432 protein-coding genes, 10 tRNA genes, 3 rRNA genes, 6 pseudogenes and 1 riboswitch (2 of these 452 running past the window's edge) are annotated in these 452,520 nt (G+C 70.6%); of the genes and pseudogenes, 162 read left to right on the forward strand and 289 right to left on the reverse strand.

The annotated features are described in order from the left end of the window. The 3 genes from ACMTAK_RS23165 to ACMTAK_RS23175 all read right to left on the reverse strand — a co-directional run. Positions 1-539: the 5' portion of a TetR/AcrR family transcriptional regulator gene (locus tag ACMTAK_RS23165; RefSeq protein ID WP_037955069.1), read on the reverse strand. The gene continues 91 nt to the left of window position 1, outside the view; 539 of the gene's 630 nt are visible here — the first part of the coding sequence; it begins with the start codon at positions 537-539; the stop codon falls past the left edge of the window. Beyond that, positions 536-1,381 (reverse strand): sugar phosphate isomerase/epimerase family protein, encoded by an 846-nt coding sequence (locus ACMTAK_RS23170; RefSeq protein ID WP_413807970.1) that lies wholly within the window; start codon positions 1,379-1,381, stop codon positions 536-538. The genes ACMTAK_RS23165 and ACMTAK_RS23170 overlap by 4 nt, the downstream gene beginning before the upstream one ends. A 97-nt stretch (positions 1,382-1,478) precedes the next feature. Beyond that, complete coding sequence (locus ACMTAK_RS23175; protein WP_413807971.1) at positions 1,479-2,408, reverse strand: Ppx/GppA family phosphatase; 930 nt, start codon at positions 2,406-2,408, stop codon at positions 1,479-1,481. Between the two features lie 150 nt (positions 2,409-2,558). Between ACMTAK_RS23175 and ACMTAK_RS23180 the strand changes: the two genes are divergently transcribed. Further along, positions 2,559-3,545, forward strand: a complete 987-nt coding sequence (locus ACMTAK_RS23180) for a hypothetical protein (RefSeq protein WP_413807972.1) — start codon at positions 2,559-2,561, stop codon at positions 3,543-3,545. A gap of 746 nt (positions 3,546-4,291) precedes the next feature. On the opposite strand, the gene ACMTAK_RS23185 is transcribed toward ACMTAK_RS23180, so the two are convergent. Continuing rightward, complete coding sequence (locus tag ACMTAK_RS23185) at positions 4,292-6,004, reverse strand: sigma-70 family RNA polymerase sigma factor (protein WP_413807973.1); 1,713 nt, start codon at positions 6,002-6,004, stop codon at positions 4,292-4,294. Positions 6,005-6,178: 174 nt separating this feature from the next. Here ACMTAK_RS23185 and radA point away from each other — a divergent pair, with 174 nt between their 5' ends. Continuing rightward, positions 6,179-7,603: a DNA repair protein RadA gene (gene radA, locus ACMTAK_RS23190; RefSeq protein WP_413807974.1), complete on the forward strand. Its 1,425-nt coding sequence runs from the start codon at positions 6,179-6,181 to the stop codon at positions 7,601-7,603. A gap of 357 nt (positions 7,604-7,960) precedes the next feature. Further along, the gene (gene disA / locus ACMTAK_RS23195; protein WP_044581604.1) at positions 7,961-9,019 is read left to right on the forward strand and encodes a DNA integrity scanning diadenylate cyclase DisA; all 1,059 of its coding nucleotides are present in this window, start codon (positions 7,961-7,963) and stop codon (positions 9,017-9,019) included. 240 nt (positions 9,020-9,259) lie between these two features. On the opposite strand, the gene ACMTAK_RS23200 is transcribed toward disA, so the two are convergent. From ACMTAK_RS23200 to ACMTAK_RS23215, 4 genes are all read right to left on the reverse strand, one after another. Next, a complete protein-coding gene (locus tag ACMTAK_RS23200) occupies positions 9,260-10,396 on the reverse strand; it encodes a mandelate racemase/muconate lactonizing enzyme family protein (protein ID WP_413807975.1) in 1,137 nt (378 codons plus the stop codon). Next, positions 10,393-11,370, reverse strand: a complete 978-nt coding sequence (locus tag ACMTAK_RS23205) for a dihydrodipicolinate synthase family protein (RefSeq protein ID WP_413807976.1) — start codon at positions 11,368-11,370, stop codon at positions 10,393-10,395. The genes ACMTAK_RS23200 and ACMTAK_RS23205 overlap by 4 nt, the downstream gene beginning before the upstream one ends. Continuing rightward, entirely contained in the window at positions 11,367-12,671 is a 1,305-nt protein-coding gene (locus tag ACMTAK_RS23210; protein ID WP_413807977.1) for an MFS transporter, read from the reverse strand. The genes ACMTAK_RS23205 and ACMTAK_RS23210 overlap by 4 nt, the downstream gene beginning before the upstream one ends. Before the next feature lie 527 nt (positions 12,672-13,198). Beyond that, the gene (locus ACMTAK_RS23215; protein WP_413807978.1) at positions 13,199-14,062 is read right to left on the reverse strand and encodes a hypothetical protein; all 864 of its coding nucleotides are present in this window, start codon (positions 14,060-14,062) and stop codon (positions 13,199-13,201) included. 290 nt (positions 14,063-14,352) lie between these two features. Between ACMTAK_RS23215 and ACMTAK_RS23220 the strand changes: the two genes are divergently transcribed. The 5 genes from ACMTAK_RS23220 to cseC all read left to right on the forward strand — a co-directional run bounded on the left by ACMTAK_RS23220 (position 14,353) and on the right by cseC (position 18,886). Beyond that, positions 14,353-15,279 carry an HhH-GPD family protein gene (locus tag ACMTAK_RS23220; RefSeq protein WP_413807979.1) on the forward strand — a complete coding sequence of 309 codons (927 nt, stop codon included), beginning with the start codon at positions 14,353-14,355 and terminating at the stop codon, positions 15,277-15,279. Positions 15,280-15,509: 230 nt separating this feature from the next. Continuing rightward, positions 15,510-16,121 carry a SigE family RNA polymerase sigma factor gene (locus ACMTAK_RS23225; protein ID WP_044571924.1) on the forward strand — a complete coding sequence of 204 codons (612 nt, stop codon included), beginning with the start codon at positions 15,510-15,512 and terminating at the stop codon, positions 16,119-16,121. After that, a complete protein-coding gene (locus ACMTAK_RS23230; RefSeq protein WP_413807980.1) occupies positions 16,109-16,843 on the forward strand; it encodes a hypothetical protein in 735 nt (244 codons plus the stop codon). Before ACMTAK_RS23225 ends, ACMTAK_RS23230 begins: the two co-directional genes overlap by 13 nt. Before the next feature lie 9 nt (positions 16,844-16,852). After that, positions 16,853-17,560 carry a two-component system response regulator CseB gene (cseB, locus tag ACMTAK_RS23235; RefSeq protein ID WP_413807981.1) on the forward strand — a complete coding sequence of 236 codons (708 nt, stop codon included), beginning with the start codon at positions 16,853-16,855 and terminating at the stop codon, positions 17,558-17,560. Positions 17,561-17,566: 6 nt separating this feature from the next. After that, the gene (gene cseC / locus ACMTAK_RS23240) at positions 17,567-18,886 is read left to right on the forward strand and encodes a two-component system sensor histidine kinase CseC (RefSeq protein WP_413807982.1); all 1,320 of its coding nucleotides are present in this window, start codon (positions 17,567-17,569) and stop codon (positions 18,884-18,886) included. Between the two features lie 63 nt (positions 18,887-18,949). Here the strand turns inward: cseC and ACMTAK_RS23245 are convergent, their stop codons facing one another. From ACMTAK_RS23245 to ACMTAK_RS23255, 3 genes are all read right to left on the reverse strand, one after another. Then, positions 18,950-19,417 carry a VOC family protein gene (locus ACMTAK_RS23245; RefSeq protein WP_413807983.1) on the reverse strand — a complete coding sequence of 156 codons (468 nt, stop codon included), beginning with the start codon at positions 19,415-19,417 and terminating at the stop codon, positions 18,950-18,952. Between the two features lie 77 nt (positions 19,418-19,494). Then, positions 19,495-19,887 carry a helix-turn-helix transcriptional regulator gene (locus ACMTAK_RS23250; protein WP_461773841.1) on the reverse strand — a complete coding sequence of 131 codons (393 nt, stop codon included), beginning with the start codon at positions 19,885-19,887 and terminating at the stop codon, positions 19,495-19,497. Positions 19,888-20,022: 135 nt separating this feature from the next. Further along, positions 20,023-21,657 carry an MDR family MFS transporter gene (locus ACMTAK_RS23255; protein ID WP_413807985.1) on the reverse strand — a complete coding sequence of 545 codons (1,635 nt, stop codon included), beginning with the start codon at positions 21,655-21,657 and terminating at the stop codon, positions 20,023-20,025. Between the two features lie 159 nt (positions 21,658-21,816). Here ACMTAK_RS23255 and ACMTAK_RS23260 point away from each other — a divergent pair, with 159 nt between their 5' ends. After that, positions 21,817-22,395 carry a TetR/AcrR family transcriptional regulator gene (locus ACMTAK_RS23260; protein WP_413807986.1) on the forward strand — a complete coding sequence of 193 codons (579 nt, stop codon included), beginning with the start codon at positions 21,817-21,819 and terminating at the stop codon, positions 22,393-22,395. A 54-nt stretch (positions 22,396-22,449) separates the two neighbouring features. On the opposite strand, the gene ACMTAK_RS23265 is transcribed toward ACMTAK_RS23260, so the two are convergent. Further along, complete coding sequence (locus ACMTAK_RS23265) at positions 22,450-23,076, reverse strand: M23 family metallopeptidase (RefSeq protein ID WP_413807987.1); 627 nt, start codon at positions 23,074-23,076, stop codon at positions 22,450-22,452. A gap of 330 nt (positions 23,077-23,406) precedes the next feature. Between ACMTAK_RS23265 and ACMTAK_RS23270 the strand changes: the two genes are divergently transcribed. Next, positions 23,407-26,508 (forward strand): NACHT domain-containing protein, encoded by a 3,102-nt coding sequence (locus ACMTAK_RS23270; RefSeq protein ID WP_413807988.1) that lies wholly within the window; start codon positions 23,407-23,409, stop codon positions 26,506-26,508. On the opposite strand, the gene ACMTAK_RS23275 is transcribed toward ACMTAK_RS23270, so the two are convergent. After that, positions 26,424-27,824, reverse strand: coding sequence for a serine hydrolase domain-containing protein (locus ACMTAK_RS23275; protein WP_413807989.1), 1,401 nt, complete (start codon positions 27,822-27,824; stop codon positions 26,424-26,426). The two genes, ACMTAK_RS23270 and ACMTAK_RS23275, sit on opposite strands and share 85 nt — an antisense overlap. A 105-nt stretch (positions 27,825-27,929) precedes the next feature. Between ACMTAK_RS23275 and ACMTAK_RS23280 the strand changes: the two genes are divergently transcribed. From ACMTAK_RS23280 to ACMTAK_RS23290, 3 genes are all read left to right on the forward strand, one after another. Beyond that, positions 27,930-28,625 carry a TetR/AcrR family transcriptional regulator gene (locus ACMTAK_RS23280; protein WP_413807990.1) on the forward strand — a complete coding sequence of 232 codons (696 nt, stop codon included), beginning with the start codon at positions 27,930-27,932 and terminating at the stop codon, positions 28,623-28,625. A gap of 306 nt (positions 28,626-28,931) precedes the next feature. Then, the gene (locus ACMTAK_RS23285; protein WP_413807991.1) at positions 28,932-29,357 is read left to right on the forward strand and encodes a hypothetical protein; all 426 of its coding nucleotides are present in this window, start codon (positions 28,932-28,934) and stop codon (positions 29,355-29,357) included. After that, positions 29,354-31,705, forward strand: coding sequence for a tetratricopeptide repeat protein (locus ACMTAK_RS23290; protein ID WP_413807992.1), 2,352 nt, complete (start codon positions 29,354-29,356; stop codon positions 31,703-31,705). Before ACMTAK_RS23285 ends, ACMTAK_RS23290 begins: the two co-directional genes overlap by 4 nt. On the opposite strand, the gene ACMTAK_RS23295 is transcribed toward ACMTAK_RS23290, so the two are convergent. Beyond that, positions 31,702-31,926 (reverse strand): hypothetical protein, encoded by a 225-nt coding sequence (locus ACMTAK_RS23295; protein WP_413807993.1) that lies wholly within the window; start codon positions 31,924-31,926, stop codon positions 31,702-31,704. The two genes, ACMTAK_RS23290 and ACMTAK_RS23295, sit on opposite strands and share 4 nt — an antisense overlap. Further along, positions 31,923-32,357, reverse strand: coding sequence for an ATP-binding protein (locus ACMTAK_RS23300; protein ID WP_413807994.1), 435 nt, complete (start codon positions 32,355-32,357; stop codon positions 31,923-31,925). The genes ACMTAK_RS23295 and ACMTAK_RS23300 overlap by 4 nt, the downstream gene beginning before the upstream one ends. 181 nt (positions 32,358-32,538) lie before the next feature. On the opposite strand from ACMTAK_RS23300, the gene ACMTAK_RS23305 reads away from it, so the two are divergent. Together ACMTAK_RS23305 and ACMTAK_RS23310 are read left to right on the forward strand one after the other, a co-directional pair. Further along, on the forward strand, positions 32,539-33,426 hold the full coding sequence (locus ACMTAK_RS23305) for a helix-turn-helix domain-containing protein (RefSeq protein WP_413807995.1): 888 nt from the start codon (positions 32,539-32,541) through the stop codon (positions 33,424-33,426). 11 nt (positions 33,427-33,437) lie between these two features. Beyond that, positions 33,438-33,629 (forward strand): DUF397 domain-containing protein, encoded by a 192-nt coding sequence (locus ACMTAK_RS23310; RefSeq protein ID WP_413807996.1) that lies wholly within the window; start codon positions 33,438-33,440, stop codon positions 33,627-33,629. A gap of 594 nt (positions 33,630-34,223) precedes the next feature. Here the strand turns inward: ACMTAK_RS23310 and ACMTAK_RS23315 are convergent. Beyond that, entirely contained in the window at positions 34,224-35,330 is a 1,107-nt protein-coding gene (locus ACMTAK_RS23315; protein WP_413807997.1) for a methyltransferase domain-containing protein, read from the reverse strand. 347 nt (positions 35,331-35,677) lie between these two features. Between ACMTAK_RS23315 and ACMTAK_RS23320 the strand changes: the two genes are divergently transcribed. The 5 genes from ACMTAK_RS23320 to ACMTAK_RS23340 all read left to right on the forward strand — a co-directional run bounded on the left by ACMTAK_RS23320 (position 35,678) and on the right by ACMTAK_RS23340 (position 41,071). After that, on the forward strand, positions 35,678-36,811 hold the full coding sequence (locus ACMTAK_RS23320; RefSeq protein ID WP_413807998.1) for an NADH:flavin oxidoreductase: 1,134 nt from the start codon (positions 35,678-35,680) through the stop codon (positions 36,809-36,811). Between the two features lie 111 nt (positions 36,812-36,922). Next, on the forward strand, positions 36,923-37,183 hold the full coding sequence (locus ACMTAK_RS23325; RefSeq protein ID WP_020869496.1) for an RNA recognition motif domain-containing protein: 261 nt from the start codon (positions 36,923-36,925) through the stop codon (positions 37,181-37,183). A gap of 101 nt (positions 37,184-37,284) precedes the next feature. Then, positions 37,285-38,583 (forward strand): LmeA family phospholipid-binding protein, encoded by a 1,299-nt coding sequence (locus ACMTAK_RS23330; protein ID WP_413807999.1) that lies wholly within the window; start codon positions 37,285-37,287, stop codon positions 38,581-38,583. A 285-nt stretch (positions 38,584-38,868) separates the two neighbouring features. After that, positions 38,869-38,997 carry a hypothetical protein gene (locus ACMTAK_RS23335; RefSeq protein WP_020869498.1) on the forward strand — a complete coding sequence of 43 codons (129 nt, stop codon included), beginning with the start codon at positions 38,869-38,871 and terminating at the stop codon, positions 38,995-38,997. 109 nt (positions 38,998-39,106) lie between these two features. Next, positions 39,107-41,071, forward strand: a complete 1,965-nt coding sequence (locus ACMTAK_RS23340; RefSeq protein ID WP_413812969.1) for an ABC transporter ATP-binding protein — start codon at positions 39,107-39,109, stop codon at positions 41,069-41,071. 61 nt (positions 41,072-41,132) lie between these two features. Here the strand turns inward: ACMTAK_RS23340 and ACMTAK_RS23345 are convergent, their stop codons facing one another. The 4 genes from ACMTAK_RS23345 to ACMTAK_RS23360 form a co-directional block, all read right to left on the reverse strand. Further along, positions 41,133-42,554 carry a HAMP domain-containing sensor histidine kinase gene (locus tag ACMTAK_RS23345; protein ID WP_413808000.1) on the reverse strand — a complete coding sequence of 474 codons (1,422 nt, stop codon included), beginning with the start codon at positions 42,552-42,554 and terminating at the stop codon, positions 41,133-41,135. Then, on the reverse strand, positions 42,551-43,291 hold the full coding sequence (locus ACMTAK_RS23350) for a response regulator transcription factor (protein WP_413808001.1): 741 nt from the start codon (positions 43,289-43,291) through the stop codon (positions 42,551-42,553). Before ACMTAK_RS23350 ends, ACMTAK_RS23345 begins: the two co-directional genes overlap by 4 nt. 87 nt (positions 43,292-43,378) lie before the next feature. After that, on the reverse strand, positions 43,379-44,506 hold the full coding sequence (locus tag ACMTAK_RS23355; protein ID WP_413808002.1) for a S1C family serine protease: 1,128 nt from the start codon (positions 44,504-44,506) through the stop codon (positions 43,379-43,381). Between the two features lie 97 nt (positions 44,507-44,603). After that, a complete protein-coding gene (locus ACMTAK_RS23360; RefSeq protein ID WP_413808003.1) occupies positions 44,604-45,212 on the reverse strand; it encodes a TetR/AcrR family transcriptional regulator in 609 nt (202 codons plus the stop codon). A gap of 116 nt (positions 45,213-45,328) precedes the next feature. Here ACMTAK_RS23360 and ACMTAK_RS23365 point away from each other — a divergent pair, with 116 nt between their 5' ends. Then, positions 45,329-46,042, forward strand: a complete 714-nt coding sequence (locus ACMTAK_RS23365) for an SDR family oxidoreductase (RefSeq protein WP_413808004.1) — start codon at positions 45,329-45,331, stop codon at positions 46,040-46,042. Positions 46,043-46,061: 19 nt separating this feature from the next. Here ACMTAK_RS23365 and ACMTAK_RS23370 read toward each other — a convergent pair whose 3' ends face one another. Next, entirely contained in the window at positions 46,062-47,084 is a 1,023-nt protein-coding gene (locus tag ACMTAK_RS23370) for a LacI family DNA-binding transcriptional regulator (protein WP_413808005.1), read from the reverse strand. A 23-nt stretch (positions 47,085-47,107) separates the two neighbouring features. Further along, positions 47,108-47,947 carry a response regulator transcription factor gene (locus ACMTAK_RS23375; RefSeq protein WP_413808006.1) on the reverse strand — a complete coding sequence of 280 codons (840 nt, stop codon included), beginning with the start codon at positions 47,945-47,947 and terminating at the stop codon, positions 47,108-47,110. Between the two features lie 327 nt (positions 47,948-48,274). On the opposite strand from ACMTAK_RS23375, the gene ACMTAK_RS23380 reads away from it, so the two are divergent. After that, positions 48,275-49,216, forward strand: a complete 942-nt coding sequence (locus tag ACMTAK_RS23380; RefSeq protein ID WP_413808007.1) for an alpha/beta hydrolase — start codon at positions 48,275-48,277, stop codon at positions 49,214-49,216. A gap of 22 nt (positions 49,217-49,238) precedes the next feature. Here ACMTAK_RS23380 and ACMTAK_RS23385 read toward each other — a convergent pair whose 3' ends face one another. After that, on the reverse strand, positions 49,239-51,197 hold the full coding sequence (locus ACMTAK_RS23385; RefSeq protein ID WP_413808008.1) for an ABC transporter ATP-binding protein: 1,959 nt from the start codon (positions 51,195-51,197) through the stop codon (positions 49,239-49,241). Continuing rightward, complete coding sequence (locus ACMTAK_RS23390) at positions 51,194-52,936, reverse strand: ABC transporter ATP-binding protein (protein ID WP_413808009.1); 1,743 nt, start codon at positions 52,934-52,936, stop codon at positions 51,194-51,196. Before ACMTAK_RS23390 ends, ACMTAK_RS23385 begins: the two co-directional genes overlap by 4 nt. 121 nt (positions 52,937-53,057) lie before the next feature. Here ACMTAK_RS23390 and ACMTAK_RS23395 point away from each other — a divergent pair, with 121 nt between their 5' ends. From ACMTAK_RS23395 to ACMTAK_RS23425, 7 genes are all read left to right on the forward strand, one after another. Then, on the forward strand, positions 53,058-53,333 hold the full coding sequence (locus ACMTAK_RS23395) for a MoaD/ThiS family protein (protein ID WP_413808010.1): 276 nt from the start codon (positions 53,058-53,060) through the stop codon (positions 53,331-53,333). A gap of 11 nt (positions 53,334-53,344) precedes the next feature. Continuing rightward, the gene (locus ACMTAK_RS23400; protein WP_413808011.1) at positions 53,345-54,622 is read left to right on the forward strand and encodes a hypothetical protein; all 1,278 of its coding nucleotides are present in this window, start codon (positions 53,345-53,347) and stop codon (positions 54,620-54,622) included. A gap of 85 nt (positions 54,623-54,707) precedes the next feature. After that, a complete protein-coding gene (locus ACMTAK_RS23405) occupies positions 54,708-55,394 on the forward strand; it encodes an LmeA family phospholipid-binding protein (RefSeq protein ID WP_413808012.1) in 687 nt (228 codons plus the stop codon). Positions 55,395-55,605: 211 nt separating this feature from the next. Then, the gene (locus tag ACMTAK_RS23410; protein WP_351229977.1) at positions 55,606-55,686 is read left to right on the forward strand and encodes an Ms5788A family Cys-rich leader peptide; all 81 of its coding nucleotides are present in this window, start codon (positions 55,606-55,608) and stop codon (positions 55,684-55,686) included. Positions 55,687-55,841: 155 nt separating this feature from the next. Then, entirely contained in the window at positions 55,842-56,681 is an 840-nt protein-coding gene (locus ACMTAK_RS23415) for a sulfurtransferase (RefSeq protein ID WP_413808013.1), read from the forward strand. 32 nt (positions 56,682-56,713) lie between these two features. After that, positions 56,714-57,001, forward strand: a complete 288-nt coding sequence (locus ACMTAK_RS23420) for a DUF1416 domain-containing protein (RefSeq protein WP_020869513.1) — start codon at positions 56,714-56,716, stop codon at positions 56,999-57,001. Positions 57,002-57,161: 160 nt separating this feature from the next. Next, positions 57,162-57,419: a DUF3099 domain-containing protein gene (locus tag ACMTAK_RS23425; protein WP_237513849.1), complete on the forward strand. Its 258-nt coding sequence runs from the start codon at positions 57,162-57,164 to the stop codon at positions 57,417-57,419. Between the two features lie 191 nt (positions 57,420-57,610). Here ACMTAK_RS23425 and ACMTAK_RS23430 read toward each other — a convergent pair whose 3' ends face one another. Then, positions 57,611-57,976 (reverse strand): DsrE family protein, encoded by a 366-nt coding sequence (locus tag ACMTAK_RS23430; RefSeq protein ID WP_137978921.1) that lies wholly within the window; start codon positions 57,974-57,976, stop codon positions 57,611-57,613. A gap of 273 nt (positions 57,977-58,249) precedes the next feature. Here ACMTAK_RS23430 and ACMTAK_RS23435 point away from each other — a divergent pair, with 273 nt between their 5' ends. The 3 genes from ACMTAK_RS23435 to ygfZ all read left to right on the forward strand — a co-directional run bounded on the left by ACMTAK_RS23435 (position 58,250) and on the right by ygfZ (position 60,430). Beyond that, positions 58,250-58,813, forward strand: a complete 564-nt coding sequence (locus tag ACMTAK_RS23435) for a heme-binding beta-barrel domain-containing protein (RefSeq protein WP_020869515.1) — start codon at positions 58,250-58,252, stop codon at positions 58,811-58,813. Between the two features lie 132 nt (positions 58,814-58,945). After that, positions 58,946-59,455, forward strand: a complete 510-nt coding sequence (locus ACMTAK_RS23440) for a Fur family transcriptional regulator (protein WP_413808014.1) — start codon at positions 58,946-58,948, stop codon at positions 59,453-59,455. A gap of 9 nt (positions 59,456-59,464) precedes the next feature. Then, entirely contained in the window at positions 59,465-60,430 is a 966-nt protein-coding gene (gene ygfZ, locus ACMTAK_RS23445) for a CAF17-like 4Fe-4S cluster assembly/insertion protein YgfZ (RefSeq protein ID WP_413808015.1), read from the forward strand. Between the two features lie 61 nt (positions 60,431-60,491). On the opposite strand, the gene dtd is transcribed toward ygfZ, so the two are convergent. After that, positions 60,492-60,917 carry a D-aminoacyl-tRNA deacylase gene (gene dtd / locus ACMTAK_RS23450; RefSeq protein ID WP_413808016.1) on the reverse strand — a complete coding sequence of 142 codons (426 nt, stop codon included), beginning with the start codon at positions 60,915-60,917 and terminating at the stop codon, positions 60,492-60,494. 146 nt (positions 60,918-61,063) lie between these two features. Here dtd and ACMTAK_RS23455 point away from each other — a divergent pair, with 146 nt between their 5' ends. Then, positions 61,064-61,702 carry an RsiG family protein gene (locus tag ACMTAK_RS23455; protein ID WP_413808017.1) on the forward strand — a complete coding sequence of 213 codons (639 nt, stop codon included), beginning with the start codon at positions 61,064-61,066 and terminating at the stop codon, positions 61,700-61,702. A gap of 139 nt (positions 61,703-61,841) precedes the next feature. Next, positions 61,842-63,089 carry a GNAT family N-acetyltransferase gene (locus ACMTAK_RS23460; RefSeq protein WP_413808018.1) on the forward strand — a complete coding sequence of 416 codons (1,248 nt, stop codon included), beginning with the start codon at positions 61,842-61,844 and terminating at the stop codon, positions 63,087-63,089. 12 nt (positions 63,090-63,101) lie between these two features. Here the strand turns inward: ACMTAK_RS23460 and soxR are convergent, their stop codons facing one another. Beyond that, positions 63,102-63,563 carry a redox-sensitive transcriptional activator SoxR gene (gene soxR / locus ACMTAK_RS23465; RefSeq protein WP_413808019.1) on the reverse strand — a complete coding sequence of 154 codons (462 nt, stop codon included), beginning with the start codon at positions 63,561-63,563 and terminating at the stop codon, positions 63,102-63,104. A 52-nt stretch (positions 63,564-63,615) separates the two neighbouring features. On the opposite strand from soxR, the gene ACMTAK_RS23470 reads away from it, so the two are divergent. Further along, complete coding sequence (locus tag ACMTAK_RS23470) at positions 63,616-64,254, forward strand: NADPH-dependent FMN reductase (protein ID WP_413808020.1); 639 nt, start codon at positions 63,616-63,618, stop codon at positions 64,252-64,254. A 140-nt stretch (positions 64,255-64,394) separates the two neighbouring features. Here the strand turns inward: ACMTAK_RS23470 and ACMTAK_RS23475 are convergent, their stop codons facing one another. Both ACMTAK_RS23475 and ACMTAK_RS23480 read right to left on the reverse strand, forming a co-directional pair. Then, positions 64,395-65,138 carry an ABC transporter permease gene (locus tag ACMTAK_RS23475; RefSeq protein WP_413808021.1) on the reverse strand — a complete coding sequence of 248 codons (744 nt, stop codon included), beginning with the start codon at positions 65,136-65,138 and terminating at the stop codon, positions 64,395-64,397. Beyond that, positions 65,131-66,129: an ATP-binding cassette domain-containing protein gene (locus ACMTAK_RS23480; RefSeq protein ID WP_413808022.1), complete on the reverse strand. Its 999-nt coding sequence runs from the start codon at positions 66,127-66,129 to the stop codon at positions 65,131-65,133. Before ACMTAK_RS23480 ends, ACMTAK_RS23475 begins: the two co-directional genes overlap by 8 nt. Before the next feature lie 122 nt (positions 66,130-66,251). Between ACMTAK_RS23480 and ACMTAK_RS23485 the strand changes: the two genes are divergently transcribed. Together ACMTAK_RS23485 and ACMTAK_RS23490 are read left to right on the forward strand one after the other, a co-directional pair. After that, entirely contained in the window at positions 66,252-67,001 is a 750-nt protein-coding gene (locus ACMTAK_RS23485; RefSeq protein ID WP_413808023.1) for a TetR/AcrR family transcriptional regulator, read from the forward strand. A gap of 102 nt (positions 67,002-67,103) precedes the next feature. Next, the gene (locus ACMTAK_RS23490; RefSeq protein WP_413808024.1) at positions 67,104-67,925 is read left to right on the forward strand and encodes an NAD(P)H-dependent oxidoreductase; all 822 of its coding nucleotides are present in this window, start codon (positions 67,104-67,106) and stop codon (positions 67,923-67,925) included. Between the two features lie 161 nt (positions 67,926-68,086). On the opposite strand, the gene ACMTAK_RS23495 is transcribed toward ACMTAK_RS23490, so the two are convergent. From ACMTAK_RS23495 to ACMTAK_RS23510, 4 genes are all read right to left on the reverse strand, one after another. After that, positions 68,087-68,620, reverse strand: coding sequence for a GNAT family N-acetyltransferase (locus ACMTAK_RS23495; protein ID WP_413808025.1), 534 nt, complete (start codon positions 68,618-68,620; stop codon positions 68,087-68,089). A 148-nt stretch (positions 68,621-68,768) separates the two neighbouring features. Then, complete coding sequence (locus tag ACMTAK_RS23500) at positions 68,769-69,659, reverse strand: oxidoreductase (RefSeq protein WP_413808026.1); 891 nt, start codon at positions 69,657-69,659, stop codon at positions 68,769-68,771. Between the two features lie 131 nt (positions 69,660-69,790). Then, positions 69,791-71,080 (reverse strand): RNA polymerase sigma factor, encoded by a 1,290-nt coding sequence (locus ACMTAK_RS23505; RefSeq protein WP_413808027.1) that lies wholly within the window; start codon positions 71,078-71,080, stop codon positions 69,791-69,793. Positions 71,081-71,127: 47 nt separating this feature from the next. Then, complete coding sequence (locus tag ACMTAK_RS23510) at positions 71,128-71,484, reverse strand: YciI family protein (protein ID WP_413808028.1); 357 nt, start codon at positions 71,482-71,484, stop codon at positions 71,128-71,130. A gap of 267 nt (positions 71,485-71,751) precedes the next feature. On the opposite strand from ACMTAK_RS23510, the gene ACMTAK_RS23515 reads away from it, so the two are divergent. The 3 genes from ACMTAK_RS23515 to ACMTAK_RS23525 all read left to right on the forward strand — a co-directional run bounded on the left by ACMTAK_RS23515 (position 71,752) and on the right by ACMTAK_RS23525 (position 73,332). Next, the gene (locus ACMTAK_RS23515) at positions 71,752-72,165 is read left to right on the forward strand and encodes a helix-turn-helix domain-containing protein (protein WP_044572029.1); all 414 of its coding nucleotides are present in this window, start codon (positions 71,752-71,754) and stop codon (positions 72,163-72,165) included. An 18-nt stretch (positions 72,166-72,183) separates the two neighbouring features. Next, the gene (locus ACMTAK_RS23520; RefSeq protein ID WP_413808029.1) at positions 72,184-72,867 is read left to right on the forward strand and encodes a hypothetical protein; all 684 of its coding nucleotides are present in this window, start codon (positions 72,184-72,186) and stop codon (positions 72,865-72,867) included. A 120-nt stretch (positions 72,868-72,987) separates the two neighbouring features. Further along, positions 72,988-73,332: a DUF2516 family protein gene (locus ACMTAK_RS23525; protein ID WP_037955086.1), complete on the forward strand. Its 345-nt coding sequence runs from the start codon at positions 72,988-72,990 to the stop codon at positions 73,330-73,332. 51 nt (positions 73,333-73,383) lie between these two features. Here ACMTAK_RS23525 and ACMTAK_RS23530 read toward each other — a convergent pair whose 3' ends face one another. Next, a complete protein-coding gene (locus ACMTAK_RS23530) occupies positions 73,384-74,610 on the reverse strand; it encodes a PP2C family protein-serine/threonine phosphatase (RefSeq protein WP_413808030.1) in 1,227 nt (408 codons plus the stop codon). A 232-nt stretch (positions 74,611-74,842) separates the two neighbouring features. Here ACMTAK_RS23530 and ACMTAK_RS23535 point away from each other — a divergent pair, with 232 nt between their 5' ends. Further along, complete coding sequence (locus ACMTAK_RS23535) at positions 74,843-75,367, forward strand: O-acetyl-ADP-ribose deacetylase (protein ID WP_413808031.1); 525 nt, start codon at positions 74,843-74,845, stop codon at positions 75,365-75,367. An 18-nt stretch (positions 75,368-75,385) separates the two neighbouring features. On the opposite strand, the gene ACMTAK_RS23540 is transcribed toward ACMTAK_RS23535, so the two are convergent. Next, complete coding sequence (locus tag ACMTAK_RS23540; RefSeq protein WP_413808032.1) at positions 75,386-76,465, reverse strand: C40 family peptidase; 1,080 nt, start codon at positions 76,463-76,465, stop codon at positions 75,386-75,388. 472 nt (positions 76,466-76,937) lie between these two features. Here ACMTAK_RS23540 and pstS point away from each other — a divergent pair, with 472 nt between their 5' ends. The 4 genes from pstS to pstB all read left to right on the forward strand — a co-directional run bounded on the left by pstS (position 76,938) and on the right by pstB (position 81,028). Further along, positions 76,938-78,062, forward strand: a complete 1,125-nt coding sequence (pstS, locus tag ACMTAK_RS23545; RefSeq protein WP_413808033.1) for a phosphate ABC transporter substrate-binding protein PstS — start codon at positions 76,938-76,940, stop codon at positions 78,060-78,062. Between the two features lie 115 nt (positions 78,063-78,177). Continuing rightward, complete coding sequence (pstC, locus tag ACMTAK_RS23550; protein ID WP_413808034.1) at positions 78,178-79,167, forward strand: phosphate ABC transporter permease subunit PstC; 990 nt, start codon at positions 78,178-78,180, stop codon at positions 79,165-79,167. Then, positions 79,164-80,225, forward strand: a complete 1,062-nt coding sequence (gene pstA, locus ACMTAK_RS23555; RefSeq protein WP_413808035.1) for a phosphate ABC transporter permease PstA — start codon at positions 79,164-79,166, stop codon at positions 80,223-80,225. Before pstC ends, pstA begins: the two co-directional genes overlap by 4 nt. Positions 80,226-80,251: 26 nt before the next feature. Continuing rightward, positions 80,252-81,028, forward strand: coding sequence for a phosphate ABC transporter ATP-binding protein PstB (gene pstB / locus ACMTAK_RS23560; RefSeq protein WP_413808036.1), 777 nt, complete (start codon positions 80,252-80,254; stop codon positions 81,026-81,028). Between the two features lie 133 nt (positions 81,029-81,161). On the opposite strand, the gene ACMTAK_RS23565 is transcribed toward pstB, so the two are convergent. Together ACMTAK_RS23565 and ACMTAK_RS23570 are read right to left on the reverse strand one after the other, a co-directional pair. Beyond that, on the reverse strand, positions 81,162-82,160 hold the full coding sequence (locus ACMTAK_RS23565) for an inorganic phosphate transporter (protein WP_413808037.1): 999 nt from the start codon (positions 82,158-82,160) through the stop codon (positions 81,162-81,164). 8 nt (positions 82,161-82,168) lie between these two features. Beyond that, positions 82,169-82,789 (reverse strand): DUF47 domain-containing protein, encoded by a 621-nt coding sequence (locus ACMTAK_RS23570; RefSeq protein WP_030837909.1) that lies wholly within the window; start codon positions 82,787-82,789, stop codon positions 82,169-82,171. 192 nt (positions 82,790-82,981) lie between these two features. Here ACMTAK_RS23570 and ACMTAK_RS23575 point away from each other — a divergent pair, with 192 nt between their 5' ends. After that, on the forward strand, positions 82,982-83,386 hold the full coding sequence (locus ACMTAK_RS23575) for a metal-sensitive transcriptional regulator (protein ID WP_413808038.1): 405 nt from the start codon (positions 82,982-82,984) through the stop codon (positions 83,384-83,386). Between the two features lie 199 nt (positions 83,387-83,585). On the opposite strand, the gene ACMTAK_RS23580 is transcribed toward ACMTAK_RS23575, so the two are convergent. Both ACMTAK_RS23580 and ACMTAK_RS23585 read right to left on the reverse strand, forming a co-directional pair. Continuing rightward, positions 83,586-83,825 carry a hypothetical protein gene (locus ACMTAK_RS23580; RefSeq protein ID WP_413813280.1) on the reverse strand — a complete coding sequence of 80 codons (240 nt, stop codon included), beginning with the start codon at positions 83,823-83,825 and terminating at the stop codon, positions 83,586-83,588. A 199-nt stretch (positions 83,826-84,024) separates the two neighbouring features. Beyond that, positions 84,025-84,942 carry a hypothetical protein gene (locus tag ACMTAK_RS23585; RefSeq protein WP_413808039.1) on the reverse strand — a complete coding sequence of 306 codons (918 nt, stop codon included), beginning with the start codon at positions 84,940-84,942 and terminating at the stop codon, positions 84,025-84,027. Positions 84,943-85,409: 467 nt separating this feature from the next. On the opposite strand from ACMTAK_RS23585, the gene ACMTAK_RS23590 reads away from it, so the two are divergent. Then, positions 85,410-87,020 (forward strand): FAD-binding oxidoreductase, encoded by a 1,611-nt coding sequence (locus ACMTAK_RS23590; protein ID WP_413808040.1) that lies wholly within the window; start codon positions 85,410-85,412, stop codon positions 87,018-87,020. Positions 87,021-87,181: 161 nt separating this feature from the next. On the opposite strand, the gene ACMTAK_RS23595 is transcribed toward ACMTAK_RS23590, so the two are convergent. Further along, positions 87,182-87,895, reverse strand: coding sequence for a phosphatase PAP2 family protein (locus ACMTAK_RS23595; RefSeq protein ID WP_413808041.1), 714 nt, complete (start codon positions 87,893-87,895; stop codon positions 87,182-87,184). Positions 87,896-88,131: 236 nt separating this feature from the next. After that, the gene (locus ACMTAK_RS23600) at positions 88,132-89,139 is read right to left on the reverse strand and encodes a C40 family peptidase (RefSeq protein ID WP_413808042.1); all 1,008 of its coding nucleotides are present in this window, start codon (positions 89,137-89,139) and stop codon (positions 88,132-88,134) included. 224 nt (positions 89,140-89,363) lie between these two features. On the opposite strand from ACMTAK_RS23600, the gene ACMTAK_RS23605 reads away from it, so the two are divergent. The 7 genes from ACMTAK_RS23605 to ACMTAK_RS23635 all read left to right on the forward strand — a co-directional run bounded on the left by ACMTAK_RS23605 (position 89,364) and on the right by ACMTAK_RS23635 (position 97,665). Then, a complete protein-coding gene (locus tag ACMTAK_RS23605; protein ID WP_413808043.1) occupies positions 89,364-89,636 on the forward strand; it encodes a DUF397 domain-containing protein in 273 nt (90 codons plus the stop codon). Positions 89,637-89,932: 296 nt separating this feature from the next. After that, positions 89,933-90,241 (forward strand): hypothetical protein, encoded by a 309-nt coding sequence (locus ACMTAK_RS23610; RefSeq protein ID WP_009716148.1) that lies wholly within the window; start codon positions 89,933-89,935, stop codon positions 90,239-90,241. 321 nt (positions 90,242-90,562) lie between these two features. Continuing rightward, positions 90,563-91,450 carry a hypothetical protein gene (locus ACMTAK_RS23615; RefSeq protein WP_413808044.1) on the forward strand — a complete coding sequence of 296 codons (888 nt, stop codon included), beginning with the start codon at positions 90,563-90,565 and terminating at the stop codon, positions 91,448-91,450. After that, on the forward strand, positions 91,440-92,756 hold the full coding sequence (locus tag ACMTAK_RS23620) for a hypothetical protein (RefSeq protein WP_413808045.1): 1,317 nt from the start codon (positions 91,440-91,442) through the stop codon (positions 92,754-92,756). Before ACMTAK_RS23615 ends, ACMTAK_RS23620 begins: the two co-directional genes overlap by 11 nt. A 2-nt stretch (positions 92,757-92,758) precedes the next feature. Further along, positions 92,759-94,315, forward strand: a complete 1,557-nt coding sequence (locus tag ACMTAK_RS23625; protein WP_413812970.1) for an SCO6880 family protein — start codon at positions 92,759-92,761, stop codon at positions 94,313-94,315. 94 nt (positions 94,316-94,409) lie between these two features. Then, positions 94,410-95,813 carry an ATP-binding protein gene (locus ACMTAK_RS23630; protein WP_413812971.1) on the forward strand — a complete coding sequence of 468 codons (1,404 nt, stop codon included), beginning with the start codon at positions 94,410-94,412 and terminating at the stop codon, positions 95,811-95,813. Between the two features lies 1 nt (position 95,814). Next, positions 95,815-97,665 carry a type IV secretory system conjugative DNA transfer family protein gene (locus ACMTAK_RS23635; RefSeq protein WP_413808046.1) on the forward strand — a complete coding sequence of 617 codons (1,851 nt, stop codon included), beginning with the start codon at positions 95,815-95,817 and terminating at the stop codon, positions 97,663-97,665. A gap of 65 nt (positions 97,666-97,730) precedes the next feature. On the opposite strand, the gene ACMTAK_RS23640 is transcribed toward ACMTAK_RS23635, so the two are convergent. From ACMTAK_RS23640 to ACMTAK_RS23665, 6 genes are all read right to left on the reverse strand, one after another. Beyond that, the gene (locus tag ACMTAK_RS23640; protein WP_413808047.1) at positions 97,731-97,877 is read right to left on the reverse strand and encodes a response regulator; all 147 of its coding nucleotides are present in this window, start codon (positions 97,875-97,877) and stop codon (positions 97,731-97,733) included. Further along, entirely contained in the window at positions 97,874-98,131 is a 258-nt protein-coding gene (locus ACMTAK_RS23645; RefSeq protein WP_413808048.1) for a hypothetical protein, read from the reverse strand. The genes ACMTAK_RS23640 and ACMTAK_RS23645 overlap by 4 nt, the downstream gene beginning before the upstream one ends. Positions 98,132-98,347: 216 nt before the next feature. Continuing rightward, positions 98,348-98,464 (reverse strand): 5S ribosomal RNA (rrf, locus tag ACMTAK_RS23650). Positions 98,465-98,562: 98 nt separating this feature from the next. Beyond that, positions 98,563-101,683, reverse strand: a 23S ribosomal RNA gene (locus ACMTAK_RS23655). Positions 101,684-101,963: 280 nt separating this feature from the next. Further along, positions 101,964-103,490: ribosomal RNA gene (locus tag ACMTAK_RS23660) — 16S ribosomal RNA — on the reverse strand. Together the 16S, 23S and 5S rRNA genes form the textbook arrangement of a ribosomal RNA operon. A gap of 541 nt (positions 103,491-104,031) precedes the next feature. After that, positions 104,032-104,583 carry a MarR family winged helix-turn-helix transcriptional regulator gene (locus ACMTAK_RS23665; protein WP_256654897.1) on the reverse strand — a complete coding sequence of 184 codons (552 nt, stop codon included), beginning with the start codon at positions 104,581-104,583 and terminating at the stop codon, positions 104,032-104,034. 159 nt (positions 104,584-104,742) lie between these two features. On the opposite strand from ACMTAK_RS23665, the gene ACMTAK_RS23670 reads away from it, so the two are divergent. Beyond that, a complete protein-coding gene (locus ACMTAK_RS23670; RefSeq protein WP_413812972.1) occupies positions 104,743-106,053 on the forward strand; it encodes an MFS transporter in 1,311 nt (436 codons plus the stop codon). Between the two features lie 127 nt (positions 106,054-106,180). Here ACMTAK_RS23670 and ACMTAK_RS23675 read toward each other — a convergent pair whose 3' ends face one another. Together ACMTAK_RS23675 and ACMTAK_RS23680 are read right to left on the reverse strand one after the other, a co-directional pair. Continuing rightward, the gene (locus ACMTAK_RS23675; protein WP_413808049.1) at positions 106,181-108,175 is read right to left on the reverse strand and encodes an ATP-binding SpoIIE family protein phosphatase; all 1,995 of its coding nucleotides are present in this window, start codon (positions 108,173-108,175) and stop codon (positions 106,181-106,183) included. Between the two features lie 235 nt (positions 108,176-108,410). Then, a complete protein-coding gene (locus ACMTAK_RS23680) occupies positions 108,411-109,766 on the reverse strand; it encodes an NAD(P)/FAD-dependent oxidoreductase (RefSeq protein ID WP_413808050.1) in 1,356 nt (451 codons plus the stop codon). Between the two features lie 321 nt (positions 109,767-110,087). On the opposite strand from ACMTAK_RS23680, the gene ACMTAK_RS23685 reads away from it, so the two are divergent. After that, entirely contained in the window at positions 110,088-110,813 is a 726-nt protein-coding gene (locus ACMTAK_RS23685; protein WP_044572074.1) for a TetR/AcrR family transcriptional regulator, read from the forward strand. A 248-nt stretch (positions 110,814-111,061) separates the two neighbouring features. On the opposite strand, the gene ACMTAK_RS23690 is transcribed toward ACMTAK_RS23685, so the two are convergent. Both ACMTAK_RS23690 and ACMTAK_RS23695 read right to left on the reverse strand, forming a co-directional pair. Further along, the gene (locus ACMTAK_RS23690; RefSeq protein WP_413808051.1) at positions 111,062-114,931 is read right to left on the reverse strand and encodes an AfsR/SARP family transcriptional regulator; all 3,870 of its coding nucleotides are present in this window, start codon (positions 114,929-114,931) and stop codon (positions 111,062-111,064) included. Between the two features lie 405 nt (positions 114,932-115,336). Continuing rightward, positions 115,337-117,424 carry an asparagine synthase-related protein gene (locus ACMTAK_RS23695; protein ID WP_413808052.1) on the reverse strand — a complete coding sequence of 696 codons (2,088 nt, stop codon included), beginning with the start codon at positions 117,422-117,424 and terminating at the stop codon, positions 115,337-115,339. Between the two features lie 982 nt (positions 117,425-118,406). Here ACMTAK_RS23695 and ACMTAK_RS23700 point away from each other — a divergent pair. The 8 genes from ACMTAK_RS23700 (at position 118,407) to ACMTAK_RS23735 (ending at position 128,081) form a co-directional block, all read left to right on the forward strand. Beyond that, positions 118,407-119,870 (forward strand): MFS transporter, encoded by a 1,464-nt coding sequence (locus ACMTAK_RS23700; RefSeq protein WP_413808053.1) that lies wholly within the window; start codon positions 118,407-118,409, stop codon positions 119,868-119,870. 347 nt (positions 119,871-120,217) lie between these two features. Beyond that, complete coding sequence (lhgO, locus tag ACMTAK_RS23705) at positions 120,218-121,432, forward strand: L-2-hydroxyglutarate oxidase (RefSeq protein WP_413808054.1); 1,215 nt, start codon at positions 120,218-120,220, stop codon at positions 121,430-121,432. 483 nt (positions 121,433-121,915) lie between these two features. Next, entirely contained in the window at positions 121,916-122,656 is a 741-nt protein-coding gene (gene trmB / locus ACMTAK_RS23710) for a tRNA (guanosine(46)-N7)-methyltransferase TrmB (protein ID WP_413812973.1), read from the forward strand. Between the two features lie 62 nt (positions 122,657-122,718). Beyond that, a complete protein-coding gene (locus ACMTAK_RS23715) occupies positions 122,719-124,749 on the forward strand; it encodes a PrsW family glutamic-type intramembrane protease (RefSeq protein WP_413808055.1) in 2,031 nt (676 codons plus the stop codon). A gap of 65 nt (positions 124,750-124,814) precedes the next feature. Further along, a complete protein-coding gene (locus ACMTAK_RS23720) occupies positions 124,815-125,402 on the forward strand; it encodes a SigE family RNA polymerase sigma factor (RefSeq protein WP_413808056.1) in 588 nt (195 codons plus the stop codon). Continuing rightward, on the forward strand, positions 125,395-126,237 hold the full coding sequence (locus tag ACMTAK_RS23725) for a hypothetical protein (RefSeq protein ID WP_413808057.1): 843 nt from the start codon (positions 125,395-125,397) through the stop codon (positions 126,235-126,237). Before ACMTAK_RS23720 ends, ACMTAK_RS23725 begins: the two co-directional genes overlap by 8 nt. Next, a complete protein-coding gene (locus tag ACMTAK_RS23730) occupies positions 126,231-127,484 on the forward strand; it encodes a L,D-transpeptidase (RefSeq protein WP_413808058.1) in 1,254 nt (417 codons plus the stop codon). Before ACMTAK_RS23725 ends, ACMTAK_RS23730 begins: the two co-directional genes overlap by 7 nt. A 129-nt stretch (positions 127,485-127,613) precedes the next feature. Next, positions 127,614-128,081, forward strand: coding sequence for a very short patch repair endonuclease (locus ACMTAK_RS23735; RefSeq protein WP_413808059.1), 468 nt, complete (start codon positions 127,614-127,616; stop codon positions 128,079-128,081). On the opposite strand, the gene ACMTAK_RS23740 is transcribed toward ACMTAK_RS23735, so the two are convergent. The 4 genes from ACMTAK_RS23740 to ACMTAK_RS23755 all read right to left on the reverse strand — a co-directional run bounded on the left by ACMTAK_RS23740 (position 128,007) and on the right by ACMTAK_RS23755 (position 133,418). After that, positions 128,007-129,365 (reverse strand): DNA cytosine methyltransferase, encoded by a 1,359-nt coding sequence (locus ACMTAK_RS23740; protein WP_413808060.1) that lies wholly within the window; start codon positions 129,363-129,365, stop codon positions 128,007-128,009. The two genes, ACMTAK_RS23735 and ACMTAK_RS23740, sit on opposite strands and share 75 nt — an antisense overlap. 90 nt (positions 129,366-129,455) lie before the next feature. Beyond that, positions 129,456-131,288, reverse strand: a complete 1,833-nt coding sequence (locus tag ACMTAK_RS23745; protein ID WP_413808061.1) for a DEAD/DEAH box helicase — start codon at positions 131,286-131,288, stop codon at positions 129,456-129,458. Continuing rightward, positions 131,288-132,709 (reverse strand): ParB N-terminal domain-containing protein, encoded by a 1,422-nt coding sequence (locus tag ACMTAK_RS23750; RefSeq protein WP_413808062.1) that lies wholly within the window; start codon positions 132,707-132,709, stop codon positions 131,288-131,290. The genes ACMTAK_RS23745 and ACMTAK_RS23750 overlap by 1 nt, the downstream gene beginning before the upstream one ends. A gap of 16 nt (positions 132,710-132,725) precedes the next feature. Beyond that, positions 132,726-133,418 carry a hypothetical protein gene (locus ACMTAK_RS23755; protein WP_413808063.1) on the reverse strand — a complete coding sequence of 231 codons (693 nt, stop codon included), beginning with the start codon at positions 133,416-133,418 and terminating at the stop codon, positions 132,726-132,728. 211 nt (positions 133,419-133,629) lie between these two features. Between ACMTAK_RS23755 and ACMTAK_RS23760 the strand changes: the two genes are divergently transcribed. Beyond that, positions 133,630-134,409 carry a hypothetical protein gene (locus tag ACMTAK_RS23760; protein WP_413808064.1) on the forward strand — a complete coding sequence of 260 codons (780 nt, stop codon included), beginning with the start codon at positions 133,630-133,632 and terminating at the stop codon, positions 134,407-134,409. A gap of 108 nt (positions 134,410-134,517) precedes the next feature. On the opposite strand, the gene ACMTAK_RS23765 is transcribed toward ACMTAK_RS23760, so the two are convergent. Then, positions 134,518-135,162: an ATP-binding protein gene (locus ACMTAK_RS23765; protein WP_413808065.1), complete on the reverse strand. Its 645-nt coding sequence runs from the start codon at positions 135,160-135,162 to the stop codon at positions 134,518-134,520. A gap of 223 nt (positions 135,163-135,385) precedes the next feature. Here ACMTAK_RS23765 and ACMTAK_RS23770 point away from each other — a divergent pair, with 223 nt between their 5' ends. Together ACMTAK_RS23770 and ACMTAK_RS23775 are read left to right on the forward strand one after the other, a co-directional pair. Further along, complete coding sequence (locus ACMTAK_RS23770) at positions 135,386-136,231, forward strand: helix-turn-helix domain-containing protein (protein ID WP_413808066.1); 846 nt, start codon at positions 135,386-135,388, stop codon at positions 136,229-136,231. After that, the gene (locus tag ACMTAK_RS23775; protein WP_413808067.1) at positions 136,231-136,443 is read left to right on the forward strand and encodes a DUF397 domain-containing protein; all 213 of its coding nucleotides are present in this window, start codon (positions 136,231-136,233) and stop codon (positions 136,441-136,443) included. The genes ACMTAK_RS23770 and ACMTAK_RS23775 overlap by 1 nt, the downstream gene beginning before the upstream one ends. Before the next feature lie 31 nt (positions 136,444-136,474). Here ACMTAK_RS23775 and ACMTAK_RS23780 read toward each other — a convergent pair whose 3' ends face one another. Further along, the gene (locus ACMTAK_RS23780; RefSeq protein WP_413808068.1) at positions 136,475-139,453 is read right to left on the reverse strand and encodes a Z1 domain-containing protein; all 2,979 of its coding nucleotides are present in this window, start codon (positions 139,451-139,453) and stop codon (positions 136,475-136,477) included. A gap of 32 nt (positions 139,454-139,485) precedes the next feature. Continuing rightward, entirely contained in the window at positions 139,486-141,030 is a 1,545-nt protein-coding gene (locus tag ACMTAK_RS23785; RefSeq protein ID WP_413808069.1) for an ATP-binding protein, read from the reverse strand. Positions 141,031-141,317: 287 nt separating this feature from the next. Between ACMTAK_RS23785 and ACMTAK_RS23790 the strand changes: the two genes are divergently transcribed. After that, positions 141,318-141,638, forward strand: coding sequence for a hypothetical protein (locus ACMTAK_RS23790; RefSeq protein WP_413808070.1), 321 nt, complete (start codon positions 141,318-141,320; stop codon positions 141,636-141,638). Positions 141,639-141,747: 109 nt separating this feature from the next. Here the strand turns inward: ACMTAK_RS23790 and ACMTAK_RS23795 are convergent, their stop codons facing one another. The 4 genes from ACMTAK_RS23795 to ACMTAK_RS23810 form a co-directional block, all read right to left on the reverse strand. Next, the gene (locus ACMTAK_RS23795; RefSeq protein WP_413808071.1) at positions 141,748-142,692 is read right to left on the reverse strand and encodes an aldo/keto reductase; all 945 of its coding nucleotides are present in this window, start codon (positions 142,690-142,692) and stop codon (positions 141,748-141,750) included. A 218-nt stretch (positions 142,693-142,910) separates the two neighbouring features. Then, a complete protein-coding gene (locus ACMTAK_RS23800; protein ID WP_413808072.1) occupies positions 142,911-144,140 on the reverse strand; it encodes a M23 family metallopeptidase in 1,230 nt (409 codons plus the stop codon). A gap of 11 nt (positions 144,141-144,151) precedes the next feature. After that, a riboswitch (cyclic di-AMP (ydaO/yuaA leader) is annotated at positions 144,152-144,287 on the reverse strand. A gap of 337 nt (positions 144,288-144,624) precedes the next feature. Then, positions 144,625-145,995, reverse strand: a complete 1,371-nt coding sequence (locus ACMTAK_RS23805; protein WP_413808073.1) for a PP2C family protein-serine/threonine phosphatase — start codon at positions 145,993-145,995, stop codon at positions 144,625-144,627. A 360-nt stretch (positions 145,996-146,355) separates the two neighbouring features. After that, positions 146,356-147,126 carry a DUF6227 family protein gene (locus tag ACMTAK_RS23810; protein ID WP_413808074.1) on the reverse strand — a complete coding sequence of 257 codons (771 nt, stop codon included), beginning with the start codon at positions 147,124-147,126 and terminating at the stop codon, positions 146,356-146,358. A gap of 583 nt (positions 147,127-147,709) precedes the next feature. On the opposite strand from ACMTAK_RS23810, the gene ACMTAK_RS23815 reads away from it, so the two are divergent. From ACMTAK_RS23815 to ACMTAK_RS23825, 3 genes are all read left to right on the forward strand, one after another. Beyond that, the gene (locus ACMTAK_RS23815; RefSeq protein WP_413808075.1) at positions 147,710-148,054 is read left to right on the forward strand and encodes a hypothetical protein; all 345 of its coding nucleotides are present in this window, start codon (positions 147,710-147,712) and stop codon (positions 148,052-148,054) included. Positions 148,055-148,218: 164 nt separating this feature from the next. After that, complete coding sequence (locus tag ACMTAK_RS23820) at positions 148,219-148,773, forward strand: hypothetical protein (protein ID WP_413808076.1); 555 nt, start codon at positions 148,219-148,221, stop codon at positions 148,771-148,773. Between the two features lie 242 nt (positions 148,774-149,015). After that, a complete protein-coding gene (locus ACMTAK_RS23825) occupies positions 149,016-149,558 on the forward strand; it encodes a hypothetical protein (RefSeq protein WP_413808077.1) in 543 nt (180 codons plus the stop codon). 100 nt (positions 149,559-149,658) lie between these two features. Here the strand turns inward: ACMTAK_RS23825 and ACMTAK_RS23830 are convergent, their stop codons facing one another. The 4 genes from ACMTAK_RS23830 to ACMTAK_RS23845 all read right to left on the reverse strand — a co-directional run bounded on the left by ACMTAK_RS23830 (position 149,659) and on the right by ACMTAK_RS23845 (position 153,405). After that, positions 149,659-150,753 carry a right-handed parallel beta-helix repeat-containing protein gene (locus ACMTAK_RS23830; protein WP_413808078.1) on the reverse strand — a complete coding sequence of 365 codons (1,095 nt, stop codon included), beginning with the start codon at positions 150,751-150,753 and terminating at the stop codon, positions 149,659-149,661. 224 nt (positions 150,754-150,977) lie between these two features. Further along, positions 150,978-151,050 (reverse strand) — tRNA-Lys (locus tag ACMTAK_RS23835). Between the two features lie 217 nt (positions 151,051-151,267). Then, positions 151,268-152,797 carry a tyrosine-type recombinase/integrase gene (locus ACMTAK_RS23840; protein ID WP_461773817.1) on the reverse strand — a complete coding sequence of 510 codons (1,530 nt, stop codon included), beginning with the start codon at positions 152,795-152,797 and terminating at the stop codon, positions 151,268-151,270. 14 nt (positions 152,798-152,811) lie between these two features. Next, complete coding sequence (locus tag ACMTAK_RS23845) at positions 152,812-153,405, reverse strand: helix-turn-helix domain-containing protein (protein ID WP_413808080.1); 594 nt, start codon at positions 153,403-153,405, stop codon at positions 152,812-152,814. 92 nt (positions 153,406-153,497) lie between these two features. Between ACMTAK_RS23845 and ACMTAK_RS23850 the strand changes: the two genes are divergently transcribed. Further along, positions 153,498-153,758 carry a helix-turn-helix transcriptional regulator gene (locus ACMTAK_RS23850; protein ID WP_413808081.1) on the forward strand — a complete coding sequence of 87 codons (261 nt, stop codon included), beginning with the start codon at positions 153,498-153,500 and terminating at the stop codon, positions 153,756-153,758. 239 nt (positions 153,759-153,997) lie between these two features. Here the strand turns inward: ACMTAK_RS23850 and ACMTAK_RS23855 are convergent, their stop codons facing one another. The 12 genes from ACMTAK_RS23855 to ACMTAK_RS23910 form a co-directional block, all read right to left on the reverse strand. Beyond that, positions 153,998-154,327 (reverse strand): MazG-like family protein, encoded by a 330-nt coding sequence (locus ACMTAK_RS23855; protein ID WP_413808082.1) that lies wholly within the window; start codon positions 154,325-154,327, stop codon positions 153,998-154,000. Positions 154,328-154,350: 23 nt separating this feature from the next. Further along, complete coding sequence (locus tag ACMTAK_RS23860) at positions 154,351-155,163, reverse strand: endonuclease/exonuclease/phosphatase (RefSeq protein ID WP_413808083.1); 813 nt, start codon at positions 155,161-155,163, stop codon at positions 154,351-154,353. Continuing rightward, positions 155,160-155,780: a dTMP kinase gene (gene tmk / locus ACMTAK_RS23865; RefSeq protein ID WP_413808084.1), complete on the reverse strand. Its 621-nt coding sequence runs from the start codon at positions 155,778-155,780 to the stop codon at positions 155,160-155,162. Before tmk ends, ACMTAK_RS23860 begins: the two co-directional genes overlap by 4 nt. Further along, positions 155,777-156,754: a radical SAM protein gene (locus ACMTAK_RS23870; protein ID WP_413808085.1), complete on the reverse strand. Its 978-nt coding sequence runs from the start codon at positions 156,752-156,754 to the stop codon at positions 155,777-155,779. Before ACMTAK_RS23870 ends, tmk begins: the two co-directional genes overlap by 4 nt. A 576-nt stretch (positions 156,755-157,330) precedes the next feature. Then, positions 157,331-157,705: a MazG-like family protein gene (locus ACMTAK_RS23875; RefSeq protein ID WP_413808086.1), complete on the reverse strand. Its 375-nt coding sequence runs from the start codon at positions 157,703-157,705 to the stop codon at positions 157,331-157,333. Between the two features lie 78 nt (positions 157,706-157,783). Further along, a complete protein-coding gene (locus tag ACMTAK_RS23880; protein WP_413808087.1) occupies positions 157,784-159,112 on the reverse strand; it encodes a UDP-glucose dehydrogenase family protein in 1,329 nt (442 codons plus the stop codon). A gap of 98 nt (positions 159,113-159,210) precedes the next feature. Then, entirely contained in the window at positions 159,211-160,464 is a 1,254-nt protein-coding gene (locus ACMTAK_RS23885) for an SIR2 family protein (protein WP_413808088.1), read from the reverse strand. A gap of 504 nt (positions 160,465-160,968) precedes the next feature. Continuing rightward, positions 160,969-161,112: a hypothetical protein gene (locus ACMTAK_RS23890; protein WP_413808089.1), complete on the reverse strand. Its 144-nt coding sequence runs from the start codon at positions 161,110-161,112 to the stop codon at positions 160,969-160,971. Next, on the reverse strand, positions 161,109-161,285 hold the full coding sequence (locus ACMTAK_RS23895) for a hypothetical protein (protein ID WP_413808090.1): 177 nt from the start codon (positions 161,283-161,285) through the stop codon (positions 161,109-161,111). Before ACMTAK_RS23895 ends, ACMTAK_RS23890 begins: the two co-directional genes overlap by 4 nt. Further along, entirely contained in the window at positions 161,282-162,160 is an 879-nt protein-coding gene (locus ACMTAK_RS23900; protein WP_413808091.1) for a Scr1 family TA system antitoxin-like transcriptional regulator, read from the reverse strand. The genes ACMTAK_RS23895 and ACMTAK_RS23900 overlap by 4 nt, the downstream gene beginning before the upstream one ends. Then, on the reverse strand, positions 162,157-162,762 hold the full coding sequence (locus tag ACMTAK_RS23905; protein WP_413808092.1) for a hypothetical protein: 606 nt from the start codon (positions 162,760-162,762) through the stop codon (positions 162,157-162,159). Before ACMTAK_RS23905 ends, ACMTAK_RS23900 begins: the two co-directional genes overlap by 4 nt. Before the next feature lie 110 nt (positions 162,763-162,872). Further along, the gene (locus ACMTAK_RS23910) at positions 162,873-164,108 is read right to left on the reverse strand and encodes a helix-turn-helix domain-containing protein (RefSeq protein ID WP_413808093.1); all 1,236 of its coding nucleotides are present in this window, start codon (positions 164,106-164,108) and stop codon (positions 162,873-162,875) included. A gap of 180 nt (positions 164,109-164,288) precedes the next feature. Between ACMTAK_RS23910 and ACMTAK_RS23915 the strand changes: the two genes are divergently transcribed. Next, positions 164,289-164,519, forward strand: a complete 231-nt coding sequence (locus tag ACMTAK_RS23915; RefSeq protein ID WP_413808094.1) for a hypothetical protein — start codon at positions 164,289-164,291, stop codon at positions 164,517-164,519. Between the two features lie 274 nt (positions 164,520-164,793). Here the strand turns inward: ACMTAK_RS23915 and ACMTAK_RS23920 are convergent, their stop codons facing one another. From ACMTAK_RS23920 to ACMTAK_RS24100, 37 genes are all read right to left on the reverse strand, one after another. Continuing rightward, the gene (locus ACMTAK_RS23920; RefSeq protein WP_413808095.1) at positions 164,794-165,318 is read right to left on the reverse strand and encodes a hypothetical protein; all 525 of its coding nucleotides are present in this window, start codon (positions 165,316-165,318) and stop codon (positions 164,794-164,796) included. A 3-nt stretch (positions 165,319-165,321) separates the two neighbouring features. Continuing rightward, positions 165,322-165,591, reverse strand: a complete 270-nt coding sequence (locus tag ACMTAK_RS23925) for a hypothetical protein (RefSeq protein WP_413808096.1) — start codon at positions 165,589-165,591, stop codon at positions 165,322-165,324. 13 nt (positions 165,592-165,604) lie between these two features. After that, positions 165,605-166,543, reverse strand: coding sequence for a peptidoglycan-binding protein (locus ACMTAK_RS23930; RefSeq protein ID WP_413808097.1), 939 nt, complete (start codon positions 166,541-166,543; stop codon positions 165,605-165,607). Between the two features lie 334 nt (positions 166,544-166,877). Beyond that, positions 166,878-167,195: a hypothetical protein gene (locus tag ACMTAK_RS23935; RefSeq protein ID WP_413808098.1), complete on the reverse strand. Its 318-nt coding sequence runs from the start codon at positions 167,193-167,195 to the stop codon at positions 166,878-166,880. Positions 167,196-167,206: 11 nt separating this feature from the next. Continuing rightward, a complete protein-coding gene (locus tag ACMTAK_RS23940) occupies positions 167,207-168,058 on the reverse strand; it encodes a hypothetical protein (protein WP_413808099.1) in 852 nt (283 codons plus the stop codon). Between the two features lie 95 nt (positions 168,059-168,153). Then, entirely contained in the window at positions 168,154-168,486 is a 333-nt protein-coding gene (locus tag ACMTAK_RS23945; RefSeq protein WP_413808100.1) for a hypothetical protein, read from the reverse strand. 11 nt (positions 168,487-168,497) lie between these two features. Further along, positions 168,498-169,337 (reverse strand): hypothetical protein, encoded by an 840-nt coding sequence (locus ACMTAK_RS23950; protein ID WP_413808101.1) that lies wholly within the window; start codon positions 169,335-169,337, stop codon positions 168,498-168,500. Positions 169,338-169,403: 66 nt separating this feature from the next. Continuing rightward, positions 169,404-169,766: a hypothetical protein gene (locus tag ACMTAK_RS23955; RefSeq protein WP_413808102.1), complete on the reverse strand. Its 363-nt coding sequence runs from the start codon at positions 169,764-169,766 to the stop codon at positions 169,404-169,406. A gap of 9 nt (positions 169,767-169,775) precedes the next feature. After that, on the reverse strand, positions 169,776-170,543 hold the full coding sequence (locus ACMTAK_RS23960; RefSeq protein WP_413808103.1) for a hypothetical protein: 768 nt from the start codon (positions 170,541-170,543) through the stop codon (positions 169,776-169,778). Positions 170,544-170,722: 179 nt separating this feature from the next. Next, positions 170,723-171,454, reverse strand: a complete 732-nt coding sequence (locus ACMTAK_RS23965; protein WP_413808104.1) for a glycine-rich domain-containing protein — start codon at positions 171,452-171,454, stop codon at positions 170,723-170,725. 87 nt (positions 171,455-171,541) lie between these two features. Continuing rightward, positions 171,542-172,006 (reverse strand): hypothetical protein, encoded by a 465-nt coding sequence (locus ACMTAK_RS23970; protein WP_413808105.1) that lies wholly within the window; start codon positions 172,004-172,006, stop codon positions 171,542-171,544. Further along, entirely contained in the window at positions 172,006-173,046 is a 1,041-nt protein-coding gene (locus ACMTAK_RS23975; protein WP_413808106.1) for a hypothetical protein, read from the reverse strand. Before ACMTAK_RS23975 ends, ACMTAK_RS23970 begins: the two co-directional genes overlap by 1 nt. Before the next feature lies 1 nt (position 173,047). Beyond that, on the reverse strand, positions 173,048-174,361 hold the full coding sequence (locus tag ACMTAK_RS23980) for a hypothetical protein (protein WP_413808107.1): 1,314 nt from the start codon (positions 174,359-174,361) through the stop codon (positions 173,048-173,050). Beyond that, on the reverse strand, positions 174,362-177,598 hold the full coding sequence (locus tag ACMTAK_RS23985) for a hypothetical protein (RefSeq protein ID WP_413808108.1): 3,237 nt from the start codon (positions 177,596-177,598) through the stop codon (positions 174,362-174,364). Between the two features lie 92 nt (positions 177,599-177,690). Beyond that, positions 177,691-177,981, reverse strand: a complete 291-nt coding sequence (locus ACMTAK_RS23990; RefSeq protein ID WP_413808109.1) for a hypothetical protein — start codon at positions 177,979-177,981, stop codon at positions 177,691-177,693. 26 nt (positions 177,982-178,007) lie between these two features. Next, positions 178,008-178,538, reverse strand: a complete 531-nt coding sequence (locus ACMTAK_RS23995; RefSeq protein ID WP_413808110.1) for a hypothetical protein — start codon at positions 178,536-178,538, stop codon at positions 178,008-178,010. Positions 178,539-178,767: 229 nt separating this feature from the next. After that, complete coding sequence (locus ACMTAK_RS24000; RefSeq protein WP_413808111.1) at positions 178,768-179,046, reverse strand: hypothetical protein; 279 nt, start codon at positions 179,044-179,046, stop codon at positions 178,768-178,770. A gap of 95 nt (positions 179,047-179,141) precedes the next feature. Continuing rightward, positions 179,142-179,741: a hypothetical protein gene (locus tag ACMTAK_RS24005; RefSeq protein ID WP_413808112.1), complete on the reverse strand. Its 600-nt coding sequence runs from the start codon at positions 179,739-179,741 to the stop codon at positions 179,142-179,144. Positions 179,742-179,752: 11 nt separating this feature from the next. After that, positions 179,753-180,568: a hypothetical protein gene (locus ACMTAK_RS24010; protein WP_413808113.1), complete on the reverse strand. Its 816-nt coding sequence runs from the start codon at positions 180,566-180,568 to the stop codon at positions 179,753-179,755. Further along, positions 180,565-181,278, reverse strand: a complete 714-nt coding sequence (locus ACMTAK_RS24015; RefSeq protein WP_413808114.1) for a hypothetical protein — start codon at positions 181,276-181,278, stop codon at positions 180,565-180,567. Before ACMTAK_RS24015 ends, ACMTAK_RS24010 begins: the two co-directional genes overlap by 4 nt. Before the next feature lie 2 nt (positions 181,279-181,280). After that, positions 181,281-181,982, reverse strand: coding sequence for a hypothetical protein (locus ACMTAK_RS24020; protein WP_413808115.1), 702 nt, complete (start codon positions 181,980-181,982; stop codon positions 181,281-181,283). 136 nt (positions 181,983-182,118) lie between these two features. Further along, the gene (locus ACMTAK_RS24025) at positions 182,119-184,164 is read right to left on the reverse strand and encodes a glycosyltransferase family 4 protein (RefSeq protein WP_413808116.1); all 2,046 of its coding nucleotides are present in this window, start codon (positions 184,162-184,164) and stop codon (positions 182,119-182,121) included. 112 nt (positions 184,165-184,276) lie between these two features. After that, positions 184,277-184,747, reverse strand: coding sequence for a hypothetical protein (locus ACMTAK_RS24030; RefSeq protein ID WP_413808117.1), 471 nt, complete (start codon positions 184,745-184,747; stop codon positions 184,277-184,279). A gap of 3 nt (positions 184,748-184,750) precedes the next feature. Further along, entirely contained in the window at positions 184,751-185,686 is a 936-nt protein-coding gene (locus tag ACMTAK_RS24035) for a hypothetical protein (RefSeq protein WP_413808118.1), read from the reverse strand. Continuing rightward, positions 185,683-186,306, reverse strand: coding sequence for a hypothetical protein (locus tag ACMTAK_RS24040; RefSeq protein ID WP_413808119.1), 624 nt, complete (start codon positions 186,304-186,306; stop codon positions 185,683-185,685). Before ACMTAK_RS24040 ends, ACMTAK_RS24035 begins: the two co-directional genes overlap by 4 nt. Beyond that, complete coding sequence (locus ACMTAK_RS24045) at positions 186,306-186,911, reverse strand: hypothetical protein (RefSeq protein WP_413808120.1); 606 nt, start codon at positions 186,909-186,911, stop codon at positions 186,306-186,308. Before ACMTAK_RS24045 ends, ACMTAK_RS24040 begins: the two co-directional genes overlap by 1 nt. A 273-nt stretch (positions 186,912-187,184) precedes the next feature. Beyond that, positions 187,185-189,236, reverse strand: coding sequence for a hypothetical protein (locus tag ACMTAK_RS24050; protein ID WP_413808121.1), 2,052 nt, complete (start codon positions 189,234-189,236; stop codon positions 187,185-187,187). Then, positions 189,233-191,929 (reverse strand): hypothetical protein, encoded by a 2,697-nt coding sequence (locus ACMTAK_RS24055; protein ID WP_413808122.1) that lies wholly within the window; start codon positions 191,927-191,929, stop codon positions 189,233-189,235. The genes ACMTAK_RS24050 and ACMTAK_RS24055 overlap by 4 nt, the downstream gene beginning before the upstream one ends. A gap of 19 nt (positions 191,930-191,948) precedes the next feature. Further along, the gene (locus ACMTAK_RS24060) at positions 191,949-192,677 is read right to left on the reverse strand and encodes a hypothetical protein (RefSeq protein ID WP_413808123.1); all 729 of its coding nucleotides are present in this window, start codon (positions 192,675-192,677) and stop codon (positions 191,949-191,951) included. 3 nt (positions 192,678-192,680) lie between these two features. Continuing rightward, positions 192,681-193,337 carry a C2H2-type zinc finger protein gene (locus tag ACMTAK_RS24065; protein ID WP_413808124.1) on the reverse strand — a complete coding sequence of 219 codons (657 nt, stop codon included), beginning with the start codon at positions 193,335-193,337 and terminating at the stop codon, positions 192,681-192,683. After that, the gene (locus tag ACMTAK_RS24070; protein WP_413808125.1) at positions 193,334-194,176 is read right to left on the reverse strand and encodes a cupin; all 843 of its coding nucleotides are present in this window, start codon (positions 194,174-194,176) and stop codon (positions 193,334-193,336) included. The genes ACMTAK_RS24065 and ACMTAK_RS24070 overlap by 4 nt, the downstream gene beginning before the upstream one ends. Before the next feature lie 82 nt (positions 194,177-194,258). Then, the gene (locus ACMTAK_RS24075) at positions 194,259-195,974 is read right to left on the reverse strand and encodes a major capsid protein (protein WP_413808126.1); all 1,716 of its coding nucleotides are present in this window, start codon (positions 195,972-195,974) and stop codon (positions 194,259-194,261) included. A gap of 97 nt (positions 195,975-196,071) precedes the next feature. Beyond that, complete coding sequence (locus tag ACMTAK_RS24080; protein ID WP_413808127.1) at positions 196,072-196,491, reverse strand: hypothetical protein; 420 nt, start codon at positions 196,489-196,491, stop codon at positions 196,072-196,074. Between the two features lie 28 nt (positions 196,492-196,519). Further along, complete coding sequence (locus ACMTAK_RS24085) at positions 196,520-199,969, reverse strand: phage minor head protein (protein ID WP_413808128.1); 3,450 nt, start codon at positions 199,967-199,969, stop codon at positions 196,520-196,522. After that, positions 199,962-200,183, reverse strand: coding sequence for a hypothetical protein (locus ACMTAK_RS24090; RefSeq protein WP_413808129.1), 222 nt, complete (start codon positions 200,181-200,183; stop codon positions 199,962-199,964). The genes ACMTAK_RS24085 and ACMTAK_RS24090 overlap by 8 nt, the downstream gene beginning before the upstream one ends. After that, positions 200,180-201,937: a hypothetical protein gene (locus ACMTAK_RS24095; protein WP_413808130.1), complete on the reverse strand. Its 1,758-nt coding sequence runs from the start codon at positions 201,935-201,937 to the stop codon at positions 200,180-200,182. Before ACMTAK_RS24095 ends, ACMTAK_RS24090 begins: the two co-directional genes overlap by 4 nt. Further along, positions 201,934-202,260 (reverse strand): DUF1360 domain-containing protein, encoded by a 327-nt coding sequence (locus ACMTAK_RS24100; protein WP_413808131.1) that lies wholly within the window; start codon positions 202,258-202,260, stop codon positions 201,934-201,936. The genes ACMTAK_RS24095 and ACMTAK_RS24100 overlap by 4 nt, the downstream gene beginning before the upstream one ends. Positions 202,261-202,711: 451 nt before the next feature. On the opposite strand from ACMTAK_RS24100, the gene ACMTAK_RS24105 reads away from it, so the two are divergent. Further along, complete coding sequence (locus ACMTAK_RS24105; protein WP_413808132.1) at positions 202,712-203,215, forward strand: hypothetical protein; 504 nt, start codon at positions 202,712-202,714, stop codon at positions 203,213-203,215. Positions 203,216-203,307: 92 nt separating this feature from the next. Then, positions 203,308-203,592 (forward strand): hypothetical protein, encoded by a 285-nt coding sequence (locus ACMTAK_RS24110; RefSeq protein ID WP_413808133.1) that lies wholly within the window; start codon positions 203,308-203,310, stop codon positions 203,590-203,592. A gap of 12 nt (positions 203,593-203,604) precedes the next feature. On the opposite strand, the gene ACMTAK_RS24115 is transcribed toward ACMTAK_RS24110, so the two are convergent. The 11 genes from ACMTAK_RS24115 to ACMTAK_RS24165 all read right to left on the reverse strand — a co-directional run bounded on the left by ACMTAK_RS24115 (position 203,605) and on the right by ACMTAK_RS24165 (position 213,810). Continuing rightward, the gene (locus tag ACMTAK_RS24115; RefSeq protein ID WP_413808134.1) at positions 203,605-203,850 is read right to left on the reverse strand and encodes a hypothetical protein; all 246 of its coding nucleotides are present in this window, start codon (positions 203,848-203,850) and stop codon (positions 203,605-203,607) included. 92 nt (positions 203,851-203,942) lie between these two features. Further along, positions 203,943-205,583 (reverse strand): hypothetical protein, encoded by a 1,641-nt coding sequence (locus ACMTAK_RS24120; RefSeq protein WP_413808135.1) that lies wholly within the window; start codon positions 205,581-205,583, stop codon positions 203,943-203,945. Next, complete coding sequence (locus ACMTAK_RS24125) at positions 205,580-206,005, reverse strand: hypothetical protein (RefSeq protein WP_413808136.1); 426 nt, start codon at positions 206,003-206,005, stop codon at positions 205,580-205,582. Before ACMTAK_RS24125 ends, ACMTAK_RS24120 begins: the two co-directional genes overlap by 4 nt. 86 nt (positions 206,006-206,091) lie before the next feature. Next, complete coding sequence (locus ACMTAK_RS24130; protein ID WP_413808137.1) at positions 206,092-206,871, reverse strand: methyltransferase domain-containing protein; 780 nt, start codon at positions 206,869-206,871, stop codon at positions 206,092-206,094. After that, positions 206,843-208,255 (reverse strand): asparagine synthetase B family protein, encoded by a 1,413-nt coding sequence (locus ACMTAK_RS24135; RefSeq protein WP_413808138.1) that lies wholly within the window; start codon positions 208,253-208,255, stop codon positions 206,843-206,845. The genes ACMTAK_RS24130 and ACMTAK_RS24135 overlap by 29 nt, the downstream gene beginning before the upstream one ends. Before the next feature lie 2 nt (positions 208,256-208,257). Next, positions 208,258-209,355, reverse strand: coding sequence for a DNA cytosine methyltransferase (locus ACMTAK_RS24140; RefSeq protein ID WP_413808139.1), 1,098 nt, complete (start codon positions 209,353-209,355; stop codon positions 208,258-208,260). Next, positions 209,355-210,626 carry a DNA cytosine methyltransferase gene (locus tag ACMTAK_RS24145; protein WP_413808140.1) on the reverse strand — a complete coding sequence of 424 codons (1,272 nt, stop codon included), beginning with the start codon at positions 210,624-210,626 and terminating at the stop codon, positions 209,355-209,357. Before ACMTAK_RS24145 ends, ACMTAK_RS24140 begins: the two co-directional genes overlap by 1 nt. Further along, positions 210,619-211,326 carry a hypothetical protein gene (locus tag ACMTAK_RS24150; protein ID WP_413808141.1) on the reverse strand — a complete coding sequence of 236 codons (708 nt, stop codon included), beginning with the start codon at positions 211,324-211,326 and terminating at the stop codon, positions 210,619-210,621. The genes ACMTAK_RS24145 and ACMTAK_RS24150 overlap by 8 nt, the downstream gene beginning before the upstream one ends. A gap of 127 nt (positions 211,327-211,453) precedes the next feature. Then, positions 211,454-212,053: a hypothetical protein gene (locus tag ACMTAK_RS24155; RefSeq protein WP_413808142.1), complete on the reverse strand. Its 600-nt coding sequence runs from the start codon at positions 212,051-212,053 to the stop codon at positions 211,454-211,456. 111 nt (positions 212,054-212,164) lie between these two features. Beyond that, positions 212,165-212,938, reverse strand: a complete 774-nt coding sequence (locus tag ACMTAK_RS24160; protein WP_413808143.1) for a GP88 family protein — start codon at positions 212,936-212,938, stop codon at positions 212,165-212,167. Continuing rightward, positions 212,935-213,810 carry a hypothetical protein gene (locus ACMTAK_RS24165; RefSeq protein ID WP_413808144.1) on the reverse strand — a complete coding sequence of 292 codons (876 nt, stop codon included), beginning with the start codon at positions 213,808-213,810 and terminating at the stop codon, positions 212,935-212,937. The genes ACMTAK_RS24160 and ACMTAK_RS24165 overlap by 4 nt, the downstream gene beginning before the upstream one ends. A 200-nt stretch (positions 213,811-214,010) precedes the next feature. Between ACMTAK_RS24165 and ACMTAK_RS24170 the strand changes: the two genes are divergently transcribed. Beyond that, the gene (locus ACMTAK_RS24170; protein ID WP_413808145.1) at positions 214,011-214,187 is read left to right on the forward strand and encodes a hypothetical protein; all 177 of its coding nucleotides are present in this window, start codon (positions 214,011-214,013) and stop codon (positions 214,185-214,187) included. Positions 214,188-214,257: 70 nt separating this feature from the next. On the opposite strand, the gene ACMTAK_RS24175 is transcribed toward ACMTAK_RS24170, so the two are convergent. The 10 genes from ACMTAK_RS24175 to ACMTAK_RS24220 all read right to left on the reverse strand — a co-directional run bounded on the left by ACMTAK_RS24175 (position 214,258) and on the right by ACMTAK_RS24220 (position 224,261). Further along, the gene (locus ACMTAK_RS24175; RefSeq protein WP_413808146.1) at positions 214,258-214,698 is read right to left on the reverse strand and encodes a hypothetical protein; all 441 of its coding nucleotides are present in this window, start codon (positions 214,696-214,698) and stop codon (positions 214,258-214,260) included. A 91-nt stretch (positions 214,699-214,789) separates the two neighbouring features. Then, positions 214,790-215,233, reverse strand: a complete 444-nt coding sequence (locus tag ACMTAK_RS24180) for a hypothetical protein (RefSeq protein ID WP_413808147.1) — start codon at positions 215,231-215,233, stop codon at positions 214,790-214,792. Positions 215,234-215,376: 143 nt separating this feature from the next. After that, positions 215,377-218,169, reverse strand: a complete 2,793-nt coding sequence (locus tag ACMTAK_RS24185; protein ID WP_413808148.1) for a DUF6884 domain-containing protein — start codon at positions 218,167-218,169, stop codon at positions 215,377-215,379. A gap of 102 nt (positions 218,170-218,271) precedes the next feature. Next, positions 218,272-218,901, reverse strand: a complete 630-nt coding sequence (locus ACMTAK_RS24190; RefSeq protein ID WP_413808149.1) for a hypothetical protein — start codon at positions 218,899-218,901, stop codon at positions 218,272-218,274. 75 nt (positions 218,902-218,976) lie between these two features. Beyond that, positions 218,977-220,374: a hypothetical protein gene (locus tag ACMTAK_RS24195; protein ID WP_413808150.1), complete on the reverse strand. Its 1,398-nt coding sequence runs from the start codon at positions 220,372-220,374 to the stop codon at positions 218,977-218,979. Positions 220,375-220,442: 68 nt separating this feature from the next. Then, complete coding sequence (locus ACMTAK_RS24200) at positions 220,443-220,739, reverse strand: hypothetical protein (protein WP_413808151.1); 297 nt, start codon at positions 220,737-220,739, stop codon at positions 220,443-220,445. Positions 220,740-220,803: 64 nt separating this feature from the next. Then, positions 220,804-221,583 carry a hypothetical protein gene (locus ACMTAK_RS24205; RefSeq protein WP_413808152.1) on the reverse strand — a complete coding sequence of 260 codons (780 nt, stop codon included), beginning with the start codon at positions 221,581-221,583 and terminating at the stop codon, positions 220,804-220,806. A gap of 178 nt (positions 221,584-221,761) precedes the next feature. Next, entirely contained in the window at positions 221,762-222,883 is a 1,122-nt protein-coding gene (locus ACMTAK_RS24210) for a hypothetical protein (protein ID WP_413808153.1), read from the reverse strand. Positions 222,884-222,974: 91 nt separating this feature from the next. After that, positions 222,975-223,619, reverse strand: coding sequence for a hypothetical protein (locus ACMTAK_RS24215; RefSeq protein ID WP_413808154.1), 645 nt, complete (start codon positions 223,617-223,619; stop codon positions 222,975-222,977). 111 nt (positions 223,620-223,730) lie between these two features. Beyond that, on the reverse strand, positions 223,731-224,261 hold the full coding sequence (locus ACMTAK_RS24220; protein ID WP_413808155.1) for a hypothetical protein: 531 nt from the start codon (positions 224,259-224,261) through the stop codon (positions 223,731-223,733). Between the two features lie 134 nt (positions 224,262-224,395). Between ACMTAK_RS24220 and ACMTAK_RS24225 the strand changes: the two genes are divergently transcribed. Continuing rightward, positions 224,396-224,941 carry a hypothetical protein gene (locus tag ACMTAK_RS24225; protein WP_413808156.1) on the forward strand — a complete coding sequence of 182 codons (546 nt, stop codon included), beginning with the start codon at positions 224,396-224,398 and terminating at the stop codon, positions 224,939-224,941. A gap of 100 nt (positions 224,942-225,041) precedes the next feature. Here the strand turns inward: ACMTAK_RS24225 and ACMTAK_RS24230 are convergent, their stop codons facing one another. The 10 genes from ACMTAK_RS24230 to ACMTAK_RS24275 all read right to left on the reverse strand — a co-directional run bounded on the left by ACMTAK_RS24230 (position 225,042) and on the right by ACMTAK_RS24275 (position 230,498). Continuing rightward, complete coding sequence (locus ACMTAK_RS24230) at positions 225,042-225,293, reverse strand: hypothetical protein (protein ID WP_413808157.1); 252 nt, start codon at positions 225,291-225,293, stop codon at positions 225,042-225,044. Between the two features lie 122 nt (positions 225,294-225,415). Continuing rightward, complete coding sequence (locus tag ACMTAK_RS24235; protein ID WP_413808158.1) at positions 225,416-226,741, reverse strand: hypothetical protein; 1,326 nt, start codon at positions 226,739-226,741, stop codon at positions 225,416-225,418. After that, a complete protein-coding gene (locus ACMTAK_RS24240) occupies positions 226,738-227,151 on the reverse strand; it encodes a hypothetical protein (RefSeq protein WP_413808159.1) in 414 nt (137 codons plus the stop codon). Before ACMTAK_RS24240 ends, ACMTAK_RS24235 begins: the two co-directional genes overlap by 4 nt. 28 nt (positions 227,152-227,179) lie before the next feature. Beyond that, positions 227,180-228,157, reverse strand: coding sequence for a hypothetical protein (locus tag ACMTAK_RS24245; RefSeq protein ID WP_413808160.1), 978 nt, complete (start codon positions 228,155-228,157; stop codon positions 227,180-227,182). Then, positions 228,154-228,294 (reverse strand): hypothetical protein, encoded by a 141-nt coding sequence (locus ACMTAK_RS24250; protein ID WP_413808161.1) that lies wholly within the window; start codon positions 228,292-228,294, stop codon positions 228,154-228,156. Before ACMTAK_RS24250 ends, ACMTAK_RS24245 begins: the two co-directional genes overlap by 4 nt. Beyond that, a complete protein-coding gene (locus ACMTAK_RS24255; protein ID WP_413808162.1) occupies positions 228,291-229,454 on the reverse strand; it encodes a hypothetical protein in 1,164 nt (387 codons plus the stop codon). Before ACMTAK_RS24255 ends, ACMTAK_RS24250 begins: the two co-directional genes overlap by 4 nt. 87 nt (positions 229,455-229,541) lie before the next feature. After that, the gene (locus tag ACMTAK_RS24260) at positions 229,542-229,730 is read right to left on the reverse strand and encodes a hypothetical protein (RefSeq protein WP_413808163.1); all 189 of its coding nucleotides are present in this window, start codon (positions 229,728-229,730) and stop codon (positions 229,542-229,544) included. Further along, entirely contained in the window at positions 229,730-229,882 is a 153-nt protein-coding gene (locus ACMTAK_RS24265) for a hypothetical protein (RefSeq protein ID WP_413808164.1), read from the reverse strand. Before ACMTAK_RS24265 ends, ACMTAK_RS24260 begins: the two co-directional genes overlap by 1 nt. Then, positions 229,879-230,058, reverse strand: a complete 180-nt coding sequence (locus ACMTAK_RS24270; protein ID WP_413808165.1) for a hypothetical protein — start codon at positions 230,056-230,058, stop codon at positions 229,879-229,881. The genes ACMTAK_RS24265 and ACMTAK_RS24270 overlap by 4 nt, the downstream gene beginning before the upstream one ends. Further along, positions 230,055-230,498 (reverse strand): hypothetical protein, encoded by a 444-nt coding sequence (locus tag ACMTAK_RS24275; protein WP_413808166.1) that lies wholly within the window; start codon positions 230,496-230,498, stop codon positions 230,055-230,057. The genes ACMTAK_RS24270 and ACMTAK_RS24275 overlap by 4 nt, the downstream gene beginning before the upstream one ends. Before the next feature lie 156 nt (positions 230,499-230,654). Between ACMTAK_RS24275 and ACMTAK_RS24280 the strand changes: the two genes are divergently transcribed. From ACMTAK_RS24280 to ACMTAK_RS24290, 3 genes are all read left to right on the forward strand, one after another. Further along, positions 230,655-231,005, forward strand: coding sequence for a helix-turn-helix domain-containing protein (locus ACMTAK_RS24280; protein ID WP_413808167.1), 351 nt, complete (start codon positions 230,655-230,657; stop codon positions 231,003-231,005). A gap of 61 nt (positions 231,006-231,066) precedes the next feature. Continuing rightward, positions 231,067-231,327 (forward strand): GIY-YIG nuclease family protein, encoded by a 261-nt coding sequence (locus ACMTAK_RS24285; RefSeq protein ID WP_413808168.1) that lies wholly within the window; start codon positions 231,067-231,069, stop codon positions 231,325-231,327. Between the two features lie 107 nt (positions 231,328-231,434). After that, on the forward strand, positions 231,435-231,641 hold the full coding sequence (locus tag ACMTAK_RS24290; protein ID WP_413808169.1) for a hypothetical protein: 207 nt from the start codon (positions 231,435-231,437) through the stop codon (positions 231,639-231,641). 31 nt (positions 231,642-231,672) lie between these two features. Here ACMTAK_RS24290 and ACMTAK_RS24295 read toward each other — a convergent pair whose 3' ends face one another. The 23 genes from ACMTAK_RS24295 to ACMTAK_RS24405 form a co-directional block, all read right to left on the reverse strand. Then, positions 231,673-232,374: a hypothetical protein gene (locus tag ACMTAK_RS24295; RefSeq protein WP_413808170.1), complete on the reverse strand. Its 702-nt coding sequence runs from the start codon at positions 232,372-232,374 to the stop codon at positions 231,673-231,675. Positions 232,375-232,436: 62 nt separating this feature from the next. Beyond that, positions 232,437-233,012, reverse strand: coding sequence for a hypothetical protein (locus tag ACMTAK_RS24300; RefSeq protein WP_413808171.1), 576 nt, complete (start codon positions 233,010-233,012; stop codon positions 232,437-232,439). Between the two features lie 207 nt (positions 233,013-233,219). Continuing rightward, positions 233,220-233,684 (reverse strand): hypothetical protein, encoded by a 465-nt coding sequence (locus tag ACMTAK_RS24305; RefSeq protein ID WP_413808172.1) that lies wholly within the window; start codon positions 233,682-233,684, stop codon positions 233,220-233,222. Beyond that, positions 233,681-233,926, reverse strand: a complete 246-nt coding sequence (locus tag ACMTAK_RS24310) for a hypothetical protein (RefSeq protein ID WP_413808173.1) — start codon at positions 233,924-233,926, stop codon at positions 233,681-233,683. Before ACMTAK_RS24310 ends, ACMTAK_RS24305 begins: the two co-directional genes overlap by 4 nt. Before the next feature lie 71 nt (positions 233,927-233,997). Beyond that, the gene (locus tag ACMTAK_RS24315; RefSeq protein ID WP_413808174.1) at positions 233,998-234,981 is read right to left on the reverse strand and encodes a hypothetical protein; all 984 of its coding nucleotides are present in this window, start codon (positions 234,979-234,981) and stop codon (positions 233,998-234,000) included. 27 nt (positions 234,982-235,008) lie between these two features. Beyond that, positions 235,009-235,245: a hypothetical protein gene (locus ACMTAK_RS24320; RefSeq protein ID WP_413808175.1), complete on the reverse strand. Its 237-nt coding sequence runs from the start codon at positions 235,243-235,245 to the stop codon at positions 235,009-235,011. Then, positions 235,238-235,669: a hypothetical protein gene (locus ACMTAK_RS24325; protein ID WP_413808176.1), complete on the reverse strand. Its 432-nt coding sequence runs from the start codon at positions 235,667-235,669 to the stop codon at positions 235,238-235,240. The genes ACMTAK_RS24320 and ACMTAK_RS24325 overlap by 8 nt, the downstream gene beginning before the upstream one ends. Then, positions 235,666-236,919, reverse strand: a complete 1,254-nt coding sequence (locus ACMTAK_RS24330; RefSeq protein ID WP_413808177.1) for a helix-turn-helix domain-containing protein — start codon at positions 236,917-236,919, stop codon at positions 235,666-235,668. The genes ACMTAK_RS24325 and ACMTAK_RS24330 overlap by 4 nt, the downstream gene beginning before the upstream one ends. Positions 236,920-237,070: 151 nt before the next feature. Then, positions 237,071-237,478 (reverse strand): hypothetical protein, encoded by a 408-nt coding sequence (locus tag ACMTAK_RS24335; RefSeq protein WP_413808178.1) that lies wholly within the window; start codon positions 237,476-237,478, stop codon positions 237,071-237,073. An 88-nt stretch (positions 237,479-237,566) separates the two neighbouring features. Further along, the gene (locus tag ACMTAK_RS24340; RefSeq protein ID WP_413808179.1) at positions 237,567-237,713 is read right to left on the reverse strand and encodes a hypothetical protein; all 147 of its coding nucleotides are present in this window, start codon (positions 237,711-237,713) and stop codon (positions 237,567-237,569) included. A gap of 97 nt (positions 237,714-237,810) precedes the next feature. Continuing rightward, entirely contained in the window at positions 237,811-238,044 is a 234-nt protein-coding gene (locus tag ACMTAK_RS24345; protein WP_413808180.1) for a helix-turn-helix domain-containing protein, read from the reverse strand. Positions 238,045-238,248: 204 nt separating this feature from the next. Then, entirely contained in the window at positions 238,249-238,623 is a 375-nt protein-coding gene (locus ACMTAK_RS24350) for a WhiB family transcriptional regulator (protein ID WP_413808181.1), read from the reverse strand. Next, positions 238,623-238,922 carry a hypothetical protein gene (locus ACMTAK_RS24355; RefSeq protein WP_413808182.1) on the reverse strand — a complete coding sequence of 100 codons (300 nt, stop codon included), beginning with the start codon at positions 238,920-238,922 and terminating at the stop codon, positions 238,623-238,625. The genes ACMTAK_RS24350 and ACMTAK_RS24355 overlap by 1 nt, the downstream gene beginning before the upstream one ends. After that, on the reverse strand, positions 238,919-239,569 hold the full coding sequence (locus ACMTAK_RS24360; protein WP_413808183.1) for a RusA family crossover junction endodeoxyribonuclease: 651 nt from the start codon (positions 239,567-239,569) through the stop codon (positions 238,919-238,921). The genes ACMTAK_RS24355 and ACMTAK_RS24360 overlap by 4 nt, the downstream gene beginning before the upstream one ends. After that, entirely contained in the window at positions 239,562-240,266 is a 705-nt protein-coding gene (locus ACMTAK_RS24365) for a hypothetical protein (RefSeq protein ID WP_413808184.1), read from the reverse strand. Before ACMTAK_RS24365 ends, ACMTAK_RS24360 begins: the two co-directional genes overlap by 8 nt. Beyond that, the gene (locus tag ACMTAK_RS24370) at positions 240,263-240,676 is read right to left on the reverse strand and encodes a hypothetical protein (RefSeq protein ID WP_413808185.1); all 414 of its coding nucleotides are present in this window, start codon (positions 240,674-240,676) and stop codon (positions 240,263-240,265) included. The genes ACMTAK_RS24365 and ACMTAK_RS24370 overlap by 4 nt, the downstream gene beginning before the upstream one ends. Then, positions 240,673-241,416: an exonuclease domain-containing protein gene (locus ACMTAK_RS24375; protein WP_413808186.1), complete on the reverse strand. Its 744-nt coding sequence runs from the start codon at positions 241,414-241,416 to the stop codon at positions 240,673-240,675. Before ACMTAK_RS24375 ends, ACMTAK_RS24370 begins: the two co-directional genes overlap by 4 nt. Then, on the reverse strand, positions 241,413-242,444 hold the full coding sequence (locus ACMTAK_RS24380) for a recombinase RecT (RefSeq protein ID WP_413808187.1): 1,032 nt from the start codon (positions 242,442-242,444) through the stop codon (positions 241,413-241,415). Before ACMTAK_RS24380 ends, ACMTAK_RS24375 begins: the two co-directional genes overlap by 4 nt. 3 nt (positions 242,445-242,447) lie before the next feature. Next, positions 242,448-243,521, reverse strand: coding sequence for a YqaJ viral recombinase family nuclease (locus ACMTAK_RS24385; RefSeq protein ID WP_413808188.1), 1,074 nt, complete (start codon positions 243,519-243,521; stop codon positions 242,448-242,450). Then, positions 243,518-244,249: a hypothetical protein gene (locus ACMTAK_RS24390; protein ID WP_413808189.1), complete on the reverse strand. Its 732-nt coding sequence runs from the start codon at positions 244,247-244,249 to the stop codon at positions 243,518-243,520. The genes ACMTAK_RS24385 and ACMTAK_RS24390 overlap by 4 nt, the downstream gene beginning before the upstream one ends. Before the next feature lie 77 nt (positions 244,250-244,326). Next, a complete protein-coding gene (locus ACMTAK_RS24395; protein ID WP_413808190.1) occupies positions 244,327-244,482 on the reverse strand; it encodes a hypothetical protein in 156 nt (51 codons plus the stop codon). Continuing rightward, on the reverse strand, positions 244,479-244,802 hold the full coding sequence (locus tag ACMTAK_RS24400; protein ID WP_413808191.1) for a hypothetical protein: 324 nt from the start codon (positions 244,800-244,802) through the stop codon (positions 244,479-244,481). The genes ACMTAK_RS24395 and ACMTAK_RS24400 overlap by 4 nt, the downstream gene beginning before the upstream one ends. A 195-nt stretch (positions 244,803-244,997) precedes the next feature. Continuing rightward, positions 244,998-245,318, reverse strand: coding sequence for a helix-turn-helix transcriptional regulator (locus tag ACMTAK_RS24405; protein WP_413808192.1), 321 nt, complete (start codon positions 245,316-245,318; stop codon positions 244,998-245,000). Positions 245,319-245,464: 146 nt separating this feature from the next. On the opposite strand from ACMTAK_RS24405, the gene ACMTAK_RS24410 reads away from it, so the two are divergent. Then, positions 245,465-245,920, forward strand: a complete 456-nt coding sequence (locus ACMTAK_RS24410; protein ID WP_413808193.1) for a helix-turn-helix domain-containing protein — start codon at positions 245,465-245,467, stop codon at positions 245,918-245,920. A 102-nt stretch (positions 245,921-246,022) separates the two neighbouring features. Then, complete coding sequence (locus tag ACMTAK_RS24415) at positions 246,023-247,156, forward strand: hypothetical protein (protein WP_413808194.1); 1,134 nt, start codon at positions 246,023-246,025, stop codon at positions 247,154-247,156. Positions 247,157-247,539: 383 nt separating this feature from the next. Here ACMTAK_RS24415 and ACMTAK_RS24420 read toward each other — a convergent pair whose 3' ends face one another. The 5 genes from ACMTAK_RS24420 to ACMTAK_RS24440 all read right to left on the reverse strand — a co-directional run bounded on the left by ACMTAK_RS24420 (position 247,540) and on the right by ACMTAK_RS24440 (position 252,457). Continuing rightward, entirely contained in the window at positions 247,540-247,728 is a 189-nt protein-coding gene (locus tag ACMTAK_RS24420; RefSeq protein WP_413808195.1) for a hypothetical protein, read from the reverse strand. 726 nt (positions 247,729-248,454) lie between these two features. Then, a tRNA-Lys gene (locus ACMTAK_RS24425) sits at positions 248,455-248,527 on the reverse strand. Positions 248,528-248,635: 108 nt separating this feature from the next. Then, the gene (locus ACMTAK_RS24430) at positions 248,636-251,038 is read right to left on the reverse strand and encodes a DEAD/DEAH box helicase (protein ID WP_413808196.1); all 2,403 of its coding nucleotides are present in this window, start codon (positions 251,036-251,038) and stop codon (positions 248,636-248,638) included. 271 nt (positions 251,039-251,309) lie between these two features. Continuing rightward, complete coding sequence (locus tag ACMTAK_RS24435) at positions 251,310-251,801, reverse strand: hypothetical protein (RefSeq protein WP_413808197.1); 492 nt, start codon at positions 251,799-251,801, stop codon at positions 251,310-251,312. Between the two features lie 305 nt (positions 251,802-252,106). Beyond that, on the reverse strand, positions 252,107-252,457 hold the full coding sequence (locus ACMTAK_RS24440) for a metallopeptidase family protein (protein WP_413808198.1): 351 nt from the start codon (positions 252,455-252,457) through the stop codon (positions 252,107-252,109). Between the two features lie 186 nt (positions 252,458-252,643). On the opposite strand from ACMTAK_RS24440, the gene ACMTAK_RS24445 reads away from it, so the two are divergent. From ACMTAK_RS24445 to ACMTAK_RS24465, 5 genes are all read left to right on the forward strand, one after another. Continuing rightward, positions 252,644-254,269 carry a metallophosphoesterase family protein gene (locus tag ACMTAK_RS24445; RefSeq protein ID WP_413808199.1) on the forward strand — a complete coding sequence of 542 codons (1,626 nt, stop codon included), beginning with the start codon at positions 252,644-252,646 and terminating at the stop codon, positions 254,267-254,269. An 81-nt stretch (positions 254,270-254,350) separates the two neighbouring features. Continuing rightward, positions 254,351-254,426: transfer RNA gene (locus tag ACMTAK_RS24450), tRNA-Glu, on the forward strand. Positions 254,427-254,624: 198 nt separating this feature from the next. Beyond that, positions 254,625-255,446, forward strand: a complete 822-nt coding sequence (locus tag ACMTAK_RS24455) for a DUF1684 domain-containing protein (RefSeq protein ID WP_413808200.1) — start codon at positions 254,625-254,627, stop codon at positions 255,444-255,446. A gap of 238 nt (positions 255,447-255,684) precedes the next feature. Next, positions 255,685-255,759, forward strand: a tRNA-Asp gene (locus ACMTAK_RS24460). A 4-nt stretch (positions 255,760-255,763) separates the two neighbouring features. Continuing rightward, a tRNA-Phe gene (locus tag ACMTAK_RS24465) sits at positions 255,764-255,837 on the forward strand. Between the two features lie 114 nt (positions 255,838-255,951). Here the strand turns inward: ACMTAK_RS24465 and ACMTAK_RS24470 are convergent. From ACMTAK_RS24470 to ACMTAK_RS24520, 11 genes and pseudogenes are all read right to left on the reverse strand, one after another. Continuing rightward, positions 255,952-257,166, reverse strand: coding sequence for a tyrosine-type recombinase/integrase (locus ACMTAK_RS24470; protein ID WP_413808201.1), 1,215 nt, complete (start codon positions 257,164-257,166; stop codon positions 255,952-255,954). Beyond that, positions 257,166-257,345 (reverse strand): helix-turn-helix domain-containing protein, encoded by a 180-nt coding sequence (locus ACMTAK_RS24475; RefSeq protein WP_093463518.1) that lies wholly within the window; start codon positions 257,343-257,345, stop codon positions 257,166-257,168. The genes ACMTAK_RS24470 and ACMTAK_RS24475 overlap by 1 nt, the downstream gene beginning before the upstream one ends. Next, positions 257,338-258,633: a replication initiator gene (locus tag ACMTAK_RS24480; RefSeq protein WP_413808202.1), complete on the reverse strand. Its 1,296-nt coding sequence runs from the start codon at positions 258,631-258,633 to the stop codon at positions 257,338-257,340. Before ACMTAK_RS24480 ends, ACMTAK_RS24475 begins: the two co-directional genes overlap by 8 nt. 166 nt (positions 258,634-258,799) lie before the next feature. Then, positions 258,800-259,096 carry a hypothetical protein gene (locus ACMTAK_RS24485; RefSeq protein WP_413808203.1) on the reverse strand — a complete coding sequence of 99 codons (297 nt, stop codon included), beginning with the start codon at positions 259,094-259,096 and terminating at the stop codon, positions 258,800-258,802. 24 nt (positions 259,097-259,120) lie between these two features. Further along, on the reverse strand, positions 259,121-259,315 hold the full coding sequence (locus ACMTAK_RS24490; RefSeq protein WP_069875105.1) for a hypothetical protein: 195 nt from the start codon (positions 259,313-259,315) through the stop codon (positions 259,121-259,123). Positions 259,316-259,328: 13 nt separating this feature from the next. After that, the gene (locus tag ACMTAK_RS24495) at positions 259,329-259,514 is read right to left on the reverse strand and encodes a mobile element transfer protein (RefSeq protein WP_102935105.1); all 186 of its coding nucleotides are present in this window, start codon (positions 259,512-259,514) and stop codon (positions 259,329-259,331) included. 11 nt (positions 259,515-259,525) lie between these two features. Further along, entirely contained in the window at positions 259,526-260,152 is a 627-nt protein-coding gene (locus ACMTAK_RS24500) for a DUF2637 domain-containing protein (protein ID WP_413808204.1), read from the reverse strand. 24 nt (positions 260,153-260,176) lie between these two features. After that, on the reverse strand, positions 260,177-260,386 hold the full coding sequence (locus ACMTAK_RS24505) for a hypothetical protein (RefSeq protein ID WP_413808205.1): 210 nt from the start codon (positions 260,384-260,386) through the stop codon (positions 260,177-260,179). An 81-nt stretch (positions 260,387-260,467) separates the two neighbouring features. Further along, positions 260,468-261,843, reverse strand: a pseudogene (locus tag ACMTAK_RS24510) (FtsK/SpoIIIE domain-containing protein). Further along, positions 261,843-262,199 carry an SCO3933 family regulatory protein gene (locus tag ACMTAK_RS24515; protein WP_413808206.1) on the reverse strand — a complete coding sequence of 119 codons (357 nt, stop codon included), beginning with the start codon at positions 262,197-262,199 and terminating at the stop codon, positions 261,843-261,845. Before ACMTAK_RS24515 ends, ACMTAK_RS24510 begins: the two are co-directional and overlap by 1 nt. 183 nt (positions 262,200-262,382) lie before the next feature. Then, positions 262,383-263,168, reverse strand: a complete 786-nt coding sequence (locus ACMTAK_RS24520; RefSeq protein ID WP_382009773.1) for a GntR family transcriptional regulator — start codon at positions 263,166-263,168, stop codon at positions 262,383-262,385. Between the two features lie 111 nt (positions 263,169-263,279). On the opposite strand from ACMTAK_RS24520, the gene ACMTAK_RS24525 reads away from it, so the two are divergent. From ACMTAK_RS24525 to ACMTAK_RS24545, 5 genes are all read left to right on the forward strand, one after another. Then, positions 263,280-263,687 carry an NUDIX hydrolase gene (locus ACMTAK_RS24525; RefSeq protein WP_413812974.1) on the forward strand — a complete coding sequence of 136 codons (408 nt, stop codon included), beginning with the start codon at positions 263,280-263,282 and terminating at the stop codon, positions 263,685-263,687. A 45-nt stretch (positions 263,688-263,732) separates the two neighbouring features. Further along, the gene (locus ACMTAK_RS24530; RefSeq protein ID WP_413808207.1) at positions 263,733-264,158 is read left to right on the forward strand and encodes an ATP-binding protein; all 426 of its coding nucleotides are present in this window, start codon (positions 263,733-263,735) and stop codon (positions 264,156-264,158) included. Further along, positions 264,152-264,565: a hypothetical protein gene (locus tag ACMTAK_RS24535; protein ID WP_413808208.1), complete on the forward strand. Its 414-nt coding sequence runs from the start codon at positions 264,152-264,154 to the stop codon at positions 264,563-264,565. Before ACMTAK_RS24530 ends, ACMTAK_RS24535 begins: the two co-directional genes overlap by 7 nt. A gap of 825 nt (positions 264,566-265,390) precedes the next feature. Further along, the gene (locus ACMTAK_RS24540; protein WP_413808209.1) at positions 265,391-265,978 is read left to right on the forward strand and encodes a hypothetical protein; all 588 of its coding nucleotides are present in this window, start codon (positions 265,391-265,393) and stop codon (positions 265,976-265,978) included. Between the two features lie 1,477 nt (positions 265,979-267,455). After that, positions 267,456-268,130 (forward strand): DUF4232 domain-containing protein, encoded by a 675-nt coding sequence (locus ACMTAK_RS24545; protein ID WP_413808210.1) that lies wholly within the window; start codon positions 267,456-267,458, stop codon positions 268,128-268,130. 107 nt (positions 268,131-268,237) lie between these two features. On the opposite strand, the gene ACMTAK_RS24550 is transcribed toward ACMTAK_RS24545, so the two are convergent. After that, a complete protein-coding gene (locus ACMTAK_RS24550) occupies positions 268,238-268,822 on the reverse strand; it encodes a hypothetical protein (RefSeq protein ID WP_413808211.1) in 585 nt (194 codons plus the stop codon). A 286-nt stretch (positions 268,823-269,108) separates the two neighbouring features. Here ACMTAK_RS24550 and ACMTAK_RS24555 point away from each other — a divergent pair, with 286 nt between their 5' ends. The 3 genes from ACMTAK_RS24555 (at position 269,109) to ACMTAK_RS24565 (ending at position 272,549) form a co-directional block, all read left to right on the forward strand. After that, on the forward strand, positions 269,109-270,467 hold the full coding sequence (locus ACMTAK_RS24555) for an MFS transporter (protein WP_413808212.1): 1,359 nt from the start codon (positions 269,109-269,111) through the stop codon (positions 270,465-270,467). 150 nt (positions 270,468-270,617) lie between these two features. Further along, positions 270,618-271,376, forward strand: a complete 759-nt coding sequence (locus ACMTAK_RS24560) for an SDR family NAD(P)-dependent oxidoreductase (RefSeq protein WP_413808213.1) — start codon at positions 270,618-270,620, stop codon at positions 271,374-271,376. An 81-nt stretch (positions 271,377-271,457) separates the two neighbouring features. Then, on the forward strand, positions 271,458-272,549 hold the full coding sequence (locus ACMTAK_RS24565; RefSeq protein WP_413808214.1) for a DUF1152 domain-containing protein: 1,092 nt from the start codon (positions 271,458-271,460) through the stop codon (positions 272,547-272,549). Positions 272,550-272,765: 216 nt separating this feature from the next. Here the strand turns inward: ACMTAK_RS24565 and ACMTAK_RS24570 are convergent, their stop codons facing one another. Further along, positions 272,766-273,827: an ABC transporter permease gene (locus tag ACMTAK_RS24570; protein WP_413808215.1), complete on the reverse strand. Its 1,062-nt coding sequence runs from the start codon at positions 273,825-273,827 to the stop codon at positions 272,766-272,768. Between the two features lie 109 nt (positions 273,828-273,936). Here ACMTAK_RS24570 and hrpA point away from each other — a divergent pair, with 109 nt between their 5' ends. The 3 genes from hrpA (at position 273,937) to ACMTAK_RS24585 (ending at position 278,396) form a co-directional block, all read left to right on the forward strand. Continuing rightward, positions 273,937-277,863 (forward strand): ATP-dependent RNA helicase HrpA, encoded by a 3,927-nt coding sequence (gene hrpA, locus ACMTAK_RS24575; protein ID WP_413808216.1) that lies wholly within the window; start codon positions 273,937-273,939, stop codon positions 277,861-277,863. Between the two features lie 136 nt (positions 277,864-277,999). Further along, a tRNA-Asp gene (locus ACMTAK_RS24580) sits at positions 278,000-278,074 on the forward strand. Between the two features lie 109 nt (positions 278,075-278,183). After that, complete coding sequence (locus ACMTAK_RS24585) at positions 278,184-278,396, forward strand: DUF6274 family protein (RefSeq protein ID WP_413808217.1); 213 nt, start codon at positions 278,184-278,186, stop codon at positions 278,394-278,396. Positions 278,397-278,847: 451 nt separating this feature from the next. On the opposite strand, the gene bldC is transcribed toward ACMTAK_RS24585, so the two are convergent. After that, positions 278,848-279,054: a developmental transcriptional regulator BldC gene (bldC, locus tag ACMTAK_RS24590; protein ID WP_020869672.1), complete on the reverse strand. Its 207-nt coding sequence runs from the start codon at positions 279,052-279,054 to the stop codon at positions 278,848-278,850. A 499-nt stretch (positions 279,055-279,553) separates the two neighbouring features. Next, positions 279,554-280,390: a hypothetical protein gene (locus tag ACMTAK_RS24595; RefSeq protein ID WP_037953293.1), complete on the reverse strand. Its 837-nt coding sequence runs from the start codon at positions 280,388-280,390 to the stop codon at positions 279,554-279,556. Between the two features lie 176 nt (positions 280,391-280,566). On the opposite strand from ACMTAK_RS24595, the gene ACMTAK_RS24600 reads away from it, so the two are divergent. Both ACMTAK_RS24600 and ACMTAK_RS24605 read left to right on the forward strand, forming a co-directional pair. Continuing rightward, complete coding sequence (locus tag ACMTAK_RS24600; protein ID WP_413808218.1) at positions 280,567-281,721, forward strand: Leu/Phe/Val dehydrogenase; 1,155 nt, start codon at positions 280,567-280,569, stop codon at positions 281,719-281,721. Positions 281,722-282,145: 424 nt separating this feature from the next. Next, positions 282,146-282,400, forward strand: a complete 255-nt coding sequence (locus tag ACMTAK_RS24605) for a DUF3073 domain-containing protein (RefSeq protein WP_210947377.1) — start codon at positions 282,146-282,148, stop codon at positions 282,398-282,400. 108 nt (positions 282,401-282,508) lie between these two features. Here the strand turns inward: ACMTAK_RS24605 and purM are convergent, their stop codons facing one another. From purM to ACMTAK_RS24620, 3 genes are all read right to left on the reverse strand, one after another. After that, a complete protein-coding gene (gene purM, locus ACMTAK_RS24610; protein ID WP_413808219.1) occupies positions 282,509-283,576 on the reverse strand; it encodes a phosphoribosylformylglycinamidine cyclo-ligase in 1,068 nt (355 codons plus the stop codon). A gap of 43 nt (positions 283,577-283,619) precedes the next feature. Continuing rightward, a complete protein-coding gene (gene purF, locus ACMTAK_RS24615) occupies positions 283,620-285,179 on the reverse strand; it encodes an amidophosphoribosyltransferase (protein ID WP_413808220.1) in 1,560 nt (519 codons plus the stop codon). 167 nt (positions 285,180-285,346) lie between these two features. Further along, the gene (locus ACMTAK_RS24620) at positions 285,347-286,135 is read right to left on the reverse strand and encodes a maleylpyruvate isomerase family mycothiol-dependent enzyme (RefSeq protein WP_413808221.1); all 789 of its coding nucleotides are present in this window, start codon (positions 286,133-286,135) and stop codon (positions 285,347-285,349) included. Positions 286,136-286,225: 90 nt separating this feature from the next. Between ACMTAK_RS24620 and ACMTAK_RS24625 the strand changes: the two genes are divergently transcribed. Then, the gene (locus ACMTAK_RS24625) at positions 286,226-286,624 is read left to right on the forward strand and encodes a nuclear transport factor 2 family protein (protein WP_413808222.1); all 399 of its coding nucleotides are present in this window, start codon (positions 286,226-286,228) and stop codon (positions 286,622-286,624) included. A gap of 94 nt (positions 286,625-286,718) precedes the next feature. On the opposite strand, the gene purL is transcribed toward ACMTAK_RS24625, so the two are convergent. Genes purL through purS form a run of 3 tightly spaced genes read right to left on the reverse strand, consistent with a single transcriptional unit; the run spans position 286,719 to position 289,932 of the window. Beyond that, complete coding sequence (gene purL, locus ACMTAK_RS24630) at positions 286,719-288,968, reverse strand: phosphoribosylformylglycinamidine synthase subunit PurL (RefSeq protein ID WP_413808223.1); 2,250 nt, start codon at positions 288,966-288,968, stop codon at positions 286,719-286,721. Continuing rightward, positions 288,965-289,645, reverse strand: a complete 681-nt coding sequence (gene purQ, locus ACMTAK_RS24635; RefSeq protein WP_262703462.1) for a phosphoribosylformylglycinamidine synthase subunit PurQ — start codon at positions 289,643-289,645, stop codon at positions 288,965-288,967. Before purQ ends, purL begins: the two co-directional genes overlap by 4 nt. Further along, the gene (gene purS / locus ACMTAK_RS24640) at positions 289,642-289,932 is read right to left on the reverse strand and encodes a phosphoribosylformylglycinamidine synthase subunit PurS (protein ID WP_413808224.1); all 291 of its coding nucleotides are present in this window, start codon (positions 289,930-289,932) and stop codon (positions 289,642-289,644) included. Before purS ends, purQ begins: the two co-directional genes overlap by 4 nt. A gap of 296 nt (positions 289,933-290,228) precedes the next feature. On the opposite strand from purS, the gene ACMTAK_RS24645 reads away from it, so the two are divergent. From ACMTAK_RS24645 to ACMTAK_RS24660, 4 genes are all read left to right on the forward strand, one after another. Continuing rightward, positions 290,229-290,546, forward strand: coding sequence for a histone-like nucleoid-structuring protein Lsr2 (locus ACMTAK_RS24645; protein WP_037953281.1), 318 nt, complete (start codon positions 290,229-290,231; stop codon positions 290,544-290,546). A gap of 125 nt (positions 290,547-290,671) precedes the next feature. Beyond that, positions 290,672-290,743: transfer RNA gene (locus ACMTAK_RS24650), tRNA-Gly, on the forward strand. An 81-nt stretch (positions 290,744-290,824) separates the two neighbouring features. Continuing rightward, a tRNA-Gly gene (locus tag ACMTAK_RS24655) sits at positions 290,825-290,900 on the forward strand. 181 nt (positions 290,901-291,081) lie between these two features. Then, positions 291,082-291,154, forward strand: a tRNA-Gly gene (locus ACMTAK_RS24660). A gap of 73 nt (positions 291,155-291,227) precedes the next feature. Here ACMTAK_RS24660 and ACMTAK_RS24665 read toward each other — a convergent pair. Beyond that, positions 291,228-292,148: a phosphoribosylaminoimidazolesuccinocarboxamide synthase gene (locus ACMTAK_RS24665; protein ID WP_413808225.1), complete on the reverse strand. Its 921-nt coding sequence runs from the start codon at positions 292,146-292,148 to the stop codon at positions 291,228-291,230. Between the two features lie 194 nt (positions 292,149-292,342). Between ACMTAK_RS24665 and ACMTAK_RS24670 the strand changes: the two genes are divergently transcribed. Continuing rightward, complete coding sequence (locus tag ACMTAK_RS24670; RefSeq protein WP_413808226.1) at positions 292,343-293,794, forward strand: phytoene desaturase family protein; 1,452 nt, start codon at positions 292,343-292,345, stop codon at positions 293,792-293,794. Between the two features lie 428 nt (positions 293,795-294,222). Here ACMTAK_RS24670 and ACMTAK_RS24675 read toward each other — a convergent pair whose 3' ends face one another. The 3 genes from ACMTAK_RS24675 to purD form a co-directional block, all read right to left on the reverse strand. Then, positions 294,223-295,722, reverse strand: coding sequence for a N,N-dimethylformamidase beta subunit family domain-containing protein (locus tag ACMTAK_RS24675; protein ID WP_413808227.1), 1,500 nt, complete (start codon positions 295,720-295,722; stop codon positions 294,223-294,225). A gap of 273 nt (positions 295,723-295,995) precedes the next feature. After that, the gene (locus ACMTAK_RS24680; protein WP_413808228.1) at positions 295,996-297,861 is read right to left on the reverse strand and encodes a hypothetical protein; all 1,866 of its coding nucleotides are present in this window, start codon (positions 297,859-297,861) and stop codon (positions 295,996-295,998) included. Between the two features lie 351 nt (positions 297,862-298,212). Next, positions 298,213-299,478, reverse strand: a complete 1,266-nt coding sequence (gene purD, locus ACMTAK_RS24685; RefSeq protein WP_413808229.1) for a phosphoribosylamine--glycine ligase — start codon at positions 299,476-299,478, stop codon at positions 298,213-298,215. Between the two features lie 263 nt (positions 299,479-299,741). Between purD and ACMTAK_RS24690 the strand changes: the two genes are divergently transcribed. Beyond that, complete coding sequence (locus ACMTAK_RS24690; protein WP_413808230.1) at positions 299,742-300,476, forward strand: SLATT domain-containing protein; 735 nt, start codon at positions 299,742-299,744, stop codon at positions 300,474-300,476. Between the two features lie 135 nt (positions 300,477-300,611). Here the strand turns inward: ACMTAK_RS24690 and ACMTAK_RS24695 are convergent, their stop codons facing one another. The 3 genes from ACMTAK_RS24695 to ACMTAK_RS24705 form a co-directional block, all read right to left on the reverse strand. After that, positions 300,612-301,262 (reverse strand): hypothetical protein, encoded by a 651-nt coding sequence (locus ACMTAK_RS24695; RefSeq protein WP_014053817.1) that lies wholly within the window; start codon positions 301,260-301,262, stop codon positions 300,612-300,614. A 141-nt stretch (positions 301,263-301,403) separates the two neighbouring features. After that, positions 301,404-302,138 (reverse strand): GntR family transcriptional regulator, encoded by a 735-nt coding sequence (locus ACMTAK_RS24700; RefSeq protein WP_413808231.1) that lies wholly within the window; start codon positions 302,136-302,138, stop codon positions 301,404-301,406. A 185-nt stretch (positions 302,139-302,323) separates the two neighbouring features. Beyond that, the gene (locus tag ACMTAK_RS24705; RefSeq protein ID WP_413808232.1) at positions 302,324-303,685 is read right to left on the reverse strand and encodes an aspartate aminotransferase family protein; all 1,362 of its coding nucleotides are present in this window, start codon (positions 303,683-303,685) and stop codon (positions 302,324-302,326) included. 341 nt (positions 303,686-304,026) lie between these two features. On the opposite strand from ACMTAK_RS24705, the gene ACMTAK_RS24710 reads away from it, so the two are divergent. Continuing rightward, on the forward strand, positions 304,027-307,152 hold the full coding sequence (locus ACMTAK_RS24710; protein ID WP_413808233.1) for a protein kinase domain-containing protein: 3,126 nt from the start codon (positions 304,027-304,029) through the stop codon (positions 307,150-307,152). A 51-nt stretch (positions 307,153-307,203) separates the two neighbouring features. Continuing rightward, positions 307,204-309,024, forward strand: coding sequence for a protein kinase domain-containing protein (locus tag ACMTAK_RS24715; RefSeq protein WP_413808234.1), 1,821 nt, complete (start codon positions 307,204-307,206; stop codon positions 309,022-309,024). 64 nt (positions 309,025-309,088) lie between these two features. Here the strand turns inward: ACMTAK_RS24715 and ACMTAK_RS24720 are convergent, their stop codons facing one another. Beyond that, the gene (locus tag ACMTAK_RS24720; RefSeq protein WP_413808235.1) at positions 309,089-310,372 is read right to left on the reverse strand and encodes an adenylosuccinate synthase; all 1,284 of its coding nucleotides are present in this window, start codon (positions 310,370-310,372) and stop codon (positions 309,089-309,091) included. A 214-nt stretch (positions 310,373-310,586) separates the two neighbouring features. Between ACMTAK_RS24720 and ACMTAK_RS24725 the strand changes: the two genes are divergently transcribed. Then, positions 310,587-311,654 carry a hypothetical protein gene (locus ACMTAK_RS24725; protein WP_413812975.1) on the forward strand — a complete coding sequence of 356 codons (1,068 nt, stop codon included), beginning with the start codon at positions 310,587-310,589 and terminating at the stop codon, positions 311,652-311,654. A gap of 57 nt (positions 311,655-311,711) precedes the next feature. Here the strand turns inward: ACMTAK_RS24725 and ACMTAK_RS24730 are convergent, their stop codons facing one another. Continuing rightward, positions 311,712-312,263 (reverse strand): GbsR/MarR family transcriptional regulator, encoded by a 552-nt coding sequence (locus tag ACMTAK_RS24730; protein WP_413808236.1) that lies wholly within the window; start codon positions 312,261-312,263, stop codon positions 311,712-311,714. A 92-nt stretch (positions 312,264-312,355) separates the two neighbouring features. Here ACMTAK_RS24730 and ACMTAK_RS24735 point away from each other — a divergent pair, with 92 nt between their 5' ends. Together ACMTAK_RS24735 and ACMTAK_RS24740 are read left to right on the forward strand one after the other, a co-directional pair. After that, positions 312,356-313,273 (forward strand): ABC transporter ATP-binding protein, encoded by a 918-nt coding sequence (locus tag ACMTAK_RS24735; protein WP_413808237.1) that lies wholly within the window; start codon positions 312,356-312,358, stop codon positions 313,271-313,273. After that, positions 313,270-314,922 (forward strand): ABC transporter permease, encoded by a 1,653-nt coding sequence (locus ACMTAK_RS24740; RefSeq protein ID WP_413808238.1) that lies wholly within the window; start codon positions 313,270-313,272, stop codon positions 314,920-314,922. Before ACMTAK_RS24735 ends, ACMTAK_RS24740 begins: the two co-directional genes overlap by 4 nt. Before the next feature lie 99 nt (positions 314,923-315,021). Here ACMTAK_RS24740 and ACMTAK_RS24745 read toward each other — a convergent pair whose 3' ends face one another. The 17 genes from ACMTAK_RS24745 to ACMTAK_RS24825 all read right to left on the reverse strand — a co-directional run bounded on the left by ACMTAK_RS24745 (position 315,022) and on the right by ACMTAK_RS24825 (position 333,045). Further along, entirely contained in the window at positions 315,022-316,245 is a 1,224-nt protein-coding gene (locus ACMTAK_RS24745) for a cytochrome P450 (RefSeq protein ID WP_413808239.1), read from the reverse strand. A 130-nt stretch (positions 316,246-316,375) separates the two neighbouring features. Next, positions 316,376-317,080 carry a response regulator gene (locus ACMTAK_RS24750; protein ID WP_413808240.1) on the reverse strand — a complete coding sequence of 235 codons (705 nt, stop codon included), beginning with the start codon at positions 317,078-317,080 and terminating at the stop codon, positions 316,376-316,378. Beyond that, the gene (locus ACMTAK_RS24755) at positions 317,077-318,513 is read right to left on the reverse strand and encodes a sensor histidine kinase (protein WP_413808241.1); all 1,437 of its coding nucleotides are present in this window, start codon (positions 318,511-318,513) and stop codon (positions 317,077-317,079) included. The genes ACMTAK_RS24750 and ACMTAK_RS24755 overlap by 4 nt, the downstream gene beginning before the upstream one ends. Positions 318,514-318,578: 65 nt before the next feature. Continuing rightward, on the reverse strand, positions 318,579-319,490 hold the full coding sequence (locus ACMTAK_RS24760) for an alpha/beta hydrolase (RefSeq protein WP_413808242.1): 912 nt from the start codon (positions 319,488-319,490) through the stop codon (positions 318,579-318,581). A gap of 3 nt (positions 319,491-319,493) precedes the next feature. Continuing rightward, positions 319,494-320,717 carry a kynureninase gene (gene kynU / locus ACMTAK_RS24765; RefSeq protein WP_413812976.1) on the reverse strand — a complete coding sequence of 408 codons (1,224 nt, stop codon included), beginning with the start codon at positions 320,715-320,717 and terminating at the stop codon, positions 319,494-319,496. 55 nt (positions 320,718-320,772) lie between these two features. After that, positions 320,773-321,615: a tryptophan 2,3-dioxygenase family protein gene (locus ACMTAK_RS24770; RefSeq protein WP_413808243.1), complete on the reverse strand. Its 843-nt coding sequence runs from the start codon at positions 321,613-321,615 to the stop codon at positions 320,773-320,775. A gap of 247 nt (positions 321,616-321,862) precedes the next feature. Beyond that, a complete protein-coding gene (locus ACMTAK_RS24775) occupies positions 321,863-322,276 on the reverse strand; it encodes a DUF3151 domain-containing protein (protein ID WP_014178261.1) in 414 nt (137 codons plus the stop codon). Positions 322,277-322,339: 63 nt separating this feature from the next. Beyond that, positions 322,340-323,902 (reverse strand): MFS transporter, encoded by a 1,563-nt coding sequence (locus ACMTAK_RS24780; RefSeq protein ID WP_413808244.1) that lies wholly within the window; start codon positions 323,900-323,902, stop codon positions 322,340-322,342. A gap of 109 nt (positions 323,903-324,011) precedes the next feature. After that, complete coding sequence (gene fbaA / locus ACMTAK_RS24785) at positions 324,012-325,034, reverse strand: class II fructose-bisphosphate aldolase (protein ID WP_413808245.1); 1,023 nt, start codon at positions 325,032-325,034, stop codon at positions 324,012-324,014. Between the two features lie 175 nt (positions 325,035-325,209). Beyond that, on the reverse strand, positions 325,210-325,749 hold the full coding sequence (gene pyrE / locus ACMTAK_RS24790; protein ID WP_413808246.1) for an orotate phosphoribosyltransferase: 540 nt from the start codon (positions 325,747-325,749) through the stop codon (positions 325,210-325,212). 79 nt (positions 325,750-325,828) lie between these two features. Beyond that, complete coding sequence (locus tag ACMTAK_RS24795) at positions 325,829-326,680, reverse strand: aldose epimerase family protein (RefSeq protein ID WP_413808247.1); 852 nt, start codon at positions 326,678-326,680, stop codon at positions 325,829-325,831. A 25-nt stretch (positions 326,681-326,705) separates the two neighbouring features. Further along, positions 326,706-327,617 (reverse strand): SRPBCC domain-containing protein, encoded by a 912-nt coding sequence (locus ACMTAK_RS24800; RefSeq protein ID WP_413808248.1) that lies wholly within the window; start codon positions 327,615-327,617, stop codon positions 326,706-326,708. Positions 327,618-327,823: 206 nt separating this feature from the next. Continuing rightward, positions 327,824-329,413, reverse strand: a complete 1,590-nt coding sequence (locus tag ACMTAK_RS24805) for a polyamine aminopropyltransferase (protein ID WP_413808249.1) — start codon at positions 329,411-329,413, stop codon at positions 327,824-327,826. A 104-nt stretch (positions 329,414-329,517) separates the two neighbouring features. Further along, complete coding sequence (locus ACMTAK_RS24810) at positions 329,518-330,156, reverse strand: DUF2617 family protein (protein WP_413808250.1); 639 nt, start codon at positions 330,154-330,156, stop codon at positions 329,518-329,520. 379 nt (positions 330,157-330,535) lie between these two features. After that, positions 330,536-330,826, reverse strand: a complete 291-nt coding sequence (locus ACMTAK_RS24815; RefSeq protein WP_413808251.1) for a hypothetical protein — start codon at positions 330,824-330,826, stop codon at positions 330,536-330,538. A gap of 121 nt (positions 330,827-330,947) precedes the next feature. Beyond that, positions 330,948-331,868 carry an alpha/beta fold hydrolase gene (locus ACMTAK_RS24820; RefSeq protein WP_413808252.1) on the reverse strand — a complete coding sequence of 307 codons (921 nt, stop codon included), beginning with the start codon at positions 331,866-331,868 and terminating at the stop codon, positions 330,948-330,950. Between the two features lie 232 nt (positions 331,869-332,100). Next, the gene (locus ACMTAK_RS24825; protein WP_413808253.1) at positions 332,101-333,045 is read right to left on the reverse strand and encodes a DUF5996 family protein; all 945 of its coding nucleotides are present in this window, start codon (positions 333,043-333,045) and stop codon (positions 332,101-332,103) included. 251 nt (positions 333,046-333,296) lie between these two features. On the opposite strand from ACMTAK_RS24825, the gene ACMTAK_RS24830 reads away from it, so the two are divergent. From ACMTAK_RS24830 to ACMTAK_RS24845, 4 genes are all read left to right on the forward strand, one after another. Continuing rightward, positions 333,297-333,518 (forward strand): hypothetical protein, encoded by a 222-nt coding sequence (locus ACMTAK_RS24830; RefSeq protein WP_413808254.1) that lies wholly within the window; start codon positions 333,297-333,299, stop codon positions 333,516-333,518. A 433-nt stretch (positions 333,519-333,951) separates the two neighbouring features. Then, the gene (locus ACMTAK_RS24835) at positions 333,952-334,317 is read left to right on the forward strand and encodes a VOC family protein (RefSeq protein ID WP_413808255.1); all 366 of its coding nucleotides are present in this window, start codon (positions 333,952-333,954) and stop codon (positions 334,315-334,317) included. Positions 334,318-334,389: 72 nt separating this feature from the next. Beyond that, the gene (locus tag ACMTAK_RS24840; RefSeq protein WP_413808256.1) at positions 334,390-335,562 is read left to right on the forward strand and encodes a pyridoxal phosphate-dependent aminotransferase; all 1,173 of its coding nucleotides are present in this window, start codon (positions 334,390-334,392) and stop codon (positions 335,560-335,562) included. Positions 335,563-335,740: 178 nt separating this feature from the next. Beyond that, a complete protein-coding gene (locus tag ACMTAK_RS24845) occupies positions 335,741-336,940 on the forward strand; it encodes a hypothetical protein (RefSeq protein WP_413808257.1) in 1,200 nt (399 codons plus the stop codon). Between the two features lie 79 nt (positions 336,941-337,019). Here ACMTAK_RS24845 and ACMTAK_RS24850 read toward each other — a convergent pair whose 3' ends face one another. Together ACMTAK_RS24850 and clpB are read right to left on the reverse strand one after the other, a co-directional pair. Further along, positions 337,020-337,556, reverse strand: a complete 537-nt coding sequence (locus tag ACMTAK_RS24850; protein WP_020869726.1) for a YbjN domain-containing protein — start codon at positions 337,554-337,556, stop codon at positions 337,020-337,022. Between the two features lie 144 nt (positions 337,557-337,700). Then, a complete protein-coding gene (gene clpB / locus ACMTAK_RS24855; RefSeq protein ID WP_413808258.1) occupies positions 337,701-340,298 on the reverse strand; it encodes an ATP-dependent chaperone ClpB in 2,598 nt (865 codons plus the stop codon). 118 nt (positions 340,299-340,416) lie between these two features. Between clpB and ACMTAK_RS24860 the strand changes: the two genes are divergently transcribed. Continuing rightward, positions 340,417-340,824 (forward strand): pyridoxamine 5'-phosphate oxidase family protein, encoded by a 408-nt coding sequence (locus ACMTAK_RS24860; protein WP_413808259.1) that lies wholly within the window; start codon positions 340,417-340,419, stop codon positions 340,822-340,824. A gap of 79 nt (positions 340,825-340,903) precedes the next feature. On the opposite strand, the gene proP is transcribed toward ACMTAK_RS24860, so the two are convergent. The 6 genes from proP to dnaK form a co-directional block, all read right to left on the reverse strand. After that, a complete protein-coding gene (gene proP / locus ACMTAK_RS24865) occupies positions 340,904-342,439 on the reverse strand; it encodes a glycine betaine/L-proline transporter ProP (RefSeq protein ID WP_413812977.1) in 1,536 nt (511 codons plus the stop codon). A 129-nt stretch (positions 342,440-342,568) separates the two neighbouring features. After that, positions 342,569-342,940, reverse strand: coding sequence for a cupin domain-containing protein (locus ACMTAK_RS24870; protein ID WP_413808260.1), 372 nt, complete (start codon positions 342,938-342,940; stop codon positions 342,569-342,571). Between the two features lie 196 nt (positions 342,941-343,136). Next, complete coding sequence (locus tag ACMTAK_RS24875) at positions 343,137-343,610, reverse strand: heat shock protein transcriptional repressor HspR (RefSeq protein ID WP_413808261.1); 474 nt, start codon at positions 343,608-343,610, stop codon at positions 343,137-343,139. Position 343,611: 1 nt separating this feature from the next. Next, complete coding sequence (gene dnaJ, locus ACMTAK_RS24880) at positions 343,612-344,790, reverse strand: molecular chaperone DnaJ (protein WP_413808262.1); 1,179 nt, start codon at positions 344,788-344,790, stop codon at positions 343,612-343,614. 45 nt (positions 344,791-344,835) lie between these two features. Beyond that, complete coding sequence (grpE, locus tag ACMTAK_RS24885) at positions 344,836-345,489, reverse strand: nucleotide exchange factor GrpE (protein ID WP_413808263.1); 654 nt, start codon at positions 345,487-345,489, stop codon at positions 344,836-344,838. Beyond that, positions 345,486-347,354, reverse strand: a complete 1,869-nt coding sequence (gene dnaK, locus ACMTAK_RS24890) for a molecular chaperone DnaK (RefSeq protein WP_413808264.1) — start codon at positions 347,352-347,354, stop codon at positions 345,486-345,488. Before dnaK ends, grpE begins: the two co-directional genes overlap by 4 nt. A gap of 311 nt (positions 347,355-347,665) precedes the next feature. Here dnaK and ACMTAK_RS24895 point away from each other — a divergent pair, with 311 nt between their 5' ends. Beyond that, positions 347,666-349,930, forward strand: a complete 2,265-nt coding sequence (locus ACMTAK_RS24895) for a (Fe-S)-binding protein (RefSeq protein WP_413808265.1) — start codon at positions 347,666-347,668, stop codon at positions 349,928-349,930. A 180-nt stretch (positions 349,931-350,110) separates the two neighbouring features. On the opposite strand, the gene ACMTAK_RS24900 is transcribed toward ACMTAK_RS24895, so the two are convergent. Further along, positions 350,111-352,999 carry a SpoIIE family protein phosphatase gene (locus tag ACMTAK_RS24900; protein ID WP_413808266.1) on the reverse strand — a complete coding sequence of 963 codons (2,889 nt, stop codon included), beginning with the start codon at positions 352,997-352,999 and terminating at the stop codon, positions 350,111-350,113. A gap of 20 nt (positions 353,000-353,019) precedes the next feature. Next, positions 353,020-353,265 carry a hypothetical protein gene (locus tag ACMTAK_RS24905; protein ID WP_413808267.1) on the reverse strand — a complete coding sequence of 82 codons (246 nt, stop codon included), beginning with the start codon at positions 353,263-353,265 and terminating at the stop codon, positions 353,020-353,022. A 561-nt stretch (positions 353,266-353,826) separates the two neighbouring features. Between ACMTAK_RS24905 and ACMTAK_RS24910 the strand changes: the two genes are divergently transcribed. Beyond that, a complete protein-coding gene (locus tag ACMTAK_RS24910) occupies positions 353,827-355,416 on the forward strand; it encodes a VCBS repeat-containing protein (RefSeq protein WP_413808268.1) in 1,590 nt (529 codons plus the stop codon). A gap of 313 nt (positions 355,417-355,729) precedes the next feature. After that, positions 355,730-356,686, forward strand: a complete 957-nt coding sequence (locus ACMTAK_RS24915; RefSeq protein WP_413808269.1) for a Yip1 family protein — start codon at positions 355,730-355,732, stop codon at positions 356,684-356,686. Between the two features lie 128 nt (positions 356,687-356,814). Here the strand turns inward: ACMTAK_RS24915 and ACMTAK_RS24920 are convergent, their stop codons facing one another. Together ACMTAK_RS24920 and dcd are read right to left on the reverse strand one after the other, a co-directional pair. After that, positions 356,815-357,312: a phosphoribosyltransferase gene (locus ACMTAK_RS24920; RefSeq protein ID WP_413808270.1), complete on the reverse strand. Its 498-nt coding sequence runs from the start codon at positions 357,310-357,312 to the stop codon at positions 356,815-356,817. 5 nt (positions 357,313-357,317) lie between these two features. Beyond that, entirely contained in the window at positions 357,318-357,893 is a 576-nt protein-coding gene (gene dcd, locus ACMTAK_RS24925; protein ID WP_037954192.1) for a dCTP deaminase, read from the reverse strand. 599 nt (positions 357,894-358,492) lie between these two features. Between dcd and ACMTAK_RS24930 the strand changes: the two genes are divergently transcribed. After that, positions 358,493-358,566, forward strand: a tRNA-Gly gene (locus tag ACMTAK_RS24930). Positions 358,567-358,756: 190 nt separating this feature from the next. On the opposite strand, the gene ACMTAK_RS24935 is transcribed toward ACMTAK_RS24930, so the two are convergent. Both ACMTAK_RS24935 and ACMTAK_RS24940 read right to left on the reverse strand, forming a co-directional pair. After that, positions 358,757-359,200: a PIN domain-containing protein gene (locus ACMTAK_RS24935; RefSeq protein WP_161560575.1), complete on the reverse strand. Its 444-nt coding sequence runs from the start codon at positions 359,198-359,200 to the stop codon at positions 358,757-358,759. Then, positions 359,197-359,457 carry a ribbon-helix-helix domain-containing protein gene (locus ACMTAK_RS24940; RefSeq protein ID WP_086884284.1) on the reverse strand — a complete coding sequence of 87 codons (261 nt, stop codon included), beginning with the start codon at positions 359,455-359,457 and terminating at the stop codon, positions 359,197-359,199. Before ACMTAK_RS24940 ends, ACMTAK_RS24935 begins: the two co-directional genes overlap by 4 nt. A gap of 434 nt (positions 359,458-359,891) precedes the next feature. Between ACMTAK_RS24940 and ACMTAK_RS24945 the strand changes: the two genes are divergently transcribed. From ACMTAK_RS24945 to ACMTAK_RS24970, 6 genes are all read left to right on the forward strand, one after another. Further along, positions 359,892-360,221, forward strand: a complete 330-nt coding sequence (locus tag ACMTAK_RS24945; RefSeq protein ID WP_346166085.1) for a hypothetical protein — start codon at positions 359,892-359,894, stop codon at positions 360,219-360,221. Beyond that, positions 360,221-360,604, forward strand: coding sequence for a nucleotidyl transferase AbiEii/AbiGii toxin family protein (locus ACMTAK_RS24950; RefSeq protein ID WP_413808271.1), 384 nt, complete (start codon positions 360,221-360,223; stop codon positions 360,602-360,604). The genes ACMTAK_RS24945 and ACMTAK_RS24950 overlap by 1 nt, the downstream gene beginning before the upstream one ends. A 131-nt stretch (positions 360,605-360,735) precedes the next feature. Next, complete coding sequence (locus ACMTAK_RS24955) at positions 360,736-360,864, forward strand: hypothetical protein (protein WP_413808272.1); 129 nt, start codon at positions 360,736-360,738, stop codon at positions 360,862-360,864. A gap of 1,071 nt (positions 360,865-361,935) precedes the next feature. Next, entirely contained in the window at positions 361,936-362,289 is a 354-nt protein-coding gene (locus ACMTAK_RS24960; RefSeq protein WP_413808273.1) for a hypothetical protein, read from the forward strand. Continuing rightward, a complete protein-coding gene (locus ACMTAK_RS24965) occupies positions 362,286-362,549 on the forward strand; it encodes a hypothetical protein (protein ID WP_413808274.1) in 264 nt (87 codons plus the stop codon). The genes ACMTAK_RS24960 and ACMTAK_RS24965 overlap by 4 nt, the downstream gene beginning before the upstream one ends. 398 nt (positions 362,550-362,947) lie before the next feature. Continuing rightward, positions 362,948-363,901, forward strand: a complete 954-nt coding sequence (locus tag ACMTAK_RS24970) for a MerR family transcriptional regulator (RefSeq protein WP_413808275.1) — start codon at positions 362,948-362,950, stop codon at positions 363,899-363,901. A gap of 39 nt (positions 363,902-363,940) precedes the next feature. Here the strand turns inward: ACMTAK_RS24970 and ACMTAK_RS24975 are convergent. After that, positions 363,941-364,189: pseudogene (locus ACMTAK_RS24975) on the reverse strand (IS256 family transposase); the annotation flags it as partial. A 56-nt stretch (positions 364,190-364,245) separates the two neighbouring features. Between ACMTAK_RS24975 and ACMTAK_RS24980 the strand changes: the two are divergent. After that, positions 364,246-364,857 (forward strand): annotated as a pseudogene (locus tag ACMTAK_RS24980) (transposase); the annotation flags it as partial. Between the two features lie 65 nt (positions 364,858-364,922). On the opposite strand, the gene ACMTAK_RS24990 reads toward ACMTAK_RS24980, so the two are convergent. Beyond that, a complete protein-coding gene (locus ACMTAK_RS24990; RefSeq protein WP_413808277.1) occupies positions 364,923-365,456 on the reverse strand; it encodes a DUF5994 family protein in 534 nt (177 codons plus the stop codon). A 286-nt stretch (positions 365,457-365,742) separates the two neighbouring features. Here ACMTAK_RS24990 and ACMTAK_RS24995 point away from each other — a divergent pair. Beyond that, a pseudogene (locus ACMTAK_RS24995) lies at positions 365,743-365,934 on the forward strand (hypothetical protein); the annotation flags it as partial. Positions 365,935-366,144: 210 nt separating this feature from the next. Beyond that, positions 366,145-366,405, forward strand: a complete 261-nt coding sequence (locus ACMTAK_RS25000) for a hypothetical protein (protein WP_413812979.1) — start codon at positions 366,145-366,147, stop codon at positions 366,403-366,405. 173 nt (positions 366,406-366,578) lie between these two features. Here ACMTAK_RS25000 and ACMTAK_RS25005 read toward each other — a convergent pair whose 3' ends face one another. The 4 genes from ACMTAK_RS25005 to ACMTAK_RS25020 all read right to left on the reverse strand — a co-directional run bounded on the left by ACMTAK_RS25005 (position 366,579) and on the right by ACMTAK_RS25020 (position 371,222). Next, the gene (locus tag ACMTAK_RS25005) at positions 366,579-367,733 is read right to left on the reverse strand and encodes a fatty acid desaturase family protein (protein ID WP_413808278.1); all 1,155 of its coding nucleotides are present in this window, start codon (positions 367,731-367,733) and stop codon (positions 366,579-366,581) included. A gap of 321 nt (positions 367,734-368,054) precedes the next feature. Next, the gene (locus ACMTAK_RS25010) at positions 368,055-368,465 is read right to left on the reverse strand and encodes a hypothetical protein (RefSeq protein ID WP_413808279.1); all 411 of its coding nucleotides are present in this window, start codon (positions 368,463-368,465) and stop codon (positions 368,055-368,057) included. A gap of 116 nt (positions 368,466-368,581) precedes the next feature. After that, positions 368,582-369,925, reverse strand: a complete 1,344-nt coding sequence (locus ACMTAK_RS25015; RefSeq protein WP_413808280.1) for a cation:dicarboxylate symporter family transporter — start codon at positions 369,923-369,925, stop codon at positions 368,582-368,584. Between the two features lie 130 nt (positions 369,926-370,055). Then, positions 370,056-371,222, reverse strand: a complete 1,167-nt coding sequence (locus ACMTAK_RS25020; protein WP_413808281.1) for a mandelate racemase/muconate lactonizing enzyme family protein — start codon at positions 371,220-371,222, stop codon at positions 370,056-370,058. A 103-nt stretch (positions 371,223-371,325) separates the two neighbouring features. Between ACMTAK_RS25020 and ACMTAK_RS25025 the strand changes: the two genes are divergently transcribed. From ACMTAK_RS25025 to ACMTAK_RS25055, 7 genes are all read left to right on the forward strand, one after another. Further along, entirely contained in the window at positions 371,326-372,009 is a 684-nt protein-coding gene (locus tag ACMTAK_RS25025; RefSeq protein ID WP_413808282.1) for a GntR family transcriptional regulator, read from the forward strand. Between the two features lie 137 nt (positions 372,010-372,146). Next, positions 372,147-372,377, forward strand: coding sequence for a hypothetical protein (locus tag ACMTAK_RS25030; RefSeq protein WP_413808283.1), 231 nt, complete (start codon positions 372,147-372,149; stop codon positions 372,375-372,377). A gap of 231 nt (positions 372,378-372,608) precedes the next feature. Then, complete coding sequence (locus ACMTAK_RS25035) at positions 372,609-373,316, forward strand: DUF4232 domain-containing protein (protein WP_413808284.1); 708 nt, start codon at positions 372,609-372,611, stop codon at positions 373,314-373,316. Positions 373,317-373,378: 62 nt separating this feature from the next. Then, a complete protein-coding gene (locus tag ACMTAK_RS25040; RefSeq protein ID WP_413808285.1) occupies positions 373,379-374,125 on the forward strand; it encodes an FG-GAP repeat domain-containing protein in 747 nt (248 codons plus the stop codon). A gap of 458 nt (positions 374,126-374,583) precedes the next feature. Beyond that, a complete protein-coding gene (locus tag ACMTAK_RS25045; RefSeq protein WP_413808286.1) occupies positions 374,584-376,791 on the forward strand; it encodes an MMPL family transporter in 2,208 nt (735 codons plus the stop codon). Between the two features lie 5 nt (positions 376,792-376,796). Continuing rightward, positions 376,797-377,996 carry a sensor histidine kinase gene (locus tag ACMTAK_RS25050; protein ID WP_413808287.1) on the forward strand — a complete coding sequence of 400 codons (1,200 nt, stop codon included), beginning with the start codon at positions 376,797-376,799 and terminating at the stop codon, positions 377,994-377,996. Positions 377,997-378,001: 5 nt separating this feature from the next. After that, positions 378,002-378,640, forward strand: coding sequence for a response regulator (locus ACMTAK_RS25055; RefSeq protein ID WP_413808288.1), 639 nt, complete (start codon positions 378,002-378,004; stop codon positions 378,638-378,640). A gap of 46 nt (positions 378,641-378,686) precedes the next feature. Here the strand turns inward: ACMTAK_RS25055 and ACMTAK_RS25060 are convergent, their stop codons facing one another. Further along, complete coding sequence (locus tag ACMTAK_RS25060) at positions 378,687-379,643, reverse strand: redoxin family protein (protein WP_413812980.1); 957 nt, start codon at positions 379,641-379,643, stop codon at positions 378,687-378,689. 61 nt (positions 379,644-379,704) lie between these two features. On the opposite strand from ACMTAK_RS25060, the gene ACMTAK_RS25065 reads away from it, so the two are divergent. Continuing rightward, complete coding sequence (locus ACMTAK_RS25065; RefSeq protein ID WP_413812981.1) at positions 379,705-380,196, forward strand: MFS transporter; 492 nt, start codon at positions 379,705-379,707, stop codon at positions 380,194-380,196. Here ACMTAK_RS25065 and ACMTAK_RS25070 read toward each other — a convergent pair. The 3 genes from ACMTAK_RS25070 to ACMTAK_RS25080 all read right to left on the reverse strand — a co-directional run bounded on the left by ACMTAK_RS25070 (position 380,154) and on the right by ACMTAK_RS25080 (position 382,431). Next, positions 380,154-380,621, reverse strand: coding sequence for a GNAT family N-acetyltransferase (locus ACMTAK_RS25070; protein WP_413808289.1), 468 nt, complete (start codon positions 380,619-380,621; stop codon positions 380,154-380,156). The genes ACMTAK_RS25065 and ACMTAK_RS25070 overlap by 43 nt on opposite strands. A gap of 188 nt (positions 380,622-380,809) precedes the next feature. Further along, positions 380,810-381,535 (reverse strand): DUF899 domain-containing protein, encoded by a 726-nt coding sequence (locus ACMTAK_RS25075; protein ID WP_413808290.1) that lies wholly within the window; start codon positions 381,533-381,535, stop codon positions 380,810-380,812. 206 nt (positions 381,536-381,741) lie between these two features. Next, complete coding sequence (locus ACMTAK_RS25080) at positions 381,742-382,431, reverse strand: DUF4232 domain-containing protein (protein ID WP_413808291.1); 690 nt, start codon at positions 382,429-382,431, stop codon at positions 381,742-381,744. Positions 382,432-382,918: 487 nt separating this feature from the next. Here ACMTAK_RS25080 and ACMTAK_RS25085 point away from each other — a divergent pair, with 487 nt between their 5' ends. Beyond that, a complete protein-coding gene (locus ACMTAK_RS25085) occupies positions 382,919-383,614 on the forward strand; it encodes a glycoside hydrolase family 11 protein (RefSeq protein ID WP_413808292.1) in 696 nt (231 codons plus the stop codon). 182 nt (positions 383,615-383,796) lie between these two features. Here the strand turns inward: ACMTAK_RS25085 and ACMTAK_RS25090 are convergent, their stop codons facing one another. Together ACMTAK_RS25090 and ACMTAK_RS25095 are read right to left on the reverse strand one after the other, a co-directional pair. Continuing rightward, a complete protein-coding gene (locus tag ACMTAK_RS25090) occupies positions 383,797-384,999 on the reverse strand; it encodes an IS110 family RNA-guided transposase (RefSeq protein ID WP_413807255.1) in 1,203 nt (400 codons plus the stop codon). Between the two features lie 373 nt (positions 385,000-385,372). Next, positions 385,373-385,945, reverse strand: a pseudogene (locus tag ACMTAK_RS25095) (transposase); the annotation flags it as partial. A gap of 157 nt (positions 385,946-386,102) precedes the next feature. Here ACMTAK_RS25095 and ACMTAK_RS25100 point away from each other — a divergent pair. After that, entirely contained in the window at positions 386,103-387,044 is a 942-nt protein-coding gene (locus tag ACMTAK_RS25100; RefSeq protein WP_413808293.1) for a LuxR C-terminal-related transcriptional regulator, read from the forward strand. A gap of 96 nt (positions 387,045-387,140) precedes the next feature. Here the strand turns inward: ACMTAK_RS25100 and ACMTAK_RS25105 are convergent, their stop codons facing one another. The 3 genes and pseudogenes from ACMTAK_RS25105 to ACMTAK_RS25115 all read right to left on the reverse strand — a co-directional run bounded on the left by ACMTAK_RS25105 (position 387,141) and on the right by ACMTAK_RS25115 (position 390,211). Further along, positions 387,141-387,554, reverse strand: a complete 414-nt coding sequence (locus tag ACMTAK_RS25105) for an SsgA family sporulation/cell division regulator (protein ID WP_413808294.1) — start codon at positions 387,552-387,554, stop codon at positions 387,141-387,143. A gap of 157 nt (positions 387,555-387,711) precedes the next feature. Beyond that, complete coding sequence (locus ACMTAK_RS25110) at positions 387,712-388,560, reverse strand: hypothetical protein (protein ID WP_413808295.1); 849 nt, start codon at positions 388,558-388,560, stop codon at positions 387,712-387,714. A 372-nt stretch (positions 388,561-388,932) separates the two neighbouring features. After that, positions 388,933-390,211: pseudogene (locus ACMTAK_RS25115) on the reverse strand (IS1380 family transposase). 121 nt (positions 390,212-390,332) lie between these two features. Here ACMTAK_RS25115 and ACMTAK_RS25120 point away from each other — a divergent pair. Further along, positions 390,333-390,887: an NUDIX hydrolase gene (locus ACMTAK_RS25120; RefSeq protein ID WP_413808296.1), complete on the forward strand. Its 555-nt coding sequence runs from the start codon at positions 390,333-390,335 to the stop codon at positions 390,885-390,887. A 62-nt stretch (positions 390,888-390,949) separates the two neighbouring features. Here the strand turns inward: ACMTAK_RS25120 and ACMTAK_RS25125 are convergent, their stop codons facing one another. From ACMTAK_RS25125 to ACMTAK_RS25135, 3 genes are all read right to left on the reverse strand, one after another. After that, positions 390,950-391,393: a nuclear transport factor 2 family protein gene (locus ACMTAK_RS25125; RefSeq protein ID WP_413808297.1), complete on the reverse strand. Its 444-nt coding sequence runs from the start codon at positions 391,391-391,393 to the stop codon at positions 390,950-390,952. Between the two features lie 255 nt (positions 391,394-391,648). After that, on the reverse strand, positions 391,649-392,407 hold the full coding sequence (locus tag ACMTAK_RS25130; RefSeq protein WP_413808298.1) for a sulfite exporter TauE/SafE family protein: 759 nt from the start codon (positions 392,405-392,407) through the stop codon (positions 391,649-391,651). A gap of 134 nt (positions 392,408-392,541) precedes the next feature. Continuing rightward, positions 392,542-393,321: a DUF4232 domain-containing protein gene (locus tag ACMTAK_RS25135; RefSeq protein WP_413808299.1), complete on the reverse strand. Its 780-nt coding sequence runs from the start codon at positions 393,319-393,321 to the stop codon at positions 392,542-392,544. A 313-nt stretch (positions 393,322-393,634) separates the two neighbouring features. Between ACMTAK_RS25135 and ACMTAK_RS25140 the strand changes: the two genes are divergently transcribed. Beyond that, a complete protein-coding gene (locus ACMTAK_RS25140; protein ID WP_413808300.1) occupies positions 393,635-395,911 on the forward strand; it encodes a protein kinase domain-containing protein in 2,277 nt (758 codons plus the stop codon). 52 nt (positions 395,912-395,963) lie between these two features. Here ACMTAK_RS25140 and ACMTAK_RS25145 read toward each other — a convergent pair whose 3' ends face one another. Both ACMTAK_RS25145 and ACMTAK_RS25150 read right to left on the reverse strand, forming a co-directional pair. Beyond that, positions 395,964-396,971 (reverse strand): hemolysin family protein, encoded by a 1,008-nt coding sequence (locus tag ACMTAK_RS25145; RefSeq protein ID WP_413808301.1) that lies wholly within the window; start codon positions 396,969-396,971, stop codon positions 395,964-395,966. Further along, a complete protein-coding gene (locus ACMTAK_RS25150) occupies positions 396,968-398,353 on the reverse strand; it encodes a hemolysin family protein (RefSeq protein WP_413808302.1) in 1,386 nt (461 codons plus the stop codon). The genes ACMTAK_RS25145 and ACMTAK_RS25150 overlap by 4 nt, the downstream gene beginning before the upstream one ends. 313 nt (positions 398,354-398,666) lie before the next feature. Between ACMTAK_RS25150 and ACMTAK_RS25155 the strand changes: the two genes are divergently transcribed. The 3 genes from ACMTAK_RS25155 (at position 398,667) to ACMTAK_RS25165 (ending at position 400,903) form a co-directional block, all read left to right on the forward strand. Continuing rightward, positions 398,667-399,362 (forward strand): hypothetical protein, encoded by a 696-nt coding sequence (locus ACMTAK_RS25155; RefSeq protein ID WP_413808303.1) that lies wholly within the window; start codon positions 398,667-398,669, stop codon positions 399,360-399,362. A gap of 117 nt (positions 399,363-399,479) precedes the next feature. Next, positions 399,480-399,731, forward strand: a complete 252-nt coding sequence (locus tag ACMTAK_RS25160; protein WP_044572350.1) for a hypothetical protein — start codon at positions 399,480-399,482, stop codon at positions 399,729-399,731. Between the two features lie 11 nt (positions 399,732-399,742). Continuing rightward, a complete protein-coding gene (locus ACMTAK_RS25165) occupies positions 399,743-400,903 on the forward strand; it encodes an SPFH domain-containing protein (RefSeq protein WP_413808304.1) in 1,161 nt (386 codons plus the stop codon). A gap of 152 nt (positions 400,904-401,055) precedes the next feature. On the opposite strand, the gene ACMTAK_RS25170 is transcribed toward ACMTAK_RS25165, so the two are convergent. Next, the gene (locus tag ACMTAK_RS25170; protein ID WP_413808305.1) at positions 401,056-401,955 is read right to left on the reverse strand and encodes a LysR family transcriptional regulator; all 900 of its coding nucleotides are present in this window, start codon (positions 401,953-401,955) and stop codon (positions 401,056-401,058) included. 108 nt (positions 401,956-402,063) lie between these two features. Here ACMTAK_RS25170 and ACMTAK_RS25175 point away from each other — a divergent pair, with 108 nt between their 5' ends. Further along, the gene (locus ACMTAK_RS25175) at positions 402,064-403,005 is read left to right on the forward strand and encodes a PhzF family phenazine biosynthesis isomerase (protein ID WP_413808306.1); all 942 of its coding nucleotides are present in this window, start codon (positions 402,064-402,066) and stop codon (positions 403,003-403,005) included. 36 nt (positions 403,006-403,041) lie between these two features. Further along, on the forward strand, positions 403,042-404,055 hold the full coding sequence (locus ACMTAK_RS25180) for a zinc-dependent alcohol dehydrogenase family protein (RefSeq protein WP_413808307.1): 1,014 nt from the start codon (positions 403,042-403,044) through the stop codon (positions 404,053-404,055). A 160-nt stretch (positions 404,056-404,215) separates the two neighbouring features. Here ACMTAK_RS25180 and ACMTAK_RS25185 read toward each other — a convergent pair whose 3' ends face one another. From ACMTAK_RS25185 to ACMTAK_RS25205, 5 genes are all read right to left on the reverse strand, one after another. Continuing rightward, positions 404,216-404,998: an ABC transporter permease gene (locus ACMTAK_RS25185; protein WP_413808308.1), complete on the reverse strand. Its 783-nt coding sequence runs from the start codon at positions 404,996-404,998 to the stop codon at positions 404,216-404,218. Further along, the gene (locus ACMTAK_RS25190; RefSeq protein WP_413812982.1) at positions 404,995-405,975 is read right to left on the reverse strand and encodes an ATP-binding cassette domain-containing protein; all 981 of its coding nucleotides are present in this window, start codon (positions 405,973-405,975) and stop codon (positions 404,995-404,997) included. Before ACMTAK_RS25190 ends, ACMTAK_RS25185 begins: the two co-directional genes overlap by 4 nt. A gap of 78 nt (positions 405,976-406,053) precedes the next feature. Further along, entirely contained in the window at positions 406,054-406,896 is an 843-nt protein-coding gene (locus tag ACMTAK_RS25195) for a DUF4097 family beta strand repeat-containing protein (protein ID WP_413808309.1), read from the reverse strand. Between the two features lie 82 nt (positions 406,897-406,978). Continuing rightward, complete coding sequence (locus tag ACMTAK_RS25200) at positions 406,979-407,503, reverse strand: hypothetical protein (RefSeq protein ID WP_413808310.1); 525 nt, start codon at positions 407,501-407,503, stop codon at positions 406,979-406,981. 328 nt (positions 407,504-407,831) lie between these two features. Next, the gene (locus ACMTAK_RS25205) at positions 407,832-408,605 is read right to left on the reverse strand and encodes a hypothetical protein (RefSeq protein WP_413808311.1); all 774 of its coding nucleotides are present in this window, start codon (positions 408,603-408,605) and stop codon (positions 407,832-407,834) included. A gap of 88 nt (positions 408,606-408,693) precedes the next feature. On the opposite strand from ACMTAK_RS25205, the gene ACMTAK_RS25210 reads away from it, so the two are divergent. The 3 genes from ACMTAK_RS25210 to ACMTAK_RS25220 all read left to right on the forward strand — a co-directional run bounded on the left by ACMTAK_RS25210 (position 408,694) and on the right by ACMTAK_RS25220 (position 411,097). After that, the gene (locus ACMTAK_RS25210) at positions 408,694-409,329 is read left to right on the forward strand and encodes an HAD family hydrolase (RefSeq protein ID WP_413808312.1); all 636 of its coding nucleotides are present in this window, start codon (positions 408,694-408,696) and stop codon (positions 409,327-409,329) included. A gap of 70 nt (positions 409,330-409,399) precedes the next feature. Further along, positions 409,400-410,572: a helix-turn-helix domain-containing protein gene (locus tag ACMTAK_RS25215; RefSeq protein ID WP_413808313.1), complete on the forward strand. Its 1,173-nt coding sequence runs from the start codon at positions 409,400-409,402 to the stop codon at positions 410,570-410,572. A gap of 93 nt (positions 410,573-410,665) precedes the next feature. Beyond that, positions 410,666-411,097: a hypothetical protein gene (locus tag ACMTAK_RS25220; RefSeq protein WP_413808314.1), complete on the forward strand. Its 432-nt coding sequence runs from the start codon at positions 410,666-410,668 to the stop codon at positions 411,095-411,097. 245 nt (positions 411,098-411,342) lie between these two features. Here the strand turns inward: ACMTAK_RS25220 and ACMTAK_RS25225 are convergent, their stop codons facing one another. The 10 genes from ACMTAK_RS25225 to ACMTAK_RS25270 all read right to left on the reverse strand — a co-directional run bounded on the left by ACMTAK_RS25225 (position 411,343) and on the right by ACMTAK_RS25270 (position 420,503). Then, positions 411,343-412,449 (reverse strand): ABC transporter ATP-binding protein, encoded by a 1,107-nt coding sequence (locus tag ACMTAK_RS25225; RefSeq protein ID WP_413808315.1) that lies wholly within the window; start codon positions 412,447-412,449, stop codon positions 411,343-411,345. Then, entirely contained in the window at positions 412,446-413,276 is an 831-nt protein-coding gene (locus ACMTAK_RS25230) for an ABC transporter permease (RefSeq protein ID WP_413812983.1), read from the reverse strand. The genes ACMTAK_RS25225 and ACMTAK_RS25230 overlap by 4 nt, the downstream gene beginning before the upstream one ends. A gap of 53 nt (positions 413,277-413,329) precedes the next feature. Continuing rightward, positions 413,330-414,190, reverse strand: coding sequence for a molybdate ABC transporter substrate-binding protein (modA, locus tag ACMTAK_RS25235; protein WP_413808316.1), 861 nt, complete (start codon positions 414,188-414,190; stop codon positions 413,330-413,332). Between the two features lie 59 nt (positions 414,191-414,249). Beyond that, on the reverse strand, positions 414,250-414,639 hold the full coding sequence (locus tag ACMTAK_RS25240; RefSeq protein WP_413808317.1) for a TOBE domain-containing protein: 390 nt from the start codon (positions 414,637-414,639) through the stop codon (positions 414,250-414,252). 117 nt (positions 414,640-414,756) lie between these two features. Continuing rightward, positions 414,757-416,232: an FAD/NAD(P)-dependent oxidoreductase gene (locus tag ACMTAK_RS25245; RefSeq protein ID WP_413812984.1), complete on the reverse strand. Its 1,476-nt coding sequence runs from the start codon at positions 416,230-416,232 to the stop codon at positions 414,757-414,759. Continuing rightward, positions 416,168-416,524 carry a (2Fe-2S)-binding protein gene (locus ACMTAK_RS25250; RefSeq protein ID WP_413808318.1) on the reverse strand — a complete coding sequence of 119 codons (357 nt, stop codon included), beginning with the start codon at positions 416,522-416,524 and terminating at the stop codon, positions 416,168-416,170. Before ACMTAK_RS25250 ends, ACMTAK_RS25245 begins: the two co-directional genes overlap by 65 nt. Next, the gene (locus tag ACMTAK_RS25255) at positions 416,505-417,752 is read right to left on the reverse strand and encodes an NAD(P)/FAD-dependent oxidoreductase (protein ID WP_413808319.1); all 1,248 of its coding nucleotides are present in this window, start codon (positions 417,750-417,752) and stop codon (positions 416,505-416,507) included. Before ACMTAK_RS25255 ends, ACMTAK_RS25250 begins: the two co-directional genes overlap by 20 nt. Before the next feature lie 32 nt (positions 417,753-417,784). After that, positions 417,785-418,468 carry a GntR family transcriptional regulator gene (locus ACMTAK_RS25260; RefSeq protein WP_413808320.1) on the reverse strand — a complete coding sequence of 228 codons (684 nt, stop codon included), beginning with the start codon at positions 418,466-418,468 and terminating at the stop codon, positions 417,785-417,787. A 27-nt stretch (positions 418,469-418,495) separates the two neighbouring features. Continuing rightward, positions 418,496-419,497, reverse strand: a complete 1,002-nt coding sequence (locus ACMTAK_RS25265; protein ID WP_413808321.1) for a proline racemase family protein — start codon at positions 419,495-419,497, stop codon at positions 418,496-418,498. Positions 419,498-419,591: 94 nt separating this feature from the next. Further along, positions 419,592-420,503, reverse strand: a complete 912-nt coding sequence (locus tag ACMTAK_RS25270; protein WP_413808322.1) for a dihydrodipicolinate synthase family protein — start codon at positions 420,501-420,503, stop codon at positions 419,592-419,594. Positions 420,504-420,945: 442 nt separating this feature from the next. On the opposite strand from ACMTAK_RS25270, the gene ACMTAK_RS25275 reads away from it, so the two are divergent. Together ACMTAK_RS25275 and ACMTAK_RS25280 are read left to right on the forward strand one after the other, a co-directional pair. Further along, positions 420,946-422,700: a cellulose binding domain-containing protein gene (locus ACMTAK_RS25275; RefSeq protein WP_413808323.1), complete on the forward strand. Its 1,755-nt coding sequence runs from the start codon at positions 420,946-420,948 to the stop codon at positions 422,698-422,700. 81 nt (positions 422,701-422,781) lie between these two features. Further along, positions 422,782-423,126 carry a hypothetical protein gene (locus ACMTAK_RS25280; protein ID WP_413808324.1) on the forward strand — a complete coding sequence of 115 codons (345 nt, stop codon included), beginning with the start codon at positions 422,782-422,784 and terminating at the stop codon, positions 423,124-423,126. Positions 423,127-423,169: 43 nt separating this feature from the next. Here ACMTAK_RS25280 and ACMTAK_RS25285 read toward each other — a convergent pair whose 3' ends face one another. From ACMTAK_RS25285 to ACMTAK_RS25295, 3 genes are all read right to left on the reverse strand, one after another. Then, entirely contained in the window at positions 423,170-423,415 is a 246-nt protein-coding gene (locus ACMTAK_RS25285) for a hypothetical protein (protein ID WP_413808325.1), read from the reverse strand. After that, entirely contained in the window at positions 423,412-423,867 is a 456-nt protein-coding gene (locus ACMTAK_RS25290; RefSeq protein ID WP_413808326.1) for a hypothetical protein, read from the reverse strand. Before ACMTAK_RS25290 ends, ACMTAK_RS25285 begins: the two co-directional genes overlap by 4 nt. A gap of 105 nt (positions 423,868-423,972) precedes the next feature. Further along, complete coding sequence (locus ACMTAK_RS25295; RefSeq protein ID WP_413808327.1) at positions 423,973-424,671, reverse strand: response regulator transcription factor; 699 nt, start codon at positions 424,669-424,671, stop codon at positions 423,973-423,975. 257 nt (positions 424,672-424,928) lie between these two features. On the opposite strand from ACMTAK_RS25295, the gene ACMTAK_RS25300 reads away from it, so the two are divergent. The 5 genes from ACMTAK_RS25300 to ACMTAK_RS25320 all read left to right on the forward strand — a co-directional run bounded on the left by ACMTAK_RS25300 (position 424,929) and on the right by ACMTAK_RS25320 (position 429,583). Beyond that, a complete protein-coding gene (locus ACMTAK_RS25300) occupies positions 424,929-426,311 on the forward strand; it encodes an aldehyde dehydrogenase family protein (protein ID WP_413812985.1) in 1,383 nt (460 codons plus the stop codon). Positions 426,312-426,355: 44 nt separating this feature from the next. Further along, the gene (locus ACMTAK_RS25305) at positions 426,356-427,456 is read left to right on the forward strand and encodes an AMP-binding protein (protein ID WP_413808328.1); all 1,101 of its coding nucleotides are present in this window, start codon (positions 426,356-426,358) and stop codon (positions 427,454-427,456) included. Positions 427,457-427,709: 253 nt separating this feature from the next. Next, the gene (locus tag ACMTAK_RS25310; protein ID WP_413808329.1) at positions 427,710-428,120 is read left to right on the forward strand and encodes a hypothetical protein; all 411 of its coding nucleotides are present in this window, start codon (positions 427,710-427,712) and stop codon (positions 428,118-428,120) included. An 87-nt stretch (positions 428,121-428,207) separates the two neighbouring features. Further along, positions 428,208-428,876 carry a DUF3105 domain-containing protein gene (locus ACMTAK_RS25315; protein WP_413808330.1) on the forward strand — a complete coding sequence of 223 codons (669 nt, stop codon included), beginning with the start codon at positions 428,208-428,210 and terminating at the stop codon, positions 428,874-428,876. Next, positions 428,873-429,583 (forward strand): DUF305 domain-containing protein, encoded by a 711-nt coding sequence (locus tag ACMTAK_RS25320; protein ID WP_413808331.1) that lies wholly within the window; start codon positions 428,873-428,875, stop codon positions 429,581-429,583. The genes ACMTAK_RS25315 and ACMTAK_RS25320 overlap by 4 nt, the downstream gene beginning before the upstream one ends. 58 nt (positions 429,584-429,641) lie before the next feature. On the opposite strand, the gene ACMTAK_RS25325 is transcribed toward ACMTAK_RS25320, so the two are convergent. From ACMTAK_RS25325 to ACMTAK_RS25355, 7 genes are all read right to left on the reverse strand, one after another. Next, complete coding sequence (locus tag ACMTAK_RS25325; RefSeq protein WP_413808332.1) at positions 429,642-430,253, reverse strand: TetR-like C-terminal domain-containing protein; 612 nt, start codon at positions 430,251-430,253, stop codon at positions 429,642-429,644. A gap of 252 nt (positions 430,254-430,505) precedes the next feature. Beyond that, positions 430,506-431,636, reverse strand: coding sequence for a methyltransferase domain-containing protein (locus tag ACMTAK_RS25330; RefSeq protein WP_413808333.1), 1,131 nt, complete (start codon positions 431,634-431,636; stop codon positions 430,506-430,508). An 8-nt stretch (positions 431,637-431,644) separates the two neighbouring features. After that, complete coding sequence (locus tag ACMTAK_RS25335) at positions 431,645-432,484, reverse strand: radical SAM protein (protein WP_413808334.1); 840 nt, start codon at positions 432,482-432,484, stop codon at positions 431,645-431,647. A gap of 410 nt (positions 432,485-432,894) precedes the next feature. After that, a complete protein-coding gene (locus tag ACMTAK_RS25340; protein ID WP_413808335.1) occupies positions 432,895-433,335 on the reverse strand; it encodes a GNAT family N-acetyltransferase in 441 nt (146 codons plus the stop codon). Positions 433,336-433,391: 56 nt separating this feature from the next. After that, on the reverse strand, positions 433,392-434,321 hold the full coding sequence (locus ACMTAK_RS25345) for a protein kinase domain-containing protein (protein WP_413808336.1): 930 nt from the start codon (positions 434,319-434,321) through the stop codon (positions 433,392-433,394). Positions 434,322-435,360: 1,039 nt separating this feature from the next. Continuing rightward, positions 435,361-435,921: a GNAT family N-acetyltransferase gene (locus ACMTAK_RS25350; protein ID WP_413808337.1), complete on the reverse strand. Its 561-nt coding sequence runs from the start codon at positions 435,919-435,921 to the stop codon at positions 435,361-435,363. A 22-nt stretch (positions 435,922-435,943) separates the two neighbouring features. Then, positions 435,944-437,308 (reverse strand): hypothetical protein, encoded by a 1,365-nt coding sequence (locus ACMTAK_RS25355; protein WP_413808338.1) that lies wholly within the window; start codon positions 437,306-437,308, stop codon positions 435,944-435,946. A gap of 472 nt (positions 437,309-437,780) precedes the next feature. Between ACMTAK_RS25355 and ACMTAK_RS25360 the strand changes: the two genes are divergently transcribed. Continuing rightward, a complete protein-coding gene (locus ACMTAK_RS25360; RefSeq protein WP_413808339.1) occupies positions 437,781-438,164 on the forward strand; it encodes an ATP-binding protein in 384 nt (127 codons plus the stop codon). A 109-nt stretch (positions 438,165-438,273) separates the two neighbouring features. On the opposite strand, the gene ACMTAK_RS25365 is transcribed toward ACMTAK_RS25360, so the two are convergent. The 6 genes from ACMTAK_RS25365 to ACMTAK_RS25390 all read right to left on the reverse strand — a co-directional run bounded on the left by ACMTAK_RS25365 (position 438,274) and on the right by ACMTAK_RS25390 (position 445,639). Next, positions 438,274-439,572 carry a cytochrome P450 gene (locus tag ACMTAK_RS25365; protein WP_413808340.1) on the reverse strand — a complete coding sequence of 433 codons (1,299 nt, stop codon included), beginning with the start codon at positions 439,570-439,572 and terminating at the stop codon, positions 438,274-438,276. Beyond that, positions 439,569-440,213, reverse strand: coding sequence for a GTP-binding protein (locus ACMTAK_RS25370; RefSeq protein ID WP_413808341.1), 645 nt, complete (start codon positions 440,211-440,213; stop codon positions 439,569-439,571). Before ACMTAK_RS25370 ends, ACMTAK_RS25365 begins: the two co-directional genes overlap by 4 nt. Then, a complete protein-coding gene (locus ACMTAK_RS25375) occupies positions 440,194-440,553 on the reverse strand; it encodes a DUF742 domain-containing protein (protein WP_020869869.1) in 360 nt (119 codons plus the stop codon). Before ACMTAK_RS25375 ends, ACMTAK_RS25370 begins: the two co-directional genes overlap by 20 nt. Then, positions 440,550-440,978: a roadblock/LC7 domain-containing protein gene (locus ACMTAK_RS25380; protein WP_020869870.1), complete on the reverse strand. Its 429-nt coding sequence runs from the start codon at positions 440,976-440,978 to the stop codon at positions 440,550-440,552. The genes ACMTAK_RS25375 and ACMTAK_RS25380 overlap by 4 nt, the downstream gene beginning before the upstream one ends. Before the next feature lie 14 nt (positions 440,979-440,992). Further along, complete coding sequence (locus ACMTAK_RS25385; protein ID WP_413808342.1) at positions 440,993-442,627, reverse strand: sensor histidine kinase; 1,635 nt, start codon at positions 442,625-442,627, stop codon at positions 440,993-440,995. A gap of 264 nt (positions 442,628-442,891) precedes the next feature. Then, positions 442,892-445,639, reverse strand: coding sequence for a SpoIIE family protein phosphatase (locus tag ACMTAK_RS25390; RefSeq protein WP_413808343.1), 2,748 nt, complete (start codon positions 445,637-445,639; stop codon positions 442,892-442,894). 252 nt (positions 445,640-445,891) lie between these two features. Here ACMTAK_RS25390 and ACMTAK_RS25395 point away from each other — a divergent pair, with 252 nt between their 5' ends. Both ACMTAK_RS25395 and ACMTAK_RS25400 read left to right on the forward strand, forming a co-directional pair. Continuing rightward, a complete protein-coding gene (locus ACMTAK_RS25395; RefSeq protein WP_413808344.1) occupies positions 445,892-446,377 on the forward strand; it encodes a DUF7144 family membrane protein in 486 nt (161 codons plus the stop codon). A gap of 48 nt (positions 446,378-446,425) precedes the next feature. Next, complete coding sequence (locus ACMTAK_RS25400; protein ID WP_413808345.1) at positions 446,426-447,967, forward strand: ATP-dependent DNA ligase; 1,542 nt, start codon at positions 446,426-446,428, stop codon at positions 447,965-447,967. Between the two features lie 154 nt (positions 447,968-448,121). Here ACMTAK_RS25400 and ACMTAK_RS25405 read toward each other — a convergent pair whose 3' ends face one another. Then, positions 448,122-449,282 carry an RNA-guided endonuclease InsQ/TnpB family protein gene (locus tag ACMTAK_RS25405; RefSeq protein ID WP_413808346.1) on the reverse strand — a complete coding sequence of 387 codons (1,161 nt, stop codon included), beginning with the start codon at positions 449,280-449,282 and terminating at the stop codon, positions 448,122-448,124. 164 nt (positions 449,283-449,446) lie between these two features. Here ACMTAK_RS25405 and ACMTAK_RS25410 point away from each other — a divergent pair, with 164 nt between their 5' ends. After that, positions 449,447-450,532: an endonuclease/exonuclease/phosphatase family protein gene (locus tag ACMTAK_RS25410; RefSeq protein WP_413808347.1), complete on the forward strand. Its 1,086-nt coding sequence runs from the start codon at positions 449,447-449,449 to the stop codon at positions 450,530-450,532. A 54-nt stretch (positions 450,533-450,586) separates the two neighbouring features. Here the strand turns inward: ACMTAK_RS25410 and ACMTAK_RS25415 are convergent, their stop codons facing one another. Then, positions 450,587-451,624: a LysR family transcriptional regulator gene (locus ACMTAK_RS25415; RefSeq protein WP_413812986.1), complete on the reverse strand. Its 1,038-nt coding sequence runs from the start codon at positions 451,622-451,624 to the stop codon at positions 450,587-450,589. A 168-nt stretch (positions 451,625-451,792) separates the two neighbouring features. Between ACMTAK_RS25415 and ligD the strand changes: the two genes are divergently transcribed. Beyond that, positions 451,793-452,520, forward strand: partial view of a non-homologous end-joining DNA ligase gene (gene ligD / locus ACMTAK_RS25420; protein ID WP_413808348.1) — the 5' portion only. Its footprint extends 211 nt past the window's final position; only the first 728 of its 939 coding nucleotides appear in the window; it begins with the start codon at positions 451,793-451,795; its stop codon lies beyond the right edge, outside the window.

Here is a 452,520-nt window from a genome sequence, read left to right on the forward strand (position 1 = left end):
ACATACCGCAGCAACGCGATCCCGATCAGATGCCCGGCCGCGAGCTGGGCCCGGAACTCGGGGTTCGGGACGTCCAGCTCACCCGCCATCCGCACCAGCACCCGGCGCTCGATCATCCCGCGCAGCACCGCCGCGGCGGTCTCGTTGGTCAGCGCCGAGCGCATCACGGCGAGCAGCGGCAGCCTGCTGACCGGGTTCTCCCAGATGCCGAACATATAGCGGGCCATCCGCTCGCCCGCGCCCTCCCGGCTGCCGTGCACCGCGTCCGGAACGCCCATGGCGGGGGCGAAGATCAGCTCGATGGCGGCCTCGAAGACCTGCTCCTTGGTGCCGAAGTAGTGGTGGACCAGCGCCGGGTCCACCTCGGCGGCCTTGGCGATGCCGCGGATCGAGGTCTTGTCGTAGCCGCGCTCGGCGAACTCGTTGCGCGCCGCGATCAGGATCCGGTCGCGGGCGGCGGGGCCGTCGGACGCGCTCGTACGGGCCGGGCGGCCGCGCTTGCGCGGGGGTGTGGCGGACCCGGATGCGGCGGCGGTCATGAACCGGGCACCGCCCTGCTCCGCCGGTTGGCCGAGGCCGGCGAGGCGAGGTGCAGCCTGGTGAAGGCCAGGGCCTCCGCCAGATCGGCCTCGCGCTCGGTCGTGGACATGGCACGCCGGGTGTTGACCTCGACGACCACATTGCCGTCGAAACCGCCGACCGCGAGCCGTTCCAGCAGCTCGGCGCAGGGCTGGGTGCCGCGCCCCGGCACCAGGTGCTCGTCCTTGTTGGAGCCCTGGCCGTCGGCGAGGTGGAGATGGGCCAGCCGGTCGCCCATGCGGTCCACCATCCCCAGCGCGTCCGTACGGGCGGTGGCGGTGTGCGACAGGTCGATCGTGAAGTGGCGGTAGTCGTCCTGGGTGACGTCCCAGCCCGGGGCGTACGCCAGCATCTCGCGGTCGCGATAGCGCCACGGGTACATGTTCTCGACCGCGAACCGCACATCGGTCTCATCCGCCATCCGCCAGATTCCGCGGACGAACTCGCGGGCGTACGCCCGCTGCCATCGGAACGGCGGGTGGACCACGACGGTGGACGCGTCGAGCTTCTCGGCGGCCGCCCTCGCCCGCTGGAGCTTCACCCACGGGTCGGTCGACCAGACCCGCTGGGTGATCAGCAGACAGGGGGCGTGCACGGCGAGGATCGGCACCTGGTGGTAGTCCGAGAGCCGACGCAGCGCCTCGATGTCCTGGCTGACCGGATCGGTCCACACCATGACCTCGACGCCGTCGTAGCCCAGGCGTGCCGCGATCTCGAAGGCCGTCGCCGTCGACTCCGGATAGACCGAGGCTGTGGACAGCGCGACCTTCGCATCCGGGATGCGCACCACTGGCTCTGTCACGAGGGACAGCGTACGGCGGCTGCTCTCCGCAACCGAACCGCGGCCGCCTTTGCGGTTGAACGGCCGCCGCTTTCCGGCCCCGGTCACGCTCCTCGGGTCAGGTCGGCAGATGGTCCAGGCGGCGGAGGATCACGCCCTCGCGCAGCGCCCACGGGCAGATCTCCAGCTGCTCCACGTCGAACAGGTCCATCGCGGCCTCCGCCACCAGCGCCCCGGCCGTGAGCTGCCCGGCGCGGCCCTCGGAGACCCCGGGCAGCTCGGCCCGCTCCTGGGTGGGCATGGCGGCCAGCTTCGGAACCCACTCCTCCAGCGCCCGGCGGGTGAGCCGGCGCTCCACGTACAGCCCCTCGGCGGAACGCGCGGCGCCGGTGATCCTGGCCAGCTGCTTGAAGGTCTTGGAGGTGGCCACCACATGGTCCGGCGTCCCATGACGGCTGAAATCGCCGACGCTCCGGGCGATCTCGGCCCGCACATGGCGCCGCAGGGCCCGTACGTCCGCCGGGTCGGGCGGATCGCCGGGCAGCCAGGACCCGGTCAGCCGGCCGGCCCCGAGCGGCAGCGAAACCGCCGCGTCGGGCTCCTCGTCCATGCCGTACGCGATCTCCAGCGAACCGCCGCCGATGTCCAGGACCAGCAGCTTCCCCGCGGACCAGCCGAACCAGCGACGGGCGGCCAGAAAGGTGAGCCGCGCCTCGTCCGCGCCGCTGAGCACCTGGAGCCGTACCCCGGTCTCCTCGGCGACCCGGGCCAGGACCTCATCGGCGTTGGACGCCTCGCGGACGGCGGAGGTCGCGAACGGCAGGACGTCCTCGACACCCTTGTCCTCGGCCGCCTCCAGCGCCTCCCTGACCACCGCGATCAGGCGGTCGACGCCGTCGGGGCCGATGGCCCCGTGCCCGTCGAGGAGTTCGGCCAGCCGCAGCTCGGCCTTGTGCGAATGCGCGGGCAGCGGGCGCGCGCCGGGGTGGGCGTCCATCACGAGCAGATGAACCGTATTCGAACCCACGTCGAGGACACCGAGTCTCATAACGTGAACGCTACTGCTCCCAGTTCGGTGTCATGCACAGGTCCCCTACGATCTCGCACCTGAGCCGCGCCTGAGCCGCATCTGAGCCGCGCCGGGGACGTGCGCGGTCCCCACCTCCGGGTTTTCGCCGAAGGCGCCTACCCTTGCACCGTGGCAAAGACGAAAAAGGCGAAGCAGGACAAACGCCGGAAGGCCGCCCTGGAGTGGGCGGCCGGGGAGCCGATGCCGTCCGGGGCGGAGCCTGGGGCGGAGACCGGGGCGGAGGGCGCCGAAGACGCCCCGAGCGCCGAGGACGAGGTCGGCCTGGACTTCGCCCGCGCATGGGTGGAATTCCCCGATCCGGCCGACGACGAGCAGCTCTTCCGATGCGATCTGACCTGGCTGACCTCCAAGTGGACCTGCATCTTCGGCCAGGGCTGCCAGGGCATCCAGGCGGGGCGGGCCAGCGACGGCTGCTGCACGCTGGGCGCGCACTTCTCCGACGAGGACGACGAGGCGCGGGTCGGACGCCATATGGCCCGGCTGACCCCGGAGATCTGGCAGTTCCACGACGAGGGGCACGCCTCGGGGTGGGTCCAGGAGGACGACGACGGCGAGCGGCAGACCCGGCGCCACAAGGGCTCGTGCATCTTCCAGAACCGGCCGGGCTTCGCGGGCGGCGCGGGCTGCGCGCTGCACATCCTGGCGCTGCGGGAGGGGCGCGAGCCCCTGGAGACCAAGCCGGATGTGTGCTGGCAGCTGCCGGTGCGCCGGTCCTACGACTGGATCGACCGGCCGGACGACACCCGGGTGCTGCGGATCAGCATCGGCGAGTACGACCGGCGCGGCTGGGGGCCGGGCGGCCACGATCTGCACTGGTGGTGCACCTCGGCCACCTCGGCGCACGGGGCCGGGGAGCCGGTGTTCCGGTCGTACCGGCCGGAGCTCACGGAGCTGATGGGCAAGGCCGGGTACGACCGACTGGCCGAGCTGTGCGAGCAGCGCATGGCGTCGTCGCTGCCGCTGCTGGCGCCGCATCCGGCGGATCCGGTTGCTCCGGTTGTTCCGGTGGATCCGGCGGACCGGGTGGATCCGGCAGGCCCGGACGTTCCGGTGGACCTGGCCGATCCGGCGGACCCGGCGGACCCGGCCGACTGACGCGGCTGTGCCGGTGTCATGGGCGGACCCTGGTGCCCGCCGCGGGCATCACGACCCGGCGCGCCCAGGGGGTGTCCGGCGGGCCACGCGGCGGAGCCGCACATCGTTGCTTTCCCCTCCCCGCCCCTTCCCGTTACCAGGGGGCTCCGCCCCCTGGACCCCGAAGTCTGGGGCAGAGCCCCGGTCCGGAGCCTGGGGTCTGGGGCGGAGCTCCCCGCCCGAGGCCTGGGGCACAGCCCCGATCCGGGACCTGAGGCGGAACCCCGGCCCAGGACCTGGCACGCAGCCCCCGGCCAAAGACAGAGGCGCAGCCTCATCCGGGGGCTGGGGCGGAGCCCCGGCCCAGACCCAAGGACGCAACCCCAACCCCGAACCTGAAGCAGAACCCCGGCCCAGAACCCGGCACGCAGCCCCCGGCCCAAGGACAGAGACGCAGCCCCATCCAGAACCTGGGACACAGCCCCGGCCCAGTACCTGAAGCAGAACCCCGGCCCAGAACCCAGGACGCAGCCCCCGGCCCAGGGGCTGAGGCGCAGTCCCATCCGGGGGCTGGGGCGGAGCCCCAAGCCCGGACCTGAAGCGGAACCCCGGCCCAGGGCCTGGCACGCAGCCCCCGGCCAAGGACAGAGGCGCAGCCTCATCCGGGGGCTGGGGCGGAGCCCCGGTTTCGGGAAGGGGCGGGGAGGGGAACAGCCCGCCGCAGGCGCCACGGCCGACGCGTCCGGCCCACCCAACACCGCATCGCGTCACCGCATCGCGGCAGGCGAACCGGACGGCGTCGGCGACGGGCCGCTCGCGGCCGGGGTCGGCTGGCCGGAGGGGCCCGTGGGGCTGGGCGTGGGCTCGGGGGACGTACCCCGGCCCTCGATCAGCACCACCGCGCCCGCCGGATCCACCGAGACCCGCGCGCTCCAGTGCCCGGCCGGCTCCCGGTCGTGGTCCACCGAGACCGTGATGGTCGTGGAGTCGCCGGGCCGCAGCACCCCGGCCGGGTGGTTCAGCTGGAGCCAGGGCGCCCCGGCGGAGGCCGACCAGTGCACCGGTGAACCGCCGGACGCGGTGAGAGTGATGATCGTCACATCGCCCTCGGGGTGGGCCGTGACCGTGAGCCGCCCCGGCCCTGGCGCGGGCCGGGAGGGTCCGGAGCCGTCCCCGGGGCGGCCGCCACCGGCCGGGGAGCCGTCCGGGCGGGACGCCTCGCCGCCCCTGTGCCCCGGCCGCTCCACCACACCGTCCGCGTCGATCACCTCGACCGACACATCCGACGCCCCACGGCCCGCCTTGGCGCCGCGCGGGCCGGAGCCGATCCGCGTGCCGGAACGGTCCTGCGCACTGCCGGTCTGCTCGTACGAGCGCCGGGCGGGCCGGTCCTGACCGGCCGGGGCCTGGTCCGCGCCGTCCGCGTCGGCGGCGGCCACCGAGTCCGTGTCGCGCTCGTCACCGGCGAGCGGGGCGCCCCGGTAGGCGGCCCACAGGGCGAGCACCGGGGCCGCCACCACCGTGGCGACCACCGTCGTGGTCATCACGCGGCTGCGCATCCGGCTGCGGCGGGCGGCCCGGTCCTGGGGTTCCAGCGGAAAGCCGCGCCGGTCGAACCGGGGTCCGGCGCCCGCGCGGGCGGGCCGTCCGCCCGGCGCGCCCAGCAGCGCGGCGTGCACGGCGGCGCGGGGAGCCTCCACCACCGGCAGCGCGGCGGGCGCGGCCGCCGTACCGGGCCAGGGCCCGTCGGCCGTGGCACGCTCGGCCATCCGGCGGCACTCGCGGCAGTCGTCCACATGGCGCACCAGCTCACGGCGGAGAGCGGCGGAGAGCAGCACCTGAGTGTCGCCCGCGAGCCGCGCGACCACCGGGCAGTGGCCGAGCTCGACGACGGCGAGCGCGGCGCGGGTCCGCTCCACCTCGCAGGCGGCGCTGGAGAGCAGGGCGCGAGTCTCCTCCTGGTCCTTGCCGAGCACGGCGGCCACCTCGGAGGGGCCCAGCCGGTGGCGCACCGCGAGCTCGAGCGCCTCGCGCTGCTCGGCGGAGGTCCCGGCGGCCTCCGGCCAGGCCAGCGCGGCCAGTTCGCGGCGGCGCTGGGCGGCGAGGGGCTCGGGCAGCTCGGCCCCGGCGCCGTCGCCCGGGGTGTCCGTCCCCGTACGGCCGCGGCGCTCGGCCAGCTTGCGCAGACAGGCCCAGCGGGCGACCGCGTAGAGCCACGGGCGGGACAGCTCACCCTCCGCGGTCACCCGGCCGCGCCCCCGGCCGGTGCGGCGCTCGGCCACCGCCAGTACGTCGCCCACCGCGACGGCCGCGGCGTCGTGTTCGCACAGGGCCGACAGGCAGTACGTGAACAGGCCGTCCAGGTACGGCTCGTAGCGTTCCGGAGGCCGCTGGGGGCGGGTGGTGGTGGAGCGGGGCGCACGGCGCCGCGCCCGCTGTGCGCCGGTGGTCTGTGTCGAGTGCTCGGACCTGCTGCTCATCACCCGGCGACGGTAGGCGGATGATGCAGACTTCCTCGTGCCACTTTCGCTGTTTTAACCCTTACGGGTGACCATCTCGCTCATAAGGGGACAGGTGTCCCCCTCCGGTGGCCACAACCTGATATGCGCCCGGCGCGGTTCGGCTCTGTCGGTGGGCGACGCTAGCGTTACGGCATGGCTGCCCGTAGCTCCTCCCGCTCATCCGCCAAGGACCGGCCCTCCTACCGCTGTACGGAGTGCGGCTGGACCACCGCCAAGTGGCTCGGCCGCTGCCCGGAGTGCCAGGCGTGGGGCACCGTCGAGGAGTACGGGGCGCCCGCGGTGCGCACCACCGCACCCGGCCGGGTCACCTCGGCCGCCCTGCCCATCGGCCAGGTGGACGGCCGTCAGGCCACCGCGCGGGGCACGGGCGTGGACGAGCTCGACCGGGTGCTCGGCGGCGGGCTGGTCCCGGGCGCGGTCGTGCTGCTCGCCGGGGAGCCCGGGGTCGGCAAGTCCACGCTGCTGCTGGACGTGGCGGCCAAGGCCGCCTCCGAGGAGCACCGCACGCTCTACATCACCGGTGAGGAGTCGGCGAGTCAGGTGCGGCTCCGCGCCGACCGCATCGGCGCGCTGAGCGAGCACCTCTACCTCGCCGCCGAGACCGACCTCTCCGCGGTCCTCGGCCATCTCGACTCGGTCAAGCCCTCGCTGCTCGTCCTGGACTCGGTGCAGACCGTCGCCTCGCCCGAGATCGACGGCGCGCCGGGCGGGATGGCCCAGGTGCGCGAGGTGGCCGGGGCGCTCATCCGCGCCTCCAAGGAGCGCGGGATGTCCACGCTGCTGGTGGGCCATGTCACCAAGGACGGCGCCATCGCCGGGCCCCGGCTGCTGGAGCATCTGGTCGATGTCGTGCTGCACTTCGAGGGCGACCGGCACGCCCGGCTGCGGCTGGTGCGCGGGGTGAAGAACCGCTACGGGGCGACGGACGAGGTCGGCTGCTTCGAACTGCACGACGAGGGCATCACCGGGCTCGCCGACCCCTCCGGGCTGTTCCTCACCCGCCGCGCCGAGCCGGTGCCGGGCACATGTCTGACGGTCACCCTGGAGGGCCGCCGGCCGCTGGTGGCCGAGGTGCAGGCGCTCACCGTGGACTCCCAGATCCCCTCCCCGCGCCGCACCACCTCCGGTCTGGAGACGTCCCGGGTCTCGATGATGCTGGCCGTGCTGGAGCAGCGCGGCCGGATCAGCGCGCTGGGCAAGCGGGACATCTACAGCGCCACGGTGGGCGGCGTGAAGCTGTCCGAGCCCGCCGCGGACCTCGCCGTGGCGCTCGCGCTGGCCAGCGCGGCCAGTGACACCCCGCTGCCGAAGAACCTGGTGGCGATCGGCGAGGTCGGGCTCGCGGGCGAGGTCCGGCGGGTCACCGGGGTGCAGCGGCGGCTGGCGGAGGCGTCCCGGCTCGGCTTCACCCACGCCCTGGTGCCGGGCGACCCGGGCCGGATCCCGGACGGGATGCGGGTGCTGGAGGTCGCGGACATCGGGGACGCGCTGCGGGTGCTGCCGCGGCGCCGGGAGCGGGGCGAGAAGGCGCGGGTGGAGGCGGAGGACCGGGGCTGACATGGTGGGGGGCCGGGCTGACATGGTGGGCGGCCGGGCTGACATGGTGGGCGAGGCGTCACCGGAGCGGTGGCCGGAGCGTGGCCGAGTGCCCTGGTGAGGGCGTACGGCAGGGGCCGGTGGGCCGGGTGGCGCGCCGCCCAGGGGGAGTCGTGCTCCGCTTCGCCCCTACGGGCGTACGCCGGGAGACCCCACGGGAGGCCGGTGGCCGCCGGTAGACTTTGCCCTGGTCTCGCCCATACGTGGCCTCGCGCACCGGCATGGCAGGGCGACTCGTGGCACCGACAGACCTTGCGACGGAGGAGTGCAGTGGCAGCAGGCGACCGGGCAACGGCACCCGGCAAGGCCGACGGTCTGATGCGTGCCTCCCTGAGCGCGGTCGCGCCCGGCACGGCGTTGCGCGACGGCCTCGAGCGCGTTCTCCGGGGAAACACCGGCGGGCTGATCGTGCTCGGCACCGACAAGACCGTCGAGTCGCTGTGCACCGGCGGCTTCGTCATCGACGTCGAGTTCACCGCGACCCGGCTGCGCGAGCTGTGCAAGCTGGACGGCGCGCTGGTGCTCGACAAGGACATCACCAAGATCGTGCGGGCCGGGGTGCAGCTGGTGCCGGACGCGGCGATCCCCACCGAGGAGACCGGCACCCGGCACCGGACCGCGCAGCGCGTCTCCATCCAGACCGGCTTCCCGGTGGTCTCGGTCAGCCAGTCGATGCGGCTGATCGCGCTGTATGTGGACGGCCAGCGGCGGGTCCTGGAGGACTCGGCGGCGATCCTCTCCCGCGCCAACCAGGCGCTGGCCACGCTTGAGCGGTACAAGCTCCGCCTCGACGAGGTGGCGGGCACGCTCTCAGCCCTGGAGATCGAGGATCTGGTCACGGTCCGGGATGTGAGCGCGGTCGCGCAGCGGCTGGAGATGGTCCGCCGTATCGCCACCGAGATCGCGGAGTACGTGGTCGAGCTGGGCACCGACGGCCGGCTGCTCTCCCTCCAGCTGGACGAGCTGATCGCGGGCGTGGAGCCCGAGCGCGAGCTGGTGGTGCGGGACTACGTGCCCGAGCCGACCGCCAAGCGCACCCGTACGGTGGCCGACGCGCTCGCCGAGCTGGACCGGCTGACCCACGCCGAGCTGCTCGAACTCCCCATCGTGGCGCGCGCGCTGGGGTACACCGGCTCGCCCGAGACGCTCGACTCCGCCGTCTCGCCGCGCGGCTTCCGGCTGCTGGCCAAGGTGCCGCGGCTGCCGGGCGCCATCATCGAGCGGCTGGTGGAGCACTTCGGGGGCCTGCAAAAGCTGTTGGCCGCGAGCGTGGACGATCTGCAGATGGTGGACGGCGTGGGCGAGGCCCGGGCGCGGTCGGTCCGCGAGGGGCTGTCGCGCCTGGCGGAGTCGTCCATCCTGGAGCGGTACGTGTAGCTCCGCGGGCCGCAGGTCGTGCGGGGTCGGGGCACGGCGGCTCCCGCCCCCGCGAGCGGTGCCTGTGCCTTCCGGCCGGGTTGATCGTGGCGGCCTTGTCTGCCAGGACCCCATCGGCCGGGTGTGGGGCCGCCCTCGCGGCACGACGGCCAGGGGCCGCCGTGCCGCGAGGGGCACTTGGTGGTCGGTCCGCCCGCCGGGGCCCCTACGCGCGGGTCCCGGCCGGATGCGCCGCCCGCCTCACATCCAGGCGGTCGAGCCGTCGGAACGTATGGGCACCTTCCGCTTCCACGTGACCCAGTCGTCCGTCATGAGCGCGGACTCGTCGATCTCGATGCCCCACCCCGGCCGGTCCGGACGCAGGTCGAGATGTCCGTCGACGGGGAGATAGGGGTCGGGGCACCACGGCGCGTCGTCCGGCTTGTACTCCAGGATGGAGAAGTTGGTCGTCGCGGCCGCGAAGTGCACGTTCGCCGCGGTGGCGAGCGGGCCGAGCGGGTTGTGCGGCGCGACCGGGACATAGTGCGCGTCGGCGATGGCGGCGATCTTCACCATCTGGGTGAGACCGCCGACGACGCAGATGTCCGGCTGCACGATATCGGCTCCGCCGGCGCTCAGCAGCGCGAGGAACTCATGGGGGGAGTACAGGCACTCCCCCGTGGCCAGCGGCACCGCGATCTCGGAGCGGAGCCGGCCCCAGGCGGGAATGTGCTCGGGCCGTATCGGTTCTTCGAGGAAGAGCGGCTGGTTGGGGGCGAGCGCGGCGCCGAGGTCGACCGCCTGCCGGGGTTCCCACAGACAGGCGTGCGCGTCGAACGCGAACTCCCACTCCGCGGGGTGTCCGGCGCGGACCTCACCGAAGTAATCGCCCAGTTCACGGACCAGGAGCCCGAACCGGGTGCGGTGCGGTTCCCTCCGGTAGGGGCTGAGTTTGAAGGCGGTGACACCGTACCGTTCGTGCAACGCCGCGGTGGCCCCGGACAGTTCGCCGATGTCCGGGGCGGAGTACAGACCGGCGTAGACCCGCACCCGGTCGCGTACGGCGCCGCCGAGCAGCTGGTAGACCGGCACCCCCACGGCCTTGGCGGCGATGTCCCACAGCGCGTGGTCGATGGCGGCGATGGCGGCCAGGCCCAGCGCGCCCTGGGGGAAGCGGCCGGACTGCAGCAGGAACTGGTTGATCCGGGCGGGGGACCGGGCGTCCATGCCCTTGATCTGCTCGAACAGATAGTCGAGCAGGGGCGGATACGCCAGGTCGGGGCCGTGGTTGTACACCTCCGACCACCCGTCGATCCCGTCCTCGGTGGTGATCTTGACCAGTACCCGGGGCCGGTCGCCCACCCGCTGCCGGAAGGTCCGCAGGGAATCGATTCTCATGCCACCCGCTCCCCGGCCGTCTCGGGCACCAGGGAGTGCCACTGCGCCATGGACTCGGCGACCTCGCGGGCAAGGGCCGGGGACACCGGGTGGCTGGGAGGACGGACGTCCCGCCGGCACAGCCCCATCTGGTGCATGGCCTCCTTCACCACCGACACGTTGTCGGCGGAGTCATCGCGGGCCCGCAGCTCCTCGAAGTGGCGGATCCGCCGCCAGACCCGGGTGGCGGTGCCGTAGTCCTCGTCGCGGAGCGCGGTGAGCATGTGCAGGGACACCGCCGGGGCGATGTTGACCAGGCCGGAGGTGAAGGCCCGGGCCCCCGCCTGCCAGTAGGCCGGGGCGTAGGACTCGGCCAGGCCCGCGATCCACAGCAGTCCGTCGGCGGCCTCCGCCCGCGTGGTGGCGAACGCGACCGGGTCGGGGACGGAGTACTTCAGCCCGACGATGTTCGGCGCCCGTTCCACCAGGCGGGTGATGTGTGCTCCGGTGACCGCGCGCTTGGTGAGGTAGGGCAGCACTCCGATGTCCGGTACGGAGCGGGCGATCCGCGCGTTGTACTCGACCCACCCGTCCGCCGACAGATACGGCAGGACGGGCTGATGGATCATGATCGCGTCCGCACCCGAGTCGCGGGCGAAGCGCGCGTCGGAGACGGCCGTTCCGACGTCGAGCCCCACCCCGGCGACGATCACCGTGGCCTCCGCCGGGGCGTCCGCCGGGGTGTCGGCATGGGCCTCACGAGCGGTGAGGACGCACCTCAGCACCTGACGGCGCTCGTCCGGGGAGAGAGCGTAAAATTCGCCGGTGTTGCCGTTCGGCGTCAGCACGGTGACTCCGTTGCGGATCAGACGTGCCGCCAGCGAGACGGTCAGATCGTGGTCGACGGCGCCCTCCTCGTCGTACGGGACCACGGGGATCCCGATGACGGTGCCGAGCCGTTCGACCAGGCGGGCGGTGCTGAACGAGGCGTTCACGAGGTGGTCCCTTCATGCTGTGCGACGGGGCCCGCGGGGTCGTCGTGGGGCCGGGTGACAGGCTTGACGCGCACCCAGAACAGGTAGATCGCCGCGCTGGCCAGACAGCTCACCGCCGCGCCGAGCAGCGGGCCCACATAGGAGCCGCCGCTGGACGCCAGGAACAGTCCGATGGCGATGGGGCTGAGGAGGTTGCCCACCTGGGAGCCGAAGTTCTGGAAGCCGGCCACCACGCCGACGCACTCCGAGGAGCGCGCCACTTCCGCCGGGAGGCTCAGGATCGCGGCGCCGGCGAAGGAGTGGGCGGCGCTGCTGACGGTCAGGATCACCATCAGCACCACATTGCTCTCGATGAACGGGGCGAAGCCGATGCAGGCGCTCAGGCCGAGCCCGGCGACGATGGGCACCTTCCGGGCCAGGTTCGGGGAGGCTCCGGAGGCCAGCATCCGGTCGGACACGATGCCGCCGAGCACGGTGGAGCCGATCGCGACGAGCGACGGGATCCACCCCACCATGCCGAAGTCCGCCTCGGAGAATCCGCGGTCGTCGAGCAGATAGCTGGGATACCAGGTGAGGAAGAACGCCCCGGCGAGCGAGCGGAACACATAGCCGACCATCAGCGCCCACACCTGGGAATCGCTCAGCAGGTCGCGCCACGGCACGGTGACGCCGGCCGCCGGTTCCACGGGCTCCTCCTCGCCCTGGTCGGACCGGATGTGGGCCAGTTCCGCCGCGGAGACGCGCGGATGGTCCCCGGGGTCGCGGTATACGACGATCCACCCCACGAGCCAGAGGAGACCGACCGCCCCGATCACGGCGAAGGACAGGCGCCAGCCACCGAACACGGTCAGCGCCGTCACCACGGGAATCGACAGCGCCGTGCCGATCTGCTGGCCCATGTCGAAGAGGCTGGAGGCGAAGGCCCGTTCGCGGCGCGGGAACCACCGTGAGACGACCTTGACGTTCGCCGGCTGCACCGGCGCCTCGCCGATACCGAGGCCGAGGCGGAACACCACGACCGATCCGATGCCGCGCGCGAAGGCCATCAGGGCCGTCCAGATCGACCACCAGCCGACCGCGACCGGGTAGACGACCCTCGGGCCGAAGCGGTCCAGCAGCCAGCCGGAGGGAATCTGGAACAGGGCATAGGTCCAGAAGAACGCCGAGAGCATCACCCCCTGCACGGCGGAGCTGATGTGGAACTCATCCGACATGTGGGGCATCGCCACACTCAGCGCGGCGCGGTCGAGATAGGCGATCGTGAGGCCGAGCGCCGAGAAGCCGACGATCGTCCATCGCATGTGGCTGCGTTGCCGAGGCGGTGACGCCGGGGCTCTCCCGGCCTTGGACAAGGGCACGCTGGACTGGGGCACCATCGCTCCCGAAGTTGGATAGGCTCCCCCACAGAGGGAGCATGCTGACTCTCTGTCGCGGCCCGGGATCTTGGCGGTGAACGGGCCGCATCTCACATCGTCAGTGGATGAGCGGCTGCTGCCTGATCAGTTCAGTCAGCCCAACTGCCGGCCGGCGCGGCCTGTGCACCCGAGGCGACCCCGCAGCGTAAATGGACATTGGGTCCCTAATCCGGGCATTGCGCCTCTCATATATGACGTATGATGCACGACGCGATGAAGGTAGGAGCGCCCAGGGCTATTCGTCAACGCTTTTGACAAACTCTGCGGCTGATGCCCCGTCACCGATTCGGGCAGCACACAGCGACACCAACGCCCCCGGCAGAAGCAGCCGGGGGCGGATTCGATCCGTGGCGGGGGACCCAGCCCTTGGCGGGGGCCCAGTCCTTGGCGGGGGCCCAGTCCTTGGCGGGGGCCTAGTCCTTCTCGAGGACGAACGACACCTTGGCCGTCCCGAGCCCGTCCACCTTCACCTCGACCAGATACGTGCCCGGCTTGGCCGACGCGCTGCCCGACGGCGTGGCGCAGTGCTCGGCGCTGCGCTTGCGGTCCCATTCCACGGTGCGCTTGGTCTGGCCGGAGCCCGGCACCTCGACCAGCGCGGCGGCGCTGCCCTCGGGGCAGTCGTCGGAGGCCCAGACGTGGGCGTTGTGGGCGTCGGTGATGGTCAGAGAGGCCGCGGCGCGCCCGAAGTCGACCTTGCACGAGCTCGACTTGGTGTTCTTCACGACGATCTCGAAGTTGGGCTTCTCCCCCGGCGCCCAGACGTTCTTGACCTTGGAGTCCTTGACGCTGCGCACCGTCAGCTCCGCGTCGCCGGGGCGGCAGTCCCGCAGGCTCGACCCGGCGGGCAGGCCCTGCCCGGTCCCAGTGCCGATGCCACCACCCGAGGAGCCGCCGGCGCCGCCCGCGCCGCCGGAGCCGCTGCCGCCGACCGCGCCACCGCCGCTCGCGTCCGCTCCGCCGTCGTCCGAACCGCCGCCGCCCCCGCTGCCGCCGGAGCCGCCCGAGCCCGAGCCGCCGCCGTCCGACTCATCGCGCCCGCCCGGCCGTTCGCTGTTGACCGGCCCGGAGGAGGAGGGGCCCGGGGTGATCGTGCTCGCGGGTCCCCCGCCGCCCGATCCCTTGCCCTCGTCACTTCCGCCGCCGCCCGAACCACCCCAGCCGAAGGCCCAGATGACCACGAGAACGATGGCGATGAGCAGGGCCAGCGCAACGGCCCTCCGCCGCCAGTAAATGGAGGAGGGAAGCGGCCCGATCGGATTGCGCAGAGATCCCACGCGGAAACTCTACGAGAGATCGGGAGCACTACCGGCCAATAACCCCCGCTCCGGGCCCTACTTTTCTCATGATCCGACCGGATCCGGCATATGAGGGGTCCCACAGACGTCCACAAGGCGCCCCGAGGTCACCCCAGGGGCACCGGGGACCGCACCCGGGCGCGGCAAGCGGCCATCCGTTCCCGTACGGGCGCCGTATCGCACGATTTGGCAACGCCCGGCGCGGCTGAAACCCGAACGCCCGCGCCCTGGGCCCCGCGAACCGTCCCGTCATGTCAGGATCGGATGCGATGACTGCCATTTCCGCTTCCGCCGTCCCGGCCGCCGCATCCTCCGACCCCGACGGAGCCGTTCTGCACCGGCCCGTCATCGACTGGTTCGACGCGCACGCGCGCGACCTCCCCTGGCGCCGCCCCGAGGCGGGCGCCTGGGGTGTGATGGTGAGCGAGTTCATGCTCCAGCAGACCCCGGTGAACCGGGTGCTGCCGGTGTACGAGCAGTGGCTCGCCCGCTGGCCGCGCCCGGCCGACCTGGCCGCGGAACCGCCCGGTGAGGCGGTCCGCGCCTGGGGCCGGCTGGGCTATCCGCGCCGGGCGCTGCGGCTGCACGGCGCCGCGGCCGCCATAAGGGAGCGGCACGGCGGTGACGTACCGCGCGAGCACGCCCAGTTGCTGGCGCTGCCGGGGGTGGGTGAGTACACGGCGGCGGCCGTGGCCTCGTTCGCGTACGGCCAGCGCCATCCGGTGCTGGACACCAATGTCCGCCGGGTGTTCGCGCGCGCGGTCAGCGGTACCCAGTACCCGCCGAACGCCACCACCGCCGCCGAGCGCAAGCTGGCCCGCACCCTGCTCCCCGAGGAGGAGCCGACCGCGGCGCGCTGGGCGGCGGCCACGATGGAGCTGGGCGCGCTGGTCTGCACGGCCCGCACCCCCGACTGCGCCCGCTGCCCGATCGCCGCGCTGTGCGCCTGGCGGCAGGCCGGTTCGCCGGAGCACGAGGGACCGCCCCGGCGCGGCCAGACCTACGCCGGTACGGACCGCCAGGTGCGGGGCAAGCTGCTCGCGGTGTTGCGGGAGGCTGTGACACCGGTGCCGCAGACGACGCTGGACCAGGTGTGGGACGAGCCGGTGCAGCGGGCCCGCGCGCTCGACGGACTCGTCTCCGACGGACTGGTGGAGCCGCTCTCGGGCGGCCTCTACCGGCTGCCGCTGACCTGAGAACATCCCTCGTCACGGCCTGTCTGTGACAGACCTGTGACACGCCCAGGACCCGGTTCTGACACATCGTCGGGCCGGGTTCCGTTGTTACACAACCTATGGGTAGCTGTGCGTTTGCCGAGGCGTAGTTGCGTATGGCGCCGCAACAGCCCCTCCGTAGCGTCCTTCCCGTGCCGAGCGAGAAGCCGGACACGTCAACGGCGGGGAAACAGCGGGATGGAGTCGGCATCATGAGCAGCAGCAATGTTCTGGACTTTGAGGAGTACGTGCGGAATCGGCAGGACGCGCTGCTGCGCAGCGCCCGTCGGCTGATCCCCGACCCGGTCGAGGCACAGGATCTGCTCCAGACCGCCTTGGTGCGCACCTACGGCCGCTGGGACGGCATAGCCGACAAGTCGCTCGCGGACGCCTATCTCCGACGCGTGATGATCAACACCCGTACCGAGTGGTGGCGCGCCCGCAAGCTGGACGAGGTGCCCACCGAGCAGCTTCCGGAGGCGAGCGTCGACGACGGCACCGAGCAGCACGCCGACCGCGCCCTGCTGATGGACATCCTTTCGGTGCTCGCTCCCAAGCAGCGCAGTGTCGTGGTGCTGCGACACTGGGAGCAGATGACGACCGAAGAGACCGCGGAGGCGCTCGGAATGTCGACCGGAACGGTCAAGAGCACGCTGCACCGGGCGCTGGCCCGGCTGCGGCAGGAGCTGGAGAGCCGCGATGTGGACGCCCGCGCGCTCGGCCGTCGGGACGCGGACGCCAAGCCGGCCACCAACGTCCGGCAGCACACCGGTCGGGTCCGGCGCGCCCGCCAGGAGCGGGGGCAGGAACGGTGCGCGGCCTGACCAGGGCCTCTCCCAGCAGGACCGTCATGCTCACCGGCGGTGCGGTCGTGGGCCTCGCGGCCGCCGGCGGCTGGATGCTGGCCGGATGCGGTGACGCGAGCCAGGGGGTGCGCAAGGAGGGACCGGCGAACACCGAGTGGGCCTCGGCCGCCGCGGACTCCGGCGCGTACGCGGGTGGCCGTGGATCGGGCCGGCCGTCACCGGCTGCCGGGAAGAAGGTCGACGTGATCAAGCTGGTCAAGGCGGATCCGCGGGTCAGCGGCGATCTGAAGACGAGCCTCAAGCCCTGCCCCACGGCCAAGGAGCGCGAGTCCAAGCAGGAGATCAAGGGCTATCCGGTGGACGTGACGTCCGGCCGGCTGACCGGCTCCGCCGATTCCGACCTGGTCATCAACGTCATGAGCTGCACCGACGGCTTCGGCATCGGCTCGTATGTGTACCGCAAGGTGGGCAGCCGGTACGAGAACGTCTTCAGCGACGAGCAGCCGCCCGTCTACGCCGACGTCGCCAAGGACGAGTTGCGGGTGACGAAGCTCTCCTACACCTCCGGGGACTCGGTCTGTTGCCCTTCGAGCGAGACCGTGATCACCTACGGCTGGTCCGGGGCGGACCGCTCGTTCACGGTGCGGTCCCGCGAGCGCACCGACTACAGCAAGAATGTGCCCAAGGAAGAGGCGACCCCGGTGCCGACCGCGCGCGCCGACGACGGAACGGAAGGCTGAAGCGAGGCTGTGGCCGAGACCCATGTGCTCTTCGTCGAGGACGACGATGTCATCCGTGAAGCCACGCAGCTCGCCCTGGAGCGCGATGGCTTTCTCGTGACGGCCGCGCCCGACGGGCTGACCGGCCTCGAGCGCTTCCGGGCCGACCGCCCCGATATCGCGCTGCTCGATGTGATGGTTCCGGGCCTGGACGGGGTCAGCCTGTGCCGCCGGATCCGCGACGAGTCCACCGTTCCCGTGATCATGCTTTCCGCGCGCGCCGACTCCATCGATGTGGTGCTCGGCCTCGAAGCCGGCGCCGACGACTATGTGACCAAGCCCTTCGACGGTGCGGTGCTGGTGGCCCGCATCCGGGCCGTACTGCGCCGCTTCGGCCATGCCAGCGGCCCCGGCGGGCGGGGCGCGGAGCCCGCCCCCGAGGAGCCCGACGGCGGAGTGCTGCGCTTCGGCGATCTGGAGGTCGACCCCGAGGGCATGGAGGTCCGCAAGGGCGGCCATCAGGTGGCGCTCACCCCGACCGAGATGCGGCTGCTGCTGGAGTTCTCGGCCGCGCCCGGCACCGTGCTCTCCCGCGACCGGCTGCTGGAGCGGGTCTGGGAGTACGGCTGGGGCGGGGACACCCGGGTCGTGGACGTCCATGTGCAGCGGCTGCGCGGCAAGATAGGCCAGGACCGCATCGAGACGGTCCGCGGCTTCGGCTACAAGCTCAAGGGCTGAGCGGCGTTGCGGCGGTTGGCACTGCGCACCGGCTTGCGGTGGAAGGTCAGCCTCGCCATCGCGGCCGTGAGCACGCTGGTGGCGGTGGTGCTGAGCCTCGTCGTCCACAACGCGGCCCGCGTCTCGATGCTCGACAACAGCCGCACCGTGATGGACGAGCGGGTGAAGGTCGCCCAGCGGTGGTACGAGCAGTCCCGGGTGCTGGGCTTCGGCGCCAAGCTGGACGACCCCCATCTGCCCGAGCAGCTGAAGAAGGAGGCGTGGCGCGGCCAGCGCGCCACCTATCTGGAGGACTCCGGCACCGGCACCCCCGAGGTGTGGGCCTCGGTGCCGCTGCGGAACGGCAAGGTGCTGTCCGTCCACACCAAGTTCCAGGACCGGTTCGCCGTCCTCAACGACCTGGACCGAGTGCTGATCATCGGCTCGGTGGCGGTGGTGCTGGGCGGTATCGCGCTCGGCGTGCTCATCGGCGATCAGCTCTCCCGGCGGCTGCGCAAGGCGGCCACCGCCGCCCGCAAGCTGGCCGAGGGCGACTCCGAGGTGCGGGTGCGCGAGTCGATCGGCGGCCGGGTGCGCGACGAGACCGACGATCTGGCGCGTGCGGTCGACGGCATGGCCGAGGCACTTCAGCAGCGGCTGGAGGCGGAGCGCCGGGTCACCGCCGATATCGCCCACGAGCTGCGCACCCCGGTCACCGGGCTGCTCACGGCCGCCGAGCTGCTGCCGCCGGGCCGCCCCACCGAGCTGGTACGGGACCGGGCGCAGGCGATGCGCACCCTGGTCGAGGACGTCCTGGAGGTGGCACGGCTGGACGGCTTCGCGGAGCGCGCCGAGCTCCAGGAGATAGCCGTGGCCGAGTTCATCACCCGCCGGGTCCGGGCGGTGGACCCCGACGCGGCGGTCAACGTGGTGCGCGACGCCCATGTCTCCACCGACCCCCGGCGGCTGGAGCGGATCTTGGGCAATCTGCTGGCCAACGCCGCCCGGCACGGCAAACCGCCCTTCGAAGTCACCGTCGAAGGGCGGATACTGCGCGTACGCGACCACGGCCCCGGCTTTCCGGAGGAGCTGCTGAAGGACGGGCCGAGCCGGTTCCGCACCGGCAGCAAGGACCGCGCGGGGACCGGGCACGGCCTGGGACTGACCATAGCCGCGGGCCAGGCGCGGGTGCTGGGCGCCCGGCTGACGTTCCGCAACGCCGATCCGCTGCTGGACAGCGGCGACGAGCCGGACGGGGAGTGCCGGGGCGCGGTCGCCGTGCTCTGGCTGCCGGAGTCCGCGCCCACCAACACCGGCAGCTTCCCGATCATCGAGGTGCCGGACTGAGCACTGGCCGAGGCACTGAGCTCGGCTCGGAGTACGGAGCACTCGGCCCGCGATACCCGGCGCTCAGCTCGAGGTGCAGCCGTCCCAGGGCTTGCTGAAGTCCATCTCCTCGCGGGGCTGGGTGAACGAGAACCAGTTGCCGGAGTCGTCGCGGAAGAGCGCCTCGGTGCCGTACGGACGCTCCTGGGGCTCCTGGACGAACTCCACGCCCTTCGCCTTGAGCGCCTCGTAGTCCCGGTGGATGTCATCCGTGGTGAACACCCCGGCGCCGAGCACCCCCTTGGCGACCAGCGTCCGCAGGGCCTCGGCCGACTCCGGGTCGAGCCCCGGCGAACTGGGCACCATCAGGGTCAGCTGCACATCCGGCTGGTCCTTGGCGCCGACCGTCAGCCAGCGCATACCGCCGCCCTCGCCGTCCCCGCCGATGCTCATGTCGGTGCGGACCTCGAAGCCCAGCTTCTCGGTGTAGAACTCCTTGGCCCGGTCCTGGTCGAGGACCCAGACGGTGACGATGGACATCCCCTTGATCATTGCTGCCTCCGGAGCTATCGGGGTGGGCGTGGGCCGCGCGCGTCGTCGCGACGTGGCTACGGTAGGCAGCGGCGGATTCATTCCGCTTCTTGAGAATTGCGGTCCTTGGAGCCGGGGGCGCGGGCGTCGCGCCCGCCGTACCACAGCATCGCGTAACACCCCGGGATGACCGCCGCGGCCCGGCCGATATGCAGGTCCCGGTAGGCGCTGGGGGTGAGCCCGGTCTGCTTCTTGAAGCTCGTGGAGAAGGTGCCCAGGCTGCTGAAGCCGACGAGCGAGCAGACCTCGGTGACCGAGAGATTGGCCGAGCGCAGCAGCTCCTCGGCCCGCTCGATGCGGCGCCGGGTCAGGTACTGCCCGGGGGTGGATCCGTAGGCACCCTTGAAGGCGCGGATGAAGTGGTAGCGCGAATAGCCGGCGTGCGCGGCGACCGCGTCCAGGTCGAGCGGCTCGGCCCAGTCGCGGTCCATCACGTCCTTCGCGAGGCGCAGCCGGCGCAAGTGCGCCAGCCGCGCCTCGTCCGGCGAGGTCACCATGGGCCCGATGCTGTCATGCCCCACCGACAGCGGCCCCCTGATGGCGACCCCGCTCACCCGGACCGTTGGTCAGACGGTCTCGGCGATCGGTGCCGTCTCGGCCGCGGCCTCGTCACTGTCGGCCGACTTGGCGGCGGCCCCGCGCAGCGGGACCTCCTTGACGAACCAGGCGGCGACGGCGCCGACGATGCTGATCAGCGCGCCCCACAGGAACACCTGGTGGGCACCGCTGGCCACCGCGTGGGTGTACGCGTCCCGGATGGGCGGCGGCAGCAGCTTGAGGCTGGCCGGGTCGAGCTGGGCACTCCCGGAGGTGATGGCCGCGGCCTTGCCCCCACCCCGCTCGGTCATGGTGTCCCGCACCTGGTTGGTGAACAGGGCGCCGAGGATGGCGACGCCGAAGGAGCCGCCCAGGGTGCGGAAGAGGGTGGCGGAGGAGCTGCCGACGCCCATGTCCTTCATCTCGACGCTGTTCTGCGCCACCAGCATGGTCGTCTGCATCAGGCAGCCCATGCCCATACCGAGCACCGCCATGAAGAGACCGGAGGTGAAGCGGGTGGTCTCGGTGTCCATCGTGGACAGCAGGAACATCCCGACGGTGATCAGGAGGCCGCCGACTACGGGGAAGATCTTGTACTTGCCGGTCGAGGTGGTGACCCGGCCCGCGACCAGCGAGACCACCAGCATGCCCAGCAGCATCGGGAGCAGCAGCAGCCCGGAGTTGGTGGCCGTGGCGCCCTGGACGGTCTGCTGGTAGAGCGGCAGGAAGGTGGTCGAGCCGAACATCACGAAACCGGTGAGGAAGCCGATCGCGGTGACCAGCGAGAAGTTGGGGTTCCGGAAGATGTGCAGCGGCAGTACGGGCTCGGCGACCCGCGTCTCGACGTACAGGAACGCGACGAGCGAGAGGACACCGACCGCCCCGAGCCCGATGATCTGGCCCGACCCCCAGGCGTACTCGTTGCCACCCCAGGTTGTGATCAGCACGAGCGCGGTGATGCCCACGGTCAGCAGGGCCGCGCCGGTGTAGTCGATCCGTCCCTCGGACCGCTTCTTCGGCAGGTGCAGCACCGCGGTGATCGCCGCGAGGGCGATGGCACCGAGCGGGAGGTTGATGTAGAAGATCCAGCGCCAGCCGAGGTGGTCGGTGAGAGTACCGCCGACCAGCGGGCCACCGATCATGGCCACGGCCATCACGCCGGCCATGATGCCCTGGTAGCGGCCACGCTCCCGGGGCGGCACCAGGTCACCGATGATCGCCATCACGCCGACCATCAGACCGCCCGCGCCCAGGCCCTGGATGGCCCGGAAGCCGATCAGCTCACCCATGCTCTGCGCCATACCGGACAGCGCCGAGCCGCCGAGGAAGATCACGATGGAGGTGAGGAAGACGCCCTTGCGGCCGTACATGTCGCCGAGCTTGCCCCAGATGGGGGTCGAGGCGGCGGTGGCCAGGGTGTACGCGGTCACTACCCAGGAGAGGTGGTCGAGGCCACCGAGCTCGCCGACGATGGTCGGCATCGCGGTGCCCACGATCATGTTGTCGAGCATCGCGAGCAGCATCGCGATCATCAGCGCGAATATCACCACACTGGTGCTGCGCTGCTTGGGCTCGGCCTTGGCCGGGGGCTGCTGGGCCTCCCGGGCGGCCTGAGCCGGTGCCGAAGCGGATGACGCTTCGTCCTCTGATTGTTTACGGACCATGTTCTCCGTCTCCCCCTGGATGATGAGAGCCCTGACGCACACTTACTTGCCGCCCGGCTAGTTCAGTACAGTAGAGAAGGTAAGGCGCCAACTAGCCGGGCGTCAAGTAAGTTACGTTCGGCCTGCCGACGGCAGCCACACCAGCATCAGGAGAGCACCATGGGCAGCACACCGCGGCGGGGCGACACCCGTCAGCGCATCCAGGACGTCGCCCTGGAACTCTTCGCCGAGCACGGCTACGAGAAGACGTCACTGCGAGAGATCGCCGAGCGGCTCGAGGTCACCAAGGCGGCCCTCTACTACCACTTCAAGACCAAGGAGGACATCGTCCACAGCCTGTTCCAGGACCTGGGACGGCCGATGGACGAGCTGATCGCCTGGGGCGAGCAGCAGCCGCGCACCCTGGAGACCAAGCAGGAGCTGCTGCGCCGCTACAGCGCGGCCATGGACATCGGCGAGCCGCTGATGCGCTTCATGCAGGAGAACCAGGCGACGGTGCGCGAGCTGAGCATCGGCCAGATCTTCAAGAACCGCATGCTCGCGATGTCCGCCCTGATCCGGGACCCCGAGGCGCCCCTGGTCGACCAGGTCCGGAGCATCACCGCGCTGTTCAGCATGCATGCGCGGATGTTCGCGCTGCAGACGGTCGAGGGCGACCCCGAGGACAAGCGGAAGGCTGTCCTGGAAGTCGCCCTCGATCTGGTGAAGCAGGCGCATACGCCATCGACCCACGGATGACGCATGATGCGTCCGGTGTGAGCGTCAGACCTTGACGGCTCAGACCTTGACGGCTCAGACCTTGACGCCGTGGTCGCGGAGGAACTTGAGCGGCTCGACGGCGGAGCCGTAGTTCGGCGTCGTACGGATCTCGAAGTGCAGATGGGGACCGGTCGAGTTGCCGGTGCTGCCGGACAGGCCGATCTGCTGGCCGGTGCTCACGGACTGCCCGATCCGGACGTCGATCCGGGACAGGTGGGCGTACTGCGAGTACGTCGCGTTGTCGTGCCTGATCACGATCGCGTTGCCGTACGCGGGGCCGTCACCGGCGCCGTTCGGGCCCGCCTTGACGACCACACCGCCGTGCGCCGCGTGCACCGGGGTGCCGGTCGGCACGACGAAGTCCTGACCGCTGTGGTTGTGCGACCAGAGGTTGCCCGCCAGGCCGAAGGCGGCGCCTATCACGTACTTGTCGACCGGGGTCTCCCAGGCGTTCGCCGCCTTCGCGGGGGCCTTCGGGGCGGGTGCCTTCGCGGCGGCCCGGCTGACGGACGGGGCGGAGGCGGCCGTACCCGTCCCCACGGCGAACGCCGTGCCGGCGCCGAGCGCGAGCGAGGCCCCCAGACCCATGGCGACCACGGCGGCGCGCCCCCTGGACACGGACGTAAGCGAGAATCGGCGGTTTGTGGCGCGCGGGGCCATGGGAAGTACCTCCAGAAGCGTCTTCGGAACGCCCCTTGTTATCCCGTTCTCGTTAATAGGCCAAGGCGTTCTTCTACTAAGTGACTACGTAGCGAATTGCTTATGGGAGCCGTATCCCATGCGGAATTCCCAGAAACTCCCGTCACACCTCTGACCTGCGAGATCCCCTATTTCCCGTAGTAGACCCGGGGCCGCCTGTGTGGGATCTCACCTTCGCCGGGACTTTCGGATGTCCGGTTCGGGACCAAGGACCCTGACCCCGCTACCCCGCTGTACGCTGTCGGCGGCCCTCCGCGGCCGGGGGTACACAACTACCGGGGGGAATGGGACGTGGATCCCGCAACCATTGGCGCTCGCCTCGCGTCGAGCGTCGTCGCACCGCTCATCAAGAAGCTCTTCGTCAAGGAGGGGCCGGGCGCCGGGCTGGTGAACCAGCCGGTCCGTATCTCCTCCCTCATCTCATTCCGGGGCGAGAAGCGCACCCTGACCGAGAAGGACCTGAACAGGCTCGCCGCCGAACTGGTCGCGCAGGCCACCCGGCTCGCCGGGCCCGGCGAGCGGCCCTGCCCCGCCGACGAGGACGAGCTCGTCGCCGAGAAGCTGGCCACCACGCTGTACGCGCTCGGCGACCTCGATATGAACGACGTCCAGGCGGTGCGGCTCGGCCACCGCGGACTGGCCCGTGCGCTGATCGACGCCACCCTCGCCAAGGGCGAAAGGCTGTTCCTCAGCCAGGGCGGCACCGTGCTCTACCAGCGTCTGCTGGACACCGCCTGTCTCCATATCCTGCACTTCTTCACCCAGCGCTCGACCTTCGTCGGCCGCTCCCTCGTCGAGCAGAGCGGCCAGCTCAGCGAGCTGATCACCAAGATCGACATCCTGATCGAGCGCATCCCGTCGCAATCCGCGCAGGACGCGGGGTTCGAGCGCCGGTACGCGGAGTACATGATCGGCAAGCACTCCACCCTGACGATCGTCGGGATCGACCTCAGCCACGCGGAGGCCACATGGCCGCTGGACGCGGCGTATCTCAGCCTGGAGGCGGTGTCCTCCGGCGAGGAGCGCCCACTCGACTCATTCGCCGATGAGGCCTCCACCGCGCCGCAGCACACGGTCCTCCCCACCGCGTTCCCCGCCGACCGGGCGCTCTCCGGCCATCAACGGGTACTGCTGCGCGGAATCGCGGGCTCCGGCAAGACCACGCTTGTGCAGTGGCTCGCCGTGTGCGCCGCGCGACAGGAATGGCCGCGCGGCCTGGAGCAGCTGATCGGCCGCGTCCCCTTCGTCCTCCCGCTGCGCACGATCGCCCGCCAGGAGTCGCTGCCCTCCCCGGCCGCCTTCCTCGCGTCCGTCCACAACCCCCTGGACGGCGCCCAGCCGCCCGGCTGGGCCGACCGCGTCCTGACCGCCGGGCGTGGGCTGCTGCTGATCGACGGCATCGACGAGATCCCCGAACGCGACCGCGAGCGCACCCGCGCCTGGCTGGCCGACCTCCTCATCGCCTACCCGGACAATCTGTGGCTGGTCACCTCCCGCCCCTCGGCCGTGGCCGACGACTGGCTGGGGGCACAGGACTTCGCCGAGTTCACGCTGTCCCCGATGAGCCGCGAGGACATGGCGGCGTTCATCGACCGCTGGCACGAGGCGGCGCGCCAGACCTGCCGTACGGAGGAGGAACGGGCGGAGCTGAACGCGTATCAATCGGCCCTGCACACCGCCGTCCGCACCAAACAGGACCTGACCCGGCTCGCCACCAACCCCTTGATGTGCGGCCTGATCTGCGCCCTGCACCGCGCCCGCCGCGGCTATCTGCCGCCGGGCCGCAAGGCGCTGTACGACGCGGCGCTGTCCATGCTGCTGACGCGGCGCGACACCGAGCGCCACATCTACGCGCCGGGCGACGTCCAGCTGGACGAGGAGCCGCAGATCCAGCTCCTCCAGCGGCTCGCCTACTACCTGATCCGCAACGGCGAGGCCGAGCTGGACCGCGACCGCGCGGAACACCTCATCGAGGAGGCCCTCCCCTCGGTCCCCGCCGCCCGCGCCCTGGGCGACGCCCCCGCCATCCTGCGCCATCTGCTCCTGCGCAGCGGGCTGTTGCGCGAGCCCTCGGTGAGCACGGTGGACTTCGTCCACCGCACCTTCCAGGACTACCTGGGCGCGAAGGCGGCGGTGGAGGCGTGGGACATCGGCCTGCTCATCCGCAACGCGCATGACGCGCAGTGGGAGGACGTCATCCGCATGGCCGTCGCGCATGGGCGGCCGCGCGAACGGGCGGATCTGCTGCGCAAGCTGCTGGAGGTGGCACGGCACGAGAACAGCGCCGAGTCGGCCCTTCGTCTGTTCCTGCTGGCCATGGCCTGCCTGGAACACGCGCCCGATCTGGACCCGGCGATACGGGACGAGGTCACGCGGAACGCGATGGAGTTCGTCCCGCCCTTGACCATCCCGCGAGCCCGGGAGCTGGCCACGGTGGGCCCGCTGGTGCTGGAGCTTCTTCCGGGACCGGAGGGGCTGACAGACGAGGTGGCGGAGTGCTGCGTGGTGACGGCCTCACGCATACCGGTGGACGCGGCGATCCCGTATCTGGCGACGTTCGCCGACCACCCGGCGGTCGGGGTGCGGGCACAACTGGCGTCGAGCTGGGGGCGGTACGACACCGAGCGGTACTTCCACGAGGTGATCCTCCGCCTGGACCGGGACGACCTGTACGTCGTGGCCGAGACCATGGAGCAATTGCGCATGCTTTTGGATACGGGTCCGCGTCCTTGGCTGATCCTGCGAGGAGATTTCACGGAGGCCGAGATCAGGGACAACCTCAAGGGGGAGGAGGTGACCCGGCTGCGGCTGAATAGAAACGACGTGGTCGGCGACCTCGGCGCCGCGATCGGCCACCTGGCGAACCTGGGTACGCTCTATCTGACCGGCTGCTTTGCGGCCCGCGACCTCTCCCCCCTGTCCGGACTCCCCCTCCACACCCTGGTCTACGAACCGCCGGGCCCCGGGGGCGGCGCCTTCTTCCCCAAGGGCCTGGGGGAGCTGACGGCCCTGGAACGGCTGAAGATCACCATCGGCCGGCCAGGTATCCACCCCCGGCACTTCCCACCCGGCGTCACTTGGCTGGATCTGCAGGTCAGGGCCGAGAGCCTGGACGCCACCTGGCTCGCCTTGGTGTTCCCCCGACTTCGTCATCTGAACGTCGCGTTCCTCCATGGCGCCGGCCGCCCCATCGACCTGTCCCCGCTCGCCGCCCTCCCCGACCTGGAGACGGTCACCATCAACGCGGAGATCAGCGGTACCGCATCCCTGCCCCGCGTCACGGTGACAACGCCCGGCAACGCGCTGGATCAGGATGCTTCCGAGACTCGGCTGAAGAGCCGGCCCGCGAGGTCGACGCCGGTGACCACGCCGTTGACGTCGCGGGAGAAGTAGCCGCGCTGCCCCCTGAGGCCGCCTTCGGTGACGATGTACTCATCGCCATCGCCATCGCCATCGCCATCGCCGTCGGCGGGAAGGAAGCCGATGGCCGCGGCCGGGTAGTCCGGGGGCATCTCCTCGTCCGATGCCTCGCGGATCTCCGGCTTGATCCCGACCGCCAGGGTGAGACGGGTGCCGTCGGTGACGATGTCGAGGTTCATGGCGTCGATCTCGTAACGGCCGACGACCTGTTGGGCCTGTCTCCGGTCGTACGGGACGGGCTCCACCGGCTTCTCGACGATGCCGAGGCAGTGCTCGAGTGCCCACCGTACGACGGATTGGTTGAAGGGGTAGCCGTCCGGGCCGGCGTTGGCCAGGGAGACCACCGCGAAGTCGCGCTCGGGCACGATGAGCAGTTCGGCGAACTGGCCGTTGCCCGAGCCGCCGTGGCCGATCCCGTGGATACCGTCCAGGTCGTGCAGGAACCAGCAGATGCCGAAGCCGTCGCCGAGCGTGCTGGCGCGCAGCTCGATCGTCCGCTCCCGCATCCGGTGCAGCGCTGAGGCGGGCAGTACGCCTTCGCCGTCGCCCAGTTGGAAGCGAGCCCAGCGCAACAGGTCGCTCACCGAGGAGGCGAGGCCGCCGCCGGGGTTGTCGCCGCGCGCGCCCTCCTTGAACGCTCCCCAGGGCCGGGCGGCTCGCAGTTCGCCGTCGCCGCCGCGGTTGTAGCCCACGGCGAACTTGCGGACCATCACCTCGGACAGGCCGTACACGGTGTCCGCAAGGCCCACCGGCTCCAGGACGAGTGCGGCCATGGCCTGCTCGAAGGGCAGGCCCGTGATCTTCTCGATGATCCGCCCGGCCAGGTTGTACCCGGCCTGGCTGTACGAGGCGCGGGCCCCGGGCGATGCGATCAGCGGCAGCTGGGGCAGCTTCGCCACGAGCCCGGCCAGGGAACGGTCGCCCTCGCCGTCGTCGATCACGTTCCAGTCCAGGCCCGCGGTGTGGTTGAGCAGGTTCAGGACGGTGATCCGCGCCGCGGCCTCCTCGTCGGCGAGCTTCAGCTCGGGGACGTAAGTCCGCACCGGCGCGTCCAGGTCCGCCTTCCCCTCGGCCACCAGGCGCATCAACGCGGTCGCCGTGAAGGTCTTGGACACAGACGCCAGAGGGAACAGCGTCTTCTCGTCGACCGGCAGCGGGTTGCTGAGGCTCGTCACGCCGTGCGCAGCGTAGATCTCCTGGCCGTCCAGGAACACCCCGACGGCGACACCAGGAATTCCCAGCTCCGTGGCCTGCGCCGTGACGAACTCCGACAGCTTCTCCTGCGACATGGCTCCCCTTCCAGAGACTTGAACTAAGTACGAGAGTGAGCGTAGGCGACGGCCTGAACTAAGTGCAAGACCCGGCATGAACTAAGTGCAAGTAAGGTGGTGGCCATGGGGCGAGACACACTGACCGCAGACCGGATCATCCGTGCGGCCATCGAACTGCTCGATGACGAGGGACTGGACGGCCTCAACATGCGGAGCCTGGCGAAACGGCTCGACTCGGCCGCCACGGCCGTCTACTGGCACATCAAAACCAAGGACGACCTCGTCCGACTCGCCAGCGACGCGATCTGGCATGAGGTCGAGCTGCCCGATCTCGACGCGACCGACTGGCGCACGGCCGCCACCGCCCATGCGTCCGGCATGCACGCGATGCTCATCCGGCACCCCTGGCTCGTCCAGGCATTCGGCAGCCACTTCCTGTACGGACCCGGCCAGGCCCGGCACAACGACCTCAGCCTCTCCATCTACGAAAAGGCGGGCTTTGCCGCCGCCGACGCGGACCGGGCGGCCGCCACCGTGCTCACCTTCGTCCTCGGCAGCGCGCTCGGCCCTGCCGCACAGGTCTCGCTGAACCGCCGGCTGAGCAAGAAGGGCGCGGACGCCGGGCAACTGATGGCCGACGCCCTGACACAGGCCCAGGAGACCGCCATACAGTTCCCGCGCCTGCGCGAGCGCCTCGGCACCACGGCCGCCACGGAGTACGCCGCGGCGCCCGACAACACCTTCACGTTCGGCCTCCAGTCCGTCCTGGACGGCTTCGAGGCCCACCTCACCGCCGACCGCGCCAGTCGTCGCGAGTGACCGCCAAGGACAACACACCCTCCTCATCGCTTGCCGGATGGGGCACCGAACTGGTATGGCCCCGGTGCACGATCTGCTGCGGCTTCTGCCTTCCAGATCGGTCAGTCCGCGCACCCGGACAGGCTCGGCCACCACACCCCCAGCCATCGAAACGAACGGCATGCCCATCCGACCCCTCCAACCACCAACCCGGCGAATCCAATGCGGTCACAGCACCAGGCGTACCGGCCGCCCGGCTGACCCCACCGGCCCCGCCACAACCGACGTATCGTGAAAGGCCGACTTCAGTACGGATGAGGGAGTGGGATGGAGCCGCAGCTGGCAGATCTCGCGCGGACGGCCGGGTCCACCGTGGTGGCTCTCATGGCCACCGATGCGTGGCAGCACGCGCGGGAGCGGATCGTCGCGTTATGGCGCCGGGCCCAGCCGGACCGCGCCGACGGAATCGACGGCGAACTCGAGACCACGCATGCAGACCTCCTGGCCGCGCATGACGCGGACGACGAACAGGCCCGGCACGAACTGGGCGAGGAGTGGGCGGGGCGCATGCGGCGGTTTCTCGCCGCACACCCGGAGGTCGTCGATGAGTTGCGCCGGATCCTGGACGAGTTGAGACCGGCCCTGCCGGGCAACGATCAGGCCATGAACACCACCATTCGTCTGCGCGCCGAGGCGTCCGGCAGCGGCCGGGTCTATCAGGCGGGCCGCGACCAGCACATCACCGAACGGTGAGCGGTCCGCCGCCCCCGTACACGGAGGGCCACGCCTCGGGGCAGGGCCGGGTCTTTCAGTCGACCGGCGACCAGCACATCACCGAACACCATCACCACTACGCGCCGGGCCCCGGCGCCTCCCTGTTCGCCGAGACGGCCGCCCCGTCGTCTCCGTCGCTCTCCGCCACCGGGATGGGCCCGGACTCCGTACGGATCCCGCTGGTCGGCCGGGCCCCGTCCGTCCTGCGCGACCGCGCGGACCTGATGCGGCGATTACGGACGGCCGTGGACGGCGACGGGGGACAGATCCACGTACTGCACGGCATGGGCGGCTGCGGCAAAACGACGGTGACCCATGCACTGTTCACCGAAGCCGTCCGCGACCAGTCCCGGATCGGATTGTGGGTCAACGCCTCGGAGCGGCTGTCCCTGCGCGCGGGCATGCTGGCCGTCGCGGCCGACCGGGGCGCGGGCCTCGGCGAACTGGCCGCCGCGCACAGCGGACAGCGCGCCGCCGCCGACCTCGTATGGCATCACCTGGACCGCTCCACGGAGCCCTGGCTCCTGGTGATCGACAACGCTGACGATCCGGCGATCCTGGAGGAAGGCGGCTGGTTACGCGCCAGCCCTCGCGGCACGGTGCTGGTCACCACGCGATACGCGACCTCACGCGCGTGGCGGGGCGCGTTCCTCCACCCCGTCGACGTGCTGCCGAGCGAGGACGCGGCCCAGGTCCTCTGTGACCTCGCGCCACACGCGGGCACTCCGGCGGCGGCCGAGCAGGTCGCCATCCGCCTCGGCTGCCTGCCGCTCGCCCTGACCCTCGCGGGTTCCTACCTGCACCACCAGCTCCTGGAGTCCTGGTCCATGGACGACTACCGAACCCGGCTCGAAGACGACCCGATCGGCCTCATCGACCAGGGAGCGGCCCTCGACTCCGGCCGCCCCGAATCCCGCCACCTGGTCAGCCGCACCTGGCAGCTGTCCCTGGACGCCCTCGCCGACCAGGGCTTACCTGAAGCAACCACGCTGCTGCGGCTGCTGTCCTGCTGGAGCGCGGACCCACTGCCGCTCGCCGTTCTGGCTCCGGCATCGCTGGGCGGAACGGACCTGATGGACAGCGCACGCGTCGAACCGGCGCTGCGCGGGCTGATCGACCACTCGCTGGCCACGATCGTCTCCGCGCCTCCGGGCGCGGACGGCGAACGGCCGGTGCGCTGCGTCCAGGTGCACGGGGTGCTCCTCGACAGCATCTCCTCGGGCATCCCCGCTGACCAGCGCGCTGCTCTCACCGAGGCTGCGGCGGCGCTGCTTGAGGCCGCACTTCCGGCGGAGGCCGGGGGTGGGAACGGGGACAGGGGCGGGTATGTGGCACTGCTGGTCCCGCACGCGGCGGGACTGCTGCGGCGCCTGGACGGTGATGCGGCGGAGCGGGTGGTGGATCTGGCCGTACGTCTCGCCGAACGCATCCACGAGACCGGTGACTACGCCGCCGCCCTGGCCTTGGCCCAGGAGGCCGCCGGGGCAGGGGAGCAGGTGCTGGGCGCTGAGCACCCTCTGACGTTGAGCGCACTCCAGCGCACGGGGCGCTCTCTGTTCCGGCTCGGTCGCATCGCGGAGTCGGAGGATGTACACAGCCGGGTGCTGCGCATACGTGAACGGGCCTTGGGCCCTGATCACCCCGACACGCTGGAGTCCTGCCACGGACTCCAGCAGCCGCTCTTCCGAATGGGACGACGGCCTGAAGCGCTGTCTTTGCTGCGTCGCGCGGCGAATGGGCTGCGGAGCGCTTTGGGCGTGGAGCATCCTAAGGCGCTGCGCAGTCGGGCGATGTTGATCGAAGAACTGGCCACATCTGGCAAAGGCGAGGAGTTCGCGCGCGTATCGCCCAAGATCGTCGTCGATTGCGAGCGGTACCTTGGCACGGATCACCCCATCTCCCTGTCCGCCCGGCACGCATACGCCTTTGGCGTCTCCCGACTCGGCGACCCCGAGGAAGCGGAACCGCATGTCCGCCGAGTCCTTGCAGATCGGGAACGCGTTCAGGGCTATACCCACCCCATGACGCTCGGCGTTGTCGTACTGCTCAGTCAGGTGCTTGCGAAGCGCGGGCGCTGGGACGAAGCGGTTGAACTGACCCGCCGAGCCATCGCTGGACGTGAGGAAGTGCTCCCAGCCGATAGCCCCGTTCTGGTGGAGAACTACAGCCAGTTGGCCGCCCATCTTGCTGGCGCGGGGCGGACGGCGGAAGCCGAAAGCACGGCGTGTACAGCCCTTCCGCTATGTGAGCGCATCCTCGGCCCCGATCACCCCGAGACACTTCGTGCTCGTCGGATTCTCGCGACGCGAGAACCAGGCGACGCTTAACCTCTCCGCTGCCGGCGGACCCGCTCGGCCTTCAGCAGGCGCTGGTACTCCGTGAGTACGCGCAGCAGCGCGAAGCCGGTGCCGAGGGGGACGGTGCCGAGTCCCAGTTGCGGTTGGTGGGGGTCGCCGAGGTCGGCCCGTATGTCGGGGAGCCGTACGCCGTGGGCGGCGAACTCGTCGCGGAGGGTCGCGGCGACTCGCTCGGCGGGGGTGGCGTTCATGCGGTGCTTTTCGTGTGTGCGGGCGGGACGTTGAACTCGAACCAGACCGCTTTGCCGGTGCCTTCGGCTGGTTCGTCGATGGTCATGCCGCAGACGTCGGAGAGGGCCGTGACCAGGAAGAGGCCGCGCCCGTTGGTCTCATCGGTCGCGGCTCGGCGGGGCGAGGGCAGTTCGGGGCTGTCGTCGTGGACGGTCACCCGGACGCGGTCGTGCTGGACGGTGGCGGCCATCCGTACGTCGCCTTTGCCATGGCGGTGGACGTTGGTGACTAACTCGGACGTGCAGAGGGCTGCCGCCTCGGCGAGTTGATCCAGTCCGGATGCGGTGAACACCCCGCGCACGAAGTCGCGGCACAGCCGGGGTGAGGTGGGGAGAGCGGGGGCGGAGAGGGTGTAGCGGTGTGGATGTTCCGGGTGTGCGTGTGCTCCCATGCGACGCCTCCGTGGCGCTTCGTGAACGGGCATCGTGCGGCCCAACACAGCTCCGCTGTGTGACTGCCACCACACACACGGTAGAGACAAGGGATGACAAGTTCAACCTGCTCGCGAGAATGAGTGGACCGGCCCACCCCCTGACGGCAGACTGTGGCCCACACCCTGAGGAGAGACCCCGTTGGCACTGCGAACCAACCCCACCGAGAGGCAGCGCCGCCTTGGCGCAGAGCTGCGAAGGTTGCGCGAGCAAGCCGGGTTGACGTTGCATGAGGCGGGCGCGCTCATCGACATGGGCCGTGTGCACCTGACGCATATCGAGGGCGGTCGCACGGCGATTCCGAGCGACCGACTGCGTCGTCTTTGCAAGGGCTACGGGTGCACAAGTGTGCCCTTCGTCGAGGCACTCGTCAGCCTCTCGGAAGACAAGGGCAAGGGCTGGTGGAGCGGCTACAAGGGCCGCCTCGTGCCGTCAGCGCTGGACTTGGCCGAGCTCGAGTCGCACGCCAATGAGCTCCACTCGTACGAGTCGCTGTTCATCCCGGGGCTGTTCCAGACCGAGGACTACACAGCCTCGATCTTCCGAGCGGACGACGAGGCCAACACGCCGGATCACGTCGGCACGGCGGTTGGCTTCCGCATGCAGCGGCAGGCGATCCTCCACGAGGAGAGTCCGCCAGAGATCCATGCGGTGATCCATGAGGCGGCACTGCACATGCGGTTCGGCGGGCCCAAGGTGATGCGGAAGCAACTACTACGCCTCATCGAGCTAGCTGGCCTGCCGCATGTGAGCATCCAGATCCTGCCGTTCGCCGCTGAGGGGGTCTCGACCCTGAGCACGCCATTCTTCATGCTCACCTCGCACGGCCGAGCACTTGAGACGGTACTGCTGGAAAGCCCTGGCCAGTCATCGTTCCTGCACGACGAGCCCTCGATCACGAAGTATCAGCGGCAGTTCCAACGCCTGAGCACAGCGGCGCTGCCGCCCGTCGATGTGACGGTCGCTCCGTTCGCTCACGACTCGCGGGATTCGCTCGGCCTGATCCAGCACGTCCTGTACACGCTCTAGGAAGGGCGGTCATGTCCCAGCTCAATTGGCGAAAGTCCACGTTCAGCGAGAACCAGGCCAACTGCGTGGAACTCGCCGTCGTCACCGACGGCATCCGCATACGCGAGAGCGACCAGCCGGACGCGGTGATCCGTACGACGCCCGCCGCGCTCGGCGTCCTCATACGTGCCATAAAGACTGGCCGCCTCGACCGCACCCTCTGAGCGCGGGCCGGATGTCAGGCGCGGGTATCGTCTCGCGCGCTTCGCGCGATTGAGCAGCGGGGCAGGGGGCCGGGGCGCAGGGCGCGTTGCCGGCCGCCGGGCCGGTGGGGGCCCGCGCCGTGACGGCAATCGCACCCGGGGGGCCGATGCCGATCCGGAGCGCGGCCCAGTGGGGCGACCCCTCCGGGTACCCCCTCCGAAAACACTTGATCTGAAGCAACTACCTTGTCAAGGGTTTTCGGGAGAGGTACCCCCTGCGGCGTCGAGGGCGACGGTGGACCGTCCAGGCACGGCTGACGGGTGGTCCAGCGTCGCAGTGGATGCGGAGTCCGGCGGTCCGGCGACGGACCTCGCCCCCTGCACACGGATGCCGCCACCGGCGGTCGCTCCCACTGGCCCGGCGGCCGGCAACGCGACCCGCGCCCCCGCCCCCTGCCCCGCTGCTCAATCGCGCGAAGCGCGCGAGACGGCGCCGCACCCGACCCATGCGCCGCACCCGACCGATGCGGCACCCCCGGCGGAGGCGGCCCGGCGGGCGAGCGGGACGGCTCCCGGCGAGCGGGACGGCTCCCGGCGGGCGGGGCGGTGCTCCGGCTACGCGGCGGGCAGGGGCCACGCAGCCGAGGGATCGCCGAGCCACACCCAGTGGCCGTCGGCCATGACCGTCAGCCCGAAGTCGAACAGCTCCGGCCGCCCCGCGCCCTCCCACCAGGTGAGGGCCTCGGCGGTCTCGTCGGCCAGGTCGCGCGGACCCCACTGGCGCACCGCGCCATCCGTCGCGTAGGCCCACGAGTCCCGGGTGCACCACCAGTGATCGCCGTCCTGCGGCCAGTGCGCCACGTCGGCGAGCCTCAGCCCCACCGCGAACTCGGCGTGCGGGTCGGCGAGCGCCGTGACGTCCAGATCGGTCTTGCTCTCGCGGCTCTCCTCCCAGGCCTCTGTGGAGAAGACGGCATCGATGCGCGGACGCGCGCGCTGGCCACGCACCGTCATGAACGTCACGGCGCCCGCGAACCGGCCCTCGGCGCGGCCGTCCGAGACGGTCAGCCGGGCGAGGCCGTGCGAGCAGAACGCGGTCCGGAAGGGGGCCAGGATCAGGCCGCCGGGCACCATCTGCTCCACCCACGCCCAGGGGATCGACGCCACCGAGGCCGTCGCCACCAGCCGGTCGTACGGCGCGCCGCTGCGCCAGCCCTGCTCGCCATCCGCTTCGAGCACCGTCACCCCGCCGTACCCGGCCCGGTGCAGCGCGCCCCGTGCGCCGTCGGCCACGTCTGAATCGATCTCCAGGGTGGTCACCCGCCCGGCGCCTGCCCGCTCGGCCAACAGCGCCGCGTTGTACCCGGTGCCCGCCCCGATCTCCAGCACCCGATGCCCCGGTCGCAGGTCCAGCTCGGCGAGCATGGTCACCACGGCGGCCGGTGCCGAGATGGAGCTGGTGGGAACATCGCCGCCGCCGGGGGCCGGGGCCCCGTCGTCCACCTGGGTGGCAATGGCCTGCACGGGGTCGTACGCCATGCGGGCCCACCGGTCCGGGTCGTCCTCTCGGCGGAGCGGCCGGTACGCGCCGTTGTCCACCACCCATACGGTGCCGGGGACGAACTCGTGTCGCGGGACGGCCTCGAACGCGCGCCGTACCCACGGCTCGGTGATGTCGAGCGTCTCGGCCGCCCGCGCGTGAAGCCCTTCCAGGCCGGTCACTTGCGGTGAGTCCCACCGCCCGGCCTGGAGACATCCGGGTGCTGTCCGTCCGAGTCCCGCGGGCTCGGCTGCTTCGGCTGCGGGTTCGGTGTGGGTGGCTTGCCGTGCGTTCCCATGTCGGGCCCCTCGCATCGTTGGTCGAACAACCAGTGTGGGCTTCGCCCGTTGAGGGGCAGTAGAGCGCGTACGCACCAACCGGGGGCAGACGGTGCCGACATGCGCCTGCTCCCCGGCAAGGGTTGGCCGGAGGGGGCCTCCGGTACTTGCTTCTGACGTTGACGTCAGGTTTTAGCTTGGCCGGGCCGCGCGATCCGCGTGGCGATGACGTCCGGTCAAGGAGTATCCACGTGTCCATAAGCAGGAGTGCCGAGCGCGCGGCCCAGGTTCTGTCCCGCCCGTTCACCGTGGGTGGGCTCACCGTGCGCAATCGGATCGCCATGGCGCCGATGACCCGCATGTTCTCGCCCGGGGGCGTGCCCAATGCCGATGTCGTGGCGTACTACGCGCGCCGGGCCGCCGCCGGGGTGGGGCTGATCATCACCGAGGGGACCTACGTCAACCACCCCTCGGCGGGGCTGAGCGACAGCGTGCCGCGCTTCTACGGGGAGGACGCCCTGGCCGGGTGGACCGAGGTCGTGAAGCAGGTGCATCTCGCGGGTGGGCGGATCGCGCCGCAGATCTGGCATGTGGGGGTTTCGCGGGAGGAAGGGGCACCCCCGTACCCCGAGGCGCCCGTGCTGAGCCCGTCCGGTGTCGGGCTGGACGGGCGGCCGGTGGGGCAGGCGATGACGCAGGGCGACGTGGACGCGGTGATCGCCGCCTTCGCCGACGCGGCCGCCGCCGCGGAGCGGATCGGTTTTGACGGGGTCGAACTCCACGGGGCGCATGGGTACTTGATCGATCAGTTCCTGTGGGGCGCCACGAACCGCCGTACCGACGCCTACGGCGGCGACCCGGCGTCCCGGGTCCGCTTCGCGGCCGAGCTGGTGGCGGCCTGCCGTAAGGCCGTCTCCGCCGAGTTCCCGATCATCTTCCGTACCTCGCAGTGGAAGCAGGACCATTACGACGTGCGCATGGCTGAGACCCCGCAGGAGCTGGAGGCGCTGCTCACGCCGCTGGCGGAGGCGGGGGTGGATGTCTTCCACGCGTCCAACCGGCGCTACTGGACGCCGGAGTTCGAGGGCTCGGACCTGAACCTCGCGGGCTGGACGAAGAAGCTCACCGGGAAGCCGACGATCACGGTCGGTTCGGTCGGCCTCAACCAGGACTTCCTGCCGACATTCGTGCCCGGGACCGGCAGCGGGCCGGTTCAGGTGGCGGACATCGAGAATCTGCTGGACCGGCTGGAGCGGGACGAGTTCGATCTCGTGGCCATCGGGCGGGCCCTGCTCGCCGACCCCGAGTGGGCCGAGAAGGTGCTGACCGGACGCGCGGACGCGCTCGTGCCGTACTCCGTGGAACAGCTCGGCACGCTGTACTGAGCCGCATGGGATGACCGGTTCAGCCCATGCGATTGGCCGGTTTCGTACCTCACTGAGAAGATTGAACCGGTTCGCTCCTCTGGGAACCACGGAGAACAAGGAGAGCCGGTCATGTCCAAACGACTGCATGTGGGCAACTTGAGCTATCAGACGACGACACGGGACCTGGCGACCCTGTTCGGGCAGTTCGGCGAGGTGCTGGACGCTACCGTGATCACCGACCGGGAGAGCGGCCGCTCGCGGGGGTTCGGGTTCGTGGAGATGGACGAGGTGGCCGCGGAGAAGGCGATGGCCCAGCTCGACGGCTGCGAGATGGACGGCAGGGCGGTGACGGTCACCGAGGCGCGGGCGGTCTCACGTGGCACGCGCTGAGAAACGGCACGTGTACGGAAGGCAAAAACGGAACGTGCCGTTCGCCACGTATCGCCGCTAGGGCTTGCGGGCTGGGCAGTGTGCCGTGGTGGTATTGATTGATGCGATCCCCCACACGCATACCTTCACCCCAGTCCTCGTATCCTCACAGCGGTTCACCTGGCGTTCACTACCGGAACCCCTACGAGGAACTCGGCGAGCTGGCCGACCCGTACGATCCGGACGACCCGCTGGGCCTCGGCCTGACGTCGGACGATGACGACGACGCCGACCTCGGCGGGCGCAGAGACAAGCCGGCCGCCTCGGGCTCCGGGGACGACGACGCGCGGTGGTCACCGCCCAACCACCGCCGCTCGTCCCGGCGTCGGCGCGGCCGCTTCCGGGCGGTGCCGCGCACCGCGAAGGCGCTGATCGGGCTGGTCGTGCTGGCGCTGCTGCTGGTGCTGGGCGACCGCTTCGCGGTGATGTACGCCGAACGCAAGGCCGAGCAGGAGCTCCAGAAGAAGCTGAATCTGGCCACGGCACCGAACGTGACCATCCACGGCTTCCCGTTCCTCACCCAGGTGCTGGGCAAGGACCTCCAGCAGGTCGACATCGCCGTGCCGGACGTGGCGGCCGACCGGGTCTCGCTCGCCGAAGTGCGCGCCCAGGCCCAGGACATCCGGATCGTGGGGGATCTGCCCAGCTCCTTCAGGGGCGCGACGGTGGGCCGGATGAAGGGCGATGTGCTGCTGTCCTTCGAAGATCTCAGCCGTGAACTGGGCGCCTCCCAGGTGCGGTTCCGGGCCCTGGGGCCCAGCTCGGTGCGCGCGGACGGGAAGCTGCCGGTCGCGGGCCAGCAGGTGTCGCTGCACGCCCAGGCACATATCGGACGCCAGGGAGACCGTGGGATCTCCACCAGCGTCACCGATATGCGGCTGGACATCCCCGGGATCGCCACCTACCGGCCCGGCCCCGAGCCGCGCCCCGGGCTGTATCTGCACAAGAAGGCGGCCAAGCAGATCAGCGAGGACTCCGAGAAGGCGCGGGCGCTGCTGTCGATCCCCTCGGTGGCGGAGAAGCTCGGGGTGTCGCCGGTGGAGGCGGGGCAGGCGCTGAACGACGAGCGGAGGCTGGACGAGATCACGGACTCGCCGCGGTTCGTCCCCGCGCTGCTCGCGGTCAACCTCGTCCAGGCGGCCAACGACCATCCCCAGCTGGCCAGGAAGCTCGGCATCGACCCGACGGTGGCGGCGGCGCTGGCGCGGATAAAGGTGCCGGAGCTGACAAACAAGCTGGAGCTCTCCTTCCAGCTGCCCGAAAAGGCCAAGGGCATCCGGTTGGCGAACATCGGCGTGTCCCCGGAGGGGATTCGGGCCGACCTGACCGGTGCGGGGCTGAATTTCGGAAAGACCCGCTAAAACCGGCTGAACTCACCGGACACGCTCTCGTGAAAGGGGCTGGCGGCCGTGCGCCACCAGCCCCTTTCCCATGCCCACATAGGCCCCCTGGGCAGGCGCTTCGTGCGAGACGCGGCAGGCCACCGCGTGGTTCCACCTTCCGCGTAAACATTCCTTGAGACCGTTCTGGGCAAACGCACAGCTCAGTCCGATCTCCCTCACGGATATCGCTCCTAATGTCTTCCGTGTCGAAGCCGAACGGCTCCGGCAAAGGAAAAGAAACAGCGAATTCCGAAAGGCACCATCATGAGCTTCCACAAGATCGTCCCGGTCAAGCCCGCCCGCAAGGCCGAGCCGAAGAAGAAGCACCACGCCCCGAAGCCGGCCCCGAAGAAGGGCCCGAAGAAGCCCCACCGCCGCCCCATCGGCGGCTGACCCACACACGAGAGGCGGGTCCGCGGCAGCGCGCCGCGGGCCCGCCTCGGCCTTGTCCGGAGCCGAGCGGGAGAGACCGACCGTGACCCCATACGAAGACCAGCCCACCATGCAGCTGCGCGCGCTCGGGTCCGACCCCGCGGCCACCGGCCTGGGACGGCATCGGCGCCTCGGGCGGCCGCGTCCTTACGGCCGTCATCAGCCGAAGGCCGCCCCGCGGTTTCCCGAGGAGTACCCGCCCGTGGACGCGGGGGACGGCGAGCCCGGCGGCGAGGGGGCCGCTCCACGGCTGGCCGCGCGACAGGCGTTCCGCCGGTTCTGGCCCCTCACCAGGGGCGACCGGCGCCGGCTCGTGCTCATCTGCGCCTGTGTCATCGCCGCGGCGCTCGCCGAGACCGCCGCGATCCTCCTCTTCTCCGATCTGACCGACAACGCCCTGCGGCAGGGCTCGCTCAGCGCCTTCTGGGTCCCCGCCGCGCAGTGGCTCGTGGTCGCGGTGCTCGGCGCGGGCGTCGGCTATATGGGCAACTCGCTCGCCGTATGGACCGCGGAACGGTTCGTACTGCGGCTGCGTGCCCGGGTCTTCGCACATGTGCAGGATCTGCCGCCGCACTTCTTCCAGCGCCACCGCCAGGGTGATCTGGTCGAGCGGCTCACCGGGGACGTGGAGTCCATCGAGCAGATGGTGGTCTCCGGGGTGGTGAGCACGGTCTCCGCCGTCTTCAGCACCGTGTTCTTCTCCGTGGCGGCCTTCCGGCTGCGCTGGGACCTGGCGCTGGTCACCTTCGTCCTGGCGCCGCTCTTCTGGCTGGCCGCGCGGCGCTTCTCGGGGCGGATCAGCTCGGTCGCGCGGGACGAGCGGGTCGCCGACGGCGCGATCACCTCCGTCGTCGAGGAGTCGCTCGGCAACGTCGTGCTGACGCAGGCGTACCACCGTAAGGACGCCGAGGAGCGGCGGCTGGACCGGGAGGCGGGGGCATGGCTGCGGGCGTCGGTGGCCGGTGCCCGGATGAGCGAGCTGTACGAGCAGTTGGTCGAGGTCATCGAGACGCTGTGCGTGCTCGCCGTGATCGGGCTCGGCGCCTGGGAGATCTCCCAGGACCGGATGACCATCGGCCGGCTGCTGGCCTTCGCCGCCTTCCTCGGCTACCTCTACCCGCCGATCCGCAACCTCGGACAGCTCGGTCTCACCCTTACGGCCGCCACCGCGGGCGCCGAGCGGCTGGCGGAGATCCTCGACGCCGAGCCCGCCGTGAGCGATCCGCCGCCGGGGGCCGCGATGGCGCCGTGGCGGGTGCACGGCACGGTGGAGTTCGACGGTGTCGGCTTCCGCTACCCCGGGGGCGACCGGCGCACTCTGGCCGGGGTCTCGTTCACCGCCCGGCCGGGTGAGTTCGTGCTGATCACCGGGGCGAGCGGGGCGGGCAAGTCCACCGTCTCCAAGCTGCTGACCCGCTTCTACGACCCGGCGGAGGGGTTCGTACGGCTCGACGGCGTACCGCTGTACGCGATGCCGCTGGGTTTTCTGCGGACGCATGTGACGCTGCTGCCGCAGGAGACCCTGATCCTGCACGACACCATCCGCGAGAACATCGCCTGCGGCCGCCCCGGGGCCACCGAGCACGAGATCGTCCGGGCGGCGCGGGACGCCGCCGCGCACGACTTCATCGCGGCACTGCCCGAGGGATACGACACCCGGATCGACCCGCATACGGCGCGGCTGTCCGGCGGGCAGCTCCAACGCATCGCCATCGCCCGCGCGATGCTGCGCGACGCGCCCGTCCTCGTCCTGGACGAGCCCACCACGGGGCTGGACGCGCCGGCCGCGCGGCGGGTGGTGCGGCCGCTGCGGCGGCTGATGTCCGGCCGCACCACGATCCTGATCACCCACGATCTGAACCTGGCACCGGACGCGGACCGCATCCTGGTGCTGGACCACGGGCGGGTCGTGGAGACGGGCACACATCACGAACTGCTGGCGCTGGGCGGGGCGTACGCGCGGCTGCACGGCTCCGGGGACGGCTCGCTGACCGAGACGGGCCCGCGGCCGACGCTCCGGCTCGGGCCGCTGTGAGGGAGGCGCCCCGACGGGGGGCCGGGCAGCCCGGAACGGGCTGAGCCGGATCGAGCCGCGCTCAGCCGAGGTCGATCCCCGGCGGAGCCGTAGGCGCGCCCGGGAGTCTGAGCCAGGCGACCGTGCCGGCGCCCGGGGCCGGTTCCAGCCCCACCTGGCCGCCCGACTGCTGGACCGTACGGGCCACGATCGACAGCCCGAGGCCCGAGCCGGGCATGCTGCGGGCGGACGGGGAGCGCCAGAAGCGCTCGAAGACATGCGGCAGTTCCTCGGCGGGGATGCCGGGGCCGTGGTCGCGCACCCGTACCTCTCCGCTTCTGAGGACGACGTCGATCACACCACCCGAAGGGCTGAACTTCACGGCGTTGTCGAGCAGATTGACCAGCGCCCGCTCCAGGGCGGTCGCCTCGCCGCGGACGTACCAGGGCTCGATCGAGGCGTTGATCGTGAGATGGGCGCCGCGCAGCCGGGCCCGCTCCAGGGCCGTCCGCACCACCTCGTGCAGGGCGACCACCTGCGGGGGCCCGCTGCCGGGCAGCGCGTCGGGGCGGGACAGCTCCTGAAGATCGCCGATCAGCGCCGCCAGCTCGGTCATCTGCGCCTTGACGCTCCCCATGAGCGCCTTACGGTCGGCGGGCGGCAGCGCGCGGCCGGTCTCCTCGCTGCGCGCGAGCAGCTCGATATTGGTCCGCAGCGAGGTCAGCGGGGTGCGCAGCTCATGCCCTGCGTCCGCGATCAGCTGCTGCTGACGGTCGCGGGAGGAGGCGAGCGCCGCCGTCATGGAGTTGAACGACCGGGACAGCCGGGCGATCTCGTCATCGCCCTCAGTCGGGATACGCACGGCCAGATCCTCGGTGCGGGCCACATGCTCGACCGCCTCGGTCAGCCGGTCCACGGGCTTGAGCCCGGTCCTGGCGATCCACAGGCCCGCCGCTCCCGCGCCCACGACGCCCACCCCGGCGACGAGGGCCAGGACGAGCGCGAGCGTGCCCAGCGGATGCGCGACCTCGCTCAGCGGGCGCGCCATGGAGACGGCGATCCCGCGCGGCAGCGGGCTGCCGGGGCCGGAGGCCGGCCGGTAGGTGAACACCCGCATGTCCTCGCCGCCCGCGCCCGTCGCGTCATGCAGCGCGCTCGGCCGCTCCCCGACGGCCACGGCCACATCGGCGGTGGTCACCGGCAGCTTGGTCGCCCCGGGCTGGGTGCAGCGGCTCCCGTCGGCGAGCACGATCTGCACGGAGTACGAGCCGAGGGCGTGCGGGGTGCGGTCGTCGGCGCCGTCGGGGCTCTGGCACGCCTCCAGGATGCTCAGCACATTGCGCTCGTCCACCGTGACGTTGCGCAGGGACGAGTCGAGTTGGGCGCTGAGCTGCTCCCGGACGATCAGCCAGGACGCGAACGCGGACACCGCCACCGCGACCGCGACCGCCATGGCGGTCAGCAGGGCCAGCCGCGAGCGCAGCGGCAGTCTGCGGAATCTCACGAGGGCTCGCCCTCCGCGGGCCGCAGGACGTACCCCACCCCGCGTACGGTGTGCACGAGCCGCGGCTCGCCGCCCGCCTCGGTCTTACGGCGCAGATACATCACGTACACGTCCAGCGAGTTGGACGACGGCTCGAAGTCGAAGCCCCACACCGCCTTGAGGATCTGCTCACGGGTGAGCACCTGGCGCGGATGCGCCAGGAACATCTCCAGCAGGGTGAACTCGGTCCGGGTCAGCTCGACGCGGCGCGCGCCCCGGACGACCTCGCGGGTCGTCAGGTCCATCCGCAGATCGCCGAAGGCCAGCACGTCCCCCTCGGGCAGCGCAGCGCCCTGCTGGGCGGCGTAGGAGCTGCGACGGAGCAGGGCGCGGATGCGGGCCAGCAGTTCGTCCAGTTCGAAGGGTTTGACGAGGTAGTCGTCGGCGCCCGCGTCGAGTCCGGTGACCCGGTCGCCGACCGTGTCCCGCGCGGTGAGCATGAGGATCGGCAGCGTCACCCCGGTGGCGCGCAGCCGCCGCGCGGCGGTCAGCCCGTCCATCCGGGGCATCAGCACGTCGAGCACGATCAGCTCGGGGTCGTAGGAGCCGACCTTGCCCAGCGCGTCCAGTCCGTCCACGGCGGTCTCGGTCGCGTAGCCCTCGAAGACGAGGCTGCGCTGAAGGGCTTCCCGGACGGCCGGCTCGTCGTCGACGATCAGGATGCGGGCCGGCTGGTCGCCGTGGTCGGCGGGGCTCATGGGTCGGTTTCCTCAAAGCGGGTGACGGTGGGGCGGGGAGGTGGCCGCGGCGGGCTGTGCGGCGCTGCTGCCAGCCTCGCACGTCCATCAGGTGTTGCTGTCGCTTCCGCCCGCGCGCAGGGAGGCGAGATCGGACTTGACGGTGTTGACCGGGATCGAGAAGCCGAGGCCGACGCTGCCCGCGCTGCTGGAGCTCTGGCCCGAGGCCGCGGAGTACATCGCGGAGTTGATGCCGATGACCTGGCCGCTCATGTTGATCAGCGCGCCGCCGGAGTTGCCGGGGTTGAGCGAGGCATCGGTCTGGATGGCCTTGTAGGTGGTGGTCGAGGAGCCGACGTCGCCGTTGTACCGGCCGCCGCCGAACTCGAACGGCCACTGCCCGCCGCCGCCCGGCCCCTGACCGCCCTGGCCCTGGCCCTGGTCCGTGGAAACGGTGACATCACGGTCGAGCGCGGAGACGATGCCGCTGGTGACGGTGCCGGTGAGGCCCTCCGGCGAGCCGATGGCCACGACCTGGTCGCCCACCGTGACCTTGCTGGAGTCGCCGAGGGACGCGGCCTTCAGCCCGCTCGCGCCCTCCACCTTGATCAGGGCGAGGTCCTTCTTGCTGTCGGTGCCGACGACCGTCGCGGTCTTCTTGCTGCCGTCGCTGAAGGTCACCTTGATCGCGTCGGCGCCGGAGACCACGTGGTTGTTGGTGATGATCTCGCCGCCGCTGGTGATGACCACGCCGGACCCGGTGGACTGACCGCTGGTGCCGCTGGCGCTGACCTCCACGATGCTGGGGCTGACGGCCGCCGCGACGGCCGAAACCCCGCTGCGGCTGGTGGAGTTGGCGTTGACCACGGGGGTGGAGACCGTGGTGTCGGACTTCTGGGTGGCGTTGGTGACCAGCGCGGCCGCCCCGCCGCCCACGAGCGCCGAGACCGCCGCCACGGCCGCGATCAGCGCGACCGGCCGCGAGACCCGCGCCCTGCGCCGCCCCCCGCCCCCGTGCGCCCCCTCACTCGCGAACGCGCCGCCGCCCTCCCCCGTACCGCTCCCGCCACTGCCACTGCCACTGCCACTGCCGTCACCCGGCCATACGGTGACCCCGGACGGCGTGGTGACCGGCTGCTGAGGCTGATACGCGGGCGGATCGGGATACCCCTCGCCACCGCCGTACGCGTAGGGATAGGGCTCGTCTGCGCCGCTGCGGCGTGTGCTGTCCGTCATGTCTATGACTGTGCGGCCGGAGTATGAGAGTCCCGTGAGTGCCCGCTGAGAACCCCACCAGAAGTCGGTATGCCCGACATAAGGATGTCGCCGCGGGTCAGCCGCGCACCGCGGCCAGGCACTCGTCGTACAGGTCCAGGATGTCGCCCTTACCGTCGTTGTCGACCCACGCCATCGATGCGGCGTCCAGGCATGCGAACGCCGTCGCGATCACCGCGCGGGCCCTCGGATCCGCACTGCCGACAGCGGCGCCCATGCGCGCCTCGACGAGCGGCAGCAGCTCCTCCTGGAACCGCAGCCGCTTCTCGAGCCAACCAGCGCGCAGCGACGCGGTGTTGTGCAGGAGACGGAACCGCTCCAGGGCCTGTTCGCGGCCGTCGTGCAGGGCCAGTACGGCGGCGACCCCCGCGCGCAGGGCCTCCCACACACCGGCTTCGGCGGGCTGTTCGCCGATCGCGTCCGTCAGGACTTGCCCGAACCGGCCCTGGTCGCCACCGAGAAGGTCTTCCTTGGTGCCGAAGTAGCGGAAGAGGGTGCGCTGGGAGACACCGGCCTCCCGGGCGATCTGGGCGATGGTCGTCTCGTCGTAGCCCTGCTCGGTGAACAGGCGCAGAGCCGTCCCGAGGATCTCCTGGGAGGCCAGCTGCCGGGTCCGGTCCCACAGCGTGGCCGGCGCGCCCGTCGCCGTCTTGCCTTCCTGCTTCATGCCACCAGGTTAGCCCAGCACTGCCAGTCTGACACTCACATTACTTCTGGCAGCCTCTGCCAAGCTGGCGTACGCTGCCAATGAATGTCTCCCAGGAACACGCAAAGGACCGCATCATGTCCGCACCCGCAGCTCTGATCACCGGTGGAACCAGCGGCATCGGTAAGGCGACCGCTGAACTGCTCCACTCCCGCGGCTATCGCGTCATGGTCACCGGCGTCGGCAATGTCGCCAACGCCGGACTTCCCGAAGACGTCATGGTCGTCCGGGCCGACGCACGGTCCCTGCCGGACCTCGACCATGCGATGGACCGGGCGCGCCGCCGATTCGGCTCCCTCGACCTGCTCTTCCTCAACGCGGGCATCTCCCGTCCCGGCCCGCTCGAGTCAACCGACGAAGACGCCTTCGACGCCCTGTTCGACATCAACGTCAAGGGCACCTTCTTCACCCTGCAAAAGGCCCTCCCGCTCCTCAACGAGGGGGCCTCGGTCGTGTTCACCGTGGGCGCCGGCGAAGGGATCGGAGCCGCCATGACGGCCGCCAAGGGCGCTCTGCTGCCCCTCATGCGGTCCCTCGCGCTCGAACTCGCCCCCCGCCGCATCCGCGTCAACGCCATCAGCCCGGGAATGATCGACACCCCCGCCTACAGCAAGTTGGGTGTCTCCCGGGAAATGATCGACTCCTGGGCCCGGGACGTCCCGCTCGGCCGCGTCGGCGCTCCCGCCGACATCGCCGAAGCCGTGGCCTTCCTCGCCTCGGACGCCGCCGGCTACATCACCGGCGACAACCTCACCGTCTCCGGCGGCATAGGTGTCCATGCCCGCCCCTGACGAGCAGTGGCGCCAAGGGCTATGCGCAGCCGCAGGAGTGGCGGACCACCAGGGCCGAGGGGAACTGCTTGACGCGTTCGCGGCGGGAGCCGGAGAGGCGGACGCCGTCGTCCAGGACGAGGTCGACCGCGGCGCGCGCCATCGCGGGGCGGTCGGAGCCGACCGTGGTCAGCGGAGGGTCGGTGAGGTGGGCTTCCTTCACGTCGTCGAAACCGGCCACCGCCAGCTCCCCGGGGACGTCGATCCGCAGCTCACGCGCCGCACGCAGCACCCCGAACGCCTGGTCGTCGGTGGCGCAGAAGATGGCCGGGGGCCGGTCGGGACCGGCGAGCAGATCGAGCGCGACCTTATAGGCGTCGTACCGGTTGTAAGGAGCCTGGAAGAGCCGCCCGTCGGTCGGCCGCCCGGCCTCGCGCATCGCGCGGCGCCAGCCCTCCACGTGGTCGGTGACCGGGTCGCCGACGGTCGGGGTTATCTCGGTGCCGCCGAGGCAGGCCACATAGCCATGGCCGTGCTCCAGCAGATGCCGCACCGCGAGCTGCGCGCCCCCGACGTCGTCCAGCACCACCGCCACATCGTCGATCGCCTCGGGCCGCTCGTGCAGCAGCACCACCCGGGCGTCCCAGGCCTCGATCTCGGCCGCCGCGTTCTCGCTCGGGCCCTGGCTGATGAGGATCAGCCCGGACACCCGCATCCCCAGGAAGGCGCGCAGATAGTGCACCTCGCGCTCGTCCAGGTAGTCCGAGTTGCCGACCAGCACCATCTTTCCGCGCTCGGCGGCCGCCTGCTCGACGGCGTGCGCCATCTCCGCGAAGAACGGCTGCCGGGCGTCCGGAACGATCAGCCCTATGAGATCGGTCCGGCGGCTCGCCATCGCCTGTGCGACCCGGTCCGGCCGGTAGCCGAGCTCCTTGATCGCGGCGAGCACCCGCTCGCGCGTGGCCGGGGCGACCGGCCGGGGTCCGTTATTGATGACGTAACTGACGACCGCGGTCGACGTTCCCGCAAGCCTTGCCACATCATCCCGCGTCACCTTGGCCACGCGCGAAGTCTACGCGGGTCCAGCTAGCCGTTGGCCGGTCGTGCGGCAGCGGTCCTCGCCGCGGAGCCGGCAGAGCCCGCGGAGCCCGAGGAGTCGGCCGCGCCGTCGGGTTGCCCGCCACGCGCCGCGCCGCCCGCTCCGGCGTCCCGCGCCGCCGCCTTGGCCCGGGCCTCCTCCGCGGCGCGCTCCACCTTCTCCGGCGCGACGAACCGGTAGCCCACGTTCCGCACCGTGCCGATCAGGGACTCGTGCTCCGGGCCCAGTTTGGCGCGCAGCCGCCGGACGTGGACGTCCACGGTGCGGGTGCCGCCGAAGTAGTCGTAGCCCCAGACCTCCTGGAGCAGCTGCGCCCGGGTGAAGACCCGGCCCGGATGCTGGGCGAGGTACTTCAGCAGCTCGAACTCCTTGAATGTGAGATCGAGCACACGCCCCTTGAGCTTGGCGCTGTAGGTGGCCTCGTCGACCGACAGATCGCCGTTGCGGATCTCCATCGGGCTGTCGTCGGTGGTGATCTGCTGACGGCCCATGGCCAGCCGCAGCCGGGCCTCGACCTCCGCCGGGCCCGCGGTGTCCAGCAGGACGTCGTCGATGCCCCAGTCGGCGGTGACGGCGGCGAGCCCGCCCTCGGTCACCACCAGGATCAGCGGACACCCGGGGCCGGTGGACCGCAGCAGCTGACACAGGCTGCGCACCTGTGGCAGATCGCGGCGGCCGTCGATCAGGATGACGTCGGCGCCCGGGGTGTCCACCAGGGCCGGGCCTTCGGCGGGGGCCACCCGCACGCTGTGCAGCAGCAGGCCGAGGGCGGGGAGCACCTCCGTCGAGGGCTGAAGTGCGTTGGTCAGCAGCAGGAGGGAACTCATCGTCCATCACCTGCCCTGGCCGTCTTCTCGAGGTTGTGCACGCTTCGCTCGCCCATTACGTCGGTTCCTCCTCGGTCCCTTGCGAGAGGGGCACCTCCCGGGCCGTGCCCGGGGGAGTCTGCGGCTACTACTTCGTACGGTCACGCTCCGCGCCCTTGGAGCGACGGTGCGCTCAAACGCGCACTGTCGCTCTGAAAGCACAAAAGGACCCGGGGGCTACGTTGCCCGGATCCTCTTCACGACAGAATAACCCACATGACATGCGCTGGAGAGGCTCAATCTGCTCCCCGTTGTCCTTCCACGGTCACCGCGGGGGAGCAACGGGCCATGCTGCTGACCGATGACGGGGTCTCGATCGAGGCGCGCTACGCACCTTCCCCGGAGGGCGGCGCCGAACCCTACGACCACCTCGCGCTGGTGGTCGGGCACGGCTTCTCCGGTGCCCTGGAGCGCCCCGCGCTACGGCGGGTGGCATTGGCGTTTCACCAGCGTACGGCCGTGATCACGTTCTCGTTCCGGGGCCATGGACGGTCCGGCGGACGGTCCACGGTCGGCGATCGCGAGGTGCTGGACCTGGCCGCCGCGGTGCGCTGGGCGCGCCGGCTCGGACATCGGCGGGTGGCCACGGTCGGCTTCTCGATGGGCGGCTCGGTGGTGATCCGGCAGGCGGCGCTGTACCGGAAGGCCGATGTAATCCAGCCGTTGCAAGACGTACACCAGGGGGAGCGCACGGGGCGCTCAGCGGGGCGCACGGACGGCGTACTCGGGACCCCCGGGGACGTACTCGAGACGCCCGGGGACGTACTCGGGACGCCCCGGGACGTACTCGGGACCCCCGGGGAGGTGACCGACGCGTCCGCCGGGTCGGCCGACGGCGCCGCCCCCGATGCCGTGGTCGCCGTGAGCTCACCCGCCCGCTGGTACTACCGGGGCACCGCGCCCATGCGGCGGCTCCACTGGGCGATCACCCGGCCGACGGGGCGGCTGGTCTCCCGCTACGGCCTGCGCACCCGGATCGACCCCCGCGGCTGGGCCGTGGATCCGCTGTCCCCGGTGGCCGCGGCGCCGCTGATCGCGCCGACGCCGCTGCTGATCGTGCACGGCGACCGGGACCCGTACTTCCCGCTGGACCATCCGCGGATGCTGGCGTCGGCGGCGGACCCGTCCACCTCGGAGCTGTGGATCGAGCCGGGCTACGGCCACGCCGAGACCGCCGCCTCCCCCGACCTGCTGACCCGCATCGCCGACTGGGCCGCGGCCCACGCCTGAAACCGTTCCCCCAGCGGCTCGCCTATTCGGTTTCCGCCACCGGCTCGGCGAACTGGGACGCGTAGAGCCGCGCGTACGCGCCCCCGGCGGCGAGCAGCGCGTCGTGCGAGCCCTGCTCCACGATCCGCCCCGACTCCATCACCAGGATCACGTCCGCGTCCCGGATGGTCGACAGCCGGTGGGCGATCACAAAGCTCGTACGGCCGCTGCGCAGCGAGGCCATCGCCCGCTGGATGAGGACCTCGGTACGGGTGTCGACCGAGCTGGTGGCCTCGTCCAGCACCAGGATCGACGGCTCGGAGAGAAACGCCCGCGCGATCGTGATCAGCTGCTTCTCACCGGCGCTGACGTTGGCGCCCTCTTCGTCGATCACCGTGTCGTAGCCGTCCGGCAGCATCCGTACGAAGCGGTCCACATAGGTGGCCTCCGCCGCCGCCACGATCCTCTCGGAGCTCGCCCCCTCCGCCCCGTACGCGATGTTCTCGGCGATCGTCCCGCCGAACAGCCAGGTGTCCTGGAGCACCATCCCGATGTGGGAGCGCAGCTCCTCCCGTGACATCTCGGCGATGTCCACCCCGTCCAGCGTGATCCGCCCGCCGCTGACCTCGTAGAACCGCATCAGCAGATTGACCAGCGTGGTCTTCCCGGCGCCGGTCGGCCCGACGATGGCCACGGTCTGGCCCGGCCGCACCGACAGCGACAGACCCTCGATGAGCGGCGTGTCCGGCTGGTAGCGGAAGGAGACCTCCTCGAACGCGACCTGCCCGCGCACCGCCTCCGGCCGCCGCGCGTCCACCGGCTCCCCGCTCTGCTCCGGCGCGTCCAGCAGCTCGAAGACCCGCTCGGCGGAGGCCACGCCCGACTGCACCATGTTGGCCATGGAGGCCACCTGGGTGAGCGGCTGGCTGAACTGCCGGGAGTACTGGACGAACGCCTGGACATCGCCGATCGACAGCGCGCCGGAGGCCACCCGGAGCCCGCCGACCACGGCCACCAGCACATAGTTGAGGTTTCCGATGAACATCATCGACGGCTGGATCAGGCCGGAGATGAACTGGGCCCGGAAGCCCGCCCCGTAGAGCTTGTCGTTCTGCTCCCGGAACGCCTGCGCGGACTCCTTCTCCCGCCCGAAGACCTTCACCAGCGCATGGCCGGTGTACATCTCCTCGATATGGGCGTTGAGCTTGCCCGTGGTCTTCCACTGGGCGATGAACTGCGGCTGCGCGCGCTTGCCGATGCGCGTCGTCACCCACACCGAGACCGGGACGGTGATCAGCGCCACCAGCGCCAGCAGCGGCGAGATCCAGAACATCATCGACAGCACGCCCACGATCGTCAGCAGCGAGGCCATGATCTGGCTGAGGGTCTGCTGGAGCGTCTGCTGGATGTTGTCGATGTCGTTGGTGGCGCGGGAGAGCACCTCGCCGCGCGACTGCTTGTCGAAGTACGCCAGCGGCAGCCGCGCCAGCTTGTGCTCCACGTCCTCGCGCAGCCGGAAGACCGCGCGCTGGACGACGACGGTCGCCACCCGCGCCTGGAACAGGTTGAGGACCGAGGCGGCCACGTACAGCGCCGTGACCCACAGCAGCACGGTGCCGATCGCATGGAAGTCGATGCCCTGTCCGGGGGTGACGTCCATGGACGCGACCATGTCGGCGACCGTGCCCTGGTCCTTGTCGCGCAGCCACTGGACGGCCCGCTCCTTGCTGACGCCGTCGGGCAGTTGCCGTCCGACGATGCCCGCGAAGATCAGGTCGGTGGCCTCTCCGAGGATCTTCGGACCCACCACCGAAAGACCGATGCTGACCGTGCCCAGCGCGAGCACCAGCAGCGCGATACCGCGCTCGGGGCGGAGCCGGGCCAGCAGCCGGCGGCTGGAGCCGCGGAAGTCCATGGACCGCTCGGTGGGCTGCCCGCCCATGAAGCGGCCGGGCCCGGCGGCGGGCGCCGGACCCCTGCGGGGCGCCGAAGTGCCGCTCATGCCGCCTCCTCCTCGGTGAGCTGGGAGAGCACGATCTCGCGATAGGTCTCGTTGCCGGCCATCAGCTCACCGTGGGTGCCGGCGCCGACGATCCGCCCCGCGTCGAGGACCACGATCAGATCGGCGCCCCGGATCGTGGACACCCGCTGGGCGACGATGACCACCGTCGCGTTGTCCGTCTCCTCCGCGAGTGCCGCCCGCAGCCGGGCGTCGGTGGCGTAGTCGAGTGCGGAGAAGGAGTCGTCGAAGAGGTAGACGGACGGCTTGCGGACCAGGGCGCGGGCGATCGCCAGCCGCTGCCGCTGGCCGCCGGACACATTGGTTCCGCCCTGGGCGATCGGGGCGTCCAGACCGCCCTCCATGGCCGCCACGAACTCCCGTGCCTGGGCGGTCTCCAGGGCCCGCCACAGCTCCTCGTCGGTGGCGTCGGGATCGCCGTACCGCAGGTTTGAGGCGACGGTGCCGGCGAACAGGTACGGCTTCTGCGGGACCAGCCCTATGGTCCGGGTCATCACCTCGGGGGCGAGGTCGCGCACATCCACCCCGTCGAGGTGGACGCTGCCGTCGGTCGCGTCGAACAGCCGCGGCACCAGCCCGAGCAGGGTCGACTTGCCGCTGCCGGTGGAGCCGATGACGGCGGTGGTCCGGCCGGGCCGGGCGGTCAGCGAAACGTCGCGCAGCACGGGCGCGTCGGCGCCGGGGTAGCGGAACTCCACGCCCCGCAGCTCCAGCAGCCCCCGTCCGGCGTCGGCGGGCGCGGGCGCGACGGGCATCAGCGGCGGTACGACACTGGTCCCGGTGTCCAGCACCTCCTGGACGCGCTCGGCACACACCTCGGCTCTCGGCACCATCATGAACATGAAGGTGGCCATCATCACGGACGACAGGATCTGCATCAGATAGCTGAGGAACGCGGTCAGCGCGCCGATCTGCATCCCGCCGCTGTCGATGCGGTGCCCGCCGAACCAGACGACGGCCACGCTGGAGACGTTCACCACCAGCATCACGGCCGGGAACATCAGCGACATCAGCCGCCCGGCACGCAGCGAGACATCCATCAGCCCGGTGTTGGCGTCGGTGAAGCGGTCGCGCTCATGGGTGTCGCGGACGAAGGCGCGGATGACCCGGATCCCGGTGATCTGTTCGCGCAGCACCCGGTTGACGGTGTCGATGCGCTCCTGGACGTCGCGGAACAGCGGCCGCATCCGGCGGACTATGAGCGTGACCACGAGGCCCAGGGCCGGAACGATGAGCAGGAGCAGCCCGGACAGCGGCACGTCCTCGTTGAGCGCCATGACCACGCCGCCGACGCACATGATCGGCGCCGAGACCATCAGTGTGAAGGCCATCAGGCACAGCATCTGCACCTGCTGGACGTCGTTGGTGGTGCGGGTGATCAGGGACGGCGCCCCGAAGTGGCCCATCTCCCGGGCGGAGAAGGACTGCACCCGGTCGAAGACGGCGGCGCGTACGTCGCGGCCGAGCGCCATGGCGGTGCGGGCGCTGAAGTAGACGGCTCCCGCGGCGCACACGATCTGGACGAGCGTGACGGCGATCATCAGCCCGCCGACACGGAGGATGTAGCCGGTGTCGCCCTTCACCACTCCGCTGTCGATGATGTCCGCGTTCAGTGCGGGCAGGTAGAGCGTGGCGAGGGTCTGCACCAGCTGCAATAAGACGATCAGCGTGATCGTTCGGGTATAGGGCCTCAGATACGCCCTTATCAGTCGTACCAGCACACGAAAACCTTAAGTGACGCACGCCCCGAACCGGCCGTATTTTCGAGGAACCGCGTGTGGTCCCGGGCGCGGTCCCGCACCCGTCATCATGGAGGCGGCAGATGACGGGAAAGGGATCGCGATGGCGATGATGAGCACGCCCGCCGGGACCATCCGGTACTGGGCCGCGGCCCGCGCCGCGGCCGGCACCGCGGAGGAGCCGTACACCGCGTGGACGCTGGCGGAGGCGCTTGACGCGGCCCGGGAGCGGCACACCGCGCGGCCGGAGTTCGCACGGGTCCTGCTGCGCTGTTCGTTCCTGGTCGACGGAACCCCGGCCGGCACCCGTGACCACAAGACGATCCAACTCGCCGAGGGCGGCACGGTCGAGGTGCTCCCACCGTTCGCAGGAGGGTGAACCCCGAGCTCATGAGCAACCAGCCGCACCAGCCCAACGAGCCTCACCAGCCCCACGAGCCTCATCAGCAGCAAGATCAGCAGCCGTACCCTCCGTACGGGTCGTACGAGGCTCCTTATGGGGGATACGACCAGAACGGGCATCCTTACGGCGGCCATGGCGGCCATGGCGGCCATGGTGACCGCCGGCAGGCCGAATGGCAGGGGTACGCGGGGTATCCGCAGCAGCAGGGGTACGCCCAGGCCCAGCCGCCGCAGTACCAGCACCCGCAGCAGCAGTACCAGCAGCAGCCGTACGCGGACCCCTACGCCGCCGCCCAGCAGGGCCACCAGGGCCACCAAGGACATCAGGGGCATCAGGGGCATCAGGGGCATCAGGACCAGTACGCCCAGGGCTGGGCTCAGCAGCAGCGCCCGTACCACCAGCCCGCCGACCCGTCCCAAGCACCGCCTCAGGCCCCGGCGCAGGCACAGGCCGCGACCGCGACCGCCGAGCCGCCCGCCCCGCAGCCGGACCGGCCGCTCACCGCCGCCGAGAAGGCCAAGGCCGAGGGCCGTCCGCAGATCGTCCACCCGGGGTTCGTCCCTGCCGCCCTGACCTCCGTGCTCGCCGCCCTGCTCGCGGCCACCGCACCGCTGGGCCGCCCGGCGGTCGCCGTCGCGGTGGCGGCGCTCCAGGCGGTCACGGCGGCGGGCTGGTTCCGGCTGAACGGCATGTGGCCCGCCCGGCAGGGCATCGCGCTCGCCTTCGCGGGCGGTCTGGCCGCCGACGTCGGCCTGCTCGCCACCGAGCCGTCACACGCCCCTACGGTCGTCATCGGCACCATCGGCGTCTGGCTGCTGCTGGTGCTGATCCTCCAGCTGCGCAGCCACGCCTCCCCGGACGAGCGGCTGTACGGCCTTACGGCCGCCGTGGCGGCCACGGCCCTCGCCGTGCTCGCGGCCGGCCATCTGGCCGCCGTCGCCGAGTCCTCGGACGCCGTGGTGGTGGGGGCGGCCGCGGTCGCCGTGGCCGTGCTCGTCCGGGCACTGCCGCTGCCGACCGCCGCCGCTGTCGTGGTCGCGCTGGTGGCCGCCACGGGCGCCGGGCTCGGAGCCGGGCGGCTCACCGGAACGGGCACGTCCACCGCCGCCCTGCTCGGGTTCGCGGCCGGGGCGTGCGCACTGATCGGCCACCGGGTCGCCAGCTACGACTACCCCTCGCGCTTCGTCCACATGACGGCCGGTGTGGCGCTGCCGCTCGCGGCCGCCGCCCCCGTGGTCTATGTGATCGGCCGCGCTCTGGGCTGACTCCCCGGCTCCCGCTCACCCGCTCCGGATAGGCTCGCAGCCTCAGGCGCGAGGGCCTGAGCGAGAGCCTGGGGGACCCACGCACATGCGCGCACTACGCATCACACTGATCGTCGTCGTGATACTCGGCGGCCTCTTCGTGGCCGCCGACCGCATCGCGGTGTACATGGCCGAGTCCAAGGCGGCCGACAAGATCAAGAGTTCTCAGGGCCTGACCACGACGCCCAATGTCTCGATCAAGGGCTTCCCGTTCCTCACCCAGGTCGTGGGGAAGGAGCTGGACGAGGTCGACGTCGGCGTGGACGGGCTGACGACGGACGCGGGCGACGGCCGCAGCGTCCGGGTCACCGAGCTCGACGCCCAGCTGCACAACGTCCGCATCTCGGGCAACTTCTCATCGGCCAGCGCCGACCGCGCCACCGGCTCGGCCCACATCAGCTACGCGGACCTCTCACAGGCCGCCGGTCCGGGGATCACGGTCGCCCACGACCCGTCGGGCAGCAACAAGGTCAAGATCACCGGCAGTCTGCTGGGCTTCAGCCTCACCGCCCACTCCCAGGTCACCATCGTGAACGGCAACACCATCCGGCTGCACGCCGAGTCGATACCGGGCGGCAGCATCCCCCAGTGGGAGGACAAGGTGCGCGAGAAGGCCGACATGGAGCGGAAGATCGAGGGACTGCCCACCGGCATGCGGCTGGACAAGGTGGAGACCTCCAAGGACGGCATAGACGTCTCGGTCACGGGTAACAACGTCCAGCTGACGGGCTGACGCGATCAGTACCAGGGGCGTCGGATCACGCCCCTGGTCCATTCACTGAGACGATCATGTCCGCGCATATGGAGGTTCCTGCCCGCCGCTGGCCCCTCCGGCCGCCCCTCCCGGCCGTCCACGCTTCTCTCATCTCACACTCCGGACGATAACGTCTCATCATGCGACACGCCGGTGACATGCCCGCCTGTCCGTCCCTACGATCGGACCCATGAAGCGACAGGCGGATCTCACGAAGCGGCGGGCAGTCGACCTGTGCCGCGTCGCCGCCATGCTCTGTCGCCCCGTCTGAATGGGACGTGGTCCGTACACGCCACGGACCGCCCCCTCTTCGGCCCGTCAGCCGGACCTTCCCGCACCTTCGCCCGTACGCTCGCCGCACGCCCCCGCGCGGCGCCGCGTCGTGAGCGTGCCCGTACCGCCGCAACTGCCCCGGAGGAGAGAAACATGAGCCGCAGTGACGTCCTGGTGGACGCCGACTGGGTCCAGGCCCGTATCGACGACCCCAAGACGGTCATCGTCGAGGTGGACGAGGACACCTCGGCCTACGACAAGAACCACATCAAGAACGCCATCCGGATCGACTGGAAGCAGGACCTCCAGGACCCGGTGCGCCGTGACTTCGTGGACCAGGCCGGCTTCGAGAAGCTCCTGTCGGAGAAGGGCATCGGCAACGACGACACGGTCGTCCTCTACGGCGGCAACAACAACTGGTTCGCGGCCTACGCCTACTGGTACTTCAAGCTCTACGGCCACCAGGACGTCAAGCTGCTCGACGGCGGCCGCAAGAAGTGGGAGCTCGACTCCCGCGACCTGGTCGCCGAGGTGCCGACCCGCGCGCGGACCGAGTACAAGGCCAAGCCGCAGGACACCGCCATCCGCGCCTTCCGCGACGAGGTCGTGGACGCCATCGGCTCGCTGAACCTGGTCGACGTGCGCTCCCCCGACGAGTTCTCCGGCAAGCTGCTCGCGCCGGCCCACCTCCCGCAGGAGCAGTCGCAGCGTCCGGGCCACGTCCCGAGCGCCCGCAACATCCCGTGGTCGAAGTCGGCCAACGACGACGGCACCTTCAGGTCCGACGACGAGCTCAAGGAGATCTACGAGGGCGCGGGCGTGGACCTGTCGAAGGACACCATCGCCTACTGCCGCATCGGTGAGCGCTCCGCTCACACCTGGTTCGTCCTGCACGAGCTCCTGGGCCAGACCAACGTCAAGAACTACGACGGCTCCTGGACCGAGTACGGCTCGCTGGTCGGCGTGCCGGTCGAGCTCGGCTCCGACAGCTGACCCCTCTCCCTCGAACGTAAGGACAGACATCCATGTGTGGAGCCAAGGCCGGCGGCCCCGACGCCTCGACGATCAAGCCCGGTGAGACCACGATCCAGGGTTCGGTGACCCGCGACGGCGAGCCCGTCGCCGGTTACGTCCGGCTGCTGGACAGCACCGGCGAGTTCACCGCCGAGGTCCCCACCTCCGCGACCGGGCAGTTCCGCTTCTACGCCGCGGAGGGCACGTGGACGCTGCGCGCCCTGGTTCCCGGCGGCACCGCGGACCGCACCGTCGTCGCCCAGAAGGGCGGGCTGGCGGAGGTCGCCATCGCCGTCTGACGCGCTACGGCGCGTCGTGACTCACGGCCGGAGGGCCGCACCCCGGGGTTGGACGCCTCGGCGGGGTGCGGCCCTTCGTCCGTCGGTGCGGGGGCTTTCGTCCGTCGGCACCAGGGTCTTTCGTCTGTCGGTGCGGCGGTCGCGGACGTACCCTGGACATATGTACGCGCGACGCCGCCACGCATACTTCTTCCTGATGGGCGCGTGTCTGACGCTCTTCATCTCGGCATGGGCCTTTGTGCGCCTGTGGTCGGTCCCCGCCGCGGTCGCGATGTGCGTCGTCGCCATGGTGATACCGCCCCTGGCGGCGATCGTCGCCAATCGCCGGGGCCCCGACGACCGGTGGTGGGACGAATCGGGGGACGAGGAGTCCGACCGGTGGTGGCGGGAGCTGGACGAGCACAACCACCGGCATTGACCACGTCCTCCGAAACCGGGCTTCGCCCCTGAACCCCGGGTCTGGGGAGCCCTGCCTTCCAGCCCCTCCGGCGATTGAGGAGCGGGGTCTGGGGCGGAGCCCCCACGCGGCGGAGCCGCACATCGACGCTGCGTGGGAAGGGGCGGGAGGGGAACAGCCCGCCGCAGGCGTCAAGAGCCGTCAGAAGGACCCTAGTACACGAGCGCCTGGACGCCGTCCGGCACGATCTCGCTCACGAAGACCTGAGCGCCCGCGATCCGGGCACCTTCGATCAGATCCTTCTCCTCGATCTCCCGCCGAGCGGCGCACTGTGTGCACACCGTGATCGTCCCGCCGCCCGTAAGGATGCCGTCGATCAGATCCGGAAGCGGCGCGGCATGCGGAAGCTCGAACTCCGCTGCCCGGCCGGGCAGCGCGAACCACGTCGACTCCCCGGTCAGCCAGAGCGAGACCTCGACGCCGCTCGCCGCGGCCACCGCCGCCACCGTGAACGCCTGGGAGCACCGCTCGGGAGCGTCCGCGCCCGCCGTCACCTTGATCACCAGCTTCTTCGCCATGCGTCAACCTTAGGCTCGGCACCCAGGGGTCCGGCGCCGCACGGCCACCTGTCTCCACCGGCCGTCCCGGCGGCGACTAGACTCGGTGCCGTCCGTCATCTGTTCCGAGGAGCGCGCCCGTGCTTGAGGCAGTCTTCACCACCCTGATGATCCTGGTCGCCGTGGCCACGCTCGGCTTCGCCGCGCTGACCTGGAAGAAGCTGTACCAGGGCCAGCGCTGAACCGTTCCCGCCCCGCCACCACGGCTCGACTCTCGACAGATCGCCTGAATTCATGATCCAGATTCCGTCCGACCTCCACCCGGACCTCGTGCCGCTCGCCTTCCTCCTGGGCAACTGGGAAGGGGCCGGCGTCTCGGACTTCCCCGGGGCCGAGAAGTGCAACTTCGGCCAGGAGGCCACCTTCACGCACGACGGCCGTGACTTCATCGAGTACATCTCGCACACCTGGGTGCTGGACTCCGAGGGCAAGAAGGTCCGCCCCCTGGAGACCGAATCCGGCTACTGGCGGATCGACAAGGACCGCAAGGTCGAGGTCGTGATGAGCCGGGACCAGGGCATCATCGAGGTCTGGTACGGCGAGCTCGCGGAGGGCAAGCCGCAGATCGACCTGGCGACGGACGCGGTGGCGCGCACCGCCCACGCGGCCCCGTACTCGGGCGGCAAGCGGCTGTACGGCTACGTCAACAGCGATCTGATGTGGGTCGGCGAGAAGGCCACCCCCGAGGTCGAGTTGCGCCCGTACATGTCCGCGCATCTGAAGAAGGTCGTGGACCCCCGGGAGTGGGCCAAGGACCTCAAGGACCTGCCGGACGACGGGATCGCGTTCTTCCGCTGAGCCCCCGCTGAGCCCACGCTGAGCCCCCCGGCTCGCGCCTTCCGCCCTCCACCGAGTCGGGCTCCCGCGTACCGCGTCCGGTTCTCCCCTGTGCGTCCGGCCGGTCACTCCGGGCCCGCCTACACTTGCACCGTGGCGACCACCGACTGGAAGAGCGATCTGCGGGAGCGCGGCTACCGTCTGACCCCGCAGCGCCAGCTCGTGCTCGAAGCCGTCGATCATCTGGAGCACGCCACTCCGGACGAGATCCTCACCGAGGTGCGCCGCACCGCGAGCGGCGTCAACATCTCCACGGTCTATCGCACGCTGGAGCTGCTGGAGGAGCTGGGCCTGGTCAGCCATGCCCATCTCGGCCACGGCGCCCCCACGTACCACCTGGCCGACCGGCACCATCACATCCATATGGTGTGCCGGGACTGCACGGATGTGATCGAGGCCGATGTCTCCGTGGCCGACGCCTTCACCCGGCAGCTCCGGGCGGACTTCGGCTTCGACACCGATCTGAAGCACTTCGCGATCTTCGGCCGGTGTGCCTCCTGCTCCGCCCGGCAGCGCGCCGGAGAGGCTGGGGGAGACCCCGGACAGCTCGCTGGAGACGGCGTCGAAAACCGCTCCGGTGAGGGCCGGGCCCGCAGGTCGTAGGCTGAGTTCATGAAGAGCCCTTTGCTGTCGCTGCCCGGCGCCGTCCCCGGCGAGGGCCCCGACGAAGGCGTCGCCGCCCACTACGGCGACCTGTTCCGCGAGCAGCGCGCGCTCGCCGACGGCACCGGCTTCGTGGACCTCTCGCACCGCGGAGTGGTCACGGTCAGCGGTGCCGACCGGCTCAGCTGGCTGCATCTGCTGCTCACCCAGCACGTCAGCGAACTACCGCCGGGCCAGGCCACCGAAGCCCTGATCCTCTCCGCCCACGGCCACATCGAACACGCGCTCTACCTCGTCGACGACGGCGAGACCACCTGGGCCCATGTGGAGCCCGACAGCCAGGGCGATCTGATCGCCTACCTGGAGAGCATGAAGTTCTTCTACCGGGTGGACATCGCGGACCGCACCGACGAGTACGCGGTCGTCCACCTCCCGGCCGGCAGCATCACCGAGGCCCCCGAGGACGCCGTCGTCCGCGAGACCCCGCACGGCCGGGACCTCTTCCTGCCCCGTGAGCGCCTTACCGCCTTCGCCGAGGAGAGCGGCCCGCCGATCGGAGTGCTGGCGTACGAGGCGCTGCGGGTCGAGGCCCACCGGCCGCGGGTCGGCCTGGAGACCGACCACCGCACCATCCCGCACGAGCTGGGCTGGATCGGCTCCGCCGTCCATCTCCAGAAGGGCTGCTACCGCGGCCAGGAGACCGTCGCCCGGGTGCAGAACCTGGGGAAGCCACCGCGCCGGCTGGTCTTCCTCCACCTCGACGGCAGCGAGGTGACCCTGCCGTCCCACGGCGCGCCCATACGGCTGGCCTCGGAGGGCGAGGAGGGCCGCCAGCTGGGGTTCATCACCTCCTCTGCCCGCCACCACGAGCTGGGGCCGATCGCCCTGGCGCTGGTCAAGCGCAATGTGCCGGTGGACGCGGACCTGATCGCGGACTCCACGGCCGCCGCGCAGGAGACGGTCGTGGAGCCGTGAACCCACCGCCGGTCCGCCGGGCCGTGAACCCACCGCCGGTCCGCCGGGCCTCGCGGTTCGGCTAGACCTCGACGAGCACCGTGAACGGGCCGTCGTTCGTGAGCGAGACCTTCATGGCCGCTCCGAACCGGCCCGTTTCCACGTGCGCGCCCAGCTTCCGCAGCTGTGCCACCACCTCGTCGACGAGCGGTTCGGCGACCCCGCCGGGCGCCGCCGCGTTCCAGGTGGGACGGCGCCCCTTACGGGCGTCGCCGTAGAGCGTGAACTGGCTGATGACCAGCAGCGGAGCGTCCAGGTCCGAGCAGGACCTCTCGTCGCGGAGCATCCTTACGGACCACAGCTTGCGGGCGAGCTGGGCCGCCTTCTCCGGGGTGTCGTCATGTGTCACCCCGACCAGTACGCACAGCCCCTCACCGACGATCTCGCCGACCGTCTCGCCGTCCACGACGACGCTCGCCCCGTCCACTCTCTGTACCACAGCACGCATGGCGACCATCATGCCGTGCGTCCATCCGGGGCCGATCGGGTGGAGAGCCGCTGCACAGGGAGCATCACTGGTGGCACGATGCGTGCAGGCGGTGCAGGCGGGCAGGAACTGCGAGAACGACGCATCGCTGGAGGGGACGGACACCAATGACCACATCGGGCACCGGCCAGCCCACGGCCACCGAGGGCCTGCTGCCGCCACGGCCGCCGAGCCAGCGCGGCGGGCGACTGGCCGACTCCGCCGCCGTGACGGCGCCGGCCGTGACATCCACGTCGGCGGCGGCGAGCGGTCTGAACGCATTGCAGTTGCCGGAGCTGCGGTCGCTGCGCCGCTCGGTACAGCGTGAGGAGGCGGATCTGAGCTATCTGCGCAGACTGCTCCAGGGGCGGATCGACATCCTCCGCGCCGAGCTGGGCCACCGCCGTGACCCGGCGCCCGCGGCGGCAGCGGCCCAGCCGCCCGCCGCGCTGGTGGACCGGCTGCCGGAGATCCTCGCGGATCTCCCCTCACGGCACCGCTCCTCGGCCCGGCATGTCACGCTCGGGACGCCACAGGACGCGGAGTACGAGCGGCTGGCCGAGGAGATGCTGGCCGAGGTGGGCCTGTCGGATCTGCGGGCCCGTACGGACGAGGAGCTGCACGGCGCGATGGCCCGCCTCGTCGGCCATGAGCGGCAGGTGTCGCGGCGGCGGCAGGAGCTGCAGCGCACGGCGGACGGCTGCAGCGCGGAGATCGCCCGCCGGTACCGCGAGGGAGAGGCACAGGTGGACGACCTGCTGGCGTAGGCGGCGACGGGCCGTCCGGCGGGGTGCTCGCGGAGTGCTCGCCGAGCTGTCCACAGGGTGCGGTGTGATGAAAGTACCTGGTCCGAGGGCTGTGGAAATCGGCGTGCGGCCGGTGGCGGCCGACGCTTAGCGTGTGCGCATGGCCCTCGAACTCCGCACCCCACTCGCCGATTCCGACCTCACCAACTGGACCGTCGCGCTCAACACCGGCTTTCTGCGTCCGCCGGAGGCGCCGAAGGAGGAGGTGGAGCTGCGGCGGGAGCAGATCGATCTGTCCCGTACGCAGGGGGTCTTCGACGGGGGCCGCTGCGTGGCCACCTTCCGCAGCTTCGCACAGCGGCTGACGGCGGTCGGCGGGGCGGATGTCCCCGCCGACGCGATCAGCAATGTCGCGGTGTCGGCCACCCACCGCCGCCGGGGTCTGCTCAGCCGGATGATGGAGCACGATCTGCGCGCCGCCAAGGAGCGGGGCGAGGCGGTGGCCACCCTGATCGCGGCCGAGTACCCGATCTACGGGCGGTACGGCTTCGGTCCGGCCACCTGGATCACCGAATGGCAGGTGGACGTCCCCCGGGCCGGTCTCGACCCACGCCACTCGGCTCCGGTGGACGGCGGCCGGGTCGACTTCGCCGACGCCGACGAGGTGCGGAAGCTGGGCCCCGCCCTGCATGAGCGGCTGCGCGCCAAGCAGCACGGCGCCATCGACCGCCCGGACCACTGGTGGCGGACCAACACCGGTCAGCGGCAGTACCCCAACCGTCCCTGGACCGAGCCGTTCTATGTGTTCTACCGCTCCCCCGACGGCTCGGTGGACGGACTGCTCGCCTACACGGCGGACGACCGCTGGGAGGGCAACAAACGACCGCACAACACCGCCACCGTGCACGAGCTGACCACGGTCACCCCGGCCGCCGAGGCGGCGCTGTGGCACTTCCTGCTCTCGGTCGACTGGGTGACCCGGGTCAACACCGGCCGGCGCGCCCCGGACGATCTGCTTCCGCTGCTGCTCGGCGACCCCCGCGCGGCCCAGGTCACCATGTATGCCGACTGGCTGTGGCTGCGCCCGCTGGATGTGCCCCAGCTGCTGGAGACCCGTACGTACCCGGCGGAGGGCTCTCTGGTGCTCGAGCTGCGCGACGCCGCCGGGCTGGCCGGGGGGCGCTACTTCCTGGAGGCGGGCCCCGACGGCGCGGCGTGTGCGACCACGGGCCGTCCGGCCGATCTGACCATGGACATCGGCGAGTTGAGCACCCTGTGGCTGGGCGACGAATCGGCGGTCCGGCTCGTCTCACTGGGCCGGATAGCGGAGGAGCGGCCGGGCGCCGCGGCGCTGGCGGACCGACTGCTGCGGACCCCGCGCCGCCCCTGGTGCCCCGACGGCTTCTGAGCCGACCGGTGCTCAGCAGCCGGACTTCAGCAGCCGGCGCGCGCCCGTGCCCTGCTCGCCCAGCCGGTCGTAGGGGTTCGCCAGCGCGCACTTGTCGATCGACAGACAGCCGCAGCCGATGCAGTCGGTGAGGTGGTCGCGGAGGTTCTCCAGCTGCTCGATGCGCTCGTTGAGATCCGCGCGCCAGCACTCCGAGATCCGGGCCCAATCCTCCTTGGTGAGGACGTGGTCCTCGGGGAAGAGCCCGAGGACTTCCCGGATCCTCGCCAGCGGGATGCCGACGCGCTGCGAGGAGCGGACGAAGGCCACGCGGCGGAGGGTGTCGCGGGTGTAGCGGCGCTGGTTGCCGGAGGTGCGGCGGCTGTGGATCAGCCCCTCGCGCTCATAGAAGCGCAGCGCGGAGGCGGGCACCCCGCTGCGCTGTGCGAGATCGCCGACCGTGAGCTCATGGGTCTTCCAGGTCAGTTGCGTCATAGTGCCGAGAGTAGCTTGACTTCAACCTTTGTTTAAGTCCGAGGCTCGTCCCATGACGACAGACACCGCCGTCCTGACGGCAACCACCACGCCCGCGTCCGCCACCGACACCGACTCCCCCATCCGGCTCGCCATCATCATCGGCAGCACCCGCGACGGCCGCTTCGGGCCGAAGGTCGCGGACTGGTTCGCCGGTCATGCGACGCTCCGCTCCGATATGACCGTCGACATCGTGGACCTGGCCGAGACCCCGCTGCCGACGGCCCTCACCCACCGTCCCGGCCCCGAGGACGTCGCGGCCCTGGAGGCCGTGACGCCCCGGCTGGACGCGGCCGACGCGTTCACCGTGGTCACACCCGAGTACAACCACAGCTACCCCGCTTCCCTCAAGAACGCGATCGACTGGCACTTCACCCAGTGGCAGGCCAAGCCGGTCGGCTTTGTCTCCTACGGCGGCATCTCCGGGGGCCTGCGCGCGGTCGAGCATCTGCGGCCGGTCTTCGCCGAGGTCCACGCCGTGACCGTCCGCGACACGGTCAGCTTCCACAACGCGGGCGGGCTGTTCGGAGAGGACGGCCGGCTGAAGGACCCCGAGGGCCCGGACACCGCCGCCGGGGCGATGCTCGACCAGCTCACCTGGTGGGCGCGGGCCCTGCGCACGGCCCGCACCACCCACCCGTACGGCAGCTGATCCGCCCGGCGGCGCCGACCCCCGTCGACGGCGCCGCCGGGAACGCGGCTCAGCGGCTCATAGGCTCAGGCGGTGCGGCGCCTCCGCGGCTCAGCCGGTGCGGCGGCTCCGCATCTCAGCCGGTGCGACGGCTGCGCGGCTCAGCCGGTGCGACGGCGGAAGAGCACGCCCGACAGCCCGGTCGCCACCACCAGGATTCCGCCGCACCAGACCAGGGCCTGCCAGGCGCTGTCGCCGACCGGCCGGTCCAGCAGCAGCCCTCGCAGGGCCTCGATGACCGGGGTGATCGGCTGATGCTCCGCGAACCCGTGCAGCCAGCCCGGCATGGTGTCGATGGGCACGAACGCGCTGCTGGGATACGGCAGGAACATCATCATGAAGGTGAACCCGCCCGCCGCCTCCGGCGACCTGGCGATCAGGCCGAAGCAGGCCGACAGCCAGGAGATGGCGAGGATGAACATCAGCAGGATCCCGGCCACGGCCAGCCAGTCGAGCGGACCGGCGGCCGGACGGAAGCCGATGAGGAAGGCCACCCCGAAGACGATCGCGGTCGCGACCGTGTTGCGCAGCACGCTCGCGGCCACATGGCCCGCCAGGATCGGGGTGCCGCCGATGTCCAGCGACCGGAAGCGGTCGATGATGCCACCGGCCATGTCATTGGTGACGGTGACTGCCGTATTGGCCGAGCCGAAGCCCGCGCACAGCAGCATCACCCCGGGGACGACATAGGTGACGTACTCGGTGCCGGTGTGGATGGCGCCGCCGAAGAAGTAGACGAAGACCAGCATCAGCATGATCGGCAGCAGCATGGCGGTGAGTACCGCGTCGAGATTGCGCCTGCTCAGGCGGATGGTGCGGCCGGTCAGGACGATCGCGTCAGACACCGGCCGTCTCCTTCTCCCCCGCGGCGCTCTCTCCCCTGGCGCAACGGCTCCCGCCCCCGGCGTCATGGCCGGTCAGGGCCATGAAGACATCGTCGAGCGTGGCGCTGTGCACGGTGAAGCGGTCCACGGCGCGGCGCTCGGGGTCGATCTCGTCGAGCAGGGTCCGCACATGGGCGGCGCTGCCGTCCGTCGCGACGCCCAGCGTCAGCCGGTCGGCGTCGCTCCAGACGAGCCGTACGCCGAGTTGGCGCGCGGCCGTCTCGTACGCCGCGACATCGCCGAGCGTCAGGTCCAGCCGCTGCCCGGCCACGCGCTCCTTCAGCTCGGCCGGGGTGCCCTCGGCCACCACCCGGCCGTCGTCCACCACGGCGACTCGGTCGGCGAGTTGGTCGGCCTCCTCCAGGTACTGGGTGGTGAGGAAGACCGTCACCCCGTCCGTCACCAGCCCCTTGACCACCTCCCACATGGCCTGTCGGCTGCGCGGGTCGAGTCCGGTGGTCGGCTCGTCGAGGAAGATCACCTCGGGGTGGCCGACCAGGCCCGCGGCGAGGTCGAGTCGGCGGCGCATCCCGCCCGAGTAGGTGCCCACGGTGCGGCGGGCGGCGCCGGTGAGGTCGAAGCGCTCGAGCAGTTCGTGTGCCCGGCCGCGGGCCCCGGCGCGGTCGAGCCGGGTCAGCCGCCCCATCATCCGCAGGTTCTCCTCGCCGGTCTGCGCCTCGTCCACCGCGGCGTACTGCCCGGTGAGGCTGATGGCGCGGCGGACCCGGCGGCGGTCTGCGACGACGTCGAAGCCCGCGACGCGGGCCCGCCCGGCGTCCGGTGGCGTCAGCGTGGCCAGGATCCGCACGGTCGTGGTCTTGCCCGCCCCGTTGGGGCCGAGCAGCGCGAAGACGCTGCCGGGCGCGACCGACAGATCGACGCCCCTGAGCACCTTCACCGCCCCGAAGGACTTCTCGAGGCCGCTCGCCTCGATGACTGGTCGTTGGGCCATGATTCCCCCCGCTCCGCTTTCTGCGTATGCCATACACACTACTGCGTAGGGTATACACAACTCTAGGATGGCGGTCAATCGAGCCACCATCAGCGCACGTAGATACGGAGGGTCCCGAGGCCATGGCCACCGAGGACAGCGGCACCGGCCTGCCGGCGAGCATCGAGGCCGCCTGGGGACTGCGGGAACGCCCGGGCAAGGGGCCCCGCCCCGGTCTGACCCTGGGCCGGATCGTCGACGCCGCCGTCGGTATCGCCTCGGCGGACGGCCTCGGCGCGGTCTCCATGAGCCGGGTCGCGTCCGAGCTGGGCGTCTCCACGATGTCCCTGTACCGCTATGTCTCGGCCAAGGACGAGCTGCTGACGCTGATGGAGGACGCGGCCTACGGCCCGCCGCCGCCCGGCGAACCGGCGAAGGACTGGCGGACCGGGTTCAGCGACTGGGCCTGGGCGCTGCGCGCCGCCTACGCCCGCCACCCGTGGGCGGTGAACGTCCCGATCAGCGCCCCGCCCTCGACGCCCAACTCGGTGGCCTGGATGGAGCGCGGGCTGGGCTGTCTGCGCCACACCAACCTCAGCGAGGGCGAGAAGGTCTCCGTGCTGATGCTGGTCAGCGGCTTTGTCCGGAACGAGGCGCGGATGACCTTCGACCTGCTGGCGGCCCACCGCCGCAAGGGGCAGAGCCTTGAGTCCTCGATGACGTCCTGGGCCAAGCTGCTGGAGAAGCTGACCGACGCCGAGCGCTTCCCGGCGGTGACGGCGGCGCTGCGGACGGGGGAGTTCGACACCCCGGGCGGCCCCGACGACGAGTTCGTCTTCGGCCTGGAGCGGATCCTCGACGGAGTGGAGGCGCTGATCAGCGCGCGGAGCTGACCGCCCGGATCAGGGACTGGCCAGATTACTGGCCAGATCCTTGTACATCCTGGCCATCCGGCCACTCGTCGGCTCCGGGGCCGATTTCCGAGCATGGTGGGCATGAACGTGCTGTGGATATTCGCCCACCCCGAACAGCGCTCCCTCAGCGGGGCGTTGCGCGACGAGGGGCTGCGCGCCCTGCGCGAGGCGGGCCATGAGTACCAACTGTCCGATCTCTACGCGATGCGCTGGAATCCCGTGGTGGACGGCGCCGACTTCCGGCATGACGCGGACGAACGCCTCATCGTCGGGGCCGCCTCGCGGCGCGCCCATGACACGGGGACGCTCAGCGAGGACATCCGCGTCGAACAGGAGAAGATCGCCTGGGCCGATGCGCTCGTCGTGCAGTTCCCGCTGTGGTGGTACGGCATGCCCGCCATCCTCAAGGGCTGGTTCGACCGCGTCTTCGTCAAGGGTTTCGCCTACGGGGTCATCGGGCCGGACGGCCGCACCCTGCGCTACGGGGACGGCAAGCTGGCCGGTAAGCGCGCCATGGTGGTGCTGACCGCCGGGGCGCCCGAGGCCACCATGGGCCCGCGCGGTGTCAACGGCGAGCTCGGTGATCTGCTGTTCCCGCTGCACCACGGCACCTTCTGGTACAGCGGGATGTCCGTGCTGCCGCCGTATGTGGTGTACGGCGCGGACCGGGTCCCGGCCGAGGCGTACGAAACCCATGTCGCCGAGCTGCGGAAGCGGCTGGCCGCCCTGCCGACCGAGGAGCCGATTCCGTTCCGCCGTCAGAACGGCGGGGACTACGACGAGCGCCTGGTGCTCCGCCCCGACCTCCTGCCGGGCCGCACCGGCCTCTCCGTGCACTACGCACCACCCCGCACCCCGGCCGCCGAAGGCGCCCAGGACACCGGGAGCGCCCTGAACGGCTAGGGTCCTTCTGACGGATCTCCGTGGAGGAAGGAGCGGCGTCCGGTGCGTGCTCTCGGCGTGCCGCGCGGAAGCCCTCGTAGCGGAGCTACTTGGGTTTTCGCGCGGTGGGGCGAGAGGGCGTGCTGGGCGTCGCGACGCCGCGGAGATCCGTCAGAAGGGCCCTAGGAGGGCGGCCACAGCTCCAGCCGCCAGTCGTTGCACCGCATCATCGTCCCCACCGGATACTCGAACTCGCACTCGCCGAGCAGCGTGAACCCGGCCTTGCGGCACACCCCGTTCGACGCGGGGTGGCCGACGGACGGATAGGCGTGCAGATGCCGATGGGTCCGCTGCGCCGCGGCCGCCCGCGCCACCTCCCCAGCGGCCGCGGCCGCGATCCCCCGCCCCTGGAACGGCGGCAGCACGGCCCAGCCGGTCTCGTACACCGGCTCACCCCGCCACTCCCGCTCCCAGTACCCGATGCTGCCTGCCGTCTCGTCCCCCTCCGGCAGCACGATCCGGTACATCCGCCCGGCGCCCGGCCCGGTCAGCTGGGCATACCGCCGGTGGCGGACCAGGATCTGCTCCTCGCTCTCCGGTCCGCCCAGGTAGCTCGTCATCTCCGGGCCGTTGACGCGGCGCAGCAGCTCAAGGCAGAGCACGCTGTCCTCCCACGGCTCGAGCCGCACCCGCACCCCGCTCGTCCCACCGGGCATCGCCCACCTCCCGCCGTCGGCGCACTCCGCGCCCACCTTTCGTTCATTCGACCACGGGGGTACGACAACGGCCCCGCGCCCAGGTCACGGCCCGTCCCGCCGGTGCCGCCCGGCCCGCCCGCCCCGCGTCAGCCCGCCCCGCCTCGCGTCAGCCCGCCGACGCCACCGGCCTCAGCAGCGCCATGTCGTCCTCGTCGAGGGCGATCCGCGCCGCCGCCATGTTCTCCTCGAGGTGGGCCAGTGAGCTGGTGCCGGGGATCTGGATGATCGCGGGCGAGCGGGCGAGGCCCCAGGCGAGGGCGATCTGATGCGCGGTCGCGCCGTGCCGCTCCGCGACCGTCCGCAGATTCTCGTCGTCCAGGCCGGTGTGGCCGCCGCCCAGCGCGAAGAACGGCATATAGGCGATCCCGGCCGCGGCACACTCGTCCACCAGCGCCCCGTCGGCCTGGTCGAGCACCCCGAACCGGTTCTGCACCGCCGCCACGGGCGCGATCGCACGGGCCTCGGCGAGCTGCTCGGCGCTCACATTGCTCACCCCGAGCTCCCGCACCAGCCCCTCCTCCCGCAGTGCGGCCAGCGCGCCGAACCGCTCCCCGATCGGCACCCCGCCCACCGCCTTGAGCCGCCCCACCCGCAGGTGGACCAGGTCGAGGGCGTCCACGCCCAGCTGCCGCAGGTTCTCCTCCACCAGCCCCCGCAGCTGCTCCGGCCGCGCCTCCGCGTACATCTCCCCGGTCGCGGTGCGCAGCGGCCCGATCTTGGTGGCGATGGTGAGGTGCCCGGGGTACGGGTGCAGGGCCTCGCGCAGGATGTCGTTGGCCCGTTCGGTGGCGGAGAAGTAGAAGGCGGCGGTGTCGATATGACGGACGCCCAGCTCCACGGCGCGCCGTGCGACCTCCACGGCCATGGCCCGCTCGACGGCGGGGCCGCTCCACCGCCCCGGCAGCTGCATGGCCCCGAAGCCCAGCCGATCGGCCGGTGACGAGAGACGGGAAAACGAAGACGAGGAGAGCGCGGATGAGGAAGAGGATGAGGTCATGGGGCAGCATGCGCACCTTTTCGCCCCAACCACAAGATCAGCCCAGACCGTAAGATCAACTCAATCCGACGAGATCGGACCAGCCCGACAAGATCAGCTCAGACCGACGACCGTTCCAGCCCGACAAGAGCTCAGACCGACGACCGTTCCAGCAGCAGCGCCCGCTCACGGGCGTTACGGGTCAGGGCCGCCGCGCGGGCGAACTCCGCCCGGGCCTCCTCATGCCGCCCCAGTCGCTCCAGCAGATCCCCGCGGACGCTCGGCAGCAGGTGGTAGCCCTTGAGGGCCGGTTCCTCCGCCAGTGCCTCGACCAGTTTCAGACCCGCCGCGGGCCCCTCCGCCATCGCGACGGCGACCGCCCGGTTGAGCTCGACCACCGGGGACGGGGTCAGCGCCATCAGCCGGCCGTAGAGGGCGGCGATGGCCGTCCAGTCGGTGTCCTCGTACCGGACCGCCCGTGCGTGACAGGCGGCGATGGCGGCCTGGAGGGAGTACGGACCCTGACCCGCCCGCTGGAGGGCCTCGACACCCCGGCGGATGAGCAGGCGGTTCCACTTGGTGCGGTTCTGGTCGGCGAGCAGCACCGGCTCGCCGCCGGGGCCGGTGCGCGCCGCGATCCGGGAGGACTGGAACTCCAGCAGCGAGACCAGGCCATGCACTTCGGGCTCCTGGGGCAGCAGCCCCGCCAGCACCCGTGCCAGGCGCAGCGCGTCCTCGCACAGGGCCGGGCGCACCAGATCGTCGCCCGCGGTCGCGGAGTAGCCCTCGTTGAAGACGAGGTAGACGACCTCCAGGACCGAGGAGAGCCGGGCGGTTCGGTCCTCGCCGTACGGCACCTCGAAGGGGACCTCGGCCTTGGCGAGGGTCCGCTTGGCCCGGACGATGCGCTGGGCGACCGTCGACTCCGGGACCAGGAACGCGCGGGCGATCTCCTCCGTCGTCAGCCCGCCCAGCAGCCGCAGCGTGAGCGCGACCCGGGCCTGCGTGGACAGCACGGGATGGCACGCGGTGAAGATCAGCCGCAGCAGATCGTCGTCGATGTCCTCGGCGGTCCGGGCGAGGTCCGCCGGGTCGGGCGGTGAGATGTCCTCCAGAGCCCGCCCGACCTCCGCCAGCTTGCGTGCGTAGGTCTCCTTACGGCGTACGAGATCGATCGCACGGTGCTTGGCGGTGGCCATGAGCCAGGCACCCGGATTATCCGGAACACCCGACTCCGGCCACCGCTCCAGCGCGGTGACCAGGGCGTCCTGCGCGAGTTCCTCGGCCAGTCCGACGTCCCGCACGATGCGGGCGACGCCTGCGATGATCCGCGCGGACTCGATCCTGAAGACCGTTTCGACCGTTCTGGCGATGTCAGCTGTTGCGCCGCTCCGAGCGCTTTCAGCCGCTTTCGCCGCATCGGCCGGGCTTGCTGCCGTCACGGCCACCATCAGAGCAGCCGCAAGGGGACGGAGCAAGCGTTACCGGCTCAGGGCTCGACAACCTCACGGACCTCGCAGGTGATGGTCCAGTACTCCTCATGGACCCGCAGGAACCGCTTGGTCCACTCCAGCGCCTCGGCCTTGTCCTTGGCCTGGAGCAGGGCGTAGCCGCCGATAACCTCCTTGCTCTCGGTGAAGGGGCCGTCGGTGCAGCTGATCTTTCCGCCGGACCAGGTGACCCGGGTGCCGTCGGAGGTCGGGGTGAGCCCGGCCGTGTCCAGCATGACCCCGGCCTTGGTCATCTCTTCGATCAGCTCGCCCATCCGCTCCATGAGCTCGGGGCTGGGGCCCTCGGCGGGGGCGTTCTGCTCATCGACGCGGATCATCGACAGATAGCGCGGCATGGTGACTCCTTGCGAAACGAGATCGAGATTTCGGGGCGGAGACCGGGGGCTTGCCCTGCCTCTCACCCCTGCGTCGAACGAGCTCCGCCCGGATCGACAGACCTCACGAAAATTTCTTTCACGAAGTCGCACCGACGAGATCGCACCCGACCGGACGACCCGCTGGGGCCACACCGACCGGGTCACACCGACGGCCCCCACATGACACGCACCACTATTGCAAGCAAATGCTTGCAATAGTTAGCACACCTGTTGCAGCATCGAGGCATGGCATCACTCAACGTCGGCAACCTCGGCGGGTTCCTGCGCGAGCAGCGGCGCAGCGCGCAGCTGTCGCTGCGGCAGCTGGCCGATGCGGCCGGGGTGTCCAATCCGTACCTCAGCCAGATCGAGCGCGGGCTGCGCAAGCCGAGCGCCGAGATCCTGCAGCAGCTGGCGAAGGCGCTGCGGATATCCGCCGAGACCCTGTACGTACAGGCGGGGATCCTCGACGAGCGGGACCGCGAAGAGACCGAGGTGCGCAGCGTGATACTCGCCGATCCCTCGATCAACGAGCGGCAGAAGCAGGTCCTGCTGCAGATCTACGAGTCCTTCCGCAAGGAGAACGGGCTCCAGACCGCCTCGGACGACGCCTCCGACACCCCCGACACCGGCGCCGACGTCGCCGCACCCTCGAACTGATCCGGGAGGACCATCACCATGGCCATCACCGACGACGTACGCAAGACCCTCACCGACCCGACCCCGCTGTACTTCATGGCGGGCACGGCCGACATCGCCGCCCAGAAGCTCAAGGAGGTGCCGTCGTTCGTCGAGAAGATCGTCGCGGAGGCCCCGGAGCGCCTGAACGCGGTGCGCAACACCGACCCCAAGGTCATGCAGGAGCGGGTCTCCCAGCAGGCCAAGGGCGCCCAGAACAAGCTCACCGAGATGCTGGGCACGCTCGACACCGACATCAAGCGGCTGCGCGACACGGCGCAGGAGCTCGCCCTCCAGGGTGTGGGCCGGGCCGCCGAGCTGGCCGTGAAGGCGCGGGAGCGGTACGACGAGGTGGCCGAGCACGGCCAGGACGTCGTGCGGACCTGGCGCGGTGAGGCGGCGGACGAGGTCGTCGACATCGCCGACGCGATCGAGCCCAAGGGGGAGCGGGACGGCCACGCCGCCCGGTCCAAGGCGCCGGCGCAGTCGGTCGCCATGGACTCGTCCAAGGAGGCGCCGAAGTCCCCGGCCAAGCCGGCCACCCCGGCCGCGTCGAGCGGCTCCGGCCACTCGGGCGCCCAGGCGTCCGCGGCCTCGTCGGCCTCCCAGGCCAAGAAGGCCCCGGCCCGCGGCAACAAGCCCGCCACCGCCGCCAAGAAGCCGGAGCCGAAGTCGGCCGGCTGAGGCGCGCACGTCCACGACCGGGCCGGGTACGCCGGGTATACCCTGCGTGCCCGGCCCGGTGGGCGGGTACGGTGGCCCGCAGAGACGCTTCCCATACATATCTTCTAGGCGGTGGACGGCGTGCTGGTTGAAGGCTTCGGCAAGCTGATGTACTGGGTCTCCTGGGCCCTGCTCCTCTTCAGCCTCTTCGCCTTCGTCGACTCGGCGATCCGCCGGGAGGACGCGTATCGAGCGGCGGACAAGCAGACCAAGGCATTCTGGTTGATCATCCTCGGGCTCGCGGCCGCGGTGAACTTCTTCATGGGAATCCTGGACTTCCTGCCGATCATCGGGCTGATCGCGACGATCGTGTACATCGTCGATGTCCGCCCCGCGCTGCGGCAGGTCTCCGGCGGTGGCCGTCGCTGGCCGCGCGGCCGTGGCTCCAGCTCGGACGGCCCTTACGGACCCTTCAACGGCCGATAGCGGCAACGGCCGACAGCGGGCACGAGCGACCTCATAACGGGCCGCGGCCGGTCAGCCGCGGTCCAGCAGCAGCACCGCCAGATCGTCGGTCAGCTCCCCGCCGTTCAGCGACCGTACCTCGGTGACGGTGGCGTCCAGCAGTTCCTCACCGCGCCGTCCCTCCGCGACCTGGCGCGCCACGATCTCGACCATCCCCTCCTGGCCGAGCCGCTGCACCCCCTGCCCGACGCGGCCCTCGATCAGCCCGTCGGTGTACATCATCAGGCTCCACGCCCCGCCGAGCTCGACCTCGCGGCGCGGCCAGCGGGCGTTCGGCAGCAGGCCCAGCGCCGGGCCGTTCTCGTCGGTCGGCAGCAGCCGGGGCGCCATGCTCGGGCGGATGGCCAGCGGTGAGGGGTGCCCGGCCAGGCAGACCCCGGCCCGGTGGCCGTCCGGGGTGATGTCGACCGTGCACAGTGTGGCGAAGATCTCATCGTCGGGGCGTTCGTTCTCCAGCACCTGCTGAAGGGTGCCGAGCAGCTGATCGCCGCAGAGCCCGGCGAAGGTCAGGGCGCGCCAGGCGATCCGCAGCTCGACGCCGAGGGCGGCCTCGTCCGGGCCGTGCCCGCAGACGTCGCCGATCATCGCGTGGACCGTACCGTCCGGGGTGCGGACGGTGTCGTAGAAGTCGCCGCCGAGCAGGGCCCGGCTGCGGCCGGGCCGGTAGCGGGCGGCGAAGCGCAGCCCCGAGCCGTCCAGCAGCGGGGTGGGCAGCAGTCCGCGCTCCAGCCGGGCGTTCTCCTGGGCGCGCAGCCGCGACTCGGTGAGCTGGCGCTGGGCGAGGTCGGAGCGTTTGCGCTCGACGGCGTAGCGGATGGCGCGGCTGAGGATCCGGCCGTCCAGCTCGCCGCGGAAGAGGAAGTCCTGGGCACCCACCCGCACCGCCTCGGCGGCGCGCTCGGCGTCGTCCTCGGCGGTGAGCACGAGGACGGCGTGCGAGGGCGCGAGCCTCAGCACCTCGCGCAGCGTGGCCAGCGAGTCCACGCCGTCGTGGCACGGGCCCGGCAGGGCCAGGAGGATGCACTGCACCCCGTCGGTGAGCAGCCGGGTGGCCTCGGTGAGGTTGCGGGCCGTACGGATGCGGACCCGGTTACCCTCGGTGTCCAGCATCTCGGGAACGTTGAAGGCACCGGACGGATCGTCCTCGATCACCAGCAGGGTGAGCCCGTTGTCGGGCAGGGTGGCGTGACCGGCCGACTGGGCCGGTGCCTCCCGTTGCCTCGGCACGGGTACGGACATCGCTCGATTCCTTCCCTCCCCCCGAGGGCGCGCCCCGCCGACGGTGGAGCGCACATGGGATCCCGGTACGCACACCGACTGGTCGGTTTCAGCGACGCCGGAGCGCGGGTACCGGATACTGCCAGGCGACCTTAGCGCTAGGCGGCCGTTTCACGGAATGACCTCCAGGCACGGACTTTTGTCATATGCCCCACGTCATGCGGCACTTGGCGGCCCGGGAGACAATCCCGAGATGACGAACATCACGCTAGTGCTGGGCGATATCACCGAGCAGAGCGTCGACGCGGTCGTGAACGCGGCCAACTCCTCCCTGTTGGGAGGGGGTGGCGTCGACGGAGCCATCCATCGGCGGGGCGGATCCGACATTCTGGATGAATGCCGCGATCTGCGCGCGTCTCGCTACGGCAAGGGCCTTCCGGCCGGTGAGGCGGTCGCCACCACGGCCGGCCGGCTGCCCGCCCGCTGGGTGATCCATACGGTCGGGCCGGTCTTCTCCGCGACCGAGGACCGCTCGGCCACCCTCGCCTCCTGCTACCGCGAGTCACTGCGGGTCGCCGATGAACTGGGCGCCCGTACGGTCGCCTTCCCGGCCGTCTCCACCGGCGTCTACCGCTGGCCCCTCGACGACGCCGCCCGGATCGCGCTCACCACCGTGCGCGATACGGACACTTCGGCCACCGAGGCCCGTTTCGTCCTCTTCGACCAGCGTGCGTACGACGCCTTCGAGACGGCCCTGAACGAACTTCCGCCGGCCTGAGCCCTTGGTGGCCGGTGCCTACTTCGCGTCCGGCCGCACCACGCCCAGGATCGGCATCGAGCCCGCGCCCGCGACCGTCACCTGGCGGCCCGGGCGGGGGGCGTGGATCATCGCGCCGCTGCCCACGTACATCCCCACATGGCTCGCGTCCCGGAAGTAGATGATCAGGTCGCCCGGGCGCATGTCCTTCACGCCCACCTTCGGCAGCAGCCGCCACTGCTCCTGCGAGGTCCGCGGGATCGCCCGGCCGGCCGCCGCCCACGCCCGCTGGGTCAGCCCCGAACAGTCATAGGTGTTCGGGCCCACCGCGCCCCACACATAGTCCTTGCCGAGCTGGTCCTTCGCGAAGTCGACCGCGCGGCCGCCCCTCGCGGTGGCGCCGCCGCCGAGCTCCCGCAGTATCCCGGTGTCCAGCCACTTCGCCTGTGCGCCACGGGCCTTGTCCTCCTCCAGCCGGCGCAGCCGCTCCCGCTCGTCCTTCGCCAGCCGGGACTCCAACCGCTGTGCCCGGGCCAGCTTGCGCAGGATCTCCTTCTTCGCGGCCGCCTTCTTCGCCCGGCTCCGGTCCAGCCGTTCCCACTCCTGCGAGGCCGACTCGGCGTAGCGGTCCAGCGCCACCTGGGTACGCGCCAGACGGCCGATCAGACCGTGGGTCGCCTTCTCACCCTTGCGCGCGAGCGTGACGCCGTCGAGGAAGTCACCCGGGTCGCCGTTGAGGAACAGCCGCGCCTCCGCGGGCATCCCGCCGCCCCGGTACTGGGCCCGGGCCATCGCCCCGGCCCGCTTGCGCAGTCCGGCCATCTCCTTCTGGGCCTTCACCACGGCTCGGGCGATCCTCAGGATGGATTTCTCCTGCCGGGCCTGTTTCTCCCGTGCCAGGTTGTACGCGTCGGTGGCGGACTCCGCCTTGCGGTAGAGCCCCTCGACCTCCTGACGGACCGCCTCCAGGCTCCGGTCCCCGCTTCCGCCACCACCGGTCCCGCCACCGGCCCCGCCGCCCGGCGTCGGCCCCGGCTCGCCGGGCGCGGCGTACGCCGTCTCCGGCACGGCCGACAGCCCCAGCGCGCAGACGAGTGCGGTGGCCGCGGCGACGCTCACACCCCTCCCTCTCCCGTCCCGCCTCACTCCCGGTCTCCTCTCGTTCGGTTCCGGCCGTGCGCGCTCCTGTCGCTCTCGCGCGCCAGACCTGACGTACCGGCACGTAGGGACGGATAGTGACATGCCGTACCGCAATCCGACAGAGACACGCGGCGGTTACGCCAGCAGCCACCCCGATCCGGTTCACCGGACGGGTGCCGCACAGGTGTCCGACGGGCCTCGGGCGACCTCCGCGGGGAGGTCGTCCACGCTGCGATCCAGCCGTGACCTGGCCGTGACATGGCCACCACACTGACGGCCGAGGTTCACCGTCCGTTAACTCACCCCCTCAGGCCGCTTCACCTGATCTGCCTAATTTCGGCCCTACTGAGCGTGAGCCGAGAACGGCTCCGGCGCACGCCGCAACCAAGTGCGCTCCACCCATCTCGCGCGCCGTCCCCCAACCGGCGGCTTCTGGAAGGAACTCCCGAAAGTGAAGCTTCAGCGCAAGAACCGGCTTCGCGCCATCGCCGCCGGTGCCCTCGCTGTCTCCGGCGCCCTTGTCCTCACGGCGTGCGGCTCCGACGACAACAGCGGTGGTGGCGGCGGTGGCGGCTCCAAGGCCGCCACCAACATCAAGTGCGACGGCAAGGGGCAGCTGCTGGCCTCCGGCTCCTCCGCGCAGAAGAACGCCATGGACCTGTGGATCAAGACCTATGGCGAGGCCTGCAAGGACACCAAGCTCAACTACAAGGCCACCGGCTCGGGCGCGGGCATCCAGGAGTTCCTCCAGGGCAAGACCGCCTTCGCGGGTTCCGACTCGGCGCTGAAGCCCGAAGAGGTCAAGTCCTCGGAGAGGATCTGCAAGGGCGGCAAGGCCATTGACCTGCCGATGGTCGGCGGCCCGATCGCCGTCGGCTTCAACGTGCCCGGCGTGGACAAGCTGACGCTGAACGCCGAGGTCCTCGGCAAGATCTTCAACTCCGAGATCAAGAAGTGGGACGACCCCGCGATCAAGGCGCTGAACAAGGACGCGAAGCTTCCGAGCCTCAAGATCCAGGCGTTCCACCGCTCCGACGAGTCCGGCACCACGGACAACTTCACCAAGTACCTCAAGGCCGCCGCGCCCAAGGCGTGGCCGCATGAGCCGGGCAAGGCGTGGGAGGGCGAGGGCGGCCAGTCGGCCGACGGCTCCTCCGGTGTCTCCTCGCAGGTCAAGCAGGTCTCGGGCTCGATCTCTTACTTCGAGCTCTCCTACGCGACCGCGAACAGCATCAAGACCGTCGACCTGAACACCGGCGCCTCCGCCCCGGTCCAGGCCACCGTCGAGAACGCCTCCAAGGCCATCTCCGAGGCCAAGGTCAAGGGCACCGGCAGCGACCTGGCCCTGGACCTGGCCTACGACACCAAGGCTGACGGCGCCTACCCGATCACCCTGGTCACCTACGAGATCGCCTGTGACAAGGGCAACAAGGCGAGCACCCTCGCCGCGACCAAGTCCTTCCTGACCTACGTCGCCAGTGAGGACGGCCAGACCTCGCTGAAGGAGCTGGGCTACGCCCCGCTGCCGACCGAGATCGCCAACAAGGTCCGCGAGAGCGTCAAGAGCCTCTCCTGACCCGAGTGCGGCTGACTCCGTCGTGGTGATCGCCACGACGGAGTCAGCCGCATCGTCCGGTGCACCGCCGCACCAGGAGCCTCCTCCGCGGCAGGCTCCGCAGACCGGAGAACCCATGAAAACGGATATAGAACCCACGTCATCAGCCGCAGAGTCACCATCAAAGGTCCGGAACCGCTCCACCGGCCGCGCCGGTGACAAGATCTTCCTCGGCCTCTCCCGGGGTTCCGGTATCGCTCTGCTGGTGATCATGGCGGCCATCGCGGCCTTCCTCACCTACCGCGCCGCCATCGCGATCTCCAAGGACGAGGCCAACTTCCTCACCTACTTCGAGTGGAACACCGGCTCCTCGCCGATGCGGTTCGGCATCGCCGTCCTCGCCTACGGCACGGTGGTCAGCTCGATCATCGCCATGGTCATCGCGGTCCCGATCGCGGTGGGCATCGCGCTGTTCATCTCGCACTACGCGCCGCGCCCGCTGGCCACCCCGGTCGCCTATGTGATCGACCTGCTCGCCGCGGTCCCCAGCATCGTCTACGGCCTGTGGGGCGCGCTCTTCCTCGTGCCGCATCTGACCGGCCTGTACACCTGGTTCGACGACTACCTGGGCTGGACCGGGATCCTCAGCTACCAGGGCGGCCCCGCACGCTCCCTGTTCACCGTCGGCATCCTGCTGGCGATCATGATCCTGCCGATCGTCACCAGCGTGAGCCGCGAGGTGTTCCGGCAGGTCCCGAAGATGCACGAGGAGGCGGCGCTGGCGCTCGGCGCCACCCGCTGGGAGGTCATCCGGATGGCCGTCCTCCCGTTCGGCCGCTCCGGCATCATCAGCGCCTCCATGCTGGGTCTGGGCCGCGCGCTCGGCGAGACCATGGCGGTCGCCACCGTGCTGTCCCCCAACTTCCTGATCGAGACCAGCCTGCTGGACGGGGGCGGAGGCACCTTCGCCCAGAACATCGCCAGCCGCTTCAAGGAAGCCGGTAACGACGGCCGTGACGCGCTGATCGCCTCCGGTCTGGTGCTGTTCGTCATCACTCTGCTGGTCAACGGCGCCGCGCGAATGATCATCGCCCGCCGCAAGGAGTACTCGGGGACCGCCGCATGAGCACTGTCGTTGACAAGAACGCGCACCACGGCTCGAGCCTCCAGCAGGCCCGGCTGCCCGGATGGGCCCCGTACGCCCTGGTCGTGGTCTCGCTGGCCCTGGGAGCGGGCATCGGCACCGCCCTCGGCATGGGCAATCCGTTCCAGATGGGCCTGCTCGCCGCCCTGGTCTTCATCATCGCCTCGTACGCCGCCGGCGCCGTGGTCGAGGGCAGTCGGCAGGCCAAGAACCGGCTGGCCACCAGCCTGGTCTGGGTCTGCTTCCTGCTCGCCGTCGTCCCGCTGCTCTCCCTGATCTGGGAGACCATCGACCGGGGCCGGACGGTGCTCGACGGCTACTTCCTGGCCCACTCCATGGAGGGTGTGCAGACGATCCTGCCCGGCGGTGGCGCGTACCACGCGATCATCGGCACCCTGGAGCAGGTCGGCCTCGCCGCGCTCATCGCCGTGCCGATCGGGCTGCTGACCGCCATCTACCTGGTGGAGTACGGGCGCGGCCGGCTCGCCAAGGCCGTCACCTTCTTCGTCGACGTGATGACCGGCATCCCCTCGATCGTCGCCGGTCTGTTCATCCTCAGCTTCTGGATCATCATTCTCGGCTTCAGCTACTCGGGCTTCGCCGGTGCCATGGCGCTGGCCATCCTGATGATGCCGATCGTCGTCCGCTCGACCGAGGAAATGCTCAAGCTGGTTCCGGACGAGCTGCGTGAGGCGTCCCTCGCGCTCGGCGTGCCCAAGTGGCGCACCATCCTCAAGGTGGTGCTGCCCACCGCGATCGGCGGGATCACCACGGGTGTGATGCTCGCGGTCGCTCGTATCGCCGGTGAGTCCGCGCCCATCGTGCTGCTGGTCTTCGGTGCCACGGGGATCAACAACAACCCGTTCGAAGGCGCCCAGTCGTCGCTGCCCTACTACATCTACGAGCAGTGGCAGCTCGGCAACGAGGCCTCCTTCAACCGGGCCTGGGCAGCGGCGCTCGTGCTCATTGCCTTCGTCATGATCCTGAACCTGGTGGCCCGCGGCATCGCCCGCTGGAAGGCCCCGAAGTCCGGCCGCTGAGGCCGAGAAGAAGAGAAGTGATTCACATGGCCAAGCGCATCGACGTCAGCGGGCTCACCGCCTACTACGGCAGCCACAAAGCCATCGAGGACATCTCGATGACCGTCGAGCCCCGCTCGGTGACCGCCTTCATCGGCCCGTCGGGCTGCGGCAAGTCCACCTTCCTGCGCACCCTCAACCGGATGCACGAGGTCACCCCCGGCGGCCGGGTCGAGGGCAAGGTGATGCTCGACGACGAGAACCTCTACGGCTCGGGGGTGGACCCGGTCTCCGTGCGGCGCACGGTCGGCATGGTCTTCCAGCGCCCCAACCCGTTCCCGACGATGTCCATCTTCGAGAACGTGGCCGCCGGGCTGAAGCTCAACGGCTCGTACAAGAAGAGCGAGCTCGGAGACGTCGTCGAGAAGTCCCTCAAGGGCGCCAACCTGTGGAACGAGGTCAAGGACCGGCTCAACAAGCCGGGCGCCGGGCTCTCCGGCGGTCAGCAGCAGCGGCTGTGCATCGCCCGCGCCATCGCGGTCGAGCCCGATGTGCTGCTGATGGACGAGCCCTGCTCGGCGCTCGACCCGATCTCCACGCTCGCCATCGAGGACCTGATCGGTGAGCTCAAGGAGCGCTTCACGATCGTCATCGTGACGCACAACATGCAGCAGGCGGCGCGCGTCTCGGACCGTACGGCCTTCTTCAACCTGGCCGGTGTCGGCCAGCCGGGCAAGCTCATCGAGATCGACGAGACCGAGCGGATCTTCTCCAACCCGTCGGTGCAGGCGACCGAGGACTACATCTCCGGCCGCTTCGGCTGACCCAGGCCCCTCGCACGACCGGCGAGGACAGAACGTCCTGCGGTGCTGCATGGCGGTGCCACCGCAAGACGAAGGGCCCGCCCCTGGCTCCCGGGGGCGGGCCCACTCCATGTGCGGTGTCGGCGCGGGGCGGTCAGCCGAAGGCCAGGTTGACGATCCAGTAGCTGAGTGCGGCGACTCCGGCCGCCGCGGGCATGGTGATGAACCAGCCGAGGACGATGTTCTTCGCGACCCCCCAGCGGACCGCGCTCACCCGCTTGGTCGCCCCCACGCCCATGATCGCCGAGGTGATGACATGGGTGGTCGAGATGGGCGCCTGGAACATGAACGACGCCGTGTACATGACGCCTGCCGCCGTGGTCTCCGCCGCGAACCCCTGCGGCGGGTCCAGTTCGATGATCCGCCGTCCCAGCGTGCGCATGATGCGCCAGCCGCCCGCGTAGGTGCCGAGGGACAGCATCGCGGCGCAGGAGATCTTCACCCACACCGGAATCGCGTCACCTTCGTCCTCGACACCCCCGATGACCAGGGCCATCACCACGACACCCATCGTCTTCTGGGCGTCCTGGAGGCCGTGGCCGAGCGCCATGCCCGCCGCCGAGACGGTCTGCGCTATCCGAAAGCCGCGCTTGGCCTTGTGCGGGTTCGCGTTACGGAAGATCCAGAGGATGACCACCATCACGAAGTAGCCGAGCACCAGGCCGACGATGGGCGAGAGGACCATCGGGATGACGATCTTCTCCAGCACCCCGTCCCAGTGGACCGTGCTCGCCCCCGCGAGCGCCGCGCCGACCAGCCCGCCGAACAGCGCGTGCGAGGAGGAGGACGGCAGACCGTAGTACCAGGTCACCATGTTCCAGGTGATCGCGCCGACCAGTCCGGCGAACAAGATCATCATGCCTTGGCCGCCGGTGGGGGTGGCGATCAGGCCCTCGCTGACGGTCTTGGCGACACCGCTGCCGAGGAAGGCACCCGCGAGGTTCATCACGGCGGCCATGGCGAGCGCCGCCCGTGGGGTCAGCGCCCGGGTGGAGACCGAGGTCGCGATGGCGTTGGCCGAGTCGTGGAAGCCGTTGGTATAGGTGAAGAACAGCGCGACCGCGATGGTCACGACAAGCGCGAAGGTGTCCATGCCCGGGCTCAGGACTCCTTGACGGCGATGGTCTCGACCGTGTTGGCCACATGCTCGAAGGCGTCCGCCGCCTCCTCCAGCACATCGACGATCTGCTTGAGCTTGAGCACCTCGATGGCGTCGTACTTACCGTTGAAGAGGTGGGCCAGGAGCTTGCGGTGGATCTGGTCCGCCTGGTTCTCCAGCCGGTTGACCTCGATCCAGTACTCCGTGAGGTTGGTCATGGTGCGCAGATTCGGCATCGCCTCGGCGGTCAGCTCGGCCGCCCGCGCCAGCACCTCGATCTGCTGCTCGACGCCCTTGGGCAGCTCTTCGACCTGGTAGAGGACGACCAGGTCGACGGCCTCCTCCATGAAGTCCATGATGTCGTCGAGGGACGAGGCCAGGGAGTAGATGTCCTCGCGGTCGAACGGCGTGATGAAGGAGGAGTTCAGCTGGTGGAAGATCGCGTGCGTGGCATCGTCCCCCGCGTGCTCCGCGGCCCTCATCCGCTCCGCGATCTCGGCACGAGCGGAGGAGTCCGCCCCGAGCAGTTCCATCAGGAGCTTGGAGCCGGTCACGATGTTGTCCGCGGACGCGGCGAACATGTCGTAAAAGCTCGTCTCCCTGGGGGTCAGACGAAAGCGCACTGGGGATCCTCGGAATGCAGCGGATGGGGACTCGACGATGCTAGGCGCATCTTCCGGCCACGGTAACCGGCGATCCCAGTGTCGCCCATTGGGCAGAGTGCTCAGCACGGGGGCCCGGTTCGACCGGAAAAGGCGATACCATATACCCACTGGGGGTATATGTGGACATAGCGCAATCAACGGGAGGAAGCCATGACGACCTCGGCGGCCGACACCACCGCGCCCACCGACGGCGACGAGCGGGGCCAGGCGTCCGGGCACACCTCCGCCCAGGACTCCGTACCCCACAGTGGGCATGGATACGCCAAACAAAAGGATCAGCACCTGAAGCGGCTGCGCCGGATCGAGGGCCAGATCAGGGGATTGCAGCGGATGGTCGAGGAAGATGTCTACTGCATCGACATACTCACCCAGGTCTCGGCCGGCACCAAGGCGCTCCAGTCCTTCGCCCTCCAGCTGCTCGAGGAGCATCTGCGCCACTGCGTCGCCAGCGCGGCCGTGGAGAGCGCCGCCCAGGGCGAGGCGGAGGGCACGGGAGAGGTCGACGCCAAGGTGGCCGAGGCCACGGCGGCCATCGCCCGGCTGCTGCGGACCTGAGCGCGCGTGCGGGCCGACGGCCGGTTCGGGGCGTTATGGGCCGTTCCCGGATGGGCACAGATGAGGGCGGTCTCCGGGTCAGCGCCGGTGCGGGCCCGTTCGCGGACGTGGGTATGAGCGTACGCTCGCCTCTCGCCGGACGGGGCCACCGGGCGCCCGCCGGCGAGACGGCGGCATGGACGTTGTCTGAGGGCGTCCGCTACGGGGCGTCCGGGCTCCCGGCACCGGACTCCGGAGCGGCCCTCGCCTCCTCGGCGCGCTTCGCCCTCTCCGCGCGCTTGACCTTCTCGGGGCGCTTCCTGTCCTCGGCGGCCTTCCCGTTTCCCTTGGCGCCCGTGGCCCCCTCGGCCGAATCCGATCGGTCGGCCCGCACCCGGAGCACCTCGTCGATACGGTCCGTACTGAGCCTGTCCTCGTCCGCGCTCGACGCAGCGATCATCAAGTCACCATAGAGATCGATTTCGACGAGGGCCACGGGGTCCGGGCCCGACGAGCCGCGACGCGCAACCACGTGTTTCACCTCCTCCAGCGAGCACCTGCGAGCACTTTCGAGCAGCGGCTTCCCAGCGTAGGGATCGGTACACACTCCGCGCATGGCACGGATGGGCCATTTCGAAGGGCAAAGCAGGCCCCTCCGACTACTTCTGAGGCGATCCGACCTTTCCTGTGTAGATATCCGTGGGCTTGGGGAGCCGAACCTCGGCGGGGGTCCCGAAGTCGTACAACTCCGTGGTGGAGGCGACCCCCAGTTCCCCGCGCCGCCCCCCGGCGGCGCCCGGGCTCTCCCCCGCCTTCTGTCCGTCGGCCCGGCTGGTCACCGTGAACCGGTGACGCACCTCGCGCAGCCGACCGAGCCCGTCGAGATACGCGTCGAAGCGCACCGTGCTCTCGTCGAACCCCCTGGCCGCGGCCACCAGCGCCCCCCGTGCGCCCTCCGACGCGGCCCGCGCCGCCCGGCCGATGTCGGTGGTGCCGCGGTAGTGGCGCACCAAGTCTCCGCCGAGCCCTTCCTCGCCGACCAGGCTGGCCTCCCGCACCCCGCGCAGCAACTCGGCGGCGGTCAGTGGATCCGTGGCCCCGCCCGTGACCAGATTCCCGTCGGGAATGTCCGTCGTATCCACCCGCACCCATTTGTCGCGGGGAATGCCCGCACCGCGATTGCGCATGAAAAGCGCCCCGGAGGTGAGGAGTTCGGTGATCGGCGCATGCTCGGCGGCCCCCATCGCATCCCTCGGCAGCAGCAGCCGCAGCCGTCCCAGCCGCTTCTCGAAGTCGTACGCGCCGGCGCCCCGGATGGCCACGCGGGTGCCGCCCGTCGCCGTCTCCATGGTCGTACGGACCCGTGAGCTGCCCGACTTGACCAGCACCTCCGCGGCCCGGTGCAGGACCGTGACCGCGCTCTCGCGTGGGGTGCCGCCCGGTCGTTCATCGGCCGCCGTCTCGGTGGAGCAGCCGCTCACGGTCGCGAGCGACACGGCCAGCAGGCCACCCGACACCGCTCCGGCGACCACTCTCACCCGTCTCCGTACGCCGAGCCCGCGCTGCTGGAACACCATCGACCGCCGACCCCCTGGCCACGCTCGTCCCGCTTGGTACTTGTTCGTTTAACGATTCACACCGGTGGCTCGTCACGGCCAGGTAGCGTGGTCATGTGCTCGACTCAGGCGACATAGGCCCCGGCCAGAACCGCACCACCACCGTGGAGCGGGGCTCGTTCTCCATCGCCCGCTGCACCTGCGGCTGGTACGGCCCGGCCCGTCGCGCCAGAGCACTCGCCCGCGATGACGCGGCGGATCATGCGACGGCCCGTCACACCCCGTCCGATACAAGCGATTCAACGGACTCATCCGATTAGTCCGGATCAGGCTCGTCCAATTGGCGCGAGTTGTCCGTCCCCCGACAACTCTTCGGCCACGAGCGGAACCACACCCCCCGGTCGACCCCTCTGACCAGAAGACCGGGCCCGCTTCGCGGTGGCCCGGTCGACGGTTGAGAGCAGCGTCGACAGGGAGGGGACACCGCCATGAACCGGCGGACACTGCTGGCAGCGGGCACGGGGCTGGCGGCCACCGCCACAGGGGTCACCGCGTGCGACGATGACGCGGGGAAGGCCGGCGGTGACACGAACCCGGTCGGCTCCTCCGCTGCGTCGGACGCCCGCTCGGCCTCGGCGAGCGGCAGTCGCCGCGCCGTCGACGGCAAGCCCAAGTCCGCGGACTGGAGCGCGCTCGGCAAGGACCTCCAGGGCGGCCTGGTGCGCCCCGGAGACTCCGACTACACCTCCGCCAGCCGGCTCTACAACACCCGCTTCGACCATCTGCGCCCCGCCGCCGTCGCCTATATAGGGAACACCTCGGACATCTCCGCCTGTCTGGACTTCGCCCGGCGCCATGGCGCCCCCGTCGCGATCCGCAACGGCGGCCACTCCTACGCCGGCTGGTCGAGCGGCGACGGCCGTCTCGTCATCGACGTCTCCGCGCTCTCCTCGATCCGTACGTCCTCCGGCGAGGCACGGATCGGCGCCGGGGCCAAGCTCATCGACGTCTACACCAAGCTGGGCGCCCGCGGGGTCACCGTCCCCGGCGGCTCCTGCCCCAGCGTCGGCATATCCGGACTGACCCTCGGCGGCGGCCACGGCGTGGTCTCCCGGGCGTACGGACTGACCGCCGACAGCCTTACGGGGGCCACCATCGTCACCGCGGACGGCAAGGCGCTGGAGGTCTCCAAGAGCCGCGAGGCCGAGCTGTTCTGGGCGCTGCGCGGCGCGGGCAACGGCAACTTCGGCGTCGTCACCGAACTGCGCTTCCGTACGCATGACGCGGCCGACGGCGTGACCTGTTATATGTCATGGCCATGGTCCAAGGCCGCGAAGGTGCTGAGCGCCTGGCAGAAGTGGGGCCCGGACCAGCCGGACGAGATCTGGTCGGCGCTGCATCTGTCGGCCGCCCCCGGGCGCACCCCCACCGTCTCCATCAGCTGCTTCTCGCTCGGCACCTACGGCGCGCTGCAGAACGCGGTGGACAAGCTCGCCGACGGACCCGGCGGCCCCGGCCCCGCCGCGCAGGTCAGCCTGCGCCGCCGCGGCTACGTCGACGCCATGCGGATGTACGCGGGCTGCGGCGACACCTCCACGGCCAACTGCCATCTGCCCGGCGACAAGCCCGGCCGCAGCACCTCCGGGGTGCTGAACCGCGAGACCTACGCGGCGCGCTCGGACTTCTTCGACCGCTCGCTGAGCCAGGCGGGCGTCCGGGCGATGCTGGACCAGCTGGAGCGCTACGGGCGGCGCCCCGGCGGCGGGGGCGCGGTCAGCATCGCGCTCACCGCGCTCGGCGGGGCGGTCAACCGGGTCTCGTCCACGGCAACGTCCTTCGTCCACCGGCGCTCGCGGTTCCTCGCGCAGTACACCGCGTCCTGGGCGGCGGGCGGCTCGGGCACCGCGGGCAACGCCTGGCTGGACGGCGCCCATGGGGCGATGCGGCGGTACGCCTCCGGGGCGGCGTACCAGAACTACACGGACGCGTCGCTGAAGGACTGGCGCTCGGCGTACTACGGCTCGGCCGCCGACAAGCTGACGCGGGTGAAGAAGCGTTACGACCCGGACCGGCTCTTCGACTTCCCGCAGGCGCTGTGAGGTCTTCCGCCGGGGACGCGCGGGGCCCGGCGGTTCGGCAGGGCTGATCCGCGGAACGGCGGTTGATCCGCGGAGAAGGCGGGAGGCCCGCGGAGATGGCGGAAGGCCCGGGGGCCGCCGGGCCTTCCGCGTATCCGTTCGTGGCGTCCGTAAGGGTGCCGCTAGGCCGCCAGATCCTTGTTCCCGTGGTCGCCGCCCACCGGGCGGGACTCGGCGAGCTCCGCGCGCGCCTCGTCCGCGTCCTGGTCGGCGGGGGCGGGCTCGGCCCGTATCAAGCGGCCGACGCGCGAGCCCGCGACGGCCGTGGTCAGCGGGGTCAGCAGCATCATCGCGAGCGGCGCAAGCAGCAGCGTGACCGCCGTCCCCAGGGCGAACCCGCCGATCACATCGGTCGGGTAGTGGACACCCATATAGACGCGGCAGAACCCTTCCAGCAGCGCGAGCCCTATGGCGGCGGCCCCATAGGCGCGGTGGGCCATGAAGACCCCGACGGCGACCGCCATGGTCAGCGTCGCGTGGTCGCTGACGAACGAGAAGTCGGTCTTGCCCGCCACCAGGACGTCGAGCCCTTGATGGTCCTTGAAGGGTCTGGGCCGCTCGACGAAGCCGCGGATGGGGATGTTGGCGACCAGCGCCAGCCCGGCGGCCAGCGGGGCCCACACCAGCCCGGCCACGGCGGACGGCGCCTCCTGCGGCCGCTTCCGGGCGCTCCACCAGGCGGCCAGGGTCACCAGGGCGAGCCCGATGATGATCCCGTACTCGCCGACGAACTCCATGACGCGGTCGAACCAGTGCGGGGCGTCCTTCGCAAGCCCGTTGATGTCGTAGAGAAGGCTGACATCGGGGTTCGACCCGTCCAGTGCGAGTCCAGCCATATGCCGTGGCCCCTTATCTCTTGCCTGTCACTACGTGCAGCTGCCGACCCCCCGTAATGCCTTGCGAGCCGTGGCAGCGCGACCGGCGCCGGAGAGTCCGCCGTCGATCCACGCTGATCCACGCCTCGATCCACCTCCAGGGAACGCCCTCTTCTCGCCAGGGGTTCCGTACTCCACCCAACGATCACCGGGACGTTATCGAAGGGTGACCGATCGTCGCAGCTCAGAGGGAATCCTTACGCGGGGTTCGCCCGCGGCAGCGCTTTCGCGCCATCCTGAGTCACCCGTGTAGCACCGATGTAGTCCGGCGAGTCGATCTTGTCAAAACGGATCACCGCACCGGTGTAGGGCGCGTTGATCATGTAGCCGCCGCCCACATAGATCCCCACATGGTGGATCGATCTCGGATCGTCGAGGTCATAGGCGAAGAAGACCAGATCCCCGGGGAGCAGTTCGCTCCGCTTGGGGTGCGGTCCGGCGTTCCACTGGTCGTTGGCGACGCGCGGCAGATCGATGCCGACCGTCTTGTACGCCGCCTTCGTCAGCCCCGAGCAGTCGAACCGCCCGCCCTCCTCCGGCGTGCCGTTCCCGCCCCAGAGATAGGGCTTGCCGAGCTGCTTCTGCGCGAAGTAGATCGCCCCGGCCGACTGCTGGGAGGGCTGGACCTTCTGAATCGGCGCCTCGAAGCTCTTGGCGAGGGTGGTGATGGTCTTCACGTAGTTCTTGGTCTCGCGGTAAGGCGGCACCCCGCCGTACTTGATCACGGCATAGGCGCCCGCGTTGTACGAGGCCAGCATGTTGTGCGTCTGATTGCCCGGCACATCCTTGACGTACTTGGCGAGCGAGCAGTCATAGGCGGCCGCCGACGGGATCGCGTCCTGCGGGTCCCAGATGTCCTTGACGCCGTCCTTGTTGCCGTCGACCCCGTGCGAGGCCCAGGTGGCGGGGATGAACTGCGCTATCCCCTTGGCGTTGGCCGGGCTCTGCGCCTTCGCGTTCCAGCCGCTCTCCTGGTAGAGCTGCGCGGCGAGGAGCGCGGGGTTGATGGCCGGGCAGGAGTTCCCATACCGCTGGATGAGCGGTTCGTACGTGGCGGGAACGGCACCTTTGGCCAGCCCGACGGCCTTACCACCGGCACCGCCGACGAGGTCCGCCGCGACCATGTAGGTACCGACGACGAGCAGCGCGACGAAGGAAAAGGAGACTCCGAGACCGACACTGACACCCAGCCAGACCTTACGCACCCGGCCATCCTCCCCCATTCACCCGCCATGCGAACGCGTTTCCGCTCGCACGGCGAAAATCAGCCGCTCCCCAGCCGAAACCATACGATCGCCGCCGGCGCGCGCCCCCTTATGCGCCGCCGACCCGCCCCGCACGCCTCACCGCCCCGTCTCGGCCGCCTCTCGCGGGGCCGGGGAACGCGTAGAGTCCAGCCGTCCGAGCACCACGACCCTGGGGACCGCAGATGACACGGCTCGACTGGCAAGAGCTCGACTGGCAGCGGGCCGCACCCGCCGACCTCCCGGAGGGCGCCGCCTACCTCGAGGTGGCCGTGGGCCCCGACGACCAGATCCTGATGCGCGAGAGCAACGACCCGGAGACCGTCGTCGTCACGACCCGGGCCAAGTGGGACGCGTTCATCAAGGGCGTCAAGGCGGGCGAGTTCGACGACTTCGCGGACCTCACTGAGGACGACTCCGCGGACCTGGCGGAGACGGACGAGCCCGCGGAGAAGTGAGCGGGCGGGAGCGCTGGGCGCAGGCGCGCCGACGACCTCAGCCGAGGGCCCACCCGTCAGCCCCTCACGGATCGTTGCCCGACGCTCACCCGCGTGATACACAGAGTGACCATACGACACTCCGTTGACATGCCTCCCACGGCCGCCGGACGGGCGTGTCCCACAACACGCACGAGATCCGCCAAGAAATGCCGCCAAGTCGACATGCGGAAGCGGATTCATCAGCGAAGATAGAGGCTGACGCACGCCATGCCGGCGAAGAGACACAACAACCCACAAGGGGCGGTGAGTTCATCATGTTCCTAGCGGCCGAAAAGGGCGACATCAACACCATCATCGGCGGAATCGCCCCAGACTGGGGTCCGTTCGGCAGCCTGGGCAGCGAGGCCCGCGTCATGATCGAGGTCGTGATGGCGGTCGCACTGCTGCTGTGCTTCGGCATCGCCATCTGGGGCGCGGCCAAGCAGCGGATCGGCGCGACGGCCCTGCGGGACACCTTCAGCGCGGAGCAGGGCAAGGGGCTGATCGTCGCGGGCCTGACCGGTGTGTTCATCATCGGATCGCTGGGCACGCTCTTCACGATCGTGTACGGCATGGCCATCTAGCCGCGTCCCCCGCCCGCCCCCGAGCCGCCCCTCCACGCGGGGCGCACACCCCTGGCCGCAAGCCTCCGCTCCCGATTCCCCCTACCGGCCCCGCACCCCGTACCCGAGGCTGCTCCCTGATGCCCGCTCCCGCTCACCACGCTGAGGTCGTGTCAGCTTGATGTCCACTCACACCAGCGCGCCCGAGCGTCAGTCCTCGCCGTTACCGTCGTATGCGGGTGACGGAAGAGGGACCATGGATGACGCGGTCGGCAGAATCGGCGGGATCGACGGGATCGGCAGGCTTGGCAGGCTCGGCACGGGTGAAGGGGCGTACGCAGGATGAGTCTCGGCGGCGACGACGGATACGGCGGTGACTACGAGGGCCATGAGGCGCGCCGCGGACGCGGCGCGGCCCCCGAGGGTCACCTGACGCGCACCCGCCTGCCCGAGGGCGACGGCGACCCCTACGGCCCACCCCGTCGAGCCCCCGGCCGCGCCAAGCCCAGCCGCAACCTGATCACCGTGGTCGGCGTCATCGTCCTCCTCCTCGCGGCCATCGCCTTCGTCAACCGCGGCGACGGCAAGGACAGCGACTCCAGCGGCGGCGACACCAGCGGGGGCGGCACCAAAGCCCAGCCCACCGCCCCCACAGGCGAGCGCCCGGTCGACGGCAAGAACGCCACGACCGACATCGCCTCGGGCTTCGCCAAATCGGAGCAAGGCGCCCAGAGCGCGGCGGCGAACTACGCGGTGGCGCTCGCATCTGCCGACATGACCAAGTCGGACCGCCGTCACCAGCTCGTTTCCCAGATCTTCACGAGCGACAGAGTGAACGGGCTGCAGAAGAAGCTGGACCAGGCCTACTCCAAGAGCTTCCTGGAGAAGCTCGGCCTGGACGCGAACGGCAACGCGGGAGACGGCATGACCTATGTCTCGCGCGCCGCCCCCATCGGCACGAAGACGACCACTTCCACGGATACCGCCGCCACCGTCGAGGTCTGGTGCACCGGCGTGTTCGGCACGGCAGGAGAGGGATCGAAGAACCCGGTAGCCAACGACTGGTTCACCATGACCGTCAAGCTGCGATGGGTGAACAAGGACTGGAAGGTCGAGAGCTACTCCCAGAAGGACGGCCCTGCCCCGGTCAACAGCGACAACACCGCATCGACGGCTGATGAGATCGCCAAGGCTGTGCAGCAGTACGGAGGGTTCACGTATGCCCGGTAAGCCGCGCAAGCGCATCGTCACGGTCGCTGGGGTGGTGGCGGCGGTCCAGGCCTCTGCTGTGCTCCTCGCCACGCGGGCCGCCGCCGCGCCGTCGCCGAGCCCGTCCGACGACAGCGACTGCAATCTACTCACAGGCTCGGCCAAGAAGTACTGCGAAAAGGGCGACAAGAGTGGCGGCCCCCCCGACCCCTCCAACCCCCTCGACCCCGCCGCCTCCCTCGCCCGCGGCTGCGCCGACGCCGCCTCCTGGCTCGTCGGCAAGCTCTCCAAGCTCGTCAAGGAGACGGCCACCGTCGACTTCACCAACGAGGCCTTCCTCCGCCAGTACGCCGTCGTCTTCGCCGCCTCCACCGTCCTCACCCTCATCCTCTGGCTCCTCGCCGTCGCCAAGCGCGCCATCCGCGGCGTCCCCCTCGGCGAGGCGCTCTCCGAGGCCATAGGTTTTCTCTGGCTGACGGTCCTGGCCTCCGCCTTCACCCCCCTCATCCTCTATACGGTCGTCACCGCGACCGACGCCGTCACCGACGCCATCGCCTCCGGCACCGGTGCGGACAACGACGCCTTCTTCGGCTCGTTCTCCCAAGCGCTCAAGCGGGACGAGGACATCGGCGGCGGCCCGATCATGCTGATCGTCGTCTCGCTGGTGACGATCCTCGCCGCCGGCGTCCTCTGCCTCGAGCTCGTCATCCGCGCCGCCCTCCTCTACGTGGGCGCGCTGCTAGGCACCGCCGTCTACGCGGGCCTCGTCGACAAGAACATGTGGGGGCATGTGCGCCGCTGGGCGGGGATCATGATCGCCGTGATCCTCGTCAAGCCGGTGATCATCACCGTCCTGGCCCTCGCCGGCGCGCTCTCCACCAACGGCGACAAGCCCGACGCCTTCTCGGCCGTCGTCTCCGGGCTATCCATCATCATCCTCGCCATCTTCGCCAGCGCGATGATCTACCGCTTCGTGCCCGGCTTCGGCGATGAGATCGTCAAGGCCCGCAGCGCCAGCTCCGACCCCGCGTCCCGCCAGGCCGCCGCCGTCATCACTTCCCCCGCCGCCCTGGTGAAGCAGGGCATCAACACCCACAGCGCCCGCGGCGGAGGCGAGACCGGCGGGGGCGGCGCCGCCCCGGGGCAGGCCAAGCCCGCCAACCCCGTCTCCGGCGGTGTGGCGGCCCACTCCACCCGCACCAGCGGCGGAGGGGGCGGGGGAGCCTCCCCCGCGCCAACCAGTCGCACCGGCCACACCGGAGGCTCCGGCGGCGGCTCCGCCACGAACCGCGGCTCCGGCAACAACTCGGGAGGTGACCGGCGGTGACGATCGACGCCCAGTCGCACCCCATCGCGCCCCGTCGCACATATCTGATCGGGCGCCCCCGCCCGAACGCGATCGTCGGCAAGAACCGCGAGACCGGCGAGATCGGGCTGATCATCGCGGGGGCGTTCATCGGGATGATGTGCGGGCTGCTGGTGCCGGTGCTGATGTTCCGCATCACCGCCCTGGTCGGCTTCCCCACCCTCGCCCTCGCCGCCGTGTACGTCCCGTACAACGGGCGGACGTTCTACCGCTGGTTCGAGATCAACCGCTCCTACAAGCGCAGCGTCCGTAAGGGCACCACCGCCTACCGCTCCGGCGCCGCCGAAGCCGGCACCCGCCTGGACGGCCGTGAGATCGAGGTCGGCCCGCCCCCCGGCATCGGCCGGATCAACTGGCTGGCCGCTCCCTTCGGCCCCGACGAGATCGCCGTGCTCCTGCACGCCGACCGCCGCACCGTCACCGCCGCCATCGAGATCGAGGGCCCCGGCGTCGGACTGCGCGACAGCGAGGACCAGGAGGCCCTCGTCGACCGGTTCGGCACCCTGCTCAAGCATGTGGCCAACGGCGACGGCTTCGTGACCCGCCTCCAGATGCTGGCCCGTACCCTCCCCGCCGACCCCGACGCGCACGCCAAGGACGTCGAGCGGCGCGGCGACGACCATGCCCCCAACTGGCTCAAGGACTCCTACGACCAGTTGCAGTCCATGGTCTCCACCTCCTCCGAGCAGCACCGCGCCTATCTCGTGGCCTGTATGCACTACACCCGCGACCTGGCCGCCGAGGCCCAGGCCATCGCGCGCGCCGCCCGCCACAGCGGCGGCGGCCGGCGGCTCGACAAGGACGCGGGCCTCGCCGTGGTGATGGCCCGTGAGCTGACCGACATCTGCGCCCGGCTCGCCGAGGCCGACATTCGGGTGCGCCAGCCCCTGGGGCAGGGGCGGCTGGCCTCGCTCATCCACTCCATGTACGACCCGGACCACCCCATCGACCACATCCAGGCGATGACCAAGCGGAACGCCTGGCCGGCCGAGCTGGATGCCATGGAGCCCACCTACCTCCAGGCCAAGACCCGGGAGTCGAGCACCCGTGAGCCCTGGTGCCACTCCACGGCCTGGGTGAAGGAGTGGCCCATGACGCCCGTCGGGGTCAACTTCCTCGCCCCGCTGCTCGTCCACACGCCCGATGTCATCCGTACGGTCGCCGTCTGTATGGACCTCGAGCCCACCGAGGTCGCCATCGAGCGGATGCTCACCGAGAAGACCAACGACGAGGCCGAGGCCAGCCGCGCCGCGAAGATGAACCGCACCGTGGACCCGCGCGACATCGCCGCCCACGGCCGGCTCGACCAGCGCGGCGAGGACCTCGCCAGCGGTGCCGCGGGCGTCAACCTCGTCGGCTACATCACCGTGTCCTCCCGGTCGCCGGAAGCCCTCGCGCGCGACAAGCGGACCATCCGCGCCTCGGCGGGGAAGAGCTACCTCAAGCTGGAGTGGTGCGACCGCGAGCACCACCGGGCCTTTGTGAACACGCTGCCGTTCGCAACCGGCATCCGCCGATAGAGCAGACAGAGCAGACAGAGCCGATACAGCCCATAGAGCTGATAGACACGACTGGGACGACAGGGACGATAGGGGCTCCGCCGTGGCCGATCCGATGAGCGCCATCACCGATGCGTTCACCAGCTTTCTCTTCGGAAAGGTGGAGACGACTCGGCTGCCCGTGCGCACCTCCACCGGCCAGGCCCAGGCGGTCTATCTCCCCACCGCGGCCCCCGGCCTCGGCGACTCCGGCGTGGTCATCGGCCGCGAGGTCTACTCGGGCAAGGGCTATATCTACGACCCCTTCCAGCTCTACGGCCAGCAGCTGCCGGCTCCCCACTGGCTGGTGCTCGGCGAGTCCGGTAACGGCAAGTCGGCCCTGGAGAAGACCTATGTCCTGCGCCAGCTGCGGTTCCGCGACCGCCAGGTGGTGGTGCTGGACGCCCAGGGCGAGGACGGCGTCGGCGAATGGAACCTCATCGCCCAGGAGCTGGGGATAACGCCCATCCGGCTCGACCCCATGGCGGCCCTGGACGGCGGTATCCGGCTGAACCCCCTGGACCCGGCGATCACCACGACCGGGCAGCTCGCCCTGCTCCGCACGATCATCGAGGTCGCGATGGGGCACGGGCTCGACGAGCGCTCCGGGTTCGCCCTGAAGGTCGCGCACGCCTACGTCAACGAGACCGTCGTCGACCGCCAGCCGGTGCTGACCGACATCGTGGAGCAGCTGCGCCACCCCGAGGAGGAGTCGGCGGCGGCGATGAACGTCGATATAGACGACGTACGGGCCTGGGGCCTCGATGTCGCCCTGGTGCTGGACCGGCTGGTCGACGGTGATCTGCGCGGTATGTTCGACGGCCCCACCACGGCCGGAATCGATCTGGACTCACCCCTGATCGTCTTCGACCTGTCCCATATCGATCGCAACTCGATCGCGATGCCGATCCTGATGGCCATCGTCGGCGTCTGGCTGGAGCACACCTGGATCCGTCCCGACCGTAAGAAGCGCATCTTCCTGGTCGAGGAGGCGTGGCACATCATCAACTCGCCCTTCGTCGCCCAGCTCTTCCAACGACTGCTGAAGTTCGGCCGACGGCTCGGCCTGTCGTTCGTCGCCGTCGTCCACCACCTCTCCGACGTGGTGGACGGCGCGGCGGCGCGGGAAGCCGCAGCCATCCTCAAGATGGCCTCCACCCGGACGATCTACGCCCAGAAGGCGGACGAGGCACGGGCCACCGGCCGCGTCCTGGGCCTGCCCCGCTGGGCCGTCGAGATCATCCCCACGCTGTCGCCCGGTATCGCGGTATGGGACGTCAACGGCAACGTACAGGTCGTCAAACACCTGATCACCGAGGCCGAGCGGCCCCTCGTCTACACCGACCGGGCCATGACGGAGGACGCGCTGGCCGTACAGATGGCGGTCGAGGCGGAAGCCGAGGAGCGCGCCGCCGCGGCGGTCGAGGCGACGGAGGCGGACCCCTACGGCGGGCCGTCGTACGGATCCACGGTGGCGTGAGATGGCAGCGGGACAGAATCACGGCGAGCCCGCGGAACGCGGCATTCCGGACGGCCTGCTGGTCGGCGCCATCGCCCTCCTGCTGGGCACGCTCGGCCTGATGTGGTCGGCGACCGGGCTGGCCGGGCTCTTCGCCCGCGGCGCCTGGCCGGACAACCTGACCTTCATGCGCGCACCGGTCGCGCTGCGCCATCTGCTGCAGGAGCCCCAGGACCTGGCGGCGGCCTGGCCCGACACCCCGAAGGACCAACTGTCGGGGTACGGGCTGTTCTGGGGCATCTTCATCAGTGAGCTGATGGTGCTGATCGTCCTGACGATCTTCGTGATGGGCACACTGGCCCGCTACCGGACGGTCCGCGCCCAGCGCCGCGCCGCCCGCGCGACCGCCCGCGCGGAGGCGGCGGAGGCGAAGCGGCTCGGCCTTACGGACTCAAGGACCGCCAAGGGCGGCACCGAGCCCACGCCCGTCAACGGGGCGGGCGTGGAGACGACCCCTGGCGTGGAGGCGCCGCCTCCACCCGTACCCGGCCCTGGAAGCACCTCAGCGGCCCCAGGAGCCGCCCCCGCCAGACCTTCTGAGGGCCCGTCCGGCACCGCCGCTCCGAACCACCCCGGCGGGCTTCCCGCACCCGCACCGGCCGAGGCGGTCCCCGGCGACGGTGTCATCGCACCCGTCACCGGTCACCGCCACCCGACCGAGGCCGTCGCCGCCGAAGCGTCCGCCGGAACGGGCCCCGAACCGCACCCGTACATCGCCGAGCAGAGAGCCGACACACAGGTCACCCCCGCCGGGAGCGCCACCACTCCCCCGGCCCAGGACGACCTGTACGCCCCGCTCGACCCGACATCCGCACCACAGCCGCTCCCCACCCCCCGCGGCGGCCCGCTGACGTCGGCCGCTCTCCCCGACGGGGAGCTGGCCCGGTCCCGCGTCCTCTTCGGCGCCCAGCGCGGGGAGTCCGCGGCCCACACCGTCCTGGAGGCCGCCGGCCCCGTCCTCGTCGTCACCAGTGATCCCAAGCTCTGGGCCACGACCAAGGACGCCCGCGCCAAGCTCGGCCCCACCCAGGTCTTCGACCCGTCCCATCTGCTCGACACCCCCGCCCGGCTGCGCTGGAACCCGGCGGCGGACTGCGGCTCCCGCGATATCGCGGCCGCCCGCGCCACCGCCCTCCTCGCCCCCGTACGGCCCATGCACGCCATGGACCGGCCCCTGGCGGAGGCCGCGGAGACGATGCTCCGCTGCTGGCTGCACGCCGCCGCGGTGGACGGCCGGCCGTTCCGCCATGTGCACCGCTGGGCGCAGGGCAGCTCGGCCCACGAGCCCGTGAAGATCCTCCGTACGCATCCCAAGGCGGCGGGCGGAGCGGCCGGCGAGCTGGAGGCCACGCTCACCGCCCACGGCGAACGCCGCGACATGGCCCAGGAACTGACCGCCCGTGCCCTCGGCGCGCTCTCCTCGATCCACATCCGGGACGCCTGCAATCCGGGACGCGCCGACACACTCGCACTGGAGTCATTCGTCGCCGAAGGGGGAACGCTCTATCTGATGGGCGAATCCATCGAGGACCCGCGAACCCAGCCGGGTGCGATGCCGCTGTTGACCGCACTCGCCTCACACGTGGTCGAGCACGGCCGGCGCATGGCCGAACGGTCATCCTCCGGTCGGCTCGACCCACCACTGACCCTCGTCCTGGACGACGTCGCAGCCGTGGCCCCGCTCCCGGCACTCCCCGACCTCCTCGCCCAGGGCGCGGACCAGGGCCTTCCCACACTGGCCCTGATGCGCTCCCAGGAACAGGCCCGAGCCCGCTGGCCGCACGGCTCCCTGGTGGGCCACGAGTCACACTGACGGCCGGCCGGTCCTCCGGTCGCCACCGAGCGCACGGCGTCGGCGAGCTCCCGCGGCGGGGTGTCCTAGAGCAGGAATCCAGCGGCTCCCGAGCGCAGCGCCAGATGCACGTAGTCGTCGAGATGGAAGGTGGTCAACACGAAGACCTGGGGCGGATCCCGCAGACGGCCGATGCCCTGGAGAGCGGCCAGCCCGTCGAGGCGGCGGATCACACGGGCTCCCCTTCCACGGCCGCCCGCTCCTGAGCGCGCGCATCCTCGACGCGGGCGGCCCGCACCCTCCAGGTGCTCGGCCCGCTCCCGCCGGCCCTTGAGGACGTCACGGCGCGCACAGATCCACAGCCCATCACCAACGGGGGCCAGACGAAGAGCGCGGACCCGGCCAGCGTGCCGAGCAACAACCGCGACCAGTCGGGCCCCTGCCGGTAGTACGCCATGGCGACCAGATCCGGCAGGGCACGGGCCATCTCGCGGCCACCGCGTGGACGACCGTATGGCGCACAGGTCCGAAGACACCAGGCCAGGAGAGCGCACGGCAATCACCCGCGCAAAGGTCGCCACGGCATCGTCCGATCGTGCCCACTGGTGCGTCTCTTTCGTGCACAGCTGGGACGGAAATAGGAGCTGAACGCAAAAATGCCTCGGTCCCAAGCACATAGTGCTCGGGACCGAGGCTAAAAATTGTTCGGCGGCGTCCTACTCTCCCACAGGGTCCCCCCTGCAGTACCATCGGCGCTGAAAGGCTTAGCTTCCGGGTTCGGAATGTAACCGGGCGTTTCCCTAACGCAATGACCACCGAAACACTATGAAACACCAAACCGGACCCATACACATCCATACGCATATGGGGGTCGGACGGTTCGTTGCTTCAGAACCAACACAGTGGACGCGAGCACCTGAGGACAAGCCCTCGGCCTATTAGTACCAGTCAACTCCACCGGTCACCCGGCTTCCATATCTGGCCTATCAACCCAGTCGTCTACTGGGAGCCTTAACCCATCAAGTGGGTGGGAGCCCTCATCTCGAAGCAGGCTTCCCGCTTAGATGCTTTCAGCGGTTATCCCTCCCGAACGTAGCCAACCAGCCATGCCCTTGGCAGAACAACTGGCACACCAGAGGTTCGTCCGTCCCGGTCCTCTCGTACTAGGGACAGCCCTTCTCAAGACTCCTACGCGCACAGCGGATAGGGACCGAACTGTCTCACGACGTTCTAAACCCAGCTCGCGTACCGCTTTAATGGGCGAACAGCCCAACCCTTGGGACCGACTCCAGCCCCAGGATGCGACGAGCCGACATCGAGGTGCCAAACCATCCCGTCGATATGGACTCTTGGGGAAGATCAGCCTGTTATCCCCGGGGTACCTTTTATCCGTTGAGCGACGGCGCTTCCACAAGCCACCGCCGGATCACTAGTCCCGACTTTCGTCCCTGCTCGACCCGTCGGTCTCACAGTCAAGCTCCCTTGTGCACTTACACTCAACACCTGATTGCCAACCAGGCTGAGGGAACCTTTGGGCGCCTCCGTTACCCTTTAGGAGGCAACCGCCCCAGTTAAACTACCCACCAGACACTGTCCCTGATCCGGATCACGGACCCAGGTTAGACATCCAGCACGACCAGAGTGGTATTTCAACAACGACTCCACACTAACTGGCGTCAATGCTTCACAGTCTCCCACCTATCCTACACAAGCCGAACCGAACACCAATATCAAGCTATAGTAAAGGTCCCGGGGTCTTTCCGTCCTGCTGCGCGAAACGAGCATCTTTACTCGTAATGCAATTTCACCGGGCCTATGGTTGAGACAGTCGAGAAGTCGTTACGCCATTCGTGCAGGTCGGAACTTACCCGACAAGGAATTTCGCTACCTTAGGATGGTTATAGTTACCACCGCCGTTTACTGGCGCTTAAGTTCTCAGCTTCGCGGAGCCAAAACCCCACTAACCGGTCCCCTTAACGTTCCAGCACCGGGCAGGCGTCAGTCCGTATACATCGCCTTACGGCTTCGCACGGACCTGTGTTTTTAGTAAACAGTCGCTTCTCGCTGGTCTCTGCGGCCACCACCAGCTCAAGGAGCAAAGTCCCATCACCAGCAATGGCCCCCCTTCTCCCGAAGTTACGGGGGCATTTTGCCGAGTTCCTTAACCATAGTTCACCCGAACGCCTCGGTATTCTCTACCTGACCACCTGAGTCGGTTTAGGGTACGGGCCGCCATGAAACTCGCTAGAGGCTTTTCTCGACAGCATAGGATCATCCACTTCACCACAATCGGCTCGGCATCAGGTCTCACCCACATGAGAGACGGATTTACCTACCCCTCGGGCTACACCCTTACCCCGGGACAACCACCGCCCGGGCTGGACTACCTTCCTGCGTCACCCCATCACTTACCTACTACCACCTTGGACCGGCGGCTCCACCACTCCCCTTCACCCGAAGGATCCAGGACGGCTTCACGGCCTTAGCATCAGAGGATTCGATACTGGGCGTTTCAAAGCGGGTACCGGAATATCAACCGGTTGTCCATCGACTACGCCTGTCGGCCTCGCCTTAGGTCCCGACTTACCCTGGGCAGATCAGCTTGACCCAGGAACCCTTAGTCAATCGGCGCACACGTTTCCCACGTGTGTATCGCTACTCATGCCTGCATTCTCACTCGTGAACCATCCACAACTCGCTTACACGGCTGCTTCACCCGGCACACGACGCTCCCCTACCCATCACAGCGGCCGTTGGACCACATGCTGCAATGACACGACTTCGGCGGTACGCTTGAGCCCCGCTACATTGTCGGCGCGGAATCACTTGACCAGTGAGCTATTACGCACTCTTTCAAGGATGGCTGCTTCTAAGCCAACCTCCTGGTTGTCTCTGCGACTCCACATCCTTTCCCACTTAGCGTACGCTTAGGGGCCTTAGTCGATGCTCTGGGCTGTTTCCCTCTCGACCATGGAGCTTATCCCCCACAGTCTCACTGCCGCGCTCTCACTTACCGGCATTCGGAGTTTGGCTAAGGTCAGTAACCCGGTAGGGCCCATCGCCTATCCAGTGCTCTACCTCCGGCAAGAAACACACGACGCTGCACCTAAATGCATTTCGGGGAGAACCAGCTATCACGGAGTTTGATTGGCCTTTCACCCCTAACCACAGGTCATCCCCCAGGTTTTCAACCCTGGTGGGTTCGGTCCTCCACGAAGTCTTACCTCCGCTTCAACCTGCCCATGGCTAGATCACTCCGCTTCGGGTCTTGAGCGCGCTACTAAACCGCCCTATTCGGACTCGCTTTCGCTACGGCTTCCCCACACGGGTTAACCTCGCAACACACCGCAAACTCGCAGGCTCATTCTTCAAAAGGCACGCAGTCACGAGACACCAGCAAGCTGATGTCCGACGCTCCCACGGCTTGTAGGCACACGGTTTCAGGTACTATTTCACTCCGCTCCCGCGGTACTTTTCACCATTCCCTCACGGTACTATCCGCTATCGGTCACCAGGGAATATTTAGGCTTAGCGGGTGGTCCCGCCAGATTCACACGGGATTTCTCGGGCCCCGTGCTACTTGGGTATCGCACAAGCAAGTTGCTGACATTTCAGCTACGGGGGTCTTACCCTCTACGCCGGGCCTTTCGCATGCCCTTCGCCTACATCAACAATTTCTGACTCACCCAGCCGCCGGCAGACGACTGAAGTACGAACCCACAACCCCGTACGCGCAACCCCTGCCGGGTATCACACACATACGGTTTAGCCTCATCCAGTTTCGCTCGCCACTACTCCCGGAATCACGGTTGTTTTCTCTTCCTGCGGGTACTGAGATGTTTCACTTCCCCGCGTTCCCTCCACATACCCTATGTGTTCAGGTATGGGTGACAGCCCATGACGACTGCCGGGTTTCCCCATTCGGACACCCCCGGATCAAAGCTCGGTTGACAGCTCCCCGGGGCCTATCGCGGCCTCCCACGTCCTTCATCGGTTCCTGGTGCCAAGGCATCCACCGTGCGCCCTTAAAAACTTGGCCACAGATGCTCGCGTCCACTGTGCAGTTCTCAAACAACGACCCGTACCCCGTCACCCACACTCACCGTGCAGTACACCGGGACCGGCCGAAGAAACAAGCATTCCTGCCCGTACCTTCAGACACCCAACAGCGTGCCCGACATCGCCTGTCCGCTTACCCTGTGTTCCACGCCGAAGCAGTACTAACAGAAGAAACATCCAAAACAATGCCGAATAGTCAACGTTCCACCCATGAGCAACCGTGCAGGACACTTGCCTGCAGTCGGCTATGCGCTCCTTAGAAAGGAGGTGATCCAGCCGCACCTTCCGGTACGGCTACCTTGTTACGACTTCGTCCCAATCGCCAGTCCCACCTTCGACGGCTCCCTCCACAAGGGTTGGGCCACCGGCTTCGGGTGTTACCGACTTTCGTGACGTGACGGGCGGTGTGTACAAGGCCCGGGAACGTATTCACCGCAGCAATGCTGATCTGCGATTACTAGCGACTCCGACTTCATGGGGTCGAGTTGCAGACCCCAATCCGAACTGAGACCGGCTTTTTGAGATTCGCTCCACCTCACGGCTTCGCAGCTCATTGTACCGGCCATTGTAGCACGTGTGCAGCCCAAGACATAAGGGGCATGATGACTTGACGTCGTCCCCACCTTCCTCCGAGTTGACCCCGGCAGTCTCCTGTGAGTCCCCATCACCCCGAAAGGCATGCTGGCAACACAGAACAAGGGTTGCGCTCGTTGCGGGACTTAACCCAACATCTCACGACACGAGCTGACGACAGCCATGCACCACCTGTACACCGACCACAAGGGGGACCCTGTCTCCAGGGTTTTCCGGCGTATGTCAAGCCTTGGTAAGGTTCTTCGCGTTGCGTCGAATTAAGCCACATGCTCCGCCGCTTGTGCGGGCCCCCGTCAATTCCTTTGAGTTTTAGCCTTGCGGCCGTACTCCCCAGGCGGGGAACTTAATGCGTTAGCTGCGGCACGGACAACGTGGAATGTCGCCCACACCTAGTTCCCAACGTTTACGGCGTGGACTACCAGGGTATCTAATCCTGTTCGCTCCCCACGCTTTCGCTCCTCAGCGTCAGTATCGGCCCAGAGATCCGCCTTCGCCACCGGTGTTCCTCCTGATATCTGCGCATTTCACCGCTACACCAGGAATTCCGATCTCCCCTACCGAACTCTAGCCTGCCCGTATCGAATGCAGACCCGGGGTTAAGCCCCGGGCTTTCACATCCGACGCGACAAGCCGCCTACGAGCTCTTTACGCCCAATAATTCCGGACAACGCTTGCGCCCTACGTATTACCGCGGCTGCTGGCACGTAGTTAGCCGGCGCTTCTTCTGCAGGTACCGTCACTTGCGCTTCTTCCCTGCTGAAAGAGGTTTACAACCCGAAGGCCGTCATCCCTCACGCGGCGTCGCTGCATCAGGCTTGCGCCCATTGTGCAATATTCCCCACTGCTGCCTCCCGTAGGAGTCTGGGCCGTGTCTCAGTCCCAGTGTGGCCGGTCGCCCTCTCAGGCCGGCTACCCGTCGTCGCCTTGGTAGGCCATCACCCCACCAACAAGCTGATAGGCCGCGGGCTCATCCTGCACCGCCGGAGCTTTCCACCACCAGACCATGCGGCCGGCAGTCATATCCGGTATTAGACCCCGTTTCCAGGGCTTGTCCCAGAGTGCAGGGCAGATTGCCCACGTGTTACTCACCCGTTCGCCACTAATCCCCGGCCGAAACCGGTTCATCGTTCGACTTGCATGTGTTAAGCACGCCGCCAGCGTTCGTCCTGAGCCAGGATCAAACTCTCCGTGAATGCTTCCGGGCTATCCCGGCAACACATCACGAGAGCGGAACGGAACCGGAGGAATAACCCGGCCCGTCCACAGCGTCCTCGCTGTGTTTTTTCTTCAAAGGAACCTCGTCCAAAATGGACGGGGTATCAACATATCTGGCGTTGACTTTTAGCACGCTGTTGAGTTCTCAAGGAACGGACGCTTCCTTCGAAACCATTTCACCGGCTTCTCCGGGCGCTTCCCTTCGGTGTTTCCAACCTTACCAGATCCGATTTCCGGTCGTTTCCGATCCGAATTCCGTTTCCGGCCCCCTGCTGGAGCGGGGTCTTTCGCGCCTTCCGGCGTGTCCACTACTTTAGCGGATTCCCCCGGATGCTCATAATCGAGATCCCCGGTCCGAATTCCGGCATGCCGAAATCCATCCCGATGAGGGGCCGTGCAGTAGTGGTTTGCCGCCGGTGCGGCTGGAGTGCTGACCGGAAGAACCGTAAGGCTCCGTGGCAGCTCGGAGTACATTACGGATCGCCCGTACCGGTGTCAACCTCGGCTGGGCCAAATGCCTCAGTCGAGGTCGCTCAGCCGTCCCTCGGCGTCGGGCTGGTCCTCCTCCACCCGGCGCAGCACGCGGGTCAGCATCTCGCCGAGGGCTCCGCGCTCCTCGCTGGAGAGGTCCTGGAGAAGGTCCGCTTCGAAGACCGTGGCCTGGCGCATCGCCTCGACCCACTTCTCCCGGCCGTCCGGGGTCAGCTCGACGATGACGCGGACGCGGTTGTCCGCATCACGCTCACGGGTGACCAGACCCTCGTTCACCATGCGATCGATGCGGTGGGTCATGGCGGCGGGGGTGAGGCCCAGCCTCTTGGCCAGGTCGCCGGGGCCCAGGCGGTAGGGAGCCCCGGAGAGGACGAGCACCTTGAGGACTTCCCACTCGGAGTTGCTGATCCCCAGCGTGGCCGACTGGCGGCCGTAGGCGACGTTCATTCGCCGGGTGAGCCGGCTGAGCGCGCTGACGACCTGCTCCACCTGAGGATCCAGGCCCTGGAACTCGCGCTGATAGGCCGCGATCTGCTCTTCGAGGCTCAGCAGGTCGTCCGGGTCGGGGGTCTCCGCCATGTGAAGAGTATGACACGAAACTCGTTGGCGCTGAAGTCCTTCGCTCTGTACTCTTAAGCATTGAAGTTTAGCTTCGAAGTCTTCAGAGATCGATCCTCCGGGCTGACCCGCAGGTCAGACCCGTTGTCCTTTGACCCTCCTCGACCTAGGTAGGTGAGTGTGACCACCGCGATGGGCGCAGCGCTGCGCCGTATCCAGCTGGGCAACGCGCTGAGCGCGTTCGGCAACGGCTTCACGGTCCCGTTCCTCTTCGTCTATGTGGCGCAGGTGCGGGACCTCGGTGCGAATACCGCGGGCATGGTGCTCGCGACGTTCGCCGTGGCCGCGCTTGCCGTGCTGCCCTTCATCGGTCGGGTGATCGACCGGCGAGGGCCGCTGTCCGTTGTGGTCGTGGGCGCGGTCGCCGCCGCTGTCGGATCGATGGGGCTCGGGCTGGCCGCGAGCGAGCCGCTGGTGATCGCCGCGGCCGGAGTGCTGGGCGCGGGCATAGCGGCCATACAGCCGGCGCTGGCCACGCTGATCGTCTGGTGCTCGACGCCGGTCACCCGGTCGCGGGCCTTCGCCACCCAGTTCTTCCTCGGCAATCTGGGCCTCGGCGTCGGCGGGCTGCTCGGCGGGCTGCTCGTGGACACCTCCGCCGCCTCGAGCTTTGTGCGGCTCTTCGCGATCGACGCGGTGATGTTCCTGGTGCTCGGTGCGGCGGTGGCGACCGTAAGGCTGGAGCGGACGCCGGTGTTCGACGACCCGGTGCCGACCGTCGATGAGCGGCTCGGCGGCTCCGGCGGCTGGCGTGCCCTGCTCGGCCACCGCGCCATGGTGCAGCTGTGCGTGCTGGGCTTCGTGATGTTCTTCGCCTGCTACGGCCAGTTCGAGTCCGGGCTGTCGGCGTTCGCGGTGGACGTCGCCCGGATATCGCCGTCGATGCTGGGCATCGCCCTGGCCGCGAACACGGCGGCGATCGTGCTGGCGCAGTTCGTCGTGCTCAAGCTGGTCGAGCGGCGGCGGCGCAGCCGGGTGATGGCGCTGGTCGGGCTGGTCTGGACAGTGGCGTGGTGCGCCGCCGGGACCGCCGGGCTGATACCCGGGAGCCAGGCCGTCGGCGTCACCGCGATCATCTCGGCGTACGCGCTCTTCGGGCTCGGTGAGGCGATGCTGTCGCCGACCGTCGCGCCGCTGGTCGCCGATCTGGCGCCGCCGTCGGCACTCGGTCAGTACAACTCGGCGTTCGCGCTGGTCAAGCAGCTGGCCCTGGCGGTGGGCCCGGCGGCCGGCGGGCTGATGGCGGGCTCCGGGCTGTATGAGGCGTACATCGTGACGCTGGTCGTCTGCTCGCTCGGTATCACCGCGCTCGCCCTGATGCTCGGCGGGCGGCTCACGGCCGAGCAGGACAATCCGCTGCGAGCCGTCGCCGGGGCCGCGGTGCCCGCGCCGCGGGCGACCTCGTCGGACGAGGTGGCCACCGCGGCCTGAGCCGCCCATCCACTCCGCCATCGCCCTGGCGCGGCGAAGGAGCCGGTCGGCTCCGCCGCGCCAGGGCGATCTGTGGGTCGGGGCGGCCGTGTCCCCGCTCAGGCCCGTGCTGCCGAGCCGCGTGGAGCTAGCCCGCGGGCAGGGCGAACTCGCACCACACCGCCTTGCCGCCGCCCGGGGTGCGGCGCGAGCCCCAGGCCGAGGCGATGGTCGCGACGATCGAGATACCGCGTCCGGCCTCGTCCACCGGTTCGGCCCGGCGGCGGCGCGGCAGATGCTCATCGCCGTCCGTCACCTCGATGATCAGGCGGCGGTCGGTGCGGCGCAGCCGGAGCCGCATGGGCGGCGTGCCGTGCTGGAGGGAGTTGGCGACGAGCTCGCTGGCGGCGAGCACGCCCAGATCGCGCAGCTCCATGGGGAAGCGCCAGCTGGCGAGGACCCCTGAGGCGAAGGCCCGGGCGCGCGGTGCGGCTTCCACCCCGCCGAGGAGCTCCAGCGCGGCGTTGTGGAAGAGCTCCGCGTCATGCCCCGTACGGGCCGGGTGCTGGAGCACCAGCACCGCCACATCGTCGTCGTGCTCCGCGGTGATGCCCAGGGCCCTGATGAGGCGGTCGCACATCACCTGGGGCGAACCGGTCGCGCCCGCGAAGACGCGCTCAAGCGCGGCCACTCCGTCGTAGATGTCCTTGTCCCGCCGCTCCACCAGACCGTCGGTGTAGAGGACCGCGCTGGCCCCGGGGCCGAGCGGGACCGAACCGGTGGTGTGCAGCCAGCCGCCGGTGCCGAGGGGCGGTCCGGTGGGCTCGGAGGCGCGGCGCACGGTGCCGTCCGGGTCGCGGACCAGGATCGGCAGATGGCCCGCGGAGGCGTAGACGAGGCGGTTCTCGTTGGGGTCGTGGACGGCGTAGACGCACGTGGCGATCTGGTGGGGGTCGATCTCGGCGGCCAGGCCGTCGAGGAGTTGCAGCACCTCGTGCGGCGGGAGGTCGAGCCGGGCGTAGGCGCGGACGGCGGTGCGCAGCTGGCCCATCACGGCGGCCGCCCGCACACCGCGGCCCATGACGTCGCCGATGACGAGGGCGGTGCGGCCGGCGCCCAGGGTGATGACGTCGTACCAGTCGCCGCCCACCGCCGCGTCGGTGCCGCCGGGCTGGTAGGTGGCGGCCACCCGCAGATCGTCTGGCTGCTCCAGCCGCTGGGGGAGGAGGCTGCGCTGGAGGGTGACGGCCGCCTCGCGCTGGAGGCGCTCGCTGGCGCGCAGCCGCTCCGCGGATTCGACCTGGTCGGTGACGTCGGCGCCGAAGACGAGCACGCCGCGGACCGGCTCGGTGACCGTGTCGGTGCCGGTGTCGGTGTCGGCGGCGACGGTCTCGGTGGCGACCGCCTCCGGCACGGCGACGGCCTTACGGGCGACGTCTTCCCGGACCGAGCCGTCCACCGGCGTCCCGCCGACCGGCGATCCGCCCACGGGCGATCCGTCCACCGGTGTTCCGTCCACGGCCCCCTCCCCCGCCCGCTCGTCCGTCGGCCGCGCGGGGGCGACGGCCCTCGGCGCGGCCATCTCGATCGGGGAGCAGGTGAAGGTGTAGTAGCCGTGGCGGGGCCGGCCGGGGCCGGGGGCCGCGCCCTCCCGCCGCGGCCCGGGCGTGGTGGCCGGGCCGCCCCCGGGCACCCGCCGGGACTTGACCGTACGGGGCTTGCCACTGCGCAGGACCTGGTCCATGAGCGGCAGCAGCCCCAGCTCTCTCAGCTCGGGCAGGGCCTGGCCGGCGGGTGTGCCGGGGGGCCGGGAGCCGAAAAGCTCGACATAGGTGTCGTTGAGATAGGCGATGCGGTGCTCAGGGCCGTAGACCACCGCGACCAGCGCCGGCACCTGGCCGAGGAGGTCATGGGCGGACAGCCCGTCAAGGGTCGGGACGGCGGCGGGCGGCGCGGCGTCGGAAGGGGCGGCGGCGGGAGGCTCACCGTTCCCCGACGGGTCGGCGCTCTCGCCCCGGGCCGCCGGGACGGAGCCGCCGCCCGCGGCGGCCGCGGGCTTCGGCCGCCGCCCACCGCGGTCTGCCCGGGCGGCGATGCGTCGCTGGGTTCGGGGGAGCCGGGCGCTCCAGCGCGTGAAGTTCACTGCGGATTACCTCGTGGGGTGGTGGCTGAGCGGCGCGCCGGCGCGGGATCGGGGAGATGGATGCGGGTACGGGGGACGACCCCCAGGGGAATGCAGCAAACTTCCGAATCCTCGCGATTGTCACTCTTTGCAGATACGAGCCCACCCATGGTCACACGACCAGTGTGGCCGACCGGACTGACATCCGTGAGACGCCGATCGTGGGAGGGGAGTTCCCGGCTCCGCCCCGATCGGCTCAACTGGCCCCGGGATGGCGACCGGTGTCCGCGGCGAGCTTGAACTCGGCACGCGGGTTCTCCAGCGACCCCAGCGAGACGATCTCGCGTTTGAACAGCCCCGACAGAATCCATTCGGCCAGCACGCGTGCCTTACGGTTGAACGTCGGCACCCGGCTGAGGTGGTAGACGCGGTGCATGAACCACGCCGGGTAGCCCTTCAACTTGCGCCCGTAGACATGTGCGACGCCTCTGTGGAGCCCAAGGGAGGCCACGGAGCCCGCGTACTTGTGCTCGTAGTCCGTGAGCGGCTGACCCACGAGCGCGGCGGCCACATTCTCGGCGAGGACCTTGGCCTGGCGCACGGCGTGCTGGGCGTTGGGAGCGCACTCCGCACCGGGTCGGCCGGCCGTCAGGTCGGGCACCGACGCGGCGTCCCCGGCCGACCAGGCGTGCTCCACGCCGTCAACCTGGAGGGCCGCGGTGCATTTGAGCCGGCCGCGCTCGTTCAGGGGCAGATCAGTGGAGGCGAGGATCGGGTGCGGTTTGACGCCCGCGGTCCACACGAGCGTGCGGGTGGGGAAGCGCGAGCCGTCACTCAGTGCGGCGATCCGGTCGACGCAGGAGTCCAGGCGGGTCTCCAGCCGCACGTCGATATTGCGGCCGCGCAGCTCCCGGACGGCGTACTTGCCCATCTCCTCGCCGACCTCCGGAAGGATCCGGTCGGTGGCCTCGACCAGGATCCACTTCAGGTCTTCGGGGGCGATGTTGTGGTAGTAGCGGACGGCGTACCGGGCCATGTCCTCCAGTTCGCCGAGCGCCTCGACGCCCGCGTATCCGCCGCCGACGAAGACGAAGGTCAGCGCGGCATCACGGACGTCCGGGTCCCGGGTCGAGGAGGCGATGTCCAGCTGTTCGAGGACGTGGTTGCGCAGGCCGATGGCCTCCTCGACGGTCTTGAAGCCGATGCCGAACTCGGCGAGGCCGGGGACGGGGAGGGCGCGGGACACGGATCCGGGGGCCAGCACCAGCTCGTCGTAGTGGATGTCGACCGTGCCGGTGCCCTCCTCCTCCGTGGCGAGGGTTCTCACGGTCGCGGTGCGTTTGCCGTGGTGGATCGCGGTGGCCTCGCCGATGACGACCGTGCAGTCGGGCAGGACCCGCCGCAACGGCACCACCACATGGCGGGGCGAGATCGATCCGGCCGCCGCCTCGGGCAGGAACGGCTGGTAGGTCATATACGGCTCGGGGTCGACCACGATGATCTGCACCCCGCCGTGCCTCAGCTCCCGCTTCAGCTTTCGCTGGAGGCGCAGCGCGGCGTACATCCCGACGTAGCCACCACCGACAACGAGAATGCGCGCTGGTTCCTTCACCCTCCCATGAGGCACGCGCGACCGCGGTTTGTCCACAGGCCCGACGAATTGTGTGACCGGACGGCTCGCTCGGCCCCGAGCCGCGGAATCGGTTACACGTGCGAAATGTCCGCAGGTCAGCCCCGGGATAGGTGGGGGCAAGCGGGCGGATAGCCGGAAAGAGGTGGTCTGCTGCTCTGATCGGGGGGCGTTCTGTCCCGAGCTACCCTCTTCTTTCTTGACCTGCGCTCAACTATGTTCGTACTTCGTCGGGGTTGTGACTGCCTCGACAGTCTGGGCGGGGAGTCTCCGGGGGGAGACATCATTACCGGGGGATCACTTATGCACCTTCAGGGTTCGTCATGGTCCGCAGCCGTCGCGTCGTCGGACGGAAACGGCGGACGGAACACACCGCTGCGCGTGGACGCGCAGCGCAATCTGGAGCACGTCCTGCGGGCGGCGCGCGAGGTCTTCGGTGAGCTGGGGTACGGGGCTCCGATGGAAGACGTGGCGCGCCGGGCGCGAGTAGGGGTGGGCACCGTCTATCGGCGGTTCCCCAGTAAGGACGTGCTGGTGCGCCGGATAGCCGAGGAGGAGACGGCAAGGCTGACCGATCAGGCGCGAGCGGCGCTGGGCCAGGAGAACGAGCCGTGGTCGGCGCTGGCCCGGTTCCTGCGTACTTCGGTGGCGTCCGGCGCGGGCCGGCTGCTTCCGCCGCAGGTGCTGCGGGTCGGGGTCGACGTGGAGACCGAGATCCGGCTGCCGCAGCAGCGGCAGGCGGCGTTAGCCGCACCGGCTCAGCCGGAGCTCCGGCTGGTCGAGCGGCCGATGGTCGCTGAGGACGAGCCGGACGACGCGGGCGCCGCGGCGCTGCTGGAAGTCGTCGGGCAGCTGGTCGAGCGGGCACGGGCCGCGGGTGAGCTTCGCCCGGATGTCACGGTCGCCGATGTGCTGCTGGTGATCGCCACGGCGGCGCCCTCGCTGCCGGACGCGGCACAGCAGGCGGCGGCCTCGGCCCGGCTACTGGACATCCTGCTGGACGGGCTGCGGTCACGCCCCATGGGGTGATGCCGTCGGCCCCGGAGCGAGACACGTTCTCGTCTTCGCGCGTCGGTTTCAGGGGTGAGCGGCGCATCCCGCCTCCTCCATATGAGTGACGACATGTGACGGTCGCCGGGGCGTCGCATCTGCTGCTCGTGCCCGCATCAGCGGGCGGGCGGCGGTGCGGCGCTCCGGTCGGCGGCTTTGGGGGCCACGTCGGCGGTTGCGGCCGGGTCAGCGGTTACGGCCCGATCGGCGGTTGCGGCCGGGTCGGCCTAGTCATCGACGGCGTCAGAGACAGCGGCATCGGCATCAGTGGCATCGGCATCGGCGACGTCCGGACAGCTCAGCGCCTCGTCGAGCAGGCAGAGCGCCTCCTCGGGGGTCAGGGTCGTGCTCTCGGTGCGCAGCTTCTCCACCGCGTCCTGGCCCAGTGCCTCGCTCGCACGCGCCGCGGTCGCGCCGACGTCCCCGGCCACCAGCGGTGAGCGCGGCAGCCGGCCGCGCCAGCCGTCGGCTGCGCCCAGCAGCCGCGCGGCGAGCCGCTCCTGTCCGCATCCCGCCAGGAGCTCGGCGGCCGCCTCCGCCTGATGGGCCAGCAGCAGCTCCATGGAGTTCACCGCGAGGCCCTCGCTCAGCGTGTTCCGCAGCTTGCGCAGTCCGCCGGCCAGATCACCCGTCAGGCCGGTGATACGGGCGTCCAGGCCGGTGGCCACGACCCAGAACTGCCGTGGCGAGGTGCCGCGCAGCGCACGCTGTCGCGCGGCGTCGCAATACGTCCTGGCCCGCGCCAGATCACCGCGTACCAGCTCGGCCTCGCTGCGCACGATGTCGTTGAAGGCCAACACGTCCTGGGTGCCGCAGCGCTCCGCCTCCTCATCGGAGCGCTCCACCAGACTCAGCGCGCCGTCCACATCCCTCTCGTGGACGGCGAGGTCGGCGAGGCGGGTGTAGAGGAACGGCACCTCGGTGTGGGCGCCGAGCTCCTGCGCGAGCCGCGTCGCCCTCTCATAGGCGGCCCTCGCCTCCCCGAACCGGCCACGATGGGTGGCGATCTCACCGTGCGCGCCCTCCACCTGGGCGAGCACCCAGCGGTCGCCGACGCCGGCGGCCAGCTCACGCAGCTCGGCCAGGTCGTCGCCGGCGCTCTCGACGCCGCCCGGCATGTCGATGGCGAGGTGGGTGCGGTACATCAGCGAGACACCGAGCGCCCAGTCGTCGCCATGGGCCCGGCAGTCGGCCACGGTCCGGTCCATGAGCGGCAGTATCTCGCCGCTGAAGCCCTCGATGACGAAGGCGGTGAACGGCCACAGCAGACCGGGGAAGCATGCGCGGCGGGGCCCTGGATGGCTCGCGTAGGCGTCGCGCATGCGTACCGCGGCGTCCCGGATCTCGGGGTCGGCCAGGTCCGGGCCGGTGCCCTGCTCGGCGAGCAGGAAGAAGAGCAGCAGCCGCAGGTCCATGAACTGCCAGTACCGGGTGGCTTCCTCGTCGACGCCGTCCTCGCCGTCCGGTACCCGGGCCGGGATGAGCGGGAACTGGTCGAGGGGATGGTCGCCGCCCGGTGCCCGATCCGCCTCGCCGTCCGTGCCATGGGTGCGGCTCTCCAGGGCCAGGGCACGGCCGACCCATGCGGCGCCCTCGTCCCGGTAGTTGCGCAGCCACCAGAACCACGCCAAGTCGCGGATGAGCGCGAAGACGGTGCCCTCGTCCGCGGTGGTCAGGGAGCGGTGCAGCGCTGCCCGGATGTTGTCGAGGTCGGTCTCGACCAAGCGCAGCCAGGGCAGTTGTCCGGCGGAGCGCAGACGGGGCTCGGCGGTGCGGATGAAGTCCCGGAAGTGGGCGGTGTGACGGGCCATGGCGGCCTTGTTGTCGGCGCGGGCCGTGGCGTCCTCCGTGGCGCGCTCGCCGACGTACTCGTTGATGGTCTCCAGCATCCGGTAGCGGGGCTCGCCGCCCGCCGGGCCGGAGGACTCCGCCGCCGAACCGTGCGACGGATGGTCGACGATCAGCAGCGACTTGTCGACCAGCGCCCCGAGCAGTTCCAGCACCTCGGCGGGCGCGATCCTGGTCTGGGGGCGCGTATGAGAGCGCATGGGGGCGCGCGTCTCGGCGTACGCAACCGTGTCGCCCAGCGTGGGCGTGCCCGCCGTCGCATCCGTAAGGGCGTCACGAATGCCGACGCCGTCCTCGATGACTCCATCGGCGTCCGTGCCGTGCGTGTGATCCGTGCCGTCCGTGTGATCCGTCCCGTCCGTAAGAGTGCTCGCGCCCGGCGGGGCGTCCGCGCACACCGCCTCGGCCGCGGACAGGGTCCACCCGCCCGCGAAGACCGACGCGCGGCGCAGCACGGTGCGCTCGCGCTCGTCGAGCAGGTCCCAGGACCACTCGACGACGGCCCGCAGGGTCTGCTGGCGGGGCAGCGCGGTTCTGCTACCGCTGGTCAGCAGGCGGAAGCGGTCGTCCAGCCGGTCGGCGATCTGGCGTGGGGTCAGCAGCCGCAGCCGCGCCGCGGCCAGCTCGATCGCCAGCGGCAGACCGTCCAGGCGGCGGCAGATCTCCGCGACCGCGGCCGCCGTGTCCGGGTCCGCCGCCGGGTCGAATCCGGACCGTACGGTGGCGGCGCGCTCGGCGAACAGCTGGTGGGCGGGGGCGGGCGGCAGCGGCTCCACCGGCCTTACGGTCTCACCGGGCACCCCCAGCGGCTCCCGGCTGGTGGCGAGCACGGTCACCCCCGGGCAGTGCGCGAGCAGGGTCTCGGTGAGCCGGGCGGCGGTGTCGATGACGTGCTCGCAGTTGTCGAGCAGGAGCAGCAGCCGGCGGTCGGCGCAGTACTCGACGAGGCGGCTCGTCGGATCCCCGCCGTCCGCGCCCGTGGTGCGGCTCTCCAGCCCGGAGGCGAGCAGCATGGTCTCGCGGCGGCCGACCGCGCTCAGAACGGCGCCGGGGACGGCGGAGGGCTGGTCGAGCGGGGCGAGTTCGGCGATCCAGACGCCGTCCGGGTAGCCGTCCGTCACGGCCCCGGCGGCCTCCTCGGAGAGTCGGGTCTTACCGGAGCCGCCGGGGCCGGTGAGGGTGACCAGCCGGGCGCCCTCCAGGTCGCGGAGGATGTCGCCGATCTCCTTCTGGCGGCCGACGAAGCTGGTGAGGCGGGCTCTGAGGTTGCCGTGCGGCAGAGGCGGCACGGCGGTGCGCGAGCCCGCCTCCCGGCCGTCGGCGCGGCTTTCGGCCCCGCCGTCGGTTCCTCCGCCCCCGGCCCGGCCGTCGAACGCGTTCCCGGCCGCCCCGCGGCCGCCGATCGCGGTGCCGTCCGCCCGGATCCCCTCCCCGCTCCCCTCATGGCCGTCGGCCCTCGGCGGGGCGGCCTGCGCGGCGGGCCCCCCGCCGCGCGGCTCCTGGAGGGCCGACACGACGTCCGTCGTCAGCAGCCGTCTGTGGAGTTCCTTGAGCTCCGCTCCCGGGTCGGTGCCGAGGCGGTCGGTGAGGATCCTGCGGACGTCTTCGTACGCCGCGAGGGCGTCGGCGGAGTGACCGGCCGCCCGCAGCGCGCGGATCAGCTGGGCGTGGAATGTTTCGTCGAGCGGATGGTCCGCGACGAGCTCGCGCAGCTCCGGTATGACATCCGTGGGGCGGTCGAGCGCGAGGTCCGCGTCGATCCGGCGGTGCAGCGCGGTCAGCCGGAGCGCCTCGGGGCGGGCGGCGGCCGCGTCCCGGTTCGGCAGGTCGGCGAGGGCCGGGCCGCGCCACAGGGCGAGCGCCTTACGGAGGGTGGCGGCGGCCGTCTCGAGGTCGTCGGCGCCCAGAGCGCGTATGCCCTCGTGTGTCAGCCACTCGAAGCGCAGCAGGTCGACGTCGTCCTGGGGCGCGGCGGTCGCGAGCCGGTAGCCGCCGGGTGAGGAGACCACGGCGTCCCTGCCGATGGTCCGGCGCAACCGGCCGACGAGCGCCTGGAGCGCGGCGGGCGCGTCATGCGGAGGGTCGTCGGCCCACACCTCGTCGATCAGGACCTCGACGGAGGCCGGGGCGGTGCGTGCGGCCCTTACGGCGAGCGCGGCGAGCAGCGCGCGGATCCGGGGGCCGCCGAGGGGGAGCGGGTCGCCGTGGTCGTCGCGCGCTTCGGTGGTGCCGAGGATCAGATACCGCACAGGGGCCATTCTCCTAGGTCGCGGATTGCCGCTGGGGAGATGGTGCGGAGCGGCGGCGGAGGGGTCCATTCGTTTTCGCCCGCCGTAAGGACACCGGCTTCCCACCACCCGTAGGAACGCCGGCCTCTCGTTCCCGTGAGAACGCCGAATTCCGGCACCCGGCAAGCACTCTGGCTCCCTGAGCGCGCCCGGCAAGCACCCTGGCTCCCTGAGCGCGCCCGGCAAGCACCCTGGCTCCCTGAGCACGCGGGGCCAACGCCCCCGCTCCCTGAGCGCTGGGGCACCCCCTCCCTGAGCGCTGAGGGCAAGCACCTCGGCTCCCTGGGCGTCAGGGGCCATGTCCCGTAGGACTCCCCGGGGCGAGATGTCACAAGGCGGCCTCGTGCCGCCTCGGTGCGGAAGCCGTCACAGGCTCGGCCGCGGCACCACTCCGCCCGCCACCGCCCGCTGGCGTGGCGCCGCCGTGCCCGTCCAGCAGGTGCCGCGGCGGGCCAGCAGGCGCCGCAGCCAGACTTCGGTGGAGACGAGCTCGGCCAGGCCGTCCAGGGGCAGCCGCTCCCCCTGTGCGGCGGCGCGCAGCGCCTTACGGACGACACGGGCCTCGATCAGGCCCGCGTCGGCCAGCAGCGGCGCGTCGAAGAGGGTCATCAGCTCGCCCGTCCAGGTGCGCATGCCGGTCCGTACGGCGGCGGTGTGTGCGGCGTGGGAGGTGGCTCCCCAGCCGGGGGGAAGTTCCCGGATGCCCGCTCCGGCGAGGACCGACCGCAGCACGGCGGCGCGCGCCCCCGGTTGCACCCGAAGCGCCTCGGGGAGCGCGCGGCAGGCCCGTACGACCTGGTTGTCGAGGAAGGGCGCGTGCAGGCGCTGGCTGCGGATCTCGGCGGCCTGCTCGAAGACGCGGTGGTCCGCCGCGTAGCGGGCGAGGGCGGCGTCGGCGCGGCGCTCCCCGGGGCGGCGCAGCAGCACGGGGCGCACGGCCGCCTCCTCCAGCCGGACGGACACCTCGGCGAGCGTCTCCCCGGTGAGCCATCGGGCGGCGGGCCCGGGGCGGCACCACGTCAGGGCGGCGAGAGAGGCGGATACGGCGCCGGGGCCGTGTAGCGCCTGTTCGTCGATGAAGCGGTGCTCCATAAGGCGCGCGGCGGCCTCCTGGACGCCGTCGCGGTAGGAGGTGCGGGCCAGCCGCCGGGCGGCCCGGTAGACCGTGAATGGCACGAAGAAGGACTGCGTGGAGGGGCCGTCGGCCTTGGCGAGCGCCGTTGCGGGGCGCAGCAGATGTCGTCTGCGGCGGTCGAGCAGCAGGTCCGCGAGGCGCGCGGGGTGGGCGTCGAGCACCTGGCGGGCGCCGTGCCCGATGAAGTGGTCGGCGCTGCCCGCGGCGAGCCGGCGCCGGTGGCGTTCGGCGATGACGAGGGAGGGGCCGGGCTCGTCGGTAAGGGCGCCGGTGTCGAGGCCCGCGTACGGCAGGGCGTCCTCGCCGGCGGCGACGACCACATGGTGCAGTCGTGGGTTGGCGGCGATGGCTCCGGCCCGTTCGAGTTCGGCCTCGCGGGTGCGGGCACCGCCCGCCGTGGCGAGGTCGTTGAAGGTGACGGCCAGGAGCCGCTCGCCCGCCTCGGTGCCGTGCCCGAAGAGGGTGCCGGGCATTCCGGGGAGACCGGCGGCGAGCAGGGCGAGCGTGGCGGAGGCGCTGCCTCCGGACAGATCGGCGCCGATGCCGGGGGCCGGGGCGCCGCGGGCGGCCCGCCGCTCGGCGGGCCCCATCCCGGGTACCGGGCCGGGGTCGAGGTCATCGGTCTCGGGGGCGTGGCGCGGGGCGGTGAGCCGGGCCCGTACGGCCTCCACGAGGGCGTCCCGGACCGCGTCCACGGCCTTGTCCTGGTCGAGTGGGGGCGCGGCGACGGCGAGGGACGCGGTGGGCTCGTAGCCGGTGATGTCGCGGGCGCCGTCGCGCAGGATCAGCGCATGGCCCGGGGGGACGCGTCTGACGCCCATATAGGGCGTGCCGTCGCCCATGGCCTCCGGGGAGTCGGGGCAGGCGAGCAGCGCGCCGAGGTGGCCCACGTCGAGCTGGGCCTCGATGAGGTCGGCGAGCGGGAGCGCGGCCGTGGCGTAGGCGGTACCGCCGCCCCAGTCGGTGTGGAAGACGGGCCGGGCGCCCGCGAGGTCGCCGACGATGGTGACGCGGCGGCCGACCTGGGCCACGGCCGTGTAGCTGCCGGGCCAGGCGGTCAGATGGCGCAGGGCGCCGCCGCGGGCGGCGAACAGCCCCACCCGCAGCTCCGCGTCGGAGGCGCCGCAGCAGCCGAAGACGGCGAGGCGGGTGAAGGGGTCGGTCTGGACGACGCGTACTTCATCGGGGCGCCAGTCGCCGACCGCCCACAGCGGATCGGGGTCGGACCACAGGAGTTGGGCACCGACCGGCTGGATCGCTCGTCCCTCCGAGGAGACCGGGCCAGATGCGGTACTGCTCCACCCCACCAACCACCGCATCGCCGCCTCCACAGGCTGTGGGCATCCAGGGCAACCAAGAAGTAGGTGCCATCATGCACAGCATGTTGACGGTTTCGGCATCGAACCGGACAACAACATGGATCTCCTGGATGTCCTGTGACCACAGATGACCGCAGGAATCGCAGAGTTGATCCCAGGGGGTGGCGCCTCTCACGAAGGCATCCATAAGGAGCCCGCCGAGGGAACCACCGCCGGTAGCGACCCACCGTTCCGCCATGGCCCATGCTGCCACGATTGGGGCGCGCAAGAGCGCAAGGGCATCGATGAGTGTGCGGAACGGCGCACAAAAGGCGCACGAAGGGGCGCACGGAAAGAGCGCCGCCCGAGCGCCAATCCGCAGACCAAAGGGGGGCCTTACCGCTCCGTGCCACGACGGCCACCACGCGCGGCGACATCCGCGGGATGTGCTAGGTGGCTCACCGCTCCGGGGGAGAACTGGGCGGAATCCGTGCCGAATCCGGGCGCGATCTACGCGGAAGAGGGCTTCCCGCGTCGGACCTCCCCCTCCCCGGCCCGACGCGGGAGCCCGGCCGTGAGGGGCGATATTCAGCCAAGTTGCCGTGGCGCTCTCGTTGGTCTTGCGGACGACCTGTAAGGACTTGACTTCCGCCTCTCGCGCCTCCCGACACGACAGTCCGGGAGGCGGCATTCGCCTCCCGGACCGTTCCGCCACCCGCGGGGAATGAGGCGGCGGCGTCCCCCAGCCCACTGGATCCAGTACAGCGGGCCGACCCACGCAGGACCCATCGAAACGTCCCCGCCGCGACTGAGACAGAGCGCACACACGGGCGCACAGCCACACACACCGGGAGCACACGTCACGCCCCGCACGCCCGTTCGTACAAGAATCTCGCCATCCGGGACACCACCTCTTAACGGTCGGGATGCGGCGAACTACGCTGGGTTTACGAACGCCCCGCGCTTATGCCGGGGCGGCCGTCGGTGCTGTCGAGGGGTGCGCATGTCCAGGGAGCCACGCGGGCCGAACGAAAAGCTCGGCACCGTTCTCGCCCTCGCTGGGATCAGCAATGCCGGGCTCGCGCGCAGAGTCAACGACCTCGGCGCCCAGCGTGGCCTGACACTTCGCTACGACAAGACCTCCGTCGCGCGCTGGGTGTCCAAGGGCATGGTGCCCCAAGGCGCCGCGCCACACCTCATTGCGGCTGCGATCGGGAGCAAACTCGGCCGCCCCGTCCCCCTCCACGAAATCGGCCTGGCCGATGCCGATCCGGCCCCCGAGGTCGGACTTGCCTTCCCGCGCGACATCGGCCAGGCCGTCCGCTCCGCGACCGAGCTCTACCGGCTGGATCTCGCGGGTCGGCGCGGTGGCGTCGGCATCTGGCAGAGCCTGGCCGGATCTTTCTCAGTGAGCGCGTACGCCACCCCGGCCTCACGCTGGCTCATATCCCCCGCCGACAGTTCCGTGGCCCGCGAACCCAAGGACGCCGAGGACGGAACCACCGCCGCGAGCACCACGGGCGCGGCGGCGCCGGACGCCATACCGCCGCAGCGCGTCGGCCACAGTGACGTCACCAAGCTGCGCGAGGCCGCCGAGGACGCGCGCCGCTGGGACTCCAAGTACGGCGGCGGCGACTGGCGTTCCTCCATGGTTCCCGAGTGCCTCCGGGTGGACGCGGCGCCCCTGCTGCTCGGCTCGTACAGCGACGAGGTCGGCCGCTCCCTCTTCGGCGCCACCGCCGAACTGACCCGGCTCGCCGGGTGGATGGCCTTCGACACCGGCCAACAGGAGGCCGCACAGCGGTACTACATCCAGGCGCTGCGCCTCGCCCGCGCCGCGGCCGACGTCCCCCTGGGCGGCTATGTGCTGGCGTCGATGAGCCTCCAGGCCACCTACCGGGGCTTCGCCGACGAGGGCGTGGACCTGGCCCAGGCCGCCCTGGAGCGCAACCGCGGCCTGGCCACGGCCCGCACCATGAGCTTCTTCCGGCTCGTGGAGGCGCGCGCCCAGGCCAAGTCCGGGGACGGGCCCGCCTGCGGGGCGGCCCTGAAGTCCTCGGAAGGCTGGCTGGAGCGCTCGCGGGCGGGCGACCCCGATCCGTCCTGGCTCGACTTCTACAGCCATGAGCGGTTCGCGGCCGACGCCGCCGAGTGCTATCGCGATCTCCGGCTGCCGCGCCAGGTGCGGCGCTTCACCGAGCAGGCGCTGGCCCGGCCGACGGAGGAGTTCGTACGGTCGCACGGGCTGCGGCTCGTGGTGTCCGCCGTCGCCGAACTGGAGTCCGGCAATCTGGACGCGGCCTGTGCGGCGGGCGCCCGTGCCGTGGAGGTCGCGAACCGGATCTCGTCCGCGCGCACCACGGAGTATGTGCGCGACCTGATGCGACGCCTCGAGGCGTACCGCGACGAGCCGCGCGTCGCCGAGCTGCGCGAGCAGGCCCGGCCGCTGCTGGTGACGCCGGCGTGAGCGGCATGGGGGCGGAGGCGAGCGATATGGGAGCGGGGGCGAGCGGCACGGGATCCGATGCGGGCGACACGGGAGCGGACGCGAGCGGCACGGGAGCGGATGCGAGCGACCGCGATGAGTGGTGAACGGCCGGGATGAGCGGCGAGGCGAGAGCGGCCCGGAATAAGCGATTCAGAGGCGTGTCGCCCGGAACGGCCGATTCGGCATGAATCGATCCACATGACCGGTCGACCTAGCCCGGGCCCTAGTCCTCACATGGGTTTCGGGACGTTGTCAGTGGCGCAGGTCATGATAGGGATCGACGGTCGGGCGACTGGACGGTGTGGCGCGTGGGGAGGTGACATGGCGTGACGGCGTTGGACTGCGACGTACTGGTGATCGGGGGCGGGATCGTCGGCATGTCGACGGCGTATGCGATCACGCGCGCCGCGCCCGGCACCCGCGTGACCGTGCTCGAGAAGGAAGCGGGCCCGGCCCGCCACCAGACCGGGCGGAACAGTGGCGTGATCCACAGCGGTATCTACTACCGGCCGGGGTCGCTCAAGGCGCGGTTCGCGGTGCGTGGCGCCGCGGAGATGGTGAAGTTCTGCGCCGAGCACGGCATCCCGCACGAGGTCACCGGCAAGCTCATCGTCGCCACGGAGCGCTCCGAGCTGCCGAGGCTCCACGGCCTCGTCCAGCGCGGCAGGGAGAACGGCATTCCGGTGCGCGAGCTGGGCCCCGCCCAGATCGCGGAGTACGAACCATGGGTGCGTGGCCTCGCCGCGATCCATGTCGGCACGACGGGCGTCTGCGATTTCGGCGCGGTAGCGGCCCGGCTGGCCAGGCTGGCCCAGGACGCGGGCGCCTCGGTGCGGTACGGGGCGCAGGTGCGCACCATAGGCCGACGCCCCTCCGCGGTCGCCGTGCGCACGGCGGACGGCACGGTGCTGCGCGCGCGGGCCCTGGTCAACTGCGCGGGGCTGCACTGCGACCGCGTCGCCCGGCTGGCGGGCGACGATCCGGGCATGCGGATCGTGCCCTTCCGCGGTGAGTACTACGAGCTGGCGCCCTCCCGCGCCTCGCTGGTGAACGGTCTGGTGTACCCGGTGCCCGACCCGGCGTTCCCATTCCTCGGCGTCCATCTGACCCGCGGCATCGACGGCGGCGTCCACATCGGGCCCAACGCGGTGCCGGCTCTCGCCCGCGAGGGGTACGCCTGGCATACGGTGCGCCCGCAGGAGCTGGCCGGCACGCTGGTGTATCCCGGCTCCTGGCGGATCGCCCGCCGCCACTGGCGGTACGGGGCGGGTGAGCTGCGGCGTTCCCTGTCCAAGCGCGCCTTCACCGACGCCGTGCGCCGCCTGCTGCCGGATGTGACGGCCGACGACCTGATAGCGGCCCCGGCGGGCGTGCGCGCACAGGCGGTGCTGCCGGACGGCACGCTGGTGGACGACTTCCTCATCTCGCAGTCACCCCGGATCGTCCATGTGCTCAACGCCCCGTCGCCCGCGGCCACGGCCTCCCTGCCGATCGGCCGCGAGGTCGCCCGCCGAGTGCTGGACACCCTGCGGACGGGGTGACGGGACGGGTGGGGTTGAGGGGGTAGGGCCGGGACCCAGCCGGCCGGGGGCCCACCGCCGCCGTACGGCCGGGGGCCCACCGCCGCCGTACGGCCGGGGCCCACCGCCGCCGTACGGCCGAGGACCTGCCACGACTGTACGGCCGGGGGCCGTTGCCAAGGCACGGGCCAGGGACTGCGGGCCTGGCCCGTGCGGGCCAGTGAGCGCCACCGTACGGTGGGCCAAGCACCGCCGCCGTACGGAGGAGCCAAGCCACGCCGCCGTACGGGCCGAACCCAGCCGCCGAGGCACGGGCAGGACCCAGGCAGGACCCAGGCAGGACCCGGCCACCGACCCCCACCGGGTGGGCACGGCCGAGCCTCCACGCCCCCGCCTCCACCTCCACCCCGCCCGTAGAATCGAAGCACTGTGTCCGAGAAGCCCACCGCCCCCGATTCCCACGTGGAGCGCGCTCTGCCCGCCCCCCGTGACCGCAGCGAGCCGATGTTCCCCGGCGGCCCCGCGGCCGACCCGGCGGGCTCGCACCACGAGCGCCGCATCCGCTCCTTCCGACCCCGCCGCGGCCGGGTGACCCCGGGCCAGGGCGAGGCGCTGCGCCGCCTGTGGCCGCAGTGGGGCCTGGACATCGACGGGCTGAGCCGTATCGACCTCGGTGAGTTGTTCGCCACAGAGGCGGGCCCGCGCCCGGACCTCCCCATCGTCCTGGAGATCGGCTTCGGTATGGGGGAGGCCACCGCGCAGATGGCCGCCGCCGACCCCGGCACGGGCATCCTCGCCGCCGACGTCCACACCCCCGGCCAGGGCAATCTGCTCGCGCTCGCGGAGCGGAACGGCCTGGACAACGTCCGGGTCGCCAACGGCGACGCGATCATCCTGCTCCGCGAGATGCTGGCCCCCGCCTCGCTCTCCGGGCTGCGGGTCTTCTTCCCCGACCCCTGGCCCAAGAAGCGGCACCACAAGCGCCGCCTCATCCAGCCCGAGTTCATCGAGCTCGCCGCCACCCGGCTGAAGCCCGGTGCGCTGCTGCACTGCGCGACCGACTGGGAGCCGTATGCGGAGCAGATGCTGGAGGTGCTCTCCGCGAGCCCCGGCTTCGACAACTCCCAGGCCGACGGCGGCTACACCCCACGCCCGGACTTCCGGCCGCTCACCAAGTTCGAGGGCCAGGGGCTGGACAAGGGACACCTCGTCCATGACCTGATCTTCCGCCGCAACGACACATAACGACCCCAAGGGGATGGGCATAACCCCTGAGTCCCCCTCCCCCTTTCGTTAGGGTCGGTTGAGTGCATCAGTCCCCGCCCCCGCAAGAGCCGCCCGAACCACGACCGGCCACGCCGCCGTACGAGGCGCCGCAAGGAGCGCGGCACGAGGCACCACACGGCGTGCCGCACGAGGCACCACACGGCGTGCCGCACGGGACACCGAAGGACGACGCCGTACACGGGACACCACAGGACGACGCCCCACACGGGGACGCGCCGTACGAAGCGGCACAGTCAGCGCCGCACACCGGCGCCCCGTACGGCACGCCCTACGGCTCTCCGTACGGTGACCAGCACCCGTGGTTCCACACCGGCGCCGCACCGGCGGGCTGGCCGCAACCGCCCCGCCAGCGGCTGTGGGGGCCGGGCGGCCGCCTCGCCCGCGTCTGGCACAACAAGGCGCTCCGGGCCACCGCGCTCACCGGTCTGCTCTCGCTCTCCGGCCTGATCATCCTGGCGCTGGTGCGCGAGCAGACGGGCACCAAGGGCTTCCTGGTGGGGCTCGGCCTCGCCGTCCTCCCCGTGCCGCTGATCATCGCGGTCTTCCGGTGGCTGGACCGCGTGGACCCCAAGCCGTGGCGAAACCTTTTGTTCGCCTTCGCCTGGGGGGCGTGCGCGGCGACGCTGGTCGCGCTGATAGCCAACGGCTTCGCCACCGAGTGGCTCATGACGACCGTGGACTCCTCGTCCCCGACCGGCCAGGCCGACGCCGACGCCTGGGGCGCCACCTTCATCGCGCCGTTCGTGGAGGAGAGCGCCAAGGCGGCCGCCGTCCTGCTGCTCTTCCTCTTCCGCCGCCGTGACTTCAACGGGCTGGTCGACGGGGTCGTCGTCGCCGGAATCACCGCCACCGGTTTCGCCTTCACCGAGAACATCCTCTATCTCGGCTCGGCCTTCGTCAGCGACCAGACGCTCGGCTACTCCGGCATCCGGTCGACCACGGCCGCGACCTTCTTCATCCGCGCCGTGATGTCCCCCTTCGCGCACCCGCTGTTCACGTCGATGACGGGTGTGGGTTTCGGCATAGCCGCCGCGGCGGCGCGGCACCAGCGCGTCCGCCGCGTTCTCATACCGATCGCGATGCTGCTGACGGCGATGGTCCTGCACGGCGTCTGGAACGGCTCGGCGACGCTTGGCGGTTACGGCTTCCTCATCGTCTACGCCCTGTTCATGGTCCCCGTGTTCGGGTTGCTGGCCTGGCTGACGATCTGGTCCCGCACCAGGGAACTGCGCGCGATACGGGAGCAGCTCACCGCCTACCAGACGGCCGGCTGGCTCACCCCGCCCGAACCGCTCGCGCTGTCCTCGATGCGCGCCCGCGGGATCGCCCGCGACCTCGCCCGCCGCACCCACGGCGCGGCGGCGGCCCGTACGGTCGGCGAGTACACCGCCTTCGCGACCTCGCTGGCCCTGCTGCGGCGGCGCGCGTACCGGGGTACGGCGGGGCCGGACTTCACCACGCGCGAGAAGGAACTGCTGGACCGGCTGTGGGAGCGGCGGGAGACGGCCCAGCCCGCCCTGGCCCACGCGGCACTGTCGGTGCCGCTCCCCCGGCCCCGCCGCGTACCCCGGCCGGCCCCGGGCACGATGCCCGCACCGTTCTGGCCCGCGGGGCCATACGGCGGCGGGTACGCATACGGCTACGGAAGCGGTCAGGGCTACGGCTATGGCAGCCCCGCGTCCGGCTACGGCTATGGCAGCCCCGGATCCGGCACCGGCCAGGGGAGCCCCGGGCTCGGGCCGGGCCCCGGGTCCGGCCACGACCCCGGCTCCGGCGCCCAGGCGCGGTACGGGCCCCACCCGACCTACGCACCGTGGGGCGCGCCCGCCCCTCCCCCGCACGGCCCGCAGCCCCCGCGAACACCGCAACCACCGCAGAACCAGCAACCACCGCAGACCCCACGGCAATCGCAGACCCCGCAACCACCGCAGACCCCACGGCCATCGCAGACCGCGCAGCTACCGTGGAGCCCGCTCCCGCCCGCGAACTCGGCGACGCCCCACACCTCCCCCGTGCCGTACGGATCCGGCGGCCCCGAAAGTCGTCTGTAACCTCCCGCCTCTTTCGGACGTGTTCCTACATAGAAGCGGGGAACACGCGGGGGCGCGGGGGATTCATGTCAGGACCATCACCTTCATCCACACCATCCGATTTCGACCAGTTCTATACGGTTACGGCGAAGCGGCTCGTGGCCGCGGTCTACGCGGCGACGGGCGACCTCGCCGAGGCCGAGGACGCGGTGCAGGAGGCGTATGCCCGGGCCTGGCAGCGCTGGGACCGGCTGACCGCCGAGGGTGATCCCACGCCATGGGTGCGAACCGTCGCCCTGCGCCTCGCCGTCAGCTCCTGGCGCCGCGCCCGTAACCGCATGCGGGCCCACTTCCGCCATGGCCCGCCCCCCGATCTCCCCGATCTCGCCCCGGACCGGGTGGCGCTGCTCCATGCCCTGCGCGGGCTGAAGCCCGAGCAGCGTACGGCCGTGGTCCTGCACCACCTTCTCGATCTGCCCATTGAGCAGGTGGCCCGGGAGACGGGTGTCTCCCCCGGAGCCGTGCGCACCCGGCTGAGCCGTGCCCGCAAGGCCCTCGGCTCCCATCTCGCCGACCCCGAAGCCGATGCGGACACCGAGGCACCGAAACCGACACCAGCACCGGCTCCCCATCCGCCCGTCTGCCACCCCAAGGAGGTGCCCTCCCATGGCTGATCTGGACGAGCGCCTGCGCGATATCGCCCGCGATGTCGAGCCCTCCATACGTCTGGCGGGCCCGGAAGCCGTGCGTGCGCGGGGTCGTCGGCGCCGCACCCGGCAGCGCACCGCGATCGCCGTTGCGGCCGTCCTGGCGGTCGCCGCCGTGACCGCGGGGTCCTGGCGGCTGCTGCCGGGCGACGGCTCCACCCGTACGCTCCCGGCGGCCCCGCCCGCACCGCGAACGGACCGCGTCCCGGGGGCGCCGATCCCCGCGAGCGCCCTCCTTCACCCCTCGGCGCTGCCGTTCGACGCGATGATGCGCTGGAAGACGGCCGACTCCACCATCAACCTCACCGACAACGGCCGGGCACCGCTGCTCGACCTGTCCCCCAGCTGTCGCCTCGACGGTCCCCGCCCCCTCGCCCAGCGCACCCGCGACTACCAGGGCCGCGAGGCGGAGCAGGCGCGTCACACCATCAACGCCTATGCGAGCGACGGCGAGGCCGCGAAGGTCTTCGCCTCCCTCGAGGAGACGCTGAAAGACCGATGCGCCCGTCCCAAGGCGCTGGGCACCAGCTCGTCACCCAAGCTCGCGGCCGACGAGCCGACCACCATGACCTACGGCTGGCACTCGCCCCGCGCACCGCATGACGCCCAGGTCGTCCTGATGCGCTCGGGCACCCGGGTCGGGGTCTTGCAGGCCGGAGGCATCGGCAGCCCGTCCGGCGACTACACCGACGGCCCCTCCGCCTACTGCATATCGGTCTCGCTGTGGCGCCTCGATCCCGCCGCCACCGCATCCCCCGGCCCGTACCGGGCCAACCCCGAGGAGGTGAAGAGGCGTTGCTGACCCGCTCCTCCCCACCCACCACCGCCCCTCACCCCGACTCCGGCAAGAGGTCCTCTGTGCTCTCCGTACGCTCCCTGCGCACCCTCACGGTGCCCGCCATCGCCGTCGCCCTGCTCGCCGGATGCCAGTCGGCGTCGAAATCCGCCTCGGTGGACCCGGCCGACGCCAAGCCCGCACGGATCACCATCACTCCTGGCAGCGACTCGGCGGCGATAGCCCCCGACGCCCCGGTCAAGGTGACGGCCTCCCACGGCACCCTCACCAAGGTTCGCATCGCCCCCGACGGCGCCGGCTCCCAGGCCGTCACGGTGACCGGCGCCCTCTCCCACTCCAAGACCAGCTGGCGCTCCAACCGCACCATGACCCCGGGCACGACGTACACCGTCGAGGCCACGGCCACCAACGCCGTCGGCAAGACCGCCGTCCAGCACTCCACCTTCCGCACCCGCGCCGCCCAGCAGATCAACGGCGTCACGGTCACCCCATCCAAGAGCTCCACCGTCGGCGTTGGCCAGCCGGTCTCCCTGGCCTTCGACCATCCCGTTACCGACAAGGCAGCGGTGGAACGCAGCCTCTCCATCTCCACCAGCCCGAAGGCCGAAGGCTCCTGGGGCTGGGTCAAGGACCCCCTCACCGGCATCGAGCGCGTCGACTGGCGCCCCAAGACCTACTGGCACAAGGGCACCAAGGTCACCCTCCGAGCCCACCTCAGCGGCGTGAACACCGGCGATTCCCGCTACCTCCGCCGCGATGTCTCAACCACCTTCACCATCGGCACGCCCCGGATCTCCAAGGTCGACATCAAGAACCATACGATGACCGTCTACGAGGACGGCCAGAAGCAGAAGACCATCCCCATATCCGCCGGCCAGCCCTCCTACCCCACCTGGAACGGCACCATGGTCGTCCTCGACAAGGCCCCCATGGTCAACATGACCAGCGAGTCCGTCGGCATAGCCGATCCCTACAACAAGGACGTCCCCTGGGCCGTCCACCTCACCACCTCGGGCACCTACGCCCACGCCGCCCCCTGGAACGAGGGCCTCGGCTACTTCGGCCAGAGCAACCAGAGCCACGGCTGCGTCGGCATGTCCCTGACCGACGGCAAGTGGTTCTACAACCGCGCCACCCGAGGCGACATCGTCCAAATCACCGGCTCCACCCGCGCCACGGTCTCCACCGGCAACGGCTTCGGCGACTGGAACCTCCCCTACCCCTCCTGGCAAAAGCTCAGCGCCCTGCGCTGAGTCCCCACACATAGCTGTGCTGTGCCTCTCCCTACTGTCTCGGTAGGGAGAGGCACAGCCCTTGCACGCCATGCATGCACGCACCACCCGCACTCGCATCGGCCACGTGGCCTCTGCGAAGCTGGTTTCATGTCCGACTCTGAGCAATGGGTGCCGCCGCCGGGTTCGTGGGCTTCCTCCGCAGCACGGCGCCGGAACATGCAGGCGATCAAGGCACGGGACACCAAGCCTGAACGTGTCATTCGCCAGCTGCTCCATGCTCAAGGATTCAGATACCGCGTGGCCGCGCGCCCGCTAACCGACCTGCGTCGGACGGCAGACATCGTCTTCCGCCCAGTACGAGTCGCCGTGTTCATCGACGGCTGCTACTGGCACGGCTGCCCCGAACACTATGTTTCCCCGAAGACCAATTCCGGCTACTGGTCAGAGAAGGTCGCGCGCAACATGGCGCGTGACCGCGACACCGACAAGAACCTCACCGAGGCGGGGTGGCTCGTTCTCCGGTTCTGGGAACATGAACCTTCAGAGACGTGCGCCGACAAGATCGCCGCTACAGTCATCGCCCGCCGGGCGATGGGCACTAACGGTAAGGGCTGAGATGGGGAATGCCTCCACCTGGTAAGAAACGGAGTCTTGACCAGCGGATTCCTCCGCGTCTTCCATCACATAGCCGTTGAGCAACGTCTCACGCTCCTCCGGCCGCAATACGGCTGCAATGGCACGGCCGACAGCTTCCGCGACGGGCGGCGGGAAAGCATTCCCGACCTGCCTATACCGCGCCGTCTTCCCCCCCCGGAACTGCCAGTCCTCCGGGAATCCCTGAAGCATCGCAGCTTGTTGGACAGTCAGCATCGGGCCAGCCGGGCGGAACAAGTCACGCTCAGGATCACAGTCCTCAAGGTCATTGGCCACTCCTGTGGCATCAACACCCATGGCTGCCCACGCTCGCTTAGCCCTAGTGGGCCCCAGGTCCGCGCCGCCATGCTTCCTGGATCCTCCCACGAGCGTCGGTGCGATACCCTCAGTGGAATTCGCCTCGGCCTTCTCAGCCAACTCCAGCCAAGTGTTGAAAACCTGACGCCCCGTACGCTGCTTACCCCGGGCACGCTCACCTTGGTAATTCTTGTTCCAGAATTCTTTACAACGCTGAAGCATACTGTCATGGAGAATTTTTCTGACCGAGGCAACATCACCTTTTACCCTCTTCGGCCAGACAAAATCTCCACCATTCGGGACATTTTCATGAATGACCACCAGGATAGCCCGAGGCCGCAGTTGAGGAACACCAAAGTCACGAGCCTCGAGAAGCCGCCAGACGGAATTCATGGCCTCTTCTTGCCGCTCAATAGGCCAATCCGGATCAACCTCGGGAACGAGATATCCCAGACTTCCCAGCTCAGTCAAAATTCGCCTGCGATAGTCAATGAAAACATGCGGAGGCTCCAGGATTCCACGCACGTTTTCAATCATTACCGCTTTCGGTCGAAGCTCCTTGACAATTTTGAGCATCGCCGGGAAAAGATCACGCTCATCGTCTTCACCAAGGCGTTTCCCGGCTAGCGAAAACGGGGGGCACGGAACGCCGCCGGCAAGGAGAGCAAGGCCCTCTTCCCCAAGTTCGAGACCCTTGTACTGATCAGATTTGAGGAAATCGTTGACGTCCTGAGACTTGAGCTCCTCAGCTCTTCCTGAGTCCCACCAAGGCCAGTTTTTCACGTTGGCCTTGAGGGTCTCCACCGCATGCGAATCCCACTCGACGAGAGCCCGGTGCTCAAAGCCAGCCTTGTGCAGCCCAACGGCCTGGCCACCAGCTCCCGCGCAGATTTCGACTGAGGTGAGAGGCAGGCTGTCCTGCGGACTGCGTGGGGGGCTGGCGCCCATGGACGGTCCTCCTGGCTGAGACACGCAAAGTTGCTACGTTACCAGGGGACAGCGTAGACGCTAACGGATCAGGCGGCCCACAGCATCCGTCTACTGCCGAACAGTTCCGCTTCTACCGATATGGCGGATCAGGGCCTCCACGTCGCTGGGCGCGAGTCCTGCCGCAACCGAAGGTTCTTCCTGCAGGTCAGAGAGTTGCTGCACCGATGGATCATCCAAGATCTTGCCCATAAACTCCAACTTCAGATTGAGCCGTGCCTCGACCACCTCGTCAATCGTGTTCCGCACCGCGAGCACAGTGACCTTGGTGTCGGTGCCGGGAGCAAGGCCGAGGCGGTGGATACGGTCAAGGCTCTGCAGGAACCGTCCTGCGATGAAGTCACGGTCCACGTATACGGCGTCGTGGCACACATGGTGAAGGCTGATGCCCTCGCCCAGCGTTGCCGGGTTGGAGATCAGCACCTGACACCCCGGATCCTCGCGGAAGCGGCGGAGCTGTTCATCACGGTCGGGAGTCCCGCCGTAGACAACCGCAGGGCTGTACTTCTCCAGGAGTTGCGCCAATGTGGTGAGACTCCGAACGAACGTCGTCCAGACCAGGGTCTTCCGGCCACGCTCGGCGTTCTCCGCGACAATCGCCAAGGCTTCCTTGTACTTGGGTGAGAGCTCGTAGTCCGGGAGGTTCTGCATGAGCGTGTACAGGGAACTGCCCTCCGGGATCTCCAGAGGCGGCAGCTGGTAAGCCAGAGGCTCGTAACGGGTAGCGCCCTCAAGGAGCAGGGCCGGACTCGTCGCCGCCATCAGCAGCCTCAGCGCGGTCTTGCCGAGGGAGCTGAGGTCCTCGCGAGCGTCCCCCGCGGCTATGCCCCCGACCAGCGAGCTATAGATCTCGCTGTGGAGTTCAGGCAAGTCCACATACCTCATCCGCAGTTCCATCGGCGGCAGCCCAAGCTCCTGCTTGGTCGTCCGAGTGAACAGCGGCCGCAGCACCGTGCTGGCGTAGGCGAGGTCTCCGCCGGCCACCGCGTTCGATACGGAGCGCTGACCGTGGCCCGGCCAGACAAAACCCAGCAGGTTCTCCAGGTCCTTGGATCCATTGGGAGCGGGGGTACCCGTAAGGATCAGTCGCCTCTGTGAGAGAGGACCCAGCGCCATGCAGGCTGCTCCATAGGTGCCCCGTGATCCGAGCTTCATCCGGTGGGCCTCGTCAAGGATGATCATTGCGGGGGCTGACTTCAGCCATCCCGCAAGAGTCGAGAGCGAACGGTCCAGCCGTTCGTAGTTGACGATCAGCACCTCCGCCCACTGGTCAAGAGACCGGTCGAGGACGTGCGTGCGGAGCGGATGGCGGAAGCACACAGCAGTCTCGTACTGCCAGGATTCATAAGCGGACTTGGGGCAGACCACCAGGACGCGGCTCACCTTCCCCTGGGCCTTCTGCGCGGCGTAGACCGCCAGAGCCACGCGTGTCTTGCCGGCACCTGGAACGCTGAAGTTGGCCCCGTGCTGAAGGGACAGCAGCTTGGCGATGTCCCGCCGCTGGAACTCGCCCAGCTCAGCGTCCCACTCAGCGCCGAGGAGGCCGAGAACATCGTCAGGATCGACTTCGCCGACGTGGTCACGGCTGTCAAGCCGCTTCTTGACCGTCTCCGCGTCCTGAAGGATCCCCACCACCAGCGACTGGAGGTCCGGGGCCCATTCCACGCCAACGGGGTGGGGCCAGGTGCTTATCGCGTTCAGCTTCCCCAGAAGATCGTCGAGTTCCACCGAGGCGGTCAACGGGCCAAGCTGGCCGCCCGTACGGAAACGGGCGGCCAGCTGGACAAGATCCTGCCTGTACTGCTCGGTAGTCCTCAGCACAACCTTGGTCCGCGTCTCATCAAACCCAAGGTGCAAGGAAGTCCCGGCCGAGGCCTCCGCCATCAGGAGGCCTCCGCGGCCGCGGCATCGATGAGCCAGGAGACGCCGTCGCCGGGGTGCGGCATACCGCGACCTGCCTGCTGGGCCAGCTTGCGGAGGCTCTCGCGCAGTTTCAACACAGCCTCGTCGAAGGCCTCCTCGTCAAGGGAGCGCGAGGCACGAGCCTGGACGAGATCCACCACGCACAGATCGATATCGGCACAGGCATCAGCGAGACGTGCCGGCGCCATCTGCTTGCGCTTGCGGAGCCGGGCGTCGCGGCCCGCGGCGTCGATCGCTGCGTCGAAGGCCTTTTGGGCGTCATCGAAGACAACTTGTGCGTTGCTCTTCTCACTGTCAGGCACCTGAGGATCGGTGCTCAGCGCGGCTGCCTTGGCCCGCAGTACGTGGTCATTGAGTGCACGGGCTGCCGAGACAGTCACCGACGCGCCCGGAACCGAGACGCCTAGCCCCGGAACAGCCACCGCCTCCTCTTCGACGGCTACTGAGCTCAGGCTCGCCGGCAGCTTAGGACCGAGGTACCGATCCTGGAATCCCTCCTCGACAAGACGCACATCGGTCTTGGCGAATCCGAGCATGATCGCGGCCATCCGCACTTCCTTGAGCGCTTCGGCCTGGTCCGGGTCGCTAGCAGCAAGCTTCTCGTAGGCGCGGTGAAGCTCCTTCAGCTTCTCCTGGTGATCCTCGAAGTCCACGAGACGCAGGGCTACCCCGCCGCCACTGCGGCTACGCTCGATCATGTCCTGGATGGTGCTGAGGATCCAGCGCTCCTGGTGATACGTAGATGCCTTGATCCGGAATTCCTTGGCGATGGCTTCCGGAGTCCGCCCCAGCGCAGCCTGTTCCTCCATAGCCAGCAGGCGGTTGATGTAGGAGTATTCACGGCGGTGGTCCTTGCGCAACTGCAGCGAGAGCTCAATCGCGTTGATGTCTGCCCAAGTGAACGATTCCGGCAGAACTCCTACCCGCATCGACTGGGCACCGATCTTCCGGAGCGCGGCAGCGCGTGTGTTTCCGTTCACCAGGATTCCCTGGTGGGTAATCAGGCCAGGGTCGTTCTGGCCGAACTGCTTCAGGCTGTCCATCAGCTTGTCAAAGTCCGGGTCCCTGCGACTCGGGTTAGCCGGCTCCGACTGAAGCAGAAACTTCAAGTATTCCTGGCTCTCGCCACTCCACGGGTCCTTGTCTAGCGCCTCGTCCCGTGCGGCATCGTGACTGCGTTGGGCCCGGATTCGATGGGTGCCTGGGTTGAAGTACAGCCCGGCAAGCGGGAGGTCAACGACCTCCACGTGCAGCGGCTGCCCGTTCCAGTCGACGGTGACCGTCTCGCGGGTACCCCCTGCGTTCCTGACCTCCTCCAGCCTCTTCTTGATCAGCTCACTGAACTCCGCCGCGCGGGGCGGCGCCCCGAACTCTCGCAGCACTGCTTCCCTCCCCTTCTTAGTTGCTCTCGCCGTCCACAGCCTGCTTGACGGCCTCACGTGATTCCGCCGGCAGCGTCCGGAAGACCCCCCACAACTTCTCAAGCGGACTAAGCGTCCGACGATCAGCCTCGATCCAGCCCGCGAAGACCTTGCGCTCAAGCGGGGCCAGAGCCTGGACCGTACTCAGGACCTCGCCAAGGTCCGCCTGACGTTCCCCAGAACCGTTACCACAACGCTTGCACTCGGTAACCATCTGGACTTCTACTGTCCCGTCCGGCAACAGCACGTTTCGGCGAGCCACATTCAACTTCGACAGCTCAATGCCGTCGCCGTACGACTCACCCATGCCGATGCCACACGTACGGCAGAGGAAGTTGTCCTCCTGCCACACCTTGATGCGCTGCGTTGCCGTGAGGCTGTTCTTGTGCTTGGCAATCTTCGACTGCCCCGGAATCCAGACTTCCGCTCCCTTGCTGACGTACCGCTGCTCCTCCTGCTTCAAGGCAGGGTCGTCGCGGCTCGTGTCGATCCGCCAGCCGTGATCGCGGAGGTCCCGCAGCCGCCGGTCAATCTGTGCTACGTCCGGGAAAGCCTGCCGCAACTGCGCCTTCGTGAAGATATTGCCTTCCCCCACCTCCGTCTCCAGCCACAAGGCCGCGCGGATCTTGCCTCCGAACTTCCCGTCCTGCCACGACGGCAACGTCGCCATCCTCTGTCTCCAATTCAGCCATACGGCACGCCAAAGAAACGCCATGGACACGACATACACGGCGTTCCGCCCCGATCTCCGGCGGTCACACCATTGAGCACCGTTGGCGAGCGGACGTCCAGAGCAAATCGATGTTGCGCGAAAACGCGTCAAACTCCAGTGCTGCACAATGAATCAGGTGGACCGGCGAGAGAAGAGGTGCCGTTACCGAATGGCCAGGAAGCGAGTTGGTTCCAAGATCAGCGACGAGCTGCCACCGGGGAGGCGCAGGCTTGCCGAGCTCCTGCGAACCTTGTACGAGCACTTGGGTCAGCCGACGCTGGCGGCGTGCGCCAGGCATCTTGAGCACCGTGGATTCAAAACAAATCCGGGCGTAATCTCCCGTTATGTCAATGGAGACCGCCTACCGCCGGAAGGTTTCATCACCCACCTCCACGCCGCTGCCGTTGAACAGGCAGGAAGCGAGGAAGCAGTCGGCATCACCCGCGAGGAGGCTCTTGCCGCGCGTGCAGCCGCGGAGTCGTGGCGCTGCAAGACATGTCCGGAGCTTCGCCGCACGAACCATGGTTTGCAGCATGAGGTCCGGGAACTCCGCCGGACGAAGGCCGGCTTAGAGAGACGGCTCATTGCCGCCCAGGAGCGAGTGGCGCACCTGCCGGTCCCCTCCTCGCAGGGGGACCGGCAGCAGAGAGCAAGCGGAGTGGCTGCCGCCACGCAGATCGCCGCCATGGCCGAGATGCTGAAAGAACGGGGTGACGTTGAGGCGGCGCTTGCCATGGTGCTGGAGTCCGCCGAGGTCCTGTCCCCTCCTGAGAGTGCCGCATCCCTCGCCCTGCTCCGGCAGAAGCGGCACGATGAACTCGCGGACACGCTGATACAGATCTACGGACGCGACAAACCGGAGAAGCTAGTCATCCGCGCGGCCCTAGAACTCTATGAGTACGGCATGGCTGACGATGCCGGCGCAATGCTTCGAGCCGCCGCCGACTGATACGCCGGCACAGGCAAGCCCTCGCGTCACGGGTGGTCAGCCCGGGAGCCCGCTAGACCGGTCACGGAATGTCGTCGCCGCCCATCTTTGGATCGTGGAACGTCGCGCTCAGCCGCACCTCTGTGTGTTGCTCCATGCAGTCTCATGACGGGTCTGGGCGCGGTCGAGGATGTCGTCGGCGTCGAGGCCGTGTGCGGTGAGCCAGTGCAGTAGGTCCAGGACCAGACTGGTTGCCGACTCTTCCAGGACGGGACGGTGAGTGAGTCGCGTGGTCGGCCTGCCGGACGCATGGCCGTAAGTCTCCATCACTTTCGTCGCACGTTGGATGCGGCGGCGGGATTCGTCCGGAGCCAGGGGCAGCTCGCACCAGACCGCCTTGCCGGCCACCGTGCGGGTCGTGCCCCAGGCGGCTGACAGGGCGGCGAGGAGTTGCAAGCCGCGGCCGGACTCTTCCTCGCATGTGGGGTGGAGACTCTGGGGTTCCTTGTGGCTGTTGTCGTGCAGTTCCAGACGTAGCTGATCAGTGCCCGCGTCGAGGACGAGCGTGGCCGCGGTTCCCTGGCCGACGTGTTTGATCACATTCGCTGCCAGTTCGGTGGCGATCAGCTGGGCCTCTTCCGTGAGCGCCGACATCCCCCAGCCGACGAGCTCGGCTTTGACGGCTCGGCGAAGGTCGGCCAGTTGGGGTGGCTCGGCGGCGAAAGGGAGGATGCAGCGGCGGGGGTGGGGTTCGGTGACTGAGAAGCGGTACATGGCCACACTCCTTGGGCGCTACGTCAGCGCTGCACCCAGCCGCGTCCGTACGACTGCGCTGCGTAGCCTCGCTGGTGCGAGTATGACACCGAGAAGTCTCGCCATGTAACTTCTCACAGAATCTCGGAAGAGTGAATCTGGTGGTCTGCCAACTTCAGGCGCCCATAGCCTTGTTGTCGCTGATCTCCGTCACAGGTCGGCTCAGAAGGAAGAGGTAGTCGTCATGCCAGTGCGGGCCACTACTCGTCGGCGCCAGCTCGGCGTCATGATGCGCAAGCTCCGAGCCCGTAAGGGAATGACGCTGGAGGAGGCAGGTCGCCTCGTCGGGGTTTCGAAGGCGACCGTCAGCCGGTACGAGACGCAGGAAGGGCCCGTGAAGTGGCCCATCGTGGATGCGCTGTGCCATGAATACGGAGCGAGCGAGGCGGAGCGGAAGGCCGTGGTCGGCCTTGCCAAGGACGCCAAGCGTCAGGGGTGGTGGACCTCCTTCGCGGATTCCCTGCCGGAGAGCATGAATCTGCTCTTCACGTTGGAGGACGAGGCCGTTCGAGAGGATCACTTCGCCTGTCTGTATGTGCCGGGACTGCTACAGACTCGCGGCTATACGGAAGCGGTGCAGCACGCGTCGGAGATGAGGCTGTCCGCGGAGGAGATCGCGCGCCTGGTCGACCTCCGGATGAAGCGGCAGGAGATTCTGAGCCGACCGAAGCCACCACACCTGTGGGCCATCCTCGACGAGTCGGTGGTCCGGCGCGTGGTCGGTTCGCGTGAGGTGATGCGCGGCCAACTGAGTCACTTGTTGCGCGCCAACGAGTCACCTGACATCACGCTTCAGGTGCTGCCATTCGCCAAGGGCGCCCACTCAGCGGCCATGGGGAGCTTCGTGATCCTCGGGGGTGCCGAGCCCTCGCTGGACGTCGTGTACGTCGACATCCACGTCGGCTCGCTCTTCATGGAGAAGGACGAGGAACTGGAGCGCTACCGGGTCGCGTTCGACTACCTTCGCGCTCAGGCGCTGGACATGGCCTCGTCCTCCGCCCTCATCGAACGCGTCCGTGAGGAGATCTGATGCGCGAGCCCTGCATATCCGACAGAGACGGTGGGTGGTTCAAGTCCTCCTACAGCGGTGCCGGCAACACCGAATGCCTCGAAGTGGCCTTCCTATACGGCGAACAGACTGGCGTACGGGATTCCAAGGTTCCAGGTGGCCAAGTGATCCGGATCCCCAACGAAGCCTGGGCGCGGTTCCTCCTAGCCGTACAACGCGGCCAGCTAGCCTGATCCGCGCGCCCAGACGAGGGTCGCCTCAGAATTAGGGCACCCTGGGCGTCGGGATAATCGCGTCGTCAGCGTGCCGCGAGTCCTTTGCTTGGAAGCGGACAAGACGGCGTGTGGAGTCGATCGCTGACTTGGGCGGGACCAGGGTAAATGCCATGACTACTTTTGATGGGTCAGCCTTGCCGAGTTGAACAGCAGCCCTCACGTCTGCCTCATTCTTGCCGTCGACGACCGGATACAGCAGTGCCACACCGGTTCGCGGCCCTACCAGTGAGTTCGCGGGGGCATCAGCAGCAGCTTCAATGAGGTGAAGAGCCGCCCGCAGGTGCTCCACGCTCGAGATGCGGCTGAACGATGGCTTGCCCTCTTGCCTTCTGCGGCGGACCAGCGAGAGCGGAGCCGAGTCCGAGACCGATGCCTCCACCCGATTGTCCTGGGTGAGCTGCGGAGCAATCACCAGCCACTCATCAACCGTAGCCAGACGACCGTCGAGCTGAGCCAAGTAGCTCAGGTGCGGCCGGAAGATTCCTTCGCGTTCCCACTCAAGTCCACTCAACACCGCAAGGAGCTCAGCATGACCAACCCTCACGGTACGGACTTGAAAACTCCAGTCTGAGCCGTTACCCCCCACAGATCGGTCGGTGAGGTGAACCGACTGCGCGGGAATGGTCTGGAGAAGGGGACTCCAGCGCTCAGTGTTGCGGCGCAGGGCACCGGGATCCGTCGGATAGGCCGCTGGCTCGATGGGCTTGCCGGGCGAACGTACCTCTACGAGTTCGGCGTTGAACATCTTATTGCGAGCCGATGGCTTGACCCACGGCAGGTGTTGCGCGACCAACGGTGGTACCTGAGCTGGTGTGACCTGAGGCTTGCCGTCGACTAGTTGGGCGTACTGGGTCAACTGTTGACGGAACAGCTCCTCATCGCGACAGATGGCTTCGAAGGCTTCGTATAGATCAACGGTAGATGTCTTGGTCAGCTGCTCCTCGCGGCCAATGTACAGACGCACTAGGTCGCGGTATCCCGGCCGGAACCCAAACCAGCGGCCCATCTGCATGAGTGTGTCTGCTTGGCGAGCGGTACGGCGGTAGTAGGTGACGGTGAGGCCCTCCACTGTGAAGCCTCGGGACAGCTTGGTACCGCCCACGAGGATCTTCCAGACGTGGGGGGTACGATCAAAGTCGAGATCGAGCTGCTCGAAGTACCGGTCCGAGTCGCCGTTAACGATCACGACTGCGTTGCCTCCGGCCCCGATGAGCTGGCGGGCGCGGCTTACATACGACCTCAACTCGTCGTACGAGGCCGGGTTCGGGAGATCTGCCGCACGCGCCGAGGACACCGCTGCGAAGTCGGACTCCCACAGCGCCGCCAGACGACCATGCCCTTCTGAAGATGTATACCCGGCCTGGTGCCACATCGCGTTGATTTGATCGGCCAGTACGGCGTGGTCTCGTGTCCGCACGGACTCATGGATGAGCATGGTGTGGTGGCGGAACGGCCCATCGGGTACGCCGTGGTCGGCGCGGAAGAGCTTGAGTGCACCGGTGAGGACGAAACTGTCCATGGCCTCTCGGAGTCGGTCGCCTCCGTCGCCGCAGATACCTCGGACGTAGGCCTTCTCCTGAGAGTTTGCGACTGTGCGCTCAGGCCCCTTCACCATTGAGTCGAAGTCATGGAAGTCCTGGACCCCCATGTAGCCCTCGGGGCGGGGAAGAGAGATCAGGAAATCGCTGGGGAAGATGTCACGAGCATCTCCCGGGTCGACGAAGACGTTCGCGAACGGTGTCGCTGTGTATCCGACGTACTGACCACGCGGCAGAAGACGCAGTAGCTGCGAGATGAGGCCGTTTATGGCTGTGCGCTCGATGGCCCCCCTCTGCCATTTCTCGGGGTTGGAGGTGTTGACAGAGGCCTGATCGGACTCGTCGTCGATGATCAGAGCAGGAAGCTCACCAAGAATCCCGTGTACCTGCTTCAGGTCCTTGACCAGTTTCGTCAGAACGCTCTTATTCTTCTTGACAACCATTACACGCGCCGCCGCATAGTGCAAATTGGCGGGATCATACAGCGGGAGCGTCGGCTCCCGCTTTTCGAACTCCAGGGTGCGAATGCCCCGATCAAGGCTCTTGTAATCCTTGTCGCGCGTGGTGAGACGCTCGATGTCGAATGCACGCTGTGCAGAGGGGCGACCTCCGTGCCGTACAAACTGTGGCCAGTCGGCGTCATCGCCCACATAGTCAATGCCGACAAGGGAGTCCATATCGCTGAGGTCGGCTCCGCGCAGGATATTCTCTTGGCCGATCAGCTCCATATCAAGCCGACGCTGCGTTTGGGCTCTCAGCAGGTTGAGAGTGCCGCCAAGGACGATGACGAGACGATAGCCCGCGTCAATCGCCTTTGCTATAACGCCCGTGAAATTAGCCGTCTTACCGGACTGCACATAGCCCACGACGAGGCCCTTGGCTTGACGAAACTCACTCTGCTCAGGATCGACGAGGCGCTCGACCACTGCCCGACTAGCCTGGTCGAGACTGGCGATTGACGGTTCGGGCCACCCCTTCTCCCGGAGCTTGTGCTCATAGGCCTGCCAATAGAAGGAGCGTGCCGCGGCTCGTTCTGACGTGTACCAAGGGATGTGTTCGTTCGCAATAACGGCAGCACCCGGCACATGAGCAACCGGCACTATCGCATCGAGTACTTTGCGCAGGTCGGCATCAAAACGGAGCCGATCGTAAACCGCGGCGCGGCGATCATCGGTACGGGGCGCTGTATCCGGCGACCAGCGCGGCTCCTCCGCGAAGTCCCAGACTGTCAGCGCCCGGGACCACAGAGCAACGAGCGCCCCGCCATGAGGCGCTTCCTCGGCGAGACGTACACGGAAGGTCTCCTCACTGAGGTCAGCGTCGGGGAAGTCCTCTTCGGCAGCGACTTCAGCCCACTTCTGGAAGTGACGGGGACTGGCGCTCATGCCGTTCAGGACTTCGGTGTGGATCAGCAGAATGGCGTCGGTCACGTCAGTTTCCTCTGGTCAAAAAGGACAACGCATCAGGAGCTAGGCCGGTTGCGGCGCTCACGCTGAGCGTGGACGGCGGCGAGTAGAATGCTGTTCCAGTACTCGATGCGATCTGCTCGCTTCTTCTCCCAGCGGCCGAGACCGAAGCAATCCTGGAGCAGTAGGTACAGCAGTGTCTTAGTGACAGGAGCGTCGTTCGCGCCGCCCCTCCGCCCGTCGTTGAAGTCTTCCCGGAACTCCTTGTTGAGCAGGAGGGCGTGATTTTCGCGGTCTAGCTGGAAGAACTGCTCTTCGGGGAGAGCCGTCCACTCGACGCGGATGGGGTCCTCAGCACACTTGAGCGGCAATTCTTCACGCACGGCCCGCTTGACCTTGGGATCAAAACCCTTGCCGGGTTCGATGACTGCCGGCCTTTCGATAACCGAACGTGACATCCCCTCCCGGTACGCAGCCTGAGCGTCAGCGAGATACGTCCGAAAGGTATCGCCAACTGCGTCAACAGCTTCATCCACCCCACTGGTGAACGCTGGCGTCACCTCGACGCCGTCCTTCTTCACCGTGAGGCTGAAAACGTCGTTCTCTTCCACAGGAAGATCCACTGCTATACGGGCAAGGACCATATGCCCTTCAGGGCCCCGGAAGTTGCTCCAACCACCTGCCTGCACCAACCGGTCGTTACGGTAGAAATAGAAGCCCTGCCTGTCGCTTACAGTGCCGATCTGCCGGAACCCCGCCAGATTCGACTTGGCGGGCCAGATATGTGCCTCCAGGTCCATCGGGCCAACGCCTTCGACATGTGCCAAGAACTTCTTCGGGTAGCCAGCCTTTCCAGGCACCTTATAGCCGAAAGGGTCAAGCGCGTCCACACTGATGTGGTCCGTTTCCTCTCCGGTGGCCACGTCCCATACGGCGATATCCAGGTTGAGTCCGCGGCCGAGGAAGCGATGCAGATACAGCCCAAGATGCGTCTCTAGCCGGGAAATGGCCTTGGACAGGAACTGCTCGCTCTGCCCAGGCGCCACGGTCTGAAAGGCACGCACCCGATCCCAGCGCACGATCGTTCCGTGCCACTCGATCAGACCGTCATATACGTCGATCTGCTGTTGCGCGAACGCTGGCTCGACCGTGTCGCAGCGGAAGCCGTCCTCGATACCTTCCACTGTGAGCTTGCGGCCGACCGCTCGGGTGCGTTTGGTGCGGCTAATGACGGTGAGCGAGCGGGCCTGTGACAGCGAGGCGGCTTTCAGGCCGGTGCCGTACATGCCGAGAGCTTGCCCCCCGTAGTCGCGGCGGCGCCCGACCGTCATGGCACTGTCCAGGCCTGCGTCGTCCATCCCGCGGCCATTGTCGAGGACCAGCAACGACACAATGCGGTCGTGTGCGCGGAGGAAGTGCACGACGATGGCGTCGGCGGCAGCGTCGATCGAGTTGTCCACTAGATCCGCGACCGCAGCCTCGAAGCTATACCCCTGGTTGGTTAACGCCCTGGCGTATCCAGCGTCTGGAGGCAGGTGCACACTTCCGCTGGTAGGGACGTCGTACTGCCAACTGGCAGGAAGGGAAGTGGAAGAAGACATGCACTCCGTTCCTTATCCACAGGTAGGGCCCGTGTGGGGGAACGGCGGCCCATCGCTAACGATGCGCCATTCTACGTACACGCCGGGTGTAGAGGACGAGTTCAACTATCTCGGTTCGGCATCTACGTAATCTTCACATATAGGCACAGACAGGGCAGAACAACGCTTAATGCCCCACACTGCGGGAGAGGACGAGCTGTAACAGCCCAGGCAGGCAGACTGCGGTCATTGCGCGGGCTGATGCGTAGGGTCGGGGCCAGGAGATCCTTGGAGTGGGAGGTATGGGGATGGCTGGAGTGCCGGCGGGGGTTGTGGCTGCGGGTGGGTTGGTCGGGGGGTATTCGGTGGCTCGGTGGACCAAGAAGCGGCCCTTGGGTGGTGTTGCGCTGGCCGCTGCCGGGGCGGTGGCCGCTCGGGGGTGGCGGGAGAAGGCGGGGAACGGGACCGCCGCCGCGCTCAGTGCGGCGTATGTCGCCGCGTTCGCCGGGTCGCATCCGCTGGCGAAGAAGATCGGGGCCTGGCCGTCCGTCTTCGCCGTCGCCGGCGGCGTTGCCCTCGCGTCCTGGGCCCTTGCCGATCGGCGGCACCCCTCGACGGTCGGCGCGTAAGGGCCCTGGGGCGTACGTAGCGGTCACGTATGTGCGGGTGGCTCAGGCGGGCGGGGCTCCAATATCGCCCGCCCGCCGTCCTACGGCCCGGTCCCGCCCCGTCTTCCGCTCAGTCCGACGCCGACGTCAGCAGGTCCAGTTCCGGCTGGGTCAGCTTGAGGTCGACCGAGGCCAGGAGGGCGGGGAGCTGGTCGGTGGAGCTGGCGCTGGCCAGGGAGGCCACGACTGTGGGCTGGGCGAGGAGCCAGGCCAGGGCGACCGTGGCGGGCTCGGTGCGGTGGTTGGCGGCGACGTCGTCCAGGGCGGCGAGGACCTTCTGGCCGCGCTCGGTCTCCAGGTGCTTGGCCGCGCCCGTGGAGCGGGGGCTGTCGACGGCCGTGCCCGGACGGTACTTGCCGGTGAGGAAGCCGGACGCCAGGGAGTAGTAGGGAATCGTCGCCAGGTCGTGGCGGGCGGCCACCTCGGACAGCTCGCCCTCGAAGGTGTCGCGCGAGACCAGGTTGTAGTGCGGCTGGAGGGCGACGTAGCGGGCCAGGTTCTCCCGGGTGGAGAAGGTCAGCTGGGCCTCCAGGCGGTCCGCGCCGACGTTGGACGCGGCGATCTCGCGGACCTTGCCCTCCCTGACCAGCTCGTCCAGGGTGGTGATGATCTCCTCCACCGGCACCGACGGGTCGTCGTAGTGGGTGTAGTAGAGGTCGATGTAGTCGGTGCGCAGCCGCTGGAGGGATTCCTCGACGCCCGATTTGATGGCGGACGAGGTCAGCCCGCGTGGCTCCGGGGAGCCGCCGCCCACCTTGGTGGCGAGGACGATGTCGGAGCGGTTGCCGCGGGAGGCGAACCAGTTGCCGAGAATGGTCTCGGACTCGCCGCCCTCGTTGCCCGGTACCCAGGCGGAGTAGACATCGGCGGTGTCGATGAAATTGCCGCCCGCCGCCACGTAGGCGTCGAGCACCCGGAAGGACTCGGCCTCGTTCGCGGTCCAGCCGAAGACGTTCCCGCCGAGGGAGAGCGGGAAGACGGACAGGTCACCGATCTTCTGTGTGTTGTCAGCCATACATCTTTACAACGGTTGGCTGGACGGGGTTGTTCCGGCCTGTTGTTCCCGCGTGCGTTCCTGGGGGGGCGGCCCCGTCGGGACGTAAAGCCCCCTCGGCGCGTAAAGCCCCGTCGGCACGTAGAGCCCCATGGACCATCGGGACGTAAAGCCCCATCGGCACGTAAACCGGCGGCCCTGGCGTCAAGGGGGGAGAGAGCGCCAGGGCCGCCGGGGTATCAGGGGTTCAGCCCGTGCTGGCGCAGCCAGGGCATCGGGTCGATCGGCGAGCCGCCGCCCGGCCGGACCTCGAGGTGGAGGTGCGGGCCGGTCACATTGCCGGTGGCGCCGACGCGGGCGATGACGTCGCCCGTCGACACCTTGCCGGAGGTGACCACCATCGACGACAGGTGGCAGAACCAGAGCTCGGTGCCGTCGCTCAAGGTCAGCACGATGCGGTAGCCGTACGAACCGGCCCAGCCCGCCTGGGTGATGGTGCCGCCGTGCAGCGCCTTGACCGGGGTGCCGGTCGGGGCGGCGAAGTCCTGGCCGGTGTGGTCGGCCGACCACATGTCGCCCGCCTGGCCGAAGCTGGCGGTCAGGGTGTACGACCCGACGGGGAGGGTGTACGCGGCGGCGAGTCTGGCCTGGCGCTCGGCCGCGGCCTTCTTCTCGGCCGCCTCCTTCGCCCGCTGCTCGGCGGCCTTCTTCTCCGCCGCAGCCTTGGCCTTCCGCTTGGCGACCGCCTCCGCGGCCTGGTCGGCGGCCTTGTCCGCGGCGGCCCTGGCCTCCTTGGCGGCGGCCTGCGCCGCGGCGGTGCGGCTGTCCTCGTCCGCCGCGTTCTGCTGGTTCTCGGCCTGCTGGAGGATGCGGGCGCGGAGCGCCTCACCGGCGTCGGTGGTGCCGCGCTGCTCGTCCTCGCTGGTCAGACCGGCCTGGGAGAGCGGGGCGGCGGCGGTCTGCGCGCCGCTGCTGTCATCCGACGCCCAGGAGCCGATCCCCGGCAGATCCTTGGCGTCGGGCAGGCTGGCCTTCACCTCATCGGCGACATGGCCGAGGTCCGGCATGGATATGGGGAGCGCGGGACGGTCCTTGGCGCTGGCCATACCGCCCGCACCGACCGCCGCGATCACGCCGACCCCGAGGACGGCGCCGCTGCGTGCCATGGTCCCGCCTCGCTGTTTGGCAACGCGGTGCCGGCCGCGTACGGGAGCGATGGACTCCTCGGTGGGGTTCCACTCCTCCCAGGTCTCGGCCTCGAATCCGGCACCCGGGCCCTCGGAGGCGCCCTCATCCGCATAGCGGTCGTCGGGGGCGAACGCGTAAGGGTCGTCGGGGGCGAGTCGGCCGTCCCCTGAGCTCATCCCGCCGCCGGCGTCGAAGCCGGGGCCGTAGGCGGTGGCGGTCCCCAAACCGCCTCCCCGTGTTCGATACGGGGCCTCGTCCAGGACAGACCTGTTGGACGCCACGGAGGCGCACTCCTTTCCTTCCCTCTCGCCTACCGGGTTAGCTGACGGGTTCGGAGCAGGAAGGTCTCCTACGGGTCAGGTTCGACCCGATTCACCCCAAGGTTGTTGGTTCCCCGGTTCCCTTGGTGCTGCTGGTGGTGCGGTACTGCCGCTGTGCGTACGGGATTCGGCGACGGCGCACGGTGCCGCCCTTGCGACGGTTGTGACGACCGCGCTGCGTTATCGAACGTTAATAGAGAGCGCGATGTGATTCCAAGCTGTTCCGAGGAATCCGCGCACCTTTGGCATGAACTTAGCACTCAAGAGGGGACAGATAGGGGCGAGTCGACGTGCTGGGCAAGACTTGGCAAAACCGCATACGGATCGATCGTGCGTCAATTGTTATGCGGAGGGGGCTCGGCCGGTTACGCACGGTGTGCGGCGTGGTGCGATGCGATGCGATCGCGGTGCGGTTGGTTGGTCGGTTGGTTGGTTGGTCAGTCGGCTACGACGGCGTGGGGTTCGCCCTGTCGTTCCCCTCACCGTTGTCCCGCCTACTGTCCCGCGCGCTGTCCCGCCCGTTGCCGCGAGCCGGGGTCCGACGGACCGCCAGCAGCGCCATGTCGTCCGGCGTTCCGCCACCCGTATGGCGCTCGACATCGGCCACCAAGGCGTCCAGCAGCTCCTGCGGACCGTCGAAGCGGCGACCGCGCAGCCGCTCCTCCGGGTCATAGAACTCGCCATGGCGGTCCCGGGCCTCCGTCACCCCGTCCGTGAACAGCAGCAGCGTCTCGCCCTCCGCGAACATCAGCTCCATCACCCGGTCCGGCCAACCCGCCAACTCCCCCATCCCCACCGGCAGCGCCGACGCCTCCGGCTCCAGGGCACGCACCGCGCCGCCCTCCTCCAGGAGCAGCGGCGCCGGATGGCCGCGGTTGATCAGCCGCAGGGTGGAGTCGCCGCGCGGAATTTCGGCCACCACGGCCGTCGTAAACCCCTCGACCACCTCCAGGTCGGCCCGCCGGGCGCCCTCGCGCTGCAGCGCCCGCTCCAGGCGGCCCACGAGCGCCTCCAGGGTCGTCTCCTGCTCCGCCGCCTCCCGGAAGCAGCCCAGGAGGATCGCCACGACCTCCACGGCCCCCAGCCCCTTGCCGCGTACGTCCCCGACGGTCAGCCGTACACCGTGCGGGGTGTCCTGGACGGCATACAGGTCACCACCGATCGCCGCGTACTTCTCCGCCGGTACGTAACGCGCGGCGATCTCCAGTCCGGCGAGCCGGGCGGGCGGCGCGGGCAGGACGGCGCGCTGGGCCGCCTCCGCGATACCGCGCGCCGAGGCGAGCCGGTGGTAGCCGCGGCGTACGACGCGGTTGATCACCACCGCCAGCACGGTCACGGTCGCCACCGTGATGATCTCGGTGGCCGCCTGGGTCGGGTCCCGCACGCCGTGCAACTCCGCCAGCAGACAGGTGGCGAGGACCGCGACGACGGCCGTGCCGATGGTCTGACGCAGCGGTAAGAGCGCCGCGGCGACCAAGGGGGCGGCGGCGAAGAAGGGCGAGGCGGTGTAGCCGGGCGGGGCGGCCAGGTCGAAGGCGATGCCGCCGAGGACGAGGACGGCGGGGACCCAGCGGGCCATACGGCGGCCCGGGGGCTCCTTACCGCTCTCCTCGCCCGGAGCCGGCCCCGCGGCGGACCCGGCGGACGCGTCGGCGGCGGCACCGGCCGCGGCGCCGGTGTCGATGAGCGTACGGAGGCGGGTGGCGGGTCGGCGGGCGAGCGGGCGGCTCAGCCGGGGCCAGGCCGTACGCCGCTCCGTACGGCCCTCGGTACGGCCCTCCGTACGGGCGCCCGTACGAGCCCTGCTCCCTCGCACCCGCACCGGCTTCTCTCGCTTCCCTGGTCCGCGTCCCAGCCGCCGTCACAGCGGCACGGCGGCGCGGTCGTCACGGCGTCACCGCCGTCACCGCCGTCACCAGGCTTCCGGCTGACGGGCCGCCAGGCGAGCCGGTGTCGGCCAAGCGGGTGCTGGGCGGGTGGGGACGCGTGCCGAGCGCCGCACGAGGCGTCTCGTCGACCCCACGCATGCGGGGGTGTGAGCGCGCCAGGACCCCGGTCGGCGGGCTACGGACGGGCTACGGAAGCGTCAGATACCGCGTACGTCAGAGGTCCTGCGTACGCCAGAGGCCCCGCGTACGCCAGGAGGTCCCGCGTACGCCAGGAGGCCCCGCGTACGTCAGAGGTCGACGCCCAGCGCGCGGGCGTGGCGGTCCGCCGCGAGTTCCGCCGAGACCTCGTCGAGGTACACCTCGCACACCAGCCGGCCGTCACGGGTCAGATTGTGCTCCAGCTCCCACAGCACGATCTCGTCCCCTCCGGCGAGGAGGAAGGCGTGCTCATAGAAGCGGCACCAGGTCGCGTCGGGACCGCCGGAGCGGCGCCGGGGCTTGGGCGCGAGGGCGATGTCATGGGCGAACGCGGTGGCGAGCAGCCGCTCGGTCTCCTCGCCCGGGCGGTCGGCGTTCTCCGCGCGGCGCAGGACGCGACGGGCGTGGTCGGCCGAATCGTCGGCCACATACGCACGGGAGCTCTCCACCGGCTCGGCCGTGTGCAGCAGCTGGTCCGGGAGCCACAGCGGTAACCCGTCGAGCTCCTCCCAGCGGGCGCCGCCGAGGCGCTCATGGACGCGGCGCTCGGCCAGCGTCAGGGCGTCCTCGTCCTCGTAGAGCTCGTACAGCGGGCGGCCGCCCTCGCCCGTGTTGTGCTCCAGTTCCCACAGCAGCAGGCTGCTGCCGTCGGGGAGCAGGAAGACATGCCGATAGGTGCTGTACCCGAGCTGGCCGCACCGCTCATTGCACTGCCGACAGGACCGCAGCTCGGACTGGTGCATCAGGGCGCTTCGCGCCTGGGCCAGCACCGCCTCGCCGATCTCGAAGCCGTTCTGCGCACGGGCGAGCAGCCCGTCCATCAGCTCGGAAGGGGTCCCTTCCCCTCGTGAGTGCCCCATGTCTCTCCTCCCGCCTCCCGGCGTTGATTCGCCGCGCCCCCCGGGCGACCACTTCGCGCACTTAGCGTAGCGGCGTGAACACGCGCCGCGCTGCGGTTCGGCGAAGCTGTCGGTGTGACTGTGCCTCATTCACTCCTGCGTCGTAGAGCCTGGATGTATCACTCGTCCGACCGGTCGAACAAGTCCCGGGGCGGGGGCAGGGCGGCCCGGTCGGTCGGCGCGAGGCCGTCTCCCGGCCGTCACATGGCCATCGGTGCGCTGCCGCCCCGTCACCCGCCTCCGTCGGGCGGCCGTTGCCCGGCAGCCGAGCGTCCGCGGACCATCCCCGTGCCTCCGCCTCGTCCCGCCCCAATCGCGGCCCGGCAGCCAACCTCCTCCCCTCCTCATAAAGGGGATTCAGATTCCGCTGGGCCAAATGGAGCTCGCGTTGGTCCCCCTTAGCGGGATTCTCGGATAACACGCACCGGAAGAGCCGCACTATGCCGGACGGGTGAAGCTGACTGGCGGCCCGAAGCCTTAACTGATGAGCTTCGTTGTGTCATGCGTCCGTGAATTCGCGGAGCAACCCAGACGGAGGATTTAAGTGAACATCGGCAAGAAGGCAGTTCTTCTGACCGCGGCCGCCGGCGCTCTGGTCATCGGTGGCGCGGGCGGTGCCCTGGCCCAGAACGACGACTATGCCTACCAGGGCAACCACTGTGACACGGCCACCGGTGCCACCAGCAACCTCGGCGGCACCGCCGCCACCGGCGACATCGACCTCGGCTCGGACTGCGTCAACTTCACCAACAGCAGCGGTTCGGTCTACCAGGGCAACGACTGCGACACGTCCACCGGCATCACGCTGGTCACCGGCGCCGCCGCCCCGACGGGCGACACCTACGTCGGCTCCAAGTGCGGGAACATCGCCGTCGACGACACCCCCTGAGTCGCTGACCCTTTCATGGTGTTCCCGCCCGCGGTAACACCATGAGGCATCCCCCCGTTGGGAATCGCGGCCCTGGAAGCCTCTTCCAGGGCCGCTGCCATGAGAAAGGCTTTTCGGTGACGGTGCTGAGTGTGCCGCATCCGAAGCCCGATTGGAGGCTCTTTATGCACAAGCGCAAAAGGACGGCGCTTCTAGCGGCGACCGTGGGCGCGCTGCTCATCGGCGGTGCGGGCGGAGCCGACGCCACCGAAACCGGTCCCAGCCGCTCGGCGGGCGCCAACGGCGGGACGCAGAGCAATCGCTGCACCACCAGTTCCGTCATCGGCACCGTCACCGTGGTGGCCGGCCCGACCGAGATCAGCAATCAGACCGACTGCGTCAACACCGCCGAATCGGGTGTGACGACGCAGGAGAACCGCTGCCGTACCCACTCCGTCGTCGGTCCGATCACCGTCGCACTGGCTCCCGGATCCGAAATCAAGAACGGGACCAACTGCGTCAACGTCAGTGAGTCGGGCGGGGTCACGAAGCAGACCAACAACTGCCGCACCACCTCTGTGACGGGCCCGATCACGATCGGCCCCGGCTCCGACGTCACCACCGAGACCAACTGCGTCAATGCCGCAGGCACCGACCCCCAGGACGGAACTGAGGGGAAGAGCGCGAACGGCAAGAAGAGCGGCAAGAGCGGTGGCCAGGGAAAGCGTCAGCGGTCCTGAAACACCGAATTCCGGAACCCGCCACCGAGCTCCGGACACATCCGCTCGGCATGAACACGGCCTTGGGGAAATTTCCCCCGGGGCCGCGTTCATTTTTTCGTTTCCACGGACGGCTGAATATACCTTTACTGTGGCGGATGGGTGATGCTTCGAGTATTCCCGGATCCAGGCCTCTGGAAATATCGTTCAAGAGGTGTCTGCGGATTTATTCGCGGAGAACCCGATATGGAGGCACCAGAACAATGCAGATCGGTAAGAAGGCAGCTCTCATGGCCGCGGCGGCCGCGGGCACAATGGTGGTCGGTGGCGCAGGCAGCGCGAGTGCCCATGGCCTCTTCCCGCAGTCCAGCGGGGCTCAGCGAAACCTCTGTGAGACGGCGACCGGCGCCACCAGCAACCTCGGCGGCGCCGCCACCACCAGCGACATCAACCTCGGCTCGGACTGCGTCAACTTCGCCAACAGCAGCGGTTCGGTCATCCAGGCCAGCGACTGCGGCACGGCCACCGGCACCACCCTGGTCACCGGCGCCGCCGCCCCGACTGGCGACACCAACCTCGGTTCCAACTGCGGGAACGTCACCCTCGCCGAGCCGGACCCGGTCGTCGTCGTGAACACGGACCCGCCGAAGAAGCAGCACAAGGCCAAGAAGCACCACAAGGCCAAGGACTCGCACAAGGCCAAGGACCCGCACAAGAAGGACAAGTGCGAGCACAAGGCGAAGAAGCAGCACAAGGCCAAGACCTCGCACAAGGTCAAGGCGAAGAAGAAGGACTGCAAGCACTGACGGTCGAGCAGGCGGTCAGGCAGGCGGCGCCCCCGGAAGAACGGCTTCCGGGGGCGCCGCGGCGTTCAGCAGGGTCGTTTCAGCGGTTGTCACGCCTTTTTCAGCATCCGGCGAGGGCCGGTACGCACTGATTCGGGTTGTTCCCGGTGACCGTGGTCGCGGTGAGCGCGATCGAGCCGCCGTCGGTGAAGATCCCGCCGCCCTGGCCGCCATTGGCCGTATTACCGGTCACGGTATCGCCGGTCATTTGTGTGGTGCCCGCGTGCTGGAACACACCGCCGCCATTCAGCGTGGCGGTATTCCCGTTCACCGTGGTGGACTGTACGCGCAGTGCGCTGCCCATATTGGCGATACCGCCACCGAAACTGCCGGCGGTGTTCTCGGTCACCCGGCCGCCGTTGATCGTGAGATCTCCGATCGAGGTGGAGATACCGCCGCCCTCGAAGTTGGTGGTCCTGTTCCGCGCGACCGTGACGGCGCTCAGCAGCGTCGTTCCCCAGTTACTGACGCCGCCGCCCGAGCTGTCCGCGGTATTGTCCGAAATGTTGCCGCCCGAGACGCTGAGGGTGGCCGACGTATTGATGTGAATACCGCCGCCGTCTCCCGCGGAATTGTGCGTCACATCCGTGCCCGAAAGCACCGCCGAGCCGCCCGAGGCGACCTCGACACCCCCGCCGACGTTGCTCGCGGTGTTGCCCGTGACCGTGGACTGGATCAGCCGCAGCGAGCCCCCGTCGAGGATGCCGCCGCCGTCGGTGCCCGCCCCCGAGGTCGCCCGGCCGTCCGAGAAGGTCACGCCGTTGACCGTAAGGCTTCCGCCGGGCGCGATCTCCGCGATCCGGAAGTCCGCCGCGGACGCACTGCGTCTGATGGTCGCCAGGGTCCCGCTGATGGTCACGTCACGGGTGATGAGCGGCAGTCCATCAGCGCCGTTGGGGCCGGTGTACGCCGCGGAGCCCAGCGTGTACACACACCCCGTGGTCAGGACGACGGACCCGCCCGAAGGGGAGCTGTTGGCCTCGCTCACCGCGTTGACCAGCGCCGCCGCGTCCCCGCAGGGCACGGGGGCCGCCTTCTCACCCTCCTTTCCGCCGCCTCCCTTTCCTTCGGCGGACGCCGGAGCGGAGACCGCCCATGCCGATACCGCCAGCGCCATGACGGGGATCAAACCCCGGATCGTTGTCGCGAGTCGCACGAGGAGTCTCCTTAAGCGTTTCCGAGCAGCGGACCAGACGCAGCAGGTTCAGACTCTGCGGTCGAGTACTGCTCGGCATCCGCTCAAGCGCCGGTCGAGTGAGACTCGATCTTCTGTACGACGGGGGTGAGAACTCCCCGCTCCCGGGCCGCGGAAGGCCGTGCGGCGGGACCCTCAGAAACGAGGAAACCGCAGGTCACCGATGGCGCCTGCGGTTTCCGAAGTGGGTCATCAGGGGCTCGAACCCTGAACCAATGGATTAAAAGTCCACTGCTCTGCCACTTGAGCTAATGACCCGCGTGATCCGAATGGTATCCCGCCGTGTCATCCAGTCCAACTAGTCTTTTCCAGTGCAGGTCACTGGGGGCGCGCCCTCTTCGTCATGTCCATTCCATGCGCTCCAGTCCACCCCGGTCCAAGACGTCCGGTGGAGCAACGGTGGAGCACGGTGGAGCGGAAACCCGCCTCCCACCTGCACGAACGCGGGCCCTCCATGAGCACCAGGACCAGGGTCTCACTCGGCCGCCCGCCGCTTCGCTCGGGGCACGATCCGGGCCGCGTTCTCCGCCGCCTCCCGGTCCACCTCGCGCAGGAGAGACGTGTACGTGTCGGAGGTCAGTTTGATCGTGGAGTGTCGCAGCGTCTCTTTGATCGTGTGGAGGTCCGCGCCGCCGGCGTGAAGGATCGTCGCCGCGACGTGCCGGAGGTCCCGCAAGTTGATCGGCGGGAGGTCCGGCAGCCGGTCACAGATCCGCTGAAAGGTCTTGGACACCGCGTCCGGGTGGAGCCAGGCGCCTTCCTCGGTCGTCCAGACCTTCCCCGTCTCCTCCCACTTCGGCCCGGCGGCCAGCCGCTCCCGGAGCTGCTGTGCCCGGTGCTCGCGCAGGACCTGGACGGTGCCCTTGTCCAGGGAGATGGTGCCCACGGACCCGGCCGTCTTGGGGACCGTCTCCACGGGCGTCCAGCCGTCCACGACGATCTCCTTCGACACCGTCAGGAGCGCGTCATCCAGGGATATGTCCTCCCACCCCTGGCCCACGGACTCACCACGGCGGAGGCCGCGGAACCCGATGACGTGGAAGAGGGAGTAAAGCCGCTCACCCTCGGCCTCATCCAGAAAGGCACCGAACTGCGCCGGGGTCCAGACCATGACGGGGCCGGGTTTCTCCCTGGTGAGCCGCCACCGCTCCACCCGCTCCGGCGTCCACAGCATCGGCTTCGGCCGGCCCGCCGTCTCCAGCTCTACGAAGGAGGCCGGGTTGAACGTGATGAGCTGCCGGGCAATGGCCGCATTCAGCGCCGTGCGCAGCGTGCGCCGGATCGCCTGCTGTGACGACTTCCCCGTGACCTTCCGGTAGGGCGGCATCTCCGCCAGGCGGGCCCGCTCCTCCGCCAGCCGCGCCCGGTCCTTCGCCTTCGGGGCACCGGGCCGGCCGAGCGTGCACCGCGCCTCCTGCTCCCGACGCGCCGCGTTCTCCGCCACGACGGTTTCGTTCTGGTCGTCGATGGCAGCGAACATGTCCTCCAGATGGCCGATGTTGATCCGGTCCAGCCGGAGGTGGCCGAGGTGCGGTTTGAGGTGGACGCGGATGTGGCTGCCGTACCCGTGGTTCGTTGTTGCCCGCGTCTTCTTGCTGGCGAGCCAGGTGTCCAGCCAATCCGCAACGATCATCTTGCCGTCCAGCGGGACGCCGACGCCGAGCTTCCGGGACACCTCCGTGGGGTCCGGGATCTTGCTGCGTTCCTTCTGCACGGCGGCCAGGAGATCCCCGACGCGGACGAGCTGGTCCTCCTCATCCCCGGCCAGGTCGAGGATCGCCCGAATACGGTCCAGGTCCCTCTGTGCCTCCTTGCTCTCGGCGTAGCCGGTGCGCTCGAACCTCCGGCGCTTGCCGTCTTCACCGGGCGGGAGCTCCTGGATCACCCGGAACTTCCCGTGGTTCCGTTTCTCCAGTAGCGGGCACGACCCCGCTAGCCTCCGCCCGTTCTCACCGCGGCACTCGCACCGCTTACTGATTCCGCCGGCGCGGCGTGATGCAGGCATGTCACCCCTTCCCCTTACGTGCCCTTGGGTTTGTCCAGGCCCGGGAGCGGCGGGACCTCCAGGCCTCGCGCGGTCATCTCCTCCCGGAGCTCCTGGAGCTGGTCGGTGAGCTCGCGCGCCATCTCCCGGCCGGCCTCCGCCTCCGCGTCCTCCAGCTCCACGCCGTACCGCTGCTCCGCTATGCCCTGCTCCCAGATACGGCGGTAGACGCCGCGGACCCGGCGCTCCAGGTCCCGGTGTCGGCGCGCGAGGGCCAGGGCGGAGTCCTCCGCCCCTCCCTGGCCGCCGAACCAGTCGGTGGCCTCCAGCGGCGCGGCCGACTGCCCGGGTAGGTACTCCACCTCCGCGACGTACCCGGCCGGGAAGATGAGCGCCGCCGGCGCTACCTCGAGGGCCGCCGCCAGAACCAGGACGTCCGCCACGGACACGTCCCGGCGGCGGCCGTTCTCAATGTTGGAGATCACCGTCCGTTGAAGGGCGGGATGTCCGAGACGCGCGCACTCGTCCGCGAGCTGTTGGGCGCTTATCCCCCGCTCCGTACGGTGCCGCCGCACTTCCCGGGCGATGGTCTGGCTTACGCTCGCAGGCCACTCCACTGATTGCTCCACGACGACTCAAAGTACAGGTGGTCTTGCGCAGTAACAACCCATGCCATACAGTCCACGAAAACGACCCAATGATGAGCAGGAGTTGAGCGGAAATGACTCAAGAGGTCGCCGAGGTGACGAAGTCCCTCACGGTGCGGGACCTCCTGGACCTGCCCCCCGTGGTGGACGTGGAGACCGCCTCCCGCGCCCTTGGGATCTCCCGCTCCCACGGCTACAACCTGGCCCGAGCTGGTGAGTTCCCGTGCCGCGTGGTACGCGCCGGCCGCTCCTTCCGGGTCGTCACCGCAGACCTCCGGCGCGTTCTCGGCCTCGGGGACCAAACCGCCGCCAACGAGACCACCGCGGCGGCCTGACAGACCACCATCCCTCCCCCAAACTGGCGGCCCGGCCCTCCCTCCCTTCCGGGCCGGGCCGCCACCCCCCGACCAGCGGGCCCGGGCTCACCCCTGGAGCCGGTCCCGCTACCCCGAGTGGGCCCGTGCCTCCCTCCCCCCCGGAGGCCGGGTCCACTCGCATGTGCGCGCATGTGAGAGGGGCCCCGGCCGCCGCTCCACGGGAAGCGACGACCGGGGCCCGGCCCGGGCGCCCGCGTTCAGCCTTGCGGCGCGGGGATCACACGGTCCACCAGCGCGTCCAAACGCTCCTCGAACGTCTGCCGTGCGTCAGGCGCGATCGTGTCCAGGGCGACCATGCCCGTCACGATGAGGTCCACGAGTTCCTTCTCCACGTCCTGCCAGGAGTGTGAGTGGCCCTTCCGGGGGTTGGCGCCGAGCGCACCGTGTAGAGCCTCCGCGATCTCCCCGTACTCCTCCCCCACCTTCAATACGCGCAGCAGCCGCACGTCTGCCGGCGTGGCGTCCGGGGCCTCCTCGTCCAGCCACTTCCGAATTCGGCCCACCTGCTCCCAGGTGCGTTCTGCCATTGGCTCCTCCTCGCTCATCGTTCTCAGAACAGGGCGGGCACCGCGTCCGAGGCCCGCATTGGGTCAGTCACCGGTAGGGGCCGCGTCGGCTGGAGGCACAGCGACATGGACAGGGCGGAGTGGTCCGTCAGCCGCTCCGGCCCGGTGCGCACCTCGTGGATGTACGAGCAGCCGCGCAGCGCGGGCACCAGGCCGTGGGTGAGGTGGGCGTGGTCGTAGCGGTAGCCGTCTCCGGTCCTGCCCACCCACGAGTACTCCGCGGCCTCGGGATGGAGGGCGCGGAAGGCGTCCCGGTACCGGGCGGTCCCAAGCCAGGTGTAGAAGTCGTACTCAAACCGCTGAAAGAACCGGTATGCCGGCCGGTGGTCCGGCTCCAGGATGTTGAAGTCCCCGATGACCACCTCATGGCGGCCCGGGGCCGTAGGAAGGCCGCGCTGGCAGGCGTCGAGGAACGTCCGCTTCCTCGTCGTCTTCGCCTCCGTGGCGTCCCGGGAGGGCACGTACAGGCCCACGATGGACACGGGCCCGTCGTCAGTCTCCACGATGACCGGCACGGCGCGGTGGGGGAGGTAGTCCGTGACCTGCCCACCGGGGTCGGTGACGAGACGGCTGACAACCATGACCCCGCGCTCCCCGCGCTCCGGCCGAGGGAACGTCACGGAGTACCCGGCCGCCTCGAACCTCCGGGCGAGGAGATCACACCCCGCGCTATCCGCCGTCTCGGTGAGCACGAGCACCGGCTCCGGGCGGGCGGCCAGGTAGGCCAACTGCCGCTCCGCCCGGTCCCTGCTCGGGTTGTTCAGGTTGAACGTCAACACGTCCAGGGTGGTCGTCACGAGCTACCCCTCGTCCACAGTTCTCTCATCGCCGCGACCACGGCGCGCGCGACGTCCTCCGGCCCGACGGTTGAGGCGTCCAATTGGAGGACGCGGACGCCGGCGGCCATGAGGAACCTAGCGGCTTCGTAGTAGAGCGCGCACTCCCGCTCCGTCCCCCCGGGCTCCCGTTCATACCGGCTGTGCCTGGTCCCCCGGGTGTCCAGCCGTTTCATGACGACGTCCGCCCGCGCGTTGACGATCACGGCCAGGTCCGGCATGTCCGCGTGTCGGTTGAGCTCCCACACCACGTCACGGGGGACGCCGTCCATGACCTGGAGGACCAGGGAGGAGGGTACGTACCGGTCGCACACCACGATCTCACCGCGGGCGAGCGCCGGCCGGATCTCCTCCTCCACGTGCCGGTACCGGTCGGCGGCGATGAGGCACGCCATGCTCATACCTCGGTACTCCTCCGTGCCGTGGCGGGCGAGCTCCCCGAGCGGGCTGCCGCTCGGCTCCCGGGTGGCGTACACCGGTAACCCCTCCTGCGCGCGGAGCTGCTGGACCACGGCGGCCGTGACGGTCGACTTCCCCACACCACCCGGGCCATCCAGCGTGATGAACCGGCCGCTCATGAGACGCCGACCACGGGAAGGACGCGGGAATGTCCGGGCACGGTGGGGCAGAGCTCCGTGTCCACCGCGCCGATCCGCTGCCCGGAGGCCACGACGGCGGCCGGGCACCCCTTGCCGCAACCGTCGCTCAGGGAGCACCCGCCACAGGTCGGGTTGTCCCCGACCGTCCACCGCTCATGGAACCGGTAGCCGTCGAGGCGCGCGGCGATGTCGTTGTGCTCCCACACGTTGCCCACGATGAAATCCGTATCCGGATGCTGGCTCACCCGCGTCCGCGCGGCGAACACCAGGTATGGGCAGACGGTGACCTCCCCCTTGGTGAAGACGTAGATGATCGTCCCGGCGTCACAATTGGCCAGCGGCTTGGAGTCGTTCGGGAAGCGGATGTGTACCAGTTCCAGGTCCTCATCCGCGAAGGGCATGGTGAGCTGCTGAATGTGCCGCATGTGGTCATCCGGGCGGCGAAGCTTCTGCGCCCCCCGCGCGGCGCCGCGACCCATCTCCCCGAGAGGGTTCATCAGCACATACGTTGCACCCTGCTTCTTCGCGAAGGCGCAGAGTGCCGCGTACTCCTGGTCCTCCGCGAGGTTGTTCGGCGTGCACAGCAGCCCCTGGAGGATGCCGGCCCGGGCGAACCGCTGGACGGTCTCCACGGTCTCCTCGAACCCCTCCGGCCGGCCGCGGAACACCCCGTGACTTTCCGCGGAGAACCCGTCCAGGGAGACGTTCAGGTGGGCGCCGATCTCGGCGAGGTAGGTGATCTGCTCGTCCGTCACGAGGGTTGCGTTTGTGCAGATGCCGACGCCCATACCGGCGTCGTGGAAGGCGGCGGTGACTTCGAGTAGGTCCTCGTGCATGAACGGCTCGCCGCCGGTGAGGGTGACGCGGTTGACCCGGGCCTCCGTGAGCTGCGGGATCAGCCGCTCCCGGACGGCCTTGAGCGGCATGTACTCCCCGCGCTTCGTCGCGGACACGAAGCAGTGCCGGCAGCTTTCATTGCAGGGCTCGCAGACCTGCACGAGGGCCTTCCGGTGTGGGTGGTCGACGCTTGTTCGGAAGTAGCAGGATGCGGCCTGTCCACTGTTGATGATCGGGCGTGCGGTCATCTGATGACCTCCGTTGAGGGTGGTGAACCCGCGCCCCGACCATGGACGGCTGGGGGCGGAAGTCTTGATCAAGCTGGGACATACGTCAGAGCGGCGCGCACTTGTCCTCCAGGCGGCGTATGTACGATTCGCAGACGTGGAGCGGAGCCGCCTGGTCGGCTCTTTCCATCGCGCCGAGCCGCAGGGTGGGGACGTCGAACCGCTCGCACCACAACCAGCAGGAACGATTGACCCATCGCCGTTGCACGGGTACGGACCCCCTTCCCCCTGCCCTGCGGTAACGGCTATGGCCGTGGTGCTCCGCCCCAGTGGACCGTCCTCACCGATAGGGCAACCGGGGCGGAGCTGCCCGCCTGCCTCCGGCGGGCGTTGCCGGGACGGGCGGACTTGCGGAACCCTGCGTCAAATGAGAGTCAACGCCTGGGGTCTCGCAGCCGTGACGGCTCAGGCCGCCATGGCCTCCAGCGACTCACGGCCCCGGCGGGTTCGCCGGAACAGCACCGTGTTGAACAGCTCGGGCGCCTCGGGCCCGTTGATGTAGCGCAGGGCGATCATGGAGGCGAGCACGGCACCGACGAGGTCGTTGGACACCTCCGCCCAGTCATGGTCGTCGTCGCACGTCGTCAGGCCCTTGATGCCGTGCAGCGCGTGCATGGCCTCGCCGGCCTCCTCGGCCACCTTGCCGACCTGTAGGGACCTCAGCTCCTCCTCGGGAAGGTGAGCGCCCGCGCTGGCGCAGACGTCTGAAAGGCTTCCCACGATCGTCCACAGCTCGGCCAAGGTCGTGTCACCCGTGATCTGCATGCTCGGCTTGTTCACGGTTGCTCCTCCACTCCACGCCGACGCGGTCCTTCCGCCCCGGCACTCCCTCGCCCGGGCGGGCGCGGGAAGTCTCGACTACAGGGGCTGACGCGAGGGGCGGCCGAGCTGGTGGACTGTCCAACCGGCGCCTACCCACCACTCCGTGTTCAGGACGTTCCGCAAGTCCACGGCCACCCGGCCCGCCGCGACCGCGGCCAGCGCGGCCGGGTCCGCCTGCCGGAACTGGGGCCACTCCGTGCCCGTCACGATGACGTGGGCACCGCGCGTGGCCTCCTCGACAGTGGCCGCGTACTCCAGTTCTGGGTGTCGCTGCGCGGCTGTCTCCAGGGCATGTGGGTCATGGACAATGACGTGTGCCCCGCAGTCGTACAGGCGACTGGCCACGGCCAGTGCTGGGGACTCGCGCACGTCGTTAGTGCCCGCCTTGAACGCGGCACCCCACATGGCGATTCGCGCCCCGGTCAGGGGCCGATCAAGCGCGCCCTCGACCAAGCGCACGGCCATGTCCGGCCGGGCCTCATTGACCGCCTCGGCGGCGAGCAGCAGCCGCTCAGCGTCCTTGACGCCCAGTTGGTGCGCGGACGCGGTGAAGGCGCGCACGTCCTTGGGCAGGCAACCGCCGCCGAATCCGATGCCGGGCATCATGCCCTTGGCGCCGATGCGCGGGTCGATGCCCAGCGCCTCCACCAGCGTCATTACGTCCGCCCCGGCTGCGGTGCACATCTCCGCCACCGCGTTGATGAACGACAGCTTGAGACCGAGGAAAGTGTTCGCGGCCCCCTTGATCAGCTCCGCGGTTTCCGGGGTCGTCACGATCAGCGGCACCTCATCGGCGAGGATCGGCGCGTATACCTCCCGGACGGCTCGCTCCGCGCGCTCGCTGGTGACTCCGGCGACGATGCGGTCCGGCCGCAGCGTGTCCTCCACGGCGTGGCCCTCTCGCAGGAACTCCGGGTTCCACACCACCTCTACGTCGGTCCCGGCCGGGGCCAGGCGCTGTACCAGCGTGGTCAGGCGGGACGTCGTCCCAACGGTCACCGTCGACTTGCCCATGATCGTGCACGGGCGGGTCAGGTGCGGGGCCAGCGCCCGAGCGGCACCAAAGACCTGGCCGGTGTCATAGGAACGGCCATCGTGGGCGATCGGGGTGCCCACAGCCAGAAAGTGCACATCCGCGAAGTTGGCGGCCTCTTCCATGCTCGTGGTGAACCGCAGCTGACCGCTGCTGGTGTTCTTGGCCAGCAGGTCAGGCAGTCCGACCTCATAGATTGGGGCCTCGCCCCGGTTGAGCTGGGCGACTCGCTCGGCGTTCAGCTCCACGCCCAGGACCTCGTGCCCGAGGTGGGCCATGCCGGCGGCGTGCGGGATTCCAAGGTGCCCGCAGCCAATGACGGAAACGCGCATGCGTGTTGATCTCCTTCAGGGACGGCGGCCCCGGAGTGGAGCCGCGCGCAACTCGCTGAAGCTACGGGCGTCACGCGCGGCTCACCGAAACGTAAAGGTCACACGGCCATGTCGGCGGCCCGGTGGACGCCCAGGACATGGCACAGCCGGCGCAAGGCCGGGGTGGCGGAGGAACGCACGATGACGTCACCCTCACGCGCACCCTCAATCAGGTACGGGCGGTACTCGCCGGCCTCCTCCAGGCCCTCCGTGTCCAGGAAGAAGACCTTCATCCCGCGCCCCCTGGCCCGGGCCTGGACCGCGCGCCGGTCCGCGTGCAGCCCGATCACCAGCAGCGCCTTCGCGCCGTCGATGAACGGCACGGGCGGCACCTTCTGGTCGTAGCGGCGCAGGAAGCATTCCGGGAGCCCGGCCCGCGCCGCGAGCAGATCGAAATTGTGCTGGAGCACCGGGCCGACGAAGTGGCCGGCGTCGTGCAGCGCCTTAAGCGAGTGGTGAGCCGCGGTCGGCTGCGCGAGGAAGCACGCGCGGAACATCTCGACCAGTTGCTCCGCCTTCGCGCCCGGCACGAGCAGCAGCTCCTCCACCAGCTTGTCCGCGGCCGGCGTCATCGTGAAGGCGTGGTCTTGCGTCATCGCGTTGTCCTTGCGCTGCGTCACCCGGTACACCTCGTGCAGGAAGTGCAGCGGAGGCACACTGGCCTCGATGCTCGTGCCGCAGCCGATTTCCACCTGGAACGGCAGGAGGTCCGCCAGCGCCGATAGGTCCGGCGCGTACTCCGGGTTGCCGCGCGCCTCCTTGACGCGCATGCCGCCCGCGAGGACGTTCCACGGCAATTGACGCACGTCCCTGGTGACTTTGAAGTCCTCGGTGATGAACGTCAGATCCACGGACCGGAAACCGGCAGGGGTCTCCCGGCTCGCGCGCTCGTCCTGCGGATGCTCCTCGTGCTCAGCAACAGTGACCTGGAGGTCACCGAGCTGCCATGTGTCGTCGCCCTTCTGGCGCCACCGGCCCTCGGCGAGCCAGCCGGTGATGGCGTCTCGGTAGGTCTTGATCTCGTCTGCCGGGGCCATGATCGAGTGGTACAGGTATAGGTCCGCCAGGACCAGCCGCGGAACCGGGAAGGTGTAGTCCAGGTCATACCGGTACCGGTAGTGGACGATGCGGCGGCGGCCCTGGGAGTCCTCGGACCAACCGGACTGTTCGGCGTTCGTCGGGTCCTGGGTCCGGCGCCAGATGCCTTCTTCGATCGAACGCGGCCGCTCGTGGCTGCCGCCGGCGAAGTGCTCGATCCACATAGCCACCTGCTCGTCGGTGAGGTGGTCGATGACGCTGTGAGGTAGGAACACCGTGTTCCCCTTGGGGATAGTTCGGATGTTTCGGTGTCGTCGAGGTTGCCGACGCGTCATGCGGCCCGCTGGTCTGCGCGAGCCGCCTTCCCCGGCCGCCCCTCGGGTGAGGCGCGGCCGGGACTGCCCCTCTGGCTGTCGTCACTCCCCCACGGAGGGGCAGCCAGGGAACTGGGCCCGCCCTAGTCCGGGGACCACACGACGGGGTGCGCGGGTCCGGGCATTGGAGCCGGATGGACTCGTGCCGCTACCGGTCCGCTGCTGTCAAACGGCCAAGGAAGATCCGAGTGGCGTCGCCTGCGCGCCATGCGCTGAGGGTCATATGTGCCTCTCTGGACGGGTGAGGGGACTCCGGCCCGCAGTTCCCGGGTCGGGGCCGGAGTCCCTGTCCTGCGGCCAGCAGCCGCGCCTGGCCGCGCCGACCGCAGGTTGTCTGAAGGGTGGGCCGCCAGCGCGAAGTCCAGCCCGGGGCGGGGAGCCCGGGCCTCCGACGGCCCACCCGGTCTATGGGTCCGGGGTGCTCGCGATGCAGAGGTAGACGGCGAGCACCAGCAGCGCGGGGACCAAGGCGGTCAGCAGGGCCGTCCGGGCGGTGCGGAAGGCGAGCAGCCCGGCCCGCGCGGCAGGTGAGCGCCGACGATGCCTCATCCGGCGTCACCTCCCGACCGTGCCTGTCGTGCGGCTTCCTCGTAGGTACGTAGCAGCCGCCCGCCCTCCAAGCAGACGGCGCCGGTCGTGCGGCAGGCCGGACAGCCTGCGGCGTGCTCCAGGGCGGCGCGCCACTCGGTCTCGGCGGCTGGGCCCAGCAGACTCGCTGTCATGCCGTCAGCTCCTCCAGGAGAGGATCGGATTTCGGGTCCGGGTCCTTGTCCAACTGCTCGAACCGCCTGCGGGCTATATCCAGCAGCTCGGCGCTCGCCTGGGGGTCTTTGGCCGCGGCGAGCCCGGCGGCCAGACGACGACGCGCCGCCTGGCTGTCCGCTCCGGTGGTGTAGATGGCGCTCCAGGTCTCCTCGGCGAAGACCTCTTGGTCGTGGAGTTGGAAGCGATACAAGCTGCCGTGCGGCGGGATGGCTCCAGCCTGGAAAGGCACCACCAGGACCCGCGTGCCAGAGGTCCCCAGCCGCTGTAGATAGGCCATCTGCGCGGCCATGGCCGCCGGGGCCGCGAACGTCCTCACGAGGATTGCCCCGTCGAGGATGACGGTGACGTCCTGCCGTGTCTGGTCCGGGAGCACGGTATGCGGTGTGACCCGGGGCGGCTGGGTGGCCGTTGTCCGCAGCGTCAGAAGGTCCACGGGGCATCCGGTGGTCTGCACGATGCGCGGGATGGTGGCCGAGGCGTAGACGCAGATGGCGGATGCGTGGTGCTCGCACGCGCGCAGTCGGTCCACCCAGCCTTCGGCGTTGTCGTGGATGGTGCTCGCCCGGCGCTTGGGGTCTCTCGACTGCCAGCCTGACCACCGCAGTGTGTCCACGATGGTGGACCAGTCGGTCATCCCGTAGACCCTGGCCAGCGTGGATACGTCTTCCCAGCGCTGTGCCACCTGACCGGTCTCCATGCGGCTCAGTTTGGCCTCCGAGCCGCGGATCGCCTCGGCGGCCTCAGCGGGCTTGATGCCCTTGGCCAGCCGGAGCGAGCGCAGGTAGGCGCCCAGTACTAGGGCTGCGGGGCCGCGGTCGGGGATGGTGGTCATCGGGACCGCCGCCCCTCGTGCTCGGCCGCCGTCGCGCTGGTGAGGGGCCGCGGTCGGCGTCTGGTGTAGAGCGGCGCATGTGGGGGGCAGGCATAGGTGACCTTGCCGACGTCGCTGCGGCCATCCTCCACGTCGACCGGGATCGGCTCGTCGGTGGGCAGTTGGCAGCGGTAGCAGAGTTGGCGGCCTACCGGCATGCGCCCGTACTCGGCGCGGTCGGCTTCGGCCAGCGCCTCCCACAACTCCCCCGCGTCGGTCAGGTAGCGGTCGGCCGATAGCGGCACGCGCCAGTGAGTGCGGAGGCCATCCGTCCAGGAGACGGGCGGTACGCCGAGGTAGGTCCTCTCGTCGGCGAGTTCGGTGAGGACGCGGACTTGCCGGAGGTGCCAGCTCGTGGCCGATCCCACCTTGACGAGCCAGTACAGGGGTCCGTGCTTGTCCTGGATGACGGCGCCGGTCTCGTCACCGAGGGCCTTGAGGGCGCGTTCGCCGATGTTCGACGGGGCCTTGACGGCGTCCCACCATTTGCCGACGGGTAACGCCTCGACGTCCACAGCAGGCGGCGGTGTCCACAGCGCGAGTGTTCTGGGTTGGATCTGCACGGGGTCCCCCGGCGTCATCGGTGAGCAAGTGATGACCGACCGTAAGGGTGTGGCGTGGGGCACAGAGGTACACCCTGTACCCCCTCGCCGAGGGGTACGGTTCGTACCCCTCACGCGGCCATCGGCAGCCCCATCTCCCTACGCAGGCGCTCGGCATCGCGCCGGACCGTAGCCGGACCGGACTCGGCTAGGTCCGCGATGGTCGATCGGGCGAAGAGGTTGTAGCGCGCAGTCTCAACCGACTCCTCGCACGCCTTACCCAGCAGATGCACCACCGCGACCGGCTCCCGCTCCAGGCTGTACGCCCGCGCCGACTCGATCAGGTGGAAACTGCGTCGCGTGGCCGACTCCATCGGCGACACGTCCACTCGCCCGGCCGCCTCGACTGCCCCGCGCCCGCTCACAAGGTCCGCTTCCATGGTGATCGCGTAGGCGTCGACCATGCCTTGCCCGAAGATCAGGTACGGGTGGGCATAGCCCTTACCGAGCTTCTTGGCCGCCTTGTCGGCCCGGTCCCAGAAGCGCTCTGCGTCGCCACGCCTACCGACTTTCGCGTAGGACAGGGCCGCCGCCAGCTGGAGCAGCCCCCATCGCGCGAGGTCTTCCCCATCGTCGTCGGGGCGCAGCAGATCGGACGCTTTCATCGCCAGATCAACGCGTGCATCATGCCGCTCTCCCGCGTCCCGGAACACGTGGTTCATGTACCAAGCTGCGCACGCGATAGCTTTCGGACTGTCCGCGTCCTGTGCTGCGGACATCGCACGATCACCGGTGAGCATCACCAGTTCGGGAACGGGCTGGAAGGACAGGTACAGCTGTACGAGATGGTACGTCTCGGCGAGAGCGACGAGCACGCGCCGCCGGTCCGTGCCTTCGTAGACGCGTGCCGCGTGCTGGAGATCAGCGAGGAGGTCCGGCAGCACGACGGCGATGCGCGTCCTGTGCTCGCCGATGCCGTGCCACAACTGCCACGCCTGGCGCACGTTCGACAGAAGGACGTCGATTGCCTCGGGTTGCTCATCGTGGTCGTTGAAGTGGTAGTTCGTGAGCGCTGCCTTGACGGCGGGTAGGGCGTTGTGCGCGGCCTTGGTGTAGCTGGAGGTGGTCAGGCGCTCGTCGCCGGTCAGCTCTGCGAGGTCTTCCACGCCGAGGACATCGGCGAGGCGGAGCAGCAGCGGGAGGCGTGGGACGCCGAGGCGCCCGGTCTCGATGGCCTTGACCCACTCCGCGCTGCGCCCGATAAGGCCGCCGACGACGGGGCGTGTCTGTCCGTTGCGTTCGCGGCGCTTCTTCACGCGTTGGCCGAATGTGGTGGGGACGCTTGGGGTGTTGGTGCTGTCGGGCATACTGGTCTCCTCGTTCTCAAGCTCGCACTTGGAACGGTACCCGCGGTCGACTCCGCTGGTACGGCTGAACGGCCCCCATTTCGGTGGGGGCCGTCGCGCTTCGTTGACACGACGAAAGCCCCCTCGCCCGGCCCAGAGGCCAGACGAGGGGGCGACCAGCGACCGGCTTATGATCCGGCCGTGGACATCCCCGACAGACTCATCTCCCTCCAGACAGCCGCCGACGCCGAGCACGCCAAGCTCACCGGCCGCGACGGCGACGAGCACACCACCCAGTGGAAGACCTGGTTCGAAGCCGCGGCCACCGTGCAGGCTGCCGTCACCGAGCACGCGAAGGAAGCCGGGCTCAACCGCTACGAGCTGGAGGCCGCGCTCAAGAAGGCCGTACGGCATCCCGACGACGGAGCATGACGAAACGCCTCCTCCGGCCGAAGCCAGAGGGAGCAGACCTTAACGAACGCTGTGAAGATTTCACGCCTGGAGTTAAGGGTGAGAGACGGCGCCGATCGGCAGTGAGCGCCGCCGGGCTGGTCCAGTTTCGCTGACCTGGCCCGGCCTGGTGGGCCCGTCATCAGCGCTGCTCGATATTCACCTGTTCGAGTGAAGCCGTGATCCGGGACCGGGGAGGCTCGGGCCCGCCCCGGGGCAGACGAGGGGTGGGCGCTCGGCCAGTGGGTCGGGCCGGTCAGGTGCCAGGGACGGCCGGGGGACGGTCGGGCCGGTCCGTGTCCCCCGCGTCCCCCGTGGTGTCCTCGCTGGTCACGTCGGGTTGTTCCCCCGCTGTGTCCCCGGACCGCGGCGCCGTGTCCCCGCCGGTGTCCCCTGGGGGGACAGCCGTCCCCGGGGTGCCGGGTGCACACTCCTCCGGGCACAAGACGGCCAGCCGCGCGTTCGCCAGGTCCACCGCGTCCCGCAGGCTCTCGCCGCTGTTGGGGTAGAGCTCGTGCATGACGCGGGCGAGGCCTTCCTCCAGCACGCCCATACGGCCCTCCAGGCCCACCATGCGCTCCATGACGCCGGGCCGGGCCGGGACGCCGGGCCGGGAGGGTTCCCCCTGCCAGTCGTCAATGAACTCGTCCACGCGGCGGCCGAGCCGGACTACTCCGCGGACGCCACGCCATGCCACGGTCACCAGGCCCCCGGCGAGGGATACCGCCCCGCCCCATACCAGGACCGTGTCCAGGGCGGGGATGCCCGTCTCGGCCGCCACCGACTAGACCCCCTTCGCCAGGGAAGCGGAGTTCGTCGCGCCGCGGAGTCGGGCGAACAGGCCCTTACCGAAGGCCAGGACGGCGCCCACGCCCCCGGCCAGGGCCGCGTACCACATGGACCCATTGAGCGGCTGCGTCACCACCACACCGCCGATGAACGACTGGAGGAACGTCGTGAGCACGCGCTCCAGGAGGTCCCGGGCGTAGGTGCCGGCCGTCTTGATGACGGTCTCGGCGCGGGGGAGTTCGGGAAGGCCGAGGCCACTGGACATGAGCGGTCCCCTTTCAGGAGTGGAGGAGCTTCCAGGTCAGCGGGCCCGGGTAGCCGTCCGGGTCCGAACGGAGCTCGGCGCGGGAACGCTGGAAGTCCGCGACGTTGCGCCGGGTGTACTCGGTGAAGCGCGGCCCGGGCTGGTAGCCGTTGCCGTCGTGGTGCTTGTTGAAGCCCTTCGCGATGAGCCGACGGTCCAGCTCCGTCACGGCCGGGTTGCTCTTGCCGAGCACGAACGCGCCCGCGCCGGGGAAGGGCGGCGCCTCCTGGCCGCCGCCGCTGGAGCCCTCCGGGATGTGGAGCTTCTGGCCCGGATAGATCGTGTACGGGGCGCGGAGGCCGTTGACCTTCGCGAGGTCCTGCCAGGAGACGTCCAGGCGGCGGGCGATGACGGCCAAGGAGTCCCCGTGCCGCACCACGTAGACGTCATCCGGCGGGGCCGGTGCCTGGCCGCCCGGCCGCGGGGCGCCTTTCTGCACCCACGCGTACAGCTTGTCTCCCGGGCACTCGGTGGAGTAGCCGTCCCGGTGGCCGCCGATCCAGTCGCCGGCGTCCCCGTCCCGGCGGAGCCAGTCGATCGCGTCCCGGAGGCCGTGGAGCATGGCGTCCGGCGGGGTGGTGAGTCCCTTGGAGCCGAGGAGGGCGCACACCGCGTAGTCCCGGGAGTTGAGCGCGGCCGTGCCGTTCGCCCCCGTGCGTTTGTGGGAGCCGCGCCCCTCGAACACGTACCCGTGCTCACAAACGAGCGCGGTGTACGCGATGTCCACGTAGTTCTCCGCGGTGTTGGCCAGGTGGGCGGCCCGGATGCTCCTCACGTAGTCGTCGCACTTGCTGTGCACGCGGGAGCTGTACTCCGTCCCCAGGTAGTGGATTTTCACCCCCCGTGCGGACGGGAGATAGGAGGCCGGGGATGACGCCGGAGCGCCCCAGTCCTCACGCTGGACGAACTTCACCGTGACCACCTCCAGGCGGGCCGGGCGGAAGAGTGCAGGGGTGTGAGGCGGACGGCCGTCACGGCCGCCGCCTCATGGATGGATGAGGAGCTGGTGGGGGCGCCGCTCGAGACGGCGTGAGCCGCCTGGTGGCTTTCGGTTGCCAAGAGGTCTCCCGTGAGGGGACGTTCCTTGGCCCGGCCCAGAACCAGCGGCTACCGGGAGTGTAGCTGTGGGCCGGGGATGCTCCCCGGCCCTCGTCAGGGGCCGCTACTCGGCCGGCTCCTGGCCCTCCTGCGACGGGTGCACGCCGGCCTTGTCGAAGAAGTAGCGCAGGGTCAGGGCCCTTAGCGGGTCATCCGCCGGTGGGCTCCGGGCCCTGGTAGCCGGAGAGGGTCCGGGCCACGGCATCGGAGAGTCCGGCCGTCCGGAGCTCGCCGTACGCCGCCTGTGCCGCGGCGGTTTCCGCCTGGAGGATGGCGGCCCGGCTGGACTCCACCGCGGCCTGGATGTCGGCCCGGGCGGTCTCGTACTCCTCCGCGGTCACCAGGCGGCCCGGCTTGGACAGGAGGGGTTCCTCACCGCTCGTGGTCTCGATCAGGCCAGTTGACCCGTCTTGGAAGATCACGTAAAACACCGTGGCCTCCGGGACCTCAGCACCTTCGATCAGCACGTCACGGCTCCTTAAAGGGTGAACATCAGGGCTCGTATGAACACCTGGATTCGGTTGTAACTGGCGCCTCCGCTACCGCGGCCGACCGAGACGGGGAAGTTGATCGTTGCCGTGGCGCCCACCGCGAGGGAGGCGGTGTGCCGGAAAATCTTGGTGTTCTGGACGTGCTGGTCTGTGATCGCGGTGGTGCCCGTGTTCCGGAAGTAGCTCATCTCGTCCGTGTCCTGGCCGGCCGCCGCGCCCGCGCCCGCGGGGAGGTCAAAGTCCACGTCGGACTCCCGCTCCACGATCAGCATGACCGGGCGGCACGGGTCGGGGTTCGCCACGGGGAAGGTGAAGGTGTCCGCCACCACATCGAACTCGGCGGGCACCGTGACGTTGGCGTAGTCCCGCATCTCGGTGTACTGCGCAAAGTAGGCCTTGCCCGCGGGCTCACCACGCAATACGCCGTTGGCATCGCACGTGACCACCGTGCCGTTGGTCTCCGGCGGACACGCGAATGGCCACGCTGCGGTGGCGACCGCCAGCGGAGCGCCGCCGGACCCGTCACCGGTCAGGCCGCACCCGGCCGTCACGGTGGCCTCGCCGGCCGGCACGTAGAGGCTCCCGTCCGGGTTGATGGTGAGGTTGTTCCCGGCCTGGCCGGAGACGTTCGCGCCGATCACGCCGGTTGCCGGGTTGTAGGTGGCGCCGGGCCCGGCCGAGAAACACGGCCTCACCTGGTCGCAGGTGACCGTGCCACCGCCGCCGTCCGCGCCGATGACGTAGGGGGCTGAAGGTGAGCCGTTGCCGGTGACGGTGACGCCCGGGCCGGCGGTGACCTGGCAGGTACAGCGGGAGCCGCCACATCCGAACTGAGCCATGGGAGCACTCCGGGATTACGGAGGGGTGATAGCCCGGCCCACAACCAGCGGCGATGTACGTGAGTCTATCTGCGGCACGTGGCCCCGATAGGGCGTCAGGCGGTGGCCGGCGGCTCCTGCGGGGGCTGGTAGCCGGAAAGCCGAGAGGCCACGGATGCCGGGATGTTGGCGGCGATCAACGCGTCATACGCCTCCTGCGCCTCCCGCTGCCACTCCGCCTCCTCCGCGGCGATACGTTGCGCGTTCGCCGCGTTGATCCTTTCCAGCTCGGCCCGGTACTCGTCCTCCGTGACCACCCGGCCCGGCGAGGGCAGCGCCGGGGAGCCAGGCTGGTCCGCCTCCCATGACGTCATGTAGATGCTGCCGTTGTCGAGGATCGCGTACAGGGTCTCCATGGCCGGGGCGCCCGGCTCAGCGGGAGCGGTCATCAGGCGTTCTCCTATGCCGTGAAGAAGAAAGCGCGCAGGATGGCCTGCACACCCGTGATGTTCGTGGTGCCCTCGGAGCGCCCGGCGGTGGCGTCGAAACACACCTGAATGTCGGCACCCGGCGCCACGATGCCGCCGCCGAGGACCTTCGTGGTCTGGTCGTGCCACCCCTGGTAGGTCTGGTTCGAGAGGTTTCGGATCCGGGTCATGTTGTCGCCCGTCTGCCCGGTCTCAATGGCGGCGCCCGGGCCGAGGTCCACGGTGATGTCCACCTCGCGGGCCAGGAGGAGCGTCGCCGGGCGGCACGGGTCCGGGTTCGTGAAGGTGGCACAGAACGTGGCGATGACCTCGTTGGGCGCGGTGGGCCCGGCCAGGGGCGGGCTAAACGTCTGAGTGAAGAACTGCGAGTTCGACGAGGAGTACGGTTTCGGGTCCCCTCGTAGCTGGCCCGTTGCCGGGTCACAGTAGATGCCGCTGCCGTTGCTGACGTCGCACGCGTACGGCCAGGCCGCCACGGCGGCCGTGAGCGGAGCCCCCGCCGTACCGTCGCCGGTCAGGCCGCACCCGGTCTCCAACGGCGCCGGGCCGGGCACCAGGAGGCCGCCGTCCGTACCGATTTCGAGGGTGTTCCCGGCGTCCGTGGAGGGCCGCGCCTCAATCACGCCGGTTGCCGGGTTGTAGGAGGCACCGGGCCCGGCCGAGATGCACGGGCGGACCTGGTCACACGTGACCGTGCCGCCGGTGCTGATGACGTACGGGGCGCCGTTGGAGCCGTTGCCGGTGACCGTGACGCCCGGGCCGGCGACGACTTGGCAGGTGCAGCGGGAGCCGCCACATCCGAACTGAGCCATGAGCAAATCTCCGGGGTGCGGAGGTGGAGGCCCGGCCCACAACCAGCGGCTATGTAGGGAGTCTAGCTACGCGCTGCTCGTGCTGGAGGTGGCCGCCGGGCCGGTGTAGCCGGAGAGGCTGCGGGCGGTCGGCTCGGGGACCCCGGCCGCGGTGAGGTCCTGGTACTCCCGCTCCTGGCGGGCGGCCTCCTCCTCCGCCATCGCCTCCAGGCGCGCCGTGTGAGCCTCCGCTATGGCCGCCGTGAGCCGGTTGTACTCGTCTTCCGTGATGATGCGGCCCGGCCGGGAGAGCTCGGGGAGGTTCCCTCCGGTCACGATGAGGGAACCGAGGGAGCCATCCTCGTACTGCACCCACGCCTTCACCGGCTGCGGATTGGGCTCGTAGTCCGGCCACGGCCACGGCCAGGGGATGCCAGGGATTTCGGTCATGACGGGACCTCACAGAGCCAGGAGGAAGACGCGGAGGATGTAATTGATGCGGTAGTAGTACGCGCCGCCGGAGCCCTTCCCGACCGAGGCCCCGAAGCCGACCGACACCGACGCTCCCGGAGCGAGCATCCCGCGCGAGAGGAGTTTCGTGGCCTGCGAGTGGACACCGGTCATGGTGCTGGTGCCGGTGTTCCTCATGTAGAACGTCTCATCGCCGTCGAAGCCGGTGGCCCCACCGGCGCCGGCCGGGAGAGCCATCCACACGTCCACTTCTTGCTCCGCCAGGATCATGGCCGGACGGCAGTCGCTCGGGTTGGTCACGGACGCGCTGTAGTTGTCCACGACCGCCACGGACCCCGATGGGATATCGCGGTCCGGGAACGTCCGCTCCTCGGAGAACGTAGTGAAGGAGGCCACCGGGCGCGGCTCGCCGCGTAGGACGCCGGACGAGTCACACGCGATGATCGTCCCCGCGTCATCCACGGGACAGGCGTACGGCCACGGACTGGTGGCCGCCTGGACGGGGGAGCTCGCGGAGCCGTTACCGGTCAGGCCGCACCCGGTGAGGACCTGGCCGCCAGCTGTGGGCACCAGGAGCCCGCCGTCCGGCCCGATGATGAGGTTGTTCCCGGCCTGGCCGGAGAGGTCCGCCGCGATTTCGCCCGTGGCCGGGTCCAGGTCGATCCCGGGCCCGGCGGTAAAGCACGCCCGGACCGTCTCGCACGGGATCTCCGCACTCACCCGGTAGGGGTTCGCCGGGGACCCGGTGCCGCTCACCGTCACGTTCTCACCGGCGACCACCGCACAGTTACACACGCCGCCGCCGCAGCCGCATCGAGCCACAGGAGCCCACCGTCCTCACGGGAGAGTGTCCTTGGCCCGGCCCACAACCAGACGGCGCGCACCGTTGAGTCTATCGACGCACCGCCCACCAGCCGCCGGACCGCTGGTCAGGGTCAGCCGTAGAGCTCCACAAACACGGCGCCGTTGTTGCCCTTGGTGCCGTTCGTGGAGTTGCCGTCCCGGGCGAGGCCTCCGCCCGCGCCGCCGCCGTAGCCGCGGGCAGCGCCGCCGCCACCGGTGGAGGCCCGCTGGAAACCGCCGTGCCCCATGTGCGACTCCCCGCCCTCACCGGCCAGGCCCTCATTCCCGTTGATGCGGAACGCGCCGCCACCGGCGCCGCCGCCCATGGTGATCTGCCCCGATCCCGCCAGGGGGCCGGCCGTACCGGAGTAGCAGACGGGCGTGTTCCCGGCCGACATGACGGCCGTACCACCCCCGCCGCCGTTGGCGGTGACCAGGCCGCCGAAGCTGGAGCCCCCGCCGTTCCCGCCGTCCGAGTTCGGGCCGCCGGCGTCCCCGCCGTCGCCCACGATCACGGTCTCTACCGGGCCGAGGGAGGCGGCGGAGAGCAGGGACTCCGAGTAGCCACCCCCAGCGCCGCCCGGCTGGCACGCCAGGAGGTTTTGCCCAGCCGACGCCCCGGCCGCGCCACCGCCGGCCGCCTGGCAGCGCACCCGCACGCGGGCCAACCACGGGTAATCCGCCTTGCGGAACTGGTACGTACCCGGCTCGTTGAAACGGAGGATCTGGCGGAGGCCGAGGCGGCCGGGGATGAGGCAGAGCTCCCCGGTGTCAGTCACCGTGAAGTAGTCGTCACACACGCACACGCTGGCGATGGAACTCACCCCTTCGGGAGAGAACGACGGCCCGGCCCACAACCAGCAGCGCGACCAGCAGAGTAACCGGGCGCGCCGGGTGCGGTGGGCGGACGCTCAAGTGCCGGGCGCGTACGCGGTGAGGTGGACACGGACGCCCTCCCCTACCGGGGAGGAGACACCCGTCCCGCGGCGCGGCCGGGTCCTCCACACCCGGACGACGGCGTACGCCGCGGTGACCTCCTCCAGGGCCACGGACACCGTGCGGTCCTCGTCCTCCGGCGCCGGGTCGATGGCCACGGCGGCCAGGACTGGCGGCGCCGCGAGGGGGGCCGGGTACGTCCAGCGGGCGCGGCCGTCCTCGCCCGTAGCGACGACCGCGGCGACTGGCCCGGACGGGAGCACCGGCGGCGGAGGCGGGAGCGGCGGTAGCGGCGCCTGGCGGCCCTCCCCAGGCTGCCCGGCGGGCGGGGTCGGGCGGCTCCTCCTGGTGGTGCTCCTCGTGCGCCGGTCCAGGTCCCGGAGCATCCCCCCGAGCGGGTTGCCGGTCAGGCGCCGCGCCGGTCCTCCACGTGATGCCACTACGCCGCCTCCGCGCCGGTCGCCGCCAACTGCACTTGCACGCTCTCCCGGCCCGGCTCGTTCTCCCCGCCGCCGGTCTCCGAGACCTTGAGCCCCACGATCTTCATGCGCTGCGCCACCGTCCGGCACGTCGCCGTGGAGGTGATGTCCAGGCACCAGCCCGGGACCAGCTTCGCGACGTCCACCGCGGCGTCCGGCGATAGCGTCACCTGCTCCGTGTCAATGAACACCGGCGCCGGGACGGAGGCCCGCAGCTTGGAACGGGCCGCGGAGATCGCGGAGGCCTGGCTCTTGATGGACGTCTGCTCCACGTACCGCTCCAGGAGCCCGTAATACGAGTCCACGCCGCCCTCCTCCGCCATCACTCCGGAGTCCTCGTCCCCGGCCACGATCCACCGCGTGATGAGGTTGGAGCCGTCCTGGCCGATCACCAGCTCCTCCGGGAAGTCCGCGTCAGTGAGCCGGCCGACGCTCCCGGTGTGGTCCTCGGGGAGGAGGATGATCGTGGAGCCCACGGCCGTGTAGTCCAACCCGGTTTCCGCCAGGTCCCGGAGGTGGTCCCCGGTCTGTCCCACGCTCCGCGTGTACGCCCGGCCGCCGGTCACACCGGAGGGGCCCACGGCGTAGATGTCGTGGCCCGGGTCGTCCGGCTCAAATCCGTCCGTAATCAACCAGGTGGCAATGTCAGTGAGGTCGGAGTCCCCGAACGTGATCGACTGGTGCGGGACCCTACGGTCCAGCCACGCCAGGATGTCCGCGGCGAAGATTTCGATCTGCCCGGCGCGCCACTCGGGTTGGATGATGGGCCCGTTCCACACCGGCTGGCCGTCCCGGAACACGTGGAGCTCGTGCCGCCAGGCTTCCACCCGCTCCAGCCGGTTGCAGCAGTCACCGGAGGGGTTGATGAGGACGCGGGCGCTGGAGAACTCGTCCAGCTCGCGCGTCCACTCACACTCCGCGAGGACGTCCGCCTCCGCCACGGTGGCGCCGTCCCGGTCCACGATGCGCGCCTGGTGGGTTCCGCACCCTGCTACCGACACGTCAGTACCCCCGTCCCGAGACGCCCACGGAGATCACCGCTTGCGGTGAGGGCGGGTTGGCTACGTCGCTTTCGATGCATAGGCAGTACGTCGCGCACGAGAGCGGCGTGAAGGATACGGGGAGTCCGTCCCGGCCGTAGACGTCGGAGCTGGTCTCACACGCGCCGCCGCACTCCACGGTGGCCCGGCCGATCTGCCCGTCGAGGGTGAGCGCCCCGCCGGCGGGGAGGTAGCGCACGTGGTAGACGGAGTGCGGGTTGCAGCGCTGGAGCTCGGCCATGTCCTCACACGTCAGGGTGTCGTCCCCGGGGGTGCGCTCGTAGAACGTCAGGGTGAGGTTCCGGATGTCCTGGTCCTCCGCCCGGATGGTGATCATGGGGACGTCCACGGACCAGGCCGGGCGGTCTGTGAAGTCCACCTCGTAGCACTCCCGCTCAACCGCCAGCGGCACGCAGAAACACGTGTCCGGCATGTTCGGCACCGGCGGCGCCGGCGGGCGGCATAGCGGGTCTGCGCACGCCGCGGTGGGGTCCGGGCACGCGGCCAGCCGGCACGCCCCCTCACACCCCTCCTCCCCGCTCCCGTGGAGGCACCAGGTGACGCACTCCGTGGACGGGTCCACGGGAGGGGCCACCTCGAGCACGGGCATCGTGTCCGTGTAGAACCACGGCGTGGCGGCGGAGAGGACGAACTCCACTGTGATGATGTCCGCTCCGCTGGAGCACGCGCCGCGCGTGCAGCCGTCTCCGTGCCGGGCCGTCACGGACGGCCCGTCCACCAGGGCCACGCGGCGGACGCTCCGCCGGTGCCGCTCCGCGAAGGTCTCCGGGTCCAGGTCCTCCGAGGGGCAGCAGTTGAAGAGGGTCAGGCAGTCGCCTTCACACTCGCCGGTGGTGCAGCCGGTCAGGACCTCAGAGAGCCAGTGGAGGCCGTAATCGACCGCGCAACAGGTAGCGCCGAGGAGGACCGCGGTGACGGTGATGGTGCGTGGCATGACCCGGGCCGGGCCGAAGGAGCCGCCGCCGGTTACCGCGTTCGTCACGGACCGCTTCACCGGGTGCGTGTCGAGGCCGTCCACGGAGAGGACCAGGAGCCCGGCGAAGTCGGCGGACTCCGGGACGCTCTCGTCGTACCAGGGCGCGGCGTCCTCGGCCGGCGTCGTGTACGGGAGGTCCCCGACCAGTTCCGCCGTGAGCGTGTCGCACCGGCATGGCTCCGCCGACGTCAGGCCGGACCCCACCGTCTCCAGGTAGGTGGCCAGGCGAGCGTGGTTGGCGACCTCCACCCCGCCCAACGTGATGTAGTCCGTGAGCATTTAGAGCAGGCCTCCCGCCACCGCGAGGCGGGACGTGACGCGGTGCGCCGTGGTGCGCGCGTCCCCAACCTCGTTGATCGTCACGTACTGGTTCACCGTCCCGGCGGCCGGCGCGGCCCCCTTCCGGTCCGGCTTTCCGCCGGCGCCGAGGATGTCCAGGAGCCCGGACTCCTCCGCGAGTTGCCGGGCACGCTGCGGCCGGGTGAGGGGGATGATGACCTCCGGCCCGGCCTCACCGACGAGGCCGACCACGGGACGGTTGATGATCCCGCCGTCAGCGAAAGGGAGCACTTTCCGCACGGCAGACGGCAGCCCACTTTTGATCTTCGACATGAGCCGGCCGCCGATGTCACCAACCGCGCTCACGATCCGGCTCGGGAGGCCCTGGAAGAGGGACACCACGCCGGTGATGAGGGCGGACGCGGCGCTCCGGGCACGGCTCGCGGCACTGCGGAAGATGCCGGCGACCCGGCCCGCAAGACCACCCAGCGCACTGGCCACGCGGCCGGGTAGACCACGGAAGAACCCGACTACGCGCGAGACCCCGGAGGAGACCGTGGACACGGCGCGGGCGAGCATAGACGTGAAGACGGCGGGGAGCCGGGAGGCGAGCGACGCCACGAAGCCCATGACGCGGGAAATCATGGACGAGAAGAACGAGATCATGCGGGACGTCGCGGCACCGATCCGGGACGCTGCGGCGGTCACCGCGGCCCAGAGACGCCCCATCCACCCAATGACCGTCCCCACCGCCCGGTTGATAGCGAAGAACTGGGCAATCACCGCCACCAGCGGGGCCACGAGCTGGATAAACGGCGTGATCAGACGGAGCACCCACGCCACGAGTTGACCAATGAGACCGATGAGCGGGGTAAGTAGCGGCGCGAACTGAACGATCACGTTCAACACCGGGTTGAACGCGAGGAAGAGTTGAACGAGGGCCGGAGCCAGGGCCGCCAGGATCGGCCCGAGCGCTTGAATGACCGGGACCAGTGCGGCGCCTATGGCCTGGCCGAGCTGGACAACCGGCCCGAGGAGCTGGATGAAGACGGGCAGCAGCGCCTGAATGACCGGAACCAGCGCTCCGGCCAGCGTGGACACCAGTGTGGCGATGACCGGAACGAACTGCTGAAACGCCGCAACGATGGGCGCGATAAGCGGCGTGATGGCCTGGAGGATCGGGGCGAGCGCGGAGGCCAGGATGCCGGCCAGTTGCCCGAAGATCGGGAGCAGCGGGGCGAGCGCGGCAAGGATCTGGCCGATGGCGGCGCCGAGCGGGGCGAGGGACGGCCCGACCGCGGCGAAGGCCTGCGCCAGGCCCTCAGCTACCGCCTGGATACCGGGCATGATCCCGGCGATGGCGGGGCCGAGGGCGTTGATGACTCCGACGATGGCGGGCCCGAGCGCGGTAAGGATGGGCCCGATCGCGGGCGCGATGGCGCCCACCTGCGTGACCAGCGCGGAGAAGATCGGCCCGAGCTGTGCCGCTACCTGAGCCAGCGTGCGGAAGAGGGCGGTGATCGCCTCCTGTCCCGCAACCGAGCTGACGAACCGGGAGAACGACGCGGTGATCGTCTCCAAGTTCCCCACGAAACCGCCGCCTGCCGCGCCGGCGGCCTTGAAGACACCGGAGAGGATGTCCCCGACGTTGGACGCGATCCGCCCGAGCTGCGCCAGCGTCGATAGGGCGGCGGAGACTTTGTCCACAGCCTCCCCGGACGCCGCGAGCGTGGAGAGCCACGTCCCGAACCGCGCGCCAAGGTTCCCGATGGCCGTACCCGCGCGCTCACCGAACGCCGCGGCAATCGCGGCCCCGATGTCCAGAAAGCCCTTCGCCACCGGCGCGATAGCGGTCTGCAAACCGGACACCGCCTGGCGGGTGCCCTGGAGGAGAGCTTTGAGCGGCGCCGCGGCCTGCCCGGACGCCGCGAAGTCCAGGGCGGCGGAGGCGGCCTTACCGAACTCCGCCGCGATCCCGGACAGGCCCGCGCGTAGCGGCCCGGCGAGCGCGTTCGCCGCGGTGGTGATCTGGCCCGCAAAGCGCTCAAAAAACGCGTCCTGGACGGAGTTCCGGAGCTCTTCAAAAGCGGGCTTGAGGGCGCGGACCTCCTTCGCCGCTTTCTGCGCGGCGGGGGACAGGTTCTCCAGGGACTTCGTGAACTCCTCACCAGTCCCGGTGAGGGCGGCCTTAAAAGCGTCCTGGACGCCCATGAGGGCGAGCCGGAGGGTTCCCAGTGCGGCCTGCCACCCCAGGATGAGCGCCGGATAGGCGGCGAAGATCCCGCCCAGGGGGGCGAGCGCGCCCACCAGGCCGCCCACCGTCGTTGCCGCACTGGCAGCCGCGATACCAACGGCGCCGAGAACCAGGAGCCCACGGAGCGCACCGGCCACCCGGCCGGCGATCCCGCCGAGTGCGCCGAGGGTACGCCCGAGCCGGTCCGTATCGGCATTGACGTTGACCGTGACGTCCGGCGGACGGTGCGCCCGTAGCCGCGCGTCGAACTGAGAGAGGTCCGGGAAGACGGGGATGTTGATCCCGTCGATATCGGAGAGGCCGGCCACGAGCCGGGCCTCGAACTGCGAGAGGTCCGGGTGGATCGGGATGTTGATCCCGTCCAAGTCGCGGAGGCCGGTGATCAGGCCGCGGTCAAACCGGCGTAGGTCCGGGATGACGCGGACCTGGAGCTCCAGGCCGCGGAGCTCCTGGCGCAGCGTCGTGGCGAACCGGGAGACGTTCGGCGCGACCCGGACGGCGAAGTCGCCGAGGGTGCGGAGCTCCCGGCGTAGCGCCGTGGCGAACCGGGAGAGGTCGGGGACCAGCCGGACCGAGGCGTCCGCCAGGGAACGGAGCTGTGCCCGGAGGTTGGTCTCAAACCGGGCCAGGTCCGGGGTGACCCGGACCAGCGCGTCCGGGAGGGAGCGGAGCTGAGCGCGGAGGCTGGTCTCGAACCGGGCGACGTCGGGGGCGACGCGGACCGGGACATCCGCCAGGGCGCGGAGCTGCGTGCGGAGGTTGCGCTCGAACCGGGAGAGGTTCGGCTCCACCCGGACCGACGCGGTGACGTCCCGGAGGCCGTCACGGATGTTGCGGGCGATGGTCCGCCCGATGTTGCGGGTGGACCGGTCGAGGGCGCGCTCAATACGGGCCCCGACGTCCCGGGCGTCCGCTACCGCCTCGCTGTCGTCCAGCTCGATGCGGATGCGGGCCGCGCCGTAATCGACCTCGTCCTCGGCCACGGGGCAACCTCACGGAGTGCGTGATGGTCGCCCGGCCCAAAACCAGTCGGCGGCGGCCCGCTCACCAGGGCGGGCCGCCTCCAGACTAGCCGCTAGCGGCCCCCGGCCAGGCGGGCGTCCTCCGCCGCGAGCTGCGCCATGATGGACTGCGCCTGGCCCATGGACACCCCGTCACCCATAGAGGGCGGTGAGTCGCCCGTACGGGCTGCCCGGGACGCTCCCATGGACCGGGCGGGACGGGCGGCCCCCGCCCTGGCCCCGGGCCTGCTGGCACCCGCACGGCCCGCCCCGGCCGGCGGGGCGTAGAGCTTCGCGCGGTTGCGGGCACGCTCGGCGTCGTCCTCCGCGGCGGCGTCGATGGCGGCCTCCGCGGCATTCAGCAACCGCCGGAGAGTCCAGGAGTGGAGGTCTACCCCTTGGAGCGAGAGGTGGCCGTCCCACGCCTCGTACCCCTCGGCGATGGAGAGGAGGAGGCGGTGGACGACCCAGTAGGGCGCTGCCCGCCTCCGTAGAGCTCGGCGATCCACTCCAGGATCTCCATGAGGACGCGTAGCGGGAGCTGGAGGGATTCGTCCCGGACGGTGGCGCCCGTGACACCCTCGGCGGCGGACTCAGCCTCCTCGCGGGTCAGGTAGGCGCCGGCCTCCTGGCCGCCCTTGAGGACGACGAAGCGGGAGAACATCTCCTTCGACTCCGGCATGAGGAGGTTGAAGAGAAAGCCGCGGAGTTCCCGGATGATCTCGGCGGCCTTCCCGAAGTCCATCCCGGAGAGGTCGTTCGCGGAGCCTTCCCCGAGCCCCCGGTAGGTCTCCTGGAGCTGAACGTACCCCTCCAGGAACTCATCCCCCATGACCTCCGGCTGGAAGTGGAGCTCAAGGCCGTCTCCGAGCTCCGCGACGTGCGGCGTCTTGTTGAGTGTGAATGACCGGCGTTCTCCCACGGCAGGGGTCCTTTGCTCCCGTCCGCGCCATCGCCCGGCCCACAACCAGCGGCGTACGCGTACCAGGGAGGAGGGTAGCCGCGCCCGGCCCGGGCGGGAGACGGCACGGAGGCCGCTCCCCGCCCTCCCGGCATGAGGGGCCCCCGGCCAGGCCGGGGCAAGAGGAGCGGCCTCCGCCGCTGCACTGATCAGCTCCCGGCAGGCTGGCACGCGCCACCCGCCGGGTCAACTACCGGCCGAGCCGGAGCGCGCGGCCCATGAAATCGTTCGGGTCCGTTCCCGGGTGCCGGACGACCTTCCGAAAGAGGACCTGTCCGCCGACCTCGAACCGGAGGAACTTCGCCCGGCGGGCCCGGATGAGGTGAGGGCGCGTGCCGTCCAGCACGTAGAAGACGGCCGGGTGATCACACGTCACCACGCCCTGGAGGCCGCGCGGCCCCTCCTCCACCCGCCAGTCCACATAGGAGCCCATGGAGCCCGGCGCGCCGGCGGCCGCGATGTCGGCCACCCGCCGCGTCCTTGCCCGGAGGCGCCGCTCCGCCGGCCCTCCACGGGCGCGGAGGAGCCGCGCGAGTCGGCTCGGATCCACCGTCACGCTCACGCTCATGAGGTCCCGTCCTCTCCCGGGCACTTCCCGCAGCCCGGCAACGCTACGGTGACCCGTTGCTCCAGGCCCACGCAACCGCCCTCCGGGCCGATGACGCGCTGAGCTCCCATCACGAACCGGTACGGACGGCGGGGGTTGGGGCCGAGCTCGGGGAGGCAGCACCACAACGCGCTGTAGACCGTGCTCATGTCCACGTGGAGGACCCGGGCGGCCTCCGTCTGCTCCTCACACGTCGGCGGACACCCGCCCTCGTCCATGACGGGCGCGCACCGGAGGAGGGTGATCACCAGCTCCAGGGCGGTGAACGGCGCGACCTGGCAGCCGCGGACGCCCTGGACGGTGCGGTCCTCCGCGGGGAAGTTCTGCCCGGCCGGGAAGAGACGGGACGCGGACACGGTGAGCTGCCCCGGCTCACCGCCCGGCCCGCAGTCCTCGGGACCGCACCCGTCCCACGCCACCACACCGGGCACCACGCAGGCGCGGCACGGGCAACCGGGCTGCCCGGGCACGTCCTCCGCCACGGCGTCCAGCGCGGCGCACACGCAGCCGAGGACGGCCTCCGCCAGGTCGTGGACGGAGTACGGGGTGAGCGGCATGAGCGGGCCTCCTACGGCCAGGTGGTGACGCGTGGGCGCTTGAAGTCCGGGGAGTACACCCGGCCCGGCGAGCGGAGCCGGTATGGGTTCACGGCCATGAGCCACATGTCCACGACCGGTAGCCCGGTCAGGCCCTCGGCGTAGAGGAGCGTGACGTCCTGGCGTTCCATCTCCACGCCCAGGCGCGTCATCCGCGTCATGCGGGGGTTGGCTTTGCAGCCGCAGGAGCCGCCGCTCCCGCACCCCTTGAGGTAGTGGCACACCAGCTCCGACACCGCGGCCACCGCGGCATCGTCCAGGGCCAGGCCCCACCGGTAGGTCACGGTCAGGGTGCCCGGCGCGCCGGGCGGCTCGGCCATCTCCTGGCACTTCGGCCAGTGCTGGCCGCCGAGGCGCACCAGGCGGCCGGGTGCGTCCACCCGGTACTCCAGGCCGGGGATGAGGATGTGGCCGCCGTCGTTGACCTCGACCACGTCGAACACCGGGCCGGGGAAGTAGAGCTCGGAGAGCTCGGAGCAGGAGCAGGAGCTCTTACAGCCGCACAGGGACGCGTTACGCCAGACGCCGTCCGCGCCGATGTACGGCACCCACCCACCGGTGGACGCGCCCGTGGAGGCCTGGAAGGAGATCGGGCCGGTCGTGTCCAGGCACGAGCGGGCGCACGGCCTCACGGTCACCGGGCACGGCCCGTAACGCATCCCGGAGAGGTGCCAGAGGATCGTGGACGCGACCCGCGTCCAGCGCGCCACGTCGGCCGGGTCCCGGTCCTCCACATCGCAACAGAGGTCCACCGGCCAGGGGTCACACGGCCCTACCTGGAGGCTCACGGGCGCCGCCTCCTCGTCTCATACGGACCCGGCCGGCGGAACGTCTCGCGGATGAACCGGCCCACGTGCCCGTTCGTGAAGGAGTCCGGCATGGTCGAGAGGAACGCTGCCTCCCGGTCGAAGGAGGGGGCGCGCTGGAGGACCTTGACGTCCCTCATGCGCGTGCCGCCGATCCCGGCGAGGTTCCCGTACATCGAACGCTTGTGGAGGACGTCCAGGTGGGCGCCGATCTCCAGCGCGGCCAACATGCCGCGCTTCGTGACGGGGAGCGGGACGTGGAGCTCGTAGGAGAGCGGGTCCTCATGGCCGAGGCTCGCCAGGAGGTCCCGGGTTTCCCGGAGCCCGCGGAGATAGGAGCCGTTGCCGCGGGTGGCGTAGTAGGACTCCACCTCCCGGACCGGCCCGCGGTGGAACACGGGCATGGACTCCTGGCGGCGCATCACGAAGAAGTCGTCATTGACGGCCAGGAACGTGTCCGACACGTCCGGGTGTTCGCACGCGGCGCGCATGGCCAGGGTCGTGTTCCGGTACTTCGTGTTCCCGGCCTGGTGGGTCGGGATGTGCTCCACACCGGTGGCCCACGGCGGCCGGTAGCCGACCAGCCACACCCGCCGGTGCGGGAGGTTGACCGCCCACGAGCGGAGCGCGTAACGCAACGCTTCGTTGGCGGCGCCCTCCCGCACCGGCACCACGATGTCGAAGTCGCCCATCGTCAGGACGCCATGCAGAACTCGCCGGCGACCGGGACGTACGTGGTGGACGGCTCCGGCGGGGCGATGTTCGTGATGAACATCCGGCGGTGGCACGTGGGGCCGAGCGGGGTGAGCATCGGGCCCGGGGTGGCGGCGGCGTCCTGCGCCTGGACGTCGTAGGGGCCGGTCCCCCACCGGCCTCCCGCGCGGGTGGCGCCGGTGAGCTCCAGGTTCACCGCCTCGTTCGCCAGCTCCAGGTCACCGATGACGCCACCGGTCACCCACGGGAGGAGGAAGTACACCCACGCCCCTTCGGCGGCCTCGTCGGCGCACACGTCCTCCCCGAGGACGTCCGTCCAGACTTCCAGCGCGAAGCCGGAGTTACAGGGAATGGAGCAGGAATCGAATCCGATCGGCTGGCCGGCGTAGTCGAAGTACACCGGGGACCCGGTCATGATCTCGATCAGCTCGGGCGAGGCCTGGAAGAACGTGAAGGTGAGGTCGTAGCCGTTGAGCGTGGGGCATCCGCGCTTGAACCCGCACTGACGCCCGTTGGCGGCGGTGAAGACGATGTCTTCACCGTCCTCGATGTTCGCCTCCATGCTCACGGAGGCGAAGCAGTCGGTGACGTATGCGGAGTCCTCACCACAGACGGGACGGCCGCAGCCATCCACGCGGGTGATCCGGACGGTAGCCGCGTTCGAGATGAGGGGAGCTGCCACTGTGGCCCTCCAACAAGGGGGTTGGACGGCTCGGCCCACAACCAGCAGCAGGGAGACGGCGTGTGCGTCTCGGCCCGGCCCAGAACCAGCGGCTACCAGGAGTCTAGCCGCGCCCCCCCTTCCCCGGCGGGACGAGTTACCCGGCGGCCAGGTCCCGGATGACGTCCACCCACGCCTGGAGCTCCGCCCGGCTCTGCCGCTCCAGGAGCGCGGACCGCTCCCGCGCGGCCGTGGTGAGGCGAGCCCGGCGGGTGGTCGCCTGATGGAGCTCCCGGATCATCGCCGTCCAGGCGCGGGTGTCGGCTCGGTCCAGGAACACCGCGGCGTCCCCGAGCGCTTCGCGTAGGCCCGGAGTGGGGTGGGCGATCACGGGGATACCGGAGGCCAGGGCCTCCACCGCGGCCAGGCCGAACGACTCGTACACGCTCGGCATGAGGAGGACGCGGGTGTGGGCCCACACGTCCCGCCGCATGTCGGAGGTCTGGCCGATGATCCGCGTGTTCGCCAGGCGGGGGCGGAGGACCTGCGGGCCGTGCCCTCCGGTGACGCCGAGGAAGGGGAGCCACGGGAGCGCCCGGGCGGCGGCGCGCCAGGTGTCGACGCCTTTGTCTCTGTTGAGGTTGACCAGCGTCACGTGACGGCCCATCCCGGGGGCGCGGTGCTCGCCGGGGTCCACCGGCGGGTGGACGACCAGCCGCGGGACCTGGTCCACCTCGAGGTAGCGGGCCGCCAACGACTTGAGGACCCATTCCGTGTTGTAGACGGCCAGGTCCGGGCGCGCCATGAGGCCTTGTGCCGCGATGTCAAAATCTGAGTGGACCAGGAGCACCGAGCGGGCGCCGATGGTCCGGGCGTGACCGATGGCGCGGGCGGCGTAGTCGTGGTGGGTGACCACGACGCGGGGGCCGGCGGTGCGGAGGAAGTCCTCCGCCGCCTCCGCGTCAGCGTGAAGGTAGGGGACGCCGTCCACCTGCCAGGAGGCGGGCGCCTCGGGCATGTTGGAGCACACCACGGCCACGCTCACCCCGGCCTGGTGGAGGGCCCGCATCATCGTGTGGAGCATCGTCTCCGACCCGGCACGCCGGTACGGGACCCCGAAGTGGACCCACGCCGCCACCTGGACCCTGGAGGGCACCTCTCCAGGCACGGACAGGGTGGGCGCCGGCCGCACGGGCGCGGGAGCGGGGGCGGGGGCGGGGCGCCGGGCGGCGGCGGTGGGGCGGACGAGGTCCGTGCAGGCCCGTTCGAACGCGGCCACGTCCGCCACGTAGTCCACGCCGCTGGTGTGCGCCCGGGCACGCTCCGCCGCCGCGGCGTAGGCCGCCTCGTCGTCCAGGCGGCGGATGGCGGCCACCCACGCGTCCGGGTCCTCCCGCGGAAGGTAGGCGGCACCCTCGCCCAGTGCCTCCCGGATGCCGGGGAGCGGGGCGGCCAGGACGGGGATACCGGAGAGCATGGCCTCCACCCCGACCCGGCCCCACGACTCCGTCACGGAGGGCATGAGGAGCAGCCTGGTGCGGGCATACACGGCGGCCGGCTCCGTACGGTCGATCACCTCCACGTTCGCCGGGAGCGGGACCTCCTCATGCCACGGGGTGCGCACCGCGAGGAACCCGCGCTCCGGCATCCGCTCCGCGACGGCGGCCAGGACGTCCGCGCCCTTCGCCGCGGTCGTCCCGTTGAGCGTCACCAGCTCCCCCGGCATGGTGCGGTAGCGGGCCGGGTCCACCGGCGGCGGGAGCACCACCGCCGCGCCCTGGTAGGGGTAGTGGTCGGCGCACGCCCGGGAGGGGAACCAAGCCAGGTCCGGCCGGCCCAACTCCAGGCGCGGGGACATGCCGTGAACCATGAGGATGCGGCGCACCCGGCGGGGGAGCTCGGCGACCATGCGGACCGCGCGCCGGTCCCCGTGGTGGGAGATCACCAGCTCCGGCCGCGCCTCCCGCACCGCGGACCGCCATGACTGGAGCGGCCACACGGTCACTCCGGCCTCCGTGTAGCGCCGGCCGGGGTCCCGGGAGGAGGTGACCACGTGCACGAGGTGCCCGGCCGCCGCCAGGCCGAGGGCGTACTCCCGGGTGGTGATGAACGCCCCGGCCGCCGGCACCGCACCCCACGCGGGGAGGACCACCAGGACGCGAAGGCGGGGAGCCCGGGCAGGGCGGGGCAGGCTGCTGGTCATGGTCCCTTCCAGTGGGTTTGAGGGGGGCCGGGTCAGGCGGCGTGGACGGTGACGCCGACGGCGGCCGTGCCCCCGGGCAGGAGGCCGGGCCGCTGGTAGCTCCCGGATGTGCTCATGCGATGCGCTCGAACCTGAGCGTCGTACGGCCGTTAGCGTCCGAGATGACCCGGGCCACGCTGGAGTTACCGCCAGCGACGTTGCGGACCGCCTGAAGGCGGATGACGCGTGAGCCCGGCACCGTGTACGGCACGAGGACGGCCCCGGACTGGTTGCCTCCTTCGGTAACCGCGGTGGTGGCCGGGGTCACCGTGTTGGCGATCTGGTAGACCAACACCTCACTATCCGGCACCACCACCCCCGCCGTGACGTCCCACAACCGGGCGCCGATCCATACGTTGACGCCGTCCGCGGCGGTGAGGGTGGCGCGGACCGTGGCGTCCAAGTGGTAGGTCCCGGCGGCCGGGAGGGTCACCTGACAGCCGGTGTTCGTCCACACTCCAGTGCCCACCGGCTGGAGGTCCACGGCGGCCGGGAGCGTGTCGAAACCGCGTTCCGAGATGCGGATGCTGCTTGAAGTCCCCATGGCTCAGTCCCAATCCGTGTAGACGTGCTCGGTCCAGTGGACGAGGAAGTCCGCGCCCGCGGCCGTGCCGGTGAAGATGAGGGACCCGTCCAGGGCGAGGTCATAGGAGTCCCCGTCCACGCCCCACGAGAGCGTCACCCCGGCCGGCACCGTGACGTCGTCCTCGAATGTGGTTGGCGCGCCGCCGTGGGAGGAGCCGGAGCCTGCGGCCTGGACGCGGACGGCACCCGCGAGGACGGTGAGGGTGACGGACTGGATGTCTGAGGGGAAGGCGTCGATGTTCCCGGCGGTGACGGCGCCCGTGTAGCGCTTGATGCGGGGGCGTACCCGGTTCGTCGGGGAGGTCCGCGCGTCGGGGACGGCCTGGACGGAGCACTCCACGATTTGCTTCGGGTCCGGGGCCGGGACGGTGGCGCCGGCGTCGTTCACCCACCGGACGGTGGTCTGGCCGTCGCAGTCCACTTCCGTGATGCGGCGGAAGAACTGGTCAGGGACCACGATCTCCGCCGGGGTGAAGGTGATCGTCTCGCCAGTGTCGTTGTCCACGAGGGTGATGACGCCGTAGTCCGTGCCCGTAGGCGGGAGCGCCCGGGAGCGGATGTGATAGGCGCACAGGTCAGAGACGGCCGTGGCCCAGTTCCCACCAAAAGGGTCCCACGTGTTGAGGGCCGCGGCGAGGTCGGAGAGCAGCGGTGCGCCGCACTCGTCCAGCCCGTCATTGAACGGCGTAAGGACGTTCCGGCCGTTGATGATCCACGACACGAACTTGACGTTCGGCCGGTCACAGACGCCGCCCGGCGTCCCGTTGATGGCGGAGACGCCGCACGGTGTGGTGGCAGAGTTGTCGTACGACATGTACCGGAACCCGGGGATCTTCCAGCACTCATTCGCGAGGGTCTGCGGGCACTCAATGGATAGCCCTGCTGCGGTTCCGGTCATGCTGGTGTGTCTCCCGTCGGTCCGATCCAGTGCATGGAGATCCGCGTGCGGCCGTCCGCGTTGGAGATCACGGAGGCGGTGCCGGCCTGGCCGATGCGGTACGCCCATAGGGTCACGACGTCGCCCGCGGCGAAAAAGTGGAGGAAGGAGAGGCCGCCCGTCGCATTGTTGGCGCTACCCGCCCCGGCGGTGCCGATGATCAGGGCCTCACTCCCGACGATTGCCGCGCCGTTCTTGTAGAGCGCGGTGGTGACGTACTCGGCGCCCGCCGTGGCCGCGGGCATCGCGACGGCGCCGCGTGCGTTGTAGTCGACCTCCCACACTCCGGCGCGCGGGATCGTCAGGTCCGGGATCTCCGTCACCTGCTCATAGACCCGGTCTGCACCGTCCAGGGCGTGGGTGAAGGTGAGCGTGGAGTTCTGCGCCCACGAGCCGTCAGCAGCCAGCTGCCACACGGCGGGACACGCCCCGTCCGCCGGCGGTGTGACCGTGATGCCAGGGCCGGCCTGGAGCTGGACCTCCGGCACGAGGAGCCCGGCCGCCGTCTGTGTGAGCGCGTTGCACGAAGACTCCACCAGCCGGGGGTCCACGCGGTAGATACGCCCGCATCCGCCTGCCATCAGTCAGCCACCTTGACCCAAGTTAGAAACGACGCGCCCCCGACGAAGCGCGATGTCTGGATGGTCGACCCGCCGGTCAGGCCGTCACCGGCGCCGCCGCCCTGCAAAATCGCCTGCACGCGGATCGTCTTCGTGCCCTGTGCCGCCGTCACGGTCACCAGCCCGGAAAGAGACGTGGTGTTGCTCATGCAGTGCTGGAATCGGGTCTGGGCGTTGGTTGAAAACTGGTGCTGCGATCCCTGGCGCGGGGCGAGCTCAACGGCGCCTGACTGCGCGTGGATCAGGCGAACCATCGTCCACAGGTTCGTGGTGCCCGCGGCGTCCACGGTGGCGCAGATCTGCGTGTCGATGTCGGCGGTGATGAGGTACACCCCGGGATCGGGGAGGACCGCGGTGAGCGCCGTGGTCACCCACGCGCCGCTGGTCCGGGAAGGGAGGAGGTTGGCGTCCGCCACGGGCCCGGCCTCACCCCTAAGCGGCGTGAGGTACGCCTTCACGGTGTACGTCTGCGGGCAGGCGTTTGCGGCCGGGGCCGTGACCACCACGTCCACCGACTGAAGATCATTCGCGATCCGGCCGGGCGCGGGGCCGAGCGTGCCGACCACGCTCGTCTCCGGGACGAGGAGCCCGGAGGCCGTACAGGTGAGCCCGTTACACGGAGCGGGATGGATGACCGGCGTTGCGCGGAGCGGCGCGCCGGCGGAGCCGTCCCCGCTGACCGTGATGCACGTGGTGCTCGCAAACTTCGGGGTGACACCGTCCTGGCCGTCCGCGCCTGGCGGTCCGGGAGGCCCGGGAGGGCCGCCGGGTGTCCCCGGTGGGCCTGGAGGGCCGGGCGGTCCCGGCGTTCCGGCACAGCATGCTCCAGCCATGTCAGGTCACCCCCTGTAGGTGAAGTGGAGGAGGACGTCCGAACCGGTGCCGACGCTGCCCCCGGTCCATGTGGTGAGGGCCTGGTCGGTGTCCTGCGACACGGACCAGGAGAGCGTGACGCCGGCCGGGATGGTCGCCGTGCCGTCGTCGGTGGTCACCGTCCCCTGACCGGCGAGGACGGTGAGGGTGGCGGACTGGAGGCCGGGGTGGATGCCAGAGAGGTTCACTACCTCGTCCCCAGAGGTCCGGCGGATGCCGGTGAACAGGGGCTCCGGCTCCTCCAGGCTGGCCGTGCACTCCCCTGGCGCAACCGGGGTGTACGGCTGCGTCAGGTCGCCGTCCCGGTAGGTGCCGAGGAGCGCCGGGGCATCACCGCCACACGGGTCCACGGCCCACAACTCCGTATACGTCACCTCACCGATGCCGTCGCCGTCGGCATCGTCGCAACCGCACCTCTCAATGACCTGCTTCGCGCACCCGTCCGGAGCAGGGCACACCGCGAAACTTGCGCCGGCGGGCGGGGTGGCTGGTGCGCCGGTCACCGCGTCGACGTAGCGGGTTTCAGTGCGCGCTCCGGTGGCGTCGTAGACGACCTCCGCGCGGATGTTCTGCAAGACGTTGCCGGTGGCGTCATCGATGAGGCACAGCGGGATCGTCTCGACGTCAGCCTCGGCCGGCGTCGCCTGCGGGGTACAGGTGCCGACGATGCCCGCCGGCGTGTAGAGGGCGCCGTCCAGGGCGTAGTCCGTGTACCCGTTGATCTGGCCGGACACGTCGCGCCAGTAGTCCCGCACGAATGCGGTCACGGTGCCGTCCGCGGCGGTGTCGCATAGGACCACGGCGTCCGACTCCGGCTGCTCCGGCGTAGCGGCGGGCTCCGCATCGCAGGCCGTGACCTCGCCTGTGGGGACGTATGGCGTTGTCCCGTCCAGGGCCGTATCCGTTGTCGATGTCACGGCGCCGGAGCAGTCACGGCAGATCGTCCGGAGGAAAGGCACGGGCGTGACAAAGGGCGGGTCTACGGGGTCGGACGGGGACTCCGGGACCAGGTCACAGAGCGTCAGAGTCTCGCAGCCGTGGCACGGCTCCGCCTGGCAGTTTCCAACAGTGCCGGACGGCGTGTAGGCCGCGCCGTCCAGGGTGTAGTCCGAGTGACCGGTGATCGCGCCGAGTTCATCCCTGCGGTAGTCCCGGATGTACGGGGTCACCGTGCCGTCCGGTGCGGTGTCGCAGAGGACCGCGAGGTCCTGCTCCGGCTGCTCCACCCCGGCCGGGCACACGCTGATAGTGCCTTGCGGTGTGTAGGTGGAGCCGGTGGTGGCATCCACGAGACGCACGCCGGAGATCGTGCCGTCCGCGGCGTAGCTGTACTCGATGAGGACCAGGCCGAGGACGGTCCCGTCCGGGGCGAGGTCACAGAACGTACCTGAGACCTGGACGGACTGGCCCTCCCCGCAAGCGATCGTGCCCGCGGGCGGGGCGCCAGCGGAGAAAGCGCCGGTGCGGAGGTTGACCCATCCTTCCTGCGTGGTGACGCCTTCGCAGTCCCTTACGACGGTGACGGCGATCGGTGTCCCGTCCGGGAGGCACAGGCCCACGGTGGCGGTGGGCGTCGTCGGCTGCTCGCAGTCCGGGGCGGTCGGGCAGACCTGGACCGTGCCCGTGACGGTGTAGGCGGCGCCGTCCAGGGTGCGGTCCAGGGTGGCCAGGAGCGCGCCCTGGCAGTCGTACGTGGTGGCCCGGGTGAACTGGACGGCGGTCCCGTCAGCCTGGACGTCACAAAGGACCTGCGCCGCGGTGGTGGCGTTGCAGCCGTCCGGGGCGCACGGGCCTAGGGTGCCCACGGGCACGTAGGCGTCACCGGTGACCGGGTCCACAATCCGGGTGGCGAGACGGTCCCCGCTGGTCGCGTCGTAGACCGGCTCCACGAGGGCGACGCCTGCCACCGTGCCGTCCGGGAGGACGTCACAGAGGAGGACGGTCGCCACGTCCAACCGGGAAGTCGCGGCGGGCGTTCCGCTGATGATGACGGGCCCCTGACCACAGCATCCGCTCACAGCTGGACTCCTCCAAGGGTGTAGGTGACGGTGACGATTCCGCCTGTGGCGGTGATGATCAGGGGGCCGGTCAGGAGCGCGTCCCCTTCCCTGCTCGTGGACCAGGTGACGGACTCGCCCTGGAAGAGGGTGGAAGTGCCGTCGCTGGTGGTGATCTGGCCCGGCCCGGTGTGGGCGGTCGCCGTGACGGACTGGAGCGCCGCCACGGAGTCCGCATTCCAGGAGGCACCCACCGCGAGCTGGACGCGGCCAGGCTGGACACCGAGAGCCGGGTCCGCGCCCTCGGCGCCCGCGTCGCAGTCCACGGGCGCTACGGGCGTGTACGGGGCGGCCAGGTCCGGCGTGTAGGTGCCGATGCTGGAGAGCGCTCCGGCGCAGTCCACGGTCAGGAGCTCCGTGTACTCCGTGTCCGCGATGCCGTCCCCGTCCGTGTCGTCGCATCGGCACGCGCTGAGGACGTTCTGTGCCTCACACGGCACGGGTTCCTGACCGGCGGCCGTCTGGCACTGGCCGACCGTCCCGGACGGTGTGTAAGGCGCGGTCCCGTCCAGCTCCAGGTCCTCAGTGCTGGCGACCTCGCCGGTGCAGTCGAATGTCAGGCGCCGCACGAAGGGGGTGACCGTGCCGTCCGCTGCGGTGTCGCACAGGACCAGCGTCTCCGTGTCGCCGCACGGCGCGGCCGAGCCACCGGACCCGCCCCCGCAGGCCATGTATCCGTCCGGGAGGCCGCCCTCGTACCGGTTGCCGTCCGGGTCGATGAACGTGGTTGTACCGCAGTCGCGGTACTCCACCGTCCAGTACTCCGGTACGCCCGGCACACGGTAGGTGAGGGTGACGTCGAGCAGGACTCCGCCGTTACTCCCGGGGCCTGCCTCGGTGACGCGGACGGCGAGGCGGTTGATGCCCCGTATGGCGCCGGCGATGCGGTGTTCCGCTTCGCGGTAGGGCGGCTGGTTGAACCACGTCCCCGCCTGCGGGTTGGTCCGCGTCTCCGCCGCGCCGTTGAGGGCGTACCCCGGTACGGCGTTGTCCGCGTTGAGCGTGTCGATCTTGATGGTGGTGGCGTCCAGGACCGCATCGTCCGGCAGCTCGAACGTGGTGACCATGTAGTAGTCGACCGGGGCCCCAGCGGGCAGCGGCGTGGTCATCGTGCTCGGGGTCAGGGACACCCACCCGCCGCCGGGGGGATGCGGAGTCGTCCAAGCCGCCGGTCCGGCAACGTCGTAGACGGGGCGGCCTCCGGCCGGGGTCATTCCCCAAGTCCAGGCCGGGTCTACGCGCCCGCTGGCGTTGCCGGGGTTGGACACCACCCGCTTGGACGTCGGCAGGAGCGGGGTGACACACACGGCTTCCCGTGTGGTCTCGCAGCACTCGCCAAGACGCGTGCCCGCCGGCAGCGTGTACGGGGCGCCGGTCATCGCGTCGACGAGCCGCGTCGTCACCGCCTCACCGTTGCCGTCGTAGACCGTCTCACGGCGGACCCGGGCGACTGTGACACCCGTGACGGCGTTCACGACGCACAGGGGCCAGGACTCCACGTCTGCCGTCTCAGGCTCGGAGCAGACACCAACGGTCCCGGCCGGGGTGTACGGGGCTCCGCCGAGGGTGTAGTCCGTGTGCCCGCTGATCTGCCCGCTCGCCGGATCGCGCCGGTAGTCCCGGACGAAGGCGGTGACCGTGCCGTCCGCCGCGGTGTCGCAGAGGACCGCGATGTCCTGCTCCGGCTGCTCCTCAGTGCCGGCGGGGCAGTGCCGTAGCTCGCCCTGGAGGGTGTACGTGTTGCCGGTGGCCGGGTCGACCAGGCGCACGCTCGCCAGGCTGCCGTCCTCGTTGTAGGCGTACTCCACGAGGACCAGGCCGAGGACGTCCCCGGTGGCCGGGTCGGTGTCGCAGAGGAGCCCGGCGAGTTCGAACGCGCGAGCGTCCCCGCACGCGGCGGCCCCGGCCGGTGGCGGGCCGCTGGTGTAGGCGCCGGTGGTGAGGTTGAGCCACCCCTCTTGTGTGGTGACGCCGTCGCAGTCCCGGGTGATGACCACAGCGAGCGGGGTCCCGTCCGGGAGGCAGAGGCCGAGCGTGGCCGCCGGCGTCGTCGCCTCCGCGCACGGCGTGCCACCGCCGCCGGTCCCGGCGCACGTGGTGACGGTGCCGTTCACGACGTGCGGGGTGAGGCCGTCCAGCTCGAAGTCCACATAGGTGGCCGCGCCGTTGAGCCAGGTGTAGCGACGGAGGAACGGGCCGCCGTCATCGCAGAGGGTCAGAGTCTCCGACTCCTGACACCCGTACTCGCAGTCCACCGGCGCGGCCGGCGCGTACGGGACGCTCGGGTCGTCCTGGTAGGTGAGGACCAGCTCCGCCGAACCGTCCGCGCGGATGCACCAGAGCTCCGTGTACGTGGCGTCCGCCTGGCCGTCCCCGTCCGTGTCGTCACAGCGGGTCCGGCACACGGTGTCCACGCACCCGGCGTCACACGGCCCGGCCCCCTCCGGCGGGGGCCCGGCCGTGTAGAGGCCGGTGGTGAGGTCGATCCAGCCCTCTTGGGTGACCGTGCCCGCGCAGTCCCTCACCACGGTCACCGCGATGGGCGTTCCGTCCGAGAGGCACAGGCCCACCGTGGCGACCGGCTCCGTGGGGTTCGCGCACGTGGGCACGTCCGGCCCGCAGTTGCAGTTCGTGAAGTTGCCGCTGACCGCCATCAGTCCGCCGCCTTTCCGCTCATGACTCGTCACCGCATCCCGCCGACAGCCACGAGACGTAGACGGCGCTGCCCTCCGGCACTTCGATGCGGAAGGTGTCGCACAGCACGCCCGGCCGGCATTCGGTCCCCGGGGCGGCCCACTGGAGGCTGACCCCGCATTCGTTGATCTGCACGCCGTCCGTCGCCCCGGCGCACGGGTAGACGGTCACGGGCCCGCACGCCACGGAGAGACTGACGCTCTCGGTGGCGGGCGGGATGGTCCACGTCTCCGGCCCGGTCAGGCCGACGAAGCCGGGGCACATCGGCTCCGGCTCGCACCGCTCGCACTCCTCGCAGTCCCCCACCGTCCCGACCGGCGCGTACGGGGTGACGCCGTCCGTGGTGGTGTCCACGCTGCTGGTGACGGCGCCGGTGCAGTCGTGGATCAGGTGCCGTAGGAACGGCGCACAGGTCTGGTCGCACAGGCGGAGCACCGTGACGGAGGCGCAGTCCTCCGCGCCGCACGGGCCGGTGTCCGCGGGAGCCGGGCCGGGTGTGAAGGCGCCGCTGGCCGGGTCGAGCCAGCCGACGACTTCCGGGTCCCCGGCGTCCTGGCCGCACTCGGCGCAGCCGGAGCGGACCACCAGGAGGACGGTGGAGCCGTCCGGGCGGCAGAGCGGGACGGAGGTGATGGAGGGGGAGCAGCAGCCGGTGACCTCACCGGGCGTACCGCCGCCGGGCGCGCAGGGGATCGGTTCGACCGGCACGGCTCACACCTCCGGGTGCGCGCGGCGGAGGTGGACCTCCAGGCCGCGGGATGAGTCGAAGGAGCGCGGACAGTGCGGGCACGGGAAGGGCTTCGTGGGTGAGTCGCTTGAGTCGCTTTCCCCGCCGGTGTCCCCGCTGTCCCCCCGGGTGTCCTCGCTGGTCACGCCCGGTGTGACGCCGTCCGTGACCTCCCCTTGTGCGAGGCCGTCTTCACCCGTGTCCCCGAGGGGGACAACCGTCTCCGGGCTGGCTTCCCCGATGACCAGGAGCTCCCCGGCCTCGTAGGTGGGGGCGTCTTCCAGCGGTGCGAAGTCGGGCGGCGGGAGGGGGACGGAGTCTGGTCCGTACTCGGCGGGTGGGACCTCCGGGAGCGGCTGGCCCGGTGCCGCGTCCCGGAGGCCGTCAACGGTGGCCACGCCCAGCAGCTCCGGCGCGCCGACCGGGGCCGGCGTGCTCGGCTCGTCGTCCACGGGCACGTAGGGGTGGCCGTCGACCACGGAGCCGCGGAGCAGGTCCTCCGGCATGTCGGTGAAGAGGCGCGGCGGGACGCCGAACGCGGACTCACTGACTGTGCCGACCTTCGGCCGTTGGGCGACGGCCCACCGGGCGAACGCCACCCGGAGGTGCCGGGCCGGCTGGATACGGATGAGCTCGTTCACGGGCACACCACCACCTGGATCGCGCACGCGGTGCACGTCGTGCCCACCACGTATGTCCGCTCCAGCAAGATCCGGCGGTCGTTCGTGCGGATGTTCACGGACGCGGACCGGTCGGGGATGACGTCGAGCGGGCCGCGCCGGATCTGCACGGGCCCGGTGATGTAGAGCCAGGTCGTTCCCGGGTCCGCCGGGATGCCGCCGGGGCCGGTGTTCATGGCGGAGTACCCGGCGCCGATGATGGCGCAGTTCCCCGCCAGGGTCCGGAGTTGGCCGGTGGCGGGGTCCTCGTGGAGGAGGTTGCAGCACCCGAGGAGCGCGGCGGCGCCGGCGGGGACGTGGAGGACGCCGACGCCGCCGTAGGACTCCGCGAGGCACCCCTCCAGCACCGCGAGGCCCTGCGCGACGGAGACCGGCCCCTCCGGCGGGGTCAGGTCCACCACGTCCTGAGTCAGGCGGGTGTTCCAGAACGCGGCCTCCAGGCCGTGCTGTTCCCCGAGGTCCATCGTGGCCCGGGCGTGGGTGACGGCCTCCTCATGCGTCCAGCCGAGGGTGGAGCACTCCGCGCCGGCGTAGAGCGTGATGGGGACGGCGTGCTCGAACTCTGGCCGGCAGAACTCCTTTGCCGGGCGCTCCCCTGGTGACTCCTCCCCGGGGGACTCCTCGGTGAGGCACGGGTCCTCCCACTGACGGACCGGGCAGCACCCGAGCGCCATCCACTCCACGCCCATCAGCTCATGGACGTCCTCCACGTCCACGACCGTCGTGCACGCGTTGAGGATGCCGTGCGGCAGCGGGACGCCCGGAATGGGCTCTACTCGTTTCCGCATCGCTGCGGGCATGGCTCCACCTCCGTGGACGTGATCGGGCGTGGCGGGCCCGCGCTCAGCTCACGGGCCCGCCACGGACCAGGGGGGTGGAGGGTCAGGACGTCGCGCCGGCGGACTCACCCGCGGCGCACACCATCTCCAGCTGTGCACCGGTCGCGCCGTCCGGGCAGACCGGGACGGTGACCAGGCGGGTGTCCACCGACCTATCGACCAAAGCGGTGCATTCCTCCGCGAAAAGGGCGGTATAGTCATTGAACCTGAACTTCGTTGAATCATGAATTACACCCAAATTCACCTCCTCGCCACGGCCGATGACCAGGCTCCCGCTCGGGTAGATCATGAACTTGACCGAGCCCGGGAACGCGGTGGCCGGGGTGGCGCCGCCGATCTCGTCCGGCACCGCCGGGTTGAGACCGCGGGCGAACTGGACGCGGACGCCCAGCTTGGAGAACGTGTCCTGCACGCACCCCGGGTCCAGGTCGCAGATGTTGACGCCGTTCTGACGCGCCAGGTCCGCGAGGAAGAGCTGACGGGACCAGTACGGGAACACGACCTCCAGCGCCGTGGACTCACACAGCGAGTGGCGTTCGATCATGTCCGCGCTTTGCAGAGCGACCGCGGAGAACACGGCGGACAGCGCGCCGAACGTGGGCTCCAGCGTGACCGGGGTCGCGGCGTTGAGGGCCTGCTGGAACAGGTACTGCTTCACGCGGATCTCATGAGCCACCATCGCATTGCGCAAATACCAGCTCACGAGCTCCGGGAAATGCCTCTGCGTGAGGATTCCCGCCTCCAAACACACGCCGATGGCGTCACACCGGACCTCCACCGGGTCCGGGCACGGGATGCGGTAGCAGGGCTTTTCCGCGCCGCTGATGTCGTCGGCCTCTGTGTGGACCCACGTCATGGCGGCCACGTCCAGGGAGAGCGGCTTGTAGTACCTCAAGCCTCCGCGCGCGAGTTGGATCTCCGGGGCGTCCCAGAGGAGGTCCGGGCACGCGGTGTCTGTGAGCTCGTAGATCGTCTCCGAGGGGGCGCACCAGCCGCCGGAGGCGGTCAAGTCGCCTTCCGGAAGGCGCCGCTGATTGGAGGCCGTGAGGGAGACGGTGGTCCCCTCCGGGGCGGAGGAGGAGTCCGTGACGATGAGGTCCTGCGAGTACGGGTGGCGGTAGGAGATCACCTGGCCCACGCCCCCGCCAGCCGTTTTCAACGCGTTGGCGCGGCTGATGATGCCCGCGGTGATGTCCCCGAAGTCCAGCGGTGCGCCCGGGGTGTAGCCGGGGACATCCACGGCCGCGGTGATCCGGGTGGTGGGGGCAGGTGCCTCGGGGAGGACGCGCGGCTGGACCCGGCGCACGGCGGAGAGGTTGAGGGGCGGACGGGCGACCGCGGCGGCCGTGGTCGTGGGTGCCGGGGCCGCGGGCTGCTCCGGCACGGCCGGGGCGGCGGGCGCGGCCGGGGTGGTCTCGGCGGACGCGGCGGCCTCCTGGCCCTCCGCGCCCTCGGCCGGGGTCTCCTCCGTGGTGAGCTCGTCACCGCGGACCCGGGCGGCCATAGCTTCGATCTCGGCGGCGGCGGCCTGCGCGGCCTCGACGCGGCCACGCTGCTCCACCCGAATCGCCTCGGATCCGGCGGCCAGGGCGCGCATCTGCTGGAGGGAGTCGTCCGTGATCTCGTCCTGTGCGGCCAGGGCCGCGAAGGTCACGGATGAGACGTTGAGGGCGTCCCCCAGATCATCGTCCGTGAGCGACGTGAGGAACGCGGAGTCAGAGAGCTGGTTGAGGTCCTGCGGGAGCTCGAACTCGGCCATGGGGCGGGTCTCCAGGGTGTGAATCCCAGTGACCCGGCCCATAACCAGCGGTGCTAGGGGTGAATAGTAGCCGCCTACCAGGTGTGGCGGCAGGACGCTACCGGGTGGCCGGCGCCGGAGGGACGGCGGCCGTGAGGGTGGAGCCGGAAGCGGTGAGCGCGGACGGGAGCGGGTAGACCACGGCACCGCCGCCGGCCACACGGACCACGGCGCCCTCCGCGGCGCGGTCATCCGCGGTGGCCTTGAGCGGCACGCGGTCACCAGCGTTACGCACGGCGGTGGCGGTGACGACGACCGGGCCCTCACCGCCGTGGAGGGCGACCTCGTAACTCCCCTTCGGCCAGGCGAAGTAGACGGCCTCCCCCGTCTTCTTATCCCGGACCACGCTCTGGGGGTAACGGTCGGCCACGGCCTCCGCCGTGCCCTGGCTGCTGGAGGTGAAGGCGGCCCGGGTGGCCGCCCCGGCGTTCGGGATGACCTCGTACGTCTGGCGCTTGTTCTGGCACGCGCACGGCATGACTGGTGCTCCTCTCGGGGGTGGGCTTTTAGAACCGGGCCGGGGTACCGGCCGGCATGGCGGCGAAGGCGGTGGATAGCCGCTCTACCTCCTGGCGGCGTTCCTCGTCCCGTTCGGTCTGGCGGCGGGTCAGGGCGTCCAGGAGGCCGTCCAGGAGCTCCGGGCGCTCCAGGAGGGAGGCGGCCACCTCTTCCAGGCCTCCAGGCCCGGCGGGCGGCGCGTGGCCGGTCGAGGCGGGTGGGGTGGCGGCGTTCAGTGGGACCGCGGAGGACGTGGGGGCGGCCTCCGGCTGCGCCGGTACCTCGAGGGACGGCGCGCTTGGCGCGGGGGCGACCGCGGCGGAGGCGGCCAGGGCCAGGTTCGAGCGTTCCACCGCCGCGGCGATGAGCGGGGAGGAGTGGCCGGGGACGGGGACGGAGAGGACGGCGCGGAGCTGCCAGCGTCCGTCCGGGGCCTGCCGCATGTGGTAACTCGGCTGGCAGGCGGCGAACACCGTGCGGTCCCACGCCGACAACCAGGGAGCGGCGGCGCCGGAGAACCAGAGTCCGCGGTCGTTGAGGCCGCAGGTGACCACTCCCGCCACCGTGCGCGTGTCATCGAATTGACAACTGGCCGTGTCGCATTCGGCGCCGTCCCGGGAGTGCGGGACGTTCATCGTGTACGCCCCGGCTCTCACGAACGTGCCGTCGTCCAGCTTGAAGCGGGCCCGGAGGAAGTGGGTCATGTCGAGTTGGCCGAGTGATTCGATGGTGAGGTTCCGGCCGGGGTAGCCGGCGTGCGGCTCACCGGCCTGTGCCACCCAGCCGTAAATCCGGCCGCCGGAGTAGTGAACGCCGCCGCTCCCGGGCGGAAGTTCCTCCACGGTGGGCTCAGCGAACCAGGCTGCGGGCATGGGGTCCGCGTCCTGCATGGCCGTCCAGGCGGACGCCGTGAGCTCCCTCATGACGTCGTCTGAGACGGGGTGGGTGTGCGGCACTCCGGCGGGCTCCAGGGGCGCGCCCGGCACGGTGGCGGAGGCGGCCACCTCCTGACCCTCGGGCATGGACGAGGCGCCGGCGTAGAGGCCGGGGGCCATGCGGAGCAGGTGCCCGGACCGTACGGCGCGGTTGAGGTGGTCCCGGGCCGTCTTCACGGCGACGCCGACCGCGCGGGCCACCTCCGCCGCGCCCACGGGGGCCGGGCAGCCGCGCACGTACGTGATGACCCGCTGGTGGGTGTCCCCCGTCGCCGCTGTCACCGGCTCCACCACGGTCCCGGCCGCGGAGGCCGCGGCCTCCTGCTCCTCGTCCACGGGGTCCAGGACGATGCGGGCGCGGTCATAGGCCGGCATGGCTACGAGGGTGGCGCCGCGGAGCCGGGCGCGGGTGATGCGGAGGAGGAGGTCCCCGGCGGACTCGGAGTGCACGACCACGCCGGTGTCCAGGTCGTCCGGGTCACCGGCGGCGGCGGTGAGGACGCCGGCGCCCTCGAACGCGGCCCGTACGGATGCCGCGGTGACGGCGCCGCCGGGGCCGGTGATGAGCTGTGAGGTGTGGCGGATGCGGGCGGGGTGGCCGCCGGATGCGGTCCAGGCCGGGGCGGTGGAGGCGGTGAGCATCCATCCGCCGTCGTCCAGGCGCAGGAGGGACGCGGAGGCCAGGGAGGCGGCCAGGACTAGGCCGCCGTCCTCTCCATCGGCCATGGTGCGGTCCACGAACTCCACGTCAACGTCGTCCAGGTCGACGGAGACGCCGAGGGGTGCCCCCTCCTCCAGGAGCATGGTGGCCTCGGCGCCCGCGCGCTGTGAGAGGTAGAGGACGCCCTCACCGGTGATGCGGTCGCCGTCCCGGCCGAGGCTGGTGATGGACGCGGCGAGCTCGGCGCCCTCATGGCCGCGGAGCATTTCGTCCGCGTACTGGAGGGGCCAGGGGCCGGGGCCCTCCCAGTAGAGGGAGCCCGGCGTGAACACCCTTCCATCGCCGGTCTCTTGGTTTTCGTAGGCCAGGGCGGCGTCTCCGGGGGTGGACCAGGAGCGGGTGGGCATCCCCGCCGCGGTCTCCTCTTCCGTCATGGGCTCCTCCTCAGTCAGGGGGATGTCGATGTAGTCGCCGCCGAACGCGAGCCGTAGGCGGTCGAAGGTGATCGGGCCGAGCCGTTCCTCAAGGGCCTCCAGGAGGGCCGGATCGTCGCTGTACGCGGCGCAGACGTGGGGGACCCATGGGGAGTGTTGGACGGGGATCTCCGGCCGCTCGTGGGTGTCCTCCAGGGCGTCCGTGACCATGGCGTGGGCGCGCACGAGGGTGGGCGCGTCCGCGTCCTGGTCGCGGTCGTCTCCCACGGCCCACACCCATGACGGGGAGTCGGTGCCGGCGTTCCAGTGGTTCGCGCCGAACGCGCGGCCGGTGACGTTGCCACCGAGCTCGCCCACGCGGGCGCGGACGCCCTCCGCGAGCTCGTTCCGCTGGTCCGGCGTCCAGTCGGCGCCGTTGTCGCCGAGGAAGTAGAGGGTGAGGTGGAGCTCCCCGGCGTCCTCCCCGCCATCGATGGCGAGGCGCGCGGCGTCCTCCTCCGTGGGAATGAGCGCGATCATGCCGCCCATGAGGTGGCTCCCGTCCGCTGCGGCGGTCATGGGCCCTGGATCCGTAGGCGTCCCCATGGGGACCTCCTCGGAATGGAAGACGTGGACCCATGCGGCGTCCTTCGGTTCACCGGCTGCGGCGTTGCGGTCCTCAGCGCGGGCCAGGGCCAGGACGCAACGGCAGTTGATGACGAGCTCCGGCGGCGCGGTGGGGTCACCCGGCGCTTGCATGGCCACGCCGGCCACCGTGAAGGGCTCGCCAATGAGGCGGAGTTGTCCCTCCACGGCGTCATGGGCATCCCGGACCACCAGGTCCCTTCTGGTCAGCCACTGCTTCACCAGCGGCCGGTCCGGGCCTTCCAGTGCGCGGGCGGCCTCCAGCGTGGCCGTGTTCCAGGCGCGAGTGGCCTCGGTGCGGGCGGTGCGCTCCTCCCGTACGCGGCCGAGCTGCGCGCCGTCCGCGGCGAAGCGGGCGCGGAGCCGGTCGCGGAGCTGGTCCACGTCCTCCCCGGCGTCCAGTCCCGCGGCGAGCTCCTGACGGGCGGCCTCCGCCAGGCGGTCTCCCACGGCGCGGAGGAGGTGTTCCGTGGTGGTGGCGTACTGGCCGAGCTCGCCGGGGAGCTCCTGGCCCTCCTCATACCGTGCGGGGAGGCCTGTCCAGGTGTCGTCCAGCTCCCCGCCCACCGCGTCCGCCGCGGCGTGCGCGCCGTCCTCCACCACGCCGAACAACCGGCGCACGATGCGGGGGACGCGGGAGCTCCACATGCGGGCGATGCGGCCCACGGAGAACCGGGCGGCCACCAGCTCATCCGCGCCGGAGACGGCGTCCGCGAACTCGTCCGCGACCTCGCGCAGGACCTCGCGGACGGTGAGGGCCATCTCCCGCTCCGCCTCGTTGACGCGGATCAGGTCCTCATCCACGGCGCTCCCCCTCCTCGGGCTCGTCGCATATCTCGCACCCGGCGTACGCACCGATGACGGACACCCCGGCCGGGGTGAGGAGGAGGACGTCCCCGGTGACCCGGGTGTAGGCCTTGCAGACGTGGCACCAGTCCGGGCGCGGCGTCCCGGGCAGGACGTAGACGGTGATCACGGGCAGGGGCGGCGGTACGGGCGGGCGGCGGCGGGGGGTCATGCGGCCACCGCCAGGCATGAGGTGCGCAGCGCGCCGGGGGTCAGGTCGAAGTCATGGGCGATGCCGGCGGCGATGAGCTCCCGGCAGTAGTCCTCCAGGGACGCGGCCAGGCACTCCGCGTCCAGGCCGTACCGGGAGGCCACCTCCGGCAGACGCGGCCAGGCGCCCTCCAGGAGCCGCCATTGTTCGACCTGGCCCGGCTCCACGCGGAGCACGGTGTGGAGGCGGGCGGGCTCGATCTCCCGGGCCTTCGACCGCTCCGAGCGCGGGCACGCCGGCGTCTTGCGGAGCTTTTCCCCGGCCGCCGCGAGCGCGGTCCAGATCAGGCCGTCCGCGGCCTCCAGCACCGCCGCCGGGAGACCGCCCGCGGCGGAGGCCGGGAGCGTGCTCGGCTCGCCCTCGGCCTCGTCCACGGGGAGATCCGTCTCCTCCGCGTCCGTGTCCTTGCCATCCTGTCCGGGCTGCTGCGCCTGCTCGGCCTGGCGGCGCGCGGCGGTCTCCTCCGCGGTGGGGGCGTCGCTCTCGTCGAACCCGGTCTCCCGGCGGAGCGCGGCGGCGGAGATGGCGCCGGCCTTGAAGACCTCCAGCGCCGTTTGTGACCGGTTGCCGCGGACGCGGAGGCCGCTGGTGTCGGTGGCGACCACGAAGCGGTCCGCGTCCTCCACGTTGTCCGCCATCAGGAGCGGGCGGAGCCACTGTGTGGTCAGGGCGTAGGAGACGGTGTCCAACCGGGGCTGTACGCCGAGGGTGACGGCCTCCTCCTTCATGGCCCACACGCCCCAGTGGTTCAGGGCGTCCATGCCGAGGAGGATTTCCGCGGGGACGTCCAGGCCGGTGGCGAAGCGGCGGATTGCCTCGTCCCGGAGGCGGAGGGCGAGCTCGTCAAAGTCGCTCTCGAACGTGAGGCGCTTGATGGCGGCGATGTGCTCCGCGGGCACTTCCAAAATGATCGGGACCGTGGCCGCCGCGGACTCCGGCTCACGGTAGGCGGTCTCCGCCACCTCCATGAACACCTCAATGAGGTCATCCTCCGCGTCCCCCTGCACGGGCGTGGAAGGGAAGCGGGTCCCCTGTGGCACGAGGAGGACGCCCCGGCCGGTGAGGCGGGAGCGGGCGATGGCGGCCACGGCGGCGTTGAGGAGGTGTAGCTCCTCGAGGAGGCCGATCGAGGCGCGTACGGGGGAGTCAGCCTCCAGGTAGCGGCGGGGGTGCGGCTGCCACACGCGGATAGCGATGGGGTCGGAGTCGTCCGCGGCGGTGCCGTCCGGGTCCGCCGGCGGGATCTCCACGGGCTCCCCGTCGATCTCCGCAATGAGTTTCTGCCCCTGCTGGCGCATCTCCTGGACGGAGAGGACGTGCCAGGCCTGGCCGCCGTCCTCCTGCGGCTGGATCACGAGCCATCCCTCACCGGGGACCACGAGGTGAGGGCCCATACGGCCCAGTAGCTGCGCCTGGCCTTCCGGGCCGCCGGCGATCTGCGCGACGATCTCCGCGGCCCGGGAGTCGTCGGGGGCGGGCTCGATCGTCTTACCGTCATCGGCCAGGTATCCGGCGTAGAGGGTGGCCGCGCTCATGGCGCCGGAGATCCACTGTGCGGCGAACCGGACCTCCGGAGTGGAGTCGTAGAACGTCCAGGCGCGTTCCTGCCAGCCGGAGTCCGGGGCCTTCGACTGGCCGCCGCCCCCCTTGAGCTTGCGGGAGGTGTAGCGGGAGGCGGCGGCGGTGATGACCCGACGCGGCGGCGCGGCGGTCACGAGGAGGCCTTACGGGAGTCATCCCACCGGTTGAGGAGGGCGGCGGCGCCGGCCACGGCGAACCACATCACGCCGACCTGCACCACGCGGTTATCCGGCCAGAGGAGCCAGGCCGCGAGCACGGCGCCGTTGAGCCACCAGCCGAGGCAGTAGATACAGCTGATGAGAGTCACGATGAACGCCCGGGCGGAGGACTCCGGGCGGCGGGTCTGCCAGTCGAACACCCGGTCACGGACGGGGTCCAAGATCGAGTCATGGACGCCGAGCTGTGTGAGCCGGTACCCGGCGAGCGCCAGGAACACGAGCTCATGAATTCCGATCATTTCTGCCCCTTGCATGATCCGCCATCGGTCGGCGGAGCATCATAGGCCAATGCAGCGGAATTCATGGCGGACGTTACACCTGGTCAGAGCCATGATTTAGATCAATGCGGGGGTTTAGCGCGTAGTAATTTTGATCAATTCGACACAGGGTTTCAGGGCGAATACGGGAGGAGCACGCGACGGGGCCCCGGCAGTTATGCCAAATGCAGCGCCCGGGCAGCGTGGGAATGCGCCTGGCGGCAGCCCGCCCCACGGTACGAGTCTCCGGCCGGGGCCTGTGCTGTCCTCCCTCGCAGCCGGTCAGTTACGCGCTATGGTGGCCATGCCGTCGGGGTGCGCCCCGGGACGGTGCCTCTTAGCCGCTGGTAAAGGGCCGGGCGAGAGGCGGCCTCCACGCTGCTGGTTACGGGCCGGGCTGGAGGCCTCGACACTTCCGGGAGAGTGTGGCCTCATGACCACCCCCGCCCCTCATGGTGACGTCGCAGCCCTGATCCACGGCGTGCGCGCCGGCGGTATCCCGCACCGGGCTGAGTCTCTGGAGACTGCGCTCCGCCAGGCCGCCGGGCGCCCGCTCACCGTGGAAGAGCTGGAGGCGGCCGCCCTCCTCCAGTGGGACCGCCTGACGTACGAGGAGCAGCGGCGTATGAACGCCGAGGAGCGCCCGGTCTCCCCCGGCGTGGAGGCGGTCGGCTTCGCCCGCATCTACCCGCCGAAGCAGGCCTCCGCGCTCCCCGGACAGGCGCCGGCCTACGGCGTGGCCGCCTCCTGGTACGGCTGGCTCCCCGGCATCTACGCCACGCGGACGGCCGCGCTCATGGCGTACGGGTACTTGCTCGGCGGGGAGGAGGCCGGGCTCCTTGAGGAGCTACGGGACCAGATCCTCCGAGGGGAGCGGCGGCCTATCGAGGTCCACGATCTGATCACGTTCTCTGAGAGGACGAGCCGGGGCGAGTAGGGCGCGGCGCGCGGCCGGGAAAGGTACGGGATCGGGCCAGCCGCTGGTGACGGAGCTCGAGGCGCAGCCCCGGGGCGTGGGAGCCTGGCGGCATGACGATGAGCACCGAGGCCCTGGACGAGTACCTGACCGCCAACCCGGAGGCCGCCCGGTCCGCCCTCCACGATGCCGAGTTCGCGGCCGAGGTGGCCCGTATGCGGGTCGTCTTGGAGCGGCTGGACGCCGGCCTGGAGGCCGAGGGCCTGGACGTGGAGGCGCGCCGGCGGGTCGGCGTCCGCCTGGTGACCGACTGCCTCCAGACCGACGAGGCGCGGGCGAGGGTGGCGGAGGCCCACCGGCTCGCGCGAGAGCTCTCCGACGGGCCCATCCGCCTGTAGGCCGGCCCGGGGTCAGCTGCGCGTGGCCTCCGGAGCGTCGCACGGGTCCGGTGTCCCCGTGGTGCTCTCGGGCGCCGCCTCGGCAGCGGCGGCGGCACGGCGGGTGCGCCACTTGTCGTAGGCCACGGTCCCGGCCACAGTGGCGCCGGTGATGGCGGCGCCGATGATGACGCCCTGGACGCGGTAGAAGTACCGGAGCGCGTCGGGGCCGCCGCGCTTGCCGGCTTCCTGGGTGAGTGCCGCGTAAACCCACGTCATGGTGCTGCCTCTGCTCGTGTCGCTCGCTCGGGGACGGGTCGATGATCGCAGGACGGCGCGCCGCGGGTGGAGCAGTTCGCGACTTCCGTCCCTCACCGGGTGCGGGTCCCGCCGCCGAGGGTGCGCCCGTACCGGGACGCCGCCCGGGCCGCCTGCCCTCCGCCGGCCTGGCCGCGCCGGGCCGGGGAATGGACGGCGGAGGCTTTCATCCACTCCGCGCTGTACGCCATGACCACGGCGTCTCCCTTGTCAGGTGAGCGGCCGAGCCGCTTCACCAGGTCCTCCTTCGGCTCCACGCGGATGCGGGGCGGGACGCCGGTGGTGGTGTCCCACATGGGGGCGGTGAGGTCGGCCAGGAGCTCATCGTCCGGCGGGAGCATGACCTCCGGTTCGTACGCCGGGTCCAGGAGCTCCCGCATCCGCCAGTACGCGGCGGAGCGGGTGTTGACGAACCCCCATTCCCCGTCTCGGGTGCGGGCGTTCGTCTTTGCGGCGCCGGTGTAGGCGAGGACGGGGACGCCGAGCTCCCGGAGGCGGTCCACGACGCCTCCGCCGACGCCCATGGAGTCCACGACCGGGATGGACTCCCCGTCCTCTCCAGTGGCCGCCTGGACGCGCGCCGTGGTGCGCATGGTGTCCTCCCGGTCGTGGGTCTCCAGGTGGGTGACGGCGGCGCCCCACCGGTGGGCGAGGACGGTGGAGTCCCCGCCGGCCCGTGCGACGTCCACGCCGGTGAAGCGCCGGCCCTCCAGCTCCGGCCGTCCGGCCTGGTCCCACTCGTGCCACCGCTCCACGGCGGCCTCCACCCACGCCAACGGGATCACGGAGTCCTCATCCGAGGAGTGGAACTCCCCCTCCACGCGGTTGGCGTACATCGCGGAGTCCCGGCCCCACTGGCGGGCGCGCTGCTCCGCCCACTCGCGGGAGATCCGCCCCGCGGCGATGGCTTCGGCCAGGGTGACGTGGCGGACGTACCAGTCCTCCAGGCCAGGGGCGCGGCGGTGGATGTCATAGAACCGGCCGGCGGGCGGGCCGGGGGTGGAGATGGCGAACGCGAAGGCCTCCGGGAGTCGCCCGGGCGGGCCGTCCGTACGACCGCCGGAGAACGCGCCCTCCACCGCATCCCATGTCGCGTCCGGGACGATCTTCGCCTCATCGATGAGGTACAGGAGGGAGTCAGCGTGCGCGCCCTCGATCAACTCGGCCTTATGGGAGGCCACCGGGGTGGCGGCGCCGTGCTCCAACTTGAGGTTGAGCGCCAGGAGCTCCGTCCGCTCGGAGAACGGTTCCCGCCCCACGGCGTCCCACTGGATGCGCTTCGCCCACTTCCTGAGCTCGGGCACCAGGTAGATCGCGAGGTGTCGCCACGCGGAGGCGGTCATGATGACCTTCCAGTCGATCCCCGCGGCCTCCCTGGTGGTGGAGAACCATAGGACGGTGATCGCCGCCTGTGCCGTCTTCCCGAGGCCGTGAGGACCGCGCACGGCGACGCGGCGGTGCACGGGGATCGCGCCGAGGACGTCCCGCTGGTAGGCGGTCAGGCCCTCCCCGTCCTCCCAGGCGATGCAGTCCCGCGCCCACCCGACCGGGTCATACATGTACGCCAGGACGCGGCGGGAGTTCTTCCGCGCCCGGGCCTTCCGTACGGCGTCCCTCACCTCCCGGAGCGCCATGACGTCCCCGGCGCGGACCAGCTCCAGTACCTCCCGCTCAATGTCCTCCCGGGCCCTCACGGCCCGTCACCCGCGCCCCCGTCGTCGCCCTCCAGGAGCGCCAGGATCTCGTCCCCGAGGCGCTGCGCCTCCACGTTGACCCGGGTCGGTGCCTCCGTGCCCTGGAACCGGGCCTCTTGCTTGATGCACTCCAGCACGACCTTCGCGGCCTTCGGATCCTTGTCCTGGATCGCGAGGGGCCAGAACGCGGCCTGTAGCCGGTTGACCTTCGCCAGGCCGAGCGCGCGGAGCTCGTCCACGTTCTGGTCCTGCTCACGGAGGTTGGCTTTCAGCGCCTCGCCCACGGCAGTGCAAGCGGCGCCGGCGGAGGCGTACCCGACGCGCTCCGCGATCGTCGCCCAGTCCACACCGGCGATACGGAGCGCGGTTGCCTGCGCTCTCTTCTTCGCCGCGGCGGCGCGCTGTGCCTTTGATGCGCCCATGAGGCCCCCTCACTTTCCAGAGTCTTATGGGTTCCAGAGACGAACGCGCCGGGTGGGCCTCCCGGGCACGCTGTGGGACGGGTGGGTCAGATGCCGGTGGGGGTAGCGAACGCCCCGAGGACGCACCAGGAGTGCCAGCGGAACAGGACCTCCGGGCAGCACCAGCCAGCGTCCTGGACGGCCTGAACGAGGGTGGACTCCGGGTAGGGCTGGAGGACGCCGCGGAGCGCCCGGGCCTTCGCGCGGATCGCGGCATCGGTGATGCCGTGGGCGGCCTTCCAGTCGTGGGAGGCGTCGCACGCGATCTCCGCCCAACGGGAGTCCGGCGGCCGTACCTTCTCCGCGACGATGAGGGCGCCGGTGGAGGAGGCGGCCTGGCGGGCGTTGCGGAGGACCTGGACGCGGTCCGCCACGGGGAGGAACTGGAGGGTGAAGAGGGCCAGGGTGAGGTCCGCGTCCTCATGGCCGAGGGGGGAGCGGCGGATGTCGGCCTGGACGTAGTCCACGTGGAGGCTGGAGACGCCGGCCAGGGTCTCCGCGGCCCGGTCCAACATGGAGCGCTCCTGGTCGTAGAGCGTGACGTGGAGCTGCCGTGCCGGGTGGCGGGTGGCGATGCGGTGGGCGGTGGTGCCGGTGGAGGCGCCGAGGTCCACCACGTGGCCGACATCGGGGAGGAGCCAGTCCGAGGCCTCCGCCACGAGGTCCTGGATGGCGTCGTAGAACGGGACGGAGGCGCGGACGTGCTCGGGGAAGACGTCCGCGACTTCGGGGGTGAACTCCCATGCGCCGGTGGTGAAGCGCTCCGCGATGTCCCCGGCCGGGGCCGCGGTGTCTGGGTTAGCCGTAGAGGCGGGAGTGTTCAGCACGGTAGTACCTCACGGGGTTGGGAAGGGCGCGGGTGATCACTTGCTTGAGGCCGAGGCCGTCCTGAAACGCGACCTTGCCGCGGCGGGTGACGGAGGCCGGGAGCTGGTCGGCGTAGGCGGCGGAGAGGACGGCTTTCCGGCCGGCGGGGGTGTCGGCGTCCCGGACGACGTCCACGGGCATGGAGAGCGCGAGGGTGACCAGGTCCGGGTCCAGGAAGGGGAGGCGGCCCTCCACGCTGCTGCTCATGAACGCTTTGTTCACGCGGGGGAAGTTCCGCACGGCCTGTGCGGCGATGAGGTCGCGGCGGTAGCCGTACCAGCCGGACGCCTTGATACCGCGGTACGCGAACCCGTAGGACGCCCAGAGCTCGTCCGAGCCCTCCCCGGAGTAGGTGACGCGGTAGCCGTCCGCGCGCATGGCGGCCGCGAGGGCGAGGCACGGCCAGGCGATCTCCACCTGTGCTTTGTAGGGCTGCTCGATCACCGCCAGGGCGTGGGTGAGGTCGTCCGCGGTGGGCGGGGTCACGGGGACCTCCACGAGCTGGACGCCGAGCGCTTCGGCGGTCTCCCGCGCGTGGCGGAGGTCCGCGGAGCGCGGGTCCAGTACAGCGGTGTAGGTGGTGAGGCCGGGGTGGTGCCGGACGAGCTCCGCGACGATGGCGGCGGAGTCAATGCCGCCGGAGAGGAGCGCGCACACGGGCACGTCCGCGATCACCCGGCGGTCCACGGCGCGGGCCAGGGCGCGGCGGAGTGCCGGGGCGGCGGTCTCCCGGGTGAGCTCAGGGGTCGGCGTCGCGGTGAGCTGGTGGTAGGTGTGCCGGGTGAGTCCGCCGGCGGGGTAGAGCTCCCACCACTCCCCTGGCGAGACGTCGACCACGGCCTTACCGCAGCGCCGGCCGAGCGCGCGGAAGGCCTTGATCTCCGAGGCGACGAGGAAGGGGAGGGCGCGGTGGACGTGGAGGGGGACCTCGCCGTGGCGGTCCCGGGCGGCGTGGAGGACGCCGGGGCGCCGCTGGTCGGTCCAGACGAGGCCGTACATGCCGTCCAGCTCTGGGAGCGCCACCTCGGGGCCGAGGACGGCCAGGGCGGCGGCCACCACCTCCGTGTCCCCGGTGGTGGACCAGGTGCGGCCCGGGTCGGCGGCCTCCACCAGGGCGCGCACCCGCGGGGCGTTGAACAGCTCCCCGTTGTAGACCAGCGTCACGGGGCCGTCCCGGTACGGCTGGTCTGAGCGGGCGCCGGGGTCCTGGATCGCCAGGCGGGTGTGACCGAGGGTCACGCCCGGTTCCTGGACGACGGCGGCGGCATCCGGGCCGCGGTGCGCCAGGGCCCCCACAGCCGCCGTGAGGTCTACGTGGCCGGTGGCCGCGATGATGCCGCACACGGTCAGATCACCCCGCGTTCGCGGAGCGGGTAGAGGACCTGGTCCCGTACGGCGGCCGCGATGTGGCCCATCATCACCGGCGGGACGGCGCGGCCAATGCGTTCCGCGCGCTGCGCGTAGGTGCCGGTGAGCTGGAAGTCGTCCGGGAATCCGCCGAGGCGGCGGAGCTCGGGGAGCGTGAACTTCCGCGGCTCCGCCCAGTGCGTGACGCCGGAGGCCCGGTGCGGGCCGCTGCTCTCCGCTGTGATCGTCCTCGAGGGCTGATCCGGGTGGGATCGGCTGAGGCTGAAATACCGCTCAGAACTACTGCCCGGCGGAGTGGCACGCCAGGCCTCTCCTGCCGCGAACTGGCTGATGTCGATGTCCTCTCGCGTCTCCGGGTCGTGGGTGGTCCCCGCCGGGGTGGCCAGGCTGTTGGTCGCTTCGCTCGCTGTGTACTGGTAGGGCAGCGGCCGGGGGAACGCCGGTGCCATGTCCAGGTCCTCCCGAACGCCCACGAAGATGAGCCGTTGCCGGGACTGCGGGACGCCGAGGCGGGAGGCGTCCAGGAGGCGGGCCTCCACGCGGTAGCCACAAGCCTTGAGCGCGGCCAGGATCTCCAGGAAATAGCCCTTCGCGGTGCCCTTGACCAGGCCGGAGACGTTCTCCGCAACGAACGTGCGCGGCTGGAGCTCGCGGAGGAGACGGGCGTACTCAAAAAAGAGGTCATCGACGCGTTGCCGGGTTCCGCTGTACGGCTTGACCTCGCCCCACCCGGCTTCGCGGTTGCCGGTGGTGGAGAACGGGGAGCACGGCGGGGAGCCGTCGAGGAGGTCCAGCTCCCCCACCGCCATGCCGCACGCGGCCAGGACGTCCGCGGCGGCCACCTCGCGGATGTCCCGGGTGTCCAGGACGGTGTACGCCGCGGCGTTGGCACGGTAGGTGTCCTGCGCGGCCGGGATGAACTCGGAGGCCCATCGGACGCGGTAGCCGGCCATGCGGTAGCCGAGGCTGGAGCCGCCGCAGCCGGAGAACGTGGAGGCGGTGGTGAAGCCGTTCCAGGGAAGGGCGGCGATCTCGGCCATGGTAGGGACGCGGTACGGAGGACGGGCGGCGGTCATCAGATCACCCCCCGTTCCCGGAGCGGGGTGAGGACCTGGTCCCGTACGGCCGCAGCAATGTGGCTCATCATCACCGGGGGGACGGCGCGGCCGATGCGTTCCCACCGCTGTTCGTACGTGCCGGTGAGGATGAAGTCCGGGGGGAACCCGCCGATGGCGCGGAGTTCCTTGAGCGTCAGTTTCCGGGCCTCGGCGTAGTGGGTCACGGAGGCCTTCGTGACGTTCCCGCCCTCCGCGGTGATCGTCTGTGAGGGGCGGTCCGGGTCGATCCGCTTGAGGCTGAAAAACCGTTCCGAGCTCCCGCCGGGCGGGGTGTCGCGCCAGGCCTCACCGATGGCGTAGCGGCCGATGTGGATGTTCTTCCCGGTCTCCGGGTCGTGGGTGACCTCCTCGTGGTCCTCGGGGTCCAGGACGCGGAAGTGGTAGCTGTTGATGGCGTCCGTGCCCACGGTGATCGCGGGTGACGGTTTGTCGGTGACGTCACCCTGGCCGCGGTTGCCGGAGGTGTCGTGCACCAGGCGGGGGACGGCGGGGAGCGCGTCGCGGACGGTGTACTGGTACGGGAGCGGCCGAGGGAACACCGGCGCCATGTCCAGGTCCTCCCGAACGCCCACGAAGATGAGCCGTTGCCGGGACTGCGGGACGCCGAGGCGGGAGGCGTCCAGGAGGCGGGCCTCCACGCGGTAGCCACAAGCCTTGAGCGCGGCCAGGATCTCCAGGAAATAGCCCTTCGCGGTGCCCTTGACCAGGCCGGAGACGTTCTCCGCAACGAAGGTACGCGGCTGGAGCTCCCGAAGGATGCGGGCGAACTCGAAGAAGAGATCGTCAACGCGCTGGACGGTGTCGGAGTACGGTTTGACCTTCCCCCACCCGGCTTCGCGCTTGCCCATGGTGGAGAACGCGGCGCAGGGCGGGGAGCCGTCATAGAGGTCCAGCTCCCCCACGACCAGGCCGGTGGCGGCGCAGATGTCGGCGGCGGTCACCTCCCGAATGTCCCGGGTGTCCAGCACGGTGTACGGGGCGGCGTTCGCCCGGTAGGTCTCCTGCGCGGCCGGGATGAACTCCGACGCCCACAGCATGCGGAACCCGGCCATGCGGTAGCCGAGGGAGCTCCCCCCACACCCGGAGAACGTGGAGACGGCGTTGAAACCGTTCCACGGGAGGGCGGCGATCTCCTCCATGGAGGGGACGCGGTACGGCGGTTTCGGCGCCAGAGCGGCGGCCGGGGTCGTGGCCGGCGGACGGCGGCGCGGGCGGTGGCGGTTAGGCACGTGGCCTCCACTTGTATCCGTAGACGTCGGGGACGGGACAGTGGCCGATCCACTCCAGGAAGGGCGCGGAGTCCAGGACGATGCGGTGGCCCTTCCCGAAGCGGCCGACGCGGGCGCGGCAGTGCTGGAGCTGCGCGGCCAGCCGCTCCACCTCCTCCAGGGCGAAGCCGTCCGTGGAGAGCCGGATGACCGGCTTTGTCCCCGGGGATCGGCGGTCTACCGCCAGGTGGCCGTCTCCCAGGTACCAGTGGAGGGCCATGAGGGGCGTCACCCGGAGGTCCAGCGGGACGCGCTTGCGGCGGTGGGCGGGGCGGGCCGGGTCATACCAGCGCTCGAACAGCGGGAGGAGCCCGGCGTACGTCCGGGTCTGGAGGACGAACGCCGTCCCGGTCTCCGGCTTGTAGGGGCCGAAGATCGTGTGTTCCAGGCCGGGAAGCTGCGTGACCAGCCACTCCAGGTACGCGCGATCACGGGCGTGGTGGAGGTACTGAGCGGCGTACCGGGTCGTCCCACGCACACGGGAGACCAGGGAGCCGTCCCCCAGTAGCTCCCCCTCGATCACCTCCAGCGTGCGCGCGGGGAGTTCGTCCGTCCGGGCCTGGCGGAGCGCGGCCGTCTCCGACACGGGGCGGGACGCCACTCCATACCGGTCCTTCCAGCGGCGGACCGTCTTCTCATCGCACCCGGCCTCCGCCGCCACGGAGCGGATGGTGGCTCCAGGCTTCGCGAAGGCCTGCGCAAGCCATACCGGGTCAGACACGAGTCGTGATCGTTTGTTCGCCATGACCGTGAGTTTAGGTCGCATTACGGACAGTTCCTCAAGGCGCCTAGCTCGGCTTTCCTGACCAGCTATATTCGCAGCGGGGGCATTTGTACTCGGTGGGTACGTCCTCGTCGTAGGCGGGGAACTCCTCCTCCCCTGTCTCCAGCGGGGGGACGGCGTGGGCGAGTTGGCGGACCTCGGCGTCCGTGTAGCCGGTGCCCTCGTAGCCGTCCTCGTCGAGGTAGGACAGGAGCTCCGCCAGGGCGTCCCGGTCGTAGTCGCCAGCGTCGTTGGCCCGGTTGTCGACCAGGTTGATTCGGCGCGCGGTGTCGTCGTCACAGATGATCACCTCACAGCGGGCGGAGGGGACCCACTCCTGGCCGTGGCAGACGCCGCACGGGCGCTCCTCTCCGTCCACGGTGGTGCGGTAGTCGCACGGGCCGGGGCCGTGGGCCTTGAGGGCCAGGGCGGTGTGGTTCCCGGCGAGGATGACCTCCGGCGCGTCCTCGTTCTGGACGTCGCGTACGACCAGTCCCCTGTACTGCCCGTTCCGCTTGAGGCTGGAGAGGATGAGGTCCACGTCTCCGCGGCGGGCGTTGCCTGGGAAGTGGACGAGCTGGTCCAGGGGGATGACGGCGGTGCGCACATGTGTGGCGGGCGGCATGGGCGTTGCTCCTGGTCGCGGAGGGGTCGGCGGCCCTGGAGGATAAGCGCCCTGCGTGATCACTTTGACGGTGTGCCAGGGGGCCCGTGCCGGGCGGGCCCTGGCCTGGCGTCAGGCCGTGCGGCGGCGCGCGGCGCGGCGGGCGTCCTCCTCCGCCTGCCACTGGCGGAAGGTGCGGCCGGCCTGGCGCTTGCGGAAGGCGGGGATGTTGTTCGCGGGGATGCCTACGGGGGCGGGGCCGAGGACGGCCAACAGGTCGGAGGCGTCCTGGCTGTGCCAGCCGTCCGCGCGGATGGCGGCCTCGTCCGGGTAGACGTCGGCCACGCGGTCCACAGCCGGGTCCAGGAGGTGGTCCTCCTTCCCGCCGTAGGAGAACACCCACCGGAAGTTCCGCGGCGGGGCGGGCTCCACGTACTGGCGGAAGAGGCTCACCTCCTTCGTGTAGCAGTAGAACCGGACCTCTGGGCGGAAGTGCATGAGGCGGAGCCAGGCGGCCAGGTAGCGGGCGGAGAGGAAGTCTCCGCTGTCGTGGATGCGGACCCATCCGCCGCGGTGGCGGGGGTGGGCGAGCTCTGCGGCCATCTGCCGTGTCCAGCCCGGGAGGTCGTCCAGGACGTACGCCAGGTTCTCCTGATGACGGCGCCGCGTGGTGGGGATGTTGAAGGTCCCGTTCCTCGCGTAACAAGCCAGGGCACAGACGCCGGCGGAAGGACAGGTGAGGACGCCGCGTCCGTCCGGGAGGCGCGTGGCCAGGGCCGGGAGGGTCCAGTTCCAGACGCCGTCCTCCCTCAGCTCGCTGTTCTGCGTCAGGAGCCGTTCCGGGCGGCGGGCTCTCCAGCGGCCGTCCATGCGGAACCGGGGGGCGGGGAGTAGGGCGGTGCTCATGCGTTGAGCCCGGCGGCCTTGAGGAGGGAGGCGACGGTGACCACGCCGTCCGGGGAGTGCCGGGAGTCGATCACCGCGACCAGGGCGCGGAGCGCGCGGAGGACGATCTCCGAGGACTCCAGGTCCGGGAGGACGTCCCGGGCGGCCGCGATGAGGCGGGCGGTCTCGTCCCGGTCGGCCACGGGGTAGGTGAGGACCATGGACGCGTGGCCGGGCGGCGGCTCCGCGGGCGTGTGGTCGCCGCTGGTGGCGGCGGTGCTCGAGTTGGCCGGCTCACCGGCCGTGGTGGTCCCGGCCGGGGAGCTGCCGGTGGGCGCGGGCTGCTGGTCCTCCGGCTCCTCGTACGGGTCCTCCTCCTCGGCCTCCTCCTCCAGGTACTGGAGCATGTCCTCAAGGTCGTTGTCCGTGTAGCCGGTACCGGCCAGGTCCCCGTCCATGCCGGCCAGGAGCTCCACTAGGGCCTCGTCGTCGTAGTCGCCGGCGTCGTGGGTGCGGTTGTCGGCCAGGACGATGCGGCGGGCGGTGGCGTCATCGCACTGGTAGACGGCGCACTGTGCGATGGGCTCCCACTCCTGGCCATGGCAGACGGCGCACGGCCGCTCCTCCTTCCCGACGCGGGTCACCAGGCCGCACGGGCCGGGGCCGTGGGCGGCCAGGGCTTGCAGGGTGTGCTTACCGGCGAGGACGACCCGCTCCCCGTCCTCCTGCTCCCGGACGACGAGCGGGCGGAACTGCCCGTTGGCGGTCAGGGACTCCAGGATCATCCCGACGTCACCGCGGCGAGGGTTGCCGGGGTAGCCGGTGAGGTCCCCGATCGGGTACGTGGCGAGCCGTTTGAAGACGGCGCCGGCGGGCTCGGTGGTCGTGGTCACGGGTCACTCCTGGTGGGGCGGGGGTCAAGGGCCGCAGAAGGATAGGCGCCCGCCGTGATCACTTCCGGAGGTCTGGTCACTCCCGTCCCACCAGTCACGGAAACGTGTATCCGGGCGCGCTGGTGGTCTCCAGTGGCCGACTGGTGCCCTACGGGCCTGTAGAGGGGCCGTCCGGCCCCCAGCACACGGAGGAGGGGTTCATGAAGGATCGCCAGGATCAGGACGGGCCGCCGGCAGACGCGGAGGAGCACTACGAGGAGTGCCCGCACCGGAAGTCCCGGCGGGAGCGGTGCCGGTGCGAGGCGATCAACGCGGAGGCGGAGGCGTACTACGCGGAGCCGCCGGACATGTTCGCCCGGGAGTGGGGCTCCTACTAGTCCTGGACGCGGAAGGGCCCGCCCGGCGAGGGTGCCGGGCAGGCCCTACAGAACATGGCGGCGGACGGGGTCAGGACATGCAGGTGGCGCACCCGCCGCAGTCACACGGCCGGGCGTGGACGATGGCCGGGGCAGCCTGGCGGGTGGCCAGGAGGGCGTCCGCGGCCTGGAGGTGGTGGGCGGCGTGCTCCTCGCGGAGTTCGTCCAGGGGGCGGCCGTCGTAGAAGCGGGCGAGGACGTCCGCCACGCGGCGCCGCTCCTCCTCCGGGGTGGGCGGCCGGTGCTCGGCCACCACCGTGTGGAGCCAGGAGGGCCAGGGGAGGGTGAAGTCCGTCCGGTACGGGACCTCCTCCTCCGTAGTGAGGACGGTGATGTCCTGGAGGTCCTGGCCGCGGTAGACGAGGCGGACGCCGGTGACGGGTCCCTCCTCCTCGTCCGGGGCGCCGGTGACGGTGAACTCCAGCTCCACGAGCGGGGATGCGGGGCGAGTGGGGGCGGTGGTGACGCGCAAAGGTCCTCCAGTTGTTCCGGGTTGTTCGGGGTTGTTCAGGCGGCCCGAGCCGTGGTGACCCGGGCCGAGGTGGCCCGGGCCGAGGTGGGCGTCAGGAGGCGGGGCGGGTCAGGACCATGCGCACCGGCCAGGCACGGCGAGGGCCGTAGACGGCCTTCGCGTGGGCGGTGGCGGCCGTGAGGAGGTCACGGGTGATGCGCTGGTGGATGGTGAACGCCATGGGGATGGCGCGGCCGGCGATGGGCATGACGTCGTACTTCGACCGGCCGCCGTTGTGCATGAACACCAGCTCCGTAACGCTGCCGGGCTCGTAGGAGCGGTCGGCGGTGGCGAAGACGAGGGCGAGGGTGTCCGCGCCGGGCTCGGGGGCGGGGGCGGAGGGCTCCTCCTCGGGCCACACGGCGGCGACGGTGGCGGCGACGTCGGCGGCGTCCTCCGGGGCGAGTGCGGCCAGGACCTCGTCCAGGCCGACTACGGGGAGTCCGTGGCCGATGTCGTCGGCGGTGCTGTGGGCGAGGTGCGCGGTGGTGGTCATGACGTTCCTTCCCGGTTGGGCCCCGTGCCCTCCCTGCACCTCGATCCTGGCACGGTGATTTTGTAAAGTCAATATGTTTCATGAGTAGTGGGGACACCGAGCCGGGGACGGTGTCCCCGCAGGCCCGGCCCGGTGTCCGTCGGTCAGGCAGCCAGGGCGTAGCGGCCCTCACGGAGGGCCTTGAGCCGCTGGAGCTGGTAGCCCATGCCGCCGGCGCCTTCCAGCGGCGCCGTGGCGGTGGGCCAGACCTGGCGGGCAGCGGCGGTGTACGCGGAGCCCGCGAGGACGACCACCTCCGTGGCGCGGTCCATGCCGAGCTCCCGGGCCTGCGCGCGGAGTTGGTCGCCGGTGACGGAGCCGGGCTGTCCCATGCGGAGGTCGTACGGGTCCAGGACGCGGTCCAGGGTCACGAGCCCGTAGAGGGCGGAGAGGACCAGGACGGTGGTCCCGGGCCGTGCAAGGGCGTCCGCGGCTCGGGCGCACGCCCGGTGAAAGCTGCCGATGTAGAGCTCCCCAGCCGCCGCGGCGTGGGGGAGCTTCGCGGCGCCGCACGGGATGACGATCACACGGGCCGGGCGAACCGTGGCGGGGATGACGGCCGGGGCCGGGGTGGGGAGGGCCAGGCGCGGGAGCTGGACGGCGGCGGGCCGGGCGGTGAGGGCGTGGCGGGCGGCCACCTCCACAGCGGCGGGGGTGAGGCGGGCCAGGCGGGCGGCGCGGCGGGCGGCGGCCCGGGCGGCGGCGTGCTCCAGGTGGGCGGTCAGGGTCCAGCGGGTCCACTCCGGGTAGGCCGGGAGCGGGCGGCCGGCCTGGAGTGCGGCCACCATGGCGCGGACGTCGGAGTCCAGGTTGAGGTGGGCCACCGGGTTGACGCGCATGTGGTCCAGCGGGGTACGAACATCCCGGTCCGAGCCGTAGGGGCGCCACCGGACGCACTTCGGGCCCACGGAGACGATCACCCCGGAGTCGCAGTGGCGGACGCGGGGGCCCGGGCGGTGCTCCGGGAGGCACGTGACGTGAATCCCCGGCTCCACCACGCCCGGGCCAGCGGTAATGCCCGGCTTACCGTCCCACGTGCGCTCCACCTCGGCGGCGGGGGCGGCGGCCTCCGGCGCCTCCTGGACGGCCTCCGCGGCGGCCGGGGCCGTGCTGGTCTCCCCCGGCTCCACGGCGGCCTCCGCGGCGGTCTCTGCGGCCAGGCGGGCGGCCTCCTCCTCCAGCTCCGCCACGAGCTCCGGCCGGATGTAGAACTCCGCCACCTGCTCCGGCGTGGGCGTCCACCCGGCCGGACGGCGGGAGAACGGGTTGAGGACGCCCTCCACCTCCGCCCACACGGCACGGAGCCGTTCCTCCCGTTCCTCCGCGGCGCGGCGGAGGTCGTGTGCGGCATACCAGGCCTCCCGCTCCGCGGCGCGCCGCTTGAGGTCTGCCTCGAACTCCGCGGCGCGGCGCCGGTGCTCCTCACCGTCCAGGAGAGGCAGGAGGTCCGCCCGTCCCTCCTGCTTGCGGCTGATGACGGCCGGGGTGGGGCTTTTGCGGTCCCACACCTCCAGGGCGCGGCGGCCGTCCCCAGTGACCTCTACGCGGTGGCGGCCCTCCTCGTCCAGCTCCCCCAGGGTGATGAAGCCGGCGGCGGCGAGGGGGCGGAGGAGAGCGAGAGCCACGCGGCGGCCGGCGCGGCCGGGGATGGTGACACGGCGGAGGTCATCTGGGCCGTCCATGCGGAGCTCCCCGGCGGCGGCCCACCGGACCACCTCGGCGTGGCGGGTGGACCAGCCGAGGGCCTTCGCCTGCTGCTCCTGGAGGTAGTCCTCCGCACAGGAGACGACAGGCTCCGGCTCCGGCGCGACCTGGACGGCGAGCTCCGCCGCGGCGGGCTCCTCTGCGGCAGGGGCGGGCTCCTCCACCACGGGCTCCGGCTCCGGGACCTGGGCGGTCTCGGGGCGCTGCTCGCCCACGAAGTAGCGGCCCTCCACCAGGAACGGGTAACCGCGCTCCCTGCCCTCCAGAACGGGGAGCCGTGCGTCCCGGGCGGCCTCCAGGTCGTGGCCCTGGCGCTCCGCGAGGAAGTAGAGGCGGAGGAGGCGGCGGCCGGTGTCCGTGATGACGAACTGTCGGCCGCCGCAGCTCAGGCCGTACACGCCGACCAGGCCGGCGGCCCACAGACCGGAGATGCGGGGCCGAGCCACGCGCTTGTTGACGTCCGGGCAGTCCGGGGAGACGTCCAGGGCCCAAACGCCGTCCTCGAACTCCTGCAAGTCCCCATACTTCGCCCACCACATGACGCGGAGCTGTGCGGCGGAGAGGGGCCAGCGCTCCAACTCCTCCAGCTCGGCCGGAGTCAGAGCCTCGTCCGCGGAGCGGTGCTCCAGCTCGTAGTGGGAGCGGGCGGCCAGGACGGCGTCCCCGCGGTCGTCCCACTCGCCGGTCAGGGAGGTACGGACGCCCGGGGTGCAGCGAGCGCACTCGACGCCGAACCAGTCGCGGTAACGGGTGGAGGGGAGCGGGATCACGTAGAGGCCGGGCGGGCAGGAGGGCGCCTCCGTGAGGTCCGCGGTGGCGGCGGGCTCCTCGGCAGCCTGGACCGGTGCGGCGGCCTCCTCCACGGTGGGCTCCTCCGTGGCCGGGGGGACCTCGCGGACGCGCTCGCCCGGGCCATTCGTGATGTCGATGAGAGGGGAGCGGCCCATGTACCGGATGGAGACCTTGAACGGGTAGCCGGACTCATCCGCCCACCGTTCGATGTCGTCTGCCCGTTCGACGATCATGGACTCAGCGCGGGCGGAACGGATCTTGATGTATGTGAACTTGCGTTCCCCGTCACGGTATCGGCCCTTGACCTGGAAGTCCTTCTCCTTGCCCTGCTCCAGGCCGGCGCGCTTGAGGGCGCGAGTGATGGCGACGGTGGGGGAGGTGGCGGGGCCAATGAGGGTCATCCGGTGCTCCTTCGGTGTGGTGTCTTGCGTGACCCATACTGACGGTTTGACTTTGCAATGTCAATTAGTTCAGCCGCGATGGAGACAACGCGTCCTCGCAGGTCACGCGGCCAGGCGGCGGGCGGCGGAGCGCATGTGGCGTAGGCACGTCTGGCAGGAGGGGGGGCGGCCGTCCGTGGTGGGCTCCAGGTAGGCCAGGTTCCGGGCGTTGCTCGGGGTGTGGCAGAGGGCCACCCCGGCCTCCCGGTGGAGCCGGCCGAAGTGGAGCGGGTCCAGGAGGTACACGTGGTCCGCGCCCTGCGTGTAGAACTCCAGGTGACGGTGGGAGGTGTAGTTGTGCCGGACCTCGACGCGGACGCCGGCCTGGCGGAACGCGTCAACCAGCTCCCGCCACTCCTCCTCGCGGCGCGCGGCCTCCTCCGCAGCGGCGCGCCGGACGGCCTCCTCCCCCAGCTCCCGGGCCGCGCGGGCGGCCGTCGCGCGCGGCGGCGGGGGCGGCGTGGGCTCGACCTGGACTGCGACGTGGAGGAGGTAGAGCTCCGGCCAGGTGAGCGCGTGGGGGCCGCCGTACGGACGTCCCAGGATCTCCGCGGCCCACTCCGCGATATGGACCCGGACCGCGGCCTGGACACGCGGGTCCACGAAGGGGCCGGCCTCCCGGGCCGCACGGGCGCGGAGCTCATCCAGCTCCTCCGGAGTGAGGGCGGTTGCCCGAGGTTCGCTGCTGCTCATCTCAACTCGTCTCACGGGTAAGGCCGGGCGCCGTGAGGGGACGACGCCCGGCCGGGACGGTGGCGGGAGCCGCGGTCAGGGCCGGGCGTGCGCGGGGTAGCGCAGCACGAACAGCGCCTTATCCATGGACGTCGAGGAGCGGACCAGCTCGGAGTGTTGAGCTCCGCCCCATACGTGCCACCGGTCGCCGTCCAGCCTCGGGGACCAGGCGAGCAGGAACGTACGGCCGTCCTCGACGGTGGCCCACCACTGGCCGCGCTGCGTCGTCTTGAACGTCACGCCTGGCACTTCGGGGAGCTCCGGCGCGGGCCCGAAGCGGCGTGCCTGCAAATCGAGATAGGCGCGCGTGGGCACGATCGCCACCCGGGCCGCCTCGGGCCGCCCAGCGTCCACCATGGCGTCCCGGCGGGCGTAGGGCTGCCAGTAGGCGCCTCGCGCGCAGTTGAACCCACGCTTGGCGAGGATGAGCCCGGCCGCGTTCCACACCTCCTCCTCCATCGCGTGGGCGTGGCGACCTTCCAGCGGGACCGGCTCCCACACGCCGGGGCAGTCCCTCCCCTCGGCATCCAGCCACCGCAGGGAGGCGGTCCGGGTGATCGGGGACACGTACACGTAGGCGGCGGTCGGCCGGTAGCGCTCCTCCGACTGGCGGGCCAGCTCCAGCGCGCGGTCAACCGGCATCGTCAGGGCGGGCCGCTCCTCGGGCCGCTCCTTCGCGGCGAGCCGGTGAGCCGCGCGCCGTCCCGCCGCGGAGACCTGCGCGACGCCCCCGCTGTCGCTCTGCGCCGGGATCTCGGCCGCCCGCGCCTGCTCCTCGTCAGCCACGATGCCGGCGTGCGCGGCGAGCATGGCCTCCGCCACCGTCACGCGTCCGTGGTCGCGGTCGTGCTGCGCCTCGGCCCTCTTCCGCTCCAGCCGCATGCGGATCTGCTCGTGGGTGAGGCCCTGCGCGCGCATGTCCGCGACGGCCTTCGCGGTCACGGCGGCCGTGATGCGAGGCAGGGCGCCCGTGAGCCGGTCCCGGGCGATCCTCCCGGCCTGCACCTTCCGCCCGACCTCGGCGGTGGCGGCGGCGACCGCGCGGACGCCGACGCCGGGAGCGTCCTGGATGTACTCGCGGACGTCCTGGAGGACGGCCTCCTCCTTAGCGGAGCCCGCCGGCGCTACCGAGGTCCGCGCGACCGGGGCCGCGACCGGGGCCGGGGCGGTCTGCTGGCGCTCCTGGCGGTCCTGCTCGGGGTCGGTCGCGGTGAGGATGTAGAAGCGGTTCGAGTGGATGTGTACGGTCCACTTCTGGCCCGGCGTGTTCTCGATCAGGGTGGCGCGCTTGTTGGCCTGCCAGGCGTCGAACGCGCGGGCCGGATCGACGGTGATCATGTGCCCGGTGCTGGACTCATAGGCGCGGCAGAACTTCGCGGCCTCCTGGATCTTGCCGATGCGGTTGGTCCAGTTCCGGCGGATGGTCGTGGTCATGGGTATGCCTCGTTTCTCGGTGGTAGAGGGCCGGGCGCCGTACGGGCGCCCGGCCGGGGCGGGGTGGGTCAGTCCTGGTCCGCGCGGATGATGAGCCGCGGGGTGATGTCCGGGGCCTCCTCCGTCTCGTCGTAGGGGCGGGAGGTGACCGCCGTCCCGTCGATGTAGGCGACGGAGGCGCCGTGGATGTCCGCTTCGCTCCGGGCGAGGCCGGACGCGGCGATGAGGTGCGCGTGGTCCTCGTCCCGGATGGTCCAGCCGGCGGCGCGGACGAGGTCCCACACGGCGTTCCGGATCTCGCCCGGTGTGCGGGCGGTGCGCTCCTCGTCGGGGCGGCCAGCGCGGGTCAGGGTCAGGCGGTACATGGCGGTCTCCGTTCGTTCAGCGGGGGCCGGGCGCCGGTGGGGCGCCCGGCCGGGGCGGGGTGGGTCAGGCGGCGATGGTGAGGACGGCGGCGGCCTCCTCGTTGGCGGTGGCCAGGTCCGCGAGGAGGGCGGTCGCGTCGCACTTGAAGGTGGTCCGGGTGGCCTTCCGCGGGGGGACCTCGCCGCGGTCGGTGTAGTCCAGGGCGACCTGTGCGCCGTCCAGGACGGAACGGCCCGGGGTGCGGTTGATGACCACGCGCCCGTAGGTGCCGTTCGGGAGGCGGCGCAGCCAGGTCTTTTCGGCGTCCGCGAGCTTCGCCAGGTCCTTTGCCTGGCGGTCCAGCTCGGTGTACCGGGCGGCGTGCGTCTCGATCTCCGCCAGGGTGGGGAGTTCGTCGGCGGCCAAGAGGCGGTCCGTCTCGGGGGCCGGGGCGAGGGAGGTCTCACCGAGGGCGGCGGTGATCTTCTCGACGGAGCGGGTGGCGGCCAGGGCGGCGCGTCGGCTGATGCGCTCCACCCGGCGCTCCGCGGCGCGGCGGGCGCGGCGGGCGGTGGTGGCCTCGGCGCGGGCGGTCCGGGCGGTCTCGTCCAGCTCCAGGACGCGGGCCTCACGGGTGGCCAGGCGGCGGGCGGCGGCCGCGATGCCCTTCCCGGAGCGCTCGGCGGCGCGGAGGGCCTTCCGGGCCTCGGTGCGGAGGGTGCGGGCCTTGATGACGCGGGCGGTGGCGCGCTCGGCGACACCGGCGGCGCGGGCCTCCTCGCGGCGGGCGGCGGTGAGGACGTCCTCCGCCTCGACCAGGCGGGCCATGGTGCGGGCGGCGGTGGCGGTGGTCTTGCTGCTCATGTCCTCGTCCCTCCGTTCTCGGCCGGGCCTCTCGCCCTGCCTGCACCTCGATACTGACACAGTCACTTTGCAAACTCAAGTTGCTAGGTGGGTTTGCTCGGTCGGTTACGTAGCCGTGACAGAAACGCCAGGGCGCCCCGGCCTCCAAGCGGGAGGTGGGGCGCCCTGTCAGCGTTGGTCAGGCGGTGGGCGGGTAGGCGGTCACCACGCGCCGGCCACCGGGCACCACGTCCCACCCGGCGGCCGCGAACTGGCGGCGGATGTCCCGGAGCTGCGCCGTCCACGGGCGCCCGTTCGGCGTGACGTACCGGCCGCGCTCCACCCAGTAGGCGGTCACGTGCCCGTTGTTGGCCGGCTCGACCACGAGCCCGGTCACCCTCGGGTCATGGTCGTCCGCGCCCTCCTTCGCGTTCGGGTTGAAGTCCCGGGGGACCTCCGCGAAGTGGCAGGCGGCCAGGACCTCCAGGGCAGCCCGTACGTTCTCGTCCAGGACGTAGCGCGGGTGGGTGCCGCGGGTGCGTGCGGCGCGGTCGCGGAGGCGGTCCAGGGCCTCGCGGAGCTCGTCCAGGGAGGCGTGAGCGAGGGCGTCCACGACGGAGGTGTCACCCTCGCCCCGGGCAGTGAGGGTCAGGACGGTGGATGCGGCGTCCTCCTCCGCCTGCCACCGGTACACCGCGGCGGCGTGCTCCGTGCGGAGCCGGCCGCCGGCCAGGACCCACCCGTAGCGGACGTCATGGCCGTAGCCGGTGCGGTACGTCCAGGCCACCGGGACGGTCGCGCCGCGGTGGTGGACCGGCTGGAAGCCGTGCGCCCGGCCGTCATGGGCGAGGACCACGAAGTGGGCGGCGATCTCCTCCCGGAGGGCGCGCTCCTCCTGGTCCTCCACCGGGGCAGTCGGGCGCTCCAGCTCCTCCAACTCCTCCAGCTCCCGGGCGGCCTCCGCCTCGCCGCGGGCCAGGCCCTCCAGGATGGCGGCGTTGGTCTCCGCGACCTTGAGGAACGCGTGGGTGGCGCTGAGGTCCGCCAAGGCGGCGCGCCACTGCGGGTCATCCGGGTCCGCCTGGCGGACGCGGGCGGCGGTGGCGTGGGAGGCCTGGCGGGCGCACGCGAGGTCCGCGGGGTTGGCTCGGCGGCAGTTGGCGGCGATCCACTCCGTGCCGTCCTCCACCACGACGTGGGCGGGCTCTCCGGGGATGAACGGGGCCATATGACGGACGGTGCGGGCCACGCCGTCCGCGCACACGACGCGGTCACCCTCCTGGAAGAGGGGGCCGGCGGCGGGAGTGATCTGGTTGCTCATGCGGTCCTCCGTGGTCGTGGTGCGGACGAGGCGTCCGGGCACCCTCCGGGCCGCCCGCCGTGGCGGGCGGCCCGGGGCGTGCCCGGGCGGCTCAGGCGGCCTCCACCAGGGCCTCCAGGGCGGTAACGGAGCCGGGCCGCACGTGCCGGGCGACGACGAACCAGACGTCCAGCGCGTACAGCTGGTAGCCGTCGCACTCGAAGCACTCGCACTCCTCCACGCGGAAGGTGCCGCCGCGCAGCTCCTCCACGGAGCCGTGGTAACGAACCTTGGTGCCCTCAGCGAGCCACACCGGGCGCGCCGGGGCCTTGACCGGCTCCGGGACGACGTCCACGGGCACCCCGTGGCCCGCCGCCTGGCGGGCGTCCACGACCCGGGCGGCGCCGTGGCGGAGCTTCGCCGCGTACCCGGCGGAGAGGAAGTCACCGGCGGCCGGGTCGTACCACTCGACGTGAACGCGAGTGCCGGCGCCCTGGAAGAGGAGGCCGATGACGCCGGCCTCGGGGTGGATGACCTTCCAACCGTTCACGGTCAGGCGGTGGATCTCCTCCTCCAGGCCGATGTTGAGGGCGTCGGTGGCCCACTCCCATTCGGCGATCTCGGCGCGGGTCATGCCCTGGAGGGTCACGGTGACGTCCCCGAGGTGAGTGAGGGTCATCTCGCCTGCGGCGTTGCGGTGGCCCTCGGTGACGTTGCGGATGGTGAAGGTGTGGGCGGCGGTGGCGGTGGCGGCCATGTCTTCCTCCTGGTTTTTTGGGGCCCGGTGGCCCCTGCACCACCAATGTAAGCCCAGTGACTTTGCAATGTCAATGTGTCTGATGGAATGGAAGCAGCGCGCCCGGGTGGGTCAGTAGGTGAAGACGGTCGGGTCCAGTCGGGACAGGCGAGCGGCCTCCGTGACGTGCCGGTCATAGAGGGCCAGGACGGCGGCCAGGCCGCCGGTGGTGAAGGCGTCGCGGGCCTCGGCCTCGACCTCGTCCCGGCGCTCCGGGGCGTAGCGCCATACGGCCGTGCCGAGGCGGTTGGCGTGGCCGTCCGCGACGGTGGCGGGGTCCTCGCCGGCCTCCATGCGGCGCACGAGGTTGGCGCGGAAGTCCTGGAGGCGAGGGAGGGCCCACGCTGCGCGGTCGCGGAGTTCGGCGCGACGCTCGATGGTGGCTTGGAGGTCGGCGGCGCGGGCGGCACGGCGTACGGCGTAGGAGCTGATCGCCAGGGCGGTGGCGGCGCACCCGGTGCCGTAGTAGGTGACCTCTCCGTCCGCATTGCCGTCGCGGTCCAGCGGCTGGAGGGCGACCGTCTTACGGAGGCCTCGGCGGTTACAGCAGTCACACGAGGTGACGTCAGCGGTGGTCCCCATGATCTTGAAAGCGGCGGCCATGTCGCGCTCCTCCCTCGGGGACCCGGCGTCCCCTGCAGGCACCATGTAAACAAAGTGACTTTACAATGTCAATATGAAACGTGAGTGGCGCCCGGCATTGCGACTATGCAAAGTGACATGTCATAGTGCCTGCCATGACCTCCTCCCCGTCGCCGCCGTCCTTCCGCAAGCTGGACTCCCTCACCAGGAAGTTCCACGCCCAAGAGACCGCCCTCGCCGAGGCCCGCACGGCCCTACAGGAGGCGATCGTCCGGCACCTCAAGGCCCGCAACGCCCGGCCCGGAAAGGTCGCGGACCATAGCCCGTGGGACCGCGTATGGGTTGGGGAGCTCGGCCGCCAGGGCGGCGTCCCGCCGCTCAAAGGACCGAACGCCGTGGGCCCGCCCCCCAAGTACGATCCGGAGGTCCAGGCCGCCGCGCTCGCCGAGCTGGACGCGCTCACCGCGGCCTACACGAAAGCGGAGAACGGCCTCGACAAACTCACCCCGCCCATCTATGAGGAGATCGGCCGGCTCTACAAAGAGGGCGTCTCCCCCACCGAGATGGCGCCGCACACGCCGTATGACTCGAACTGGGTGGGGGAGATCGGCCGCGGTGCTAAGCCCGGGCAGCATCCGCGGGCGGCCGGGCGGAGGGCGTCCGCGCGGAGATCGTCATCCCGGAAGTCCGCTTCGGAGTAACCACCGCGGACGGCCGGCCGCCTCGAGGTCGCGGGGGCTGAACCACGGAAGGGCCGCACCCGGTGAGGGTGCGGCCCTTCATCGTGCCCGGCGCGGAACACTAGATGACCTTGAAGACGAGGGACACGAGGATGAGGGCCAGGATGATGGCGCCGATGATGCGCTGCTCCGTGGGGAGCTCCGCCAGGCTCATGCGCTCCGACTGGAGGACTACCTCGCCATCCGGGATGAACCCACCGTGTGCCTCCATCCGGTGGGCGTAACGGACCTCGTCCAGCTCCCGCCGGCTGTAGACCTCCGGGGAGGTCTCCCCGCACCTCTCACACCGGTACGTCCTCGGCGCCCACCACACGGCGACCCTCCTCCCGTCCAAATCTGTTCACCTCCTAGAGTGCCCGCTCCGTGGTCCGGATGGCGCCGTTCCGGCCGAGATCACAAACCGCTCCATACGTTCGAACCCGCCGGGGTTCGCGGTCAGTCGTGGGGGATGATCTTCCACGAGGACGGGCCGCGGTCGGTGTCCGGGATGACGTCGAACGTGTACGCCCGGCCGGGATCGCTGCCCTCTGCATCCAACCCCTCTCGGGGCCCCTCTCCCAGTGTTGTTGGCGTTGTTGTTGGCTGCTGACCTGCGACAACACCGGACCCCGGGGACCCCTCTCGGGGAGGGGGAAGGGGCGGGAAATCCCGGCGGTTGACGCCGGGCCCGTTCCCACCCACCGCGCGCACCCCCGGGCGGGAGGGGATGTTGGCCGCCTCCAGGGCCTCCCGGACGGCCCGGGTGGAGGGGTAGCGGAGGCGGTCGCGGAGGGCCGTGTGGAGCACCCCGGAGGACCCCCCGACGAGGGCGTGAAGTGCCCTCACGATGTCCTCCCGGGAGGGGGCCGCCGGCGCCTCCACGGAGGCCTCCTTCGCCACCTCTCCGGCGGCCTCCACGGAGGCCTCCTTCGCCACCTCTCCGGCGGCCTCCGCGGAGGGCTCCTCCGCGGCCTCGGGCGAGGCCTCCGCCGGCGCCTCCGGGGAGGCCTCGGGGGAGGGCCGCTCCAGGGCGGCCGCGAGGCGCGCGGCGAAGGACCGCGCGGCACTCTTCCCGGAGGCCTTCGCCGCGCCCTTCCCGGTCGTTTTCCCGGAGGCCTTCGCGGGCTCCTTCCCGTCCTTCCCGGAGGCCTTCGCTTTCGCTGCCCGCTGGACCTGGCCAGCGGCCCACCGCTGTGCGATCACCGCCAGGAGCGGCCAGGCCGCCACGAGGAGGATCGGGGACCGCGGGTAGGTGGCCACCGTCTGGGCCAGGCCGGCGATGAGCACGAGCGGGCCGAGGAGGAGCCGCCATAGCGGCGGGACCTTCGGCGCGAGTTCCCCGGAGAACCAGCCGCGGAGCACCAGGGCCAGGACGGTGGTCCCGGTGCGCAGGGCCCACCACAGGCCGCGGGCCACGGGGGCCAGGCCGCGCCGGACCCGCGGGGCGGTGGTGCGGGTGACCTCTGCGGCCAGGAAGCCGAGCTCCTTCGCCGTGGCCCGGTTCACGGTGACGTACGGGCGGAGGTCGGGGAGTGCCAGGGCACGCCGCGGGCCGCCCTCCTCCAGCTCCCCCGACTCCTCCTCGTCGCCCAGGCCCTCCGGCTCGTCCCCGGCCTCGGCGGCCCGGTCCTCCTCGACCTCCTCCGGCGGGTAGGCGGGGGCGGGGATGGCGGCCAAGCGCTCCACAGCAGCGGCCCCCTCCCCCGACGCCGTGACCGCAGCCGGGGCCCTGGTGGGGGCGTCGTCGTGGTCAGGGACCGCGTGGAGGTGGGCCGCGTTCATGCCGGAAGCCTCGTGGCAATGGTGGAGATCCGCTCCGCTACCTGCTGGAGCGGGCCGCCGGATTGGGAGCCCACGAACACCAGGAAGATGCACAGCATGGCGATACCGCGGCGGGTGTTCTTACGGAACGCCAGGATCGCGACAAGGATGAGGCCGAGGGCGGGGAGGGTGAGCTCCGGGATCGCCACGCCGATGATGCCGAGGATCTCATTGAGGAGGCCCGCGATGATGTTGAACGGGAACCCGCCCGCGGCCTGGTACGAGGCGCCGGCCAGGAGGGAGAGGGCGACGACCCACCCGAAGGAGAGCGCGCCCATCTTCCCGCCCTCGTTGTCCTTCGTGCCGAACCACAGGATGACGGTGAGGAGGGCAGCGAAGCCAAAGACGCCGACGCCTTGCAGGAGACTCATGATCCAATCCGGGGGTGTGAGGGGCGGGCTAGAACATTTGGGAGATAGGGGTGGGGTCGCCGTGCATACACACGCCGACGACCAGGGAGACGGAGGGGATGCGGGCGAGCCACGCAATGGGGAGTAGGAGCCACCGACCGCGCCGCCGGTCCAGGAGCCCGGAGGCCCGTGAGTCCAGGACGAACACGCCGACCGCCAGGCCGTAGCAGGTGAAGGAGTAGGTGTCCGTGAGCGAGGGGTGTTCGGTCACCAGGAACTCGGCACCGTCCCTCACCCACTGCGGCCACCCGAGGTAGAACCCGGCACCGAGCGCGCTCCCGGAGAACAACATCCACTTGACGTGACCCGGGGTGGAGCGGACGACGTCCACGAGGGAGCGGCGTTCCTCCGCGCCCCGCATGGGGACCGGGAGGCGGGCGCCGGAGAGCCGGTGCCAATGGCTTGGCTTCTGCGCCCGGCCGGCCGGGCGGCCCTTTCCCCGGGGCGCCGGGGGCCTCTTGGAGACCGGGCCGCCCGGCCGGGGACCGCGGTCCCCCGCGGTGTCCCCACCGTCCTCCTCGTCATCCTCACCCGCGTCCCCGGCGTCCTCCGCGTCCCCGGGGACGTCGTCCTCCGTGTCCCCGCGGTCCCCGGCGTCCGCGGCCGGGCGGCGGCGAGACGTCACGGCGTCCTTCCACGTGCTCACGCGGCCACGGACGCCCGGGCGGCCAGAGTCCTCCTCCGGCTCTTCCTGGTCATCCTCCCCCACGTCCTCCGGCTCCTCGGCCGGCTCCTCCACGGAGAGGTCCGGCTTATGCGGGCTCCACCAGTCCGGAAGGCGCAACGTGCTTCGCCGGGGCGCCGGGACGGCGGCCTCCTCCTCCGCCGCGGGCGCGGCGTGCTCGAGGTGGTCCTCCTCCCCCGGCTCCCGCGCCGGGGCGTCGCCCGGCACGGGAGCATAAGAGACGCCGAGCGCCAGGAGGCGGTCACGAGTCTGGAGCTCGTCCTCGTCCGGCTGAATGCTCACCACTGCCCCCACAACATGATCAGAAACACGGCGGAGGCGGTGGCGACCACTTCACCGGCATTCCGGTGGTCCACGCTGCGCCCGGCCAGGCGCAGGCCGGCGCCCACCAGGAACCCGATGCAGGCGGCGTAGATCATGAGGCCTTCCCTTCGATACGGCTACGGAGGCGCCTTACGTCCTTCCGCAGGTTGGGCTTGTCGCCGAACGCTTTCCGGACCCGGTCCGTGAGCTCGTCCAACGTGAGGGCGGGGTCGGCCGCGATTTCGGCCGCGATGAAACCGGTCTTCGTCATCTGGCCGCCCACGACCTGGAAGTGCGGCCAGGCGGCCTCCGCAGGCTCAACCGGCGGCGCGGCCGGGGCGGGCGCGCCGCCCGGGTGGTCCAGGGGCAGGGCGAGGCTCTTGAGGACACGCTCCCGGGCGGTGTCCTCTGCGGCCGGGGACACCGGGGGGACAGGAGCCGGGGGGACCGGCGCGGCCTGCGGAGACACCGGGGACGCGGTGGGCGCCGCGGGAGCGGCCGGGGTGTGCGGGAGGGACACCGGCGCGGAGGCTGAGGGGACGCCGGGGACGGCCGGGGACACGGTGGGCTCCGGGGCGGCCATGCCGGACTCGATCCGGGCCACCTGGGCATCCCCACCCTGCTGGCCGTAGAGCAGCCGCTCATACGCCTCCATGGCCGCGAGCTCCCGCCGCTCCTTCCCCAGCGCGAGCTTCACCGCGATCCGCCGGCGGCGGGTCAGGAGATGGTGAGCCATACCCGGGTCCAGCGGCACGGCGTAGTAGCCGAGCACATTGATCCACATCGCTTTCGCCAGGCCGGAGACGGCGGCCCCGACGAGGCCGGAGGCGAGCTCACCCAACACGTACCCGTGGACGACGATCGCGGCCATGGTGACGATCAGAGCGACGTACCCGAACCGGCGCGGGATCTTCGCACGCTCCGGGTCCCGGCGGTCCAGCCACTCCCGGGCCTGGCAGGAGAGCCAGGCCACGTCAAAGATGACGGCCACGGAGTAGGCGGCGATAGCGGAGGCGGAGAGGGCCAGGAGGCCGCCGATGCTGTTGGTCGACCAGATGAGGGAGAGGGTGGTGACCAGGAGCGCGCCGCCGATGAGGCCGCGGACCAGGAACAGGTCCCAGTCCCGCGGGGGCGCCGGGACGCGGATGGTCCGCTCCACCTCGCGGTAGGTGGTTTCCCCGTCCAGCGTCGTGGCCTCCAGGTCGTAGACCGTCCGCTTGACGTAGCGGACGCCGGGGATCTGCATGTCCGGCTGGTGCTGGTTGTCGGTGCTCACCGGTGGTGCCCTCTCATCTCTCGCTCAGTGCTCCACAGCAGGCGCCGGACCCGCGGTGTACGGGTCCGGCACCTGCGGTACGGGGGGTCAGAAGAGGCGGGCTCCGCTGCCCTCCCGGGCAAGCCGTCGCTTGTGCGCGCGGGCGTTCTTCTTGCGCTCCGCCTCCCGCGCCTCCGCCTGCCTCTTCGTGCGCTCCTCCGCGCTCTGCCGGAGTTGCGCAGCCAGGGCACGGTCATCGCCCGGCCGGAGGGACCGGAGGAAGTCACGGACTGCCATCACGGCCTCCACATCTCGCGGCGGAGGGCGTCCGCGCGGTCCATGCCCTCACGGATGTCCTGGCCGGTGCGGTAGTCCTCCGCCGCTTGCCGCTGGTGCTCCGCCACCCGGGCCTCCCGGCCCCTCGGCTGGCTCTGCTGCTGCGTGGTCACGGGCGACGACCTCCGGCAGCGCCGGCATTCACCTGGGCGTGGGCCTTCGCCTCCACGCGCTGAGTCATGGAGTCGGCCTGCCGGACGTCCCGCTCCTTCGGGGTGCCGCGGTCCTCCTGGCACGCGTCCACGGTCGCGGGGGCGTCCACGATGCTGTTGGGCTTGATGTTGCTCACCGGCCGGACCTCCCCGCGGAGGGGCGCTGGCCGGGGACGCCCGGGCGGCGGGCCGGGGCTGCCGGCTTCGGCGCCGGGCGCGCGGCCGGGACGGTCGGGATGGCGCGCTCGGTCTCGTCCTCGATCCAGCCGTACGCGGCGGCCTCCTCACGGAGGCGGTCGGCGTACTGGCGGCGCGTGGCGGCGGGCTCCGACTCCGGGAGCGCGTCCACGACAGCGCTCAGCAGCGGGGCAGCACCGCCGAGGACGCTCCGGCCGGTGTGGATGTAGACCTCCGCGGAGGCGCACACCGCGAGGGCGTCCGGGGTGAGGAGTTCGTCAGGGCGGTTGGCAGTGAAATGGGCGGCCATGGCCGCCAAGACCGCGGCGACCGCGGCGCGGTCCACGGATTCGGCACCGTCTGAGGCGCCGCTCCGGGTCTGATCAGTACTCTTGGGCATGCGTCAGCTCCTGTGCAGGCAGGTGTCTGGCGGGCCCCCGGTCGGCGTTTCTCAGGCCCCGACCGGGGGCCAACTTGTAGGCGCGGAGTGGCGCCGATTGCCCAAATTACGGGACTCCCGTAATTTGGGCAACCGGCCATGACAGATTGGGACCAGATGGCCGATCAAGAGACGGGCGGTGAGGAGGTCCAGCGGGTGCTCGATGCCCTGGACGCGCTGGCAGCGATGGAGGACCCGAAAGCCCGGGCCGCCGCGATCAGCGCGTTTCTGAAAGTGCAGCAACCGCGGCTGAGGGAGCTCAGCAAGCTACGCCGGGCCTACGTCCTGGAGCAGCGCGCGGCGAAGGTCTCGCGCCGACAGATCGCCGAGGACATCGGAGTCTCCCCCTCCACCGTCCAGGACATCGAATTGGGCTACTCCGGGTCTGGGAAGACGCGAGGGCCCATCGGGAAGGGGAAGCAGCGTGCCACAGACAGCGGCGAAGATGAGGACGGCGGGGAGGAGTAGGCCGGCGGCACAGATGGCCCGGGGAACGCTCACTCACCCGACAGGGCCGGACGATGTGGCGGTGTACCGCCTCTACAACTCGGCTGGGGAACTGCTGTACATCGGGATCAGTAAGGACCCGCTCCACCGATGGGCCCAGGGGCACCGGCACACCTCTTGGTGGCGTGAGGTCGCTAGCTTCACGTGGGACTGGTACCCCACACGCCAGGCGGCCCGGAAGGTGGAGCAGGCAGCCCTAGCCGCGGACGCCGCCCTGTGCAACATCCACAGCACACCGCGCCACGGGGAGAACCAGCGCGCGCAACGCGCGGCGATGGCCTGACGCGGCCCGAAGGCGTTCTCACCCTGACGTACTTCGACCCGATCCACCCTGCCTGACGCCGGAGGCTCTGGGATGCGCGCGCCCGCCCACCGCCGCACGCTGGAGACATGGCCGGGGTGCCTCGCATCGTCGTCCAGCCACCCTCACCGGGCGGCGGCCGGCGGGTGCGCGTGAACGGCACGATCCTGGGCGTGGCGTACGGCCTCGCCGACTTCTTGGAGTTCCTTCGCCGCGCCGGGCTCGATGCCGATGACATTGACCTACAGGACTCGGCGCTGATCACCTGGCGCGGCGGCGGCCCCTCCGTCTGGTGATCTCGTGCGGATCAGTGGGGCGATCAGCCCGTCACGCGTCGCTGGGGCCCTCCTCCAATTCGGGGCGGTGGGGGTGGAGCTCGCGGTCCAGGAGCTGGAAGGCCTCCGTAATGGCCGCGGGGACCTGGCCGCGGCGCACGGTGGCGGTGTAGGCGAAACGGACACCGTCCCCCCGCCTGTCCCCTCCCGCGTCCCCGGTGTCCTCCGGATGGGGAAAGACGGGGACACCGCTGGTCAGGTCGCATCCGGTGCCGTCTCCGGGGACCGGTATACGCACGCGTCCCCCGACCGCCAGGACGGTGTCCTCCACCGTGTCCCCGGCGACGGGGACAGCGTCCCCGGAGGCGCGGACAGTGCCCGCGGTGGGGCCCGCGGGGTTGGCAGTGGCCTGGGGGTCGGCTGCTGAGCTGGTGATCTCCGGGGGCTCGGGGAGGGTGATGGTGGCGGTGACGGTGAGGCGGGTCCCGGGCGGGAAGTTGTCCGCGAGGGCCTGGAAGCCGGGGCCGGAGACGGACCCGTGGCTGGCCCGTTGGCCGGGCGGGCCCCAGAAGTAGCCGAGGAGCCGGGGCTCCCCGCCGGACCGGGACGAGTTGAGATAGCGCGGCTGGAGCTCCAGGACGGCCGTCGTCTCCCGGTTGCTCGGGGTCATCCACTCGTCCGGTGCGGCGTGGCGCAGGCACTTCCAGTCCTTCGCGACGTGCTCCAGCTCCCGGCGGGCGGTGTACTCGATCACGCTGGTTTCCGTGCAGGGGCCGGGGCCGGAGCAGCGGCGCGTGAAGGTGCGGCGGCGCGGGCTCATGAGTCGATCCCGGTGTTGTCCAGGGCGTACGCGAGCTCCCGGGCGGACGGTCGCTCGGGGAGCTCCGGCTCGGCGCCCACGGCCTCATGCCACTGGTAGCGGCACCGGTCGCACTCACGGAGGTGACGCTCCGGGAGCGGGCCACGGACCAGGGCGCCGTTTATCTCGATCATGACGTGCCCGGAGTGGGGCCGCCGGTACTCCGTGGAGATCAGGTCATGGCCGCACTTCTCGCAGCTTGCCGTGTCCCCGGTGTACGGCGGGAGTTCTGGGCGCTGCGAGGCGGGGAGGGCGCCGGCGGCGGTGAGGGTGGCCTCCGCCCGGGCGCGGCCGTGGTCGTTGGTCTCCTGGTTGAACGTCCACGGCTTGCCGTCCGGGGAGGCGAGGAGGTTCCAGCCGGTGGCCTGGCCGTCCTCGTCCACGTAGAGGGCCAAGGCCACGCCGCGGGGGTGGAGGACCCGGTGGTTGATGAGCCAGAGGAGGCCGGACTCCCGGAGCTCCTGGAAGGCGCGGAGCGGCGGCTCCTCCTGGCTCTCAGAGGCCGGGGCGGTGGAGGTGGTGGTGTCGGTCATGAGGTTCCTCGTTGGATGGGAGTGACGGTGGCAAGGGGGGCCACCCGGTAGGGGCGGCCGTGGTGGGGACAGGTGGCGTCCGGGCGGTAGATCCAGGGGGCGCCGTCCGGGTGCCGGACCCATGGGCACGGGCAGCCAGCAGGTAGCCCGGTGCCGGTCCTCGTACTCATCGCGGGCGTTCCTCGCGAGCCGGGCGGCTGGTGCGCCTCATGCCTCGCCCTGCGCTTCCCGGTGGGCGCGGACCACCTCGGTACTGGTGGCAACGGCCATGCCGTAAAGGAGGCCAATGGCGTCCCCGAGGTCCGGTGAGCCGGTGCGGTCGGCCTCGCCAGCGAAGGTGTCGAAGAGGGCGCGGGCGGTGTCCTGGTCCCGGTTGGCCCACGCCGTGACGAACTGCGCGGTGAACCGGAGCGGCGGCGGGAGGACGTCCACGGACTCCGGCTGGCCGGTGGCGATGTTCTCCACGGGGAGGCCGAACATCGTCCCCGGCCGCTGGTTCTCCAGCGCGGTGCAGGCGGCCACCTCGGCCAGGCCGGCGAGTAGGGCGTAGGTGGAGCGGGGGCCGGCGTCCACGAGCGGCTGGAGCAGGGCCACACCCCGCGGCTGATCCCCGGCCACTCCGTGGGAGACGGCCTCCGCGATGAGCCGCACCCGCCAGGCCTGCGCGCTCATGACGTGCTCCCGCTGGTGGCGGGGGTGCTCGAGGTGGCCCGCTGCGCGGGGTGGTCGGCGGCCTCGGTGACGGGGCCGTGGTCGGCGACCAGGACGCGCCACCGAATCCAGTGGGAGCCGGTGCAGGTCCACCGGGTGGTGTTCCGGGTCCACATCCGGCCGCGGTTGTCGCGGACGGCGTGGACGCCCTCGGGGGCCTGGAAGCTGCCGGGGCCGTCCGGGCGCCAGGTACGCGCGCTCACGTGGGTGGTCCTCCTATCGCGGGGAGAGGGACCGCCCCGCCGGGGTGCGGGGTGGCCGGGTTGGGAGCGGGTCATGCGTCGGCCGTTTCGCTGATGAGCTCGGGGAGGTCTCCGCGGGGGACGTGGGCGCCGTACGCGGTGGCGGTCACCGGGCCGTGCTCCTCGTCGGCGCGGTCCAGCGGTACGGGCTCGTTGCTGGTATCGCCGTTGAGGAGGAGGACGAGGCAGCCGCGGGAGTCGACGCTCACCGGCGCCCACCAGTCCCCGTCACCGTCGCGGTACCAGACGGCGGCCGGGTAGGTGCGGCCCTGCCAGCGGACGTAGGCCTTGATACAGCCCGGGGCGTGGCTGGTCGGGTCATAGCAGCGGCAGCCGTGGGCCTCCAGGTCCGCCACCCGGGCGTGAAGGAGCTCCACCAGCTCCAGGAGCTCCGGGAGGAGCACGCGGGCCGTACGGATCACCCACTCATCCGTGAGGTCCGGAAACGCGGAAGGGCCGGCGGTGATGACGCGGACGGCCTCGCGGACCCGGTCCATACGGCCGGGCTCCCACGTGATGCCGTGGACCTGTTCTGGCTCACCCCACCCGAGGGCGTTCCGGATCTCGGCCTGACTCAACGTGCCCTCCGAGACCAGGCGGCCGTCCCGCCAGTGCTGCCGGGAGCGCATGAGCGCGGCCAGGCGGGCCGGGCCGGGCGGGGCCGAGTCGGTGCGCACGGCGGCAGGGAGCTGGAGGGCGTGGGCCGTGTTCTGCGGCCAGTGCGGCTCCGGCTCGGTGATCGGCTCCAGCCGGTCCCGGCAGTCCGCGCACCGGCGGTGCTTGACCCACCCGGCCGGGGTGTCGCGCTCGCTGGTGACCTCCCATGAGGTGTGAGCGCACGGCGGGTCCATGAGGTGCGGGGTGATCTGGTGGGCGGCCTCGGTGACGGCGCGCTGTCCGTCCGGGCATAGCTCGGCCAGGCGGGCGCCGCGGCGGCATATGGTGCAGCCGGAGGCGATGTGCGCCTCCGCGGCGCGGCCGGCCGCCGCGGCGGCGTCCATGAGCGTGGGTCTCATGCGGGGTGTGTCCTCTCGGGTGGTGCGTCAGATGGCGCCGAGCCAGCCGGCCAGTTCTTCCGAGGCCTCGGCATGGGCGCGGACCAGGTCCTCCCGGTCCGCCAGGAGTTCCAGGAGGGCCGTACGGACATCGGCCAGGAGCTCCCGGACCTCGCCGTCCTCCTCGGGGAGTCCGGTGGTGAGCCGGGCGGGGAGGAGACGGATCTCCTCCAGGCGGCCCGGGTCGAGCTGGAACCCGGGGTCCGGGGTCATGGGCTCACTCACCGGCGGCCTCCCGGCGGTACTTCAACGGGCGGTTGGTGGTGGTGCCTCGGCCGACGGTGGCCAGGGCGCGGGTGACGGGGCGGGGACCGTAGCGGCGTACGGCCTCGTGGTGGCCGTGCTCCTCGATGGCGGAGAGCACTGTTTCCATGGGCACGTCCGCGGGTGTGGCGGCGGAGGCCGCGCGGTTGCGGGTGTTGCACAGGAGGCATCCGCCGGCCTCGCCGTCCACCGGGCCGTCCGGGTGCTCCCGGCAGTTGGTCACCGGAAGGTTCCCGACCGCGGCGACCAGTCGGCGGGCCAGGGTGAGGCCCTGGTCCAGCTCCTGGAGGAACTGTGGCGTGGCGTCCCGGGCGTTGAGGCGGTCCTCGTAGCCGTGGAGCTCGGTCAGGGCGGTGCGGAGGTCCTGGAGCATGGTGAGGTTCACGCGTTCACCGCCTCACCCGCGGCGGCGGTGCGGCAGGGGAGGCACATCCCGGCCGGGGCCGGGGCCGGGACTGTGCGGCGCATCCGCCCGCAGGGGCCCTCACACTCCCGCAGGACCAATCCCTGTGAAGATCGCTGAGGGGGTGTCTGAGCAGCCGGGGCGGCGTCGGCCGGGCCGGAGGGCACCGGGACCAGGATCGTGCCCTGAACAGGCCGCTGAGCAGCCGCACGGCGCTGCTTGCGGTCTTCGGCCTCCCGCTCACAGGTGCGGCAGCGGTCGCCGGTGTCCAGGTCCCGGCCGTCATCACACCGGATGGAGGGGCAGTTGCCGCGGCGCACCAGGGCGATGGCCACGCCCACCGGACGGAGGATGCCGGGGCCGTCCGCGGACTCCGTGTCCGCCTCGTAACCGTGGTTCCACCAGCGGCGGTCCACGCGGGTCACAAGCTGGTCCGCGGTCAGGCCACGGGCGAGCTCGGTCCGGATGGCGTCCTGGACGGCCCGCGGCACCGGGGTGGGGAGCTGGTTCCGCAGACGGCCCGGGAGGAGCCCGAGCACTACCCCGATGGCCGCCGCCTCCACTCCATCGTCCGCCGGGTCCGCTTTTGCTGCCGCGGCGGAGCCGCCCGCGCTCGCGCCCCCACTACCGGTAGTAGGCCTGCGGCCGTCACCAGAGGTTCCGGACGGTTGAGTGGACGGTTCAATGACGGTTACGGCGGCACTGAGTGCGTGACGTCCGCACTCAGACTGCGTGACGTCACGCACTTCGGATGTGTGACGTACGTCGGCAGAGTCCGTGACACCGCTCTCCGTCACGTCGTCAGAGTCCGTGACGGTCACGGCGTCCGTGTTCGTGACGGCCGCCGCGGCGGCGCGCTTCGCGCGGGCCTTCCGCTGCCGCTCCTTCGCCGCCTCCTTGTGCTGCTCCTCCTCTTCCAGGAGCTCCGCCCAGTCCGAGGCGGGGCGCGTCAGGTGGAGGGCCAGGGCGTACACGGTGTTCTCGTGGTGCTTGCCGGTGGCCTTGATGAGCTCGGCGTCCTCCAGGCGGCGAAGTGCCCGCTGCACGGTGCGTCGGTCATAGCCGGTGCGGTACCGGAGTTTGACCACGGACGGGCGGGCGTTGCGGCCCCGCTTGTCGGCGTGCTCAGCGAGGGCCTGGAGGACGCCCCGGGCTGTGGTGTCCGGTCGCCCTTTTTCGGTGCGCAGCATGGGCGCGTCGTCCATGGCCCACGTGACCGCTTCGTGGCTCATGCGGCGGTCCACCTTCCATCAGTGCAGATCAGTGCGGGTCCGGCCGGGTCGCCGTTTGCCGGGGCGCCCCGCCCGAGATCAACACCTTGGCAAGGTGAGTTTGCAAAGTCAAGCTGCACTGTCACGCAGTTAAAAGCCGCACAGGAACGGGTCACGCCGCCCCCGTCTCATCCGTCGCGCGGTCGAGCTTGCGGAGCCATGCCTCGAACGGCCGCGCCCGGGCCAGGACCACCGGGTCCACCACCCGCACCACCCGGGCCGCCGGCACCTCGAACGACACCCCCGGGACCAGGCAGTCCGCATCCGCCACCAGCTCCCCCACCGGCTCCACCTCGTAGAGCGCGCCGTCCGGAAAGAGCGCGGCGTAGACGCGGGCCACCTCCCGCCCGGTCGTCACGTACACCCGGTCCCGCCGCGCCACGCCGCCCATGTCGAGGACGTCCGCGGTGAGCGTCCACTCCGTGCCGGTCATCTCCGGCGGGAGGAGGAGGCCGCCAGGGGCCAGGCCGGGGACACCGCCGTGGAAGTACCGGACGGGGTGCGGACGGGGAGCGGACACAACGGTCTCCAGGGGAAGGGGTCAGGCAAGAGAGGGCGGGCCAGGCCTCGGCGTCGATGTCTCTGGAGGCCCTGGCCCGGTGGGAACGTCAGAAGACGTCAGGGAGCCGGCCGAACCAGAAGACGAAGGCCACCACGAGCGCGGCCATGTACCACCAGTCCCGTACCGGCTCCACGGCGTACACCAGGACACCGGCCGCGCCGCCGGCCACCAGGCCGTAGATGAAGCGCTCCATCACCGCACCGCCTTACAGCGGGCCGTACGGCTTGGGGGGAAGAGGCCAGCCGTGAGGAGCCCGAACGGCTGGGCGCATGAGCGTGGTCCGCGATTGCTCATGGCCGGGCCACCCGTCCGCCGCGCCCGCGAAGCTGAACCTTCGCCTCCAGGAGGAGTTTCCGCACCGTGCCGTACGACATGGACCGCTCCGCGGCCAGAGCCCGGATCGTCGCGCCGGCGTGGTAGTCCCGGCCGAGACTGGACGCGAGGGCCTTCCGCTCCGCGCCCTTGATGCGGGGCTGGTACGTCATCCCGACCCGGGGGGAACCGTGCTGTACCTCGGTGCTCATTGCTGGCTCAACCTCTCGTTCTCATATCGCTGTTGCTCCGCCTCCACCCACCGGCGGGCGGCCTCCTCCGCGCACGTTTTGTGCGAGGGCCGCCCGTACATGTCGCGAAGGTTGGTCATGTCCGGGCAGTACCGGCACTGCGCCCGGACGTCGGACCAGTGGCCGTACCGCCAGTCCAGGAGCCCTCCCGGGATCTTGGGGAGCTCAGGCGGCTGGAGCTTCGGCCGCTTCCGCCGCGGTGGCATCCGCCGCCTCCTCCCGCTTCCGCTCGGCACGACGGCGGGCGGCCCGCTCGCGCTCCCGGCTGCGGCGGAGGAGGAGGCGCCGCTCCTTCTCATCCAGGCCACCCCACACGCCGAAGGGCTCGTTACGGGCCAGGGAGTCCGCGAGGCACCGCTCCTGCACCGCGCACCGCGCGCACCAGGTCTTGGCTTCCGCGGTCACCATGAGGACCACGCCGGCCTCTCCCTCCGGGTGGAAGAGGTCCGGATCGGCGTCCAGGCACGCGCCGTCTTTCGACCAGTGCGCCGGCCGCGGGAGGGTGTCCGGCGCGTACCGGCTCCGTCCGTGTCGTGCCATCACCCGCCCCCTGTCCCCGGCCAGTGGGACACCCGGGGATCGGTGTCCCCGCAGGTCACGCGACGGGGGGCGAGGGTGTCCTCCCCCGCGTCCTCCCTGCTGTCCTCCACCGCGAGGACAGTGGGGACAGGGGGGACGGCGTCCCGGCACGTGTCCTCCGCGTCCGTCCCCCACGTCACCCGGGCGGCCTCGGTGAGTAGAGCGACGGCCACCAGGAAGAGGACCGGCCCCCACACCGGGAAGGCCTCCAGCGCGCTTATCACCGGCCCCACCATCACCAGGACGTCCACGGCGCTCACCCCTCCGCCCGCTCCGGCTCGACGGGCCATAGGCGGATCACGCACCCGGACACCTCCATCACGTCCGGCATCCGGCCGTGGTCGGTGTGGTAGCGCTTCATCAGCCGCCGGTACTCGACCACCAGCGCGTCATCCCGGTAGATCCCGGCCGTGGTGAGCGCGTCCTCCGTCGAGCGCGCCAACTTGGAGAGGTCCGGCACCCCGGCCGGGAGCGGCGGCGCGGACGGCCGGACCCGCTCAGCGTTGCGACCCGTCCCGAAATGCGTCTTCGGCCGGGTGAGCGTGAACACCATCTCCGCGGCCAGGGGCCCGGTGACCGGCCTCCAACCGCGCCCGCGGGCCTGGAGCGAGGCGGCCACTACGTCATCCCGCCAGGGCTTGACGTACTTGGACGACTCCACCAGGTGGATACGGTTGGTGTGCTTGTTCCGCTTCGGGCTCTTGCTGCCCTGCGGCGCCGGCGCCCCGTACACGGTGACCTCGAACACCGGGACCTCGAGAACGCCCGGCTCCGCCGGGTCCTCCCCGGACACCTCGTCCAGGAGGACGGAGGCCTCGCCCAGAGCCGCGGCCTCCTCCACTGCCGGGGCCGCGGTGGTCTCCTCGACGGCCGTGGCCTCCTGCTCCCACAACGGGACCTCAATCACCGCCGGGCCCCTCTCCGTCCGGCAACGGCAGCGCGGGCCGCCGGCGGATGCCGGTGAGGACGATGTCCTCCTGGCGCTCCGCGTCCGGGTTGGCGGTCACGTCCAGCTCCAGGCCGGGGAGCTCAAAGGGCTCCAGGCCGGTGACACTGGCGAGCTGGTCCAGGAGCACGGTCACGGACTGGTCCGGCCGGCATAGGTCCACCAGGACGCGGGCGGTGTTGGCCTCCGTGTCGACCGTCGCCACTCGTGCCCGGGCGAGGACTCGGCGGCCGTCCCGCGCGGCCAGGTAGGCCCGGCCGAGGTCGGTGACGGCCAGTAGGTCACCACGGGTCTGGACGAACTGGCGGAGCCGAAGCGCGAACAGGAAGCCGTGAGGGGCGTCCACGTCGGTCTCACCGGCGGCCAGGGAGCGGAGGACGGCCTCTATGGGGTCCGGGAGCGGGAGCTCCACGGCCTGGAGGGTGGCGGTCACCATTCCGGCCCGCCACGCCGCGGTGCCCTCCGTGGTGGCCGCCGAGCACGGGCATCCGGACACCGTGGCCCGGGTATCGGCGTGGGTGCAGCCTGCGCACTCCAGCACGTTGGCGCGGCCCTTCCGGCACAAGGCCGCGGAGCAGCACAGGCAGTGCGGGCATTCATCCTGCGCGGGCTGGAGGTATTCAGGGCCGAAGGGTTCGAGGGTGACGGAGGTTGTCACGTCTGGTCACCTGCCGTTTCAGTCTCGCACTCGCAGCACGTACGGCTGCCGTCGCTGTGGAGGAAGTGGGGCGTACGGCGCCCCTCGGCCGGGCAGTGGGCGAAGTCGGCGCGGTCAGCCGCGAGGAGGTACACCGTGTCCGAGTCCGGGCCACCGGCCTCCTCCTGGTCCTCCACCTCTGGCTGGAGCGGGAGGACGGAGGGCTCCGGAGTGGTCTGGACGAGCGCGGCCTCCGTGCCGTGCGGGAGCTCCGGGGCGCTCGTTGTCACCAGGAGTGCCCGGGCCGGGGCCGGGGCGCGCCGCGGGCGCCGGTGGCGGCCGTGGCCGGACAGCCACAGCAGCCACACCGCGGCCACCAGGACGGCCAGGCACACGGCCAGGACGGAGCTGCCTATGACGACGCGGGTCACCGGGTGCTCACCGGCTCCCGGAACGGCAGGAGCGGCCACTCCAGCCGGACGTCCCGCGCCCACGCCTCTTTACCGGGCGTCCGCGCGAAGTAGTCCCGGAGGCTTTCGTTCTGCTCCCGTGCCCACCCCACCTGTTCCCGGTGGAGCTGAGCCACGGAGAGACGGCCGAGGCTCCGGTACCGGAGACCTATCTTCCGCACCAGGGCGCACGCCGCGGTGGCGTCCGCCTCCGAGCTGTGCGCGCCCTCCAGCGGCACCACGTAGTGGCGGCACAGGTCCGCCAGAGTCCGCCCGCCGCGCCGGAACTGCCTCACGTGCCGGTCCATCACGTACGGGTCCAGGACGGCCGGAGAGACGCGGTCGAATAGCGGCGTGACGCCGTACCGGCGGGCCTCCCGGTCCAGGACGGTGAGGTCATAGGTGGCGTTCATGACGACCAGCGGGCGGCCCTCCTCCACGGCGGCCGCGAGCTCCGCGGTGATCTCCTCGACCACCACGGAGGCCGGGCGGCCCGCAGAGCGGGCCGCCTCGGTGGTGTATCCGTGAATCCGGGTCGCGTCGGTTGGGATCTCCGCCCCGCCGACGTCGGAGAGCCAGGTCCGCCCGGTGGTCGGCCGGCCGCCGCCGTACTGGACGACGGAGCCGGTGACGATCCGGGCTTCGTGCGGGTCCGTACTGGTGGTCTCCAGGTCGAACCCCGATAGCCGGTGGTATGGCCAGTTGAGTTGGGACGGGCTCATGACCGCCTCCCCGCACGGCCCTTACGGGCCTTCCGTGAAGTGCGGCGTGGCTGGTTCCGCTTGAGCCCGGATCGCTTGCGCGGGAGGGCGGGCGGAGCCTGATCCTGCGAGGCCTCCGCCGACTCCCCGGCCGCGTCGGCCTCCGCCTCCAGGGCGGCGGCCTCCGGGTCCGGGGTGTGGAGGACCTGGACCCGGCCCTCCTCCCCGGCCCGGTCCGCCTCCACCAGGGCGCGGACCTCCGCCGAGAGCGGCACCACCTTTTCGAGCTGCCGCGCCGCCGACTTCCACCACATCGCGTCAAAGTGCGTGTGCCAGAACGAGTCCCGCTTGCCGGAGACCTCCGCCTCCATGTACGCCCGGGAGTGCTCGTCCCGGATCGCCTCCGCCTCCTCCCGGTTGACGGTGACCACCTGCGAGCGGTGGCCGCTGGTGAACCAGGCGAAGGCGTAGGCGAAGCGGGGCGCGCCGCGGTCCTTCTCCGTCCGGGCCGGGTCCTGCCGGTGCGTGAAGTCCAGCGGGGACGGCGCGGACGGCTCGTAGGTGTACTCGTCGCCCTCGTAGACCATGCCGACCCGGACGGACGCCACCTGGCCGGAGCGGTGCATGAGCGCGATGTAGCCGCGGTACGTCGGGATCATCACGGCCCGGCCGAACTCGTTCGTGATGACGGCCTCCCGGCCGTCCGGCACCAGCCCGAACCGGGCCGCGGTGATGGTGGCCTGGAGGATGCTCGCCGGGTTGCAGGAGCGGAGCTCCGGGAGGACCGCGCGCACGGCCGCCAGGAACGCGCCCGGCCCAATGTGGCTCGGGAGGGCATCCGTGAGGTGTCCCTCATACCGGCGGAGCCAGCCCATGACGGCGTCCGCCGACTCCTGGACCTCGTCCTCCGCGGCGGCCTCCCCCAAGGTGGCCGGCACCGCCGCGGTGTCCTCCTCCACGGTGGAGGAGGTGGGGGCGGGGCGCCCGCGCGTGGCGGGCGCCTCCGTGATGTTCGCCAGGACGCGGTCCCGGAGAGTGGTGAGCGCCATGGGTTACAGCTCCTTCTTCGGGATGACGAGGCGGCGGCCACGGCACGCGTTGTAGGCGTCCGCGTGCTCGGCCTTGAGGAGGTCCAGGTCCAGGGCCTGAAACGTCTTCGTGCACTTCGCCACCACGTCCGGGTAGTTGGCCCGGAGGTCGGCCTCGTTGAGGTTTCCGTTCTGCTTCCAGGTCCAGGCCGTGGCGGCCCCGACCCGGACGACCTCCGCGTGTCCGGCGAGGTCCCGCATCTCGTTCTCTACGGCGGCCTTCTGCTTGGAGAGGGCCTTGATTTGGGCGTCCAGATCGGCGCGCTGCGCGCGGAGCTCCTTCGCCTTGCGGAGGTCCACCTCCGCGATGGCCTCTGGATTCACCTTGTAGAGGCGGCCCAAGAGGTCTTTAGTGGCCTCCAGGCCGTCCACCGGCGGCGGGAAACCCTCCACGATGTGGCGCTGGTACCACCTCCCGCAGTAGTCCAGGAGGTGGCCGATCATCTCCTCATCACGGTTCACCTGGTGCCAGCGGAGTTTGTTGCCGCCGACCAGCGCGGCCACATAGCCGATGTCGAACCCGCCCACGGCCATGCCCCAATGGCACTGGAGGGCGGGGGCGTCCGGCGGGCCGTCCTCGGACTCCCACTCCTCCAACTGGTACTCAGACCGGTTCTTGCACTCGACCGGCCCGGCCACCGCGCCCGTCTCCGGGTCCCACAGGGCGTAGCGGTCGATGTTGACCATGGCCCACGCGTGGTCAACGTGGGCGAGGGTGCCGGGCGGGGTGGCGATGGGGACGCCGGACCTCTTGGAGAACAGGCGGGCGATGAAGTCCTCGATCTCCCGCCCGATCTCCATTGCCTCGTTGTCCCGGGTGATCTCCCGGCCGTGCTTCTCCTCGTACACGTGCCGGGGCCCGCGGTACTTGTCCAGGCCGACGATGGCGGCGACGTCGGAGCCGCCGATCCCGAGGCGCCGGACCATCCCCCACCGCTCGCGGTACGTCGGGTCATTGAGGTCCCCGGCCGGGAGGACCAGGCGCGCCGTGGGGGCCACCAGGTCTCCCGGCGCCGGGGCGGTCAGGGTGATGCTCATGCGTTCGCCTCCTGGCGGGTGTTGCTCGCGGAGCGGCGGGAGGCGCCCTCCACGGTGAGGAAGTGGGCGGCCTGCTTCGCGGAGAGGTGGCCACGCTCGGCGCGGAGCTTGTTCTCCACGAGACCGGCGGCCTCCTGCTGGCCGCGGAGCCGGAGGAGCGCGGCGGCCTGCTTCGCGTGCATCCCGCGGGTGTTGGCGGCGGCCTTGAGGACCAGCTCCACCGCGGCCTGGAACTCCCCGGCGCGGGCCGGGTCCGCCACGTGGTGGCCCATGCCGCGCGAGGCGGCCGGATCCACGGCGGGCGGGGTCCGGCGGGCCTCCTCCAAGACGTCCGCGTACACGTCCGGGTGGCCGCACGGGTTGGCCCACCGGTCCACCACCACCGTGACGTCCTGGAGGCGCATCTCCACCGGCTGGACGCGGTCCCACCCGCGCGGGCCGCCGCAGGTCTGGCAGTACGGGAGGACGGAGACGGTGAGGACACCGACCTCCCCGAGCCCTGGACCGGTGCCCGCCGGGATACGGACGCCCATCCGGTCCGGGATCGGCGGGAACGTCCCGCCCTCCACGCACCGCACCCACAGGACGGGCCCCTCCGTGGTGGTCACGGCGTACGCCTCGAACGCGGCGGCGGGCTCGTAGTTGGGCATCCGCTCCGCGAGCGGCACGCGCCGGGCCGCGCTGTCCGCGCTCGCCAGGGAGGCGTACAGGGCCGCGCGCACCCACATGCCGGGCTCAGTGCGGGCCGCCGCCGCAACGGCTGCGTGGTCAACGCGGGTGCGGTGGACGGATTTGACGGCGCCCCTCACAGCTCACCTCCGCGGCCCTGGCGGGGAAGGGCGGAGAGGGCCTGGCGCACGTCCCGATCGGCCAGGCGCCGGACGATGACGGCCGACGCCACCAGGGTGATGAAGAGGACGGCCCCGAGGAGCCGGAGGAGGAAGTCCTCAAACGGGCTCACCGGCCGCCCCCGTTGAGGACGACCAGCGCGCCGAGCGGGCGCGGCGCCTCCGGGGCCCGGTAGGTCTCCCACACCTGCACGGGGACGCCGTGCCAGACGGCGGCGAGCTCCGCGAGGATCACACGGTCCGGGCCGTGGAGAACGGAGGCGCGCACGGGCGTTGCGCCCATGACCTTCGCGCACTGGTCTACGGCCCGGCCGCCGTCCGCCGCGTCCCGCGTCTCTGCGTGGATGACGCCGGCGGGGGTCAAGGTCCACGTCAGGCCGGAGGCCTCCGGGGTGAGCTCCGGGTGTGTGGCGAACAGCTCGGTGAGTGCCACAGCGGGCGCCACCACGGGCGCCGGGTGACTACAGTTGGCCGCCATCGGTTACCTCGATTCACGGTTGAGGTGTCTGGTGAGTGGCCGTCGAGGACCGGGCCTGGTCCGGACGGCCGAGCCGCCGCCGCGGGGTGGTGCGTGGTGTCCGTCCGGGCGTGAGGGGCAATCTCCGCCCGGCGGACGCACCGGCCCCCGTCAGGCCGCCGGCGGATTCGCGTCATGCGCGGGATGAGCGGGACCGATCCGCGCCAGATTTGCGCTGGGCTCCGGCTTCGCCTGGAGGACGACCACCGGGCAGTTCAGCTCCGCGGCCATCCGCTCCAAGAGGTCCGGGGGCGCGTTGCGCCGCCCGGCCTCTATGTCGCACATCAGCTGCTCACTGATCCGGAGGGCTTCGGCCAAAGCGCGCTTCGTTTTGCTGGCGGCTTCGCGGGCGAACGCGACGCCTTCCGGCGAGTGATCCAGCGGAGCACCCCGGGGACGCCGCTTTCGCCTGCGCTTTTGCGGGTCAGTCATGATTGAAAGCTAGCGCGAACTAGCGCGTAGAGCAACTACTTCTCGCTAGTTGCGTAGGAGTGCGAAGTTACGCATAAGAGCGCTTGACGCACCCCCATACGCCGGGGGCGCTAGCCAACTAGCGCGTAGTCTGCGAAGCTGCGGACATGATTAAGAGCACGCGACCGGAGCCCCCACGCGAGGCCGCGCTCATCGAAGCGGCCCGCAAGAGGGCACGTCTTTCCATCCGGGAGGCCGCCCGCAGGGCCGGGCTCAGCGACGCCCGATGGCGTCAGATCAAAGACGGATACCAGTCCGTCAGCGGTGAAGCCATCGCCGTCAAGGGGCCACCGGAGACGCTGGCACGCATGGCACAGGTTGTCGACGTCAGCGCGGAGGAGCTGGCCCGCGTCGGCCGCCAGGACGCCGCGAAGGCTCTGGAGGAGATCACTCCGGACGCCTCAAAGGCACCGCCGGCCGCGTACACCCCGCCCGTGGACGCCGTTTACGCGATCATGGCGGCCCTCCCGCCGGAGGCCCAACAAGAGGTAATTCGACGTCTCACCCGCGAGAATCCGGCGCCCGCACAACCCTCGAAGGGGCATGAGCGCCAAGCCGGATAGTTCAATCACAGTAAGGTCACGAATTCGATCAAGACTTGGTACTTTCCCGCCAGTAACTGAGGATTCACGGTATGTCACCGCATCACGTCTAGGGGACTCTCCGTGACTGACCTCGTGCTGGCCTTAATGGCTGCATTATTAGGGGCCGCAACCCTGGCCATCGTTCTGCTCTACCGCGGGTGGAAAACGCACAGGGCACAGCTCACACAGCTACAGGCCCAGATCGCCACCCAGCAGATCGCCGCCCTCACAGGCAGCGGCCCGATCCCAGAACTCGAAATTCAAGACACCGCCGAGCAAGAGGAGCCGGTCCGCCGGAAGCGCCATCTGGCGCTCTACATCGGCGGTAGCGTCATCGCCGCTTTCGCCTCCCTCGGTGATCGCCTCCGCCGCCTCTGGCGCGACCACCGCACCCTGGCCACCACCGCCGTGGCCACCGTAGCCACCGTGGGCACCGCCGCCGCGCTCTACATGGCCCCGGCCGGGGACTCCGGGGACTCCGGGGACTCCAGCAAGGAAGGCCGCTCCGACAAGGTTGCCTCCGCCCCTGAGCGCCCAACGCCCGGCAGCTCCGGCCGCTCCATTGATTCGGAGGGCTTCGGCGCCGAGGACACAGGAGTCGGCTCCGCCCTGTCGACCAACACCACCCACATACCCGGCGCCAGCGGCACGCGGGAGCGCTCTCCCTCCGGGGCGACTGAGCCGAGCTCCAGCGGCCAGACCGCCGCGCCCGGCGAGGACGACGGTGGGGACGGTGCTGAGGACGGGTCAACTCCGCCCACGGATCAGCCGAACGCCCCGACTCCTGATCAGCCGCCACAGGCACCTGAGCAGCCAGGAGACCCGTCGCCCCCGGGCCAGCCGAACCCCCCGACTACTGATCAGCCGCCACAGGCACCTGAGCAGCCGGGAGACCCGTCGCCTACGGGGCCCGCTCAACTCACGGTCGGCACGCCCGTCCGTAAGGCCACGGACAAGCGCTGGTGCGAAGACGTCACCCTCGGCTTCCACAACACGGGCGGCTCACCGGTGACGTCAGGCACGGTCACCTTCGGGACGCATATCCTCGGCCCGCTCGGTGGAGACTGGAAGACGATCACGCAGACCCGCGAGCTCCCGGTGCCCCTCCAGCCCGGAGAGAGCACAGAGGGGAGCTGGACTCTATGCGTCCCCTCCTGGCGGGTGCCGATCGGATGGCACATCGAGACACGAGACGTCGCGGTCGCACTCGGGTAGAACACTCGGTTCCCTCTCCCCCCGGGGGCACAGCACGGAAGGGGCCTCCGCCACGCGGGGGCCCTTTGTGCTGTGCCCCCGTCACATCTCCCCGGGGCGAACGGCCCCAGGCGCCCCCGCGACATCCTCGGGGACGCGCTTTCGCGACACGCCGGTTAGCTCATGTCACGCGTGTGTCACGATCGGTTGCATCATTAAGGTTTGTCGCCCCCCGCAACGAATCACGCACGTTACGTCGGAATCTGCATGTCAAGGGGGATTTCGTGACAGACCTGGTGCTGGCCTTTATGGCCATGTGTCTGGGGGCCGCACTCCTTGCGATCGTTCTGCTCTACAAGGGATACAAGAAGAACCGGGACCAGATAACTGAGCTCCGCGCACAGTTAGCCGCCCAGCAGATCGCAGCCCTCACCGGCGGCGTTTCTGTCTCTCATGACGACGATGACGACGATGACGACGGGGGCCACGGGCCGATCCGCCGTAAGCGTCACCTTTCGCTGTTCATGGGTAGCGGCGCCGTCGCCGCGGTCACGGCCCTCGCGGACCGCATCCGCAACGCGGTCCGGAGCCACCGCGCTTTCACCATCACGGCCACGACGACCGTAGCCACCGCCGTTGGAGCCGCCGCCCTCTACATCACGTCCAACGGCGACACGAGCAACAACGGCGCCGCGCCCACTTCTCCCGGGCCGGGGCAGACGCGGAGCTCCCCACCCGCTCCTGGCCCCACCTCCCCGCCGCGAGACCCCGGGCCGACGCGTGGAGGAGAGCCCTCCGGCCTCCCCACCCTCCCTCTCCTATCCGTGCCCGGACTGGACGACCGCACCCGGGAGGAGCCAGCACCGAGCACCAGCGGACCCCGGAGGGACCAGGAACCGGGAGGCTCCGCCCCCAGCAGCACGGAGGGCCCCTTAACCCCGGCCCCGAGCACGCCGACGCCTGAACAGCCGCCGACCCCGCCGGAGCCCGAGCCGACCGGCGGCCAGGAGGGCGACAGCCTCCTGTGCATCTCCGTGCCGCCGCTCATTGAGCTATGTCTACTGGATAAGCGCTAACTCCCAGCTCCGCTCCTCGGCCAGGAGGTCCCCGTGAGGGAGCACTGTTACCTACGCCGTCCCCGGCCACAACGCCAGGAGGTAACGAGGGAAGGGCCCCCGGGAAACCGGGGGCCCTTCGCCGTTCCCAACGCCACCCCGGACACCCGGCGTTGCGTGCACTCGGTGGAGCTTCGGTGGAGCTAATGATCTTGAAATGACTTCGACCCCCGGTCAGATGGCGTCTGACCAGGGGTCGAACGGTAGGCCGTGTGGGACTCGAACCCACAACCCTTGGATTAAAAGTCCACTGCTCTGCCAATTGAGCTAATGACCCGCACCCCCGCAGCATAGCTCGGCGAGGGGCCAACACCCGAGCCAATACCCTCCGGGAGCGAAAGGCCGTGCAACAGCGCGGTGTTGCACGGCCTCCAGCACGGCCCGATCAGCCGTTGCGCTTCCAGCGCGGCTTGTCGGCACGGCGGTCGAAGGAGCGGTCGTGCGAGCTGTGGGAGCGCTCGTACGAACGGCCGCCGCCGGTGGCACCGCCCCGGTGGTCGTCACGGCGGGCCGGACGGTCGTCGCGACGGTCCCGGTTGAACGGACGGTCCCCGCCACGGTGGTTGTGGTCGCGGCGCTCGAAGGAGCGGCCACCACGGTCGTTGTTGTCCCGGCGGTCACGGCCGAGGCCACGGTCGTCGCGGCGCTCGTACGGACGGCTGCCGCCACGGTCGTCACGGCGGTTGAAGCCGCCACGGTCGTCCCTGCGGTCGCGGCCGAACGAGCGGTCGTCACGGCGGTCCCGGCCGAAGCCACGGTCGTTGTCCCGGCGGTCCCGGTCCCGGTCGCGGCCGAAGCGGTCGTCGCGACGGTCATCCCGTCGGTCGTCGCGCCGGTCGCGGTTGAAGCCGCGGTCCCGGTCGCCGTCCCGGCGGTCGTACGAACGGCCACCCCGGTCGTCCCGGCGGTTGAAGCCGCCACGGTCGTCGCGGCGGTCGTCGCGCCGGTCGCGGTTGAAGCCGCGGTCCCGGTCGCCGTCCCGGCGCTCGAAGGAACGGCCACCCCGGTCGTCCCGGCTCCGGTCGTTGTCCCGGCGGTCGTACGAGGAGCGGCGCGGCGCCTCGCCGGCACCCGCGCCCTCGACGGCCTCGGCCCCCGCGCCCTTCACGGCGGGCACGGTCGCGGGCTCCGCCGTACGCTGCGCGGGCAGCGTCACGGTGGCGGCCTCGGTCACCGTCTCCGCCCCGGCCTCGGTCGCGGACTCCGCCGGTGTCACGGTCTCGCCGCGCTCGCGCGCCACCCGCGCGGACAGCCGGTCGGCCTCCTCGCGCAGCTCTGCCGCGCGCCGCTGCGCCCGCTCCAGCTCCCGGGTGAGGTCCTGCGCCTCGCGCTCGGCCTGCTTGGCCGCGTTCGAAGCCGCATCCGCCTGCACCTCGGTGAGTGAACGCGCGCCCGTGATCTGGGCCACGTCCTCGTCGAAGGCTCCGCCGCCGCCGACGATGTGGCGCGAGGCGTCGACGCCCGCGTCCTCCATCAGCCGGAAGATCTGACGGCGCTGGTGCGGCAGGGCCAGCGAGACGACGGTGCCGCTCTGGCCCGCCCGTGCCGTACGGCCGGAGCGGTGCAGATAGTCCTTGTGGTCACCGGCCGGGTCCACGTTCAGCACCAGGTCGATGCCATCGACGTGGATACCGCGCGCGGCGACGTCCGTGGCGACGAGCACATTGACGTACCCGTCCTTGAAGTCGGCCAGGGTGCGGGTGCGCGCGCCCTGCGTCATGCCGCCGTGCAGCGCGTCGGCGCGTACGCCCGCGTCGCACAGCTGCTCGGCGACCCGGTCGCAGCCGAGCTGGGTGCGGACGAAGATGATCGTGCGGCCCTTGCGCGCCGCGATGGCGGCGGTGACCGGCGCCTTGTCCTTCGGCTTCACGATCAGCACATGGTGGGTCATGGTCGAGACGGCGCCCGCGGACGGGTCCACCTCGTGGGTGACCGGGTCGACCAGGTAGCGCTTGACGAGGCTGTCGATCTCGTTCTCGAGCGTCGCGGAGAACAGCAGCCGCTGCCCGCCCTGCGGCACCAGGTCCAGGATCTCGGTGACCTCGGGCAGGAAGCCCATGTCGGCCATCTGGTCTGCCTCGTCGAGGACCGCGATCTGGACCTTGTCCAGGGACGCGGCACCGCGCTCGATGATGTCGCGCAGCCGCCCCGGGGTGGCGACCAGGATGTCCACGCCGCGCTCCAGCGCGTAGATCTGATTGCCCATCGAGGTGCCGCCGCAGACGACCTTGAGCTTGAGGCCGAGAACATCGCCGTACGGCTGCAGCGCGTCGCTCACCTGCATCGCGAGCTCGCGGGTCGGGGTGAGGATCAGCCCACGGGGACGCTTCTTCTCGGTGTGGCCGCCGGCCAGCGTGGTCAGCAGCGGGAGGCCGAACGAGAGGGTCTTGCCGGAGCCGGTACGGCCGCGGCCGAGGATGTCGCGTCCGGCGAGGGCGTCGGGGATGGTCGCGGCCTGGATCGGGAAGGGCGTGGTGACGCCGTTCTGCGCCAGCTTGCGGACGATCTGCTCGGTGAGGCCGAGGTCGGCGAATGTGATGTCGGGCGCCTTAGGGGTGTTGGGGGCTTCCGTGGCGGCTTGCTCGTCCTGCTCCGACGGCTCGAACGGCTCGGCCGGGGCGGTCAGCTCAACCGGCTCGCTCGGAGCGGTGAGCTCGTTCGGCTCGCTCGGAGCGGTGAGCTCGCTCGGCTCGCTCGGAGCCGTCAGCTCGCTCGGCTCGTTCGGAGCGGTCGGCTCGTTCGGCTCTTCGTGAGCGGGCATGACGGCGTGGTCAGTGGAAACGGACATGCGAAATGCGAAACCTTCCGGAGTCTCGGCACGCGCCCAAACTCCGTGTGTTGTCGCAAACGACCGCCTCTATGCGGTCAGCCACGGGATGGCAAGGAACGCGCCTCGCGGCGCACTTCTACGGGGCGCCGGGCAAATGGGATCAAACGATCTACCACCATACGCACCTTCACCCCTCAAGGGCAAATTCGCTCCATCCGCGCTGGCCGGCGACGGCTGGGCCCCATCCCGCGGGCTGATCCCGCGGCCCTGTCCCGCGGGTCCAGCGGGCTCATCCCGCGGGCTGGTCCGAAGGGGAGGCGGGCGCGGTCGGGGGCTCGGGAGCGGTCGGCTTCGGGTCCGGTGCGCTCGGCGGCGGGCTCGACGGCCGGGGCGCGGGCGGTGCGTCGGACGTGGTGGCGCCGCCCGGCTGCGGCGGGGCGGAAGGGGCCGGGCGGTGGTGCGGGGCGCCCTTCTTGCCGGGCGGGGCCGAGGGCTCGGCCCCGGGGTCGGTCGCGGAGGCCGAGGCCGACCGGTCCTCGCCGTCCTTCTTCTTCCCCTTCTCGCCCTTCTTGCCCTTCCCGTCCTTCTCGTCCCGGTCGGAGTCGGCGTACGGCCGCCCCCTGCCGTCCGACCGCACCACGGCGCCGCCCGTGTCCGCCCCCTCGCCCTTCTGGTGGGAGCCGCGGTGTTTGTCCGGCCGCTCGGGGTCGTCGGAGATGCTCATACAGCCGCCCAGCGCCAGGGCGACGGCCACGAGCGCCGCGACCGCCGCCCCGCGCACGGCGGCACGGGGCGCGCGCCGGGAGGGCCAGGGGGACCGGGGGGAACGGGAGGACCGGGGGGTGCGAGGAGCGGGGGATCCGGGCACGGGGGATGGGGATCCGGGCATGCGCGGGACACCTCCAGACGGCAGGGATGTGACGCCCTGCTCAACTGGCCCCACCCCGCCCAGGACACGCATGCGGTGCGGACCCGGCCCGTCGCGTAGACCGCGCGTCCGGCGTCGGTCGTAGGCGGGGGCGGGTGTGGGCGGGGGCCGGGACGGATATGGGCGCGGCCCAGCGGGCCCGGGGGCGCCGGACGCGATCAGCCGTACCCCAGCGTGTGCAGCCGCGCGTCGTCGATCCCGAAGTGGTGCGCGATCTCGTGGACCACGGTCACCTCGGTCTCCTGGACGACGTCCTCCCGCGTCTCGCTCAGCCGCAGCGTCGGCCCCCGGTAGACGGTGATCCGGTCCGGCAGGACGCCCGCGTACCACTCACCCCGGTCGGTGAGCGGCGTCCCCTCGTAGAGCCCGAGCAGCTCGGGATCGTCCGTCGGTGGCTCGTCCTCCACGAACACGGCGACGTTGTCCATGAGCCGTGTCAGCTCCGGTGGGATCCGGTCCAGCGCCTCGGCGACCAGTTCCTCGAACTCCTCGCGCGTCATCTCCAACACCAGGCCATTGTCGGGCAGCCGGGCCCGGAAAGGAGCCGTCGGCGCCGAGCTATCCGCGCCGGACGTCTCCGGCCGCCCGGCGCACCGCCCCCGGCGCCGCCCCACCCAGGCGCACCGCCACCCGGCGCCGACCCGCCCCGGCGCCGCCCAGGCATACGCCCCCGTGCGGACGGGCATACGGGACCAATGGCCCGCGAACCGCTCCGGCTGCTCCGTGCCACCGCTCAGCGCGCGGGCACCGCGGCCGCCTTCCCTCTTCGCCGCTTCCGCCGCGCTTCTCTCCGCAGCCTCCGCCGCGCTTCTCTCCGCCGCTTCCGCCGCCCCTCGCACACCCCCTCCCCCGCCGCCTCCTTCGACCCCACGGCGCTCGATCCCACCGCGCCCGCCGGCCCCCTCGTCCGCGCCGCCGGGCTGGCCGCCGTGACCGTCCTCGGCGCCTGGATCGGGCTGCTGGTGGTCGGCAGCGTCCACATCTCCGTGGGCCCGATGGACACGCGGATGGCGCTGCGGCCGTCCCTCACCGGCGGCACCAAGATCAACGTGGCCCCGCTGGGCGCGCTCGAGCTGAACAGCCACCACGCCCCGCTCCGCCTGGACGTGGACGTGGACCGGCTCGACCCCATACGGTCCCAAGCCCTTGTCGACCACCCCGAGCGGCTCTCCGGGCTCCAGGACGAGGTCGCGAGCGACATCACCCGCGGCACCCTCGGCCTCGCGGTCCGCTCCTGCGTCGCCGTGGTCTTCGGCGCCACCGCGCTGGGCCTGGCGGTCTACCGCCGCCCCCGCCGGGCGCTGGCCGCCGGAGGGCTCGCGCTCACACTGCTGACCGCCTCCGGCGGTGCCGTCTACGCCACGTGGAATCCGAATTCCGTACTGGAGCCGCGCTACTCCGGGCTGCTGTCCAGCGCCCCCTCGGTGGTGGGCAACGCGCGCAGCATCGTGACCGACTTCGACGTCTATCAGCGGGAGTTGGCCCGGCTGGTGACCAATGTCACCCAGCTCTACGAGGCGACCTCGACGCTCCCCGCGTACCAGCCCGATCCGACCACCATGCGGGTGCTGCACATCTCGGACGTCCATCTCAATCCGGCCGCGTGGCACATCGTGCAGTCGCTGGTGCGGCAGTACAAGGTCAACGTGATCATCGACACCGGCGACACGATGGACCACGGCACCTCCGCCGAGAACGGCTTCCTCGACCCCGTCTCCGACCTCGGCGCCCCCTATGTCTGGGTGCGCGGCAACCATGACTCGGCGTCGACCCAGCGCTACCTCGCCAAGCGCAAGGGGGCGCATGTCGCGGACAACGGCGAGGTGGTCACCGTCGCCGGGCTGCGGATCGCGGGCATCGGAGATCCGCATTTCACCCCCGACCGCTCCGCCGCGGCCGCCGGTGACGCGGCCGAGCACAGCGCCGGACGGCAGCTCGCCGAGGCGATCCGGGACCGCAAGGCCGCCGGCGCCCCGGTCGACATCGCCCTCGCCCACAACCCGATCGCCGCCCGCGAGACCGACGGCACCGTGCCGCTCGCCCTCACCGGTCATGTCCATCACCGCCGTACGGAGGTGCTCCCCGGCGGCACCCGGCTGATGACCGAGGGGTCGACGGGCGGCAGCGGACTGCGCGCGGTGGACGACGGCACACCGGACACGGTGCAGGCGTCGGTCCTCTATCTGGACCGGGACACGCGACGGCTCCAGGCGTGGGACGAGATCGATCTGGGCGGTCTGGGCCTGGCGAAGGCCGAGGTCAGCCGACATCTGCCGGCCGAGAACCGGCCGGGCGCGACACCGACGTCCCCCACTCCGTAAACCGTTTTGGCGAACCTCACCGGCATCCCATATGCTTCTCGCGTCCCCGAAAGCGCCGCAAGGCGCCCAGGTGGGCCATCGGCCCTCATCGTCTAGTGGCCCAGGACGCCGCCCTTTCAAGGCGGTAGCACGGGTTCGAATCCCGTTGGGGGCACCACCTTCTTTGAGTCACCGCAGGTCGGAACGTACCTGCCGGTGACTTTTTTCATGGCGGCGCCGCACAACGACTCCCGTAGCTCTCGTAGCTCCCGCGGCCCCCGCAGCCCCGCAGCTCCCGGAATGCCTCCCTCCGCCACGCGGTTGAACATACGCAACGGCACCGGACCCGCCGCAGGCCCCACGCTAGGGAGCGCAGATGACCGTCCAGGACGTCGACCGGGTGAGCTTCGCGCAGGAGTGGGAGCGCTGGCACCGCACCCATGAGCAGGCGCTCGCCGACCCCCATGGATTTCTCGCGATCACCAGCCTGCGCTGGCTGAGCCCGGAGCCGACCCGCTTCGAGGACGCCCCCGGGGCCTGGTCCAGCGGCCCGGAGGGCGTGGTGGTCGAGCTCGCCGACGGCGAGGGGCTGACGATCGACGGCACGGCGGTGCACGGGCGGTACGTCTTCGGGGCGATCGCCGAGCGGGCCAGCCTGTACGCGGGGTACGGCGACGCGGTGATCGAGATCGCCAAGCGCGGCGGCCACGACATCGTCCGCCCCCGCCACCCCGGCAACCCCCTCCGCACCGACTTCACCCGCACCCCCGCCTACGCCCCCGACCCCCGCTGGGTCCGCCCCGGCCGCTACCTCCCCTTCGACGAGCCGCGCGCGATCACCGTGGGCGCCGTGGCGGAGGGTCTTGAGCACGTCTACGACGCACCCGGACAGGTCGAGTTCGAGCTGGACGGCGAAACGTTCCGGCTCACCGCCTTCAACGGCAAGCGGCCCGGTGCCCTGATGGTGCTCCTCACCGACACCACCTCGGGGGTGACCACATACGCCGCGAACCGCTCCCTCCAGATCGACGCCCCCGACGAGACCGGCCGCGTCACCCTCGACTTCAACCGCGCCACCAACCTCCCCTGCGCCTACACCGACCTCGCGACCTGCCCCCTGCCGCCCACCGAGAACCGGCTGCCGGTCGCGATCGAGGCGGGCGAAAAGATCCCCCTGGAACGCGGCGGCCGCCCCTGATCCGGGCCGGGACGGACAGAACTCCGACCGCGCCCCGCCGCTCACCGACCGAGGCCCGGCCCGCCCGGTGAGCGGTCAGAACACGGCCGGAGTTCTGATACGCTGATCCAGCGACAACGACGCGGCGGAGAGAAATCAAGGCCCCGGTTCGAAAAGATCGCAAGGAGTGCGAATCCACGGCGGGAAATTCCGTTGGGAGCGCACCCCACATGTGCGAGACTCGTGCTCGTACACGCAAGGTCCTGTGGAGCAGTTTGGAGTGCTCGCCACCCTGTCAAGGTGGAGGCCGCGGGTTCAAATCCCGTCAGGACCGCTGCGGCTGGGTAGCTCAGTTGGTACGAGCGTCCGCCTGAAAAGCGGAAGGTCGCCGGTTCGACCCCGGCCCCAGCCACCGCAGCCCTCACCAGGGCAAAGCCCCCTCCCGGTCCGCCCGGCAGGGGGCTTCTTCGTTGCCTGTGACGCCTACGGCTGACACCAACGGCGCCGGATCACCGGATCACCGGATCTACGCCAGCCGGTCCTCCAGGCGGCCGAGCGCCTTCCGCTGCTCATCGAGCGAGGCATGGGCGTAGACCTGCATGGTCACCCCGTGATCGCTGTGCCCGGCGATCTGCTGGACGACGTGCACAGGGACGCCAAGATCCAGCAGCAGCGTGATGCAGGTGTGGCGGAGATCATGAAAACGCAGATCCAGGCCGAGCCGCTTCCGCACCGGGTCCCAGCTCCGGCGCAGGTTGTCCGGCTCGTACGGCGTCCCGATCCGGGACGGGAAGACCAGCCCGTGTTCCCGCCAGGTTATGCCGGCCGCCGCCCGCTCCTGCGCCTGACGCTCCTGGTGGGCACGGAGCGCGGAGACGGCGAGGGGCGGGAGAGGGATGGTGCGCTCGGAAGACCGCGTCTTGGGGAGGACAAGCCGCAGCTCTCCCCCGACGCGCTGGAGGTTGGTCAGCACGGTGAGGGTGCCCCGCTCCAGGTCCACCGCCGACCAGCGCAGGCCCAGCAGCTCACCGCGCCGCATGCCGAGAAGCAGCGCCAGGACGTAGAGAGCGTGCAGGCGATGATCCCGGAGCTCCTTGAGCACCAGCTTGGCCTGAGCCGGTGAGAGCCCCTTGCCGGTCCGGTAGGAGGGCGCCGGGGTCTTCACGAGCTTGGCGACGTTCCGCATGATCAGCTCCTCGCGTACGGCGTGCTCCAGGGCGTTCCGCAGCACGGCGTGAATCGACTGGACCATGCGGGCCGACAGCTTGCGCTCACAGCAGCGGCGAGCGGCGCAGCACTGCGGCTTTGCCCGTTCCTTGTCCCAGCCGTTCTTGCAGCACTGGCACTCTTCGCGCACCCGGTTGAGCCAGACCCGGACCTCTTGGGCGCGTAGGTCGCGGAGCTTCTTGCCACCCAGGCCGGGGACCAGGTGGACGCGCACGACGCTTTCGTAGCCCTGGTACGTCTTGGGTCGTCGGCTGGGGGCGACTTCTTCGGCCAGCCAGTAGGCCAGATACTCACCGAGGGTCGAATCGGTATCGGGCAGGGGCACCCCCTTCTGATTTTGGGACTGGAGATCGATCAGCTTGCGGTGCACCTCCTCCCACGTCTCGCCGTACACGGACTTGCGCTTGCGTATGCCGGACGCCGTGATCACGTACGCCCGACCGTGGTACCGGCCGTCCTTACGCTTGCTGATCGTTCCGGCCCCGTTGGGGTTGCGCTTGCGCTGCGATGGCATCAGGCGGCCTCGGCAATCTGGTGGTCGATGAAGTCGCGGAGTGCGGCGGCCGGGACGCGCCGGGCACGGCCGATGGTGATGGAGGGCAGGCGCCGGGACCGGATCAGGTCGTAGACCGTGGAACGGCCGATCTTGAGCCGGGCCATCACCTCCGGCACGGTGAGCAGTTCGTCAGCCATGGGTTGGTTCTCCTTCCGTTCCGGGGGCGGGGGTGACGGTGGCGGCCAGCCATTCCTCGGCGGGGGTGAGGCCGTTACCGACGTAGGCCCAGTTGGCGAGGACCAGCGTGGTCTCGGCCGGGCTGGAGTCGACGGCTGCGGCTTGGGCACGTCGCCAGGCCGCGCGGGCGTCGCGGAGTGCGCCGAGGGTGGTGGAGTAGCGGCGGGATTTGGTGGAGAAGTGGCCTCGGAAGCCGAGCATGTGAGCCCAGGCACGGAGACGGAGGTGTTCCAGGTCCTTGCGCGCGCCGAGAGCCCAGGCGGTACGGACGAGGCGGCGGGCGTGCTCGCTGATGTCGAGCTGGGCGACTTCGGCGATGAGCCGTATCGGCCGATCGAGGGCCCCGGTCGCTGTCTCGGCACCCTTGGTGGCGTACTTGGCGATGTACGCGGCGACCGCCCGGTCGGTCAGTTCCGTTCCGCCGTCCAACTCGGGCCCACGAATGGGCCGCACGTCGAGCTGATGACCGAAGGCGAAGCGGTGGGTCCGGTCGTCGATCACAGGCCCTTTCACCTCCGCTTTGGCTGCGGCAGCGCGGATGGCGTCGGTCAGCAGATCGGTGGTGGCCCAGGCTGGCGGCGGGGTGTCGCCGCCTTCCGGGCCGTCAAGCCGGATGACCGCGTGGAAGTGGACGGCGCCGCGCTTCTGGTACTCGGCGACCTTGGCAAAGGACAGCCGGGCGTAGTCGCGGAAGGCCCGTTGTGTGAGCCCGGCCCGCTTGGCGACCTCCCGCCGCAGGTAGATCGAGAAGCGCCGCCACAGCAGGCCAGCGTGAGCGTTCCAGAGCACCGCGGATTCGTAGTCGTAGGTGCCCGGGGCGAGTGGCGTACCAAGCGCGTCGTCCTCCTGGCTGTGGTGGACACCGCACCGGCACGGACGGCGAACACCGGCTGGGCCTGTGGGTCGGTTGTGTACCGGGCCGAAGCTGGGTGCGGTGAAGGTGGCGAAGACGCGGGGGTGCGTGGCTACCTCCTCAGGCGTGCCTTTGCCGCCGCGTAGTCCGGCGGTGATCAGGTGGAAGGTGTCGCGGCGGTAGGTCTCGGCGCAGGCCGGGCACCGGGTGGTGCGGCGGTTGTTGCAGCGGACCAGCAGATGCCCGGCGGGCAGCTCGGCGGAGTCCAGGTGTCGGAGGACGCGGCCGATCTCGCCGGTGTCCTGGTTGAGGTGGTGTTCGGTTCGGTGGCCGTCGAGGCGGATCGGGGTGGTGCAGCCGCCGAGGCCGGAGAGCTGACGGAGCAGTGCGGGCATGGTGCCGAGTGCTGCCAGGCTGCGGAGTTCGGGCAGCGGTGGCGGGGTGGTGCGGGTGATGATGGGGTCTCCTCTTTCGGCTCTTGGGTCGGGGAGGGGTTGGGCTGCCGGGACGGCGGATGCTTGGCGGTATCGAGGCCGCCCCGGCAGTCGTGTTCGAGCGGGATCAGCGGCGGCGCTGGCTGGCCAGCAGCGAGCGCATGACGACGGCGGCCACGGCGACGGATATGGCGGTGACCGCGACAGCGGCCAGGAGCGCGGTCAGGACGATGCCGACCGTGACCACGGCGCCGACCGTTCCGGCGTTGAGCCCGCTCAAGACCCCGGCCGGGCGAGCTGGAGCGGGCGCGGGGGCGTGTTGGCAGGAGCAGGCCGGGGCGTGACTGTGCTGGGCCGCCGGGACGGCGTTGGGCACATGGACGATCGACGGCGTAGGGGCTTCGGGGTACTTCGGACGGAACACGGCGATCTCCTCTCAGCTATTCGTCTAGTCGTGTTGGTCGTTGACGGAGTCGACGCCGGAGCGCGTACCGGACTCCACGGACGGCGCAAGCCCGGTGTGAGCGAGCCAGAAGCCGAACAGCGCGATGACGACGGCGACCCACAGGCGGACGCCCATGAACTTGATCGCGATCCAGGCGACGGCGCCGAGGACGAGCACCAGGGGCAGGCTGACGGTCACGGGCGATCTCCTTTCAGCGGACGGGGCAGCGGTGCGTACGGGCGGCCAGCTCGGCGGCGGCACGGGTGTCGTAGTCGGCGGAGAAGTCGCAACGGGGAGCGGTGCACACAGCGGTGTGCTTCACCCGGCCCCGCTGATCGTTCGCGGTGCCGACCCGGACCGGGCCGATACGGATGACGTTGCGGAAGCGGCGGAGCATCGTGGACTCCTTCAGAGGCGGGATGCGATGGCGTCAGCCAGCGGCGCGGGAACGCCGAGACGGGCGCGCAGGGTCTCGGGGTCGATGGGCGATCCGGTACGGGCGTGGTGATCGTCGGCGAGCTTGCGCGCGTGGGTGACGAGCGCGGCCGGAACGTGCGGCGCGGACTGTTGCGGCGCAGGCTCCGGGGTAGTGGTTGGCCCCGCGGTTTTCGGTGCCGCCGGGACCGGGACGGCTTCAGTGGGTTCGGCCGAGGCCGACGCGGTTTCGGTCGCTGGTGCGGTGTGGGCAAGGAGCGTTCCGCCGAGGAAGGCGACGGCGGGCCACCCGGCGACGAGGATCCGCAGCCAGTCCGGTACGTCGGCGAGGTCGAGTAGCCCGGCGGTGGCGACGTTCGCCCCGAGCGACGCGGCCAGGGCGACGACGAACCAGCACCAGCCCGCCGCCTTGGACGCCCCCGACCGCAGCCGACGCCAGGCCGCCACAAGCAGCAGGTCAACGGAGACCGGGTATGCCCACGCCTTCCACCCGTCCTGTCCGGCCGCCGAGGCCAGGTCATGCAGGTGGGCGAAGGACAGCGCGGCAGCGATGACCGCTTGCACCAACACCGCGTCAACCCGCGCCAGGTAAGCGCGCATGGGTGGGAACTCCTTCCGGTCCAGTCAGCCGTCTGCGGTGAGTTCGTCGGCACGGGCGCGAGCAGCGGCGGCGACCTCAGCGGCCTCAACGTCATCGGGCTGGGCAGCGGCGATGCGCTCCAACAGGTCCGCTTTGCGGTGCATCAGCTCGGCGCGGCTCCCGGCCCCGCATGTGCGGAAGTCGGCCAGGTCGGCCAGGAGCGCGGAGACCTCGGAGATGGTGGGACGGGACACAGGGACTCCCTTTCGCTTTCAGGCATGGCGGGGGTAGGGACACGGCGCGGGTACGGTGCGCCAACCGTCAGACGGGGTGGATTACTCGGCAGCCGGAAGCGGCTTGAGCAGGGACGCCGGAGCGCTCACCGGAACGGCCGGCACGTCGGGCCGGAACGGTTCGAGCGCGGGCATGTCCGGCACAAGATGAGCGGTCTCGCGGCACACTTCGGCCGCCTCAGCCAGCGACAGATACGGCGTACGGATACGGGACCAGCCGCCGGACGTATCACCGGCGACCGCAAGACCGGGCCGTTCGGGGGCGATGGCGCAGGCTGCGCCGACCGCTTCGGGGGCGATGTCGCCGAGCGCCATCTTGGCGGAGGCTTCATCGTTCACGCGGTGGCAGACGCGGCCGGTCAGCTGAGCCCGCAGCATCGTCGCCCCCTTGCCCAACTCGGCGCCGAACCGCTGCCCGCAGACCTCCAGGTAGATGCCTGCCGCGCGGCCGAGTTGGGCGAGCCGGATGAGCTGGGTGACCATCTCATCCCGCCGATCCTCGTCCTTCCGAGTGGCGACCAGGAACAGCTCGGCCACCTCGTCCACGAGCAGCACCACCGGCACCGGCCGCTCATCCTCCGGCAGCCCCCAGATGTCAGAGGTGATCTCCTCGTCCGGGGTACTGGGCGCGATGCCCTGCCGGGCCTTGATCAGGTCGTACCGGTCCTCCATCAGCCCGACCAGCACCGGCAGCAACTCCGCCGCCTGCGCAGGATCGGTAGCCAACGCCGACAGCCGTGGAGCGAAGGGCCCAGCTCGACACCCCGCTTGCAGTCGATTCCGACCAGCGCGACCCGTTGCCGGGCGAGCCCGGCTATCAGATGCCGCAGGAACATCGACTTGCCCGACAGCGTGGCGCCCAGGGTGAGCTGATGCGGGATGGCCCGGTAGTCCCGGACGAACGGCGTCGCGTCCTCCCGCAGCGCCACCGGCACCTTCAGGAAGCCGCCACCGGTCTTGCGCGGCATCCGCACCTTCCGCAGCACATCGAAGCCGATCAGCCGCAGCTCAACCACACCCGGCTTGACCTCCTCCACGTACGCGCCGTGAACTCCCCAGGCATGCCGCAGCCGTTCTGCCGAGGCCGCCACGTCGGCAGGCTCCTGCCCCGGCGCCAGCCGCAGCCGAACCCGCAGCCCGGTCGACGACGGACGGATCAGCCCCCGACGCGGAGGCACCGGCCGCACCTCCCGATGCGTGAGCGTCTGGACCGCCCAGGCCCGCAGCCGCGATGGCGGCACGGTCAGCCCGCACGCGTCCATGACGGACCCGTACGACCCCAGCAGCCGGGCCGTCGAGATGGGCATCCCGACCGTGGACCAGTAGGCGGCCGGGTGCCGGGCCCGGAGGTAGGCGGCCCCGCCGACCGTCGCGGCGACCGGACCACCCACCTCCATCAGCGTCATCACGTCAGCCATCAGGTTCGGGCCCCCGCACCGACCGATATGGCGGCCGGGGCGATGGCCTCGGCCCGGAAGGCGATGCCGTGCCGCTGCTGCCCGTTGAACACGGTGTCCCAGGGCCGGGCAATCAGGCCGATCAGCGTGACCGGCGCACCGAGGGCCAGCCCCTCCGTCACGCCGCTCTCCGGCACGGTGACCTGAAGCAGCGAGGACTCCCCGCCGTCGATGTAGACGACGCCGAGCCGCATCAGCGTCTCACCGCTCTGCGCGTCCTTGGCGATCTCGCCGGTCTGCCGGTCCTTCACCTTCGGCTCCGGCGCCTCGGTCAGCAGAACCGTGGCACCGGAGGTCTCAACTCGAATGGAACGCAACTACTTCTCCTAATCTCACGACAATGCACCTAGTTGTGTAGATGAGTTGCAGCCTTCGAACCCGAACGAGCGGGAACGGGGGCCACCATGCCACATGACTTAGCCACTCATCTATACGAGTATGCATCTTCGTGTGTACGAGTCAGAAGAAGCAGCCCGGGGCCACCACGCCCCGGTCATGCGTCAGTTGGCAGGAAGCTGGTAGGCGAGGACGTACGCATCGGCGGCCATCACGGTGTCGCACACCTCCACTGCCCGCCCCTCGCTGTCGTAGGCGGTCCGGACCAAGTGGATCACTGGCACACCGGAGGCAAGCTGGAGCGTGCGCACCTCGGCGGGAGAGGGCATCCGGGCCCGGATCTCCTCATCGAAGTGGTCCAGGCGGTGCCCCATCTCCTCCAGCCGGGCGTAGATGCCACCGGGGCCGGGGTTGGGCTGCGCGATCGGAGTGTTCCGCGCCAGGTCGAGCGGCAGATAAGAGGTGGCGAACTCCACCGGCCGCCCATCCAGCAGATACCGGCGCCGCCGGGCCAGCACCTTACGAGGCGAGCCCAGCCGGGCCGAGATATCCTGCGACGGCCGCTCCTCCTTCACCTCCAGGCTGTCCACCTCCGGGCGACTGCCCGCCGCTTCCGCCTCCACCGTGAAGGCCGCCTTCCCCTGATCCCGATGCCGCCGCGCGAAGCGATCCGAGGCCAGCCGCCGCACAGGCGGCCGGGGCCGCACGAAGACCCCCTTGCCATGCTCAGACACAGCCAGCCCCTCTTGCTGGAGCAGCGACAAAGCGTTGCGGACGGTCATCCGCGAGACACCGAAGTGCTCGACCAGCTCCGTCTCCGACGGCAGCTTGTCGCCCTCCCGGAAGCGGCCCTTGTCGATCGCTTCCCGCAGCGCATCGGCGATCTGCCGGAACACCGCCCGGTCGCTCGTCGGGTCCAATACACCCAGAACAGAGGTCAGAGAAGGCATTCGCACATACTCCTTTAGGTATCTAGACGAGCGGCTGACCCGAATTGCTACGGTGGAGAGCCTAGCCAGCCGAGAGGGCCGAGGAACGTGAGCACTGAGCGCCCGCACTCCGTGAGCGTCGCCGGAGTCATCGTCGACGACGCTGGCCGTGCGCTGCTGATCAAGCGACGCGATAACGGTAAGTGGGAACCGCCCGGCGGCGTGCTCGAACGCGAGGAAACCATCCCCGACGCCCTGCAACGGGAAGTCCTCGAAGAGACCGGCATCAAGATCGCGCATCCCGCGACCCTCACCGGCATCTATAAGAACATGACCGGCCTGATCGTCTCCATGGTCTTCCGCTGCGAGGCCATCGACGGCACACCGACCACCGGAGCGGAAACCCGCGCCCTGCTCTGGGCCACCCGCGACGAGATCACCGAGCTCGCCGACGAGGCATACGCGATCCGCGTCCTGGACGCGCTCGACAACACATCCCCGCCGGCCGTCCGTGCCCACGACGGCGTACGACTCATCTAGCACGCACCCACGACCCATAGTCCCTACCAGCATGAAGGAACTTGTATGGACGAGTATATGAGTGCTCTGCGAGTTTGGGGCCTGATGTGCCCAGGATCCCGAGAAGAAGTCACCCGCGCCCGCCGCTGGACCCGCGACATCCTCAGCAACCACCCCTGCGCCGACGACGCCGAGCTGATCGTCAGCGAACTCGGCAGCAACGCCCTCACCCACACCGCAAGCGGCACCGCCTACGGCACCTTCCAGCTCACGCTGTCGCTCTCACCCCGCACCGTCGCGATCTCCGTCACCGACGAGGGAGGCCACCCCGAAGAACCCCGCCACACGGAGGCCGACCCGGACGACACCCACGGCCGCGGATTAACCATCGTCATGGCACTCGCCCGCCGCCTCGACATCACCGGCAGCCAGCACGGCCGCACCGTCACCGCCCAACTCGTAGCACCCGAGACAGGAGCAACCACATGCTGAGGCCCCTGCTACGCCCCGGCTACTGGTGCGAATGCTGGACCCGTTCACCAGCCACAGGACCCCGCTCGGTCCTACTCGCCTCCATCGAAACCAACAGCCCGAACGAGGCCACCCGATGGATCCGCATCACCGTGCGAACCATCGCCTCAGCACTCGACCGGAAAACAGCCCACAAGGCATGGGATTGGATCACCTACGGCTACAAAGAAGCCGAAGACGCCCTCACCAACGGGAAAGCGGCCACTTTCGCCCTCACCCAGCAAAACACCCACATCGAATGGATCCTCCGCCCGGTCACCTTCCTACCCCTCGCCCACCGCGAAGCTCAACGCCTACCGGCATGCGCCGAACAGTTCACATGCCCCACCACCCACAAGATCGCCCGACACCAGCCCAACAGCTACTGAGTTACAACCTTCTCTACGGGTTCAAGGCGGCCCGCTTGCGCGGGCCGCGCGCGCTGGCGGCCGTGGCCGCCACCCGCTCCTGTCTGCCGCCCCGCTCAGCGGCACCCCCGGCTCACTCAGCGCGCCACCCCAACTCAACGCCCCACCAGACACAGCCAGCATCCGGAGCAGCCGTCTCGGTGCGTCCCACCGGCCGCAGCGGATGTGCCGAGGCAGCAACACGACCAGGACCACGTGCGCAACTGACCGGCCGTCGAAGGGCGGCTACGCAGAGCGGCTTACATGGCCAGCCGTCGGCCGACTGCGTGCATCGCTGTTGTGCGCGCAAAGAGGCCAGCGGGGAGAGGGGGCGCCCGGCCGGGGGCATGTCGACCATCGACCCCGGCCCGATGTGGCCGACCGCCGTACTGCCGCCGTCACGGATGCGGCCGCGTGAGCAGACGTACCGCTCCGGACGTGGCGGGTGGGGAGCAGCTGCTGCCGCGCGGTGGCTCAGCCCGCCGTGGTCGCGCCGCGTCGGTTCCCGTATCGCTCTGGCTGGACAGCGTGTCGTAGACGCTTCGGGTACCGCGAGCGTCGAACCCATCTCGCCCTGTCTGTCTCGCACTTGTCGCCATCCCTTTCTTCACCTGGACTCATCCGGGGCACGGCCCCGGCGCTGGCGCGAGCTTCGGGCGCTCCGTTGAGGTTGCAGGTCAGGTCGGCGTCCTACCAGTCCCAGGGGGCGGAAATAGAACGAGGCGCCAACGGGGTGAACCGAAGGCGCTGCGAGACCGTTATAGCTCACTGCAATGTGAACACCTTGTTCGGATCAGGGGAGCTGAAATGCCATCAAAAAGTTCCAGGGAACTGGAACAGAAGCTGGAAAGCATAGAAGATGACATGGAACGCGTCGGACGGCGGCAGCAGGGGCACTTTGAGGAAATGACAGAGATGGGACAGGCTTTCGACTACCTGGGGGATAACCGGTTGCGCCAGGTCTATGATGCGGAATGCGCCAGCAGACAGCAGTACCATGGAGCCAAACAAATTTCTGATTCCCTCCGCGAGAGCGACAGGCAATGGGGGGCAGACTACCGGGATGGACTGGCGTCACTGGCGGACGTACAAGAAGCCCATACCCTGTACACCAAGTCTTTGGGTAAAACGGTGGAGGCGGCTCGCAGTCACGAACACAACATGCGCGCGCACGAAAAAGTCCAAAAAAAGCGCGTAGAGACGACAAGGGATAACATATTGACTGAGGAGGAAAGGCAGCAGCAGATGGAAAAACAGGCATGGCTCGCCTTGCATGCGCAAGAACACCAACCCGGCTTCGACAATTCACACCGCCCGGGAGGGCCTTCGTCCAGCCGTGGCCATGACCCGAATTCCCGCGGGCATGGCAAGAACAAGAAGAGGCACCACAGATAAGCGGTAGGGGGTGTGTAGCAGCACTGCCTGGAGAGCTCCGAGCCGCTGCCTGCGCACCTTCTCACCGCGCTCGTCGTAGTCCATCGGCCGCTCCGGGGTGACTTCGGGGCCGGTGAGCTCCAGGGCAATGAGCTCATACCGGACCAGCGGCCCCCGGGGGTGCGGCGGCAGCGACAGCTAGGTGCGGATGTATCCCGCCTAGAGCGGGCAGATTCAGTTGCTTTGGTGCGAGCAGCTAGACAATTCAGGGATGCACTCTGGACACCTGAAAGTGATCCAGAATTGTCGTGTCTCCTGCTGGTCTCGGCAAAGGAGGCCCCCGCGTCGTGTGATGCTATTTCATAAGGGAGCCCTACTGAAGTCCCGACCGTGGAAAAGCCGGGCCTCGCTCGTAAAATAAAGGAAGCGGGAGGGGAATGTTTACTGAAAGGGGTCACGAAGGAACCGGTAAGCATAATTAAGGCTGCGAATCGATTTCTGAAATTTACAGAGAAATTCTGCCCAGGGTCGCCACGGAAGAGGGCCCCGGAGTATGCGCAAGTTCCGTGAGGTGAAATTCGAAAGAGAGTGAGTCGAGTTTACTCGCGGCCAAGGATCTTCCGACGCATCTGCATATGTTCGGTTACATAGCACGTGGGTGCATCTTGAAGTGGTGGGATAGTGTGACTCGCCCCGTTGCCTGATCCCATGGTCGTGGGCTGTGGCGTGGGCTTTTGATGGTCGGGGACGTGGGCGTGGCACAGGACGCTCGCCGGTGGGCCGGTGTGAGTACGAGGCTGGGCCGCTTCCGTGATCTGTGCCAGGGGCCTGCTCGAACTGGTTGTCTGACGGCAGCCGTTGACGGCAACGGGGGCGCACATCGCCGTATCGCGTGAGTCGTCCGCGCACCGGGCAGGCTGGAGCGCGGTGCGGCCGGACCGATTGCCACATCAGTGGCGACGAACTTGTAAGGCGGTGGTCAGCGAGTGCTGTACAGCAGCGGAGTGCAGCAACCAGCAAGACCGCGACCGACCTTCAGCCTCTCCAGGCGCCCCCACTGGCACAGCCCAGCAGACCCCAGCAATCGCCCCGCCCGACGTTCGGGCGAAGAGGTCACCTGACGCCAGTCGTGACGCCAACGGCCGCGTACGCCGACGCCAGCGGCGGACGTCAGCGGACCGCCGGGCCGGGCGAAACAGGCGCCGGGCGTCGCCGTACCCCGCCTGAAAAGCGGAAGGTCGCCGGTTCGACCCCGGCCCCAGCCACCGCAGCCCCTACCAGGGCAAAGCCCCCTCCCGGTGCATCCGGAGGGGGCTTCTTCGTTGGCCGGGGAGGGGAGGGCTTCGGGATCACCGTGTTGAGCGTGACAGCGGCGTGTTAGCCGTGGGTTAGCCGATCGGCAGCGGCGGCGAGCAGGGTTGTTTCCAGGACGCGGAACGCACCGTGGACAACGCGCCGCGTCCTCGGCCCACACGTCAACCATCCCTGGGGGGATCCCATGTCGCGCACGACCGTTCTCCGTCGCACCCGCACCGTCGCCGTCGCCTCGCTGATCGCCGCTGCCGCGTTCTCGCTCACGGCCTGCGGAGGCGGCGAATCGGACAGCGACGCCAAGGGGGGCTCGCCCTCGGCGACCGCGAACGGCACGTCGGGGGGCTCTGGCGGTGGCTCGGGCTCGACCGGTGGCTCCGGTGAGGACATCGACGCCAAGGCGGGCAGCGCCTCGGGCGGCTCCTCGTCGGCGAGCCGCTGCACCAGCGACCAACTGGAGGCGGCGTGGTCGAGCTTCGAGGGCGGTCCGGACATGGAGTACGACGGGCAGCAGACCGCCCGGGTGGTGCTGAAGAACACCGGTAGCTCCGACTGCGCCATGGTCGGCTTCCCCGGCGTCCAGCTCCAGACCGAGCACGGCGAGACCTGGGACCTGCGGCGCACGGACGACAAGCCGAAGCCGGTCCGGGTGGAAGCCGGCGGTCGGGTCACCTTCGACATCACCTTCCTGGCGTCGACCCGCGACGACGACAAGAAGTTCGCACCGGATCAGGTCGTGATCACCCCGCCGAACGAGGAGACGAACCTCTCGCTGGACTGGCCGTACGGCGGTGCGCTGCTGGACCAGTCGGGCGCCACCCGCCCGGGGACCTTCGTCGGCCCGGTCAGCGCGCCGGAGTAAGCCGGCCACCGCCGCTCCTACCAGGGCACAGCCCCCTCCCGGTGTATCCGGAGGGGGCTTCTTCCTTGTCTGCGACGCCCACGGGGGCGCCTGTCCCGCATGAACGATCAGACGTAGGCGCAGATCGCGAAGACGCTGATGCCCACGTTGTCGGTGGAGGTCTGGCGGCCCAGCCCGATCCAGCCCCGTGCGTCATTGGTGGGGAAGCTGCCGACGAGGATGGCGGTGTCGCCCCGGGCCTCGGCACCGCCGCCGATGACCTTCTTCCCCGGCGGGCAGTACACCGTGCGCCGCTGGAAGTTCGGGACGTTCTCATTGGGCAGGGTGACCACCTCGTAGCCGGGCACCCCCTCGTCGGGGCGGGGGGCTTCGTGGGAAGCGGTCGCCTCTGAGCTCTGGGAGGCCGTCGACTCGTGGCTCTGGGAATCGGTCGCCTCGTCGCTCTGGGCGGCCGTCGCCTCGGAGCCGGCGGAACCGGTCGCCTCGGAGCCCTGGGACTCGGTCCCCTCGTAGCTTTCCGACGTGGTCGCCTCGGAGCCGTGCGACTCGGGCCCCTCGGAGTCTCGGGGCTTGGTCGCCTCGGCGCTGTAAGAGCCGGTCGTCTGGTCGTCGCCGTCCTGTGTCGCCGACGCGACGCCTGGCGTCAGCGCCATGGTCAATGCCGCGGCAGCGATGACGAGCCTTCCACGCATGTGTGTCTTCCCTTCGTCACGGGCCCCCGGACGGGACCCCCACCGTGAAGGCGTGACCAGGCCAAGCGGAGAGTAAGGCATGAAAGTATGCAAATCCCACGAACGTGGGACGTGGGAGAGGCGTACGGGTGCAGCTCTCCTGAACGGCCGAAGGCGGCCGGTTCGCGTCCTGTCCCGGTGAGCGGAACGCCGCCATTCCCGCCATGGGAACCAGATGCGAACAATCCCCCAACACACCCGAGCCGCAGGTCTTGATCCCATCCGAAGCGGCCATTGGAGAGCCGACATGGCAGACGTGAAGGACACCCAGCGCGAAGTCCGCAAGGCGGCGATCGCAAGTTTGTTCGGTAGCGCATTGGAGTGGTACGACTTCTTCCTCTACGGCACGGCCGCCGCGCTCGTCTTCAACTCCCTCTTCTTCCCGACCTTCGATCCGCTGGTGGGAACGATCGCCGCCTTCGGCACCAACGCGGTGGGGTTCCTCTCCCGGCCGCTGGGCGGCATCATCTTCGGGCACTTCGGTGACCGGATCGGCCGTAAGTCGATGCTGGTGACCACTCTGGTGATCATGGGCGTCGCGACCTGTCTGATCGGCCTGCTGCCCACGTACGCCACCATCGGGGTCTGGGCGCCGGTGCTGCTGATAACGCTGCGAATCGTGCAGGGCATCGCCGTCGGCGGTGAGTGGGGCGGTGGGGTGCTGATCGTCAGCGAACACGCGCCGAGCCACCGCCGCGGCTTCTACTCGGCCTGGAGCCAGACCGGTGTCGGGCTCGGGTTCGTCCTCTCCGCCTCCGCCTACGCACTCACCCAGTCGGTGACCACCAAGGAGTCCTTCCTCGCCTGGGGATGGCGCATTCCGTTCGTGGTCGGCATCCTGCTCACCGCCGTCGGGCTGCTGATCCGGCTCCGGATCATGGAGACGCCCGCATTCCGGGAGACCGAGTCGGAACCGGAGAAGTCCCGTCCGCCGCTACTCGACGTCATCCGCACCCACCCCAAGTCGATACTGATCGCCTTCGGGGCGCGGGTCGCCGAAACCGGTGCGAGCTATCTCTTCCTCACCTTCAGCCTCTCCTACGCGGCCGAGGTCGGGGTGGGCAAGGGGGTGGTGCTGGCCGCGCTCGTGGTGGGGATGCTGTTCGAGTCGTTCGCGATGCCGGTGTTCGGGGCGCTCTCCGATCGCATCGGACGCCGCCCGGTGTATATCGGGGGCGCGATCGCGGTGATCGTCTGGGCCTATCCGTTCTTCGCGATGTTCGACTCGCGCAACCCGGTGCTGATCTTCGTGGCGATCTTCGTGGCGGTCGTCATCGGCCACGGGGCGATGATCGGTACCCAGCCGGCGTTCTTCACCGAACTCTTCGCCAGCCGGGTGGCCTACAGCGGGCTCGCCCTGGGGCATGAGCTCGCGTCGATGATCGTCGGCGGGTTCTCCCCCATCATCGCCACCGCGCTGCTCGCGTGGTCGGGGGCCTCCTGGCCGATCGCGCTGTTCCTGGTCATCATGGGCGCGGTCACGGTCTTCGCCGTGGCGGCCGCTCCCGAGACCAACCCGGCCGTTCTCAAGCGCCGCAAGGGTCGGGAGGAGGCGGAGGAACCGGACGAGCCCGAGGGGGCCGAGGCGAAGTCCCAGACCGTCTGACGGACCCGTCGACCTCGTTCCCGTATCGCCGCCTGGGTGTGTCGCACCCAGGCGGCGCGCGTCCTGGTTGACCCTCGCTGACCTGCGCAGACTGGGTCGGGATTCGGGTCGAATCCCGGGTCGCGGAGCGAGACGAGGAACGGAGCACCCATGTCCGGACGCCTGCACGGCAAGGTCGCGCTGATCACCGGCGCGACGGGCGGGATCGGCGCGGCCACCGCCGAACTCTTCGCACAGGAGGGAGCACGGCTGCTCCTCACCGATGTGGCCCCGGAGCCCCTGAAGGCCCTGGAGGAACGGATCGAGGAGCGCGGCGGCGGCGACGTGGCCTCGGCCGCGCTGGACGTCGCCTCGGCGGAGGCGTGGGGCGATGTGATCGCCACCGTACGGGAGCGCTTCGGCCGTCTGGACGTGCTGGTCAACATCGCCGGGATCCTGGACTGGCCGGGCATCGAGGGCACCGATGAGGCGTCCTGGGACCGCGTCATCGAGGTGAACCAGAAGGGCACCTGGCTGGGGATGAAGGCGGCCATGCCGCTGTTGCGCGCGAGCGGCAGGGGGTCGGTGATCAACACATCCTCGGTGCTGGGGCTGGTGGGCAGCGGTGCGGCGGCCGCGTACCAGGCGTCGAAGGGCGCCGTCCGGCTGCTGTCGAAGACCGCGGCGGTCGAGTACGCCCGCGACAACGTCCGGATCAACTCACTGCACCCGGGGGTGATCGCGACCCCGATGATCCAGGACCTCCTGGACGAGCAGGGCGATCAGCAGCCGGACATCGTACGGACGCCGATGGCCCGCGCGGGCCGGGCGGACGAGATCGCACCGGCGATGCTGTTCCTCGCGAGCGACGAGTCGTCGTTCGTCACCGGCTCGGAGCTCGTGGTCGACGGCGGGCTCACCGCACACTGACGACCGCGGCACTGACAAGCACGGCACCGACGACAGCGTCTCGTACGACGGAATTGTCCGTTCCCGCCGTACGCTGGGCGGATGACGCGGCTGATCGTGGCGGGCGGAGGAGGCGGGGACGCGGTGGCCGCCGCGGTGCTCGACCGGGTTCTGTACGGGCGCGGGACGGGCGATGACCGGGCGGTGGTCCTGACCTACGCCTGGGACCGACTGCTCGTCGACCCCGTCCCCGGGCCCCGGGCAGCGGCCGACTTCACCGGTCTGCTGGCGCTGACGCCGAGCGTGTACGCCGTGCCCGGGGACGCGAAGCCGGTGGCGCCCGCCGGGTCCACACTGCCCCGGCTGGCCGCCGAACTGCCGCACACCTTCGCCCTGCTCGACCCCCACCACGGGGTGGAGGGTATGGTCCGGCAGTTGGAGGAGCTGATCGAGCATCTGGCCCCGGCGTCGATCGACCTGCTGGACGTGGGCGGCGACATCCTCGCGCACGGCGATGAGCCGACGCTGCGGAGCCCGCTCGGCGACGCGCTGTCGCTCGCCGCGTGTGCGCAGGTGAACGCGGAGATCCGGCTGCTGGTCGCCGGGCCGGGGCTGGACGGGGAGCTTCCGGTGGAGGTGCTGCACGAACGGCTGGAGCGGGTGTTCCATACGCTGACCGCCGGCGATGTCGCGCCCATCGGCCCCGTCATGGAATGGCATCCGTCGGAGGCCACCGGCATGCTCACGGCCGCGGCGCGGGGAGTGCGCGGGCTGTGCGAGGTACGGGACGCGGGGCTGACCATTCCCCTGACGGACGACGGCGCCGTGGTCCATGAGGCGGATCTCGACACCGCGTTTCGCCGGAACCGGCTGGCCGGAGCCATCGCCGACACCACCGGACTCGCCGAGGCCGAGCGGCACTGCCGGGAGATCTGCGGCTACTCGGAGATCGACTACGAACGGGAGAAGGCCGCGCGGTTCGGGGCGGCGCCCGAGGGTCCGTTCCGGCCCAGGGCCGTACTCGCCGGGGTCGCCCGCTTCGCGGAGGAGGCCCGCGCCCGCGGGGTCAGCCACACCACGTTCCGCCGTCTCACCGAAGTCCTCGGGCTGAGCGGGGTCCAACGCGCCGATCTGCGGGCCCTGCTGATCGGGACCCAGCCCGAGCGGTACGACGCTCCGCTGTGGCGGCTGTGACCCCCCGGATGGGGTATAGTTGATCTCGCAACGCCGCCCCGGAGGGCGGGAGTTGATGCGTCGGTCGTCTAAGGAAAGATACTCGTCTCCAAACGAGGGATGTAGGTGCAAGGCCTGCTCGGCGCTCCTTGAAAAAAGTCCCTCCCCTGATCGCGGGGGAGGGACTTTTTCGTGTGTCCGTGCACCCCATCGCCTGCCCCCTTACGGCCGCCCCCCTCAGCACCGCGTCGGTGTCGCCCTAGGCGGTCGTCCGCCCGGGTGGCGGTGGCGCCAGGTCCAGAAGACCACGGCGGACAGCAGACACCAGGCCACCAGCACCAGGAACGGAAAGGCGTGCTGGTGGGCGCGGAAGTAGATCGCGGTGTGCTGGGCGTTGACCGAGGCGCCCGGTGGGAGCCAGCGGCCGACGGCGCCGAGGAGGGAGGGGAGCAGGGGCCAGGAGACGGCGCCGCCGGAAGAGGGGTTGCCGAGGAGCACCATCAGACCCCAGGTGGGGATGAGCGCCCAGCGCCCGAAGAGGACGTTGAACATCGAGAACACCAGCCCCGAGGTGAACATCGTCAGCGCCAGGATCGCCCAGGACTCCGGGAAGGGGAGCTGGAGCGCGCCCAGCCCCTGGTCGACGATCACCGCGATGGTGAACCCGCCGAGCAGGGCGTACGCGATCATGAAGGCGATCCGCTCGGCCGGGTTGAGCTCGGAGGCGTTCACGCTGAGCTGGATGGCGCCGAGGAAGCCGATGATCGTGGCGGCCAGGGAGATGTAGAAGACCGCGAGGCCGCGCGGATCGCCGGGCTGCAGCGGTTTCACGTCCTTGACCGTGACCGGCACCCCGGAGACCCGGCCGACCTTGCCCGCGGCCTGGCCGAGCACCTGGGCGACGGTCGCCCCGGCCGCGCTCGCGACGTCCATCCGCACGCCGCGGCCGCGTACCTGAAGGACCGCGAAGACCCGCTGCTCCTCCAGGGACCAGCGGGCCTCGGCGTAGGTCGGGTAGGGACGCAGCCGGAGGGAGGCGTTCAGGGCCTGCTCCATCCCGGCGAGGAACCGGTTCAGCGGGGCGGCGCCGTGATCGGGGACCACGACGGCGGTGGGGACGTTCCGGGGGGTGGGGTTCGCGAAGGCGTAGGTGTACGAGCCCGCGAAGAGCCCCGCACCCGCGGAGATGATCAACACGATGACGGTCGCGGGGAAGCAGGGGGACCGCTTGAAGGCCCTCCACCACCATCGCGGTGATCGGCGTTCGGGGTCGGGGCGCTGCGCCAGGTCATCGGCCATGAGATCACGCTAAAGCGGTGAACCCGTACGTATCGCACATATCGCACGACGCGGCGCGGACGGAAATGGTTCGCCAGCCGTTTTCCGGAGGTGAGATCCTGGGGTCCGTATGTCCACCACGCCTGCCCCCGCCCTGCCCGCCCTGCTGGAGCGGCTGCCCGAGCTGATGCTGCGCGACCAGCAGCGGCTGGGACGCCGGCTCGACGGTGCGCGCCGGATCCGTAAACCCGAGGCCCGTGCGGCCGTGCTCGGCGAGATCGCCGAGGAGATGACGCGTGCCGAGCTGCGGGTCGCGGACCGCCGCGCCGCGGTGCCGGCCATCACCTATCCGGAAGAACTGCCGGTCAGCCAGAAGAAGGACGCGATCCTCGAGGCCGTCCGGGATCACCAAGTGGTGATCGTCGCGGGTGAGACCGGCTCCGGGAAGACCACCCAGATTCCGAAGATCTGTCTGGAGCTGGGGCGCGGCGTCAAGGGCCTCATCGGCCATACGCAGCCACGCCGGATCGCGGCCCGCACCGTGGCCGAGCGCATCGCCGAGGAGATGCGGTCGCCGCTCGGCGAGTCCGTCGGCTGGAAGGTCCGCTTCACCGACCAGGTGGGCCAGGACACCCACGTCAAGCTGATGACCGACGGCATTCTGCTCGCCGAGATCCAGACCGACCGCGAGCTGCGCCAGTACGACACGATCATCATCGACGAGGCCCATGAGCGCAGCCTCAACATCGACTTCCTGCTCGGCTATCTGGCCCAGCTGCTGCCCCGCCGCCCCGACCTCAAGGTCGTGATCACCTCCGCCACCATCGACCCCGAGCGCTTCTCCCGCCATTTCGGCGACGCGCCGATCGTCGAGGTCAGCGGGCGTACATATCCGGTCGAGGTGCGCTACCGCCCGCTGCTCGAGGAGGGCGGCGAGGACAGCGACCGCGACCAGATCACCGCGATCTGCGACGCGGTCGACGAGCTCCAGGCCGAGGGCCCGGGCGACATCCTGGTCTTCCTCTCCGGCGAGCGGGAGATCCGCGACACCGCCGACGCGCTGAACAAGAAGAAGCTCCCGGTCACCGAGGTGCTCCCGCTGTACGCGCGGCTGTCGCACGCCGAGCAGCACCGGGTCTTCCAGAGACACACCGGCCGCCGGATCGTGCTGGCGACGAACGTGGCCGAGACCTCGCTGACCGTCCCCGGCATCCGCTATGTGATCGACCCGGGCACCGCCCGGATCTCCCGCTACAGCCATCGCACCAAGGTCCAGCGGCTGCCCATCGAGCCGATCTCCCAGGCCAGCGCCAATCAGCGCAAGGGCCGCTGCGGCCGGACCAGCGACGGCATCTGTATCCGGCTGTACTCCGAGGACGACTTCGTCACCCGCCCGGAGTTCACCGACGCCGAGATCCTGCGGACCAACCTCGCCTCCGTCATCCTCCAGATGACCGCCGCCGGCCTCGGCGACATCGAGAAGTTCCCCTTCATCGACCCGCCGGACCGCCGCAACATCAAGGACGGCGTCCAGCTCCTGGAGGAGCTGCACGCCCTGGACAGCAAGCAGAAGGACCCGCGCAAGAGGCTCACCCAGGTCGGCCGGAAGCTGGCCCAGCTGCCGGTGGACCCGCGGCTGGCCCGGATGGTGCTGGAGGCGGATCGCAACGGCTGTGTCCGCGAGGTCATGGTGATCGCGGCGGCGCTGTCCATCCAGGACCCGCGGGAGCGCCCCTCGGACAAGCAGCAGCAGGCGGATCAGAGCCACGCCCGCTTCAAGGACGAGTCCAGCGACTTCCTGGCCTTCCTCAATCTGTGGCGTTACGTCCGGGAGCGGCAGAAGGAGCTGTCCTCCTCCGCCTTCCGCCGGATGTGCCGCCATGAGTACCTCAACTACCTGCGCATACGCGAATGGCAGGACATCTACAGCCAGCTGCGCACGGTCGCCAGGACCATGGACATCCACATGTCCGAGCAGGACGCGGCGCCCGACCGCGTCCATACGTCACTGCTGGCCGGGCTGCTGTCGCACGTCGGGCTCAAAGACACCGAGAAGAACGAGTACGTGGGCGCGCGCAGCGCCAAGTTCGCGGTCTTCCCCGGCTCGGCGCTGTTCAAGAAGCCGCCGCGCTGGGTGATGTCGGCCGAGCTGGTGGAGACCTCCCGGCTGTGGGCGCGGGTCAACGCGAGGATCGAGCCGGAGTGGATCGAGCCGCTCGCCCAGCACCTGGTCAAGCGCACCTACAGCGAACCGCACTGGGAGCAGAAGCAGGCCGCGGTGATGGCGTATGAGCGGGTGACGCTCTACGGGGTGCCGATCGTCGCCCAGCGGAAGGTCAACTACGGCCGGATCGACCCCGAGACCAGCCGCGATCTGTTCATCCGCAACGCCCTGGTGGAGGGCGACTGGCGCACCCACCACCAGTTCTTCCACGACAACCGCAAGCTGCTGGGCGAGGTCGAGGAGCTGGAGCACCGCGCCCGGCGGCGCGACATCCTCGTGGACGACGAGACGCTCTTCGACTTCTACGATCAGCGGATCCCCGAGCATGTGGTCTCCGGCGCCCACTTCGACTCCTGGTGGAAGCACAAGCGGCGCGAGGAGCCGGAGCTTCTCAACTTCGAGAAGTCGATGCTCATCAACGAGCGGGCGCAGGGCGTCACCAAGGACGCCTATCCGGACTCCTGGCGCCAGGGGAAGCTCAAGTTCAAGGTGACGTATCAGTTCGAGCCGGGGGCGGACGCGGACGGTGTGACCGTCCACATCCCGCTCCAGGTGCTCAACCAGGTCACCCCGGACGGCTTCGACTGGCAGATCCCGGGGCTGCGCGAGGATCTGGTCACCGAGCTGATCCGCTCGCTGCCCAAACCGGTCCGCCGGCACTACGTCCCGGCGCCCAACTACGCCAAGCGCTTCCTGGAAAGCGCTGTCCCCCTCCAGGAGCCGCTGACGGCGGCGCTGGGGCGGGAGCTCCAGCGGATGGTGGGCGTGACGATCGAGCCGGAGGACTGGGACCTGGCAAAGGTCCCCGACCACCTGAAGATCACCTTCCGGGTGGTGGACGAGCGGCGCCGCAAGCTGGCCGAGGACAAGGACTTGGAGGCGCTGCGGCAGCGGCTGCGGCCCAAGACGCGGGCCGCGATCTCCAAGGCGTTCGAGTCCTCCAAGGAGGCCGTGGGGATCGAGCAGCGCGGCGGGCTGACCCGGTGGACGGTCGGCACGCTGCCGCGCACCTTCGAGACGCGCCGCGGCGGCCAGCCGGTCAAGGCGTATCCGGCGCTCGTCGACGAGGGCTCCTCGGTGGCCGTACGGCTCTTCGACACCGAGGCCGAGCAGCGGGAGGCGATGTGGCGGGGGACGCGTCGGCTGATCCTGCTCCAGCTGCCGTCCAACCCGGCGAAGTTCGTCCAGGGCAAGCTCTCCAACCAGGCCAAGCTGGCCCTCTCCAGCAGCCCGCACGGCAGTGTGCAGGCGCTGTTCGACGACTGCGTGGCCGCGGCGGCCGACCGGCTGATCGCGGCCCGTGGCGGCCCGGTCTGGGACGAGGAATCGTTCCGCAAGCTCTTCGACGCCGTCCGCAGCGACATCATGGACGCCACGCTGGACACCGTGCGCAAGGTCCAGGAGGTGCTGGCGGCCTGGCAGTCGTGCGAGCGGCGGTTGAAGGCCACCAGCAGCCCGGTGCTGCTGACGTCCCTCACGGACATCAGGGAGCAGCTCTCGGAGCTCATCACGCCGGGTTTCGTGACCGCCCACGGCGTACGGCGGCTTCCGGACCTCATGCGCTATCTGGTGGCCGTGGACCGGCGGCTCCAGCAGCTTCCGGGCAACGCCGAGCGGGACCGCTCCCGGATGGCGAAGGTGCGGGAGATGCGCGACGAGTACGCCTGGCTGCTGGAGCAGTTCCCGCCGGGGCGCCCGGTGCCCCAGGAGGCGCTGGAGATCCGCTGGATGATCGAGGAGCTGCGGGTCAGCTACTTCGCGCACGCCCTCGGCACGGCCTATCCGGTGTCCGACAAGCGCATCGTCAAGGCCATCGACGCGGCGGCTCCGTAAGGGTGTCCCGGGGTCCCGGCGGGCCGCCGGGACCCCGCCGGGCGCGAGTTCGACCGCACCCCCTGACCTGCTGTAGAGTCTGCATCGCAGCGCACACGGCGCGGCGCACGGCGGCGAAGCCGCAAGCGTCACTGTTGGTCCTGTGGAGCAGTTTGGAGTGCTCGCCACCCTGTCAAGGTGGAGGCCGCGGGTTCAAATCCCGTCAGGACCGCTTACCCGGAAGGCCCGGATCCGTATCTGGATCCGGGCCTTCCGCGTCTTGACGGCACACCACGCACAGAGGTACCCAAACTAAAAGGGGTGCGCGGGAGGTGCGGCGTATGACGACGTCCGCGAAGCATGAGACCAGGGCGCTGCTCCGCGCCCATCTGGCGGCCGCCGCGGGCAACCGCCACTTCACCCGGCACTGTCCGATCTGCCATCGCCTGCTGCGGCTGGCAATGGAGCACTCGGCGGCCGACGAGGCGGCTGACAGGGCCGAACACGAGAAGCCCGAGGAGGCGACGGCGGCCTCGCCACCGCCAACTCGGTAAGCCCTTACCGCAGTTGCCTTTTAGCGCAACTACTGGGCACGGAGCAAGGGTTGGGGAGTGTGACGGGAGTCACCGAATGAGTTTCCGGAGTGAGGGAACTTACACCCCGCTCACCATGGGTCAATTTAATATGTGCAATTGCACCCTCTGTCCATGACCCTCGCGAGCCCCCCGAAAGCGCTCCGCGAGCTTCCCCGAGCCCCTTGCGGACCACCCCGCACAACCCGAACGATTGCGCTTCCAAGGGCACTTGAGGCCCCCTGGATCCACCCTCCGGAAGGCCGTCCCCAGGGCATAAAAAGATCGCGCCGGACCCGGCGGAGTCCAGCGCGATCAACGACGCACCCATGTCGAGCGGTGGAGGGCCTGTTGGGGCAGGCACCCGTCGTGGTGGAGCTATACAGGCGAAAGCCGGGCTGGGGGGCCCGGAAATGCCCGGTTATGCGGTTGTTCAGCCCTCGCTGCGCTGCTGCGGGATGCCCGCAAGAAGAGCACGGACCTCCGCTTCGCGGTAGCGCCGATGCCCTCCGAGCGTACGAATCGACGTGAGCTTGCCTGCCTTCGCCCAGCGAGTGACCGTCTTCGGGTCCACGCGGAACATCGTGGCAACCTCAGCCGGGGTCAGCAGCGGCTCGGCATCAGGGGTGCGAGCGGTCATGAGCGGCCTCCTCGGGAGAACCGAACCATCACGGTTCTTTCCTCTAAATTCTGCACCTTGACCCACGTTGCCCGAAATGGCGGACGCGGGCCGAGTCGGTTATAGGACGAACGGCTTGTCCTCGGCACTACAACTACACCATCTGTCCAGCCCCGTCGGCCAAACCGATGGAATTGCCCTCTCAGGTGACCAACCTCGACGGAAGCCGATGGACCATGCCATAACGGACTGTCACATGGCCGTGACGATCAGTCACAACAGGATCAGGGGTCATCAGATCCGTCAAGGAGTGCAATACCGATGAATCCGCCCATAGTTGGACGGAAGGAGCCCCTACCGGACTCCTTGTCCTATTTTGACACGAGGGTGGGTGATTACCGCAAGGCCCGAAGTCAGTGCTTTAGGTCACGATTGAGGCAATGGCCCGGATCGGGACCTACGTCCCCTCTGTTCCGGCGAACCGCTCAACCGGTCACCCGGCGCCCGTTCGACCGGGCGTTCAGCTCGCGTTCTGCCGCCCGCGGACCACGCTCCAGCGGTCGGTCAGCCGCTCGTACGCGACGCCCGCACGCTCCCCGTCCCCGTCGCGGAGCGCCGCCAGGCCCTCCGCCACATCCGCAGCCGAGTGGTCGTCCTCCAGTTGCCCGGCCGGCAGCGCGTGCACCAGGCCGCCGTAGTCCAGCTCGACCAACGACCGGGGGTGGAACTCCTCGAGCCACCGGCCGACGTCCACCAGCCCGTCGATCAGCGGCCCTTCGCCGAGGGCCTCCTTGAGCACCTTAAGCCCACGCGCCACCCGGCGCCTGGCCTGGACCATTGGAGTGCGGTAACGGAGGATGAGACCGTCGTCACCCTTGGTGAACTCGCGCTCCTCGTCCCCGAAGAGCACGAACCAGCGCACCGGCACATGCCAGGTGGCCGAGCGGATCCACGGCCGGGCGTCCGGATTCCGCTCCAGCCACCGCTCGAAGTCGGCCACCGCCTGCCGGCGCACCACCGGGGGCAGGGCCGCGTCCAGAAGGGGCCCGGGGAGGCGCTCCGGCAGCTCCTCCAGGGCCAGCCAGCCCCGCAGCCGGGTGCGCCACGGGCAGACGCAGGTGACGCCGTCCACGAGCGCCACGAAGGCGTCCGCGCTCTCGTGCACCGGAACCGCCACCGGGGGGACCGGCAGCAGGTCCGCGAGCGAGCGGCGCAGCTCGTCCTGCGCGCCGGGCAGGTCGTCGCGCTTGGCATACCGCGCCCAGTGCGATCTCTCCGGCTCCGGGAACGCTGCCAGTGGCTCATAGACCCGGAGATACGCCGCGTACGGGACAATCACCGAAGACGCCAAGGTCACACGCGCTCCCTCAAGGCTGAGACCACCGCCAGGGGCTCCCTTACCCCCGCCTGACGGCATCGTCCCATGCCCGGCATACGGACTCGTCGGGGACATGGCCGATCCGCCGGGCCCCCAGGGCTTACTCTCTTGCCCACGGCCCTCCCCACCAGCCAGGAGGGCGTCTTCCCCGACCTATGGGAGTCACCACCGTGACCGACGTACGTCACACCGTCAGCGCCGACGGTCCGACGGAGAGTCGCGTGCCGAACCCTCTCTCACCTCTTTCGACACTGTTCCGCTCCGATCTCGGCGGGCATGAGCAGGTGCTGCTGTGCCAGGACCGGGAGAGCGGCCTCAAGGCCGTCATCGCCATCCACTCCACCGCCCTGGGCCCGGCCCTCGGCGGCACCCGCTTCCATGCCTACGCCTCCGAGGAGCACCCCGAAGAAGCGGCGCTCCTCGACGCGCTCAACCTCGCCCGCGGCATGTCCTACAAGAACGCGCTCGCCGGGCTCGACCACGGTGGCGGCAAGGCCGTGATCCTCGGCGATCCCGAGGAGATCAAGACCGAGAAGCTGCTGCTCGCCTACGGCCGCTTCGTGGCCTCCCTCGGCGGTCGCTACGTCACCGCCTGTGACGTGGGCACCTATGTGGCCGACATGGACGTCGTCGCCCGCGAGTGCCCCTGGACCACCGGCCGCTCCCCCGGACGCGGCGGCGCCGGGGACTCCTCGGTGCTGACCGCCTTCGGCGTCTTCCAGGGGATGCGGGCGAGCGCCCAGGCGTCCTGGGGCGCGCCCACGCTGCGCGGCCGCCGGGTCGGCATCGCGGGGGTCGGCAAGGTCGGCCGCCACCTGGTGGAGCACCTGCTGGAGGACGGCGCCGAGGTCGTGGTCACGGATGTGCGCACCGACTCGGTGGACCGCGTGCTGGCCCGCCACCCCCGCGTCCAGGCGGTCCGGGACACCGAGGCGCTGATCCGCGCCGACCTGGACGTCTACGCCCCGTGCGCGCTCGGTGGCGCCCTGGACGACGCCACGGTGCCCGTCCTGACCGCGAAGGTGGTGTGCGGCGCGGCCAACAACCAGCTGGCCCACCCGGGCGTGGAGAAGGACCTGGACGGCCGCGGCATCCTCTACGCGCCGGACTACGTGGTGAACGCCGGTGGTGTCATCCAGGTGGCCGACGAGCTGCACGGTTTCGACTTCGACCGGGCCAAGGCCAAGGCGGCGAAGATCTTCGACACGACGTTGGCCATATTCGATCGGGCACAGGCCGACGGCATCCCGCCCGCCGCGGCCGCCGACCGGCTGGCCGAGCACCGGATGGCGGAGGGCCATGACGCCTGAACCGTGGCCTGGCAGATGCCACGGGCATGGGCCACGGGGCGCCCGGGGGCCGCTGGAAGCGTCTGAGAGCCCCTGAGGAGCGGTGTGAGGCCGCGCGGACGGGCGGTGCGGGACACCTGCCGGAGGCCGCCGTACAGGGGACATGAGAGCCCCCTGGAGGCCACCGGGGAGAGATCCCTCACGGCCCGTCGGCGGGTCGGCGCACAAGACACGTTAAAATCGCAGCTGACCAGCGAGGAACGGGCTCCTCGCGGGTTCTGCCTCGTGGCACGTCGTGTGGGCGACGTACCGTATGGCCACAGAAGCAGGTACCGTTGAAGCCCTACGGACCGGTCTCTCTTCTGAGAGTCCGCTCTGATTTATGAACGTGAACGCGTGTCAAGACTCTGGGGCCGTCGAGCCCCGTCGTTGAGGGGGTCGAGCCATGGGGCGCGGCCGGGCCAAGGCCAAGCAGACGAAGGTCGCCCGCCAGCTGAAGTACAACAGCGGTGGGACGGATCTCTCACGCCTGGCCGAGGAGCTGGGCGCATCGCAACCGAGCCAGCCGCCGAATGGCGAGCGGTTCGAGGACGATGAGCTGGACGACGACCCGTACGCACAGTACGCGGATCTGTACAACGACGATGAGGACGAGGACGACGAACAGTCCGATCCGTCCCCGCAGCGTCGCCGCGCCTGAACCACCCGTTCCAGGCGCTCGGCTTTTCGCCGCACACCTCCCCCGGTCCGAGGCACCCGCCTCGGACCGGCTTCCGTGCTGTCTGCCCGCGCACGCGGCGCGGCCGTCTCAGCCCGCATGGTCACCGGTCAGCGCCACCGCTTCCGTGTCCGGGGCCGTCCGCTCGGTGATCTCACCGCTGACCCAGGCCTCGACCCCGCGGTCGGCGAGCGTGGTGAGCGCCACATCGACGGAGTCCGCCGGGACCACCGCCATCATGCCGACACCCATATTGAGGGTCTTCTCCAGTTCCAGGCGCTCGACCGAGCCGGCCTCGCCGACCAGCTGGAAGATCGCTCCGGGGGTCCAGGTCGAGCGGTCCACGACCGCGCGCAGCCCGTCGGGGATGACTCGCGCGAGGTTGTTGGCGAGCCCGCCGCCGGTGATGTGCGAGAAGGCGTGCACCTCGGTGGTGCGGGTGAGGGCCAGGCAGTCCAGCGAGTAGATCCGGGTGGGCTCCAGCAGCTCCTCCCCCAGCGTCCGGCCGAGCTCCGGCACCTCGCGGTCCAGCGCCCAGCCGACCCGGTCGAAGAGCACATGGCGGACGAGTGAGTACCCGTTCGAGTGAAGTCCGGACGATGCCATGGCGATCACCGCATCACCCGTTCGGATGCGATCCGCGCCCAGCACCCGATCGGCCTCGACCACGCCCGTACCGGCTCCGGCGACATCGAAGTCATCGGCGCCCAGCAGCCCCGGGTGCTCGGCGGTCTCGCCGCCCACCAGGGCGCAGCCGGCCAGGGTGCAGCCCTCGGCGATGCCCTTGACGATGGCGGCGACGCGCTCCGGGTAGACCTTGCCGACGCAGATGTAGTCGGTCATGAACAGCGGCTCGGCACCGCAGACCACCAGGTCGTCCACGACCATGCCGACCAGGTCGCGGCCGATGGTGTCGTACACGCCCATCCGCCGGGCGATGTCCACCTTGGTGCCGACCCCGTCGGTGGCGGAGGCGAGCAGCGGACGCTGGTAGCGGGACAGGGCGGAGGCGTCGAAGAGCCCGGCGAAACCGCCGAGGCCGCCCACGACCTCGGGTCGGCTCGCCTTCTTGACCCACTCCTTCATCAGCTCGACGGCGCGGTCGCCCGCCTCGATGTCGACGCCCGCGGCGGCGTAGGTGGACCCGGACTCGGACATGACGTTGAGATCTTTCGTATCGGGGATGACGGGCAGGCGGCGCTCAGGGACGGCGCAGGGCGTCGCCGCCGCCGACACCGGCGGTCAGCGTCGTCACACCGTCGGCGTCACCGCTGCTCTGCCCTTGCGTCTCGGACTCCAGGAGGTGCTTGCCCAGCAGCTCCGGATCCGGCAGGTCCATCGGGTACTCACCGTCGAAGCAGGCACGGCACAGATTCGGCTTGGCGATCGTGGTCGCCTCGATCATGCCGTCGGTGGAGATGTACGCCAGCGAGTCGGCGCCCAGCGACTTGCCGATCTCCTCGACCGAGAGACCGTTGGCGATCAGCTCGGCGCGGGTGGCGAAATCTATGCCGAAGAAGCACGGCCACTTGATCGGCGGGGACGAGATCCGGATGTGGACCTCGGCGGCCCCGGCCTCGCGGAGCATCCGCACCAGGGCGCGCTGGGTGTTGCCGCGGACGATCGAGTCGTCGACGACCACCAGGCGCTTGCCCCGGATGACCTCCTTGAGGGGGTTCAGCTTGAGCCGGATGCCGAGCTGCCGGATGGTCTGCGAGGGCTGGATGAAGGTCCGGCCCACATAGCTGTTCTTGACCAGCCCGGAGCCGTACGGAATCCCGCTGGCCTCGGCGTAGCCGACGGCGGCCGGGGTGCCGGACTCGGGCGTCGCTATGACCAGGTCGGCCTCGGCCGGGGCCTCCTTGGCCAGCCGGCGGCCCATCTCGACGCGGGAGAGGTACACGTTCCGCCCGGCGATGTCGGTGTCGGGGCGGGCCAGGTACACGTACTCGAAGACACAGCCCTTGGGCCGGGCCGCGGCGAAGATGGTGGAGCGCAGCCCGTTCTCGTCGATGGCGACCATCTCGCCGGGCTCGATCTCACGGATGAAGGACGCGCCCACGATGTCCAGGGCCGCGGTCTCGGAGGCCACCACCCAGCCGCGCTCGAGGCGGCCGAGGACCAGCGGGCGGATGCCCTGGGGGTCGCGCGCCGCGTACAGCGTGTGCTCGTCCATGTAGACGAGGCTGAAAGCGCCCTTGACCTTGGGCAGCACGATGGGGGCCGCCTGCTCGACGGTGAGCGGCTTGCCGTCCTCGTCCACCTGGCCCGCGAGCAGGGCGGTGATCAGGTCGGTGTCATTGGTGGCCGCCACCTGGGTGGCCCGGCCGCCGTCCCGGGGCAGGGCCGCGACCAGTTCCGCCAGCTCGGCGGTGTTGACCAGGTTCCCGTTGTGGCCCAGCGCGATCGAGCCGTGGGCGGTGGCCCGGAACGTCGGCTGCGCGTTCTCCCACACCGAGGCTCCGGTGGTGGAGTAGCGGGCGTGACCGACCGCGATATGGCCCGTCAGGGAGCCGAGGGAGGTCTCGTCGAAGACCTGTGAGACCAGGCCCATGTCCTTGAAGACGAGGATCTGGGAGCCGTTGCTCACCGCGATGCCCGCGGACTCCTGTCCACGGTGCTGCAGTGCGTACAGCCCGAAATAGGTGAGTTTGGCGACCTCTTCTCCCGGTGCCCAGACTCCGAAGACGCCGCAAGCGTCCTGGGGGCCCTTCTCACCGGGGAGCAGGTCGTGGCTGAGTCGTCCGTCACCACGTGGCACGTCATCGAGTCTAGGCCAGTTCAGCGGTGCCTCCGAACGAGGGACCCGTCAGGAGGGCGTAAGTCACATTCTCCGCACCCTCTCCGGCCCCCCGGGACCCGCGCCCGACCTGCGCACGGCCAGGGGCGAAGGTGCCCGTCCGAGGCAAGGATCACATCTCGGGCCCGTCAGCCGAGCACGGGCAGGTGGGCGGAGAGGTCGGCGCGGTCGCCGCTCGCGGTCAGCGGCCCGGACTCCAGGGCCTCGGCCCAGGTCAGACGGCCCGTGGCGAGGCGGATCCAGGTCGGCGGATCGGTTTCGACGACGTTCGGCGGGGTGCCGCGGGTGTGCCGGGGACCCTCGACGCACTGGATCACGGCGAACGGCGGGACCCGGACCTCGACCGAGCCGCCGGGCGCCTTCGCCGCGAGGGCGTCGGCGAGCACGCGGGTGGCGGTGGCCAGCGCCTGGCGGTCGTGGGAAACGGGGACGCCGGTGGCGGCCGCCAGGTCGTCGGCGTGGACCACGAGCTCCACACAGCGGGTGACCAGGTAGTCGTCCAGCCGCATCGCCCCGACGCGGGCGGCCAGCAGCCGGTCGGCGGGCGCGACGGCGGCCACCTCGGCGAACCGCGCCTCGGCGCGCCCCAGCAGCTCACCCGGTTTCGCGTCGGCCGCGAGGGCGCGGGTCTCCTCATCGATCGGCCCGGAGTGCCCGGCCACCGCCGACGCCCAGCCGGTGACCGTGACCTCGCGCGCGGGCGGCGCGGGCCGCTCCAGGAGCCGTACGGCGGACGTCACGGCCATCGCCAGATGCGCGATCAGCTCCCGGACCGTCCAGTCACCGAGCCGGGTGGGGGCGTCCAGGGCGGTCTCGTCCAGCCCCTCGGCCGCCTTCCGCACCTGCCGGAGCTGCGCGATCACGGCGGCCCGGGTCTTGGCGGGGTCATAGCTGCGGGTACGGGCACGAGGCGGCATGGCGCCGAGCCTATCGACAGCCCCGTGGGGCGGGCGGAGGATGGATAAGGGGGCGAGAGGTATTAACCAGGACGAAAGGTGTGAATGACCATGGGCGAGCACCCCGACGCCGCCGTGGTGCGCCGCGCATGCACCGCGTATCAGCAGGGCGACCTGGACACCCTCGCCACGCTGCTGACGGCGGACGTCATGCAGCATGTGCCCGGTGACAACATGATCTCCGGGCACCACAAGGGCCGGGACGCGTGCATGCGGCTGTACCGCACCGAGTTCGAGGAGACCGGTGGCACGCTGCGGGTCGATGTGGAATCGGTGATGCCCGACGGGCGCGGTCATGTGATCTCCGGCCACCACGTCCGTGCCGAGCGCGGCAACCGCACGCTGGACATGAAGACCGGGCTGTTCTTCACCATCGTCGGCGGGAAGATCAGCGACATCGACCAGTGCGTCGAGGACATCGACGCCACCGACGCCTTCTGGGGGAAGTGAGCCCCCCAAGGCCCGAACGGACGTACGGTCCGCCCCCTGACGTCAGGGGGCGGACCGTACGGCATACGTTCTCAGGCCGGCCTCGGCCCGGTCCTCAGGCCAGCAGACCCGGGATCGTCGCCTCGTACGACTCCCGCAGCTCGGCCAGCGGGATGGAGAACTGCCCCTGGACGTCGATCGCGTCGCCGTCGACCACGCCGATACGGGCCGCCGGAAGCCCCCGGGCCCCGCACATGTCGTTGAAGCGGACCTCCTCGCTGCGCGGTACGGCGACGATCGCCCGGCCCGCGGACTCGGAGAACAGCAGGACGAAGGGGTCCAGACCGTCGGGGACGACGATCCGGGCGCCCTTGCCCCCGCGCAGACACGACTCGGCGAGCGCCTGGATCAGACCGCCGTCGGACAGGTCGTGGGCCGCGTCCACCATGCCGTCGCGCGAGGCCGAGATCAGGATCTCGGCGAGCAGCCGCTCCCGCTCCAGGTCCACCTTCGGCGGCAGTCCGCCCAGGTGGTCGTGGATCACCTGGGACCAGGCCGAGCCGCCCAGTTCCGCCGCGGTGTCGCCCAGCAGATAGAGCAGCTGGCCCTCCTCCGCGAAGGCGATCGGGGTGCGGCGGGCCACATCGTCGATCACGCCGAGGACGGCGACGACCGGTGTCGGGTGGATGGCCACCTCACCGGTCTGGTTGTACAGCGACACATTGCCGCCGGTGACCGGGGTGCCCAGGGTCAGACAGCCGTCCGCGAGGCCGCGGGTGGCCTCCGCGAACTGCCACATGACCGCGGGGTCCTCCGGCGAGCCGAAGTTGAGGCAGTTGGAGATGGCCAGCGGCTTGGCGCCGGACGCGGCCACATTGCGGTACGACTCGGCGAGCGCGAGCTGGGCCCCCGCGTACGGGTCCAGCTTGGCGTAGCGGCCGTTGCCGTCCGTGGCGACGGCCACGCCCAGGCCGGTCTCCTCGTCCACCCGGACCATGCCGGAGTCCTCGGGCTGGGCGAGCACCGTGTTGCCCTGCACGAAGCGGTCGTACTGGTCCGTGATCCAGGACTTGGACGACTGGTTCGGGGAGCCGATCACCTTGAGGATCTGCTCGCGCAGCTCCTCCGCCGTGGCCGGGCGCGGCAGCTTGCCCGCGTCGTCGGCCTGGAGGGCGTCCTGCCACTCGGGGCGGGCGTAGGGGCGCTCGTAGACCGGGCCCTCGTGGGCGACGGTGCGCGGCGGAACGTCCACGATCTGCTCGCCGTGCCAGTAGATCTCCAGCCGCTCGCCGTCGGTGACCTCACCGATGACGGTGGCGATGACGTCCCACTTCTCGCAGATCTCCAGGAAGCGGTCGACCTTCTCGGGCTTCACGATCGCGCACATGCGCTCCTGCGACTCGCTCATCAGGATCTCCTCGGGGGAGAGCGAGGAGTCGCGCAGCGGCACGGTGTCGAGCTCGACCCGCATTCCGCCGGAGCCGGCGCTGGCCAGCTCGCTGGTGGCGCAGGACAGCCCCGCGCCGCCGAGGTCCTGGATGCCCTCGACCAGGTCCTCCTTGAAGACCTCCAGGGTGCACTCGATGAGCAGCTTCTCCTGGAAGGGGTCGCCGACCTGGACAGCGGGACGCTTGGCGGGCTTCGAATCGTCGAAGGTCTCGGAGGCCAGCACCGAGACACCGCCGATGCCGTCGCCGCCGGTGCGGGCGCCGTAGAGGATCACCTTGTTGCCGGTGCCGGACGCCTTGGCGAGGTGGATGTCCTCATGCTTCATCACGCCCACGCACAACGCGTTGACCAGCGGGTTGCCCTGGTAGCAGGGGTCGAATACGACCTCGCCGCCGATGTTGGGCAGGCCCAGGCAGTTGCCGTAGCCGCCGATGCCCGCGACCACACCGGGCAGCACCCGCTTGGTGTCGGGGTGGTCGGCGGCGCCGAAGCGCAGCGGGTCCATCACGGCCACCGGGCGGGCGCCCATGGCGAGGATGTCGCGGACGATGCCGCCGACGCCGGTGGCCGCGCCCTGGTAGGGCTCGATGTACGAGGGGTGGTTGTGCGACTCGACCTTGAAGGTGACCGCGTAGCCCTGGCCGACGTCGACCACACCCGCGTTCTCGCCGATGCCGACGAGCAGCGCGTCGCTCTCGGGGGCCTTCTCGCCGAACTGCCGCAGATGGACCTTGCTCGACTTGTACGAGCAGTGCTCGGACCACATGACGGAGTACATCGCGAGCTCGGCGCCGGTGGGGCGGCGGCCCAGGATGCCGCGGACGCGCTCGTACTCGTCCTGCTTGAGACCGAGCTCGGCCCAGGGCTGCTCGGCCTCCGGGGTCTGCGCCGCGTGCTTGGTGGTGTCCAGGGTCATGCGCTGACCAGCCTCTTGAGGATCGAGGTGAAGAATCCGAGACCGTCGGTGCGACCGGTGCCGATCAGCGGTTCGACGGCGTGCTCGGGGTGGGGCATGAGGCCGACGACATTGCCCGCCGCATTGCAGATACCGGCGATGTCGCGGAGCGAGCCGTTGGGGTTGAGCTCCTGATAGCGGAAGACCACGCGTCCCTCGGCCTCGAGTTCATCGAGGACGCGCTCATCGGCGACATAGCGACCGTCGATGTTCTTCAGCGGGATGTTGATCTCCTGGCCCCGCTCATAGGAGCGCGTCCAGGCCGTCTCCGCGTTTTCCACCCGCAACTTCTGATCACGGCAGATGAAGTGCAGATGGTTGTTCCGCAGCATCGCACCGGGCAGGAGATGGGTCTCGGTGAGTACCTGGAAGCCATTGCAGATGCCAAGCACCGGCATACCGGCCTTCGCCTGGTCGATCACCGAGTCCATAACCGGGGAGAAGCGGGAGATCGCTCCGGCCCGCAGATAGTCGCCATAGGAGAAGCCGCCCGGCAGGATCACCGCGTCGACCTGCTTGAGGTCCTTGTCGCGGTGCCACAGCGGTACGGCTTCCAGCCCGGCGGTGCGGACGGCGCGCTGGGTGTCGCGGTCGTCGAGCGTGCCGGGGAAGGTGATGACTCCGACGCGTGCGGTCACGACTCCGCCTTCACGGCAGTGGCGTCGGTACCCTCGCCGATCTCGACCTTCACGGAGAAGTCCTCGATCACGGTGTTCGCCAGAAAGGTCTCGGCGATCTGGTGGATACGGGCGAGGGCGGCGTCATCGACCGGGCCCTCCACCTCGAGTTCAAAGCGCTTGCCCTGACGGACGTCGGCGATCCCCTCGAAACCGAGGCGGGGCAGTGCTCGCTGCACCGCCTGGCCCTGGGGGTCGAGGATCTCCGGCTTGAGCATGACGTCGACTACGACGCGTGCCACTGGCACTCCCGGTGGTGTGGTGCTGGTGCGTAAGGCGGTGCCCAAGCGTACCCCGGGCAAAAATCTACGCGAGTAGATATGCAAGGGTTCGGTCACGTTTAAGCATCGTCGGCGGCAACTGACGGGGAAAGGTCGGGGAAAAACGTACGGTCCCGATCACGGCGTGACACGCGGATGGAATTACTGGGGTTCACAATGCAATGCCAGTCACTGTACAAATGAAAAAGCATTGTTGGACACAACTGGACAGCTGACATCTTTGCACGTCAACGCAACGATGCAGCCCGAAAGGACCGATATCCGTGGCGCAGCGCGTAGTAGTCACGCTCTCCGACGACCTCGAAGGAGGCGAAGCGGAAGAGACGGTCACGTTCGGACTCGACGGCAAGTTGTACGAGATCGACCTCAACTCTGCCAATGCGTCGAAACTGCGCGACGCCCTCGCGCCGTACGTGGAGGCCGGCCGCAAGCGGGCCCGCTCGGGCAAGACGTACCGCCGCACCGCCGTCGCCCCGGACCCGGCCGCGGTGCGCGCCTGGGCCCGGTCGAACGGCATGGAGGTGCCTCCGCGCGGCCGGATCCCCAAGAAGGTCTACGAAGCCTTCGACGAGTCGGCCTGAGGCACCCGCCTTCAGCCCGAGGCACCCCCGTTCAGCCGAGTTGCACACCACCCCGGGTGATCCGCTAAAGTCTGGAGCACGCCGAGGGGCGAGGCCGAAAGGCCGAAACCCGAGGAAGACACCATGCGGGTGTAGCTCAGTAGTAGAGCGCCCCCTTTCCAAGGGGGAGGCGCAGTGTGCGATCCCTGTCACCCGCTCTCATCGCCTATCGGCCTCGTGTTGACGAGGATCAGGTAGAGTGATGCGCGCGCCGATCGGTGAAGGCCGGTCGGAGGCATGCGGACGTGGCTCAGTTGGTAGAGCATCACCTTGCCAAGGTGAGGGTCGCGAGTTCGAATCTCGTCGTCCGCTCCAGATCTGAGGCGCCGGTCGAATCGACCGGCGCCTCAGACGTTTTTCGGGGGTGGAGGCGCTTTGAGCTGCTTCACCGCCCCCCGGAGCACCCCCGGAGCGGGCTCGACCCCCGGGGTGGTAGTTCATGGGCCGAGGGTTTGGTTATAGTAGAGGCGCGTCGAACCGGAAAAGTCCGGCGCAGGCGGACGTAGCTCAGTTGGTAGAGCGCAACCTTGCCAAGGTTGAGGTCGCGAGTTCGAGCCTCGTCGTCCGCTCAGTGAACGCGAGGGCCCCGGCCGATTGGCCGGGGCCCTCGGTCGTTCTTCCGTCCCTTGGCCCGCCCCCGGCCTACTTCCAGCTGGTGCCGGTCAACAGCTCGTAAGCCTCCGCGTACTTCCGTTGCGTCCGCTCGACGACCTCCGCCGGGAGCGGGGGCGGCGGCTGCTCGCTCTTGCGGTCCCACCCGGAGGCCGGGGAGGTCAGCCAGTCGCGGACGTACTGCTTGTCGAAGGACGGCTGCGCGTGGCCGGGCTCCCACTGGTCGGCGGGCCAGAAGCGGGAGGAGTCCGGAGTCAGAACCTCGTCGGCGAGCACCGGCTCGGCGCTCTCCACGCCCAGGGTCGCCTCCGCGTAGCCGAACTCGAACTTGGTGTCGGCGAGGATGATCCCCCGGGCGCGGGAGATCTCCCGGGCCCGGTTGTAGACGGCGAGGGTGGCCTGGCGCAGCTGGGCGGCGGGCTCGGCGCCGATGCGGTGGGCCACCTCCTCGTACGCCACGTTCTCGTCGTGCTCGCCGACGGCGGCCTTGGTGGCCGGGGTGAAGATCGGCGAGGGCAGCTCGGAGCCGTCGGTCAGCCCCTCGGGGAGGGCGATCCCGCACACGGTACGGGTCTCGCGGTACTCGGCCAGGCCGGAGCCGGTCAGATAGCCGCGCGCCACGCATTCGACCGGGACCATCCGCAGCGATCTGCACACCAGGGTCCGGCCCGCCCAGTCGGCGGGGGCGCCGGCGGGCAGCTCGGTGGACAGGACGTGGTTGGGGACGAGGTCGGCGAGCAGATCGAACCACCAGAGGGAGAGCTGGGTGAGGATCTTGCCCTTCTCGGGGATCTCGGTCGGCAGAACCCAGTCGTAGGCGGAGATCCGGTCGCTGGCGACCATGACGAGCTCACCGCGCTCGTTCCGGTAGAGGTCGCGCACCTTGCCGGTGTGCAGGTGCTGAAGGCCCGGAACCTCGACCGGCTCGGGCTTCTCGACGAATCCGGACACGCTTCCTCCTGGTGTTTTTGTCCAAGCCCCCTCGATTCTGCCGCACTGAACGGCGTCGACCTGCGGCGGGGCGCGGGGCCGCAGGGGTGCGGCGTCCCGGGTTCCGCTTCCGCCCGGTTCGAACACGTCGTACGAGGAACTCGTACGGCAGGACACAGACCAGGGCACACATGGGGGCGGTGGGGAGGTGCGGGATGGCCGACGCGGCGATCGTGGGCAGCGGGCCCAACGGGCTCGCGGCCGCCGTCACCCTGGCCCGCGCCGGGCTGCGGGTCGAGGTGTACGAGGCCGCCGCCGACATCGGCGGCGGGCTGCGCACCCAGCCGCTCTTCGACCCGGAGATCGCCCACGACATCTGCTCGGCGGTCCATCCCATGGCGCCCGCCTCCCGCTTCTTCCGCGAGTTCGGCCTGGCCGCGCGCGGGGTGGAGCTGCTGACGCCCGAGGTCTCCTACGCCCATCCGCTGGACGGCCGCCGCGCCGCGCTCGCCCACCACGATCTGGAGACCACCTGTGCCGGGCTCGGCCCGGACGGGGAGCGCTGGCGGCGTCTGATGGCGCCGCTGGTGCGGCACAGCGAGGGCGTGGTCGACTTCATCCTCTCCGGGCAGCGCGCCCTCCCCCGCGATCCGGTGGCACCGCTGCTGCTGGCCCCCCGGATCCTCGTCCACGGCACCCGGCTCGGTGCCGCCCGCTTCACCGGTGAGGCGGCGCCCGCCCTGCTCACCGGGGTCGCCGCCCATGCCGTGGGCGAACTGCCCAGCCTGGCCGGCGGCGCGGTGGCGGCCCTGCTCGGGCATCTGGCCCACGGCCCCGGCTGGCCGCTGCCGCGCGGCGGCAGCGCCCGGATCGCCGACGCCATGGTGGACGACATCACCGCGCACGGCGGCACCTTCCACACCGGGCGCGCGATCGCCGACCTCCGTGAGCTGGACGGATATCGCGCGGTGTTGCTCGACACCGGTGTTCCGGGGCTGCTGGACATCGCCGGGCGCGCGCTGCCCGACCGCTACGCGCGGGCGCTGCGGCGGTTCCGCTACGGCCCGGCCGCCGCCAAGGCCGACTTCCTGGTGAGCGAGCCGATTCCGTGGGCCGACCCCGCCGTGGGTCGCGCCGGGACCGTACACCTGGGTGGCACCCATGCGGAGCTGGTCCGGGAGGAGAACCGCACGGCGCGCGGGGTCCGCAGCCAGGCGCCCTTCGTGCTGCTCGTCGACCCGGCCGTCACCGACCCCGGGCGCGCCCGGCCCGGCAGGCGCCCGGTGTGGGCCTACGCCCATATGCCGAACGGCGACGACACCGACCCGGTGGAGCTCATCCGCTCGCGGATCGAGACGTACGCGCCCGGCTTCGGCGACACGGTGCTCGCGGCGCGCGGGATGTCGGGGCGGGACCTGGAGGCGTACGACCCCAACGACGTGGGCGGGGACATCGGCTCCGGCGCGATGACGATCCGGCAGAGCCTCGCCCGCCCGGTGCCCCGCCTCGACCCGTACCGCACCCCGCTGCCCGGCCTCTACCTCTGCTCATCCGCGACCCCGCCGGGGCCGGGGGTCCATGGGATGTGCGGCTACCTGGCGGCCCTGTCGGCGCTACGGCATCGATTCGGCATCCGGCAGCCGCCGCTTCTGGCCCCGGTGGCGTAGGGGCTGCCCAGCGGACCGCGACGCCCGCGGCGGGCTGTCCCCCACCCCGCCCCTCCCCGAAACCGGGACTCCGCCCCAGACCCCGGGACCCAGGGGCGAAGAGCCTCCCGCCACCGGCCACGGGCCAAACGGCGCCCGGCGGGACGTGACGCATGCGGCGGGCTGAGCATCGATATGCGGCCCCGCCGCGTGGCAGGCCTCCCCCCAGACCCCGGGGGTCCAGGGGCGAAGCCCCTGGTAACGGGAAGGGGCGGGGAGGGGAAAGCTCCCCGCCACCGGCCACGGGCCAAACGGCGCCCGACGAGTCGTGACGCCAGCGGCGGGCTGAGCATCGATATGCGGCTGCGCCGCGTGGCGGGCCTCCGCCCCGGGTCCCGGAGGGGCCAGGGGCTGGGAGGGAGAGCATCCGTGGTTCGCCGGATACCGCCTCACCCCCGTTTGCAGATCCGATCCAGCAGATTCGCCGTCGCCCGCTGAACCCGCTCATCCGTATGCCCCGGACGATCCAGCGCGGGCGACCACGCGAACGTCCCCGACGCGAAGACCAACGCGCCGCTCGGAGCCCGGTACAGCGATGTCTCCTGGTGGCGGACCGTCCCCTCCGTGTCCTCGTACGGGGAGTGGGCCAGGAGGATGCGGCGGAGGTGGTCGGGGAGGGTGGTGCGGGGGAAGTAGCGGTCGGCCTCGCCGGCCACCAGGCCGGGCAGTTCGTCCCCCTCCTCCGCGCCCGTTGCCTCCCACAGCCAGTGGCCGGCGTTGCGCACGATCAGCGGGCTCGGCTCGGGCACCCGGCCCGCGTACTGAATGCCGATCAGCTGCTGCTCGGGCGCGGTCTCCCGCCAGAGCGACGAGCGGCCGGGACCGCGGCGCTTGCGGCAGGTCAGCAGGCGGGCCGGGCCGGAGGGCGAGGGGGCGAGCTCGACCTGCCAGTACATGGTGTTCGCGGAGAGGAAGACCAGCGAGGTGCCGCTGTCGCGGGCCGCCTCCACGGTGTGGCGCATCGGCGCCGACCAGTACTCGTCATGGCCGGGGAAGACCAGCCCCCGGTAGCGGGCGGGGTCGACGCTGCCCGCGTGCAGGTCGCGCATCTCGGCGTAGGCCAGGTCGTAGCCGTAGCGCTCGGCCCAGCGGATGAAGTCGTAGGCGTGCCCCACATGGAGGGGCAGCCCAGCGCCCGCGTACGGCCGGTCGAAGGAGACCGTGATGGCCGCCTCCGACTCGCCCAGCAGCTTTCCCCGCTCGTCCCAGGCGTGGTAGAGGCTGGCGCCGGTCCGGCCGTCCTCCGGGTAGAGGTTGTACGCCTGCCAGGTGAGGTCGGGCAGGACGAGGAGGAGGTCGGCGGGGCGGCTGTCGCGGACGGTGAAGGGGATGTGGCTGCGGTAGCCGTCCAGGGTGGTCAGCACCGCGACATACGCGCCGAGCTTCCAGTACGAGGGGATCTGCATCCGCCAGGACAGCCACCAGTGGTGGCAGGAGACGGTGCGGTCGGCGGTGAGCGGGGGCGGCTGGACGATCCCGGACAGCCGGGGGCTGGTGGTGATCTTCAGCGCGCCGGCGCCGTCGTAGTAGCCGATGCGGTAGATGTCCACGCTGAACTGCTGGGGCGGGTCCACCGTGATCCGGAAGTCGATCGCCTCACCGGGGGCCGCCGCGGAGGTGGAGGGGAAGCCCTTGATCTGCCGGTGGACATCGTCGGCGGTGCGCGGTCCGGGGATCCTGGCGGGGCCCCTCACGCCGATCCGCTCGGCCGCCCGGACGTCGGCCCCGGAGAGATGGACGTCGTCGACGTACCACGGGACCACCCGGCCGGTGTCGTCGAAGTAGTTCTCACTGTCGCGCAGCCAGGGCAGCGGGCCCTGGCCGAAAGGATCCGTCACCGCGTGAGCGAGCGCTCCCGACTCCCAGCGCCGGATCTGGTCCGTCCCCACAACTGTTCCCCTCCCCTGCGTACCCGGCGGCGCCACGCCTCGCTGTCCTCGCACACCGCACCGCCGCGGGTCCGGCCTTGTGGGCCGGGCTGCGGGGCCGGTCCTGCGTTCGGGCCGGTTGGGCCGGAACTCCTGGGCCGGGTGACAGCGACCGGCCCAAGCACATCACATTACGCACCTACTCCGTCACCGATAGTCGCTAAAATGCCCGGAACAGACACCGAACGCGCGAGAGGGTGGACATAGGAGCGGTATTCGGCGGACTCCGCGCCGCTACCCCAGCCGGACGGGCTTCTCCGGGCGGACTCCCACCTCGCCGAGCCAGGCGCGCAGCGGCCCGTCGTCGCCGTCCTCCACCAGGCTCAGCACCGGATGGGCCAGATCGGCCCGCCGCCGCCCGCCGACGAGCAGCGCGGGCCCGTCCAGCCAGTCGAGGCCGGGGGCCGCGCCCGCGGTGTCCATGGCGGCGCAGCAGACCATGGCGGTGACATGGTCGGCGAGCAGCTCCCGGCCGGTGCGGGGCGGCTGGAGCGGGAACGCCGGGGCGAAGCCGTCGATCCACGGGTCGCCGCCGGAGCCGCCCACGGGCCCCTCGGCCCCCGCTGCGGGGCCCTGACCGTGCACCCGGGTGGCGGCGGCCTCCTCCCGGGCCACCTCGACGCTGAGCCGGGCGGCGAGGCGGGGGGCGTCGCCGTGGGAGCCGCCGTCGGAGCCGCCGTCTGAGCCGTCGGCGGGGTGGGCAGGGGCGGCGGTGAGCCGGTCGATGACCCGGGCCAGGGTGGCCGGGGCGGGTCCGCCCGCGCGGGCCGGGGCGGGGGCGGCGCCGACGGGCTCGTGGGCGTCGTCCCGCTCGTCCAGGAGCCGGTTCAGCCGGGCGGCCTCCTGCCGCCACTTGCGGTCCACGACCTCCTCCGGATACGCGCCCCAGTCGACCGGGTACCAGTCGGGGCCCGGCTCCGCGGGGCCGCCGTGGAAGAGGCGGGCGGCCAGCAGCGAGGTGGCCTCGTCCATCACCCCGGGCTCCTCCAGCAGGTCGCAGGCCGGGCGCTCGCTCAGCCGGGAGGTGAACCCCTCGGCGAGCCGGTCGCGGCGGGAGAGCTCGGTGAGCGCCGAGACCACGCCCGCGTCCAGCCGGGAGGGCCAGCGGCCCATCCGCCAGGCGGGCAGCGCGACCCGGGTCAGCAGCCGGTCCCAGCCCGCGTAGGCGAGGCCCACCTGCTCCTGGGCGACGATCCGCAGCCCGTAGTCGACCATCTGGGCCCGCTCGGAGGCGGCCGCGGCGACCGCGCGCTCCATCTCGGCCGCCTGGTCCCGGCAACCGCGCAGCAGCAGCCGGGCCACCCAGCCGACGAAGCCGAAGGCGGGCCGGCGCACCGCCGCCACCAGGGCGGGCGCGGGCCCGGACGACGGCTCGCCGCCGCGGGCCGCGACGGCCACGGCGGCGTCGAGACCGCGCACGAAGCGGCGGGCGGCGGCTATGTCGGGGTGGACGGACGGGCCGGTGCCCGCCACCACGGGGGCGAGCAGCGCGCGCAGCTCGGCGACCCGCATCCACCACAGGAACGGCGAGCCGATCACCAGCACCGGCGCCCGCGGGGCGCGCCGCTCGGGACGGTCCACGACCCGGTCCGCGCCGACCCCTCTGGCGCCGCGTACCGGACGGGGCTCCTCGACCGCGAGGGCGCCGCGGTCCCGGCGCCCCCGGCGCTGGGTGTGCGCCGGATGCGTACGGTCCTCCAGCCAGCTGTCGCAGTCGGGGGTGAGCGCTATGGCCGAGGGCGCGGGGACCTCCAGGCGGTCGGCCAGGTCGCGGACCAGCTGGTAGAGGTCGGGCGCGGTCTCCTCGGCGATGGGCACCGTCGGGGTGTGCGCGGGCCTGGCCCGGACGACCACGGCGGCCACGGCCGCCGCCAGCAGCAGGACCACCAGGGCGCCCCCGGTCACCACCCAGCGCAGGGCCGTCCAGCCCTCGTCCTGGGAGCCGCCGATGCTGCCGGTGGCGCTTCCGGCCAGCAGCACGACGGCGGCGGCGGCCGGGAGGAGCGCGACCGCGAGCGCGGTGCTCCGGATGCGCAGTACCGCGAGGGCGCGGGCACGCGCCTCCAGGGCACCTGCTTCGGTACCTGCCACGGTTCTCATCACCCCCTACTGTCCGGCCGGTGTTTGAACAGCGGACGACGGCGGCGTTGTTTTCTCCCCACCCACTGTCGCACCGGCCGCCGACTCCGCAATGCCGGTGGGCCAGTTGCCGCACCTCGCCTGAGCGGCACACTAGTTGGGGGCCGGGCGTGCGTCAGCAGGATGCGGAACCGCTCACCCAATGGAATGGCCTTGGGTAAAACCGGGAACTTCGCGATGGCGACGCCGGGCCCCGTGTGAACAGGCGGAAGCGGCCTTCCGGACCGTTCACCGGCCCGCTCGGGCCCCCGGTTGAGACACTTCTTACAGCCGTCCCCGGTCCTGCTTGCGAACCCGCTGTACGAACGCGCTCTACGAATCCGCTTCGGCGGCCGCCTTCGCCGCGATGTCGGAGCGGTGGTGGGAGCCCTCCAGGCCGATCCGGCCCACCGCCCGGTACGCCCGCTCGCGCGCCTTCGCCAGGTCGGAGCCGGTCGCGGTGACGGAGAGCACCCGGCCGCCCGCGCTCACCACCTCACCGGACGCGCCGTCCCGCCTGGTGCCCGCGTGCAGGACGTACGCCTTGGGGCCGTCCTTCTCGGCCACCTCGTCCAGCCCGGTGATCGGGTCGCCGGTGCGGGGGGTGCCCGGGTAGTTGTGCGAGGCGAGGACCACGGTCACGGCGGCGCCGTCGCTCCAGCGCAGCGGCGGCTCGGCCTCCAGACGGCCGGTGGCGGCGGCGAGCAGCACCGCGGCCAGCGGGGTCTTCAGCCGGGCCAGCACCACCTGGGTCTCCGGGTCGCCGAAGCGCGCGTTGAACTCGATCACGCGCACGCCGCGCGAAGTGATCGCCAGGCCCGCGTACAGCAGCCCGGAGAAGGGCGTGCCGCGGCGGCGCAGCTCATCGACGGTGGGCTGGCAGACGGTGGCCACGACCTCGTCCACCAGGGCGGGGTCCGCCCAGGGCAGCGGGGAGTACGCGCCCATGCCGCCGGTGTTCGGGCCCTCGTCGCCGTCGTGGGCGCGCTTGAAGTCCTGGGCGGGCTGGAGCGGGACCACGGTCTCGCCGTCGGTGATCGCGAAGAGGGAGACCTCCGGGCCGTCCAGGAACTCCTCGATCACCACCCGGCCGCAGGCCAGCGCGTGTGCGCGGGCGGCCTCGACGTCCTCGGTCACCACGACGCCCTTGCCCGCGGCGAGGCCGTCGTCCTTGACGACGTACGGCGGGCCGAAGGCGTCCAGCGCCTCGTCGACCTCGGCGGGGCTGGTGCACACATAGGCGCGGGCGGTGGGCACGCCCGCCGCCGCCATGACGTCCTTGGCGAACGCCTTGGAGCCCTCGAGCCGCGCGGCCTCCGCGGACGGCCCGAAGGCCGGGATCCCGCGCTCGCGCACGGCGTCGGCCACCCCGGCCACGAGGGGGGCCTCCGGCCCCACGACCACCAGGCCCGCCCCCAGGGAGGCGGCGAGGTCGGCGACGGCGGCACCGTCGAGCGCGTCGACCGCGTGCAGCTCGGCCACCTCGGCGATGCCGGCGTTGCCGGGGGCGCAGTGCAGTGCGGTGACGTCGGGGTCGAGGGAGAGAGCGCGGCACAGGGCATGTTCGCGGGCGCCGCCGCCGATGACGAGGACCTTCACGGTAGGCAGCCTATTGCCTGGGGCGGCGGGCGCTGTGCGGCGGGGGCCGCGGCGCGGTTCGGACGGGAGCCCCGTGCGAGCCCCTGCGCCGTGAGCGGGGCCACTCTTTTGGGTGAGGAGTAGGCGGTCCTATACCCGATGGGACAGCCCTTACGGGCTGAAATCCGGTGATCGAGTCCTCGTGGCCAGCCGTTCGGCGGTAGGAATGGTGGTCGCGCGTCAGCCGCGCGCAGGAGAGACGCCGCCGCAGAGGGAGTCGCACGGTGAGTCAGCCGGAGATGCAGCCCGAGGGGCTCCCTCGGCCGGAGGGTGCGAGAAAACAGGGTGACCTGCTCGGCCGGCCCTTCCCGCACGGCGACTGGGGGGAGCCCGCGGGGCGGCTCGACGAGTTGTACCAGTGGGTGGAGGAGGGCGCGCTGGAGGTCGCCGGGTGGTACCTCGCCGACCGGGTGTGGAAGCGGCGGGCCGCCCGGGTGCTGCGGGCGGGGGCCGCGGTGGCGGGGGTCGTGGGGGCCGTACTGCCGCTGCTGGATCTGAACGGAACGCTGGACGGCGGCGCCGGATGGGGCGCGCTGGCGCTGCTGCTGGCGGTCGCGTGCGTCGGCGGCGACCGGTTCTTCGGGCTGACGTCCGGCTGGATGCGGGACATGGCCACGGCGCAGGCGGTGCAGCGGCGGCTGGAGGTGCTGCAGTTCGACTGGGCGTCGGAGAGCGTGCGGGAGGTGCTGGGCCCGACCGAGGGCACCGCGAGCGAGGCCGTGGAGCGGTGTCTGTCGGTGCTGCGGCGGTTCTGCGAGGACGTGTCGGAGCTGGTGCGGGCCGAGACGGCGGGCTGGATGGTGGACTTCGGATCCGGTTCCGCGCCGCTGGTCACCCAGTCGCTGATGGCCCAGGGCTCCCGTCCGGACAGCGGGAGCCCCGCGAGCCGCTTTCCGCTGCCGCCGGGCCCCGCCCGGCCCAATATGCCGCGGCAGCGTCCTCCCGAGCCGCCCCGCTGATGACGGCCGCGGGGCCGTCGGAGACCTCGCTGATGACGGCTGCGGGGCCGCCCGGAAACGGCGGTCGGCCCGGCGGTCGGCCCGGTGGTCAGCCGTTGGTCGGCCCGGCGGTCCGCCCAGTGGTCCGCCCGGCGGTCAGCTGAAGACGATCATCGAGCCCTGGCCGAGGCTGCGCGTCGCCGCCGCGTGCAGGCCCAGCCACACATGGCGCTCCCGCGCGAACGGGCTGTCCTCGTACGGGACCGACGCCGCCGGCTCCTCCAGGCTCGTGGGGCGGGCCGGGGGCGCGGGGGCGGCCGGGGGGTTGGACGGGTCGATGCCGAGCGCCGGGGCGACCGCCTCCAGCTCGCGCAGCAGTCCATGACTGGAGCCCAACGGGCCGCCGCCCTCGAGGAGTTCGTCGTTGGACAGCGGACTCTGGAAGTCGACGGGGACATACGCGCCCGCGTGGTCGTAGTGCCACACCAGATGCGACTGCTGGGCCGTGGGCTCGAACATCTCCAGCAACTGCTCGTAGTCCCCGCCGAGTTCGTCCACGGGCGTCACCGCGAGTCCGCACAGCTGGAGCAGATAGGCACGGCGGAGGAAGTGCAGCGCGTCGTAGTCGAAACCGGCCACCGGGGCGACATCCCCGGAAAGACCCGGCATATAGCTGAAGACGGGCACGGGCGGCAGACCGGCGTCACTGAGCGCCTTGTCGTACGCGGCGATCTCTTCGGCGAAGGGGTTGTCGGGGCTGTGGCACAGCACATCGACGAGGGGGACCAGCCAGAGGTCACATGCCACGCGATCTCACTCTCGTATCCGTACGGTCGATGGTCGGCCCAGCGTAATGCCCCACGTACGCGGCGCGAAGAGTGCAGGACGCCGGGCCTGGAGGGCGGGGCCCATGGACCAGGTGGAGTTCGCGAAGAGTTCAGGGGGAGATCAGGGGGAGTTGACTTCCGGCTCGGTCGCCGTCCGGTTCCGCGAGCGCGTCTCCTCCTCCGTCACCAACCGCTCGATCAGCGCACGGAAATGCGTGTTGTACGCCGCTATGAGCTGCTCCGAGTCATGGCGGTCCCCACGGGTGACCGCCGCCGTGAGCTCGCAGTGCCCCGTCCACAGCAGGCCCCGCAGATCGGGTACGCGGCGCAGATACGGCACCGTGAACACCCAGGTCTGCACCCGCAGCCGCTGCAGGAAGTCCAGCACGTACGGATTGCCGACCAGCCCGCAGATCTCCCGCCAGAAGCGCAGGTCGTAGCCGATGAGGATGTCCAGGTCACCGGAGCGGGCGGCCCGTTCGGCCTCCTCGGCCCGCCGCCGCACCGAGGCCATCACCTGCGGGGTCATGCCGCTCAGCGTCTGCTCGACGTCGTGCCGGAAGACGCCCTCCACCACCATCGTGCGGGCGTCCACCATGTGCCGGAAGTCGGCGATGGTGAACTCGTGGACCTTGAAGCCCCGGTGCTCCTCGACATCGAGCAGCCCCTGGGAGCACAGGTCCAGCAGCGCCTCCCGGACGGGGGTCGCGGAGACGCCGTACTGCTGGGCGATCTCCTTGACGGTGAACTGGCGCCCCGCAGGGAGCCTGCCCGCGAGCACCTCGTCACAGAGCGCGTCGGCGATCTGCTGCCGCAGGGTGTTCCGCTTGACCGGGCTGGTGCCGGGCACGGGCATCGAGGACCGTCTCCTTCCACGGCCGTCGGTGTAAGAAAGCGGACGGCCCTCGCATCACGATATGCGAGGGCCGTTGCGCGGAACACGCAGAGTGCGGCGGTGGTCTACACCGGGCAGCCGTCGGGCGGCGGTCGGGCCGCGTCCAGAGGCAAACGGGCAGCGCCGGAAGCCGGTACCGGCAGCCGCTACGAGGCGTGCGCGTCGGCCGCGTTCAGCGCCTCGTCCAGGATCGCCAGGCCCTCCTTGGCCTCGGCCTCGGTGACGGTGCACGGCGGCACGACATGGGTGCGGTTCATGTTCACGAAGGGCCACAGACCGCCGCGCTTGCAGGCCGCCGCGAAGTCGGCCATCGGCTGGTTGTCCGCTCCGCCCGCGTTGTACGGCACGAGCGGTTCGCGGGTTTCCTTGTCCTTGACCAGGTCCAGCGCCCAGAAGACGCCGAGGCCGCGCACCTCGCCGACCGAGGGGTGGCGCTCGGCGATCTCCCGCAGCGCGGGGCCGATCACGTTCTCGCCGATCGCGGCGGCGTTCTCCACGATCCCCTCCTCCGCCATCGCGTTGATCGTCGCGACGGCCGAGGCGCAGGCCAGCGGGTGGCCGGAGTAGGTGAGCCCGCCCGGGTAGGGGCGCTGGTCGAAGGTCGCGGCGATCTCGGCGGAGATCGCGACGCCGCCGAGCGGCACATAGCCGGAGTTGACGCCCTTGGCGAAGGTCAGCAGGTCCGGGGTGACGCCGAAGTGGTCGGCCGCGAACCAGTGGCCGGTGCGGCCGAAGCCCGCCATGACCTCATCCAGGATGAACACGATGCCGTGGCGGTCGCAGATCTCCCGGACCCCGGCCAGATAGCCGGGCGGCGGAACCATGATCCCCGCGGTGCCGGGGATGGTCTCCAGGATGATCGCGGCGATGGTCTGCGGGCCCTCGAAGGCGATGGTGTCCTCGAGGTGGCGCAGCGCGCGCTCGCACTCCTGCTGCTCGCTGTCGGAGTGGAAGGGCGAGCGGTAGAAGAACGGCGCCCAGAAGTGCACCACACCCGCAGAGGCGGTGTCGGAGGGCCAGCGGCGGGGGTCGCCGGTGAGGTTGATCGCGGCGGCGGTGGCGCCGTGGTACGAGCGGTAGGCGGAGAGCACCTTGGCGCGGCCGGTGTGCAGCCGGGCCATGCGGACCGCGTTCTCCACCGCCTCGGCGCCGCCGTTGGTGAAGAAGATCTTGTCGAGGTCGCCGGGGGTGCGCTCGGCCACCAGCCGCGCCGCCTCGGACCGCACGTCCACGGCGAAGCCCGGCGCGATGGTGCACAGCTTCGCGGCCTGCTCCTGGATCGCGGCGACGACCTTGGGGTGCTGGTGGCCGATGTTGGTGTTCACCAGCTGGCAGGAGAAGTCGAGGTAGCGGTTGCCGTCGTAGTCCCAGAAGTACGAGCCTTCGGCGCCCGCGACGGCGAGGGGGTCGATCAGGCCCTGCGCGGACCAGGAGTGGAAGACATGCGCGCGGTCGGCGGCCTTGACGGCGGCGCCGGCCGCGTGGTCGGGGCTGGGCTGCACGGACACGTTCGTACCTCGGATCGCTCGCGGGTCGGGGCGGGACCAGCGTACGGACCCCGGCCCCGCGCCCGGCACCGACAGCCTGTCCGGGTTTCGGGTCGTACGCCGACATCCTGCCGGGCGGCGGGGGCCCGTGGCCGTCGCCGGTGGTCGGGACGCGGCTGTCCGGATTTCGCTCCTGGCCGTCCCCTCCGGAGCTCCGGGATTCCGTTCTCCGGCTCGGGAGTGACACAGGACGGATACGGAACCGATAACGGATCGTCCGCGTCGTCCACTTCGCTCTCAGCCGCCCTTATTCTCTCCGGGGGGCTGATCAGGGGGATTCACGGGGAAGGGACGGTCGACGCATGGAAGACCTGGGGGCCGAGGACCCTCGCTGGATCGGTGAGTACCGGCTGCTCCGGCGCCTTGGCGCGGGTGGCATGGGCCGGGTGTTCCTGGCTCATTCATCACGCGGACGCACGGTGGCGGTGAAGCTCGTCCAGACCGAGCTCGCCCAACAGGCCGAATTCCGGCGGCGGTTCAAACAGGAGGTGCGGGCCGCGCAGCGGGTCGGGGGCGCATGGACCGCGCCGGTGCTGGACGCCGACACCGAGGCCGCCACCCCATGGGTCGCCACCGGCTACATCGCCGGTCCCTCCCTGCACGCGATCGTCGCCGAGTCGGGCCTGCTGCCCGAGCGGACCGTCCGCATCCTGGCGCACGGCCTGACGCAGGCGCTCCGCGACATCCACGACGCCGGTCTGGTCCACCGTGACCTCAAACCGTCCAACGTCCTGGTCACCATCGACGGTCCGCGCGTCATCGACTTCGGTATCGCACGGGCGCTGGAGACCGTCACCGACGGCATCCTCACGCGCAGCGGCGCCGTCGTCGGATCGCCCGGCTTCATGTCGCCCGAGCAGGTGCGCGGTGAGCGGGTCACCCCCGCCAGCGACGTGTTCTGCCTCGGCTCGGTGCTCGCCTACGCGGCGACCGGACGTCAGCCCTTCGGCACGGCCGACAGCGGGGTGCACGCGGTGATGTACCGCATCGCCCAGGAGGAGCCGGACCTGGAGGGACTGCCGGAGGGGCTGCGGGACCTCGTCACCGACTGCCTGAAGAAGGCCCCGGACGACCGGCCCTCGCTGGAGGCGCTGCTGGAGCGTACGGCCGGGGCGGACGACGACGGCGAGCCGTGGCTGCCGGGCACGCTCGTCGCCCAACTCGGGCGGCACGCGGTGCAGTTGCTGGAAGTGGAGACGCCCGCCGGGCCGGGGGTGCCCGCGCGCCCCGCCGTACCGCCCGTGGCCGGGGCGTCGGGCCCCGCCGTCCCGCCGCCGCCCGCCGCGCCGCCGTCGGCCACGTCGTACCCCCTGGCCCCGGCAGAACCCCCCACTCCGCCGCCACCGACCACCCCACCCCGCCCCTCGGCGGCCCCACTCCCCCCGGCTCCGTCCGCTCCGCCCTCGACGGGCACGGCACAGGGCGCCCCCGGCCAGCCCGGCGGGCACCCGGCCGCGCCGCAGGCGGGCGAGGACCAGGGGAACCCCGACCCGGCCGCCGGGCCACAGGCAGGCGGCACACCGTCGGCCGACCCGCGCCGGTCCGCCGACCCGTCCGGCGCCCCGCAGGCCGCCGCGCCGGACCCCAGCGGGGCGGCCGCAGGCCCGCAGGACGCCACGCCATCGGCGGGTACACCGCAGACCGGAGCGGTCCACGGCGCACCCGGAAGCGCCACCCCGCCGCGGGCAGGGGCGACGGGAGGCGCCACCGCATCGCCCAACGCGTCCGGTGGCGCCGCGCCCGCGGCACCCGGCGGACCTGCCGCCGCACCGCAGGCGGGTGCACCGCAGGCGCCTGGGGGCGCCGCGCCAAGCCACGGCACCCCGCACGCGGCCCCACCCGCCACGCCCGGTGGATCCCCCGCCGCGCCTCAGGCAGGCACCGGGCAGGCCGGGCCGGATCAGGGCACCCCGCACGCGGGCGTACCGGGCCATGGCGCGCCCGGGAACGCCACTCCGCCACAGGCAGGGGCGGCCGGAGGACCCGCCACCCCGCCCAACGCGCCCGGCAGCGCCGCACCCGGCCACGGCACTCCGCACGCCGCCGCGCCCGGAACACCCGGCGGACCCTCCGCCGGGCCGCACGCGGGCACGCCGCACGCGGGCACGCCCGGCCATGGCGCACCCGGAAGCGCCACCCCGCCGCAGGCAGGCCCGGGTGCCGCCGCACCCAACTCGCCCGTTTCCGGCGGGCCCTACGCCCACGGGGCGTACGGCTACCCGTCGCACGCCACGCCGTCGCAGGCGTCGCAGGCGGGCGCGGAGGGCGAGCCGCCGACGCCATCTCATGGCTTTGGGCCGCCCGCGGTCACCTCGTTCGGGGCGGCCGCCGGGTCGCCTTCCGCCGGGTTCGGCGGACCGGGCGGACCGGGCGGACCAAGCGGACCAGGTGGACCGAGCGGACCGGGAGGGCAGAGTGGGTCAGGGACGCCGAGCGGGCCCGGAGGCGGCTCGGCGCAGACACCCCCGAAGCCGAACCGACGACGCCGTAAGACGCTCATCGTCGTCTCCGCCGCCGTCGCCACCGCCCTCATAGCCGGCGTCGCCGCGCTCGCCATCGTCAAGGGGAACGACGACAAGGGCGACCGGGCCAAGACCGACTACGACAAGATGACCCACACCCCGCCCGACCCGGGCGGATCGGGTGGATCGGGCGGCGGCAACTCCAAGGGCTCCGCCGGGGGTTCGGACGGCCCCGATCCGTCCGCGACCAAGCTGGAGACGTCGGGCGACGTGCCCACCGAGTATCTGGGCGCCTGGGAGGGCGAGATCAAGGAGAGCGGTGAGTCGACCGGCAAGATCCGCCGGGTCGTGCTCTCGCAGGGGCCGGTCGGCGCGGTCGTCGCCGAGACCCTGACCTCCGACTCGGACTCGTTCTGCCAGGACTCCGCCAAGCTCAAGTCGGTGGACAGCCTGCTCCTCATCGAGGACGAGGAGGTGTCCACCAGCATCCCCGAGGACAGTTGCAGCGCGGTCGGCGAGCAGACGCTGCGGATAGGCAACGACGGCACCCTCGCCTGGAGCACCACGGACGGCTCCTCCGAGGCGACGCTGCGCCCCTCCAAGAGCGGCGGCAAGCCCATCCCCGCCGGGTACGTGGGCACTTGGCTGGCCAAGGACGCGTTCGGGAAGCCCGACGCCACGCTGAAGATCACCATCAAGCAGGGCGCGATCGGCTCCGTGGTGGGCCAGGAGGTCGCGGACAGCAAGAAGTACCACTGCGAGGGTGACCGGATCCTGGCCTCGGTGGAGAAGGGACTGGTCCTCAGCCCTTCGAAGTTCACCGGGGGGACTCCCAAGAATCTCTGCGGACCCGGCACGTCACTCACGTTCACATCTTCCGGACATGACAAGCTGCGTGTCGAATATGACGACCCGGACGATTACAGCGATGAGACGATGACACAGACGTTCACCCGCCTCGACTGATCGGCCGATCGGCAGAGGGACTATCGGCACAGGGACAGGAGCCACACCGCGATGGAGAACCTCGGGGCCCAGGACCCGCGGTGGATCGGCGAGTACCGGCTGCTCGGCAAGCTGGGCGAGGGCGGAATGGGCCGGGTCTATCTCGCCCGCTCCGCCCGCGGCCGCACCGTAGCGGTGAAGCTCGTACAGGCCGAACTCGCACGCCAGACCGACTTCCGCGGCCGCTTCAAGCGGGAGGTGGAGGCGGCGAGACGAGTCGGCGGGCAGTGGACCGCGCCCGTGCTCGACGCCGACACCGAGGCCGAGGTGCCATGGGTGGCCACCGGCTACATCGGCGGTCCGTCCCTGCACAGCGTCGTCGCCGAGGACTTCGGGGCGCTGCCCGAGCGCTCGTTGCGGATCCTGGCGAACGGGCTGGCCCTCGCGCTGCGCGACATCCACGGCGCCGGGCTGGTCCACCGCGACCTCAAGCCGTCCAACATCCTCGTCACCATCGACGGTCCGCGCGTCATCGACTTCGGCATCGCGCGTGCCCTGGACGCCATGGGCACCACTACGGGCGGCAATCTGACGATGACCGGCGCGGTCGTCGGCTCGCCCGGGTTCATGTCGCCCGAGCAGGTGCGGGGCGAGCCGGTCACGGCCGCGAGCGATGTCTTCTGCCTCGGCTCGGTGCTCGCCTTCGCCGCCACCGGACGTCAGCCCTTCGGCAACCTGGACAGCGGCATCCACGCCCTGATGTACCGAATAGCCCAGGAGGAGCCCGATCTGGTGGGGCTCCCGGACGGCGCGCGCGGGCTGGTCACCGCGTGCCTGAACAAGGACCCGGCCAAACGGCCCTCGGTGGACGAGCTGGTGGCCGCCACCCAGCCGGTGACCGATGACGGCGAGCCCTGGCTGCCGGGCGGACTGCTCGCCCGGCTGGGGCGGGACGCGCTCCAGCTGCTGGAGGTGGAGGCCGAGAACGCGCAGCCGGATGCCGTGGCGCCGCAGCAGGGCCCGTCGGCGTACGGCCACCCCCAGGCCGCCGCGCACACCCCGCCCGGCCCCTCCGCGTACGGCACGCCGACGCCGTCCGCGTACGCGACCCCCCAGGCCCACGCGGCCGGTGGTCCCCCGTACCAGATGTCCCAGCCCACCACCCAACCCTGGCAAGGCGGCTATCAGACGCCGATGGGCTTCCCCGCCCCGGGCACGAGCCTGAGGCCGATCCGGGGTCTGGCCACCGCGTTGATGAGCATGTTCGGCATCTGGCTGGTGCTGACGCTCCTCGACATGGCGCTGAACATCTCGCTGCTCGACACCTACTTCGCCCTCGACTCCGGCGTGGTCTCCAATGACCTGCTCTACAGCAAGCGGAGCGATGTCGAGGCGATGGACAGCGGCACCGGTGTCGCCGCGCTCGTGCTCGTCGTGCTGTGGCTGGTCTGGTTCCGCACCGCCTACATCAACTCCACGGTGCTCAACCCCGGGCGACAGCGGTTCGGCAGCGGCTACTCCGTGGGCGCCTGGTTCATCCCGATCGCCCAGCTGTGGCTGCCCAAGCAGATCGCCAACGACGTCTGGACCTCCAGCACTCCGCCGGGGCCCGGGCGCCGCGGCCGCGCGGTGCTGCACTGGTGGTGGACGTTCTTCGTGATCATGTTCCTGATGTTCCCGGTGAACGGGATCAGCGAGATCGTCGCCGACAACGTCCGGGAACAGCGGCCCAGCGTCATCATCAGCATCGTCGACGACTCGATCGGCATCCTGACCGCGCTGCTGGCCATCGCCGTGGTGCGCCGGATCACCAAGATGCAGGAGCAGCGGGCCTCGCGGCCCGCCGGTCAGCCGCAGCAGCCCGCCGGGGTGTTCGGCCCGCCCGCGGCGTAGTGACGCCGGCGCGCGGGGCGCTCCCGAGAGCCGGGCTCCCGGGAGCGGCGCTCCCGCCGAGGAGTCAGAGGAACGAGTTGATCTGGATGGTCTCGTCACGGCCCGGCCCGACGCCGATCGCCGAGATCGGGGCGCCCGACATCTCCTCCAGCGCCTGGACGTACTTCTGCGCGTTCTTCGGCAGCTCGTCGAAGGTCTTGGCCTGGGTGATGTCCTCCGACCAGCCCGGCAGCGTCTCGTAGATCGGCTTGGCGTGGTGGAAGTCGGTCTGGCTGTACGGCAGTTCCTCGACGCGCTTGCCGTCGATCTCGTACGCCACGCACACCGGGATCCGCTCCCAGCCGGTGAGCACGTCCAGCTTGGTGAGGAAGAAGTCGGTCAGGCCGTTGACCCGGGTCGCGTAGCGCGCGATGACCGCGTCGAACCAGCCGCAGCGCCGGTCGCGCCCGGTGGTCACACCGCGCTCGCCGCCGATCGTGCGCAGCTTCTCGCCGTCCTCGTCGAGGAGCTCGGTGGGGAACGGGCCCGCGCCGACGCGGGTGGTGTACGCCTTCAGGATGCCGATCACGCGGCTGATCTTCGTCGGGCCCACTCCGGTGCCGGTGCAGGCGCCGCCCGCGGTCGGGTTGGAGGAGGTGACGAAGGGGTACGTGCCGTGGTCGACGTCGAGCAGGGTGCCCTGCCCGCCCTCGAAGAGCACGACCTGGCCCTGGTCGATGGCGTCGTTGAGCAGCAGGGTGGTGTCGGCGACATAGCCGCCGAGCCGGTCCGCGTAGCCCAGCAGCTCCTCGACGACCTGGTCGACCGCGATGGCGCGGCGGTTGTAGAGCTTGGCCAGCACCTGGTTCTTGTAGTCCAGGGCCGCCTCGACCTTCTGCCGCAGGATCGACTCGTCGAAGAGGTCCTGGACCCGGATGCCCACCCGGTTGATCTTGTCCGCGTAGGCCGGGCCGATGCCGCGGCCGGTGGTGCCGATCTTCCGCTTGCCGAGGAATCGTTCCGACACCTTGTCGAGGGTCGTGTGATACGGCGTGATCAGATGGGCGTTACCGCTGATCAGCAGCTTGGACGTGTCGACGCCTCGGTCGGCGAGACCGCTCAGCTCGGAGAGCAGGACCGCGGGGTCCACGACGACGCCGTTGCCGATGACCGGGGTACACCCGGGCGAGAGGATTCCGGACGGGAGGAGGTGCAGCGCGTACTTCTGGTCGCCGACCACCACCGTGTGGCCCGCGTTGTTACCGCCCTGGTAGCGCACTACATAGTCCACGGAGCCACCGAGCAGATCGGTGGCCTTTCCCTTGCCCTCGTCACCCCACTGAGCACCGAGCAGCACAAGTGCGGGCACAGGCGTACACCCCTTCCGGGCGGGGCATGTCCAACGTGCATGGTGACGTACGCCACCACAAGAGCCGTCGAACCGGTGCCCCGGATAGACGAAGCCCCTGGCGCAACAGCGACAGGGGCTCTTGCACCGAGAGATTACCTGAGGAAGGACCGAGGTGTCGGCTCCAGATCCCCGGCCCCCCGCGCCGGACACCGCCCGGGGGCGCCCGCTGCTCATGGTCATCGACCCCAACGCCCGCCGCACGGACGGCGAGTCGGTGCGGATCGCCAAGGATGTGCTGTGTGCGGGCGCGCAGACGAAAATCTGCCTGCCGGAAGGCCCGGAGGAGGTCGAGCGGGCGCTGGCCCGCCGGGGCGCCCGCCGGCCGGTGCTGGTGGGCGACGACCGTGCCCTGCTGCGGATGGTGGAGCTGCTGCACCGGCGGCGGGAGCTGGCGGACGCCGCGCTGTCGGTGGTCCCGGTCGGTGGCTCCGCCACGGTCGCCCTGGCCCATTCGCTCGGGCTGCCCACCGACGCGGTCGCGGCGGCCCGTACGGTCCTCGACGGGACCGCGCGCCCGCGTGACCTGCTGGTGGACGAGAGCGGCGGAGTGGTCCTCGGCGGACTGCGGATCCCCTCCGGGCTCGCTCCTCACGGTGCGCACGACGGGATGCCGGGCGGCGGCTGCGGCGCGGCGGCCGGGCCGGACGGAAGCGACGCGACGGACGGGACCGACGGGACGGGCGGGCGCGGCCCGGGGCCGCACGGCGACGGGGCGAGGGGCCGGGACTGCGGCTGCGACCCCTGCGCCCACGACCCCCGCCGGGCCGAGGACGGCGAGGACGGCCGCGACGGCGCGGGCCCGCCCGGCCATGACCGGGACGGCCCCGACGGGGAAGGCGATGGCCACCGGCCGTGGTGGAGCCCGGCGGCCCGCACCGCCCGCACGGCACTGACACTGCTCTCGCTGCCGGTGATCGGCCTGGCGGGCGGCGCCCGGCGGCCGGCGCATCCGCCGCCGCAGCGGCTGCGGATCGAGGCGGACGGGGTGCTGCTGACCGACCTGGACCGGCCGGTGGAGCGGGTCTCGGTCTCGACGGCCGCGCCGGGCGGCGGGCTGGCCGAGATCGTGGTCCACCCCCATGCGGCGGGCGGTCCACTGCGCACCCGGGCACGGGCCGTCACCGTCTCCGGCCCGGACTTCCGCTACCACGCGGACGCGCTGATCCGCGGCCCGGTCCGCAGCCGCACCTGGACGGTCCTGGCCGAGGCCTGGAGCCTGATGCTCCCCCACCGCCCTTGAGCCCCACTCGCGCCGCCCCCGGGCCCGGTGGGGCCGGGCGGCGGCGCGAGTGGGGCGTCAGCCCGCCTCGGCCTCGCGGGCCTCGGCGGCGCGGCGCTCGGCCTGCTGGGCGCGCCAGCGCTCCAGCATCTTGGGCAGCTCCCGCTGGACGAACTCGAAGAAGTCGGCGGTCTCGGTGATCCGCAGCCCCGCCGGGGTGCCGGGGCCGAGCACCTTCGCGCCGTCGCGCATGGTGCTCTCCCAGCGGGCGACGATCTGGTCGCGGCGGGTCAGCGTCTCGTACCAGACCTCGTTGTAGAGCCGGTAGCGATCGCGGCGGGAGCCCGGCTCGCGCTCCCGCACCACCATGTCCACCTGCGACAGATAGCGGATCGCGCCCGAGACCGCGGCCGGGCTGATCCGCAGCCGCTCGGCGAGCTCCGCCGAGGTGAGCGCCCCGGAGTCGGAGACGAGAAGCGCCGCGAAGACCCGCGCCGCCATGCGCTGCATCCCGGCCTCGGCCAGATCGGCCGCGAACCGCTCGACGAACCTGGACACCGCCGCCTCGTCACGCGCCGCTTCACCGCGCGTGTCATCGGGCGCGCCCCCCGGTTCGTTCGTGTCCCTCACCGCTTCATCATCTCCTCTCTTCGTCACATCATCATAAGTTTATACGGTTCCTTAACTTCACAAATTTGTGAAACTAGCGTAGCTTCGAAATCATGAAAACGGCAATCTCCGTGTCCGGCCTCCACAAGTCCTTCGGCCGGACCCACGCGTTGGACGGCCTCGACCTCGAAGTCGAGGCAGGTGAGGTCCATGGCTTCCTCGGGCCGAACGGCGCCGGGAAGTCCACGACCATCCGGGTCCTCCTCGGACTGCTCCGCGCCGACTCCGGCGCGGTGCAGCTGCTCGGCAAGGACCCCTGGCACGACGCGGTCGACCTCCACCGCCACATCGCGTACGTCCCCGGAGACGTCACCCTGTGGCGCAACCTGAGCGGTGGAGAGGTCATCGACCTGTACGGGCGGCTGCGCGGCGGTCTGGACACCGCGCGCCGCGCCGAGCTCCTGGAGCGGTTCGAGCTCGACCCCACCAAGAAGGGCCGTACGTACTCCAAGGGCAATCGCCAGAAAGTCGCCCTGGTCGCCGCGTTCGCATCCGAAGTGGAGCTGCTGATCCTCGACGAGCCGACCTCCGGGCTCGACCCGCTCATGGAGGAGGTCTTCCGCGAGTGCGTCGCCGAGGAGCGCGACCGCGGGCGTACGGTGCTGCTCTCCAGCCACATCCTCAGCGAGGTCGAGGCGCTCTGCCGGAGGGTGAGCATCATCCGCAAGGGCCGCCGGGTGGAGTCCGGCACCCTCACCGAGCTGCGCCATCTGACCCGTACGTCGGTGACCGCCGATCTCGCCGGCGAGCCCAACGGCCTGTCCGGCCTCCCCGGTGTGCACAACGTGGACATCCAGGGCAGCCAGGTCAAGCTCCAGGTCGACTCCGACAAGATGGACGCCGTGCTGCGGCAGCTCACCCAGGTCGGGGTGCGCAGCCTCATCTCCACCCCGCCCACCCTGGAAGAGCTCTTCCTGCGCCACTACCAGGAGGACATCACGCGCACGGAAGCCGAGGCGATCGCCCGATGACCGCCGTAGCCGACGCCCGGGTCTCCCCCCGCGCCCGCGGATCGGCCCATGATCTGGCGGGCACGGGCACGCTGCTGCGACTCGCCCTGCGCCGCGACCGGATCATGATGCCGGTGTGGGTGCTGTGCCTGGGGCTCACGGCCAGCAGCACCGTCGGCCGTCTGAAGAGCGCGTACGACACCCCCGCCCGCCGCGCGAGCCTCGTCCACGACATGAACGGGAACGGCTCGACCCGGGCCCTGTTCGGCGCCGCCTTCGACGATTCGCTCGGCGCGCTCACCGTCTGGCGCGTGGGTGCCTTCCTCACGGTGTTCGCCGCGATCATGAGCCTGCTCATCGTGATCCGGCACACCCGTGAGGAGGAGGAGACCGGCCGCCAGGAGGCGCTCTCCGCGGGCATGGTCGGCCGCCGCGCGGGGCTCACCTCGGCCCTGCTCGCCGTGGCCATCGCCAACGGCGCGGTGACCCTGCTCATCGCGGGCAGTCTCGCGGGCCAGGGCGGCACCGGCGCGCTGGCCCTCGGCCTCGCCGTCGGGCTGTCCGGTATGGCCTTCGGCGGTCTGGCCGCCGTCGCCGCCCAGCTCACGGAGAACGCACGGCTGGCCCGGGGCCTGAGCTCCGCCGCGGTCGGCGTCGCCTTCGTGCTGCGCATGGCGGGTGACGCCGCCGAGGACGGCAGCAAGGGCTCCGGCCATGTCCTGGTCTGGCTCTCGCCGCTGGGCTGGGCCGAGTACGCCCGGCCGTACGCGGACGAGCGCTGGTGGCCGCTGCTGCTGGTCGCCGTGCTCGCCGCGGCCTCGATCGCCCTCGCCTACTCCCTCGCCGGGCGTCGCGACGTGGGCGCCAGCTTCTACGCCACCCGTCCCGGCCCGCCGGCCGCCGGCCCGCTGCTGAGCGGCGTCTACGGCCTGGGCTGGCGGCTCCAGCGCGGTGCCCTGCTCGGCTGGGCCGCGGGCTTCGTCTTCGCCGGCGCCATCTTCGGCGGCATCTCCGACGGTGCGAACGACTTCCTCGGCGACAGCGACAAGACCCGCGACATCATCCAGCGGATGGGCGGCGCCCAGGGGCTCAACGACGCGTTCCTGGCCGCCATGGTCGGCGTCCTCGGCACCATCCTCACCGTCTACACCACCACCTCCGTGCTGCGGCTGCGCGGCGAGGAGACCGACCAGCGCGCTGAGCCCCTGCTGGCCAACGCCGTCGGCCGGTTGCGCTGGGCCGGGAGCCACCTGGTCATCGCGTACCTCGGCCCGGTGGTCATCCTGGCGATCGGCGGTCTGGCGCTGGGGTTGGGCTACGGCGTCGCGGCGGGCGATCTGGCCGACCAGCTCCCGCGCTGCCTGGGCGCCACACTCGCCCAGCTCCCGGCGGTGTGGGTGCTCACCAGCGTGACGCTTTTCCTCGTGGGCGTGGTGCCGAAGTACTCGGCCGCGGCCTGGGCCTTCGTCGGCTGGGTGGTCGCCCTGGGCTGGATGGGCCCGGCGCTGGAGCTGTCCGACTCCGTCATGGACACCTCACCCTTCAGCCATCTGCCGAAGCTGCCGGGCGACGACGTGACGGCGGCGCCGTTCCTGTGGCTGCTGCTCCTCTCGGTCGTTCTCGCCGCCGGAGGACTGGTGGGTATGCGCCGCCGTGACATCGGCGGCTGACCCCGTCGGCCCACCACGTTCCGGCAATCGCCCCCTGTTGTCCACAGGCTGTGGACAACAGGGGGCTCGTCCGTCCCGGCCGCCTTCCCCCGGCTCCGCTCAGAGCTCGACCTGGAGCTCCCGCAGACCGCGGATGACGAAGTTCGCCCCCCGCTCCGGCTCCTTGACCAGCCGCAGTCCGGGCGCCTTGCGGAGCAGGGCGCCGAAGGAGGCGATCAGCTCCAGCCGGGCCAGCGGGGCGCCCAGGCAGTAGTGGATCCCGGCGCCGAAGCTGATGTGGGGGTTGTCGGTGCGGGAGAGATCGAGGGTGTCGGGGCGGTCGAAGCGGGCCGGGTCGCGGTTGGCCGAGCCGAAGAGCAGCGCGACCTCGCTGCCGCGCGGGATGAGCGTGCCGCCGACCTCGATGTCCTCCAGCACCCAGCGCTCGAAGAGCTGGAGCGGGGTGTCATAGCGCAGCAGCTCGTCCACGGCGGTGGGCAGCAGCGCGTCGGGGTCGGCACGGAGCAGGGCGAGCTGCCCGGGATGGCGGAAGAGCGCCCACCAGCCGTTCCCGGTGGTGTTGACCGTGGCCTCATGGCCCGCGTTGAGCAGCAGCACACAGGTGGAGATCATCTCCTGCTCGGTGAGCCGGTCGCCCTCGTCATACGCGGCGATGAGCCCGCTGATCAGATCGTCCCCCGGGGCCTTGCGGCGCGCCTCGATCAACTCCCGCAGATACGCGGAGAATTCGACGGACGCCCGCACGGCCCGGCGCGCCGTCTCCTCGCCCGGACTCAGCTCGTACATCCCGCAGATATCCGCCGACCAGGGACGCAGGGCGGGGCGGTCGGCGGGCGGAATGCCCAGCATCTCGGCGATCACGGCGACCGGCAGCGGTTCGGCGACCGTCTCGATGAGATCGCCGCCGCCCGAGGCGACGAGGGAGTCGACGAGTTCCTCCGCGAGCCGCTGGATCGTCGGTACCAGCGCCTCGACCGTCCGCGGGGTGAACGCCTTGGAGACGAGCCGGCGCAGCCTGGTGTGGTCCGGCGGTTCCAGGTCGAGCATGCCGTGGTCGTTGAGGGTGTGGAACGGCTCGTGCTCGGGCGGCGGCGCGGTGCGGCCGAACTCCTCATGGCCGAAGCGGTGGAGATAGGTGCGGCCGAGCCTGCGGTCCCGCAGCAGGGCGCCGACATCCGCGTGACGCGGGATCAGCCACTGGCGGGAGGGCTCGAACCAGTGCGCGCGGCCGCGCTCGCGCAGCTCGGCGTAGGCCGGATACGGGTCCGCGACGAACGACGGCCGCCAGGGGGCGAAGGCGGGGACTTCCGCACTGCTGCTCATCCCCGGACGGTACCGCCGGTCCGGCTCGCCCTCCAGAGGTCGCCAGCCGCCCCCAGAGGTCGCCAGATGCACCAATGGGTCGCCAGATGTACCCAGGGGCAGTTCCGGGGGCTCGGCGGGCCGGTCGGCGTCAGCCTCCGGGCGTCACCAGGCGGACCTCGTAGGCGAACACCGCCGCCTGGGTGCGGTCGCGCAGCCCCAGCTTCACCAGGATCCGGCTGACATGCGTCTTCACCGTCGACTCGGCGACGATCAGCCGCTCGGCGATCTCGGCGTTGGAGCAGCCCTGGGCGACCAGCACCAGGACCTCGTTCTCCCGCTCGGTCAGCTCGGCCAGCCGCCCCCGTGGGGAGGGAAGCGAACCACCGAACCCGGCCGCCTCACCGATCCGCGAGAACGTGCTGATCAGGCGCTTGGTGACGGCCGGGGCCAGCAGCGCCTCGCCCGCCGCGACGACACGTACCGCGTCGCCGAGCTGACGGGCGGAGGCGTCCTTGAGCAGAAAGCCGCTCGCTCCGGCACGCAGCGCCTGGTAGACGTACTCGTCCAGATCGAAGGTGGTCAGGACGAGCACCTTGGCGTCCGCGTCCGCCGCGACGATCTCGCGGGTGGCCTCGAGGCCGTTGACCTCCGGCATCCGGATGTCCATCAGGACGACATCGGGGCGCAGCGCGGCCACCTGGGCGATGGCCTGGCGCCCGTCGACCGCCTCGCCGATGACCTCGATATCGGGCTGGGCGTTCAGCAGCACGGAGAAGCCCTCGCGGACCATCACCTGGTCGTCGGCGATCAGCACGCGGATGGGAGAGGGGAGGGAGGGGGCGTCGGCGGTCATGGCTTCATCGTCTCCCCCTCCGGGGCGGGCCCCTTCTTCAACCCCGGCTTCTTCAACCCCGGTGCCTGGTCCGATGGATCCGGAGCGGGCCCCTGCTTCGGTGCCGATGCCTCCGCTCCGGACGCCTCCGCTTCGGGGATCGCGGCGGCCGGGATGAAGACCGCGACCTCGTACCCGCCGTCCTCCTCCACCGCGCCCGCCGTCATCTCCCCATTCAGCATGGCCACGCGCTCCCGCATCCCGAGCAGCCCATGGCCCATGCCCGGCGAGGGCCGTACGGCCTGGGTGGGCGGGCCGTTGACGATCCGCAGGCCCAGACCGCCGAGGACGTACGCGACTTCGACGCGGGCGATGCTGCCGGGCGCGTGCCGCAGCGCGTTGGACAGCGCCTCCTGGACGATCCGGTACGCGGACAGCTCCACCCCGGAGGGCAGCGGCCGCACGGCGCCGGTGGTGATGTGCTCGACGGTCAGCCCCGCCGCCCGGACCCCCGCGAAGAGCGTGTCGAGCGTGGCGAGGGTCGGCTGGGGCGCCTCGGGGTCGGCGTCGGCGTAGGCGTCGGGGTCGTCGGCGCGGACGACGCCGAGGACGCGGCGGAGTTCGGTGAGCGCGGCGACCGCGTTCTCCCGGATGGTCGCGAAGCTGGTGGCCAGCTCCTCGGGCGGATTAGCCACCCGGTAGGGCGCCGCCTCCGCCTGGATGGCGATCACCGACATGTGGTGCGCGACGACGTCGTGCAGCTCACGGGCGATGGTCGCGCGCTCCTCCAACAGGGTGCGGCGGGAGCGCTCCTCGTGGGTGGCCGACTCCTGCACGGCGACCTGCTGCTTGGTCTCGCGCAGACTGCGCCGGGCGACGACGGCGCCCACGATGACGCAGGAGGTGGCCACCATGGGGAAGGCGTTCGTGTGCCCCCCATCGGCGCTGAAATCGCAGACGATTCCGAACGCTGCCGTGAGCAGCAGCATCTGCCCGGCCACCCGCGGGAGGTTCTGGCTCGCGACGATCGCCATCACCGCGACATGCGAGGCGAAGAGGGTCGCCGGCCAGGGCCACATGCTGCTCCCGACCGGTTCGGGGACGGCCAGGCCCCAGAAGACGCTCGCCGCGAAGGACAGCCACCAGGCGCCGATCGGCCGGTAGAGCGCCAGCAGCAGGGGTACGGCACTGAGCAGTGCCAGTCCCATGCTCTCGGTTTCACTCGCCACGGCCATGAGATAGAAGGCGCCGGCCACGATCACGGCATGCGGCAACCACGGCGCGTACGGCCGCACCGCCCGGGGCATATGGCGCACCAGCGGATGCGTGGCGGACAGCGGCGGCACCGGGCGGAGGGCGAAGGAGCCGGTGATCAAGTCCTTCCGCAGATCGGAGAACGCCTGGCGGATGGTGCGGAGTTCGGTCCGCGGAATCGTCTCAGTCACGCCGTCCACGGTAGGGAGCGGGCGCCGCGGCGTCGTCCCCGGGAATGTGGATTGTGCGGTGTCCGTCTCAAGTACTAGGCGGCCGCGTCCGTCCCCGCCAGGCGGTCGATCTCGTCGGCGACGGTGTGCGCCGCGGGCGACGTGGGGTCGATGGGCGGGAAGTGGCCGCCGTCGGTCCTGATCAGCCGTACGTCCTGTCCGGCACGGGCCGCCGCCTCCGCGAAGGCGTCCGCGACCGCCGGTGGCACGTCGATGTCGGTGCCGCCCTGCACGATGGTGGTGGGGACCGCGGTGGGCAGCAGCGCGGCGGGGTCGGCGAGGCCCAGCCGGACCGTCAGCTCATCGCCACCACCACCGCTGCCAACACCGCCCGCGCCTTCGCCTTCGCCGAGGAGTTCGTCGACGGCGCCGGAGCAGACGTCCAGCGCACGGGCGGTGGCGAGGTCGGCGATGGGGGCCAGGGCGACGACGCCGCGGAGCGGGGAGGGGGAGGCCAGATGCCAGGGAGTGCCGGACGGCAGCCGGTGCCGGGCCGCCGCCCACAGCACGGCGTGCCCGCCCGCGGAGTGCCCGGTGAGCACCACGCGGTCCGGGTCGGCCCCGGGGAGTCCGAGGTCCCGGACGAGGCCCGGCACGGAGTCCACGGCGGCCGCGATGTCGTCGAACGTCTCCGGCCACCGCCCGGCCCGCGCGGGGTCCGCCCCACCGCGCCGGTACTCGACGGACGCCACCGCCAGGCCCCGCCCCGCCAGGAAGGCGGCGAACGGCGAGACATGGCGGCGGTCGTAGGGGGCGCGCCAGGCGCCGCCGTGGAAGAGGAGGACCAGCGGGGCGGGGCGGGCGGCCCTGTCCGTCCCGGGTGGCGGAAGGTAGAAGTCCACCACCTGGTCCGGGTGTTGGCCGTACGCGGCGGTACGGGCCGGTTCCACGGGCGCGAGCCCGAAGACCGACGTCTCCTCGGCCGCCGCCCCCGTCGCCCCGCCCACCGGTCAGCCCTCCTTCAGCACATCGGCCAGCACCCGCGCCGCCCGCTCCACCTCGGCGAAGCCCGTATAGAGCGGGGTGAAGCCGAAGCGCAGCACATCGGGGCGGCGGAAGTCGCCCACGACACCGCGCCGCACCAGCTCCGCCATCACCTCCCCGGCCTCCCCCGCCGCCGCGCACCGCAGCGCCACCTGGCTGCCGCGCTCGGCGTGTGCGGCGGGGGTGATCGACCGGACGCGGCCCGCCGGGACGTAAGTCTCGACGCAGCGGAGGAAGAAGTCCGTCAGGGCCAGGCTCTTGGCCCTGACGTCCTCGATCGGCACGTCGTCCCACACCTCGAGCGCGGCCTCCAGCGCCAGCATCGAGAGGATGTCCGGGGTGCCGACGCGGCCGCGGACCGCGCCGTCGGCCGGGGTGTAGGCGGAGGCCATGCCGAAGGGGTCGGCATGCGAGTTCCAGCCGGGCAGCGGCGAGTCGAAGCGGGGCTGATGGGCCTGGGCGACATACAGATACGCGGGCGCGCCGGGCCCGCCGTTGAGGTACTTGTACGTGCAGCCCACCGCGAGGTCCACCCCATGGGCGTCCAGCCCGACCGGCAGGGCTCCCGCGCTGTGGCACAGGTCCCACACCACGAGCGCGCCCGCCGCGTGCACGGCGGCCGTGGTCCCGGGCAGGTCGTGGAGGCGGCCGGTGCGGTAGTCCACATGGTTCACGAGCGCGACGGCGGTGCGCGCGCCGACGGCGGTCGGGACGTCGCCCGCGGCCACCGGCCGCACGGTGCAGCCGGTCATCCGGGCGGCGGACTCGGCGATATAGCCGTCGGTGGGGAAGGTGGCCTCGTCCACCAGGATCTGATCCCGGTGGGCGCCGCGCTCCTGGGCGATCCGTACGGCAGCGACGACCGCCTTGAAGACGTTCACGCTCGTCGAGTCGCCCACCACGACCTGGCCGGGGGCGGCGCCGATGAGCCGGGCGACGCGGTCGCCGATCCGCTCCGGCGCGGTCCACCAGCCGCTCTCCTCCCAGGAGCGGATGCGCAGCTCACCCCATTCGCGGGCGACCACGTCGGCCAGCCGGGGCGGGACGGCGCGGGGCAGCGCGCCCAGTGAGTTGCCGTCGAGGTAGATCGTGTCGTCGAGGGTGAAGGCGTCGCGCTTGGCGCGCAGCGGGTCGGCCGCGTCGAGCCTGGCGGCCTCGTCGGCCGGAGCGGCCTTGGGGAGACCGTTCATGGACGGGCCGGGCTCGGTCGGCTCGGCATCAGCCGACCCCGTGGGAATCGTCGCGTCAGACATGGCTGCGCGCCGTCCACAGCTCGGGGAAGACGTTCTTGGCCGCGCGCTTCTCCAGCCAGGCGACCCCGGCCGAGCCACCGGTGCCGGTCTTGGAGCCCATCGCCCGCCGGGTCGCCACCAGGTGGTCATTGCGCCAGCGCCACACCAGCTCGGCGACCTCGGTGAGCGCCTCGCCGAGCCGGATCAGCTCGCTGTCTCCCGGGCCTGAGTAGATCTCCTCCCAGACCCGCTCCACCCCGGGGTCCGGTTCATGGCGCAGGGCGGGGTCGCGGTCCAGCACCGCGGCCGGGACGGCGAGGCCGCGGCGCGCGAGATGGCGCAGCACCTCGTCGTAGAGGCTGGGCTCGGTCAGCGCCTTCTCCAGCTCGGCGTGGACCCGCGGCGCGCCCCGGTGCGGGACGAGCATGGACGCGGACTTCTCGCCGAGCAGGAACTCCAGCCGCCGGTACATCGCCGACTGGAAGCCGGAGCCCTCGCCGAGCGCGGAGCGGTACGCGTTGAACTGGCCGGGGGTGAGATGGGCCAGCGGTGTCCACGAGGCGTTGAGCGACTCCAGCTCGTACGCCGAGCGCTGGAGCGCGGCCATCGCGGTGGGCAGATCGTCCTCGCGCAGCGCCTGCGCGGCGGTCTGCCACTCATGGACGATCACGGTGAACCACAGCTCCATGACCTGGGTGGTGACCAGGAACACCATCTCGCCGGGGTCGTCGGAGAGGGGGTGCTGGAGGTGGGTGAGCACGGACGCCTGGACGTAGTCCTCGTACGGCGTGGTGCCGTCGAAGTCCAGATTCGGGGCGTCGGACTCGGCGTGGTGAGGGACAGGCTGCTGCGACATCGCAATCTCCTGAGTACTGCTCGCTACCGGGTAGCGGTCCGCCCCTTCCCTTCGGTCTCGGAGCCCCGGTCCCCTCGGGGCCCACAGCCGAAGGGGCCCCGCACCGCATCATCCGCGCAGCGCGGAGGTTCGGCAAGTACGGAAGGGGCCCGTGGGGCATATGACACCCCACAGGCCCGGTGCGCCTCGCCCTGTCCCAGCGGATCAGGCGAGGCGAGATCAGGAGATGTGGATCAGGAGACGTGAATCAGGAGAGCGTGTCCGCCGCGGTCGGGGAGCTCTCACGCAGGAAGGTCGAGCAGCGCTCGTACTCCTCCTGCTCGCCGATGGACTGCGCGGCGCGCGCGAGGGCGTGCAGGGCGCGCAGGAAGCCCCGGTTGGGCTCGTGCTCGAAGGGCACCGGACCGTGGCCCTTCCAGCCGCTGCGGCGCAGCGCGTCCAGCCCGCGGTGGTAGCCGGTGCGGGCGTACGCGTAGGACTCGACCACCCGGCCGGCCTCGAACGCCTCGTCGGCGAGTTGCGCCCAGGCGAGCGAGGAGGCCGGGTACTTCGCGGCGACCTCGGCCGGGGCCGCGCCGGAGGCGAGCAGCTCGCGCGGCTCCGGGTCGTCGGGCAGATGGGTCGGGGGCGGTCCCCCGAGCAGGTTCTCGTGAATGGCCATGGGTTCCAGTCTGCCTGGTCCGGGGCCCCACCCGACACGCTCAAGCCATGAGGAGGACGCGGGTCAGGTGCGTTGGCTTCGGTCGCCCGGGTCCAGGGGCGGCGCGGACACCCCGCAGTGGTAGGCGCACTCGGGGCGGCACGGCGGCCCCGCCGCCCGCGCGGCGCCCTCGGCGCCCTCCGCCGGCACCGCGGCCCCAGCCCTCTCCGGCTCCGCCCCCGCCTCCGCGCCCGCCTGCTCCAGCGCGTTCGAGCCCACCGTGCGCCAGGCGAGGAGAGCCCCCAGCACCAGCACCCCGGCGCAGATCGGCATCGCCCGCCGGAAGGTGCTCGAGAAGGCGTCCGCCGATCGGTACGCCTCCGGGCCCATCCCCGCGAGCAGCGGCAGCGCCGCCACCGCGACCAGCCCGGCCGCCCGCGCCGCCGCGTTGTTCACACCGCTGGCCAGGCCCGCGCGGGCGACGTCCACCGAGGCCAGGACGGTCGCGGTGAGCGGGGCGACCACCACGACCATGCCCAGGCCCAGCACCAACAGCGCGGGCAGGATGTCCCGCCAGTACACCGCCCCCACCCCGGCCCGGGTCATCAGCAGCATCCCCCCCGCGCACAGCAGCGGGCCGACGGTCAGCGGGATCCGCGGGCCGATGCGCTTCCCCAGCTCCCCCGAACGGGCCGACAGCAGCAGCATCAGCGTGGTCGTGGGCAGCAGCGCGGTACCGGCGGCGAGCGCGGAGTAGCCTACCACCACCTGGAGGTCGAGCACCGAGAGGAAGAAGAAGCCGCCGAAGGCCGCGTAGACGCACAGGGTCACCACATTGACGGCGCTGAACTGTCGGGAGGCGAAGATGGACGGCGGCAGCATCGGCTCGCGCAGCCTCCGCTCCAACACGATGAAGACCGCCCCCAGCGCCAGCCCGGCGACGCCCGGAACCACCACGGCGGGCGAGGTGCCCTTCTGCGGCGCGGCGATCAGCGCATAGGTGACCAGGGCGAGGGCCGCCGCCCCCAGCACGGCGCCGAGGACGTCGAACCGGCCGCGCGGCCGCGGATCGCGGGTCTCCGGTACGTGGCGCAAAGCCACCGGCACACACACCGCCGCCAGCGGCACATTGATGAAGAACACCCAGCGCCAGCCGGGCCCGTCCACCAGCCAGCCGCCGAGGAACGGCCCGATCGCCGCCCCGATACCGCCGAAGCCGGACCACAGTCCGATCGCCCGCGCCCGGTCATCGCGGTGGATCACCGACTGGATCAGCGCCAGCGACCCGGGGGTGAGCAGCGCCCCTCCGATGCCCTGGAACGCACGCGCGGCGATGAGCACCCCGGCGTTCGGCGCCAGCCCGCACGCCAGCGAGGCCAGCGCGAACCACACCACCCCGATGACGAACACCCGCCGCCGCCCGAACCGGTCCCCGAGCGCCCCGCCGAGCAGGATCAGCCCGGCCAGGGTGAGCATGTAGGCGTTGACGGTCCACTGGAGTACGGGCAGATCGGCGCCCAGGTCGAGGCCGATACGCGGCAGGGCGACATTGACGACGGTGCTGTCGAGCAGGGCCATCGCGGAACCCAGCACGGTGGTGAACACCAACCACCGCCCGGCCGGCACGGACAGTCGCACACCTGCCATACCTGGATCATGCCCCGGGCGGCGCCCCCGGGGCCAGCCCAGAACGCAAACGGGCCCGGCAAACTCGCCGCAAGGCGAGGAGCCGGGCCCGAAGGGGCGAGCCGGAGAACTACTTCAGCTTCGTCCCGGTGGACCGAAGATGCCCACAAGCCTCGGTGACCCGCTCGGCCATCCCCGTCTCGGCCAGCTTCCCCCAGCTCCGCGGGTCGTACGTCTTCTTGTTGCCGACCTCGCCATCCACCTTCAGCACCCCGTCGTAGTTGCGGAACATGTGGTCCGCGATCGGGCGGCTGAAGGCGTACTGGGTGTCCGTGTCGAGGTTCATCTTCACCACGCCGTTCTCCAGCGCGGTGCGGATCTCCTGCTCCGTGGAGCCGGAGCCGCCGTGGAAGACGAAGAAGAACGGGTCCTGCTTGCCGTACTTCGCGCCGACACCGTCCTGGAGGTCGCGCAGCAGCTCCGGGCGGAGGACGACATTGCCCGGCTTGTAGACACCGTGGACATTGCCGAAGGAGGCGGCCAGCAGGTAGCGGCCCTTGTCGCCCAGGCCCAGAGCCTCGGCGGTGCGCAGGGCGTCGTCCACCGTCGTGTACAGCTTGTCGTTGATCTCGTGCGTGACGCCGTCCTCCTCGCCACCGGTCGGAGTGATCTCGACCTCGAGGATGATCTTCGCCTTGACCGCCTCGGCCAGCAGCTCCTGCGCGATGTCGAGGTTGTCGGCGAGCGTCTCGGCGGAACCGTCCCACATATGCGACTGGAACAGCGGGTTCTGGCCCTTGGCGACGCGCTCCTGCGAGACCTTGATCAGCGGACGGACATAGCCGTCCAGCTTGTCCTTGGGGCAGTGGTCGGTGTGGAGGGCGATGTTGACCGGGTACTTCTGGGCCACGACATGCGCGAACTCGGCGAGGCCGACCGCACCGGTCACCATGTCCTTCTTGTACTGGCCACCCAGGAACTCGGCACCACCGGTGGAGATCTGGACGATGCCGTCGCTCTCCGCCTCGGCGAAGCCGCGCAGGGCGGCGTGCAGAGTCTGCGTCGAGGTCACGTTGATCGCCGGGTAGGCGAACTTGCCCGCCTTCGCCCGGTCGAGCATCTCGTTGTAGATCTCAGGGGATGCGATGGGCATCTGACCGCTCCTTGTATGTGCGGGTTAGTCGTACTTGGCCCTGACCTAGGGGCGACGTCATCGTCGGGGCCATAATCCCAGACTCCGCCGATTGCTCCACACGGCGCACGCCGAGACCACACGGACGGGGGTGGGCGGTTTCACGTGAAACCGCCCACCTCCCAGCCTGCATGATTCAGCTCAACCCGAGGTCGGTGAGCGAGTACGCCGGGAGGTACGGCAGCCCGGCGTCCGCGATCGCGGGCGCGGCGCCGCGCTCGACGATCGTCGCGACCGCGACGACCTCCGCGCCCGCCTCCCGCGCCGCCTCCACCGCGGTCAGCGGCGAACCGCCGGTGGTGGAGGTGTCCTCGACCACCAGCACCCGGCGGCCCGCGATGTCCGGACCCTCGATCCGCCGCTGCATACCGTGCGTCTTCTGGGCCTTGCGGACCACGAAGGCGTCGAGCCGGCGGCCGCGCGCGGCGGCGGTGTGCAGCATGGACGTGGCCACCGGGTCGGCTCCCAGGGTCAGCCCGCCCACCGCGTCGTACTCCAGATCGGCCGTAGTCTCGAGCATGACCTGCCCGACCAGCGGCGCGGCCTCGGCGTCCAGGGTGATCCGGCGCAGGTCGATGTAGTAGTCGGCCTCACGCCCGGAGGAGAGGGTCACCTTGCCGTGGACCACGGCCTTGTCCTTGATCTGCTGCAGCAGGGCGTCACGCGCATCGCTCATGCGCCTGAGCTTATGCGGTGGCCCTCGGAACCCCCCAAGCCACTCCGTACCGTGAGACCGACACGTCATCCCGACCACGTCAGGCCAGTGCGCGCCAGCTCCAGGTCATGGCGATCTCCAGCGGCTCGATGGGGGTGACCAGGCGCGGCAAGAGGTTGAGGCCGTTGGGCGGGCCGGACTGCGGTTCGACGCACACCGCCTCCGCCTGCTCGTCGTAGACGACCACCCACTCCGTCCGACTGGTGACCTTCAGCTCGAGCCGGCCGGGCCAGGTGAGCGTGACATCCACCCCCTGCGGCATCCCGAAACAGTCGTCCCAGGGGCCGGGCTTCGGCGCGATCCGGCGGCCGGTGGGGAGGTGGTCCTCGCCGCGCTCCTCCTGCCATGCGGCATCGAAGGCGATCTCGACGTCGGGGCCGATCTCCGCATCGGGGCCGATCTCGGCATCGGCGCCGCCGTCGTCCAGGTTCCGCCGGAACCACGGATGCCAGCCCGCCTGCGCCGGGAAGGAATCGCCCTCGGTCTCCACGCTCATGGTGACGGTCAGGCTGTCCGGGGAGAGCTCGAAGGTCTGGGTGACCCGGCCCTCGTACGGCCAGGGGTCGGCGAGGTCATAGGTGAAGGCCGCGCTGGACTGGCCCGTGGCGACGGGGGTCCATTCGACGTTCCGGCCGGTCCCGTGGATCGCGTGCGGCGGGGAGTTGATGGGCAGTTGGTGGGTCCGCCCGCCGTTGCGGAACCGGCCCAACCCGGTCCGGCCGCACCACGGCACCATCGGGAACGACCCGAACCGCGGGCCCTGCCGCAGCAGCTCCGTACCGCCGATGCGCAGTGAACCGATGCGGCAGCCGTTCTCGGGCGAGACGGTCAGCTCGGCGTCCCCGGCGGTCAGCCGTACGCCCTTGGTCTCCGTTGTGTCTTCGGTGGTCACAAACACCGAGCCTATGCGCCCAGGCTCATCGGCGGCGGCGAAGTACGCGACGGCCCACGACGACGACGGAGGCGAGCACGACGGCCGCGGCGGGCGCGGCCCAGCGCAGTGTGGCGCTGGTGGAGACGGTCTCGGGCGCGGGGACCGGGGCGTAGCGGCCGCGCGGCGGGGCGTGGTCGACCTCCTCGGTGGAGCGGCCGATCATCGTGCGGCGGGCGTGGGCGGCCTCGGCCGGGGGCTCCTCGTCCAGGTCGTCGAGATCGCCGAAGCCGACCGGCTCCTCGACGCCGTCCACCTCGTCGAGATCCTCGAGGTCGCCGACGTCCTCGATGTCCATGTCGTCGGCCGACAGCGGAAGCTCGGCCTCGGTCGGCAGGCCGGTCTCGTCCGCGGCGGCGGCCGCACCCGCGTCAGCGGCCGCGTCGGTGGTCTCGCCGGTGGCCTCGTCAGTGCTCTCGTCGGCGGCCTGGCCGGGGGCCTCGTCCTCCGTGGGCGCGCCGATCGGGGACGTCTCCAGCCCGGCCGTGAGCGCCGCGGCGAACCGGTCCAGCATCCGGCGGGCCACGGTGGTGGCCGCCTCGTCGTCGAACTCGGCCAGCCGTCCGTCGCTGTGGACCGTCCCGGAGCAGTTCAGCTGCGTACCGCCCTCGACGGGCTTCGGCGTGATGGTCAGCGCGAGCTTCACCGAGCCGCTGCCGCGCGCCTCGCCTCCCTCTCCCTCGACCTCGAAGGCATCGGCGCGCCGGACGACGCGCAGCGCGCCGCGATAGGTGATGGTGGATCCGCCGATGCGCAGCCGCAGCCGACCGGCGAGCGGACCGGCGGCCTCATCGGCGTCCTGCTGGAGCCCGGGAACGCAACGAGCGACGCGGGCGGGCTCCGCGAGCGCCAGCCGGACGGTGTCGACGGGAAACGGAACGAACACCTCATGCTCCATAGGTCAAGACAGTACCCATCACACGTTCGCTGAGACCCGTTCCCGCGCAACTTTCACGCGCGCCGCTGACGCACGCCGCCGACGCGAGCCCCCCGGCGCGCGGACATGCCCCGCACGCGGCTGGGCGCCCACCGCCGGGCCCGCCGCCCACCGCCGGGCCCGACGTCCGCCGCCAGGCCCGACGTCCGCCTCCGGACCCCGGGGCGTCACTCCCCATAGCGCGGACGCATGAGCGTCGACGGGGGCAGACCTCCCTCTCGAGCGCGCTCGGCCGTGCGGCGGGCCGCCCGCAGCCCCTCCTCCGTCAGCGAGCGCGGCCGCGGCCGGTGCGGGGCCAGCCGCAGCGCCACCGGGGAACGCGCCGCCAGGACGAAGCCCCAGTCGTGCGGGCTGCCGCGCCCGGGGCGCGGTGCGCCGATCACATACGCAGTGGTCCGCAGCCCGACCGAGCGCATCGTCGCGTCCACCGTCCAGAACGCCCGCGGATCGGGCCGCAGCGGCCCGGCGTGGGCCACCAGCCGACCGCCGGGCGCCAGCACCCGCTCGGCCAGGCCATAGAACTCCTGGGAGTAGTACTTGGTGCTCGGGGTGAGCTCGGGGGCGGGCAGATCGCACACCACCACGTCGTACGCCATGGACCGGCGCAGCCAGTCGAAGGCGTCCGCCGTCACCGCCCGCACCCGCGGATCACGGTAGGCGCCGCCGTTGAGCGCGGACAGCCCGGGATCGCGCCGGGCCAGCCGCACCACCTCCGCGTCGCGCTCCACGACGGTCACCGAGCGGACCCCCGCGTACCGCACGATCTCGCGCACCGCGAGCCCGTCGCCCCCACCCAGCACCAGCACCCGGGCATGCGGTCCGGCGGCCATCGCCGGGTGGATCAGCGCCTCGTGGTAGCGGACCTCGTCGCGCCCGCTGACCCGCAGCCGCCCGTTGAGGAACAGCGACAGCGGCCGCCCGCTGGTGCCCCCGCCCACCAGCACGATCTCCTGCTCGCCGGTGCGCAGCGCGACCCGCACCCCCGGTCCGTAGACGGCGTGTCGGGCGGCCCGCTCGAAGGAGGGGGTCAGCACGGCACCGGCGGCCAGCGCGGCGAGCACCAGCCCATTGGCGACGATCAGCGTCCACCGCGCCCGTACGCTCAGATCCCGGCGGAACAGCCAGAGCACCAGCGCACCGCCCGCGACCGCGTTGACCGCGCCGGTGACCAGCGCGCCGGTCAGCTGGCCGAACGCGGGCAGCAGCAGAAAGGGAAAGGCGAGTCCGCCGACCAGCGCGCCCACATAGTCCGCCGCGAACAGATCGGCCACCGCGCCGCCCGCGTCCTGCCGGCGCACCCGCTGGATGAGGGTCATCAGCAGCGGCACCTCGGCCCCGATGAGCACACCGATGGCGAACGAGAAGCCGACGAGCGGGGAGCGCGAGTGACCGCCCCACGCGAAGCACGCGTACAGCGCCATCGCCGAGCAGCCGCCGACGAGCGCGAGCACCGCCTCGACGGCGCCGAAGCCCACGGCGGCCCGGCAGCGCAGCCGCTTGGCCAGCAGCGAGCCGACGCCCATGGCGAAGACCATCACGGACAGCACCACGGATGCCTGGGTGACCGAGTCACCCGCCAAGTACGAGGCGAGGGCGACGAGTTCGAGCTCGTAGACGAGCCCGCAGGCGGCGCAGACGAAGACCGTACCGAGCACGAGAAAGCGGCCGAGCCCCGCCCGCACGGGCAGCCGCGCCGGAGGGCCGGATTCCGACGACGACGGCGCATCCGAGACGACGGACGTGGGCGAATCGATCACAAAGGGAACGCTACGTCACATATCGCTTACGTCTCGTCCCCCACACGAGTGCATTGCCGTTCGCACATCTGGCATCGATGGCCTCTCGCCACGCGCGATCCCCTTCAGACGCAGGGGACTTGGGGCGCCGCTTCACCCGACAGCCCGTCCGACAGGCCGCTCGGCAGCCCACCCGGCAGGCCACCGGGCAGGCCACCCATATCGAGCCCACCCGCGCCCGGCGGCCGGAGCGCGGCCGGCACCCGGGCCCCCACACAGGTGCGGGTGGTGACCAACCGCCCCTCCTGGGGGTAGGCATGCCAGGTCCGCCAGCCCACCGTGCCCTCGTTCCACTGCGCGAGCAGCGCCGTGAAGGCGTTCGGGCTGCCGGGGAACGTACCGGCCAGACCGTGCGGATGGTCGGCCACCAGCGCGAGCAGCTCCTGCGCTCGCCCGGCGAAGGCCCCTTGCGACAACTCCTCGACGCGCGCCGCGAATTCGTATTCGCGGCCGTCGACGAGGGTGGAAACCCCCAGCGGTAAGGGGGTGCTGTTGCCGGACATACAGGCCACGGTCTCCGAGCAACGGCTGCCCTCCCCTTCGAGGAGGACTTGGTGCGAGGCTCCCAGAAGCCTCAACTGAACGGCGAAATCATGGAGTTGAAGATCGAGCACAGCGAGGGCGGGAAGCGGTTCCCGTCCCAGGCCCCAGGCGAGGTCAGCGGCGCGGGTATCGGTGTAGGCAGTCTTGAGGGTCGTGAGCATGGATCGGCTCCGCAAGCACGCAGTGGAAAAAGTTGGGCCAGCTCGCCCCGCGGGGGACCAGGGGCATGCGCATACGGCGGCTCGTGCCCACGTGGGGCCGTAAGGTCGATTGGTGGTATACGGAATCATGAAATGCTGGGCGCCACATCGTTTTTACCCATCTTCGCCGGGTTTCCACCCCCTAGGGCGCTCCCTAGGTCAAGTGTTCAACAAGCCAGCGCCCGGCGCACGTTGGCGCGCCGGGCGCTGGCTCATCGCTTCACGGCCGTAGGGACGGCCTGGCAACCGTAAGAAGGACGTGGCAACCGACATGGCAACCGTAAGAACGGCGTGGCGGCCGTAAGGCCGCGCGGCGACCGTAAAGGCCGCGGGGACCGGGTCAGCCACCCCCGCCGCAGCCACCGCCACCACCGCCGCCACCGCCACCGCAGCCACCCCCGCCGCCGCAGCCGCTTCCGCCGCCGCAGCCACCGCCGCCGTGGTGACCACCCCCGTGATGGCCACCACCGCCGTCGCCACCGGCCCACCAGCCGCCACCGGCGGCCCCGCTGGAACCGGCCCCCCAGGACCGCTTGCGCCGCCCGCTGTACCCCTTCGACCGGCCGGCGCCCAGCGCGGCGAGCGCCGCGAACGTGAACGCCAGGACGACAAAGATGACAACAGGACCCATGGTCCTCACTCTCCTTCCAATCCCCCGTAGCGAGGTACCGCTTCGTACCTGCCGGGTCCCATGCCCGACCTCATGCGGGGTCAAAGCGGAGTTGAGGAAGTCCAGAGGTTCGGCGCGCGTCCTAGGCGCGGTCGGCGGCCTGGGAAGTGACGCGCTCGATCGCCCGCACGGCGACATCCGGCTGGTCGACGTAGATGTAGTGCCCGCTGGTCTTGGCGGTGCTCAGCTTGGAGCGGCTGGAGACCGCGAGCCACTTGCGCTGGCCGTTGGTCCACGCCCGCTCCAGGCCCGGCCCGTAGTCGGGCACCTCCGCGAGGTACTGCTTCCCGTGGTGGATCACCTCCACCGGGATGTCCCCGGCGGAACGGACCTTCCCGTCCGGCACCGTGAGCTTTTCCGGCTCCCCTCCGTGAAGGATCGCCAGCGTCTGCTCACGCAGTTCGACCGCCGGGCCGGTGGCGGACTCGGGGATTCCCTTGTTGAGATCGGCCGTCTGGGTCGGCGAGGTGGCGTCCATCAGGACCAGCCCCTTGATCCTGTCCTGATGGTCGGGGGCGTACCGGGCGGCGATCAGCCCACCCAGCGAATGCCCGGCCAGGACGACCGGGTCGTCACCGGCGACCCGGTCGAGCACCGCGGTCAGCACCTTCCCCGTGCTCTTGAGGGTCTGCGGCCCGTCGGGCTCGTCGCTGGCGCCTTCGCCGGGCCGGTCGTAGGAGCAGACCCGGTTCTTCTTGCTCAGGGTCTTCTGGATCCCGGCCACCTTGTCCAGCCCGTCGCCGCCCCCGGCCATGAGCATGATGACTGGCCCGCCGTCCGCCGAAGTCCCCGAACAGGACACGTTCACCAACTGGCCGCCGACCTCGATCTTCTTGGTGCCGGTGAGCAAGTCCTGCTCGTCCGCCTTCTCCGAAGCGGCGGCGGACGTGGTGGCGGACGTCTCGGAATCCGCCTTCGTGGAATCCTCACAGCCGACCAGCCCCACACCGGCCACGGCGCAGGACAGCGCGATCACAGCGGACACCCGGGCACTGCGGATCATCGTTCTTCCCCCTGAGAGAGTCTGGGTCACCCGCTCCCCGCGGGCGTCTCAGACGCTATGGACCCGGAGCCCCGGAATCGTCACCACCCGGAGCGCACCCGCACGTAGCTCGCCCGGGGGACAACCGCTGAGCGCCGGGCAGAGCGATGCGCGGCTCCGCCGCGTGGGCGACCAGCCACGACGCAGCCGCGGACGAACGACCGGCGGCTCGCGGCACTTCCCGCGGAGCCGCTCAGCGGTGCTCCCAGTGGACGGGGTCGGCCTCCAGGACCGCGCGGTCCCAGTCGGCCAGTTCGGCGGTCGCCTCATAGGTGCTGTGCAGGAATTCGCTCAGCGTCCGGTCCGGATCGGGCGCGGTGGCGACCGCCTCGTAGGGCAGCACGAATTCGCCGATATCCCGCCGGTACGAGGCCGTCGCGGGCCGGACCGGCTGGTCGGCGAAACCGGCGGGCTCGGGGTAGGCGTAGGAGTAGAAGCCGCCCTCCTCCCCGCCGCCGGGCCAGAAGCCGCAGCTGGACAGCTCGACGGAGTACGCCTCCCGCGTCACCCGGTCCGGCAGGTTCGGCACCCCGCCGGGGGGATGCGGCGGCGCGGTGCGGCCCGAGAAGCGGGTGACGGCCAGGTCCATCGCTCCCCAGAAGAAGTGCACGGGGCTGGCCTTGCCGACGAAATGGGACCGGAATTCCCCGAACACCCGGTGTGCGTTCAGCAATTGCCCCCAGAAGAGCCGTGCGGCGTACGGGTCGTACGCCACATGCCGGTGGTCCTCCGGGAACGGAATCGCCACGGGCACCTCGTTCGGCCGGGGGTGCATCCGGGTCTGGATGCCCAGGTCCCCCAGCAGGCCCATGATCTCCGAGTAGAACTGGGACACCGGTTTGGACTCCAGCGCCAGCTCGCGCCGGCTTCCGTCGCTGACCCGGACCCCCAGCCGGTGATCGATGAAATCGAACTCAATATCGAACGCCCCGGTCCCGTACGGCACCGTGGACGTGCTCAGCCCGCGCGGGGTGACATACAAGGTCACCTGCCACCACTGATTGGCCGGTGGCGCGTGGTCCAGCCGGATCTTGCCGACGATCTGGGTCCACATGTGCAGGGTGTCCCGGGTCTCGGCCCAGTCCTCCAGCCGGAGCCGCGGCCAGGCGCCGGCCTGCCGTGTCCTCTGCTCGGCCATCTCGCCTCCCGCGGGACTCACCGCTCTGGCGTCAACGCGCGGACGATGGATTCCGGCCGAGTACCCGCCCATCCGGCCACTCAAAACCAGCGCAGAAAACCAGCGAGTGTGTGCCCCGTTTCCCTCAAAAGCCCAGCTCATCAAATGCCGGGTTTCGAAAACACCAGGTCAGCGGCGTGACACGGTTGTTGCCGTCCGGATCTGTGCCCACGGCCACAGCGAGTGGGTTACACGTAGGCTCATACTGAACCATGACAAAGCCTGCGGCACCGAAGCGTCATTTGCCTACCAGCCCCTTCAAGGCCCCGGTCACACCGGCTCCCAAGCACTTCGCCATGGGCGACCAGGTCACACACGACATGTACGGCCTCGGCCGGGTGATCGGCATCGAGAGCGGAATCGCGGCGCTCGTGGATTTCGGCTCGGCGCAAAGGCGGATCTTGAGCCCGTACGCCAAGATGACCAAGCTGTAGGCCGCTGTGCCCGGTCACGGCACACCAGGCCCCATCAGGGACCTGTAACGAAAGGTAGACCTCTCATCAACCCGACGTCGCTGTTCTCCGCCCTGGAAGGGCAACCCCGCCGTTCCACCGCGGTATCGCCGCCTCCGACGACAACCCCCTTCCAGGCCCCGGACTTCGAAGAAGACGAGACCTTCTGGTCCGAGGACGCGCAGGAGCCCGCACCGGGAACGCGTGCGGCGCGGCCCAAGGCTGCCTAGCGGTGGTTCCAACAGCTACCCGCGGGCTGTCATCGTTGCTGCGGTGAGGAAATCAGTCATGCCCGCGAGCGTAGCCCTGAAGCCGAGCCCGTCAGCCACCCGTCAGCCGGCCGCTGCACGCGGCAAGCGTGCCGCGACTGGCTGACGGCTCAAGGGGGTAGTTGCCGTACATGCATCGGAGCCGTGTGTACGCCGTCTTGCTCGACACGCCCGAAGCCGAGGCCGCCCGGGCGACCGCCTTCTGGTCGGCGGCTCTCGGCGTCACCGCTGAGCCGTTTCCGCCGGAGCCGCAGTTCACCACGCTTCATGAGGCTCTGCCGGGGCTGGTCACCGCCGTCCAAGCGGTCGACGACGCACCCCGTATCCACCTGGACATCGAGACCGACGACGTCGAGGCGGAAACCACGCGCTTGCTCGCCCTGGGTGCCGAGCAGATCTCGCGGTGGCAGGAGTGCCGGGTGCTACGAGTTCCTGGTGGCCACCTGGTGTGCGTACTGCCCGTGGAAAGCGAGCCCGAGGCCTTTCGGGCACGGGCCAACGTCTGGGCCTGACGTCGCCCTTCACCCCACGCCGGGCAGGGGGAGAGTTGATGGAGGCCGATGGTCCGGCGGAGTATGGGCGCCATGGGACGACCGCCGCTCAACCGCCGACTGGCCGCCTTCGGCACCACGATCTTCGCCGAGATGTCCGCCCTCGCCGTGCGCACCGGCGCCATCAACCTCGGGCAGGGCTTTCCGGACACCGACGGCCCCGAGGAGGTGCGCGAGGCCGCCGTACGCGCGCTGCGGGACGGTCGGGGGAATCAGTATCCGCCCGGCCCCGGCGTGCCCGAGCTGCGGACCGCCGTCACCGAGCACCAGCGGCGCTGGTACGGCCTGGGCTTCGACCCCGACACCGAGGTGCTGGTCACCGCGGGCGCCACCGAGGCCATCGCGGCGTCGCTGCTGGCGCTGGTGGAGCCGGGCGACGAGGTGGTCGCGCTGGAGCCGTACTACGACTCGTACGCCGCCTGTGTCGCCATGGCGGGCGGCGTCCGCGTGCCCGTCACCCTGCGCCCCGACGGGGACGCCTTCCGTCTGGACCTGGACGAGCTGCGCGCCGCCGTCACCGACCGCACCCGGCTCATCCTGCTCAACACCCCGCACAACCCGACCGGCACCGTGCTCACCCGCGATGAGCTGGCCGCGGTCGCCGAGCTCGCCGTCGAGCGCGATCTGCTGGTGGTCACCGACGAGGTCTACGAGCACCTCGTCTTCGGCACCGAGCACACCCCGCTCGTCTCCTTCCCCGGGATGCGCGAGCGGACGGTCACCATCAGCAGCAGTGGAAAGACGTTTTCGTTCACGGGCTGGAAGGTCGGCTGGGTGACCGGCGCTCCCGAGCTGGTCACGGCGGTGCGCTCGGCCAAGCAGTACCTCACCTATGTCTCGGCGGGCCCCTTCCAGTACGCGGTGGCCGAGGCGCTGGCCCTCCCCGACGCCTATTTCCACGGCATCCGGGACGATCTGCGCGCCAAGCGCGATCTGCTGGCCGACGGCCTGACCGACGCGGGCTTCCACGTCTTCCGCCCCTCGGGCACCTACTTCATCACCACCGACATCCGCCCCCTCGGGGAGACCGACGGCTTCGCCTTCTGCCGCTCCCTCCCCGGGCGGTGCGGTGTGGTCGCGGTCCCGAACGCGGTCTTCTACGACCACCAGGACCAGGGCTCCCCCTTCGTCCGGTTCGCCTTCTGCAAGCGCGAAGAGGTCCTTACGGACGCCGTGGCCCGCCTCAAGACCCTCGCCCAGGGCTGACGCGCCGCGGCCGGTCGCCCCGCTCCCCCGGTTGGACTTCCCCGGTCGCGGGCGTCCGCGGCCTGGCGGATGGTCGGTGTGTCCGCCGAGCCCCCTGGTCCGTCCCCTCCCGGGGGCTCGGCGCAGGTCCGTCACATGCCCGTAGTGTGCCCGTCGTGCGCCCGCACCGGAGGTCTCCGTGTCCGCCGACACCGCCGCGTCCACACGGACCCCGGAGCCGCCCCGGCGGCAGACGGGACGGCGGCGGGTGCTCGGGCGGGTCGGTGCGTCGCTGGGGCGGGCGTGGCTCGCGCTCGCGGTGTACGCGACGGTGCGGGCCGCCGGGATCGTCTGCGTGGCGCTGGGCGCCTGGCACGCCGGGATGCATCCGCGGACGCGGCTCGGGCACTACTGGGACAGCCTCTGGTACGTGGGCATCGCCCAGCACGGCTACGGCACCAGCCGCCCCTCCGCCACCCACCCCGGCCTGAGCTTCAGCGATCTCGCGTTCTTCCCGCTCTACCCGGCGCTGATCCGGGCCGTCACCGACATCGTCCCCGTGAGCGCGGTGACGGCCGGGCTGCTGATCGCCTGGGCCGCGGCCGGGCTGGCGGCCTGGGGGATCCACGCGGTCGGGGAGCGGCTGTACGGACGGCGGGTGGCCTTGGCGCTGGTCGCGCTGTGGGGGCTGCTGCCGCATGCGGTCGTCGAGTCCATGGCGTACACCGAGTCGCTGCTGACGGCGCTGGCGGCCTGGTCGCTGTACGCGCTGCTGACCGGGCGCTGGTTGTCGGCCGGGGCGCTCGCGCTGTGCGCGGGGGCCACCCGGCCCAACGGGCTCGCGGTCGCGGCGGCCGTGTGCGTCTGCGCGGCCGCCGAGATCCGGCGGCACCGCGGGCGTACGTCCTGGCGGGTGTGGGCGGGGGCCGCGCTGTCACCGCTCGGCTGGCTCGGCTACGCCGCGTGGGTGGGGGTGCGGCGCGGTACCTGGCGCGGCTATCTGGACGTCCAGGCCGACTGGGGGACGTATCTCGATCTCGGTGCGAGCGGCTTCCGCTCCGCCCGCTCCCTGATCATGGGGAGCGGCTATCTGTCGTACTACATGGCGCTGCTCGTCGTCGGCGCCTCGGTGATCTCCCTGGTCGGGCTCGCGCTGCGGCCACCGCCGCTGCCGCTGGCCGTCTACACCCTCGCCCTGGTGTTCATCGCGCTCGCCGGCGCCAATTACTTCGCGTCCAAGCCGCGCTTCCTGCTGCCCGCCTTCCCGCTGCTGCTCCCGGCGGCGCTGGCGATGGCAAGAGCCCGGCCGCGCACCGCCGTCCTGGTGGGCGGCGCGCTGGCCGGGCTCTCCTGTCTCTACGGGACGTATCTGCTGACCATGGCGGCCAGCCCGGTCTGACCGACACGGCCGACGGCCTCGCCGACCGAGGTACGGCCGGGGTACGGCCAAGGTGACGCCGGGGTACTGCCGGGCCCGCTCAGGCCTCGTCGTCGCCCGGCTTGTCGTCGCCGTCCGACTCGATGTCGGCCTCCAGACCGAGCTGTTCGACCAGCCAGCGGTCGAACTCGATCGAAGCCCGCACCCAGCTGACCGTGGAGGACACGAAGTGCTCCAGGCTGACGCCGGTGCCGATCAGCATCTGCGCCTCGCCGATCAACCGGACCGTGCCGTCGTCATTGGTGTGGCTGTAGACCTTCGGCCACAGGGTGCGGCGGTTCCAGTCGTCGATCGCCTCGAGCAGCCGCGGCTTCTCATCGATGCCATGCGGACGGTCGTAGAACGTGCGGACGGAGAAGACCTGCTGCTCCTCCTCACCGCGGAACATGAAGTAGGTGCGGAACTGCTCCCACGGCGCGGCGAGGTCCCCCTCCTCGTCGACGACGTACTTCAGCTCCATCTGCTCCAGCAGCTGCTTGACCAGGTCCTGGTCTGGCAGCACAGGGCCGCTCGGACCCGTCGGTTCGGGCTCGGGCTGACCCCCGAAATTCGGAATCGAGGACGGGTCGATGCTCACCGTGGATTTCCCTTCGTATGGAATACCGCCATCCTCCCTCACACCCGCCCCCGCCGTGCAACCCCGGCCGTACATTGCCCGATCCGGCCGAAACGACCGCCGCGAGGACCGGCCGGACCGGGGGTGCCGAGCGGCCCCGGGCCGCTATTGCGCGGGGCCCACCAGCAGGTCGCCACCGACCCGGTCCACCCGGACCTTGTCGCCGTCCCGGACCTCCCCGGCGAGGATCTCCTTGGCCAGCCGGTCGCCGATCGCGGTCTGGATCAGCCGGCGCAGCGGGCGCGCCCCGTACGCCGGGTCGTTGCCCTCCTCGGCGAGCCACTCCAGCGCGGCCGGGGTGACGTCGAGGGTGAGCCTGCGGTCGGCGAGGCGGCGGGCCAGCCGGGCGATCTGGAGCTCGGCGATCCGGGCCAGCTCCGGGCCGCTGAGCGCGGAGAAGACCACGAGGTCGTCCAGGCGGTTGAGGAACTCGGGCTTGAAGGAGGTCCGCACGGTCTCCAGGACGCTCTGCTTCTTCTCCTCCTCGCCGAGCAGCGGATCCATCAGGTACTGGCTGCCCAGGTTGGAGGTGAGCACGAGGATGGTGTTGCGGAAGTCCACCGTCCGGCCCTGGCCGTCGGTGAGCCGCCCGTCGTCCAGGACCTGGAGCAGGATGTCGAAGACCTCGGGGTGGGCCTTCTCCACCTCGTCCAGCAGCACCACGCTGTACGGGCGGCGGCGCACCGCCTCGGTGAGCTGGCCGCCCTCCTCGTAGCCGACGTAGCCGGGCGGGGCGCCGACCAGCCGGGCCACGCTGTGCTTCTCGCCGTACTCGCTCATGTCGATGCGGACCATGGCCCGCTCGTCGTCGAAGAGGAAGTCGGCGAGCGCCTTGGCCAGCTCGGTCTTGCCCACGCCGGTGGGGCCGAGGAAGAGGAACGAACCGGTGGGCCGGTCCGGGTCGGCGATGCCCGCCCGGGTCCTGCGCACGGCGTCCGAGACGGCCCGTACGGCCTCGTTCTGGCCGATCAGCCGCTTGCCCAGCTCGTCCTCCATGCGCAGCAGCTTCCTCGTCTCGCCCTCCAGCAGCCGGCCCGCGGGGATGCCGGTCCAGGAGGCGACCACATCGGCCACGTCGTCCGGGCCGACCTCCTCCTTGACCATCGTCGGGCGGTCCCCCTGGACCTCGGCCTCGGCCTCGGCCTCCGACGCCTCGGCCAGCTCCCGCTCGACGGCCGGGATCTCCCCGTACAGCAGCTTGGAGGCGGTGTCGAAGTCGCCGTCGCGCTGGGCGCGCTCGGCCTGGCCGCGCAGCTCGTCCAGCTTCTCCTTCAGCTCACCGACGCGGTTGAGGCCCTGCTTCTCCTTCTCCCAGCGGGCGGTGAGGCCGCGCAGCTCCTCCTCCTTGTCGGCGAGGTCGCGGCGCAGCTTCTCCAGCCGCTGCTTGCTGGCCTCGTCGGTCTCCCGGGCGAGGGCCATCTCCTCCATCCGCATCCGGTCCACCGACCGCTGGAGCTCGTCGATCTCCACGGGCGAGGAGTCGATCTCCATCCGGAGCCGGGAGGCCGCCTCGTCCACCAGGTCGATGGCCTTGTCGGGCAGGAAGCGGGAGGTGATGTACCGGTCGGAGAGGGCGGCGGCGGCCACCAGCGCGCCATCGGCGATCTGCACCTTGTGGTGGGCCTCGTAGCGGCCCTTGAGCCCGCGCAGGATGGCGACGGTGTCCTCGACGGTCGGCTCGGCCACCAGCACCTGCTGGAAGCGGCGCTCGAGCGCGGCGTCCTTCTCGATCCGCTCGCGGTACTCGTCGAGGGTGGTGGCGCCGACCATGCGCAGCTCACCGCGGGCCAGCATCGGCTTGAGCATGTTGCCCGCGTCCATCGCGGAGTCGCCGCCGGCGCCCGCGCCGACCACGGTGTGGAGCTCGTCGATGAAGGTGATGATCTGGCCCTCGCTGGACTTGATCTCGGCCAGGACGGTCTTCAGCCGCTCCTCGAACTCACCGCGGTACTTCGCGCCCGCGACCATCGCGCCGAGGTCGAGGGCGACCAGGCGCTTGTCGCGCAGGCTCTCGGGCACATCGCCCTTGACGATCCGCTGGGCGAGCCCCTCGACGACGGCCGTCTTGCCGACGCCCGGGTCGCCGATCAGCACCGGGTTGTTCTTGGTGCGCCGGGAGAGCACCTGCACCACCCGGCGGATCTCCTGGTCCCGGCCGATGACCGGGTCCAGCTTGCCCTCGCGCGCGGCGGCGGTGAAGTCCGTGCCGAACTTCTCCAGGGCCTTGTACGTGCCCTCCGGATCGGGCGTCGTCACCCGCTGTCCACCCCTGACCTTCTCGAACGCGGCGAGCAGCTTCTTGGCGCCCGCCCCCTGCTGGTCGAGCAGCTCCCCGGCCTGGCCGCCCTTGGCGGCGATGCCGATGAGGAGGTGCTCGGTGGAGACGTAGTCGTCCCCGAGTTCCCTGGCCCGCTGGGTGGCGTCCGCGATGACGGCCAGCAGGTCGCGGCTGGCCTGCGGCGGGGCCACGGTGGAGCCCTGGACGCTGGGCAGGGCGGCGAGCAGCCGCTCGGCGCCGTCGCGCACCAGGGCCGCGTCGGCCTCGACGGCGGCCAGCAGATCCATCACGTTCTCGTTGTCCTGGCCCTGCAGCAGGGCGAGCAGAAGGTGCGCGGGCGTCATGTCCGCATGCCCGGAGGACACCGCCCGGTCATTGGCGGCGCTCAGCGCCGCCCGGCTCTTGTTGGTCAGCTCGGCATCCACGTCCCTGTGCTCCTCCTCGCTCCGATCTTCCCATCCCTGCCCTACCCAACCTCCGTAAAGTTGAGTCTATTCCACTCAACCTCGCGAACGCCACTCCTCTGGCCGTAGGTTCTGGACCATGCCCGTCGATCCCCGCAACCCCGATCCCGAGTACCTCGCTTTCTGGCGCGAACGCCATGTGTGCACTCTGACCACCCCACGCCCGGACGGCACTCCGCATGTGGTCCCGGTCGGCGTCACCTACGACCCCGAGGCCGGGCTCGCCCGCGTCATCGCGAACCGTCACAGCCGTAAGGTCGCCCATGTCCGGGCGGCGGCGGGCGAGGGCGGTGCGCGGGTCGCGGTCTGCCAGCTGGCGGGCAGGCGGTGGGCCACGCTGGAGGGGCTCGCGGTGGTACGGGAGGAGCCCGAACTGATCGCGGACGCCGAACGCCGCTACGCCGAGCGCTACCAGCGCACTCCCCGCCCCAACCCGGACCGCGTCGTCATCGAGATCGCCCTCACGCGGGCCATGGGCCGGGGCTGAGGGCCGTCACCCCTCCTGGCCTGAGGGCCGTCACCCCTCCTGGCCCTGAGGCCCGTCACTCCCCTTGGCCTGAGGCCTCTCACTCCTCGTCCTCCTTCCGATGGCCCGCCCCCGCCCAGGGGTGGCGCAGCCGGATCCAGACGTCGCGGGCGCGCCGCCCGGCCTCCGAGCGGCTCTCGGCCACCGCCGTACGCGCCTGCTCCTCGGTCTCCACCATGGGCCCCGAACCGCGTAGCGGCTTCCCCGCCGTCTCGTGCAGGAACACCGTGGCGATCAGCCCGATCACGCCCGCCACCATCAGGTAGAAGGCGGGCACCAGCGTGTTGTGCGTGGTGGCCACCAGCCACGAGGCCAGCAGCGGCGTGGTCCCGCCGAACAGCGACACCGAGAGGTTGTACGAGATCGACAGCGCGCCGTAGCGCAGCCGGGTCGGGAACAGCGCCGGGAGCGTCGCGGCGCTCGTCCCCGCGAAGGTGACCAGCATCGCGCCCAGGATCAGACAGCCGATCGCGGGCAGCAGGACACCGCCCTCCCGGATCAGCAGCACCGCCGGAACGGCCAGCACGATCATGCCCACGCTGCCGAACAGGAACAGCGGCCGCCGCCCCCAGCGGTCGGATGTGCGCCCGACCACCGTGATCGCCAGCACCACGAACAGCATGGTGCCCAGCACCAGCACCTGGGCGGTGGTGGCGTTCTGGCCGAGCGTGGAGCCCATGTACGTCGGCAGGTACGACGTCACCATGTAGTTGGTGACGTTGTACAGCAGCACCAGACCCATGCAGACCAGCACCGCCTGCCAGTGCCGCGTGAAGATCTCCTTCAGCCGCCCCCGCCCGGACTGGCGCGCCTCCTCCACCGGCCGGGGCTCGCCATGGGCCGCCGCCGCCTCCGCCGCCTCGGCCGCCCGCTCGGCCTCCTGCTGGAACGCCGGGGTCTCCTCAAGACGCAGCCGCATGTACAGACCGATCAGCCCCAGCGGCCCCGCCACCAGGAACGGCACCCGCCAGCCCCAGTCCACCATCCCGGTCTCACCGATGGCGGCGGTGAGCACGGTGACCAGGCCGGAGCCCAGCGAATAGCCGATGAAGGTGCCGAAGTCGAGCCAGCTGCCGAGGAAGCCACGGCGCTGATCGGGCGCGAACTCGGCGATGTACGTGGTCGCCCCCGCGTACTCACCGCCGGTCGAGAAGCCCTGCACCACCCGGCAGGCCAGGAGCAGCAGCGGGGCGGCGAAGCCGATCGCGTCGTAGCCGGGCAGCAGGCCCACCGCGAAGGTGCCCGTCGCCATCATGATCATGGTGGTGGACAGCACCCGCCGCCGCCCGATCCGGTCGCCCAGCGGCCCGAACACCAGCCCGCCCAGCGGCCGCACCAGGAACGCCACGGCGAAGGTGGCGAACGTGGAGACCACCTGGGTGGCGGGGTCGTCGGCGGGGAAGAAGACATGGCCGAGGGTGACGGCGACATACGCGTAGACGCCGAAGTCGAACCACTCCATGGTGTTGCCGATGGCCGTCGCCGCGACAGCGCGGCGCATCCCCGGCTTGTCGACGACGGTGACGTCCTCGATCGCCAGCGACTCCTTGCGGCGGCGCAGCAGCGTGCGGATCAGCTGGTCGGTACGGGCACTGCCGTGCGGCCATCCACCGCGGCGGGGGCCGCGCGGTGGTCTCGGACCGGTAGTCATCTCGTCCCCTGCCGCCGGCTGAACCGCTACCCGACGCCACTCCCGCCCCCGGGCTCACGCCCCGGCATCGCTGGACTTCGCGTAGGTCTCCGCCATCTGCCCGCCGACGTCGTACACCACGACCTGCTCATCGCCGATCACCCAGGCGTCATGGCCGGGCGGCACCACGAATACGTCCCCGGGCCCCACCTCGACCTCCGCGCCATCGGCCGTACGCAGCCGCATCCGGCCCTGGACCACGATCCCCCTGTGGTGCACCTCGCACAGATCGGTCCCCACGATCGGCCGCACCGACTCCCGCCAGCGCCATCCGGGCTCGAAGGTGCCCACGGCGAAATCCAGCCCGGTCAGACGCAGGGCCTCGATATGGCCTCCGGGAAAGTCACGCCGTTCGTCCGGCTTCTCGATCGTCTTGACTTCCACCATTGGGATACCTCCTCCCATATCTCCATGGTGCGCCCGAGCCGCGCCATCGGCGCGCCCGGCCGGAAAGCCCCCGGGCAGTCATCGGGCCTGTCCCGGGCATGCGAAAAGCCCGGTGGCCGTAGGGACGGTCACCGGGCCCGCGATCAAGCCGCGCACAGGCCGCTGCACAAGCCATGCGCAAGCCACGCGCCGGGCGCTACTCCGGGCGCTTGGGGCGCCAGACCACCAGGGCGCTGCTCTGCTGGATGTCCTGGTAGCGGACCAGGTCGCGGCGGTAGGAGGCGTGGACCTGGGCCTCGCGCTGCTGCATGGCCGTCGCTGCGCCCTCGACCGCGGCCTGGAGCTCGGCGACCCGGGCCTGGAGGGCCGCGACCTGGTGCTCCAGTTCGATGATGCGCTTGATCCCGGCGAGGTTGATGCCCTCGTCCTGGGACAGCTGCTGGACCTGGCGGAGCAGCTGGATGTCGCGCGCGGAGTACCGCCGGCCGCGGCCGGCGGTACGGTCCGGGGAGACCAGGCCGAGGCGGTCGTACTGACGCAGGGTCTGCGGGTGCAGCCCGGAGAGCTGGGCGGCCACCGAGATGACGTAGACCGGCGAATCCTCGGTCAGCTCATAGGGGTTGCGGGGTCGGCCAGCGGCCCTGCCTCCGATTCCTCCTCGGCCGTCCATCTCAAACTCCCTTCGCGGCCTTGAACAGCTCCGCCCGTGGGTCCTCTCCCACGGTCGCCTCGCGATACGACTCCAGCGCGTCACGCGCCGGGTCGCTCAGGTCCTTCGGCACCGTGACCTCGACGGTGACCAGCAGGTCTCCGCGGGTGCCGTCCTTGCGCACCGCGCCCTTGCCCCGGGCGCGCATGGTCCGTCCGTTGGGCGTGCCGGGCGGCAGCTTCAGGGTGACCGGCGGGCCACCCAGGGTCGGGACCTTGATCTCGCCGCCGAGCGCCGCCTCGGGAAGGGTGACGGGCACGGTGACGGTCAGGTTGTCGTCCTTGCGGCCGAAGACCGGATGCGGGTCAACGTGCACGACCACGTAAAGATCGCCGGCCGGGCCGCCGGTCTCGCCCGGAGCGCCCTTGCCACGCAGCCTGATCCGCTGGCCGTCGCTGACCCCCGCGGGGATCCGGACCTGCATGGTGCGGGCGGAACGGGCCCGTCCGCTGCCCTTGCAGGTCTCGCACGGGTTCTGCGCGATCAGCCCGCGGCCGCGGCACTCCACGCACGGGTCGGTGAGCGAGAAGCCGCCCCCGCCGCCCCGGCTGACCTGGCCGGTGCCGACACAGGTCGGACAGACCCGCGGGGTGCCGTCCCGGTCGCCGGTGCCCGAGCACGCCTTGCACGGGGCCTGGCTGGACATCCGCAGCGGGACCGTGGCCCCCTCGACGGCCTCGGTGAAGCTGAGCGTCACCTCGGACTCGATGTCCTGGCCCCGGCGCGGCTGGGCACGGGTGGCGCCGCCGCGGCCGAACAGCCCGCCGAAGACATCCCCGAGCCCGCCGCCGAAGCCGCCGGCGCCGCCACCGCCCTGCGCGCCGCCGCCGAAGAGGTCGCCCAGGTCGAAGTTGAAGCTGCCGGTGGAGCCCGGTCCGCCCGGCCCGGGGCGGAAGCCCCCGTTGCCGAACAGCGCGCGGGCCTCGTCGTACTCCTTGCGCCGCTTGGGGTCCCCGAGGATGTCATTGGCCTCGGAGATCTCCTTGAACCGGTCCTCCGCCTTGGCGTCGCCCTTGTTGGCGTCCGGGTGGTACTCGCGGGCGAGCTTCCGGTACGCCTTCTTGATCTCCGCCTCGGTGGCGTCCTTGGGGACGCCGAGAACCTTGTAGTAGTCCTTCTCCACGAAGTCCTTGGTGCTCATCCCCGACGTCCCTCCTCTCCTGCTGCTCTCGCGGTCACCGTCACGTCAGCCCTCTTCCGGGCCACCGCTCTCCTCGTCCGACGCCGCGCTCTCGCCTTCCTTGCCGGAGGTGGCTCCCGGCTGGGGCTCGGCGACGGCGACCCGCGCCGGGCGGATCGTGCGCTCGCCGATTCGATACCCCGGCTGCAGAATCTGCACGCACGTGGTCTCGGTGACATCCGGCGCGTACGAGTGCATCAGGGCCTCGTGGATCAGCGGGTCGAAGGGCTCGCCCTCCTTGCCGAACTGCTGGAGGCCCAGCTTGGCCACCACCGCCTCCACGGAGTCGCCCACCGACTTGAAGCCGCCGACGAGCTCGCCGTGGTCACGGGCCCGGCCGATGTCGTCGAGCACGGGCAGCAGCTCGGACAGGAGGCTCGCCACCGCGATCTCCTTGACCGTCACCCGGTCCCGCTCGACCCGGCGCCGATAGTTCTGGTACTCCGCCTGGAGCCGCTGGAGGTCGGTCGTCCGCTCATTGAGCGCGGTACGGACCTGGTCCAGCTGTGCCTGAAGGGCCACCTGCTCGAGGTCCCCGGCCGGGTCCGCCGGGCCCGCCTTGTCGGCGGACCCGGCGCCCTTCGCCGCGTCGTCGGGGGTCTGCGCGGCTTCGGAGGGGACGTCGGGCTGCTCCTCGAAGCCCGGGGTCTCCTCCGTCACGCGGCACCACCCTGACCCTTGTCGGCCTTGTCGTCGTCGACGATCTCGGCGTCCACCACATCGTCATCGGCCTTGGCCTGGCCGCCCTCGGCACCCGCCGCACCGGCGGCACCGGCGTCGGCCGCGCCCGCCTCGGTGTTGGCGTACATGGCCTGGCCCAGCTTCTGGCTGACCGCGGCGACCTTCTCGGTCGCGGTGCGGATCTCGGCGGTGTCCTCGCCCTCGAGCTTCTCCTTCAGCTCGGTGAGGGCCTCCTCGACCTCGGTCTTGACCTCGCCCGGGACCTTCTCCTCGTTGTCCTTGAGGAACTTGTCCGTCTGGTAGACCAGCTGCTCGGCCTGGTTGCGGGTCTCGGCGGCCTCGCGGCGCTTGTGGTCCTCCTCCGCGTACTGCTCGGCCTCGCGCATCATGCGGTCGATGTCGTCCTTCGGCAGCGCGGAGCCGCCGGTGACGGTCATCTTCTGCTCCTTGCCGGTGCCGAGGTCCTTCGCGCCGACGTGCATGATGCCGTTGGCGTCGATGTCGAAGGTGACCTCGATCTGCGGCACGCCGCGCGGGGCCGGGGGCAGCCCGGTCAGCTCGAACATCCCGAGCTTCTTGTTGTACGCGGCGATCTCGCGCTCGCCCTGGTAGACCTGGATCTGCACGGACGGCTGGTTGTCCTCGGCCGTGGTGAAGATCTCCGAGCGCTTGGTCGGAATGGTCGTGTTGCGCTCGATCAGCTTGGTCATGATGCCGCCCTTGGTCTCGATGCCGAGGGACAGCGGGGTGACGTCCAGCAGCAGGACGTCCTTGACCTCGCCCTTGAGGACACCGGCCTGGAGGGAGGCGCCGATGGCGACGACCTCGTCCGGGTTGACGCCCTTGTTGGCCTCCTTGCCGCCGGTCAGCTCCTTGACGAGCTCGGCGACGGCGGGCATACGGGTCGAGCCACCGACCAGGACCACGTGGTCGATCTCGGACAGCGAGATGCCCGCGTCCTTGATGACGTTGTGGAACGGGGTCTTGCAGCGCTCCAGCAGGTCGGAGGTGAGCTGCTGGAACTGGGCGCGGGTGAGCTTCTCGTCCAGGTGCAGCGGGCCCTCGGCGGACGCCGTGATGTAGGGCAGGTTGATGGTGGTCTCGGACGAGCTGGAGAGCTCGATCTTCGCCTTCTCAGCGGCCTCGCGGAGGCGCTGCAGGGCCATCTTGTCCTTGGACAGGTCGACGCCGTGGCCGTTGTTGAACTGCTTGACCAGGTAGTCGACGACGCGCTGGTCCCAGTCGTCACCACCGAGGTGGTTGTCACCGTTGGTGGCCTTGACCTCCACCACGCCGTCGCCGATCTCCAGCAGCGAGACGTCGAAGGTGCCGCCACCGAGGTCGAAGACCAGAATGGTCTGGTCGTCCTTCTCCAGCCCGTAGGCGAGCGCGGCGGCAGTAGGCTCGTTGACGATACGCAGGACGTTGAGGCCCGCGATCTCACCGGCTTCCTTGGTCGCCTGGCGCTCGGCGTCGTTGAAGTACGCCGGGACGGTGATGACCGCGTCCGTGACCTTCTCGCCCAGGTACGACTCCGCATCCCGCTTGAGCTTCTGCAGGATGAAGGCGCTCATCTGCTGCGGGTTGAAGTCCTTGCCATCGAGGTTGATCTTCCAGTCCGTGCCCATGTGGCGCTTGACCGAGCGGACGGTGCGGTCCACGTTGGTCACCGCCTGGCGCTTGGCGACCTCCCCGACCAGCACCTCGCCGTTCTTCGCGAACGCCACAACGGACGGCGTGGTCCTGGCGCCCTCGGCGTTGGTGATGACGGTGGGCTCACCGCCTTCGAGAACACTGACGACGGAGTTCGTCGTACCCAGGTCGATGCCGACCGCACGTGCCATTTCGGGATCCTCCAGCTACAGCATTGAGTGGAACAGGCTCAAGCGTGCATCACCCGATCTGTCGCTGTCAACAGACCTGAGTCGACAGGGCTCAAGTTTTATATGAGGCTTACGCCCAAGCGGGCGCGGAAGAGGCGGAGGAGGGACCAAGTGGGCGAGTGGAGGGGCCAAGTGAGCGACACAGATCACCGGCTCGTCGACTACATGGGTGCCCGTCCGGGCGGGTAATCTCGGTCAAGCCACATTAAGTTACTGCTTAGTAATCGAGTACTGCTTAGTAATCCAGCTCTCGCAGGTTCGAGGAGCCCCTTATGCAACTCGCCGCGATCATCGTGTCGCTGGTCCTCACCGCGGTCGGCGTTGCCCTGCTCGGCCGGGCCGTCGCACAGTTCGTGCGCTTCTTCAAGCTCGGCGCGCCGGTCCCGGCAGGGGCCAGGACCGACAATCCCTGGCAGCGCAGTGTGACCCTGGTCCGGGAGTTCCTCGCGCACACGCGCATGAACAAGTGGGGCGTCATCGGCGTCGCCCACTGGTTCGTGGCGATCGGCTTCCTGACCCTGCCACCGACCATCATCAACGCCTATGGCCAGCTCTTCCGGGCGGACTGGACGCTGCCGATCCTCGGCGGCTTCCTCCCCTACGAGCTGTACATCGAGTTCATCGGCACGATGACCACGCTGGGCATCCTGACGCTGATGGTGATCCGGCTGCTGAACCTGCCCAGCCGGGCCGGCCGCAAGTCCCGGTTCGCGGGATCCACCGCCTGGCAGGCGTACTTCGTCGAGTACGTCATCCTCATCATCGGCCTGGCGATCATGGCACTGCGCGGCACCGAGGGCGCACTGCACCACGTCGACCATTACGAGCCCGCGTACTTCGCCTCGTATCCGCTGGTCCAGCTCTTCGACGGGCTCAGCGTGGACACCGTGCAGAACCTGACCTACTTCTTCGCGATGATCAAGCTGGGCACGACCATGATCTGGATGATCACGGTCAGCACCAACCTCGACATGAGCATCGCCTGGCACCGCTTCCTCGCCTTCCCCAACATCTGGTTCAAGCGCAACGCGGACGGCGAGGTGGCGCTCGGCGCGCTCCAGCCGATGGTGAGCGAGGGCAAGCCGATCGACTTCGAGGACCCGGACGAGGACGCCCAGTTCGGCGTCTCGCAGATCGAGCACTTCTCCTGGAAGGGCATCCTCGACTTCTCCACCTGCACCGAATGCGGCCGCTGCCAGTCGCAGTGCCCCGCGTGGAACACCGGCAAGCCGCTCTCGCCCAAGCTGCTGATCATGGCGCTGCGCGACCATTCGCACGCCAAGGCCCCGTATCTGCTCGCCGGTGGCGGCAAGACGGCCGACGGCGAGGAGAAGGCGAGCGAGGAGCAGCTCGCCGGTGTGCCCGCGGCCGCGCTGGCGGAGGCCGAGCGGCCGCTGGTCGGGATGCTGGAAGAGAATGGCGTCATCGACCCGGATGTGCTGTGGTCCTGCACCACCTGCGGTGCGTGTGTCGAGCAGTGCCCGGTGGACATCGAGCATGTCGACCACATCGTGGACATGCGCCGCTACCAGGTGATGATCGAGTCCTCGTTCCCGTCCGAGGCGGGCACGATGCTCAAGAACCTGGAGAAGAAGGGCAACCCCTGGGGGCTGGCCAAGAAGCAGCGGCTGGCGTGGACCAAGGAAGTCGACTTCGAGGTGCCGGTCGTCGGCAAGGACATCGAGGACCTCACCGAGGTCGACTACCTGTACTGGGTCGGCTGCGCGGGCGCCCTGGAGGACCGGGCCAAGAAGACCACCAAGGCCTTCGCGGAGTTGCTGCACATCGCGGGCGTCAAGTTCGCGATCATGGGCGGCGACGAGGCGTGCACCGGGGACTCCGCCCGCCGCCTGGGCAATGAGTTCCTCTTCCAGCAGCTCGGCCAGCAGAACGTCGAGATGCTGAACATGGCGTTCGGCGAGGACGCGGACGAGGGCGTCGTCGTCGAGAAGTCCAAGAAGAAGATCGTCGCGACCTGCCCGCACTGCTTCAACACCATCGCGAACGAATATCCGCAGCTGGGCGGCGAATTCGAGGTCATCCACCACACCCAGCTGCTCCAGCACCTCATCGACGAGGGCAAGCTGGTCCCGGTCACCCCGGTCGAGGGTTTGATCACCTACCACGACCCCTGCTACCTGGGCCGTCACAACAAGGTCTACACCCCGCCGCGCGAGATCATCGCCAAGGTGCCGGGGCTGCGGAACGAGGAGATGCACCGCCACAAGGAGCGCGGCTTCTGCTGTGGCGCGGGCGGCGCCCGTATGTGGATGGAGGAGCGGATCGGCAAGCGCATCAACAACGAGCGCGTGGACGAGGCGCTGTCCCTCAACCCGGACATCGTCTCCACCGCCTGCCCGTTCTGCCTGGTGATGCTGACCGACTCCGTCAACGGCAAGAAGAACGATGGCGTGGTGAAGGAAGAGCTCCAGGTCGTGGATGTGGCGCAGTTGCTCCTGGACTCGGTGAAGACCCCGGCCGCGCCGGAGGACGGCGGCAAGAACGCCGAGGAGCCGGAGCCGGCCCCGGCCAAGTAGCGCCGTAGACGTTCCGGTCTCGACGACGCGCTGAAGCCCGCCCACGGAGTCCGTGGGCGGGCTTTACGCTTGCCGGCGCTTGCCGGCGCTTGCCGGCGGCCTTATGGAGGCCATGGCGGCGTTACGGCAATGGCGCCCTTATGGCTTTCATGAGGGCCTTACGGCTTCCATGAGGGGCCCCTACGCCCGAGGCTCGCCGTTCTTCGACAGCGGCAGCGCCTGCTCGGTCCAGATGACCTTGCCGTCAGCGGTGTAGCGGGTACCCCAGCGGTCGGCGAACTGCGAGACCAGGAAGAGCCCCCGGCCGCCCTCGTCCGTCGTCCCCGCGTACCGCAGATGCGGGGAGGTGCTGCTGGTGTCGAAGACCTCGCAGATCAGACTGCGGTCGCAGAGCAGCCGCACCCGGATCGGGCCGGTCGCGTAGCGGATCGCGTTGGTGATCAGCTCGCTGAGGATGAGCTCGGTCGTGAACGCGACATCGCCCAGGTCCCACTCCGCGAGCTTCCGGGCCACCGCGGCACGCACCCCGGCCACCTGCGCCGGATCGGACGGCACCTCCCAGTCGGCGGTCAGACCGGGCTCGAGCACCCTCGTACGGGCCACGATGAGCGCGATGTCATCGCTCGGGCGATCGGGCAGCAGCGCGTCCAGCACCGCCGTACAGGCGTCCTCAGGCGTCCGGCCGGGGTGGGCGAGGGCGCCGCGCAGCATCTCCAGCCCGGTATCGATGTCCCGGTCGCGCTTTTCGATCAGCCCGTCCGTGTAGAGCACCAGATGGCTGCCCTCGGGCAGCTCCAGCTGCGCCGTCTCGAACGGCAGCCCGCCCAGGCCCAGCGGCGGCCCGGCGGGCAGGTCCAGGAACTCCACCGAGCCGTCCGGACGCACCAGCGCGGGCGGCGGATGACCGGCCCGCGCCATCGTGCAACGCCGCGTCACCGGATCGTAGATCGCGTACAGACACGTGGCTCCCGTGATCCCCTCACTGCCACCGCTGCCGTCACCGTCCAGGCCACCAGGGCCCTCGTCCTGGTCGATCCGGGCGATCAGATCGTCCAGGTGGGAGAGGATCTCATCGGGCGGGAGGTCGAGCGTGGAGAAGTTGTGCACCGCCGTCCGCAGCCGCCCCATCGTCGCCGCCGCGTGCAGACCGTGCCCCACCACATCGCCCACCACCAGCGCCACCCGCGCCCCCGGCAGCGGAATGACGTCGAACCAGTCGCCCCCGACCCCCGACTCGGCCGGGAGATAGCGGTACGCCACATCCAGCGCGTTCTGCTCCGGCAGCATCCGGGGCAGCAGGCTGCGCTGGAGGGTCACCGCCATGGTGTGCTCACGGGTGTAGCGGCGGGCGTTGTCGATGCTGACGGCGGCCCGGGTGACCAGCTCCTCCGCGAGGGAGACATCGTCCTCCTCGAAGGGCTCCGGCTTCTCCGCGCGCATGAAGCTGGCAACGCCCAGGACGACGCCCCGGGCCCGCAGCGGGACCGTGATCATCGAGTGGATGCCGTAGTCCACGATCCGGCGGGCGTGCTCGGGGTCCTGCTCCTGCCAGCCGCCGAAGTCGCCCAGGACCGGCTCGACCGTGACCGCCCCGCTGCGGAAGCCACGGGCCTGGGGCGCGCTCGGGCCGAACTCGATCAGCATGCCGAGGGGGTAGAGCGGGCCGTCGTCCCGGATGCCGCTGAGGGCCGTACGGCGCAGGACCGTACGGCCGCCATCCGCGGTCGCCACGGATGCCCACGAGGCCGCGTCCAGGCCGCCGAGGCCCGAGACCCCGTCCGGGAGCGAGACCCCGACCCCGTCCGGGGGCGAGACCCCGGCCCCGTCCGGGGGCTCCTCGCCGCGCAGCACCGAGTCCGCGAGGTCCACCGAGACATAGTCGGCGAACCGGGCCACCGCGTACTCCGCCAGCTCCTGGGCAGTGCGCACCACGTCCAGCGTGGTGCCGATGGAGACGCCCGCGTCGTACAGCAGCTTGAGGCGGTTGCGCGCGAGGTCGACCTTGCCGGACAGCGCGCGCAGCTCCGTGGTGTCGCGCAGGGTGGCGACGCTGCCGGGCGGACCGCCGTCGCGGTCGGTGGGACGGTGGCTGACGGACAGCAGCCGCTCACCCGCCGTATGGACCTCGTCGGTGGCGGGGCGCCCGGACGCCAGCAGCGCGGCGGTGTGCGGATCGAAGCCGAGCTCGGACACCAGGCGACCCTCGGCGTCCGTCGGGAGGTCGAAGAGCCGGCGCGCCTCGTCGTTGGCCAGCACCAGCCGCCCGTCGCCGCCGACGATCAGCACGCCCTCGCGGACCGAGTGCAACACCGCGTCATGGTGCTCGTACATCCGCGTCATCTCGGACGGGTCCAGCCCGTGGGTCTGGCGCCGCAGCCGCCTGCTGACCAGGGCCGTGCCCGCCGTGGCGAGCGCCATGGCGGCCGCGGCCGCGCCGAACAGCAGCGGCAGCTGATGGTCGGCGGCGCCGCTCACCTTCTTGATCGTGATACCGGCCGCGACCAGGCCGACGACCTTCCCCTGGGCGTCCTTGACGGGCACCACGGACCGTACGGACAGGCCGAGCGTGCCGGTGAAGGTCTCCTGGACCGTCCGGCCCTCGGCCGCCGGGCGGATGCTGCCCATGAAGTGCTTGCCGATCCGGGCGGGGTTGGGGTGGGTGTAGCGGATCCCCTGCGGCGTCATGGCCACGACGAAGTCGACCCCGGAGCCCTTACGGGCCCGCTCGGCGAGCGGCTGCAGCACGGCGCTGGGATCGTGGCCGCGCAGCACGCTCACCATGCCCGGCGCGTTCGCGAAGCTCTCGGCGACCGCCATGGAGCGGTTACGGGCCTCCCGCTCGCTGTCGTAGCGGGACTGCAGGACGAGCGCCACGACGGCGGCGACGACCAGCAGCAGCACGACGCCGACCTGGAGGACGAAGACCTGGCCGGCCACGGTGCGCACGCCGCGCACCGGGCTCCAGCGGTGCCGCCGCCCATAGCCGCGGCCGTTGGGATCGCCGGGACCACCGCCGGAGCCAGGGCCGGAGCCGGGGCCCGATCCACGGCCGTTCCAGCCGGTGCGCACCGACGGCCGCCCATGCGGACTCAGCTGGGCGTACGCGCTCTGCCGACCCTGCGGACCCCAGCGGTCATGGGGGCCCGGCGAGCCCTGCGGATCGGCTTGAGCGCGCCGATCGCGCTGATCCCACTGATCGCGCTGATGCCGCTGACCTCGCCGGTCTCGCTCGTCTCGCTGACCTTGCTGGTCTCGCGGGTCCTGCTGGCCCTGTCGGTCCTGCTGGTCCTGCTGGCCCCGTTGGTCCTGCTGGTCCTGCTGAACCCGCCGCCCACGTCGCTCCCATGCCGAACCGGGCCCCTCACGCCGACCGCGTGGGCGCCAGTCGGTCATCGTGCGGGCCAGCGGAACCCGTGGTCGACCGTAAAGTCCGGCCATGTCGCTATTTTTAGCACCCTCGCTCAGCGGCAGGCGAGCGGCGTCCTCCGCCGCCGGCCGAGCGCTCCCGTCCGACATCGCGACTACACCCCGCCCGCGCCCTCTTTCACCGGTCTCGTCGCCTCACCCGTCATCCGCACACCGTGCGTTAAGCACATGGTTGCCCCCGCTTTTCCGCATCGAAGTTCCCCGCCGGACGTACCGATACTGGCCGTGAAGTATCCCTTCTCACAACGATGTTGCGAATTCCCTACAGGATCATGCCCAACGCGGCATCCGTAAATGTCCTGGACGGCCCTTGTGCTCCAAAGGTCATCTTTACAGTCAAGCGGACTGGTCGATCCCGCATCATCCGCAAAGATCACCGAGGCGCGGCCCGCCGGAGCGCCAGGCATCACCCTCGTAACGAAGTGCCGTGCCCCATGGCCTCAGCCGCCCTGATGGGTTGAGGTGGCCCGATGACGCCAGCACCTCCCCCCACAGCACCACCCGGCCGCGTCCCGGGCCCCCGACGCCGCTCTCTCCCCCGCGTCCCCCACGTCCCCCGCGTCTCCACCGCCTCAGTCGCCGCCTCTGCCGCCTCTGCCGCCACTTCCCTCACCACCGCCGTCGCCGCCGGTACGGCCTGTCTGGCGCTGCTGCTCACCGCCTGCGGCCCCGACGACGGCGCACGAGGCGAGCGCGACGGCTCCGCCACCGGGTCCGTCATCACCCCCACCGCGACCGCGCCCGTCCCCCACGGCAAGGGCAGCCGGCTGCCGGACGACGTCAACGGCGACGGCTACCCCGATCTGCGCGTCCCCGTCCCGTCCGGCAAAGGGGGGCTGCCCAGCCGGATCGCCTTCGTCCACGGCTCGCCCCACGGCCTGAATCCCGCCACCCGCACCGTGCTCCGCCACCGCGACCTCGGCCTGCCGTCCCAGGACGTCACGGTCGCGGGCGCGACCGAGGTGGCCACGGCCGACCTCGACGGCGACGGCTACGCCGACGTCACCACCACGGCGGGCGAGGCGCTCGGCAAGCAGGAGACCGAGCGCACCCAGGCCACCGTCCGGACCGTCCCCTACATCTCCTGGGGCGGCCCCGGCGGCCCCCGCGGCACCCGCTCCGCCGCCCGCGTCCAGCTGACCGGCCCGGACGACGGCGTGGACGCCCAGCGCCCCACCGTCGGCGACTTCAACGGCGACGGCCACCACGACCTGGCCCTGGTCCGCGCGGACCGGCACTCGCTGCTGGTGCTGTACGGGCCGTTCAACCGGGCGGGCAGGGCCGCCCGGACCGTGCCGTACGCGAGCCCACTGGAGGGCCACGGCGAGATCGGCGATCTCATCGCCGACACGATCGCGGACACCGCCGACGGCCACCGCGCCACCGATCTGGTGGTGCACGCGCTCAACGACAACGACCAGTCCGGCTCCACCCTCCTCGCCGCCGGGTCCCACGGCCTCGGCCACACGGGCCGCGGGCTGCGCGAGGGCAACTCGATCGCCTTCGGCGACTTCGACGGCGACGGCCGCCGCGATGTCGCGGTCGGCGACAGCGGCACCCGTAACGACGAGCCGGGCGTGGAGACGGAGCGGCCGGACATCGGCAAGACGGTGAGCGTCTACCACAAGGGGGCGGCGCGGACGTCCGGTTCGGTTCCGCGCCCCCTCAAGGTGCCCGGGATGTCGGGCACCCTGGCCGCCGCCGATACGGATGGCGACGGCACCGATGAACTGGCCGTCTCGCTCGGGCGGGGCGGCGTCGAGCTGCTCACCCTGCGGGGCTCCCACCCCGCCACGACCCGCATCGCCGGGCGCCACCTGCTGACCCGCGCGGCACCCGCCGTCGTGGACGGCAAGACCATCCGTAAGGGCGAGCGCGCGGCCCGGCTCTACGGCGTCGCGGACTTCGATCACGACGGTAAGGACGAGGTCGTCCTGGCGTGGGGCCCCGGTCTGGCCTTCTCGCGGTACGGCGAACGCCCCGAGTGGTGGTGGATCACGGACGGCACGGCGGACAAGACGGCGTTCAGCAGCAAGCCGTTCGCGGCGGACGCGAACTAGGACGCGTACTAGGACGCGTACTAGGACGCGGACCAGAACGCAGACAGAAGCAGACAGAACGCAGACCAGGACGCAGACAGGACGGGCGAACGCCGGACCAGCGCCGGACCAAGGCCGGAGGCACACCGGCTGCCCTCACCCACCCCGGCGTCCTCGTCAGCCGTGCCCAACGCCGGGGGCATACCGGCTGCCCCCACCCACCACCGGGGGAAAACCCATAAGGGACCCCCTAGGGGATGTCACAGCTCGGCCGCAATGCCTGGTCCGCTCACACAGCTCCCGCACCCGGCCCGCGACGACCGGGTACGTTCGAATGGTGGCTGGATTCAGGATCGGACGCGGACGGGACTCCCACTCCGCGCAACAAGGGCAGCGGCAGCGGCCGCCGCAGCCGCCGTACGGACAGAACGACCCGTACGGCGGTCAGCAGCAGCCGCAGTGGCAGCAGCCCTCCTCACAGGGAGAGCCGGAGTATTTCGGCGGCCAGGACCCGCACTACGGCCCCGGGCCCGGGCAGGGCCCCGGCCCGGGAGGCTACGGCCAGGGGCAGAGACCGTACGGCCAGGGCGGCGGCCCGTACGCCGACGACAACTCGGGCCATACACAGCAGTTCAGCGTCGGCGAGGCGCCCGACGCGTACGACCCGTACGGCCAGGGCCCCGGTTCGTACGGCGACGGCTACGGCGGGCAGACATACCGCGCAGGCTCCTCCACGGCCCCGCCCGCCGGCCCCCGGCTGCACTGGCAACAGCTGCTGAGCGGCATCGTGCTGCGCCCGTCGGCCACCTTCTGGCAGATGCGGGACTACGCGGTGTGGGGCCCGGCGCTGATCGTGACCTTCGTCTACGGTCTGCTGGCGGTCTTCAGCTTTGATGACGCCCGTAAGGACGTCCTCAACGCCCCCATGTCCAACAGCATCCCTTGGGTGCTCACCGCGGGCGTCGCCATGCTGATCAGTGGGCTGATCCTGGGCGCCGTCACCCACACGCTCGCCCGCCAGCTGGGCGGCGACGGCACCTGGGCGCCGACCATCGGCCTGTCGATGCTGATCATGTCGATCACGGACGCGCCGCGGCTGGTGTTCGCGCTCTTCCTGGGCGGGGACAGCTCGCTGGTGAAGGTGCTGGGCTGGGTGACCTGGCTGGCGGCGGGCGCGCTCTTCACGTTGATGGTGAGCAAGTCGCACGATCTGCCGTGGCAGAAGGCGCTGGGCGCGTCGGCGCTCCAGCTGATCGCGCTGCTGAGTCTGCTGAAGCTGGGAACGCTGTGAAACTGGGACCGCGGTAGTGCTGGGAACGCGGTGAAGCCCGCACCACAGCCCGCATGACCAAGGGGCCCGCACCGGCGGGCCCCTCATCTACGCGTCATCGCCGCAGCTACGCGTCATCGCCGCCGGTGTCAGGCGTCCCGCACTTGCCCCTCCCGCCGCACGACGGGCGGTTCCACGCTCCACGGGAAGTTGATCCACTGATCGGTGCGCTGCCAGACGTACTCGCACTTCACCAGCGACTGCGGCTTCTCGTAGATCACCGCACTGCGCACCTCGGCGACCGTGCCGAGGCAGAAGTCCCGGACCAGCTTCAGCGTCTTGCCGGTGTCCGCCACGTCATCGGCGATCAACACCTTCTTGTCGGAGAAGTCGATCACGTTGGGCACCGGCGCGAGCATCACGGGCATGTCGAGGGTGGTCCCCACGCCCGTGTAGAACTCCACGTTCACCAGGTGGATGTTCTTGCAGTCGAGCGCGTAGGCCAGCCCACCGGCCACGAAGACCCCGCCGCGGGCTATGGAGAGCACGACGTCGGGCTCATAGCCGTCCCCGGCGACCTTCTCCGCCAGCTCGCGGACCGCGACCCCGAACCGCTCATACGTAAGGTTCTCGCGCTGCTCACCCACTCCGCTCACACCTTGGTCCGGTGGAAGCTCTGGAACGACCGCGAGGGCGTCGGCCCGCGCTGTCCCTGATAGCGGGAGCCGTAACGGGCGGAGCCGTAAGGATGCTCCGCGGGCGACGTCAGCCGGAACATGCACAGCTGCCCGATCTTCATCCCCGGCCACAGCTTGATCGGCAGCGTCGCGACATTCGACAGCTCGAGCGTGACATGCCCGGAGAACCCCGGGTCGATGAACCCCGCCGTGGAGTGCGTCAGCAGCCCCAGCCGCCCCAGACTCGACTTCCCCTCGAGCCGCGAGGCGATGTCATCCGGCAGCGTCACGACCTCGTACGTCGAGGCGAGCACGAACTCCCCCGGGTGCAGGATGAACGCATCCTCACCCTCAGGCTCCACCAGCCGCGTCAGATCGGGCTGCTCCACCGCCGGGTCGATATGCGGATAGCGGTGGTTCTCGAACACCCGGAAGAACCGGTCCAGCCTTACATCGATACTCGACGGCTGCACCATCGCCGGATCGTACGGATCAATCCGCACCCGCCCTGCGTCGATCTCGGCCCGGATGTCCTTGTCTGAGAGAAGCACCTGAAGAGGATACGCACATCACAGGCACCCCCACGGCACAGGCCCGGTCCCACCGGACCGGGCCCGCACCCTGCGACTTCATCAGCTACCGCTCACCGCTTATCGGCTCCCACCGGCACCGCGTGCCGGAGCCGAGCGCAACGCGGACACCGCAGCAACCGGCCGGGGCCGATGCGATCGACGGTGAGGTGCTGCATCGGGAACGAGGAGGTGCTGAACACATGCCCTTCAGCACAACGGACGACGGTGCGCTCCATTGAGTCCCTTCCCCAAGAACGTGGACGGCGTGGACGACAAAAGCCACATTAGGGGATCAACCACCCACCACTCCACGCGGCGCTCCGCACCCCCACCGTACGCCCAACTCCCGCACCCCAACAGCCGCTTCCACCCCATGGACACCCCCGAAAATCCACCCCAAAACCACACCAAGCCCCCCTCAAAACACCCCCGAACCCACCCCACCTCACCTCCGCCTTGGCCCCGTCTTGACCCCGACCGGACCCCGAACAGCACGAAGACCCCACGACGAATGCGCCGGGGGTCAGCCATGGGGTAAAGTGTGCGACGATGCGGCGCCAGAGAATCAGGCGCCTCTCGCGGGTGTAGTTTAATGGTAGAACATGAGCTTCCCAAGCTCAGAGCGCGGGTTCGATTCCCGTCACCCGCTCCACAACGAAGGCCCAGGTCAGCGATCTGGGCCTTGTTCATTGTCTAGACCGCGCTAAGCGTCTTACACCAGATCCGCGCCAGAAGGCCTCGTCTCTCCAACCGGGTGGGCACACCGACCCGGCACGGGTCGACAACTCCGCACGGGAGAGGGCGGACTGTCCTTCGAGGCCCTCCGCAGCGCGTGTCGGACTTCAGAGGGGTAGATCGTCAGGCAGGACGCGGAAGGCCTTGTGATGGCCGAGGGGGCGTACGGCGCGGAAGTCTCGGCGATCTAGGGTGAGGATCGCGTCGGTGTCGTAGTCGGCCGCCAGGGCGACGTTCACCACGTCGGTGAGATCCAGGTCGAGCGCCAGGTAGCGGGATCGGACGGTCTGGGCGATGCCGAGGTGGCCCTCAGTAATCTCCGGTACGGATACCCGGCCGCGTCGCATCCAGCCCCGGATGTCGTCGATCGCGCTCACTGCGGCCTCGCGGCCGAGTTCGCGGGTTGCCACGTGGTCGAGCTCAGCAAGCAGCAATGGAGACATGACGAGCAGCCCGGCAGCCATGATGGCCTCCTGCGCCGCGTCATGCTCCGGGTGCGTGGAATCGAGCGCTGCCAGCAGGCCGGAGGTGTCAGCGATGACGACGATCACGCAGCAGTTCCTGAACCGGTTTCGCGCTGGGCAGCGTCAGCAACGACATCACGCACCTCGCCCTTGGTAAGAGTGCGCCCAGGGCCGGGGAAAGTGCGAGAGAACAACGGCTCGTCCCACACGCGATTGGCCATGGCAGCAAGATGGATGCCCTGCCGGATGATCTCGGCCTCACTGATACCGCGACGCTTGGCGGCCTCCTTGATGATGGCGAGGTCTTCCGGGTCGGCATAGACGTTGGTGCGCTTCATGGACATGTACCTAGAGTAACATATGTACCAATGCGGTGTATGTCAGCGTTCGATCCCCTCGGCGTAACACGCTGGTCACCCCGTCTCGGCCGTGCCCGATGTGTGCCCGCTGGAGCGGCGAACCACGGTCAATGACGGCGTGGGGCCAGCCCGGACGTGACTCAGCACAGCACCCGTTCCAGCAGGTGAGAGCCGGTTCCGCGCCCACCACGCCCCGTGATCCCAAGCTCAGAGCGCGGGTTCGATTCCCGTCACCCGCTCCAGCACAAAGCCCCAGGCCAACGGCCCGGGGCTTCCTTATTGCCCAGACCGCTCAAAGGTCACCGTGCCCGTTCCGTGCCAGAAAGCTGTCACACGTGTCCGGCGGTCACGTTCACTCCCCCGTGCCCTGATCCGCACTGTCGATGCGTTCGACAGCCCCCATCAGGCATGCTGGATCCATGAGCAGGTATGCAGCGGCGAAGCCGTACGTACTGCCGGAGTCGCTCGACGAGCTGTGCGGGCCGACGGTCGGCAGTGTCACGTTGCCGCGCCACATCGACTGGGGTCCGCGCTACGTTTACGACCTGACCGACGAGGCCGACTTTCGGCTGATGTACGAGCGGGTCATCCGCGAGGCCCAGACACGCGACGACCTCAACGCATACCTGAACGCGATGCCCCTGCGGAGGATGTGGCGCGACCTGTTCCTCCCCCTCCCGGTCAAGACGGCGTGGGAAACCCGGTTCCCCGAACTCCGCGAACCGGGCGCCACGACCGCGGCCGCCTAGTGGACGAGCTGCACCGCCAACTGATCCGCATCGGGCTGGAGGCGCTCGCCAAGGACTACGGATACGCCCTCGCGGGCGGCTACGCCGTCCAGGCCCACCACATCGTCAACCGAATCAGCGACGACGTAGACCTCTTCGCCCCCTTCGAGAGGGCGAGGCGGGAGATGAGCCAGGCCGCGGAGCGGATTACCACCGCCTACGAGGCCGCTGGATACACCGTCGAGCAGGTCCACCTGACTCCCACCTACACCAGGTTGAACGTCACCGACCCAGCTTCAGGCACGCAGAGCAAGGTGGAGCTCGTTGCCGAGTTCCTGCACCACACACCAGTCGAATCCGACCTCGGCCCGGTACTCCCACCGCGACGACGTCGCCGCAGGTAAGACCAGCGCACTGTTCACCCGAGCCGAGGTCCGCGACGCCATCGACGTCGCAGGGCTGTTGAAAGCCGGCTACACCCGCGAACAGCTCATGGACCCTCGCCGCTCAAAACGACGCGGGCTTCGACCACCGCATGTTCGCCGACTCGCTCGGCCGCATCCACCAGTACACCGACAAGCAGTTCGCCGCCTACGACCTCACCCCTGAAGAGGCCGCCGCGATCCGCGGCACCTTCGCCGACTGGCAGCAGCAACTCCTTTGAACCGGCGCTCTTCCCCCGGCAGCGCGGACCGCCGCTCCTATCTCCGCCGCGCTCCAACGCGGCCTCCATGCCTCGCGACAACAGCCAGCGCCTTGGCTAAGGCTCGCATCGGGCAAGGCCAGGGGGCCACTCGCGCACAAAGCAGGCAGGCCCAAAACCTGCCCAAGTCGCCAAGCAGCGTGCGGCCTTTGGCCATGCCCGACCCCAAAGCGGACAGGCCACCGCCCAAGCCCACTCCGCCGACCTCAACTGCGCCGCCCCGAGCAGATCACTTGCCGAGACCCCCTCGGTCTATAAAGCATGACCGTTATGGAGGCGGAGGTAGTAGCAGGGTGGATCGCTGGTCTGGCAGGACTGGGCGGAGCAGTCGTCGGCGCGGCGGGGGCACTAGCAGGCGGATGGTTGCAACAGCGCCAGCAAGAAAAGGCAGCAATCAAGGAAAGACGAGAAACATACGGCAGGGATGCAGCAAAGGCCGCCCTAACTAAATTCATGCAGTTGGATTACGAGCTCAGTGATTACATAGTGGGAACAGTAACGCCAGAAGAATACTGGTTGCACGATACCCTACAAAAGATACGAGCCGCAGAAGTAGCTGCTTTACAGGTGCCCAGCGGGGATGGCCTGAGAGAGCGACTCGACTCCGCCTTCGACACATTCAGGAAATACTATATGACCGGCTGGAATCCAGTTACTCAACAGACCTGGTTCTCCAGCATGACACGTGAAGCCATAGAATTGCTTGCTGCTTTCCTCCGTGGGGACCCGCTTCCCCCAGTGAGCGACGTATTTAAGCAGCTCAGAGCGCGGGTTCGATTCCCGTCACCCGCTCCAGACAGAAGCCCCAGGCCAGCGGCCCGGGGCTTCTTCGTTGCCCGGGGCCGCTGGCGTCTCCGGCAACTCGTGATGACGCACCAAGATCAGCACGACGCGATCGCACTTGGGCCAAAGCGATCAAAACACGTCGGGTGTTGTGTCGCGGACGAGGCGCGGGCGTAGGCTCAGCCGAGCGTCCGCAACAACGGCCAGGCTCACGATGATCACGCAGACCGCCGCCCAGGAGACGTTCCGATGACCGAGCAGCCCTCTGCCCCCGACGGGCCCCTGATCCCCATGCCGGCGCTCACTCCGGCAGCGCTCCGCGCAGCGGTCGCCCAGATCGCCCCCGCCCAGTTGCCTTCCTTCGTCGAGCACCTCGACCGCGCGGTTGAACAAGCCGCCACCCAGAGCACTATCGCTCCGCTGCGTACCTTCCTCCTTTGGTGGGGAGAGTTCGTTGCCATCGAGCGCTACCCCGCGCGAGCGGCCCGCCTGCGTGAACTGGAAGCCGTAGCGGAAGAAGCAACGGACCGCGAGGCCCTGCGTTCCGCACTCGCCGAGATGCGACAGATCACAGACCTGGCGCAGCGCGAGATCTCCGCGTGAGCGATGACTGGACCTGGGTCTACGACCCCGATGCCGAGCATGTCGTAGGCGGCCTGCCTCACGAAGTCGTGGCCGAGGTAGAGCGCTTGGCTGAGCAGCTGACGGTCCTGCGCCGCGACGCGGTCGACGTCGGCCGCGGAAATCGGCACGGCGGAGGCCTGCGGACACAGGACATTTTCGGAGGACGGGGCTTCTTCATGTTCATGGCTCTGGAGCGGCTCGAACTGGTTGTGATCACCCGCGTCACATGGCTCGGCTGATCGGCGACTACGGCGCCAGCCTGCATGCGATCGGCCCGCTGGCTGCTTGGAAGGTGAGCCAGGGTGGGGGCGCCAGGACGGAGCCTGAGCGACTACGTAGCGTCCCCCCACCAGAAGCGCACCAGATACGGCGGTCAAGAGCGGTCGATGACGGGAGCTGCGGAAGGTCAGCGACTTGCCGCCAGTGCTCGTTTGCGCGGTCAATGGCGTGATCAGCACCGAACGCCCGGGATTCCCAAGCTCAGAGCGCGGGTTCGATTCCCGTCACCCGCTCCAGCACAAAGCCCCAGGCCAGCCTCCCGTTCTAGTGGTGAGTAATTGTCAAGACCTGTGGATTGGCGACCCAGCGGGGAGACTGAGGTTGAGTCTCCCGTAGGGGGAGGCGCGAGAGTGCGGGCATGGACGGCGACACGCTCTTCACGATCGGTGACCTGGCCCGGCGGACCGGGCTGACCGTCAAGACCATCCGGTTCTACTCCGACACCGGGATCGTGCCGCCGACAGACCGCAGCCCGGCTGGCTACCGGCTCTACGACATCGGCGCGCTCACACGTCTGGACCTAGTGCGCACCCTGCGTGACCTGGGCCTCGACCTTGCTGTCATCCGGCAGGTGCTGGACCGGGAGGTCTCGGTGCCCGAGGTCGCGGCCGCGCACGCCGATGCCCTGGAGGTGCAGATCCGCACTCTGCGACTGCGGCGCGCTGTGCTGCGCGCGGTGGCCAAACGCGGCTCCAGCCCCGAGGAGATGGACTTCATGCACAAGCTCGCCAAGCTTTCCGACGACGAACGCCGACGCCTGATCACCGACTTCATCGACGACACGTTCGGTGGGCTCGACGCCAACGCCGACTTTGTCGACATGATGCGCTCGGCCATGCCCGAACTGCCGGACGACCCTGAACCCGAGCAGATCGACGCCTGGGTGGAACTCGCCGAGCTCGCTCAGGACCCCGACTTCCGCGCCGCCGTCCGCCGGATGGCGGAGTATCAGGCAGCCGAGCGCGCCCAAGGCGACGTCACCGGCTTGCACCACGACCTCACCGAAACCGTCCGCGACAGCGTCGGCCGCGCGCTCGATGCCGGCATCGCTCCGGCCTCGGCCGAGGCCGCACCCACCATCGACGCTCTTACCGCCCGCTACGCGCAGACCTTCAGCCGCGCCGACGACGCCGACTTGCGCCACTGGCTGCTGACACGCCTGGAGATCGCCGGCGACCCCCGCGCGGAACGCTACTGGCACCTGCTGGCCGTCATCAACGGATGGCCCGTCCCGCCCAGCTTGGCACCGGTATTCACGTGGTTCACGCAAGCCTTGCGCGCCCACACCGGACAGCAGTCCCGCGTGCAGTAGTCCCGCGCCTGGCAGCCGGCCCGATCCTCGCGGCTTCGATCATGCCGCGAGGGTCTCGGGGCGTTCGACAAGGCGGCCGCCCTCGAAGCGGGCTCCGGCGCGGACGAGGGCGACGAGGTGGGGTGCGTTCACCGCGCGCCACCGCTGCTGGGCGGACTCGACGAGTTTAAAGACCATGGCCAGGGCAGCGATGCGGGAGCCGGCACCGCGGGTGACCTTGGTCCGCAGCCGGACGGTGGAAGAGGTCGACTCGATGGGGTTCGTGGTCCGCAGGTGGATCCGGTGCTTAGGTATTGAGCATTGCTCTCTAGTGGTCGTCGCAACACCCCAGCTCAAGGGATGCGATGGACTTCAAGATTCGAGAGAACCGAGGGCCCCAGAGGAGTCGCCGTCTGACTCGTGAGCCGGAGGCATACTCCCAGCTCATGAAGCAGGGCACAGCAACGCGGAAGCCTGCCGGGTCCTCGGTATCAACCGGCGGACCGGCAAGAGATGGCGCAACGGCTGGCACACGCCGAACAGCGGGAAGCCGAAGCCTCCGATCCACATGGCGGCTTCGGCTTCTTCCGGCCCGTCCAGGTACCTGCGCGACGAGGATCGCATCCACATAGCCGACCGGCTGCGGGAGAAGGCGTCGATCCGCACTATCGCCACAGAGCTGGGCCGCAGTCCGTCCACCATCAGTCGGGAGATACGCCCCCTACGGCGCCCTGTGGCGGGGCACCCAGTGGACCTACCGGCCCCACGCCGCACACCGCCGCGCGGAACAGCGCCGTCTCCGCCCCAAGCCCGGGAAGATCGGCCAGAACACCGAGCTACGCGAGTTCATCCAGTGCCACCTCGCCATGCGGTGGAGCCCTGAACAGATCTGTCACGCTCTGCGCAGGCTCTTTCCCGGCTGGCCGGAGATGTACGTGGCGCACGAGACGATCTACCAGGCCCTCTACGGCGTCGGCACTACTGGTAGCAGGGCGGCGACGCCGTTCGGCCCCGTCTGAGACAGGCGCAGGCGCATGAGGCGTCAGGACGTGCCGCGGCGTTCCTGCCCTGTCTGCGGGCCTTCCGCGCCGATCGGGTGGGCTCGGCCGGTGCCGGTTCCGGTGTCGATGAGGATCTGATCGGCCGGCACGAGGTTGTCGGCGCGGACGGCCCGCGCCATCGCCGCGCGTGCCGCGTCCGGCGTCGCGTGCGGCGGGACCACCAACAGGGAGAAGAGGTCTCGATCGCCTCGGGTGACGAGGATGGTGTCATCACCCACCGGAAACGAGTCGATGTGCACGATCCGGTCGTCGATGATCAGTCGTGTCGGCAGTTCTTCCCATGCGTCGGAGTCCAGGCCGACGCGCACGACGGGCCCGAGGTATTCGGTCAGCGCGGTGACCAGGGCGGGAAGCTCAGCGCCTATATCGCGGGAACGGGGCCACCACGCACCGTCGAGATTGCTCTCACGGGTATGTGTCGTCACCAGTCGCAGCAGGGCCGTTCCGGGTTTCACGGCGTGGTGGATCGCGTCCGGCAGAAGATTCATTTCACGCGGGGTGTCGGCGTCGGACATGTTCTGCTCACCCTCCGCGGGGGTTCGGTGGGCGGTGGGCGGTGGGCCACCGGTTTCACCGAATACCGCCGGTTTCACCGACAACCGTCCCGTTTCACGGTACTCCGAGAGCCCGTGCCCAGGCTCATCCGCGCCCCGCTGATCCAGACCCGGGATTCCCGAGGAAGTGGCTGATCACGCGGGGGCTCAGCGGGCCACGCCCGGAGTACAGTAAAAACACCGGGAGTACTTCGCACACCGGCATCCGCGCGGGTGTCGTTCTCGGCGAGCGACAACACCGGGACGCGTGCCCAACCCTCACCCACGTGCGGGACGCACGCTGGGGCCGGATTGCGCGCGTCTCCGTGAACCCGGTCCACTGGCCGGTGATCCCGCGCAAGGCGCCGGTGATGACCGAGCGCACGGGGCACGTGGCTGGTTCACTGACGAGCAGGACCCGCACCGACCGATCCTGCTCTCCCGCACCGCGGGCCGGTGGGACCTTCTGGTGATCCCACCGCAGACAAGTGCGGCAGCCGCCGCCCGACTGATGTACGTCGCAGCGACCACGGGCGCCCTCCTCACCGCCAGCGGCCCGATGGCGAGCGGGACCGCCTCCGGGAATGATGGCCTTCTCCTGCCCCGGGCCGGTGGGCGCGAAGCGAAGCTCCACGCCCACCGCCACTTCCTCCTGATGAGCGAGGTCACCATGGACCCACGGGAAACACCCTCGGCAGGGCGCGCCGAGGTACGTATTGTCGCCGCGTGCCCCGAGGCCGCCCGTCAGGTCGCGGAGGTGCTCCGTCGTTGCTTCGCCGGCACCGAACAGCGGAGCTACCCCGCCGGCGCGGACGGCGGTACCCGGCTCCATCTCACCGTGGACACCACGCACACGGCAGAACCGGCGCGGTCCTGGCTGCTGGCGAGTCGGTCCTCCGGGCAAGGTCCCACACAGACCGACGAAGTCTGAAGGAATGCCCCTGAGCGGGTGCGGGTACGGGTACGAGCAAGGGCCTGCCTCTGCGCCAGGGCCCTTGTGCCGATGTGCCGACGTCGGCGCGACGGCAGGGAGCACGCCATACATGAACGGCAGTGTCACCGGCGCGCTGCAAGCGATCTACTGCGGTTCAAGGCATGCCGAGGTCATGCCCGTCGTTCGGACCGCAGTGGCGCTCCCACCGCGTGGAGATGGCGCAGTGCCTGTCGGTACGAGTCCACCAAGCCCGTCTGTGCGTAGGGCAGGGCGAGCTCGGCACAGTAGGCACGGATCAGGGGCTGGGCCGCCGGCAGAGCGGTTCGGGGCATGCTGGGGAACAGGTGGTGCTCGATCTGGTAGTTCAGGCCGCCGAGCACGAAGTCGATGACACGCCCGCCCCGTACGTTGCGCGAGGTGAGGACTTGGCCGCGCAGGAAGTCCGGTCGGTCATGCTCCCCCGGCATCGCCATCCCCTTGTGGTTGGGGGCAAAGGAAACTCCCATGTACAGGCCGAAAAGGGCCTGCTGGAGCATGACGAACGCCAGCGCCTTCAGCGGCGAAAGGACCAGGAGCACAACGGTGAGATAGGCCGCCACGTGCACGAGCAGCGCCAGTACCTCGACCGCGAGAGGAGCGGGAGCACTCGTCCGGCCCCTGCGCAGCGCCCGGAATGTGGCCACATGCAGTGCCCAGCCCTCCAGCAGCAGCATGGGGAAGAACAGGGCAGCCTGGTGACGGGTGACGAAACCCGCCACCCCCGTGCGCCCACGAGCCTCGTGATCGATGAAGACCACGGCGCCGGTCTCGATGTCGGGGTCGCGGCCGATTTGGTTGGGATGGGCGTGGTGACGGTTGTGCTTGGCCACCCACCATCCGAATCCGAGGCCGATGAAGAGATTGCCGAACACCAGGCCTGTTGCGTCGTTTGCCCGCTTGCCGTGGAACAGCTGGCGGTGGCCCGCTTCATGGCCGCGGAACCCGCACTGGGTGAAGGCGAAGGCCAACACCGCGGCGACGGTCAGCTGCCACCAGGAGTCGCCGATCAGGAGGAAGGCCGCCCAGCCACCGGTCAGGAGGAACAGCGTGACAGCCAGCGCCGTGACGGAACGCAGTGGCCGGTGCCGCAGCAGTCCCGCGCTTCTGACCTGGCGGGAGAGCGCCGCGTAGTCACTGCCTGGGGATCGATCACGGACCGTCGTAGACCCGCCCGGGATGTTTCCGGAGGGCTCGCCCCGTGGAGCCGAAGGGCTTGAGGAAGGCGAGGAGGTTTCAGCCGGCCCCGCGCCGGCGCCGGGGTGCTGAATGAAGTCTGAGGACGCCATGGATCTCGATCCTGATCGGTGTCAGCTGTCAGCACTCAGCTGTCAGCGGCACGCGGATGCGGGCAGTTCGTGCGGTGCCGTCGGAGCGGCAGCCCTCGCAGGCCACCGGGGAGGGGACAGCCATCGTGCGGATCAGCGGTTCGCTTGGCCGGTGCTCGGACCACGTCGTCCGTAGCCCTGACGCGGACGCCTTGAGCTGTGTATACGCCCTTCCCGAGCCCGTGGATCAGGATCGTGTCGTGAAGCGCAAAGGATCGTGAATCGCGAAGGACGGCTGGCTATGGCGGGGCAACCGCCATTCCGGATCGCCCTTGGTCCTCTTCACCGTACTCCCCGCACGCCGAGCAGGTATGTTCCCCCGCGTTCCGGCGGCCGCAAACCTCGATCCGGCGGAGGTTCGAACGCCACCCTGGGTGGGGCTGAGGCGCCGGTCGGCATGACATCCTCTGCAACCTGACGGGTTCCGTCGAGTGACGTCACCTGCGCGTGAAGCGAGAGAGAACCATCCGACCGGACCTCCGCATACGCGCCCACGGGTACGCTGCGTCCGCCATGCAATTCGGCCAGCAATGCGCGCTCGGCCCGTACCTGGGCGTCGACTACGAGATACCCCGCAGTGGACAGGATCTCCTGAATCGCCTTGCTGTCCTCTCGGACCTGAATACCGAGGGCGCCTTGACCCGGCGACGGCGGAAAGAGATCGACTGGCAGAACCACGGCGTCAAGGCCCATGGTCTCGATCTTCCGGCGAGCGTGGACCCGCACAGGGCATCGCGTGCGTCCTCTTTGTCAGGAGTTGACCGCCGTGGATCGCCATTGATGTGCCATTGTGCGGACCGATTGTCGGGTCAGTTCCTGCCGGCATCGGCCTTGACGTCTTCCATTGCGGCCGTCTGTGGTGGCTTGGCGGGGTGGAGCACGGAGCGGGCCGTGTCGGTGTCGAAGTCGTTCTCCCATCTGCCGATGACGATGGTGGCGACGGCGTTGCCCAGGACGTTGATGAAGACACGGCCCTCGTTGAGGATGCGGTCGACGCCGACGATGAGTGAGAGGGCGGCCAGAGGGATGTGGCCGACCGCTGTGACGGTGCTGGCCAGGACGATGAACGCGCCTCCGGCGATGCCCGCGGTGCCCTTGCTGGTGAGCATCATGACGCCCACCATGACGAGTTGCTGCTGCCAGGAGAGGTCGATGCCGACCGCCTGGGCCAGGAACATGGAGGCCATCGTCAGATAGACCGCGGAGCCGTCGAGGTTGAAGGAGAACCCGGAGGGGATGACGATGCCCACCACGGGGCGGCCGATGCCGAGGGTCTCCAGCTTGCGCACCAGCTGCGGCAGGACGGCCTCGCTGGAACAGGTGCTCAGGGCCACGAGCAGCTCGGCCTTGAGGAACCGGATGAGGGCGAACAGGCTCAGCCCGCAGGCACGCATGATGGCGCCCAGCACCACCAGGACGTAGACGACGCAGGTCGCGGTGAACAGGATGATGAGGTAGCCGAGTTGTTTCAGGCTCTCGGCTCCATAGGTGGCGACCACCGTGGCGAGGGCACCGAAGGTGCCGACCGGGGCCAGGCGCATGACCCAGCCCACGATGCGGAAGACCACATCGGACAGGGCGCGGATGCCGTCGACGAGTGGGGCCGCCTGTTCGCCGGACATGTTCAGCGCGACACCGAACACGATCGACACCATCAGGGCGGCCAGGATCGCGTCACCGGTGATCGCCCCGAACAGCGAGGCGGGGATCAGCGAGGAGACGAATCCGGTGAAGGTGGCGTGTTCCTGGGCGGTCTCGGGCACGTCGTCGGCGTTCAGCGTCGAGGGGTCGACATGCAGGCCGCTGCCGGGATGGAAGACGTTGGCGACCACCAGTCCGATGAGCATGGAGGCGAGCGACAGCACGAGGAAGTAGCCGATCGCTTTCACGCCGATGCGGCCCGCTTTACGCAGGTTGTCCATGGAGGCGATGCCGGTGGCCACCACACAGAAGACGACCGGAATCACGATCATCTTGACCAGCGCGATGAACCAGTCGTTGAGCGGCTTGAGGCTCTCCCCGAAGCCGGGCGCGACGATACCGACGGCGACCCCGAGGGCAGCGGCCAGCACCACCTGGAACCACAGCTCACGCATCAGTCGGCTCAGCCGCGATCGCCGCGGGCGGCCGGGGGTGACGGTGGTGGATGTCATCGTTGGTGCTCCCTTGCACGACGATGGTGAAAAGTCCCTGTCCCGTGGGGGGTTGGGGGGAGGCGACATCGACCGCGTCCCCATGGGTGACGTGCACGGCGTACGGACCCTTCCGCTCCGCCGGCTGGGCTCAGCTGTGCAGGTCGCGGAGCACCTTGTAGAAGTCGGCCTTGCGCTCGAACCCGATGCCGGGAGTGTCGGTGAGCGCGACCCGGCCCTTCTCGACGACGGCGTCATCGGCGAAGCCGCCGGTGGGCTGGAACTCTCCCGGGTAGGACTCGTTGCCGCCGAGCTTGAGGGCGGCGGCGATGTGCAGGGAGAACTGGTGTCCGCCGTGCGGAACGCAGCGGCGGGAGGACCAGCCGTGCCGGCGCAGCATGTCCTGGATGCGCACGTACTCGACCAGGCCGTAAGCGAGGGCGGGGTCGACCTGGATGATGTCGCGGTCGGGGCGCATGCCGCCGTAACGGATCAGGTTGCGGGCGTCTTGCAGGGAGAACAGGTTCTCGCCGGTGGCGATCCGGCCGGAGTAGTGCTCGGCGACCACGGCGTTGAGCCGGTAGTCCAGGGGGTCGCCGATCTCCTCGTACCAGAACAGACCGTACGGCTCGATGGCCCGTCCGTACTCCAGGGCGGTGGGGAGATCGAAGCGGCCGTTGACGTCGACGGCCAGCCGGGAGCCGTCCCCGTCCAGGACGTCGATGACGGCCTCGATGCGTCGCAGGTCCTCGGCCAGGTCGGCGCCGCCGATCTTCATCTTGACGACGTCGTAGCCGAGGTCGAGGAAGCCGCGCATCTCGTCCTGGAGGTCGGTGAGGGTCTTGCCTGGGGCGTAGTAGCCGCCGGCGGCGTAGACGAACACGGAGTCGTCGGGCCGGCCGTCGCCGTAACGCTCCGACAGCCACCGGTACAGCGGCTTGTCCGCGATCTTGGAAGCGAGGTCGAACAGCGCCATGTCGACCACGCCGACCGCCACTGAGCGCTCCCCGTGCCCTCCGGGCTTCTCGTTGCGCATCATGATCTCCCACGCCCTGGCGGGATCCAGCTCGCCCTGTTCGTCCAGCAGGCTGCCGGGCTCGGCGTCCATCAGGCGCGGCAGTACGCGCCGACGCAGGATCTCGCCCGCGCTGTAGCGGCCGTTGGAGTTGAAGCCGTAGCCCACGACCGGCTTTCCATCACGGATGACGTCACTGACGATCGCCACGATCGAGCAGTCCATCGTGCTGAAGTCGATCCAGGCGTTGCGGATCGACGAACTGATCGGGACGACGCCCTCGTAGACAGCAGTGATCTTCATCTGGCCTCTCTCATATCTTATAAGTTGCAAGCGGTGCTAGAGTGAGGCGCCTGAACAGGCACTGTCAAGGGGTCACCGGCCCGGGAAGGATTCGCAGGGGGCGATGGCAGGTCCGAACCTATTCCTCAGCAAGAGCGATCTCGCCTACGCCGAACTCCGCAGCCGGATCCTCTCCGGCAGCCTGGCGGCCGGTTCGCGGCTGGCACAGTACGATCTCGCCGAGTCCCTCAACATGAGCATCACGCCGCTGCGCGAGGCCATCCGCCGCCTCAGCAGCGAGGGTCTCCTCGATGTCGACACCCATCGCGACGTCCGCGTGTCCGCCATGAACTCGGACGAGGCGCGCCAGCTCTTCGAAGTCCGCCTCTCCCTGGACCCGACCGCCGCCGAACTCGCCGCGGCGCGGCGCACCGGCGATGACATTGCCGCCATGGAGGCCGCGGTCGAAAACCTGCTCCCGGTCACGCGCCAGTGGGGCGAGGAAGCGCTCACGGCGCACCGCACTTTCCACCAGGCGCTCTACCGGGCATCGCACAACGACATCCTCATCCGCCTCCTGGACGACCTGTGGGACAAGTCCGACCGCTACCGCCGCCTGGGCCTCGAACTCCCGCCCGGCGACGAGCCCCGCACCCGTGACCTCGAAGAGCATCACCGCCTCGTCGTCCTCATCGCGGACGGCCGGGCCGCCGAGGCCGGCCAGCTCATGCGCGACCACATCACCCACAGCCTCACCGCCACCGCCATCAGCGCCCTCGAAGACCGCGAGAGCCATCGGCACGGCTGACTCGAGAGCGGTGGCGGTGGCGATGACGCAGGCCCAGGGCGGCGGCCTGGGCAAGGCGCCTTCACGGATGAAGAGCTGGCCGAAGCCCGTGCCAAGGTCTTCGGCACTGCCGACCGTGCCGGCCATACGGATGCCGCGTGAGTAGCCACCTTGAGACCGTCGTCCTGGACTCCCAGGGGCTGTCCGCCTGGGTTGCCCAGGACCGCAAAGTTCTCGCGATGTTCCAGGTGTTCCACGAGATGGGAGCCGATCTCGTCGTCCGCGCCGAGGCGGCACTACGCCAGCCGCCGCCGGTCGCCGTAGTCACCTCCGACACCGACGATATGGCCAAGCTCTGCGATGACCGCGTGCGCCTGATCGCCCTGTGAGGTGCGGGCCTCTCAGGACAGGTGGGGGCTTCAGAGGGGTAGATCAACAACCGGCTCGGCCAGGTCGCCCGGCCCGGCCCAACGACCCTGCGGGCACGGCGACTGATGGCGCGTCAGCGCTTCGTTAGTGGGGCGCTAATGGAACGGTAGCGGTCAGCGGCAGGGTGGGTGGCACACCGAGCGAGACGTCGCCGGGCGCAATACTCCGCTGATGACGAAGAGGGTCATTCCATGCTTATCAACCGCTCCCGGATCCGTACGTTCGCCGGTGCGAGTCTGCTGGTGACGGCCGCGATGTTCGCCACCGCTTGCCAGAACTCGGATGACACGAGCAGTGGGTCCGGTGACTCGTCCGCCTCCGCCGAGGCCACGGCCAAGGCCTCGACCGGGGCGGAGGACGGCAAGGACAACGCCTCCGGCTCAAACGACAACGCCTCCGGCTCAGAGGCCGGGTCCTCCGAGGGGAAGGACAAGGGGTCCCAGGATGGTTCCGGCGCCGACACCGGGAATGGTGAGCGGGGCAAGGTCGGGCAGACGTGCGGGGCCAATGACATCTCCTGGAGCACCAGGCTGGAGACGCAGGCCGGTGGATACATCCTGGTCATCGCGAAGGCCAAGCCGGGGATCACCTGCACTCTGCCCGCCGGGCTTCCCACGGTGGCCTTCGGGTCGGGCGGCATCGAGGCGGGGCCCGCGGAACAGGCCGTCGGGCCCGCGATCACGCTGGGCAAGGGGACGAGGGCCTACGCCGGGGTGAACCCCAAGACCACCAAGGAAAACGGTGGCAAGGAGTTCGAAAGCGTCATCGTCGGGATCGGTAATGAGGACCCCAACCCGGTCTCCCTGCCGGTCGGCCACACCACCGTGGAAGAGCCCATCGTCACCAACTGGCACACCTCCGCCGCGGACGCCGTCCCCTTCGATGGAACGGACCAGTAGCCCATAGAGGGGTCGGCTCTGCGCCGCGGTTTTCTTGCAGCACCAACATGAGGAGTTCGTAGATGCTTCGCAAAAGGTCACGTCTGATCGCCGCGCCGATCGCGGCTGTCGCCCTGACCCTGACTGTCGCCGGCTACCACGCCAGTGCGGCCGGGTCGTCACCGTCGGGTGGCGCGGAACAGCCGGGGAAGGTCACCAAGGCGGCGGGCCCGTGTCTGGCCGATGCCACGACGCTGGTCGGCGATCTCGACGGTGACGGCAACCCGGACAAGATCGCGAATCCTGGGCACACCGGCACCAAGATGACGATCCAGTGGGGGACCGCGGACGGCTCGTTCGGCGCGAAGCAGTCCGTCAGCGAACTTCTCGGCGCGAAGAAGGGGGAGGTCGCCTCCGCCGCGGTCGCCGACTTCCGACACGACGGCACCCTGGACATGATCGTCAACATCGTCGAGCCGTCCGGCGGGGACGACCCCTCGACGGCGCGCCTCGCGGAGTACCGCCCCGGCCCGCTCAAGCGGTCGAACCTGGGCTCCGCCGACTCCCGGCACTCCGACATCGGCGACCACGGCGAGGTCCAGCAGCTCCGGATCGCCAACTACGGCGACGACCCGTACCCGGACCTCGCGATCCTCAACAACTCCGGTGACGGGCAGCTGGACCGGGATGTGCGTCTGTCGTACGCGGGCAGCGGCCCCGGGGACTTCGACTACGCGCTGAAGCAGAAGTACGGCGAGTTCGGGAGCACGGCCGAGCCGCCGGCCATGCCCAGCGACGGTTGGAAGCAGTTCTACGAGCCCTGCTCCTGATCCTGACCGCGACGGGGCGCCGCCGGGGCCTGTGGGCACCGGCGGCGCCCCGTTGGCGGGGGTGGGCAGCCGCGATCCGCACTCCGCCTCGCGGCGGCCGGGCCCGGGGAGTCAGGATCGCCTCGGCAGCGACCGCGACGACCGCGAGCTGTCGCGACTCGCACGCGGTGGCCATGCCGCGTCGGAAGCCGATCGGGGTGTCCTCCCCCTCACCAAGGGTGATGCGCTCACAGTGCGCGTGCTCTCCTTCGGCGGATTCAGCGGACATCGCGTGGTCCGTACGGAGCGGCGTACAGGACTACGACGCGCTCAGGCGCCCGTCAGGCGTTCCGCCAGCAGAAGACCGCCCATGCCGATCATCATGGCCTGGGTAGCCGTGCCGTCCACCGATCGGTGGACGGGAAGTTCAACCGGGTACCTCTGTCGGCCAACCGCGCTGCCCGGCAAGGCTTTCGGGCATGAAATCACTCACTGTGCGCATGGCGCGCTGGAGCGCTCGGCACCCCTGGCGGGCCATCCTCGGCTGGCTGGTGTTCGTGGCGCTGTGCCTGGGGGTCGGCAGTGCCGTCGGGACACACAGCGCGACGACGGCCGACTACCGGGTCGGCGAGGCCGGGCGGGCGGAGGCGATGGCCGCCGAGGGGGGCCTGGAGCGCCGGGCCACCGAGCAGGTGCTGATCTCCGCCCGGTCGGGCGCCCTCGACCGGGACGCGGCCGAAGCCGCCGCCGGGAAGCTGACCGCCCGGATGGAGCGGCTGCCCGAGGTCGCGGGCGTCGCCGACCCGCTGCTGTCCGGGGATCGCCGGATCCTCATGGTCGAGGTGGCGCTGAAGGGCGAGGAGCGGGACGCGAAGGACAAGGTCGACGCGCTGACCGGACAGACCGGCGCCGTGGCGAAGGCGTATCCGGAGCTGCGGCTGGAGGAGACCGGAAGTCCCTCCATCAGCAAGGGGGTCGACCAGCAGCGCGGCGACGACCTGGCACTCTCCGAGAAGATCACGCTTCCCATCACCCTGATCACCCTGCTGGTCGTCTTCGGGTCCGTGACCATGGCGGGGGTGCCGCTGCTGCTCGCGCTGTCGTCGATCGCGGCGGCCATCGGGCTCTCGATGGTGGCCTCCCATGTGTCCCCCGACGCCGGGGTCGGCACGAACGTCATCCTGATGATCGGCCTCGCGGTCGGCGTCGACTACACGCTTTTCTACCTCAAGCGGGAGCGCGAGGAGCGCGCCCGCTCGGGCGGCCGGCTGAGCTCAGAGGCGCTGGTGGACATGGCCGCGGCGACCTCGGGCCGGGCCGTCGTGATCTCCGGGCTCGCGGTCGTGGCCTCCACCGCGACGCTGTATCTCGCCTCGGACGTCATCTTCTCCTCGCTGGCCACCGGCACGATCGTGGTCGTCCTGGTCGCGGTGGCCAGCTCGCTGACGGCGCTGCCCGCGATGCTCGTCAAGCTGGGAGAACGGGAGGAGCGCAGGGCGCGGCGCCGTGCCGAGCGGGGAAAGCCCGCGCGCCGGGCCCGGGGCAACGGCGGAGGCCGCGTATGGGCCGCTCTGCTGCGCCCCGCGAGCCGGCACCCCCTGGCCACTCTGTGCGTGTCGGTACTCGCCCTGCTCGCGCTCGTCATCCCGTTGGCCGGGTTGAAGATCACGGAGATGAGCCGGGACACCCACTCCCGCGACATCGCCGCCATGCGGGTGTACGACCGGCTCAACGAGGCGTTCCCGGACCAGCGGGTCACCCACCAGGTCGTCGTACGTGCCGGCGCCAAGCAATCCGGCGAGGTCGGCGGGGCGCTGCGGGAGGTGGCCCGGCGCGCCGACGCCGACCCGCTGTTCTCCGGCGCCTCGCGGGTGCGGACCTCCGCCGACCACCGGATCAGTACGCTCGAGCTGAAGGTGCCGTACCTGGGCAACTCCGACCAGGCGTACGACTCCCTCGACCACCTGCGTGAGGACTATCTGCCCGCGACCGTCGGCCGGGTCGACGGGGCGGAGTTCGGAGTGAGTGGCGACGTCGCCCGGTACGCCGACTATCCCGCGCACCAGAACGGCAAACTCCCGCTGGTCCTCGGGGCGTTGCTGCTGGTGACCTTCGCGATGACCGCGTACGCCTTCCGCTCGCTGGTGCTGGCGCTGATCGGGGTCCTGCTGAATGTGCTGTCCGCGGCGGCCGCGCTCGGTCTGCTCGTCCTGGTCTTCCAGGGGACCTGGGCCGAGGGGCTGCTGGACTTCCACTCCACCGGTTCGATCGGGTCGCGCGTACCGCTGTTCCTCTTCGTGATCCTCTTCGGGCTCTCGATGGACTACCAGGTGTTCGTGGTGAGCCGGATCAGGGAGGCCGTACTCGCGGGCGCGTCCACGAGGCAGGCCGTGCTGGACGGCATCCGGAGGTCGGCGAGTGTGGTGACGAGCGCCGCGGTGGTGATGACGACCGTCTTCGTGAGCTTCGTCTTCCTCCACATCATCGAGATGAAGCAGATCGGCTTCGTCCTCGCGGCGGCCGTGCTGCTCGACGCCTTCATCGTCCGGATCATGGTCCTTCCGTCGGCGATGCTGCTGCTCGGTGAGGCGAGCTGGTGGCCGTCGCGGGCGGCGGGTCGCGCGACAGAGCGGGCAGCGGCTTCGGCCGACTCGGCCGACGGACGACCGGCGGTCGACGTACGTTGATCGGTATGACCGCTCTCGCCACCCCCTTGGCCGACGCCTTCTGGGCCACGTCGCTGCGCCGGTGGAACGCCGTGTGCTGGGTGCTGTTCGGTGCGATGGCCGTCGGCCTGGTGACGACGGTCCCGGCCAGCGGGAGCAAGTACGAGGCGCTCGCGCTGCTCAGCTCCGTGGTGCTGTGCTACGCGGTGCTCGACCGCTTCCCCGGGAACCCCGTCGTACGGCCGCGGGTCTATCTCTCGGCGCTCGTGCTCGCGCTCGGCGGGCTGGCCTATCTGGGCAGCAGCTATGCGGCGCTGTTCATGGTGACGCTGCCGCACTACTGGATGTTCGGGCGCACCCCGCGGGTCTCGATGGGGTTCCTCGGGCTGGCCACCGGTGCCACGCTGGCCGGGAGCCTGATCCGGCAGGGCTGGACCGCGGAGTTCTTCGGCGAGACGATGGTGTCCACCCTGATCGTGGTCGCGGTGGGCGTACTGATCGGCCTGTGGGCGCACTCGGTCGTCGCACAGAGCAGTGAACGGGCGCGGCTGATCGAGGAGTTGGAGCGCACGCAGGCGCAGCTGTCCGAGGCTCACCAGCGGCAGGGCGCGGCGGACGAACGGGAACGCATCGCACGGGACATCCACGACACGCTCGCGCAGGGCTTCGCGTCGATCATCGTGCTCGCGGAGGCGGCCCAGGCGGGCATTCACCACGATCCGGTGACCAGCGCCCACCAACTGCGGTCGATCGAGTCCACCGCCCGGGAGAACCTCGCCGAGGCCCGGGAGTTGGTCGGCTCGGCACGGCAGCCCGGCCCCGGGCAGGTGGCGAAAGGCTCGGTGGCGCAGACCCTGCGCCGTACGCTGGACCGCTTCGCGGAGGACACCGGGCTGGCGGTGGACGCCGACCTGGCGGACCTCGAATGCGATCAGCAGACCCGTATCGCGCTGCTGCGCTGCACCCAGGAGTCCCTGGCCAATGTGCGCAAACACGCGCGCGCGTCCATGGTCGGCGTGGTGCTGGCGCGGCGTCCGCACGGAGTGGAGCTGGAGATCACCGACGACGGAACCGGGTTCCTGGTCGGGGAGTCGGCGGGCTTCGGACTCGACGGCATGCGCAAGCGACTGGCGGAGCTGGGCGGGAGGCTCACGGTGACGAGTTCGGTGGGCGACGGGACGCGGATCCTGGCGATGATCCCCATGGCGGGCGAGGTGGAGGCATGAGGGACATGGGCGAGGTAGGTCTGCGGATCGTGGTCGTGGACGATCACACCGTGATGCGGGCCGGGGTGATCGCCCTGCTCGCCGCCGAGGACAGCATCGAGATCGTCGGCGAGGCGGGTGACGGACGCGCGGCGCTCGAACTCGTCGAGCGGTACGACCCCGACGTGGCCCTGGTCGATCTGCGGATGCCCGTGCTGGACGGGGTGGCGACGACGGCCGAGATCGTCGCCCGCCATCCGCGCACCCGGGTGCTGATCCTGACGACGTACGACACCGACACGGAGATCGAGCGCGGGGTGGAGGCCGGTGCCATCGGCTATCTGCTCAAGGACACCACCCGCGAGCAGCTCGTCGACGCCATCCACGCGGCGGCACGGGGCGAGACGGTGCTCGCCCCCCGGGTCGCGGAGAAGCTGGTGGCGCGGATGCGGCGGCCCGTTCAGGACCCGCTGACCGAGCGCGAGACGGACGTCCTCAACGCCGTGGCGGACGGTCTCACCAACGCCGAGATCGGACGACGCCTCGTGATCGCCGAGGCCACGGTGAAGACGCATCTGCTCCGGCTGTTCGCCAAGCTCGATGTGAACGACCGGACGAGGGCGGTGGTGGTGGCCATGGAGAGGGGGATCCTGGAACGGCCTTAGCGGGCCACGCCGCAGAGACCGGCGCCCCGATCGAACGGGCGGCCCTCTACAGAGGGTTCTTCCGCAGCCAGGTCAGCACCTGGTCCGCGTGCTCGTTCGGCGGGAAGATCGGATAGAAGACGTACTCGATCGCGCCGTCGCGGATGATCAGCGTCAGCCGCTTGTAGAGCGTCAGCCCGCTCACCTCGAACGTGGGCAGACCGAGCGTCCGCGCGAGGTTCCGCGTGGGGTCGGAGAGCATCTCGAACGGCAGGTGGAGCCGCTCCACGACCTCGCGCTGATAGTCGGTTTCCTGGCTGGACAGCCCGAACACCCGGACCGCGCCGGCCGTGAGCAGTTCCTGGTAGTGGTCGCGGAAGCCGCACGCCTCGGGCGTACAGCCGCGCGCGCCGGGGATCGCGTTCCAGCCCTCGGGCAGGTCGGTGCCCGGACGGCCGGTGAGCGGGTAGACGTAGATCACCGTACGGCCCGGGCCGAGGGCGTCGAGACGGACCGTCGTATCGCCGGTGCTGGGCAGTTCCAGGGGCGGCGCGGGCGTCCCGGGCAGATGGGCGGCCGCGCCGTCGTCCTCGGGTACGGGCAGGTCGGGCGGCAGGCTGGTGTAGTCGGTCATCAGGCGCTCTCCTTCGTCGGTGGCCGGGACACGGCTGTTGCGGTGGGCGGCCTGCTGAAGGTGGGTGATCAGCGCCGCCCGGCGCGCGGTGAGTCCAGCGATGCGCCGGGAGAGCTCGTCGATCGCCTCCCGGTACTCGGCCAGTGAGGCCGGGCAGTCATCGGCGTGCTGATGGCCGACCGCGAGGCAGTCCAGGAACGGCCGGGTGCGCTCAACGGGCAGCCCGAGCCCGCTGAGCGCCCGGATCTCCCGCACGAGCCGCACATCGTGCTCGCCGTAGTCCCGGTAGCTGTTGGCCAGCCGCTCGGGCGTCAGCAGCCCCAGCGATTCGTAGTAGCGCACCGCTTTGGTCGTCACACCCGCCCGCCGGGCCAGCTCGCCGATTCGCACGTCTCTCACCTCGAAGAACGCTAAACCTTGCCCCCGAGGGTAAGGTCAAGACGGCGTGCCGATGCCCCTGGGCAGTGCATCGTCGGTGGCGGCCCAGCTGCTGCTCACACCGATCTCCACCCGGTTCGCGCGATCGGTCGGCCTCAGGGCGTCGATCACGGGCGGGCTCTTGCTGATGGCCAGCGGAATGATCGTCCTGACGGTGCTGCCCGCGACGGCGCCGGTCTGGGCCGTGTCCGCCCTGATGATCCCCGTCGGTCTCGGCGGCCCGCTGATCATGCCGCCGCCGGCCGCGCATCTGCTCGATCATGTGCCCGGCCATCGCGCGGGCGTCGCCAGCGGAATCCTCAACACCGCCCGCCAGATCGGCGGCACTCTGGCCGTCGCCGTCTTCGGCTCCCTGCTGGCGGACCACGGCCACGCGGAATTCCTGCACGGTCCGCGCACCAGCCTGGTCATCACCGTCGTCGTCCTGCTGGCGACCACGGCGGCGACCCCGCTGCCGTCCCTTCACCGCTCGTCGGACGTTGGTCCGGTCATGCGCTTCCGGTAGTGGACGCGGTCGTACTGGCCGTCCTGGCGGCGCTCCGTCACCTCGTATCCGTGCCTCGGGTAGATCTCCTGGTTCTCCCACATGAGGGCGTTGGTGTAGAGCCGGATCTCCGGCAGGCCGAGGGCGCGTGCGTGGGCTTCGGCGAAGGTGAGCAGATGCCTGCCCACGCCTCGGCGGTGGGCTTCGGGGTGTACGGCGATGTTCTCCAGGACGAGGTGGTCGGGCTCGGCCACCAGGACCAGCACGCCCACGACCGGGTCGCCGGTGACGAAGACGCGACCCGCCGCGATGTCGGCCGCGTGGTCGGCGTCCATGGGCGCCGGGCGGAGTCCGATCCGGGCGACGTAGGGGCGGTATGCCGCGTCGACCACGGCCTTCACGGCGTCGGCTTCGGCGGCCGTCGCGAAGCGGATGTGGTGGTCCATGGCTCCACAGTGTGCGGCATACGGACGTCGAGGTGTACTGGTCGCGGGGGTTAGATGTGCTGGTCGCGGGGGTCAGGCGGCTGGTCGCCGGCGGGGCAGGCGGCTGGTCGCCGGGGGGCAGGCGGCTGGTCGCCGGGGCCGCGTCGGTCAGGCGGGCTGGTCGCGGGTCCTCGGGGGTACGGCGTCGGTCAGGCGGGCTGACCGCGGGGGCCACGGCGGGTTTGGGCCAGCCATTCCGGGGCCGGTTCGGGGTCGCCGTACGCGTCGTGCCAGTTCCACCACTCGTACGGCGGGGTCTGGGGGTAGCCCTCGGGCGAGTCCTCCCACGTCTCCTGCCGCCCGAGCGCGGTCATGTCGAGGTAGCTCCAAGTGCTGCCCAGCGCCTCGTCGCCGCGGGCGTTGATGAAGTAGGTGCGGAACACGCGGTCGCCGTCGCGGATGAACGCGTTCGTGCCGTGCCACTCGTCCACGTCGAAGTCGGCGTCGAAGTCGTCGGTGATCGTGTACCACGGCATCTTCCAGCCCATCCGCGCCTTCACCCGCTCGATCTCCGGCTGCGGGGCGCGCGAGGCGAAGACGAGGGTGGTGTCGCGGGCATTGAGGTGGGCGAGGTGGCCGACGTGGTCGGCGACCATGGAGCAGCCGCGGCAGGCGTGCTCGGGCCAGCCGTAGACGATGGGCTCGAAGAAGGCGCGGTAGAGGATCAGCTGACGACGCCCCGCGAACAGGTCGAGCAGGCTCACTCTGCCCTCGGGTCCGTCGAACGCGTACGCCTTCTCCACCGCCAGCCACGGCATCCGCCGCCGCTTGGCGGCCAGTGCGTCACGGGCGCGGGTCAGCTGCTTCTCCTCCCTGAGCAGCCGCTGACGCGCGGCCTCCCACTCCTGCGCCGAAACGATCGGGGGTGTCTCCATCGTGACGTTCACCTTCCAGTCCGGTTCGCACTCCGCCCCCCGCCATCCAGGGTCGGCCGTCGTGGACGAGGGCGCACGCCGGTGCGCCGGAAGGTGAACGTTCGATCGATCAGGCAGTCTCGTTACTCATAGCAAAGCCCCAGGCCAGCGGCCCGGGGATGCTTTGCTGTCTGTGGTTGTCGAGATCCCTGCGACGGTGTGCGCGCCTACTTGCCGGTGCCGACCGGGTCCACCTTGATGGCGGAGGCGGAGCCGTCGGTGACGGGGACGTTGATGCTCACGGGGAGGGAGTGGGCGTGGGTCTCGTTGGGCGGGGTGACGACGAGGGTGGTGAAGGTCTCGCCGCTGCCGCCGGAGTTGTTCGGCGGGTAGTAGAGCGTGAAGCGGGTCTCCTCGCCCGGCTTGACCTTGGTCTTCGGCGCCGCGAGGTCGCTGCGCTCGGCGCTGATCGAGCCGTTCTTGCTCTTGAGGTCCACGCCGGGGAAGCCCTGGAGGGTGCAGGGGGCGGACCCGTTGTTCTTGAGGTCGACGATCAGCGTGCCCTCACCCATGCCGTGCGAGCTCCTGAACCCCAGCTGCGAGGTCTTGCAGGCGCCCGCACCGGCGCCGCCACCGCCGCCCGCACCGCCATTGCCCTGGTCGCCTCCGGCCGAACCCGAGGAGCCCCCGTTCGAGGAGCCACCGTCCGACGAGCCCCCGTTCGACGAGCCGGAGGAGCCGGAGCCCGAGGAGCCCGAGGAGCCCGAGTCCGAGGAGTCGCTCGCGGCCGAGGAGGACGAGCTTCCGCTGGCGTCCGTGTTGTCCTGGCACGCGGTCAGACCGAGCGCGGCGACAGCGACGACCGCCGCGGCGGCGACCTTGCGTGCATGGCGAAGGGTGGTGGTGCGGTGCGACATCAGTCCCCCTGTTGTCGTGGGCTTCGACCCCGTTCGCCGGGGCCGTGACAACAAGACTGTCCGCCGCCGCTGACGATCTACTGCCGCGTCACTAACGCTCTGTTAACGGGCTGGCAATGCTCTGACCTCGCGCTTTGTCGTCCCGGACGCCTTGTAGAACGAACTCGCGCAATATGGGGGTGAGTTATGGCATGCACCGCATCGCCCTTTTTGTCTGACCGGGTGTCACGGGCGCTGAATTGATCCGGAAAGGTCCCGAAAGTTTTCGGTGGCGAGATCCTGGAAGTGATCTCTCGACCTCTCCCTCCTATCGATCACTCTTGAATTCGATCAATCAGGACGGGGTTGAACAGGAGATACTTCCCCTCAAGAGATCACCATCCAGAGCAGAATTTCCGTAATCCTTGCGGAAACTGTTGACACCCCACGGCGTCGGTCCAACACTGACGCACCAACAGGCCCCCACCACAACCGAGGAGGAGGAAGCATGCACCGGGACGACACCCCCGCCCGGCCGATCAGCCGCAGGAACTTAATCGGCCGGGCCGGCGCCCTGACGCTGGTCACGTCCGGGCTGACGCTGCCCAGTATCGGAACCGCGAGCGCCGACACGACCATCACCACGAACCAAACCGGCACCAACAACGGCTTCTACTATTCGTTCTGGACCGACGGCGGTGGGTCGGTCTCCATGACGCTTTCGTCAGGCGGCAGTTACCGGACCTCGTGGACCAACTGCGGGAATTTCGTGTGCGGTAAGGGCTGGAGCAACGGCGGCCGCAGGAACGTGCAGTACTCGGGCAGCTTCAACCCGTCCGGCAACGGATATCTGTGTCTCTACGGGTGGACCTCAAACCCGCTCGTGGAGTACTACGTCGTCGACAACTGGGGTACATACCGGCCCACGGGGACGTACAAGGGCACCGTCACCAGCGATGGCGGCACGTACGACATCTACCAGACGACGCGGTACAACGCCCCTTCGGTCGAGGGCGTCCGGACGTTCAACCAGTACTGGAGCGTCCGGCAGTCGAAGAAAACGGGCGGAACCATCACCACGGGCAATCACTTCGACGCATGGGCCCGTTCCGGAATGGGTCTGGGCACCTTCAAGTACTACATGATGCTCGCGACTGAGGGATATCAGAGCAGCGGGAATTCGAATCTCACCGTGAGCGGCTGAACGTCCTGACCAGACACGGGCCAATTCGCTTGGCCCGCTCCTCCGGAAGCCCCAGGCAGGCGGCCTGGGGCTTCTTTCTTGTCCGGACCACTCCAGGGGGAGGGAACCGACGCGAGTTGAACGAAAGTCCGTGTCCGAAACCCGCACAAGAGATCAACGGGGGGGTGCCTCTATGTCTTTCGTCAAGCGAGGCGGGGGGTTCTGGGTTCGTAGAAGGTGCCGTCGCGGAGCATGGCGAACAGCACGCTGATGCGGTGGCGGGCCAGGCGGAGGAGGGCTTGTGTGTGGGTCTTTCCTCGGGCCCGGCACCGGTCGTAGTAGGAACGGGAGGCGGGATCGTGCAGGGCGGCGAACGCGGACAGGAACATGGCCCGTTTGAGCTGTCGGTTGCCGCCTCTGGGCGCGTGTTCGCCGTGGATCGAGGTGCCCGACGACTTCGTTGTCGGGGCGAGGCCGGCGTAGGAGGCCAGGTGGGCGGCGGTGGGGAAGCTGGTGCCGTCGCCGACGGTGACCAGCAAGGTGGCGGCGGTCCTGACCGCGACCCCCGGCATCGAGGTCAGGACCTGGGAAAGAGGGTGCTCCTCCAGGAGGGCCGCAATCTGCGCTTCCAGAGCTTGCCGCTGTTCGTGAACGGCGGCGAGCGAGCGGGCCAGCGAGGGGATCACGACGTCGAGGGTGCCCGTGCCGGGGACGGTGACGGTCTGCTCGTCGAGTGCGTCGAAGACTTCGTCGATCAGGCGCTGGGCCATGCGTGGGGCCTTGGGCCGGATCACCTCGATCAGTCTGCGTCGACCGGCCTTTCGCAGGGCGGACGGGGATCCGTAGCGTTCCAGCAGCCAGGTCACAGCATGGTGGTCCAGGCGGGGTCCGAGGACGCGCTCCAGGCTGGGGTGGAACTGGGTGAGCAGGCCGCGTATCCGGTTGGAGGTGCGGGTGGCCTCGGCTGCCAGGTCCTGGTCGAAGCCGACCAGCACGGTCAGTTCGGCGGTGATCTCGTCGGTCACCTGAAGCGAGCGCAGGGTGTGCGGCATGGTGCGGGCTGCGTCCGCGATCACCGCGGCGTCCTTGGCGTCGGTCTTTGCCTCTCCCGGGTAGAGGTCGGCGATTCGCCGCATGGACAGGCCCGGCAGGTAGGCGACCTGGCAGCCGGTGTCCCGGGCGACCGTCAGGGGCAGGGCTCCGATCGAGGCGGGCTGGTCCACGATCACCAGCACGGTGCCGAACTTCGCGGCCAGCTTGTCGAAGACGGCCCGCAGCTTGGGCTCGCTGTTGGGCAGCTGCTTGTCGAAGACCTTCTTGCCGGCCGGGGTGAGGCCGTGCCCGTGGTGGGCGCTCTTGCCGACGTCCAGGCCGAGGAAGACGCCCACGTCGTCGATGTCGTCCAACCCATCCTCCCAAAGCGGGGTTCGTGCGGTGCTGGCCAGGGCTTCGGGGCCGTACGCGCGCATCCACGTTATGCAGACCTGCCGCCCGCAAGCGGCCTGGCGTTGCGCCAGGCCGGGCGGTAGTCGGACCTCTCATCAGCGTCTCCAACGGCACCCCTCGGGTCCGGTGACACCACCCCCCAGGTCATCCCTTCGACAGGGGGGAACAGTCATGCCGGGCCCGGAGGCCAGCGGTCCCCTTGCAGGACCGCGAAGAAGATAACGGGGGACGCCATGTCGGCGTTGAGCACGATCCGGCTGTCGTGCCGGGTGGGCGCCGGGTTCCACGGCTCCGGTCGTGGTGATGCTGCTTGTAGGGACGGGACGCTGTTGGTCAGCCAGGGTTGGGGAGGGTAGCGAGCCGGGCGAGTGCGCTGGTGATCACGTTGGTCCAGGGCCAGTGTGCTGCGATGCGGAGGATGCGGCGGCGTCCGGTGGTGACGAGCTGGGTAGCGGTGGAGAACAGTCGCAGGCGCAGGCGGCGGGGTTCCCAGAGCCGGGCGGCGCTGGTCAGGGCGAGCATCGGCATCCAGGCCGGCAGGTCCGGTCAGGCAGTCGCTGCCTGCGTCGATCTCGGCGGTCCAGGTGCCGTCGCGGATCTCACCGTCCGGCTCGACAGCCGGAGTCCACGCCGAGGCCGGGACCTTCAAAACGGCTTGATGGATGGCATCGGTGATGGTCATGCCGACCGAGTACGACAGCCACCGCCGCGCTGGGCGAGCCAGGCCACGAACTCATGGGTGCCGCCGCCGGAGTCGGTGCGGATCAGTGTCTGACGCCCCCGCCGGAGACGTTTCGGCAGCTGGACCAAGGCCAGTTTCGTGGCCTCGATGTGGTCGGCGGCGGTGTCGGAGCCCGCATTGCCGGGCCGCAGCAGCTGTCCGCCGAGCACCGCATGACCATCGGGACTTCTCAGCGACCTCCCGCCCTTGGCGATCGGTTCTCCGGACCGGATGAGGACCTTGTGCTGCCCTACGGGTGCGTGGCGATGGGTGAACCGTTCGCGATCAGGGTTCGTTGGAGGTCAGCAGTACAGAGTTTGGGAACGAGAGTAGGCACACACAGTGGAGGACGAGCGGGCTGCCGGAACCCCCGAGCAGCATCGGACGCGACGTACTGTCAGCGACTTTGGCGGTCCGGGGCCGGTCGGACGGCAATCCAGCAACGATGACGCAGTACAAGAAGGAGGTCGCGTTCCGTCCCGCCCGGAAATGCAGGCGAACGACCGCGATCTGTCGGACAGGAGTCTGACGGCGCGGCCCGTGCATAGCTTCAACGTCGTCGTGAGCAGCGCGGACATCTTCGTGGTGCGCGGCCTGCATTGGATGGTTGAGCACCAGCTGCGGAGCGATTCCTCAATAAGCGTGACCGAGGCCACTACGCTCACCGAGGCAGTTGCGGCGACTACGAAAAACCACCCAAGGGTCGTCGTTCTGGATATGGGGCGAACTCCGGCACAGTGCTTTGCCCATCTGCCTGCTCTCACCCAGTACAGCCAGGTTGTGCTGATCTCCAGGCGCCACGATGCGAACTTCGCACGGCTTGCGCGACATCGGGGAGCGGCTGAGGTCCTCGTGTACGACGAGTCGTCGGATGCTCATGTTGTGCGCGCTGTACAGATTGCCGCCGCAAGCACATCCTCGACGGGGAAGATCGCTTCTATTCCAAGCCCGTTGCCATCGGATGCGCGGAATATTGGTGGCACACTGCCGAGCCTGCCGAAACGGGCTAGTGGACCGCAACGCAATGCCGGCGCGCGCGCTCATCGATTGCATCTGGTGGGTGATCCGCCCGACCGGGCGTCCGGTGTGCAGGCGGCCTTGTCGCAGAGGGAAAGCGAAGTGATGAACCTGATTGCCGGTGGGCAAACCAACGGCGAGGTAGCTGCTTCTCTGGGGCTTACGGAGAAGACGGTCAAGAATCACATCAACCGCATCTTCTCGAAGCTCAATGTGCAGACACGCGTCCAGGCCGTGCTGGCATGGACTTCGGGAACTGACCATTAAGTATCCAGGTGTTGTAGCCATTCTTCTGAGTGGTCGCAGAGGTCTTGTTCATGGACACGATGTACGGCGAGTTGGGCCGGTCGTCATACACCTGCCTCATGCCGCATCGAGGATTTGTTGCAAGGTGGCGTCGACCTCCAGCCACGACTCCTCTTCGCCTACCGGAACTGCATCGTAGGTGCTCTCAAGGAACTCCTCGATCTCCGGCAGAGACATCCACATGGACGCCTGCTCTGCATCGGATCCCAACTGCAGCAGAACGAACTCCGGTGTGGCTGGAGTGATCTGCACATTCCCCAGGCCCGCTGGCACCAGCAACCCTTCTGCCAGCATGCTGCGGCTCAATACCCAAACCGACGGATGGCGGCTGTCCCGGATTTCCAGTTCCATAGCCACCGCATAAGGGTCCCTGGTGTCATACACCAGTCCCACGTCCACCGGTGCGGTTCCGTCCGGCTCGACGATTTCGAAAACCGTCTCTGCGCACACCCGCGTGTGAGGCTTTCCCATGGCTGTGGCTCCATCTTGGTAGTGGTGACTGACCCGGAGTTGTGCAAGTGATCTGCGTCGTGCTTGCCCCAGGAGGCGGCCCCAATCGCCAGGCCGTGCCGCTCGCCGAGCCACTTGAGGGGCATTGGTTTTCCGGAAGAGCTTCATAGGAATCCTACTACTGTTCGGATGAGGCGGAAGTGGCGGAGGCACCCACTGTCCGGTCCGAACCGGTGCGCTGAGTCGGCAGGGTACGCCGGGCAGTGGTGGTCTTGGCGTGCTTGGCCATATCCATGTGCCGCACGCTCCGGGAGAGGAAGACGCCCAGTACCGCGCCGTAGATGAGGTGGCCCAGGAGACTGAGCACAAGAATCGGCGCCGTTGGGACGAACAGGAATTCCTCGCCGCGGGGCAGGAGGACGACGGTGGCTATCAGCCCAAGCCATACGAATACTCCGTAACCAACAGCCAGAGTGACCGGGCGGCGGCAGACCAGGGAGGGCCAGATGTTCATCAGCGCACCACAGAAGACGAAGAAGGCAACCGCGATTCCACCACCGTCACCGATATAGCGCCAGAGATACCCGACCGGCACGTTCCCGGAATGGGTTTCCATGATCCAGCCGCCGAGGCGCGGGATGAAGTCGGGCCAGAGGCCTGAGAGATAAGCCATCGGAAGCCGCAGCCCATCGTAGGCAGTCACCGCAACAAGGCCAGCAACCATTCCCTGGCCGGCCCACCGGCCTTCCGGTGAACCCCGCTTGATGAGGACGGCCTTTGCCGCCATCAGAGGAATCACCAGGAGCGCCGCCCAGCTCATAGGCAGAACGCCGAGGACGTAAAGAGGGATTGCCGATACCGGCAGGGCTCCCGCGGCCATCAGCACCCCAACCCGGATCCAGTTCGTCTTCTCGCGCTGAGGAAGACTACGAGGCAGTGATACAGGGCGCCTGGTCTCGGGGCGTACGGAAACGGGCTGAACCGGTGAGGGCGCCTCGGTACGCTCGACAAATTCCGTGAGTGCCACCGAAAACTCCTCCTGGTCTGCCTTTGGCTTGGCCCGTGTCATCCCGCGGCTCTTGCCTTCTACTGAGCTGCGCTGCCGCTCAGCGCGAGCGACTGGTAAGAGACTCTCGGAAGTGCGGAGCCCGGAACAGGGCCCACGGGCCCAACGCGGCCATGAAGAAGGGGGCGGCTCTCCTGGGGGGGCGTCGATGCGAGGGTAAGCGTCTTAACCCCGATCTTTCGTGACGGTCCGTCGGATTCTTTGGCGGGCCGTTTCGGTCGTCCGGGCTGATCACGGGCAGGTCTGTGGCCCGGCTGTCGCGTCGGGTGGGAGCCGGGTTCCACCACGGCTCCGGTCGGGGTGGTGCTGCTCGTAGGGACGGGAAGCTGCTGGTCAGCCAGGGTTCGGCAGGGTCGCGAGCCGTTGCCGGGCTTCGGTGATCACGTCGGTCCAGGGCCAGTGCTTCGCGAGGCGGAGGATGCGGCGCCGGCCGGTGGTGACGAGTTGGGCGGCGGTGGAGAACAGCCGCAGCCTCAGGCGCTTGGGTTCCCACAGCCGGGCGGGGCCGGTCAGGGCCAGCATCGGCATCCAGGCCGACAGGTCGAGGACGATCTGGACGATCTCCAGCCAGACCTGGTTCTGCGCGGTGTCGTGGAGAGGCAGGTTGGTAAGGCCGGTGGCGCGGGCGGCGCGGATGCGGTCCTCGGCGCGGGCCCGCTGGCGGTGCCGCCGTTCCAGCGCCGCGATCGCGGCGTCCTGGGTGTTGGTGGCGAACGCCGTCAGACGCATGCCGTGCGGCCAGCCGTCCAGCACATCTCCGGCGAGTTCGGCGACCCGGGCACCATCACGGACCTGGCCGCCGGGTTCGACGGCCGGCGTCCACGCCGAGGCGGGGATCTTCAGCACCGCCTGATGGGTCTGCTCGGTGATGGTCATGCCGACCGAGTACGACAGCCACCGACCGCGCACGGTGAGCCAGTCGAGGAACGTGTGGGTAACCGCCGGCGGAGTCGGTGCGGATCAGGGTGCGCCGACCGCACCGGAACTTCTTCGGCAGCTGGGCCAGCGCCAGGCGGGTCGTCTCGATGTGGTCGGCGGCGGTGTTGCTGCCCGCCCTGCCCGGCCGCAGCAGCCCCGCGACCGGCTCTCCGGTGCCGCCGCGTCCGTGGTCGACGAAGGCCATGAGCGGACCATGGTCGACGAAGGCCATGAGCGGATGATGCCCATGGGTCTTCTTCCAGGTCCGTGTGGCGTCCTCCGTGTCGGAGTGGGCCAGCACCAGCACGCCGTCGATGTCCACGATCACCTGCCCGTCGGCGTGCGGAGCGTCCGGCCCGGCCAACTGCCCGACGTGGTTGCGTACTTCGGCCCGTGCGGTGCGGATGGCGGCCAGTGCCTGAGAGCCCACTGCGGCGAGCGTGTCGACCAAGCGGGAGACGGTCGGGTCGGAGGCCACCGGCCCGAAGAGGGCCGGTTCGGCCCGCAGCATCGCGACATCGGCCAGGCAGTCCCCGCCCAGGGCGGTCGCGAGCGCAAGATCCAGCAGGATCTTGCCGGGGTCGTGCACCGCCCGCGGCTTGCACCACGGCGCGAGCACCGCCGACAACGCAGCATCCACGCCGCTCTTGCGGACCGTCTCCACCAGCAGGACCGCCCCGGCCCGCGAGACCACCGCACGGCCGTTGCCCTCGATTCGGACAGGCGGGTACGACCCGCTACGCCGGCCCAGGTCTCCGACTTGGGCCTTGGAAAACCCCGCGCCGCGGGCGGGCTGGCGTCGTTAGGATCCGCGCATGGCCACAGCCGATCACTCAGTCCTCAATGTCCTTACGGGCTACCGGCCGAAGACCACCGCGGAATGCGCCGACGTCGAGCGGGTGCGCGGCGTCATCGAGGCGGGCGCGCCCTGGGACCGGACGAGTCCCCTCCATATCACCGCCTCCTCCCTGATCGTGCACCCCGACAGCGGCCGTGTGCTGCTGCGCTGGCACCAGCGCCACCAGTCGTGGCTGCTGGTCGGCGGGCATGGCGACCCGGGTGAGCACGACCCGCTCGCCATCGCGCTGCGGGAGGGGCGGGAGGAGACCGGGTTGCCCGATCTGACCCCGTGGCCGGACGCGGAGGTACGGCATCTGGTGATCGTCCCGGTCCCCGCGAACAGCCGGGAGCCGGCGCATGAGCACGCCGACGTGCGCTTCGTGCTGGCCACCAGCGTTCCCGAGGCGGTACGCCCGGAGAACCCGGACGCGCCGCTGCGCTGGCTGACGCCGGACGAGGCGCGGATGGCGATCACGGAGGCGAACATCCTGGACACCCTGTCCCGGGCGGAGCCCCTGCTCGCACGCTGATCGCTTCGCCCAATGGCCCGGCATCATGTCTGCGCGTCACGCGTATGTGTCATGCCTGCGCGTCATGCCTGCGGCACGTCGAATGCCTGGGCGACGGCGAGGCTGTCCTCGTAGACGTGGTGCCGGGTGACAAGGCCGTCCTCGAGCGTGAGATGCAGGGCGAACCGCGCACGGTAGGCGCGCCCGGTGGACCGGGCGGTCTGGCGGATCTCGCCCAGCACGACCGCGTCGTCGCCGTCGACGAGAATCCGCTCGATCTCGGTGGCCGCTTCCCCGGGCACATGGTGCCGGGCCAACTCCCTGAAGTGGTCGACCACATCCGCGCGGCTGGACCGATGCCGAATCCACGGGGTGGCCGCGCGGCCGTGCTCGCCCTCCGGCCAGTCCAGCTTCCAGTCACTGCGCTCGGCGTACAGCTCGGCGATCCGCTCGGGGTCGCCCTCACCGATGCGGCGCAGCAGTTCCTCCACCAGAGCGCGGGTGGTCATGGGCACGGCCAAGGACATGGTGGTCCCTCCGATCGGAAACCTTGCGGGGAGCGATCACCATGCTGCCCAGCGCAGCGGTTCGATGCGATTACGTCCGAGGTAATGCGCTCCCGTCCCCTGGCGGCGGGCCGCCTTTCAGGCCGCACGCCGCGCCGCGTCACGCCACATGCCTCGCCGCGACTCGGGCGAGCAGGGCGTCCCGCACCGTGGGCCATTCGTCCGCGAGGAGGCGGACGCGCCAGCGGTACGGCGGCCAGGGGGCCGATGGCGGGGTCAGTGCCAGAGGGAGATGGCCAGGCCGAGGCCGCCCAGGGCTATGGCGATTCGGAGGGGGGTTTCGGGGAGGCGGCGGACGGCCAGGGGGCCCAGCCAGCTGCCCAGGAGGGCGCCCAGGCCGAGGGTGAGGGCGGCGGGCCAGTTGACGGGGGCGACGGCTACGTAGGCGACTGCCGCCGTTACGTTGGCCGCGCCGGTGGCGATGTTCTTGACGGCGTTGGTGACCGGGAGGGGTTCCGTGGCCGTCAGGGAGAGCACTGCCAGCATCAGGACGCCCGAGGCCGCGCCGAAGTAGCCGCCGTAGAGGCCGACCAGCAGGACCGCGCACGCCAGTGGGAGCGTGGGGCGGGCGGTGTGGGCCAGGGGGTGTGGGCGGGAGGCCATGAGCCGGCGGAGCGGGTCGCGGACCAGGATCAGTACCGAGCCGAGGGCGATCAGCCACGGTACGACGGCCTCGAAGGCGGAGGACGGGGTGCCCAGCAGCAGTGCGGCCCCGACCGCGCCGCCCAGTGCCGCGATGGCGGCGAGCCGGAGGAGGCGGTCGCGCTGGCCGCGGAGTTCGGTGCGGGATCCGGCCGCGGTGCCGACGGTGTTGGAGAACAGCGCCACCGTGTTGGTCACATTCGCGGCCACCGGCGGCAGTCCTACCGCCAGCAGCGCCGGATAGCTGAACAGCGAGGCCAGCCCCGCGATCGAACCGGCGAGCCCGGAGGCCACACCGGCCGACACCAGCAGCGCCGCGGAGCCGATGCCCATCCGTTCCCCACCCCTGTGCCTTTGCCTGTGCGCCGCGTCGGCGGCGCCACCTCATCCTCCAGGGACAGCTGTCTTCTATGCAAGACAGTGTTCATGTATGTGTCCCATAAGGCACCAGGGTGCTTGTGCGCGCGTTACCAGCTCAGGGCGGTCTGCGCGTCCGTCTGCCAGTACGTGACCTTCGCCGCGCTGTCGACGTAGACCGAGCCGCCGGGCAGTTCGACCGGCTTGGGGTCCTCGCTGCCGTCGATGAAGACCTCGAGCGAGTCGACATCGCCGCCCTCGTAGCCCGAGCCGTCCGCCGCGGAGGTGGTGATGCCCGCGTAGGCGCTCTCGCCCGGGGCGAGCATGACCACGGCCTGCGGCTTGCTGTCCTCGTTCACCGGGGTGGCGGCCTGCGCGTTGGCGCCGAACTTCAGGCTCGGGTAGCCGACCAGCTTGCAGTCCACACCGGCCTTGTTGGTCGCCTTGAGCAGCATGTGGTTGATGGGGCTCTTGACGTTCTGAACGGTGATGACCGTCTTGTTGATGTCGCAGTCGCCGACCGGCTCGGCCTCGGAGCCGCCCCCGGACTTCTGGGACTGCGACTTCGCGTCCTTGACGCCCGCGGCACCGCCCTCCTCGCCGCCCTGGCTCCCCTGGCCGGCCTGGCTCCCCTTGTCGGCCTGGCTCCCCTTGTCGGCCTGGCTCCCCTTGTCGGCCTGGTTCTCCTTGCCGGTCTCAGCCTTGTCCGCGCCCTGTTCGTCGGTGGCGGACGCGTGGGCCGTGGCCGACGAGTTCGCCTTGCCCGCGTTGTCGGAGCCTCCGTCTCCGCCCCCGCCGCACGCAGCGGTCAGGCTCAGGGCGGCAGCGGCCACGATGGAGGCGGCGATCGTACGGACGGTGCGGCCGCGGCGGTAAGCGGTGACGTTCATGGCGGGCTCCCCCAATGGGTGGGCGGTCCGGCCGGTGTTCCGCACCGGCCCTCGGTATGGCCATGAGCTTTCCGTGGTCCGCTGCCGTCCCACTGCCGTCCCGACACCGTTCCGCTAACGCGCCGCTAACAGAACTTCCCCGCCCGCACCGGCCCGTTCACCCTCGTGCGCCACCGTGGCGCACATCACCGTTCCGCCACGTCCTGGACCGCATGGTCCGCCGAGGCCCCCGCCGACCTAATGTAGGTCTTCGGTAGGGCCGTTCGAGACGCGAAAAAACAGCGCGGGAGAGGCGCGGGAGAGGGGATCGGCGATGCCGCTGGCCACCGGGGATCCGGAATCCATAGGCGGCTACGCCCTGCTCGACCGGCTCGGGGCGGGCGGCATGGGAGTCGTCTATCTCGGGCATGCGGCCTCGGGGCGGCAGGTCGCGATCAAGCTGATCCATGAGCAGTACGCGCAGGACGAGGAGTTCCGCACCCGCTTCCGGCAGGAGGTCGCGGCGGCGCGCCGGGTGAGCGGGGCGTTCACCGCCCCCGTCGTGGACGCCGATCCGGAGGCCGACCGGCCGTGGATGGCCACCCTGTACGTACCGGGGCGAACCCTCTCCGAGGTCGTACGGAGGAACGGCCCCTTGAGCGGGCGGGAGTTGCGGACGCTCGGCCTCGGGCTGGTCGAGGCGCTGCGCGACATCCACCGGGCCGGGGTGGTGCACCGGGACCTGAAACCCGCCAACATCCTGATGGCCGAGGACGGTCCGCGCGTCATCGACTTCGGCATCTCCCGCGCCGTCGACAGCCAGACGCTCACCGTCACCATCGGGCGGGTGCTCGGCACCCCGCCGTTCATGTCGCCGGAGCAGCTGCGCAGCCCTCGGGGCGTCACGGGGGCGTCGGACGTCTTCTCGCTGGGCTCGCTGCTGGTGTTCGCGGCGCGGGGCAGCAGCCCGTTCGAGTCGGACAGCCCCTATCTGTCGGGCTACCAGGTGATGTATGAGCATCCGACGCTGGAGGGGGTCCCGGAACCGCTGCGGCCCATCGCCGAGCGCTGTCTGGCCAAGGAGCCGGAGGCCCGGCCGGAGCTGGACGAGCTGCATCGGATGCTGCGCGAGCTGTCGGACTTCCCGGCGGCTTCGGCTTCCCCGGCGGCTTCCCCTTCGGCTGCCGAAAGTTCCGCGACGGCCGCCGTTTCCCCTCCTCCCGTCCCCCCGGCCCCGGCCCACGCCCACGACCCCGCCCCGACCCACGACCCCCAGCCGCCCGCCTCCCGGCGGACCGTACCGAGGCGAGGCGCCCGGCGGCGGCTCGTCGTCACCACCGCCGGGGTGGCCCTGGCCGTCACCGGGCTGACCGTCGCCGCGGCGGTCTTCGCCCCGGACATGACGGACTCGTCGGGCGATGCGTCCGCCACCGCCGACGCCGCGCACTCCCAGCAGCCCGCCTCGCTCCCCAAGGGCTGGCAGCCGTGGCGGACGGAACTGCGGGTCGGGACCGACGGGCCGCCCCTCGTCTACGACGAGCCCGGATGCGCCCCCGAGGACGGCCGGACCCTGTACTGCGGCGGCAGCGGGTTCACGGTCGCCAGGGTCGACGCCGCCACCGGCCACGTCCAGTGGCGGTGGGGCACCCGCCCCCAGCTGGCGCGGCCCATCGGGGTGCGGGACGGAATCGTCTACACCTACCGGGAGTCGGAGGGGGACGGCGAGCGGTTCGTGGTGGCCCTGGACGTCGCCACCCGGAAGCAGCGATGGGAGCGGAGCATCAGCGACTCCGCCTCGGTGCGCATGTTCCGCGGCGGGGTACTGACGCTGTCGCCGGACGCCCGGGAGCTCGTCGCCTACGGACCGTCGGGGGCGCGGCTGTGGCAGTCGCCGGCACCCGAGGGGAAGTTCTGCGAGCCGACGACGCTGGGCGGCGCACCGTACGGCCTGTGCGCACCCACCAGCTCCGACGGCCTGGCCGCCGAGGGCCCGTACGACCTGCTGCGGCTCGAGCCGCCCGACGGCGGGCAGCAGCACCTCACCACCCTCCCGCGGAAGGCGCTGACCCTCGGCGCGGTCAAGGGCAAGCCGCTGTTCCTGATCCCGCAGACCGCGAAGGAGGTGTACGACTCGGGGTACGAGCGCCCGTACAACGCCATGGTGCGGGTGGATCCGCGCACCGGCGAGATCACGCGGATCCCGCTGCGGCGTCCCGTGCTCGGCAGGCCGACCCTGCTGCACGGCACCGTCTACTTCGTCCGTCCCAATGGAACGGTCACCGCGGTGGCGGCGGACAGCGGCCGGGAGCTGTGGCAGCGGGCGACGGAGACGGAGAGCCTGTCCGAGCCGGTGCTGTCCCAGCGGTACGGGCAGCTGTACTTCGCCAACCGCTTCGGCCGTCTGCTGGCGCTGGCCGTGGACGACGGCAAGGAGGCGTGGCGCACGGCCGCGCTGAACGACCCCGGGACGGCGGCGCAGGACGCGGAGCCGAGGGTGGTGCTCGTCAAGGACGCGATCGTGGCGACGGCCGGGGACACCGCGTTCTCCGTACGGCCGGACCGTCCGTCGGTTCATCCGTCGGTCCGGCCGTCGGGCAGGCCGTCGTCCTGAGCGGCGCGGTTACGTCCCTGGTCGGTCCGGCCGTCGTCCTGAGCGGCGCGGTTCACATCCCCACGAGTTCGTCCAGGACGTCCGTCATCGTGACGAAGCCCAGGACCGCACCGGTGTCGGCCGTCACGGCGGCCAGATGGGCGCCGGTGGCGCGCATGGTGGTGAGGGTGTCGTCCAGCGGGGTGTCGGCACGCACGCGGGGGACGGTGTGGACGGCGCTGCGAGGGAAGGGGCGGTCCCGGTCGGCGATGCCGAGGGTGTCCTTGATGTGCAGATAGCCCAGGATGGCGCCGCCGGGTCCGGTGACCGGGAGGCGGGAGCAGCCGGAGGCGGCCGCCGTGCGTTCCAGTTGGGCGGGGGTGACGCGGTGGTCGACGGTGACCATCTCGTCGAGGGGGACGAGGATGTCGCCGACCCGCCGGGTGCCCAGTTCCAGGGCGTCGCGCAGCCGTCGGCCGCCGGACTTGTCGAGCAGCCCGGCGTCGCTGGAGTCCCGTACCAGCCGGATGAGTTCATCGTCGGTGAAGACCGACTCGACCTCGTCCTTCGGCTCGACCTTCAGCAGCCGCAGCAGCGCGTTGGCGAACGCGTTGACGCCGAAGACGACGGGGCGCAGGAGGCGGGTGAGGGCCACCAGCGGTGGGCCGAGGAGGAGCGCGGTGCGCTCGGGCGCGGCGAGGGCGATGTTCTTGGGGACCATCTCGCCGATGAGCATGTGGAGATACGTGGCCGCCGTGAGCGCGATGACGAACGCGATCGGATGCACCAGGGCGTGCGGGACGTGAACGGCGTCGAAGCCGGGCTCCAGCAGATGGGCGATGGCCGGTTCGGCGACCGCGCCCAGCACGAGGGAGGAGATGGTGATGCCGAGTTGGGCGGTGGCCATCAGCGCGGACAGGTGCTCCAGCGCCCACAGCACACCGCGCGCCCGCTTCTCCCCCGCCTGCGCGCGCGGTTCGATCTGGCTGCGGCGCACGGAGATCAGGGCGAATTCGGCGCCGACGAAGAAGGCGTTGGTGAGGAGGGTGAGGGCGCCGATGGTGAGTTGGACAACGGTCATCGGGCGGCCTCGGGGTACTCAGTGGTGTGGGCGGCCTGGGGGGACTGGGTGGTGTGGACGGTCTCGGGGGACTGGGTGGTGTGGACGGCCTCGGCGGCCTCCGTGATCCGCAGGCGGTCGGCGCGGTGGTGGTCCACCTTCAGGACCGTGAGCTGCCAGCCGTCGTCCGTCTCGAAGGTGTCCCCGGCCGCCGGGATGCGCCCCAGGGCGGTGGCCAGCAGGCCCGCGACGGTTTCGTACGGGCCCTCGGGGGCGGCCAGACCGATGCCGGTGAGCTCGTCCAGCCGTACGCCGCCGTCCGCCTCCCAGGCGCCGGGGCCGAGGGGCACCAGGCCGGGGGGCTCGTCGGTGTCGTGTTCATCGCGGACGTCGCCGACGATCTCCTCGACGATGTCCTCCAGGGTGGCGATGCCCGCGGTGCCCCCGTACTCGTCGATGACGACGGCCATGGTGTGCGCACGGCGCAGCCGGTCCAGCAGCCGGTCCACCGGGAGGCTGTCGGGCACCAGGAGCGGGGGCGTGGCCAGGTCGGTGACGGGGGTGGTGGCGCGGCGGGCGGCGTCCAGGGCGAGGACGTCGCGGATGTGCACGGTGCCGACCACCTCGTCCAGGGTGTCGCGGTAGACGGGGAAGCGGGACCGCCCGGTGGCCAGGGTGAGGTTGGCCGCGTCGGCGGCGGTGGCGTGGGCCTCCAGCGCCTGGACGTCCACGCGCGGGGTCATCACGTTCTCGGCGGTCAGCTCGCCCAGGTGGAGCGTGCGGACGAACAGCTCGGCCGCGTCCTGCTCCAGCGCGCCCTCGGCGGCCGAGTGGCGGGCCAGCGCGACCAGCTCGTCCGGCGTACGGGCGGAGGCCAGCTCCTCGGCGGGCTCCAGGCCCATGCGGCGCACCAGGCGGTTGGCCGTGTTGTTGAGGTGGTGGATCAGCGGGGCGAAGGCGGCGGTGAAGGCGCGCTGCGGGGAGGCGACCGCCTTGGCCACGTGCAGGGGGCGGGAGATGGCCCAGTTCTTGGGCACCAGCTCCCCGGCGACCATCAGCACCACCGTGGAGACGGCCACGCCCAGCACCACGGCGGCCGTCGACGCCACGCCCTCGGGCAGGCCGGTCGCGGTGAGCGGGGTTTCGAGGAGGACGGCCAGCGAGGGCTCGGCGAGCATGCCGATCACCAGGGAGGTGACGGTGATGCCCAGCTGGGCCCCGGAGAGCTGGAACGTCAGCCGGCGCACGGCCGTCAGCGCGCTGTCGGCCCCGCGCTCACCGGCTTCGGCGGCGCGCTCCAGGGCGCCGCGTTCGACGGTGGTGAGGGAGAACTCGGCGGCCACGAAGAGCGCGCAGGCGAGGGTGAGGGCCAGCGCGAGGAGAAGCAGCAGGATCTCGGTCACCGTGCCAGTCCTGTCTGCCCCATGAGGGGTGCTCTGGTGAGGGGCGGGCGGGGTGTGGCACGGGTGGTACTGGGAGGTTCGCCCATTGCGGGTCCGGTGCTCCTTACGTCGCTGGGAGAGGGCTGGGAGGGCGCTTGTAGGTCAAGTGTCCCCACATGCATAGTAAAGGTACAGTAAAGGGGCGCATCCGCCGGGCGACCGCTACGGCCCGCGCCGAAATCGGCTCCGCGTAACCTGCGGCTTTCCCGCGTCGGCTCGATTGGCCCCGGGGCTGCCTGTCGTCGGCACAGGTTTATCGGCAATACTTCCGGCCGTGGAGCAGAGCACTGGACCGATCATCCCGCCCATGCACACCGCCGGGACGGATCCGGGGTACATCCCCGGCCTGACATCCCCGCGCCCTGCCGATGAGGAGGAGGACGCCCCGGACAAGGCAGCGGCGGAGCGACCGCCGGAGGAAATCACCGCCGAGGACGAGCCGGAGCTCGACGAGCTCGACGAACTCGGCGAGGAAGAGGGCGTCGAGGCCGAGGCGGAGTCCGACGGCCAAGCGGACGCGCCGAAGGACGTCGTCGCGTCCGACGGGGAAGCGGACGGCGACGAAGAGGCCGAGGACGCGGACGAGGACGGCGGGGCCGTCTTCGAGGTGTCCGACCGGCGCGGTGCGATACGAGCCGGGCGCCGAGGGGTCACCTTCGAACTCGACGGCGAGAAGGCCGAGTTCGGGTGGGACGAGATCGGCGCGGTCGAGGTCGACACCCCGCGGTTCGGCAAGCGCTTCGGGATCACCGTCTATACGACCAACCGGCGCTGGTACACCGCCGACGTCGAGGCACCGGCCCGCAAGCTCCTCAAGGAATGGACGGCGGAGCTGGACGCGGTCCTCGACGCGTACTTCGAGGACTCGGAGGACGGCGGGGCCGGGGCCGAGACCGAGACCGAAGCCAAGGACACCGACGGTAAGGACACCGACGCCGAGGACACCGACGCCAAGGACGCCACCTCGTAGCGGCCGCCCACGCGGGTGGCGGTTCACCCGATCCCCGCTGCGCACAACCGTATCCGGCGCCGGGAAAACGGTCTAACGTCGGATTTCAGCAGCGGAACGACGGGGGGCGGCTGCCGCATGACACCGGATGATCCTGTGATCGGTCGCACCGGGGTGCTGCTTCTCGGCACCCGTGGTGCCAGTGGTCCCGGCGAGGTCCTGGTGCGCGTCAGGGGCGGCTCGGAGACGTTCCTCGCCTGGTCCTCCGACCCGCTGCCGCAAGGCGCGTCCGTCCTCGTGATCGACTTCCGCGGCTCCCGCCAGGTCGACGTCATCGAGTGGACCGATCCATTGAACGCGTCGTCCGGCGGGGCCGGCGGCGCCGGTTGAGGAGACGAAGGATGTTCGGTTACCGCGTGCCCGCACCCGACCAGGCGATGTTGATCTCGGGTGGCAGGCGTGGACATGGGGGTGCGCCGTTTCGCGTGGTGACCGGGCACGGCAAGTTCGTGCTTCCGGTCTTCCGCAAGGTCCGCTTCCTGACGCTGGCGATGTGTGAGGCCGAGGTCGCGGAGAAGTGCGTCAGCCGGCAGGGCATAACGCTGACGGTGCGCGCGGTGATCGCGTTCAAGGTGGGCAACGACACCGAGTCCATCGTCAACGCGGGCCAGCGGTTCCTCTCCGACCAGGAGCAGATGGCGGTGCTGACGGGGCGGATCTTCGCGGGTCATCTGCGGTCCATCATCGGCTCGATGACGGTCGAGGAGCTCATCACCGAGCGGCAGAAGCTGGCCACCGAGGTGCTGGACACCTCCAAGGCGGAGATGGCGAAGATCGGTCTGATCGTGGACTCGTTGCAGATCCAGTCGATCGACGACGGCGACACCGGCTATATCGACGCGATGTCCGCCCCGCACAAGGCCGCCATCCAGCGGCAGGCCCAGATCGCCCAGGCGCAGGCCAGCCAGGCGTCGGCCGAGGCGGAGCAGGAGGCGGCGCGCAACCAGGCCGAGTACGCGCGGCAGACGGCGGTGGTGCAGGCCCAGTACAACGCCGAGGTGGACCGCGCCCAGGCGCATGCCGCCCAGGCCGGACCGCTGGCGGAGGCGCACGCACAGCAGGAAGTGCTCTCCGCGCGCACGGAGTTGGCCCAGCGGGCGGCCGATCTGCGGCAACAGCAGCTGGTGGCCGAGATCGTGAAACCGGCGGAGGCGGAGGCCGAGCGGATCCGGGTGGTGGCGCTGGCCGAGGCGGAGCGGATGAAGATCCAGGCCGAGGCCGCGGCCTCACACGGCCGGGTCGCGCTCGACCGCATGCTGATCGACCAACTGCCGCAGATCGTCAAGGAGGCCGCCTCCGGGCTCTCCGGGGCGAACGTCAACGTCCTCAACGGGGCGGACGGGCTGGGCGAGATCGCGGCGGGTCTGGTCGGCCAGGGGCTGACCATCCTGGACGCGGTACGGCGCAACATGGGCGCCCCGGGCGCGGAGGACGAGCCGAAGCGGGGCGACGAGCCGAAGCGGCGGGGCGGGGCGGACGACGGCGCGGTCGAGGTTCGTTAGCGGGTGTCCGGCGGTACGCGTACGCCTGCGGCGGGCTGCTCCCCTCCCCGCCCCTTCCCACAACCGGGGCTCCGCCCCCTGACCTGACGTACGGCTCGCCTCGTCCGACGGCCGTTTGGACGGCCGGTTTGGACGGCCGGTTTGCGTATGGCTCACGTCGCGAGCAGCCGCGTCAGCTCGTCCGCCACCGCCCGCGCCGCCGGGCTGGTCCAGCGGCGGCGGTGGCGGGTGAGCTGGACGGGCACCGGGGGGATGGCCGGGCCGTGAACCTCGGCGAGATGGCCCTCGGCGAGATGGCGTTCCACCGTGGCGCGGGGGAGCAGCGTCAGGCCGAGGCCCGCGGCGACGCAGGCGCGGGCGGCCTCGATGCTGCCGAAGCGGGTGAGGCGCGGTGCCGGGCCGGGGAGGGCGAGGAGGGCGCGGACGAGGTGGTCGCTGTAGGAGCAGCCCTGCTCGTGGACGAAGAAGCTCTGCCCGGCCAGTTCGTCCCAGCCCGCCTCGCGTCCGGCCAGCGGGTGGCCGGGGGCGGCGACGTAGACGAGGGGTTCGCGGGCGATGGGGCGGGCCACCAGGTCGGCGTCGGTCACGTCCTGTTCGAGGAGCAGCACGAGGTCGAGCCGTCCCGTACGCAGCCCCTCGACGGCCGCCGCGCTGCCCGCGGGGTGGAGGTGGAGGTCGATACCGGGGTGGCTGCGGCGCAGCGAGGCGATCACGCGGGGGAGGTGCGAGGCGCACAGGGACTCGCCCGCGCCGAGGGCGACCGGGCCCTCCACCGCGCCGTCCGCGCCGTCGCCGTTCCCGGCCGCCGCCACCGCGCGCAGCCGGGCCTCGGCGTCCAGGACCTCCTCGGCCTCCGTCAGCAATCGGCGTCCGGCGCTGGTCGGCAGGGTGCCTGAGGGCAGCCGGTCGAAGAGGCGGGTGCCCAGCTCCCGTTCCAGGGTGCGTATCTGGACGGTGACGGTGGACTGGGCGAGGTGGAGCTCGGTGGCGGTCGCGGTGAAGCTGCCGGTTCTCGCCAGGGCCGCGAACGTCTTCAGGAGTCGTGTGTCCACGAGGGTCAGGATAGGTGGCCTCCGGCCTGCTCCCATTGGATTTCTCGATCGACTCCAGCGAAAGGAATCGTTGGACGCGATATCGGGTGCGGTGGAACCGTGAACGGCATGACCGCACCCACGGAACCCACGGCGCCCGCCATCAGGTCCACCACCGGGGCCACCCCAGACATCGGCGTTCTGCACTACTCCGCCTTCACCACCCATCCCGACGGCGGCAATCCCGCCGGTGTGGTCCTCGACGCCGCGGCCGTCGCGGACGACGACGCGGCCATGACCGCCATCGCCGCGCGGGTCGGCTACTCGGAGACCGCGTTCATCACCGAACGGGACGAGATCGCGCGCCGCTACCGGCTGCGGTACTTCAGCCCGCTCGCCGAGGTCGCGTTCTGCGGACACGCCACGATCGCCACGGCCGTGGCTCTCGCCGAGCGCGACGGCCCGGGTGAGCTGGTCTTCGACACGGCCTCGGGCGAGATCCGGGTCGAGACCACGGCCGACGGCGACGGCCCGCCCCGCGCCACGCTCACCAGCGTTCCCACGCGCTCGCGCCCCGCCGACCCGGGCACGGAGATCGAGCCGACGCTGGCGGCGCTGGGCTGGTCCGCGGACGACCTGGACCCGGCCCTGCCCCCGCATGTCGCCTTCGCGGGCAACGAGCACCTCGTCATCGCCGCCGCCACCCGCGAGCGGCTGGCGGACCTCGACTACGACTTCGACGCGCTGGACGCGGTGATGCGGCGGCGCGGCTGGACGACGGTGCATCTGGTGTGGCGCGAGACGGCGGACGGCTCTACCGGGAACGTGGCCTTCCACGCCCGTGATCCGTTCCCGGTCGGCGGAGTGGTCGAGGACCCGGCTACTGGCGCCGCGGCCGCCGCTTTCGGCGGCTATCTGCGGGTACTCGGCCTGGTCGACGGCCAGACCAGGATCCGTATCCGCCAGGGCGAGGACATGGGCCGCCCCAGCGACCTCCTGCTCGACATCACGCCCGACGATCCCCGGGCACGGGTCAGCGGCCAGGCCGTCCCGATCCCGCGGACCGCGTGAGAAACCGCGTGAGAACGTGAGAAAAGGAACGGTGTGATGAAGACGCGCTACTACCACCTGCCGCGCCTCACCGGCCTGGACGCCCTCCGGCTGGACGAGCGCGAGGTGCCCGCCCCCGGGCCGCGCGAGGTGCTGGTCCGGATGCGGGCCTGGTCGCTCAACTACCGGGATCTGATGATCGCGTCGGACGCGTACGGACGTGCCCTGAAGCCCGATGTCGTACCGCTGTCCGATGGGGCGGGCGAGGTGGTGGACGCCGGTTCCGAGGTCACCCGGTGGCGGGAGGGCGACCGGGTCGCCGGGATCTTCATGCCCGGCTGGCTCTCCGGACCGCCCACCGCGCGGAAGACGGCGGGCGCGCTGGGCGGCCCGACGGACGGGGTGCTCGCGGAGTACGTCCTCTTCGACCAGGAGGCCCTGGTCGCCGCCCCCGCGCAGCTCGACTTCGCCGAGACCGCGACGCTGCCGTGTGCCGCCGTGACCGCCTGGCACGCGGTGGCGGCCACCGGCGGACTCGCCCCCGGCCAGACGGTGCTGACCCTGGGCAGCGGCGGAGTGTCCCTGTTCGCCCTCCAGTTCGCCGCGCTCGGCGGGGCGAAAGTGCTCGCCACCTCCAGCGACGACGCCAAGCTGGAGCGGCTGCGCTCGCTCGGCGCCACCGACGGCCTCAACTACGCCCGCACCCCCGACTGGGGCCGCGTGGTGGCCGAGGCCACCGGCGGCGGCGTCGACCACGTCGTGGAAGTGGGCGGCGCGGGCACCCTGCCGCAGTCACTGGAAGCCGTACGCGTCGGCGGGCGGATCAGCCTCATCGGCGTACTGTCCCGGGACGGCGGGGCCGACCCGTCCTCGGTGCTGCTCAAGGGCGTCACGCTGCAGGGGATGTTCGTGGGCAGCCGGGAGATGTTCGAGCAGATGAACCGCGCGATCGAGCACCACCGCCTGCGCCCCGTCGTCGACCGCGCCTTCCCCTTCGCCGAGGCGCCCGCCGCGTACCGGTACTTCGCGGGGCGGGGGCACTTCGGGAAGGTGGTCATCACGGACGAATGACGACGAACGCCGCCGGCGCGGGCGTCGGCGCTGCCGCCAGGGGCCGTTCTCGTGGAGAGGTTCAGAAGCCGCCCGTGGTCGCCGCTGCGCCACGGCGGAGGGCCCTGTGTGTATCGGGCCCTCCGCCGTGGCGCGGGTACGAGATCGAGAAGGGGGGCTTTCAGTGCTTGGTGGTGCTGTTGAACAGCGAGCGCGACCAGATGTAGCCGACGAGGGTGATACCGGCGCACCAGGCGAGCGAGATCCAGCCGCTGTTGCCGATCTGCGAACCGGTGAGCAGGCCGCGCAGCGTCTCGGTCATCGGCGTGAACGGCTGGTTCTCGGCGAACCAGCGCAGGCCCGGGGCCATTGAGTCGGCCGGTACGAACGCCGAGCCCAGGAACGGCAGGAACTGGATGAGCAGCGGTTTGTTGCTCGCCGACTCGACCGTCTTGGAGATCAGGCCGAGCGCCGCCGACAACCAGGCCACCGCGAACGCGATGGCCGCCATCAGCCCGGCCGCCGCCAGCCACTCCAGGGGGTTCGCGTCCGGGCGGAAGCCGAGCGCGAGCGCCACGCCCACCACCAGGGTCAGGCTCACCACCGTCGTGATGACGCTGCCGATGACATGGCCCGTCATAAACGACGAGCGTGTGATGTTCATGGTTCGGAAGCGGTTGATGATGCCCTCGGTCATGTCCTGGCAGACCGCGATCGAGGTCGACATGGCGCCTGCGGCCACACCCATGATGATGACGCCGGGCGTCAGATACTCCAGGTACGCGTCCCGGCCGCCGCCCATGCCGACGCCGATCGAGTCCCCGAAGGCGTACACGAAGAGCAGCAGCATCAGGATCGGCATCATGGCCGGGCCCAGGGACACGGCGGGATAGCGCAGGGCGTGCTTGAGGTTGCGCCGCAGCATCGTCATCGAGTCGTGCACGGCGTAGCTGAGGGTGCTCATCGCTGGGTCTCCTTGACGTGAAGCGGAGTGGCGGCGGTGCCGTCGCCGGTCAGGGCGAGGAACACGTCGTCGAGGTCGGGGGTGTGCACGGAGAAGTCGGCGGCCCGGACTCCGGCCGCGTCGAGCCGGTCGAACAGGGCTCGCAGCGCCTCCATACCGGCGTCGCCCGCCACGCGCAGGGCGAGGCCCTCGTCGTCACGGGCCGCTCCGGGGAAGGCGGCGGCCGCGCGCTCGTACTCGGCGGGCTCGGTGAACCGCAGTCGCACATGGCTGCCGGGGATCTGCGCCTTGAGTTCGTCGGCGGTGCCCTCGGCGACGATCCGGCCGCCGTCGAGCACGGCGATCCGGTCGGCCAACTGGTCGGCCTCTTCGAGGTATTGGGTGGTGAGGAAGACGGTGGTGCCGCCCGCGACCAGCGAGCGCACGGTGTCCCACATGGTGCGGCGGCTGCGCGGGTCGAGCCCGGTCGTCGGCTCGTCCAGGAAGATCACTTGGGGGTCGCCGACCAGCGTCATGGCGAGGTCGAGCCTGCGCCGCATGCCGCCGGAGAAGGTCGCGGCGCGGTTCTTCGCGACGTCGGCGATGTCGAACCGCTCGAGCAGTCGCGTGGCCCGCTTCCTGCCCTCGCGCTTGCCGAAGCGCAACAGGTCGGCCATGAGGAGAAGGTTCTCCTCGGCGGTGAGCAGGTCGTCGAGCGCGGCGAACTGCCCGGTGACGCCGATCGCGGCGCGTACTCCGTCCGGTGATGTGGCGACGTCGTGGCCCGCGACCTGGGCCTGCCCGCCGTCGGCGGCGATGAGGGTGGACAGGATCTTCACAGTGGTGGTCTTGCCGGCGCCGTTCGGTCCGAGGAGTGCGAACACGGACCCGGCCGGGATGCGCAGATCGATGCCGTCGAGGACGGTCTTGTCGCCGTACGACTTGCGCAGATCGGCGGTGGAGACGGCGGGGGCGGCCGTGCTGTTGGATGTGGGCATGACAGATACGCGCATGGAGCCCTCCGGCTCGGAGTGTGAAGTGGTGGGAGGTGAAGGGGGGCGGGAGCTTGCGGGTGCTCAGGCCTTGGCGCGGCGGATGTCGATGTCGCCCCAGCGGGTCCGGGCGCGGACCTTGACGGTCTTCTCGGTCTGCGCCGGGGGCGCGGCGTCGGCGAGGGCGTTGCGCACCTGTCCGCGCTCGGCGCTGACATCGAGCCAGGCGGCGGTGCCCTCGCGGACGCCGATGTCGATGGTGCCGTAGGACGTCTCCAACTGGACGTCACCGGAGGCGACTTCGGTGGCGCGCAGAGAGCCGTGGGCGGTGGTGGCGGTGACCGAGGCTTCGGCGCGCAGGATGTCGATATCGCCGTGGGCCCCGCTGGCACGCAGCTCGCCGAGGGCGGCGGCGATGGTCGTGGTGCCGTGCGAGTTCTTCAGGGTGGCGGGGCCGTCGACGGTGCCGACGCGCACGCTGCCGGAGCTGGTGGTGATCTCGGCGGCGCCCTCGACCCGGTCGACGGCGATCGAGCCGTGCGAGACGGTCAGTTGGATCGGCCCGGTCGCGTCGAGGCGGACGTCCCCGCCCGAGGTCTTGATCCGGGCCTTGCCGAGGCGGCCCTCGCTCCCCACGTGGGTCCAGGAGCCGGTGACGTCGATGTCCGAGCCCACGGGCAGGTCGACCGTCACGTCGACGGCGCCAGAGGGGCCGATGAAGCGCCGCTCCTTCGTCCTGATGGTCAGCACACCTTTCGCGTACATGACCTCGGTCTGCTCGGCGGCCCGTACGTCCTTGTCCCGCTTGGGGCTGCCGGGCCGCACCTCGACGGCGGTGTCGGGGCGGTCGCTCGCGGTGAACCGGAGCGAGCCTGCGCCCACGTGTGCGGTGACCGTGATCGGTTCGGGGGTGTCGAAAGAAGGCATGGCTGTACCGTCCTCTTGAGTCCTTGGGACGTCCCCGCTGGTGGGACGTGATGTGAGTGAAGTGGTGCGGGCGGGGGCGCGGCTAGCGCACCCAGCCCGTGAAGCTCTGTCCGGAGGTGCGGGTCTTCTGTGGCTGTGGCGTACGGGGCTGCGTACCGCCGTCGACCGCCGCCGAAACGGCGCGCACCAGCCAGGCGTTGACCGACAGACCCTCGCGGGACGCGGCCTCCTCGGCGCGCGCCTTGAGATGGGCCGGCAGACGCAGATTGACCCGGGCGGTGCCGCCCTCGTCACCGTCCACGGGGGCCGGGGGCGCGAGCGGTTCGGCGGGGGCGGGCGCGGTGTCGAGGTAGTCGGCGTCGCGGGGCGGCAGCGTCACGACGAACTCGGGGTCGATGCCGCGCAGTCGTACGTCGACCGAGCCGGGGGCGAGTTCGCGGGTGATCTCGTCCATCGCGGCGGAGAGGGCGCCCAGCAGGGTCAGCCGGGCCGCCGACTCCAGCGGAGCGGTGAGCCGGTCGGCCAGCTCACGCGCCTCGTCGCCGCCGGCCTCGGCGGCCACCGCGAGTTCGCTGCGGAGGGTGTCGACATACGGGGTGAGGTCCATGACGTCATCATGGCATCACCATGGCGCCATACGCAACCCTGGATGGCACCTTGCGGCGGGCGGGCTTGACTGCACCGTACTGACCTGCGAAAACGAGGAGGGATAGACCTGAGCCATGGTGGCACCATGAGCACTCATGCGCTTCTGGGGCGCGTGATGGCGCTGGGCGGCACTGCGGTGGCACTACCTAGCACCAGACGGCGCCACCCCGGCATCATGTGGCGCCATGTGACGCCAAGGGGGTGCACACCGCGGCGCCACCAGCCACCACGTCGGGCAGACCGATGGCGCGGGACGGCCGACGTGGTCCCGCAGTACCGCGAAACCACTACGGGAGGCCGTGCAGCTTGGCGATCAGCCGCCGCAGCAGGGCCACCCGGTCGTTGCCGCGCGGCCGGCAGTCCTCCAGGCGCCGGACGACCCCCGGCGGCACGTCCTCGACCCCGACGGCGTCCACGACCTTGTCGAGCGCGTGGATGCCCCAGTACTGGCTGAAGGCGAGCGGCTCCTTCACGACGGCGTCCGCGAGGGCGGCCAGCGCGTCCGCGTCCGGCACCGCGTACAGCCGCGCGTACGCCGCCAGGCGCAGACCGCCGTCCGGCGAGGTGAGCCAGCCGTCCAGATCGGGGTCGGCGACCCGTTGGGTGGCGCGCACCAGCCGGGCGAAGATGCCGTTCATGCGCTGCGTACGGGCGGACCCGCTGAACATCGACGTACGGACCTCGAGGTATTCGGCGGCCAGCCGGCGCACGTCCCGCAGGGCCGTGGCGCCGCCGTCGGTCTCGGGTCCGTCGTCGCCGCTCCCCACGAGGGCGGCGTCGGCGATCCGCTCGGCGGCCTCGATGCGCCGCTCGACCGCCTCCTTGAACTCCAGACGCACCCCGCCCGGCAGTTCGATGCTGTTGAGCAGATCGCGCAGCCACGGCACGACGGCGACCACCAGGAGCGCCACGGTGACGTTGTCTATCTTCAGGTCCGGCGCCAGCACGTGGGTGACGGCCACCGCGATGGCCACGCAGCTCACCACGGACGCGACGATGTACCGCCGCCTCCCGGCCCGCCCCGAATACCCCTCGCCCTCCCCGGGCTCCCCCTGCCTCATGTGCCCCAGCATGCCCCAGCGGAGGCGGGATCAGGCAGGTGCGGATGCCAGACGCTCTCGTCGTTTCACCGTGCTTTACCCTGCCCGCATGCTGCGCGCAGTGGTCTTCGATGTCGGCGAGACCTTGATCCGGGATGACCGCGGATGGGCCGCGTGGGCGGACTGGCTGGACGTCCCCCGCCATACCCTCTCCGCGCTCGTCGGCGCGGTCGTCGCTCAGGGCCGCGACAACGCCGAAGCCCTACGGCTCATTCGGCCGGACATCGACATCGCGGCCGAGCGAGCCGCGATGGAGGCCGCGGGGGCGGGTGAACGACTGGACGAAGCCGATCTCTACCCGGATGTGCGCCCGGCCCTCGCGGCCCTCCGTAAGGGCGGGCTCCGCATCGTCATCGCGGGCAACCAGACCGCTTACGTCGGCAAGTTGCTACGCGATCTCGACCTCCCCGTTGACGAGATCGCGACCTCGGGCGAGTGGGGCGTGGCCAAGCCCGACCCCCGCTTCTTCACCCGTGTCCTGGACCTCACCGGCACCCCGCCCGACGAGACGGTGTACGTGGGGGACCACCCCGCGAACGACATCCGCCCGGCAAAGGCGGCGGGACTGCGCGTCGCGCATCTGCGGCGCGGACCGTGGGGCCATCTGTGGTCCGGCACCGCCGAGGCGACCGCCGACTGGCAGATCGACTCGCTGCACGATCTCGTGCGGCTCGCCGCCGGATGAGGCAAGCGGCCCCGCTGCCGCAAGGCCGCTCGCTACCGTTTGGAGTGGACGCGCCGAACGGAGCACCGGTATGCCCACCTATCTCGGCAAGCGTGTGGCCTATCAGCGCCGCATCGCTCGCATGACTCAGCAAGAGCTGGCAGACGCCGCAGGCGTGCACGTCGGCACCCTGCGAAAGATCGAACGCAACGCCCGGGGCGCCAGCGACAATGTGGTGGAGGCCCTCGCGGCTGCTCTCGGCGTCGATCCATCCCTCTTGCTGGGAAGCCGAGACCGGGCCGACGTCCGCGTGCACGCGGCGATGCCGTCCCTTTCGGCCGTCATCGCGGCGTACGAAGTGCCTGACGACGGACCGGTGCGGCAACTCAGCGAGCTGCGCACAGCAGTGGACGAGGCAGTGACCTGGCGTCTGGCCTCCCAGTACGTCCGGATCGCCCACCACTTGCCCTCGCTCATCGGCGAGCTGACGCGCGCCTTCCACCTCGCTTCGGCTGAAGAGAAGCCCGAGACCGCAGGCCTGCTTGTCGCTGCGCTCCGAACCGCTGACGCTGTGGCGTACAAGTACGGTGCCCTGGACCTGTCTGCCCGTCTGGTCGACCTGATGCGCTGGGCAGCGCCGCATACCGACGACCCGCTCGTGGACGCGACCGTTGCATACGTTCGCACCGAGACCTTTTTCGCCGCCCGTGCGTTCGCCCCTGGGTTACGCGCGCTGGAAGCCGCGTTGGACCGCACTCCCACGAGTGATGACGACGCGGCGGTGGCGGCCCGAGGCGCGCTGCACATGCGCGCTGCTGTCATCGCCGGGCGCGCCGGTCTCGTGAAAGCCGCAGACAAGCACCTTGCGGAGGCTCGGCGCCTGGGGGACGCCGTGTCTGAAAGCGTCTATCAAGGCACAGCGTTTGGGCCGGACAGCGTACGCGTCCATGAAGTGTCCGTTGCGGTCAGCCTCGGTGGTGACCATGTGCGTCGTGCCCTCGACGTGGCCAACGATTGGGCCCCGCCGCGGAGCCTTCCCGCCGAGCGCCGCAGCGGGTTCTACATCGAGGTGGCCCGTGCGCAATTGTGGTCAGGGCGGGCCCGCGATGCTTTCGAGTCGCTGAAGGCCGCGCGCCACATCGCTCCGCAACACACCCGTGATCATCCGTGGGTGCGAGAGGACGCCGCAACCCTCCGCCGCCTGCGACGCGGAGATGCTGAGAGCTTGAGCAATTTCGCGGAGTGGTGTCACGCGGGTGAGTGACCCCGACTGACCCTCTCTGGGTCACTTGCCGCCCTTGCAGGGGAGAACCATCTACCTGTCCACACCAATCAGGCAGATGGGACAGCACCAGCCATGGCAGCCGACTCTCTCAAGTCCGAACCATGGGCGCCACCGAGCGGCGCCGACGTGCAGATGGTCCAGGTCGGCCCGCACTGGGACGCCGTGCGGGCGCCCGAGGCGCTCGGTGAGCGGGTCCTGGTCTTACTGGGCGGGGCGACCGGTGCCGTTATCGCCGACTACAACCTCATGTACTGGCTCATCCGCCCAGGAGCCGCGCAGCACTGGCGACGCATCCGGCAGGTGCAGACGCTCGGCACGGGCCGCGTTGAGACCTCGTACCTCGGCGTTCCGCCCATTGACCGGACCAGCGGGCCGTATCTGCATTGGCACGTTCCGCTCGGGCCGGGGCGGTGTCTCACCGACGCCAATCGGCTTCGCGAAGCGCTGGTTCGGGCGGCTGTCGCCGAGCTCGGGATCGGTATCGGGGAGGAGGACGAGCGGTGACCGACGGCCGTCCAGTCGCCCAGCAGTCGCTCGCGGCAGCGCACCGCATCGGGATGCCGGATCCGGAGACGCTGACCGGGCCCCAGTTGGAGGGCTGGCACTGTGCGCTGTGCGGGCGGCGGTTGCTCGCGGATCAGTTGCTCGGGACGGTCGAGTGGACCTGTGGCAGCAGGACGCGGGAAGTCGAGTTGTGGGTGTGTCGGCCGCTCTGCGTGTAGGGCGGGGCGGGGCCTGCCGGGACCCGCTTATGCCGGGTATGCGTGGGTCTGGGTGGCCTTCAGCGTGGCCCACACCGGGCGGCCCGGGTGGAGGGACAGTTCGGCTACCGCCGCCGTCGTGAGGTCGGCCAGGAGGGGGAGTTCGCCTGTGAGGTCGACGCGGATCTGGTCGCCGTGGGACTCCATACCGGCCACCTCCAGCCGCCACAGGTTGCGCGCGCTGGAGTCGGGGCGGTCGCGGTGGAGGGTGACCGCGGCGGGTGGGAAGGCGACGAAGACCGGGCCGGTGAGGTCCTCGGTGATGGTGATGGTGGTGGTGGCGCCGCCGTCGAGCGTCACGGTGTGGCCGTCGGCGCGGCCCTGGTAGAGGTTGAGGCCGACGAGGCTGGCGATGTAGTCGGTGCGGGGGCGGCGGGAGATGTCCGCCGGGGCGCCCTCCTGGACGATACGGCCGTCCTCCACGACCACGAGCCGGTCGGCCAGCACCATCGCGTCCAGCGGGTCATGGGTGACCAGGACGGCCACCGCCTCGAAGTCGGCCAGGTGGCGGCGGAGTCCGGCGCGCACGTCGAGGCGGGTGCGGGCGTCCAGCGCGGCCAGGGGCTCGTCCAGGAGCAGCAGGCGGGGGCGGGTGGCCAGGGCGCGGGCGAGGGCGACCCGCTGGGCCTGGCCGCCGGACAGGGCGCGGGGTTTGGCGCCCGCGCGGTCGGTCAGACCCATCCGGTCCAGCCACTCGGCCGCCTGCGCGCGGGCCTCCGCCTTCGGCACCCCGTGGCAGCGCGGGCCGAACGCCACGTTGTCGAGCGCGGTGAGGTGCGGGAAGAGCAGATAGTCCTGGAAGACGACGCCGACCGGGCGGTCCTCGGGCGGCGTCCGCAGCCGACGCGACGGCTCCTCCAGGGTCCGGCCGTCCAGCCGCAGCGCCCCCTCGGTGAGCGGGGTGAGCCCGGCCAGGGCGCGCAGCGCGGTCGTCTTGCCCGCGCCATTCGGCCCGAGCAGCGCGACCACTTCGCCGGGCGCGGCGGCCAGCCGCAGGTCGAGCCGGAAGCTGCCCCGGTCGACGACGAGCCGGGCGTCGAGGCCGTCGGCGTGCGGCGCGGCCTCCTCGGTGGGGGAGGTGTCCGTGTGGGTCATGAGGCGGCCATCCAGCGGTCGCGCAGCCCGGCCAGGACCGCGATGGAGACGGCGAGGAGGACGAGGCTGAGCGCGATCGCGGCGGCCGGGTCGCTCTGGAGCGCGAGATAGACCGACAGCGGCATCGTCTGCGTACGGCCGGGGAAGTTGCCCGCGAAGGTGATCGTGGCGCCGAACTCGCCCAGCGCCCGCGCCCACGCCAGCACCGCCCCGGCCGCCACACCGGGCGCCACCATGGGCAGGGTGACGCGCCGGAACGCGGTGAAGCGCGAGGCGCCGAGCGTGCTGGCGGCCTCCTCGTAGCGCGGATCGGCGGCCCGTAGCGTGCCCTCGACGCTGATCACGAGGAACGGCATCGCCACGAACGCCTCCGCGACCACCACCCCCGCCGTGGTGAACGGCAGCGTCACACCGAACGCCGAGTCCAGCCAGCGGCCCACGATCCCGTTACGGCCCAGCGCGAGCAGCAGCGCCACACCGCCCACCACCGGCGGCAGCACCAGCGGCAGGGTCACCAGGGCGCGCAGCAGCCGGCGGCCGGGGAAGCGGGCGCGGGCCAGCAGCCAGGCCAGGGGCACGCCCAGGACCAGCGCCACGGCGGTGGCGGCGGTCGCGGTGATCAGCGAGAGGCGGAGCGCCTGCCACACCGCGACGCTGGTCAGCTGGTCGGGCAGGGTCCGCCAGGGCGCGCGGACCAGCAGCGCGAGCAGCGGTAGCACCAGGAAGACCAGGCCGGTGAGGGCGGGGAGCAGGAGCGGCAGCGGGACGCCCGCGCGGAAGCGGGGGAGACGGGGGGTGCCCCGGCGTCGCCCTTTGCTGCCGCTCAGAACCTCTCGGGGGCCGGTTGCCCCCTCTGGCTCCGCCCCGGCGTTCCGCTCCGTCACGGCTTGAGGAAACCGGCCTGGCCGAGCACCTTCTGGCCCGGTGCGGACTTCACCAGGTCGATGAAGGCCGTGGCCGCCTCCGCGTTGGGGGCGTTCTTCAGCAGGGCGATCGGATAGTCGTTGATGGCCTGCTTCGACTCGGGGAACTCCACGCCCGCGACCTTTCCGCCCGCCGCCTTCACATCGGTCTTGTAGACGACGGAGGCGTCGACCTCCTTCAACTGCACCTTGGTCAGCGCGCCCTTGACGTCCTGCTCGTACGAGACCGGCGTGAGCCTGAGCTTGGCCGCGGTCAGCGCCTTCTGGGCCGCCGAGCCGCACGGCACCTCCTTGGCGCACAGCGCGACCTTCAGCCCGGAGCGGGTGAGGTCCTCAAGCGTCTTGATCTTCTTCGGGTTGCCCGGGAGGGTCGCGATCTCGAGCTGGTTGCGGACGAAGGTGGCCGGGGTGCCCTTCGCGTCCTTGGCGTCGGTGACGGTCTTCATGGTCTTCGGGCTCGCGGCGGCGAAGACGTCGGCGGGCGCGCCCGAGGTGATGCTGGCCGCGAGGGCGTCGCTGCCGCCGAAGTTGAAGGAGACCTTGGTGCCGGGGTGCTCCTTCTCGAAGGTCTTGCCCAGTGCGGTGAAGCTCTCCTTCAGCGAGGCCGCCGCGAACACGGTCACGGTGCCGGACAGTTTCTCGGAGGAGGAACCGGAGCCGGACTTCTTGGAGGAGTCGCCGGAGTCGCCGGAGTCACCGGAGTCACCGGAGGAGCAGGCGGTGAGCGCCACGGCGGCGAGCGCGAAACCGCCCACCGCACGGAGCGTCCAAGGGGATCGGGACCGGGATCCGGAACCGAATACGGAACGGGTCGTCATGGGGTCTGTCTCTCCCTCTCTGCGACTGCTGCCTGTGCCGCTGCCCTCGGCGCGCGTGTTCACGGCGTTTCCACGACCACGTTGGTCGACTTGATCACGGCGACGGCCGGAACGCCCGGCTCCAGCTTCAGCTCCTCCGCCGACTCCCGGCTGATCATGGACACCACGCGGAACGGGCCCGCCTGGATCTCCACCTGCGCGGACACATCGCCGAGGATCACCTCGGTGACGATCCCCGGGAAGCGGTTGCGGGCCGAGGAGCCGGGGTGGTCGCGGTCCGTGCCGCCGGCGACCTCCCGGGCGAACGCGGCGAGCGCCGGGCCCGGGATGATCCGGCGCCCCTGCTCATCCCGTTCGGCGGTCAGCCGTCCGCTGTCGACCCAGCGCCGCAGGGTGTCGACGCTGACCCCCATCAGGGCCGCGGCCTCACCGATCCGGTACGTATGCATCCGCCGATGGTAGCGCCGCATCTGCGAGCCAGTACATGCCGATCAGATGGTATCCGTCCAACGATTCGGGTACGGAGGCTGGTATCTGCGCGCCACACTCCGGCTCGGCGTCGCAGGTCAGGGCTCCTCGTCCGGGTCGTCTGCCGACTCCGCCAGTTCCCCCAGCGTCACCGGCGCCGCGAACGGCCGTGCCGAGAGCGACCGCAGATCCTCCGCGGTGGCCGGGCGGCCGGTCAGCGACGCCGTGACGGCGGCGACCGCGAAACCGCAGATCCGGCCCTGGCACCGGCCCATCCCCGGGCGGGCCAGGAGCTTCATGGTGCGGGGGTCCTCGGCGCCGAGTTCGGTACGGGCGCGGCACAGCTCCCCGTAGGTGACCTCCTCGCAGCGGCAGACCACCGTGCGTTCGGTCAGCCGGTCGGTCCACCCGTCGGGCACGGGATAGGTGCGGTGCAGCGCGGCGGCGAAGGCCCGGCCGTGGCGGATCGCGGCGCGCAGCCGCCGTACGGCGCGCGGATCCACCGGCAGCCCGTGGGCCGCCGCCAACGACAGGGCGGCCAGCCGCCCCTGGGCGACAGCCGGCGCGGCGCCGCCGACGCCCGTGGTCTCCCCCGCGGCCAGGACGCCCGGGACGGTGGTGCGCTGCCGGGCGTCGACCACGGCGACGAGGGAGCCGTCGAGGTCGCGGCGGGTGGCGGCGCCGACCATCAGGGGCAGTTCGAGGGCGGGGGTGAACCCCCAGCCCAGCGCGACCAGATCGGCCTCGAGCAGCTCGCCGCCGTCGAGCCGCACCCCGCGCACCCGGTCCTCGCCCAGGATCTCGGTCACCGTGGCCCGGGTCCGGTACGGGATGCGGTGGCGGGCCATCAGCGCCGCGTACCGCACCGCCTCGGCGGACTTGGCGGGCGCCCGCACCGCCCCGTCCAGGTGGCGCAGCCAGCCGTGCGCCGGGTTGGCCTCGCACACGGCGATGACCCGCACCCCCGCCTGCGCCAGGCCCGTCGCCACCGGCAGCAGGAACGGGCCCGTGCCCGCGACCACCGCACGCCGACCCGCCGCCGCCCGATGCCCCTTCAGCAGCGCCTGGACGCCTCCGGCCGCCATCACCCCGGGCAGCTCCCAGCCGGGGATCGGCAGTTGGCGGTCGTAGGCGCCACAACAGAGCACCAGCGCACCGGCCCGCACCCGGTCCCGCTCGACGGGGGCCGTGTCGTACGGACCGTTCAGGCGCAGGGTGAACGGTCCGCTGTCCGGGCGGGCGCGGTCGATCAGCCAGACCTGGTGGCCGGGGAGGTAGTGGAGACGGCCGAGGTGGCGCTGGTGGTCCAGCCGGGCGCGGAGGCGGGCGAAGAGCCGTCCGTGCTGGTGGCGAGGGGGCGTCGAGTGCTCGTCGTGGCGCCAGTACTGGCCGCCGGGCAGGCGCCCGGCGTCGATGAGCACCACGTCCAGGCCCGCCTCGGCGGCCCCGACGGCGGCGGCGAGCCCGGCGGGGCCCGCGCCCACGACGGCTACGTCGTACTTCGGCCGATCAGTCGCCATCGCCGCCATCACCACCGCCGCCATCACCATCGCCGCCATCACCACCGCCGCCATCACCACCGCGATCGCCCTCCGCCGACAGCCGCATCCCGTCCCGCGCCGGGACCAGACACGCCCGCTGTCCTGGGCGCCCGTCCACGGTGATCAGGCAGTCGAAGCAGACCCCGATCCCGCAGAACAGCCCGCGCGGTCCGCCCTCGCGCCGCGTGGTCCGCCAGGCCACGATCCCGGCGGCCACCAGCGCCGCGCCCACGCTCTGGCCGGGCAACGCGGTGACCGTCGTGCCGTCGAAGGTCAGCCGGTACGCCGACGACCCCGTGCGCTCATCACTCCCCGCGTGGCTCATCCGCACCACCCTCCTCGAACCGTTCGGGGGCGAACGGCGTCAGGTCCAGATCCGTCGCCTCCCCCGTCAGCGCCTGCGCGATCAGCTTCCCCGTCCCCGCCGCGAGGCCGATCCCCGCGCCCTCGTGGCCGCAGGCGTGCCACAGCCCGGGGGCGCGCGGGTCGGGGCCGATGACCGGCAGATGGTCGGGGCAGTACGGCCGGAAGCCCGCGTAGACGCGCATCGCCCGCACCGACGCCAGCATCGGGAACAGCCCGATCGCGCCCCGGGCCAGCGCCCGTACGGCGGCGGGGGACGGCCGCCGGTCGAAGCCGACCCGCTCCCGGGTGGAGCCGATCAGTACCGTGCCGGCGCCCGTGCCCTCAACGACCGGCGACGCCTGGAGCTCCGCGTCCGAACTGGCCACGGCGTCCACGTAGTCGGCCGCGTAGACCTTGTGCCGTACGGTCGCGGGCGGCAGTGGTTCGGTGACGAGGACGAAGCCCCGGCGCGGCAGCACCGGCAGCTCGACACCCGCGAGCCCCGCCACCGCACCGGCCCAGGTGCCCGCCGCGTTCAGGACGGCGGGGGCGCTGACGGTGCCGTGGGGTGTCCGTACGCCGGTGACCGGGGCACCCGCACCGCCCACCGACGTGACCGGGCCACCCGCACCGCCCACCGACGTGACCGGGCCACCCGTACGCCCTCCCCGCCGCCGGAGGAGCCCCACCACCTCCGTCCCCGTCCGCACCGCCGCCCCGCGCCGCCGCGCGAGCCGCAGCAGGTGGGCCGCCGCCAGCATGGGCTGGACCTGGGCGTCCTGCGGATACAGCGCGCCCCCGGCGGCCTCGCGGGTCAGCTGCGGTTCGAGGGCGTGGAGTTCGTCCCCGGACACCTCCCGTACGACGACCCCACGGGCCCGCTGCCGCTCGGCCAGCGTCCGCAGCGCGCCCAGGGCGGCGGGCGTGGAGGCGACCACCAGCCCGCCCTTCTGCTCGAATTCCCACCACTCGCCGTACGGGCCCAGGTCCGCGCCCCACACCTGCCGCGAGTACCGCGCGAGCTCGAGCTCCGGGCCCGGCTCCTTGTCCGAGACCAGGACGTTTCCCTCGCCCGCGCCCGAGGTGCCGCCCGCGATGGCGCCCCGGTCGACCACCACGACCCGCAGCCCGGCGAGGGTGGCGAACCAGGCGGCGGCCGCGCCGACGACCCCGGCGCCGATGACGACGAGGTCGGCGGTCTTCGGCAAGTCCTGGTGTATCGAGTCGTTCCCGCCCGGAGTCACGGTCCACCGGCCCACAGCCCGCGCACATGGCCGATATGGCGATGCGTCATGGCCTCGGCGCCGCGTGCGTCCTCCGCCTCCACGAGGTCGAGAAGAGCGTGGTGTTCGGCCGCCGACTGGCCGAGCCGTCCGCTCTCCAGCAGCGGGATGAGCCCCAGCAGCCGGGTCCGGGAGCGGAGTTCGGAGACCACCTCCACCAGCCGCCGGTTCCCGGCATAACCGAGCAGGGTGAGGTGGAAGACCCGGTCGGCCTCGATATAGCCGATGAGGTCGCCGCGTTCGGCCGCGTCCACGATGGCCTGGGCCAGTTCCCGCAGCGCGGGCAGGTCTCCGGGCGGGATACGGGGCACGGCATCCCGTACGGTGGGCGGCTCGATGAGCAGCCGGATGGACGCCAGGTCGTCCAGATCCTGCTCGGAGACCTCCGTGACCCGGAACCCCTTGTTGGGCACCGATACCACCAGCCCCTCCTTCACCAGGTCGAGCATCGCCTCGCGGACGGGCGTGGGGGAGACGTCGAAGCGGGCGCCGAGGGCGGGCGCCGAGTAGACGGCGCCGGGGGCGAGTTCACCGGAGATGATGCCCGCCCGCAGGGCGTTTCTGACCCGGTCGCGCAGGCTTTCGCGCTTGTCGAGTGGCTCGATACCGGTGCGGCGGCCACGGGGAGCGGACCCGGTCATGTCCCATCCACCACCGATCTCCCCTCTCTACACCAGGAACCCGGCCGGGAACGGATCCTCGGGGTCGAGATGGAACTGCGCGGTGCCGGTGACCCACGCCCGCCCCGTGATCGAGGGCACGACGGCGGGCAGCCCCGCCACCGTGGTCTCCTCCAGCAGCCGCCCGATGAACCGCGTCCCGATGAACGACTCGTTGACGAACTCCTCGCCGAGCCCCAGCTCACCGCGTGCGTACAGCTGCGCCATCCGCGCGGAGGTGCCGGTCCCGCAGGGGGAGCGGTCGAACCAGCCCGGGTGGATGGCCATCGCGTGGCGGGAGTGGCGCGCCGTCGAACCCGGGGCCTGGAGGTAGACATGGCGGCAGCCGGAGATGTCCGGCCGCTCGGGGTGGTGCGGCGGGTCCTGCTCGTTCACCGCGTCCATGATCTTCAACCCGGCGGTCAGCAGCTCCTGCCCCGCCGCCCGGTCAAACGGCAGCCCGAGGGCGTCCAGCTCCACGATGGCGTAGAAGTTGCCGCCGAACGCGATGTCGTAGCGCACCTCGCCGAAGCCGGCCACCCGCACCGTACGGTCGGTGGCCGGGCAGAACGCGGCCACGTTCCGGATCGTCACCGAGGTGGCGGCCCCGTCGCGCACGGCGACCTCCGCGACCACCAGACCCGCCGGGGTGTCCAGACGGATGGTGGTGACCGGCTCCCGCACCTCGACCATCCCGGTCTCGACCAGCACGGTGGCCACGCCGATGGTGCCGTGGCCGCACATGGGCAGCACCCCGGACACCTCGATGAAGAGCACACCGTGGTCCGCGTCCGGCCGGGTCGGCGGCTGGAGGATGGCGCCACTCATCGCGGAGTGGCCGCGCGGCTCGTACATCAGCAGGGTGCGCAGATCGTCGCGGTGCTCGATGAACCACTGCCGGCGCTCGGCCATGGTCGCGCCCGGGAGCGTCCCCACCCCGCCGGTGACCACCCGGGTGGGCATGCCCTCGGTGTGGGACTCCACGGTGTGCACCACCCGCCGCGACCTCATCGCCGCCCCCTGACCCGCGCCCCGGCCCTCACCCGTACGACAACCCTCACCGACGCGGCCCTCACCGGTACGACAACCCCCACCGACGCGGCCCTCACCGGTACCCCAGCGCGAGCACCGTCTCGGTCTCCCGGACGACGCGCGCCGCCACCTCCCCGGTCAGCCGCGAACGCGGCGGGCGGCAGGATCCGCCGCGCAGCCCGGCCAGGTCCATGGACGCCTTGATGGCCTGGACGAACTCGGTCCTGGAGTCCCAGCGCAGCAGCGGATGCAGCGCGCGGTACAGCGGCAGCGCCTTCTCCAGATCCGCACCGGCGCCCGAGGTGGCGAGCCGATACAGCTCCACGGTGGCGTCGGGAATCGCGTTCGGATACCCGGCGATCCACCCCACGGCCCCGGCGAGCCCCAGCTCCAGCAGGACGTCATCGGCGCCGATCAGCAGATCCAGCCCGGGGGCGCGCTCGGCGATCTCGTACGCCCGCCGCACATCCCCGCTGAACTCCTTGACCGCGACGATCAGCCCCTCCCCGTGCAGCTCGGCCAGGAGCTCCGGGGTGAGGTCGACCTTGGTGTCATGGGGGTTGTTGTACGCCACCACCGGCAGCCCGGCGCGCGCCACCTCGCGGTAGTGGCCGACCACGGCCTCCCGGTCGGCGCGGTAGCTGTTCGGCGGCAGCGCCAGCACCGCCCGCGCCCCGGCCTCCCCCGCCTGCTCCGCCCACCGCCGGCTCTCCAGCGCCCCGTACGCCGCCACCCCCGGCATCACCCCGAACCCCTCGGGCGCCGCCTCCACCGCCACCCGCACCACCCGCGCCCGCTCCTCGTCCGTCAGGGTCTGGTACTCCCCCAACGACCCATTGGGGCAGACCCCGTCACAGCCATGCTCGGCGAGAAACCGCACATGGGCGGCGTAGCCCTCGTAGTCGACCGACAGTGCGTCATCGTCATGGAACGGAAGCGCCGTGGCGACATGAACGCCATGCCAGGGCGCGGAGAGATCGGGCATACGGAACCTCCTGGAGGAGGGGACCAGGCCACCGGATTTCCCTTTGACGATAGCAGTGCAATGTCACACCGCACAGCCCTCGACGCGAGGGGGTCCGCTCACCGGAAGTCACCGAAAACGCACAGGAGTTCACAGAGCGAACTGTGCGGTCTATACCTTTTGCGGGTATGCCCATTGTGTCGCCAGCGGCAATGAACGTGACTACTATTCACGTTGCTTCGGCCCGGCCCCATGGCTTGTCAGGTGGCTCATCACCCAAAACGGGGACTGCTCTTCGTCTCTTGTCAGCCAGGTCACCGGCGTGAAAGGCTCGGCCCGCCCCGTAAGGGGAATCCCCAACTCCGAGGCATCGCTGTGCTGTTGGCTGAACACCCCGCAGCCCGTTTGTGAGAGGGTTGCCCCCGGCGGGGGCGCCGCTGTTCGTGAGTGAGGAATTGCCTCCATGCCCGACCACTCATCTCCCAGGGAATCGCCCGGGGACGGCTCCCCGACGCGCCGCGGGGTCGCCGAGGCGCCCGGCGAGGATGTCGATGGCGCGGCCTCCGCTACGGCGTTGCTGGGCGCGTACTGGGACGCGGTCGCCGATTACGCGGAGCTGTGCACCACCACTCCGGAAGACGGGATGCGGCTCGCCACCGAGGCGTTCCGGCGGGGCATCCGGGAGACCCGCAACCGGCGTACCCGGGGCTTCGGCAAGCGCCTCCCGTGGCTCCCGCTCTTTCTGACCGCCGTACGGAAGACCGCCGCCGAGTGGGACGCCCACCGGCACGGGGACCGGCTCAACCCGGAGTTGCGGACCTGGCTGGCCTCCGACCTCGCCGCCCGGTTCGCCGCACCGCCCCGCGACCAGCCGCTCGCCCTGCGCGCGCTGCGGGACCTGCCGGAGGCGGACGGGGAGCTGCTGTGGCTGGTCGAGGTGGAGGCGCGGTCCACGGAGGCGGTGGCCCGGCAGCTGGGGTACGACCCGGAGTACGCCACCGAGGAGATCGCCCGGGTCCGCGCGGCCTTCCGCGAACGCTGTCAGCGCGCCCATGTGGACACCCTCACCGACGAGGAGTGCCGCAGCTACGCCAAGCTGCTGGACGCCGCCACCCGGGCGCCCGACTCCCCCTCGCCCGCCGACCTGTGGCAGCACCTCGCCCGTTGCCGGACCTGCAGGCACGCCGCCACCTGCATGTATGTGGACGGCGCCGGGCTGCCCGGCGCGCTGGCGGGCGGGGTCATCGGCTGGGGCGCCCACCTCTACCTCAAGCGGCGCCGCGCGCTCGCCGAGCGGGCCCCGGGCGCCACGCCGAGCGCCCGCGCCGCCGCGCCCACCGCGCACGCGGTCCGCGCACCGCTGTGGGAGCGGCTGCGCGACCGGGTCCTGGACGTGGTCGGGGCGCGGCGGAGCAGACGGGCCGGTGGTGTGGAGGGCAGAGCCGGGGGCAGAGCCGGCGCGGGCGGGGCCGATGGGGCGAGCGGGGCTCGTTCCGGGGGGCACCGGGTCGTCCGGAGCCGCGCCGCCCGCCGCAGGTTACGCAGAGCCCGTACGACCGTCATCCTCGCGGTGATCGCCGTCGTCGCCCTCGCCGCACTGGTCGCGATGACCAGAACCGCCGCCGACTCCGACAACCGAACCGGCGGTTCCACGGGCCCCGAGGTGACCCCCGGCAGTCTGGCCCCCGCCACCTCCTCGCCGTACAACCCCGGCGCCCCCGCCTCCCCCAGCCCCTCGAAGAGCAAGGGCGGGCAGAACGGGAAGGGCTCGGGCAAGGGACACCAGAAGAAGCCCGGACGCTCCCCCGCCCCGTCCTCCTCGTCCGCGAAGGGCGACTCCGGCTCCGGCCCCGCGTCCGGCCACGGCGGCAAACCGCCCTCCGACGACCGGAAGCCCGGCGACGACGCCGACTGCACGGCCCGTTTCCAACTGGTCAACGAATGGCCCGACGGCTTCCAGGCCGCCGTCACCCTCACCTCCCGCGAATCCCTCGATGACTGGCGGGTCACCTGGACCTTCCAGGACTCCCAGCGGGTGACGCAGATGTGGGACGGGGAGTTCACCCAGCACGGTTCGAAGGTGACCGCCACCGCGGCCGACTACAACAAGCGCGTCAAGGCCGGTGGCTCCCTCTCCATGGGCTTCCTCGGCTCCTGGAGCGACGGCAACCGGCCGCCCGGCTCCTTCACCCTGAACGGCCGCCCCTGCGCGGACTGACGGCGCCGCTCCCCCGGCCGAACGGCGGTCCCACCCGGATGGCGGAACAAGACCTCCGCCTCCGGGGGAATCCATCTCGGAATGAGCAGTGTCCTCAGCGGCATCGTGACCCTGCCCCCCGACGCCCCCGCCGGGCGGGCGGCGCGGGTGGTGGTGGAGGTGCGCAACGTGTCGCGCTCCGACACCCCCGAGTCGATCGTGGCCGCGCAGGTCCTCACCGATGTGCCGCTGAGCCCGGGAGGCCATGTCCCGTTCAGCGTCACCGTCCCCGGTGAGCTCGTCCCCGGCGACAACTACGGGCTGCGGGTCCATGTGGACGTCAGCGGCTCCGGGGTCATGGAGGACGGCGACCTGGTCAGCGCCGAGGCCGGCCCCGTACCGGCCGGATCCACCGCGGGCCTGATCGCCCCGGTCACGACCGTCTGAAGGACGGGTCCCGGCGCGGGGCCGCGCGCCGGGACCCGTCGGCTCAGTTGTCGTTCGCCGCGTCGGAGTCCGCCCTGTTCGCCGCCGACTCCGCGTCGTTCACCAGCTTGTTCAGCTCATCCAGCTCGGAGGCGGACGGAGCCGGTGCGGTGGCCGACGGGGCGGACGCGCCCGATGAGCCGTTCGCGTCGTCCGAGCCGTCCGAGCCGCCCTTGCCGCCGCCGCAGCCGGTGACCAGCGCGGCGCAGAGCAGCGCCGTCGCGGCCACGGCCCAGGGGCCGCGCTTCACTTGACCGATTCCTTACCGCTGCCGGAACCGCTGCCGGATCCCTCGCCGCGCGCGGCGCACCACTTCTGGACCTTCGACAGGTCCTTCTGCCGCTGCTCGAGCGTCGGTACGAGGGACCTGCGGAAGGTGAGCTTGTGGTTGAGGAACGTCTGGACCTCGGTGTGGTCCGCCCTCTTCGCCCGCTCGACCCGCTTCGTCAGCCGGGCCACGGACCCTCGGACGGTCGCCGGGCCCTTCAGCCGCTTCAGCGCGCGGTCCAGCCGCTTGTCGATCCTCTTGGCGCGCTTGCACAGCCCCCGGGAGCCGTCCCCCGCTCCCTTCGGCGCCTTCGCGCTCGGGGAGGCGGCCGGTGCCGAGGCCGGGGCGCTGCCGTCCGCCGCCGCGATGCCCACCGGACCGAGCAGGGCGGCGGTGGCCGCGCACGCCACGAGGACGCTCTTTCCACGGTGCATGGTGCTCTTCCTTCCCTTGGAGCCGGACGGCCGGGGAGGGGCCGGGCCGTCCCGGACTGGGGAAGAACCTAGGAACCTTCTTTGTGGAAACTCTGTGGACCGGAGTTACCGCGCTTCGGTGGGCCGCAGGACGAACCCCACACCGCGCACCGTGTGCAGCATCCGCGGCTTGCCGCCCGCCTCCAGTTTGCGGCGCAGATAGCTGACAAAGGTGTCCACGGCGTCCGTACGGACGTCGAAGTCATAGCCCCAGACGCGATCCAGCAGCTGATCGCGGGTGAGCACGATCCCGGCGTTGCGGGCGAACACGTCCAGCAGCTCGAACTCGCGCCGGGTGAGCCGCAGCTCCACCCCGTCCAGCCACGCCTCCCGGGCCTCCGGCACCATCTCCAGCGCACCGGCCCGCACCCGGTCGGTGGCGGCGGGCGGACGGCGGCGCAGCAGGGCGTGCAGCCGCAGCACCAGCTCCTGGAGCGCGAAGGGCTTGACGAGATAGTCGTCGCCCCCGGCCTGGAGCCCGGCCACCCGGTCCGCGACCTCGTCGAGCGCCGAGAGCATCAGGACGGGCACGTCATTGCCGTCCGCGCGCAGGCTGCGGCACACCTCGATCCCGCTGAGGTCCGGCATGGAGATGTCCAGGACCACCACATCGGGCGCCCCGTCGCGCAGCGCGGCCAGCGCGGCGTGGCCGCCGTCCGCGAGGGTCACGGCGAACCCGTTGAGCCGCAGCCCGCGCTCCAGGGACCGCCGGATGGCCGCGTCGTCGTCCGTCACCAGGACGCGACCGCTGCCCGTGCCTGCCATGTCCGTACCTCCTCCGGCCCGGCATGGTACGTGCCCCGCCGTGCGCGCGGCCCGTGCCAAGGGACCGGGCCTGGCCTTTGGGCCACCCGGGCCTGGCCTTTGGGCCAATTGACTCCGCCCCGTCCGCGCCGTGGGATTGGTCTGGTTCACCCTTTTCCCGCCGCGCCCGCCCAGGAGCCGGTGTGTTCCGCGCCCGCGAAGGAGCCAGCGTGTCCCAGCCCACCACCGCCCCGGATGCCCTGGACAGCCCGGATGCCCTGGACGCCCCGGATGCCCTGGATTCGCTGGACGCGCTGGGGCCCAAGGGGCCCTACCGCTCCCGCCACCGCCTCACCGTCCACGATGTCACCGGCGCGCCGATGGCCGAACTCTCCCTGGTGCCCCGGCTGTTCGTCACCCGGGCGCTGGCCGCCCTGCGCGCCGCCGACACCCTGCCCCTGGAGGAGCGGCTGGCCGCGCTGAAGCGGGCGGGGGAGCTGTTCGCCACCGGCACCGTGGCCAGGATGCCGGCCGAGGCGTACGAGGGCGCGGTGTGCCGCATGTCGGGCACCCCGCTCGCCAATGTGCGGATCGCCGTGGAGGCGATACGGCTCAGCGCCACCGAGGCGTACCGCAGCGTCCAGGCGGCCCGCCCGGTGGGGGCGGTGGGCGATTGGCGCGATCCGTACGCCCGGAGCGGCACCGCGGTGTGGATCCGGCGCGGCGATGTCTTCGCGGTGCACGCCGCCGGCAACCACCCCGCAGTGCACGCCCTGTGGCTGGAGGCGCTGGCGCTGGGCTATCGGGTGGCCGTACGCCCCTCCCGCCGTGAGCCGCTCACCCCGTACCGGCTGGTCAGCGCCCTGCGCGAGGCGGGTTTCGGGACGGATCAGGTGGTGCTGCTGCCCACCGACCACGACGCGGCGGGCGAGATCCTGCACGGCGCGGACCTCTCCATGGTCTACGGCGGGCAGGAGGTCATCGACCGCTACGCCGCCGATCCGGCCGTGCTGCCCAACGGGCCCGGCCGCTCCAAGATCCTCATCACCGCCGACCGGGAGTGGCGCGACCATCTCGATGTCGTCGTCGACTCCATCGCCCGCCACGGCGGCACCGCGTGCGTCAACGCCACCGCCGTCCTCGTCGAGGGGGATCCGGCGCCGGTCGCCGAGGCGCTGGCGGAGCGGCTCGCCGCGCTCCCCAGCCTGCCGCCGCAGGACGAGAAGGCGGTGCTGCCGGTCCATCCGCTCGAGGTCGCGCGCGGCTTCGAGCGCCTGCTGCTCGGCAAGGCCGCCGGCGCCCGGGCGTGGCTGGGCGGCGACGGCGTGGTGGACGACCTCGGCGACGGCAGCGCCGCCCTCCGCCCCGCCGTCTTCCAGCTCGACGATCCGCGGGACGCGCGGCTGGGCGTGGAGCTGTCGTTCCCCTGCGTCTGGGTGGCCCCCTGGACGCGGGAGGCGGGCGTCGCCGCGCTCCGGGACAGCCTGGTGGTCACGGCGATCACCGGGGACGAGGCGCTGCTGGACGGGCTGCTCGCCGAGCCGTCCATCAAGAACCTCTACATCGGCGACCATCCCACTCACTGGATCGCGCCGGGCATCCCGCACGACGCGTATCTCGGCGAGTTCCTGATGCGTACGAAGGCCGTCATCCGCGGCTGACTCCCTTAGCCCGCACCCCTGCCGCCATCCGCGAGGAGCATCCCGTGCCGCCAGCTTCCCTTTCGGTGCTCGACATCCCCTTCGACGAGCGCCCCGACCCCGATGAGTACATCCGCGCCGCCATGGAGTGGCACTTCGGCCCGGACACCGGCTCCCCGTTCTGGCTGCGGAAGGCGGAGACGCTGGACTTCGATCCGCGGCGGGACGTCAAGGGCGTCGCCGATCTCGCACTCTTCCCCAATGTCACCGGCGAGTTGCGCGAGGTGCCGGTGCGCGATCTGATCCCCCAGGGCTACGGCGCCGACGCCCGGATCGTCGGGGTCTTCGAAAGCGGCGGCACCACCGGCGCGCCCAAGCGGATCGTGTGTCTGCGCGACTGGCTGGACCGCCTCACCCACGGGCTGAGCGCCGACCTCGACGGGCTCGGCATCCCGCGCGGGGTGGACTGGCTCGCCATCGCGCCCAGCGGCCCCCATATGGTCGGCGAGATGGTCGCGGGCACGGCCGCCCGGCACGGTGGGCTGATGTTCCGCGTCGACATGGATCCGCGGTGGGTGAAGAAGCTGATCTCCGCCGGGAAGGCCGAGGAGACCGACGCCTATGTGAACCATCTGGTGGAGCAGGCGGCGCACGTCCTGCGCACCCAGGACATCGGGGTGCTGATGACCACCCCGCCGCTGCTGGAGCGGCTGGCCCGGCACGACGACCTCATCGAGCTGATCGGGGAGAAGGTCAAGGGCATCATGTGGGGCGGCGCCCATATGGACGCCGACACCCGCGATCTGCTGCGTACCGAGGTCTTCCCCGGCTGTGAGCTCTACGGCACCTACGGCAACACCATGATCCTCGGCGGTGCCACCGAGCGGCTGGGGCTCGGCCCGGACGAGCCGTGTGTCTTCGATCCGCGTACGCCGTTCGTCATCTTCTCGGTGGTGGACCCGGCGAGCGGGCGGCCGGTGCCGTACGGCGAGCGCGGCCAGGTGGTGATGAACCACGTCAGCAAGTCCGCCCTGCTGCCGGGCAACCTCGAGCGCGATCTGGCGATCCGCGTCCCGCCGCCGGAGGGCGGGGTCGGGGACTCGGTGGCCGATGTGGGGCCGGTGGCGATGTTCGACGACGAGGTCGTGATCGAGGGCGTCTACTGACCCGGAGGGCGTCTGCTGACCCGCGCCTCCTGAGGGGCGTCCCTCCACGGTCATCCGGACGCCGGGGGTGGCGGCGCGGCTGACACCGGGCCGCCACCAGCTGCTGACACCGGGCCGCCACCAGGCGTTTGCCGCGTTCCGCCATGGACCCATTCAGTCGCGACAGTCGCAGTGGTTACGATCTGGCGCGATGGGCAGAGGGCAGCGCGGAGGAGAGCCCCGCATACGGAGGGGCCACATACGGAGGGACCCGGTGCGCGGCACCGTGCCTTCCGTCCTCTGCCGTGCCGTGCTGCTGCTCGCCGCGGCGATATGGGTGGCGCCCTCGTGCGTCCATCCCGCCGCCGGCCACGACGCCCTGTCGACGGGGTGCCCGCACCCCCTGGCGGAGACCGCGCGGGCCCAGCCGCACGAGGACCCGGTCGCGTATCCGGCTCCGGGGCACCGCCCGTTCGACACCTCCGGCTCGGGCACCGGAAGCGACAACTGTGTCGCGGGCCCCCAGAGAATCGTCCAGGCCCTGGTGCCCACGCCCGTACCCCCGCCCTCCCTCGCCGAGGTTCCGCCGCCCGACGGCCGCCCGGACCCGGACTCCGCCCGGGCGCCGCCGGACCGTCCCGTCCGCGCCCTCGGCCTCCACCAGCTCCAAGTACTTCGGACCTAGGCCGACGCCGGTCACCGCGATGCACCGCTCCACCCATCCAGTGTGCGAACAGCGCGAACTGCGCGAACTGCGAGGTTGAGGACAGCCATGGGCTCCAAGGGATCGAAGACGAAGGGCGCGGCGGCCGACCGCCGCGCGAAGATAGAGGAGTTGCGCCGCGCCGAGAAGGCGCGCGAGCGCCGGTACCGGATCATCACCATCACCTCGGTCACGGTGATCGTCGCCGGACTGGCCGTCGGGGGCTACTTCCTCGTCGACGCGAGCGACAAGAAGGAGAAGAAGGAGGCCAAGGTGGTCTCGTCGGTCGTGAAGACCGGCGAGTTCAAGGGCATGAAGACCTGGAAGAACCTGGGCCGGACACATGTCCAGGGCTCGGTGAAGTACGCGATGTCGCCGCCGGTCGGCGGAAACCACAACCAGGTCTGGCAGAACTGCAACGGCGATGTCTACACCAAGCCGCTGGCCAAGGAGAACGCGGTGCACTCGCTGGAGCACGGCGCGGTGTGGGTGACGTACACCGACAAGGCGTCGAAGGAGGACGTCGCCGCCCTCTCGGCGCGGGTCAAGAAGACCCCGTACTCGTTGATGAGCCCCTACCAGGAGCAGGACGCGCCGATCGTCCTCAACGCCTGGGGCAATCAGCTCGACGTCCGACAGGCGTCCGACCCGCGGGTGGCCGACTTCTTCAAGAAGTTCGTCCAGGGCAAGCAGACGCCCGAGCCCGGCGCCTACTGCACCAACGGGAAGACTTCGTGAGCGACGGGACAGCCGTCGGACGCGCCTCCCGCCAGCCGCTGGTGGCGGGAATCGCCGCCGCCCTCGCCCTGCTGACGCTGGTGGCGGTCGCGGTGCTGTGGCTGACGAGCGACCGCTCGGAGGGCTCGACCGACACGGGGACGCCGAAGGACACCTCGGCCGAGGCCGGTTTCGCCCGCGACATGTCCGTCCACCATCAGCAGGCGGTGGAGATGTCGTTCATCGTGCGCGACCGCACCGGCGACGACGAGGTGCGGCGGCTGGCGTTCGACATCGCCAGCACCCAGGCCACCCAGGCCGGGATGCTCCAGGGCTGGCTGGACATGTGGGGGCTGGACAAGACGTCCGAGGACCCGCCGATGACGTGGATGAAGCACGCGTCGTCGGACGGCATGGAGGGCATGGACCACGGCTCGATGAAGGGCATGGGCTCCACGTACAAGCCGCACGACGGCTCGCTCATGCCGGGCATGGCCACCAACAGCCAGCTCGACGAGTTGCGCAAGGCCAAGGGGAAGGCGGCCGAGGTGCTCTACCTGAAGCTGATGACCGCCCATCACAAGGGCGGCGTCGAGATGGCGAAGGGGGCGGTCGAGCTGGTCAAGGACTCGACCGAGAAGCATCTGGCCCAGACGATGGTCCAGGGCCAGCAGTCGGAGATCCAGCTGATGGCCGACATGCTCAAGGCTCGCGGCGCGTCCTCCTGACGCCCGCCGATGGCGCCCCTCGCCCCCCGGGGTCCGCTCCGGGGGCCGCGGGGCGCCATCACCCCTTCCGCACGAACACCCCGGACCGGGCCGCCTGATACGTCGCCTCGACGGTGGTGTGCACCAGCCGATCGTCGATGGACCCGCGCAGGATGAGCACCCGGTAGTAAAGCGGCGCCCCCAGCGAGGCGATGACCTCCCACGCGTCGGTCTCCTCGGGGATGTCCCCCCGCTCCACCGCGTTCCGCACGATCAGGGTCACCTCCGCGGTCCGCCGGACGAACGCGTTACGGACGATCTCCTCGACCCGGACGTCATGCGCGGCGGCCGCGAGCAGCCCCTGCATGACATTGCGGTTGCGCAGGGCGTTGTTGAAGTCCGCGATGGCCTGGGTGAGTTCCCTCAGGTCCCGGTGGAAGTCACCGGTGTCCGGGGTGGGCAGCGTCGAACTGCGCTCGGCCAGCAGATCGACGACCACCCCCTCCACCGTGCGCCAGCGGCGCCGGATGGTCGACACATGCACCCCCGACCGCCGCGCGAGCCGATCGAGGGTGAGCTCGGCGAACGAGTCGCGGTCGAGCTCCTCGTAAGCGGCCGCCAACACGGCGGCCCGAGTCCGGGCCGTACGCCCCCCGGGGCGAGCCGACCCATGCGGTGGTCGCTCTGTCATGACGCGCCGACTCTACGGCCCCTCCACCTTCGTGAGCACCAGATCTTCACGACGTCCGGGCGCCGAACGCCCGGTAACCCATTGCACGGCGTACACACCCCTCGCTAGTGTGACACCCGTTACTTAATGCGCGCGACAGCGCATTAAGCCAACATGGCGCAGAGTTTGCCGGACCTTCCTCACGAGGGGAAGGAAGGTCCTGCACGCTCCTCTTCTTGCTCATGGTCTTCAGGGCGGGGCGGCCGGGTGAGGTCAGCCGTAGGAGGCCGACCACTTGCCCCGCGTGAAGTGACACACGCCGTCAGGCGTGATGTGGACGCGGCTACCGTAGATCGGCAAGCCGCCTTCAGCGTTCAGCCGGTGCCGGATGCGTTCGAGCACGGTCCACAGGCGCCGCGGGCCGCCTTGGTGGACCGTGGGCGGGTCGATCCACGTCGCCGAAGCGCGCGCCCATGAGCCGTCGGCGTGCACGAGCCATGCCGTGCGCTGCTCGCCGCGCTCCTCGTAGTGGGTCTCGACACCGGGCGCGGTGAGTTCGAGCATGGCGCGCACGTCCCACGCCTCCGCGACGTTGAGCACCGGATAGCGGCCCTCGATCGTCTGCTCGCCCTCGCGGTCCCGTACGGCCGCGAACAGCTCTTCCGTCCCCGGCGGGTAGTCGGCCCCGGTGCGGGTGCTCATGAACCCGGCCCGGTCCCACTCGACGACCCCGCGCGCGCAGCCGTCGGCGTCCTTGTCGGCCGTGACGATCACGCTCATACGGGCGAGCGTGGTCACCAGGCGCCCGCCGGGGCGCAGCGCGGCTGTCACGCTGGCGAGGTTGCGCAACGCCACCATCGACACGATGCGGTCGAAGTCCCCCGGGAGCGGCCGCGTGACATCACAGGTGACCACTTGGGGGGACAGGCCCAGAGAGGCAAGCCGATCGGCCGCCGTCCCGGTCAGGTACGGGTCCACATCCATGGCCGTGACATGCTTGTCCCCGAGACGCCGCGCGGCGAGGGCGGTACTGGCCCCGGTACCCGTGCCGATGAGGCCGAGGTCGGCGCCGTCGTACAACAGCCCGTGGCGCAGCATGCGCACCACCAGGCTGGGCATGGTGCTCGACGATGTGGGCACGCCGCGCGGCCGGTCATCGGGGCCTGCCCGGTCGGCGTGCAGCGGGCCGACGCGGGTCACCAGGGACGTGTCGGAGTAGGCCGCACGCAGCCACGCAGCCTCGTCCGCCGGCCCGTCGCGCAACGCCCACGTGCCGCCGCTCGCCGGTTCCCACCACCGGGGCACGAAGAGGTGCCGGGGGGTGGAGGCCACCACGTCTCGCCACCGAGAGACGGGCGGGGCCACCTCGGCCGCGAGACGTTCGGCGTGGGGCTTCCAGTCCATGAACCGCCTCATTCGTCGTACTTCGGGTCGCATGCTTCCTGCTCGGCGGGCGAGCAGTCGCCGCCGTCCGACGCGGGCTTGCAGTCAGGGTCACACGGACCTCCCCCAGCGCGGGCCGGAATCGCGCTCAGCGTCTCGGCCCATGCCTCGCCGCCCAGGATCGCGGCCAAGCCCCGTTCCCGGACGTTGCCGGTGGTCAGCCACCGCGCCATCACACACGGGGTCACGTCGCCCGAGGGCAGGACGGCCACCTGTCCGTGCCCGCACCGCCCGCACAGCTCCGCCGTGTCCGCCCCCGCCCCGGGCAGCGAGGCACGGCCGAGGCGCCGCAAGCGGTCCGTGCGTATCGCCGTCACGCCGAGCGCTTCCAGCTCCCGACGTGCCTCGCCCACACGCTGACCCAACAGCACGGACACGATGCCGACACGCAGCGGGATACCGCGCCGAACAGCCTCGGCGATGTTCGCCCGGGTGCGTTCGTAGCTGCCCGGTCGGGTCGTGATGGCGTCGTGTTCCTCGGCACGGTCACTGTAGTAGCTGGTGGCCAGCTTCACGCCCTCGCGGGCCAGCAGGCGCCACCAACCCGGCTTGATGTGGAACAAGTTGCTGTAGACCTCGACGTGAAGACCGAGACTCAGCGCGTGGTCGACCAATCCGGCCCATGCCGGATGCGTGGTCGGCTCACCGCCGATGAGCTGCACCTCGCGCGCGCCCAGTGCAGCCGCGTCGCTGATCACCCGACGCCAATCGTCGGCCGTCATCGCGCCGCGCGTGCCGGTCGGCCCCGACTTGGCAAAGCACTGCGTGCATTGGAGCTGACAGGCTCCGGTGATCTCCAGCTCGACCACCCTCGGCGCGGTCGTCGGGGAAGCCGCCGGGCTCTCTAATACGGTGCTCATTGCCGCTCCCTTGGTGCCGTTGTGCTGAACCGAAACGGCCCGCCATGGGCCGACGCTCGCGGTGGCGCCCGGCCCCGGTCCCACCGGCCTCACCCCTCGAGCCCACATCTCAACTCCCCCCACACTCGCCTCCCCCCAGGGCAGCGGATCGACCTCCCATCGCCAGGCGGTCGCCTCCACCACGGCCAGGCCCCGTCCCCGCTCGTCGTCGGACCACTCCTGGTCCGCGACGCGGAGGAATGACCGGTCGTCCGAGGGGCAGAGAGGGTGACGTCCGGGATGCGGTCGAGGAGGACTTCGACGACTCGAAGACGGGGCTGCCAGGGGCCACGTTGGGCCTACCCTGCGCCCGGCTCCGCTCAGTGACCGCCCTCTGAGCCCGCCCGAGGTTGCGCTGTCGGCGGCATCCACACCATGTGGACGTCGTTCACGGTGTGGAAGCCAATCTGTTCGTACAGCACGTGCCCTTCGGCCGAGGCACGAAGCTGTACGTGTGAGCAGTCGTGTTCGGCGAGCCACTGCACGAGGGCGATCAGGCAGGCCCGCCCATGGCCTCGACGCCGGTGCGAGGGGTCGGTGATCACGGAGTGCACGTGTCCGACGTTGGCGGCGGTGGATCGAGGGCTGGGGAGACGTCTTGTGTATTCGCCAACGGCACAGGACAGCAGTGGTCCGGAGCCGGGGACACCGATCACGAACGCTACGAGCGACGGATCGTGCTCCAGTCGCTCGGCGAAGGCACCCAGGCACCTTCGCGTCCACGTGTCGTCCGACGGCACGGGCCCCAGACTGGTGAACATGACGTGCCGCAGTCGTACGAGCTCCTGTGCGTCGGCACTCGTGGCACGCCGAGCCCTCACGAGGTCATTCCTGCGAGGATGGCCGTCAGTTCACCGGACGTGGGGCGCTTGTGCGGATCCGGGTGCAGACAGGCCATCAGAGCCTCTTCGAACGCCGGGAACGGCCACGGTCGCACCAAGGCGAGATCATGAGTGATTCCCTCGGCGATATCCCGCAACCTTTCTTGTCGCGGACCGCTCGGCTCGCGATAGGGCACGGGCCGCTGCCCCGTCCAGCACCAGAACAGCGACGCGCCCAGCGCCCATACATCGGATGCCGCTGCGACGGGGATGTGCTCGGACTCGGAGGTGTCCAGCACGGCCTGGGCGATTTCCGGAGCCGTGGTGTGAGTGAGGGCCCCTCGGTACGGCACGCGGCCGGTCTCCAGGTCCGGTCGACCGGGAGTCACAGGACCGCACGCCAACGCATAGTCGATCAGCGTGGCCGTTCCGTCCTCGGTGACCAGCGTGTTGGTGGGCTGGATGTCGGCATGGACCCATCCGGCGGCGTGGAGGGCCGCTCCGGCACTCGCCATCGACCGGGCGCATGTGGTGAGGAGGCGACGAGTGTGCGGGCTGCCGTCGTGCCGAGCCGGGGCGAGGGCGTTCCACATGGGGGCGCCCGGCGCCCAGGTCACCGCCAGCCAGTGGCCTGCCTCCCAGTGCCCGGCCCCGACCAGGTAGCCGGACGGGATGGCGGCCAGACGATCGAGTTCGGCGATGACGCGCGCCTCCCGATCGAGCTCGGCGCGTTTGTCGCGCTCCACGTGGTCTCCTTCGGCGTTGGCCTTCAGCGCGTACCGGCCGTTTGCCGCCACTACCTGCCATGCCCTCGACCCACGCCGGTCGGAAACCCTCCGGGCGCCGGTGACCTGTTCACCACGCTCGGCCAGATATGCGGCCAGGGCTCTTACGGGAGCCGCCCACGGCGCTCTCTCATCCGTCATGGGGTACCTCTCCTTCAGCTGATGAGCCGCCCAGGACCGCATTCGCGACCATGTCACATCAAGGTCCCCACTCAGCCCGCCGACCACGGCGAAGACGTCCCGGCCATCGTCTTGGGCGTGCCCGACGACGGCGGCCAGGCGCGGCGTGCGGGATAGAAGTCCGGCATCCACGGCGGGCACCGCAGCGCGCACCGCGAGCAGTGGAAGCGGTGGCGGGACCACCGGCCGTCCCCTGCGGTCGGTTGCCGTCTGCTCCGGCCAGAACTTGCCCGCCACGACGCCGACCGGACCGTAGGCGGCCTTAAGAACCCAGTGCGGCCAGGTCAGCACACGTTGGCCGAGGTGCGGTGCGATTTCGACCGCAATCACGGCGCACGCCAGTCGGGCACCTGCCGCTCGGCGCCTACGCACATCCTCGGCGGCTTCCACAGCGATGGCGAACACCTCGGACGCAATGGTCTCCAGGCCGGTGCCCGGAGTGGGCCGGTAACGCATCCCCCGTGTCTGCCCGGTCCGCGTCGCCAGGGACAGATATGGGCAGTTTCTGGCCACCGCGTTCATGTACGGGCAAAGACCCACCGCTGCGGGATCGCCGACGTTCACCTGGCTCAGTAGAAGAGGAGAGGGCAGGGCCCTGGCGGATTGGGTCCACGCACCCCGAGCCCTTGACCGGCGCGTGGCCGACGGGGATGCCCGCGTAACGGTGGCAGAACGAGGCCAAGGCCGCCGAGTCGGTTGCCAGACGGTGCCATGCGGCATCGATGCGGGCGGAGAACATCGGCATCACACGGTCATCACCGCGTGACTGGCGTTCGGCGTAGAGGGCAAAGAACTTGCCGAGCTCGTCGAGTTCGGTACCGGCGGTGCTGGTCGGCACGTCCATGGCGTTCCCTTTCTTCACGGAGAGGGGCGTGGGAACAGGTTCAACGTCGCGCCGCCTCTCGGAGCGGCGCCGCGCATGGCAGGCGCTGGCTGCGTGTGGTCGTCGCCAAGGGGGAGGCAGCGCCGTCCCCCTATTCGCTGAGTCGCCGACAGGCGACTACCGGTGGTCGCCTTGTCCGTCCCATTCCTCGCGGAGCACTCCATAGACGATGGAGTCCCGCCAGGCCCCCCGTACGTGCACGTGGCCGCGGATTCGACCCTCTTCTGTCATGCCTGACGCCAGGAGCGTCTTCTCCGAGGCGACATTGAGGGGAGCCCGAGCGGCCCAGACCCGGTGGAGGTTCAGGTCGGCGAAGGCGAGGTTGAGGAGGAGGCGCACGGTCTCTCTGCCATAGCCCACTCCCCAGCTGTCGGGGCGCAGCGCGAATCCAATGGTGGCTGCACGTTGTTGATGCGGGTCGAGAGCGAGGCGGGCGAATCCGATCAGTTCGCGTCTGTCCCGTTCGACGACAGCGAGTGCGTATTGTTGGCGTGGGGTCACCGTCGCCGAGTCCACCGACCGCTCGACGATGCCGCTGACCTCGTCGCGTGAGCGCGGTGTGAAGCTCAGGTGCTCGGTGGCGGCGGGGCTTCCGTAGATCGCCAGGACCGCGTCCACGTCATCGACGGTGAGTTCGCGAAGTGAGAGGCGAATGCCGTGGCGAATTACCGGATACATGGCGGGACTCTACTCTCGACGCTCAGCTCGGCAGGGCAAGTGTCGGCCGACTACTGAACGCTGCGATTTCCTCGCGCAACTCCTTGGCTGCCCGCGCGTCTCGCACCATACCGCGCATGAGAGAGCTCCTGACCCGCTGAAGGGAGCCGATGATGCCGGCGTTGCGTTGGCTGGGCGGAAGGTCGAGTACGGGTTGAACTGCTTCAACTGCGCCGTCCAAGTCCCCTGTGCAGAGCCGGGCGAGGGCCAGGTCCGCATGTGTACCGGCCTGATCGCCGAATGCCCAGTGAGGAGCTTCGGGGTCGCTATAGCTTCGCACCGCATCCTCCGCGCGCCTTACGAGGTTGCTGCTGCCGTCTCCGAGCAGGACACAGGCTTCGACGTCGTAGTACGCCTGCTTGGCTTGCGGGAAGTGGAAGTCTCCGCCGAATGCGTCCAGGTCGTCCGGCACGGTGCGGTCCCGCAGTTCTTCGGCGCGGCGGTTGGCTGCGTGGACAGTCTCCGCATCACCCACCAAAGCGGCGGCCCGCGCTTCCAGACCGGCAAGCCAGATGGTGATGCTGCCTCGTAGCCCGGTTCCCGTGGAGGTTCCCTGACGGGCATAGTGCAGGGCGTCCTCGGGCCGGTCGGCCCAATACGAAATGAGGGACTGAAGCCCTCGAACCCAGGCACTCATGCCTCGATGCTCGGCCTGGTCGGCGCAGACCACCGCGGTGCGGGCCTGCATCATGGCCGACTGCGGATCCCCCAGATCGTGGCTCGCTTTGGCGAGCATCCCGGACTGGAGTGAGCCCAGGAGATAGAGGTCCCGGACATGTGACGGCTTTGCGTTGCCGCTCTCCAGCAGACGGAACGTCTCGTTCTGGTTGTGGATGAGGTCATCCAGGATGGTCCCCAGGGGGACGCGAACGTAGATCTCCGCGATGCGACGGGCCTCGTCCTGGAGGTAGCTCAGGGTCTCCTGCCCCACCTCGCTGCGCTCCGCGCCCATGGCGAATCGGATTGCGCGCCTTGCGGCCATGGCTGCGTGCCTTTCCATCCAATACGGATCCGCGTCATGGTCGGCGCGGAGTTCGGTATGCGGCGCGCCGGGGCTGACCGCACCGTAGTCCAGGGGTGGCGGCTCGACCGGATGGGGAACGTCGGCGAGAAGCTGGTTGATCGGCCGCTTGAACAGGTGGGTGAGCACTCGTCGGGCGTCATTCTGCGGCGTCACTTTCCCGAAGTACCAACGCTCGAAGGTGCTCTCGGAGAGCGTGAGTGTCGCCAGGGACGCCTCGCCCGTCTCCTGAGCCAGGCTTCGTGCCGCCAGTCGGAATTGATGGGCGAAGCTCGCGTAGTTCTTCCAGCCCTGCTGGTCCAACAGGACTCGGAGGAGCGTTGCCATCGATGCCCCCTTGTGCGGTGTATCCAGCGCGTGGTCACGACGCTACGGCAGGGATTCCCTCGACTCGAACCGTTCATGGGTGATTGAGGGACTCTGACCCGACTCTGACGTCAGTCTGCTCAAAGCTGTGCATGAGGTCGTGGTCACTGTGCCGACCCTTTGAGGGTGGATCTGCGCCGAGATGCCCGTCACGCTTGAGGCGTCAAGCCGCTCTGCGTTCGCCGTTGCGCTGACAGGGGTCGGCCTTGGAGGGCATCTCCGCGGCGAGCACTTCGTGCCGGGCAATTCGGCATTCTCCGCTGTTGACGTGTGAAGGACACGCTATGACGCATGCCTTGCTGACTGCGATCGCTCCCGAAGCGAAGGCGTTGCGAGCCTTGATACGGGCCGACTCGGGACACGCCGCCACGCAGCGCATACCTCCCGCGCGATCGACACATGGAACAGCCCCGCAAGGTTGCCTGGGAGAGGCATGGACCAGCCCCACCACATCATCGTGTCTTGCCATCGGACCCCTCAACAGGTGGCGCGACTCCGACACCTCGGTGCCGCCCGCCTCCGACGGTGGGGGCTCGCCAACTGTGTGGAAACGGCCCAGTTGCTCATCAGCGAGCTGGTCACCAATGCCGTCCGATACGGGGAAGGGGATGAGGTCGGTCTTTCCCTCTCACACGAGAAGGGCGAGGTCCGCATCGAAGTGAGTGACGGTGCTCCAGGTCATCCGACGGTCAAGTGTCCCGCTCCAGGCGAGGAGAGTGGTCGAGGGATGTTCATCGTCGACGCACTCGCCGAGGATTGGGGCACCAGCCAGGACGGCAAACGGACGTGGTGCACGCTCAGTGTCCCGGAGCCGTGAAACCACTGTCCAACAGGGATCAGCGCGGGCAATGGTTCCACTCGGTCCAGGACGTCCTGGCCGTCCCGGTCCCCCGGTGGTGCGGCGCCCACCGGGGGACGGCGGAGAGTCAGTGCAGGTGGGCCGGGGTGAATTCGGCGGGGAGGGCGGCCACGCCGCGCATCATCAGGGTGACGTGCCATTCGAGCTCGTCCGCGGGGACGGAGAGGGTGACGTCCGGGAGGCGGTCGAGGAGGACCTCGATGGCGGCGGTGGCGATGACCTCGGCGATTTCGCGGGCGGCCGGGGGGCAGCCGTGTTTGCCGTGGCTGAAGGCCATATGGGCCTGGTTGCCGCCGGCGCCGGAGTGGAAGTCCGGGCGGACGTCGGGGTCGGCGTTGGCCGCGGCGAGGCCGAGCATCAGGCAGTCGCCCTTCCTGATGCGGCGGCCGCCGAGCATGGTGTCCTGGGCGGCCCAGCGGCCGATCCAGAACGGGACCGGGGTGTCCTCCCACAGCACCTCGTTGAGCGCCTGGCCGACGCTGCGGCGGCCGCCGGAGAGGGTGATGGCGAACCGTTCGTCCGTCAGCATCAGCCGGAGGGCGTTGCCGATCAGGTCGCTGGTGGGCTGCTGGACGGCGTAGATGGAGCCGAGCAGGTCGTTGATGATCTCGTCGTCGGTGAGCCCGGCGGGGTGGGACACCAGATGGGCGGCGACGCTGAGCTGGTCGGGGTTCTCCCGGACGCGCTTGATCAGCGTCTCCATCCGGGTCTGCATCTTCTGCAGCGCGATGGGGGCGTCGTTCCCGGTGAGGTGGAGCGAATCGTCCTGGATGGCGGCGGCTTCGGTGTCGTCCAGGCCGTAGAGGCGGGTCACCACCCGCAGCGGGATCTGGCTGGCGTACTCGGCCACCAGATCGGCCCGGCCGCTGCCCGCGAAGGTGTCGATCAGCCGGTCGGCTACGCGCTCGCACTGTGCGCGCAGCTCGAACTGGTCCACCGACGCGAGACCGTCGCAGATGGCCTCGGACCGCCGCTGGTGATCGGCACCCTCGCTGAAGAGCATGGTGGGGCGGTAGCCGACGAAGGTCGTCAACTCCCAGTCGGGCGGTACGAGATGCCAGGAGTGCCAGCGGCGGGAGTCACGGGCGAAGAGGTTGGGGTCGGTGGTGACCCGGACCACCTCGCGGTAGCCGAGCACCGTCCAGACGGGGATCTTGCCGTCCAGCAGGACGGGCACGACCGGGCCGTGGTCCCGGAGCAGTTCGCGGTAGAGCCCCATCGGTTCGTCCCGGAACCGCCCGTAGTCCAGCGGCACCGACCCGGGGGGCACCACCCCGTCGGGCGGTGCGGGGGCCGATGGGAAGACGGGCTCGGGTGCGGCCCCGGGCAGGGCATCCAGCGGGGACGTGGGGTCAGGGGTGGTCACGCGGTGGTCTCCCCGGCGGAGCCGTTGGTGGACAGGGAGTAGAGGTAGCGGGCGAGCGCGACCAGTACGGCCTTGCTGGAGTCGCGCTTGCGGGCGTCGCATTCGATCATCGGCACCTCGGGCGGGAGGTCGAGGGCCTCCCGCACCTCCTCCAGCGTGTGCTGCGGCTCGGTGAAGTTGTTGCGGGCCACGATGAACGGGGTGCCGTGGTGCTCCAGCCGGTCCAGCGCGTACCAGGAGTCGGAGAGCCGGTTGGTGTCCACCAGGACGACCGCGCCCAGCGTCCCGGAGAACAGCCGGTCCCACAGGAACCAGAACCGCTCCTGGCCCGGGGCGCCGAACAGATAGAGCACCATCTGCTCGTCCAGGCTGATCCGGCCGAAGTCGAAGGCCACCGTGGTGGTGGTCTTGTGGCGCACGAACGAGGCGTCGTCGATGCCGATGCCCGCCTGCGTCATCGTCTCCTCGGTGCTGAGCGGGCGGATCTCGCTGACGGACTGCACCATCGTCGTCTTGCCGACGCCGAACCCGCCGACGATCACGATCTTCAGACCGTTGCTCGCGCTCTCCTGCAGCGGGGCGTGCCCGGCGCCGCCGGGGAGCGCGGTGCTCACGGTGGTCTCAGAGATTCTGGAGTGCAACGAGCACCTTCTTCAGGGTTTCGGGACCGGGCAGCCGGCCGCCGGGGCGGGCCGCATGCGGATGGCGCGCGGTGATCCGGCCGGTGTCCAGCAGGTCGCACAGCAGGATCTTGACCACGCTGACGGGCAGTTCCAGATACGAGGAGATCTCCACGACCGACAGGGGGCGGCGGCACATCCGCAGGATCTTGACGTGCTCGGACTGCATCCCTGGGGTGGGATCGCTTTCGCTGACGATCAGCGTGACCATGTCGAACCGGCTCTCGTCGGCCCGGCTGCGGCCGCCGGTGACGGTATACAGCCGGTCCGGCCCCTCCTTGTCCAGCGGCCCTCGGATCATGCCTTCGCCCCGCCGCCGCTGCCGCCCGCTTCCACCCGCGGAGCGGCCCGGAGATGGTCGCCGATCTGCTCGACCAGCTCGTTCATGTTGTGGCCGATGATGCCGACATCGGCATCGTCATGGGCCACCACGGCGAGATGGGCGCCTTCGCCGGCCTCGACGATGAACAGAATTCCCCCGTGGAACTCCGTCATCGACTGCCGTACGCCGCCGCTTCCGTCGCCGAACTCGATGGACGCGCCATGGGCGAGGCTCTGGATGCCCGACGCGATGGCCGCCAGCTGATCGGCCTGGTCCACGGACAACCCGGAGGAGAGACACAGCTTGAGGCCGTCCCGTGACAGCACCAGGGCGTGGCGCGAGCCCGGGGTCTTCTCCAGCAGGTTCTCCAACAGCCAGTCCAAGCTGCGGTCGGTGGTGTTCATCGGCGTTCCTTCTGTCACGGCTTGTCGTTCCCGGCAGGCTCGGCGGACTCGGCGGACTCGGCGGACTCGGCGGACTCGGCGGACTCGGTGTGATCTGCGGATACCGAAGGCTCGGTGTCACACGGGGCACCGGCGGAAGAAGTACCGCGGGCCGCCTGGCGGAAGGCGCCGAAGCGGGCTCCGGCTTCCTCGGGTCGTGGACGGCTGGTCTTGGGCTTGGGTTCCGTCTCGGCCGCCTGGGTGGCCGCGCGGGTGGCGGCGGCCAGCGTCTCGCCACGGCGCCGCTTGGGCAGTCCATTGACCCGCGAGGGCTGCGCGGACGGCTCCGGCGCGGACGACGGCGCGGCGGCCGGAGATGCCGGAGCGGTCTCCGGCGACGCGGACGGCGCGGCGGCCGGAGCGGACGCGGTCGGGGCGGGCGCGCTGGGAGCGGGCGCGACCGTGGCGGTGGACGCGCTCGTGGCGGTCGACGTGGCGGACGTCCGCCGGGGGACCCCCGTGCGGACGGTGCCCGGCGTGTCGAGGACGACGGCGTCCTGGTTGATGTGCGTGACCAGCTGCTGCGGGATCAGGACGACGACACCGGTGCCGCCGCGCGCGGACGGCCGGAAGGAGACGGTGAGCCCATGCTTGCGGGCCAGACAGCCGACAACCGCGAGGCCCAGCCGGGTGCCGGACAGGGTCATCAGGTCCAGGCTCTCGGAGGAGACGGCCTTCTGGGCGCGGTCCAGGGCGGCCGGGCCCATCACCAGGCCACCGTCCTCGACGGTCACCACGACGCCCGCGTGCGTCTCCTCGACGTACACATGCACCTCCTCGGTGGGAGGCGAGAAGCTGGCGGCGTTGTCCATCAGTTCGGCGAGGGCGTGCATGACGCCCTCGGCCGCGTAACCGGCCACCGCGGCGTTGCTGGTCGAGTGGACCCGTACCCGCTGGAAGGCGCTGATCCGGCCGATCGCGCCACGCAGCACGGACTCCATGACGATCGGCTTGGTCCAGCGGCGCCCGGAGCGGGCACCGGTCAGCACCGCGATGCTGTCCGCGATCCGGCCCGCCTGGGCGGTGGTGTGGTCCAGCTTCAGCAGATCGCCGAGGACGGTCTCGTCGTGGCGGTTCTCCATCTCCCGGAGGTCGGCCAGCATGCTGGTGGCCAGCGCCTGGACGCGGCCCGCGGCGTTGGCGCACGCGGCCATCGCGGAGGCGCGCATGCGCTCACCGTCGCCGATCTCGCGCAGCAGGGTCCGCAGCAGATACTGATGGGCCCGGCTGGTGGGGCGCTCCATGCGGGTGACCACGGTTTCCACCGAGCCCCCCTCGCGCAGTTGCCGCACCGCGGACGGAATCGTTTCCTCGGCGAGCCGGGTGGCCTCGATCTCCCGCGCGGCGGCCGCGGTCTCCAGCGAGGTGACCCGCTCCTGGAGACGGGCGATGGTCCGCGAGCGGTTGGCGGCGACGGCGAGCGCCACCCCCAGCAGCACGGCGGCGGCCCCGCAGAAGACGGCGACGAAGGCGCGCTGGGCGGATGGCACCGCGGTGGTCACCCACAGTCCCGCTCCGGCGGCGACGACGGCTGCCAGCAGGGGGACGGTCAGGGCCCCGCGCGTCACCGAGGGCCCTTTGTACGGATGGCTGGATATGTGTGCTGACATCTATCAGGTCCTCATGGGCGCGTTGAGGGATTTTGGCTGGACCACGCGGACATCAAGCCGTGGGCGCCACATGTTAGTAGAGTCACGTCGGTTTGACCGGGCCCTCTCAGCACATGGATCATGACGGCCCGTCAAATCGAGAGGCTGTGAAGCGTCATGTTCCGGACGCATATGACGCTGCCATTGACTCCGCCATGTGCGCCGCCACTGACTCCGCCATGTGCGCCGCCATTGACGCCGCCGCCGCCGGTCCGCCCGGCGACGCTACGGAATCGCCAGCTCGGCCCAGATGACCTTGCCGTCCGAGGTGTAGCGGGTGCCCCAGCGCTCCGCGAACTGCGCGACCAGGAACAGCCCCCGGCCGCCCTCGTCCATCGTCGCCGCGTATCGCAGATGCGGAGAGGTGCTGCTGGTGTCGGAGACCTCGCAGATCAGCGCGCGGTCGCGGAGGATCTGCACCCGGATCGGGCCGGTGGCGTGCCGGATGGCGTTGGTGATCAGCTCGCTGAGCACCAGCTCGGCGGTGAACGCGGCCTCGTCCAGCCCCCACTCCGCCAGCTTCCGCATGACCTCGGCGCGCACTCCGGATACGGCGGCGGGGTCGGACGGCACCTCCCAGGCGGCCACGCGGTCGGCGCCCACGACCCGGGTCCGGGCGGCGATCAGGGCGATGTCATCGCTCGGATTGCTGGGCAGCAGCGCGTCCAGCACCCCGGTGCAGATCTCATCGGGGGTCCGGCCGGGGTGGGACAGGGCGCGGCGCAGCATCTCCAGACCGGTGTCGATCTCCCGGCGGCGGTCCTCGATGAGCCCGTCCGTATAGAGGACGAGATGGCTGCCCTGGGCCAGCTCGACCTCGGCGGTCTCGAACGGCAGCCCGCCCAGGCCCAGCGGCGGCCCGGCGGGAAGTTCCAGGAACTCCACCGAGCCGTCCGGACGCACCAGCGCGGGCGGCGGATGACCGGCCCGCGCCATCGTGCAACGCCGCGTCACCGGATCGTAGATCGCGTACAGACACGTGGCTCCCGTGATCCCCTCACTGCCACCGCTGCCGTCACCGTCCAGGCCGCCAGGGCCCTCGTCCTGGTCGATCCGGGCGATCAGATCGTCCAGGTGGGAGAGGATCTCATCGGGCGGGAGGTCGAGCGTGGAGAAGTTGTGCACCGCCGTCCGCAGCCGCCCCATCGTCGCCGCCGCGTGCAGACCGTGCCCCACCACATCGCCCACCACCAGCGCCACCCGCGCCCCCGGCAGCGGAATGACGTCGAACCAGTCGCCCCCGACCCCCGACTCGGCCGGCAAATAGCGGAAGGCCACGTCCAGGGCGCTCTGGCTGGGCAGGGCGCGGGGCAGCAGGCTGTGCTGGAGGGTCACCGCCATGGTGTGCTCGCGGGTGTAGCGGCGGGCGTTGTCGATGCAGACCGCGGCGTGCGAGGCGAGCTCCTCGGCGAGGGACACCTCTTCCTGCTCGAAGGGCTCGCGCTGCTTCATCCGCCAGAAGTTGACCACGCCCAGCAGCACGCCACGCGCCCGCAACGGCACGGTGACCAGCGACCGGACGCCGTACTCGATGACCTTGGCGGTCTGCTCGGGGTCCTGGGCCTGCCAGCCGGTGGCCTCGGAGAGGTCGGACTCCACGACCGGCTCGCCCCCGCTCAGCCCGAACGCCTGGGGCGAGGACGGAACGAACGAGAACACCTTGCCGACCGGATAGAAGGGGTGGTTGGGCCGGATGCCGTGGGCCGCCTCCCGGCGCATCTCGACACCGCCGACCGCCAGCGGCTCCTCGCCGCGCGCCACGGTCTCCGCCAGGTCGACCGTGACGAAGTCGGCGAAGCGGTCCACCGCCACCTGCGCCAGCTCCTCGGCGGTCCGGACGACGTCGAGCGTGGTGCCGATCTCCACGCTCGCGTCGTACAGCAGCTTGAGCCGCTTCTGGGCCACTTCGGCACGGCCGGAGAGGGCGCGCAGCTCGGTGGAGTCGCGCAGGGTGGCGACGCTGCCGGGCGGGCCGCCGTCGCGGTCGGTCAGCCGGTTGTTGATGGCCAGCAGCCGGTCGCCGGCCACCAGCACCTCGTCGGTGACATCGCGCCCGGAGGCCAGGACGTCGGCGACATGGGGCTCCAGGCCCAGGTCGTCGACCAGCCGCCCCTCCGGCCGCGGCGGCAGGTCGAGCAGCCGGGACGCCTCGTCGTTGGTGAGCACCAGCCGCCCGTCGTCGCCGACGATCAGCACGCCCTCGCGCACCGAGTGCAGCACCGCGTCATGGTGCTCGTACATCCGCGTCATCTCGATCGGGTCCAGGCCACGGGTCTGCCGCCGCAGACGCCTGCTCACCAGCGCGGTGCCGCCGGTGGCGAGGACGAGTGACGCGGAGACGGCGCCGACGAGGAGCGGCAGCTGGCGGTTGGCGAGCCCGCTCACCTTCTTGATCGTGATCCCCGCGCCGACCAAGCCGACGACCTTGTGGTTTCTGTCGAAGATGGGTGCCACGGCGTCCATCGCCTCGCCCAGTGTGCCGGGGCCGGTATCGACGGTGGTGTGCCCGTGCAGCGCCGGGCCGATGTTGCCGACGTAGTGCTTGCCGATCCGGTTGAGCTTGGGGTGCGTGTACCGGATGCCCTTGTCGTTCGTGACCACGACGAAGTCGAGCCCGGTTCTCTTCCGGGCGGCCTCGGCCTTCGGCTGGAGCACCTTGGTGGGGTCGGGGCTGTGCAGGGCCTGGACGATACCCGGGGAGTTGGCGAAGGACTCGGCCACCGCGACGGACCGGCTGCGGGCCTCGTCGGTGGCGTCGTGCCGCACCTGGAGCACCAGGGCGACGGTGGCCGCCGCGCCGAGCAGCAGCACGATCACGAGCTGGAGGATGAAGACCTGCCCGGCGACGCTGCGAACGTTCGGCCGCCATTGAAAGCGCCGGCCCGCCACCTCCGGACGTTCCCGCCGCCGACTCCGTGGGCGCCGACCGGGGAACATGCGGGCAGCCCACGATCGACCCTTAAACCGGGCCATACACATACATCTACACCGGGAATTCTTGGATGGCGAATCTCCCCTTCCGGCGGCCCGGCGGCCCTCACTTTCCGCATATGATGTGCGACTTTCCGTTTGCATGGCGAACTCGGAGCGAGCCGATGGCGGACCCACGGTGGGCGAGATGCCGAAGACGGACGTCTATGCAAATCTGAGAAAAGGGTAATTCACCCTTATTACCGCGAATCGGTGTCGTGGCGGCGCCGATCGCGCCGGACGAAGGAGCCCGACATGGCCAGTCACGCCGGTGGAGTTCAGACAGGGGCCGCTCCGGGCCATATGCACCGGGCGGTGAGCGGATGGCTCGTCTTCGCTGGGGTCATGATGATCTTCGGCGGTCTGATGAACCTGGCCCAGGGCATCTCGGCCATCCGGACCGACCGGGTCTTCCTGGTCACGCAGAGCTATATCTTCCAGTACGACCTCGCCGGATGGGGCTGGGTCCACCTGGCCCTCGGGATCGCCGTGGTGGTCGCGGGATTCGCGGTGTTCACCGGTGCGATGTGGGCCCGTGTCACGGGCGTGGTGCTGGCCGGGCTCGCGCTCATCGCCAACTTCCTGTGGCTGCCGTACTACCCGCTCTGGGCCACGGTGCTGCTCATCATCGACGCCCTCGTGATCTGGGCGCTGTGCGCCGGGCCGAGCCGTGGCGGCGCGGGACGCGCGGAGACGGGACGCCCCGAGACGGGACACCCCGAGGCTGGCCGCACCGCCTGAGGGACGTGATGCCTGGCTTCCCGGCAGGGCGCGGGGCAGGCTGGAGCCATGCTGCTGGCTGATGTCGCGCTGACCTCCCGCCAGGTCGCGGCCACCTCCGCCCGCTCGGAGAAGATCGCCGCGCTGGCCCGGCTGTTCCGGCGTACGGAACCGGCCGAGGCGGCCGTGGTGATCACCTACCTCGCGGGCAAGCTGCCCCAGCGCCGCACCGGAGTGGGCTGGTCCACCCTGCGCCACCGGCGGGAACCCGCCACCGAGCCGACGCTCGCGGTGCTCGATGTGGACGAGGCCCTGAGCCGGGTCGCGGCGATCGCCGGCACCGGTGCGACGGCGGCCCGCAAACGGCTTGTGGGCGAACTGCTGTCGGCCGCTACCGAGGAGGAGCAGGGCTTTCTGCTCGGCCTGATCGGCGGGGAGCTGCGGCAGGGAGCGCTGGAGGGGCTGGCCGTGGAGGGGCTCGCCGAGGCGGTCGGCGCACCGGCCGCCGAGGTGCGGCGCGCGGTGATGCTCGGCGGGTCGCTGGGCGCGGTGGCCGAGGCGCTGCTGGCGCGGGGCCCCGAGGCGCTGGCCGACTTCCGGCTCGAGGTGGGGCGGCCGGTGCTGCCGATGCTCGCGCAGAGCGCCAAGGACCTCGACGAGGCCATGGACCGGCTGGGGGCGTGCGCGGTCGAGGAGAAGCTGGACGGGATCCGGGTACAGGTGCACCGGGACGGCGAGGAGGTACGGATCTACACCCGCACCCTCGACGAGATCACCGATCGGCTGCCGGAGGTGGTCACGGCGGCGCGGGAGCTGGCGGTGGACCGGGCGATCCTCGACGGCGAGGTGATCCTGCTGGACGCGGAGGGGCGGCCCCGGCCGTTCCAGGAGACCTCCGGCCGGGTCGGCTCGCGGCTCGATGTGGCCGGGGCGTCGGCCGCGCTGCCGCTGTCCCCCGTCTTCTTCGATCTGCTCGTGGTGGACGACCGCGATCTGCTCGACCTCCCGACCCGTGAGCGCCATGCCGAACTGGCCCGGATCGCCCCCGGGCCCCGGCGGGTGCGGCGGCTGGTGGCCGAGGACCCGGCGGATCCGGAAACCCGGCGGGCGGCCGGTGAGTTCGCGGCGGACGTGCTGGCCCGGGGGCATGAGGGGGTGCTGGTCAAGGGGCTGGAGGCGCCGTACGGCGCGGGCCGGCGCGGGGCGTCCTGGCTGAAGGTCAAGCCGGTGCACACGCTGGACCTGGTGGTGCTGGCGGCGGAGTGGGGGCACGGCCGCCGCACCGGGAAGCTGTCCAACCTCCATCTGGGCGCGCGGGCGCCGGACGGCACGTACGTGATGCTGGGCAAGACGTTCAAGGGGCTGACCGACGTGATGCTGGAGTGGCAGACGGAGGCGCTGCTGGGGATCGCGGTGAGCGACGACGGCTGGGTGGTGCGGGTGCGGCCGGAACTGGTGGTCGAGGTGGCCTTCGACGGGCTCCAGCGCTCGTCCCGCTATCCGGCGGGCGTCACGCTGCGGTTCGCGCGGGTGCTGCGCTACCGGGAGGACAAACCGGCGGACCAGGCTGACACGGTCGAGGCGGTGCTGGCGCTGCGCGGCGGCGGGTGAGCGGGGCCCTCGGGGTGCCGTATCCGGTGTGGGTCACCTTCTCAGTCGTGCACGGCCGAGTTTGTTGCGCTCGGCCGTGCACACCTCATCGCGCTCCCGACTACCCCCTACGACAGGACGGTCACGGGTCGCATCCACCCAACCCGAGCAGTTGTCAGGGGTGGGGTGCGGGTGCGGGTGCGGTGACAAACACCCACGCCGAGCGTGCGCGATCGCGCACATTGACCCCGGCGACGACATCGGCGAGGCCAGCGAGCCCACACCGACGACAGCGAAAACAGTCCCGATCGGGCCGGTTGGCCCGCTCGGTGTGCCCACAGCGCGGACAGCGCTGCGAGGTGTAGGCCGCATCCACTTCGAGGAACGGCACCCCGGCCTTGCGGCACTTGTAGGCAAGGTGCTGTCCCAGCTGGTGGAAGGGCCAGGAGGAGAGGGCGCCCCGCTGGTCGCGGCGTAACCGTACCCGCTTGCGGATCCCGCCGAGATCCTCGACGGCGAAGCCGCGCCCGGTGCGTTGCGCGACGGACACGATCTCCTTGCTGACGCGATGGTTCACATGGGCGGCATGACGCTGTTCCTTTCGCTTACGGCGGGCCAGACGCCGCCGGGCAGAGCGGCTTGTCTTCCCCTGGAGTTCGGCGCGTTTGCGGGCCTGCCAGCGCCGGTAGCGGGACAGGCGGCGGCCCTGGTAGTTCGTGCCGTCGGATGTGGTGGCGAGGTTCACGATGCCCCGGTCGACTCCGATCCAGTCGACCGGTTCGTACACCTCCGGGTCGGGCAGGTCGCAGGTGGCGATCAAGAACCACTTCCCACCCCGGCACACCAGGTCGCTCTCGCCCTTGCGATGGGCGACGAGCATCTTGAGCTGGTCGGGCGAGCAAGCGAACCGGATGCCGCGCATCCGCCCGGCCATCGTCCAGATCGATACCGTGCGTGCGTCGTACTGCCAGGACAGGCAGCGATCGTCGAACGGCTGGGCCGCCTCCGGACGAAAGCCGATGGGGGCGCCGATGGCCTTACGGTAGCGCTTGGATGTGGGCGGGCCCAGGGTCCCCGCCCACAGGTTGGCCCTCAGCGTCGCATAGGCATCGACGACCTTTTTCACCGCCCGCACCGCCGGTTGGGCCGACAGCCCGAATCTCGCCTTCAGATCCGCGTACACCTCCTTCTGGAGGCCGTTGCGGTCCTTCAGCTCCTTGGCGAAGGCAACCTGCGAGGCGTAGGTGGCGGCCCGGTTACAGACGCGCAGGGTCGCCTCCAGGACCGACGCCTGCTCCGGCGTCGGCAGCAGCTTCACCTGCACAACCAGCTTCATGACATCGGACCGTAGTACGACCACCACACACACGACCGCCGCTTCCCCAACGATCAGCCGCCCCAGCGACCCATGAGACAACTGTTCGCTTGCCCGGCGTGAACGTCAGGGCCGCTCGCCAATGCGTACGAGAGAATGTGCGCCCCCCGATCGAGAGGCCCAGCGTGGAGACGACAGTCGCGGAGGACCAAGCCGCGGGCCCCGGCCGCCCACCGGCACCACGCGGCGCCCGGGGCGCCGTCGCCCGGCTGCCGCGCGCCGTCGCCCGGCTGCTACGGCTCCCCGGCGGACGGGCCCGGCGGTGGGCGGCCTGGTGCGCGGTGCCGCCCCTGGCCGTGGTCAGCGTGGTGGTGCTGTGCCGGGCCGCGGACACCGACGGCATCACCCCCATACCGCAGCTGCTGGCCTTCCTGCCCTGGCTGCTGGTCCCGGCGGCGCTCGGGCTGCTGCTGAGCACGGCCGCGCGCTGGCCGCTGGGGTGCGGCTGGGCACTGGCGGCAGCGGCGGCCACCGGGTGGTTCATCCAGCCGTACGACGGCGGCTCCCCGCCCGAGCCGCGCGGACCGGTCCTCGCCCGGCTGCGGGTGATGACCGCGAACCTCGAGTTCGGGCAGGCCAGGGAGGGGCTGCTGAGCGCGCTGCGCCGGGAGCGGCCGGACCTGGTCGCGGTGCAGGAGTGCGATACGCGGTGCGCCGCGGCGCTGGACTCGGCCGCCGTCCGCAGGGCCTATCCGTACCGGAGCGTCGCCCTCGGCGACAGCGCCGCCGCGGGCTCGGCGATCCTCAGCCGCCATCCGCTGACCCGGGCGGAGGGGGTGCGCGGAACGCTGCGGATGCCGGGCGCGGTCGTCCGGGTCGCGGGGCAGCGGCTGCGGATGCAGGTCGCCCATCCCATGCCGCCGACGCCGGGGCAACTGGACCTCTGGCGCACCGAGCTGGGGCGGCTGCGGGCCCACGCGGACGGGCGGGGCGGGGAACCCACGCTGATCGCGGGCGACTTCAACGCCACCCAGGACCACGCCGCCTTCCGGGCCGTCCTGGACACCGGGCTGCGGGACAGCGCACGGGCCACCGGGGAGTCCCGCACACCCAGCTGGCCGAGCGCCACGACCCCGTTCCTGGGGGCGCAGATCGACCACGTCCTGGTCAGCCGGGGCTTGAGGCCGCGCACGGCCCGCTTCCTGGATCTGCCGCACACCGACCACCGGGCGCTGCTGGTGGAACTGGACCTGTACGGGCCGCAGAGCTGAGGGTCGACCAGGGGCTCACGGGCTGACCGGGGCCTCAAGGACTGACCGGGGGCCTCAGCTCTCGCTCGGGTCGTAGGAGTTGGCCAGCTCGAACGGATCGGGCTCAAGGCCCGCCGTGGGCCAGCGCTGCTCCCGCTGCCAGCGCGCGTTCTCCTGCGCGAGCGCGTCCCAGAGCAGATTGAGCGGATGGGCCGGGTCATACGACGCGCGCTCCCCGCGCCGGGTGAACGCGCCCAGCAGCACCTCCAGCCGGGGCCCGGTGTCATTGACCAGCTCGACGGCGCGCAGCCCGCGTCCGTAGACCACCCTCGGATCGCCCGCCGCGTCCGCGACCCCCTTGGTGACCAGCATGCTGCCGCGCAGCAGCCCGGAGCGCAGCAGCTCGAAGCCGTAGTTGACGGTGTCGATCTCGGCGGCGATGCGCAGCTTGCCGCGGTAGTCGCCGCCGAACCAGGTGTGCAGCACCCCGGCCATCAGCCCGCTCGCCGAGACCACCAGCGGCAGAGTGCGCAGCGCGCTGGTCGGGGCGGTGGGGCCGGGCAGCTCGGCCTCGGAGAGATTGGTCAGCAGCGAGACCCCGCTGCGCCGCCACTCCATCACATCGAAGGCGGCGAGCTCATCGTCGCCCTCGGGCCTGGTCACCACGGAGCCGCACACCAGGTCCACATCCTTGGCGCGCAGCTTGGCCAGCACGTCCCGGGTGCGCACATGGCCGACCTTGAGCTCGATACCGCGCTGCCGGAAGTCCTCGGCCACCCGCTCCCCGGCGCCCGCCAGATAGCTGAGGGTAAATCGGGTGGTGCCCACCATCAGCGTTTTTCCCAGGCGGCGCCGTGACTCATGGATGCCGTCCAGCCAGTCGCCGAGAGTTCCGCGCGCCAATTCGACCAGGGCTTCTCCGGTGCCGGTGAACAGCACGTCCTTGCCGCGCCCCTGCTTGAGTATGAGGGGTTCGCCGCAAAGCTCGCGAAAGTTCCGGTTCATGGTGTCGATCTGCTTTTGCACACTGGACTGTTCGCGGCCGAGAATCCGTGCCGCGCCCAGCGCCGTACCGGCCTCATGGACCATGATCAGGGTGCGCAACTGGTCCATCGTGGTGTCCATCAGCGCGAGCGGGCTCTGCGCCCAGCGGCCGCGCCGATCCGTCGTCGGCGGGCCGAGCGAACCTGGTCTCACCATGATTTCCCCCGCTTTTCAACTTCTCCCGTTTTCCTGACTCCAGAGTTTAGTCAGCGATCCATGTGGTTACCCGAGTCCGATATGAGCGAGAAGCGGACCGATGCACGGAACGTCAGGACCGGGGGCCACACCGTACGAGTCAGCCGGCCGGAAAAAGAGCTGTTCCCCGACGACGGGATCACGAAGTGGGACCTCGTCGAGTACTACCGGTCGGTCTCCCGGCGCGTCATTCCGCAGTTGCGCGGCCGCCCTTTGATGATGGAACGCCATCCGGACGGAATCGGCGGCAAGCCGCTGATGCAGAAGAACGCACCCGACTACTTTCCGGACTGGGTGCGCCGCGCCGTACTCCCCAAGGAGGGCGGTGAGGTCACCCATGTGGTCTGCGACGACACCGCGACTCTCCTCTACCTCGCCGACCAGGCGTGCGTCACCCCGCACCGCTGGCTCTCCCGGGCCGACCGGCCCGACCACCCCGACCGGCTGGTCTTCGACCTCGATCCCCCCTCGTCGGGCGAGTCGGGCTTCGAGGAGGTGCGCTGGACGGCCCGCCGCTGCTGCGGGCTGCTCGGCGAGCTCGGGCTGCCGGGGCTGCTGATGACCACCGGCTCGCGCGGACTGCATGTCATCGTCCCGCTGGACCGCCGCGCCGACTTCGACACCGTGCGGGCCTTCGCCCGCGACGCCGCCGATCTGCTGGCCGCCCGCCACCCCGACCGGCTCACCACCGAGCCGCGCAAGGCCAACCGGCGCGGCCGGCTCTACCTGGACACCCAGCGCAACGCCTACGCCCAGACCGCCGTCAGCCC

The organism is Streptomyces lacaronensis (assembly GCF_047337785.1).
In the GTDB taxonomy this organism is placed as follows: Bacteria; Actinomycetota; Actinomycetes; order Streptomycetales; family Streptomycetaceae; genus Streptomyces; species Streptomyces lycopersici.

Bases quoted from the DNA above. Each gene is read 5' to 3' on its own strand.
- ACMTAK_RS25315 (WP_413808330.1), top strand. From the start codon at position 428,208: ATGGGCTCCAAGGGATCGAAGACGAAGGGCGCGGCGGCCGACCGCCGC.
- ACMTAK_RS24570 (WP_413808215.1), bottom strand. From the start codon at position 273,827: ATGGCCGATGACCTGGCGCAGCGCCCCGACCCCGAACGCCGATCACCG.
- ACMTAK_RS25225 (WP_413808315.1), bottom strand. From the start codon at position 412,449: ATGACCCACACGGACACCTCCCCCACCGAGGAGGCCGCGCCGCACGCC.
- ACMTAK_RS23405 (WP_413808012.1), top strand. From the start codon at position 54,708: ATGCGCGCACTACGCATCACACTGATCGTCGTCGTGATACTCGGCGGC.
- ACMTAK_RS23855 (WP_413808082.1), bottom strand. From the start codon at position 154,327: ATGGCAGAACGCACCTGGGAGCAGGTGGGCCGAATTCGGAAGTGGCTG.
- ACMTAK_RS23355 (WP_413808002.1), bottom strand. From the start codon at position 44,506: ATGACGGACAGCACACGCCGCAGCGGCGCAGACGAGCCCTATCCCTAC.
- ACMTAK_RS23635 (WP_413808046.1), top strand. From the start codon at position 95,815: ATGGCAGCGGGACAGAATCACGGCGAGCCCGCGGAACGCGGCATTCCG.
- ACMTAK_RS23470 (WP_413808020.1), top strand. From the start codon at position 63,616: ATGACGACAGACACCGCCGTCCTGACGGCAACCACCACGCCCGCGTCC.
- ACMTAK_RS24455 (WP_413808200.1), top strand. From the start codon at position 254,625: ATGACCGTCCAGGACGTCGACCGGGTGAGCTTCGCGCAGGAGTGGGAG.
- ACMTAK_RS23955 (WP_413808102.1), bottom strand. From the start codon at position 169,766: ATGACCGAAATCCCTGGCATCCCCTGGCCGTGGCCGTGGCCGGACTAC.
- ACMTAK_RS25080 (WP_413808291.1), bottom strand. From the start codon at position 382,431: ATGTCGCACCGCACCACCACCCTTCGCCATGCACGCAAGGTCGCCGCC.
- ACMTAK_RS24480 (WP_413808202.1), bottom strand. From the start codon at position 258,633: ATGCCCGCACTGCTCCGTCAGCTCTCCGGCCTCGGCGGCTGCACCACC.
- ACMTAK_RS23820 (WP_413808076.1), top strand. From the start codon at position 148,219: ATGCACAAGCGCAAAAGGACGGCGCTTCTAGCGGCGACCGTGGGCGCG.
- ACMTAK_RS23350 (WP_413808001.1), bottom strand. From the start codon at position 43,291: ATGAGCCCCGCCGACCACGGCGACCAGCCGGCCCGCATCCTGATCGTC.
- ACMTAK_RS23665 (WP_256654897.1), bottom strand. From the start codon at position 104,583: ATGGCGGAGACCCCCGACCCGGACGACCTGCTGAGCCTCGAAGAGCAG.
- ACMTAK_RS25205 (WP_413808311.1), bottom strand. From the start codon at position 408,605: ATGAGGCAGGGGGAGCCCGGGGAGGGCGAGGGGTATTCGGGGCGGGCC.
- ACMTAK_RS23280 (WP_413807990.1), top strand. From the start codon at position 27,930: ATGGGGCGAGACACACTGACCGCAGACCGGATCATCCGTGCGGCCATC.
- ACMTAK_RS23225 (WP_044571924.1), top strand. From the start codon at position 15,510: ATGAGCAGCAGCAATGTTCTGGACTTTGAGGAGTACGTGCGGAATCGG.
- ACMTAK_RS23380 (WP_413808007.1), top strand. From the start codon at position 48,275: ATGCTGCTGACCGATGACGGGGTCTCGATCGAGGCGCGCTACGCACCT.
- ACMTAK_RS23785 (WP_413808069.1), bottom strand. From the start codon at position 141,030: ATGTCTTCTTCCACTTCCCTTCCTGCCAGTTGGCAGTACGACGTCCCT.
- ACMTAK_RS24350 (WP_413808181.1), bottom strand. From the start codon at position 238,623: ATGGCACGACACGGACGGAGCCGGTACGCGCCGGACACCCTCCCGCGG.
- ACMTAK_RS24830 (WP_413808254.1), top strand. From the start codon at position 333,297: ATGACAAAGCCTGCGGCACCGAAGCGTCATTTGCCTACCAGCCCCTTC.
- ACMTAK_RS24345 (WP_413808180.1), bottom strand. From the start codon at position 238,044: ATGAGCACCGAGGTACAGCACGGTTCCCCCCGGGTCGGGATGACGTAC.
- ACMTAK_RS25065 (WP_413812981.1), top strand. From the start codon at position 379,705: ATGCCCCTGGGCAGTGCATCGTCGGTGGCGGCCCAGCTGCTGCTCACA.
- ACMTAK_RS23775 (WP_413808067.1), top strand. From the start codon at position 136,231: ATGCGCGAGCCCTGCATATCCGACAGAGACGGTGGGTGGTTCAAGTCC.
- ACMTAK_RS25000 (WP_413812979.1), top strand. From the start codon at position 366,145: ATGGACCCACGGGAAACACCCTCGGCAGGGCGCGCCGAGGTACGTATT.
- ACMTAK_RS24820 (WP_413808252.1), bottom strand. From the start codon at position 331,868: ATGATCCGCAGTGCCCGGGTGTCCGCTGTGATCGCGCTGTCCTGCGCC.
- ACMTAK_RS25395 (WP_413808344.1), top strand. From the start codon at position 445,892: ATGGCCAGTCACGCCGGTGGAGTTCAGACAGGGGCCGCTCCGGGCCAT.
- ACMTAK_RS24680 (WP_413808228.1), bottom strand. From the start codon at position 297,861: ATGAGAACCGTGGCAGGTACCGAAGCAGGTGCCCTGGAGGCGCGTGCC.
- radA (WP_413807974.1), top strand. From the start codon at position 6,179: ATGGCTGCCCGTAGCTCCTCCCGCTCATCCGCCAAGGACCGGCCCTCC.
- ACMTAK_RS24340 (WP_413808179.1), bottom strand. From the start codon at position 237,713: ATGGAGCGCTTCATCTACGGCCTGGTGGCCGGCGGCGCGGCCGGTGTC.
- ACMTAK_RS25085 (WP_413808292.1), top strand. From the start codon at position 382,919: ATGCACCGGGACGACACCCCCGCCCGGCCGATCAGCCGCAGGAACTTA.
- ACMTAK_RS24280 (WP_413808167.1), top strand. From the start codon at position 230,655: ATGGCCGATCAAGAGACGGGCGGTGAGGAGGTCCAGCGGGTGCTCGAT.
- ACMTAK_RS24955 (WP_413808272.1), top strand. From the start codon at position 360,736: ATGTTCGCCGACTCGCTCGGCCGCATCCACCAGTACACCGACAAGCAG.
- ACMTAK_RS25385 (WP_413808342.1), bottom strand. From the start codon at position 442,627: ATGTCAGCACACATATCCAGCCATCCGTACAAAGGGCCCTCGGTGACG.
- ACMTAK_RS25210 (WP_413808312.1), top strand. From the start codon at position 408,694: ATGCTGCGCGCAGTGGTCTTCGATGTCGGCGAGACCTTGATCCGGGAT.
- ACMTAK_RS24240 (WP_413808159.1), bottom strand. From the start codon at position 227,151: ATGAGTCTCCTGCAAGGCGTCGGCGTCTTTGGCTTCGCTGCCCTCCTC.
- ACMTAK_RS23185 (WP_413807973.1), bottom strand. From the start codon at position 6,004: ATGAGCAGCAGGTCCGAGCACTCGACACAGACCACCGGCGCACAGCGG.
- ACMTAK_RS23725 (WP_413808057.1), top strand. From the start codon at position 125,395: ATGGCTGATCTGGACGAGCGCCTGCGCGATATCGCCCGCGATGTCGAG.
- pstB (WP_413808036.1), top strand. From the start codon at position 80,252: ATGGCCAAGCGCATCGACGTCAGCGGGCTCACCGCCTACTACGGCAGC.
- ACMTAK_RS23335 (WP_020869498.1), top strand. From the start codon at position 38,869: ATGAGCTTCCACAAGATCGTCCCGGTCAAGCCCGCCCGCAAGGCCGAG.
- ACMTAK_RS24550 (WP_413808211.1), bottom strand. From the start codon at position 268,822: ATGCGTGGAAGGCTCGTCATCGCTGCCGCGGCATTGACCATGGCGCTG.
- ACMTAK_RS25400 (WP_413808345.1), top strand. From the start codon at position 446,426: ATGCTGCTGGCTGATGTCGCGCTGACCTCCCGCCAGGTCGCGGCCACC.
- ACMTAK_RS25275 (WP_413808323.1), top strand. From the start codon at position 420,946: ATGCCCGACCACTCATCTCCCAGGGAATCGCCCGGGGACGGCTCCCCG.
- ACMTAK_RS24090 (WP_413808129.1), bottom strand. From the start codon at position 200,183: ATGACCCCCCGCCGCCGCCCGCCCGTACCGCCGCCCCTGCCCGTGATC.
- ACMTAK_RS24915 (WP_413808269.1), top strand. From the start codon at position 355,730: ATGGTGGCTGGATTCAGGATCGGACGCGGACGGGACTCCCACTCCGCG.
- ACMTAK_RS24070 (WP_413808125.1), bottom strand. From the start codon at position 194,176: ATGCCCGCAGCGATGCGGAAACGAGTAGAGCCCATTCCGGGCGTCCCG.
- disA (WP_044581604.1), top strand. From the start codon at position 7,961: ATGCGTGCCTCCCTGAGCGCGGTCGCGCCCGGCACGGCGTTGCGCGAC.
- ACMTAK_RS23480 (WP_413808022.1), bottom strand. From the start codon at position 66,129: ATGGCCCAACGACCAGTCATCGAGGCGAGCGGCCTCGAGAAGTCCTTC.
- ACMTAK_RS24800 (WP_413808248.1), bottom strand. From the start codon at position 327,617: ATGGAGCATGAGGTGTTCGTTCCGTTTCCCGTCGACACCGTCCGGCTG.
- ACMTAK_RS24200 (WP_413808151.1), bottom strand. From the start codon at position 220,739: ATGTACCGCCTGACCCTGACCCGCGCTGGCCGCCCCGACGAGGAGCGC.
- ACMTAK_RS25330 (WP_413808333.1), bottom strand. From the start codon at position 431,636: ATGGACTGGAAGCCCCACGCCGAACGTCTCGCGGCCGAGGTGGCCCCG.
- ACMTAK_RS23790 (WP_413808070.1), top strand. From the start codon at position 141,318: ATGGCTGGAGTGCCGGCGGGGGTTGTGGCTGCGGGTGGGTTGGTCGGG.
- ACMTAK_RS23435 (WP_020869515.1), top strand. From the start codon at position 58,250: ATGATCCAGATTCCGTCCGACCTCCACCCGGACCTCGTGCCGCTCGCC.
- ACMTAK_RS24300 (WP_413808171.1), bottom strand. From the start codon at position 233,012: ATGACCGACACCACCACCTCCACCGCCCCGGCCTCTGAGAGCCAGGAG.
- ACMTAK_RS25250 (WP_413808318.1), bottom strand. From the start codon at position 416,524: ATGAGCCACGCGGGGAGTGATGAGCGCACGGGGTCGTCGGCGTACCGG.
- ACMTAK_RS25190 (WP_413812982.1), bottom strand. From the start codon at position 405,975: ATGCCCACATCCAACAGCACGGCCGCCCCCGCCGTCTCCACCGCCGAT.
- ACMTAK_RS23490 (WP_413808024.1), top strand. From the start codon at position 67,104: ATGAACGTGCTGTGGATATTCGCCCACCCCGAACAGCGCTCCCTCAGC.
- ACMTAK_RS25070 (WP_413808289.1), bottom strand. From the start codon at position 380,621: ATGGACCACCACATCCGCTTCGCGACGGCCGCCGAAGCCGACGCCGTG.
- ACMTAK_RS25380 (WP_020869870.1), bottom strand. From the start codon at position 440,978: ATGAACACCACCGACCGCAGCTTGGACTGGCTGTTGGAGAACCTGCTG.
- ACMTAK_RS23585 (WP_413808039.1), bottom strand. From the start codon at position 84,942: ATGGTGTTCCAGCAGCGCGGGCTCGGCGTACGGAGACGGGTGAGAGTG.
- ACMTAK_RS23735 (WP_413808059.1), top strand. From the start codon at position 127,614: ATGTCCGACTCTGAGCAATGGGTGCCGCCGCCGGGTTCGTGGGCTTCC.
- ACMTAK_RS24775 (WP_014178261.1), bottom strand. From the start codon at position 322,276: ATGGCCATTCACGAGAACCTGCTCGGGGGACCGCCCCCGACCCATCTG.
- ACMTAK_RS24110 (WP_413808133.1), top strand. From the start codon at position 203,308: ATGACGATGAGCACCGAGGCCCTGGACGAGTACCTGACCGCCAACCCG.
- ACMTAK_RS23330 (WP_413807999.1), top strand. From the start codon at position 37,285: ATGCGATCCCCCACACGCATACCTTCACCCCAGTCCTCGTATCCTCAC.
- ACMTAK_RS25345 (WP_413808336.1), bottom strand. From the start codon at position 434,321: ATGACGGATGAGAGAGCGCCGTGGGCGGCTCCCGTAAGAGCCCTGGCC.
- ACMTAK_RS24670 (WP_413808226.1), top strand. From the start codon at position 292,343: ATGGCCGACGCGGCGATCGTGGGCAGCGGGCCCAACGGGCTCGCGGCC.
- ACMTAK_RS23375 (WP_413808006.1), bottom strand. From the start codon at position 47,947: ATGAGTTCCCTCCTGCTGCTGACCAACGCACTTCAGCCCTCGACGGAG.
- ACMTAK_RS25295 (WP_413808327.1), bottom strand. From the start codon at position 424,671: ATGGCAGGCACGGGCAGCGGTCGCGTCCTGGTGACGGACGACGACGCG.
- ACMTAK_RS25050 (WP_413808287.1), top strand. From the start codon at position 376,797: ATGACCGCTCTCGCCACCCCCTTGGCCGACGCCTTCTGGGCCACGTCG.
- ACMTAK_RS24390 (WP_413808189.1), bottom strand. From the start codon at position 244,249: ATGTGGGTGCGCGCGGCCCTGTACGCCTCCCTGGCGAGCGCGGACAGC.
- ACMTAK_RS24780 (WP_413808244.1), bottom strand. From the start codon at position 323,902: ATGGCAGGTGTGCGACTGTCCGTGCCGGCCGGGCGGTGGTTGGTGTTC.
- ACMTAK_RS25220 (WP_413808314.1), top strand. From the start codon at position 410,666: ATGGCAGCCGACTCTCTCAAGTCCGAACCATGGGCGCCACCGAGCGGC.
- ACMTAK_RS23460 (WP_413808018.1), top strand. From the start codon at position 61,842: ATGGCCCTCGAACTCCGCACCCCACTCGCCGATTCCGACCTCACCAAC.
- purM (WP_413808219.1), bottom strand. From the start codon at position 283,576: ATGTCCGAGTCCGGGTCCACCTACGCCGCCGCGGGCGTCGACATCGAG.
- ACMTAK_RS24410 (WP_413808193.1), top strand. From the start codon at position 245,465: ATGATTAAGAGCACGCGACCGGAGCCCCCACGCGAGGCCGCGCTCATC.
- ACMTAK_RS25145 (WP_413808301.1), bottom strand. From the start codon at position 396,971: ATGACCGTTGTCCAACTCACCATCGGCGCCCTCACCCTCCTCACCAAC.
- ACMTAK_RS24940 (WP_086884284.1), bottom strand. From the start codon at position 359,457: ATGTCCATGAAGCGCACCAACGTCTATGCCGACCCGGAAGACCTCGCC.
- ACMTAK_RS23395 (WP_413808010.1), top strand. From the start codon at position 53,058: ATGGCGATGATGAGCACGCCCGCCGGGACCATCCGGTACTGGGCCGCG.
- ACMTAK_RS24005 (WP_413808112.1), bottom strand. From the start codon at position 179,741: ATGCCGCTCACCCCGTACTCCGTCCACGACCTGGCGGAGGCCGTCCTC.
- dtd (WP_413808016.1), bottom strand. From the start codon at position 60,917: ATGCGTGCTGTGGTACAGAGAGTGGACGGGGCGAGCGTCGTCGTGGAC.
- ACMTAK_RS23565 (WP_413808037.1), bottom strand. From the start codon at position 82,160: ATGGACACCTTCGCGCTTGTCGTGACCATCGCGGTCGCGCTGTTCTTC.
- ACMTAK_RS25390 (WP_413808343.1), bottom strand. From the start codon at position 445,639: ATGGCCCGGTTTAAGGGTCGATCGTGGGCTGCCCGCATGTTCCCCGGT.
- ACMTAK_RS24385 (WP_413808188.1), bottom strand. From the start codon at position 243,521: ATGAGCATCACCCTGACCGCCCCGGCGCCGGGAGACCTGGTGGCCCCC.
- ACMTAK_RS25185 (WP_413808308.1), bottom strand. From the start codon at position 404,998: ATGAGCACCCTCAGCTACGCCGTGCACGACTCGATGACGATGCTGCGG.
- ACMTAK_RS24545 (WP_413808210.1), top strand. From the start codon at position 267,456: ATGTCGCGCACGACCGTTCTCCGTCGCACCCGCACCGTCGCCGTCGCC.
- ACMTAK_RS24225 (WP_413808156.1), top strand. From the start codon at position 224,396: ATGACCTCCTCCCCGTCGCCGCCGTCCTTCCGCAAGCTGGACTCCCTC.
- ACMTAK_RS24330 (WP_413808177.1), bottom strand. From the start codon at position 236,919: ATGAGCCACGAAGCGGTCACGTGGGCCATGGACGACGCGCCCATGCTG.
- tmk (WP_413808084.1), bottom strand. From the start codon at position 155,780: ATGAGCGGCCGGTTCATCACGCTGGATGGCCCGGGTGGTGTGGGGAAG.
- ACMTAK_RS24875 (WP_413808261.1), bottom strand. From the start codon at position 343,610: ATGGACGGCCGAGGAGGAATCGGAGGCAGGGCCGCTGGCCGACCCCGC.
- fbaA (WP_413808245.1), bottom strand. From the start codon at position 325,034: ATGCCCATCGCATCCCCTGAGATCTACAACGAGATGCTCGACCGGGCG.
- ACMTAK_RS24825 (WP_413808253.1), bottom strand. From the start codon at position 333,045: ATGGCCGAGCAGAGGACACGGCAGGCCGGCGCCTGGCCGCGGCTCCGG.
- ACMTAK_RS24220 (WP_413808155.1), bottom strand. From the start codon at position 224,261: ATGGCCGCCGCTTTCAAGATCATGGGGACCACCGCTGACGTCACCTCG.
- ACMTAK_RS23755 (WP_413808063.1), bottom strand. From the start codon at position 133,418: ATGGCGACGTTGCCGTCGTGGCAGGACGGGAAGTTCGGAGGCAAGATC.
- ACMTAK_RS24275 (WP_413808166.1), bottom strand. From the start codon at position 230,498: ATGCCCAAGAGTACTGATCAGACCCGGAGCGGCGCCTCAGACGGTGCC.
- ACMTAK_RS23385 (WP_413808008.1), bottom strand. From the start codon at position 51,197: ATGAGCGGCACTTCGGCGCCCCGCAGGGGTCCGGCGCCCGCCGCCGGG.
- ACMTAK_RS23175 (WP_413807971.1), bottom strand. From the start codon at position 2,408: ATGAGACTCGGTGTCCTCGACGTGGGTTCGAATACGGTTCATCTGCTC.
- ACMTAK_RS25165 (WP_413808304.1), top strand. From the start codon at position 399,743: ATGTTCGGTTACCGCGTGCCCGCACCCGACCAGGCGATGTTGATCTCG.
- pstC (WP_413808034.1), top strand. From the start codon at position 78,178: ATGAAAACGGATATAGAACCCACGTCATCAGCCGCAGAGTCACCATCA.
- ACMTAK_RS24235 (WP_413808158.1), bottom strand. From the start codon at position 226,741: ATGAACGCGGCCCACCTCCACGCGGTCCCTGACCACGACGACGCCCCC.
- ACMTAK_RS23900 (WP_413808091.1), bottom strand. From the start codon at position 162,160: ATGACCACCATCCCCGACCGCGGCCCCGCAGCCCTAGTACTGGGCGCC.
- ACMTAK_RS24700 (WP_413808231.1), bottom strand. From the start codon at position 302,138: ATGCCCGTGCCCGGCACCAGCCCGGTCAAGCGGAACACCCTGCGGCAG.
- bldC (WP_020869672.1), bottom strand. From the start codon at position 279,054: ATGACCGCTCGCACCCCTGATGCCGAGCCGCTGCTGACCCCGGCTGAG.
- ACMTAK_RS24030 (WP_413808117.1), bottom strand. From the start codon at position 184,747: ATGGGGACTTCAAGCAGCATCCGCATCTCGGAACGCGGTTTCGACACG.
- ACMTAK_RS24035 (WP_413808118.1), bottom strand. From the start codon at position 185,686: ATGACCGGAACCGCAGCAGGGCTATCCATTGAGTGCCCGCAGACCCTC.
- ACMTAK_RS24040 (WP_413808119.1), bottom strand. From the start codon at position 186,306: ATGGCAGGCGGATGCGGGCGTATCTACCGCGTGGACCCCCGGCTGGTG.
- ACMTAK_RS23200 (WP_413807975.1), bottom strand. From the start codon at position 10,396: ATGAGAATCGATTCCCTGCGGACCTTCCGGCAGCGGGTGGGCGACCGG.
- ACMTAK_RS24405 (WP_413808192.1), bottom strand. From the start codon at position 245,318: ATGACTGACCCGCAAAAGCGCAGGCGAAAGCGGCGTCCCCGGGGTGCT.
- ACMTAK_RS24725 (WP_413812975.1), top strand. From the start codon at position 310,587: ATGGTCATCGACCCCAACGCCCGCCGCACGGACGGCGAGTCGGTGCGG.
- ACMTAK_RS23940 (WP_413808099.1), bottom strand. From the start codon at position 168,058: ATGGCTCAGTTCGGATGTGGCGGCTCCCGCTGTACCTGCCAGGTCACC.
- pstA (WP_413808035.1), top strand. From the start codon at position 79,164: ATGAGCACTGTCGTTGACAAGAACGCGCACCACGGCTCGAGCCTCCAG.
- ACMTAK_RS24375 (WP_413808186.1), bottom strand. From the start codon at position 241,416: ATGAGCCCGTCCCAACTCAACTGGCCATACCACCGGCTATCGGGGTTC.
- ACMTAK_RS23590 (WP_413808040.1), top strand. From the start codon at position 85,410: ATGAACCGGCGGACACTGCTGGCAGCGGGCACGGGGCTGGCGGCCACC.
- ACMTAK_RS24140 (WP_413808139.1), bottom strand. From the start codon at position 209,355: ATGACCGCCGCCCGTCCTCCGTACCGCGTCCCTACCATGGCCGAGATC.
- ACMTAK_RS24205 (WP_413808152.1), bottom strand. From the start codon at position 221,583: ATGAGCAGCAAGACCACCGCCACCGCCGCCCGCACCATGGCCCGCCTG.
- ACMTAK_RS24305 (WP_413808172.1), bottom strand. From the start codon at position 233,684: ATGAGCGCGCAGGCCTGGCGGGTGCGGCTCATCGCGGAGGCCGTCTCC.
- ACMTAK_RS25135 (WP_413808299.1), bottom strand. From the start codon at position 393,321: ATGAACGTCACCGCTTACCGCCGCGGCCGCACCGTCCGTACGATCGCC.
- ACMTAK_RS23485 (WP_413808023.1), top strand. From the start codon at position 66,252: ATGGCCACCGAGGACAGCGGCACCGGCCTGCCGGCGAGCATCGAGGCC.
- ACMTAK_RS24840 (WP_413808256.1), top strand. From the start codon at position 334,390: ATGGGACGACCGCCGCTCAACCGCCGACTGGCCGCCTTCGGCACCACG.
- ACMTAK_RS23645 (WP_413808048.1), bottom strand. From the start codon at position 98,131: ATGGCCCGTGCCCTGCCGGATCTGGTCGCCATGGCGTACTACCGGCAG.
- ACMTAK_RS23260 (WP_413807986.1), top strand. From the start codon at position 21,817: ATGGGCAGCACACCGCGGCGGGGCGACACCCGTCAGCGCATCCAGGAC.
- ACMTAK_RS25175 (WP_413808306.1), top strand. From the start codon at position 402,064: ATGACCGCACCCACGGAACCCACGGCGCCCGCCATCAGGTCCACCACC.
- ACMTAK_RS24715 (WP_413808234.1), top strand. From the start codon at position 307,204: ATGGAGAACCTCGGGGCCCAGGACCCGCGGTGGATCGGCGAGTACCGG.
- ACMTAK_RS25265 (WP_413808321.1), bottom strand. From the start codon at position 419,497: ATGAGGTCGCGGCGGGTGGTGCACACCGTGGAGTCCCACACCGAGGGC.
- ACMTAK_RS25360 (WP_413808339.1), top strand. From the start codon at position 437,781: ATGGACCAGCCCCACCACATCATCGTGTCTTGCCATCGGACCCCTCAA.
- ACMTAK_RS25025 (WP_413808282.1), top strand. From the start codon at position 371,326: ATGGCAGGTCCGAACCTATTCCTCAGCAAGAGCGATCTCGCCTACGCC.
- ACMTAK_RS24970 (WP_413808275.1), top strand. From the start codon at position 362,948: ATGGACGGCGACACGCTCTTCACGATCGGTGACCTGGCCCGGCGGACC.
- ACMTAK_RS24025 (WP_413808116.1), bottom strand. From the start codon at position 184,164: ATGACCAGCAGCCTGCCCCGCCCTGCCCGGGCTCCCCGCCTTCGCGTC.
- ACMTAK_RS23275 (WP_413807989.1), bottom strand. From the start codon at position 27,824: ATGTCGCAGGAGAAGCTGTCGGAGTTCGTCACGGCGCAGGCCACGGAG.
- ACMTAK_RS23895 (WP_413808090.1), bottom strand. From the start codon at position 161,285: ATGACAGCGAGTCTGCTGGGCCCAGCCGCCGAGACCGAGTGGCGCGCC.
- ACMTAK_RS24195 (WP_413808150.1), bottom strand. From the start codon at position 220,374: ATGACCACGACCATCCGCCGGAACTGGACCAACCGCATCGGCAAGATC.
- ACMTAK_RS23695 (WP_413808052.1), bottom strand. From the start codon at position 117,424: ATGCGGTGGTTGGTGGGGTGGAGCAGTACCGCATCTGGCCCGGTCTCC.
- ACMTAK_RS23980 (WP_413808107.1), bottom strand. From the start codon at position 174,361: ATGCTCACGGACTACATCACGTTGGGCGGGGTGGAGGTCGCCAACCAC.
- ACMTAK_RS23535 (WP_413808031.1), top strand. From the start codon at position 74,843: ATGACGAACATCACGCTAGTGCTGGGCGATATCACCGAGCAGAGCGTC.
- ACMTAK_RS24605 (WP_210947377.1), top strand. From the start codon at position 282,146: ATGGGGCGCGGCCGGGCCAAGGCCAAGCAGACGAAGGTCGCCCGCCAG.
- ACMTAK_RS24155 (WP_413808142.1), bottom strand. From the start codon at position 212,053: ATGCCGCCCGCCACACATGTGCGCACCGCCGTCATCCCCCTGGACCAG.
- ACMTAK_RS23575 (WP_413808038.1), top strand. From the start codon at position 82,982: ATGACGACCTCGGCGGCCGACACCACCGCGCCCACCGACGGCGACGAG.
- ACMTAK_RS23515 (WP_044572029.1), top strand. From the start codon at position 71,752: ATGGCATCACTCAACGTCGGCAACCTCGGCGGGTTCCTGCGCGAGCAG.
- ACMTAK_RS24815 (WP_413808251.1), bottom strand. From the start codon at position 330,826: ATGGGTCCTGTTGTCATCTTTGTCGTCCTGGCGTTCACGTTCGCGGCG.
- ACMTAK_RS25200 (WP_413808310.1), bottom strand. From the start codon at position 407,503: ATGGACCTCACCCCGTATGTCGACACCCTCCGCAGCGAACTCGCGGTG.
- ygfZ (WP_413808015.1), top strand. From the start codon at position 59,465: ATGAAGAGCCCTTTGCTGTCGCTGCCCGGCGCCGTCCCCGGCGAGGGC.
- ACMTAK_RS24500 (WP_413808204.1), bottom strand. From the start codon at position 260,152: ATGCGCGCTTACCTGGCGCGGGTTGACGCGGTGTTGGTGCAAGCGGTC.
- ACMTAK_RS23250 (WP_461773841.1), bottom strand. From the start codon at position 19,887: ATGGACCGCGACTGGGCCGAGCCGCTCGACCTGGACGCGGTCGCCGCG.
- ACMTAK_RS24585 (WP_413808217.1), top strand. From the start codon at position 278,184: ATGACGACGTCCGCGAAGCATGAGACCAGGGCGCTGCTCCGCGCCCAT.
- ACMTAK_RS23500 (WP_413808026.1), bottom strand. From the start codon at position 69,659: ATGACCTCATCCTCTTCCTCATCCGCGCTCTCCTCGTCTTCGTTTTCC.
- ACMTAK_RS23615 (WP_413808044.1), top strand. From the start codon at position 90,563: ATGAGTCTCGGCGGCGACGACGGATACGGCGGTGACTACGAGGGCCAT.
- ACMTAK_RS24860 (WP_413808259.1), top strand. From the start codon at position 340,417: ATGCCCGTCGATCCCCGCAACCCCGATCCCGAGTACCTCGCTTTCTGG.
- ACMTAK_RS23910 (WP_413808093.1), bottom strand. From the start codon at position 164,108: ATGCCCGACAGCACCAACACCCCAAGCGTCCCCACCACATTCGGCCAA.
- ACMTAK_RS24625 (WP_413808222.1), top strand. From the start codon at position 286,226: ATGGGCGAGCACCCCGACGCCGCCGTGGTGCGCCGCGCATGCACCGCG.
- ACMTAK_RS23530 (WP_413808030.1), bottom strand. From the start codon at position 74,610: ATGTCCGTACCCGTGCCGAGGCAACGGGAGGCACCGGCCCAGTCGGCC.
- ACMTAK_RS24470 (WP_413808201.1), bottom strand. From the start codon at position 257,166: ATGCCATCGCAGCGCAAGCGCAACCCCAACGGGGCCGGAACGATCAGC.
- ACMTAK_RS24990 (WP_413808277.1), bottom strand. From the start codon at position 365,456: ATGTCCGACGCCGACACCCCGCGTGAAATGAATCTTCTGCCGGACGCG.
- ACMTAK_RS25040 (WP_413808285.1), top strand. From the start codon at position 373,379: ATGCTTCGCAAAAGGTCACGTCTGATCGCCGCGCCGATCGCGGCTGTC.
- ACMTAK_RS24910 (WP_413808268.1), top strand. From the start codon at position 353,827: ATGACGCCAGCACCTCCCCCCACAGCACCACCCGGCCGCGTCCCGGGC.
- ACMTAK_RS23210 (WP_413807977.1), bottom strand. From the start codon at position 12,671: ATGCGATGGACGATCGTCGGCTTCTCGGCGCTCGGCCTCACGATCGCC.
- ACMTAK_RS24430 (WP_413808196.1), bottom strand. From the start codon at position 251,038: ATGTCCGTTTCCACTGACCACGCCGTCATGCCCGCTCACGAAGAGCCG.
- ACMTAK_RS24870 (WP_413808260.1), bottom strand. From the start codon at position 342,940: ATGGTGGAAGTCAAGACGATCGAGAAGCCGGACGAACGGCGTGACTTT.
- ACMTAK_RS25405 (WP_413808346.1), bottom strand. From the start codon at position 449,282: ATGAAGCTGGTTGTGCAGGTGAAGCTGCTGCCGACGCCGGAGCAGGCG.
- ACMTAK_RS23510 (WP_413808028.1), bottom strand. From the start codon at position 71,484: ATGCCGCGCTATCTGTCGATGATCCGCGTCGATGAGCAGAACGCCCCC.
- ACMTAK_RS23840 (WP_461773817.1), bottom strand. From the start codon at position 152,797: ATGCCTGCATCACGCCGCGCCGGCGGAATCAGTAAGCGGTGCGAGTGC.
- ACMTAK_RS24740 (WP_413808238.1), top strand. From the start codon at position 313,270: ATGACCGCCGTAGCCGACGCCCGGGTCTCCCCCCGCGCCCGCGGATCG.
- ACMTAK_RS23265 (WP_413807987.1), bottom strand. From the start codon at position 23,076: ATGGCCCCGCGCGCCACAAACCGCCGATTCTCGCTTACGTCCGTGTCC.
- ACMTAK_RS23580 (WP_413813280.1), bottom strand. From the start codon at position 83,825: ATGATCGCTGCGTCGAGCGCGGACGAGGACAGGCTCAGTACGGACCGT.
- trmB (WP_413812973.1), top strand. From the start codon at position 121,916: ATGTTCCCCGGCGGCCCCGCGGCCGACCCGGCGGGCTCGCACCACGAG.
- ACMTAK_RS23360 (WP_413808003.1), bottom strand. From the start codon at position 45,212: ATGAAGCAGGAAGGCAAGACGGCGACGGGCGCGCCGGCCACGCTGTGG.
- ACMTAK_RS24540 (WP_413808209.1), top strand. From the start codon at position 265,391: ATGCCATCAAAAAGTTCCAGGGAACTGGAACAGAAGCTGGAAAGCATA.
- ACMTAK_RS24315 (WP_413808174.1), bottom strand. From the start codon at position 234,981: ATGAGACCCACGCTCATGGACGCCGCCGCGGCGGCCGGCCGCGCCGCG.
- ACMTAK_RS25195 (WP_413808309.1), bottom strand. From the start codon at position 406,896: ATGCCTTCTTTCGACACCCCCGAACCGATCACGGTCACCGCACACGTG.
- ACMTAK_RS25180 (WP_413808307.1), top strand. From the start codon at position 403,042: ATGAAGACGCGCTACTACCACCTGCCGCGCCTCACCGGCCTGGACGCC.
- ACMTAK_RS25415 (WP_413812986.1), bottom strand. From the start codon at position 451,624: ATGGACCAGTTGCGCACCCTGATCATGGTCCATGAGGCCGGTACGGCG.
- ACMTAK_RS23325 (WP_020869496.1), top strand. From the start codon at position 36,923: ATGTCCAAACGACTGCATGTGGGCAACTTGAGCTATCAGACGACGACA.
- ACMTAK_RS24600 (WP_413808218.1), top strand. From the start codon at position 280,567: ATGGGAGTCACCACCGTGACCGACGTACGTCACACCGTCAGCGCCGAC.
- ACMTAK_RS24745 (WP_413808239.1), bottom strand. From the start codon at position 316,245: ATGAGCAGCAGTGCGGAAGTCCCCGCCTTCGCCCCCTGGCGGCCGTCG.
- ACMTAK_RS23420 (WP_020869513.1), top strand. From the start codon at position 56,714: ATGTGTGGAGCCAAGGCCGGCGGCCCCGACGCCTCGACGATCAAGCCC.
- ACMTAK_RS23795 (WP_413808071.1), bottom strand. From the start codon at position 142,692: ATGGCTGACAACACACAGAAGATCGGTGACCTGTCCGTCTTCCCGCTC.
- ACMTAK_RS24530 (WP_413808207.1), top strand. From the start codon at position 263,733: ATGGACGAGTATATGAGTGCTCTGCGAGTTTGGGGCCTGATGTGCCCA.
- ACMTAK_RS23365 (WP_413808004.1), top strand. From the start codon at position 45,329: ATGTCCGCACCCGCAGCTCTGATCACCGGTGGAACCAGCGGCATCGGT.
- ACMTAK_RS23700 (WP_413808053.1), top strand. From the start codon at position 118,407: ATGTCCAGGGAGCCACGCGGGCCGAACGAAAAGCTCGGCACCGTTCTC.
- ACMTAK_RS24055 (WP_413808122.1), bottom strand. From the start codon at position 191,929: ATGGCGGTCAGCGGCAACTTCACGAACTGCAACTGCGGGCCGGACGTG.
- ACMTAK_RS23720 (WP_413808056.1), top strand. From the start codon at position 124,815: ATGTCAGGACCATCACCTTCATCCACACCATCCGATTTCGACCAGTTC.
- ACMTAK_RS25280 (WP_413808324.1), top strand. From the start codon at position 422,782: ATGAGCAGTGTCCTCAGCGGCATCGTGACCCTGCCCCCCGACGCCCCC.
- ACMTAK_RS24260 (WP_413808163.1), bottom strand. From the start codon at position 229,730: ATGGCAGTCCGTGACTTCCTCCGGTCCCTCCGGCCGGGCGATGACCGT.
- ACMTAK_RS25075 (WP_413808290.1), bottom strand. From the start codon at position 381,535: ATGGAGACACCCCCGATCGTTTCGGCGCAGGAGTGGGAGGCCGCGCGT.
- ACMTAK_RS25130 (WP_413808298.1), bottom strand. From the start codon at position 392,407: ATGGGCATCGGCTCCGCGGCGCTGCTGGTGTCGGCCGGTGTGGCCTCC.
- ACMTAK_RS24250 (WP_413808161.1), bottom strand. From the start codon at position 228,294: ATGATCTACGCCGCCTGCATCGGGTTCCTGGTGGGCGCCGGCCTGCGC.
- ACMTAK_RS24190 (WP_413808149.1), bottom strand. From the start codon at position 218,901: ATGAGCAGCAGCGAACCTCGGGCAACCGCCCTCACTCCGGAGGAGCTG.
- ACMTAK_RS23245 (WP_413807983.1), bottom strand. From the start codon at position 19,417: ATGATCAAGGGGATGTCCATCGTCACCGTCTGGGTCCTCGACCAGGAC.
- ACMTAK_RS23950 (WP_413808101.1), bottom strand. From the start codon at position 169,337: ATGGCTCAGTTCGGATGTGGCGGCTCCCGCTGCACCTGCCAAGTCGTC.
- ACMTAK_RS23890 (WP_413808089.1), bottom strand. From the start codon at position 161,112: ATGAGGCATCGTCGGCGCTCACCTGCCGCGCGGGCCGGGCTGCTCGCC.
- ACMTAK_RS23745 (WP_413808061.1), bottom strand. From the start codon at position 131,288: ATGGCGGAGGCCTCGGCCGGGACTTCCTTGCACCTTGGGTTTGATGAG.
- ACMTAK_RS25340 (WP_413808335.1), bottom strand. From the start codon at position 433,335: ATGTTCACCAGTCTGGGGCCCGTGCCGTCGGACGACACGTGGACGCGA.
- ACMTAK_RS23605 (WP_413808043.1), top strand. From the start codon at position 89,364: ATGACACGGCTCGACTGGCAAGAGCTCGACTGGCAGCGGGCCGCACCC.
- ACMTAK_RS23220 (WP_413807979.1), top strand. From the start codon at position 14,353: ATGACTGCCATTTCCGCTTCCGCCGTCCCGGCCGCCGCATCCTCCGAC.
- ACMTAK_RS23430 (WP_137978921.1), bottom strand. From the start codon at position 57,976: ATGGCGAAGAAGCTGGTGATCAAGGTGACGGCGGGCGCGGACGCTCCC.
- ACMTAK_RS25245 (WP_413812984.1), bottom strand. From the start codon at position 416,232: ATGGCGGCGGTGGTGATGGCGGCGATGGTGATGGCGGCGGTGGTGATG.
- ACMTAK_RS25125 (WP_413808297.1), bottom strand. From the start codon at position 391,393: ATGTCCTTGGCCGTGCCCATGACCACCCGCGCTCTGGTGGAGGAACTG.
- ACMTAK_RS24125 (WP_413808136.1), bottom strand. From the start codon at position 206,005: ATGGGCGCATCAAAGGCACAGCGCGCCGCCGCGGCGAAGAAGAGAGCG.
- dnaJ (WP_413808262.1), bottom strand. From the start codon at position 344,790: ATGAGCACCAAGGACTTCGTGGAGAAGGACTACTACAAGGTTCTCGGC.
- ACMTAK_RS23685 (WP_044572074.1), top strand. From the start codon at position 110,088: ATGCACCTTCAGGGTTCGTCATGGTCCGCAGCCGTCGCGTCGTCGGAC.
- ACMTAK_RS25010 (WP_413808279.1), bottom strand. From the start codon at position 368,465: ATGGGCCTTGACGCCGTGGTTCTGCCAGTCGATCTCTTTCCGCCGTCG.
- ACMTAK_RS25375 (WP_020869869.1), bottom strand. From the start codon at position 440,553: ATGATCCGAGGGCCGCTGGACAAGGAGGGGCCGGACCGGCTGTATACC.
- ACMTAK_RS23255 (WP_413807985.1), bottom strand. From the start codon at position 21,657: ATGGTCCGTAAACAATCAGAGGACGAAGCGTCATCCGCTTCGGCACCG.
- ACMTAK_RS25005 (WP_413808278.1), bottom strand. From the start codon at position 367,733: ATGGCGTCCTCAGACTTCATTCAGCACCCCGGCGCCGGCGCGGGGCCG.
- kynU (WP_413812976.1), bottom strand. From the start codon at position 320,717: ATGAACGGTCTCCCCAAGGCCGCTCCGGCCGACGAGGCCGCCAGGCTC.
- ACMTAK_RS24445 (WP_413808199.1), top strand. From the start codon at position 252,644: ATGGCCCGCGAACCGCTCCGGCTGCTCCGTGCCACCGCTCAGCGCGCG.
- ACMTAK_RS23630 (WP_413812971.1), top strand. From the start codon at position 94,410: ATGAGCGCCATCACCGATGCGTTCACCAGCTTTCTCTTCGGAAAGGTG.
- ACMTAK_RS23520 (WP_413808029.1), top strand. From the start codon at position 72,184: ATGGCCATCACCGACGACGTACGCAAGACCCTCACCGACCCGACCCCG.
- ACMTAK_RS25350 (WP_413808337.1), bottom strand. From the start codon at position 435,921: ATGTATCCGGTAATTCGCCACGGCATTCGCCTCTCACTTCGCGAACTC.
- ACMTAK_RS24750 (WP_413808240.1), bottom strand. From the start codon at position 317,080: ATGACCGCCGACGCCCCCTCCCTCCCCTCTCCCATCCGCGTGCTGATC.
- ACMTAK_RS25140 (WP_413808300.1), top strand. From the start codon at position 393,635: ATGCCGCTGGCCACCGGGGATCCGGAATCCATAGGCGGCTACGCCCTG.
- ACMTAK_RS25035 (WP_413808284.1), top strand. From the start codon at position 372,609: ATGCTTATCAACCGCTCCCGGATCCGTACGTTCGCCGGTGCGAGTCTG.
- ACMTAK_RS24560 (WP_413808213.1), top strand. From the start codon at position 270,618: ATGTCCGGACGCCTGCACGGCAAGGTCGCGCTGATCACCGGCGCGACG.
- ACMTAK_RS24960 (WP_413808273.1), top strand. From the start codon at position 361,936: ATGACCGAGCAGCCCTCTGCCCCCGACGGGCCCCTGATCCCCATGCCG.
- ACMTAK_RS24215 (WP_413808154.1), bottom strand. From the start codon at position 223,619: ATGGCCGCCACCGCCACCGCCGCCCACACCTTCACCATCCGCAACGTC.
- ACMTAK_RS24475 (WP_093463518.1), bottom strand. From the start codon at position 257,345: ATGGCTGACGAACTGCTCACCGTGCCGGAGGTGATGGCCCGGCTCAAG.
- pyrE (WP_413808246.1), bottom strand. From the start codon at position 325,749: ATGAGCGATGCGCGTGACGCCCTGCTGCAGCAGATCAAGGACAAGGCC.
- ACMTAK_RS24495 (WP_102935105.1), bottom strand. From the start codon at position 259,514: ATGCTCCGCCGCTTCCGCAACGTCATCCGTATCGGCCCGGTCCGGGTC.
- ACMTAK_RS24810 (WP_413808250.1), bottom strand. From the start codon at position 330,156: ATGCTCACGACCCTCAAGACTGCCTACACCGATACCCGCGCCGCTGAC.
- ACMTAK_RS24520 (WP_382009773.1), bottom strand. From the start codon at position 263,168: ATGCCTTCTCTGACCTCTGTTCTGGGTGTATTGGACCCGACGAGCGAC.
- ACMTAK_RS24620 (WP_413808221.1), bottom strand. From the start codon at position 286,135: ATGCCGCCTCGTGCCCGTACCCGCAGCTATGACCCCGCCAAGACCCGG.
- ACMTAK_RS23620 (WP_413808045.1), top strand. From the start codon at position 91,440: ATGCCCGGTAAGCCGCGCAAGCGCATCGTCACGGTCGCTGGGGTGGTG.
- ACMTAK_RS25020 (WP_413808281.1), bottom strand. From the start codon at position 371,222: ATGAAGATCACTGCTGTCTACGAGGGCGTCGTCCCGATCAGTTCGTCG.
- ACMTAK_RS25055 (WP_413808288.1), top strand. From the start codon at position 378,002: ATGGGCGAGGTAGGTCTGCGGATCGTGGTCGTGGACGATCACACCGTG.
- purL (WP_413808223.1), bottom strand. From the start codon at position 288,968: ATGACCCTGGACACCACCAAGCACGCGGCGCAGACCCCGGAGGCCGAG.
- ACMTAK_RS23310 (WP_413807996.1), top strand. From the start codon at position 33,438: ATGTCCCAGCTCAATTGGCGAAAGTCCACGTTCAGCGAGAACCAGGCC.
- ACMTAK_RS24710 (WP_413808233.1), top strand. From the start codon at position 304,027: ATGGAAGACCTGGGGGCCGAGGACCCTCGCTGGATCGGTGAGTACCGG.
- ACMTAK_RS23455 (WP_413808017.1), top strand. From the start codon at position 61,064: ATGACCACATCGGGCACCGGCCAGCCCACGGCCACCGAGGGCCTGCTG.
- ACMTAK_RS23925 (WP_413808096.1), bottom strand. From the start codon at position 165,591: ATGTCCAGTGGCCTCGGCCTTCCCGAACTCCCCCGCGCCGAGACCGTC.
- ACMTAK_RS23850 (WP_413808081.1), top strand. From the start codon at position 153,498: ATGACTCAAGAGGTCGCCGAGGTGACGAAGTCCCTCACGGTGCGGGAC.
- ACMTAK_RS23880 (WP_413808087.1), bottom strand. From the start codon at position 159,112: ATGCGCGTTTCCGTCATTGGCTGCGGGCACCTTGGAATCCCGCACGCC.
- ACMTAK_RS23425 (WP_237513849.1), top strand. From the start codon at position 57,162: ATGTACGCGCGACGCCGCCACGCATACTTCTTCCTGATGGGCGCGTGT.
- ACMTAK_RS24100 (WP_413808131.1), bottom strand. From the start codon at position 202,260: ATGATCGGAATTCATGAGCTCGTGTTCCTGGCGCTCGCCGGGTACCGG.
- ACMTAK_RS24180 (WP_413808147.1), bottom strand. From the start codon at position 215,233: ATGACCACCACCGCGCACCTCGCCCACAGCACCGCCGACGACATCGGC.
- ACMTAK_RS25215 (WP_413808313.1), top strand. From the start codon at position 409,400: ATGCCCACCTATCTCGGCAAGCGTGTGGCCTATCAGCGCCGCATCGCT.
- ACMTAK_RS24015 (WP_413808114.1), bottom strand. From the start codon at position 181,278: ATGGGCGACTTCGACATCGTGGTGCCGGTGCGGGAGGGCGCCGCCAAC.
- ACMTAK_RS23610 (WP_009716148.1), top strand. From the start codon at position 89,933: ATGTTCCTAGCGGCCGAAAAGGGCGACATCAACACCATCATCGGCGGA.
- ACMTAK_RS23410 (WP_351229977.1), top strand. From the start codon at position 55,606: ATGAAGCGACAGGCGGATCTCACGAAGCGGCGGGCAGTCGACCTGTGC.
- ACMTAK_RS24075 (WP_413808126.1), bottom strand. From the start codon at position 195,974: ATGGCCGAGTTCGAGCTCCCGCAGGACCTCAACCAGCTCTCTGACTCC.
- ACMTAK_RS24115 (WP_413808134.1), bottom strand. From the start codon at position 203,850: ATGACGTGGGTTTACGCGGCACTCACCCAGGAAGCCGGCAAGCGCGGC.
- ACMTAK_RS23415 (WP_413808013.1), top strand. From the start codon at position 55,842: ATGAGCCGCAGTGACGTCCTGGTGGACGCCGACTGGGTCCAGGCCCGT.
- ACMTAK_RS24105 (WP_413808132.1), top strand. From the start codon at position 202,712: ATGACCACCCCCGCCCCTCATGGTGACGTCGCAGCCCTGATCCACGGC.
- ACMTAK_RS24895 (WP_413808265.1), top strand. From the start codon at position 347,666: ATGCAACTCGCCGCGATCATCGTGTCGCTGGTCCTCACCGCGGTCGGC.
- ACMTAK_RS23945 (WP_413808100.1), bottom strand. From the start codon at position 168,486: ATGACCGCTCCCGCTGAGCCGGGCGCCCCGGCCATGGAGACCCTGTAC.
- ACMTAK_RS24555 (WP_413808212.1), top strand. From the start codon at position 269,109: ATGGCAGACGTGAAGGACACCCAGCGCGAAGTCCGCAAGGCGGCGATC.
- ACMTAK_RS25160 (WP_044572350.1), top strand. From the start codon at position 399,480: ATGACACCGGATGATCCTGTGATCGGTCGCACCGGGGTGCTGCTTCTC.
- soxR (WP_413808019.1), bottom strand. From the start codon at position 63,563: ATGACGCAACTGACCTGGAAGACCCATGAGCTCACGGTCGGCGATCTC.
- ACMTAK_RS25355 (WP_413808338.1), bottom strand. From the start codon at position 437,308: ATGGCAACGCTCCTCCGAGTCCTGTTGGACCAGCAGGGCTGGAAGAAC.
- ACMTAK_RS24380 (WP_413808187.1), bottom strand. From the start codon at position 242,444: ATGGCGCTCACCACTCTCCGGGACCGCGTCCTGGCGAACATCACGGAG.
- ACMTAK_RS24080 (WP_413808127.1), bottom strand. From the start codon at position 196,491: ATGCCGTGCGCGTGCCAGAACAAGCGCCAGACGTACGAGGTCATCCCG.
- ACMTAK_RS25120 (WP_413808296.1), top strand. From the start codon at position 390,333: ATGGCCACAGCCGATCACTCAGTCCTCAATGTCCTTACGGGCTACCGG.
- ACMTAK_RS24185 (WP_413808148.1), bottom strand. From the start codon at position 218,169: ATGACCCTCATTGGCCCCGCCACCTCCCCCACCGTCGCCATCACTCGC.
- ACMTAK_RS23295 (WP_413807993.1), bottom strand. From the start codon at position 31,926: ATGAACGCCACCCCCGCCGAGCGAGTCGCCGCGACCCTCCGCGACGAG.
- ACMTAK_RS25045 (WP_413808286.1), top strand. From the start codon at position 374,584: ATGAAATCACTCACTGTGCGCATGGCGCGCTGGAGCGCTCGGCACCCC.
- ACMTAK_RS25105 (WP_413808294.1), bottom strand. From the start codon at position 387,554: ATGGGAAAGCCTCACACGCGGGTGTGCGCAGAGACGGTTTTCGAAATC.
- ACMTAK_RS24945 (WP_346166085.1), top strand. From the start codon at position 359,892: ATGAGCAGGTATGCAGCGGCGAAGCCGTACGTACTGCCGGAGTCGCTC.
- ACMTAK_RS24290 (WP_413808169.1), top strand. From the start codon at position 231,435: ATGGCCGGGGTGCCTCGCATCGTCGTCCAGCCACCCTCACCGGGCGGC.
- ACMTAK_RS24770 (WP_413808243.1), bottom strand. From the start codon at position 321,615: ATGTCGCAGCAGCCTGTCCCTCACCACGCCGAGTCCGACGCCCCGAAT.
- ACMTAK_RS24160 (WP_413808143.1), bottom strand. From the start codon at position 212,938: ATGAGCACCGCCCTACTCCCCGCCCCCCGGTTCCGCATGGACGGCCGC.
- ACMTAK_RS23340 (WP_413812969.1), top strand. From the start codon at position 39,107: ATGCAGCTGCGCGCGCTCGGGTCCGACCCCGCGGCCACCGGCCTGGGA.
- ACMTAK_RS23760 (WP_413808064.1), top strand. From the start codon at position 133,630: ATGGCCAGGAAGCGAGTTGGTTCCAAGATCAGCGACGAGCTGCCACCG.
- dnaK (WP_413808264.1), bottom strand. From the start codon at position 347,354: ATGGCACGTGCGGTCGGCATCGACCTGGGTACGACGAACTCCGTCGTC.
- ACMTAK_RS24170 (WP_413808145.1), top strand. From the start codon at position 214,011: ATGAAGGATCGCCAGGATCAGGACGGGCCGCCGGCAGACGCGGAGGAG.
- ACMTAK_RS23740 (WP_413808060.1), bottom strand. From the start codon at position 129,365: ATGGGCGCCAGCCCCCCACGCAGTCCGCAGGACAGCCTGCCTCTCACC.
- ACMTAK_RS23495 (WP_413808025.1), bottom strand. From the start codon at position 68,620: ATGCCCGGTGGGACGAGCGGGGTGCGGGTGCGGCTCGAGCCGTGGGAG.
- ACMTAK_RS23825 (WP_413808077.1), top strand. From the start codon at position 149,016: ATGCAGATCGGTAAGAAGGCAGCTCTCATGGCCGCGGCGGCCGCGGGC.
- ACMTAK_RS25260 (WP_413808320.1), bottom strand. From the start codon at position 418,468: ATGACCGGGTCCGCTCCCCGTGGCCGCCGCACCGGTATCGAGCCACTC.
- ACMTAK_RS23770 (WP_413808066.1), top strand. From the start codon at position 135,386: ATGCCAGTGCGGGCCACTACTCGTCGGCGCCAGCTCGGCGTCATGATG.
- ACMTAK_RS23300 (WP_413807994.1), bottom strand. From the start codon at position 32,357: ATGGGAGCACACGCACACCCGGAACATCCACACCGCTACACCCTCTCC.
- ACMTAK_RS25270 (WP_413808322.1), bottom strand. From the start codon at position 420,503: ATGCCCGATCTCTCCGCGCCCTGGCATGGCGTTCATGTCGCCACGGCG.
- ACMTAK_RS23400 (WP_413808011.1), top strand. From the start codon at position 53,345: ATGAGCAACCAGCCGCACCAGCCCAACGAGCCTCACCAGCCCCACGAG.
- ACMTAK_RS23285 (WP_413807991.1), top strand. From the start codon at position 28,932: ATGGAGCCGCAGCTGGCAGATCTCGCGCGGACGGCCGGGTCCACCGTG.
- ACMTAK_RS23595 (WP_413808041.1), bottom strand. From the start codon at position 87,895: ATGGCTGGACTCGCACTGGACGGGTCGAACCCCGATGTCAGCCTTCTC.
- ACMTAK_RS25325 (WP_413808332.1), bottom strand. From the start codon at position 430,253: ATGACAGAGCGACCACCGCATGGGTCGGCTCGCCCCGGGGGGCGTACG.
- ACMTAK_RS23765 (WP_413808065.1), bottom strand. From the start codon at position 135,162: ATGTACCGCTTCTCAGTCACCGAACCCCACCCCCGCCGCTGCATCCTC.
- ACMTAK_RS25240 (WP_413808317.1), bottom strand. From the start codon at position 414,639: ATGCATACGTACCGGATCGGTGAGGCCGCGGCCCTGATGGGGGTCAGC.
- hrpA (WP_413808216.1), top strand. From the start codon at position 273,937: ATGTCCACCACGCCTGCCCCCGCCCTGCCCGCCCTGCTGGAGCGGCTG.
- ACMTAK_RS25290 (WP_413808326.1), bottom strand. From the start codon at position 423,867: ATGCACCGTGGAAAGAGCGTCCTCGTGGCGTGCGCGGCCACCGCCGCC.
- ACMTAK_RS24735 (WP_413808237.1), top strand. From the start codon at position 312,356: ATGAAAACGGCAATCTCCGTGTCCGGCCTCCACAAGTCCTTCGGCCGG.
- ACMTAK_RS25015 (WP_413808280.1), bottom strand. From the start codon at position 369,925: ATGACATCCACCACCGTCACCCCCGGCCGCCCGCGGCGATCGCGGCTG.
- ACMTAK_RS24535 (WP_413808208.1), top strand. From the start codon at position 264,152: ATGCTGAGGCCCCTGCTACGCCCCGGCTACTGGTGCGAATGCTGGACC.
- ACMTAK_RS24565 (WP_413808214.1), top strand. From the start codon at position 271,458: ATGACGCGGCTGATCGTGGCGGGCGGAGGAGGCGGGGACGCGGTGGCC.
- ACMTAK_RS23810 (WP_413808074.1), bottom strand. From the start codon at position 147,126: ATGGGGCACTCACGAGGGGAAGGGACCCCTTCCGAGCTGATGGACGGG.
- ACMTAK_RS24210 (WP_413808153.1), bottom strand. From the start codon at position 222,883: ATGAGCAACCAGATCACTCCCGCCGCCGGCCCCCTCTTCCAGGAGGGT.
- modA (WP_413808316.1), bottom strand. From the start codon at position 414,190: ATGACGACCCGTTCCGTATTCGGTTCCGGATCCCGGTCCCGATCCCCT.